Source organism: Parendozoicomonas sp. 2304DJ65-17, assembly GCF_058148445.1.
In genome coordinates, this window is record NZ_JBYVJV010000001.1 from 1 (window position 1) to 461,373 (window position 461,373).

423 protein-coding genes, 1 rRNA gene, 1 pseudogene and 2 riboswitches (1 of these 427 only partly in view) are annotated in these 461,373 nt (G+C 47.8%); of the genes and pseudogenes, 199 read left to right on the forward strand and 226 right to left on the reverse strand.

Going from position 1 to position 461,373, the window contains the following annotated elements:
- Positions 1-588, reverse strand: a 16S ribosomal RNA gene (locus ACY2RR_RS00005); the annotation flags it as partial.
- Between the two features lie 554 nt (positions 589-1,142).
- Positions 1,143-2,444 (reverse strand): tyrosine--tRNA ligase, encoded by a 1,302-nt coding sequence (gene tyrS / locus ACY2RR_RS00010; protein WP_490106071.1) that lies wholly within the window; start codon positions 2,442-2,444, stop codon positions 1,143-1,145.
- Between the two features lie 249 nt (positions 2,445-2,693).
- Between tyrS and ACY2RR_RS00015 the strand changes: the two genes are divergently transcribed.
- Positions 2,694-4,148 (forward strand): OapA family protein, encoded by a 1,455-nt coding sequence (locus ACY2RR_RS00015; protein WP_490106072.1) that lies wholly within the window; start codon positions 2,694-2,696, stop codon positions 4,146-4,148.
- Entirely contained in the window at positions 4,132-5,286 is a 1,155-nt protein-coding gene (locus ACY2RR_RS00020) for an anhydro-N-acetylmuramic acid kinase (protein ID WP_490106073.1), read from the forward strand. The genes ACY2RR_RS00015 and ACY2RR_RS00020 overlap by 17 nt, the downstream gene beginning before the upstream one ends.
- Before the next feature lie 62 nt (positions 5,287-5,348).
- Here the strand turns inward: ACY2RR_RS00020 and erpA are convergent, their stop codons facing one another.
- The 4 genes from erpA to argC all read right to left on the reverse strand — a co-directional run bounded on the left by erpA (position 5,349) and on the right by argC (position 8,103).
- Complete coding sequence (erpA, locus tag ACY2RR_RS00025; protein WP_490106074.1) at positions 5,349-5,702, reverse strand: iron-sulfur cluster insertion protein ErpA; 354 nt, start codon at positions 5,700-5,702, stop codon at positions 5,349-5,351.
- 109 nt (positions 5,703-5,811) lie between these two features.
- Complete coding sequence (locus ACY2RR_RS00030; protein WP_490106075.1) at positions 5,812-6,246, reverse strand: bactofilin family protein; 435 nt, start codon at positions 6,244-6,246, stop codon at positions 5,812-5,814.
- 2 nt (positions 6,247-6,248) lie between these two features.
- Positions 6,249-7,040 carry a DUF6776 family protein gene (locus tag ACY2RR_RS00035; RefSeq protein WP_490106076.1) on the reverse strand — a complete coding sequence of 264 codons (792 nt, stop codon included), beginning with the start codon at positions 7,038-7,040 and terminating at the stop codon, positions 6,249-6,251.
- A gap of 16 nt (positions 7,041-7,056) precedes the next feature.
- Entirely contained in the window at positions 7,057-8,103 is a 1,047-nt protein-coding gene (gene argC, locus ACY2RR_RS00040; protein WP_490106077.1) for an N-acetyl-gamma-glutamyl-phosphate reductase, read from the reverse strand.
- A 404-nt stretch (positions 8,104-8,507) separates the two neighbouring features.
- On the opposite strand from argC, the gene ACY2RR_RS00045 reads away from it, so the two are divergent.
- From ACY2RR_RS00045 to ACY2RR_RS00055, 3 genes are read left to right on the forward strand one after another with little or no spacing between them, the layout of a single operon-like run.
- Positions 8,508-10,253, forward strand: a complete 1,746-nt coding sequence (locus ACY2RR_RS00045) for a chloride channel protein (RefSeq protein WP_490106078.1) — start codon at positions 8,508-8,510, stop codon at positions 10,251-10,253.
- Positions 10,254-10,300: 47 nt separating this feature from the next.
- A complete protein-coding gene (hemJ, locus tag ACY2RR_RS00050; protein WP_490106079.1) occupies positions 10,301-10,723 on the forward strand; it encodes a protoporphyrinogen oxidase HemJ in 423 nt (140 codons plus the stop codon).
- A 14-nt stretch (positions 10,724-10,737) separates the two neighbouring features.
- Positions 10,738-11,097, forward strand: coding sequence for a histidine triad nucleotide-binding protein (locus tag ACY2RR_RS00055; RefSeq protein WP_490106080.1), 360 nt, complete (start codon positions 10,738-10,740; stop codon positions 11,095-11,097).
- A 55-nt stretch (positions 11,098-11,152) separates the two neighbouring features.
- On the opposite strand, the gene ACY2RR_RS00060 is transcribed toward ACY2RR_RS00055, so the two are convergent.
- Positions 11,153-11,572: an OsmC family protein gene (locus ACY2RR_RS00060; protein ID WP_490106081.1), complete on the reverse strand. Its 420-nt coding sequence runs from the start codon at positions 11,570-11,572 to the stop codon at positions 11,153-11,155.
- Positions 11,573-11,897: 325 nt separating this feature from the next.
- On the opposite strand from ACY2RR_RS00060, the gene crp reads away from it, so the two are divergent.
- The 4 genes from crp (at position 11,898) to ACY2RR_RS00080 (ending at position 15,705) form a co-directional block, all read left to right on the forward strand.
- On the forward strand, positions 11,898-12,548 hold the full coding sequence (gene crp, locus ACY2RR_RS00065; protein WP_490106082.1) for a cAMP-activated global transcriptional regulator CRP: 651 nt from the start codon (positions 11,898-11,900) through the stop codon (positions 12,546-12,548).
- A 49-nt stretch (positions 12,549-12,597) separates the two neighbouring features.
- The gene (trmA, locus tag ACY2RR_RS00070) at positions 12,598-13,683 is read left to right on the forward strand and encodes a tRNA (uridine(54)-C5)-methyltransferase TrmA (RefSeq protein WP_490106083.1); all 1,086 of its coding nucleotides are present in this window, start codon (positions 12,598-12,600) and stop codon (positions 13,681-13,683) included.
- 47 nt (positions 13,684-13,730) lie between these two features.
- Positions 13,731-14,939, forward strand: a complete 1,209-nt coding sequence (locus tag ACY2RR_RS00075) for a hypothetical protein (RefSeq protein ID WP_490106084.1) — start codon at positions 13,731-13,733, stop codon at positions 14,937-14,939.
- 97 nt (positions 14,940-15,036) lie between these two features.
- On the forward strand, positions 15,037-15,705 hold the full coding sequence (locus tag ACY2RR_RS00080; protein WP_490106085.1) for a SanA/YdcF family protein: 669 nt from the start codon (positions 15,037-15,039) through the stop codon (positions 15,703-15,705).
- A gap of 17 nt (positions 15,706-15,722) precedes the next feature.
- Here ACY2RR_RS00080 and ACY2RR_RS00085 read toward each other — a convergent pair whose 3' ends face one another.
- Entirely contained in the window at positions 15,723-16,952 is a 1,230-nt protein-coding gene (locus ACY2RR_RS00085; protein WP_490106086.1) for an SGNH/GDSL hydrolase family protein, read from the reverse strand.
- Positions 16,953-17,063: 111 nt separating this feature from the next.
- On the opposite strand from ACY2RR_RS00085, the gene ACY2RR_RS00090 reads away from it, so the two are divergent.
- From ACY2RR_RS00090 to ACY2RR_RS00105, 4 genes are all read left to right on the forward strand, one after another.
- Positions 17,064-18,233 carry an aromatic amino acid transport family protein gene (locus ACY2RR_RS00090; protein WP_490106087.1) on the forward strand — a complete coding sequence of 390 codons (1,170 nt, stop codon included), beginning with the start codon at positions 17,064-17,066 and terminating at the stop codon, positions 18,231-18,233.
- A gap of 76 nt (positions 18,234-18,309) precedes the next feature.
- A complete protein-coding gene (locus ACY2RR_RS00095) occupies positions 18,310-18,633 on the forward strand; it encodes a DsrE family protein (RefSeq protein WP_490106088.1) in 324 nt (107 codons plus the stop codon).
- Between the two features lie 9 nt (positions 18,634-18,642).
- Positions 18,643-19,050 (forward strand): DsrE family protein, encoded by a 408-nt coding sequence (locus ACY2RR_RS00100; protein WP_490106089.1) that lies wholly within the window; start codon positions 18,643-18,645, stop codon positions 19,048-19,050.
- Positions 19,051-19,060: 10 nt separating this feature from the next.
- Complete coding sequence (locus ACY2RR_RS00105; RefSeq protein ID WP_490106090.1) at positions 19,061-19,441, forward strand: DsrE family protein; 381 nt, start codon at positions 19,061-19,063, stop codon at positions 19,439-19,441.
- A 9-nt stretch (positions 19,442-19,450) separates the two neighbouring features.
- On the opposite strand, the gene ACY2RR_RS00110 is transcribed toward ACY2RR_RS00105, so the two are convergent.
- Both ACY2RR_RS00110 and ACY2RR_RS00115 read right to left on the reverse strand, forming a co-directional pair.
- The gene (locus ACY2RR_RS00110; protein ID WP_490106091.1) at positions 19,451-20,140 is read right to left on the reverse strand and encodes an MBL fold metallo-hydrolase; all 690 of its coding nucleotides are present in this window, start codon (positions 20,138-20,140) and stop codon (positions 19,451-19,453) included.
- 122 nt (positions 20,141-20,262) lie between these two features.
- Positions 20,263-20,988 (reverse strand): SET domain-containing protein-lysine N-methyltransferase, encoded by a 726-nt coding sequence (locus tag ACY2RR_RS00115; RefSeq protein WP_490106092.1) that lies wholly within the window; start codon positions 20,986-20,988, stop codon positions 20,263-20,265.
- Between the two features lie 145 nt (positions 20,989-21,133).
- On the opposite strand from ACY2RR_RS00115, the gene ybiA reads away from it, so the two are divergent.
- Positions 21,134-22,873: a riboflavin biosynthesis intermediates N-glycosidase gene (gene ybiA, locus ACY2RR_RS00120; protein WP_490106093.1), complete on the forward strand. Its 1,740-nt coding sequence runs from the start codon at positions 21,134-21,136 to the stop codon at positions 22,871-22,873.
- Positions 22,874-22,980: 107 nt separating this feature from the next.
- Positions 22,981-23,940, forward strand: a complete 960-nt coding sequence (corA, locus tag ACY2RR_RS00125; protein ID WP_490106094.1) for a magnesium/cobalt transporter CorA — start codon at positions 22,981-22,983, stop codon at positions 23,938-23,940.
- A 79-nt stretch (positions 23,941-24,019) separates the two neighbouring features.
- Here the strand turns inward: corA and ACY2RR_RS00130 are convergent, their stop codons facing one another.
- From ACY2RR_RS00130 to ACY2RR_RS00140, 3 genes are read right to left on the reverse strand one after another with little or no spacing between them, the layout of a single operon-like run.
- Entirely contained in the window at positions 24,020-25,981 is a 1,962-nt protein-coding gene (locus ACY2RR_RS00130) for a GldG family protein (protein WP_490106095.1), read from the reverse strand.
- Between the two features lie 12 nt (positions 25,982-25,993).
- On the reverse strand, positions 25,994-26,728 hold the full coding sequence (locus tag ACY2RR_RS00135) for an ABC transporter permease subunit (RefSeq protein ID WP_490106096.1): 735 nt from the start codon (positions 26,726-26,728) through the stop codon (positions 25,994-25,996).
- Positions 26,728-27,684, reverse strand: a complete 957-nt coding sequence (locus ACY2RR_RS00140; RefSeq protein WP_490106097.1) for an ABC transporter ATP-binding protein — start codon at positions 27,682-27,684, stop codon at positions 26,728-26,730. Before ACY2RR_RS00140 ends, ACY2RR_RS00135 begins: the two co-directional genes overlap by 1 nt.
- A 320-nt stretch (positions 27,685-28,004) precedes the next feature.
- Here ACY2RR_RS00140 and ACY2RR_RS00145 point away from each other — a divergent pair, with 320 nt between their 5' ends.
- Together ACY2RR_RS00145 and ACY2RR_RS00150 are read left to right on the forward strand one after the other, a co-directional pair.
- Complete coding sequence (locus ACY2RR_RS00145; RefSeq protein ID WP_490106098.1) at positions 28,005-30,395, forward strand: Lon protease family protein; 2,391 nt, start codon at positions 28,005-28,007, stop codon at positions 30,393-30,395.
- Positions 30,396-30,462: 67 nt separating this feature from the next.
- Positions 30,463-30,783, forward strand: a complete 321-nt coding sequence (locus ACY2RR_RS00150) for a heavy metal-binding domain-containing protein (RefSeq protein ID WP_490106099.1) — start codon at positions 30,463-30,465, stop codon at positions 30,781-30,783.
- Between the two features lie 300 nt (positions 30,784-31,083).
- On the opposite strand, the gene amrS is transcribed toward ACY2RR_RS00150, so the two are convergent.
- The gene (gene amrS / locus ACY2RR_RS00155; protein WP_490106100.1) at positions 31,084-32,190 is read right to left on the reverse strand and encodes an AmmeMemoRadiSam system radical SAM enzyme; all 1,107 of its coding nucleotides are present in this window, start codon (positions 32,188-32,190) and stop codon (positions 31,084-31,086) included.
- 82 nt (positions 32,191-32,272) lie between these two features.
- Between amrS and amrB the strand changes: the two genes are divergently transcribed.
- The gene (amrB, locus tag ACY2RR_RS00160; RefSeq protein WP_490106101.1) at positions 32,273-33,052 is read left to right on the forward strand and encodes an AmmeMemoRadiSam system protein B; all 780 of its coding nucleotides are present in this window, start codon (positions 32,273-32,275) and stop codon (positions 33,050-33,052) included.
- Between the two features lie 33 nt (positions 33,053-33,085).
- A complete protein-coding gene (amrA, locus tag ACY2RR_RS00165) occupies positions 33,086-33,658 on the forward strand; it encodes an AmmeMemoRadiSam system protein A (protein WP_490106102.1) in 573 nt (190 codons plus the stop codon).
- 8 nt (positions 33,659-33,666) lie between these two features.
- Here the strand turns inward: amrA and ACY2RR_RS00170 are convergent, their stop codons facing one another.
- The 5 genes from ACY2RR_RS00170 to ACY2RR_RS00190 form a co-directional block, all read right to left on the reverse strand.
- A complete protein-coding gene (locus ACY2RR_RS00170) occupies positions 33,667-34,371 on the reverse strand; it encodes an anti-sigma factor (RefSeq protein ID WP_490106103.1) in 705 nt (234 codons plus the stop codon).
- Positions 34,353-34,913: a sigma-70 family RNA polymerase sigma factor gene (locus ACY2RR_RS00175; RefSeq protein ID WP_490106104.1), complete on the reverse strand. Its 561-nt coding sequence runs from the start codon at positions 34,911-34,913 to the stop codon at positions 34,353-34,355. Before ACY2RR_RS00175 ends, ACY2RR_RS00170 begins: the two co-directional genes overlap by 19 nt.
- 82 nt (positions 34,914-34,995) lie before the next feature.
- Complete coding sequence (locus ACY2RR_RS00180; protein WP_490106105.1) at positions 34,996-35,319, reverse strand: Hpt domain-containing protein; 324 nt, start codon at positions 35,317-35,319, stop codon at positions 34,996-34,998.
- A 72-nt stretch (positions 35,320-35,391) separates the two neighbouring features.
- Complete coding sequence (ampD, locus tag ACY2RR_RS00185; protein WP_490106106.1) at positions 35,392-35,949, reverse strand: 1,6-anhydro-N-acetylmuramyl-L-alanine amidase AmpD; 558 nt, start codon at positions 35,947-35,949, stop codon at positions 35,392-35,394.
- A gap of 71 nt (positions 35,950-36,020) precedes the next feature.
- Positions 36,021-38,456, reverse strand: coding sequence for a DUF1631 family protein (locus ACY2RR_RS00190; RefSeq protein ID WP_490106107.1), 2,436 nt, complete (start codon positions 38,454-38,456; stop codon positions 36,021-36,023).
- 274 nt (positions 38,457-38,730) lie between these two features.
- Here ACY2RR_RS00190 and ACY2RR_RS00195 point away from each other — a divergent pair, with 274 nt between their 5' ends.
- A complete protein-coding gene (locus tag ACY2RR_RS00195) occupies positions 38,731-39,108 on the forward strand; it encodes an acyl-CoA thioesterase (RefSeq protein ID WP_490106108.1) in 378 nt (125 codons plus the stop codon).
- Positions 39,109-39,110: 2 nt separating this feature from the next.
- Here ACY2RR_RS00195 and ACY2RR_RS00200 read toward each other — a convergent pair whose 3' ends face one another.
- The gene (locus ACY2RR_RS00200) at positions 39,111-39,398 is read right to left on the reverse strand and encodes a hypothetical protein (protein WP_490106109.1); all 288 of its coding nucleotides are present in this window, start codon (positions 39,396-39,398) and stop codon (positions 39,111-39,113) included.
- Between the two features lie 96 nt (positions 39,399-39,494).
- Here ACY2RR_RS00200 and ACY2RR_RS00205 point away from each other — a divergent pair, with 96 nt between their 5' ends.
- The 4 genes from ACY2RR_RS00205 to ACY2RR_RS00220 all read left to right on the forward strand — a co-directional run bounded on the left by ACY2RR_RS00205 (position 39,495) and on the right by ACY2RR_RS00220 (position 43,078).
- Positions 39,495-41,075, forward strand: coding sequence for a peptide ABC transporter substrate-binding protein (locus tag ACY2RR_RS00205; RefSeq protein ID WP_490106110.1), 1,581 nt, complete (start codon positions 39,495-39,497; stop codon positions 41,073-41,075).
- A gap of 67 nt (positions 41,076-41,142) precedes the next feature.
- The gene (locus tag ACY2RR_RS00210; RefSeq protein WP_490106111.1) at positions 41,143-41,451 is read left to right on the forward strand and encodes a hypothetical protein; all 309 of its coding nucleotides are present in this window, start codon (positions 41,143-41,145) and stop codon (positions 41,449-41,451) included.
- Positions 41,452-41,554: 103 nt separating this feature from the next.
- A complete protein-coding gene (gene mnmL / locus ACY2RR_RS00215) occupies positions 41,555-42,481 on the forward strand; it encodes a tRNA modification radical SAM protein MnmL/YtqA (protein ID WP_490106112.1) in 927 nt (308 codons plus the stop codon).
- Between the two features lie 57 nt (positions 42,482-42,538).
- On the forward strand, positions 42,539-43,078 hold the full coding sequence (locus ACY2RR_RS00220) for a GNAT family N-acetyltransferase (RefSeq protein ID WP_490106113.1): 540 nt from the start codon (positions 42,539-42,541) through the stop codon (positions 43,076-43,078).
- Positions 43,079-43,099: 21 nt separating this feature from the next.
- Here the strand turns inward: ACY2RR_RS00220 and sctV are convergent, their stop codons facing one another.
- Genes sctV through ACY2RR_RS00235 form a run of 3 tightly spaced genes read right to left on the reverse strand, consistent with a single transcriptional unit; the run spans position 43,100 to position 46,017 of the window.
- Positions 43,100-45,199, reverse strand: coding sequence for a type III secretion system export apparatus subunit SctV (gene sctV, locus ACY2RR_RS00225; protein WP_490106114.1), 2,100 nt, complete (start codon positions 45,197-45,199; stop codon positions 43,100-43,102).
- A gap of 40 nt (positions 45,200-45,239) precedes the next feature.
- Positions 45,240-45,611, reverse strand: a complete 372-nt coding sequence (locus tag ACY2RR_RS00230; protein ID WP_490106115.1) for a hypothetical protein — start codon at positions 45,609-45,611, stop codon at positions 45,240-45,242.
- Positions 45,612-45,618: 7 nt separating this feature from the next.
- Positions 45,619-46,017, reverse strand: a complete 399-nt coding sequence (locus ACY2RR_RS00235; RefSeq protein WP_490106116.1) for a hypothetical protein — start codon at positions 46,015-46,017, stop codon at positions 45,619-45,621.
- Positions 46,018-46,154: 137 nt separating this feature from the next.
- On the opposite strand from ACY2RR_RS00235, the gene sctC reads away from it, so the two are divergent.
- Positions 46,155-48,143 (forward strand): type III secretion system outer membrane ring subunit SctC, encoded by a 1,989-nt coding sequence (gene sctC / locus ACY2RR_RS00240; RefSeq protein ID WP_490106117.1) that lies wholly within the window; start codon positions 46,155-46,157, stop codon positions 48,141-48,143.
- A 23-nt stretch (positions 48,144-48,166) separates the two neighbouring features.
- Here sctC and ACY2RR_RS00245 read toward each other — a convergent pair whose 3' ends face one another.
- From ACY2RR_RS00245 to ACY2RR_RS00305, 13 genes are all read right to left on the reverse strand, one after another.
- The gene (locus ACY2RR_RS00245) at positions 48,167-48,964 is read right to left on the reverse strand and encodes an HrpE/YscL family type III secretion apparatus protein (protein WP_490106118.1); all 798 of its coding nucleotides are present in this window, start codon (positions 48,962-48,964) and stop codon (positions 48,167-48,169) included.
- A complete protein-coding gene (locus tag ACY2RR_RS00250) occupies positions 48,961-49,614 on the reverse strand; it encodes a SctK family type III secretion system sorting platform protein (RefSeq protein ID WP_490106119.1) in 654 nt (217 codons plus the stop codon). Before ACY2RR_RS00250 ends, ACY2RR_RS00245 begins: the two co-directional genes overlap by 4 nt.
- 2 nt (positions 49,615-49,616) lie before the next feature.
- Positions 49,617-50,432, reverse strand: a complete 816-nt coding sequence (sctJ, locus tag ACY2RR_RS00255) for a type III secretion system inner membrane ring lipoprotein SctJ (protein WP_490106120.1) — start codon at positions 50,430-50,432, stop codon at positions 49,617-49,619.
- A 44-nt stretch (positions 50,433-50,476) separates the two neighbouring features.
- Positions 50,477-50,905 carry an EscF/YscF/HrpA family type III secretion system needle major subunit gene (locus tag ACY2RR_RS00260; protein WP_490106121.1) on the reverse strand — a complete coding sequence of 143 codons (429 nt, stop codon included), beginning with the start codon at positions 50,903-50,905 and terminating at the stop codon, positions 50,477-50,479.
- Positions 50,906-51,037: 132 nt separating this feature from the next.
- Complete coding sequence (locus tag ACY2RR_RS00265) at positions 51,038-51,415, reverse strand: hypothetical protein (protein ID WP_490106122.1); 378 nt, start codon at positions 51,413-51,415, stop codon at positions 51,038-51,040.
- Between the two features lie 11 nt (positions 51,416-51,426).
- Entirely contained in the window at positions 51,427-51,762 is a 336-nt protein-coding gene (locus tag ACY2RR_RS00270; RefSeq protein ID WP_490106123.1) for a TyeA family type III secretion system gatekeeper subunit, read from the reverse strand.
- Entirely contained in the window at positions 51,749-52,630 is an 882-nt protein-coding gene (locus tag ACY2RR_RS00275; RefSeq protein ID WP_490106124.1) for an HrpJ domain-containing protein, read from the reverse strand. Before ACY2RR_RS00275 ends, ACY2RR_RS00270 begins: the two co-directional genes overlap by 14 nt.
- Positions 52,631-52,652: 22 nt before the next feature.
- On the reverse strand, positions 52,653-54,119 hold the full coding sequence (locus ACY2RR_RS00280; RefSeq protein ID WP_490106125.1) for a hypothetical protein: 1,467 nt from the start codon (positions 54,117-54,119) through the stop codon (positions 52,653-52,655).
- Between the two features lie 35 nt (positions 54,120-54,154).
- Positions 54,155-55,957, reverse strand: coding sequence for a type III secretion system translocon subunit SseC family protein (gene sctE, locus ACY2RR_RS00285; RefSeq protein WP_490106126.1), 1,803 nt, complete (start codon positions 55,955-55,957; stop codon positions 54,155-54,157).
- 5 nt (positions 55,958-55,962) lie between these two features.
- The gene (locus ACY2RR_RS00290) at positions 55,963-56,457 is read right to left on the reverse strand and encodes a SycD/LcrH family type III secretion system chaperone (RefSeq protein WP_490106127.1); all 495 of its coding nucleotides are present in this window, start codon (positions 56,455-56,457) and stop codon (positions 55,963-55,965) included.
- A gap of 33 nt (positions 56,458-56,490) precedes the next feature.
- Positions 56,491-57,111, reverse strand: coding sequence for a hypothetical protein (locus ACY2RR_RS00295; protein ID WP_490106128.1), 621 nt, complete (start codon positions 57,109-57,111; stop codon positions 56,491-56,493).
- 27 nt (positions 57,112-57,138) lie between these two features.
- The gene (locus tag ACY2RR_RS00300; RefSeq protein WP_490106129.1) at positions 57,139-58,638 is read right to left on the reverse strand and encodes a hypothetical protein; all 1,500 of its coding nucleotides are present in this window, start codon (positions 58,636-58,638) and stop codon (positions 57,139-57,141) included.
- Positions 58,639-58,779: 141 nt separating this feature from the next.
- Positions 58,780-59,199 (reverse strand): CBS domain-containing protein, encoded by a 420-nt coding sequence (locus ACY2RR_RS00305; protein WP_490106130.1) that lies wholly within the window; start codon positions 59,197-59,199, stop codon positions 58,780-58,782.
- Between the two features lie 170 nt (positions 59,200-59,369).
- Between ACY2RR_RS00305 and ppa the strand changes: the two genes are divergently transcribed.
- The 12 genes from ppa (at position 59,370) to ACY2RR_RS00365 (ending at position 73,955) form a co-directional block, all read left to right on the forward strand.
- Positions 59,370-59,894 carry an inorganic diphosphatase gene (gene ppa, locus ACY2RR_RS00310; RefSeq protein ID WP_490106131.1) on the forward strand — a complete coding sequence of 175 codons (525 nt, stop codon included), beginning with the start codon at positions 59,370-59,372 and terminating at the stop codon, positions 59,892-59,894.
- Positions 59,895-60,277: 383 nt separating this feature from the next.
- Complete coding sequence (dsbD, locus tag ACY2RR_RS00315) at positions 60,278-62,143, forward strand: protein-disulfide reductase DsbD (RefSeq protein WP_490106132.1); 1,866 nt, start codon at positions 60,278-60,280, stop codon at positions 62,141-62,143.
- Positions 62,144-62,279: 136 nt separating this feature from the next.
- A complete protein-coding gene (gene aroQ, locus ACY2RR_RS00320) occupies positions 62,280-62,723 on the forward strand; it encodes a type II 3-dehydroquinate dehydratase (RefSeq protein ID WP_490106133.1) in 444 nt (147 codons plus the stop codon).
- A gap of 44 nt (positions 62,724-62,767) precedes the next feature.
- Positions 62,768-63,223 (forward strand): acetyl-CoA carboxylase biotin carboxyl carrier protein, encoded by a 456-nt coding sequence (accB, locus tag ACY2RR_RS00325; protein WP_490106134.1) that lies wholly within the window; start codon positions 62,768-62,770, stop codon positions 63,221-63,223.
- A 17-nt stretch (positions 63,224-63,240) separates the two neighbouring features.
- On the forward strand, positions 63,241-64,581 hold the full coding sequence (accC, locus tag ACY2RR_RS00330; protein WP_490106135.1) for an acetyl-CoA carboxylase biotin carboxylase subunit: 1,341 nt from the start codon (positions 63,241-63,243) through the stop codon (positions 64,579-64,581).
- Positions 64,582-64,722: 141 nt separating this feature from the next.
- On the forward strand, positions 64,723-65,607 hold the full coding sequence (gene prmA, locus ACY2RR_RS00335; RefSeq protein WP_490106136.1) for a 50S ribosomal protein L11 methyltransferase: 885 nt from the start codon (positions 64,723-64,725) through the stop codon (positions 65,605-65,607).
- 81 nt (positions 65,608-65,688) lie between these two features.
- The gene (locus ACY2RR_RS00340) at positions 65,689-66,753 is read left to right on the forward strand and encodes a zinc-ribbon and DUF3426 domain-containing protein (protein WP_490106137.1); all 1,065 of its coding nucleotides are present in this window, start codon (positions 65,689-65,691) and stop codon (positions 66,751-66,753) included.
- A 311-nt stretch (positions 66,754-67,064) separates the two neighbouring features.
- Positions 67,065-68,054, forward strand: coding sequence for a tRNA dihydrouridine synthase DusB (gene dusB / locus ACY2RR_RS00345; protein WP_490106138.1), 990 nt, complete (start codon positions 67,065-67,067; stop codon positions 68,052-68,054).
- The gene (gene fis, locus ACY2RR_RS00350; protein WP_490106139.1) at positions 68,051-68,362 is read left to right on the forward strand and encodes a DNA-binding transcriptional regulator Fis; all 312 of its coding nucleotides are present in this window, start codon (positions 68,051-68,053) and stop codon (positions 68,360-68,362) included. The genes dusB and fis overlap by 4 nt, the downstream gene beginning before the upstream one ends.
- A gap of 177 nt (positions 68,363-68,539) precedes the next feature.
- The gene (purH, locus tag ACY2RR_RS00355; protein WP_490106140.1) at positions 68,540-70,126 is read left to right on the forward strand and encodes a bifunctional phosphoribosylaminoimidazolecarboxamide formyltransferase/IMP cyclohydrolase; all 1,587 of its coding nucleotides are present in this window, start codon (positions 68,540-68,542) and stop codon (positions 70,124-70,126) included.
- 77 nt (positions 70,127-70,203) lie between these two features.
- A complete protein-coding gene (gene purD, locus ACY2RR_RS00360; protein ID WP_490106141.1) occupies positions 70,204-71,487 on the forward strand; it encodes a phosphoribosylamine--glycine ligase in 1,284 nt (427 codons plus the stop codon).
- An 89-nt stretch (positions 71,488-71,576) separates the two neighbouring features.
- A complete protein-coding gene (locus ACY2RR_RS00365; RefSeq protein WP_490106142.1) occupies positions 71,577-73,955 on the forward strand; it encodes a hybrid sensor histidine kinase/response regulator in 2,379 nt (792 codons plus the stop codon).
- Between the two features lie 37 nt (positions 73,956-73,992).
- Here the strand turns inward: ACY2RR_RS00365 and hemE are convergent, their stop codons facing one another.
- On the reverse strand, positions 73,993-75,048 hold the full coding sequence (gene hemE / locus ACY2RR_RS00370; RefSeq protein WP_490106143.1) for a uroporphyrinogen decarboxylase: 1,056 nt from the start codon (positions 75,046-75,048) through the stop codon (positions 73,993-73,995).
- Between the two features lie 428 nt (positions 75,049-75,476).
- Between hemE and ACY2RR_RS00375 the strand changes: the two genes are divergently transcribed.
- The gene (locus tag ACY2RR_RS00375) at positions 75,477-75,851 is read left to right on the forward strand and encodes a RidA family protein (protein ID WP_490106144.1); all 375 of its coding nucleotides are present in this window, start codon (positions 75,477-75,479) and stop codon (positions 75,849-75,851) included.
- Positions 75,852-75,926: 75 nt separating this feature from the next.
- Here ACY2RR_RS00375 and ACY2RR_RS00380 read toward each other — a convergent pair whose 3' ends face one another.
- The 9 genes from ACY2RR_RS00380 to ACY2RR_RS00420 form a co-directional block, all read right to left on the reverse strand.
- Complete coding sequence (locus ACY2RR_RS00380; RefSeq protein WP_490107040.1) at positions 75,927-77,345, reverse strand: FAD-dependent oxidoreductase; 1,419 nt, start codon at positions 77,343-77,345, stop codon at positions 75,927-75,929.
- Between the two features lie 120 nt (positions 77,346-77,465).
- A complete protein-coding gene (gene gltB, locus ACY2RR_RS00385; protein ID WP_490106145.1) occupies positions 77,466-81,923 on the reverse strand; it encodes a glutamate synthase large subunit in 4,458 nt (1,485 codons plus the stop codon).
- Positions 81,924-82,272: 349 nt separating this feature from the next.
- A complete protein-coding gene (gene aroB, locus ACY2RR_RS00390) occupies positions 82,273-83,352 on the reverse strand; it encodes a 3-dehydroquinate synthase (RefSeq protein ID WP_490106146.1) in 1,080 nt (359 codons plus the stop codon).
- Positions 83,353-83,393: 41 nt separating this feature from the next.
- A complete protein-coding gene (gene aroK, locus ACY2RR_RS00395; protein WP_490106147.1) occupies positions 83,394-83,909 on the reverse strand; it encodes a shikimate kinase AroK in 516 nt (171 codons plus the stop codon).
- A 10-nt stretch (positions 83,910-83,919) separates the two neighbouring features.
- On the reverse strand, positions 83,920-86,031 hold the full coding sequence (locus tag ACY2RR_RS00400) for a type IV pilus secretin PilQ (protein ID WP_490106148.1): 2,112 nt from the start codon (positions 86,029-86,031) through the stop codon (positions 83,920-83,922).
- A 113-nt stretch (positions 86,032-86,144) separates the two neighbouring features.
- Entirely contained in the window at positions 86,145-86,669 is a 525-nt protein-coding gene (locus tag ACY2RR_RS00405) for a pilus assembly protein PilP (protein ID WP_490106149.1), read from the reverse strand.
- The gene (locus ACY2RR_RS00410) at positions 86,669-87,286 is read right to left on the reverse strand and encodes a type IV pilus inner membrane component PilO (RefSeq protein WP_490106150.1); all 618 of its coding nucleotides are present in this window, start codon (positions 87,284-87,286) and stop codon (positions 86,669-86,671) included. Before ACY2RR_RS00410 ends, ACY2RR_RS00405 begins: the two co-directional genes overlap by 1 nt.
- Entirely contained in the window at positions 87,283-87,849 is a 567-nt protein-coding gene (locus tag ACY2RR_RS00415; protein WP_490106151.1) for a PilN domain-containing protein, read from the reverse strand. Before ACY2RR_RS00415 ends, ACY2RR_RS00410 begins: the two co-directional genes overlap by 4 nt.
- Positions 87,849-88,913 (reverse strand): pilus assembly protein PilM, encoded by a 1,065-nt coding sequence (locus ACY2RR_RS00420; protein ID WP_490106152.1) that lies wholly within the window; start codon positions 88,911-88,913, stop codon positions 87,849-87,851. Before ACY2RR_RS00420 ends, ACY2RR_RS00415 begins: the two co-directional genes overlap by 1 nt.
- Positions 88,914-89,098: 185 nt before the next feature.
- Between ACY2RR_RS00420 and ACY2RR_RS00425 the strand changes: the two genes are divergently transcribed.
- Complete coding sequence (locus ACY2RR_RS00425; protein ID WP_490106153.1) at positions 89,099-91,555, forward strand: penicillin-binding protein 1A; 2,457 nt, start codon at positions 89,099-89,101, stop codon at positions 91,553-91,555.
- Positions 91,556-91,647: 92 nt separating this feature from the next.
- Here the strand turns inward: ACY2RR_RS00425 and ACY2RR_RS00430 are convergent, their stop codons facing one another.
- Both ACY2RR_RS00430 and rpmE read right to left on the reverse strand, forming a co-directional pair.
- Entirely contained in the window at positions 91,648-92,916 is a 1,269-nt protein-coding gene (locus ACY2RR_RS00430) for a malic enzyme-like NAD(P)-binding protein (protein WP_490106154.1), read from the reverse strand.
- A 327-nt stretch (positions 92,917-93,243) separates the two neighbouring features.
- A complete protein-coding gene (rpmE, locus tag ACY2RR_RS00435) occupies positions 93,244-93,459 on the reverse strand; it encodes a 50S ribosomal protein L31 (protein WP_281646085.1) in 216 nt (71 codons plus the stop codon).
- A 286-nt stretch (positions 93,460-93,745) separates the two neighbouring features.
- On the opposite strand from rpmE, the gene ACY2RR_RS00440 reads away from it, so the two are divergent.
- On the forward strand, positions 93,746-96,007 hold the full coding sequence (locus ACY2RR_RS00440) for a primosomal protein N' (protein ID WP_490106155.1): 2,262 nt from the start codon (positions 93,746-93,748) through the stop codon (positions 96,005-96,007).
- Here the strand turns inward: ACY2RR_RS00440 and ACY2RR_RS00445 are convergent.
- The 11 genes from ACY2RR_RS00445 to ACY2RR_RS00495 form a co-directional block, all read right to left on the reverse strand.
- Positions 96,004-96,711 (reverse strand): 16S rRNA (uracil(1498)-N(3))-methyltransferase, encoded by a 708-nt coding sequence (locus tag ACY2RR_RS00445; RefSeq protein WP_490106156.1) that lies wholly within the window; start codon positions 96,709-96,711, stop codon positions 96,004-96,006. The two genes, ACY2RR_RS00440 and ACY2RR_RS00445, sit on opposite strands and share 4 nt — an antisense overlap.
- 48 nt (positions 96,712-96,759) lie before the next feature.
- Complete coding sequence (gene tatC, locus ACY2RR_RS00450) at positions 96,760-97,551, reverse strand: twin-arginine translocase subunit TatC (RefSeq protein ID WP_490106157.1); 792 nt, start codon at positions 97,549-97,551, stop codon at positions 96,760-96,762.
- Between the two features lie 34 nt (positions 97,552-97,585).
- Positions 97,586-97,981 (reverse strand): Sec-independent protein translocase protein TatB, encoded by a 396-nt coding sequence (gene tatB / locus ACY2RR_RS00455; RefSeq protein ID WP_490106158.1) that lies wholly within the window; start codon positions 97,979-97,981, stop codon positions 97,586-97,588.
- A 15-nt stretch (positions 97,982-97,996) separates the two neighbouring features.
- Positions 97,997-98,236: a twin-arginine translocase TatA/TatE family subunit gene (tatA, locus tag ACY2RR_RS00460; protein ID WP_490106159.1), complete on the reverse strand. Its 240-nt coding sequence runs from the start codon at positions 98,234-98,236 to the stop codon at positions 97,997-97,999.
- Between the two features lie 42 nt (positions 98,237-98,278).
- The gene (locus ACY2RR_RS00465) at positions 98,279-98,614 is read right to left on the reverse strand and encodes a histidine triad nucleotide-binding protein (protein WP_490106160.1); all 336 of its coding nucleotides are present in this window, start codon (positions 98,612-98,614) and stop codon (positions 98,279-98,281) included.
- 13 nt (positions 98,615-98,627) lie between these two features.
- Positions 98,628-98,981 (reverse strand): phosphoribosyl-ATP diphosphatase, encoded by a 354-nt coding sequence (locus ACY2RR_RS00470; protein WP_490106161.1) that lies wholly within the window; start codon positions 98,979-98,981, stop codon positions 98,628-98,630.
- 32 nt (positions 98,982-99,013) lie between these two features.
- Positions 99,014-99,409: a phosphoribosyl-AMP cyclohydrolase gene (gene hisI, locus ACY2RR_RS00475; protein ID WP_490106162.1), complete on the reverse strand. Its 396-nt coding sequence runs from the start codon at positions 99,407-99,409 to the stop codon at positions 99,014-99,016.
- A 10-nt stretch (positions 99,410-99,419) separates the two neighbouring features.
- On the reverse strand, positions 99,420-101,024 hold the full coding sequence (gene ubiB, locus ACY2RR_RS00480; protein ID WP_490106163.1) for a ubiquinone biosynthesis regulatory protein kinase UbiB: 1,605 nt from the start codon (positions 101,022-101,024) through the stop codon (positions 99,420-99,422).
- Between the two features lie 3 nt (positions 101,025-101,027).
- Positions 101,028-101,690, reverse strand: coding sequence for a ubiquinone biosynthesis accessory factor UbiJ (locus ACY2RR_RS00485; RefSeq protein WP_490106164.1), 663 nt, complete (start codon positions 101,688-101,690; stop codon positions 101,028-101,030).
- Positions 101,687-102,445 (reverse strand): bifunctional demethylmenaquinone methyltransferase/2-methoxy-6-polyprenyl-1,4-benzoquinol methylase UbiE, encoded by a 759-nt coding sequence (ubiE, locus tag ACY2RR_RS00490; RefSeq protein ID WP_490106165.1) that lies wholly within the window; start codon positions 102,443-102,445, stop codon positions 101,687-101,689. Before ubiE ends, ACY2RR_RS00485 begins: the two co-directional genes overlap by 4 nt.
- Positions 102,446-102,549: 104 nt before the next feature.
- Positions 102,550-102,936, reverse strand: a complete 387-nt coding sequence (locus tag ACY2RR_RS00495; RefSeq protein WP_490106166.1) for a gamma-butyrobetaine hydroxylase family protein — start codon at positions 102,934-102,936, stop codon at positions 102,550-102,552.
- 108 nt (positions 102,937-103,044) lie between these two features.
- Between ACY2RR_RS00495 and ACY2RR_RS00500 the strand changes: the two genes are divergently transcribed.
- The 3 genes from ACY2RR_RS00500 to ACY2RR_RS00510 all read left to right on the forward strand — a co-directional run bounded on the left by ACY2RR_RS00500 (position 103,045) and on the right by ACY2RR_RS00510 (position 106,830).
- On the forward strand, positions 103,045-104,175 hold the full coding sequence (locus ACY2RR_RS00500) for a Wzz/FepE/Etk N-terminal domain-containing protein (protein WP_490106167.1): 1,131 nt from the start codon (positions 103,045-103,047) through the stop codon (positions 104,173-104,175).
- Between the two features lie 530 nt (positions 104,176-104,705).
- Positions 104,706-105,473, forward strand: coding sequence for a Wzz/FepE/Etk N-terminal domain-containing protein (locus tag ACY2RR_RS00505; RefSeq protein WP_490106168.1), 768 nt, complete (start codon positions 104,706-104,708; stop codon positions 105,471-105,473).
- Positions 105,474-105,627: 154 nt separating this feature from the next.
- Positions 105,628-106,830: a Wzz/FepE/Etk N-terminal domain-containing protein gene (locus tag ACY2RR_RS00510; protein WP_490106169.1), complete on the forward strand. Its 1,203-nt coding sequence runs from the start codon at positions 105,628-105,630 to the stop codon at positions 106,828-106,830.
- 79 nt (positions 106,831-106,909) lie between these two features.
- Here the strand turns inward: ACY2RR_RS00510 and hslU are convergent, their stop codons facing one another.
- From hslU to trpE, 7 genes are all read right to left on the reverse strand, one after another.
- On the reverse strand, positions 106,910-108,247 hold the full coding sequence (hslU, locus tag ACY2RR_RS00515; protein WP_490106170.1) for an ATP-dependent protease ATPase subunit HslU: 1,338 nt from the start codon (positions 108,245-108,247) through the stop codon (positions 106,910-106,912).
- Positions 108,248-108,288: 41 nt separating this feature from the next.
- Positions 108,289-108,831 carry an ATP-dependent protease subunit HslV gene (gene hslV, locus ACY2RR_RS00520; RefSeq protein ID WP_281646070.1) on the reverse strand — a complete coding sequence of 181 codons (543 nt, stop codon included), beginning with the start codon at positions 108,829-108,831 and terminating at the stop codon, positions 108,289-108,291.
- Positions 108,832-108,984: 153 nt separating this feature from the next.
- Positions 108,985-109,794 (reverse strand): indole-3-glycerol phosphate synthase TrpC, encoded by an 810-nt coding sequence (gene trpC / locus ACY2RR_RS00525; RefSeq protein WP_490106171.1) that lies wholly within the window; start codon positions 109,792-109,794, stop codon positions 108,985-108,987.
- 23 nt (positions 109,795-109,817) lie between these two features.
- Positions 109,818-110,855 carry an anthranilate phosphoribosyltransferase gene (trpD, locus tag ACY2RR_RS00530; protein WP_490106172.1) on the reverse strand — a complete coding sequence of 346 codons (1,038 nt, stop codon included), beginning with the start codon at positions 110,853-110,855 and terminating at the stop codon, positions 109,818-109,820.
- A gap of 41 nt (positions 110,856-110,896) precedes the next feature.
- Positions 110,897-111,493 (reverse strand): anthranilate synthase component II, encoded by a 597-nt coding sequence (locus ACY2RR_RS00535; RefSeq protein WP_490106173.1) that lies wholly within the window; start codon positions 111,491-111,493, stop codon positions 110,897-110,899.
- Positions 111,493-112,371: an ion transporter gene (locus ACY2RR_RS00540; protein WP_490106174.1), complete on the reverse strand. Its 879-nt coding sequence runs from the start codon at positions 112,369-112,371 to the stop codon at positions 111,493-111,495. The genes ACY2RR_RS00535 and ACY2RR_RS00540 overlap by 1 nt, the downstream gene beginning before the upstream one ends.
- Positions 112,372-112,423: 52 nt before the next feature.
- Complete coding sequence (gene trpE, locus ACY2RR_RS00545; protein WP_490106175.1) at positions 112,424-113,896, reverse strand: anthranilate synthase component I; 1,473 nt, start codon at positions 113,894-113,896, stop codon at positions 112,424-112,426.
- 767 nt (positions 113,897-114,663) lie between these two features.
- Between trpE and ACY2RR_RS00550 the strand changes: the two genes are divergently transcribed.
- Positions 114,664-115,695, forward strand: coding sequence for a PTS sugar transporter subunit IIC (locus ACY2RR_RS00550; protein ID WP_490106176.1), 1,032 nt, complete (start codon positions 114,664-114,666; stop codon positions 115,693-115,695).
- 45 nt (positions 115,696-115,740) lie between these two features.
- On the opposite strand, the gene ACY2RR_RS00555 is transcribed toward ACY2RR_RS00550, so the two are convergent.
- From ACY2RR_RS00555 to ACY2RR_RS00630, 16 genes are all read right to left on the reverse strand, one after another.
- Positions 115,741-116,307 carry a GNAT family N-acetyltransferase gene (locus tag ACY2RR_RS00555; RefSeq protein WP_490106177.1) on the reverse strand — a complete coding sequence of 189 codons (567 nt, stop codon included), beginning with the start codon at positions 116,305-116,307 and terminating at the stop codon, positions 115,741-115,743.
- Between the two features lie 8 nt (positions 116,308-116,315).
- Positions 116,316-116,840 (reverse strand): hypothetical protein, encoded by a 525-nt coding sequence (locus ACY2RR_RS00560; protein ID WP_490106178.1) that lies wholly within the window; start codon positions 116,838-116,840, stop codon positions 116,316-116,318.
- Positions 116,812-118,320, reverse strand: coding sequence for a TolC family protein (locus ACY2RR_RS00565; protein WP_490106179.1), 1,509 nt, complete (start codon positions 118,318-118,320; stop codon positions 116,812-116,814). The genes ACY2RR_RS00560 and ACY2RR_RS00565 overlap by 29 nt, the downstream gene beginning before the upstream one ends.
- Positions 118,321-118,322: 2 nt before the next feature.
- Positions 118,323-119,690 (reverse strand): HlyD family type I secretion periplasmic adaptor subunit, encoded by a 1,368-nt coding sequence (locus tag ACY2RR_RS00570; RefSeq protein WP_490106180.1) that lies wholly within the window; start codon positions 119,688-119,690, stop codon positions 118,323-118,325.
- Complete coding sequence (locus ACY2RR_RS00575; protein WP_490106181.1) at positions 119,683-121,863, reverse strand: peptidase domain-containing ABC transporter; 2,181 nt, start codon at positions 121,861-121,863, stop codon at positions 119,683-119,685. Before ACY2RR_RS00575 ends, ACY2RR_RS00570 begins: the two co-directional genes overlap by 8 nt.
- 5 nt (positions 121,864-121,868) lie before the next feature.
- Entirely contained in the window at positions 121,869-122,144 is a 276-nt protein-coding gene (locus ACY2RR_RS00580) for a hypothetical protein (protein ID WP_490106182.1), read from the reverse strand.
- A 126-nt stretch (positions 122,145-122,270) separates the two neighbouring features.
- A complete protein-coding gene (locus ACY2RR_RS00585; protein WP_490106183.1) occupies positions 122,271-127,004 on the reverse strand; it encodes a beta strand repeat-containing protein in 4,734 nt (1,577 codons plus the stop codon).
- 353 nt (positions 127,005-127,357) lie between these two features.
- Entirely contained in the window at positions 127,358-128,068 is a 711-nt protein-coding gene (locus tag ACY2RR_RS00590; protein ID WP_490106184.1) for a phosphoglycolate phosphatase, read from the reverse strand.
- Between the two features lie 43 nt (positions 128,069-128,111).
- Entirely contained in the window at positions 128,112-128,777 is a 666-nt protein-coding gene (gene rpe, locus ACY2RR_RS00595; protein WP_490106185.1) for a ribulose-phosphate 3-epimerase, read from the reverse strand.
- Positions 128,778-128,848: 71 nt separating this feature from the next.
- Positions 128,849-129,646: a hypothetical protein gene (locus ACY2RR_RS00600; RefSeq protein WP_490106186.1), complete on the reverse strand. Its 798-nt coding sequence runs from the start codon at positions 129,644-129,646 to the stop codon at positions 128,849-128,851.
- A gap of 39 nt (positions 129,647-129,685) precedes the next feature.
- The gene (locus ACY2RR_RS00605) at positions 129,686-130,144 is read right to left on the reverse strand and encodes a hypothetical protein (protein ID WP_490106187.1); all 459 of its coding nucleotides are present in this window, start codon (positions 130,142-130,144) and stop codon (positions 129,686-129,688) included.
- A gap of 32 nt (positions 130,145-130,176) precedes the next feature.
- Positions 130,177-130,506: an AzlD domain-containing protein gene (locus ACY2RR_RS00610; protein WP_490106188.1), complete on the reverse strand. Its 330-nt coding sequence runs from the start codon at positions 130,504-130,506 to the stop codon at positions 130,177-130,179.
- Positions 130,503-131,222 (reverse strand): AzlC family ABC transporter permease, encoded by a 720-nt coding sequence (locus ACY2RR_RS00615; RefSeq protein WP_490106189.1) that lies wholly within the window; start codon positions 131,220-131,222, stop codon positions 130,503-130,505. The genes ACY2RR_RS00610 and ACY2RR_RS00615 overlap by 4 nt, the downstream gene beginning before the upstream one ends.
- Positions 131,223-131,324: 102 nt before the next feature.
- On the reverse strand, positions 131,325-132,137 hold the full coding sequence (locus ACY2RR_RS00620; protein ID WP_490106190.1) for a helix-turn-helix transcriptional regulator: 813 nt from the start codon (positions 132,135-132,137) through the stop codon (positions 131,325-131,327).
- 155 nt (positions 132,138-132,292) lie between these two features.
- Positions 132,293-134,818 (reverse strand): ABC transporter permease, encoded by a 2,526-nt coding sequence (locus ACY2RR_RS00625; protein WP_490106191.1) that lies wholly within the window; start codon positions 134,816-134,818, stop codon positions 132,293-132,295.
- Complete coding sequence (locus tag ACY2RR_RS00630) at positions 134,815-135,537, reverse strand: ABC transporter ATP-binding protein (RefSeq protein WP_490106192.1); 723 nt, start codon at positions 135,535-135,537, stop codon at positions 134,815-134,817. Before ACY2RR_RS00630 ends, ACY2RR_RS00625 begins: the two co-directional genes overlap by 4 nt.
- On the opposite strand from ACY2RR_RS00630, the gene ACY2RR_RS00635 reads away from it, so the two are divergent.
- Positions 135,512-136,189, forward strand: coding sequence for an arylesterase (locus ACY2RR_RS00635; protein ID WP_490106193.1), 678 nt, complete (start codon positions 135,512-135,514; stop codon positions 136,187-136,189). The two genes, ACY2RR_RS00630 and ACY2RR_RS00635, sit on opposite strands and share 26 nt — an antisense overlap.
- A 45-nt stretch (positions 136,190-136,234) precedes the next feature.
- Here the strand turns inward: ACY2RR_RS00635 and ACY2RR_RS00640 are convergent, their stop codons facing one another.
- The 4 genes from ACY2RR_RS00640 to ACY2RR_RS00655 all read right to left on the reverse strand — a co-directional run bounded on the left by ACY2RR_RS00640 (position 136,235) and on the right by ACY2RR_RS00655 (position 140,422).
- Complete coding sequence (locus ACY2RR_RS00640) at positions 136,235-137,623, reverse strand: AMP-binding protein (RefSeq protein WP_490106194.1); 1,389 nt, start codon at positions 137,621-137,623, stop codon at positions 136,235-136,237.
- A 155-nt stretch (positions 137,624-137,778) separates the two neighbouring features.
- Positions 137,779-138,591: a co-chaperone DjlA gene (djlA, locus tag ACY2RR_RS00645; RefSeq protein ID WP_490106195.1), complete on the reverse strand. Its 813-nt coding sequence runs from the start codon at positions 138,589-138,591 to the stop codon at positions 137,779-137,781.
- Positions 138,592-138,599: 8 nt separating this feature from the next.
- Complete coding sequence (gene murU, locus ACY2RR_RS00650) at positions 138,600-139,313, reverse strand: N-acetylmuramate alpha-1-phosphate uridylyltransferase MurU (RefSeq protein ID WP_490106196.1); 714 nt, start codon at positions 139,311-139,313, stop codon at positions 138,600-138,602.
- Between the two features lie 26 nt (positions 139,314-139,339).
- Positions 139,340-140,422, reverse strand: coding sequence for an aminoglycoside phosphotransferase family protein (locus tag ACY2RR_RS00655; protein ID WP_490106197.1), 1,083 nt, complete (start codon positions 140,420-140,422; stop codon positions 139,340-139,342).
- Between the two features lie 231 nt (positions 140,423-140,653).
- Between ACY2RR_RS00655 and ACY2RR_RS00660 the strand changes: the two genes are divergently transcribed.
- From ACY2RR_RS00660 to ACY2RR_RS00690, 7 genes are all read left to right on the forward strand, one after another.
- Positions 140,654-143,575 carry an LPS-assembly protein LptD gene (locus tag ACY2RR_RS00660; protein ID WP_490106198.1) on the forward strand — a complete coding sequence of 974 codons (2,922 nt, stop codon included), beginning with the start codon at positions 140,654-140,656 and terminating at the stop codon, positions 143,573-143,575.
- Positions 143,576-143,588: 13 nt separating this feature from the next.
- The gene (locus ACY2RR_RS00665) at positions 143,589-144,893 is read left to right on the forward strand and encodes a peptidylprolyl isomerase (RefSeq protein WP_490106199.1); all 1,305 of its coding nucleotides are present in this window, start codon (positions 143,589-143,591) and stop codon (positions 144,891-144,893) included.
- A gap of 14 nt (positions 144,894-144,907) precedes the next feature.
- Positions 144,908-145,900 carry a 4-hydroxythreonine-4-phosphate dehydrogenase PdxA gene (pdxA, locus tag ACY2RR_RS00670; RefSeq protein ID WP_490106200.1) on the forward strand — a complete coding sequence of 331 codons (993 nt, stop codon included), beginning with the start codon at positions 144,908-144,910 and terminating at the stop codon, positions 145,898-145,900.
- A gap of 28 nt (positions 145,901-145,928) precedes the next feature.
- A complete protein-coding gene (rsmA, locus tag ACY2RR_RS00675) occupies positions 145,929-146,747 on the forward strand; it encodes a 16S rRNA (adenine(1518)-N(6)/adenine(1519)-N(6))-dimethyltransferase RsmA (RefSeq protein WP_490106201.1) in 819 nt (272 codons plus the stop codon).
- A gap of 20 nt (positions 146,748-146,767) precedes the next feature.
- A complete protein-coding gene (gene apaG / locus ACY2RR_RS00680) occupies positions 146,768-147,145 on the forward strand; it encodes a Co2+/Mg2+ efflux protein ApaG (RefSeq protein WP_490106202.1) in 378 nt (125 codons plus the stop codon).
- Positions 147,146-147,165: 20 nt separating this feature from the next.
- Positions 147,166-147,972: a symmetrical bis(5'-nucleosyl)-tetraphosphatase gene (locus tag ACY2RR_RS00685; protein ID WP_490106203.1), complete on the forward strand. Its 807-nt coding sequence runs from the start codon at positions 147,166-147,168 to the stop codon at positions 147,970-147,972.
- 110 nt (positions 147,973-148,082) lie between these two features.
- Positions 148,083-149,300 (forward strand): type II secretion system F family protein, encoded by a 1,218-nt coding sequence (locus ACY2RR_RS00690; protein WP_490106204.1) that lies wholly within the window; start codon positions 148,083-148,085, stop codon positions 149,298-149,300.
- Positions 149,301-149,407: 107 nt separating this feature from the next.
- On the opposite strand, the gene ACY2RR_RS00695 is transcribed toward ACY2RR_RS00690, so the two are convergent.
- A complete protein-coding gene (locus ACY2RR_RS00695) occupies positions 149,408-150,490 on the reverse strand; it encodes a hypothetical protein (RefSeq protein ID WP_490106205.1) in 1,083 nt (360 codons plus the stop codon).
- A 434-nt stretch (positions 150,491-150,924) separates the two neighbouring features.
- Here ACY2RR_RS00695 and ACY2RR_RS00700 point away from each other — a divergent pair, with 434 nt between their 5' ends.
- Entirely contained in the window at positions 150,925-151,188 is a 264-nt protein-coding gene (locus ACY2RR_RS00700) for a hypothetical protein (RefSeq protein WP_490106206.1), read from the forward strand.
- Between the two features lie 20 nt (positions 151,189-151,208).
- Positions 151,209-151,700 carry a class I SAM-dependent methyltransferase gene (locus ACY2RR_RS00705; protein ID WP_490107041.1) on the forward strand — a complete coding sequence of 164 codons (492 nt, stop codon included), beginning with the start codon at positions 151,209-151,211 and terminating at the stop codon, positions 151,698-151,700.
- A gap of 35 nt (positions 151,701-151,735) precedes the next feature.
- Here ACY2RR_RS00705 and ACY2RR_RS00710 read toward each other — a convergent pair whose 3' ends face one another.
- On the reverse strand, positions 151,736-152,998 hold the full coding sequence (locus ACY2RR_RS00710; protein WP_490106207.1) for a glycerate kinase type-2 family protein: 1,263 nt from the start codon (positions 152,996-152,998) through the stop codon (positions 151,736-151,738).
- Between the two features lie 79 nt (positions 152,999-153,077).
- Positions 153,078-154,415, reverse strand: coding sequence for a DUF1800 family protein (locus ACY2RR_RS00715; protein ID WP_490106208.1), 1,338 nt, complete (start codon positions 154,413-154,415; stop codon positions 153,078-153,080).
- 196 nt (positions 154,416-154,611) lie between these two features.
- On the opposite strand from ACY2RR_RS00715, the gene ACY2RR_RS00720 reads away from it, so the two are divergent.
- Together ACY2RR_RS00720 and ACY2RR_RS00725 are read left to right on the forward strand one after the other, a co-directional pair.
- A complete protein-coding gene (locus tag ACY2RR_RS00720) occupies positions 154,612-155,313 on the forward strand; it encodes a response regulator (RefSeq protein ID WP_490106209.1) in 702 nt (233 codons plus the stop codon).
- Positions 155,313-156,659 carry an ATP-binding protein gene (locus ACY2RR_RS00725; RefSeq protein WP_490106210.1) on the forward strand — a complete coding sequence of 449 codons (1,347 nt, stop codon included), beginning with the start codon at positions 155,313-155,315 and terminating at the stop codon, positions 156,657-156,659. The genes ACY2RR_RS00720 and ACY2RR_RS00725 overlap by 1 nt, the downstream gene beginning before the upstream one ends.
- A 44-nt stretch (positions 156,660-156,703) precedes the next feature.
- Here the strand turns inward: ACY2RR_RS00725 and ald are convergent, their stop codons facing one another.
- The gene (ald, locus tag ACY2RR_RS00730) at positions 156,704-157,825 is read right to left on the reverse strand and encodes an alanine dehydrogenase (protein WP_490106211.1); all 1,122 of its coding nucleotides are present in this window, start codon (positions 157,823-157,825) and stop codon (positions 156,704-156,706) included.
- Positions 157,826-158,220: 395 nt separating this feature from the next.
- On the opposite strand from ald, the gene ACY2RR_RS00735 reads away from it, so the two are divergent.
- From ACY2RR_RS00735 to coaE, 4 genes are all read left to right on the forward strand, one after another.
- Positions 158,221-159,375 carry a protein kinase domain-containing protein gene (locus ACY2RR_RS00735; protein WP_490106212.1) on the forward strand — a complete coding sequence of 385 codons (1,155 nt, stop codon included), beginning with the start codon at positions 158,221-158,223 and terminating at the stop codon, positions 159,373-159,375.
- A gap of 94 nt (positions 159,376-159,469) precedes the next feature.
- Positions 159,470-160,075, forward strand: a complete 606-nt coding sequence (locus tag ACY2RR_RS00740; protein ID WP_490106213.1) for a class I SAM-dependent methyltransferase — start codon at positions 159,470-159,472, stop codon at positions 160,073-160,075.
- A gap of 166 nt (positions 160,076-160,241) precedes the next feature.
- A complete protein-coding gene (locus ACY2RR_RS00745; RefSeq protein WP_490107042.1) occupies positions 160,242-161,111 on the forward strand; it encodes a prepilin peptidase in 870 nt (289 codons plus the stop codon).
- An 11-nt stretch (positions 161,112-161,122) separates the two neighbouring features.
- The gene (gene coaE, locus ACY2RR_RS00750; RefSeq protein ID WP_490106214.1) at positions 161,123-161,719 is read left to right on the forward strand and encodes a dephospho-CoA kinase; all 597 of its coding nucleotides are present in this window, start codon (positions 161,123-161,125) and stop codon (positions 161,717-161,719) included.
- Here coaE and ACY2RR_RS00755 read toward each other — a convergent pair.
- Both ACY2RR_RS00755 and ACY2RR_RS00760 read right to left on the reverse strand, forming a co-directional pair.
- Positions 161,706-162,392: a histidine phosphatase family protein gene (locus ACY2RR_RS00755; RefSeq protein WP_490106215.1), complete on the reverse strand. Its 687-nt coding sequence runs from the start codon at positions 162,390-162,392 to the stop codon at positions 161,706-161,708. The two genes, coaE and ACY2RR_RS00755, sit on opposite strands and share 14 nt — an antisense overlap.
- A gap of 113 nt (positions 162,393-162,505) precedes the next feature.
- Complete coding sequence (locus tag ACY2RR_RS00760; RefSeq protein ID WP_490106216.1) at positions 162,506-163,165, reverse strand: TetR/AcrR family transcriptional regulator; 660 nt, start codon at positions 163,163-163,165, stop codon at positions 162,506-162,508.
- A 113-nt stretch (positions 163,166-163,278) separates the two neighbouring features.
- On the opposite strand from ACY2RR_RS00760, the gene ACY2RR_RS00765 reads away from it, so the two are divergent.
- Positions 163,279-164,118 carry a hypothetical protein gene (locus ACY2RR_RS00765; RefSeq protein WP_490106217.1) on the forward strand — a complete coding sequence of 280 codons (840 nt, stop codon included), beginning with the start codon at positions 163,279-163,281 and terminating at the stop codon, positions 164,116-164,118.
- Between the two features lie 124 nt (positions 164,119-164,242).
- Positions 164,243-165,481 carry a dicarboxylate/amino acid:cation symporter gene (locus ACY2RR_RS00770; protein WP_490106218.1) on the forward strand — a complete coding sequence of 413 codons (1,239 nt, stop codon included), beginning with the start codon at positions 164,243-164,245 and terminating at the stop codon, positions 165,479-165,481.
- 52 nt (positions 165,482-165,533) lie between these two features.
- Here the strand turns inward: ACY2RR_RS00770 and bioA are convergent, their stop codons facing one another.
- A complete protein-coding gene (gene bioA, locus ACY2RR_RS00775; protein ID WP_490106219.1) occupies positions 165,534-166,871 on the reverse strand; it encodes an adenosylmethionine--8-amino-7-oxononanoate transaminase in 1,338 nt (445 codons plus the stop codon).
- A 186-nt stretch (positions 166,872-167,057) separates the two neighbouring features.
- On the opposite strand from bioA, the gene ACY2RR_RS00780 reads away from it, so the two are divergent.
- Both ACY2RR_RS00780 and ACY2RR_RS00785 read left to right on the forward strand, forming a co-directional pair.
- Entirely contained in the window at positions 167,058-168,197 is a 1,140-nt protein-coding gene (locus ACY2RR_RS00780; RefSeq protein WP_490106220.1) for an endonuclease/exonuclease/phosphatase family protein, read from the forward strand.
- 49 nt (positions 168,198-168,246) lie between these two features.
- Positions 168,247-169,107, forward strand: coding sequence for a 6-pyruvoyl trahydropterin synthase family protein (locus ACY2RR_RS00785; RefSeq protein WP_490106221.1), 861 nt, complete (start codon positions 168,247-168,249; stop codon positions 169,105-169,107).
- 38 nt (positions 169,108-169,145) lie between these two features.
- On the opposite strand, the gene ACY2RR_RS00790 is transcribed toward ACY2RR_RS00785, so the two are convergent.
- The 10 genes from ACY2RR_RS00790 to ACY2RR_RS00835 form a co-directional block, all read right to left on the reverse strand.
- Positions 169,146-170,720 (reverse strand): hypothetical protein, encoded by a 1,575-nt coding sequence (locus ACY2RR_RS00790; RefSeq protein WP_490106222.1) that lies wholly within the window; start codon positions 170,718-170,720, stop codon positions 169,146-169,148.
- A 586-nt stretch (positions 170,721-171,306) separates the two neighbouring features.
- The gene (gene ltrA, locus ACY2RR_RS00795; RefSeq protein ID WP_490106223.1) at positions 171,307-172,968 is read right to left on the reverse strand and encodes a group II intron reverse transcriptase/maturase; all 1,662 of its coding nucleotides are present in this window, start codon (positions 172,966-172,968) and stop codon (positions 171,307-171,309) included.
- A 1,103-nt stretch (positions 172,969-174,071) separates the two neighbouring features.
- A complete protein-coding gene (gene groL / locus ACY2RR_RS00800) occupies positions 174,072-175,727 on the reverse strand; it encodes a chaperonin GroEL (protein ID WP_490106224.1) in 1,656 nt (551 codons plus the stop codon).
- A gap of 46 nt (positions 175,728-175,773) precedes the next feature.
- The gene (locus ACY2RR_RS00805) at positions 175,774-176,070 is read right to left on the reverse strand and encodes a co-chaperone GroES (protein WP_490106225.1); all 297 of its coding nucleotides are present in this window, start codon (positions 176,068-176,070) and stop codon (positions 175,774-175,776) included.
- A 287-nt stretch (positions 176,071-176,357) separates the two neighbouring features.
- Entirely contained in the window at positions 176,358-176,831 is a 474-nt protein-coding gene (locus ACY2RR_RS00810) for an FxsA family protein (protein ID WP_490106226.1), read from the reverse strand.
- Positions 176,832-176,963: 132 nt separating this feature from the next.
- Positions 176,964-178,715 carry a hypothetical protein gene (locus ACY2RR_RS00815; protein ID WP_490106227.1) on the reverse strand — a complete coding sequence of 584 codons (1,752 nt, stop codon included), beginning with the start codon at positions 178,713-178,715 and terminating at the stop codon, positions 176,964-176,966.
- Positions 178,712-180,331, reverse strand: coding sequence for a hypothetical protein (locus tag ACY2RR_RS00820; protein ID WP_490106228.1), 1,620 nt, complete (start codon positions 180,329-180,331; stop codon positions 178,712-178,714). The genes ACY2RR_RS00815 and ACY2RR_RS00820 overlap by 4 nt, the downstream gene beginning before the upstream one ends.
- 259 nt (positions 180,332-180,590) lie before the next feature.
- Entirely contained in the window at positions 180,591-180,941 is a 351-nt protein-coding gene (locus ACY2RR_RS00825) for a hypothetical protein (protein ID WP_490106229.1), read from the reverse strand.
- A gap of 81 nt (positions 180,942-181,022) precedes the next feature.
- Entirely contained in the window at positions 181,023-181,730 is a 708-nt protein-coding gene (locus ACY2RR_RS00830) for a HugZ family pyridoxamine 5'-phosphate oxidase (RefSeq protein ID WP_490106230.1), read from the reverse strand.
- Between the two features lie 77 nt (positions 181,731-181,807).
- The gene (locus ACY2RR_RS00835; RefSeq protein ID WP_490106231.1) at positions 181,808-183,019 is read right to left on the reverse strand and encodes an MFS transporter; all 1,212 of its coding nucleotides are present in this window, start codon (positions 183,017-183,019) and stop codon (positions 181,808-181,810) included.
- Between the two features lie 196 nt (positions 183,020-183,215).
- Between ACY2RR_RS00835 and ACY2RR_RS00840 the strand changes: the two genes are divergently transcribed.
- The 9 genes from ACY2RR_RS00840 to ACY2RR_RS00880 all read left to right on the forward strand — a co-directional run bounded on the left by ACY2RR_RS00840 (position 183,216) and on the right by ACY2RR_RS00880 (position 195,092).
- Complete coding sequence (locus ACY2RR_RS00840) at positions 183,216-185,066, forward strand: oxygen-binding di-iron domain-containing protein (protein ID WP_490107043.1); 1,851 nt, start codon at positions 183,216-183,218, stop codon at positions 185,064-185,066.
- 74 nt (positions 185,067-185,140) lie between these two features.
- Positions 185,141-186,976, forward strand: a complete 1,836-nt coding sequence (locus ACY2RR_RS00845; RefSeq protein WP_490106232.1) for an acyclic terpene utilization AtuA family protein — start codon at positions 185,141-185,143, stop codon at positions 186,974-186,976.
- An 87-nt stretch (positions 186,977-187,063) separates the two neighbouring features.
- Positions 187,064-187,939 (forward strand): SDR family oxidoreductase, encoded by an 876-nt coding sequence (locus ACY2RR_RS00850; protein ID WP_490106233.1) that lies wholly within the window; start codon positions 187,064-187,066, stop codon positions 187,937-187,939.
- Between the two features lie 3 nt (positions 187,940-187,942).
- Positions 187,943-189,559: an acyl-CoA carboxylase subunit beta gene (locus ACY2RR_RS00855; protein WP_490106234.1), complete on the forward strand. Its 1,617-nt coding sequence runs from the start codon at positions 187,943-187,945 to the stop codon at positions 189,557-189,559.
- 105 nt (positions 189,560-189,664) lie between these two features.
- Entirely contained in the window at positions 189,665-190,822 is a 1,158-nt protein-coding gene (locus tag ACY2RR_RS00860; protein ID WP_490106235.1) for an acyl-CoA dehydrogenase family protein, read from the forward strand.
- A gap of 11 nt (positions 190,823-190,833) precedes the next feature.
- Positions 190,834-191,652 (forward strand): enoyl-CoA hydratase/isomerase family protein, encoded by an 819-nt coding sequence (locus ACY2RR_RS00865; protein ID WP_490106236.1) that lies wholly within the window; start codon positions 190,834-190,836, stop codon positions 191,650-191,652.
- Positions 191,652-193,619, forward strand: a complete 1,968-nt coding sequence (locus ACY2RR_RS00870; protein ID WP_490106237.1) for an acetyl/propionyl/methylcrotonyl-CoA carboxylase subunit alpha — start codon at positions 191,652-191,654, stop codon at positions 193,617-193,619. The genes ACY2RR_RS00865 and ACY2RR_RS00870 overlap by 1 nt, the downstream gene beginning before the upstream one ends.
- The gene (locus tag ACY2RR_RS00875) at positions 193,616-194,233 is read left to right on the forward strand and encodes a TetR/AcrR family transcriptional regulator (protein WP_490106238.1); all 618 of its coding nucleotides are present in this window, start codon (positions 193,616-193,618) and stop codon (positions 194,231-194,233) included. The genes ACY2RR_RS00870 and ACY2RR_RS00875 overlap by 4 nt, the downstream gene beginning before the upstream one ends.
- 19 nt (positions 194,234-194,252) lie before the next feature.
- On the forward strand, positions 194,253-195,092 hold the full coding sequence (locus ACY2RR_RS00880) for an SDR family oxidoreductase (protein ID WP_490106239.1): 840 nt from the start codon (positions 194,253-194,255) through the stop codon (positions 195,090-195,092).
- Here the strand turns inward: ACY2RR_RS00880 and ACY2RR_RS00885 are convergent.
- Positions 195,019-195,774, reverse strand: coding sequence for a hypothetical protein (locus ACY2RR_RS00885; RefSeq protein ID WP_490106240.1), 756 nt, complete (start codon positions 195,772-195,774; stop codon positions 195,019-195,021). The genes ACY2RR_RS00880 and ACY2RR_RS00885 overlap by 74 nt on opposite strands.
- 293 nt (positions 195,775-196,067) lie before the next feature.
- Between ACY2RR_RS00885 and ACY2RR_RS00890 the strand changes: the two genes are divergently transcribed.
- A complete protein-coding gene (locus ACY2RR_RS00890) occupies positions 196,068-197,192 on the forward strand; it encodes a glutathione S-transferase family protein (RefSeq protein ID WP_490106241.1) in 1,125 nt (374 codons plus the stop codon).
- 13 nt (positions 197,193-197,205) lie between these two features.
- Here the strand turns inward: ACY2RR_RS00890 and ACY2RR_RS00895 are convergent, their stop codons facing one another.
- The 3 genes from ACY2RR_RS00895 to rssA all read right to left on the reverse strand — a co-directional run bounded on the left by ACY2RR_RS00895 (position 197,206) and on the right by rssA (position 201,290).
- Complete coding sequence (locus ACY2RR_RS00895) at positions 197,206-199,146, reverse strand: hypothetical protein (protein ID WP_490106242.1); 1,941 nt, start codon at positions 199,144-199,146, stop codon at positions 197,206-197,208.
- A gap of 78 nt (positions 199,147-199,224) precedes the next feature.
- On the reverse strand, positions 199,225-199,995 hold the full coding sequence (locus ACY2RR_RS00900; protein ID WP_490106243.1) for an SDR family NAD(P)-dependent oxidoreductase: 771 nt from the start codon (positions 199,993-199,995) through the stop codon (positions 199,225-199,227).
- A 356-nt stretch (positions 199,996-200,351) separates the two neighbouring features.
- Positions 200,352-201,290, reverse strand: coding sequence for a patatin-like phospholipase RssA (gene rssA / locus ACY2RR_RS00905; protein WP_490106244.1), 939 nt, complete (start codon positions 201,288-201,290; stop codon positions 200,352-200,354).
- A 118-nt stretch (positions 201,291-201,408) separates the two neighbouring features.
- Between rssA and ACY2RR_RS00910 the strand changes: the two genes are divergently transcribed.
- On the forward strand, positions 201,409-203,700 hold the full coding sequence (locus ACY2RR_RS00910; RefSeq protein WP_490106245.1) for an alpha/beta hydrolase: 2,292 nt from the start codon (positions 201,409-201,411) through the stop codon (positions 203,698-203,700).
- Between the two features lie 4 nt (positions 203,701-203,704).
- On the opposite strand, the gene ACY2RR_RS00915 is transcribed toward ACY2RR_RS00910, so the two are convergent.
- The 7 genes from ACY2RR_RS00915 to moaE all read right to left on the reverse strand — a co-directional run bounded on the left by ACY2RR_RS00915 (position 203,705) and on the right by moaE (position 210,879).
- Entirely contained in the window at positions 203,705-205,102 is a 1,398-nt protein-coding gene (locus ACY2RR_RS00915) for a hypothetical protein (protein WP_490106246.1), read from the reverse strand.
- A gap of 77 nt (positions 205,103-205,179) precedes the next feature.
- Positions 205,180-206,619, reverse strand: coding sequence for a dGTPase (dgt, locus tag ACY2RR_RS00920; protein ID WP_490106247.1), 1,440 nt, complete (start codon positions 206,617-206,619; stop codon positions 205,180-205,182).
- A 107-nt stretch (positions 206,620-206,726) separates the two neighbouring features.
- Complete coding sequence (locus ACY2RR_RS00925) at positions 206,727-207,722, reverse strand: hypothetical protein (protein WP_490106248.1); 996 nt, start codon at positions 207,720-207,722, stop codon at positions 206,727-206,729.
- 187 nt (positions 207,723-207,909) lie between these two features.
- Positions 207,910-208,971: a molybdenum ABC transporter ATP-binding protein gene (modC, locus tag ACY2RR_RS00930; RefSeq protein ID WP_490106249.1), complete on the reverse strand. Its 1,062-nt coding sequence runs from the start codon at positions 208,969-208,971 to the stop codon at positions 207,910-207,912.
- Positions 208,971-209,639, reverse strand: a complete 669-nt coding sequence (gene modB, locus ACY2RR_RS00935; RefSeq protein ID WP_490106250.1) for a molybdate ABC transporter permease subunit — start codon at positions 209,637-209,639, stop codon at positions 208,971-208,973. The genes modC and modB overlap by 1 nt, the downstream gene beginning before the upstream one ends.
- Positions 209,636-210,418: a molybdate ABC transporter substrate-binding protein gene (modA, locus tag ACY2RR_RS00940; protein ID WP_490106251.1), complete on the reverse strand. Its 783-nt coding sequence runs from the start codon at positions 210,416-210,418 to the stop codon at positions 209,636-209,638. The genes modB and modA overlap by 4 nt, the downstream gene beginning before the upstream one ends.
- Positions 210,415-210,879, reverse strand: a complete 465-nt coding sequence (gene moaE, locus ACY2RR_RS00945) for a molybdopterin synthase catalytic subunit MoaE (protein ID WP_490106252.1) — start codon at positions 210,877-210,879, stop codon at positions 210,415-210,417. Before moaE ends, modA begins: the two co-directional genes overlap by 4 nt.
- 224 nt (positions 210,880-211,103) lie before the next feature.
- Between moaE and ACY2RR_RS00950 the strand changes: the two genes are divergently transcribed.
- From ACY2RR_RS00950 to ACY2RR_RS00970, 5 genes are all read left to right on the forward strand, one after another.
- A complete protein-coding gene (locus ACY2RR_RS00950) occupies positions 211,104-212,012 on the forward strand; it encodes a hypothetical protein (protein WP_490106253.1) in 909 nt (302 codons plus the stop codon).
- Between the two features lie 129 nt (positions 212,013-212,141).
- The gene (locus ACY2RR_RS00955; RefSeq protein WP_490106254.1) at positions 212,142-213,866 is read left to right on the forward strand and encodes a SufS family cysteine desulfurase; all 1,725 of its coding nucleotides are present in this window, start codon (positions 212,142-212,144) and stop codon (positions 213,864-213,866) included.
- 70 nt (positions 213,867-213,936) lie between these two features.
- Positions 213,937-214,082, forward strand: a riboswitch (molybdenum cofactor riboswitch).
- Positions 214,071-215,051, forward strand: coding sequence for a GTP 3',8-cyclase MoaA (moaA, locus tag ACY2RR_RS00960; RefSeq protein ID WP_490106255.1), 981 nt, complete (start codon positions 214,071-214,073; stop codon positions 215,049-215,051). It overlaps the preceding riboswitch by 12 nt.
- Before the next feature lie 3 nt (positions 215,052-215,054).
- Entirely contained in the window at positions 215,055-215,576 is a 522-nt protein-coding gene (gene mobB, locus ACY2RR_RS00965) for a molybdopterin-guanine dinucleotide biosynthesis protein B (protein WP_490106256.1), read from the forward strand.
- Positions 215,577-215,675: 99 nt separating this feature from the next.
- Entirely contained in the window at positions 215,676-216,866 is a 1,191-nt protein-coding gene (locus ACY2RR_RS00970; protein ID WP_490106257.1) for a co-chaperone DjlA, read from the forward strand.
- Positions 216,867-216,871: 5 nt separating this feature from the next.
- Here ACY2RR_RS00970 and ACY2RR_RS00975 read toward each other — a convergent pair whose 3' ends face one another.
- The 3 genes from ACY2RR_RS00975 to ACY2RR_RS00985 all read right to left on the reverse strand — a co-directional run bounded on the left by ACY2RR_RS00975 (position 216,872) and on the right by ACY2RR_RS00985 (position 218,941).
- Complete coding sequence (locus ACY2RR_RS00975) at positions 216,872-217,198, reverse strand: TLC domain-containing protein (RefSeq protein ID WP_490106258.1); 327 nt, start codon at positions 217,196-217,198, stop codon at positions 216,872-216,874.
- Between the two features lie 80 nt (positions 217,199-217,278).
- A complete protein-coding gene (locus ACY2RR_RS00980; protein WP_490106259.1) occupies positions 217,279-218,016 on the reverse strand; it encodes a hypothetical protein in 738 nt (245 codons plus the stop codon).
- 193 nt (positions 218,017-218,209) lie between these two features.
- The gene (locus ACY2RR_RS00985) at positions 218,210-218,941 is read right to left on the reverse strand and encodes a glycosyltransferase family 2 protein (protein ID WP_490106260.1); all 732 of its coding nucleotides are present in this window, start codon (positions 218,939-218,941) and stop codon (positions 218,210-218,212) included.
- Between the two features lie 205 nt (positions 218,942-219,146).
- On the opposite strand from ACY2RR_RS00985, the gene ACY2RR_RS00990 reads away from it, so the two are divergent.
- Complete coding sequence (locus tag ACY2RR_RS00990; protein WP_490106261.1) at positions 219,147-219,548, forward strand: YgiW/YdeI family stress tolerance OB fold protein; 402 nt, start codon at positions 219,147-219,149, stop codon at positions 219,546-219,548.
- 48 nt (positions 219,549-219,596) lie between these two features.
- Here ACY2RR_RS00990 and ACY2RR_RS00995 read toward each other — a convergent pair whose 3' ends face one another.
- Positions 219,597-219,854 carry a PepSY domain-containing protein gene (locus ACY2RR_RS00995; RefSeq protein ID WP_490106262.1) on the reverse strand — a complete coding sequence of 86 codons (258 nt, stop codon included), beginning with the start codon at positions 219,852-219,854 and terminating at the stop codon, positions 219,597-219,599.
- 104 nt (positions 219,855-219,958) lie between these two features.
- Here ACY2RR_RS00995 and ACY2RR_RS01000 point away from each other — a divergent pair, with 104 nt between their 5' ends.
- The 5 genes from ACY2RR_RS01000 to ACY2RR_RS01020 all read left to right on the forward strand — a co-directional run bounded on the left by ACY2RR_RS01000 (position 219,959) and on the right by ACY2RR_RS01020 (position 226,467).
- Complete coding sequence (locus ACY2RR_RS01000; RefSeq protein ID WP_490106263.1) at positions 219,959-220,294, forward strand: PepSY domain-containing protein; 336 nt, start codon at positions 219,959-219,961, stop codon at positions 220,292-220,294.
- Positions 220,291-220,944 (forward strand): response regulator transcription factor, encoded by a 654-nt coding sequence (locus tag ACY2RR_RS01005; protein WP_490106264.1) that lies wholly within the window; start codon positions 220,291-220,293, stop codon positions 220,942-220,944. Before ACY2RR_RS01000 ends, ACY2RR_RS01005 begins: the two co-directional genes overlap by 4 nt.
- Positions 220,937-222,292 (forward strand): ATP-binding protein, encoded by a 1,356-nt coding sequence (locus ACY2RR_RS01010; RefSeq protein ID WP_490106265.1) that lies wholly within the window; start codon positions 220,937-220,939, stop codon positions 222,290-222,292. The genes ACY2RR_RS01005 and ACY2RR_RS01010 overlap by 8 nt, the downstream gene beginning before the upstream one ends.
- Positions 222,293-222,318: 26 nt before the next feature.
- Positions 222,319-223,554 (forward strand): molybdopterin molybdotransferase MoeA, encoded by a 1,236-nt coding sequence (gene moeA, locus ACY2RR_RS01015; RefSeq protein ID WP_490106266.1) that lies wholly within the window; start codon positions 222,319-222,321, stop codon positions 223,552-223,554.
- 144 nt (positions 223,555-223,698) lie between these two features.
- Positions 223,699-226,467 carry a hypothetical protein gene (locus ACY2RR_RS01020; protein ID WP_490106267.1) on the forward strand — a complete coding sequence of 923 codons (2,769 nt, stop codon included), beginning with the start codon at positions 223,699-223,701 and terminating at the stop codon, positions 226,465-226,467.
- Between the two features lie 13 nt (positions 226,468-226,480).
- On the opposite strand, the gene ACY2RR_RS01025 is transcribed toward ACY2RR_RS01020, so the two are convergent.
- Entirely contained in the window at positions 226,481-227,872 is a 1,392-nt protein-coding gene (locus tag ACY2RR_RS01025; protein ID WP_490106268.1) for an MATE family efflux transporter, read from the reverse strand.
- 163 nt (positions 227,873-228,035) lie between these two features.
- Here ACY2RR_RS01025 and ACY2RR_RS01030 point away from each other — a divergent pair, with 163 nt between their 5' ends.
- Positions 228,036-229,166 (forward strand): methyltransferase, encoded by a 1,131-nt coding sequence (locus tag ACY2RR_RS01030; protein ID WP_490106269.1) that lies wholly within the window; start codon positions 228,036-228,038, stop codon positions 229,164-229,166.
- A 9-nt stretch (positions 229,167-229,175) separates the two neighbouring features.
- Here ACY2RR_RS01030 and ACY2RR_RS01035 read toward each other — a convergent pair whose 3' ends face one another.
- On the reverse strand, positions 229,176-229,523 hold the full coding sequence (locus tag ACY2RR_RS01035; protein WP_490106270.1) for a DUF6968 family protein: 348 nt from the start codon (positions 229,521-229,523) through the stop codon (positions 229,176-229,178).
- Positions 229,524-229,745: 222 nt separating this feature from the next.
- Between ACY2RR_RS01035 and ACY2RR_RS01040 the strand changes: the two genes are divergently transcribed.
- Positions 229,746-230,312 carry a sugar O-acetyltransferase gene (locus ACY2RR_RS01040; protein WP_490106271.1) on the forward strand — a complete coding sequence of 189 codons (567 nt, stop codon included), beginning with the start codon at positions 229,746-229,748 and terminating at the stop codon, positions 230,310-230,312.
- On the opposite strand, the gene ACY2RR_RS01045 is transcribed toward ACY2RR_RS01040, so the two are convergent.
- The 4 genes from ACY2RR_RS01045 to ACY2RR_RS01060 all read right to left on the reverse strand — a co-directional run bounded on the left by ACY2RR_RS01045 (position 230,309) and on the right by ACY2RR_RS01060 (position 236,003).
- On the reverse strand, positions 230,309-232,519 hold the full coding sequence (locus ACY2RR_RS01045) for an SET domain-containing protein-lysine N-methyltransferase (protein WP_490106272.1): 2,211 nt from the start codon (positions 232,517-232,519) through the stop codon (positions 230,309-230,311). The two genes, ACY2RR_RS01040 and ACY2RR_RS01045, sit on opposite strands and share 4 nt — an antisense overlap.
- A gap of 93 nt (positions 232,520-232,612) precedes the next feature.
- Entirely contained in the window at positions 232,613-233,851 is a 1,239-nt protein-coding gene (locus ACY2RR_RS01050; protein WP_490106273.1) for an NADH:flavin oxidoreductase/NADH oxidase family protein, read from the reverse strand.
- A gap of 82 nt (positions 233,852-233,933) precedes the next feature.
- Positions 233,934-234,530 carry a TetR/AcrR family transcriptional regulator gene (locus tag ACY2RR_RS01055; RefSeq protein WP_490106274.1) on the reverse strand — a complete coding sequence of 199 codons (597 nt, stop codon included), beginning with the start codon at positions 234,528-234,530 and terminating at the stop codon, positions 233,934-233,936.
- A gap of 84 nt (positions 234,531-234,614) precedes the next feature.
- Positions 234,615-236,003, reverse strand: a complete 1,389-nt coding sequence (locus tag ACY2RR_RS01060) for a hypothetical protein (protein WP_490106275.1) — start codon at positions 236,001-236,003, stop codon at positions 234,615-234,617.
- Between the two features lie 183 nt (positions 236,004-236,186).
- Here ACY2RR_RS01060 and ACY2RR_RS01065 point away from each other — a divergent pair, with 183 nt between their 5' ends.
- The gene (locus ACY2RR_RS01065) at positions 236,187-236,732 is read left to right on the forward strand and encodes a TIGR00645 family protein (protein ID WP_490106276.1); all 546 of its coding nucleotides are present in this window, start codon (positions 236,187-236,189) and stop codon (positions 236,730-236,732) included.
- Between the two features lie 62 nt (positions 236,733-236,794).
- On the opposite strand, the gene ACY2RR_RS01070 is transcribed toward ACY2RR_RS01065, so the two are convergent.
- Entirely contained in the window at positions 236,795-237,517 is a 723-nt protein-coding gene (locus ACY2RR_RS01070) for an SDR family oxidoreductase (RefSeq protein ID WP_490106277.1), read from the reverse strand.
- 154 nt (positions 237,518-237,671) lie between these two features.
- On the opposite strand from ACY2RR_RS01070, the gene ACY2RR_RS01075 reads away from it, so the two are divergent.
- From ACY2RR_RS01075 to ACY2RR_RS01085, 3 genes are all read left to right on the forward strand, one after another.
- Positions 237,672-238,505 carry a LysR family transcriptional regulator gene (locus tag ACY2RR_RS01075; RefSeq protein ID WP_490106278.1) on the forward strand — a complete coding sequence of 278 codons (834 nt, stop codon included), beginning with the start codon at positions 237,672-237,674 and terminating at the stop codon, positions 238,503-238,505.
- 110 nt (positions 238,506-238,615) lie between these two features.
- Entirely contained in the window at positions 238,616-239,509 is an 894-nt protein-coding gene (locus tag ACY2RR_RS01080; RefSeq protein WP_490106279.1) for a glycerophosphodiester phosphodiesterase family protein, read from the forward strand.
- 109 nt (positions 239,510-239,618) lie between these two features.
- Positions 239,619-240,155: an FxLYD domain-containing protein gene (locus tag ACY2RR_RS01085; protein WP_490106280.1), complete on the forward strand. Its 537-nt coding sequence runs from the start codon at positions 239,619-239,621 to the stop codon at positions 240,153-240,155.
- Between the two features lie 94 nt (positions 240,156-240,249).
- Here the strand turns inward: ACY2RR_RS01085 and folD are convergent, their stop codons facing one another.
- The 4 genes from folD to ACY2RR_RS01105 all read right to left on the reverse strand — a co-directional run bounded on the left by folD (position 240,250) and on the right by ACY2RR_RS01105 (position 242,594).
- Positions 240,250-241,149 (reverse strand): bifunctional methylenetetrahydrofolate dehydrogenase/methenyltetrahydrofolate cyclohydrolase FolD, encoded by a 900-nt coding sequence (folD, locus tag ACY2RR_RS01090; protein ID WP_490106281.1) that lies wholly within the window; start codon positions 241,147-241,149, stop codon positions 240,250-240,252.
- Positions 241,150-241,326: 177 nt separating this feature from the next.
- The gene (locus ACY2RR_RS01095) at positions 241,327-241,740 is read right to left on the reverse strand and encodes a hypothetical protein (protein ID WP_490106282.1); all 414 of its coding nucleotides are present in this window, start codon (positions 241,738-241,740) and stop codon (positions 241,327-241,329) included.
- Positions 241,741-241,817: 77 nt separating this feature from the next.
- The gene (locus tag ACY2RR_RS01100; RefSeq protein ID WP_490106283.1) at positions 241,818-242,126 is read right to left on the reverse strand and encodes an ArsR/SmtB family transcription factor; all 309 of its coding nucleotides are present in this window, start codon (positions 242,124-242,126) and stop codon (positions 241,818-241,820) included.
- A gap of 12 nt (positions 242,127-242,138) precedes the next feature.
- Entirely contained in the window at positions 242,139-242,594 is a 456-nt protein-coding gene (locus tag ACY2RR_RS01105) for an OsmC family protein (protein ID WP_490106284.1), read from the reverse strand.
- 140 nt (positions 242,595-242,734) lie between these two features.
- On the opposite strand from ACY2RR_RS01105, the gene ACY2RR_RS01110 reads away from it, so the two are divergent.
- Positions 242,735-243,295 (forward strand): Cif family virulence factor, encoded by a 561-nt coding sequence (locus tag ACY2RR_RS01110; RefSeq protein ID WP_490106285.1) that lies wholly within the window; start codon positions 242,735-242,737, stop codon positions 243,293-243,295.
- 3 nt (positions 243,296-243,298) lie between these two features.
- On the opposite strand, the gene fliB is transcribed toward ACY2RR_RS01110, so the two are convergent.
- Positions 243,299-244,534, reverse strand: coding sequence for a flagellin lysine-N-methylase (gene fliB, locus ACY2RR_RS01115; RefSeq protein ID WP_490106286.1), 1,236 nt, complete (start codon positions 244,532-244,534; stop codon positions 243,299-243,301).
- A 117-nt stretch (positions 244,535-244,651) separates the two neighbouring features.
- Between fliB and ACY2RR_RS01120 the strand changes: the two genes are divergently transcribed.
- From ACY2RR_RS01120 to ACY2RR_RS01135, 4 genes are read left to right on the forward strand one after another with little or no spacing between them, the layout of a single operon-like run.
- Positions 244,652-247,204, forward strand: a complete 2,553-nt coding sequence (locus ACY2RR_RS01120) for an efflux RND transporter permease subunit (RefSeq protein ID WP_490106287.1) — start codon at positions 244,652-244,654, stop codon at positions 247,202-247,204.
- Positions 247,201-247,989: an outer membrane lipoprotein-sorting protein gene (locus ACY2RR_RS01125; RefSeq protein ID WP_490106288.1), complete on the forward strand. Its 789-nt coding sequence runs from the start codon at positions 247,201-247,203 to the stop codon at positions 247,987-247,989. Before ACY2RR_RS01120 ends, ACY2RR_RS01125 begins: the two co-directional genes overlap by 4 nt.
- 24 nt (positions 247,990-248,013) lie before the next feature.
- Positions 248,014-249,300: a hypothetical protein gene (locus tag ACY2RR_RS01130; RefSeq protein WP_490106289.1), complete on the forward strand. Its 1,287-nt coding sequence runs from the start codon at positions 248,014-248,016 to the stop codon at positions 249,298-249,300.
- 54 nt (positions 249,301-249,354) lie between these two features.
- On the forward strand, positions 249,355-249,564 hold the full coding sequence (locus ACY2RR_RS01135; RefSeq protein ID WP_490106290.1) for a YgaP family membrane protein: 210 nt from the start codon (positions 249,355-249,357) through the stop codon (positions 249,562-249,564).
- 88 nt (positions 249,565-249,652) lie between these two features.
- Here ACY2RR_RS01135 and ACY2RR_RS01140 read toward each other — a convergent pair whose 3' ends face one another.
- Positions 249,653-252,367, reverse strand: coding sequence for a protein-arginine deiminase family protein (locus ACY2RR_RS01140; RefSeq protein WP_490106291.1), 2,715 nt, complete (start codon positions 252,365-252,367; stop codon positions 249,653-249,655).
- 699 nt (positions 252,368-253,066) lie between these two features.
- Here ACY2RR_RS01140 and ACY2RR_RS01145 point away from each other — a divergent pair.
- A complete protein-coding gene (locus ACY2RR_RS01145) occupies positions 253,067-253,912 on the forward strand; it encodes a hypothetical protein (protein WP_490106292.1) in 846 nt (281 codons plus the stop codon).
- Between the two features lie 76 nt (positions 253,913-253,988).
- On the opposite strand, the gene ACY2RR_RS01150 is transcribed toward ACY2RR_RS01145, so the two are convergent.
- Positions 253,989-255,179 carry an alpha/beta hydrolase gene (locus tag ACY2RR_RS01150; protein WP_490106293.1) on the reverse strand — a complete coding sequence of 397 codons (1,191 nt, stop codon included), beginning with the start codon at positions 255,177-255,179 and terminating at the stop codon, positions 253,989-253,991.
- A gap of 184 nt (positions 255,180-255,363) precedes the next feature.
- On the opposite strand from ACY2RR_RS01150, the gene ACY2RR_RS01155 reads away from it, so the two are divergent.
- Entirely contained in the window at positions 255,364-257,661 is a 2,298-nt protein-coding gene (locus ACY2RR_RS01155) for a hypothetical protein (protein ID WP_490106294.1), read from the forward strand.
- Between the two features lie 38 nt (positions 257,662-257,699).
- On the opposite strand, the gene tatA (ACY2RR_RS01160) is transcribed toward ACY2RR_RS01155, so the two are convergent.
- The 6 genes from tatA (ACY2RR_RS01160) to ACY2RR_RS01185 are packed head-to-tail and all read right to left on the reverse strand — an operon-like array spanning position 257,700 to position 263,020.
- A complete protein-coding gene (gene tatA, locus ACY2RR_RS01160) occupies positions 257,700-257,867 on the reverse strand; it encodes a twin-arginine translocase TatA/TatE family subunit (protein WP_490106295.1) in 168 nt (55 codons plus the stop codon).
- An 11-nt stretch (positions 257,868-257,878) separates the two neighbouring features.
- The gene (locus ACY2RR_RS01165) at positions 257,879-258,439 is read right to left on the reverse strand and encodes a ferredoxin-type protein NapF (RefSeq protein ID WP_490106296.1); all 561 of its coding nucleotides are present in this window, start codon (positions 258,437-258,439) and stop codon (positions 257,879-257,881) included.
- The gene (locus tag ACY2RR_RS01170; protein ID WP_490106297.1) at positions 258,439-259,095 is read right to left on the reverse strand and encodes a TorD/DmsD family molecular chaperone; all 657 of its coding nucleotides are present in this window, start codon (positions 259,093-259,095) and stop codon (positions 258,439-258,441) included. Before ACY2RR_RS01170 ends, ACY2RR_RS01165 begins: the two co-directional genes overlap by 1 nt.
- Positions 259,096-259,097: 2 nt before the next feature.
- A complete protein-coding gene (locus tag ACY2RR_RS01175) occupies positions 259,098-259,943 on the reverse strand; it encodes a dimethyl sulfoxide reductase anchor subunit family protein (protein WP_490106298.1) in 846 nt (281 codons plus the stop codon).
- Entirely contained in the window at positions 259,943-260,563 is a 621-nt protein-coding gene (locus ACY2RR_RS01180; protein ID WP_490106299.1) for a DMSO/selenate family reductase complex B subunit, read from the reverse strand. Before ACY2RR_RS01180 ends, ACY2RR_RS01175 begins: the two co-directional genes overlap by 1 nt.
- Before the next feature lie 15 nt (positions 260,564-260,578).
- Positions 260,579-263,020, reverse strand: coding sequence for a DMSO/selenate family reductase complex A subunit (locus tag ACY2RR_RS01185; protein ID WP_490106300.1), 2,442 nt, complete (start codon positions 263,018-263,020; stop codon positions 260,579-260,581).
- Between the two features lie 277 nt (positions 263,021-263,297).
- Between ACY2RR_RS01185 and ACY2RR_RS01190 the strand changes: the two genes are divergently transcribed.
- Entirely contained in the window at positions 263,298-263,939 is a 642-nt protein-coding gene (locus ACY2RR_RS01190) for a putative periplasmic lipoprotein (protein WP_490106301.1), read from the forward strand.
- Between the two features lie 49 nt (positions 263,940-263,988).
- Here the strand turns inward: ACY2RR_RS01190 and ACY2RR_RS01195 are convergent, their stop codons facing one another.
- The gene (locus ACY2RR_RS01195) at positions 263,989-265,686 is read right to left on the reverse strand and encodes an endonuclease/exonuclease/phosphatase family protein (RefSeq protein ID WP_490106302.1); all 1,698 of its coding nucleotides are present in this window, start codon (positions 265,684-265,686) and stop codon (positions 263,989-263,991) included.
- Positions 265,687-266,044: 358 nt separating this feature from the next.
- Between ACY2RR_RS01195 and ACY2RR_RS01200 the strand changes: the two genes are divergently transcribed.
- The 6 genes from ACY2RR_RS01200 (at position 266,045) to ACY2RR_RS01225 (ending at position 270,724) form a co-directional block, all read left to right on the forward strand.
- Positions 266,045-266,797: a response regulator transcription factor gene (locus ACY2RR_RS01200; RefSeq protein WP_490106303.1), complete on the forward strand. Its 753-nt coding sequence runs from the start codon at positions 266,045-266,047 to the stop codon at positions 266,795-266,797.
- 115 nt (positions 266,798-266,912) lie between these two features.
- Positions 266,913-268,268, forward strand: a complete 1,356-nt coding sequence (locus ACY2RR_RS01205; protein ID WP_490106304.1) for a reductive dehalogenase — start codon at positions 266,913-266,915, stop codon at positions 268,266-268,268.
- Positions 268,269-268,280: 12 nt separating this feature from the next.
- Positions 268,281-268,574, forward strand: coding sequence for a hypothetical protein (locus tag ACY2RR_RS01210; protein ID WP_490106305.1), 294 nt, complete (start codon positions 268,281-268,283; stop codon positions 268,572-268,574).
- 55 nt (positions 268,575-268,629) lie between these two features.
- Positions 268,630-269,886, forward strand: a complete 1,257-nt coding sequence (locus ACY2RR_RS01215) for an FMN-binding protein (protein WP_490106306.1) — start codon at positions 268,630-268,632, stop codon at positions 269,884-269,886.
- Positions 269,886-270,011 (forward strand): hypothetical protein, encoded by a 126-nt coding sequence (locus ACY2RR_RS01220; RefSeq protein ID WP_490106307.1) that lies wholly within the window; start codon positions 269,886-269,888, stop codon positions 270,009-270,011. Before ACY2RR_RS01215 ends, ACY2RR_RS01220 begins: the two co-directional genes overlap by 1 nt.
- An 11-nt stretch (positions 270,012-270,022) precedes the next feature.
- Entirely contained in the window at positions 270,023-270,724 is a 702-nt protein-coding gene (locus ACY2RR_RS01225; protein ID WP_490106308.1) for a tetratricopeptide repeat protein, read from the forward strand.
- Between the two features lie 65 nt (positions 270,725-270,789).
- On the opposite strand, the gene ACY2RR_RS01230 is transcribed toward ACY2RR_RS01225, so the two are convergent.
- From ACY2RR_RS01230 to ACY2RR_RS01255, 6 genes are all read right to left on the reverse strand, one after another.
- Entirely contained in the window at positions 270,790-271,350 is a 561-nt protein-coding gene (locus ACY2RR_RS01230) for a YbhB/YbcL family Raf kinase inhibitor-like protein (protein WP_490106309.1), read from the reverse strand.
- Between the two features lie 84 nt (positions 271,351-271,434).
- A complete protein-coding gene (locus tag ACY2RR_RS01235; protein ID WP_490106310.1) occupies positions 271,435-272,241 on the reverse strand; it encodes a helix-turn-helix transcriptional regulator in 807 nt (268 codons plus the stop codon).
- Positions 272,242-272,354: 113 nt separating this feature from the next.
- A complete protein-coding gene (moaD, locus tag ACY2RR_RS01240) occupies positions 272,355-272,600 on the reverse strand; it encodes a molybdopterin synthase sulfur carrier subunit (RefSeq protein WP_490106311.1) in 246 nt (81 codons plus the stop codon).
- A gap of 12 nt (positions 272,601-272,612) precedes the next feature.
- Positions 272,613-273,095 carry a cyclic pyranopterin monophosphate synthase MoaC gene (moaC, locus tag ACY2RR_RS01245; RefSeq protein ID WP_490106312.1) on the reverse strand — a complete coding sequence of 161 codons (483 nt, stop codon included), beginning with the start codon at positions 273,093-273,095 and terminating at the stop codon, positions 272,613-272,615.
- A gap of 1 nt (position 273,096) precedes the next feature.
- On the reverse strand, positions 273,097-273,624 hold the full coding sequence (gene moaB / locus ACY2RR_RS01250) for a molybdenum cofactor biosynthesis protein B (protein WP_490106313.1): 528 nt from the start codon (positions 273,622-273,624) through the stop codon (positions 273,097-273,099).
- Positions 273,625-273,707: 83 nt separating this feature from the next.
- A complete protein-coding gene (locus ACY2RR_RS01255) occupies positions 273,708-275,048 on the reverse strand; it encodes a serine/threonine-protein kinase (protein WP_490106314.1) in 1,341 nt (446 codons plus the stop codon).
- A gap of 257 nt (positions 275,049-275,305) precedes the next feature.
- Here ACY2RR_RS01255 and ACY2RR_RS01260 point away from each other — a divergent pair, with 257 nt between their 5' ends.
- The 9 genes from ACY2RR_RS01260 to ACY2RR_RS01300 all read left to right on the forward strand — a co-directional run bounded on the left by ACY2RR_RS01260 (position 275,306) and on the right by ACY2RR_RS01300 (position 282,319).
- Entirely contained in the window at positions 275,306-277,546 is a 2,241-nt protein-coding gene (locus ACY2RR_RS01260) for a DUF1631 domain-containing protein (RefSeq protein WP_490106315.1), read from the forward strand.
- A 41-nt stretch (positions 277,547-277,587) separates the two neighbouring features.
- Positions 277,588-277,953, forward strand: a complete 366-nt coding sequence (locus tag ACY2RR_RS01265; RefSeq protein ID WP_490106316.1) for a hypothetical protein — start codon at positions 277,588-277,590, stop codon at positions 277,951-277,953.
- 87 nt (positions 277,954-278,040) lie between these two features.
- On the forward strand, positions 278,041-278,559 hold the full coding sequence (locus ACY2RR_RS01270) for a GNAT family N-acetyltransferase (protein ID WP_490106317.1): 519 nt from the start codon (positions 278,041-278,043) through the stop codon (positions 278,557-278,559).
- 55 nt (positions 278,560-278,614) lie between these two features.
- Positions 278,615-279,469, forward strand: coding sequence for an alpha/beta hydrolase family protein (locus tag ACY2RR_RS01275; RefSeq protein WP_490106318.1), 855 nt, complete (start codon positions 278,615-278,617; stop codon positions 279,467-279,469).
- 32 nt (positions 279,470-279,501) lie between these two features.
- A complete protein-coding gene (locus ACY2RR_RS01280; protein WP_490106319.1) occupies positions 279,502-279,861 on the forward strand; it encodes a DOPA 4,5-dioxygenase family protein in 360 nt (119 codons plus the stop codon).
- Positions 279,862-279,866: 5 nt separating this feature from the next.
- Positions 279,867-280,523, forward strand: coding sequence for a 5,6-dimethylbenzimidazole synthase (gene bluB, locus ACY2RR_RS01285; protein ID WP_490106320.1), 657 nt, complete (start codon positions 279,867-279,869; stop codon positions 280,521-280,523).
- 66 nt (positions 280,524-280,589) lie between these two features.
- Positions 280,590-280,985, forward strand: coding sequence for an OsmC family protein (locus ACY2RR_RS01290; protein WP_490106321.1), 396 nt, complete (start codon positions 280,590-280,592; stop codon positions 280,983-280,985).
- An 85-nt stretch (positions 280,986-281,070) separates the two neighbouring features.
- Positions 281,071-281,349 (forward strand): hypothetical protein, encoded by a 279-nt coding sequence (locus ACY2RR_RS01295; protein WP_490106322.1) that lies wholly within the window; start codon positions 281,071-281,073, stop codon positions 281,347-281,349.
- A gap of 109 nt (positions 281,350-281,458) precedes the next feature.
- Complete coding sequence (locus ACY2RR_RS01300) at positions 281,459-282,319, forward strand: DMT family transporter (protein ID WP_490106323.1); 861 nt, start codon at positions 281,459-281,461, stop codon at positions 282,317-282,319.
- On the opposite strand, the gene ACY2RR_RS01305 is transcribed toward ACY2RR_RS01300, so the two are convergent.
- Positions 282,316-282,804, reverse strand: coding sequence for a pilin (locus ACY2RR_RS01305; protein WP_490106324.1), 489 nt, complete (start codon positions 282,802-282,804; stop codon positions 282,316-282,318). The genes ACY2RR_RS01300 and ACY2RR_RS01305 overlap by 4 nt on opposite strands.
- Positions 282,805-282,992: 188 nt before the next feature.
- Here ACY2RR_RS01305 and ACY2RR_RS01310 point away from each other — a divergent pair, with 188 nt between their 5' ends.
- A complete protein-coding gene (locus ACY2RR_RS01310) occupies positions 282,993-283,382 on the forward strand; it encodes a hypothetical protein (RefSeq protein ID WP_490106325.1) in 390 nt (129 codons plus the stop codon).
- Positions 283,383-283,403: 21 nt separating this feature from the next.
- On the opposite strand, the gene mobA is transcribed toward ACY2RR_RS01310, so the two are convergent.
- Positions 283,404-283,994 carry a molybdenum cofactor guanylyltransferase gene (gene mobA / locus ACY2RR_RS01315; protein ID WP_490106326.1) on the reverse strand — a complete coding sequence of 197 codons (591 nt, stop codon included), beginning with the start codon at positions 283,992-283,994 and terminating at the stop codon, positions 283,404-283,406.
- A 465-nt stretch (positions 283,995-284,459) separates the two neighbouring features.
- Between mobA and ACY2RR_RS01320 the strand changes: the two genes are divergently transcribed.
- Positions 284,460-285,131 carry a hypothetical protein gene (locus ACY2RR_RS01320; RefSeq protein ID WP_490106327.1) on the forward strand — a complete coding sequence of 224 codons (672 nt, stop codon included), beginning with the start codon at positions 284,460-284,462 and terminating at the stop codon, positions 285,129-285,131.
- On the opposite strand, the gene ACY2RR_RS01325 is transcribed toward ACY2RR_RS01320, so the two are convergent.
- Positions 285,061-286,476 carry an aminotransferase-like domain-containing protein gene (locus tag ACY2RR_RS01325; protein WP_490106328.1) on the reverse strand — a complete coding sequence of 472 codons (1,416 nt, stop codon included), beginning with the start codon at positions 286,474-286,476 and terminating at the stop codon, positions 285,061-285,063. The genes ACY2RR_RS01320 and ACY2RR_RS01325 overlap by 71 nt on opposite strands.
- Positions 286,477-286,621: 145 nt before the next feature.
- Here ACY2RR_RS01325 and ACY2RR_RS01330 point away from each other — a divergent pair, with 145 nt between their 5' ends.
- Positions 286,622-287,218 (forward strand): LysE family translocator, encoded by a 597-nt coding sequence (locus ACY2RR_RS01330; protein WP_490106329.1) that lies wholly within the window; start codon positions 286,622-286,624, stop codon positions 287,216-287,218.
- 68 nt (positions 287,219-287,286) lie between these two features.
- Positions 287,287-288,852 (forward strand): hypothetical protein, encoded by a 1,566-nt coding sequence (locus ACY2RR_RS01335; protein ID WP_490106330.1) that lies wholly within the window; start codon positions 287,287-287,289, stop codon positions 288,850-288,852.
- A 50-nt stretch (positions 288,853-288,902) separates the two neighbouring features.
- Here the strand turns inward: ACY2RR_RS01335 and ACY2RR_RS01340 are convergent, their stop codons facing one another.
- Positions 288,903-290,276: a multicopper oxidase family protein gene (locus tag ACY2RR_RS01340; protein WP_490106331.1), complete on the reverse strand. Its 1,374-nt coding sequence runs from the start codon at positions 290,274-290,276 to the stop codon at positions 288,903-288,905.
- A gap of 75 nt (positions 290,277-290,351) precedes the next feature.
- Positions 290,352-291,809 (reverse strand): aminotransferase-like domain-containing protein, encoded by a 1,458-nt coding sequence (locus tag ACY2RR_RS01345; protein WP_490106332.1) that lies wholly within the window; start codon positions 291,807-291,809, stop codon positions 290,352-290,354.
- A gap of 143 nt (positions 291,810-291,952) precedes the next feature.
- On the opposite strand from ACY2RR_RS01345, the gene ACY2RR_RS01350 reads away from it, so the two are divergent.
- Positions 291,953-292,144 carry a DUF1127 domain-containing protein gene (locus ACY2RR_RS01350; RefSeq protein WP_490106333.1) on the forward strand — a complete coding sequence of 64 codons (192 nt, stop codon included), beginning with the start codon at positions 291,953-291,955 and terminating at the stop codon, positions 292,142-292,144.
- A 6-nt stretch (positions 292,145-292,150) separates the two neighbouring features.
- Here ACY2RR_RS01350 and ACY2RR_RS01355 read toward each other — a convergent pair whose 3' ends face one another.
- The 5 genes from ACY2RR_RS01355 to ACY2RR_RS01375 all read right to left on the reverse strand — a co-directional run bounded on the left by ACY2RR_RS01355 (position 292,151) and on the right by ACY2RR_RS01375 (position 296,438).
- Positions 292,151-292,768 carry a trimeric intracellular cation channel family protein gene (locus ACY2RR_RS01355; protein ID WP_490106334.1) on the reverse strand — a complete coding sequence of 206 codons (618 nt, stop codon included), beginning with the start codon at positions 292,766-292,768 and terminating at the stop codon, positions 292,151-292,153.
- Positions 292,769-292,803: 35 nt separating this feature from the next.
- Positions 292,804-293,613 (reverse strand): hypothetical protein, encoded by an 810-nt coding sequence (locus ACY2RR_RS01360; protein WP_490106335.1) that lies wholly within the window; start codon positions 293,611-293,613, stop codon positions 292,804-292,806.
- Positions 293,614-293,628: 15 nt separating this feature from the next.
- The gene (locus tag ACY2RR_RS01365) at positions 293,629-294,417 is read right to left on the reverse strand and encodes an aldo/keto reductase (protein WP_490106336.1); all 789 of its coding nucleotides are present in this window, start codon (positions 294,415-294,417) and stop codon (positions 293,629-293,631) included.
- A gap of 11 nt (positions 294,418-294,428) precedes the next feature.
- A complete protein-coding gene (locus ACY2RR_RS01370; RefSeq protein WP_490106337.1) occupies positions 294,429-295,637 on the reverse strand; it encodes an NAD(P)/FAD-dependent oxidoreductase in 1,209 nt (402 codons plus the stop codon).
- Positions 295,638-295,754: 117 nt separating this feature from the next.
- Positions 295,755-296,438, reverse strand: coding sequence for a hypothetical protein (locus ACY2RR_RS01375; RefSeq protein ID WP_490106338.1), 684 nt, complete (start codon positions 296,436-296,438; stop codon positions 295,755-295,757).
- A 192-nt stretch (positions 296,439-296,630) separates the two neighbouring features.
- On the opposite strand from ACY2RR_RS01375, the gene waaA reads away from it, so the two are divergent.
- A complete protein-coding gene (waaA, locus tag ACY2RR_RS01380) occupies positions 296,631-297,914 on the forward strand; it encodes a lipid IV(A) 3-deoxy-D-manno-octulosonic acid transferase (protein WP_490106339.1) in 1,284 nt (427 codons plus the stop codon).
- Between the two features lie 74 nt (positions 297,915-297,988).
- Here the strand turns inward: waaA and ACY2RR_RS01385 are convergent, their stop codons facing one another.
- The gene (locus tag ACY2RR_RS01385; RefSeq protein WP_490106340.1) at positions 297,989-299,392 is read right to left on the reverse strand and encodes a TolC family outer membrane protein; all 1,404 of its coding nucleotides are present in this window, start codon (positions 299,390-299,392) and stop codon (positions 297,989-297,991) included.
- A 229-nt stretch (positions 299,393-299,621) separates the two neighbouring features.
- On the opposite strand from ACY2RR_RS01385, the gene ACY2RR_RS01390 reads away from it, so the two are divergent.
- The 3 genes from ACY2RR_RS01390 (at position 299,622) to ACY2RR_RS01400 (ending at position 301,397) form a co-directional block, all read left to right on the forward strand.
- Positions 299,622-300,098 carry a DUF1249 domain-containing protein gene (locus ACY2RR_RS01390; RefSeq protein WP_490106341.1) on the forward strand — a complete coding sequence of 159 codons (477 nt, stop codon included), beginning with the start codon at positions 299,622-299,624 and terminating at the stop codon, positions 300,096-300,098.
- 132 nt (positions 300,099-300,230) lie between these two features.
- On the forward strand, positions 300,231-301,025 hold the full coding sequence (gene cpdA / locus ACY2RR_RS01395) for a 3',5'-cyclic-AMP phosphodiesterase (RefSeq protein ID WP_490106342.1): 795 nt from the start codon (positions 300,231-300,233) through the stop codon (positions 301,023-301,025).
- Between the two features lie 135 nt (positions 301,026-301,160).
- Positions 301,161-301,397 carry a PA3496 family putative envelope integrity protein gene (locus tag ACY2RR_RS01400; protein ID WP_490106343.1) on the forward strand — a complete coding sequence of 79 codons (237 nt, stop codon included), beginning with the start codon at positions 301,161-301,163 and terminating at the stop codon, positions 301,395-301,397.
- 33 nt (positions 301,398-301,430) lie between these two features.
- On the opposite strand, the gene ACY2RR_RS01405 is transcribed toward ACY2RR_RS01400, so the two are convergent.
- Entirely contained in the window at positions 301,431-302,225 is a 795-nt protein-coding gene (locus tag ACY2RR_RS01405) for an alpha/beta fold hydrolase (protein WP_490106344.1), read from the reverse strand.
- Positions 302,226-302,634: 409 nt separating this feature from the next.
- Between ACY2RR_RS01405 and ACY2RR_RS01410 the strand changes: the two genes are divergently transcribed.
- The 5 genes from ACY2RR_RS01410 to ACY2RR_RS01430 all read left to right on the forward strand — a co-directional run bounded on the left by ACY2RR_RS01410 (position 302,635) and on the right by ACY2RR_RS01430 (position 309,491).
- Positions 302,635-303,933: a dicarboxylate/amino acid:cation symporter gene (locus ACY2RR_RS01410; RefSeq protein ID WP_490106345.1), complete on the forward strand. Its 1,299-nt coding sequence runs from the start codon at positions 302,635-302,637 to the stop codon at positions 303,931-303,933.
- Positions 303,934-304,095: 162 nt separating this feature from the next.
- The gene (locus tag ACY2RR_RS01415; protein ID WP_490106346.1) at positions 304,096-305,088 is read left to right on the forward strand and encodes a biliverdin-producing heme oxygenase; all 993 of its coding nucleotides are present in this window, start codon (positions 304,096-304,098) and stop codon (positions 305,086-305,088) included.
- Between the two features lie 73 nt (positions 305,089-305,161).
- Positions 305,162-306,970, forward strand: coding sequence for a Na/Pi cotransporter family protein (locus ACY2RR_RS01420; RefSeq protein ID WP_490106347.1), 1,809 nt, complete (start codon positions 305,162-305,164; stop codon positions 306,968-306,970).
- A gap of 59 nt (positions 306,971-307,029) precedes the next feature.
- Positions 307,030-307,596 carry a DUF4202 domain-containing protein gene (locus tag ACY2RR_RS01425; RefSeq protein WP_490106348.1) on the forward strand — a complete coding sequence of 189 codons (567 nt, stop codon included), beginning with the start codon at positions 307,030-307,032 and terminating at the stop codon, positions 307,594-307,596.
- A gap of 275 nt (positions 307,597-307,871) precedes the next feature.
- Positions 307,872-309,491 carry a peptide ABC transporter substrate-binding protein gene (locus tag ACY2RR_RS01430; protein ID WP_490106349.1) on the forward strand — a complete coding sequence of 540 codons (1,620 nt, stop codon included), beginning with the start codon at positions 307,872-307,874 and terminating at the stop codon, positions 309,489-309,491.
- A gap of 72 nt (positions 309,492-309,563) precedes the next feature.
- On the opposite strand, the gene ACY2RR_RS01435 is transcribed toward ACY2RR_RS01430, so the two are convergent.
- Both ACY2RR_RS01435 and ACY2RR_RS01440 read right to left on the reverse strand, forming a co-directional pair.
- A complete protein-coding gene (locus ACY2RR_RS01435) occupies positions 309,564-310,763 on the reverse strand; it encodes a protein kinase family protein (RefSeq protein WP_490106350.1) in 1,200 nt (399 codons plus the stop codon).
- 112 nt (positions 310,764-310,875) lie between these two features.
- Positions 310,876-312,828: an RING finger domain-containing protein gene (locus ACY2RR_RS01440; protein ID WP_490106351.1), complete on the reverse strand. Its 1,953-nt coding sequence runs from the start codon at positions 312,826-312,828 to the stop codon at positions 310,876-310,878.
- Between the two features lie 292 nt (positions 312,829-313,120).
- Between ACY2RR_RS01440 and ACY2RR_RS01445 the strand changes: the two genes are divergently transcribed.
- Positions 313,121-314,023, forward strand: a complete 903-nt coding sequence (locus tag ACY2RR_RS01445) for a DMT family transporter (RefSeq protein WP_490106352.1) — start codon at positions 313,121-313,123, stop codon at positions 314,021-314,023.
- Positions 314,024-314,035: 12 nt separating this feature from the next.
- Here the strand turns inward: ACY2RR_RS01445 and ACY2RR_RS01450 are convergent, their stop codons facing one another.
- A complete protein-coding gene (locus tag ACY2RR_RS01450) occupies positions 314,036-315,307 on the reverse strand; it encodes a hypothetical protein (RefSeq protein WP_490106353.1) in 1,272 nt (423 codons plus the stop codon).
- Positions 315,308-315,498: 191 nt separating this feature from the next.
- Between ACY2RR_RS01450 and ACY2RR_RS01455 the strand changes: the two genes are divergently transcribed.
- Genes ACY2RR_RS01455 through ACY2RR_RS01465 form a run of 3 tightly spaced genes read left to right on the forward strand, consistent with a single transcriptional unit; the run spans position 315,499 to position 318,191 of the window.
- Positions 315,499-316,293 (forward strand): SDR family oxidoreductase, encoded by a 795-nt coding sequence (locus tag ACY2RR_RS01455; RefSeq protein ID WP_490106354.1) that lies wholly within the window; start codon positions 315,499-315,501, stop codon positions 316,291-316,293.
- Positions 316,294-316,320: 27 nt separating this feature from the next.
- A complete protein-coding gene (locus ACY2RR_RS01460) occupies positions 316,321-317,337 on the forward strand; it encodes a zinc-binding dehydrogenase (protein WP_490106355.1) in 1,017 nt (338 codons plus the stop codon).
- Positions 317,338-317,378: 41 nt separating this feature from the next.
- Positions 317,379-318,191, forward strand: coding sequence for an SDR family NAD(P)-dependent oxidoreductase (locus ACY2RR_RS01465; RefSeq protein WP_490106356.1), 813 nt, complete (start codon positions 317,379-317,381; stop codon positions 318,189-318,191).
- 53 nt (positions 318,192-318,244) lie between these two features.
- Here ACY2RR_RS01465 and ACY2RR_RS01470 read toward each other — a convergent pair whose 3' ends face one another.
- On the reverse strand, positions 318,245-319,312 hold the full coding sequence (locus tag ACY2RR_RS01470) for an FAD-binding oxidoreductase (RefSeq protein ID WP_490106357.1): 1,068 nt from the start codon (positions 319,310-319,312) through the stop codon (positions 318,245-318,247).
- A 101-nt stretch (positions 319,313-319,413) separates the two neighbouring features.
- Complete coding sequence (gene hcp / locus ACY2RR_RS01475; RefSeq protein ID WP_490106358.1) at positions 319,414-321,066, reverse strand: hydroxylamine reductase; 1,653 nt, start codon at positions 321,064-321,066, stop codon at positions 319,414-319,416.
- A gap of 174 nt (positions 321,067-321,240) precedes the next feature.
- Here hcp and ACY2RR_RS01480 point away from each other — a divergent pair, with 174 nt between their 5' ends.
- Positions 321,241-321,678: an Rrf2 family transcriptional regulator gene (locus ACY2RR_RS01480; protein WP_490106359.1), complete on the forward strand. Its 438-nt coding sequence runs from the start codon at positions 321,241-321,243 to the stop codon at positions 321,676-321,678.
- Between the two features lie 72 nt (positions 321,679-321,750).
- Here ACY2RR_RS01480 and ACY2RR_RS01485 read toward each other — a convergent pair whose 3' ends face one another.
- The 4 genes from ACY2RR_RS01485 to ACY2RR_RS01500 form a co-directional block, all read right to left on the reverse strand.
- Entirely contained in the window at positions 321,751-322,974 is a 1,224-nt protein-coding gene (locus ACY2RR_RS01485; protein WP_490106360.1) for an NEL-type E3 ubiquitin ligase domain-containing protein, read from the reverse strand.
- Positions 322,975-323,124: 150 nt separating this feature from the next.
- On the reverse strand, positions 323,125-324,303 hold the full coding sequence (locus ACY2RR_RS01490; protein WP_490106361.1) for a PilT/PilU family type 4a pilus ATPase: 1,179 nt from the start codon (positions 324,301-324,303) through the stop codon (positions 323,125-323,127).
- Positions 324,304-324,447: 144 nt separating this feature from the next.
- Positions 324,448-325,464 carry an adenosine deaminase gene (locus ACY2RR_RS01495; RefSeq protein WP_490106362.1) on the reverse strand — a complete coding sequence of 339 codons (1,017 nt, stop codon included), beginning with the start codon at positions 325,462-325,464 and terminating at the stop codon, positions 324,448-324,450.
- Between the two features lie 79 nt (positions 325,465-325,543).
- Positions 325,544-325,643, reverse strand: a riboswitch (purine riboswitch).
- Positions 325,644-325,666: 23 nt separating this feature from the next.
- Positions 325,667-326,725 (reverse strand): hypothetical protein, encoded by a 1,059-nt coding sequence (locus tag ACY2RR_RS01500; protein WP_490106363.1) that lies wholly within the window; start codon positions 326,723-326,725, stop codon positions 325,667-325,669.
- 203 nt (positions 326,726-326,928) lie between these two features.
- On the opposite strand from ACY2RR_RS01500, the gene ACY2RR_RS01505 reads away from it, so the two are divergent.
- Positions 326,929-327,270 carry a hypothetical protein gene (locus ACY2RR_RS01505; protein ID WP_490106364.1) on the forward strand — a complete coding sequence of 114 codons (342 nt, stop codon included), beginning with the start codon at positions 326,929-326,931 and terminating at the stop codon, positions 327,268-327,270.
- Positions 327,271-327,275: 5 nt separating this feature from the next.
- On the opposite strand, the gene ACY2RR_RS01510 is transcribed toward ACY2RR_RS01505, so the two are convergent.
- From ACY2RR_RS01510 to ACY2RR_RS01520, 3 genes are read right to left on the reverse strand one after another with little or no spacing between them, the layout of a single operon-like run.
- The gene (locus ACY2RR_RS01510; RefSeq protein ID WP_490106365.1) at positions 327,276-328,109 is read right to left on the reverse strand and encodes a thymidylate synthase; all 834 of its coding nucleotides are present in this window, start codon (positions 328,107-328,109) and stop codon (positions 327,276-327,278) included.
- A 4-nt stretch (positions 328,110-328,113) separates the two neighbouring features.
- Positions 328,114-329,001 (reverse strand): prolipoprotein diacylglyceryl transferase, encoded by an 888-nt coding sequence (gene lgt / locus ACY2RR_RS01515; protein ID WP_490106366.1) that lies wholly within the window; start codon positions 328,999-329,001, stop codon positions 328,114-328,116.
- A gap of 9 nt (positions 329,002-329,010) precedes the next feature.
- The gene (locus tag ACY2RR_RS01520; protein ID WP_490106367.1) at positions 329,011-329,805 is read right to left on the reverse strand and encodes a sulfite exporter TauE/SafE family protein; all 795 of its coding nucleotides are present in this window, start codon (positions 329,803-329,805) and stop codon (positions 329,011-329,013) included.
- Between the two features lie 113 nt (positions 329,806-329,918).
- On the opposite strand from ACY2RR_RS01520, the gene ACY2RR_RS01525 reads away from it, so the two are divergent.
- On the forward strand, positions 329,919-330,713 hold the full coding sequence (locus ACY2RR_RS01525; protein WP_490106368.1) for an NRDE family protein: 795 nt from the start codon (positions 329,919-329,921) through the stop codon (positions 330,711-330,713).
- A gap of 47 nt (positions 330,714-330,760) precedes the next feature.
- On the opposite strand, the gene ACY2RR_RS01530 is transcribed toward ACY2RR_RS01525, so the two are convergent.
- The gene (locus ACY2RR_RS01530) at positions 330,761-332,443 is read right to left on the reverse strand and encodes a GMC family oxidoreductase (RefSeq protein WP_490106369.1); all 1,683 of its coding nucleotides are present in this window, start codon (positions 332,441-332,443) and stop codon (positions 330,761-330,763) included.
- Positions 332,444-332,570: 127 nt separating this feature from the next.
- Here ACY2RR_RS01530 and ACY2RR_RS01535 point away from each other — a divergent pair.
- Together ACY2RR_RS01535 and ACY2RR_RS01540 are read left to right on the forward strand one after the other, a co-directional pair.
- Positions 332,571-332,682: pseudogene (locus ACY2RR_RS01535) on the forward strand (prepilin-type N-terminal cleavage/methylation domain-containing protein); the annotation flags it as partial.
- Positions 332,658-333,029: a pilin gene (locus tag ACY2RR_RS01540; protein WP_490107044.1), complete on the forward strand. Its 372-nt coding sequence runs from the start codon at positions 332,658-332,660 to the stop codon at positions 333,027-333,029. The pseudogene ACY2RR_RS01535 and the gene ACY2RR_RS01540, both read left to right, overlap by 25 nt.
- Before the next feature lie 29 nt (positions 333,030-333,058).
- Here ACY2RR_RS01540 and ACY2RR_RS01545 read toward each other — a convergent pair whose 3' ends face one another.
- The 5 genes from ACY2RR_RS01545 to rppH all read right to left on the reverse strand — a co-directional run bounded on the left by ACY2RR_RS01545 (position 333,059) and on the right by rppH (position 339,911).
- Positions 333,059-334,135, reverse strand: coding sequence for a fatty acid desaturase family protein (locus tag ACY2RR_RS01545; RefSeq protein ID WP_490106370.1), 1,077 nt, complete (start codon positions 334,133-334,135; stop codon positions 333,059-333,061).
- Between the two features lie 120 nt (positions 334,136-334,255).
- Positions 334,256-336,016: a hypothetical protein gene (locus ACY2RR_RS01550; RefSeq protein WP_490106371.1), complete on the reverse strand. Its 1,761-nt coding sequence runs from the start codon at positions 336,014-336,016 to the stop codon at positions 334,256-334,258.
- Between the two features lie 135 nt (positions 336,017-336,151).
- A complete protein-coding gene (locus ACY2RR_RS01555; RefSeq protein ID WP_490106372.1) occupies positions 336,152-337,015 on the reverse strand; it encodes an aspartoacylase in 864 nt (287 codons plus the stop codon).
- Positions 337,016-337,078: 63 nt separating this feature from the next.
- Positions 337,079-339,355 (reverse strand): phosphoenolpyruvate--protein phosphotransferase, encoded by a 2,277-nt coding sequence (ptsP, locus tag ACY2RR_RS01560; protein ID WP_490106373.1) that lies wholly within the window; start codon positions 339,353-339,355, stop codon positions 337,079-337,081.
- Positions 339,356-339,422: 67 nt separating this feature from the next.
- On the reverse strand, positions 339,423-339,911 hold the full coding sequence (gene rppH, locus ACY2RR_RS01565; RefSeq protein WP_490106374.1) for an RNA pyrophosphohydrolase: 489 nt from the start codon (positions 339,909-339,911) through the stop codon (positions 339,423-339,425).
- Positions 339,912-340,146: 235 nt separating this feature from the next.
- Between rppH and ACY2RR_RS01570 the strand changes: the two genes are divergently transcribed.
- Both ACY2RR_RS01570 and ACY2RR_RS01575 read left to right on the forward strand, forming a co-directional pair.
- The gene (locus ACY2RR_RS01570) at positions 340,147-340,803 is read left to right on the forward strand and encodes a histidinol-phosphatase (RefSeq protein WP_490106375.1); all 657 of its coding nucleotides are present in this window, start codon (positions 340,147-340,149) and stop codon (positions 340,801-340,803) included.
- A gap of 88 nt (positions 340,804-340,891) precedes the next feature.
- Positions 340,892-341,878 carry a hypothetical protein gene (locus tag ACY2RR_RS01575; RefSeq protein WP_490106376.1) on the forward strand — a complete coding sequence of 329 codons (987 nt, stop codon included), beginning with the start codon at positions 340,892-340,894 and terminating at the stop codon, positions 341,876-341,878.
- Positions 341,879-341,891: 13 nt separating this feature from the next.
- Here ACY2RR_RS01575 and ACY2RR_RS01580 read toward each other — a convergent pair whose 3' ends face one another.
- Both ACY2RR_RS01580 and tcdA read right to left on the reverse strand, forming a co-directional pair.
- On the reverse strand, positions 341,892-342,461 hold the full coding sequence (locus ACY2RR_RS01580) for an HD domain-containing protein (RefSeq protein WP_490106377.1): 570 nt from the start codon (positions 342,459-342,461) through the stop codon (positions 341,892-341,894).
- Between the two features lie 80 nt (positions 342,462-342,541).
- Complete coding sequence (gene tcdA / locus ACY2RR_RS01585) at positions 342,542-343,345, reverse strand: tRNA cyclic N6-threonylcarbamoyladenosine(37) synthase TcdA (protein ID WP_490106378.1); 804 nt, start codon at positions 343,343-343,345, stop codon at positions 342,542-342,544.
- Between the two features lie 101 nt (positions 343,346-343,446).
- On the opposite strand from tcdA, the gene ACY2RR_RS01590 reads away from it, so the two are divergent.
- Positions 343,447-343,896, forward strand: coding sequence for a rhodanese-like domain-containing protein (locus ACY2RR_RS01590; RefSeq protein WP_490106379.1), 450 nt, complete (start codon positions 343,447-343,449; stop codon positions 343,894-343,896).
- Between the two features lie 4 nt (positions 343,897-343,900).
- Here the strand turns inward: ACY2RR_RS01590 and ACY2RR_RS01595 are convergent, their stop codons facing one another.
- The 3 genes from ACY2RR_RS01595 to nrdD all read right to left on the reverse strand — a co-directional run bounded on the left by ACY2RR_RS01595 (position 343,901) and on the right by nrdD (position 347,128).
- On the reverse strand, positions 343,901-344,434 hold the full coding sequence (locus tag ACY2RR_RS01595; RefSeq protein ID WP_490106380.1) for a DUF805 domain-containing protein: 534 nt from the start codon (positions 344,432-344,434) through the stop codon (positions 343,901-343,903).
- A 94-nt stretch (positions 344,435-344,528) separates the two neighbouring features.
- Positions 344,529-345,005: an anaerobic ribonucleoside-triphosphate reductase-activating protein gene (nrdG, locus tag ACY2RR_RS01600; RefSeq protein ID WP_490106381.1), complete on the reverse strand. Its 477-nt coding sequence runs from the start codon at positions 345,003-345,005 to the stop codon at positions 344,529-344,531.
- 2 nt (positions 345,006-345,007) lie between these two features.
- Entirely contained in the window at positions 345,008-347,128 is a 2,121-nt protein-coding gene (gene nrdD, locus ACY2RR_RS01605; RefSeq protein ID WP_490106382.1) for an anaerobic ribonucleoside-triphosphate reductase, read from the reverse strand.
- 419 nt (positions 347,129-347,547) lie between these two features.
- Between nrdD and ACY2RR_RS01610 the strand changes: the two genes are divergently transcribed.
- The gene (locus ACY2RR_RS01610) at positions 347,548-348,231 is read left to right on the forward strand and encodes a hypothetical protein (RefSeq protein WP_490106383.1); all 684 of its coding nucleotides are present in this window, start codon (positions 347,548-347,550) and stop codon (positions 348,229-348,231) included.
- Between the two features lie 73 nt (positions 348,232-348,304).
- Here ACY2RR_RS01610 and ACY2RR_RS01615 read toward each other — a convergent pair whose 3' ends face one another.
- Both ACY2RR_RS01615 and ACY2RR_RS01620 read right to left on the reverse strand, forming a co-directional pair.
- Entirely contained in the window at positions 348,305-349,714 is a 1,410-nt protein-coding gene (locus tag ACY2RR_RS01615) for an L-serine ammonia-lyase (protein ID WP_490106384.1), read from the reverse strand.
- Positions 349,715-349,921: 207 nt separating this feature from the next.
- Entirely contained in the window at positions 349,922-351,196 is a 1,275-nt protein-coding gene (locus ACY2RR_RS01620) for an SLC5/6 family protein (RefSeq protein ID WP_490106385.1), read from the reverse strand.
- Positions 351,197-351,754: 558 nt separating this feature from the next.
- Between ACY2RR_RS01620 and thiS the strand changes: the two genes are divergently transcribed.
- The 3 genes from thiS to thiH are packed head-to-tail and all read left to right on the forward strand — an operon-like array spanning position 351,755 to position 353,903.
- Positions 351,755-351,958 carry a sulfur carrier protein ThiS gene (thiS, locus tag ACY2RR_RS01625; RefSeq protein WP_490106386.1) on the forward strand — a complete coding sequence of 68 codons (204 nt, stop codon included), beginning with the start codon at positions 351,755-351,757 and terminating at the stop codon, positions 351,956-351,958.
- Between the two features lie 41 nt (positions 351,959-351,999).
- Positions 352,000-352,761: a thiazole synthase gene (locus tag ACY2RR_RS01630; RefSeq protein ID WP_490106387.1), complete on the forward strand. Its 762-nt coding sequence runs from the start codon at positions 352,000-352,002 to the stop codon at positions 352,759-352,761.
- Positions 352,762-352,763: 2 nt separating this feature from the next.
- The gene (thiH, locus tag ACY2RR_RS01635; protein ID WP_490106388.1) at positions 352,764-353,903 is read left to right on the forward strand and encodes a 2-iminoacetate synthase ThiH; all 1,140 of its coding nucleotides are present in this window, start codon (positions 352,764-352,766) and stop codon (positions 353,901-353,903) included.
- Between the two features lie 533 nt (positions 353,904-354,436).
- On the opposite strand, the gene ACY2RR_RS01640 is transcribed toward thiH, so the two are convergent.
- Positions 354,437-354,808: a DUF4890 domain-containing protein gene (locus ACY2RR_RS01640; RefSeq protein ID WP_490106389.1), complete on the reverse strand. Its 372-nt coding sequence runs from the start codon at positions 354,806-354,808 to the stop codon at positions 354,437-354,439.
- A 109-nt stretch (positions 354,809-354,917) separates the two neighbouring features.
- Entirely contained in the window at positions 354,918-355,355 is a 438-nt protein-coding gene (locus ACY2RR_RS01645) for a hypothetical protein (protein ID WP_490106390.1), read from the reverse strand.
- Between the two features lie 203 nt (positions 355,356-355,558).
- On the opposite strand from ACY2RR_RS01645, the gene ACY2RR_RS01650 reads away from it, so the two are divergent.
- The gene (locus ACY2RR_RS01650) at positions 355,559-356,284 is read left to right on the forward strand and encodes a response regulator (RefSeq protein WP_490106391.1); all 726 of its coding nucleotides are present in this window, start codon (positions 355,559-355,561) and stop codon (positions 356,282-356,284) included.
- A complete protein-coding gene (locus ACY2RR_RS01655; protein WP_490106392.1) occupies positions 356,281-357,681 on the forward strand; it encodes an ATP-binding protein in 1,401 nt (466 codons plus the stop codon). Before ACY2RR_RS01650 ends, ACY2RR_RS01655 begins: the two co-directional genes overlap by 4 nt.
- Positions 357,682-357,719: 38 nt before the next feature.
- Here ACY2RR_RS01655 and ACY2RR_RS01660 read toward each other — a convergent pair whose 3' ends face one another.
- A complete protein-coding gene (locus tag ACY2RR_RS01660; RefSeq protein ID WP_490106393.1) occupies positions 357,720-361,877 on the reverse strand; it encodes a hypothetical protein in 4,158 nt (1,385 codons plus the stop codon).
- Positions 361,878-362,411: 534 nt separating this feature from the next.
- On the opposite strand from ACY2RR_RS01660, the gene ACY2RR_RS01665 reads away from it, so the two are divergent.
- A complete protein-coding gene (locus ACY2RR_RS01665; RefSeq protein ID WP_490106394.1) occupies positions 362,412-363,179 on the forward strand; it encodes an alpha/beta hydrolase in 768 nt (255 codons plus the stop codon).
- A 164-nt stretch (positions 363,180-363,343) separates the two neighbouring features.
- On the forward strand, positions 363,344-364,786 hold the full coding sequence (locus ACY2RR_RS01670) for a wax ester/triacylglycerol synthase family O-acyltransferase (RefSeq protein ID WP_490106395.1): 1,443 nt from the start codon (positions 363,344-363,346) through the stop codon (positions 364,784-364,786).
- 95 nt (positions 364,787-364,881) lie between these two features.
- On the opposite strand, the gene ACY2RR_RS01675 is transcribed toward ACY2RR_RS01670, so the two are convergent.
- Positions 364,882-365,226: a phasin family protein gene (locus ACY2RR_RS01675; protein WP_490106396.1), complete on the reverse strand. Its 345-nt coding sequence runs from the start codon at positions 365,224-365,226 to the stop codon at positions 364,882-364,884.
- Between the two features lie 242 nt (positions 365,227-365,468).
- On the opposite strand from ACY2RR_RS01675, the gene ACY2RR_RS01680 reads away from it, so the two are divergent.
- Positions 365,469-365,957, forward strand: a complete 489-nt coding sequence (locus ACY2RR_RS01680; protein ID WP_490106397.1) for a DUF2505 domain-containing protein — start codon at positions 365,469-365,471, stop codon at positions 365,955-365,957.
- 65 nt (positions 365,958-366,022) lie between these two features.
- On the opposite strand, the gene ACY2RR_RS01685 is transcribed toward ACY2RR_RS01680, so the two are convergent.
- Positions 366,023-367,747: a wax ester/triacylglycerol synthase family O-acyltransferase gene (locus ACY2RR_RS01685; protein WP_490106398.1), complete on the reverse strand. Its 1,725-nt coding sequence runs from the start codon at positions 367,745-367,747 to the stop codon at positions 366,023-366,025.
- Between the two features lie 314 nt (positions 367,748-368,061).
- Here ACY2RR_RS01685 and ACY2RR_RS01690 point away from each other — a divergent pair, with 314 nt between their 5' ends.
- Entirely contained in the window at positions 368,062-369,084 is a 1,023-nt protein-coding gene (locus ACY2RR_RS01690; RefSeq protein WP_490106399.1) for a DUF2804 domain-containing protein, read from the forward strand.
- A 24-nt stretch (positions 369,085-369,108) separates the two neighbouring features.
- On the opposite strand, the gene ACY2RR_RS01695 is transcribed toward ACY2RR_RS01690, so the two are convergent.
- From ACY2RR_RS01695 to ACY2RR_RS01705, 3 genes are all read right to left on the reverse strand, one after another.
- On the reverse strand, positions 369,109-369,432 hold the full coding sequence (locus ACY2RR_RS01695; RefSeq protein WP_490106400.1) for a VOC family protein: 324 nt from the start codon (positions 369,430-369,432) through the stop codon (positions 369,109-369,111).
- Positions 369,433-369,582: 150 nt separating this feature from the next.
- A complete protein-coding gene (locus ACY2RR_RS01700) occupies positions 369,583-369,981 on the reverse strand; it encodes a phasin family protein (protein WP_490106401.1) in 399 nt (132 codons plus the stop codon).
- A gap of 22 nt (positions 369,982-370,003) precedes the next feature.
- Positions 370,004-371,506, reverse strand: a complete 1,503-nt coding sequence (locus ACY2RR_RS01705; RefSeq protein WP_490106402.1) for a WS/DGAT/MGAT family O-acyltransferase — start codon at positions 371,504-371,506, stop codon at positions 370,004-370,006.
- Positions 371,507-371,951: 445 nt separating this feature from the next.
- Here ACY2RR_RS01705 and ACY2RR_RS01710 point away from each other — a divergent pair, with 445 nt between their 5' ends.
- Genes ACY2RR_RS01710 through ACY2RR_RS01725 form a run of 4 tightly spaced genes read left to right on the forward strand, consistent with a single transcriptional unit; the run spans position 371,952 to position 378,103 of the window.
- Positions 371,952-374,147 (forward strand): ABC transporter substrate-binding protein, encoded by a 2,196-nt coding sequence (locus ACY2RR_RS01710; RefSeq protein ID WP_490106403.1) that lies wholly within the window; start codon positions 371,952-371,954, stop codon positions 374,145-374,147.
- 1 nt (position 374,148) lies between these two features.
- Positions 374,149-375,126 carry an ABC transporter permease gene (locus ACY2RR_RS01715; RefSeq protein ID WP_490106404.1) on the forward strand — a complete coding sequence of 326 codons (978 nt, stop codon included), beginning with the start codon at positions 374,149-374,151 and terminating at the stop codon, positions 375,124-375,126.
- Positions 375,126-376,496: an ABC transporter permease gene (locus ACY2RR_RS01720; protein ID WP_490106405.1), complete on the forward strand. Its 1,371-nt coding sequence runs from the start codon at positions 375,126-375,128 to the stop codon at positions 376,494-376,496. Before ACY2RR_RS01715 ends, ACY2RR_RS01720 begins: the two co-directional genes overlap by 1 nt.
- Before the next feature lie 2 nt (positions 376,497-376,498).
- The gene (locus ACY2RR_RS01725) at positions 376,499-378,103 is read left to right on the forward strand and encodes an ABC transporter ATP-binding protein (protein WP_490106406.1); all 1,605 of its coding nucleotides are present in this window, start codon (positions 376,499-376,501) and stop codon (positions 378,101-378,103) included.
- Between the two features lie 5 nt (positions 378,104-378,108).
- Here the strand turns inward: ACY2RR_RS01725 and ACY2RR_RS01730 are convergent, their stop codons facing one another.
- Positions 378,109-378,429: a hypothetical protein gene (locus ACY2RR_RS01730; RefSeq protein WP_490106407.1), complete on the reverse strand. Its 321-nt coding sequence runs from the start codon at positions 378,427-378,429 to the stop codon at positions 378,109-378,111.
- A gap of 13 nt (positions 378,430-378,442) precedes the next feature.
- Complete coding sequence (locus ACY2RR_RS01735; protein WP_490106408.1) at positions 378,443-378,778, reverse strand: hypothetical protein; 336 nt, start codon at positions 378,776-378,778, stop codon at positions 378,443-378,445.
- Between the two features lie 154 nt (positions 378,779-378,932).
- On the opposite strand from ACY2RR_RS01735, the gene ACY2RR_RS01740 reads away from it, so the two are divergent.
- Both ACY2RR_RS01740 and ACY2RR_RS01745 read left to right on the forward strand, forming a co-directional pair.
- The gene (locus tag ACY2RR_RS01740) at positions 378,933-379,427 is read left to right on the forward strand and encodes a hypothetical protein (protein ID WP_490106409.1); all 495 of its coding nucleotides are present in this window, start codon (positions 378,933-378,935) and stop codon (positions 379,425-379,427) included.
- Positions 379,428-379,494: 67 nt separating this feature from the next.
- Positions 379,495-379,890, forward strand: a complete 396-nt coding sequence (locus tag ACY2RR_RS01745; RefSeq protein ID WP_490106410.1) for a YbaN family protein — start codon at positions 379,495-379,497, stop codon at positions 379,888-379,890.
- Positions 379,891-379,892: 2 nt separating this feature from the next.
- Here the strand turns inward: ACY2RR_RS01745 and ACY2RR_RS01750 are convergent, their stop codons facing one another.
- Positions 379,893-381,101, reverse strand: a complete 1,209-nt coding sequence (locus tag ACY2RR_RS01750; protein ID WP_490106411.1) for a Tle-like phospholipase domain-containing protein — start codon at positions 381,099-381,101, stop codon at positions 379,893-379,895.
- A gap of 220 nt (positions 381,102-381,321) precedes the next feature.
- On the opposite strand from ACY2RR_RS01750, the gene ACY2RR_RS01755 reads away from it, so the two are divergent.
- From ACY2RR_RS01755 to ACY2RR_RS01780, 6 genes are all read left to right on the forward strand, one after another.
- Positions 381,322-382,290: an amidohydrolase family protein gene (locus ACY2RR_RS01755; RefSeq protein WP_490106412.1), complete on the forward strand. Its 969-nt coding sequence runs from the start codon at positions 381,322-381,324 to the stop codon at positions 382,288-382,290.
- A gap of 11 nt (positions 382,291-382,301) precedes the next feature.
- Positions 382,302-383,105 (forward strand): LuxR C-terminal-related transcriptional regulator, encoded by an 804-nt coding sequence (locus ACY2RR_RS01760; protein ID WP_490106413.1) that lies wholly within the window; start codon positions 382,302-382,304, stop codon positions 383,103-383,105.
- A gap of 27 nt (positions 383,106-383,132) precedes the next feature.
- On the forward strand, positions 383,133-384,917 hold the full coding sequence (locus ACY2RR_RS01765) for an alpha/beta hydrolase (RefSeq protein WP_490106414.1): 1,785 nt from the start codon (positions 383,133-383,135) through the stop codon (positions 384,915-384,917).
- A 65-nt stretch (positions 384,918-384,982) separates the two neighbouring features.
- Entirely contained in the window at positions 384,983-385,675 is a 693-nt protein-coding gene (locus ACY2RR_RS01770) for an HAD family hydrolase (protein WP_490106415.1), read from the forward strand.
- A gap of 117 nt (positions 385,676-385,792) precedes the next feature.
- A complete protein-coding gene (locus ACY2RR_RS01775; RefSeq protein ID WP_490106416.1) occupies positions 385,793-386,323 on the forward strand; it encodes a hypothetical protein in 531 nt (176 codons plus the stop codon).
- Positions 386,324-386,443: 120 nt separating this feature from the next.
- Positions 386,444-389,245, forward strand: coding sequence for a M16 family metallopeptidase (locus ACY2RR_RS01780; protein WP_490106417.1), 2,802 nt, complete (start codon positions 386,444-386,446; stop codon positions 389,243-389,245).
- A gap of 46 nt (positions 389,246-389,291) precedes the next feature.
- On the opposite strand, the gene ACY2RR_RS01785 is transcribed toward ACY2RR_RS01780, so the two are convergent.
- On the reverse strand, positions 389,292-390,137 hold the full coding sequence (locus ACY2RR_RS01785) for a hypothetical protein (RefSeq protein ID WP_490106418.1): 846 nt from the start codon (positions 390,135-390,137) through the stop codon (positions 389,292-389,294).
- Positions 390,138-390,428: 291 nt separating this feature from the next.
- On the opposite strand from ACY2RR_RS01785, the gene ACY2RR_RS01790 reads away from it, so the two are divergent.
- From ACY2RR_RS01790 to ACY2RR_RS01805, 4 genes are all read left to right on the forward strand, one after another.
- The gene (locus ACY2RR_RS01790; RefSeq protein WP_490106419.1) at positions 390,429-390,782 is read left to right on the forward strand and encodes a helix-turn-helix domain-containing protein; all 354 of its coding nucleotides are present in this window, start codon (positions 390,429-390,431) and stop codon (positions 390,780-390,782) included.
- 407 nt (positions 390,783-391,189) lie between these two features.
- The gene (locus tag ACY2RR_RS01795; protein WP_490106420.1) at positions 391,190-392,587 is read left to right on the forward strand and encodes an L-cystine transporter; all 1,398 of its coding nucleotides are present in this window, start codon (positions 391,190-391,192) and stop codon (positions 392,585-392,587) included.
- Between the two features lie 20 nt (positions 392,588-392,607).
- Complete coding sequence (locus ACY2RR_RS01800; protein ID WP_490106421.1) at positions 392,608-393,990, forward strand: CoA-disulfide reductase; 1,383 nt, start codon at positions 392,608-392,610, stop codon at positions 393,988-393,990.
- A gap of 237 nt (positions 393,991-394,227) precedes the next feature.
- Positions 394,228-395,607 carry a hypothetical protein gene (locus tag ACY2RR_RS01805; RefSeq protein ID WP_490106422.1) on the forward strand — a complete coding sequence of 460 codons (1,380 nt, stop codon included), beginning with the start codon at positions 394,228-394,230 and terminating at the stop codon, positions 395,605-395,607.
- A gap of 7 nt (positions 395,608-395,614) precedes the next feature.
- On the opposite strand, the gene ACY2RR_RS01810 is transcribed toward ACY2RR_RS01805, so the two are convergent.
- The gene (locus tag ACY2RR_RS01810) at positions 395,615-396,655 is read right to left on the reverse strand and encodes an acyltransferase (RefSeq protein ID WP_490106423.1); all 1,041 of its coding nucleotides are present in this window, start codon (positions 396,653-396,655) and stop codon (positions 395,615-395,617) included.
- A gap of 401 nt (positions 396,656-397,056) precedes the next feature.
- Here ACY2RR_RS01810 and asnS point away from each other — a divergent pair, with 401 nt between their 5' ends.
- Both asnS and ACY2RR_RS01820 read left to right on the forward strand, forming a co-directional pair.
- Positions 397,057-398,457, forward strand: coding sequence for an asparagine--tRNA ligase (gene asnS / locus ACY2RR_RS01815; protein ID WP_490106424.1), 1,401 nt, complete (start codon positions 397,057-397,059; stop codon positions 398,455-398,457).
- 390 nt (positions 398,458-398,847) lie between these two features.
- On the forward strand, positions 398,848-400,737 hold the full coding sequence (locus tag ACY2RR_RS01820; RefSeq protein ID WP_490106425.1) for a hypothetical protein: 1,890 nt from the start codon (positions 398,848-398,850) through the stop codon (positions 400,735-400,737).
- Here the strand turns inward: ACY2RR_RS01820 and ACY2RR_RS01825 are convergent.
- Complete coding sequence (locus ACY2RR_RS01825; RefSeq protein ID WP_490106426.1) at positions 400,732-401,634, reverse strand: LysR family transcriptional regulator; 903 nt, start codon at positions 401,632-401,634, stop codon at positions 400,732-400,734. The genes ACY2RR_RS01820 and ACY2RR_RS01825 overlap by 6 nt on opposite strands.
- Positions 401,635-401,812: 178 nt before the next feature.
- On the opposite strand from ACY2RR_RS01825, the gene speB reads away from it, so the two are divergent.
- Together speB and ACY2RR_RS01835 are read left to right on the forward strand one after the other, a co-directional pair.
- Complete coding sequence (speB, locus tag ACY2RR_RS01830) at positions 401,813-402,778, forward strand: agmatinase (RefSeq protein ID WP_490106427.1); 966 nt, start codon at positions 401,813-401,815, stop codon at positions 402,776-402,778.
- A gap of 99 nt (positions 402,779-402,877) precedes the next feature.
- Positions 402,878-404,449: a BCCT family transporter gene (locus tag ACY2RR_RS01835; RefSeq protein ID WP_490106428.1), complete on the forward strand. Its 1,572-nt coding sequence runs from the start codon at positions 402,878-402,880 to the stop codon at positions 404,447-404,449.
- 71 nt (positions 404,450-404,520) lie between these two features.
- Here the strand turns inward: ACY2RR_RS01835 and ACY2RR_RS01840 are convergent, their stop codons facing one another.
- On the reverse strand, positions 404,521-405,171 hold the full coding sequence (locus ACY2RR_RS01840) for a helix-turn-helix transcriptional regulator (protein WP_490106429.1): 651 nt from the start codon (positions 405,169-405,171) through the stop codon (positions 404,521-404,523).
- 186 nt (positions 405,172-405,357) lie between these two features.
- On the opposite strand from ACY2RR_RS01840, the gene ACY2RR_RS01845 reads away from it, so the two are divergent.
- Positions 405,358-406,074 carry a type 1 glutamine amidotransferase gene (locus ACY2RR_RS01845; RefSeq protein WP_490106430.1) on the forward strand — a complete coding sequence of 239 codons (717 nt, stop codon included), beginning with the start codon at positions 405,358-405,360 and terminating at the stop codon, positions 406,072-406,074.
- A 12-nt stretch (positions 406,075-406,086) separates the two neighbouring features.
- On the opposite strand, the gene ACY2RR_RS01850 is transcribed toward ACY2RR_RS01845, so the two are convergent.
- The gene (locus ACY2RR_RS01850; protein WP_490106431.1) at positions 406,087-406,728 is read right to left on the reverse strand and encodes an energy transducer TonB; all 642 of its coding nucleotides are present in this window, start codon (positions 406,726-406,728) and stop codon (positions 406,087-406,089) included.
- A gap of 395 nt (positions 406,729-407,123) precedes the next feature.
- Here ACY2RR_RS01850 and ACY2RR_RS01855 point away from each other — a divergent pair, with 395 nt between their 5' ends.
- Positions 407,124-407,618: a YehS family protein gene (locus tag ACY2RR_RS01855; protein ID WP_490106432.1), complete on the forward strand. Its 495-nt coding sequence runs from the start codon at positions 407,124-407,126 to the stop codon at positions 407,616-407,618.
- A 9-nt stretch (positions 407,619-407,627) separates the two neighbouring features.
- Here ACY2RR_RS01855 and ACY2RR_RS01860 read toward each other — a convergent pair whose 3' ends face one another.
- Positions 407,628-408,656, reverse strand: coding sequence for an AraC family transcriptional regulator (locus tag ACY2RR_RS01860; RefSeq protein ID WP_490106433.1), 1,029 nt, complete (start codon positions 408,654-408,656; stop codon positions 407,628-407,630).
- 112 nt (positions 408,657-408,768) lie between these two features.
- Between ACY2RR_RS01860 and ACY2RR_RS01865 the strand changes: the two genes are divergently transcribed.
- The 8 genes from ACY2RR_RS01865 to ACY2RR_RS01900 all read left to right on the forward strand — a co-directional run bounded on the left by ACY2RR_RS01865 (position 408,769) and on the right by ACY2RR_RS01900 (position 420,369).
- The gene (locus tag ACY2RR_RS01865) at positions 408,769-409,896 is read left to right on the forward strand and encodes an alpha/beta hydrolase (protein ID WP_490106434.1); all 1,128 of its coding nucleotides are present in this window, start codon (positions 408,769-408,771) and stop codon (positions 409,894-409,896) included.
- 246 nt (positions 409,897-410,142) lie between these two features.
- Positions 410,143-411,225 (forward strand): efflux RND transporter periplasmic adaptor subunit, encoded by a 1,083-nt coding sequence (locus ACY2RR_RS01870; RefSeq protein ID WP_490106435.1) that lies wholly within the window; start codon positions 410,143-410,145, stop codon positions 411,223-411,225.
- Positions 411,222-414,317 (forward strand): efflux RND transporter permease subunit, encoded by a 3,096-nt coding sequence (locus tag ACY2RR_RS01875; RefSeq protein WP_490106436.1) that lies wholly within the window; start codon positions 411,222-411,224, stop codon positions 414,315-414,317. The genes ACY2RR_RS01870 and ACY2RR_RS01875 overlap by 4 nt, the downstream gene beginning before the upstream one ends.
- Positions 414,318-414,438: 121 nt before the next feature.
- Entirely contained in the window at positions 414,439-415,269 is an 831-nt protein-coding gene (locus ACY2RR_RS01880; protein ID WP_490106437.1) for a helix-turn-helix transcriptional regulator, read from the forward strand.
- Positions 415,270-415,368: 99 nt separating this feature from the next.
- The gene (locus ACY2RR_RS01885; RefSeq protein WP_490106438.1) at positions 415,369-416,709 is read left to right on the forward strand and encodes a reductive dehalogenase; all 1,341 of its coding nucleotides are present in this window, start codon (positions 415,369-415,371) and stop codon (positions 416,707-416,709) included.
- 12 nt (positions 416,710-416,721) lie between these two features.
- The gene (locus tag ACY2RR_RS01890; RefSeq protein WP_490106439.1) at positions 416,722-417,009 is read left to right on the forward strand and encodes a hypothetical protein; all 288 of its coding nucleotides are present in this window, start codon (positions 416,722-416,724) and stop codon (positions 417,007-417,009) included.
- A gap of 318 nt (positions 417,010-417,327) precedes the next feature.
- On the forward strand, positions 417,328-418,614 hold the full coding sequence (locus ACY2RR_RS01895; protein WP_490106440.1) for a DUF1329 domain-containing protein: 1,287 nt from the start codon (positions 417,328-417,330) through the stop codon (positions 418,612-418,614).
- A 330-nt stretch (positions 418,615-418,944) separates the two neighbouring features.
- The gene (locus tag ACY2RR_RS01900; RefSeq protein WP_490106441.1) at positions 418,945-420,369 is read left to right on the forward strand and encodes a sodium:solute symporter family protein; all 1,425 of its coding nucleotides are present in this window, start codon (positions 418,945-418,947) and stop codon (positions 420,367-420,369) included.
- Here the strand turns inward: ACY2RR_RS01900 and ACY2RR_RS01905 are convergent.
- Entirely contained in the window at positions 420,361-421,374 is a 1,014-nt protein-coding gene (locus ACY2RR_RS01905; RefSeq protein ID WP_490106442.1) for a family 20 glycosylhydrolase, read from the reverse strand. The genes ACY2RR_RS01900 and ACY2RR_RS01905 overlap by 9 nt on opposite strands.
- A gap of 290 nt (positions 421,375-421,664) precedes the next feature.
- Here ACY2RR_RS01905 and ACY2RR_RS01910 point away from each other — a divergent pair, with 290 nt between their 5' ends.
- The 9 genes from ACY2RR_RS01910 (at position 421,665) to ACY2RR_RS01950 (ending at position 430,760) form a co-directional block, all read left to right on the forward strand.
- A complete protein-coding gene (locus tag ACY2RR_RS01910; protein WP_490106443.1) occupies positions 421,665-422,456 on the forward strand; it encodes an OmpA family protein in 792 nt (263 codons plus the stop codon).
- 294 nt (positions 422,457-422,750) lie between these two features.
- Positions 422,751-424,067 (forward strand): sigma-54-dependent transcriptional regulator, encoded by a 1,317-nt coding sequence (locus ACY2RR_RS01915; protein ID WP_490106444.1) that lies wholly within the window; start codon positions 422,751-422,753, stop codon positions 424,065-424,067.
- 29 nt (positions 424,068-424,096) lie between these two features.
- Positions 424,097-424,405, forward strand: a complete 309-nt coding sequence (fliE, locus tag ACY2RR_RS01920; protein ID WP_490106445.1) for a flagellar hook-basal body complex protein FliE — start codon at positions 424,097-424,099, stop codon at positions 424,403-424,405.
- A gap of 21 nt (positions 424,406-424,426) precedes the next feature.
- The gene (gene fliF, locus ACY2RR_RS01925) at positions 424,427-426,091 is read left to right on the forward strand and encodes a flagellar basal-body MS-ring/collar protein FliF (RefSeq protein ID WP_490106446.1); all 1,665 of its coding nucleotides are present in this window, start codon (positions 424,427-424,429) and stop codon (positions 426,089-426,091) included.
- Positions 426,084-427,103: a flagellar motor switch protein FliG gene (fliG, locus tag ACY2RR_RS01930; RefSeq protein ID WP_490106447.1), complete on the forward strand. Its 1,020-nt coding sequence runs from the start codon at positions 426,084-426,086 to the stop codon at positions 427,101-427,103. The genes fliF (ACY2RR_RS01925) and fliG overlap by 8 nt, the downstream gene beginning before the upstream one ends.
- A gap of 32 nt (positions 427,104-427,135) precedes the next feature.
- Positions 427,136-427,966 carry a FliH/SctL family protein gene (locus ACY2RR_RS01935; RefSeq protein ID WP_490106448.1) on the forward strand — a complete coding sequence of 277 codons (831 nt, stop codon included), beginning with the start codon at positions 427,136-427,138 and terminating at the stop codon, positions 427,964-427,966.
- Positions 427,963-429,303: a flagellar protein export ATPase FliI gene (gene fliI / locus ACY2RR_RS01940; protein ID WP_490106449.1), complete on the forward strand. Its 1,341-nt coding sequence runs from the start codon at positions 427,963-427,965 to the stop codon at positions 429,301-429,303. Before ACY2RR_RS01935 ends, fliI begins: the two co-directional genes overlap by 4 nt.
- A 38-nt stretch (positions 429,304-429,341) precedes the next feature.
- The gene (locus ACY2RR_RS01945; RefSeq protein WP_490106450.1) at positions 429,342-429,821 is read left to right on the forward strand and encodes a flagellar FliJ family protein; all 480 of its coding nucleotides are present in this window, start codon (positions 429,342-429,344) and stop codon (positions 429,819-429,821) included.
- 93 nt (positions 429,822-429,914) lie between these two features.
- On the forward strand, positions 429,915-430,760 hold the full coding sequence (locus ACY2RR_RS01950) for a hypothetical protein (protein ID WP_490106451.1): 846 nt from the start codon (positions 429,915-429,917) through the stop codon (positions 430,758-430,760).
- A gap of 6 nt (positions 430,761-430,766) precedes the next feature.
- On the opposite strand, the gene ACY2RR_RS01955 is transcribed toward ACY2RR_RS01950, so the two are convergent.
- The 19 genes from ACY2RR_RS01955 to ACY2RR_RS02045 all read right to left on the reverse strand — a co-directional run bounded on the left by ACY2RR_RS01955 (position 430,767) and on the right by ACY2RR_RS02045 (position 447,494).
- The gene (locus ACY2RR_RS01955) at positions 430,767-431,678 is read right to left on the reverse strand and encodes a flagellar motor protein MotB (protein ID WP_490106452.1); all 912 of its coding nucleotides are present in this window, start codon (positions 431,676-431,678) and stop codon (positions 430,767-430,769) included.
- 1 nt (position 431,679) lies between these two features.
- Positions 431,680-432,537 carry a flagellar motor stator protein MotA gene (gene motA, locus ACY2RR_RS01960; RefSeq protein ID WP_490106453.1) on the reverse strand — a complete coding sequence of 286 codons (858 nt, stop codon included), beginning with the start codon at positions 432,535-432,537 and terminating at the stop codon, positions 431,680-431,682.
- Complete coding sequence (locus ACY2RR_RS01965) at positions 432,531-433,304, reverse strand: sigma-70 family RNA polymerase sigma factor (protein WP_490106454.1); 774 nt, start codon at positions 433,302-433,304, stop codon at positions 432,531-432,533. Before ACY2RR_RS01965 ends, motA begins: the two co-directional genes overlap by 7 nt.
- 4 nt (positions 433,305-433,308) lie before the next feature.
- A complete protein-coding gene (locus tag ACY2RR_RS01970; RefSeq protein WP_490106455.1) occupies positions 433,309-433,758 on the reverse strand; it encodes a flagellar basal body-associated FliL family protein in 450 nt (149 codons plus the stop codon).
- Positions 433,759-433,769: 11 nt separating this feature from the next.
- Positions 433,770-435,014: a hypothetical protein gene (locus ACY2RR_RS01975; RefSeq protein ID WP_490106456.1), complete on the reverse strand. Its 1,245-nt coding sequence runs from the start codon at positions 435,012-435,014 to the stop codon at positions 433,770-433,772.
- A 4-nt stretch (positions 435,015-435,018) separates the two neighbouring features.
- The gene (locus tag ACY2RR_RS01980; protein WP_490106457.1) at positions 435,019-435,435 is read right to left on the reverse strand and encodes a flagellar export chaperone FliS; all 417 of its coding nucleotides are present in this window, start codon (positions 435,433-435,435) and stop codon (positions 435,019-435,021) included.
- Complete coding sequence (gene fliD / locus ACY2RR_RS01985; protein ID WP_490106458.1) at positions 435,432-436,805, reverse strand: flagellar filament capping protein FliD; 1,374 nt, start codon at positions 436,803-436,805, stop codon at positions 435,432-435,434. Before fliD ends, ACY2RR_RS01980 begins: the two co-directional genes overlap by 4 nt.
- A gap of 65 nt (positions 436,806-436,870) precedes the next feature.
- Positions 436,871-438,379, reverse strand: coding sequence for a flagellin (locus ACY2RR_RS01990; RefSeq protein ID WP_490106459.1), 1,509 nt, complete (start codon positions 438,377-438,379; stop codon positions 436,871-436,873).
- Between the two features lie 79 nt (positions 438,380-438,458).
- Complete coding sequence (gene flgL, locus ACY2RR_RS01995) at positions 438,459-439,385, reverse strand: flagellar hook-associated protein FlgL (protein WP_490106460.1); 927 nt, start codon at positions 439,383-439,385, stop codon at positions 438,459-438,461.
- Positions 439,386-439,390: 5 nt separating this feature from the next.
- Complete coding sequence (locus ACY2RR_RS02000) at positions 439,391-441,052, reverse strand: flagellar hook-associated protein FlgK (protein WP_490106461.1); 1,662 nt, start codon at positions 441,050-441,052, stop codon at positions 439,391-439,393.
- Positions 441,045-441,338 carry a hypothetical protein gene (locus ACY2RR_RS02005; protein ID WP_490106462.1) on the reverse strand — a complete coding sequence of 98 codons (294 nt, stop codon included), beginning with the start codon at positions 441,336-441,338 and terminating at the stop codon, positions 441,045-441,047. The genes ACY2RR_RS02000 and ACY2RR_RS02005 overlap by 8 nt, the downstream gene beginning before the upstream one ends.
- A gap of 2 nt (positions 441,339-441,340) precedes the next feature.
- Entirely contained in the window at positions 441,341-442,453 is a 1,113-nt protein-coding gene (locus ACY2RR_RS02010; protein WP_490106463.1) for a flagellar basal body P-ring protein FlgI, read from the reverse strand.
- 15 nt (positions 442,454-442,468) lie between these two features.
- The gene (locus tag ACY2RR_RS02015; protein ID WP_490106464.1) at positions 442,469-443,173 is read right to left on the reverse strand and encodes a flagellar basal body L-ring protein FlgH; all 705 of its coding nucleotides are present in this window, start codon (positions 443,171-443,173) and stop codon (positions 442,469-442,471) included.
- Complete coding sequence (gene flgG / locus ACY2RR_RS02020) at positions 443,166-443,951, reverse strand: flagellar basal-body rod protein FlgG (protein WP_490106465.1); 786 nt, start codon at positions 443,949-443,951, stop codon at positions 443,166-443,168. Before flgG ends, ACY2RR_RS02015 begins: the two co-directional genes overlap by 8 nt.
- Positions 443,952-444,012: 61 nt before the next feature.
- The gene (flgF, locus tag ACY2RR_RS02025) at positions 444,013-444,783 is read right to left on the reverse strand and encodes a flagellar basal body rod protein FlgF (RefSeq protein WP_490106466.1); all 771 of its coding nucleotides are present in this window, start codon (positions 444,781-444,783) and stop codon (positions 444,013-444,015) included.
- 34 nt (positions 444,784-444,817) lie between these two features.
- Positions 444,818-446,014, reverse strand: a complete 1,197-nt coding sequence (locus ACY2RR_RS02030) for a flagellar hook protein FlgE (protein ID WP_490106467.1) — start codon at positions 446,012-446,014, stop codon at positions 444,818-444,820.
- A 23-nt stretch (positions 446,015-446,037) separates the two neighbouring features.
- Complete coding sequence (locus ACY2RR_RS02035; protein ID WP_490106468.1) at positions 446,038-446,691, reverse strand: flagellar hook assembly protein FlgD; 654 nt, start codon at positions 446,689-446,691, stop codon at positions 446,038-446,040.
- A 10-nt stretch (positions 446,692-446,701) separates the two neighbouring features.
- A complete protein-coding gene (locus ACY2RR_RS02040) occupies positions 446,702-447,103 on the reverse strand; it encodes a flagellar basal body rod protein FlgC (protein ID WP_490106469.1) in 402 nt (133 codons plus the stop codon).
- Between the two features lie 16 nt (positions 447,104-447,119).
- Positions 447,120-447,494, reverse strand: coding sequence for a flagellar basal body rod protein FlgB (locus tag ACY2RR_RS02045; protein ID WP_490106470.1), 375 nt, complete (start codon positions 447,492-447,494; stop codon positions 447,120-447,122).
- A gap of 307 nt (positions 447,495-447,801) precedes the next feature.
- On the opposite strand from ACY2RR_RS02045, the gene ACY2RR_RS02050 reads away from it, so the two are divergent.
- Positions 447,802-448,098 carry a hypothetical protein gene (locus ACY2RR_RS02050; protein WP_490106471.1) on the forward strand — a complete coding sequence of 99 codons (297 nt, stop codon included), beginning with the start codon at positions 447,802-447,804 and terminating at the stop codon, positions 448,096-448,098.
- Positions 448,088-448,510 carry a hypothetical protein gene (locus ACY2RR_RS02055; RefSeq protein ID WP_490106472.1) on the forward strand — a complete coding sequence of 141 codons (423 nt, stop codon included), beginning with the start codon at positions 448,088-448,090 and terminating at the stop codon, positions 448,508-448,510. Before ACY2RR_RS02050 ends, ACY2RR_RS02055 begins: the two co-directional genes overlap by 11 nt.
- On the opposite strand, the gene ACY2RR_RS02060 is transcribed toward ACY2RR_RS02055, so the two are convergent.
- The 7 genes from ACY2RR_RS02060 to ACY2RR_RS02090 are packed head-to-tail and all read right to left on the reverse strand — an operon-like array spanning position 448,479 to position 455,004.
- Positions 448,479-448,901 (reverse strand): hypothetical protein, encoded by a 423-nt coding sequence (locus ACY2RR_RS02060; RefSeq protein ID WP_490106473.1) that lies wholly within the window; start codon positions 448,899-448,901, stop codon positions 448,479-448,481. The two genes, ACY2RR_RS02055 and ACY2RR_RS02060, sit on opposite strands and share 32 nt — an antisense overlap.
- Positions 448,852-450,300: a FliI/YscN family ATPase gene (locus ACY2RR_RS02065; RefSeq protein WP_490106474.1), complete on the reverse strand. Its 1,449-nt coding sequence runs from the start codon at positions 450,298-450,300 to the stop codon at positions 448,852-448,854. The genes ACY2RR_RS02060 and ACY2RR_RS02065 overlap by 50 nt, the downstream gene beginning before the upstream one ends.
- Positions 450,281-451,018, reverse strand: a complete 738-nt coding sequence (locus ACY2RR_RS02070; protein ID WP_490106475.1) for a FliH/SctL family protein — start codon at positions 451,016-451,018, stop codon at positions 450,281-450,283. The genes ACY2RR_RS02065 and ACY2RR_RS02070 overlap by 20 nt, the downstream gene beginning before the upstream one ends.
- On the reverse strand, positions 451,015-452,055 hold the full coding sequence (locus ACY2RR_RS02075; RefSeq protein WP_490106476.1) for a flagellar motor switch protein FliG: 1,041 nt from the start codon (positions 452,053-452,055) through the stop codon (positions 451,015-451,017). The genes ACY2RR_RS02070 and ACY2RR_RS02075 overlap by 4 nt, the downstream gene beginning before the upstream one ends.
- A 5-nt stretch (positions 452,056-452,060) precedes the next feature.
- On the reverse strand, positions 452,061-453,710 hold the full coding sequence (gene fliF, locus ACY2RR_RS02080) for a flagellar basal-body MS-ring/collar protein FliF (protein ID WP_490106477.1): 1,650 nt from the start codon (positions 453,708-453,710) through the stop codon (positions 452,061-452,063).
- A 2-nt stretch (positions 453,711-453,712) separates the two neighbouring features.
- Positions 453,713-454,063 (reverse strand): flagellar hook-basal body complex protein FliE, encoded by a 351-nt coding sequence (gene fliE / locus ACY2RR_RS02085; RefSeq protein ID WP_490106478.1) that lies wholly within the window; start codon positions 454,061-454,063, stop codon positions 453,713-453,715.
- A 17-nt stretch (positions 454,064-454,080) separates the two neighbouring features.
- Positions 454,081-455,004, reverse strand: coding sequence for an OmpA family protein (locus tag ACY2RR_RS02090; RefSeq protein WP_490106479.1), 924 nt, complete (start codon positions 455,002-455,004; stop codon positions 454,081-454,083).
- 95 nt (positions 455,005-455,099) lie between these two features.
- Here ACY2RR_RS02090 and ACY2RR_RS02095 point away from each other — a divergent pair, with 95 nt between their 5' ends.
- The 7 genes in view from ACY2RR_RS02095 to ACY2RR_RS02125 are tightly spaced (at most 9 nt apart) and all read left to right on the forward strand, a layout consistent with a single transcriptional unit that may run on beyond the window.
- Positions 455,100-455,987, forward strand: a complete 888-nt coding sequence (locus ACY2RR_RS02095) for a FliM/FliN family flagellar motor switch protein (RefSeq protein WP_490106480.1) — start codon at positions 455,100-455,102, stop codon at positions 455,985-455,987.
- Positions 455,988-456,446: a FliM/FliN family flagellar motor switch protein gene (locus tag ACY2RR_RS02100; protein ID WP_490106481.1), complete on the forward strand. Its 459-nt coding sequence runs from the start codon at positions 455,988-455,990 to the stop codon at positions 456,444-456,446.
- A gap of 1 nt (position 456,447) precedes the next feature.
- Complete coding sequence (fliP, locus tag ACY2RR_RS02105; RefSeq protein ID WP_490106482.1) at positions 456,448-457,212, forward strand: flagellar type III secretion system pore protein FliP; 765 nt, start codon at positions 456,448-456,450, stop codon at positions 457,210-457,212.
- Positions 457,213-457,214: 2 nt separating this feature from the next.
- Positions 457,215-457,481 carry a flagellar biosynthetic protein FliQ gene (locus tag ACY2RR_RS02110; protein ID WP_490106483.1) on the forward strand — a complete coding sequence of 89 codons (267 nt, stop codon included), beginning with the start codon at positions 457,215-457,217 and terminating at the stop codon, positions 457,479-457,481.
- Between the two features lie 9 nt (positions 457,482-457,490).
- Positions 457,491-458,270, forward strand: coding sequence for a flagellar biosynthetic protein FliR (fliR, locus tag ACY2RR_RS02115; RefSeq protein ID WP_490106484.1), 780 nt, complete (start codon positions 457,491-457,493; stop codon positions 458,268-458,270).
- A 3-nt stretch (positions 458,271-458,273) separates the two neighbouring features.
- Positions 458,274-459,419: an EscU/YscU/HrcU family type III secretion system export apparatus switch protein gene (locus ACY2RR_RS02120; protein ID WP_490106485.1), complete on the forward strand. Its 1,146-nt coding sequence runs from the start codon at positions 458,274-458,276 to the stop codon at positions 459,417-459,419.
- Positions 459,420-459,425: 6 nt separating this feature from the next.
- Positions 459,426-461,373, forward strand: partial view of a flagellar biosynthesis protein FlhA gene (locus ACY2RR_RS02125; protein ID WP_490106486.1) — the 5' portion only. 152 nt of this gene lie beyond the right edge of the window; 1,948 of the gene's 2,100 nt are visible here — the first part of the coding sequence; its start codon is at positions 459,426-459,428; its stop codon lies beyond the right edge, outside the window.

Genomic DNA, 461,373 nt, shown 5'->3' on the forward strand with positions numbered 1-461,373 from the left:
GGCCGCCTACGCACGCTTTACGCCCAGTAATTCCGATTAACGCTTGCACCCTCCGTATTACCGCGGCTGCTGGCACGGAGTTAGCCGGTGCTTCTTCTGCAAGTAACGTCACAGGACAAAGGTATTAACCTTATCCCTTTCCTCCTTGCTGAAAGTGCTTTACAACCCGAAAGCCTTCTTCACACACGCGGTATGGCTGGATCAGGCTTGCGCCCATTGTCCAATATTCCCCACTGCTGCCTCCCGTAGGAGTCTGGGCCGTGTCTCAGTCCCAGTGTGGCTGATCATCCTCTCAGACCAGCTACGGATCGTCGCCTTGGTGGGCCATTACCCCACCAACTAGCTAATCCGACGCAGGCTCATCTGATAGCGCAAGGTCCGAAGATCCCCTGCTTTCCCCCGTAGGGCGTATGCGGTATTAATCCAAATTTCTCTGGGCTATCCCCCACTACCAGGCAGATTCCTACGTGTTACTCACCCGTCCGCCGCTCGACGCCTGAGAGCAAGCTCTCATCGTTTCCGCCCGACTTGCATGTGTTAAGCCTACCGCCAGCGTTCAATCTGAGCCATGATCAAACTCTTCAGTTTAAATCGTTTTGCTAACACCTCGCTCTCTATAAAAGAAAGGGAAGATGAAAGCGGCCCATCGTCGCAAATTACTCAAAAAACTTAATTGATGAGTGTTTACTTGATGAGACAAAGTATCTTTTGCAATCTTCATAACGACGAAGCGTTAATCAGAAAGCTTTATCTCACCAGGCAAGCACCCACACGAATTGCCTGAATTCTTTGTTAAAGATCGCTCACCAACTCATTTCGTGATGAGGATTGCTGAAGCCCTTTATCAAAACCGCTAAAGGCTTACTTGATAAGAGAAGGAAGCTAAGAAGCTGTCCGATCAGCGAGGCCGCCATTTTACCGTGGAGCCGGTCGGTGTCAACCAGTGTTTTTCCGAAATCAAAACAAACATTCGAAATTTGCATCTCTCTGCTTGCCTGTGCGTTTCAGCGCCAGCCAACGAGGAGCGCATTCTACGAATTTGCTTTAACTTGTCAATAACATCATTAAAAAAAAAGAATGCCGACGACGTATAAACAAAAACACCGGCAATGCCGGTGTTTTTGTTTATTAAAGAAGGTGAATTAGATCAGTTCAAATAACTGATGCTTCTTCTTACCCATCTTCACCAGGAAGAAACGACCAAACATAGCCTTTTCAGCAGCAAAAGCTTCAGCCACCTTCATATTGTCTTCCATAGATTTGGCATCACCATTAATAAGCAAACCACTGCGACCCAGTGCATCTTTAATTTGCTTACCTTGTGCCAAACCACTTTCCGCCAGGAACTGATTCAAGGATTTACCTTCAAGATCTGCAACAGCAAACTTGGTGCAAGGCAAACCATCCATGCTCAGCTGCTCCAGCTCACCCTCACTCAGAGAGTTCAGATCACCGGAGAACAGTGCTTCTGTAATACGCATGGCAGAAGCCAGACCTTCTTCACCGTGAACTAATTTGGTTGCTTCACGAGCCAGCACCGCCTGCGCTTCCGGCTTACCATTGCGTTCAGCATCTGCTTTTTCAATAGCTTCTATCTCTTCTACAGACAGAAAAGTGAAGAACTTCAGGAAGCGGTACACATCCGCATCAGCAGTGTTCAGCCAGAACTGGTAGAAGGCATATTGAGAAGTCTTCTTAGGATCCAGCCAAACTGCACCACCTTCTGTTTTACCAAATTTGGTGCCGTCAGCTTTGGTGATCAGAGGAACGGTCAGACCAAAAGTCTGCGCCTTGTTCTGGCGACGGGACAGATCAATACCACCAACAATGTTACCCCACTGATCGGAACCACCAATCTGCAATGTGCAGTCATGACGACGATTCAGTTCAGCAAAGTCCATCCCCTGCAGCAGCGCGTAGGAAAACTCAGTAAAAGAGATACCGGAACCTTCACGATTAATACGCTGCTTTACAGATTCTTTGCTAACCATGGCATTCACAGAGAAGTGCTTACCGATATCCCGCAGGAAATCGAGCACATTCATATTGCCAGTCCAGTCGAGGTTGTTAGCCACGATGGCAGAGTTTTCACCGCAGTCAAAGTCAATAAATTGACTCACCTGACCTTTGATCTTATCCACCCAGCCAGCAACAACGTCAGCAGTGTTCAATTGACGCTCAGCAGCTTTAAAACTTGGGTCACCAATCAAACCAGTTGCCCCACCCACCAAAGCAATAGGTTTGTGACCTGCCTGCTGGAATCGCTTCAATACCAGAAGAGGAACCAGATGACCAAGGTGAAGACTGTCTGCAGTTGGGTCAAAGCCACAATAAAGGGTGCGTGAGCCTTCGGAAATATGATCAACCAGCTCTTCTTCCGCAGTAACCTGATTGATCAGCCCACGCTGTTGCAGATCTTCCAATAACGGCTTTTGGCCCAACATAGCTCAACTACCTGTCAGTAACCCCGCAGACTATTTTTCCCGTGTCTGCGAGTTGATGAATACTAAAAGGGGCAAACATACCGGATGGCAGAAAAAAGACAACCTCCTGACATCACCTGCTTTCATCGCCCCCATCTGGACTTATCCACACAGATATCTGGCAAGCCACGGGTATTTACGCGCTAAAGAAAGCTTTATACTGTATCTTTATTTTGAGAAACCCGCTTATATAGCCACGCTATTTCGAGTATGAACGTACTGAAACAAGTGCTGCAGTTTGCAGCTAAAAATTTTCCGAGACGCCACGTGCTGGTTATTGCCGCCGCGTCGTCCTGCGTTGGCCTGATGCTGGCTCTGGTACCGGGTGAAAACGCACAGGCAAAGAGAACTGAGATTCCTTTGTCTCTTACTGACATCGATAATCCAACACCTGTCAGCGTTCTGCTTTCTGAAGAAAAAGCATCGAACTTCCAGCCAGCTGATCCAGCAACTCCAGAAAAAGCACTTTCTGAGATTACTGTAGAAAAACAGAAGAACCTTCCGTCCGTCACATCTGCGCAGCCAGAAACCTTTAAGCCAGTTATTGCCTGGCAACAGACTAAGGTGCGTTCCGGCGATACTCTGTCCGGCATTTTTTCGCGACAGTCTCTGAGTGCGGGCACACTGCAACGTATCCTGCGCACCAGTGAACACGGTAAAGCTCTTGCAGATATTCGCCCTGGGCAGACTATTGTGTTTGGTCGCATTAACGGCGAACTGCAAGCCCTGAAATATGTTCGCAATCGCCTTGAGAGCATTGAATACCGGAAAACTGAAAACGGTTTCGAATCTCAGGAAATCATTCGCACACCTGACATCCGTCGCGCCTACGCTTCTGGCACCATTATTAATTCTCTGTTTGTTGCTGCTACGAATGCCGGCCTGACAGACAATATGACCATGAAGCTAGCCAATATCTTTGGCTGGGATATCGACTTCGTTTTGGACATCAGGGACGGCGACAGTTTTAGCCTTGTTTACGAAGAGAAGTACCTGGACGGCGAAAGAATTGGTTACGGCAACATTCTGGCTGCAACATTTACCAATCGAGGCAAAACACTGGAAGCGGTTTATTACACCGACAGCACCGGTGAAAGCGATTACTACAGCGCTGACGGAAAAAGCATGCGCAAGTCGTTTATCCGCACGCCGGTTGATTTCACCAGAATCAGTTCCCGTTTTAATCCAAACCGTCTGCACCCGGTATTTAAAACCAAGCGTCCTCACCGCGGTGTTGACTATGCAGCACCAACCGGTACGCCAATCAAAGCTTCAGGTGATGGCGTTGTAAAATTCGCCGGTCGACAGAACGGTTTTGGCAATGTTGTCTTTATCAAACATCCAAATAATGTTGTCACTGTTTACGCGCATCAGAGCCGCATCGCTCGTGGATTGCGTAAAGGGCAGAGAGTCAAACAGGGACAGACCATCGGTTATGTTGGACAGACTGGTTGGGCAACAGGCCCTCATCTGCACTACGAATTCCGTGTAAATGGCGTACACCGTAATCCATTAACCATCAAACTTCCTGACGCCCAGCCTCTGGCAGCCAGTGAAATGAAAGATTTTCGTAGTCTGACCCGGGTTATGCTTGCAGAACTTGAGCAGAAATCCGCTACGCTCCTAGCTTCTGCAGAAGACAATAGCGATGTCTCAACCCAATAAAATAAAGAACATTCTTTCAAAAGAACCTGACCAGACCGAGCTTTATATCGGTCTGATGTCGGGAACCAGCATGGACGCCATGGATGCCGTGCTAGTTGACCTGGCACCGGGATTTCCGGTGCTTCAGGAACATATATCCATTCCATTGCCAGCAAGACTGCGCAGCCAGCTTCTTGCTTTATGCCAACCGGGCGAAAATGAAATTGAAGCAATGTGTCAAGCAGACCTGGCCGTTGCCATTCTTGCAGCAGAAGCTATTAACAACCTTTTGCAGCTAGCTAATGTCCCAGCCAGCGCCGTACGCGCCATAGGCAGCCATGGGCAAACCATTCGCCATCTGCCAAAAGTTGGTAACACTTTACAGATTGGCAACCCCAGCCTGATTGCCGAACAAACAGGCATTACCACTGTTGCAGATTTTCGCCGTCGAGATATGGCTGCAGGTGGAGAAGGTGCACCTTTAGTTCCAGCCTTTCATGAAGCCATTTTTCGCCATCCAACGAGAACCCGGGTTATCGCCAATATAGGCGGCATTGCCAATATAACTGTTTTGCCAGCCTCCGCAGATCAAAGCGTGATTGGTTTTGATACCGGCCCCGGCAACACATTGATGGATGACTGGTGCTACCGCCACAGCGGCAGACGCTACGACAAAAATGGTCGCTGGGCTGCCACAGGAACTGCATCAGAAGAATTACTGGAAACACTTCTTGCCGACGACTTCTTTTCTCGCACGCCGCCGAAAAGTACCGGTCGTGAATACTTCCATCATTCCTGGCTCTGGCATGGTTTGTCTCACTTAGACGAGCAGCTAACTGGACAAGATGTTCAGGCCACACTGGTTGAACTCACATCCCGCTCCCTGGCTGATGCGATTCGTGAACATGCACCCGACTGCCGGGAAGTTTATATCTGTGGTGGCGGAGCCCGGAACACAACACTCATTCGAAAGCTTTCCAGCAATTTGGAGAACTTCCATGTCGCCACAACAGATTCTCTAGGGCTACCCCACCAATGGGTAGAAGCAACAGCTTTTGCATGGCTGGCCCGGCAAACTCTACATGGGTTACCCGGCAACCTGCCAGCCGTAACTAACGCTTCTGGGAAAAGAATCCTTGGCGGTATTTATCCCGCCTAAGCCCGCAAGCTGTAGACAAAAAAATACCCGGCAATTGCCGGGTATTTTTATCTGGGGTGTGGTTACACGGTAAAGCTCATACCACAACCACAAGTTGTAGCGGCATTGGGGTTGGTCACAGTGAATCGTGAGCCTTCCAAGCCTTCTACATAATCAACAGTGGCACCAAAGAGATACTGGAAACTCATGGAATCAACAACCATTTTTACGCCAGCTTTCTCTACAACAGTATCGTCTTCAGCCAATTCTTCATCAAAGGTGAAACCATATTGAAAGCCAGAGCAGCCTCCACCGGTTACATAGACACGAAGCATCAGCTTTCCATTGCCTTCTTCCTCAACCAAAGCTTTCACTTTGGCTGCAGCGTTATCGCTGAAAATAATCGGCTCCGGGACAAAAGTTTCGGCGGCGGACATTCGACCTCCTGACTTACAGCATATTCGGATATTATCCTCATATCCGAGTAATACAGTCAACTATAGTAAACACCGGTCATATCAATGAAATGACCGAAAAATTGCTTTATCAATCGGCCATAGCTGGCTCGATTTCACCTTCATATACAGGAGCTTCTATGGCTTTAGGTTCAACCTGCGCCGGAGTCATATGCTCCAGGTTACCGTTCACCTGTGCCCCCATTACCATCTCAATCAACTGGTAGTACACGTTACCACTGATCTCAGCTTTAGACGCCAGCTCAAGCTTTTCAGTTGCATAAACATCGCCTTTGACTGAACCGTTGATAATCACGTGAGGAGCGTTAATATCACCTTCAATTACGCCCCCTTCAACCAGGCGCAGAGTACCTTCCGCAGCACGCACATCGCCAACAATTTTACCTTCCACATGCATAACACCGCGGAAGCGAATATCACCAGTTATTTCGGTGTGATCAGAGATTAGGGTTGTACTGCCGCTGGCAGGAGCTACCACATCACTTTGGCCTTTTTTGCCCCACATAACTACTCAGATTCCTCAATAAGCCATTCAAACGTCTTTTTAATAATCTTCCGTGATGGGCTGGTCAGCTGAACTGATACCTCCACTGCCTCAGGCTCAAAACCTTCCGGCAACTCCAAAACGCCCCATACTCCGTCACCGGGAACACTCTGAAAATAACGAAACCCGAGCCCCTGCCCACCATTCTCTAACTGTTTGGACAGGGAGCTCAGGTCATAAGATTTCTTGGCATCGCCTAAATAGCCATCAACCCTGGCCTTGAAGCTACCCTTTTGCAGGCGATGCTGTTTAGCATTCTGGACGACCATAAATTTCCACTGGAACTTACCGGGATCGGAGGTTGGCAACAGTTCGAAACTTTGGATATTGACCCCTTCTTCCAGACTGGCCGGATCCATAATGCTTCTGAAAAAGCTGAGATCCCGGGTCAATACACTTTTTTCTTCCCGTAGCTTCACCAGTTCCAGCCGAACCTCTTCAGCCGCTTCACGGCTGATCCAGGCACCGCGCTCAAGAATGGCGACCTTTCTGCGCAAAATATCCAGTTCTTCAACTTGTTCACTGTTTTCCGCTTTGGTCAGAATCAGTTCATCCTGAAGAATTCCTAGCTCTCTGGCGGCCATAGTAATACCCAGATAAAAACTGGCTATTGCCGTTCCAGCCACCAGCAGCAGTACCAGCAAGCGGTACCGAACATGGCGGCCAGGATCGTGATCAACAACGAGCAGCCGTTTACTTCCCTGTGAGGGGCGGGAACCACCAAAGCGTAAAAGCTCTTTCCAGCCTTTATTCAAACAGTACTCCTAACTATCAGGGCAGCAGGCCAACAATCTCGAGACCTTCCGATTCAGGAAGGCCAAACATCACATTCATATTCTGTACCGCCTGTCCCGACGCACCTTTTACCAGATTGTCGATCACAGACAGAATAACAACCGTGTCACCATCGCCGGGGCGATACAGAGCAATACGGCATTGATTCGCTCCCCGCACACTGCGGGTTTCCGGCAGACTTCCCTGAGACATAACATCAACAAAAGCTTCATTCTGATAAGTCTGCTCATACAGAGATTGCAGCTGTTCCGTAGAAACATCTTTGCCTGGAGCCAACCGGGCATAAAGGGTGGCATGAATGCCACGAATCATCGGCAAAAGATGAGGAACAAATGTCAGGTGATTAATTTCACCATCACTCATTACTGCCAAACCCTGCTCAATTTCCGGTTGATGACGATGACCGGAAACACCGTAAGCATGAAAAGAATCTCCCGCTTCACAGAGCAGAGTTCCAACACTGGCTCCACGACCGGCTCCACTGGCGCCGGATTTACAATCAGCGACCAGACTTTCAGGCTGGATTAACCCTGCATCCAAAAGGGGTTTATAACCCAGCTGGACAGCTGTTGGATAACAGCCAGGATTTGCTACCAGTCGTGCTTTGGCTATTGATTCCCGATTAAGTTCAGGCAATCCATAAACTGCTTCATCCACAAGTTCCGGACAGGCGTGGGTCATGCCATACCACTTTCCCCAGACATCAATATCTTTAATCCGAAAATCTGCTGCCAGATCAATAACCCGAACACCTTTAGCAAGAAGTTCTGGCACCTGCTTCATGGCTACGCCATTAGGCGTTGCAAAAAATACCACATCACAGGCCGCCAGCACGTCGGTATCTGGCGCAGTAAAGCAGTGGTCAATATGACCGCGCAAGTTAGGGTAAAGATCATCAACACGACGGCCAGCTTCCGCGCGGGATGTAACCGCAGTTAGCTCAACTCCTGGATGCTTGACCAGAAGCCTCAGCAGTTCTACTCCGGTATAACCTGTACCGCCAACAACACCCGCTTTAATCACTTTCCCTCACCCGCTCTTGCTGCTTATTTCTGCCCATTATAAACAGCCCTCGACTTGCAGTGCAGTAGAGCATTGCACTGCACAGATAATATCTTCGGCATGCCCTCACGGGTTAATGCCCGTTTTTCCTGCGTTTCATGGTAAAATCGCCCGAATAGACTGTTCAATTTAGCCATCGCAACTATGTCGACAGCGTCACAAAACGCGAGGTTACGATCTCTTAGAAAACTTATGCAGTTTACGCACCTGTCCAGAGATGGGGCAGGCGTAATTTCCGCCAGAAACAGCTGCCAACTCAAGTGCACAGCCAAAACACGGCTCCAGCCGCTTTAGGGGTCGCTTCAGGAACTACGGTTGAATAGTAGACGTGACAACTCAACAAGGATTTTACTCATCTGGTGAGAATGAAACCAACACGACCGGACTTTGACCGGTTCCGCCACAAACTGGCCAGTATTGACGCCCTCCCCCAGCTCTCTCTTCTTGGGTTGATTTCAGGCGTTGTGACAGCTCTGATTATTATGCTGTTCAGAGAGCTAATTACCCTTCTTTCAAGCATTTTTCTTCAGGGACTGCCCGAAGGCGCCTATCAACAGCTGACCTGGGAACACCGCATCATTTTGCCTTTTATTGGTTCAGTTCTCCTGATTGCTATTGCGCTGGTGATTCGCAGCAAGTCCCGCCCAGTTGGTGTTGTCCACCTGATTGAAAGACTGGACTGGCACCAGGGTCGACTCAGGATAGGCAACTTTCTACATCAGTTTTTTGCTGGCGCTATTGCTATTGCCAGTGGCCACTCTATCGGCCGAGAAGGCCCCGCAGTTCATCTGGGGGCAGCAGCAAGCAGCCTGCTTGGTCAGTGTATGCGCCTGCCTAATAACAGTTTGCGAATACTTGTGGCTTGCGGCACGGCATCAGCCATATCTGCAGCATTCAACACCCCTGTGGCTGGTGTTATTTTCGCGCTGGAAGTTCTGATGGTGGAATATACAGTCGCTGGTTTCCTGCCGGTGATGCTGGCCTCTGTCAGTGCCGCCGCTATTACCCAGTTAATCTACGGTACAGAGCCTGCGTTTGCCGTTCCTTCTATTGCCGTAAACCTTTTGGATGAACTGCCCCTGGTTATTCTTATTGGTTTTGCCATGGGAATAGTCAGTACCCTCTACTGCCGTTTGATTATTTTCTTCAATAAACGAACAAAGACTTTTACCGTTGCAACACGACTGCTGCTAGCTACAGCAATCACCAGTCTCTTGGCTATTCCAGCCCCTGAGATTATGGGTGTAGGTTATGGAACCATTACCGAACTTCTGAATGGCAACCATATCCCTGCCCTGCTCATCACAGTTTTGGCCTGCAAACTACTCGCAACATCAGCCAGTGTTGGCATGGGTTTACCCGGTGGACTGATTGGCCCGACACTTTTCCTTGGTGCTGTTGGTGGTGCCCTGATCGCCACCCTGGCATCCAGCATCCTAGGACTCACCACAGGCAGTACCGGCTTTCACGTTATGGTTGGTATGAGCGCCATGCTAGGCGCTGTACTGCAGGCACCGTTAACTGCACTGGTAACGGTTGTTGAACTCACGAGGAATCCAAGCCTGCTTTTTCCCGCTCTTCTGGCTATCGTTGTTTCCGCTCTCACTTCCACACTGCTTTTACGTCAACACGGGATCTTTGAATTAATTCTCGACTGTTGGGGTTACGACCGAGCAAACAACCCTGTACATCGTGCTTTAAATCGCATGGGTATCAGCAGTCTCGTTAATAAAAGTTATGTGAAACTGGAGCGCTGGCAGAGCGAACAGGATATTCAGGAAAAACTACGGGAGCAGCCAGAATGGCTATTGGTTTCAGATGAAGGACGCCCCAAAACACTGATGCCAACCATGGCTCTTGGGCAGTTCTTCGATCAGGATAAAGAATTATCTCAGGATCATATTGGAGAATATATCGATTTGTTGGGTGTACCAGCGGTTCGCTACGACATCTGCCATCTCACCAATCGAGCCTCGGTTTATGAAGCCTGGGAGCTGATGAAGAACAAACAGATTGATGCTCTCCTTATAACTGATCAGGGGCGCAAACAGGAAATTCGCACTGTAGGCATCGTAACCAGAGAAAGTCTTCAACGTTATTACCGGGTATAATGGTTGGATAATTTCTAAACCATCAAAATAAAAAGTGGGGTGAGGGTATGTATCTGTGGATCAAGGCTTTCCATATTATTTCCATGGTGTGCTGGTTTGCCGGCATTTTTTACCTTCCTCGACTCTTTGTTTATCACGCCGAAACCACTGATCAAGAAGGCAATGAACGTTTCAAGGTCATGGAGAGAAAGCTGTATCGGGGCATCATGATACCGTCCATGATCTTCACCCTTATTTTTGGATTCTGGCTGCTCCATCTTATTCCCGGCTATATGCAGCAAGGCTGGATGCACGCCAAGCTTACTCTTGTCGTTCTGCTGATTGGCTACCACCATATGTGTGGAGCCTATGTGAAGAAATTCGCCAATGACAACAACACCCGCAGCCACAAGTTTTATCGCGTATTCAATGAAATACCCGTTTTCATGCTTCTGGGCATTATTATTCTGGTTGTCGTTAAACCATTTTAAGAGAAGGTATAGCCATGGCGTCCTGCACGGACTCTAACTGTCTGTTCTGCCGAATAATCAGTGGCGATGAACCGTCAACCAAGGTTTACGAAGACGACAAGGTTCTGGCTTTTCGGGATAAGTTCCCTGCTGCCCCTGTGCATATTCTGATTATACCGAAAGAGCACATTGCCACCTTAAATGATGCCGAACCAGAACATGCAGAGTTGTTGGGGCACATAATGCTGACGGCCAGCAAACTGGCCAAAGAATTAAAGTTGGCAGACAATGGTTACCGTGTGGTTATGAACTGCAATCGCCAGGGTGGGCAAACGGTTTATCACATTCACCTGCACCTTCTTGGAGAACGCCCAATGCGCTGGCCTCCAGGTTGATGGAAGCTCAAAACAAAAAAGGAGCCTAAGAGGCTCCTTTTTTGTTTGGCGAAAATTACAGCTCAACAATTTCAAAATCGTGAGTAATTTCCACGCCAGCTTTACCCAGCATAATAGAAGCAGAACAGTACTTATCGGCAGACAGCTCTACAGCCCGACGTACCTGAGCTTCCTTCAGGCCACGGCCAGTAACAATAAAGTGCAGATGAATTTTGCTGAAAATGGCAGGCACCGCATCCACACGCTCGCTGTCGAGCTGTACTTCACAATCAATCACATCCTGGCGGGACTTTTTCAGAGTGCTGATAACATCCACGGATGAACAACCACCAACAGCCATCAGAATCATTTCCATTGGGCTTGGAGCAGATTCAGAACCTCCGTGCTTGCTGGACGTATCCATCATAATGCTGTGGCCACTACCAGACGTGCCGGCGAATCGCATGCCATCAATCCATTTCACCTGAGCTTTCATGCTTTCTCTCTTTCAATACCACCCAACTATTCCCTTCTGTCAGACAAGGAGCACCGGATGACTAAAAATTAGATGTGGTATGTCATTTAATTGAATGACAAGATCACCGATTATACATTCACAGAGACAACCTGTTCAGGGGGACTGTATTTCATTTACACTACCACTGAGGAAGTCGTCTACTTGAGAAATGTATCTCATTTAGAGCGTCTATCAGAGCACAAAACTCGACACTTGAGCTAAAAACAGATTAAGTGTTAAAAGCATAAAAAAAGAAACGCCGGGATATGGCTTTAAAAATTCCAACAGTAACGGAATGTCACCTATGGTAGTACGAACCCGACATATACCTGTCGAGCAAAAAGAACGTACAGAGCGTTTTCTTAAGCATTGTCATATTCATCATTATCGCGCACGCACCAACATCATCAGCGCAGGCGATGCTGCAGACACCCTTTATTACATCGTAGACGGCTCTGTGACCGTCTTCGTTGAAGACGACGATGGCCGTGAAATCATCATCACTTACCTCAACCGTGGAGACTTTTTCGGAGAACTGGGCCTGTTCCTGAACAACGTTGATACCAAACGTTCAGCATGGATCAGGGCGCGGGTTCACTGTGAAATTGCAGAAATCAGTTACTCCCGGGCACGGGAACTGGCACGGGAAATTCCAGACATCCTCTTTGAGATCAGTAAGCAAATTGCTAAACGCCTGCAGATAACAACCCGCAAAGTCAGTGACCTCGCTTTTCTCGATGTGACTGGTCGTGTGGCCAGAACCCTTCTCGACTTATGTGAACAACCTGATGCCATGACCCACCCCGATGGCATGCAGATCCGTGTGACCCGCCAGGAAATCGGTCGAATCGTTGGCTGCTCCCGGGAAATGGTCGGCAGGGTATTAAAAAATCTGGAAGATGAAGGTATCGTCTCTGTAAAAGGGAAAACCATGGTAGTCTTCGGCACCCGTTAGTCGTATTATCCGCTGCCTTTCAAAAAGGCTTAACAGGTAATCTGACCGGATGTCCACTGGCACGACTTTTCCCGAACGCTACGAATCACTGCTGGCCGAAAAGGCTGAGCGTCTCCAGCAGCTGATGAGCGAATTCAACGCTCCGGAGCCGGAAGTCTTCCCATCCGCTCCTGAGCACTTCCGCATGCGGGCCGAGTTCCGCATCTGGCATGAAGATGACCAGTCTCACTACATCATGTTCGATCAGCAGACCCGGGAACGGGTCTCTGTCACAGAATTCCCCGTTGGCTCAACGCGCATCAACGAGCTGATGATGCCTTTGATGCAGGTTCTCTGTGAACAGGAAGTCCTGCGCCGCAAATTGTTCCAGATTGAATTCCTGACCACACAAACTGGCGAAGCTCTGGTTTCACTGATTTATCATAAACAACTGGATGCCCAATGGCAGGAAGCTGTTCGCCCTCTTCGTGAAAAGTTTGGCGTCGATATTATTGGCCGTGCCCGCAAACAAAAACTGTTGCTGGATAAAGACTGGGTCACAGAAGAGCTCAACGTTGGTGGTCGCCTGTGGCGTTACAACCAAGTTGAAAACAGCTTTACCCAACCAAATGCGGGTATTAATGAGAAAATGCTTGGCTGGGCAGAAGAAGCAACCCTTGACAGTGAAGGTGACTTGGTTGAGCTGTACTGTGGCAATGGTAACTTTACCTGTGTGCTGGCCAGCAACTTTGACCGAGTTCTGGCAACGGAAATTTCCAAATCCTCCGTAAACTCTGCTCAAAAGAACTTTGAAATGAATGCTGTGGATAATGTCACCATTGCCCGTATGTCCAGCGAAGAGTTTACTCAGGCACTGAATCGCGAGCGCCCATTTCGTCGACTCAGTCATGTTGACTTGGACAGTTACAATTTCAGCACCATCTTTGTAGATCCTCCCCGCGCCGGTCTTGATCCAGATACTGAAGTGCTGGTTCAGCGTTTTGATCGGATTGTTTATGTATCATGCAATCCCAATACGCTGAAAGAAAACCTGAAAACCCTGACCCAAACTCACAAAATTGAGAAACTGGCTCTCTTTGACCAGTTCCCTTACACCGACCATATGGAAAGCGGCGTACTGCTTACCAAACTGTAATTTGTGAGCTGCTAGACTGAGGCGATAGCACGAACAAGAATGTCCAAATGCCTCAGTCTTCTATCAGCGTTGACCCGTTATTGTTAATCACCCTGTGTGCCGTTCTTTTGCTCACAGGGTGTGCCCTTCGTAAAAACACCACGACCTCTGCTCCGCCACCTCAGGCAGTTGATGTTCTGCTTATTGCCTACGACAACGGAGACGGTCGGGCTTTTCGTTCTTTGTCACCCGAGCTGGATGAAAAAGGTATCAACTGGCACCTAATCGCTTTTGGCCCGGCAACAGCGCTGTTTGATAACACACCAAATACCACCCTACTCAATACCAACGCTCCACCAGAGCAAATCAGGGAATGGCAGAATGACCGTTACGCAACACTGTCAGAAAAAAGCGCTACCTCTCTGGTCGAAAAGTATTCACCAAAAATTGTGATTTCCGGAATGGCTCACAGCATACAGGCTCAGCTAGTTCAGCAGTGGTGGCAGCAGGGCGCGTGGACCATTGCCTTTTACGACAATATGGAGCCACCAGCAGGGCAGAGCTGGGTAAAACCATGGCTCGACTTTAATCCACCCGTTGAACAGCTACTGGTCACGACAAATCAGGTAAAAAGAAGCTTTCCCGACAAAATGACCCGTTCCGGAAAAGTTTCCCTTGTTCACAACCCTGCATTTAAAGAGTGGCAAGAAACCTTTGAGCGGGAAGATCGCCAGCTGCTTGGGCAAAGCCTTAATTTAGATAATGCCAAACCTATAGTTCTGGTCGCAGGCGGTTATGGTGATGACTTCCAACGCAGCCTTGAGGTGATTAAATCAGCGGCAAGCCTAAGGGAAGATTTACAGTGGGTGTTCACACCTCACCCCAGAACTCTGGTTACACCAGTAACCTCCAACAATGATCACGGCCCACTGAAAACAGTCACCGATACTCCAACCGTCCGGGTCGCAACCTTAGCCCAAATAGTTGTTACCCACCGATCCACCGTAGGCTGGATGGCTGCCCAGATGGGAATACCGGTTATTTTTGTTCGCCCGAAGGAGCAGGCGGACATCATAGAAAGGGGCAGGATTCGCACAGTGGATGATGAAACCACTTTTCTTAATGCCCTTTACCGGTTGCTCGACAGTCCCCCTGAGCATATTCCACAACCGGAGAACAAAGCAGGCTCTTCAATGGCCGATCTTCTGGAAAGGCATCTGAAAGAACAAAAGCCACCTCCCGTAAAAGTCGAATCAGTTAATGATGTGCCGTTGTAAACCTTTGCGACGTTAAGAGCTGTGACATATCACAACTTTACTAATCACAGTTCTCAACGTTAGGCTAGGTAATGCTTTCACAGGATCAGGGATCGGTATGCCCGGCTGGCTTAACCGTAAACAAACACTTATCACAGCAGGTCTGCTAGTAGCAGCATCCTGCCTGGGTATTGTGCTTTGTTACCAGCTGGTTGCCCAACAAGCTGCTCCTTATATTTATGATTCCCCCGATGAACTGCCTTTCAACAATGTCGGTGTCGTTCTGGGAACCAGTCGCTATACCTCTCAGGGGAAACCCAATGGTCACTACCGGCGCAGAATGGAAGCCGTTGCCCAGCTGGTGAAAGAAAAACGTATCAATTATGTTTTAGTGAGCGGTGATAACGGAACCCGCTGGTACGATGAACCTACCCGCATGCGCCGTGACCTGATCAGGTTGGGTATTTCCCCATCGGTGATTTATCGGGATTACGCAGGCTTTCGCACTCTTGATTCCATCCTCAGAGCCAGAGATGTATTCGGGCAAACTTCCTTCACCATTATTTCCCAGAAGTTTCAGAACGAAAGAGCTCTCTTTATCGCTCAGCAAAACGATATAGATGCCGTAGCGTTTAATGCCAAAGGGGAGCTGCTGTTAACTGATTTCAGTAATCAGATTCGGGAGGTTCTGGCGCGGGTACTAGCGGTGATTGAAACCCAGTTTCTGGGAACCGGCCCCAAGGTGCTGGGGCCAGCCATCATTATTGGTGAAACTCCACCAACCTAACTTCTGTTAACAATAGATCATCGGCCACAGCTATAACCGTTAGCCTGCATCAGTTCACAGGCCTTACGGGCAATAATTTTATGGGCGGTAGTTGTCGGATGCACCATATCAAAGAAAACATAGTCTTCCGGGTTATTGCAGATACGCCCGGTAGTATCCGTGTAGTCAACTTCCTTTGGCTTTGAACCGTCTTCTTCCCTGATGATCAGAGTGTCCAGCCCCGGTGTTGGCATGGTACTGCAGGGGCGATCAGCAATCTGCGGCCCATTTCCATCATCACCAGCAATAAGCTCTTCAAAAATACCGCTGGTATCAACATACATAAGCTTTACACCCTCAGCAGCAAACTGCTCTTTCACAACCTGCCATTCGTAGTACATCAGCTCATTATGCTTGCGTATCAGTTTTGATGTTTTCTGGGCCAGTTCGCTTGCCCCAGATGCCGAATAACGAGGAGTTCTGGCCAGATCTGGCATATTCAGCCAAACGATATGTTCTGCGCCATTTTCAGCAATGGTCTCCAACATCTCTCTCTGTGATTCAACAACCTTCTCGGGAGAGTTAAACAGATTCAGATAGTCATTGCCCCCATAAAAGAGCACGACCATATCGTCTTTATCAAACTTCCCGTATTTGACCAGATAACCATCCAGAATCAATTTCATACACGGCGGAACCAGACTGCCATTAATCATATTTCTGGCAACAACAGCCGGGCTGCCCTTGATGCTGGAAATCTTTCGCAGTTTATCCTGAACACAAAGCGACCAGCTGCCAGCGTAAGCTTCATTCCGGTAATATCTGCTGTCTTTGGATGATAACCCCATAGACTCCGCCAGATACTCAGGCCATACCGGGCCGTTACTCCAACGCCCTTCATAATAAAAATCTCTAGGGGCAACAGGAATCAGCTTTGTTTCTTTCATCAAAGTAATCAGTGCATTCAGAATGTTCGCTTCATGCTTCGGACAATCAACGTACCCGTTATCACACCACCAATCGTATTTATAAACATTACGAGCCAGCCAATGGTGAACAAAAGGCTGCATATTCTGGATGCCATCTTCGCCGGTGAGGCCATTAAGGGTTTTCAGTAAAAACCAGGTGGAATTGTTACCGCCATCATCAGAAACACTGTCACCAAAAACCACTAATCGTTTGATCTCTTCAGCGGGTGCAATACTGCTTAGAAGGGAACCAGAAACCAGAAATATAACTGCAATGAAGTATCGAATCCGTTCGATCATTTGATAGGCCTGAATTTTCAATCCGTGATATTCATCAGAATAGGAAAGGAATTCCCTCCTATCTATGATTTATCTGCACCAGTACAGGCTTTCTTTCCTATGCTGTGGGGTATGTTGAAACCATCCCCTCCCATCGGTGCCACACTGATTGTTGCCGGAACCACCATTGGTGCTGGCATGCTGGCTTTGCCTATTATTTCCCACGGTCTTGGTTTTGGCTTAATGGCTCTTCTCATGCTGATGACATGGGGGCTAATGGCTATCGCAGCTCTATTTACTTTGGAAGCTAATCTGGCCATAAAACCAGGCTGCAGCCTGTTTGTAATGGCAACTGAAACCCTGGGAGGCACCGGACGGCTGATAGCAGTTTCAGCCATGTTGTTTCTATTTTACGCCTTGTTAGCTGCTTATATTGCCGGTGGCGGAGCTCAGTTAAGCCAATATATCTCGGTTATTGTTCCCAGCAGCATTCCTGAGAATCAATTTGGCATTGTGCTGTTTACTTTGATTTTCGGAACTATGGCAGCAGCAGGTGTGCGCTATGTTGATATCTGTAACCGCCTGCTGTTCTTGTTTATGCTTTTGGCTTTTCTGGTTGCACTGGTCTTCCTGTCTCCGGGAACCTCTTTTGAAAAGTTGCAATCGCTGCCCAGCACGCCTTGGCAAGGGTTTGTAATTCTGCCGGTCATTTTCACATCCTTTGGTTACCACGGCAGTATTCCCAGTCTGATTGCCTATGTTGGCCCTAGAAAAAAGCTACTGAGAAAGACCTTCCTGTTGGGCAGTTTTTTACCACTGCTGGTGTACTTGATCTGGCTGGCTATAGCTCTGGGACAATTGGGTGATTTCACTCTGGCAAGTATTTCTGAAAATGGCTCTGTATCTGAACTGGTCCAGGCTCTCACATATGATAAGAGTTCACGCTTGGCAACAGCTCTTCATGTTTTTACTGACCTGGCGCTGATTACTTCTTTCCTTGGAGTAGCTCTTGGGCTTTTTGATTTTGTGCACTCGGCAATCGCTTCCAGCTCGCGACTGAAAACAGCGTTCCTTGTTTATCTGCCACCACTGGCTATCGCCCTGTTGATACCCGATGCTTTTGTTATAGCTCTCAGTTACGCCGCTCTGGCTCTGGCCATTCTGGCCATTCTTCTGCCTGCGATGATTCTCAACAAACTGCGCCAGAACAAAACTCTTACTCATTTCCCCGGTGGCGGGCTGTTCTGGCCTACTGTGGTGTTTGGTGTGGTGGTGTGCTGCCTCAGCCTCCTATTCTCCTGACAACAACAGTCTCCTGAAACCAGCAACAGTTTTTACGCCTACACTTTCTTCTTCCTGAGGAGGAGAGGATTGTATTTTGTCGAACTACACACTGGTTTTATCCCGGGGACCACTTCATAGCCGTTTCAGCTTCAGCAATGAAATAGCCAAGCAACTTAAGGAGCAGGGACACAGTGTTACTGTTTTCCTGGTGCAGAACGGAGCATTGGGGGCACGCAGCTGCCCGGCGGCAGCCCCCCTGAAAAATCTGGCAGGCAAAGGCGTTGAAATTCTGGTTGATGACTTTTCCCTCCATGAGCGGGGAATTCTGCAGGGAGAGATTGCAGGCCATATCTCAGTGTCCTCCCTAGAGCACGTTGTTGACAGTTTGGCTTCCGGCCACAAAGTTCTCTGGCAATAGGTATTGGTGATGAGTAAAACATTAACCTTCACCCTGATGGATGCTCCCTACGAGAATTCCAGAACAGTGACTGCACTGCGATTGCTGGATATCGCTGCTCGCCGTGGCTACCACCTGAAAGTCTTTGCCTATGAAGGAGCTGTGGCGCTGGCTTTCAAAGAACAAAAAGCGCATCCCAATGCTGTCCATGGCCACGACATAGAAGAAGAAAACCATCCCTTACCACATCTGTGGATAGAAGCACTGCACAAAACAGCTGTTGAGAACGGCGGCAGTCTGGATTGGGTGAACTGTGGACTGTGTGTTGACGAACGGGGTGTCAGTAACGCTGTTGACTGCACCCGCCGTGGAACACCCGCGGATTTCTGGGGTTTTGCCACAGAGTCTGACAACACCCTTGTAATTCCAACATCCTGAAAGGCTCCCCATGAAAGTACTGAATATTGTATCCACTCCCTGGCGAGCCACGCTGGAGGAGCAGGATGATACGGTTGTCTGGCTTACCCATGCGATGATTGGTGCCGGAGCCGAAATTGATGTTGTGCTGATTGGTGAAGCGGCCGCTTATGCAGCTCCAAACCAGGATGCAGGCGGTCTATCAATCGGAGGGATGCCACAGACCCAGCCACCCGACATTAACCGGGACCTTAATGCTCTATTGACCAAAGGCCGCAGAGTATTTGTCTGCAACCATGCAATGACCGCCCTTGGTCTCCACGAAGAAAAGACTTCGCCAGGCATTACAGTTCTCCATGACCACGAGTTAGCGCCATTAATGGATAACTATGATCAGGTCTGGCAATGGTAACTGCCTGAATCAACTGTCCCGTCCGCAGCACAAGTTGGCCGGGACAGCCTGATCAATATATTTGGGAGGAGCAAGACCGAGATGATCCATAAAAGAGATAAACTCATCTTCTCCCAACTGTAAGCGAGGGTTGTCGTGTTGCTCCCGGCCAATAGTGCTGCTTTTCTGGTCATGGTAATCATGACCTGGGTACACGGTTAAAGACTCAGGGAAAACTAACAACTTTTCGTGAAGACTGTGCCATAAATCCCGGGAACTGCCACTTTGGAAATCAGTCCTGCCACACCCTCCAATCAGCAATGTATCCCCTGTTAAAACGCCTCCGGAATCACCTTTTACATAAAAACACCCCGAATCATCGGTATGGCCAGGCGTGGCAATAAAACACAACTCAATCTGCCCGATGGAAAAACATTCACCATCTTTAAGAGCCCGGGTGATTCCCTTCGCCTTACTTTGGCAGGAACCCGCTATTTCACAGCCGGTGAGACTCCGCAAATCACCAGTTGCGGTTATATGATCCGCATGGGTATGAGTATCCGCCACCATATCCAGTGACAGATTATGTTCTTTTATAAGATCGAGATATGTCTTCTCTTCCCCTTTTACCGGATCAACCAGAAAAGCCCGATGTTGTTTCGGGTCTGCCACAAGATAGGTAAACGCGGAAGTTTCCGGATAGAAAAGCTGCTTGATCATAAATACGTCCACTCCACCTCTAACGGCTTGCAAGTATGGACAGCAAATACGACCGGAATGGACAGAATTGTCATATAACACGACCCGGTAAAAACCGGGCCGCAGATAAACTCAGAGAGTGATTACTTTTTACGACGCTTTTTACGCTTCTTACCACCTCGTTTCTGTGGAATCTGCAAAGCCTGCTCTGTTAGGCGAACCCAGCCGTTGGAATCAACCGTTACAAACTTTTCCAAATCCGTTTCAATATGGTCAGGATTTACTGCGAAGTCTTTATCCCTGCCGGGGTGGTAATCCCAGAACAACTCTTCATTCGGCTCAATATCCCTGAGTGAAACGGCCACAACATGGTGGTCTTCAGTCACAAACATTTCCAGGTTGGGATCATCATTACTGTTGGCAAAACGCATGCGGCTTTCGTTATTAGCGCCATCTATACCCATTTCGAGATCAGGGTACTCTCCACGCCATATCTCGTCGTCTTCATCTTCATCCACCAGCCACAAGATATAGGTATCCTGATTCAGGAAATGAGGCATTCCCTGATCATCCTTTTGCCACATAACATATCGCCCAGTTGCCGGGACCAGCAGGCGAAAGGATTTTATCCCAGTATATTCACCAACGACTCGACCCGTTGGAATAAAGCTGCGGGTAAACAGGCCTGTACCGGCACCTTCAATACCGCTTTGTCCTTCTTCCAGATGAAATTCGTAATTGGCCAGACGAGCCCGCAATTCCGAAATTTCACTCTGCAGGCTGGCGATTTTGTCTTGATCAGAAGCCCCCTGAACGGCTTCACCAGATAGTTGCCCGGCCGACTGATGGCCGATCTCGGTATCACTCATGGCTAAACGTCTCAATCCCTTAATATTGTTATTAGCAGCCACTGCTTCCCTGCGACTGTTAGTTCAGCTTACCACCTTGTTAGAGGATTAACAGGCTATCGTATTTATATTGAAAGGAATAAATACGAGTGGCGGGTAAAGGATTATGAATGCTGCACGGCGAATTCATGGGCACTCAGTAAGACGCCTAATCAGGGACATCAAACAAAATCCTGAGGACTACCAGCTCGGCAGGGGAGAGAAAGGAACCCGTCTGGAAACACGCTCTGGCCTTGTTGTATGGAATAGAGGAAACAAGGTTTATACCTGTAAGAGCCATATGGCGAAAAAGAATCACGCCGAAAATGATCAAGCCCAGTTACTGGGCATGCTCCAGTGTGAAAGAACCCAAGACAGTAAGAAAAGTCTTTTTGACCTGATTGCAACCCCTGTAACTCATCCAGTCATTCCGGAACACCGTCCACACCGCAGCTTTCGACGTACAGCATCATTACGCTCATTCCGGCACCGCTCCAAGCGACACCGAGCAACGAAAACACACCGTCAACAAAAGCACATGGTAAAAAGAAGCCTGCAATGGCTGGGCTTTATCTCCGGACAGGAATCCAAAAATACCGGCTGCCCACTCAGTTTGCGAAGAATGCTACAGGCCTCAGAAGCAGAACTGGAAAGCAACCACCGTTTTATTCAGTGGTACTTTCCAAATAACCATATCAGCCGTAACAACTTGAAAGCGCCTTTATTGTCTCCAGAAATAGTGAACGCAGTAAAACATCCGGGAATACGAAAAAACACCAACCTGCTGGTAAAGCAGATGTTGAATCACTGGGGGATTATCCAAAAAGATGGCAGGTTCTTGCTGGACAAAAGCCAAAGCAGAAAATATCACCGCTGGCTGCCATTCCCGGGATGCCCTGACAATGATCATAACCAGCTACGCATAAGCCGGATGCTGAGATTTATGCAGGCATGCAACATGCCTGAAGCAAAGGCACTCCACGATTTTATCCAGAAAAGACGGATGGCAAATTATCTGCCACCGAATCCAGAATGGAGTAAAGCTGTTGGTGTTAAGTGCCCGGCCTATCAGTCAACGCCAGCTGTAACCACATCCTCGACACCTAGGCCAAAACCGCTCCCGAAACCTCAGCGGGCAGGAAGAGTAGCACCGGTCAGAGGCCAGCCTTACAACGGACCGAACGCAAGTTATGCCATTCCGGTAACACATGCAGATGGCACAGTGAAGCCAACTCTTGTAGAGCCAACCAATTATGAAGTGGTTGCAGGTATGCTTGCTCGGCAGGGTACTACTCCCCAGCTACAGGGCAAACTCAATAACCATCAAATACAATCTGTGAATGGGTGTATTCGTTTCTACGACTCAGCACTCAATCAGGACACTTACTATCTTACGAATACCTATGTTCATAAGCCTAACAGGCGCCCAAAACCAATAACGATTAATGGGCGTCAATATACGAGTGTGGAACATTACTTCCAGTACCAGAAATATACTCAAGCTCTGAGAGATGACGCAGATCAGGTTCAAGCTCAACTGGCTCGTCAAACAATTTATCAAGCTAAGTCGGGGAAGGACGCATCTGACACAGGAAAACCTACAAGCCCTTATTATCATCTGATTGATCCTGCCAAATGGAGACGGATAAGCCATCAAGTGATGTATGATGCAATTTATGCGAAGTTCACAACCAACCCAGATTTGAAAGCCAAGCTTATCGCTACGTATCCTTGCGTCATCATTGAACATACTGTGAATGATAAATTCTGGGGCAATAATGGTGATGACACTGGATTCAATGTCACAGGTCAGGTGCTTGGGCAAGTTCGCGATCAAATCATGAGAGAAGAAGGGCTTATCACCTGATAAAACACGGGTCTTTGTAACTAATAGAAACTGTTTTTTTGTGCTCCTGTGATAGAATGCCGGATTATCCTCCTTTCACCTCTTTCTCTCCGGGGGCCGCCTTTCGCATGATCACCGCCTACCAACTCCAGGACAACCGTATCGAAATTAACCAACTGGGCCTGAATGACTCATTGCCCGGTGATACGGTATGGCTGGATGTGGTGGAACCGTCGGACGAGGAACGAAAATGGCTGGACAGTTATTATGTGGAGGAAGTCCCGGACAGTGAAGACCTGAACGAGATCGAAGCAACATCTCGCTTTTATCAGGACAAAGACGGTCTTCATATCACCAGTTTTTTCCCTCACCGTTCAGGTAAGGAAGTTCGCAATACCAGCGTATCCTTTAACCTGCGCCCTCATCTGCTGGTGACGCTTCGAGACGAAGAAGTTGGTCTGTTCCGTTTGGTGCGAAACTATCTGAAGCGCCAGCATTTCGAACTGGATTCCCCTATGGTGATCTTGACCGCTCTCTTTACGTCCAAGGTTGACTACCTTGCTGACCTTCTGGAAGAAGTTTACGAAAGTCTGGAAGGCGTCAGTGAGATGACTCTGCGGGAAGACACCAATGACGAAACCCGGGATCAGGCACTGAAAGATATTGCTCTTCAGGAAGACTTAAATGGAAAGATTCGTTTGAGCCTTCTGGATAGCCAACGCTCTCTGCGATACCTCGTGCGCAACCGTCGTATTCGTATGGCTGATCACCACCAGCAGGAAATTATGGAGATGCTCCGGGATATTGATTCCCTATTGCCTCATACTGCGTTCCTGTTCGATAAAATCAACTTCCTGCAGGAAGCTGTGATGGGTTTTATCAACCTGGAACAGAACAAGATCATCAAAATCTTCTCGGTAATGGCAACTGTATTTATGCCGCCAACCTTGATCGCCAGTAGTTACGGAATGAACTTCAGCCTGATGCCGGAATTAAGCTGGGAATATGGTTATCCGCTGGCAATAGGGTTAATGGTAATGAGCGGCCTGGGAACATACTTCACCTTTAAAGTAAAAGGCTGGCTGTAAACAAGATTACCAATTCAAATTTAGAAAGCCGCTTCTGGTAATATCAGAGCGGCTTTTTTCTTGGTCAGTAAAACCAGGTCTAATGACTATATGTTCTGCGCCTTCTAACTCTCCAGAACAATGCAAACAGCGTTAAAACAGCTGGAACCAGCAATATATTGATCAACTTAAGTTCTGCACCTAAGCGGTCAATTTCCTGATTCAGCTGCAACTGAACATCCCGTAACTGTTTACGAATACGAAGTTTTTCCTGCTTAAATTTCTCAAGTTCCTGAGCCTGTTCCTCATTCATAACCAGAGCATCTTTACCCTGCTTCTTCATTTGCAACTCTAACAACCTGCTTTCAGTTGCCTGCAGTTGCTGGTTCAGCTCTTCCTCAGTTTTCAGGAAACTGGCCTGAGCCCGACGTTCCAGTTCATCAACCCGGGTAAACGGCCTTGAGAACTGTCCCTGACTACGAATGCTGATCAAGTCAGCGTTGCCAGCAAGGTTGTCTGCCATATTGGTAAACATATCGCCGTTGTTGGCAAAGGGGTTGGCTATCTGTTGACCAAAGAACTGTGAAACCTGAACCCACAACCTGTTGGAAAGAACATCGGTATCAGATACCAGAATAATGTTCGTCGGTTTCTCTGAAACCATGATTTGGGTGGGCAAAGGTTTTTCCACTTCTTCCTGTTGCTCTTCCTGCCCTACATCACCAGTCGTCATATCACCGACTTCAGGATTACCTGGTTCAGGTGCTGGTATCCCGTCTGGAAAAGCTGTTCTTACACTCCCCAAAATACGGGCAGCCAAAGTGTACTTTTCCCCTGTTGGTTTGAACTCTTTGAACAGCACTTTGGGATCAAACATCATGGGTAGCTGAGACGCATCAAGAAGTGCTGACGCGGTACTGGATTCCAGCAAAGGCTCGAATGTAACGCCGGCCCCATCTTTCAACCTCAACGCTCCGGCACTGGCAAAGTTCACTGTTTTCAGGCTTCCAGTAACGACATCACGGGGATTAAAGCTATCTTTCCCATAACCAAGAATCCCAAGGTGCCGCACCGGACGCCCCATGTTACTGCCAACGGAAAGCGCATGTTTTTCATCTGCGACAAAGCGATCCTTAACCATTTCAACACCCCAGGCACTCAGCAAATCTTCCAGGTAGGCAGACTGCATATTTGCCCCCATACCCTGCATACCACCGCCTGCAGCTTCAGCGTAAGGGTCGAGAAATATAAGGGCGTGACCGCCACGCAAAACATATTGATCAACAGCGTATCGAGCTTCTGGTGAGAGCTCCGGCAGGATAAGAATCAGAAGATTAATATCTTCGGGGATCTCTTTGACATCAGAAGCCAGGGTCTGAACTTCATAAAGCTTCTCCAGCTGAGAGACACTCATCCAAGACTGGTTAGGCTGGCGAGTTGCCATATCATAGCCGCCACCACTTACCGGTAACGCGCTGATCATAGCCAGCTTGGGTTTACTGGTTCGACTTACACCATAAACAAGGTTGCTAATGTCGTGTTCAAGAAAACGTTCTTTATCTGGTGACAAAAAACTTATCACTTCTGTTTTACGCTTGGGCTTTTCTTCTGCACCATTTTGCTCAGGTTTTTTATCCTCTGAACCCAATGCAACCAGCCCCATATAAACGGTCTGCCCCGCATTGGAAATAGGAATCGCCTGCAAGCCATAACCGGCCGCTTCGTCTTCCTGTTCTGAGAAAGGCTCAGGGTCAATAATCTCCAGCTCAACCCGACCGTTTGAAAGCTGAACATATTCCTGTAACAGCTCCTGCACCCGGCGTGCATAGTTGCGGATGGGAGGCATACCTTCCGTTTGGTTTTTCGAAAAATAGAATTTTAATGTGACCGGCTCAGGCAAACTCTGCAGGATATTTTCTGTGCCCTGAGACAGGGTATAGAGATCATCCTGAGTCAGATCGACACGAGCACCTCGAAACAGGGAGTTAACCAATACGGTTAATCCCAATGCCACAGCAGCCAGAACAATCAGGCCCGTTTTAGAAAACAGTTTTGAATTCATAGATTGGCCTCCTCAGTCAGCTTTCTTCATATCAATGACAACTGCAGTCGCTACCAGCCAACCACCAATCATGATCAGAAAATAGAGAAGGTCCCGAAGGTCCAGAACACCTCGGCTAACAGCATCAAAATGGGTGAGAAAACTAAGCCCTGCTATGGCATCTACAAGCATGGCCGGAGCCCATTTCTGGAATGCCTCAAGCACCAGAGGAAATCCGGCAACCACAAACAGGAAGCAGACAACGACCGTGAGAATAAATGCGATAACCTGATTATTTGTTGCCGCTGAAAGACAGGAGCCTATGGCAAGAAAGCCACCAGCCATTAACCAGCTTCCAATATAACCGGCAAAAATCACTCCGTTATCCGGGCTGCCCAGATAATTCACAGTCAGCCAGATTGGAAAAGTCAGTGCCAGTGCGATCCCGGTAAATACCCAGGCCGCCAGAAACTTTCCTAATACGGTTGTTTTTAAGGAAACCGGCAGTGTGAGTAATAACTCCAGAGTTCCTGTTTTTCGCTCCTCTGCCCACATGCGCATACTTACGGCAGGAATTAAAAACAGATAGAGCCAGGGGTGAAAGGTGAAAAACGGCACCAGATCAGCCTGCCGCCGTTCATAAAACCCACCGAGGTAAAATGTAAAGACTCCAGTCAGAATCAAAAACATCACGATAAAAACATAAGCCAGAGGTGTGGAGAAATAACTCCCCAGTTCCCGACGAAAAATAACTGCTGTCTGGTTCATCAGGCCACCTCCCTTCTGCTTTCTTCTTTGTTGTTTGATGTGAGCTGGCGGAACACATCATCAAGACGCCCACGTTCCTTAAAGATTTCATCCACAACCCAGCCCTTTTTCTGTGTTAACTCATGAACAAGGGGAAGCAGGTCAACATCAGCTTTTGGTAGTAAGGTGTAACGCCCAGTGTGATCTGGACTGGTTTCAACGGCAGAAACACCTGTCAGGGAGCTGAATGCTTCCAGGACCTCGTTTTCATTGATTTGCTGAAGAGTAAGAGTGACCGCTCGGTGATAACGGGACTGAGTTTCAAGCTCAGAAGGTGTCGCATCAGCAAGAACCCGGCCTTTCGCAATAACCACAGCACGAGTACACACTGCCGTTACTTCTTCAAGAATATGGGTAGAAACAATAACGATTTTATCTTTCGCCAATCCCCGAATCAGTTCACGCACCTGATGCTTCTGGTTTGGATCAAGACCATCTGTAGGTTCATCAAGGATCAGGACCTTAGGATCATGAAGAATAGCCTGAGCAATTCCCACACGCCGCTTGTAACCTTTGGATAACGTATCAATCGCTCTGTTGGATACGGCACCTAAATCCAGCAATCGAACAACGTCCTGAATACGCTGTTCTTTAGCTGGACTTTTAATCCCGCGAATATCTGCAATAAAAGAAAGGAACTGAATAGCAGTCATATCACCGTAAGCGGGCGCGCCTTCAGGTAAATAACCGACAAGCTCTTTGGCTTTAACAGGATCCGACCGAACATTGTGGTCAAACAATGTCACCCGCCCACCGGAAGGCTTAATAAAACCGGTGATCATTTTCATAGTGGTTGATTTACCTGCCCCGTTTGGGCCAAGAAAACCGAGGATTTCCCCCGGGTGCACGTTAAGACTGATACCATCGACGGCCATAAACCCATCGAAGGCCTTTTGCAGATTTTCAATTGTTATCATCTATCGTAGATCCGTTTTTTATTAGCAGAACCCTACAAATCCCATAAAACTTAGCGTTTATTCCTAGGCTCGCAAGTTCATCACGCAGCGGACTCTGTGACAGTGATATGTAAGAATTTGTTCCCCTATTACATAATGAAAATATTTCCGAAGAGATGGTGATAAGCGAAGGCAGGAATTTTCACCAACCTCCCTTATGCTTAAGAAAGGCCAGATTCTGAAATCTTTACAGACATATCCGGCAGAGTTTTCTGTTATCTTTGAGTTACCTTATTTTGGGTATTATTCAGGACGTCACGGACAAGGGATAAAAGACATTAATGTCAACCGCAGTCAATAAAACCAGAGTTCCAGTCACCCAGTTGACTGCCCGCCAGCCAGTGAAAGAACTGGGCTTCAAGAGCACTGATGAGCTGGAACCATTCGCTGGCATTCTTGGGCAGGAGCGAGCGGTCACAGCCCTGCGTTTTGGTGTGTCCATGCAGCGGGCTGGATACAATATTTATGTAATGGGAGATTCCGGAACCGGGCGAACCTCCTACGTACGTCATTATCTGCAAGGTGAAGCCGAGGGAATGGCAGCCCCGGAAGACTGGGCTTATGTAAACAACTTTGATAATGCCCGTGAGCCATTAGTTCTTCGCCTCCCTGTAGGCACAGGAACCGAACTGCAAAAAGACTTCACTCATCTGGTTGATGAGCTGATGGATACTTTCCCTGCCGCTTTTGAAAGCCCGTCTTATCAGCAGAAGAAGAGCCTGATTGAGCGCAAGTTTAATAAAAGCTACGACAAGGCCATCGAAGTCGTAGAGCAGGAAGGTATTCGTCGTAATATCTGCCTGTTCCGGGAACAGGGTTCCCTGACCTTCGCCCCTATGCACGAAGGCAAGCCTATGGATGAAACAGAGTTCGCCCAGCTGCCTGATCGTAAGCGTAACAAATTCAATAAAGATATTGCTGCACTGGAAACTCTTCTCAACGAAGAGCTTTCAGAACTTCCTCAATGGAAGCGTGAATCCAGTGAAGAGCTTCGCCTGCTCAATTATCAGGCTATAGATAAAGCTCTGGAGCCTCTGCTAAAACCTGTGCAGAAAAACTACGGCCGCTTTGCCGGGGTTTCTGAATATCTTGAGGCTATGAAGACCGATCTCCACAAGACGGTTGTTGAACACCTTGCCGATGAGCGCGGCATTGAGTTCAAAGAAGACGCAGGCAAACGCAATCTATTGCGGGATATGTATGTTCCCAACGTTGTTGTTGCTCACAAAGATGGCGACCATGCTCCTGTCATTTTTGAAACCCATCCCAGTTACCGCAACCTGTTTGGCCGTATTGAATACACCACAGAAATGGGCGCGTTGCTAACCAGCTACCGCCAAATCTGCCCAGGCAGTCTGCATCAGGCCAACGGTGGTTATCTGGTTCTGGAGGCTGCCAAGCTTCTGGAGGAGCCTTTTGTCTGGGAAGCTTTGAAACGGGCGATGAAGGAGAAGCAGCTCAAGATTGAATCTCCTGCCAGCGAAATGGGCCTGGTAAACACCATCACTCTAAACCCAGAGATTATCCCTCTGGATGTGAAGATTGTTCTGCTGGGTTCCCGCCAGATTTACTACCTCCTGCAGGAACTGGATGCAGACTTTCACGAAATGTTCCGGGTTCTGGTAGATTTCGATGGTCATCTGGAACGCACTCCGGAAACCACGTCTGCCTTTGCCCGCCTGCTTCACACCAGAGCAAGTGATGAAGGGTACCCAGCTCTCACAGCACAGGCTGTGGCTCGTATGGTCGAGCAAAGCTCAAGAATGGCTGAGCATAAATCTCATCTTTCTGCTCACATTGGTGATCTGTTTGATCTGCTGGCAGAGGCTGACTTTATTCGCCGGGACACTCGCGGCCGTAAGATCACCCACAACCATGTGGATAAGGCCCTGGAAGCCAAAGCTGAACGTACCAACCGGGTCAGCAAAGAAATTCTGAAAGAGATGCTGGAAGGCAGTGTACTGATTGATACCGAAGGCGAAGCTGTCGGAAAGATCAATGGTCTGACAGTTCTCTCTATCGGCGATACCAGCTTTGGTTCTCCAGCCCGTATTACTGCTGCTGTTTATCCAGGCTCACAAGGCATTGTGGATATTGAACGGGAAGTACAACTCGGACAGGCTATTCACTCCAAAGGGGTGATGATTCTTACCGGTTATCTGGGAGCCAAGTACGCCCAGAAGTTCCCTCTGGCCATTTCGGCCAGTCTGGCGATGGAGCAGTCTTACGGTTATATCGACGGTGACAGTGCCTCACTGGCAGAACTGTGCTGTCTGCTTTCTTCCCTGACTAATGTTCCTATCAACCAGTCATGGGCTGTCACTGGTTCCATGAACCAACACGGTGAAGTGCAGGCCATCGGTGGCGTGAATGAAAAGATTGAAGGTTTCTTTGATCTTTGTGAAGCACGGGGTTTAACCGGTAGTCAGGGTGCCATTATCCCGCAGGCCAACGTCCGCAATCTGATGTTAAGCGAGCGGGTGTTGGCAGCCGTTAAAAATGGCGAGTTTGCCGTACATGCGGTTTCCCATGTTGAAGAAGCTTTGGAAATCCTCACCGGCATGAAGCCTGGTGCTCTGAACAGCCGAGGAAAATATCCAAAGAACAGTCTGAACGAGCGAGTTCTGAAGCGTCTTATGGAAATTGCCGAACTCTCCAAAGAAAACAGCTAACCTCAAACCTGCCGACCCGACTCTGCGCCCTGAATATTCAGGGCGCTCATATCTAAAGGACATTCCAATGCTGAAAACGACGACCCCTTCTGTAGAAGGCCGGAGCATTTCCGAGTACAAAGGTGTTGTAGTTGGTGAAGCCATTGTTGGTGCCAATATTTTTCGTGATCTGTTTGCATCCATTCGCGATATCGTTGGTGGTCGCTCCGGCGCTTACGAAAAAGAACTGGCCAAAGCCCGTGAAGCCGCTTTCCAGGAATTGGAAGCCAGCGCACAGGAACTGGGAGCAAATGCCGTTGTAGGCATTGATCTGGATTACGAGGTTGTTGGCGAGAAAGGCAGTATGCTGATGGTAAGTATCAGCGGCACAGCTGTAGTTTTGAGCTAGTTGTTTGAGCTCCGATTTCTGAGAAAACATATCAGACTAAAGTCGTACTTCCTCCCAGAAAAAGAAAACCCCGGTTCGGGGGATCGAACCGGGGTTAAAATTTTTGGCTTCGCCACACACTAACAAAGCCAAAATACCAAACACACACAAGGAGATTGTGAGGGGAAAAGGATCACTTTATCGCCCTCTCATATACTCAGACACTGTGTTCTCTAAAAAGTTCCCAGAAAAATGAAAAAATATTATTTTTTTTCATTTTTCTCTTCGCCTAATACAAAAGTCGTATTTTTTGGCGAAACCTTAAATCATTCTGACTGGTAAACGACGCGGCCCCCATACTCCGGGTTGTACTTCAAACACGCCAGCAAGCTTTTCACCACACCCCGAACAACATCCCTGATTATCCAGCTGCCACTCTCCCAACCTGTACCAGTCTCTTTCAATCAGTCGTTGCCCGCACTTTCTACACCAGGTACTGCCGCCATCACTGTCGTGGACATTTCCTGTGTATACGTAATGCAAACCATTTTTCTTCGCTATGTTTCTGGCTTTTGTCAGCGTACTTGCAGGTGTTAATGGATGGTTCATCATCTTCCAGTCAGGATGGAACGCCGTAAAGTGCAGAGGAACATCAGAACCAAGGTGCTCCTGAATCCATAATGTCATCTCATCGAGTTCACGATCGCTGTCGTTTTCACCGGGAATGAGCAATGTCGTGATTTCAAACCAGACATCGGTTTCATGCTTGAGATACTTCAGGGTTTCAAGAACTGGTACCAGAGAGCCGCCGCAAATCTTTTTGTAGAAGATTTCTGTAAAAGCTTTCAGATCAACATTGGCGGCATCCATATGGCTGAAAAACTCAACCATTGGCTTTTCACAAATATAACCGGCTGTAACGGCAACAGATTTTATATCTCGCTCTTTCGCAGCGATTGCCACATCCCGGGCATACTCCAGAAAAATCACCGGGTCGTTGTAAGTAAAGGCTAAGCTGCGACACCCCATTTCAACCGCACGTTCCGCGAGTTGTTCTGGCATTGCCTGATCCGCCAGAATATCCATTTCCCGGGATTTGCTCATATCCCAGTTCTGGCAGAATTTACAGGCGAGGTTACAACCGGCAGTACCGAAGGAAAGAACTGGCGTGCCGGGCAGGAAGTGATTCAAAGGTTTCTTTTCGATGGGGTCAATACAAAAGCCACTGGAGCGGCCATAGCTGGTCAACACTATGGCATCTTTGTGTCTAGCTCGAACAAAACAGAGCCCCTGCTGCCCTTCTCTAAGTTTACAGGCCCGTGGGCAGGCATCGCATTGAATACGGCCATCATCAAGCTCGTGCCAGTATTCCGTTGGCCAATAATCAGGAGGGCTCTCAATCATTTGAGAAGTACACACGCTGCTCATAATTAACCTCCCGCCAGATCTGCTCTGGTGAGGTGAATCCGTGGTACCTATAATTATACAGCCTGGGAATAGGATTTAGACTATGTCTGTACGCCAGCCCGCTGTAGCCGGTTCTTTTTATCCGGCCAATAAAACATCTTTGAAAGAAACTATTGCCAGCCTGCTGGCTAATGCTTCTGCAAGAGACTTATCCTCCCGCATTCTTATTGTTCCCCATGCCGGATATATCTATTCCGGCGAAATTGCAGCATCAGCGTATAAATTACTTGAACAATATCCTCACCCAATTGAACAGGTGATTTTGCTTGGCCCGTCTCATCGAACACCTTTGCGAGGTTTAGCCTTACCTGATAGCTCTGTATTTCATACGCCATTAGGGGCTATTGAAATTAATACCGAGTTAGCAGAACAGCTTCTGTCATTGAGTCAGGTGCAAGTGCTGGAAGCTGCCCATGAACTTGAACACTCTCTTGAAGTACAGCTGCCATTTCTTCAGATGTGCCTTCAAAACTTTAAACTCTTACCTCTAGTTGTTGGCGAAGCTGATCCAATTGCAGTTTCTGAAGTTCTGGGAACTCTCTGGGGCGGGTCGGAAACACTTATTGTTATCAGTACAGATCTTAGTCATTTCCATAACTATGACGATGCCAAAGTGATTGACCAGAATACGGTGAATGGCATTGAAGCTCTTGATAACACTTTAACTGGAGAACAAGCCTGCGGTTGCCGCCCCCTCAACGGTCTTCTGACTTTGGCTCGAGAGAAAGGTCTGAAAGTAGAGACTCTTGATATAAGGAACTCTGGAGATACTGCTGGCAATCATGGTCGTGTTGTTGGTTACGGTGCTTTTGCTCTTCATTAGATAACCCTCCCAACAATAAAGAGACAAATCGTCGTGTACACAGACAACCAGAAGAAGATTCTTCTCGATCTTGCCAGCCAAAGCATCAGGCTCGGATGTGAAGGAGTAAAAGCTGAAGATGTAAACCCTGATGTTCCAGAAGAAGATTTTCTTCAGGAGGTGCGAGCTTGCTTTGTTAGCCTGCATAAAGGCCATGATCTGCGAGGTTGTATTGGTTCGCTGGAAGCTCATCGCACATTAAAAGACGATGTTATTTCAAATGCGCTATCTGCAGCGTTTAGAGACTGGCGCTTTGCTCCTGTCACCGAACAGGAGATCAACTCCTTAACAGTAGAAGTCTCTGTTTTAAGTCCTGTACAAGCTATGAATGTCCATAGTGAAGCTGACTTGCTACAACAATTGCAGCCTCATATTGATGGATTAATTATTGATGATGGGCTGGGGCACAGAGCAACATTCTTGCCCCAGGTATGGGAACAACTCCTAAAGACTGAGGACTTTCTCAGCCACCTGAAACGCAAGGCAGGGTTAGCAGAAGATGAATGGCCGGAAGGCATGCAGTGTTCTCGTTACCACTGCGAAGCCTTCCAGAAATTGCCGGATTAGATTGGCCGTTAGAAATAGTCTGAAGCCTTGTTTACTGGCGTCCACTTACCTTTGTTCATCACAGGCCCCATTTCGTAACCATTGGGAGCTCCAGAGGGTTTCTCAAGAGTGATGACCAATGGTGAATTCTTTAGAGCCTCTCGCCATTCAGGGTTAATGACTACCTCGTTCACACCCATTTTGGGCAGAATTCCTAGGGAAACCGGCTCGCGTCCAGCAACCATCAGCCAGAGTTCACACACTTTTCCGTCGGGAAGAGAAACCGGTTGTACAGCTTCCACATAAACCTTATCCCGGTTCATGGAAGCATTAACAATCCACTCGGTTTGCTCACCAGGCCCCTGAACCACATACACATAGTCCATTCCATTACCCGGTACGCCACTCTGGAACCAGAGCATCACCGTGAAAACAACTGCCAGAGCCATACTGACACTGGCTCCCTGCCAGAATCGCAGATTGCTCCAGAAGGATTCCGGTTTCGTCGCCTTACTGACTTCTTTCCACACCTTGGCAGGCGGTTGTTGAGGAACAAGATTCTCATTAAGAATATTCAGATGTTCCTGCCAGTTCCGCACATCTTGCTGTGCATCATGGCTGACTGCTAATAATGCTTCAAAACGTGCTTTTTCTGTCTGCGGTAAAAGTCCAAGAACATACTCCGCAGCAGCTTCGTTGCGATCATCAGGATCGCTTAAATTCCACTCAGACATGTCCTTAACCTCGCTAAACCTCTTCTTATCCAGGTTTTCACACTACCCAGCGGAAATTCCAACTGTTCAGACATTTCCTGATGGGTTAATCCTTCAAAATAGGCCAGCTCAATACAAACCCGTTGCTGGTCAGATAAATCAGCCAGACATTTGTGCATATTGGAACTGTCCCGGGACAGTGCCAGCTGCTCCTCGTGCCCGGGAGCTGTGTCAGCAATCTGGTGAATATGATCATCATCGCTGACTTCCTGCACTTTTTTCCGCCTCAGCATATCCAATGCCTGGTTGCGCACAATCGTGTTCATCCAAGTCATAGGCCGCGCCTTGGTAATGTCGTAACTACCTGCGTTTTTCCAAATTTTGATATACGCATTCTGCAAACAATCCTCAGCCTGCTCTCTGTCTTTCAGGATACGCAGGGAAACTGCAAACAGATTCGCAGAAGTTATGGAATACAGTTTTTGCAGAGAACCATGTCGCTCATGGGCACACCCTTCAAGATGCTGCACAAGCTTTTGATCTTGCCCAGTGTCGGAACTCATTCTTGTTATCTAATCGTTGAAAAAGCTGGGGGCAATCATAACACGGGGAAAGAAGTTAAGAAGGTGAAGTAACAATCAGAAACTACAGTTTTTCAATAGCCTGACGCACATCGCGAAACGCACTGGAAATTTTCTCGGCAAGAACAGGAAAGTCTGAGGTTTTATCCTGACGACCATCCTGTTCCAGAGCATCAGCAATCTCAGCCAACTCCGAGGCACCAACGACAAAGCAGGAACCTTTTATACGGTGTGCAAAGCTGGCGACATCTCTGCTGTTGGAAGCAGCCAGGGCATCCTGAAGGTTCTGCATGTCTTCCTGGGTTGTTTCTATGAATTTCTGCAGCATATCCATCATAAGAGTCGGGTCATCGCCAACAACGTCTTTCAATACATCCAGATTCAGCACAACCGTCTCCATGGCTCACAGTCAAGATCAGCAAAACACAGCTTGTCTATGCACTATAGCCAGCAAACGGGATCAGGATATGCCGGAAAGGTAGCCTTTCCAGTCAAATGCAGGGCCGGGGTCAGTTTTACGACCGGGAGCAATATTTGAGTGGCCGGTAATCGTATTGGGCGTCAACTTCGGATACATACCCATCAACAGTTTAGTGACCTGTTGAAGGGTCTTATATTGCACAGCTTCATAAGAAACATTGTCTGCCCCTTCCAGCTCTATACCCACGGAAAAGTCATTACAACCTTCCCTGTCCTGCCATGATGAAACACCGGCATGCCAGGCTCTTTTATCAAAGCTCACAAACTGGGTAATGGAGCCATCACGGGAAATTAGTAGATGAGCTGAAACTTCCAAGTGACAGATCTCAGGGAAGGACTCATGGGCTTGCGGATCCAGGCAGTTGGTAAATAAATCACGGATATAAGGGCCACCAAAATGACCAGCAGGCAGACTGATATTGTGAATCACCAGTAATTCTATTTCTTTACTTTCAGGGCGCTCATTAAAATTGGGGCTGGGACAGTGTTCAACATTCTGACTTTCGCTTTCAACCAGCCAGCCATCAACAATTTTCATAGGCAGAAATAAGTTCGAGTTAACTGAAAATAAGAATATCCCAGAGGTGAGGGTTGATGCACGGGGGAGAGTTAAAAATTTATCTGCCGGTCTTTGAGTTGTTTGAAATTTTCGAATACCGATTGCAAAGCTCTGTCAAAAACAAGGTCATCACCAGAGTCTGCAACCACATGCTTCAAAGCACCGGTTCTTGCGTAGCGTGCCAGCTCTTCTGTGGTTTTTTCGGCAATCCTCAGGCCGTGAGAGTTTTCAAAAATAAGGCTTCCACTGTTAGAAATCTCTGCAACCCGGCAGCGAACCTCTCCACTTTTCCCAACAAACTCGACTTCAGAGCCAACTTTTAAAGCTGATGGGTCAACAATATCAACTTCATCGAAATCATCGAACTCACTGTCATCAGTCGATTCAAGAATCACTTCTTCATCACAATCCAATTCTCCACTAGCTATCTGTTCCAGAATCTTGGTATTTGTATCTTCGATACAGTTTTCCCAACTCTGCAGTCTGCTATTGAAATCAACCTGAACCTTAACTCCTAAAGCTTTCTCCTCCTCACTGAAGCCCAATAAGTTTTCAGGATTACCAGCCTCACCGGAAAGATCAATATCAAAATCTTCAGTTTCTTCCTGTTGAAGTGTCTCTTCGCCGTCTAACGAAATATTATCCAGCTCTGCCATAGCTCGAATGATTTCATGATCACCTGTATCTCTGCTGCTTGGCTTCTGCAGGAGCTGTTTCTGATGGACATCTTTCAGTTTTTTCAGATGCATATCTGCAAGAAACGGATCGTAGGACAAACTCTGGAAGCCGAGTTCAATAGCTTCATAGAGCTTTGGCAGGAGTTTTTCCCTGTGCCTTAGTTCTTCTTCGGTTAAACAAGGTTCAAGGCTGGAAACTATATAATCAACAACCTTTAGAGCCTGCTGCCATACATCACTTTCACGGCCATGTTTTTGATAAAGAATGAACAGATAGTTGCTCCAAACATCGTAGATCAGTGAATCAACACTTTCTGGAAGGACTCTGTCTCCAATAACACTATTGATTGATGCCTGAATTTCCGCGCGCGCCTGATCTGAACAATGTTGGGTATCCTCAGCTTCGAACTGACGCTTATTAAAGCGATCAACCCGATTCTGCTCTTCTTCAAGGAAACACTGGAAGTTATTTAATACCTTCTCAAATAGGGAGGTATCTGAGGTGAACTCCTCTAAAATTGTCATCACAACAGTTTCAACTTCACGACATAAACGTTTGTTCTGCGCTGCTCCCTGCCTTGTTACCCTTACACCAGCACTGGAAAGATCATTCAGTAACTGTCGTGCAGGATGGGAACGCTTGCTTAGAAACTCCGGGTCAAGAAGGGCCAGTTTCAGTACCGGAACCTGCAGTTTCCCAATTAATATTTTGATGTTGTCTGCAATATCGTGATCATCAAGGATGAATTCGAACAACATCGTGACCATATCAATCAGCTCACTGTCATGTTGCTGAAGCGCTTTGCCACCCTGCATTCCGGCCAAAGCTATATTCATTGTTGTTCGTAGTCCGGAATCGGCAGTCACTGGTTCTCCCGACTCGATAGCAGGCTGACTGGATTGAATCACGGAAAGAATATCCACCAGCTCCGGCTGATTGATTACAGAGACAGGCTCAGTAACTTTCGAACTCTCTTTAAGTTCCAATCCCTTAGCCAAAACTGCCTTCTCTGGCATGGCTATAACCTGAGTAGCTTTCTCTTCTTCCACTGGCTCGGGAGGTTCAAAACAACCATTGGCTTTGCGAGCCTCATAAGCCCGGCCTGTTTTCAGATCCTTCTCAAAATCCGGGCACACACCGCCATCTCTTAGCCCGTTGTTCATATGTCGATAAAAATTTTCTGCGGTGGAAAGGTAGGTTTGTTCAAAGAGTTTCAAAACAACCAGACGTATCTTTAGAGGCAGTGCCAAAGGTTCTGCCGCAGCCAAAAAACACCGGGCCGCAGGAACAGGGCCAACAGGGCAGCAGGAGGGAGGAATTTCAGCCAACGAGTAAAGAGAAGACAACCGTTTATTTAGTGCCTGAAACTGCTTTCCCACATCTCCCTGCTGAACCCGGGAAAGAATACCAGCGATCGCCAGTTTCTCTTCAAGGTCTTCTTCTGCAATTAATGAGAGATCTTCTGTCTCTACTGAAGCCAGCCGTTGAGTGTCTTCCGACTCACCTAAATGGCTCCCAGGTTCAAACCATTCCCCGAGACGAGAAAAGAAACGTTCATAGATTCCCTGCTTTTGCATACGAAGGGAACGCATGCCATCGAACAGCAACGTTTGCTCACCATGAAGAGTCGCATGCCCGGCCATGGAAAACAGAGTGTCATCAGTCTGATCGAAAAGAAGAGGAAGAAGCTTTCGAAAATGATCTTCAGTTTGGCATCGTAAAGGAACGACGCCCTCCGGGATTGAATCGGGAGGGGGATGCTCTCTTAAAGAGTCTAATCGGTAGATATTGGCATCCTGACCAGCCATGTACACCTCTTCCATGGTTTGGCCAAGCTGAACCTGAAAAATGACAGTTCAGCTCAGACTACCTTTTAAGTATACGAGCCAAAGTCAGGTTTCAAGCTTCCATCTTTATAACAGAAAGAAGCATGAGAATTGTGTTTAGATAATTTGGAATTAAAACCAGAAAAACGGCATGAACAAGAGGTGTATTGGTAAAAGAACGCATTGAGTGCAAAAGCAGGGATCAACTAGGCTTCACCTCAATCAATGTTTTTCTATTCCTTTCGGAGCATTTCCCATGAGCACACCTCGCGGAGAGCTGTCCTTGCGGACTCTGGCTATGCCAGCAGATACAAACCCAAACGGTGATATTTTTGGCGGGTGGCTGCTGGGGCAGATGGATATCGCCGGTGGGTTAGCGGCCAAAGACTGCTGTCACGCAAGGGTTGCCACAGTGGCCATTGAGTCTATGTGCTTCCACCATCCGGTAGCTGTTGGTGAAGTTGTCTGCTGCCATACAGATATTATCAAGATAGGCCGCACATCTATGCGCATTCGTATAGAGGTCTGGAGTAAAGGGCTGCCTTACAACGAGGAGCGAATCAAGGTGACTGAAGGCATTTTCACCTACGTAGCCATTGATAACGAAGGCAAGCCAATTCCGGTTAAACGCTGATTTTAGCCTTCGAAATTCTTTTTAATTTCCTGGTTGAACTCTTTGGATCTCTCAGTAATTTGCTGAACCACCTGCTGAGACATCATTTTCCGCAACTCTTGCTCAGGAGTCAGCAGCTCTTCTTTCTCCGCATCCTTTTTGACCTTGCCATCAGCGCTTTTTTCCATGGCATCGTCAAAAGCCTCGGTATCCGCTCCAGCAACTTTCCCCTGAGGGGAGGCTGGAGTACTGCCCGGAGTTCCTCCAACCTGACCACTACCGGGTTGTACCCCTGGATTAATTGAGCTCATAGCTGCCTCCCTGAATCGCTATTTCACATGCCATTTGGCTATATGCCAGATGGCAGGTATTTTCTATAAGACTAGCTATCAATGCAGAGATACCCAATGAGACTGTTCCTGAGTCTAATTTTGAGCCTGTTTGCCCTGTGTTCCACCGGAGCCTTATGGGCTTCCAACGCATCACATCTGAACAGGGCAAACTCCTCCGAGCCTGAATCTCTCGACCCTCAGTTAATCCACACGTTGCCAGGTATGCGTGTTGCCGGGGATTTATTTGATGGTCTGGTACACAGGAACCCGGAAGGAAATATTGTTCCCGCACAGGCAGAGAGCTGGTCTACATCTCAGGATGGCCTGACCTGGACTTTCAAATTGCGTAACAGCCAATGGAGCAATGGCCGCCCGGTTGTTGCCGGAGATTTTGTTCGAGCCTGGCAGAGAGCTGTGGCTCCTGAAACAGGCGCTTCCTACGCCTGGTACCTGGAAATGATGGAAATCATCAATGCCAGAGCCATCGTTAACGGCCAAAAAGCTGCTACCGAACTCGGAGTCTCTGCACCAGACAATCACACATTGCAGGTTCAGCTGGAAAAACCTGTTCCCTGGCTACTGCAAATGCTGGTCATGCCCATCCTCTACCCGATTCCTGAAAGTGTTCTTGAAGAATATGGAGCTAATTGGACCGCCCCCAAAAACCTGGTCAGCAATGGTCCCTACCAACTGAAAGCTTGGGTAGTAAATGAAAAAATGGAACTGGTCGCTAACCCAAAACATCCCGACTACGAACGCCTTGAAATACGCACTGTTTCTTATTATCCCCTGACATCAGCGACAGCCGCACTGAATCGCTACCGATCCGGCGATCTGGATATGACCCTGAATATTCCAGAGAACTTCTACGAAAAACTAAAAATAACTCACTCGGATGAGCTGCATATTACCCATATGCTGGGGACGGAATATTACGCATTTAATACCCGCCGACAGCCGTTTAATGATGCACGGGTACGAAAAGCTCTTTCCCTCGCTCTTGAACGTGACTTGATTACCGACAAAGTCCTGGGAGAGGGACAGGTGCCTGCTTATAACTTTACTCCCGGTTATATGAGCGATATGCCCGCCTACAAACCAGCGGCTGAAACAATGACTCGGGAACAGCGCCTGGCAGAAGCCAAGAAGCTCTACAAAGAAGCAGGGTTCGGCCCAGATAACCCGCTGAAATTAAGCCTTCTCTACAACACCAGCGACTCCCGAAAAAAAATCGCCGTTGCTGCTGCCAGTATGTGGAAAAACAACCTTGGTGCCGAGGTCACTCTGGAAAATATGGAATGGAAATCTGTTCTTGCCCGTATTCGCCAGCAAGACTTTGATGTCGCCAGAGCATCCTGGGTGGCCGACTTCAATGATCCAGCCAGCATGCTTTCTATTTTCGCCAGCAACAGCAGCAGTAATAAGCCGAAATACCAGAACCCGGTTTATGACGTACTGCTGAGCAAAATGAATATTCCCAGCACAAACCGCCAGAAATTATTTATCGAAATGGAGAAGGTCCTGGCCGAGGATGCCCCTGTAGCGCCGCTTTACTACTACGTGTCTCCATCTCTTGTGAGCCCGAAAGTACAAGGCTGGTACGACAACCCCAGAGATTTGGTGATGACTCGCTACCTGTCTGTGAAAGATAAGTGATTCCTTCGTAAAGTGCCCTGCTCCTGTGCCGACAAATCTGGTTATGAGATCACAGAGGCGAATGGCCATGAGCAGTGAGCACTTTACTCTGACAATCAGCCAGAGCACTTCAGACAGTGGCGATTTCGCTATTCATTTTAATGAGCAGGGCAAGCGCCGCGAGAAGATGCTCGTACAGCTCCAGTTTGTTGATCGCAACATTTTTGATGACACCTTTATGGATGAAGTTGTTGCCATTGTTGCCCGCAAACTTGCCCGTAAAATCATCGATCAGAAAGGTGTTCCGGCCCTGACTCCCAAAACCCGTCAGGCCTGCGAAAGAGACGCCAAGAAGATTGTTAAAAACATGCTCGAAAAAATGCGTAAGCAGCCTTAAAGGCTGCTTAACCACTCATCCCCTTCCGCACATATCCTCATAGTCGATCAGCAAAATAACGGGTAACGTCCGCGCTCCGGTTTACCTGTGTGAATGCTGCTCTATGGATCTTACTCGCTACGTCAATACTTTTGGTCGTTACCTCCAGAACAAATATGGAGAGAAGATCCATAAACTCTCGGTAAATGCTGCATTCACCTGCCCGAATCGGGATGGAGCCAAAGGCATAGGCGGCTGCACCTTCTGCAACAACCGATCTTTCAGCCCCGGCAGCACTAACAGTGAGCTTTCGGTAAGCGAGCAGCTGGCTGCAGCCCGCGAAAAAGTGACCAAAGTTCGCAAGGCCAAAAAGTTTCTGGCGTACTTTCAGTCGTACTCCAACACTTATGGCGATCTTCAGCAGCTGAAAAAACTCTACGACGCAGCTCTGGCCGAGCCTGATGTCATCGGCTTATGTGTAGGCACCCGTCCGGACTGCGTACCTGATCCGGTACTGGAGCTTTTGGCAGGTTATCAGGAGCAGGGTTACGAAATCTGGCTGGAGCTGGGTCTGCAATCAAGCTTTGATGAATCTCTTGAACACATCAACCGCGGACATACCTTTGCAGATTATGAAGATGCCGTTATTCGCAGTCGTAAGTTCAACCTGAATATCTGCACTCATCTGATTATGGGGCTTCCCGGTGAAAAGCCGGAAGACACTCTGATCAGCTATAGAAAGGTTCTTGACCTTGGCGTGAAGGCCATCAAGGTTCATCCACTACATATTGTTAAAGGCACACAGATGGCCAAGCAGTGGAGCAAGGGAGAGATTCAGGAACTGGCGATGGATGATTATGTTCGGGTTCTGACTGAGATTATCCTCACCGCCCCCGATGACCTTTTATTCCATCGTCTCACGGGCTCTGGTGTGCACCAATATTTGCTGGCTCCAGAGTGGGTGAAGCATAAGTGGGATATCCTCGGAGCCGTTTACAACAACCTTGAAAACCAGTCTCAAAGTAGCACCACCAGCATAGGAAATAACTAACTACTCCCCTATCCCAGCCGATACATATCCTGTAGATAACTGCAGGATTTTCAGGCTATGGAACAGCCGCTGGGTGATGGTTTTTTAATTCGTAACTTTCTTTATGGGGATGCCTCTGGCCTCTCCCGTAATGGCGACAACCCTAATATCGCTATTAACCAGAGAGAGTGCTTTCCCAGCCCCTACACCATAGAAATGGCTCGCAACTGGATTCAGTATGTTCGCGATAACGAAGCTGAGAATCGTTTTGTGATCGCTAATAACAAAGAAGCTATTGGTGAAATTGGCATAGTGATTCAGCCTGATGTTCACCGCTACAGCGCCGAGATCGGTTTCTGGATCGGAGAGGCTTACTGGGGTAATGGTTTAATGACCAAGGCAGTAACCTGGATGGTGGATCACTGCTTCCAAGAAAAAGGCCTCAAGCGTATTTTCGCTGATGTTATGGAATACAATGTTCCTTCACAGAAAGTTCTGCAGAAGTGTGGTTTCCAGCTGGAAGGTGTGTTCCGAAAGAATATTTATAAGAATGATGAGTTCTACGATCAACTTGTTTTTGCCCGCCTGAATGACGACGAGCCACCTAAGGCAAACTAATTCAAATCTTTACTTTCCATATTAATTCAAAGATATACGACCAAGCGGCTGTACAGTAATTTCTTCTGTCAGTTCCTGGTGGGAGAGTACCGCCAGTTCATAAACCTCAGCTTCCAGCAGCTTACGCACATAACGGCGGATATCCATTGCGGTGATCATAACAGGCTTATGATCAAGGTGGCCGATCTTGCCCACTGTTGTTTTCACCTTCTCAACAAAACGAGCAGTGACCGTAGGATCAAGTGCTAGGTAGGCACCTGCAGACGTTTGGCGAATACCACTTCGAATCGTGTCTTCCAGATCCTGGTCCAGCAAATAAACCGGAAGAATATTCTGCCCGTTACTGTATTTGTAGCTGATAAAGCGTTTCAGACTGCCCCGTACATATTCGGTGAGCTGAACCACTTCTTTCTCTTTATGACCCCAGATAACCAGAGACTGAAGTATTGTTCGCAGGTTTCGAATGGAAATATCTTCCGACACCAGTCGTTGGAATATCTCTGCAATCTTGTTAACCGGAATTAATCGCTGAACTTCCTTAATCAATTCACCGAAAGAATCTTCCATCTTTTCCAGCAGGAAGCGGGTTTCCTGAATACCGATAAAGTCTTCCGCATATTTTTTCAGAACAAAGGCCAGGTGGTTGGTAAGTATCTGAGAGTCACTCATATAACTCACACCAGCTTTTTCCAGGGCGTCTTTGTCTTTCTCAAGAACCCAGAGAGTATCCAGATTGGGTATAAACTGATCACCGGATTCATAGGGAATCTTAAGCATATCTAAATGTTCAGACTGCTCACGGGCAAAGACATACCCATCACGGAAGTGGCCGTGTGCCACAGGCACCTCATTCAGCATGACGCTGTAATGATCATCTTCCAAGGAATCATTAAACCTGAGATGGATACCCGGAAATGGAACACCTAAATCCATATAGAGCGCTTTGCGCACTTTTAACAGCTCTTCGTTCAACTCTGTGGTATCAAGCCGCTGTTGCAAAGATGTTGGAACATCAATAATCAGTGGCAGGGTTTGGGTAAATTCTTCCTGTTCATCAAGGCGTTGGTTTTTATCAGGCTTGCCTGATGCCGCAGCCTGCATGGCAGGAATTCCGCCATCATTCCCGCCGGTGGCACCTTCTGCGCCGGCCTTCTTCAGAATATAAACACCTCCCCCTCCAATAAACCCGGCCAGAGCTAGAAACGTTAATGTCGGGAATCCAGGAACGAGTGCAAAACCAAGCAGCAAACCACCGCCAACCATCAAAGCCTTGGGTTTGGCTAGTAACTGTCCACCAATTTCACTACCAAGATCTGTGGCTTCCTCTGTAGAAACCCGGGTTACGATAATACCCGAGGTAATGGATATCAGAAGTGCCGGTATCTGGGAAATCAATCCATCGCCGATGGTCAGAATCGAGTAAAGCTGAAGAGCCTCCCCAGCCGGAAGCCCTTTGTTAAACACACCAATACTCACACCGGCCGCAATGTTAACAAAAATAATAATCAGGCCAGCTATCGCATCACCCTTTACAAACTTCATGGCACCGTCCATGGAACCATAAAGCTGGGATTCTTTCTCTACCAGCCCCCGGCGTTTCTGGGCTTCTTCCATATCGATGGCACCACCACGCATATCTGCGTCGATACTCATCTGCTTACCGGGCATACCATCCAGAGAGAAACGTGCTGCCACTTCTGCCACCCGTTCAGAGCCCTTGGTAATTACCAGGAACTGAACAATGGTAATGATCAAGAAGATTACAACACCCACCGTGAGGTTACCGCCAACCACAAAGTTTCCGAAGGTATAAACGATCTCACCGGCATCTCCTTCCAGCAGAATTAGTCGAGTAGTCGTTATCGACAACGCCAGCCGGAACAATGTTGTAATCAGAAGAACAGATGGAAAGGATGAAAACTCCAACGGCCCTTTCAGATAGATGGCCGTCATCAACAGGATGGTGGAGATACCCATATTAAAGGCGATCAATAGATCCACCAGCACCGTGGGCATCGGCAGAATAATCAGCACGATGATAAATACCAGCATCACCGCAAGCATAAGGTCATTACGCTTACCGATGCCGGTGAGAACTGATTTAATGCTGATTGCGCTCATTGGTCAGTATCGGAGCCTTCTGAGAAGATACTGACCTGTTTTACTGAGGCGTATCTCCGGGTTGCTCATTCGCCTTTTCAAGGCGCGCTTTTTCCAGACGAACTGTGGCCCGCCCCTGAATCCAGGAAATTTCCTGAGTATCCGTACCAGGTGGCATGCACTGCAGGTATCTATCGGCCATGGAAAGGCACTCTTCAGGCTGATCCGCCATCAAAAGTGCGTAACTGAGCATTCGGTAAACTTCAGGGTCTTCAGGGATTAATACCCGCAGTCCCTGAAGTAGTTTAAGGGCATCGGCAAACTGTCTCTGCTGGAGTCGGGTAAAAGCCTGAGTGAGCACCCAGTCTTTACCATTCAGAGTGACACCGGTGGTTTCCGGAGGGGGCTGAGTTGATGAGAGCTCTTCACTCATAGGGTTATCAAGCCGGAATCAGGATATTGCGGGCCATGGTTGCCAGAGCTTCAAGTTCACTATCCTGCTTAAGAAGGTCCAGCATATCGTTCAAGGCATTGCGATCATCTTCCGACAATTTCATATCGCTCAACCTATCTCTCACAAGATTAGTGATACCGCTACGAAGCTCGCGGTTATCCTGAGGTGTATAGGACTGTAACCGGTCACCGCGCACAAACTCCATCAGTTTATTTTTGGAATCATCAACCGAGAGAGCTTTACTGATATGAACCGCATCAGCAGCACTGGTATTAACGGCGGGCCGAATCGCTGACTTGGATGATGGTAAAGCTTGATATTCGTTTCCGGTGGTGTGGCTGACACCGACTAATCCACTGTTTATATCACCAATTGATCCGGCCATTAGAAAACTCGCAGCATGAAGTCCTTTCCTTTATTGAAGCCTGAAAAGCAGTTTCATGCAGAATTCCAAATGGTTGTATAAACTTTGTGTATTGACAACAAATTCTCATAAAGGGCGGTTCTCGCCCGGATGCTGGCATGGACGCACGCTTCTTGTTTTATACAAAGTTTCAGTTGGAAAACCCGCTGTTTTCAGGGTTTACAGGTAAGTCCCTGAGAAAAACAGCCGGTCAGATTTTCGGGTTGGGCATAGCTCTGGCTGTCTGCTCACAGCTACTCCATGCCAATGATACCTCTGTCACTTTCAGTCCCTGGTCCGAAAATAGTTCTTATAAGCAGGGTGACACCCGACAGAAACATATCGTTCAGCCCGGAGAAACCCTTGCCGGGATAGCCGATATGTATGGAATACCGGCTCCACTTCTGGCCCACCATAACGGCATTCCTGATCCAGACAGTTTGTTGGATGGCCAGGTTCTGTACTTACCGGAAGATGGTTATCCCCAGGAACTGATGATCCCTGAGGAAGCGACATCAGCTGGCGAGATGACATCACAAAACCCTGAACCAATAGGTATGATGTCCGCTATGCCAAATGGTCAGAATAATATGGCCATGCCTGATCAGGATTTCGGTGCCCGCCCTTATGCCTATTTTGGCAACAGTGAACCAGCAGCCGATGTTTTGCGTAATTTTGCTGCAAACTACAGCATCCCAGTGATTATCAGTGCTGCGGTTGATGGCGTAGTTAATGGCCGTATTGGCCCACTTTCTCCGGTTGAGTTTCTGAACAAAATTGCCCAGCTCAACGGCCTGATTTGGTATTTCGATGGCAATACACTTTACGTTTACAACAGTAATGAAATCCAAAAGCAGATTCTGAATCTCCAGTTTCTGGGTGCGGAGGAGTTCAGAAAAACCCTGATGGATATTGGCATCTGGGATAGCCGGTTTTACTGGAAGGCCAGACCACAGGAAGGAATCATCTATATTTCCGGTCCTCCCCGTTATATGGAGCTAATAACGGAAACAGCTTTACTGTTGGATGCAAAGTCAGGTCAACGGCAACGCAGCAAGCAAACAGTAAAAGTTTTCCCTCTGCGATATGCCTGGGCTGATGACCGGTCCTTCACTTTCCGGAATCAAACCGTCACTGTTCCTGGTGTGGCAACGATTCTTCGCCAAATCGTCAATGGCGGTGGGTTAAGCAGCGCTCCAGCGGCCACACCTCAACGTTCAGTACCAGGGCTCGCTCCCGCGACACCTGCCGGCCAAGAACCTGTAGCTCCTCAGGCACCAGCACAAACCACAACGCCTGACAGCGTATTTATTAATGCAGACCGCCGTCTGAACTCAGTCATCATCCATGATCTTGAGTCCAAAATGCCGATGTATGAAAGCTTGATCAATACCCTTGATAAGCCTCTCGCCCAGGTGGAAATCAATGTTTCCATCATTGATGTGAATACCAAAAACCTGGAACAGCTGGGAATAAACTGGCGACTCGGTAGAGAGAACGGCGACTATATTCGCTTTAACCCGTTTAAAAACGATGACAACTCGGTTCCAAGCGATACATTCAGCACAATCATCAATCTCACCAGCGGGAAACTGTTTGCCCGTGTGAATATCCTTTCTGATCAAGGCAATGCCAAGATTCTGGCCCGCCCCTCAGTACTCACGCTTGATAACATGGAAGCCGTTCTGGATAACAGCCAGACCTTTTATGTTCGCGTAGCAGGCCAGGAATCTGCAGAACTCTTCCCTGTTACTTATGGCTCTGTGTTAAAGGTGACGCCTCGTATCGTAGATGAAGTGACAGGCCGAAAGCTGCACCTGAGCGTTAATATTCAGGATGGCGGTCAGGCAAGCTCTCAGGAAGCCACAGGCGCTGACAATATTCCTGTTGTGAAGAACAGCTCTATCAGCACTCAAGCAGTCATTGACGAAAATGAGAGCTTACTGGTTGGTGGATATTACTACGAAGAAACTAGGGATGATCAAAATAAAATTCCTATTCTGGGAGATATGCCTGTGGTTGGTGCCGCATTCCGCAATAAAACAGAGTCAAAAACAAAGAACGTTCGCCTGTTCCTGATCACACCTCGTATCGTCAACCTGATGTGATCCAGAAGTTTTTCAACTAGCGATTATGAAAACCAGGTAGCATCTTCATCGGAAGGTTTTTGTTGTGGTGAATTGCTACCCGAATCCTCAACTGAAGGTGCTGCCTGCACTTCCTCTGTTTTAGCAACCTCTTCTTCGGTTGCATTCATGTCAACAGACTTGGTCCATTCACGCTCTTCACTCATCTTGGCTTCATCCATGGAATGAGCGGTAAGCTCAGCAAACCGCCTTCTGAGAGCTTCCAGCTGAATATCAATACTGGCGTCAATCACACCAATCTTGCTCTCCAGAATACAACTGCCGGCTTTTAAGCGAGGGTCGGAAACGGGGTTTAATATGCCAACCCCTTTATAACCTGAGAGAATTTCAGCAATTTTTTCTTTCACATAACTGAAGTGGGCTGGCGGAACTCGGACAGATACCTGCCGCTCATTACGAACATGCTGCAGGCCACTTTTGATTAAACCCACTGTCAGCGCTCGATTATCATAATCATCAATAATCTTCTTCACTGCCGTCATCAGAATATCTGCCAGAGAAGCTTCTACATCGGAGAGGTAGTTAATTGAACGGTCTACCATCTTCAGCATTTGCTCAGACTGTTCAAGGCGACTCTGCATCAGCCCTTCCTGATAGCCTCGTTCCTTTTCCTGCTCAAAAGCGTGCTTGGCTTCTTCAACAATCTGATCAGCTCGCTGACGGGCTTTATCGATCAGCTTTGTTGATTTCTCAATCACGGAATAATCCGCAGCCTTAATCACCTTCTGGCCGGGTTGAAGATTAAAATCCTGCTTGGTGATAGCGATGATATTCAGGCTCATTTGATAAACTCTTTCATCAGTTTCCGTAACATCACACCACCTAAACGCACTACATCCTGCGAATAACTGGCTGCGCCTCCAGCGTAGAAATAGTCCTTGCTGGGCATGGGGAATTTAAACAGCAGACGTTTTTGGAAAGCATCATTCTCCTGGGCGAAAACAGCTCCGAGGAGACGAACACCAGAGCGGAAAATATGCTTTTTCAGTTCCTCTGGTGCATTCCAGTCCATGGTGAAATCAGAACCGAAACTTTCAGGAAGAGCTCCCACAATAAAAGGCCCTTTCTTGATCGCGTACTGATAACTCTCTTTCCCCAGACAGGCTTCAACCGCTGCCCGTTCCTGCCTTTTCACAAAGTTTTTTAAAAGAGGGCCATTCAACGCTAAGCCAGCATGAAAAACGATTGGGGTGAGATGTTTGCGACTGGCTAATGCCAACTGCTTTTCCACACGATTGAAATCAAGATCAGTCTTACTGTGAAGAGCATAAGCTTCCAGAATATGGCGGGAAGCCCAATGAGCACCGACCTCTTCGACTTTTAAAGCATTGATAACCTGAGCATTGGGAAGATTTACCAGCCAGGAATCATCAATATACCCGGCTGGGGAAAAGTTAAACTCAATAACCGGGGCAAGCTGATTGACATCCATAATCAGGCCTCAACGTTATCCACCTCAACCATATCTGCTTCGGCCTGATCGTCTCCCATATATTCAGAGTTTCTGCGTGCTCGCCACCAAAGCCAGAACAGCACGGCACAACCGGCGAGTGAAATAAGGAAGAGACTGAGAAGTGCTCCCATGATCAACAACAAACGGGAGGACGATTCAGGAGTTACATCTATAGAGAGAACACTTTCCAGCTCCTGAGGCAACAACGTTCTGTTTGTTGCAACCTGAGCGGATGGGAAAAGAGAAACTGTAATCTTATCGAGAGATAAACCCTCAATACTGTTAGCAACCAGGGTCTTCACCTTGGGAACAAAGCCGGCTAACTCCAGCTCAGGCGTGTATTTGATAAAAACTGAAGCTGAAGATGGGAAGCTGACTTCGTTAGCAGACTGATCCTGAGGTAATACCACATGAACTCTGGCAGTGAGTATTCCATCAATCATTGAAAGCGTCGCGGAGAGTTCCTGAGACATGGAATAGGTATAACGGGCTTTCTCCTCCGTTGGAGAAGAGATCAGGCTGTCTTTTGGAAAAATATCACTGACCGAAGAAAACCGGTCTTTGGGGTGCCCATTGGTACGAAGAAGACGAATGGCTCTGGAAACATCATCAGTGGCAACGGTTAAAGTTACATTGCCATCTTTGTCCATCGCCTTTTCTGCCGGAATCGAATTATCCAGCAGAATGGCCAACATATCGTTGCCTTCTTTCTCTGTCAGCCCTGTATAAAGCTGAACTTTACAGCCTGACAGCAGTAACACAAACAGGCTTAACACGAAAATCCTGATTTTCTGCACAACGCTTTCCCTTGCGTATGAGGAAACCGGCCCAAGGCCTTTTGTTACTGCTGTTTCATCATTGTTTCTAGTGTCTGGGTCGCCTTACCAACCACCTTACCGATCAAATCTTCGGTCATCATAAGGTTGGTCATCGCTTTCTGAGTTTTGAACATGTCCTGCATAGACAGTGCTTCATCAGAGCTCAGCATGTTATCGATTTTCTGGTGACGGCTATCAATATTCTCTTTCAGCCCCTGAAATCCATTCAGGATTCTGTCTCCCAGATTTTCTGGTGCCTGTTTGAGCTCTACAGGGCTCCCCTGAAGACTGGTCTGGCTTTCGTTCTTGATGCCAGATTCCATCTGGGCATTAAAATTCTCGGCGTCCCGGTCATCCGGTTTATCGAGAAGCTTCTCTAGCTGCTGTTGATCCTGCTTTTTGAGCGCTTTTTCTGTAACAGAACCAACATTGTTTATTCCAGGGCTTGGCATAGCTGCCACTCCTTTATGCCGTCCACGACAGCTGAATAGGCTTACCCAAAAGTCTAGTCAATGCCTGTACGCAAAAAGGAAGCAAAAGCATGGAACATATTGAAATGAAAAGCAGATTCTCAGTGCAGATTGTTATGAAGGGGTTAAAGAGTCATGTAATTTCATTAAATATTGCAATGCATTCTCAATTTCAGGGCCACTCAACTTATCGGCAGTCATAAAGGTAATAAATACCAGCTGATTACCATCTTTAAGAGCACATTGAGTGTCAAACTTGCGACTCTGATTAAAGTGACATAATTCCAGCGCTTTGGGGCCAGACTGATCAAGAGAGTGGTCAGGAATTTCACGCAAAAGGTGCATCAACACCCCTTTATCATTCAACTCAATGAAAAACGTACCTCCCTGACCAAAGGCATACTGCATAATGCCATTATCAGGAAAAGGAAGATCTCCAATACCGAGAGTTCGATTGAAATCCTGAACAGCTGACTCAACAAGTTCACGCATCCTCAGGCACCTTAGATATCGAAGTCCATATCAAAATCATCATCGTCCTCATCATCGTCATCGAAAGCCTCTTCTTCCTCTTCCTCCTCGATTACATCATCAAGGGCCTCCTGGCAGGCTTCGAGGATATTTTCACGGTGTTCCGCTTCTTTAAAATACTGATCAGGGATTTTCCGATAGGTTTCCAGTACCTGATTGAGAACAAAAATCTTCACCGCAAGATTGTCTGTAGGCACTCCCATCTTAGTCGGAATACCTTCAACATCATTGGCAGAGATCCAGCGCTGGTTTAACAGCCGAAGTACCTCTTCGATAAGAACGCCTTCCTGAATCTTAGAGTTTTGCACGCACTAACATCCTGTTGGTTGCCTGTTCGTTCTGCTGGCTGAATTCAATAATTGTTCTTAAGCCAAAAATCACCTCCATACGTTTTCTTATATGCAGAAGCTGAGTTGCTCCTGCCGCACTGGTCATCTTAGGATTTTTCAGTGCAAGCAATTCACCAGCCAGCCCTTCTCTCCAAATCTGAATGCGGCTATTGATTTCAGAGTAATCATTACTCCCCTCCTTCGCATATTGATAAGCTTCTGTTGCTGTTTCAAAGTCAGGAACACCAAATACATTTTCGCGCTTATCATCCCGGGCTTCCTGAGGAGAGAGCCCTGCCTTTTCAGCAAGTTCATAATGTTCTTTGGTGACATTCATTCCCGCTTGAATGTCAGTTTTATTTTCTTCGTAGAACTCTGCGTTATATTCGCGAATGTCTTTTGCCAGCTCGGAATCTTTGCCTTCAAGGGCTTCAAGAGTCGCTGCAAGAGTTTCCAGAGCCAGATACTGATGGGTAGAATCACCAGAATATTCATCAGCAAATTGTTTGATAAGTTCCTTGGTAAGCGGGCCTTTGTCTTTGGCGGCCTGCATTTGCTGGAGGAACTTATCCATTTTTCCTGTACCGGGCATATCCGGCACAATTTTCTTAAGACGCTCAAGTTCTTTGTTGAGGTCTTTTTCTTCTTTGCTGTCTTTGGTTTTGAACTTTCTCAGGGAAGAGAGAGTGATAGAGGCTTCTTCAAAAAAACTGGCGCTGGCAGGGCCAACACTGACCGTGCTGAACTGACTATGAATACCATCGGCAGATTTGGCGGAGGCGGTTTCACCTCCTACCTGAAGCGCTGCTCCCGATGCTTGAGAACCGGCAACACCACCAGTCTGCATAGCTTTATCCCTGCCTGATCAATCAGATATTACGAGCAATATTCTGCTGAGTTTGCAGATACTGGTTCCAGGTTTGAGCAAAAGTGTCTCTCGCCTTGGAAGACAGCTCCTGAGCAACCTGCATCTGATCCTGTTCTGTCTGCTTCACAAAACGGGCCTGCTCTTCTTCAGCACGTAACTCCGTAGAGGCTGCCTCATGCAAACCAGCTTTGTACTGCAAAGTAGAAGCGCCGGCTTCACCAAGACCCTCAACCATTTTACCCATGGCGCTCCACTGCTGGGCGATCATATTACCCACCTGAGAGTTACCACCTGCAGCCTGATCCGCTTTCATACCTTTCATGGAACCGGCCATATTCAGCGCACCTGAAGCAACTTTCACCGCACCGCTCACCATACCGGCAACCATTTTTGCTGCGGCTGCACTTCGTTGCTCCTGAGCCTGAGCTTTAATTTTTTGAACCACAGCCTTGTTAGCCATGTTTCGCCCCTGACGACTCATTTGTCTTTGCTCAACACCCATCTCATGGAACAGAGCCATAAGAGCAAAGAAATCAGTAAAGGCTTTTACCTCACTTTTAGTGAGATCAAGAGGTGCCCCATCTGCAGTGGCAGAAATACTGCCACCAGGACCTGTTTTAATCTCAACATTTTTGCCGTCAAGCTGCATCTGAAGGGATTTATCCTTAGCATTGGCGCTGAAGTTTTTACCATCAACCTGACCGGCAAACCCATTCTCATTAGCTTTAACGCTGACCTCATTAGGCCCCTGCTCACCAAACTGAGCATGGTTGGGTTTTCCTGCACTTTGCAGCTGGTTCATTAAATTGTTTTGTCCAGAGCCCTGTGCTTTAGCACTCTGATCCTGCATCTTGCTAAGCATCTTCTTCAGGTCAGCACCATCCATCTCACCGGATTTCAGGGAATTCTTAATGCTGTCGAAAGATCCACCCAACTTCTCAGCCAATTCTGGGTTTCTGGCAACCTGCCGGCTAAGTTCTTTCAATTGGCTGGAAAAATCTTTGGCTTGTTCCTGAGAAGAGTTTTTCAGTTTCACATCCTGGGCAAGAACGTTGGTTCTCTTTAATCGGGACTTGGCACCCTTCTTACCAATAACAACACCGCCTTCAGCATCACCACCGCCTTCTTCAGAGGCTTCTTCAAGTGCTTCAGCAAGTTCATCCAGGTCACCAGCAAGAACATCACCCTGAGCATCTGCCACCAGCTGATCCATATGTCCCATGGCAGCCTGATAGCTGGCAACGTTAGGGTCAGAATTTGGAGCACTTAAAACTGGTTTGGGAAGCCCCTGCTGATTCTGGCCATGAACAGGTTTACCACCACGTTGCTGCCCAACATTCAGGTTTTCTCCTGCCAGATGCCCGGCTCTTGCACCCTTGGCACCTTTAGCATCTTTTGCCTGATGGGCACTGTCAGAAAGTCTGGGCTGCTCCAGAGGTACCGGATTCTGTCCCTGATTAATCTTCATGTGCTTCTACTCCCTGAAAAGAAATCCTTTACCCGTTAGATGTTCCGGGTCACAGTAAACTTGCTCTGCTGAGCCTGAGATAACATATCTGAGGCCATCTGCTGACCTTCCGAAATTTCTTGAATGGTACGTTGAATCGCTTCCATCCAGTCTTCCATCATTAGCTGCATTTGGGTCATGTAAGCCAGATCTTCTGTGGCGTCCGCCTGATACTGACCGGCCTCACCACTCACTTTGGCAGCATGCATAGTTGCAGCACCATCCACAGCCATAGCGCCACCCTCGGTAAATCTGGCGATATGAGCGGCACGCTGGTAATACATGGTTTTCTTGGCGACATCAGCACTCTGCTTTGCCGTTTCTTTAGTCACCGTATCTGCTGTGGCTTTGGTTGTTTCTTTTGCCGTTTCTTTCGCGGCTTCCTGGGCACTTTTCACTGCAACTTTTGCAGATTGTTCAACGGCCTCTTCAGTAGCTTCCTTAGCTGCTTTGGTTGCAGTTTTTGCAGCTGACTGTACTGCGGCTGATGTCTGCTGAGCACTCTGTTGAGCTGTTTGAGCTGCTGCATTGGCACCTTGTTGTGCACCCTGAGCTGCAGCATTAGCACTCTGCTGAGCGGCTTGGGTACCGGCATTAGCGCCCTGTTGAACAGCCGTTGTAGTCACATCAGTTGACGCCTTGGTCGCACCACCAGCTAGACCGGCACCGAGAGAAAGGGCAGCGGCAAGAACGGCCCACATTATTCCCATGATAAGTTGCATTGTGTCATCTTTAATAAGCCCCCCCATATTGGTCATCCAGTCACCAGTATTCTGGGAGATAGTCATAGCAACCATGATCGTAGCGGCCATAATCAACATCACGCCTGCCTTCGCGCCAACACCTGTTGCGATTGTTACGGCGGCTACAATCACCGCAAGAGCTGTTGCGATAGCACCAAAAATTTTGCCAAGAACACCTGCTTTCTTGGCCTCTTTCATCTTCTTGAGAGCTTCGGACAGTTTGTTTATTCGGCTTTCATGGAGTTGGCTGCGCTTCAAGCGACTGGTTCTAATCGCCTGTTCATCAAACTTTATCCGGGTATCCTGCAACTTGGTCTGGATTTCCATCAGCATGCGGGCCATATCTTCCACATTACCGGTGAGCATGGCCTTGGTAAGCTTCTCTGTTGCCCCTTTCAGTTCAGCCATCACTTCCGGTGGAGCACTTTCAATAGCCAATACTTTGTCGAATACATGAAGAGTTTCATCCTGCAAAGCAGCCAGAGCTTTTGGATCTTTCCCGTCTACCAGGGTTGTTGCAGCATTCAGAAAATCAGCCGCACCTTGTTGGCCACCTGGGTTACGGCCACCACTGTCACTTCCTCCCTGCTGCCCCCCACTGGTTCTCTTTTTACGAGAAGAACCATAAACAGCAGAGCTATCAGATGTTTCTCCACTCTCTAGCTCTTCACTCTCGGCATTAAGCTGGTTTAGCAGTTCATCGAAAGTGAACAGCATTTCTGTGGTGTCCATTGACTGGGCTATCTGCGCCTGCATCTCTGGTGTTGCAACACGAGCCGGATCTACTCTAGGAGCAGGCAGTCTGACAGTTCTTTCCGACCTCGCTCCCCGATCTGCTTTGGTACGACCTTCTTTATGGGACACAGTATTGCTGTTGGAAAATCCTCTGCCGACATGTTCTGACGCTTGCGTCTTACCAGCTTGCCCTGCCTTGTCAGCCTGACTAGCTTGACCTGCCTGACCAACTTTTCCGGGCTCCCCCGGTTTACCGGCTATCCCAGGTGGAAGTTGTACGCCTCCCCCATGATTTGCACTGACACCACCACTAGTACTCATAGGCTTTAGTCATCCTCTTCCATAACTGCGCTGGCGCTGGCAGCCATATTGCTGGCTCTAACCAGCTCTTCCTTATACTCTTCCTGTTCACCAGCCCACTCTGCAGCCGTTTCATAAGCCACCTTCGCAGCTTTGGGTTTGCCCATGGCCATATGACAATCTCCGATATAAAGCATCCCTCTGGGATCATCGGTATCAAGCGCACTGGCAAAACTGAACAGTTCAACAGCCGTTTCAAAGTCCTGCTGCATCATCTGGCAGGCACCCAGGCCGAGGAAATATTTCTTGTTGTAGTGGTCGTAAAAGCAGAGGAATTGAAAGACCTTTTTGGCTTCGTCGTAGCGTCCGCCCTGATACAGGTTGAAAGCAACGCTATAAATAGCCTCCATGGACTCATCACTGAGGTTTTTCAGCTCTTTGAATGTTCCGCCCCGGCTAAAATAATCAGCCAGCAGGTCATCCACTTTTTCCTGTGACCAATCCATATCTTTTGTATCCACTGTCAGCCCTCCCTAGCTCTTACAGCGTTCTCATTAAATATTCTTGATGATGTTGTCGCCGCTTCTGTAGTACTTGGAAATAAACTGCGACATCATTTCAAACGTCTGGTTGAATTTGCCGGATGTTGATTGAAGTTTAGTCATATCCAGCTGAGATGAGCTGGTCAGACTCTCTGTCCAGCCCTTCATGTTTTCTATGGCCAAATCCCACTCACCAGAATTGAGGTTGTAGGATTTATTGGGATCAATCTGTTTACCACCATCTCCCCAGGCAATATCATTTTTGGCAAAAAATTCTTTTACTTCCTGAGGCATTGGAGTTTTCTTACTTTCTTTTGACCCTTTTTTGGCTGCACGGGCCTTAGCCATAATTTTGTTAGCGTCTTTCAACTTATTATTCTTGGTCCTGACTTCCTGAACCTGTTCTCGCAAAGTTTCTTCAAGAATTTCAGCTCTTTCACTCATAACAGCGAGCATCAGGGCATCCAGGTTAGCCTTATCCAGGAAGTTCTGGTTCATTGGAGCACCTGCCGCCGAGTTGATCATCTTGACGGCTTTTTTCATCATCTGCTGACCAGTCATCTGACCGCCATTCTTGCGAATGGTGTCTTGCTGTATCTGCTGCGCAGATTTAGGTCCATGAACGGCTGACACGTTATGTGCTCCTTATCCCCGAATTTTTTAATCCCGCTGAGGCACAGGTATCTTGATGTTCTTACACCAGTCATCAAGTGCACCCATATAATCGCGAGGATCTCCCCCCATAACCCGTTGAACCACAGAGCAGTTAGCCAGATCATCAGGCAGTTTTGCATCTACAGGTAAACCAATTCTCCGAGCGGCTTCTCTTACCAATTGTTGCTTGGTCAGGCCAAATTGGGACTTTTCATCCGAGCCTGCAGGGATAGTTCCATGCTCCCGGACATGCTCAAACAGCTGGTTAATAACTTCTTTTGTCAGAGCATTTTTGAGCATTTTCAGATCTTTATCATCAGGCCCCAGACGGCCAACCTGCTCATCAACTTCTACAAGGCTGTACTGAACAGCTGCACGAACTGCATGATTACCGATCTCTCCACGCAAGGTTTTCAAAGCCTCCGATGAATGCTTAGAAAAATCCTTCTTGCCACCTTCAAACGTCTGGTCATCGATATAACCAGATGCATCAAACTTTTCATAAGCCAGCCGCTCCGGTGTGTCTTTCAACGGAGACTTACTTAACTTATCAAGTACTTCTTCGACCTCAGGACCATCAATTGCCCCTTTCACTTTTAATGAATGAACGGGATAACTGGTCTCTCGTAATTTTCTGTCTACTTCATGTCTTGCTTCTTCGGCCTTACGCTCCTCTTCTACTTCACGACGCTTCTTCTCAGCATCTTTTGCAGAAGTGTCAACATCATCAGGTCCCTTGGGCTTTGGTTTGTTCGAATCATCGTCATCTGATGGTTTATTTTTGGGATTGGAAGGGTCATTACCATCAGAAGTTTTCTTGGAATTATCAGGCGTTGGCTGGGGTGGCTGATTTTCAGGGCCTGTCAGCATCGGATTATCAATAAACCCGTTAGCGAAAATCAGAATAAATGGACCAACACCAATCAATAGAACCGGGCAGAATGCCCCGCCGATAATGCATGCACCTATTCCAACCAGACCGATACCCGTCTGGAATTTTTTGTTATGCATTAGGAAATCAAGAGCAGTGTTGGCTCCGGATAAAAACTTTTCCATTTTGCTTTTTTTGGCACCATCAATCTTTCCGTCTTTTTCCAGCTGATGGAACTGATTCCGTAATTTGTCTTTTACTGTGGGCAGATCACCATCATTTACCCGTTCAAAGATAATCTCACCACCATCCCCGGTGTCTATCTTTCCTTTTGCCGGAAGGTTTGCTGATAACGCAGTTGGGATACGTGCCGAAAGCTCAGGATCAGTTGAAGAAACGGACCTGTCGGTAATAGACAATGAGCCTTCATCAGAGTCACTGTCACTACTGCCTGTAGAAGAGGTGCTGCTCGTTGATAAATGCCTTTCAGGTGGGTGAGTTTTAACACCTGAACGAGCCATACGCCCAGGAAGGCTGCTGGTATCAAGCGTGGCTCCACGGCGAGGGTGATCAACGCTATGTCTTAAGTGCTCTCTTCCAGTAGGGCGAACACCATCTGTGCTACCAGTCGCCATAAACGCTCCCTGCATAAACTCCGGGCATAGAAACCCATCAACAATTAAGTATTAGCTTAGATGATGAGAGCAGTCCCTTGACTCGTTGAATCTGGTGAAAATGTGCCGGAAATATGGCTTTTTGGATAAATAAGCCAGCTTCTATCCATTGGTTTTTATAGGTTTTTCGTAATATTCCAGAACTGTCGCCATAAGATCCTTAGGGCTCAGCATTCCGGCAATAGAGCCGTCGTCATTAAGAACCGGAACCCGCAGGGCTTTTTCGGTCATACAACGCTCATACACATCGATAATGCTGTCGGAGCAGTGGGCAGTCACAACATTTCGCTCCATAAACTCAGATACAAGCCCGCTACCCTGAGAGTAATAGCTCCCAGTTAAAGTCCCCTGCAGGCAGTCAGTCTCCGATAAAATACCGGTCAGGGAGCCATCCTCTCCAACTACAGGCGCTGCTGTAATATTGTGTTTCAGTAAGACCCGGATAGCTTCAACAATGTCCATGTCCGGCTGGAGGGTAACGACTGAACGGGTCATACATTCTTCGACAGTTATTGAGCGCATAACCATTTCCTCCTGCAAAGATACCCTGCAAACGACCACAAAGCGGCAAATACCCCTTCTACTGCTATAGCCCTACAGAGCTGGACTGGCAAGAAAAATAGGGCTGGAGCTACTCGGTTCGCAGCCTTATAATCCGCGAGCTTACTTACAAAAACAGGGGTTTACACCTAATGAGCTTTGATAGCATTTCTCCTGGCAAGGACATCCCCAACGATATCTACGTTGTCATTGAGATACCTGCCAACAGTGATCCTATTAAGTATGAAATAGACAAGGACACCAACTCCCTGTTTGTTGACCGATTTATGTCAACGCCTATGTTCTACCCAGCCAACTACGGTTATGTACCTCAGACTCTGGCTGACGACGGCGACCCTCTGGATGTGCTGGTTGTTACTCCCTATCCAGTAGCTCCGGGCTCTGTGATTCGCTGCCGCCCTGTGGGCATGCTGAATATGTCTGACGAAAGCGGTCAGGATGAAAAGGTTGTCGCAGTTCCTCACGACAAACTGACCAAGATCTATAGCGACGTTAAAGAATACACCGACCTTCCTCCTCTGCTGATCAAGCAGATTGAGCACTTCTTCGAAAATTACAAAGATCTGGAAGAAGGTAAATGGGTGAAAATTGATGAGTGGAAGAATGCTGATGCTGCCCGTGAAGCCATCATCAAATCTGTAGAAGCTGCCAAGTAAGCTATTCGCTTTCCCGGGGTGGGTTCTCTGCTCCGGGCACTAGGGTGTGTTCACAATTAAACATCGCACTCAGCATTCCCAAAAGTTTCTAGGGGAAGGCGCAGTTCCGCTGGAATGCTGACTGCCTTTCAAGGGACTGCAACGCAGCCATAGCAACTTTTGGAAATGCCCTCCGGGTGGCTCTGAATGCCATCATTCGTGGCGTCAGGCTTGCTCAATGTAGAATAGCTACGATTTTCACAAGCCTTTCTAACGCCTGACGGCATTCAGAGCCACTGAGTCGCATATTTAATTGTGAACACACCCTAATCTCATCAAAAAGCTTCCGGCAGAGAATCCATTGCTCTATGGTTGGCGTAAGGCAACAATAAGCCGCTGATTTCATGAGCACTGAGCCGATGCAAAACTTGCTGAAATATTCTTTCTTTACTGTTCTTCTCCTTATGCTGGGAGTTTCTTCTCCAGCCTCAGCTGTCAGTTTCAAATCATTACTTGGCGATACAGCAAATACTTCTGGGTCTGAATTTCTTCCTGTTGAGGAAGCCTTTCAGGTCTCTGGGGTATTGGAGCAAGATGTCCTTGTTATCCGGTTTGCAGTCACACCTGAACACTATCTTTACCGTCATATGTTCAGTTTTCAGCCTGTAAACAGCGGGCTCACACAGTTAGGTGAGCCGGTATTTCCAGCAGGGATCACCAAATTCGATAAATTTATGAAGCGGGATCTGGAGATTTTTCCAGAGGATATTGATGTTCGGATCCCCATCACTACCAGCGAAGAGTTCCCAGAAATAAGAGTTAATTTTCAGGGATGTGCTGACGCAGGGCTCTGCTACCCACCAACAACTCAGAACATTATCCCCTTGCAAGGTTCCACCAGCTCAACTGCAGTACAACCCTTGCCGTTATCGCAACCCGCTAAATCAAATTTTATCAAGCAGGAAACTGTCGAAGATGATTTCCTCTCAGCTCTCCTGAATGATCAAAGCCTGCTTAATATCCTTGGGCTGTTTTTCCTTGGCGGGCTGGCTTTAACATTTACTCCCTGTGTACTGCCAATGATTCCAATTGTGTCGACAATGGTGGCAAACAGTAATGGATCACGCTCCCATAATATTTTCCTGACCGCGTGTTACGTACTGGCAATGTCAGCCACCTATGCCATTGCAGGTATGCTAATGGGGTATTTCGGTGCCAGCCTCAACCTTCAGGCCCGCTTGCAGTCTCCCTGGCTATTAATTCCTTTTGCCATTCTGTTTGTTGCTCTGGCTCTCTCTATGTTTGGCCTCTACGAGCTTCAACTTCCGGAAAAACTTCGCTCACTACTGACCCGCGCAGACCAAAAGAGTCAGGAAGGCCGTCAGGGAACCTGGATCGGCGCATCACTAGCCGGAGTGTTCTCTACGTTGCTGGTTTCACCCTGTGTATCTGCGCCACTGGCCGGAGCTCTGGTGTATATCAGTGGAACAGGAGATATGGTTGTAGGCGGCCTTTCCCTGTTTGCTCTTGGGTTAGGAATGGGTACGCCACTGTTTATTGTTGGAGCGGGTGGAGCCAGTCTACTACCCAAAGCCGGTACATGGATGAACGGCATCAAAGCCGTGTTTGGCGTTCTGATGCTGGGCGTGGCTATCTGGATGATTGAACGTCTGATTCCAGAACCTATGACTCTTCTTCTCTGGGGAGCTTTATTCGTAGGCAGCGCTATCTACCTCGGAGCCCTCGACTTCAATCAACGCAAAGGCTGGCAGGCTTTCCGTCAGGTTATAGGAATCCTGCTGCTGATTTACGGAGCCACTCTTTTTGTTGGCGGTATCCAGGGCAATACCAATCCACTCCAGCCTCTTGGCTCAGCTCCTACAACCCAAGAGGCTGCTCAAAACAGCCCGATGATTACCGTGACTTCAAGCCAGGAGTTAAATGAAGCCTTATTGGCGGCATCTGCTGCTAAAAAGCCAGCTGTTGTGGACTTCTACGCTGACTGGTGTATTTCCTGCAAAGTCTTTGAGAGAGAAGTGTTAACGCAGCCTTCTGTACAGATGGCTTTGCAGAATCACACATTTTTAAGATTCGATCTTACCGACAACTCCGCCGATCAAAGGGACATCTTGCGTAAATATGGTCTCTTTGGCCCACCAGCCTTCCTTTTCTTCAGTAAAACCGGTCTGGAACTGGATTTTTTAACAAAACAGGGCGAAATCGGTACTGAAACGTTTATATCTCTTCTGGAAAGGGCTGCCGCACAGTAATTTGTAAAGAAAATCTCGCTGGGAAAATAAGGAAACATGCTGATAACGTGCTGTAACATGCATAATATAGACTAGCTATTATGCATGGGGCACAATACGCTCCTATTATTGGCGAGAATTCAGCGAGAGCTACCATATGGCCTCAATCCTCGTATTGCACGGTCCTAACCTGAATCTGCTGGGAACCCGCGAACCGGGTGTCTACGGATCAACGACTCTGGACGATATCAATCAGACTCTTACCGAGCAGGTCCAGCTTGCTGGCCATCACCTACAGTGCCTGCAAAGTAATGCCGAGTATGAACTGATTGAACGAGTTCACGATGCAGCCAATCAGGGTATAGACTTTCTGATCATTAACCCGGCGGCATTCACCCATACAAGTGTTGCCCTGAGAGATGCAATTCTGGGTGTTTCACTGCCCTTTATTGAAGTTCACATCTCCAATGTGCACAGCCGGGAACCATTTCGCCATCACTCTTATTTTTCAGATGTTGCCGTTGGGGTTATCTGTGGGTTGGGAGCGGCAGGCTATGAATACGCCTTACAGGCTGCCATCAGACATCTCGACGCCTCCTGAGCGCAACATTTTCCTTACAAGCCAAAAGCTAACCGGAATTGAGCATGGATATCCGTAAAGTAAAAAAACTAATCGAACTCCTTGAGGAGTCCGGCATTGATGAGCTGGAAATTCACGAAGGCGAAGAGTCTGTGCGCATCAGCCGCAACTCCAGCACGCCTGCTCCAGCCCAACAAACCGTTGTTGCTGCGCCCGCTCCTGTAGCAGCGGCTCCAGCTCCAACCGCTGAAGCAACTCCTGAAGCTCCTGCTGAACCTGCCATGACTGGCCATCAGGTTCACTCCCCAATGGTTGGTACTTTCTACCGTTCCCCATCACCCAACTCTGCGGCATTTGTTGAAGTTGGCAGTCAGGTGAAAGAAGGCGATGTACTCTGTATTGTTGAAGCCATGAAGATGATGAACCAGATCAAGGCTGACAAAACCGGAGTTATCGAAGCGGTTCTGGTCGAAAACGGCTCTCCAGTTGAGTTTGACCAGCCTCTGTTCACCATCGTCTGATTGGCAGGTACTCATCCATGCTGGAAAAAGTTCTAATTGCCAACCGGGGTGAAATCGCCCTGCGTATCCTTCGCGCTTGCAAGGAAATGGGCATTAAAACAGTTGCTGTTCACTCAAAGGCTGATGAAAACCTGATGCACGTTCGGCTGGCAGATGAAACCGTCTGCATCGGCCCGAACAATGCGACAGACAGCTATCTGAATATCCCGGCCATTATCAGTGCCGCGGAAGTAACTGACGCTGTAGCTATTCATCCGGGTTATGGTTTCCTTGCTGAAAACGCTGATTTTGCCGAACAGGTAGAGCGCAGCGGCTTCACCTTTATTGGTCCATCACCTGAAGTGATTCGCCTGATGGGGGACAAAGTTTCCGCCATCAAGGCCATGAAAAAGTCTGGTGTTCCTACTGTTCCTGGTTCTGACGGCCCGCTTACAGACGACCATGAGCGTACACTGGAAATTGCCAGAAAGATTGGTTATCCCGTAATCATCAAAGCTGCCGGTGGTGGCGGTGGTCGCGGCATGCGTGCTGTGCACCGTGAACAGGGATTGTTGAACGCTATCAGCGTGACCCGTACAGAAGCCGGCGCAGCATTTAATAACGATGTCGTGTATCTGGAGAAATTCCTGGAAACACCTCGCCACGTAGAAGTGCAGGTTCTTTCCGATGGTCAGGGTAATGCTATCCATCTTGGTGACCGTGACTGCTCCCTGCAGCGTCGCCACCAGAAGGTGATCGAAGAAGCTCCTGCACCAGGCATTCCTGAAGAAGCCCGCCAGCGTATCTATAAAGCCTGTACCGATGCCTGTATTGAAATTGGTTACCGCGGCGCTGGTACATTTGAGTTCCTGTATCAGGAAGGTGAGTTCTACTTCATCGAAATGAATACCCGGGTTCAGGTAGAGCATCCTGTTTCTGAAGAGATTTCCGGCTTCGATATCATCAAAGAGCAGCTGCGTATTGCCAATGGCGAAACACTGTCTGTTACTCAGGATGATATAAAGTTCAACGGCCACGCTATTGAGTGCCGAATCAACGCGGAAGACCCAAAAACCTTTATGCCATCCCCCGGCAAGCTGACTCAGCTTCATATGCCTGGCGGCAACGGTGTTCGCGTAGATTCTCATCTATACCAAGGCTATTCCGTACCTCCATTCTACGACTCCATGATCGCCAAACTGATCACCTGGGGTCCGGACAGAGAAACAGCTCTAACCCGTATGCGCAACGCTCTGGATGAGTTGGTGATTGAAGGCATTCGCACCAATACACCTCTGCATCAGGAGTTGGTTCGTGACACAGGGTTTATGGAAGGTGGCGTTAATATTCACTACCTTACCAAAAAACTGGAAGGTTAATTCCCAATCCGGCCTTCAATACAGAACGGCTGTCGTTTGACAGCCGTTCTGTCTCTCTCTACCCTCCCCGCTCAAACGTACAGTTACAAAAGTACAATCACTCCAATTTTCCCCAACCGCTTTCACGCATATTAAGAGCCTATGTCCTGGATTCAGCTGAAACTCGATACCACCCCTGACCAGTCTTCTGAGCTGGAGGATTTACTGCTGGAATGCGGAGCCTGTGCTGTAACTTATCAGGACGGCTGTGATCAGCCTCTGTATGAGCCGGATCTGGGCACAACACCACTTTGGAATAACCTGCGCCTGTTTGGCTTGTTCGCGGCCGATACAGATGTGGAAGAAGTCATGGGACAACTGAACAATGTTGCCCCCGGCAGTTACAGTGCCCATCGTATTGAAATCGTGGAAGACAAGGACTGGGAACGAGAGTGGATGACCCACTTTCACCCTATGCAGTTTGGTGAACGCTTGTGGGTATGCCCCAGTTGGAAAGAAATCCCACATCCTGAAGCCGTGAACCTTATGCTCGATCCAGGCTTGGCTTTTGGTACCGGCACTCACCCAACCACGGCCTTGTGCCTGAAATGGCTTGATGCACAAGACCTCGATGGCAAACAGGTTATCGATTACGGCTGTGGTTCTGGAATCCTTGCCATTGCAGCCCTGCTACTTGGTGCCAAGCACGCTTTGGGCGTCGATACCGATCCACAGGCCCTGGAAGCTTCACGGGATAATGCAGGCCGTAACAATATTGAAGCAGGCAAACTGCACGTTTATTACCCGAAAGACACCCCTGACGTGAAAGCAGACGTGATGGTGGCAAATATCCTGGCCGGCCCACTTGTCAACCTTGCCGAGACCTTAGCCAACCATACCCTTCCCGGCGGAAAACTCGCTCTTTCCGGCATTCTGGCGGAGCAGGCTGACGACGTTCTCGCAGCCTACAGTGAATGGTTTACTATGGACCCTGTCACAGAATTGGATGGCTGGGTGCGTTTAAGCGGAGTTCGCAAACAAAGCTAACGCCCCAACGTTAGTTTTTACCCGCTAAAACTGGCAGAATGACAACAGTCATCTGCCAGCTGCGCCTTTAACAACCGAAACATGCAAGCAACGACACACGATCACGACTCTGTGGAATCCTGGATTACACGCTGCCCGGAATGCAGCACCGCGTTTCGTATTACCCGTCGCCACCTGATGGCCGCCAAAGGTTCCGTCCGTTGCGGCTCGTGCCTGCATGTTTTTAAAGCCGCTCATTACATTGTTGGTAGCGAGCTTCCGGAAGATCTTCAATTTCAAACAGCGCCAGCTCCACAAGCTGAACCTCAGCCTCAGACAACCAGAACTTCACTGGAATTTTCTAATGACGCTCTTTCTATAGAGCCATCTGATTCATTTGGTGACCACCCTTCCGGTGATTCTCAGGCTTCGTCCTCAGAGGATGAAGCCTGGGCTAAAGCCATGCTGGAAGAAATGGATTTGGAAGAAGACGAATCAGAAGCCAGTGAACAACCAGTAAAAGCACCAGAGAAACAAGCCTTAGCAAAAGAAAGTACGCAAGAAAAAGCTTCAGAGAATCCAGCCAAGAACAACGTTAGCACTACTGAGAAATCACCGGAAACAAAAAAAGCTGCCCACAAACTCAGTAGCCTGAAAGACGAGCCCCTGGACCTCAGCTACGACAAGAAATCTTTTGGTGCTCGCCTGCTCTGGCCTGCAGCCTGCCTTGTTGCTGCGCTTGGATTACTACTGCAATTCGGTTCTGCCAACTTTCCTGAAATCAGCCGGGATCCGGCTCTGCGTCCACTGGCTTCCAGTATCTGCAAGATGATTTCCTGTCAGCTGCCAGAACAAAGAAATTTATCAAGCATTGAAGCCAGCCATGTCGTCATTAGGGCAGACCAGAACTATCAAAACACTCTTGCTATTGACGCGATCATCACCAATGAGGCAGATTTTGAGCAGCCTTACCCCAAACTTGTTATGACTCTTCTTGGTACGAATCAAAAAGTGTTGGGGAAACGTACATTTACCCCCGAACAATATCTCTCTGGTGAAGCAGCCGGCGCTCTCAATATGCCGGTTCAACAACCGGTGCACCTTGCCCTGAAAATCACCACCCCGAGCGAATCTCCACAATCTGTAGACCTTGCATTTACACAATAAAAACAAAGCCCAGAGTTAATAATTGGTACGGCTGACCCAGATCAATACCAGACGAGATTCGCTCACTCTGTTCTTGTGATTTTTGGTGATTCCGTCACCATGAGCCCGCCTGATATTTGTACAGCAACGCATTGGGTTTCCACCTACTGGGGTATACTCATACGCTGGTCGTACATATCCATCACCCTTGGTTTTCAATACCAACCGGGTGGTATCCGGCTTTATCCGGGACAGTGTACGGGTTATGATACCCGGCCAAATACGGTTACTTTTTAACCAGTCAGCATTCCCAATTTTGAGTGTAAAGCACCTTGCTGAAGATCGGTCCATACCAGATTAAATCACCGGTCGTTCTGGCCCCAATGGCTGGAGTCACCGACCGCCCGTTCCGCAGGCTCTGCCTGCAACAGGGTGCAGGTTTGGTTGTATCTGAAATGGTGACCAGCGACGTGCGCCTGTGGAACACCCGCAAATCCCGTTTGCGGCTGGACCACTCCGGAGAACCCGAACCCAGATCTGTGCAAATCGCCGGAGGTGATCCTGCTATGATGGCAGAAGCCGCCCGCCGCAATGCAGAGATGGGAGCCCAGATCATTGATATCAATATGGGCTGCCCGGCCAAAAAAGTCTGCAACAAGGCTGCTGGTTCTGCCTTGATGAAAGATGAAGCTCTGGTTCAGGAAATACTGCAGGCCGTTGTATCTGCAGTTGATATTCCGGTGACTCTCAAAATTCGTACAGGCTGGAGCCCCGATCAACGCAACGGTGTCTCCATTGCCCGCATCGCCGAAGACTGTGGCATTCAGGCTCTGGCCGTTCATGGCCGAACCAGAAGCTGCATGTATAAAGGCGAAGCGGAATACGACACCATTGCCAAGATTCGCTCCGTCATATCCATTCCCGTCATAGCGAATGGTGATATCACATCACCAGACAAGGCCCGCCAGGTTCTGGAACACACCGGTGCCGATGCTGTGATGATTGGTCGTGCGGCCCAGGGGCGACCCTGGATTTTCAGGGAAATTGCTCACTATCTGGAACACAATGAGTACCTGTCTTCACCCTCAGCTGAAACTGTCTGTAACACCCTGTTAACCCATCTGCAGGATCTGCACGACTTTTATGGCGACGTGATGGGCACTCGTATCGCTCGCAAACATGTTGGCTGGTATCTCCAGGCAACAGAAGGGGCGGCACCGTTCCGAAAAGTATTCAACCAGTTGGAAACACCCTCGGCCCAGATTGCCGGAATCAGGGAACACTTTGCGCATATCATCGAAGGAAAGGAGTTTGCGGCATGACGGTGACTGATATTGAAGCCCAGGAAACAGCTGTGGTGGGCTCTACCGGTCAGCATCTGACCAGCCCGGTTTCCCAGGAAACTCAAACACTGCGAGACAGTGTTGAAAAGGCTATGAATAATTACTTTGCCCACCTTGAGGGGCACGACGCCACAAATGTCTATAATATGGTGCTTTCTGAAGTTGAAGCCCCATTGCTGGAATGCGTGATGACTCACGTAAAGGGCAACCAGACACGAGCTGCCGTAATGCTGGGTTTGAATAGAGGCACACTCAGGAAAAAGCTCAAGCAGTTCGGTTTACTGTAAGCAGATTTTCAAAAACAGGCGGCTTTCCCGCCTGTTTTTTTTATGCTTACCAGTTGCAGCAAACCGACTGATGCTGTTTCATACGCCAGGCAAAATAGCCAGGATGGCAAAAATAATTCGGAACAGAACACAATTTCCTGTTCCCGCTACGCTCAACGACCCAAAAGCGAGACTGTAATGGCTGACAACCCTAGCATCCGTCCTGTACGCAGAGCTCTTATCAGCGTTTCTGACAAACAGGGTGTGGTGGAGTTTGCCCGTCGTCTGACGGCTCTCGACATTGAAATACTGTCTACAGGCGGCACCTTTCGCCTGCTGTGTGAAAATGACATTCCGGTTACAGAAGTTTCTGACTACACCGGCTTTCCGGAAATGATGGATGGCAGGGTGAAAACTCTGCACCCCAAAATTCATGGCGGTATTCTTGCCCGACGGGGTCAGGATGATGCAGTTATTGCAGCCCACGGCATTAACCCTATCGATATGGTGGTTGTAAACCTTTACCCCTTCGAAAAGACCGTGGCCAACCCAGAGTGCACTTTGGATGATGCCATTGAGAATATCGATATCGGTGGCCCCACCATGGTCAGAGCAACGGCTAAAAACCATAAATATGCAGCCATTGTTGTTAACACCAATAACTACGAGCGTATTGCAGAAACACTGGAGAGCGAAGGCGGCCTGAGCGACTCCTTACGTTTCCAGTTGGCCGTAGAAGCTTTTGAGCATACAGCCGCTTACGATGCAGCCATTGCCAACCACTTGGGCCTTCGTGATTTTAAACAGCCCGAGCAGAAAACCACTTTCCCTCGAACATTTAATACCCAGTTCATCAAATCTTCAGAGATGCGCTACGGAGAGAACTCTCACCAGAAAGCTGCTCTCTTTGTTGAACGCGAACCCGCTGATGCCTGCGTAGCTGGCGCAGATGTATTGCAGGGGAAAGCCCTCTCCTACAACAATATTGCCGATACAGATGCAGCCCTTGAATGCGTAAAAAGCTTTGAGCAGCCTGCCTGTGTGATTGTTAAACATGCCAACCCCTGCGGCGTTGCCATTGGCACGGATATTCTCGAAGCCTACACCCGTGCCTACGCCACGGACCCGACATCAGCTTTCGGCGGCATTATTGCTTTTAACCGCCCTCTGGATGCAGCAACAGCTCGTACAATTCTGGATCGTCAGTTTGTAGAAGTGATTATTGCACCATCTATCTCTGACGACTCTCTGGAAATTCTAAGCAGCAAACCAAATGTACGTGTGCTTGCTTGCGGTACGCTGCCAGAGTCTCCAACACCGTTCCTTGATTACAAACGCATCAACGGTGGCCTGCTGGTTCAGGATGCCGATCTTGGTCGGGTTTCTCCTGAGGAGTTGCAGGTTGTCACTGAACGGCTGCCTACCGATGCAGAAATGCGTGATCTTCAGTTTGCCTGGAAAGTAGCAAAATATGTGAAATCCAACGCCATTGTTTACTGCAAAGACCATCAAACTATTGGTGTTGGTGCCGGCCAAATGAGCCGTGTTTACAGTGCGCGAATCGCTGGCATCAAGGCCGCCGACGAAGGTTTGGAGGTTCGTGGTTCCGTTATGGCCTCAGATGCCTTCTTCCCATTCCGTGATGGTATTGACGCTGCCGCCGCTGCTGGCATTACCGCAGTCATCCAGCCTGGCGGCTCCATGCGCGACCAGGAAGTGATTGACGCTGCAAATGAGGCAGGCATGGCGATGGTATTTACCGGTATGCGCCATTTCCGTCACTAAATTCCTATAAATTAAAAGCTCGCGCAGAAGTGACACCCATCACTTCTGCAAAACTAAAGATCAAAGGATCTGAAGTTATGAAAATCCTGATTATTGGTAGTGGTGGCCGTGAGCACGCTCTGGCCTGGAAAGCTCTGCAATCTCCCTTAACGTCTGAAGTTTTTGTAGCTCCCGGCAATGCCGGAACCGCTCTGGAAAATGGTGTTTCCAACGTTGCCATTGAGGCTACCGATGTTGAGAAATTAGTCGATTTTGCCAAAGACACTGGTATTGAGCTAACTATCGTCGGCCCCGAGGCGCCATTGGTTGTTGGCGTAGTTGACCGCTTCCGGAACGAAGGTCTGACCATCTTTGGCCCTGATCAGGGTTCAGCCCAGCTTGAAGGCTCCAAGGCCTTTACCAAAGACTTCCTTGCGCGCCACAAAATTCCTACCGCGGCCTACGCCAACTTCACTGAGATTGAGCCTGCTGTCGCCTATATCCGCGAACAGGGTGCCCCCATCGTTGTTAAGGCCGACGGGTTGGCTGCGGGCAAAGGCGTTATCCTTGCCCAAACAGAAGAAGAAGCTATTGATGCGGTAAAAGACATGCTGGCTGGCAATGCTTTCGGTGAAGCTGGCCACAGAGTTGTTGTCGAAGAGTTCCTGCAAGGTGAAGAAGCCAGCTTTATCGTTATGGTTGATGGCAAGAATGTTCTGCCTTTGGCCACGAGCCAGGATCACAAAGCCAGAGATAATGGCGACACTGGCCCTAACACTGGCGGTATGGGGGCTTATTCCCCTGCACCAGTGGTCACCCCGGCCATGCACACACGCATAATGGAAGAAGTGATTTATCCAACCGTTCAGGGAATGGCTGAAGAAGGCTATCAATACATGGGCTTCCTTTATGCTGGCATTATGATCGCTCCTGACGGCACGCCAAAAGTTCTGGAATACAACTGTCGTTTTGGTGATCCTGAAACCCAGCCTATTCTTATGCGTATGAAATCCGATCTGGTAGAACTCTGTCTGGCAGGAGCCAATGGAGAACTGGCAGATAAAACCTGTGAATGGGATTCTCGCGCTGCTTTAGGCGTGGTTATGGCTGCTGGAGGATATCCGGAAAGCTATAACAAAGGGGATGTTATTTCTGGATTAGATCAAACATCGTCAGCTCAGGTATTCCAGGCGGGCACATCTCTCAAAGATGGCGACGTGGTAACAAACGGTGGTCGTGTATTGTGTGTAACCGCTCTAGGCGAGACTGTTGCAGACGCACAAAAGCAGACTTACACCGCCATTGAAAACATTTCCTGGGCCAACTGCTACTTCCGCACAGATATCGGACATCGGGCTATTGCCAGAGAATCCGACCAGTAACACTTTATCCAGTGGCTCCTGAACAGCCACTCACGTTATACTGGCCTTAATGACATCCCGTAGACAGTTTTATCTGTTTACGGGATTGTATGGACACAAACGTCGGCCATAACGTGCATTATAAAAATAAAAGAGCTTACCTTTTTCTTATCTTCTGCCTGGTCAGCTGGAGCCATGCGGCTTTTGGCATGGTCACAATTAGTCGCACGAATTTTAGCCAGGAAATCACAGACCCAGATTACTTTCTAGACAAAAAAAGCAATCTCACAGTTCACGACCTTGAGCGCCCAGAGTATTACTCGTCTTTTTCCCGCTGGAATGATCCACAGCTAGTGCTTCCTGCCCAAACTGCGGTTTGGCTCCGATTAGTTATACGCAATATCACTGATACAAAATCCACACTGATATTAAGAACCAGTTTTAATGACACCCGCACACCGGAAATTTATCTTTCCCCGTCTTCGGATGAAGAGGTTCCAACCAACACACGACAACTTCAGGGAAAGATTTTCTCAAAATTAAAACAGACACCCGTTGTTATTGGCGCAGGACAAACGAGAACGGTTTATATAAAGACCTATTCTGAACATAAACCCAGGCTCAGCCTCTCTCTTGAAAGCCCTGATAATGCTGTAACCAGCAACCAATTGTTCTTTTTAAAAACAGGAGGTTTGTTAGGGATAAACCTGTTTCTGTTATTCTTTTGTGCCATCAAGACAATTCAAGGGCACAATTCAGACCAGAAATTTTTTTTCAGGTCATTATCTTTTCTCGCCGGCACATTATTTATTATCCAACTCACCTGGACAGGCATTCCTATTCAGCTCTGGTCATCGCTCCCCTTTGAGCGCTATGCCTTTCTTCATGCATCGTTACTTATTGGATACGTGTGCGCACTGCAACTTGCCCGGCAGGTATTACAAACTAAAGCAAAGGCAAAAATTGAGGACCGTGTTTTAACCATACTGATGGCAACCAATATCACTACTGCCTGTATGACCGTTTTATTTCCTAGTATTGTTGCCGACCCTTATCTCCAGACCCTTGCCTCTGTCTGTGCCATTACACTGACCACAGTTGGCGTTACAAGGTTGTATGAAGGGCATCAGCAAGCCAGCCAATGGTTAACCATTTTTATTCCTTTCACTGTAATTCAGGTAACCCTGAGCCTGGCATCCACATTGGTTCTTCCTTTTAACGCATTAAATGTTGAAAGTTTTTTATTACTTGCATCGCTGATGGTTATATTCGGTTTGATAATTATCCAACCGAAGGAAACACAAAAAAAAATCCCCAAAGCCCCGCCGGTTGAAAAAAGTAATCACGTCATAACTGATTGGAGCCATCTTGGTCATGAACTTCGCACACCAATGAATGGCATTCTTGGCATGACCGAACTTATGGCCAGCACCTCACTTTCTAACAGACAGCAAGACTACCTGCACACTATCCAGCTTTCCGGTCAGGAGTTATTAACCCTTATTAACCAGGTTGTTGATGTCAGTAAAATAGATTGCGGCGACCTTGCCATAGCTAGTGAGGTCTTTGATCTTGATGACCTGCTTCATAATTGCATAGAGCGCTACAGCTACAAAGCAGAACAGCTGGGGCTGGATTTAGCCTGCTGGATAGACTCTGATGTTCCAAGTCTACTTAAAGGGGACACAGCGCGAATCAGCCGAATCCTCAACACTTTTATGACCCATGCCATAAACCATACAGAACAGGGAGAACTGCTACTGACCGCAGCCTTATCCCCCAGCCATAAGTCTTCTCAGGCATTACAGGACAGCCCTGTAACTGTCCGTTTTATGGTGCAATCAAGTGATAATGGGGCAGGATACAGTACTGCTGCTCAATCACTGAAAAGTAAGTTTAAAGAACAAAGCAATACCAGTGAATCTCCCAATGGAATAACCCTTGCCAACCAGGTAATTAACTACCTTAAAGGTAACAGCGGAGCGTCCAGGAACGAGCAGGGAACTCATTACTGGGTAAACATTCCCCTTAATGAAGCAGAAGGCCATATTGAACAAGCGGCTCCAGCCAAAGATCTAACAAGTTATCGCGCACTCGTTGTTGATGATAACGACACCTGTCGTAACATCCTGGTTCAACAGGTGCAAAAACTAGGATTACAGGTTGAGCAGGCAAGAGATGCGACTGAGGCCATGGCTCTGTTGAGAACGGAGTCTACCCTCAATCGCCCATTCGATATAGCACTACTGGATCATCAGATGCCGGGCATCAGTGGTATCCAATTAGCCCGCAGAATTGCAGACTCTCCAGACTTTAAATCCCTGAGCATCGTAATGTTAACAGGTCTGAGTCAACTACCGGACTCCACTCTGGCTGCCCATACCAGTATTAATAAAGTTCTTACAAAACCGGTAAGCGGCAAACGCCTGAAAAAGGTTTTGGATGAGCAACTCGCCACAAAAAAGGCGGAAGAAGCAACTTCCGCCTGATATAACACCCAACACTTAAAGTTGAGATATAAGCTGGTTAACGAGCAGACAGCTCATGAACTGCGTCAACAAATGCCCCTGCATGGGCAGGATCTGCAAATTGGTGAATTCCATGGCCAAGATTGAAGACATGACCAGTACCTTCACCATACGCACCCAGAATGCGACCAACCTCTTCACGAATCCGTTCTGGAGATGCATACAGCACACAAGGATCCATATTCCCTTGTAATGCCACACGATCACCGACACGACGGCGCGCATCGCCAATATCAGTTGTCCAGTCCAGACCTAAAGCATCAGCACCGGTATCAGCCATTGCCTCCAGCCACTGTCCACCATTCTTGGTAAACAGAATCACCGGCACTTTACGACCCTCATTTTCACGTAAAAGCCCAGCGGTAATTCTTTCCATATATTTCAGTGAAAATTCCCTGTATTCGCGACCACCAAGAACGCCACCCCAAGTATCAAAAATCTGTACAGCCTGGGCACCGGCAAGAATCTGTGCGTTCAAATAATCAGTCACGGAATCAGCTAACCGTCCCAATAGCTGATGCAGTAATTCTGGCTGATCAAACATCATGGCTTTAATATGACGAAAATCTTTGGTGCTACCACCTTCCACCATATAAGTAGCAAGCGTCCAGGGACTGCCAGAAAAGCCAATCAGTGGCACACGACCATTAAGCTCATGGCGAATGACCCGAACAGCATTCATCACATAGTCGAGTTCATCATCCATATTCGGCTGAATCAAAGCCTCAACATCTTCGGCCGTTCTGATAATTTTGCGAAACTTTGGCCCTTCGCCAGCTTCAAAATAGAGCCCCTGCCCCATAGCATCGGGAATGGTCAGAATATCGGAAAACAAAATAGCCGCATCCAGCGGGTAACGCTCTAGAGGCTGTAGAGTTACCTCACAGGCCAGCTCTGCATTTTTACAAAGACTGAGAAAGTCGCCAGCTCGGCTACGGGTCTCACGGTACTCTGGCAGGTAACGCCCTGCCTGACGCATCATCCATACGGGAGTGTAATCGACAGGCTCCTTCGACAGGGCACGAAGAAATGTGTCATTTTTGAGTTTTGTCACTGTACATCCCCTAAAATCCAACGTGCCGACTTTAACTGATTACGGATTGCACTTACACCGAAACCTGCCAAACTCTCTTCGAACTTGAGCTACTTTCAGACTACGGTCGTAAAGGTGCTAAACCCTAGCCCTCATCGGGCTGATCATAGCAACACACAAAATTAAACTTTTTTTTAAAATACTTAGGCACAGTTGATCTAACCGGTGTTTTTTTGACCAATATCAAAACACCACCTTGGCGAATGGCTAGTATCTACGCCCTTATTCTCGCCAGAATTTTTCTGCCTTCAGAGACATCTCAATAAGATACTCTGGAGGCTGCAGAGGCTCTTTGCGGCCAGCCTTCCAGCTATAAAAGACCAAAGCCTTATGGTCAGAGTCCGATGGAGGGTATTCCAAATAACATTAAGCGCTAGATATTATCGACAATGGAAAGAGTAATCGAAACTTCTGATGCACCTGCAGCTATTGGCCCATACTCACAGGCCATGCAGTTCAATGGCATGATCATCACTTCTGGTCAGCTGCCCATCGACCCAGAAACTGGGGAAATGCCAGAAGATACCAAAGCTCAGGCTCGTCAATCACTTGAAAACGTGAAAGCCATTCTGGAAGCAGCCGGCTCCAGCATGAGCAAAGTGCGCAAAACCATGGTTTTTGTGAAAGACATGGCAGACTTCACTGACATCAATGAAGTTTACAAGCAGTACTTCACCCTTCCTTTCCCAGCCCGCAGCTGTGTTGAAGTTGCGCGTCTGCCAAAGGACGCCAAGGTTGAAATTGAAGTGATTGCCAGCTGCTAATCACTTCAATACCTCATAAAAAAGGAGAGCTGCGGCTCTCCTTTTTTGTTTCAAACATTTTTATTTCAAAAAAGATCAAACATCCAGATAGTCGAGAATACCTTCCGCAGCCTGACGCCCTTCCCATACTGCAGTCACTACCAGATCAGAACCCCGAACCATATCGCCACCGGCAAAGATCTTGGGATTAGAAGTCTGGAACGGGAATTCTGCCTGTTCCGGTGCAACTACACGCCCCCACTGATCGGTTTTAATATCATTGCTTGAGAACCAGTCAGCCGGACTCGGTTGGAAGCCGAATGCTACCAGCACCGCATCAGCTGGCAGAACCTCTTCACTACCTTCAACAGGTTGAGGACGGCGACGACCATTTTCATCGGGCTCACCCAGCTCAGTGGTAACTACCTTTACGCCTTCAACCTTGCCATCACCAACAATTTCAACAGGCTGACGATTAAAGAGGAACTGAACACCTTCCTCTTTGGCGTTTGTCACCTCACGGCGAGAGCCTGGCATATTGGCTTCATCACGACGATAGGCACAAGAGACTTTACTTGCCCCCTGACGAATGGAAGTCCGGTTACAATCCATAGCGGTATCGCCACCACCGAGAATCACAACCTTCTTACCCTTCATGTCTATGAAATCTTCAGGGGATTTCTCAAAACCAAGATTCCTGTTCACGTTAGAAATCAGGAACGGCAGAGCATCATAAACTCCGGGTAAATCTTCTCCCGGGAAACCACCCTTCATATAGGTGTAGGTGCCCATGCCCATGAACACGGCGTCATAATCAGTCAGCAGTTCATTGATAGTGATATCGGAACCGACTTCAGTCTCAAGGCGGAATTCGACCCCCATTTCCGTGAAAATTTCACGACGACGGGACATCACATCCTTCTCAAGCTTGAACTCAGGAATACCGAAAGTCAGTAGGCCACCAATTTCCGGATTCTTATCAAACACAACAGGCTTAACGCCATTTCGCACCAGCACGTCTGCACAAGCAAGACCCGCAGGGCCAGCACCGATAACTGCAACTTTCTTTTCAGTCCAGGTAACACTGGACATATCCGGGCGCCAACCCATAGAGAATGCCGTATCGGTAATATATTTTTCTGTTGCGCCAATAGTTACGGCACCAAAACCATCGTTAAGAGTACAGGCACCTTCACATAAGCGATCCTGTGGACATACACGACCACAGACTTCTGGTAAAGAGTTGGTTTGATGAGAAAGCTCAGCAGCTTCAAACAGCTGCCCTTCACTCACCAGCTTCAACCAGTTAGGAATGTAGTTATGAACCGGACATTTCCATTCACAATACGGGTTACCGCACTCCAGACAACGGTGTGCCTGATGCTTCACTTCCGGTTCATTATAAGGCTCATAAATTTCGATAAATTCTTTCTTACGAGCACGAATATTCTTTTTGGCAGGATCTTTTCTATCCACCTGCACGAACTGGAAATTATTACTCAGTCGTTCAGCCATACACACCTCATCAATTCTGCGACCTGATTCCATCCTTATCCGGAGCTGTTTTTAGTTCTTGCTCTCTGGATGGCGGCAGCCTGCTCACGAGCAGACTGCCGGGACTTGTTTATTAACCCTTTATTCGGGCCGCCCTCTGGTATCAGCCAGAAGGGTGTCGAGACTTGCAGCCTTTGGCTTCACCAGCCAGAACAGGCCAACATAATCCTCAAAGTCCTCCAGGATTTTTTCTCCCCACTCACTACCGGTTTCCTGAACAAACTCGTCAATAATCCCCTGCAAATGAGTTCTATGATCCTCCATGCTCTCGGAATCAACTCTGTGAATTTCAACCAGCTCATGGTTGTAGCGATCCACGAAGTTACGCTTCAGATCGAGCACATACGCGAAACCACCAGTCATACCAGCACCGAAGTTACCTCCGGTTGGGCCGAGCACTGTAACCAGACCACCAGTCATATATTCACAGCAGTGATCACCAGCGCCTTCAACAACTACGTGAGCACCAGAGTTACGTACACCGAGACGCTCACCAGCTCGACCAGCAGCAAACAACTTGCCGCCTGTAGCGCCGTAGAGACAGGTATTACCAATAATGGATGTGTCTTCACTGGCAAAAGCACTGCCCTGAGGTGGTCGAATCACCAGCTTACCGCCAGTTATACCTTTACCAACGTAGTCGTTAGCATCACCTTCGAGATACATGTTCAAACCGCCAGCATTCCAGACACCGAAGCTTTGACCAGCACTACCGGTCAGCTTCACAGTTACTGGTTGATCCGCCATTCCCTGGTTACCGTGGCGCTTAGCGATTTCACCTGAAAGACGTGCACCAATAGAGCGATCACAGTTACCAATGGTGTAAGTGAATTCACCACCAGACTTAGCTTCTATAGCAGGCAACATATCCGTCACCATACGCTCAGCCATTTCACCCTTATCGAATGGTGGATTACGGTCAACCTGACAGGCATTTGGCTTATCAGCGGGAATCGCACTGTTTTTCAAAACAGGTTCAAGGTTCAGGTTTGCCTGACGCGGAGTCAGGCCTTCTTTCGCCTTCAGCAACTCAGTACGACCGACCAGTTCATCCAGACTGCGATAGCCCAGCTTAGCCAGCCATTCGCGAACTTCTTCAGCAAGGAAAGTGAAGAAGTTGGTAACCATCTCAACAGTGCCGATAAAGTGCTCGTCACGAAGGTGGTCATCCTGGGTGGCAACACCTGTCGCACAGTTATTCAGGTGACAAATGCGCAGGTACTTACAACCCATGGCAATCATTGGGGTGGTACCAAAGCCAAAGCTTTCCGCACCGAGAAGAGCTGCTTTGACAACATCCAGACCAGTTTTCAAACCACCGTCCGTCTGCAGTCTTACGCTGCCACGCAGATCATTGGAACGCAGAGCCTGCTGAGTTTCTGCCAGACCAAGTTCCCATGGAGAACCGGCATAACGAATAGATGTCAATGGACTTGCAGCAGTACCACCGTCATAACCAGATACGGTAATCAAGTCTGCATAAGCCTTGGCAACACCAGCGGCAATTGTTCCCACACCAGGTTCAGACACCAGTTTCACAGAAACCAGTGCCTCCGGATTCACCTGCTTCAGGTCATAGATCAGCTGAGCCAGATCTTCGATAGAGTAAATATCATGGTGTGGCGGTGGTGAAATCAGCGTCACACCCGGTACGGAAAAACGTAAACGAGCAATAAGATCGTTTACCTTGCCGCCCGGAAGCTGACCACCTTCACCAGGCTTCGCACCCTGGGCAACTTTGATCTGAAGAACATCAGCGTTCACCAGATAGTGAGGCGTTACACCGAAACGACCAGAAGCAATCTGCTTAATCTTGGAAACCTTGTCGGTTCCAAAACGTGCTGGGTCTTCACCACCTTCACCGGAGTTAGAGCGTCCACCCAAACGGTTCATTGCCTGAGCCAGAGATTCGTGCGCTTCTGGAGAAAGAGCACCAAGACTCATAGCCGCAGAGTCGAAACGACGAACAATAGCGGAAACAGGTTCCACTTGATCCAGAGGGATCGGCTGGCGATCACTTTCCAGATCAAACAGATCTCGGATAACCGCTACCGGCCGCTCATTAACCAGCGCCGCATAGTCACGCCATGCTGCATAGTCACCGTTCTTCACAGCTTTCTGCAGAGTTTGCACAACATCAGGATTAAAGGCGTGATATTCGCTGCCATGTACGAACTTCAGGTAACCGCCCTGCTGAATCGGCTTACGCTTACGGGAGGCTTCTTTAGCGAGCAACACCTGATCTTCATGGAAGTCTGTGAAGCGCGCCCCTTCAATTCGACTCAGCACGCCACAGAAACAGAGATCTACAACGTCCTGACTGATACCCACAGCTTCAAACAGCTGGGCACCACGGTAGGAAGCAATTGTTGAAATGCCCATCTTGGACATAATTTTCAACAATCCTTTACTGATACCTTTGCGGTAGGACTTAAAGGCCATCAGAGTGTCGGCAATCATGGTGCCGCTCTGGATCATGTCTCGAATCACTTCATAGGACAGCCATGGATAGACCGCCGTCGCTCCAAAGCCGAGCAATACTGCGAAGTGGTGAGAATCACGGGCTGTTCCAGTTTCTACCAGAATATTAGCATCGGAACGCAGGCCTTTACTGATCAAGCGATGGTGAACCGCACCAGTAGCCAGGGCCGCATGAATAAGAAGCAGATCCGACGTTTGGTCTCTATCTGTAAGATGCAGAAGAACCTTGCCATCACGAACAGCCTGCTCAGCCTTGTCACAGAGAGCAACAATGGCAGCTTCCAACCCTGCTTTCTCTTCATAGCCAAGATCAAGGCGTTCAACTTCCAGGTCATCGTGCTTGTGTTCACCGTTCACCAGGTTCAGGAACTTGGTGGTAGACAGTACAGGTGACTTCAGAATAACCCGCTTAGCATGTTCCGGAGTTTCCAGGAACATATTACGCTCACGCCCCATACAGGTTTCCAGAGACATCACCACTGCTTCACGCAGAGGATCAATCGGTGGATTGGTTACCTGTGCAAACTGCTGACGGAAGTATTCGTAAACTGGGCGAACACGTTGGGAGAGCACCGCCATCGGCGTGTCATCACCCATGGAGCCAACAGCTTCCTGACCGTTCTCAGAGAGTGGACGGATAACCTGATCCATCTCTTCAAAGGAAACCTGGAATCGCTTTTGTTCGCTAAGAAGCGTTTCCGCTGATAGCGGATCAACCTTGTGGTCAATTTCTACAAAGCGGGACTGGATACGGCAGGCATGCTTCTTCAACCATTGCTTGTATGGCTGGCGGTTCTTAAGTTGCTGATCAATATCATTAGCCTGGAAGAATTCACCGGTTTCGGTATCAATAGCCAGAACCTGACCAGGACCAACCCGGCCTTTGGCAACAACATCTTCCGGCTTATAGTCGTAAACGCCAACTTCAGAAGCAACAGTCAGATAACCATCTTTGGTTTTTACCCAGCGAGATGGGCGTAAACCGTTTCTATCGAGAGCACAAACAGCATAACGACCATCAGAGATAACCAGGCCTGCCGGGCCATCCCACGGTTCCATATGCATGGAGTTGTACTCATAGAAAGCCCGCAGATTTGGATCCATGGTATCGACATTCTGCCAGGCCGGTGGAACCAGCATCCGTACAGCACGATAAAGATCAACTCCACCAGTAACCAGAATCTCCAACATATTGTCCAGAGATGAAGAATCTGAGCCAGTTCTGTTCACCAGCGGACGAATCTCACCCAAGTTCGGCAGAAGTTCAGACTGGAACTTTTCGGAACGTGCTACAGACCAGTTCCGGTTACCCATAATAGTGTTAATTTCACCGTTATGAGCCAGCATGCGGAATGGCTGAGCCAGAGGCCAGCGCGGCATTGTGTTGGTAGAGAAACGCTGATGGAAAACACAGATCGCTGTTTCAAAGCGAGTATCTCCCAGATCAGGGTAAAAGCTCGCCAGATCAGCAGGCATCATCAATCCTTTATAGGTGATGACTTTGCTGGACAGGGAGCAGATATAGAAGTCTTCGTCCTCAGCAAGCTTTTGGCTTGTCTTACGGTGGGACATAAACAGAGCAGCTTCCAACTGATGGGCGTCTTTATCGCCAGCCGGAGCAACAAACACCTGCTCAATACGAGGAAGCTGATCCAGAGCGATTGGCCCCAGACACTCTTCATTAGTGGGAACTACCCGCCAGCCAATAACATCCAGCCCCTGATCTTTCAGCTCCTGCTCAAAAGTGAGGCGACTTTCGCTGGCTTTGCGTTCGTCCTGACTCAGGAACACCATACCAATGGCGTAGAGGGGCGGCAGTTGAATATTAAAAGTTTCGTTAGCTATGGAACGAAAAAAAGAATCGGGAAGTTGAATCAACAACCCACAGCCATCGCCGGTACGCCCGTCTGCGGCAATACCCCCACGATGGGTCATACAGGTCAGGGCTTCAATTGCTTTCTCCAGCAGGTCATGACTTTTCCTGCCTTCTGTGTGGGCAATGAGTCCAAAACCACAATTGTCCCTGAACTCACCGGGATGATACAAACCTGAACTCATAGGCGATCTCTCAACAGCCATTCTGGTAATCGTTATTTTGGCGTCTTCAGGCCTCCTGGCCGAACGGCAGCATCCATGTTGTTTTGCCCTAACACCTTATACTTATCCCCCTAATCGGGAAACATCTGAAAACTGCCTGGCAGCAGTCATTAACAGATGAAACCGGCACCGACAAAGACTCTAACCCGGTCGGGCGGCGGCTCATTGTACATGGGCAGCAGGGTGTTAACAAATCGCAACAATCAAGACAATCGGGGAATCGCACAAAAGACAGCCATTCTTTATAAAAAACGACTGTCTTTGTGAGTTTTTTCAGAGAGAGTTTTTGCCAAAAGCGTTAGTAGGCACTTTATCGACAAACCCGCTGCAGCTGCTCTCGTAACAGTTGAGCAGGCACTTCTGCTGTTACAACAGCGTCGCCTATCGATTTAAGGAGAACCAGACGTAACTTGCCATCAATAACTTTCTTATCAACACTCATTAACTCAAGAAAATCATCAGGAGTCATACCTTCTGGCGGATGAACAGGAAGATTAGCCTTTTCCAGAATAGAAACAGTTCGCTCCACAGCCAAAGCATCAATCCACCCCAAACTCTCAGACACTTGAGCAGCCATCACCATGCCAGCAGCAACAGCCTCTCCGTGGAGCCAAACCCCGTAACCCTGATGTGTTTCTATAGCATGTCCAAAAGTGTGGCCAAGATTCAGCAATGCACGACGGCCTGCTTCTTTTTCATCTTCGGCAACGACTTGAGCTTTGTTATTACAGGATCGGTAAACCGCTTCTGTTAATGCAGCTTCATCCCGCTCAACCAGCCGAGATATGTTTTTTTCCAACCATGTGAAAAATGGTTCATCACAAATCAAGCCGTACTTGATCACTTCTGCCAAACCGGCAGACAGCTCCCTATCTGGCAGAGTTTTGAAAACACTGATATCTGCAAGAACACACTGGGGTTGATGAAAGGCGCCAATCATATTTTTGCCCAGCGCGTGATTCACACCGGTTTTACCACCAACGGAAGAGTCCACCTGGGAAAGAAGAGTGGTTGGGATCTGTATAAAGTTCACGCCACGCTGATAGCTGGCAGCAGCAAAGCCACACATATCCCCAACAACACCACCACCGAGAGCGATCAAGGTTGTTGTGCGATTGTGGCGATCCTGCAACAAGCCATCAAAAACCTGATTCAATACTTCAAGATTCTTATATTCTTCACCATCGGGGAGAATGATATCTGTGACCTGATACCCTTCGAGAAGAGCATGCAGCCGTTCAAGATATAAAGGTGCAACAGTGGTGTTGGAAACTATCGCAACTTGCTTACCTCGAATATGAGGCGTCAGCAGCTCCGGGCGATCCAGCAACCCGGAACCAATGCGAATGGGATAAGATCGCTCCCCAAGATCAACATTAAGAGTTTGCACAACGTACTTCCTAATAGATCGCCTGATGGTCGATCAAGATACTAACTACCCTGCACAGCCTCAACAATCTCACGAATAACCTGTCGAGGACTTCCCCGATCCGTACATACCACCAGATCAGCCGTCTGACGGTAGAGAGGCTCCCTGATTTTATAGAGGTCAGTGAGAACCTGTTTACGGTCTGGGCGCTGTAACAAGGGACGACGTTTATCTTTCGCGGTGCGCAGCATCTGAGTAGCTACCGAAGCCTGAAGAAAAACCACAAAACCGCCAGACACCATAAGTCGGCGATTTTCTTCCTTCATCACGATTCCTCCACCTGTTGCGATAACCTGAGGAGGCTCCCCCTGAAGAATCTCCAGTACAGAAGTTTCGCGCTGCCGGAAACCGGCTTCGCCTTCCATATCGAAAATCCAGGGAATATCGGCACCACAGCGCTCCTCTACCTCCTGATCAGTATCAAGGAAAGGTAGATTCAGCTCCCGGGAAAGCATTCGGCCAATGGTGCTTTTACCAGCTCCCATTGGCCCGATTAGATAAATAGTGCGTGACTGCATACATCCACTGTCAGCGCAAGGCCATTGTCTCCGAAAGAATACGAGGTGTAATGAAAATAAGTGTCTCGGTCTTAGTATCGCGTTTAGTATCCTTGCGGAACAAACGACCAACACCTGGAAGGTCCCCTAAAAGAGGCACTTTTTCTACACCCTGACTAGTTGTATTTTTGAAGATACCACCAAGAACTATGGTCTGACCATCATCAATCAACACTTTGGTTTCAACTTCCGTAGTGTCGATGATAGGAATCCCTGTTGATGTTGACGTAGTACTATCATCATTATTGACCTTAATTTCCATAATTATCCGGCCATCTGGAGTAATTTGAGGCGTTACCTCAAGTGAGAGCACGGCTTCCTTAAAGGAAACGGTAGTTGCACCACTTGAACTAGCCTCTTGATAAGGAATTTCCTTACCACTCTTGATCACAGCTTTTTGCTTATCCGAAGTAATAACCTTAGGTTGAGATACAATTTCACCCCCACCGTCACTTTCAAGAGCCGAGAGTTCAAGATTCACTACCGCCGAGTCAGACATAAAGCCGATAGCTATCGCCGACGAGCCTGCACCAGACACTGACAAATCTGTGAACAGCTGATCATAGGTGTACTTACGTTCGATACCACTATCACCATCTTCCGTCGTCACCTGCCCACCCTGGCCACCAAGGAATGTACCTTTATCACCTTGTGTTGTAGGACCACCTGGGTTGATATAACCACCCCACTTCACACCAAGCTCTTTTCGAAAACTAGTATCTGCAGCAACGATACGAGCTTCGATTTGCACTTGGCGAACAGGAATATCAACCTTGGTAATCAACTCCCTAATCTCATCAAGCTTACCCTGAGTCTCCTGCACCAGTAGGCTATTGGTTCGTTCAATGATTTGAACACTACCGCGCTCAGAGAGTATACGATTCCCTTCACCGCCGAGCAGAACTGCAGCAATTTCTCCTGCATCGGCATAATTAATCTGTACCAGCTCGGTATAAAGTGGCGCCAACTCACGAATCTGCTGCTGCGATTCAAGTAACTCTCGCTCCTGAGCAGCCAATTCTGCGGCTGGAGCTACAACCAAAACGTTATTCTCACGACGCTGACCAAGACCTTTGGATTTCAAAACAATATCCAGAGCCTGATCCCAAGGCACACTCTTCAGACGCAGAGTAACTCGGCCGGAAACTGTGTCACTAGCAACAAGGTTCAAGTCTTTAAAGTCAGCAAGAATCTGGAGAACATCCCGGACTTCAATATCCTGGAAGTTCAGGGAGAGCTTATCGCCACTGTAAACAAGCTTTTTACGAGCTTTCTGTTCAGCCTGTTGAGGAGTGAGAGCTTTAACACTGATGTTCAGATTTTCATCAGTCTGCCAAGCGAGGTAGTCATACTCACCCTTTGGATCAATAACAATCACAGCATTGCCATCTTCGACCTTGGCATCGATAAACTGCACAGGTGTGGCAAAATCATTAACATCAAGACGATTACGCAGTTTTACTGGCAATTCTGAACCCGGGAAAGTCAAACGAAGACGTCCACCCTGCTCCTCCAAATCCATTTTCACGGCTTTTGAAGACAGACCAACAATTATATTACCTTCACCATCAGCCCCCCTCTCAAAGTTGATAGCGGTTACACCATCCACATTGGCTGGAACACCTCTGGAAACAGAGGAGGAAGATGCAGAGGAAACTGGAGCTGATGCGACAGGTGAAGAAGAAACCTCATCAGCCGAATCCCCCACAAGCACATAGAGGCTATTACCCTCTACCCTTGTGGTATAGCCAGCAGGTTCTGCCAGATTAACAATCATCCGGGTGCGGCCTTTGGCTTCGATCACCGTCACACTACGAGTATTCGCAAAACCTACATCGTTATATTTATCAATAGCACTGGTAGTTCCGGGCAAATCCAAAGCTATCCGAGCAGGCTGCTCAATCGCATAACCACGTACCTCTGGAGGAGGAGAATCAAACGTCAGCTTCATCTCGACACGCTCACCAGGCAGTGAGGTCACATCAAGATCCTGCAACGTTCCGGCCAGCACAGGCATAGCCAGTATGCCGGCTACCCCCCCAAGGCTACTCGCCCATTTTGCAAAACTGCCCGTTTTCATCATTTGATCACACCCATATTGTCTTTATTCTTTCCCTGCAGCGATCAGACCCAAACCCCAATCACGTACATATATCTGTTTGCGAGAGATTCACAGACAGTGAGGCCGCTCAACTATCAACTCTCATTCAGTGCCAAGGTCCTTGGTCGCTCAACCCAGCTTTCAGGTCCGTTACGGACAATCTCTATGACCTGTATCTCTGAGTCCGTGATGCCAATCACACGCCCGTGATTTTTCCCAAGATAATCACCGACCTCTACCTTATACACATTGCCATCGGCAGAGATCAGGGCATAAAAACCCCGGTCGTCACTTAATGTGCCAACCATTGAGAAACTGTCAAAAGAAAAGCTTTCCAAGAATTGTTTCACTCGATCCAAGTCAGGACTGATGTCACTCTGTACTTTTTGCTTGCGGACAATCTCAACCTTAATCGGTTTATCAAAAGGACTGCGCTCACCGGAAGCCCCATAAGTAAAAGCCTCATAAGGGTTAAACTTAGGGAGAGGCTCAATACTACCCTTGGGCTTTGCCCTTACTTCATCCATATACCGGGACAAATCCCGATAATCACCACCACCATCACAACCAGCTAAAAGCGTTGTTGCCAGCACACCACAAGCGAGGGATATACGATTCATTACGCTCCCCCCTTGTCGTTATAGCGATAAGTTCTGGCAATAATCTCCATATTGAGGCGAGCGCCACTCTTACCATCGGTGATTTTAAAATCATGGAGGGTCACAATCCGTGGCAAGCCCGCGACACCACTGACAAAATTCCCAAGGTCGTGATAGTTGCCCTGCACATTAATACTGATAGGCAGCTCGATATAAAACTCGTGAGTCACCTCCGGCTGGAGAGTTATGGTATTGATCGTCAACCCAGCACCAAGCCCTTTCTCGGTAATATCTTCCAGCAATCCCGGCACTTCAGTATCACTGGGCAACTGTCGAACCAACGCTCCGAATGAAGCCTCCATTTCAGTCATCTGGGCACGATAAGAGTCAAGATTGGCCGCCTGAAACGCCTTCACCTGAAACTCCTGCTTTAACTCAGTTTCTTTACGAGCCTCCCGATCCAAACTCTTACCCAAAGAGCTCAAGTGGAAGTTAAATCCAAGGAACAAAACCAGTGCAAAAACCAGCACACAAATAATGGCTTTGACCGGCGTGGGCCAGGAGCCAATATTTTCAAAATCAAGGTCGTTGAAATCGATATTATTGATTTTATCGAGCGTTTCCTGCAAAGAACTCATGCGCCGCCCTCCTTGGAGTCATCCAGAGACGGGGTAACCTGCTGGAATGTCAGATCAAAACTACTACCTTCACCTTCCTTAAGCGCCTTTACAGCCGTCAGGTTTGGGTTATCAAACCAGTCCGACTCATCAAGCTGTCGCATAAGCTTGGAAATTCTGTTGTTTGATTCAGAAATACCCTGAACATTAATGGTTCTGTCAGTCATGCTAAGACTGGTGAAATACACACCATCTGGAAGCACACGAACCATTTCATCAAACATCCGGACAATAACGGGTCGGTTACCCTGAAGGTTTTGGATAACTTCCATACGAGCCAGAAGCTCTTCTTTCTTTTCCTTCAGTTCATTGATTTCCTTGATTTTCCCATCAAGTGTAGAAATCTCCGTCTGAATAAACTTGTTTCTACCACGTTGATCATCAATGGCCGAGTTGAGCATCATATCCCGTAGAAAGATCAAAACCACGGCGATAGCAACGGTTATGCCTAAAGCGATCAGGAAGTTTTTCTGACGCTGCTGGCGGAGCTCTTCACGCCAGGGGAGAAGGTTAATTCTTGCCATCAGTCAAAACTCCTCATAGCCAGACCACAGGCAATCATCATTGCCGGCGCGTCATTAGCCAGAGCACTGGCATTCACCTTACTGGCAACAGACATCCGGGCAAAAGGGTTGGCAAGAGTGCATCGAGTACCAATCTTTTCTGCAATCATTCCTTCCAAACCGGGTGTTGATGCCGTACCACCAGCAAGAACGATGCAATCAACATCATTAAAATGGCTGGAGGAGTAGAAAAACTGCAGACTTCTTGAAACCTGCTGAACAGCGGCGGTTCTGAATGGTTCCAGAACTTCCGGCTCATAATCATCCGGTAGCTCACCTGTTTTTTTGGCCAATCCGGCCTCTTCAGGGGACATTCCATATCGGCGCTGAATTTCATCAGTCAGCTGGCGACCACCAAATAGCTGTTCTCGGGTATAAACAGTTTTACCATTCTCGAGAACGCTGAGAGTGGTCATGGTGGCGCCAATATCAACAATGGCCACCAGAGGATCTTCATCTGGCAGTTCGAGCTGTGGCTCAATCAACTCATAAGCTCGTTCCATAGCGTAGGCTTCTACATCAACAACCTTCGCCGTCAAACCCGCCAGGTTAAGGGCCGCCTCTCGGCTTTCAACATTTTCCTTACGGCAGGCTGCAACCAGGACCTCGGCACGCTCAGGGTTACTTTCGCTCAACCCCTGCACCTCAAAATCCAGTGCAACTTCATCAAGGGGATAAGGAATATACTGGTCAGCCTCTACAGATATCTGGCTTTCCATTTCCTCATCACTGAGAGAAGCATCCATCTCCATTGTCTTTGTAATAACGGCAGAGCCCGCTACAGCGACAACGGCATTTTTCAAAGAGGTACGCGATTTGGTTACAAGTGATCGGACGCTTTCTCCGACGATCTCAAGTTCATTGATATTTTTTTCAACAACGGCGTTTGGCTGCAGGGGTTCTACCGCATAAGATTCCACTCGGTATTGGTTACCACTGACACTGAGTTCAAGTAACTTGGCCGAAGTAGAACTGATATCAATCCCCAGCAGTGCACTGTTTTTTTTCTTTAACAGCCCTAGCACTTATATTTGCCCCGCAAAGATTCAACTTCTTATATAGTTTTTCGTTGTATTCTCGCACCATTAAATAACAGTCTGCGATATATGGCAATTGTGTCAGAGCTATAACTCTTGCTTATAATGGCCTATTCAGGGACATGGCATGGCCGTGCAGACAACCCTAACCGGTTCATTTATTAACAATACTTATGAATAAAACTGTCAGAGTGGTTCGTTTTGGCCTGTGGTCAGGTTTTTCTGCAATTTGTGGAGCAGCGCTCATTTTCAGCAGCGCCTATCTTTATCTGAGCCCGGGCCTCCCTTCTGTTGAGTCTCTCAGGGACGTTCGCCTGCAGACACCTCTGCGTATTTATACGGCAGACAACAGCCTTATTGCCGAGTTTGGTGAAAAGCGTCGCACACCAGTCAACATCGAAGACGTACCACAGAATCTGGTTAACGCTTTTCTTGCAGCAGAAGATGACCGCTTCTATTCGCACAACGGTGTAGACATCGCCGGTCTGGCTCGTGCCACAGTACAATTGGTGTCCACCGGACGCATCCAGTCCGGCGGCAGCACCATAACCATGCAAGTGGCAAAGAACTTTTTCCTGAGTCACGAAAGAGTGTTTTCCCGCAAGTTCAATGAAATCCTCCTGGCTCTCGAGATTGAGCGAGAGTTAAGCAAAGACGAAATTATCGAGCTTTACCTCAACAAGATTTACCTCGGAAACCGAGCTTACGGCATTGAAGCCGCCGCTCAGGTTTACTATGGAAAATCCACTAAGGATTTAAGCCTGGCTCAGATGGCCATGATCGCGGGATTACCTAAAGCACCATCTCGCTACAACCCTCTGGCGAACTCTGAGCGCTCACTGATTCGCAGGAACTGGATTCTGAATCGCATGCGCACTCTTGGTTATATCACCCAAGCCGAATACGATTTAGCTCTTCAGGAAGAAGTTACAGCCAAGTACCACGGTCTGCCAATCGATCTTGAAGCCCCTTATGTCGCAGAAATGGTGCGCATGCAGGTTGTCGAGAAGTTTGGAGCCAACGCTTACACCGACGGCTACGAAGTTTACACATCCATAAATTCTGACCAGCAACGTGCAGCCAATGCTGCGATTGATAAAGGCCTGCAGGCTTACGATGAGCGTCATGGCTACCGCGGACCTGAACTGGCACTGGAAGACCCGGAAAGCTGGCAGCAAACCCTGAAAGACAGCAGCCCTATCGGGCAGCTTCAGCCTGCGATCATTACAGATGTCACAGATGAATTCGCCACACTGTTATTCCGCGATGGCACTACCGGCACCCTGACCTGGGAAGAAATGAAATGGGCTAAACCTTACATAGACGTCAACCGTCAAGGAAAAGCACCTACCACTCCGGCGGACGTAGTTGCTATGGGTAACCTTGTGCGGGTAAGACATAACAATGGCAGCTGGAGGCTCAGCCAGATTCCAGAAGCACAGGCAGCACTTGTTTCTCTCAGACCAGAAGACGGTGCCATTACAGCGATTGTTGGCGGATTTAATTTCTACGACAGTAAATACAATCGCGTCATTCAGGCCAGCAGACAGGTTGGCTCAGCATTTAAACCCTTCGTTTACTCTGCCGCCATCAATAAAGGCGCAACGGCAGCAACGCTTATAAACGACGCACCAGTTGTATTTAACGATGACCAACTGGAAAGTCACTGGCGCCCACAGAACGACAACCAAAAATTCTACGGCCCCACCCGCATCCGTAAAGGCCTGTATCGTTCACGCAATCTGGTTTCCATCCGGCTTCTGCAGCGCACTGGTGTGAATTACACACTGGACTTCATTGAACAACTAGGCCTACCAAGAGAGAAACTGCCAGAGAACCTTTCCCTGTCTCTTGGTAGTGCGGCATTAACCCCCATGGAGTTGGCGACAGGCTATACCGTTCTTGCCAATGGTGGCTTCCAGATTGAACCTTACATAATTGACCGCATTGATCGCCTTGATACAACAGTTATGGAATCAGATCCTTTAATTGCCTGCCGTGACTGCGAGAAACAACAGGAAGAACTGGATAAAACCAAAGCATTCCCCATCCCGGATGCTGCGGGACTTGGCATTAACGACCCGCTATTTGCTGATACAGCACTGCCAGAACAACAATTCCAGAAACTCCCAAGAATAGCTCCACGAGTCATGGACAAACGCGTTAACTACATCATGTACGACATGATGAAGGATGTTATCCAGTCTGGAACCGGTCGCCGTGCAAAAGTATTAAAGCGCTCCGATCTTGCAGGAAAAACCGGTACAACCAATGATCAGCGGGATGTATGGTTCTCTGGCTTCAACCCTGAACTGCAGACAACTGTGTGGATGGGCTTTGACCAACCAAAGACTCTTGGCCGCTGGGAGTACGGTGCTAACGCAGCCCTGCCAATCTGGATCGATTTTATGAAAGTCGCGCTACAGAATATTCCGGAAACAAACCTCCCTCAGCCCGAAGGAATGGTGACAATGAAAATCAACCCATCAACCGGAAAACCAGCCAGCCCTGGAGAACAGGATGCGATCTTTGAAGTGTTCCGTGCCGAGAATGCACCGAAAGCAGATTTGATTGAGCAGGAAACCAAAACTGGCGAAGAAGAAAGCTTTAACCCCAGCGATATTTTCTAAAGCAAAAGCTTTTCAAATAACTCTGCTCCAACAAAAAACCCTGCTCATCAAAAGCAGGGTTTTTTATATTTCACTGAATACGCTCGGCAATATCAGTAAGCAATATCATCCATAGACTTCAGTGGGTAATGCGCAGGGTACTCAGCACGGGCAACGCCAGTATCAACAGCTGCTTTAGCAACTGCAGCAGACACGGCGCCCAGCAGGCGAGCATCCATAGGCTTAGGGATAATGTAATCGCGACCAAACTCCAGAGAGTCCAGACCATAAGCGTCCAAAACTTCTTGAGGCACAGGCTCTTTAGCCAGCTCTTTCAGAGCGTAAGCGGCAGCCACTTTCATCTCTTCATTGATTTTAGCTGCACGAACATCTAGAGCACCACGGAAGATGAAGGGGAAACCAAGAACATTGTTTACCTGGTTCGGGTAGTCAGAACGTCCGGTAGCCATAATCACGTCAGGGCGTGCTTCAACAGCTTTCTCAGGCTTAATTTCCGGGTCAGGGTTAGAGCAGGCAAACACAACTGGATTCTTGGCCATACGGCTCAGTTGCTCTGGAGACAGCAGGTTAGGACCAGACAACCCAAGGAACACATCTGCGTTCTCAATAGCATCGTCCAGCGTACGACAATCTGTTTCTACAGCAAATGCTGCTTTGTATTGGTTCAGGTCAGTACGTTCAGAGTGAATAACGCCCTTACTGTCCAGCATCAGAATGTTTTCTGGCTTCATGCCACAGCTGATCAGCAGCTTGGTACAGGAAATTGCAGCAGCGCCAGCACCCAGACAAACCATACGAGCCTGGTCAACTTCTTTTCCAGCCAGCTCAAGAGCGTTCAGCATGCCTGCAACAGTTACGATAGCAGTACCGTGCTGGTCATCGTGGAATACAGGAATGTCACACAGATCAATCAGAGCGCGCTCAATTTCAAAACACTCAGGAGCTTTGATGTCTTCCAGATTGATGCCACCAAAAGTTACAGCAATACGCTTAACAGTATCGATAAATGCCTGTGGGCTTTCGGATTCAACTTCCAGATCAATGGAGTCAACACCAGCAAAACGCTTAAACAGAAGAGACTTACCTTCCATTACCGGCTTACTGGCCAGAGGGCCGAGATTACCAAGCCCCAGAATGGCGGAACCGTTACTGATGACAGCAACAAGGTTGCCTTTCGCCGTATATTTATACGCCAGTTCAGCGTCACGGGCGATTTCGCGCACCGGCTCAGCAACACCAGGACTGTAAGCCAGAGAAAGATCGCGGGAAGTCACAGCTGGTTTGGTCAGTTCAACACTGATCTTGCCAGGTCTCGGATTTGCGTGATAATCGAGAGCAGCTTGCTTCATGTCCTCAGCCATTTTATTTCTTCCAGTTTTTTATTGCCTGCCGGGAGGCATGAGAATATCGGAAAGGGTGAACACGCTCAACAGACGACAGCCAACCAAATTACAATAAGTACTTATAACGACTATTTTCTTGCTGAATTACGGTTTTGATAATGCAGTCAGACAAAAAACTTGGAGGAAGTGAAAAGCGTAACCGACTAAAAACGAAAGTGACCCGAAGAAAACGACAGAGACACCTGACTATTTATTCACCCAACTCTGATCGTGAAATTGCAATAAAAAACAGATCAAAGCCTAAAATCAAAAGAGGCACCTGAAAAGGTGCCTCTTTTATTCTTCTCAGCGCTTGGTGCTGAGCGCCCCGAAACGCTTGTTGAAGCGTTCGATACGACCGCCGGCATCCATAACCTTCTGAGTGCCAGTGTAGAATGGGTGGCACTTGGCGCATACGTCCAGGCCGATATCCTTGCACAGAGTAGATTTAACCTTGATCACGTTACCGCAGCTGCAGGTAGCAGTGATTTCTTCGTACTTAGGATGGATATCCTGTTTCATTGGGCTCAGCCTCTAGCTTATCTGCACGCCGCCACCAGTGCCCGGGAATCTAAATTTTAGCCCCGCCAGCTTCTGGCACCGCATGCTTGTTAATCAGGAGCATAGACTCCTGACAGAAGATCGCGAATATTAGCAGACCCGATTCCCGGAGCAAAGCAGGGAAACAACAACTCAACCGTTGTTAACCCCTATTCTCGCTGAAACAGGCTTTTGTAACAGCGCCACCAATCAGACACAGGCCAGAAGTATCTGATAAGCTATCCTTTTTATTCAGCGTTCAATGCTTATGCCTGCGAACCCCAGCGGAATTTTACGCCTCGCACTCCCGGTTAACCTGCGCCGCCTGTTTGATTATCTTCCGCCACACTCCATACACACAGGTTCGCTGACACCTGGAGTGCGGGTAAGAGTTCCATTCCGAAACCGGGAAATCGTCGGCATACTGATCAGCCTGGAAACAGAATCCGAGGTGCCAGAGAGCAAGCTGCGCCCCGCCAGCGAAGTTCTTGATTCCATACCCATTCTCTCGGAAGCATTGATCAATCTGGTGAACTGGTCTGCCGATTATTATCACCACCCTATTGGCGACACTTTCAGCCAGGCGCTGCCCGCCCTGTTACGACAGGGTTATGACTTGGGCAGAGAAGTTCACGAATTCTGGCAACCAGCTCAAAATCTTGATACACAAGCAGAAACAGCCTTATTACGGGCTAGAGCCCCCCGCCAGCAGGAAGCCTGGAACCTTATCAAGCAACATCAGGATGGCGTTTCTTCAGAAGCCCTGCGCAGCATGGGCTTTGATCGCACACTACTTAAAAATCTGGAAAACCGGGGGCTTATTGAAGTCATTGAAAAGGCGCCTGAGTTTCAACTTTTCTATCAACATGAGCCCTTGCTGAAATCTTCACCTCTGGTTTTGAATCATGAGCAGGAACGCGCTCTCGAATCCATAACCTGTGAGATGCATCAGTTCAGCGCCACGTTACTCCATGGTGTAACCGGCAGCGGTAAAACCGAGGTTTACCTTCAAGCCATCGCTCACACCCTAGCCAATAAACAGCAGGCGCTGGTACTAGTTCCAGAAATAGGCCTGACACCGCAAACAATGGCCAGATTCCGTGAACGCTTTAATGTACCAATTGCCGTGTTGCACTCAGGCCTGACTGACAGAGAACGCCTGAATGGCTGGCTTGCCTCCCGTCGTGGTGAAGCGGGTATTGTTATAGCCACCCGCTCAGGCATTTTCACGCCCGTGCTCCACCCTGGCATCATTATTGTTGATGAAGAGCATGACCTTTCCTACAAACAGCAGGACAGTATCCGTTACTCGTCCCGTGATTTAGCTCTTTACCGGGGAAGGCTTGAAAATATTCCCGTAGTTCTTGGCTCAGCCACTCCCAGTCTTGAAACTCTGCACAACAGCCAAACCCACAAATTTCGTTACCTGCAACTGCAGCAACGGGCGGGTAATGCCCGACCGCCAGCTTTGGAGCTGGTAGATACCCGCAATCAGCAGATGCAGGGAGGGATTGCCCCAGAAAGCCTGACCGCCATCCAAAACACTCTGAAGCAAGGACAACAGGTTCTGGTTTTCCTGAATCGCCGTGGTTACGCCCCAACCCTCACCTGTGATAATTGTGGCTGGCTGATTGACTGCCCGAATTGTGATGCCCACCTGACCTTGCACCGTTCACCTTTACATCTGCACTGCCACCATTGCGATTACCATCAAGGCATTCCAAATCAGTGTCCTAATTGCCACAGTCACGAGTTAAGTCCTGTTGGCCAAGGCACGGAGCGCACCGAAGAAATTCTGGAACAAATCTTTGCTAAGAAAGGTAAGGTTGATGTGATGCGCATAGACCGTGACAGCATGCGCAAGAAACACTCATTTCATGAGATGATCGAGAAAATCCACAGAGGCAACCCAGCCATCCTTGTTGGCACCCAAATGCTGGCCAAAGGTCACCACTTCCCTGCCGTAACTCTTGTAGTAATTGTGAATGCTGACACAGGTTTTTTCAGCGCAGATTTTCGGGGAGCAGAAAAAACCGGCCAGTTAATTCTTCAGGTTGCCGGCAGAGCAGGAAGAGCTGACCAACCGGGCAAGGTTTTAATTCAAACAGGAAACCCTGAAAACCCACAACTGCAAACACTGATCCATCAGGGATATGACGCCTTCTCACAGGAAATTGTTCAACAGCGCAGCACTATCGGGCTTCCGCCATTTAGCCACATAGCTCTTATTTCTTCGGAAGCCCCGAATCCTCAACCTGTAGAAGAGTTTCTGAACAATTCAGCACATATCGCCAGAGAGATCATCGAAGCAAATAATTTAGGTGGGCCGGAAGGCGTTATGATTATTGGCCCCATGCCAGCCCCCATGGAAAAACGTCAGGGACGCATGCGCTGGCAACTACACCTGCAAGCTCGCAACCGCAAACCACTGCATAACCTGCTTTACAGGCTGCTTCCTTCAATGGAACAGGATCCACTGACCCGCAAAATTCGCTGGTCTATTGATGTGGATCCTCAGGATATGAGTTAAAAGAGTCGACTGAGCAAAACAGGGACAGCAGTTTCTACCCGCAGAATTCTTGGACCAAGGTGGACACATTCAAAGCCGTATTCCACCAACCGCTCCACTTCGTAAGGAATAAATCCGCCCTCGGGACCAATGGCCAGTACGGTTGGCTCATGAATCGCCCGGGGGCATTCCACACCACCCACCGGGTGAGCCACCAGCTTGCGCATATTCTGGGACATAGCCGGTAAACGATCTTCCACAAACGGTTTGAAACGTTTTTCCAGAATAACTTCTGGCAAAACAGTGTCCCGCCCCTGCTCCAATCCCAGAACCAGTTGTTCACGAATAGCTTCAGGTTTGAGCCAAGGGCTTTGCCAGAAGCTCTTTTCTACCCGAAAAGTGTTCATCAGAACAATACGCTTTACGCCCATAGCTGCCAGCGTCTGGAAAGTTCGCTTCAGCATTTTAGGGCGGGGAAGCGCGAGTAAAACGGTTACCGGTAAAGCCGGTGGCGGTTCTTGAGTTACCGTATATTCCAGCTCAAGTTCATCCTTATCCAAACGGACAATACGAGCTTCACCCATCAAACCATTCAGCTCACCCACACGCAGGGTGTCGCCGGATTCAGATTTATGAACATCCTGAACATGGGATAAACGACGGCTACGGACTATAGCCCGGCCGGGTTCGATAATATCTTCAGGTTCAAGCAGAAGAAGATTCATACAAACAAAAAAGCCGTCCTAAAGACGGCTCCTCCAATCAATTCAGTATTACTCAGCAGCCTGCTGCTCTTTCTCTTTTTCCGCTTCTCTTTGAGAAGCCGAGTTCTTGGCAAATCGTGAAAAAATAATGCCACACTCAAAAAGCAGCCACATTGGCAGCGCCAGCAGAGACTGGGAAATTACATCGGGCGGTGTTAGCAACATGCCAATAACAAAACACCCTACAACCACATAAGGGCGTTTCTTCTTAAGATCTTCAACGGTTGTCAGACCCGACGCGACCAGCAAAACGGTTGCCACGGGAATCTCAAAAGCCACACCAAAGGCGAAGAACATCTTCAATACGAAATCCAGATAACGATTAATATCAGTCATAATCGTTACCCCTTCCGGACCAACACTGGTGAAGAAACCAAAAACCAGCGGGAAGACAACATAGTAGGCAAAAGCCGCACCGCCATAGAACAGCAACACACTGGAAATCAGCAGCGGTACCGCCAGGCGCTTTTCATGCTGATACAATCCTGGAGAGATAAAGGCCCAGATCTGATGCAACACAAAAGGAATTCCAAGAAACACTGAAACCACAAGGGTCAGTTTGAATGGCGTCAGAAATGGCGAAGCCACTTCTGTTGCAATCATGCTGGCACCTTCCGGCAGATAAGCTCTCAGAGGCTGAGAAACAAAGGCATAAATATCGTTGGCGAAATAAAACAGGCCAAGGAAAATAACAATAACAACAGCAACCGATTTCAGAATGCGATTGCGCAATTCCAAAAGGTGTTGAACCAATGGTTGCTCTGTATCAGCCCCTTGACTGCTTTGCTGGTTATTACTCATTAAAAAATCTGTTCAGGTGCACTTAACGCACGATTCAGGAAGATTGGCTGTCTGACTTAGAGCCACTGCTTTTCTCTGCAACGGAAGAACCCGCCTCTGAAGAAGCCCCGGCATCTTTCGCCGGAGTTTTATCTCCAGAAAATCCATCCAGAGGAGTGTTCAGGGATTCCCGAACATTGTTAACACCCTGCTCCAGCTCTTCCCGAGTTTTCTTTAATTCATCCATGACACTGGCGTTATGAACTTCACGGCGGATTTCATCCACTTTCAGCTCACGCTCAATTTCAGCACGGATTCCCTGAAAGCTACGCTTGATTCGACCAACCCATATTGCGGTGGTTTTTATAGCAATAGGAAGCCGTTCAGGACCCAAAACTACCAGCGCAATCACAGCAATAATGACAAGCTCTAGAAATCCGATATCGAACACTACTACAGGCTTCCGTTACGACTGCTTATCTTTCTGAGACTCTTGTTCAGTACTCTTGGAGAACTGAGCATCCTCACCTTCAATCTTGCGTGGCTCTTCGTTTTTAGCAGCATTCTGCTCTTCACTGCTCATGGCCTTGCGAAAGCCTTTTACAGCACTGCCCAGGTCACCACCAATGTTGCGCAAACGCTTGGTGCCAAACAGAAGAATCAGGATAGCCAAAACTATCAGAAGCTGCGGAATACTAATGCCCATAATAAATCCCCTTTAAAATCGTAATCTTAAAATCGTTATCCGTTACAGAGCGTGGAGCGCACCACCGCCCAGAATATGAAAATGCAGGTGGAACACCTCCTGCCCACCGCCAGCACCAGTATTGGCAACCGTACGGTATCCCTCTTTCAGCCCTTGCTGCCGGGCAATCTTGGGAATTGTCAGCATCATATGGCTGACCAGATCTTTATCAGATTCACCCAGGTCATCCAGGTTTTCCACATGTTTGCGGGGAATCACCAGCAGGTGAATCGGAGCCTTTGGCTGGATATCCCGGAACGCCAGACAGTGTTCATCTTCATAAACAATGTCTGCTGGAATATCTCCCTGCTGAATTTTGCAGAAAATACAGTCAGTCATCTTTCTGTCCTGTTCAGGAATCCCTGTTTTCGTCAGCGCCTGCAGAGCGGGCTGCCTTTTCCTCAAGACCGGACAGTCCAAAACGTCTGCCCAGTTCATTTAAAATCGCATCAGGCCCGGCACCCAGATGAGCCAGCATAACCAGCGAGTGAAACCAGAGATCGGCAGTTTCGTACACCAGATCATCCACATTACCGCTGCGTTCAGCATCTTTTGCTGCCAGCAGGGTTTCCGTGGCTTCTTCACCTACCTTTTCCAGGATTTTGTTCAGTCCTTTCTGGTATAGCCCCGCCACATAGGAGCTGTCGGGATCATCATTTTTACGCTGTTCCAGAACCTGCGCAAGTTGCTCAAGTATATCGCTCATTATCCATCCAGTGCAGCGTGCATCTTTACAATTTATTGATATATGTCATCGGGGTTCTTTTTCACCGGCTCCACATCGTGCCAGCAGGTGACGTCCCCGGCCTGCAGCTGCCGGAAGAAGCAATGCTCCCTCCCGGTATGGCAGGCAATACCACCATGTTGACGCACTCGCAGCAATACGGTGTCTCCGTCACAATCAAGGCGCAAATCCACCAGTTCCTGCGTATGCCCCGAGGACTCCCCTTTGCGCCATAGCTTTCCACGAGAACGAGACCAGTAAATAGCGTGCCCTTCCCGCACTGTTGCTTCCAGCGCTTCACGGTTCATCCACGCCATCATCAGAACTTTACCGGTTTCCGCATCCTGAGCAATGGCCGGAACTAGACCATCATCATTCCAGGCAACTTCATTCAACCATGCTTTGGACATACTACCCCCTCTATCTACCAGAACGCCCGGAACCAGACTGACTTAATAAATAACCGCCAACACCACCCAATAACAAAACATTCCAGCTAGTAACTTCCGCAGTCTGAAAGGCCGCAAAGGAAGCCCCAGCCAGAACAATTATGCCCAGCCAGCGCAAATCACGCCCAGCTGCAGTTTGAGGAACCACTTGTGGTGACTGCGCTTTATGCAAACTCTGGATATCTTCCATAAGCTGATGGGCCAGCATTGGCGCCTGTTCAATAAACTCAGGCATCGTATTATGTAAGCGCTTTATGACACCTTGAGGTGCAACTCGCTCATGCATCCATTTTTCTAAAAATGGCTGTGCTGTCGCCCAAAGATCCAGCTGAGGATAGAGCTGTCGCCCCAACCCCTCAATATTCAACAAGGTTTTCTGCAACAGCACCAATTGAGGCTGAACCTCCATATTAAAGCGCCGGGCTACCTGAAACAGATTCAGCAGAACCATTCCAAAAGAGATTTCCGCCAGCGGTTTCTCAAAAATCGGCTCGCAGACGGTGCGAATCCCAGCCTCAAGCTCGTTCACTTTGGTGTCTGCAGGCACCCAGCCGGAATCTATATGCAGTTTTGCCACCAACCGGTAATCCCGCCGGAAGAAGGCCAGAAGGTTTCGGGCAAGATAACTCTGATCTTCAGGAGTTAAAGACCCAACAATGCCACAGTCGATACCAATATATTGGGGATCATTAGGATTCACTCTGGAGATAAAAATATTTCCCGGATGCATATCCGCATGAAAGAAACTGTCCCGAAACACTTGAGTGAAAAAAGTTTCGACTCCACGTTCAGCCAACAGTTTCATATTGGTTCCCTGAGCTTTTAACGCTTCAAGGTCGGTTACCGGAACGCCATCAATACGTTCCATAACCATCACTCTCGGGCGGGAATAATCCCAATAAACTCTGGGAATGTAGAGCAGAGGCGACTCAAGAAAGTTCCTCCGCAACTGGGAAGCATTGGCCGCTTCTCTCTGAAGGTTCAGCTCATCAAAGATAGTGCTTTCGTAATCTTCCACCACTTCGACAGGGCGCAGGCGCCGACCATCAGAAGTCAGGCGAATGAGACGAGCCAGCATATAAAGCAGAGAGATATCTTTACGAATAACTTTGTCGATATTAGGGCGGATAACCTTCACGACAACAGCATCGCCGTTATGGAGAACCGCTCCATGAACCTGAGCTACAGAGGCTGACGCCATCGGCTCACGCTCAAATGACTGAAACAGATTATCTACGGTTTCACCAAGACTACTCTCAATAATTTCAACGGCCTGAGCACTACCAAAAGGCGGCACCCGATCCTGAAGCTGGGCAAGCTCATCGCCAATATCATCGGGAAGAAGATCACGACGGGTTGAAAGAATCTGGCCAAACTTTACAAAAATAGGGCCAAGATCTGTCAGCGCCATTCGCAAACGGGCACCGCGGGTTGCTGGATTGGAATGCCAACGCCAGGGAAGCAAAGATAAAAAGAGACGTCCAAACCAGGGCAGAGAGTCACGATCAATCAGGTTATCAAGGCGATAGCGGGCAACAACCCCGACAATAGTAAACATTCGAAACAGACGTTGCACCCGCTACGATCCCCCACCCTGAACACTTTCTTTATGCATATTTTCAAGACGCTCAATACGAGCCTGCAACCGATCAGTTGCTAATCGCAGATCGCTCAAATCTTCAAAAAAAGCTTCCGCCTGCCCGGATGGAGGCAAAAGCCTGAGCTCTTCCTGCAAATACTCTGGCAGATTAGAGACAATTGTCCGGTGAACACCTTTGGCGGTCATATCCCCCTGCCGAAAAGCAGCGCCCATAAAGTGAGCCAGAATTCCACCCGTATATTGGGAAATCATTTGTTCCCAATCGATATCTGCTTCCCGAATAATGGCCGAAGCAGTTACCAGTAAACTGCTATCACCTGAGAGAGTAATATCTCCCTGCTGCAAAAATGCCATGGGATCATCAGAAAGAGCCAGCCGCATAAGACTGACAGCTGCACCAGACAGAATGCAATCAGCGCCCTGCTCACAGGTTGCCAGAAATTCAGGTTTTTCACCAAAGCGAACAAACAGATCAACAGCCGGAACCTGAGAACTTACCTGCAGAATCTTGCCATCCAGTTCCTGCAGGCTTCTGGCTGTTACAACATCATGAGCAACCAAGCCGGCTACAGCTTTTTCCAAAGCCATTCTTACCGCAACACCGGGCATAGTTTCCAAAACCGAACCCTGTGGGTTCATCATGGTTTTATGCCTTTATGGAGAGCCACGATTCCACCGGTCATATTGTGATAACTGGTGTTCACAAAGCCTGCTTCCTTCATCATACCTTCAAGGGTTTCCTGATCAGGGTGCATGCGAATAGATTCCGCCAGATAGCGATAGCTTTCCGAATCATTCGTAACCAGTTTGCCCATCAGAGGCAGAGCAGTGAAGGAATAAGCATCGTAAGCTTTACCCAGTAAAGCGCTGCGAGGCTTAGAAAACTCAAGAATCAACAGCCGCCCCCCGGGGCGAAGTACCCGCAACATGGAACGAATAGCTGAATCTTTATCTGTTACATTCCGAAGGCCGAAAGCAATGGTAATCAGATCAAAGGTGTTATCCGCAAAAGGAAGACATTCCGCATTAGCCTGTACATATTCAATATTGCCAATCGCTCCGTTATCCGTGAGCTTGTCTCGCCCAACATGAAGCATGGAATCATTGATGTCTGCCAGAACTACCTGACCTTCAGCACCAACGATTTCTGAGAATTTCATGGCAAGATCACCGGTACCACCAGCAATATCCAGAACTTTCTGCCCTTTGCGAACAGCGCTCATTTCCAGGGCAAAGCGCTTCCACAGGCGGTGTACGCCCATAGACATCAAATCATTCATCAGGTCGTAACGACCCGCTACGGAGTGGAATACATCCGCAACTAGCTTTTCCTTGTCTTTGGTATCAACGGTCTTATAGCCGAAGTGGGTTTTGTCCCCGGTTTGATTTTCGCTCATCGTAATAAATGGCCACAACCTGACTTCAAGGGCAACCATTCTATCTTCGGATGAGCGCTACGACTAGGAGGCTTTTTCTGACTTTGGCATATAAATCGCGATATTTATCCAAGCAGGCGTACAGGGCTAACATCCGGATCACGGGACGCTCCGGCTTTATCCAGCCGATCAAGGTATTTCTGCCACCAATTTTCCTGGTTATTGCAAAGCGCTCGCAGGTACTCCCATGTGTAGATGCCGGAGTCATGGCCGTCATCAAAAACCAGCTTCAGACCGTAGTTGCCTACAGGCTCAACAGCTGTAATAGAAACATTGATTTTGCCGATTTGGAGGATTTCCTGGCCTTCGCCGTGGCCTTGCACTTCTGCGGAAGGGCTGTATACGCGTAGATATTCACAGCTTAGAGAAATGCCTGAGTCACCGCTATAACCAAGATCCAATGTTCGACTGTGCTTATGAAGTTTTACTGAGGTAGGGAGAAGGTCGGTCATATGTCCTCTGGATAAGCAGTTATATGTCATACAAACTTTTCCTTATCTGATCATGAGAAAAAATTTGAGACAATTGCCGTTTTTCGCACTAGATATAGTTGGAATATAATGAATCAAGCGATTCAAGTCATGCCAGCCGATTTACAAGTCAAAGATGATGAAATAGATCTGTTCGAACTAGCAAGCAGCTTGTGGCGACGAAAAATACTTATTGCAGCGATCACAGCAATATCCACTTTATGTTCAGTATTTTTCGCATACCTCACACCCGCGACATGGGAAAGTCAAATTACCGTTTTTCAAGCCAACCCTGCAGACTTGGCTGACCTGAATTCAGCCTGGGGCTTGATCAATGCTGACGAAACAGCCAATCCGATCAGCCCTTCAACAACATACAGTTATTTTTACCGGGCTTTGACATCCCCGGCAGTACAGTGGCAAACACTCAGGGATAGCCATTATTCTGAGAGGGCTTTAAAAGCTGGTATAACTCCTGAAGAAAAAGAAGAAATAACTCGTAGAAAGTGGGCAAGTTTTCAGGAATCAATTCAGATAAACCGATCAAGTGAAGATCCAAACAGCACAAGCCCTGTACCCGCTATCACTGTCACATTCCAATCTGACGATCCTCAATTTGCTACCGAGCTACTGAACAACCTCCTGATTCCTAATGCACAAAGAAGTGCGAAGCAAAGCCTGATCAATAATTTAGAAAGCGATAAAAGCCGCAAACTTGAGAAAATTGATCGGGAGATAACCCAGATTGAAACGGCATTTATTGAAACTAGCGAAGTTCAGGAAATAGCTCTTAAAGATGCCCTTGCTATAGCCAGAGCCGGCAATATCCAGCAAGCAAAAGATCTAAACCTGTCGAGAACACTTGGCGAAAAGTCCTTCATGCTGGGCACCAACATTCTTAATGAGCAGCTTCGGATACAACAAGAGTCCCTCAACCGTTATAGGTTCATTAGCCAGCCAAGTGCAGCAGATGAGAATAAACCCCTTCTTCCTGCTGTGGCCAGCATCATTCGACAACAACGCCAAAAAGTTGCACATATAAATTTCCACCATATTGAATGGGAACCTGTTGTAATTGATCTCCCAGCACTTACCCCAACCAACCCGGTAAGACCCCAAAAATCTCTAATCGTCGCTCTTGGAGTAATCCTAGGGGGGATGCTGGGTATTTTTATTGCGTTTATTCAGATAGCAATAAGTGTTCGACAACAAAAAAACTAACCATCAAAGATTGCTGCGGAGATTCTTTACAGAATCTCCGCCCATTACCAAGCCCACAATCAGCATTAGTTTCTTTAGCACGATAGCAAAACCCTCTAACATTTATTCCCAAAATACCAAACAGAAGAAAAAACCTGTTCATTTTCTGAGTAAATATAAACACACTGGTTTACCAGCCACAGTGCTTTAAGAGCGACGAGGTCGACCGGTTCGAACTTGCAAAAAAGCTGTAATAGAAACATTAATTTTCCCAGTTTGTAGGATTTCCTGACCTTCGCTGTGGCTTCGTACTTCTGCATAGAGGCTGTAGATGCGGAGGTACTCATGAGCCAATCCGAACTAAGCACCCAAGCTGTAGCTTAACTCCAGAATTTTTCGTTTCTTGGACAACTTTCCTTGATGGGGGGAGTTAGGCATTTCAACACCAAACAACACATTCAAGATTAGGTAAATTATTACTTTCCCGGATCCAAAAGAGGTTTCAAATTATAAGACAATGTCCCAAATTATCCCTATACACTGGAATCCAAGTGAATAATGTTCTATCGCAGGAAGCTGCGCTTAGTATTCGAAAAACACCGACATATGACGAAATTGATCTGTTTGAACTTGCTGAAAACCTATGGTCTAGGAAAGCTGCAATTGCCGCTATAACCGCTATTTCTTTTCTTATATCCTTTGGCATTGCAGTCATGCAGCCCGAAATTTGGGAAGTAGAAATTAAGATCTTTACAGCGGCAGAGGGTGACATTCAGCCTTTAAACAATCTCAGAGAACAAAGCGGACTTTCTAAAATAACAAATCAGAGTAGCTACGACATACTTTCCAGCGTAGAAAGTATTGTTATTAGCCAACTATACCCTGAGAGTGCATATGACCTTTTCTATCGTTTTCTCTCTATGACATCGACTTATAACAAGGCGGTAACAAGCAGCGACTTCAATGGGATAAATTTAGAGCTATCACGGAGCAATCCTCAAAAAGATTCACTAAGCTCAATAGCAATCAAAGCGACATCAACCTCCCCGAAAAATCTCGCGGCATTTGTGAACAACTTCCTGATACCTATAGCTCATCAAAAGACTCTTTCTGCTTTGACGGCTGGCCTAAACCCTGAACTTAAACTGGATTTAGCTGAAACAAACCTCATTAGTATTGATCAGCCTGCCATGACGCCAACATTGCCAAAGCCAGATAAAACAAAACTCATTTTGGCGCTGGGTGCTATTCTTGGGCTAATGCTAGGTACTATTTTCGCCCTCATTAAAATGGCTATAGAAAACCGCAAACATAGATAAAAATACTGAAGGTTACTGTAGATATCCCTACAGCAACTTCACCTATTTTCATAGATGCTTTCATAAAAGCACAAAACCATCTAGCATCACCCTTCTAAGAAAAACAACCATATGAAAAAAATAAACCAGAGGCATCCGTCTTTGGGTGGAGTGGATGATGAGCGGTTTCAGTTATCACCAAGCATTAGAAAACACTGAAGAAATCGATTTGTTTGATCTTGTAGAAAAACTATGGAATAGAAAGCTCCTAATAACCCTTATCACAGGAGTTTTTACTCTGGGAGCTTTAGCCCTAGCCCTACACTTGCCTCCAACCTGGCAAAGTGAAACTCGTGTTTATATGAGCTCCAATGCTGACCTGGCACAAATAAACAGCGTCAAACAGCAAATAAATACCTCCGAAGAGTTCATACCAGTCTCTACGGAAGAGGCGTTTAATCTTTACTATCGTTACCTAACCTCTCGCTCTACTTTGCGCTCTGTTTTTCATAGCAGTGGGCTTGCCCAAAAATCATTATCAACAGACGAAAATCCAAACACTATCAAAAATTTGGAAAGCGCGTTCAACGGGTTTACCAATAATTTGCATATCAGAAAATCAAGCTCCAGCGACTCAGCTACTTTTCTTACTATCAAATTTAACTCAAAAGACCCACAGTTTGCAGCTGAACTGATCAATGACTACTTGATCCCTATCGCCAAACAGAAAACTATTGCCAGTCTCTCTCAAGACTTAAAATTATACGTTGAACATTACATAACCAGTATCGACAACCAAATTTCTCTTGAAGAAAAATCGTTTATTGAAAAAAGCCGCTTGAAGCAACTTCAACTGAGGGATGCCCTTGCCCTTGCGAAGTCCGGCGAGATTGTTAAGCCACAAACGCTTACTTCTCTTCATAGCAGCAGCCTGAATTCTTCCAGCAGCGACACCTTATTCTTGCTTGGTTCTGATATCCTTTCTACTCAATTGGAGATTCAGAAAGACGAGTTGAGAAATTACAGGATTATCAGTCAACCAACCATTAACAACCAAGATAATCCCTTGCTACCATCTGTTGCCCCTTTGCTATTAAAAAAACAAGTCATCAGCCAACTTTCCACCGATTTATCTACAATTAACCCTGTTACAGTTGATGAACCAGCTTCAGTGCCAACAACCCCAATCAAGCCTAAAAAGAAGCTTATCATAGCCTTAGGAGTTGTTCTGGGTGGAATGCTGGGGGTGTTTATAGCCCTGATTCAGATTGCTATTGCCAACCGCAAGGAAAAACTTTCTCGTCACGCAGTTGTTGGCACTATGCAACCAACAGCTGATACCACATTCAATCAGTTACAACCAGAAAACCTGAAATAATCTTTCTTATTCAGATATAAAAAATCCCCAGCATGAAAACATGCTGGGGATTTTTGTGGATCCAGAATATGAGGATTCGTTAAAGAATATAACGACTCAAATCTTCATCCTGAACCAAATCACCCAGGTACTTAATGACATAGTCACCATCAATACAAACCTTCTCACCAGCAGAAGCCATATCAGCAGCGGCAAAGGAAATTTCCTCCAGCAAACGCTCCAGAACAGTATGCAAACGGCGAGCGCCAATGTTTTCAGTGCTTTCGTTTACCTGCCAGGCAACTTCAGCGATCTTGGTCAAGCCACTCTTGTCAAAAGCAATATCCAAACCTTCAGTCTGCATCAGTGCTTTGTACTGCAAAGTCAGAGAAGCATCTGGCTCAGTCAGAATACGTTCGAAGTCCTGAACACTCAGTGCCTTCAACTCAACACGAATTGGCAAACGGCCCTGCAATTCAGGAATGAGGTCAGAAGGTTTGGACAGGTGGAAAGCACCAGAAGCGATAAACAGGATATGATCAGTTTTGATCATGCCGTATTTGGTGTTTACTGTGCAGCCTTCAATCAATGGCAACAAATCGCGCTGCACACCTTCACGGGACACTTCACCGCTACCACCACCGCCAGCGCGCTTGGCAACCTTGTCTATCTCGTCGAGGAAAACAATACCGTTCTGCTCAACAGCCTGAACGGCTTTAACTTTCAGCTCTTCTTCATTCACCAGCTTGCTGGCTTCTTCATCCTGCACCAGCTTAAAGGCATCTTTTACCTTCAGCTTGCGAGACTGTTTTTTGCCAGTGTTCATGTTGGAGAACATGCTTTGCAGTTGGTTAGTCATTTCCTCCATACCTGGAGGCGCCATAATCTCTACGCCCATCTTGGCTTCCTGAACGTCAATCTCGATTTCTTTATCATCGAGCTGACCTTCACGGAGTTTCTTGCGGAAGATCTGGCGGGTACCACTTTCTTCCTTAGGCTGGCTATCTTCAGAGAAGCTGCGAGCAGGAGGCAACAGAGCATCCAGAATACGATCTTCTGCCGCATCCAGAGCACGGTGCTTAACCTTTTCCATTTCCTGTTCGCGCATCATCTTGATGGCTGCATCCATCAGATCGCGAACAATGGATTCCACATCACGGCCAACATAACCAACTTCAGTAAATTTGGTTGCTTCAACCTTGATGAAAGGTGCGTTGGCCAAACGAGCCAAACGACGAGCGACCTCTGTTTTACCCACACCGGTAGGGCCGATCATCAGAATATTTTTAGGGCTGATTTCATTGCGCAGATCAGCATCGACCTGCATTCTCCGCCAGCGATTACGCAGGGCAATAGCAACTGCGCGCTTGGCTTCATCCTGGCCGATAATATGTTTGTCCAGCTCATGGACAATTTCGCGGGGAGTCATGTTTGACATAGTTTTAACTTCTGCTCAGGCATTCAAGAGAGGCGCAGCGATTACTCGCAGTCCAGCTCTTCAATAGTTCGGGAGTGGTTGGTGTAAACACAGATGTCGCCAGCAATATTGAGACTTTTCTCTACAATCTCCAGAGCAGGCATATCGGTGTTCTGATTCAGAGCAATCGCCGCAGAACGGGCAAAATTACTACCAGAGCCAATAGCAAGAATGCCATCAACAGGCTCCATCACATCGCCATTACCAGTAATAATCAGTGAGGCTTTGCTATCTGCCACAATCAACATGGCTTCCAGACGCTGCAGAGTACGATCGGTACGCCACTCTTTCGCCAGCTCTACAGCAGAGCGAACCAGTTGGCCCTGATGCTTTTCCAGTTGAGCTTCAAAACGCTCAAACAAAGTGAAAGCGTCAGCCGTACCGCCTGCAAAACCAGCAATCACCTTGCCGTTGTACAAACGGCGAACTTTGCGGGCATTCCCTTTAATTACGGTATCACCCAGGGAAACCTGGCCATCACCACCAATTACAACTTTTCCACCCCGGCGAACCGACAGGATGGTTGTGCCTCTGAACTGTTCCAAGAGAAACTCCTGCAAATGCATCTATGCACTGAGATATGGGGAAAGTATGGCGGGAATTCAAGGGAAGAGAGGAAAAATCCTTCTATTGTGGAAAGAATAGGTTGGGTTACGAAGCTTCGCTTCTAACCCAACCTACGGTACACCAACAATTAGTTACAACCACTCACCAAACAAACGGGAAAGCTCATCACCCGGCTCATCGGCCCGCATAAAGGCTTCGCCCACCAGAAAAGCACCAACATTGTGTTTAAACATGGCGGCAATATCTTCTCGGGTGTGAATGCCGCTCTCTGTCACCACCAAACGATCATCTGGAATACTTTCCAACAAGGAATAAGTGGTATCCAGAGTCACATCAAACGTATGCAGATTACGGTTATTAATCCCCAGCAGTTTATTGTCCAGCTTCAGGGTTCGCTCCAGCTCTTCGGCATTGTGCACTTCAATCAGCACATCCATACCCAGTTCACCCGCAAGAGCATTGAGCTCAGCTATAGTCTGATCATCAAGAGACGCAGCTATCAACAAAATGCAGTCCGCCCCCAAAGCCCGCGCTTCATAGACCTGATAAGGGGAAACAATAAAGTCCTTGCGAATCACAGGCAGGTTACAGGCGCTTCGTGCTTCCACCAGATAATCTTCATGCCCTTGGAAAAAGTCTCGATCAGTTAATACTGACAAACAGGCAGCACCTGCTTTTTCATAGCTGCGAGCGATCTCAGCAGGATGAAAATCTTCCCGAATCACGCCTTTACTGGGAGAAGCCTTTTTGATCTCAGCAATAATACCCGCCTGACCAGCTTCGACTCTTGAGGCAATTGCCCTTACAAAACCACGGGGCTTGTCTGCTGCCAGAGCCTTTTCTTTCAGCTTGGCCAATGGCACCCGTTCAGAGCGTTCAGAAATCTCTTCCCATTTGCGGGCAATAATTTTTTTCAGAACGGTTGGTGTATCCGGTGTCATATCAGTTACTCCCTGCCGTTTGTTTAGTCTTGTTTATATACGCTGGTGAAATCAGCCAGTTCTTTCATCTTTTCGAGAGCTAGGCCGCTGGAAATAGCATCCTGAGCCATTGCCACACCTTCTTTTAAGGAGCTGGCAACATTTGCCGTATAAATTGCTGCACCAGCATTCAGCGCAATCACATCAGCAGCTTTACGAGCGTACTTGCCTTCCCGCTTTCCTAATGCGTCTTTGATCAATGCAAGAGACTCTGCGGGACTATTTACTTCCAACCCAACCAAGCTCTGACTGTCTATTCCCAGATCTTCTGGCTTGATGTGATATTCAGTGACCTCACCATCTTTAAGCTCAGCAACAAGTGTTTCGCTGGCGAGGCTTATTTCATCCAACCCATCAATTGCATGAACAACCAGTACATGGTTATTGCCAAGTTGCTTGAGAACCTCTGCCATTGGACGACACAGTTCACCAGTAAATACGCCAATCAAGAGATTAGGAACACCAGCCGGATTGGTCATAGGCCCAAGAATATTCATAAAGGTACGAATACCCAGCTCTTTACGAGGGCCAACAGCATGCTTCATCGCCGCATGATGATTCGGCGCAAACATAAAACCAATACCAACTTCTTCTACAGCACGGGCAACCTGCTCAGATGTCAGGTTCAAATTTACTCCCGCCTGCATCAACACGTTCGCACTGCCAGAGCTGCTGGAAACAGCCTGGTTACCATGCTTCGCTACAGAGACCCCTGCAGCAGCAGCGACAAAAGACGACGCTGTTGAAACGTTAAACAGGTTAGCGCCATCACCACCAGTTCCAACAATATCAACAAGATTGTCAGCATTCACTTTAACCTTGGTCGCCAGCTCACGCATTACCGTAGCCGCACCGGCAATTTCATCAATGCTTTCACTCTTCATGCGCAAGGCGGTAAGGAAGGCACCAATCTGTGCCTGAGTTGCACCACCGGTCATGATCTGGCGCATGACTGCTTCCATCTCATCAAAACTGAGATCAAGGTGCTGAACTGCACGGCCAATCGCTTCTTTAATATCCATAGTCGTTCTCTCTATTCTGGTATCTGGTGGCTTTGGCCGTATTAATTAGTTCGCTTCAGGCTGCTTTTCAAAAAATTGGCCAGCAAGTCATGACCAAAATCAGTCATGATGGATTCTGGATGAAACTGAACGCCTTCAACTGCCAGCTCTTTATGGCGTAACCCCATAATCTCATCCATGGAACCATCTTCATTCTGGGTCCAGGCAGTAATTTCCAGACAATCTGGCAACGTCTCTTTATCAACAACCAAAGAGTGGTATCGGGTACAGGTAAAAGGGTTATCAACCCCTTCAAACACGCCCACACCTTTATGGTAAACAGGTGAAAGTTTGCCATGCATAACTTGACGGGCACGAATAACATCACCACCAAATACCTGCCCCAGACTCTGGTGCCCCAGGCAAATCCCAAGCAGAGGAATCTTTCCGGCGAAATGGCGAATAGTTTCCATGGAAACACCCGCCTCATTTGGGGTACATGGCCCCGGAGAAACCACAATATGATCCGGCTTCTTGGCTTCTATCTCAGCAACAGTGATTTCATCATTTCTGTATACCTGAACATCAGCGCCAAGCTCACCCAGATATTGCACGACGTTGTAAGTAAAGCTGTCGTAGTTATCGATCATCAAAAGCATTAATCGTCTCTCCGCTCAGAAGCTGTGCCTTGATTGAGAAGAGAGCTGTGTTCCAGCTGTCGCTGCAGGCGGATTAAAGTGTCCTGCGTAGACTTCAGCTCCTGCAGGATTTCGCTGCGGGAAGGTTCCCGACACAACTCCTGCAAACGCTCAGCTTTGGCTTCTTCAAGATTATTCAGCACAACGGCAATAAATAAATTAATAACGACAAACGTGCCGCAAACCACAAAACTCACATAGTAGATCCACGCCATGGGATAGAATTCCATCGACGCGTACATAACATCCGTCCAGTCTTCCAGAGTCACGATCCGGAACAGGGTTAACAGAGAAATTCCTAAGTTGCGCCAATGTTCAGGATCAACGTCACTGAACAGGTGGTATCCGGCCACTGCATAGATGTAAAAAATCACCATCATCAGCAACACGACATGCCCCATACTGGGAATGGAGCGAATCAGGGTTGAAATAATCAGCCTCAGTTCAGGAAACGCTGAAACCAACCTTAAAACCCGTAACAACCGAGCCAGCCGGGCCAGAGTGGCCATAGGCCCAATAGCGGGCACCAGACTCATAACTGTTATTGTGAAATCGAAGCAGTTCCAGCCATCGCCAAAATAGCGGCCAAATCTGGGAGCAACCGCAAAGATTTTCAAACTGGCTTCCAGAACAAATACACCAACTACCAGTTTGTTAACCAACTCAAACCAGCTGCCATAGTTCGCAACCAGCTCTTGGCTGGTTTCCAAACCAATGACAATGCCGTTCACAACAATCAGGCCAATAATCAGATTGCTGAACCAGGCTCCCTCCACAAAAGCCTGTATTCGCTGCCGCAATGTCTGCTTTGAACCCGTCCCCGACACGCTTTCGCTCACCCCTCTGTACTCCCTGCTAATAACTTCTGTTTATTCTTATGAACTTTATTGGTTAGAGGCCATCTCTTGCCATATCAACAGCACTGAAGATTGCCCGACCTTTATTTAATGTTTCTTTCCACTCCATTTCTGGAATGGAGTCTGCCACCACACCAGCACCGGCCTGAATATTCAGCTGGCCGTCTTTAATCACAGCTGTACGAATAGCGATCGCTGTATCCATATTGCCATTCCAGGAGAGATAGCCCACGGCTCCACCGTAAATGCCACGTTTTACCGGTTCCAGCTCATCGATAATTTCCATAGCCCGAACCTTCGGGGCACCGCTTAGAGTTCCGGCAGGTAAGGTAGCCCGCAGAACATCCATTGCGCTCAACCCTTCTTTTAACTGCCCGGTCACGTTAGAAACGATATGCATAACGTGGGAATAGCGTTCTACAACCATTTTATCGGTCAGATTTACTGAACCAGTTTTAGCAACACGGCCAACATCATTACGCCCCAGATCAATCAACATCAGATGCTCGGCAATTTCTTTTGGATCAGCCAGTAATTCTTTTTCCAGCTCAAGATCACGTTCAACCGTTGCCCCACGTTTGCGGGTTCCGGCAATAGGACGAACGGCTACTTCACCATGTTCAAGACGTGCCAGAATTTCTGGCGATGAACCCACCACATGAAAATCACGCAGGTTCAGGTAATACATATAAGGAGAAGGGTTCAGGCAACGCAGGGCTCGGTAAAGGTTAAGCGGATGTTCATCGTAAGGCAGGGTCATACGCTGGGATGGCACCACCTGCATCACATCCCCAGCCAGAATGTAATCTTTAACCTTATCGACTGCAGCCTTATAAGCATCTGCGCCCCATAAAGAGGTGAAGTTTTCCTCAGCCCGATCGCTCTTGCCATCGCCAGAAGGCAGATAGGCTCGCTTGTTCTTCAGTGCCTGCAAACGTGCATCAATAGCCGCTTCCGCACGTACCAGCGCATCGTCTTCTGAAGGGTCAACATGAGTGATAAACACAACCTTGCCGGTCAGGTTGTCAAACACTACCAAGTCATCCATCACCATCAGCAGAATATCGGGGGTTCCCAAAACATCTTTGGGCTGACTGTTGGCAAGGCGTGGTTCTATATAGCGAACAGTGTCGTAAGCAAAGTAACCAACCAGGCCACCATTGAAGCGAGGCAGATCCGGTAAGTCAGGAACCTTGAACTGTTCCATAAAGGTTTCGATTTCTGCCAGCGGGTCTTTTACCTGTCGCTGCTCAACAATCTGGCCATCGGTTTCCAGAGCCCACTCGTGGCCGGTAACTTTCAAAACAGTCCGGCTACCAAGGCCGATAAACGAGTAGCGCCCCCACTTTTCTCCGCCTTCAACAGACTCGAGCAGGCAGGAGTAGTCGTTATCCGCCAGTTTCAGGTAAGTTGAAAGTGGGGTATCAAAGTCAGCCAGCACCTCACGGGTGACAGGTATACGGTTATAACCCTGGCTGGCCAGTGTCTGAAAATGTTCAGGCGTCATGGCAGGCAATCCCTGTAACGTAAATTTTTATCGAAAGAAGAGTGTGGACTATGAAAAACAGTACCGCTTTACATCGATAAGGAAGCATAAGCGGAAAAAAGCGTTCAGGCGCAGGTACGCCATCGCCAGGAGGTAGGGGCAACGATCAAGATCGGATTGTAAGTAGTCAGATTGCTCACTGGCCACTCCGTTCTCGTAAGTAATGCATCTGGGAAGATGCGATAGCATAAACACGTATAAGTCTTCGCATACTATAAAAGGCTGCGAACAATAGCAATAACAGAATTTTTCTTGTGTCTGCCCAAAGACCGGCTTTGCCTCAAACCCACAAGAGATAATTTTGGCTACAAAAACACCCATTCCAAACATTCAAGCAAAATCAACATTTGTAACTCTCGATAACTTTATCAATATTTTAGTCATCAAAATGAATACTCTGGTTAAATTAATAAAACTTTAGAGGATATATTTTTTCTTTTTTAGTTAATTTAATTGCTCTAACTCAATTTTAATATTCCTCAGTTACCAATAATTAACCACTCAAATATTGAGCAATCTAAGAATAACGGCTCATTCCTTAACCTGGCGGTTGGTTGAACAGCAACAAAAGAAAATGCTGATAACCGGAGTGGATCTTCAGATCAGGTTTGGGCTTTAACAGCCATACATGTGACACGTACCGAGAGCACATATTGTTCTCACGTCTATAGCTGAGCATCGTTCAGTCATACGTTGTCGCCTGTAACAACGAGAATAGTGAAGATCCTATGGAACTGTTGAAAGGTGTTACTCTCCTCCTCGCTGCTTTAACGGCTTTTTCCCTGTTTAGCCGCTATGCGCCCAAAGGTAGCAAAGCAATGGGTGGCCTTGCCTCCGCCGCTGTTGCAAGCTTTCTGGTGGAAGCTGTTCATGCTTACATTTCTGGTGACTTTCTTGGCATAGCACTACTCAAAGAAACTGGCTTGGCGGCTGGTTCTATGGGCGGCCCAGCTGCGGCTGCGCTTGTTGCCCTGGCACTTGGTGCAAATCCTGTTTTTGCTTTAGTTGCAGCAATAGCCACAAAAGGCACAGGCATTCTGGCCGGATTTATTGCCGGTTACATTTGCTACTTTATTGCCGAAATTATTGAACGACACCTGCCTGAAGGAATAGATGTTATTGCCGGTGCCCTGATTCTGGCTCCCTGCGCCTACATTCTTTCCAACACCTCCGGCCCATTAGTTGACAATGTCATGAACATTATTGGGGCTGCCATTACCGAAGCTACCAGCGCCTCCCCTTATGTGATGGGCTTTTTGCTGGGCGGGCTGATTAAGATGATCTGCACCTCACCGCTCAGTTCTATGGCGCTTACAGCTATTCTCGGGCTGACCGGGCTGCCAATGGGGATCGCAGCAATTGCTTGCGTAGGTGGCTCCTTCACCAATGGCATGATTATGAAGAGACTGAAGCTTGGTGATAACAACAAAGTCGTTGCGATTATGCTCGAACCTTTAACTCAGGCAGATATTGTTACCCGCAATGCTTTTAAAGTGTATTCCTGTAACTTCTTTGGCGGGGCACTATCCGGCGTTGTTGCTGTGTATTTCAACATTATAAATAATGCTCCAGGCACAGCAGCCCCAATCCCAGGCCTGCTGGCCCCATTTGCTTTCAATGAAGCTAGCTCTGTATTGATGGCTGTAGCGGGTGCCGCCATTTGTGGGGTTATTGCCGGTTATATTGGAACCAGCATCCACCTGAAAGTTGACAAACTGCGTTCCGAAAAAGCCTCTCAAGCTAAAGCAGTGCCTGCTTAACATTCTGGATTAGCAAGCACCACTGACACATTCCGGTGGTGCTTGCTATATCGCCAAAGAGAACGACTCTAGGTTTTTTGCTTTATCCCAAGCTTGGTCATTTTCAAGCAAGGAGTACATAAAGAAATCCACCCACTGACCATCAAATGGCGTCAATGCTGGCAAGACACCCTCTTTGCGAAAACCTATGGCTTCCACATAACGACACATAAATGGGTGCTCGGTTTGAATAAGAGCCTCAATACGGTGCAGCCCCAGCTCTTCATATCCAAACTTCATAGCCATAACCCCAACTTCATAGAGCAGACCTTCCCCCCAAAAACCCGGCAAAACATCAACAAGGAGCTGTGCACTGTTGTTCTGCCAATTAATATTCTGCAAAGCAAAACGACCAACTGCCTCGCGCAAGGCTTTGTCATAAATCATCCAGAAAATTGCTGAACGAGCTTGAAAACGAGCCTCCATTTCATGCAGAACTTCCTGGGCTTCAACAATATCTGACAAAGGAGTCATAGGATGAAGGTCTACGACGAGAGGGTCACCGAGTAGTGTCAAAAGAAACTCATCATCTTTGTCAACGGGTAGACGTAATACATACCTGTCCGATTCCATATGCCACATCAGGCTGCTACCTCTCTGCTGCAGTAGTAATCAACATCTCTGAACTCAGAATCTGACAAGCGCCAGTAATCCCTTAATCGTGCAGTTTTAGAAAAGCCAGACTCAAGGCAGACTTTGTGATGCAAATCTGACTGACCATCCACCACATGCATTACAAAAGTTTCTACGTTCCAGTTTTTCTTCAACCATTGCGTAGCAATATTCAGTGATTCAACACGTGCTGATATCGAACATCGCTCACCAGCATCAAGGCGAAGAGTTCCACGATAAATCTCGGGCTGCCACTCATAGAAGTGGAGCACTCCAACAAGCTCGTCGCACACTTCAACTCCCCAAATGCAGCCTGCATGTTGCCGGAAAACAGCGTCACTCAATCTTAAAAGTTGATCAGCCTGACGTGGCTCTGTTATACCCGGCCGCCCTGGCAAATCCTGCTGTTTGCTGATAGCGATAATCGAATCTATGTCATGATTGGAAAGCGCTCTTAAACAACCATTACTCAATGGAACTCGCGGCAGATTCATCACTGGCTGCATACTCCTTGAAATTCTTATTTTTATTGTGCTCAAGCTGCGGTAGGCGCAGTTGGTGGGTCTCATTGGTTAGAAGAGAGGAAAGAGGTGACTCAAGGCTTGATTCTGTTAAATGCCCCCAAGATACGTTCAACTGGTCCCGGCCAAGAGCTGCTAGAAGATTCTGATAACCAGCTACTAGTTCAATGTAGGCATCAGACTCATTTACTCCTGCCAAAATAGCTGCCACACCAGACGACAATCGCCCAACATCATCACCCAACTCAAGTGCACTGCGCTGTTGCCATAATTGAAAAACGTGTTGCTCAGCATCAGCTACCAGTTGAGACTGTAGATACTGGCTTTGACTATCAGGCAACTCCAATGCTGCCAGTTGTACCTGCTTCATCACTGCAAGTGCCATGGCATCGCGCTGACGCTCATGCCAATGCTGTCTTATCTTTGCTGAGTTGATGCGGCTGGGAACCTGCACGGCCTGCAGCAAATCAAAAGTGACACTGCCACCTATTTCTCGCCAGCGATTATTAGCCAGATTCTCAGAGTCATCCCGCTGATAGCTCCAGAACAAACCAGGATTGGGAAGCCATCGCCAGCGAGCCAAGTCAACGTCCAGATCATAATTACGCCACTGATAGTCAGCCTGATTGAGTTCAGCCCGGGCACGCAATGCCTGCTGCTGCAAAGCTTCGAGGTTAAGTTCCTCAGGAATAGCCAACTCAACGGCAATCTGTTCTATTTGAAGCAGGGATTCATCCAGAAGCAGAAGACTGGCCAGTTCCATTCTTGCCTGCTTCGCAGACAAAATAATGTTATGCAACTGCTGCTGATCCAATATGATGTCGCGCTGATATCTGGCTATTGTCAGAGGGTCATGCAAACCATTGCTTTGTTCTGTTTCAAGACGCTTGAGCATTTGTTCCAGCTCAGCCAGCATATCTTCAGACTTAACCTGATACTGCCCCAGAAGCTGAGCCCTTAAGTAAGCCAGGCGCAATTCATTGACCATATTATTCACAGTCAACCGCAAAGCTTCACGCTCACTGTAGAGATCATTAAGACTTTGCTGGGCACGCAGATAACCTTCGGCAAAATCCAGTACCGACCATGTCAGGGACAAACTGGACGTCGTTCGCTCTTTACCTTCGCGGTTAATCGTGTTGGTACGATTGGGAGGACTGTTTCTATGGGTGTAGCGGCCACTGAGAGGTAGCGACGGTAATAACTCCCAGTAACTTTCATTTAAACGTGTATGTGCCACCAGCGCCTGATACCGGGCAACTTCAACATCAAGATTCAATGCCAGCATACGCTCTAAAGCCGCTCTCGGCGTGAGAACATCAGGTGAAGGCATAGCCAATAGTTTTTCTAAACGCTGCTGCCGCGCTTCAATAACAGCTTGCTCAAGAGGTTGCTGAGTCAGTGTCGTACAACCACTCAAAGCAACCAGCATCAGAATACATAAACATCTCATATTTACGGCTCCCGAAAGCCTTCTTCCAGAGCCCGATGCACGGGATAAATCAAATAACTCAAGATGGAACGACTGCCAGTGGCGATATCAGCCTCAAGGGTCATACCCGGTAATAAGCGGAAGCTTTCAGGCTCGCCACGCAAGCGACCACTGACATCGATTTTGGCACTGTAGCCGTAAGCTTTGGGATCATCTGGCAAAGCAACCGCATCCGGGCTAATCCACTCCAGCGATCCATCAAGAGAGCCATAACGGGTAAAAGGCAGAGTATCCAGCTTGATCTGTACAGGCCGGTCAATTTCCACACGGGCAATGTCATTAGGCGAGATATATACCTGCGCCTGAAGTGGTTGGTCAGATGCAGCCAGAGTTAATAAAGTCTGGCCTTTCTGTACCACAGCTCCCGGCGCCCGGTTCAAGCTTTCCAATACCACGCCAGCAAAAGGCGCCTTGAGCTCAACCACCTGCTGCGCCTGTTGATACTTACGAATCTGGGCAACAGCCTGCGCATAGGCTCTGGATGCCTGATTAAATTCACTGGTCAGTTGGACCTGACGTTCGGAACGATACTGCGCTTCACGCACAGAGTTATCCGCCAGCTGAGCCTGGGTCTGGCCAATGGCGGCCTCCATTTGCGCCAAAGCTCTTTGCTGTTTTAAAAACTCTGCCCGGGTTTGCAGATAGTCGACGCGTCGCGGCCCCTGTTTCTGATAGCGCTCCTGCTCTTTTTCGTAACGCTCTGACTTTATGGCATCCAGGTCTTTGAGTGCAGCGACTTCCTGCTCAAGAATCAGTTTCTGCTGCCGCTGATCACTCAACTGGCTGTTGAGCTGATTGCGCTCAGAGACCAAAGCCGCTACCCGAGTCTTGTGGGCTTCCTGCCTTGATAAAAACAATTGCGTTGCCAATCGATGAAAGACTTCATCATCAGCAAAGCGCTCTGTCTGCTCGTTTTTAATCTCCGCTTCCAGTCGCTTGGCCGTCGCCTGACTATCCCACAACGAAAGCTGAGCCGATTGCAGATCTGCAGCACTGACGGTGCTATCCAGTATTAGCAGTGTGTCGCCTTTCTCAACGGTTTGCCCGGCATCAGCCAGCCACTCACGCACCAGGCCATCACTAATCGGCTGAATAACCGCCGGAGGCTGCTTGGAAACCAGCTTCCCTCTCACAGCCACCTGGGTCTGCACCTGTGACAGTGCTGCCCAAAGTAAAAGCACCACCAGAAACAGCACCAGCCCCCAACCCGCAAGCTGAAGCATTTTTCCAGGAACACGTTGCTGCTCCTGTCTGTACACAGCCTGATAGTTTTGCCAGTTAATATCGTCGTTTGCATCTGCAGCGATAAATCGAGCAAGCCACTTATTCACAAGCCACCTCCTCTTTCGCCACAGGCAAAGCGCCTACACTTTCCTGCCAGAGTTGTTGGTAAATTGGGTTACTGCTGAGCAGCTGCTGGTGAGTACCCACTGCTACCAACTGCCCCTGGTGCATAACCAGCACCTGATCCATATAAGCCATGGATGGCAGGCGGTGAGAGACATGAACAAAGGTACGCTGACCAGCAATAGCATTCAGGTTGCGCCAGAGATGCATCTCGCTTTGTGCATCCAAAGCACTCATAGCCTCATCCAGAGCCAGTATCTTTGGATTGGACAACAGCGCACGCGCCAGAACCAAACGCTGCTTCTGGCCGGTTGAAAGATTGGCACCACCCTCATCAACAGATGAGTCATAGCCCAGCGGCATAGCTTCGACAAAGGAATGAGCACCCACTAGCCGGCATGCTTCAATAACCTGCTCATGAGATGCGGCTGGGGCCGCCATGGTCAGGTTCTCCAGCACAGTGCCGGAAAACAGCTGATCATCATGAAAGACACCACTCACCTGGGAGCGCAGATAGGTCAGGTCAAACTCACTCAGGTTATAACCATCGATCCGCACCAAACCTGAATGTGGTTTTAACAGCCCCAACATCAGCCGTAGCAATGTGCTTTTGCCCGCACCGCTGGTTCCTACAATGCCGACCTTCATACCAGGTTCGATACGCAGGTTAATGTTGTTCAGCAGAGCAGGCTGTTCGGGGTCGTGTTGGAAACTGACTTTCTGCAGTTCAATACGTCCAGTCAGTTCGGGAGTGATACCGCCCTTTCGCAGACTTTCCGGCTCATGATTAAGTACCTTACCCAGCATCTGCGCACCAACGGCCGTCTCCTGATATTTACTCATCAGGGTTGCCAGTTGTACCAGCGGCCCACTGATGCGCCCGGCCAGAATATTAAAGGCGATCAACACTCCTAGAGTGAGTGCGCCATCCAGCACCAGCTGTGCGCCCCACCAGATAATGCACAACTGCATCAGGCGCTGCAGGAATCCTGTGGCTTCGCCCATCAGAGAAGTCAGAGTGCCAATCTTTTTGTTCAACAACATCTGTCGCACACTGGCGCTCAACCAGCGTTCGGATTGACGCCTTTCCAGAGACAATGTTTTCAGGGTTTCTATTCCATGCACGCTTTCAATCAAATGCGACTGACGCTCAACTTCGACCTGATACAACTGACTGACATGCTTTCGATAAGCGCGCACGCTAAGCCAGGCACAACCACCAATCGCCACACCAAACATCAACACCATAATGGTCAGCGGCACGCTGAATAACAGCAGCACGGGCACCAGCACTACAATGGCCAGGGTTTCCAACAGTGTGAACAGCAGGCTGCCGGTCATAAACTGGCGAATATTATCGGCGTCCTGCAATTGCTTGATCAGCTGCCCGGAACGGGCTTTATGGAAAAAAGGCAGCGGAAGGTTTAACAGACTGGTGATGGCTCGTTCGGCCAGCGTTATATCCAGCCGTCCGGCTGCATGAAGTATAAGTTGCTGGCGAATCAGCCCCAGCAACCCATGAAAAACCAAAGCAATAATCGCGGCGATAAATAGTAGGTGCAGTGTGGCATAACCTTGAGAGCCCACCACCTTGTCAAACACCACCATGGTGAACACCGGAATAACAAAACCCAGTAAATGCAGAATCAGTGAATAACTAAAGACCTGGGTGATAACAGCTTTTTGTCCGGTCAGCTGATTCCATAACCAGCGCAGACTGAACGGTTGTGGTGGCTCCAGTGTTTGCAGTAAAGGTTTAACCAGAATGATCTGCTGCTGCCAGGCATCACAGAAGTTGGATTCACTGACTTCCATTAAACCCGCTTTACCCGCCAGCGGATCACTGATTAAAGCTTGCAACTCTCCAGCTTTATTCTGCCGAAAACCGCTGAGTACCACATAGTTACCGTTCTTCAGCGGCACCATAACCGGTAAAGCCGTACCAAGTTGTGGAAGCTCCTTCCAGCTTGTTTCCACTTGTTGAGCTTGCAGGCCTTGTTGCTTAGCTACGTGAATAACATCAGTCGCCGCCCAGGTACTGGAGAGACTGTTAAGCTGCCCTGGTGATAACTGAATATGGTGATAACGAGCCAGTATCACCAGGCTCTGAATAGCCGAGTGATACTGTCCATTCTGCTGACTGCCTGTTACTGCCATAAAACTCAGGCTTCAGCAGAGGCGAAATTTGGAGAGGAATTTTCTGTTGAGGGCTGTTTCTGGGTGACAACCTTGCGTTCTTTCAGCTCAGTCATCAGCTTGTCGACACTCTGATGTGTACGCAGGAAGCCTTCCAGGGACATCACCAGCGAACCTGCAGGTACACGCTTTTCCGTACTTCCACTCTCTGGATCAGGAACATACCGGAACAGTTCAAGGCGAACATTACCGCCGATGACACCAACAGATTCCACACCATCAAAGTAGATATTCTCAGACATACAGCTAACCCTTTTTGTATTTATTGTTGGGCTTTTATTATCAAGCTTTATTGTTTTGAAAATATGACCGATACCCATTTTTCCAACGCATATCGGCCATATATTCGGTTTATGCCTTACACCATATTAAGCGACAGCTGCAGTCAGCTGTTCACTACTCTGGGTAAAGGCATCGTAGAGTGCATCAGACACACCGGTCAGGCCATTGTCGTTAAGTGCAGCCAGCAGCTGGTCATCCAGCGTGACACTGCCCTCATCAATAGTTGCCAGGGTTTCACGAACACCATTCTCAAGGGCTTCTGACCAATCGAACTCGTAAGCGTTGAAGTCGTTAACCGACTGATCACTCCAGTAGGATTGCAGTTCACTGAAGCCAATACTCAGATCACCCGCCACAATCAGATCCTCAGCACCAAAGCCACTGAGATTCACCTGACCGTAGGACTGACCACCCACTACAATATCCAGCTCACTGCTGTCACCTGAAGTATTCAACACCAGATTGTCGACATTAAGAGCGAAATCAAAGTTGCTGCCGATATTCAGGTTCAGAGTATCCGTACCAGAGGTATCGTTAATGGAGAACACACCGCTGTCCAAGTAGTAGGAGTAGGTATCGTTACCTTCACCACCATCAGCAGAGGAGGTGCCAAAGCCCGCCACAAAAGTATCGTTACCCAAACCACCGGTGTAGCTGAGCGTGCCATCGAAGTTGATCAGGTTAGCGATATTTTCGATATGGCTTTCACCATTCTCTGCCAGCACGGTGTTCAAACCGGATGTCAGCAGGAACAGGTCATCATTCAGACCCGAGCTGGATACCAGATCCAGTGCGCCCCAGCCAAAACCGATAAAGATATCGTCACCAGCACCACCATCGTTGCTGCCAGTCAGGCCAAAGTTGAACAGCAGGTCATTACCTTCGCCACCTTCAACCTCTGCTCCCAGACCAACGTTGATGATAAAGTCGTTACCGGCTTCACCTTTGAAGCTGTTACCTACGCCTAGAGCGATACCGATATCATTACCAGCACCCAGGGTGAAGATATTGGCCACACCAGCACCGGCCACAAGGTCATTACCTTCGCCACCCGATACCGTGTTACCCAGACCGGCAGCATAGAGGCCGTCATGACCACTGCCACCGGTGATGTTATTCACAGCACCAACGGCAATAGCAACATCGTTATCAGCACCAGCGTCCAGTGTGTTGGAAGCACCAACAGCTACCAGCCAGTCGTCACCGGAACCGGCGTTGAAGTTATTGGTCGCACCAATGCCCAGCATCATGTCGTGGCCAGCACCACCGATAAGGTTGTTGCTGACACCCAAAGCAATCAGGGTGTCATTACCCGCAGAGTCCAGACCAGCATCCAGGTTGTTCTTATTACCAGCGGCAACCAGAACATCATTACCTTCAGCACCGGTCAGGTTATTTTCGTTACCGATAGCCAGAGCCACATCATCGCCGGCGCCACCACGTACATGGTTCGTTGCACCTACGGCAACCAGAACATCGTTACCTTCGTTACCCAACAGGTAGTTGGTCTCACCAGCAGCAAACCCAACGTCGTTGCCTTCGCCAGTGCGCAGCACGTTGCTCTGACCAATGGTGATACCGATATCATCACCGCCATCCATACCCAGATGGTTTTCCTGACCGATTACAATCGCACCATCATCACCGCCACCGGTGAACACGCCATTGAAGCGACCAGCCGCCAGCACCAGATCACCATTGTTCTGCAACAGGTCAAAGCTGTGACCAAGATCTGGCAGACGGGTTGACCAGTCGATACCGGCAACATTAGGAATTTCCACATCGGGAATATCAATGCTCTGGGGAGGCAGAGTCAGCTCTTCAGAGCTTGCATAGTTCGCAGGATCAAACTCTGGCGTAGACAAATCAGGAATGGTGAAATCTGGTACCTGATGACCAAAGAACTCCCGACCACTGATCTTCTCACCCAGCTTGGAAGAGAAACCAGACAGATCAAAGCTGTTGATATGAAAAGCAGGAACTGTCAGCTCTGGCAAAGTAAACGACGGCAGATCAAGAGTCGTAGTCGTACCAGCCTGGGCCTGAACTGGGCCATTCTCCGTACCTGGGTCAGTTGGTTCCTGCGGAGCTTCAAACACACTGTAATCAATGGATGGCTTAGCCACTGTCAGATTCACACCGGTGGTGTGCTCATCAGTAACGCCATCTGCACTGATATTGAAGCTTCCGTTCTGGAATACATTCAGGTCCAGCGCATCCAGAATTGAAGCCAGTCCGCCAGCACCAAAGTTAGACAGGGCTTCTGTAGTAGACGTCTCACTGTCAAAGAAGCTCTTGAAAGTATCACCCAGGTCAGGCGCACCACTGGTAGAACCCAGCCCCAAGCTGAAGCTGTAATCAATATCAGCAGAGACATTGTTGAACTGCAGGTGTGCATCAGAGAACTTCGGCACAGTCAGCGACGGTACAGTAATGCCCGGCAGTTGTAGCTCAGGAGAGCTCAGGGTCGGCAGTGCAATGCTTGGCAGCCCATAGCTTGCAAGTGTGCCGTACTGATAGTTCACATCCGTTCCCTTCATCGCGGGAATGGATGGCAGGTTATGGTTGAACTGCGGCAGAGTCAGGGTATTGAAGCTCCAGTCAGGAACATCCGGATTGGAGAACTCCAACTCAGGCAGAACTGCAGCCATCTCACCGTGCAAATCAACACCCAGAGAGCCACTGAGAGTCAGACCAATACTTTCTGCCAGAGTCTGGGCAAAGCCCTCGCCGGAACTACCCTGCACCAGAGTACTGTTGCCACCACCAACACCATCAATACTGCCGGAAGCTGTAACCGCACCTGCTGCCGTTACAGTGACAGAACCGCTGGCACCATACTGGCCGAACAGAGGCAGATCCAAAGCATCAATGGTGAAATCATTGTCGGCCAGAACAATATTGTTCTCACCCACAGAGAAGATGATGTCGGAACCGGAACCAGCTGCTGTTACATTGTGCTGGCCAATAACGGCAATCTTGTCATCACCGGAACCGGTAAGTGCCAGATTGTACTGACCGCCAACCAGCGCCGTATCATCACCAGCTTCGGTCATCAGGATATTGGCCTGACCACCAATCACGAAAGAGTCATCACCATAACCGGTGTTAACTACGTTAACCTGACCTGCAACAAGGCCAGTGTCATTGCCACCACCAGTATGAACAATATTGGCCTGACCACCAGCGATCACATTATCGCGACCATCTGCGGTAGAAACGATATTGGCCTGCCCCATGGCAATAGCAAAGTCGTTGCCACTACCTGCCAGCTGCAGGTTACCCTGACCCAAAGCGAGCAGTGAGTTATCACCGTCACCAGCCAGCTGCAGGTTGACCTGTCCAGCCGCTACCATGGTGTCATTACCCGCGCCAGCGTACTGCAGGTTGCCTTGGCCAAACGCAGCCGTGGTGTTATCACCATCGCCAGCAATAATGGCGTTTACAGCACCAGCCGCAGCAATAAAGTCATCACCACTGCCAGTCTGGACAAGGTTACCCGCCCCTGCGGCTGCAACCAGGTTATCACCGCCACCGGCCGCAATAATGTTGGCTCCACCGGCTACAGCCACAAAGTCATCGCCTCCGGCAGACACCATCAAGTTTCCGGCACCGGCAGCAAAGAAGGTGTTATCACCATCTCCCGCCAGGAAGATATTGCCACCACCGGCTGCCATCACTTCATCATTACCATTGCCACCCCAAACGGCATTACCACCGCCCAGAGCAAATACCTGGTTATCACCGTCACCGGCGATCACAGCGTTCACGCCACCTGCTACAGCAATAGAATCATTTCCTGACCCTGCCTGTACGAAGTTTCCACCCGCCAGGGCATTAATGGTGTTATCACCATTGCCGGCAATGATGATATTTCCAAGGCCAGCTGCATTGATGGCATCAGAGCCGCTGCCAGTCGCAACAAAGTTTCCGCCACCAGCAACATTCACATCGTTGTTGCCATTACCGGCCAGTACAATATTCACACCGCCGGCCGCATTCACATTGTTATGGCCATTGCCCAAGGTGACGGCATTACCACCACCAGCAACGTTGACGTTGTTATCACCATGACCGGCCATAACAACGTTGGCACCACCCAGCGCATTGATGGTGTTGTCACCATGGCCAACCAGAGCCACATTGGCGAGACCTAACAGATCAACACTGTTATTACCGTCTGCAGCCTGAACAACGTTGGCTCCACCGGCTGCATCAATATTGTTGTTGCCCCAGCCAGCACCAATAACATTACCGCCACCAACAACATCAACCCGGTCGTTACCACCACCCAGTTGAATATTGTTGCCACCTGCCACACTGGTGACCGTGTTGTGACCACTGTAATCCTTGATATTGGCGTAGCCGGCAATGGCTTTGATGGTATCGTTACCAGAACCACCATCAACCTTGGCATATAGTCCCGCAGCATTAATGGTGTCGTTACCGCTACCACCGGTTACGTTGGCGTAGGCGCCACCACCAGTGAGGGTATCGTTACCACTGCCACCATCAACACGGGCACGCAAACCATAGCCGGCAAGGTTATCGTTACCGTTGCCGCCCCACAGTTCCGCATTGGCACCATAGGCTCGACCGTAGTCATTACCATCTTCGCCATAAATACGAGCGTCGGCCGCATAGGCTTTCATGGTGTCGTTGCCGGTACCGCCCCAGATTTTAGCTCCAATACCACGCCCAATCAGGGTGTCATGGCCGCCATATCCGTAAAGCTGGGCGTGCAGATGGGTGAGATCTTTGTAGTCGTTACCATCTCCACCATGCCATTTGCCGGTGAAGAATGTTTTTACAGCACTCATAAACCTGTCCTCCCTTGGGGATGAACTTCAGTTTTGTGGATGTACGAGTACTGCCAGGGAACAGAAAAGCCCTTAACTCTTAAAGTCATGAAAAGACGTACCTGGAGTAATGTTTTTTATTGTTGTCTGGTTCTACCTTGAACCTTTACGACTCCGTATACGATCACGATAGTCTATTGAGATGACAAAAATATCAACAGAAGGTTAAAAAACGATCAACCTTTTGTGACACAGCTCATCTCTAATATCGCCACACCAGTTTCAAGAGAACCCAGTGATACCAAGAGTTATACACACAAAGAACAAGTGGCACAATGGTACCACTTGGAAAAATTAAATTTCTGTAATTTTAATTAGAGAGGCCAAATTTCGACTGAAATAAGTTCTTTAAGATTTTCTACAACCACATCAGGAGCAAACTCCTCAACCGGCTCCCCATGGTTATAACCATAAGGCACAGCCACACATTTCACCCCGGCAGCTTTAGCCGCAGCAATATCATGGCGAGAGTCACCTATCATCAGAGCTTGTTCGGCAGGAACATCAAAGCGGGACAGAACGTGTAGAAGCGGGGCAGGATCAGGCTTTCTCTCTGGCAGGGAATCTCCGGAAATTACCACTGAGAAATAATCTGCCAGGCCGCGCTGTTCAAGCAGAGCCCCGGTAAAACGTTCACTCTTATTGGTAATCACCGCCATAGCAACGCCAGCGCGATTCATGGCATTCAGGAACGCATACACACCATCATAAACCGTGCTGAACTGACCACAGCTCTCGTCGTAGGCTTCGTCAAAAAGAGCCTTGGCCTTTTGGAACCCATCGGAGGAAGTATCATCAGCCCAGTCTTCAAGACCAGCATCTCGCAGAGCTCGCTGAACTAAAACTGCAACGCCATTACCAATCCAGAGGCGGGTTTTACCAACACCGGCAGGCGGTTTACCAAGGGCCTCAAGCATCTGGTCTGTAGCTATGGCGATATCCGGCACGCTATCCACCAACGTACCATCGAGATCAAACATCACCAATTGCGGCTTTTGGCCGGCAAACATCTGGCGAATCAGCATCCCTGCCTCCGAGAGTCAGAAAAGAGAGAATTGAATGTAATGCTTACTTGGCAAGTTCTGCCCGCATCTGCTTAATAACAGTTGCATAATCATCAGCTTTGTAAATAGCAGAGCCGGCAACAAAAGTATCCACACCGGCATCAGCGATCTCGCGGATATTGCCAACACCAACACCGCCATCGATTTCCAGACGAATATCCAGGCCACTGTCATCAATCATCTTGCGCACTTTACGAGCTTTAGCGAGGGTGGAAGGAATAAACTTCTGGCCGCCAAAACCGGGGTTCACAGACATCAGAAGAACCATATCCAGACGATCCATCACATACTCCAGACAATCCGGAGTCGTTGCCGGGTTCAACACCAGACCGGCTTTCGCACCACCATCACGGATCATCTGCAGGCTGCGATCAATATGATCAGACGCTTCAGCATGGAAAGTAATATAACTGGCGCCCGCCTTCAGGAACTCTTCGATCATCCTGTCAACCGGAGTCACCATCAGATGTACATCGATAGGCGCAGTAATGCCGTAATCCCGCAGTGCCTTGCAGACCATAGGGCCAAAAGTCAGGTTGGGAACATAATGATTGTCCATCACATCGAAATGGATAATATCGGCTCCGGCATCCAGCACAGCCTGTGCATCTTCCCCAAGCCGTGCAAAATCGGCAGACAGGATACTGGGAGCAATCTGAAAGTCTTTCATGGATTCTCTGTAGGCAGTCGCGAGCGTGGAAAAACGGGATTATAACCACTTGCCCAGACTACAGCCACGCTTTACAACCTTCCCTGCTCCTGAGCCCGCGCCACACTCTCCGTCCAGGCTTTTAAATCATGGGGAGTCCAATAGCCCTTAGGAATAGAAAGACCTGCGATACTGCGCCCTTCCAGTGCCAACCCATGACGCACCAATCTATGAACAACATTGGCACAATTAAACCCGATCAGTTTGTAAAACCGATGATTCTTTTGAATCCAGTGCCATTTTCTCTGCATGGTTTTGCAGGAAAGCCCTGACAGTTCTACGACCTCAGGCTTGCCATGAAGGGCAAAATCTTCTTCAAATGAAGTTTTGCGTTGTCCAGCCAAAAAGCCTGACAGCTTTTGCTGGTCCTCCTCAAAAGCCCAGGAGGCATACGCTGTTTTGTCAGTAATATCCTGACCGCCACCTCCCATAACAACTGCAGCATGCTGACACCCCGTTAAAGCACCGGCGGGGTTTGGAAAAATAAGAACATACGCTTTATTTTGATCTGACATCATGGACCAGAATTTCTGAGCCTCTGCCTTTGTCGTTTCGCTGGCATGGATAACACGGTTAGCAGTTATGGCCTGAACTGTTCCCTGAAGTAGATTTAATGGCTTAAGAAAGTATCGATCCAGAAATGCCACAAACCTATCTAACTTAGAAAGTTTTCGCTCCCCAAGGCTTTTCCCTTCCATAAGCAAGAAGCCATCAGGCTCCGGAAGCTGCTTAAGCGTTTTACGTGCCTCCATTGGAGAGCTGGGCGGGGTGGGGGATGGCTTATGAGAAAACTGACTGCGAATCTTTCCAATCATGGCAACTGTTATCATTCGTCCTGAATAATTAACAGTTAAGCAAAGATTTCTTTGTTATTCGTTCAGTAGCGCCGTGAAAAATAATTTCCAGTAAGCGAAATCTCCCATCGGCTGGCAATTGCCTTTACTTGATCTTACCGGGTGAGACCAGCCCTCAGGGCCTGATTGAATACTATCCAGTTTGATTTCAGTAGCGAGGGTTTTGTCGGCTCTATGAAAACGATATTGATAAAGATCTTTGAAGGCTACCCGCTCTCCCTCAGGAGTTCTGGTTGCCAACCCCTGAGCATAATCGAGAGACACGATCTCATCGGTAATATTTACGCGCCGTGTCCAGGATTCATTACCATGAAAACTTATTCCACCCAAAGTGATACTGCTCTCAAGTTCACTGAAGGAAAAAATCGTGGTTGAACCATCAGGAAACTCACAGCTATACCGCTCTGTCCAAAAGCCTCCACAACCAGAGAGAAATGCTATGAGGGAAACAACTATCAGCCTGAGATGGTTCATGTAGTTAATTTGTATTTATCGTATGAACGAACTTATCCCAGAAGATAGCGATAACCACCATAACAGAGCAACCCGGCCATAACCGTGATCATCAGGCTTTTACTGACACGCGCCACAACAAATGCCACAACAGCTGAAATCAGGAAACCATAATTTACAGCCCAGTCCAATTCCGAATCATCGACACTGTTCTTCACCATAATGGTTTGCACAACAATTACACTGAGCACGGCAACAGGAACATATTTCAAAGATGTTTCCATCATTGGAGGCAAACGCCAGCGGCCAGAAGTCGCTATCAACACATAACGAATAGAAAAGGTAATCAGCGCCATGAAAACAATGACAATCCACTCATTCATTTCACGCTTCCTCTTTTCTTAGATAACTTTTCCACAGCAACACCTGTTGCTACAGCTATTAGTGCAGAAATCATAAGCCCACTTTGATTTGGCCAGCCCCAGGTCAAAACGCCACCAAGAGATGCCACACCTGCTGTTATCCACATAGCCGAGTTGGTCAGTGCCGGAGCAACAATACCCACAAAGGCGACAATCATGGCCACCTCCAGCCCCCAGCCTTCCATACCCGGCAAAGATGTTCCAAGGGCATAACCAATCACAGTGCACAATGCCCAGTTGCCATACATCAACGCCCCGGAGCCGAGGTAATACCATTGCAGCCCCGACTCGTTGCGATGTTCTCTCAACCAGTTAATCACCACAGCAAATGTTTCATCCGTCAGCCAGAAAGCCATTCGAGCTTGTAAAAAAGACGACATCGAACGTACATGAGGTACTAATGTTGCGGCGTAGAGCATGTGTCTGAGGTTAACGAAAAAGGTGGTCAACAGAATGGCAGGCCATCCGACACCAGTCGCCATCATGGAAACCGCAATAAATTGTGCAGAGCCTGCATACACCAGCAAAGACATGGCCAGTGTCGCGCCAAACGACAGTCCACCAGCTTTCGCCAGTACACCGTAAAGAATGCCAAAAGGTATGGCTGCGAGAATAAGAGGAAGGGTATCCCGCGCTCCCTGAAATACTAATCTGGAAGGGTTTTCTGTTTCCGACATCTTTTAGAAATTTCTATTTATTCGAGAGTTGCTGCAGCTTAACGAATTGCAGCCTACCTGTTTTGTACAAAACTGACTTTTTGTCGAATTTGCTTGTAGGAACTAATCGCGTCCGTAAACACCGGGCGTAATTCCCAGTGACTTTCGAAAATGGCGGGTAAGGTGGCTTTGGTCATTAAAGCCTGTAGCTGCGGCGACTTGAACCAGAGGCAACCCTTGCCTGATTAAATCCTTCGCTCTGTGTATTCGCACCTGAATTTGCCAACTATGAGGAGGCATTCCCATATGCTTTCTAAACAGCCGGGTCAGGTAGGAAGTATTCAGCCCAACAAGTTTTGCCAACTCTGTAAGAGAGATATTCTGCTGATAATGATCGGCAATATAGTCCCGGCAAAAACTCACAGCTCTGGGACAGTCGAGTTCAAGTAAGTGATTAGCACGCCCACGGCTATACCGGAGCGTTAATTGACGAAGAGTTTCCAGCCAGACGGTTTCCCGCTCAAGACTATTACTGGAATGTTCAACAACATCAAACAAGTGAGAAAGCTTTCTTGCGGTATCAGGGTCATGAACAACCGCTTCACGAAACCAGGGAGCAGCTAAAGCGCTCTCTTCTCGCTCAAAAACATCCACATGGGGATAAATAGCCCGATAAGACCAGCCGCCCTCACTGGCAGCATGCCCGGTATGCACTTCATCAGCGTTCACCAGAATAATACTGCCAACAGGAGCAACATGATTACCCCCGGTTCGGTAGAACTGTTGAGCGCCTGCGGCTATAACGCCGATGCAATAACCTTCGTGGACGTGTCGGGAAAACGTCTGGGTACGGTAGCTGGCTTTTAACAGATCGACTCCGCCAAGATCATCCGCACGAATAATACGTGCCTGCTCTTTGGAGACATTAGCCAACATAAATCTGCCCCCTTACAGAGTAAAATTGTCCCGTTAATATTGTTGTCCACAGATATCCTGATCAAGTCACTGGAATACCTGTGGATAACCATCCTACCCCTGAATACATCAGGCATTATTTTACGTGTTTATTTTTTGATCAAGATCAATTTTGCTCACAACCCCTTCAAAACATTTGAAGGCGACTGTCGTACAACGCGCCGAACACCCAGCCAACCAGAGAAACCAATCACCACGGCTCCTAGCAGAGGTAAAGCACCCCATAACCACCATACAGGCTCCCAGCTTAACTCAAACACTCGAGTGTTCAGCCAGTAGCTACACAACTCAGTTCCCGCTGCAGCAACCAGCCCAGATACAGCCCCAAGAATAATAAACTCACCAGCCTGCATAAATACAAGCTGACGACGGCTGCCGCCCAATGAGCGGATCAAGGCGCCTTCCTGCAAGCGATGGTCAATACTGGATTCAATAACAGATGCCATAACCAGCAAACCTGCCAGCAGCAGAGCCGCCAACATGGCCTCAACTGCAACAATGGACTGCTCAAGCATGTTACGCACCTGCCCAATCACAGAATCCAGATCCAGAAGCGTCAATGTTGGAAACTGAGTAATCAACTGATTTAGCTGAACTTTATCTTCATCTTCCAGATAGAAACTGTTTAACCAGGATGCCGGCAGATCTTTAAGGGCGCCCTTCGGGAAAATCATATAGAAATTTGGCTGAAAAGATTCCCACTGCACTTTACGGATACTGGTAACCGTTTCGGTAACCTTTCTACCGGACACCATAAACGTCAGCTGGTCACCCATATCAATGCCAAGGTGTTCCGCGATTTCTTCTTCTACAGATAAACCATCGGAGCTGCCCGGCTGCCACCATTCACCTTCAAGCAGAGTATTGCTTTCTGGCAGTTCAGGCGACCAGGTCATGTTGAGCTCACGATTCAGGGAGTTATGCCCGCGCTGCTCTTTAGATACAGCCCGTCGTACATCAACACCATTGATCTGAACCAGTCGACCACGAACTATGGGATATAACCCACTGGCATCAATATCGCTGCTTTCCAGAAACAGCTCATAATTATCCACATCTTCCGGCTGGATATTCAGCGCAAAGTAGTTGGGGGTATCTTCCGGAAGATCCTTCTGCCAGCGGTCAAGAAGATCCGTTCTCAACACCAGCACAATCGCCATTGCCATAAAGGTCAGCGAGAACGCTAATAACTGTGCAGATGAATGGCTCCGCTGCTGAACCATTCTTTTTAACCCAAGCCGCCAGTAAAGAGGCATCGGCTTACCCGATGTTCTTTTATCCACAAGCAGCAACAACAACTGCACGCCTAGGGAAATCGATACAAGAATGGCTGCGCCGGTTATCACCAGACCGGCAGTCATCATCAACTGTCCGGTGTGATACCAAAGCAGCAACACCATCGCTGAAAGCGATAATGCATAAACCAACCATGACGAAGCTGGAGCTGGAGCCAGTTCTCGCCGCAAAACCCTCAGAGGAGAAACATTTTGCAAACGCAGCAAAGGAGCCAAGCCAAACCCCAGCAAGGTGATAATGCCTGTGGCACCGCCCACCAATAATGGAGTGATACCCGGCTGTGGCAACCAGGCCGGCAGAACACCTTGCAGAAGGCTCACAATTCCTGCCTGCAACAACCACCCAAGAGCCACCCCGGGAATCGCAACGAGAAAGGCTACAAGTATCAGTTCACCCACCAGCAGATTTAAAACCTGACGACGACTGCCACCAAAACAACGCATGATTGCGGTGTTATCAAAACGTCTTTCGGCAAAACGTCGGCTAGCCATGGCAACAGCGATACCGGCCAGCAAAATAGCAGCCATGCTAGCTAAGCCAAGAAACTGTTTTAACCGTACAACGGAATTTCTCAGGTCACGGCGGCTATCGTCGGCCATAACCAGCTTTTCACTGGCATCCAGCTTTCCATTTGCCCATTCCTGAAAACCTTTCAACTGCCCCGTATTACCCGCCAGCAAGGTTTTCCAGTTAACTCTACTCCCTGGCTGGATAACACCTGTCGCTTCAAGGTCCTGCATATTGAACATCAGCCGGGGAGAAAGGCTGTAAAAGTCGCCACCTCGATCGGTTTCCAGAGTTATTGCACGAGTGATTTGCAACTCGGTTTCCCCGAGGGTGACAACATCGCCAATCTTCACGCCCAATAGTGGAAACAGGCGAGGCTCGAGCCAGGCTTCACCGGGTGCAGGTGTATCGTCGAGGGGTGCATCTTCTGCAAAGGGTTGTGGCGCCCCACGCATATACCCACGCAAGGGATAGTTATTCTCTACTGCCTTGGCAGAAACAAGTTGCATCTCATCACCAGCCAGAACAACAGAAGGAAACTCCAACACTGTTGAAAGCTCAAGTCCCTGCTCAGTGGCACCAGCAGATACACTTTCCTGCAAAGGCCTTGGGCTGCGAATCACCATATCCGCTCCCAGCACTTCCGCTACCTGACGCCCAAGAGCCAGCTGCAATCTGTCGCTAAATAACGATATGGCCGTACTGACAGACACAGCCATAATCAGAGAAAGCACCAGCAACCAGAGTTCACCGGCCCGCCAGTCCCTCATCATAAAACGCCAGGAAAGTGATGCATTGCTTTTGAAAGAAGTAGCTTTGAAAGAGGCCGCTCTGCTCATTCGGCCTCCTTAAGAACACCACCGTGAAGATGCAGAACACGATCGCATCGATTTGCCAGACCCAAATCGTGAGTAACCAGCACCAGCGTTGTTCCATTTTCCCGATTTACCTGAAACAACAGATCAATAATCTTTTCACCGGTATTTTCATCAAGGTTACCGGTAGGCTCATCGGCAAATAAAATATCCGGCTCACCGGCAAACGCTCTGGCAATGGCTACACGCTGCTGCTCACCGCCCGACAACTGTCGTGGGTAATGATCTGTTCTTTGCTCCAGCCCAACTCTCTTCAGCAAATCATCCGCACGCTTTAAGGCATCTTTCCTGCCCACAAGCTCCAGAGGCAGCATCACATTTTCAAGAGCCGTTAAATTTGGAAGCAGCTGGAAAGACTGGAAAACAAAGCCAACATGTTCGCCCCGTACCCGCGCCCTTTCATCTTCATCCAGATGATCAATACGAGTATCAGCAAGAGTCACAGAGCCTGAGCTTGGTTGGTCCAAACCAGCGAGAATGCCCAACAAAGTCGATTTTCCGGAACCAGAGACACCAACGATCGCTGCAGACTCACCCGACTTGATCTGAAGATTCAGGCCAGACAAGATAGTCAGCTCACCATTACGGGCAACAACTGTTTTGGTGAGATCGGATGCCGCAACGGCGGTTTGTTGTTGATTATCGGGAGACGTATTGGTGCTAGCTTCTAAAGGATGGGCCATAAATTACCGTTTTATCATTCTGTTGCTGTTCACGGTACTCCTGCTGAGGGTACCAAGCGTTCTTGGTTCTAACATTCAACCTGAAGCCGACTCCCAGCGCACGAAAAAAATTGTATTAATGTTTGGCGACAGCCTGAGTGCTGCCTATGGCATTGAGTTGGATAAAGGCTGGGTTGCCCTACTGAAAAACCAACTTCAGAAAACCAACCCAAACTGGCAGGTTGTTAATGTCAGTATCAGCGGAGAAACAACATCAGGCGGTTTAAGCCGCTTACCTGCTGAACTGGAAAAACATTCGCCGGATTTAGTACTGCTGGAACTGGGGGCAAATGATGGTTTACGGGGCACACCGCTGAAATCTATTCGCAAGAATTTTTCTGCCATGCTGCAGTTGCTGGCCGACAAGAATACTCCTGCCCTGCTCTTTGAAATGCAAATGCCACCCAACTATGGGCCAGCCTACACCAAACGCTTTAACGCTATTTATAAAGATTTAAGTAGTGAATTTAACGTTGTTCTAGTGCCATTTTTTCTTGATGGCGTTGCCGGGCAGGAACAGTTAAATCAACCAGACGGCATTCATCCAACAGCAGAAGCTCAGCCGACTCTGTTTAAAAATGTATGGCCGGCTCTTGAAACTCACCTGAAGTAGCAAACAATAAAAGGGCGTAAAACTCACATTCACGCCCTTTTATTTTCAGGAGTCCAGCTGTTCTTCGACTCGCCCAACGAATCTATAAAAACGTGGATTCTGTTCATCAATCACAAACAAATCCCCAGTTCTTTGGAAACCATCTTTGTAATTGGGCTCTTCACACTCCCCTTCCGATTCACAAGGGTAGTAGCGATCAAACAATGATGGTCCTTTGACAAACAACTCTCCTGGTTTTCCAGGTTCGGTAATCTCCTGTTCAGCCCCTGGAGCAAGAAGTCTGGTACGAACCATTCGAGACATGCGACTGTTCCAGCCATCAATTTTTTCGTCAAACCGGGGAAACAGGTGCTCATCCCACTGTTCGCAGCGATCAGCCGGTGTTGCCAGCAGGCTTGCGCCTTCGCTGGTGCTGTAACAATTCAGAACCGCAACCTTTCCAGTGCTGGCAATTTTCTGGGCAACATCTGCATCCATAGGAGAAAAGCCGGAAATAACAGTGCGAAGAGAACAAGATTCCTGCATCCCTTCTACCAGCTCCAGAACCGATATCAATTGCTCAGGAGGAATACCTGCACAGGTCACCCGATTTTTCGCCAATTGGGATTTAATAATTTCAGGATCGCCGGTCTGGTTCAGCACCATCCGTGCGCCCGCCATCAGCCAGTTATAGAGAAATGCACCAATTCCCGAAACTTCTGCAAGAGAGAAAGAGCACAGTAAAGAATCACCATTACGCAGCCCTGCCCCTTCATATACAAACGAGGCGAGAGCAAACCACTGGTTATGAGTTCTGGGAATCGCAGGGTGCTTATCAGTATGGCGCTTCCAGGTCAGAGTAAACACTTCATTGGGCGACACAGGAACAGTATCCATAATCTTCCCAAGATGCCTGATTTCATCTTCAGTAGCAGGAAGATCCAGCGACAGATTAAGAATATCCCCTTCTGAAGGGGAAAAACTGGCAAATTGGCAAGACTCCGGCAACCAGGTTCTGGCCTGCTTCAACAAGTCCCGATGGCGATAGTGACAGCTTACATACATCACTGGCTCAAGCTGCAGTGAGACCTCTGCCAGACTCGCTGTACTTTGATCAACAGACATTGGGCACAATAATGCGCCAATGCGAGCAACAGCCAGATAAAGAACAACTGTTTCGACTGTATTAGGAAGCTGGGTAACAACCACCTGATCTTTGCGTAAACCTGCAGCCAGTAATCGCGCACTCACATCCCGCACAGCCGAAAAAAGATCGCTGTAGGTTAATTGTCGGGGAGGGAGATCAGTAAAGGTTTCGCGGTCAGGCGGATCAACCAAAGCAAGGCGCCCTGGGTGGATTGCAACTGTTCGTCGGAACAGGCTTTCGAGAGATTCTTCTCCCCAGAATCCACGGCGAACATAAAATTCAATGGACTCTCTGCTGCTGGTCTGCATGGTCTGGACGCTTTATTGAGGCTGATTATTATGTACGTACAAAACGCATTCAGACTAGCTAGTCGCGGGATTAACATCAACCGTTATTAACGGCCAGGTTTTTGGGCTGATATGCTTTCAGTTCATATCAACCCCATTTATGCGACAAAGAACTCTTATGAAGACCGCTTACGGTGCTGCTGAATCAGGTCGTATGCGGCTTGAATTTCCTGAGTCTTACGCTTAGCCACCTCCATCATTTCTTCTGGCAGGCCTTTCGATACCAGTTTATCCGGATGATGTTCACTCATCAGTTTCCGCCAAGCACGTTTCACATCACGATCACTGGCATCACTACTTACCCCCAGAGTCGCATAAGCTTCTTTCAACTCATCTTTACGGGGTGCAGACTGCCAGCTTCCTTGATGACCACCGTGACCGGCATGGTGCGAATAAAATGCCCGCTGAGCCTGAAAACGCTGGCACAGCAAGTCGAAGGCAAGCTTGTTAACACCCAGCAAATGGCAGGCATCATGAAGAATGGCCATTTCGGCCTGACTGATATCACCATCAGCAAACGCAGCCTGAAGCTGAATTTCCAAGAACATTTGAATCAGGCTGCCACCAGCAGTCTGGCGGAAACGGGTTAACACACCGTCAACCGGGGCACCGTTTTTTCCCTGATTAAACAAATGAATAGCCTGCTGACGCTGCTCAGGGCTGAGGCGCATCTCGTTCATTAACGCGGTAGCAAGCTGAATTTCTTCTTCTTTTACCCGACCATCAGCCTTGGCCAGCTTTCCCATCACTAGGAAAGTGGCTTCAAAGAATGCTGTCTGGGTTTCGCTCTGGCGCTGGCGACCATAAACCATGCGTGGACGCTGGTTTTGATTATCCAACCACGCACCCAGCAAGGCCCCCATAATCGCGCCGAATGGGCCGCCAAACATCATGCCCAAAAGGCCAAATAAAACTGTTCTGAACCACATATAAATATTTATCTCTCAGAGCTGCCCGCACTATCACCGTTTGTTTTGCCGTAGACAGAACCGGCAGCAAGATCCTTTTCCAGAGTTTGCAAACGCTCAGGTGTTCCCACATCAAGCCAATAACCTGAGTAAAATTCACCAGTTACCTGGTTTTCAGCCATCTTTTCCTTCAGCAACGGAGCTAAAGGAAATACACCTGGCTGACAGTTATCAAACAAATCCGGGGTAAGAACACTGACACCAGCAAAGGTTCCTTTGCTCTCACCCTGCTCGCTGACCATATTATTTGCCAGAGCAAAATCTCCGCCGGGATTATGGTCAGGATTAGACACAAGTACCAAATGCGCGAGGCTATTATCCGGCAATCTCAGGCGGTTGAAATCAATATCTGTAAAAACATCGCCATTTACCAGCAAGAAAGGTCTTTCACCAAGGAGAGGCAATGCCTTATGAATACCGCCACCGGTTTCCAACAACTCGTCTTCTTGCGACCAGAGAATTCTTATACCCCAGCGCTCACCATTGCCAATAACATTTTCCAACTGTTCTCCCAGCCAGGAATGATTGATCACAATGGTTTTAAAACCGGCTGCCACCAACTTTTCTATGTGCCATTCAATCAGGGGTTTACCGGCAGCAGGTAAAAGTGGTTTGGGAGTATGCAAAGTTAAAGGCCGCATCCGTGTACCTTTACCTGCTGCCAGAATCATGGCTACATCCATGGGGAGGTTCCTGGTTAAATCCTTCATCAGTTCTTCAGCTTGTAATCTTGCCACCAGCTTTGTTTTTGCAGCCTTGGTTCAATCTCCTCTTTTAACCAGAGAGAAGTATCACCAAGCTCGGAATAACGTTCACATACCCAGCGGAAGTAGGCATAGACCCGAGGAAGATCTTTCAGATAACCGTTCTTACCATCACGCAACCACAGCCGTACAAAAATCCCCAGTACTTTGATGTGCCTCTGTGCCCCCATCAAGTCAAACCACTGATGCAATTGTTCGTTATCAACATTCTCAAGATGCGGCGAACGTTCAGCAAAACGATCCAGCCATTTATAAACCTGAGATTGAGGCCAGTCGATGTAACAATCCCTCAGCAGTGAAACTGGATCATAGGTAACCGGCCCCAGCACGGCGTCCTGGAAATCAATCAGTCCCAAACCATCAGGGAGCATCATTATATTGCGGGAATGATAATCCCTGTGCACCGGCACCGAAGGTTGTTCAAGAGCAGAGTTGGTGATTTGGGTAAATAGGTTGTTCAGAAGGTCCTTCTCATCTTCTGAAATCTCAATTTCCAGCAACTGTTTTAAAAACCATTCCGGAAACAACTGCATCTCATTACGTAATCGCTTCTCATCATAAAGAGGCAAAGGGTAATCGTCGGGCACTGCCGTTTTCTGCAATGCCAGTAGTGCTTCCATAGCGGAAACATAAAGTCGTTCTACGCTACGCTTTTCAACCAGATATTCTTCAAGGCAGGAATAAAACAATTTGTCGCCAAAATCCTCGAGCAACATGTAACCACGACCAACATCCACAGAATGAACGGCCGGAGTACGAATACCCTGCTCACGCCAGCTTTTGGCAATAGACACAAAAGGCACACAATCTTCATGCTCCGGTGGAGCATCCACAGCAATAAAACTGGTGTCATTAGCAGTGTGGGCGCGGAAGTACCGGCGAAAACTGGCATCCCCCGACACGGTTTTCAGCCCGCTCTGCTTGTGTCGCCCCAGTTCTGCCGACAAACGCTCACTGCACCAGTTATCAAGCTCGGAATACCGGGAATCAACACGCCCCAATGCCTGCTTTGTGGATTTCAGTTCCATGGACTGATGCTTTCCTTCCAACTTTTCCGAGAAATGAACTAGCTTATACCACCACGACAGCTCGTAGAGTACCTAGCACTTTTCTAAATATTACAACGATTGATAAAGCTTTATTAGCCAAGCTCTGTGATGAGCTCACATATTACAGTATTATGCTCCTTTTTTTGACGGATCCCGACTCATACTCAGGCATTTAGCCTGACATTGGATGGCACGAGATCAGGAGTACCCTTGACGTTTATACGTAAAAGGGGAATCTCGCCAGAGATGATGGAGTCACCAACAGAAGCCGACGGGAAGGCCGGATTCAAACCGATGGCAAAGAACATCTTCATCTTGAGAAACAAACTCCCTCTGGTTGTCACCACGGGTTTGCTTGCCGGTATGCCGGTACTTCCAGCTGCCAGTGCAGAACTGACAGAAGACACCCAGTGGCTGTGCCAACAAAACGCTGCGGGGGACGGCTGGCAATGTAACATTGCCCCAAGGAATGCCGGACCAATACCTTTTGCTAAGCGGGCACCAGTTACCCCGGCGCTGAAAACAGCACCGGCTATACCCGTAGTCGTTCAGGGGGTTACAACTCCGGCAAACAGCGCAACAGCTGTCACAGCCCAAACGGCTCCCGGAGGTACGGCTGTTTCGATTCTCCCTGTAGCTGCCACTGCGGCAGGAACAGAAAAATCTCAAACAGTTTCCAAAGCTTACGCAACCCTGGACTGGGCTCAACTGGATCAGTTGCCGCTGTTCAAACAATCCCAGCGCAGCTCCAAAGTCTGTGAAGGTGGTTACGTAGAACCTTATCGTCCGGGCATTGATTACGTTGGCGACCCTTCGGATGCTCCAATTTATGCGGAAGCAGATGAATCCACTTATCTGGAAACCGGCCAGGGCACACTGACCGGTAATGTTGTTGTTCGTCAGGGCTATCGTCAGATTGAAAGTGACGTTGCCAACATGGATCGCAACACCAGCGAAGCCGACTTTATTGGCAACGTGGTCATCCGTGAACCAAATATGCTGATGCTGGGTGATCGTGCTGATGTCAACATGGATAGCGGCCGTGCAGAAATCGCCAATGCACAGTATGTATTTCATGCCGAAGGTAGCCGGGGCGAAGCAGATAAAATTGTTCGTCGGGAAAGTGGCATTATCGACATGGATAAAGCCACTTACACCACCTGCAAACCTGGTAACTGCACCTGGCAGCTCAACGGTAATGAAGTTGAACTGAACCCCACCAGCGGTTTTGGTACGGCGACTAATGCCACGGTTGAGCTGTGGGACGTCCCAGTTTTTTATACCCCGTGGATTACTTTCCCACTGGATGATCGCCGTAAGTCAGGCCTGCTGTATCCAACTATTGCTTTTGATTCCGCAGAAGATGGTAACGGGTTTGACTATACCCAGCCTATCTACTGGAACATCGCGCCCAATATGGATGCGACCTTTACTCCGCGCATCATGACTAACCGTGGCGCTTTGATCGAATCAGAGTTCCGCTATCTGACTAAATCCGCCAAGGGTGAGCTGGGTGGTGCCTACAGCACACCAGACAAAGTTAAAGAAGAGAACCTGAACTACGACGAAAACCGCTGGATGGTAAACCTGTGGCACGAACAGGACCTAACCAGCAATTGGAGCTACAAAGCAAATTACACTGACGCCAGTGATCGTGAATACTTTGATGACTTCGGAACAGCTCTGAATGTCAAATATCTCGACCCTTTGCACAAAGAATTGTACACCACTTATCAAGGTGGCGGTCTAAGCAGCCATCAGTGGACAATGACTCTCGGTACCCAGCATCTGGAAAATATGAGTCAGGATGAAGACGATCCTTATAACAAGGATATCGACTTCAACCTGACTGGCGACGTGAACCTCCAGAACGGCTTTGGTGTTGGCTATGTCCTGGACTATGTTGACTTCCAGCGTGATAAAGATTGGGACTATAAGCGTCAGGTACTTGTTGATCCTGAGAACAAAGTTTACAAAGGTGTTTTTGGTGAAGGCTCCGGCATTAACAATGCTGTCGGTCAGCGTCTGTATGCAGAAACAAACGCCAAGTATCGCTTTGAAAATAGCTTCGCCTTCCTTGAGCCCGGTGTGAAGCTTCGCTCTGTTAATTATCGACTGGATCGACTGGATCCAGGAAGTGAGGACAGACCCGACACCACTGCACCAACATACTATTTAGACAGTGGCTTGTTCTTCGATCGCCCAACCACCCTGAGAGGCATGAAATTCACTCAAACGCTTGAGCCTCGGGCAAAATATATATACACACCATATAAAAGTGGCCAAGAGCTGAATCCGGATTTCGATTCCAGTGAATCTTCGTTTACTTACAGTAGTCTGTGGCGTGATGACCGATTCTCCGGTTATGACCGTATCGGAGATACAAACCAGCTGTCTTTAGGAATCACCAGCAGATTCCTCGAGGAAAATGGATACGAAAGATTCCGCTTTGGTATTGGTCAGATTTTCTATTTCCAGGACCGAAAAGCCCTGATCGATCCAACCTTGAATCCGGACGAAAACGAAGACACCAACCTGAGCGAAGATAAGCGACGCCTACTTGAGGCTAACAAGGCTTCCACCTCTCCAATTGCTACTCAGCTAGTATGGAATATTCGCCGGGATCTGCGATTAACTCAGGACTGGATGTACAACACTAACGGCGGTTACAACGAAGAGTACGCCTTGGGTATGCAATACCTGCCCAAACCCGGCAGCGTGCTTAACGCCCGCTATCGTTACCGTGATCAGGTTGATCGTGCCGAGAAGTACAGTGACGGCCCCAACAAAGGCAATAACACTGGTAAGTATGTAAACGGTAACCTGGAAGAAGTTGATTTCAGTGCCGTATGGCCGCTCACTCCACAGTGGAGTGTTCTAGGTCGTTACACCTACGACGTAACCAACAGTCGTAAGATGGAGCAATCGTTTGGTTTTGAACGTGAATCCTGCTGTTATATGATGCGGGTAATGTATCGGAACTGGATTGACCCTGACGACGATATTGATGTTGCCGAAGAAGACAAAGGCATTTTCTTTGAGTTTGTACTCAAAGGTCTGGGCAATATCACCAGCAGCAAGGTCGGAGCCTTCCTGAACGAAATCAGCGGTTACAGCAGCCGCAAGGACTGATTAAGCTTACGTTATGACGATGAAAAGCATTCGAAATGTCCTGCTGACCGCCACCTTGGCGGTCGCAGGAGTGTCCGCTGTTGCTCCGGTAGCAGTGGCCAAAGTTATTCCCCTGGACAGGGTTGTCGCGATTGTCGATAACGATGTCATTATGGAAAGCGAACTGGATAGTCGCCTGAAAACTGTTCGCAGACAGATTCAGGATCGTAACACCGCCCTCCCTCCAGAACATGTGCTGAAACAGCAGGTTTTGGAACGTCTGATTATTGAAAACCTGCAGCTGCAGATTGCCGATCGTGCCGGTGCTCGTATTGATGATAACTCCCTGAACGATGCCATTCGAAACATTGCCGGCCGTAACGGCATGACTCTGGAACAGTTCCGGGATGCTTTGGCTCAGGATGGCTTGTCTTATACAGAAGCACGTGAGCAGATTCGCCGGGAAATGCTGATTAACCGTGTTCGTCAGCGCCGGGTGATGGAACGAGTCCAGGTTACTGACCGGGAAGTAGAAAACTTCCGTAAGTCTGAGGAAGGTCGCCAGCAGCTGGCTATTGAATATCGCCTTGGGCATATTCTTGTGTCCCTTCCTGAAGGTGCAACTCCAGACCAAATTGCCGTAGCCAGCAAGAAGGCTGAGGGGATCTTCGAGCAGCTGAACAAAGGCGCAGACTTTGCCCAGACAGCGGTATCTCAATCTCAAGGCCAGAACGCACTGGAAGGTGGCGATATTGGCTGGAGAAAAGCAGATCAGCTCCCCACTCTATTTGCTGAAGTTGCTGTTGGTCTGAAGAAAGGTCAGGTATCTCGCCCTATCCGCAGCCCCAGTGGTTTCCACATTATCAAGCTGAGCGACAGCCGTGGTAATGAACAGATGCTGCAGGAGCAGGTGAAAGCCCGCCATATTCTGATCAAACCCAACGAAGTTCGCAGCGATCTGGAAGCTCAGGAACTGGCTCGCAACCTGTATAGTCGCATTGAAAGTGGTGCCGACTTTGGTGAGCTGGCCAAAGCTTATTCAGACGACACAGGCTCCGCTCTGAATGGTGGCGACTTAGGCTGGGCAAACCCTGACGACATGGTTCCAGCCTTCCGTGAGCAAATGCGTACAGCGCCTGCCAATGTTGCCACCAAGCCATTCAAGAGTCGTTTCGGTTGGCACATTCTGGAAGTTCAGGGCAAGCGAAACGAAGATATTAGCGATCAGATACGCACCGCCCAGATTCGGGAAGTTCTCGGCCAGCGTAAGTTCCAGGAAGAACTTCAGGTATGGCTGCGTGAACTGCGGGATCAGGCTTACGTAGAAATCAAACTCTAGGTTTTTCACACTCCATGCAAACAAACCGGACCCCCCGGCTCGCCATCACTTCTGGCGAGCCAGCCGGTATCGGCCCCGATCTCTGCCTGATGCAAGCTGTTCACAGCCATGAGGCAGAGATTGTGGTAATCGCCGATCCAGACCTTCTGCAAGACCGGGCTAACCAGCTCAACCTTGATGTCACCATCAAACAGTTTTCACCAGACAAACCACCCACACCCAGTCGACCTAACGAAATTCTGGTTCATCCCTGCAAACTCCGGGAAAAAGTTGTCGCAGGACAGCTTGATGCCAACAATTCAACCTATGTTCTGGATATGCTGACCACGGCGGTTGATGGCTGCCAGAAAGGCCTGTTTGACGCGATGGTAACCGCCCCTGTGCACAAGGGCATTATCAACGAATCGGGCATTCCATTTTCAGGGCATACCGAGCTGCTGGCAGAGCAGACTGAAACTCCTAGAGTAGTGATGATGCTGGCTACCGAGGGTCTGCGGGTTGCATTGGTAACCACTCATCTGCCGCTAGCCAAAATCCCCGAAGCAATTACCGGCGAATTGCTGGAAGAAATCACCACGATTCTTCATAGCGACCTTCAGAACAAGTTCGGCATTACAAACCCGCATATTCTGGTTTGCGGCCTGAACCCCCATGCAGGGGAAGATGGTCACCTTGGACGGGAAGAAATAGAAGTTATTGAACCCGCATTGGAGCGTTTACGCGCCAAAGGTATGAATCTTTCCGGCCCTTTGCCAGCGGATACCATTTTCAACCCCGGCAAACTGGAAAGTGCCGATGCCGTTCTGGCCATGTACCACGACCAAGGCTTACCGGTTCTGAAATTCAAAGGTTTTGGTGAAGCCGTGAATATCACGCTCGGTTTGCCTATAATCCGCACATCAGTAGACCATGGCACAGCCCTTGATCTTGCTGGAACAGGCCTTGCCCATGCTGGCAGCCTGAACACTGCCATTGTCTATGCCCTTGATATGATCCGCGCCCAATAGCGTGGCTCATATCAAAAACAGTTATTTCATGAGTACAACGACTATTAACACCCAGGCTATTCCCCACAGAGCCCGTAAGCGCTTTGGTCAAAACTTTCTCCATGATCCGGGTGTGATTAATCGCATCATTCGCGCTATCGGACCAAGAACTGACGACCATGTCGTTGAGATTGGCCCCGGTCAGGGAGCACTTACAAATCAGCTTCAGGCCACAGCCCAGAAGATGGATGTTGTGGAACTGGACCGAGACCTGATTCCCTTCCTGAAACTCCAGTTCGGGCTGAACGATAACTTCACTATCCATGAAGCTGATGCTCTGAACTTCGACTTTTCCAGCCTGCAGCAAAGTGATGAACAGCTGCGTATTGTTGGCAACTTGCCTTACAACATCTCTACCCCACTAATTTTCCACCTGGTTTCTTTTGCCAACATTGTGCAGGACATGCATTTTATGCTGCAAAAAGAAGTCGTAGACCGCATGGCTGCAGGCGCTGGTGAAAACAACTATGGCCGTCTCAGCGTTATGGTTCAGTACCACTGCAAGGTGGATTATGTTTTCCATGTTGGCCCCGGTGCTTTTAACCCTCCACCAAAAGTCGACTCTGCAATTGTGCGCCTGACTCCTTATAAAGAGTTGCCACACCCCTGCAAGGATGTTCGCCTACTCGACAGAGTGGTGAAATCAGCTTTTGCCATGCGTAGAAAAACAGTACGCAATGGCCTGAAAGGCCTGGTCACCGGTGATGAATTGAGTAGCCTGGGTATTGACCCCGGTCTGCGTCCAGAGCGAATAGCGCTTGAGTCCTTTGTAAAAATTGCGGATTATTTGGCAGATAAACAGCAATAACAGATTTTCAGGGGCAGATATTGGAAAACCATCGCCTTATCGACGTACATGTCGAAACAGAGTTCCTTCCTGAGCGCTCCTCTCCTGCCAAAAAACAGTATGCTTTTGCCTACCACATAACGATTTCCAACAAAGGTGATCAGGGGGCAAAACTACTGACACGACACTGGTTTATCATCGACGGTGATAAACATCAGCAGGAAGTTCAGGGCGATGGTGTTATCGGGCAGCAACCTCACATTCTGCCCGGTGACAGCTACTCTTACAGCAGTGGCTGTATTCTTTCTACACCCGTTGGCTGCATGCACGGCTCCTACCAGATGCTGGATGACACAGGAGAATTCTTTGACGCAAGAATTCCTTTGTTCAGCCTGCAGGTGCCTGGCTCAGTTAACTAGCTTCACAGATTTATAAATTCATGACCACATACGCCGTTGGCGATATACAGGGGTGCTATAGCGTTCTGCGCAGGGCGCTCGACACCGTTAAATTTGATGAGAGCAAAGACAAACTCTGGGTAGCCGGTGATTTGGTGAACAGAGGCCCGGAAAACCTTGCCACCCTCCGCTACCTGAAAAATCTTGGCAAACAGTGCATTGCAGTTCTGGGCAACCACGATATGCACTTACTGGCCATTGCTGCTGGCGCCCGCTCACCCAAGCGCAGTGACACCATCCAGGATGTGCTTGATGCACCAGATAGAGAAGAGCTACTTCACTGGGTAAAGCACCGCCCCATGGTTCATTACAGTGAAAAAAAATCCTGCCTGATGGTACATGCCGGTATTCCTCCAATCTGGAGTGAGAAGAAGGCATTAAAAAGGGCTGCTGAACTTGAAGCTGCTATTCAAGGGCCTGACAGTGATGAGTTTTTCCATCATATGTATGGCAATGAACCGAATATCTGGTCAAAGGATCTTGAAGGTACAGATCGCCTCCGGGTTATTGCCAACTACTTTACCCGCATGCGCTTTTGCAATGCCAAAGGCGAGTTGGAACTGAACCACAAGGGAAATATTCCTCCTGCCGGCTTTGCCCCATGGTTTCTCCATGATCACAAACACTCAAAAAAGACTACAGTAATATTTGGGCACTGGGCCGCTCTGGAAGGCCGGGTTTTTAAATCCGGTTATGAAGCACTTGATACCGGTTGTGTTTGGGGAGGTAGCCTGACTGTGATGCGCATCAAAGACCGGGTCAGGTTTTCAGTAGACGCTGACGGGTAATTACCAGTAATATTTCAGGGCAATACCTACCCGGTTTATCACTGGCAAAGATCGGTAAGAATAATTACGGCCAAGCCCGGGCCAGGAGCATTTAAGGGACCGTTTTTCAAATGGCAGATAAAAACAACAAATCTTCAGTTTTTGCCTGGGAGGGCAAAGACAAAAACGGTCGCCCCACTAAAGGGGAAATATCCAGTAAAACTCTGGCTCTGGCAAAAGCAGAGCTTCGCAAACAGGGTGTTAATCCAACCAAGGTTCGCAAGAAGTCAGTATCTATCGGTGGTAAAGGCAAGAAGATCAAGCCTCTTGATATTGCCTTGTTCACCCGTCAGCTGGCAACAATGACCAAGGCCGGTGTTCCTTTATTACAAGCATTCGAGATTACCGCTGACGGCTCTGAAAAGCCGGCAATGAAAGATCTTATTAGTCAGATTAAGAATGATGTTGCCGGTGGTACGAACCTGGCTGACTCCCTGCGGAAACATCCCCAGTATTTTGATGACCTGTACTGCAACCTTGTTCATTCCGGTGAACAATCCGGTGCCTTGGAAGCTCTTCTCGATCGAATAGCGACCTATAAGGAAAAAACAGAAGCCTTGAAATCAAAAATCAAAAAAGCCATGAACTACCCTATTGCGGTTGTTGCCGTGGCTTTTATTGTGACCGGTATTCTTCTGGTAAAAGTTGTTCCCCAGTTCGAAGAAGTATTCGCGGGCTTTGGTGCCGAACTCCCAGCATTTACCCAGATGGTTATTAACATCTCGGAACTCATGCAAGAGTGGTGGTACATCGTTATTTTCGGTCTAGTGATAATAGGCTTTGCATTCAAGAAACTCCTTGAAAGTTCTGAAAGTGCACGCAACAAGATGGATCTTTTTATGTTAAAAGTTCCAGTTATTGGGCAAATAATAGATAAATCAGCCATTGCCCGTTTTGCCCGTACTCTTTCTACAACCTTTGCAGCGGGTGTACCACTGGTAGAAGCTCTTGATTCCGTAGCCGGCGCCGCTGGTAATGTGCTTTATCGTGACGCGACGGTACGCATTAAGGAAGACATATCAACCGGTCAACAGCTTCAGTTTTCCATGCGAAACACAAATGTATTCCCTGCTCTGGCCGTGCAAATGGTAGGTATAGGTGAAGAGTCTGGTGCCCTTGACGAAATGCTGGATAAGGTAGCCAACTACTACGAAGACGAAGTGGATAATATGGTTGATGGCCTGACCAGTCTTATGGAACCAATCATCATGGTTGTTCTTGGTACGTTGGTGGGTGGTTTGATCATTGCCATGTACCTGCCAATATTCCAGCTGGGTTCTGTTGTATAAAACGCCTCCTCGAAACGCCTGCACAATGCCGACAAGCGGAAAACTTGTCGGCATTTTTTATTCTTAGACCACACAACAAATAGCCCCCCTCCCTGTACTCCTGAGAACTATTTAGCTTTCCTCAATCGTTTCAGTGTTTGTGAATAGGGGTAATAAGAGTCAGCTATACGACCTGCCGCTTTTGATGCAAGACCTGCAGATAACTGAAACGCAAGACTAAGGCTCAAGTGGTTGGCCCATAGGGGTATATATTTCTGCTGGAAGTTCACAGGTGTGCCTTCAGCAGAAGGAATCCTGACCTCCAATTCTGATCCCAACGTAGCCAGTGTAGCCCTGCCACCCAAAGTAATCTCTTCAGCCTTTGATTGATCACTCTCAGAAAAATCACGTCTGGAGATATGAATAACTTTTGTTTTCTTATCTTTTTGAAAACCGTTATCTACCATGTTTTCAATAAAGTCTGCAGCTCGATTCAGCACATCAGCAGATAGCACCGTTTGAATATCACTATATGCTCCCTCTTCCTGCAACAATGGCGATCTATCATTTTCTGGGTCACTGAATATAACTTCAGCTCCAATAGGTCCATCTTCTCGATTAACCACAATTTTAAGCTTCTCGGCTAATTTGCCTGGTTTACTGGCTATCACAAACTGCAAATGCGATGCCTCAGCGGCATCAAGGATGGCTGCAATGCGGGAAAAGGCAGAGTGCTCTTTGTCAGTTAAAGCTGAGCCAAGTATTCGACTCAGCTTTACGACTGTTTCCCTTTTGCTTTTTAATAAATTGGAGGATGCGCTGATAAGAAGAGTTTTCCCCTCTTCGCCAGCAATAGGGATTCTTTTATCAAATGATCGGTGATACATGTTCATGTAAAGTTTATAGGCAAGTGCCAGTCCTACCCCTGTCCCAATAGCAGCAGTCGCGGCGGATGATTTCTGCACTCCCGGAAGGCCAACCCACAGTTCAGCGAGCACAGCCCATAGTCCAACGTCTTGAGCATGTTTCAAAAAAACTCTGCCAAGTGCTGTTAATAGAAGAACAGAAGCAACAGCATTAGCACGCTTACTCAGCAACTTAGCGGATGTATTCAAAATATGGGATTTATTAGCATGGTAGTTATAAACAGCAAAATGCCGGGTCCCATACGCAGCACCAACCAGAGCGGACTGGGAAGCAAGCCAAGACATTTCTGAACTGCCAACGCCCTCAAAGAGAAGCGACCTGTCCGACAGAAGCAGAACAAGACCATCATCCGAGCTGTAAAATGGGAACCATGAGCTTTGGGGGAGGTCATCATCACCCCATACCGTACAAAAACCCCAAAAACAGTTAACTGCAATAAACAGTGCCCAAATCAGCTTTTTCGAAAAAACACTTCTTCCAGACTGGATGCAGTGGGAAATCATAAAAAGGCACTATTCCCTGAATATGTAAACAAAGAAGGATTTATAGACTGTCTCGGAAAATTGCCAACAGAAGTTACAAAAATGGTGACGCTTGGATGACTTTGAAAATAGCTTGTTAAACACACTTTCCCCTGCAGGAGGTCAGTGAGGAGAACTTTCCGCAAGATAAAATTCAACATTTCAAATTGTCTTCACCCAGAACTGGAGTTTAAGCAGTGAAAAGTGATGAGATCACAAATCAGAATCAGTTGGCATGGGATCAAAAAGCTGCAGACAGTATTGACTGGACTATTCCAGTAAACAGTGAAGTTATTGCCAAAGCGAGAAATGGCGATATCAAAATCAATCTTTGCTGGAGTCAGGTCGTTCCAAGGCAGTGGTTCCCAGAGCAGCTTAATGGGGTGAAGGTTCTCTGCCTCGCTTGTGGTGGCGGCCAACAGGGTCCGTTCTTGCGGCAGCTGGAGCTGATGTCACTGTAATAGATATTTCATCCAGATAACTGGAGCAGGATAGAAAAGTAGCGCGAGAACAAGGGCTTTCCCTGGAGACCATTCAGGGTGATATGTGTAACTTGCCGGCGTTTGAACATAAACAGTTTGATATTGTTTTTTGTCCAGTCTCAATAACCTATATTCCTGATTTGAATCCCTTGTTCACAGAAGTGTACCGAGTTCTGAAAAAGAACGGTATATTTATGCTGGGAGCCCCAAACCCAGCCATTTACCTGTTTGATAACGAAAAGTGGGATCAGGGTATTTTTGAAGTTGCTAACAAACTACCGTTTAACTCTTTTGATGAACTGGATGAAAAGCAACGCCAGCAATTTCTCACAGACAAAAGGGCAATAGAGTTCAGTCACACGTTGGAAACAATTATTGGCGGACAGTTAAAAGCTGGATTCGTTATTGACCAGTTCTATGAAGACAGTTCCGGCAAAGATCTTGGAAAATATTTTAAAGATTACTTTGCGACCCGAGCCATCAAGCAGTGAGTACTACCATAGAAACTGCTCGACAGCGTTTCTAACTAAGGAATATAAATCGCCCGAAAGTCATTTACATTGGTCATGGTAGGGCCGGTGATAACACTATCCCCCAGGCTCTCAAAGAAACCATGCCCGTTATTATTTTCAAGGCTGGCGGTTGGGTTTATATCCTGCTGCCAGGCTCTGGCTAATGTTGTGTCATCACAAATCGCACCAGCAATCTCTTCCACTCCATCAACACCATCCGTGTCACAGGCCAGGGCAGTAATGCCAGGCCTCCCGCCAAGAGCAATTGCTAAGGAGAGCAGGAATTCCACATTACGCCCACCGCGCCCGTTACCTTTCAGGGTGACTGTTGACTCTCCTCCAGACAGCAACACGCAGGGTGAAGGAAATGGCTGAGATTTATCTGCTACCTGTCGGGTAATTCCCGCCATAACTAATCCCATATCCCGAGCCTCACCTTCAAGGCTATCTCCCAGAATGTAAGGCGTAATTCCTGCTTCCCTGCAAACATTGGCTGCAGCCTCAAGAGCCAGCTGCGGTGTGGCGATTAAATGAGTATCAATTGCTGACAGTCGCTTATCTTCCGCCTTTAACGTTTCTCCAGCTCCAGTTTCCAGCGCTGTACAAGCAGTTTGGGGAATATTAATTTTATAGCGATCAATAATTGCCAGCGCATCAGCACAACTGGTGTTATCGGGAACTGTTGGGCCAGAAGCGATATTTTCCGGGTCATCACCTGGCACATCAGAAATCAAAAGGTTAACGACTTTGGCCGGGTAACAGGCTGCAGCAAGTCGGCCACCTTTGATCATGGAAAGATGCCGCCGCACACAGTTCATCTCCGAAATCGTAGCGCCACAACGCAGCAGCTCTTTATTTATGTTTTGCTTATTTTCAAGGGTTAGCCCATCAAAAGGCATAGACAAAAGTGCAGAACCACCTCCTGAAATCAGGCACAAAACCTGATCATCCTCAGTAAGATCAGTAACAAGGTTAAGAATGCGCTGTGCGGCTTTTTCCCCTGCGGCATCAGGCACAGGATGTGCAGCTTCAACAATCTCAATATGGTTGCAAGGCACACTATAGCCATAGCGAGTCACTACCAACCCTTCGAGCTCGCCTTCCCAATGATCTTCTACAGCTTTCGCCATAGCGGCAGAGGCCTTACCTGCACCAATAACGATCATTCGCCCTTTCGGTTTTGGTGGCAGAAAAGCAGGTACAGATTGATCAGGCTGAGCAGAAGCTACTGCCGCTTCAAACATTTTGTGAAGTAAGTCGCGAGGTTTGACACCCATAATGCACACACCTGAATTCGTGTTCTGAACCTATAAGGAAACAGGCACATTCTGCGCCAACAGCTCCCATTCTGGTCAATTATTCAGCAGCTGCATAGGGAAAAGCGTTTAGCAAAGGAGCCGTTGTTAGTAACTCAACCAACTGCACGGAAGGAGCCGCCTGCTTTATTTTCTCTCGCTTGGACGCTTCCTGATCACAGAGGAAAAAGTCCACCAGCCCTGCAAAATGATTCGCCTCAACCTTTGGTACCATTTTCGCAGCCAGCTTCATCACCAACGTTTGGGTGCAATTCTTACTCAAAGCACAATTTGGAAAGCCAGATAGCAACGCTCGCCACTCATTGCCTTCCATTTCTAAAGCACGAAATGTAGTAACCAAGTGATCATAAAGTGACGGTGACTTTGGGGTGTCGGCCTCAATAGTCATAACACCTTTAATCAAGGCTCTGTGTAAACTCGGCAAATCACCCTTTGTAGAAAAATAGGCTTGTTCAAGAGCAGGAACTAAGTCTTGATAAAGTTCATCTCCCACAAAAAAACGTGCCAGCTCCGACGATAAATGCTTTGCAGTTGCTGAAGTGACCGACAGAGCCTGGAGTGCTTCAATTCCTCTTTTCATGCCTTTCTGTGTGTGAGGCTTTCCCGCAGATACCAAACTATCCTGGCATTGAAGCTCAGACCGAAACTCGAAGTCCCAACCAGAGTCGCCTTTATCCACAGCAAACCAGCCGGATAAACTTTCCGCTAAAGCTGGGGCCGAATAAGAACTTCCATCGTACTCACCTATCGTATAGTGACGCAGAATGCTATACGCCAGATCATCGTGAACACCTGAACTTTCTGATTTGTGGTGAAGAGAACCTTTGTCGGTACAGTGATGATTGTCATGATTTAGGATCATGACCGGGTGCGATACAACTCTTGCCAGCATCTGCCCAAAGGAACCGTTAAGTGCAGAACGAATCGCTTCATTTTCAAAGCCAACAACAGAGCCGGCCAAAGCTGGTTTCTCACTGGTGGATATTCTGAAATACTGGCTGTAGAACTCTATTAGTCTTTCTGCAAATGGTTGCTTTGTTTTCACAGCATAAGAAGCCTTACAGACAAATTGACGTCGAATCTGATCATTAACCCAGAACCTGAATCGTGCCTGCTGCTGTTCACGCAGATATATGACTGACTCACAGTCTGATGAAGATCGCACTCGTCTGTCAGACTCGGCGGCCATCCTGAAACTTTCTTTTAATGTTTCGGATGTTGGCAAAACTTCCGGACCAGATGCTCCGTAATTTTCCAACTGTCTAGTCAGCCATGCTTCTGGTGCGCCATCCATAGCTGCAATGTCTTTGCGACAAATGCCTAAACCCAACCTGGTTGCTGCTCTGTATTCTTGTTGTGTTACTGACGCCTGATTCACAGGTTCTTATCCTTCTACATCTGCGCACACAACAATGCTACCAATTGACCTGCAAAGAAAAGTCTCGAAATGGAAAGAAGTGTAAAGAATGAATAGACGTCAACGTTCTACTGTTGATATCCATACTTCTAAGAATTAGGGTCAGTGAAAACGATGTTAAGCCAGCAATGAGATCAACAATAATAATGAGACTTTTATGAAGCCAACGACTCATGTTTTGATGATCGACGATGACCGCGAATTGACGTCTATGGTTGGCGAATATCTTTCCAGCGAGGGAGAGTTTTCATTCCAGGCTCATCATACAGGCGAGCAAGGTATTTTACAGGTTAAGTCTGCCCAGCCCGACATTATCGTTCTTGATGTGATGATGCCTGATACAGACGGCTTTGAAGTTCTTAAAGACATCCGTCAGCACACCAATACACCGGTTATTATGCTGACTGCCCGAGGAGATGATATGGATCGGATTCTCGGGCTTGAAATCGGTGCTGATGACTATCTTCCTAAACCCTGCAATCTCAGAGAACTGACTGCTCGCATCAAAGCCATCCTTCGCCGTGCAAGCAATACATCTTCAAATGATCACACCACGATCAGCAATAAAGTTGGCGATTTACGATTAGATTCAGGCTCTCACTCTGCCTATAAGAACAACCAGTTTATAAATCTTACCGGAGCAGAGTTTGCCATTCTTGAGGTTCTAACACTCTCTGCCGGCCAGATTATTGATAAAGACACTATCGCTCGCCATGCTCTTGGGCGTCGTGTAATGCCTTATGATCGTAGCATCGATGTTCATGTTGGCCACCTCAGAAAGAAGCTTGGACCATTGGATAATGGCCTTCAGCGAATCAAGACCGTCAGAGGTCGTGGTTACTTGTATGTGAAGCCGTAATGGGACGTTTCTTTCGCCGAATTTTTCTTTCCGTCTGGGTTATCAGTATTTCCAGCGCCCTGCTGACCTTTCTATTAATCAAACTGCTGCCATTTCCAGAAGCGCCTCCTAGATATGATTTAGAACTGGTAAAACTTATTGCTCAGGATTTCCGTGAGAATATTCATCTGGGAGAGGAGACAGCACTTAACTCTGTTTTGAAACATCACATGCTGGATTATGGAACGCTTCTTCAGGTTTATATTATTTCCCCGCACGGGCGCGACCTCCTGAACAGGGACTTACCCCTCCGTGTCCAACATCGTCTCAAAGAAGTAACTCAAACAGGTTATGCCGAACCCATTATGCCCTTGTCCATGCGCACAACAGTTGCTCAGGAAGGCTTGCAGGGTTACACAATTATTACCACAAGGCGCATATTCCCCTTCGGAGAAATTCTGCTTCTACCTGGTGGACGACTTCTTTATTTCCTTTGCGTTCTTATAACCAGTGCGATTATTTCTTACTTTTTAGCCCGTTATATTGTTCTTCCTGTCCGGCGGTTAAGCCTCGCCGGACATAAGGTTCGATCCGGAGATTTGAGTGTACGGGTTGCTCATACTGTGGGTGGCAGAAAAGATGAGATAGCTCAGTTCGCCCGGGACTTCGATGCCATGACAGAACGTATTGGCCAACTGTTAGAAAGCAAGCAAAGGTTAATGCGAGATGTTTCCCATGAGTTACGATCACCGCTAGCACGTTTGCAGGCTTTGCTGTCTCTGGCCCAGCAAAAGCAAGAAATTAAAGACAATCAACAGATTGAACGCATGGAGCAGGAAATCCATCGTTTAAACAGATTGATCGAGCAAATTCTTACCTATGCACGCCTGGACTCTCAGGAGCAGATAAACCTGCACAAAACAGATATCACCGATCTGCTTCATGCTATTGCAGATGACGCTGCCGTTGAGGGAGCAGAAGCAGGGAAAGATGTACTGGTGACAGCACCAGCTTCGTGTGTGCTTATGCTTGATAGTGCGCTGATACACAGCTCACTGGAAAACATTATTCGCAACGCTTTAAAACATACACCATCCAATACGAACGTAACGGTTCTGGTAAGCATTGATTGCGATGAAGTTTCTATAGAGATTAATGACAAAGGAACGGGCGTTCCTCAAGAGGCTCTGCCCTATTTATTTGAACCATTCTACCGAGTTGGCACTTCAGGCAGCGGTGTTGGCCTTGCCATTGCGGCAAGAGGAATCGCATTACATAACGGAAAAATAAAGGCCTGTAACACCGCCACCGGTCTCAGGGTTATTGTTAATCTGCCTCTTCAAGCAGAAGAAAAAAGCCCCGGCTGAAATTTCTCAGCCGGGGCTTTTTAATATCCTGCAAAAATCTTTGATTAGATTTCCTGCAGCATCTCACGAGCAGAACGGAACTGAAGGTTCTGAGCTTCAGCAACAGACTCGCAGGTAATCACCCCCTTACAAACGTTCAGGCCATTCAGCAGGTGCTCATTCTCTTCCATTGCCTTACGCGGGCCTTTATCAGCCAGCTCCAGAACGAATGGCAGAGTGGCGTTGTTCAGAGCCATGGTAGAAGTACGGGCAACAGCACCAGGCATGTTAGCTACGCAGTAATGAACAACATCATCAACGATGTAAATTGGGTCAGCGTGAGTGGTAGCCTTGGAGGTTTCTGCACAGCCGCCCTGGTCAATAGCTACGTCAACAATGGCAGAGCCAGACTTCATCTTGCTGATCAGGTCACGGGTAATCAGCTTAGGCGCTGCGGCACCAGGAATCAGAACGCCACCAACAACCAGGTCAGCTTCTTTACAGTGCTCTTCAATAGCGTACTTGGTAGAGAATACAGTTTTGATACTGTTACCAAACTGGGCATCCAGCTTACGCAGAACATCAACGCTGCGATCCAGTACCACAACATCAGCACCCAGGCCAACAGCCATAGCTGCAGCGTTAGCGCCAACAACACCACCACCAATAATCACAACCTTGGCAGGCTCAACACCAGGAACACCACCCAGCAGAACACCACGACCGCCCAGATATTTCTCCAGTGCATGAGCACCAGCCTGAATAGACATACGACCAGCGACTTCAGACATAGGAGCCAGCAGAGGCAGGCGACCAGCATTATCAGTCACAGTTTCATAGGCAATGCAGGTTGCGCCGGATTCAATCAGATCATTGGTTTGTGGCGCATCAGGAGCCAGATGCAGATAGGTGAACAGAGTCTGGTCAGGACGCAGGCGCTTACGCTCAACTTCCTGGGGCTCCTTCACCTTTACAATCATTTCTGCTTTTTCAAAAACTTCTTCCGCTGTTGGCAGGATCTGCGCACCAGCAGCGACATAATCTTCATCAGTAAAACCGATAGATGTGCCGGCATTGGTTTCAACGACTACACTGTGTCCGTGCGCGACCACTTCGTGTACTGCCATAGGAGTCAGGCCAACACGGTACTCGTGGTTCTTGATTTCCTTTGGAACACCGATGAGCATAATTATCCCTCTATCTTTTGTCTTCTAGGTATATACCCCTAGCTTAAGATAAAAAAACCAGTGAATGATTCTGTTATTTCCAACAAAACAGAACATAATTCCATTAAGGGTTTGCCGTAAGAGCATTTTCAGGAAAAAAAACTGATCGCTCTAATACCTTGTTTCTTTTACGGTTTTCTCAAATTTGTTTTATTACAAAGGCATCAGGCTATTTATTTTCCCTGTTATAAAATCCAACATTCCTGTCATTGCCTGGCTTTATAAGATTATCTCTAAGACTTTCGTCTAACCAGAGGTGCTAAATACCCGCTGCATCCACCAAAGTTGTATATCCAAATTTCCTTTGCCTGACTTGAATGAGAAATAAGAATAAAGATTTCAGGGAGGGAATCGTTATGCAAAGTCCATCTAGAGTTCGGAATTTACTCAACAGGCTTCCATCGCCTTTCGAGCGGATGAAAAAAGCACCAGAGCTTCAGCAGAAGATTGGTAACTCGAGTTTTTGCACATCAGTAACAACATCCGAGAAAACATTACCAACTCATAAAGGAGAGGCGGGCTTTAAGGTAGACATCAATCAACGAGATGTAGCGGCCATCAGCCCAACAGCCCACACCATTCCTCTCAGGCTTCCAACCCTGGAGGAGATGGGTAATACCGTTCTGGGGAAAGGCAGCACAGCTTACGCTCATTTTGGTTTTGTCCACCAAACTCCTGCCGTATTTAAACGCTGCTATCAGTTCGATGGACAGGTAATTGGCGCTTATTCTCTCGAGCATGAAGCCAAGGTTCTGACCGCGCTTTCTTATGTCGACCCATTTGAACCCGGCCGTGAAAACCTGCCAGATATTTTATGTTCAGGAGTCGATCAATATAACGCGCCCTACATTGCTCTGGCATTTCGCCCTTCAGAAACCCTGCAAAGCAGAATCTCGAAAGGTGACCTAAGCCCGCAACAACTTTGCCACATTATGATGGGGATCGGAGAAGGTCTGCATTTGCTGGGGCAGTACGGCGTAATACATCAGGATATCAAGCCGGACAATATTCTTGTTGATAATGAAACTGGCAACGCCGTGATTATTGATCTTGGAGAAGCGACATCCTTCTCCGGTGTAGCCTCTACCAATGAATCAACCACTCTTTCGGGATGCCCGATGGTGCACTCCCCCGAGTATCACCATGGACTGGCTTTACCGAAATCTGATGTCTGGTCAGCGGCTTTGCTCTTCTCCTCCTGTGTTCTACCTAAAGAAGCACAAGAGGAGTTCACAGACAGGCTTTACTCCATCATTAATACGCCGAATAGCGCCAAAAAGGTTGCGCATCTAGTTGATTCCTATTTTGGCAACCCTGCGGGTGATGATCAGCAACTTTATAAGGGCATGCACTGGACTCCAGCCCGCATAATGAAAACTCTGCTGGTACCAGGGATTGATGCCCGGCCAACCGCCAAGCAGATGGCTGAAATCTTCAGCCAGGCTATGTGTGAGCTTGAAAGTTTCTCTGGACCAAGAGCTTACGAAGGCACACCGATAGAGTCCTACTAACAACGTCTCATATGACTTTTCTCAACGCTTCTGAATGATTTCTGCTGCATGCTGCGGCAGAAATCATTCAGAGTTTGGGGAAGCCGTGGAATCTATGGCATCACATTGGGATTCAATCTATCAAACCAAAAATCCCTGCAAAGTCGGCTGGTATCAACCACTGCCATCCATCTCCTTGAAAATGTTGCATAGAATTGACGCCAGATCATCGGACAGCATTGTCGACATTGGTTGCGGCGCATCTACCTTTACAGATGAACTTGTTCGACTGGGTTACAAAGACATCACTCTTGTAGATTTATCAAATACGGCTCTTAACCTGATCAAAACACGACTGGGAAAGATGGGGGATATTCCTGTATACCTACCCGGTGATATTACTGAAATTAACATTCCCAGGCAGTTTGATATCTGGCATGACAGGGCGGCTTTCCACTTTCTTACTGATATCGCTCAACGCCAAAACTATATCCACAACCTTTCGAAATGTCTGGCCGATAATGGCCGGGCCATAATCGGCACCTTTTCCTGCGATGGGCCAAACTGCTGCGGTGGTCTGGATGTTGTGCAATACGACATCACAAAAATGAATCAAGAGTTAAACGGCCTGTTCGTTGTGGAACAAGCTGAGAGATCCATTCATACCATGCCCAGCGGAGCAGAGCAGGAGTACATGTTCTTTATTATCAGAAAAAACTAGTCAGCGGCCGACAGTCTTTTCCTATAGTTATCTTTAGTGTGTCACAGAGTCTCTAGCTGAGAGGGTGGGACTCTGTGAATGCCACAACCAAACATTTATACTCAACGCACGAAATCGCCTCGAAAGGCGGAAGTAAAATAAAATAAGGACATCCCTTGTGGCCGAAATTATGACATTACTGAGTGATCCGACTATCTGGATCTGGGTTATTACTATGCTCGGTTTGCTGGTTGGCAGCTTTCTCAATGTTGTAATTCACCGCTTGCCGGTCATGATGGAAAAACAATGGAAAAGCGAATGTCAGGCTATCCTCAATCCTGATGCAGAATCAGAACCTGATAAGTCTCCTCGCTATAACCTTGTTGTACCACCTTCTGCCTGCCCAAAGTGTGAGCACAAAATTCGTGCCTGGGAAAATATTCCGGTTATCAGCTACATCTTTCTCCGTGGCCGGTGCAGTGGCTGCCAAACCTCTATTTCCATTCGTTACCCGATTATTGAATTAGCAGCAGGCATACTGGCTCTGCTCAGTGCACTGGTTTATGGCCCAGGCATGGAATCCTTTATGGTCTGCCTGTTGAGTTGGTCGCTCTTAGCAATGTCAATGATTGATGTGGACCACCAGCTGCTGCCAGATTCCATGACCCTGCCTCTTCTCTGGTTGGGTTTGTTGCTCAACACCAATGAGATGTTTACCACTCTTGAAGATGCTGTTTACGGTGCGGCAGCTGGATATCTTTCCCTCTGGTCTGTGTACTGGTTGTTCAAACTGACTACCGGCAAAGAGGGTATGGGCTTTGGTGATTTTAAACTTCTGGCAGCACTTGGTGCCTGGATGGGTTGGCAGTTCCTTCCGCTGATTATTCTATTGTCTTCCCTTGTTGGTGCTGTGATTGGTATCGCCATGATTATCTTCCGCGGCCGGGATCGTAATATTCCCATTCCTTTTGGCCCTTATCTGGCTGCCGCCGGTCTTATTGCAATGTTTAAAGGCGATGAAATCATTTCCAACTATATGCAGATGGCAATGCCTTAGGAGTTCTGACTGTGTTTGTTGTTGGAGTAACAGGCGGAATTGGATGTGGCAAAACAGCCGTTACCGATTATCTGGCTGGTAAAGGAATAGTCATTGCCGATGCCGACCAGGCTTCCCGGGTAGTTGTAGAACCGAAACGTCCGGCACTGAAAAGTATTGCCGAGCATTTTGGTCAAAACCTGATATTGGATGATGGCAACCTGAATCGCCGTGCTCTGCGGGATATTATTTTTAATGATCCGGGTGAAAAAATCTGGCTGGAGCAGTTACTGCACCCACTGATTAATGATCAATTAAAACAGGAACTTCAGCAGTCAGACTCTGCCTATTCTGTTTTGGTCTCACCTTTACTGTTCGAAGCCAAACAGCACACTATGACCGACCGGGTTCTGGTTATTGATGTGACTGAAGATGTACAGATCGAACGGGCGATGACCAGAGATAACATCTCCCGGGAGCAGGCCGAAGCCATTATTCATTCTCAGGCCAGTCGTGAAAAACGCCGAAGCCTTGCTGATGACCTGATCGATAACAGCGGCACTATTGAACAGCTTCATCAGCAGCTCGACGAACTTCACAGCAAGTATGTAAAACTCAGTCAGCGTTAACCTTGCTGCCATCTCTGAACAACTCTACATACTGTGCATTACTTATCCGATGCGCAGTGCCAGTTAGAGCCTCTGTCAGGCTGTGAATTGGCTGGCCGTGAGAAACCAACAGAACATGCCCATTTTCTGATAGTGACACGGCTTTTTCCCAAATGGCCAGCATCCGAGTTCGAACTTGTTCAGAGGTTTCACCACCAAAAGATTCAGGGTCTTCGGGATACCAGTGATTTCCGGTAAAGTCACTATAGGGCCTTCCATCTCTTAGCCCCAGATTTCGCTCAATCAATCGATCATCCAAAAGAATACGATCAGAAGGAAGGTTAATTCCTCGTGCAACAATCTGGGCTGTTTGAATCGCTCTTGGCAGTGGCGATGAAATAATAAAGGCAACATTCCTTTCATCAATCCCAGCTCCAGATAACTCAGCACCCAAAGCCCGAGCTTGTTCTCTGCCCTTATCTGTAAGTGGGGCTGGGTAATAAGTGGGGTTGGCAGGATGAGTACTGTAACTTTGAGTCTGATTTCCCAGAGATTGCGCATGACGAATCAGAAAAACTCTGTTTGCTTCCACTCTGGCCCCCCCCCCATCATTAAGACCAGCACTGGCGCTGAAAGCTGTAGGAATAACAAAGGCCAAAACGACTACCTGTAACCATGCAGGCCTGACACCCATATTCTCACCCGTCCTTATGCCGCAAATTAGGAAGGTGAGAATGTAGCAGACCTCGTCAAAGCTGCCTGAACTCTAGGGCTGAAGAGGGAATATTAATAGTTTTTAGCGAGAAATCAGGAGGAGAGAGAGCTTTTCACAATATGAATAACAACCTGACGCACCCTGCTGACATCATCAATACTGTAGCGCTGATCCCGCATCAAGTTTAAGGAAGCCGCTTCCATGGACCAGATCAGGGTGTAAAACACCATTTTATCAGGCGCATCTCCCGCTATTGTTTTAACCCCATCCTGTAACGCAGCAGCCATGCGGTCATAAACACTTTGACGCAGGGGGGCGAGAGGAGAATCGGAGCGCATGGCTTCTTCTTCCAGCAATAAAATAAGCGGCCCGATACTGGTGTGGTAGTGAAAGAACAGGCCGACAGCCTCTTCCACCAGACTCGACACACTATCAGCATCTTTTACGATGTCATTAACTCGGGAAAGAAACAGTTCTCCCCCTGCCCGGTAGATTGTTTCCAGGACATCAACCTTGCCCGAGTAATATTTGTAAAACGTTCTTCGGGACACACCAACCGCTTCAATCAGATTATTCACGTTGGTACCGGAAACACCACGAGAAACAAAAACCGGTATGGCTTTCAACATGATATCAATAGCCGGATCACTTTCAGAAAGCACAACACGGCCATCGAGAGCATCAAAAACCTGCTGCACAATGTCTAAATCTGTGGGCGGAAAGCTGCTGACTTGACTGATATCCGTTGTCATACCGTTTATCGTTGTTGTATGTTGGCGTTGGCTACGGACTGACACCGAGTGTCAGGCTGATAAATATGGCTGCGACATCTTTCTGCAACAATATAATAACAAGCAGGCGGCTCATGACAATTCTTCAGGAAAACAAATTCATCTTCCCACTGCCTGGGCTGAAAAAGCTATTACTGCTTGCTTCGTTGGTTTGTCTTTGTGCTCTCTCTGTCTCATCTAAAGCGGCCGAGCTTTGGTATCTGGGTCAAAAAATCCCTGATGTGAATAAAATCTGGGATTCCGCAGATTACCGCCTTGCGCTGAAATCACTGAAAACCATCGATGAAACCCAGCCAGATTCCCTGCCAAAACGTGGCGGCAGCTATACCGGTGCCGTTTTCGAACGGATGGTGAGTGATGAGAACTTCCGCCCGCAGCTGGATATTTATCAGTCCCTGGATTTTCGCCGGGAAGAAGCCTCTCGTATCTTATTCAGTTTGCGGGAAATGATGCGCCTTTATTTTGATTTTTCAGCCAAGCAACAACCTTATGGCCGGGAAGCTCTCAGCCTGATGAAACATTCTCTGCGTCAGCAGGCAGTCTTGTTTGAACTGACGGTTGAATTCTGGCTGACTCTTCCAGAAGACCAACAGCAGAGCCCCGATCGTTTGGCAGGTCTCGCCGACACTAAAGGAGCGGCTGCTTTGCTTGCAAAGAGTGCGATTGATTACCTTAGTCTGCATAAACAGTTTGATAGCAGTGCATTGGAACTTTATGCCTATGAACTGGGCAAAAATTTACCCGAGCTGTTTGTTCATCTTCAGGCTGAAGACAGAAAAGTGCTGTTGGATAAAATTGAAAAACAAACGGAAAGCCACCCGCTGTTAACCATCCGAAAAGCCTTGAAATCCGTACAGCCGGTTTTGATTTCTATTGACCAGAAGGTTTCAAACTCCCAAAGCAAAAACGTATAAGCAAATAGCAAAACAACCTTAGAATGGCATAACAAAACGTCTACCTTTGCTGAACCAGCATCGCCTCCCTGAAGTCTCAATAAAGACAACACTCAAGGATGGCAAGGTTCAGGGGGATAGAGACGTGACAAAAACAACAACTGGTTTTCGCTTACCTGTTAATTCAGGCACGCTTATATTGCTGGCCGCGGCGCTGGGTATATTGACTGGATTTCTGGATATTCCGGCCGTCAACAGCACGGCAGAAGTGATCGGTGAACTGTTTATCCGACTTCTGAAACTGGTCAGCACTCCTATCATTTTCTTCTCGGTTCTTTCCACCCTTACCGGTATGGGCAGCCTTCACGATGCCGGTATTCTCGGAGGCCGCGTAATCCGCTATACATTGCTGACCACTGTGATCGCCGCAACTATTGCATTGGCATTGTTTCTGGTCATAAACCCAGCTGGACAAGTCAGCACACCACAGATTTCAACTTTGGCAGAAACCGCACAAACTCAAACCGGTTACTGGCAATATGTTATAGAGATTGTGCCCACCAGCTTTATTACACCGTTTACGGAAGGTCAGGTAATCAGTGTTCTGTTTCTAGCTCTGGTATTGAGCCTGGCTATTCTCAGCCTTCCCATACAACGCCGTGAACGTTTACAAGTGCTGTTTGAAGATCTTTTCGGTGCCATCATGAAACTCACCAGTGGCATATTGAAACTTCTTCCACTGGCAGTGTGGGCCTTTGTGACCGGGTTCATTGAAAGTCTTTCCAAAGACAGTATTGGCAACCATCTTCTGCTTTATTTTACCTGCATCCTTTTGGCAAACATTGTTCAGGCAACAGTTGTACTTCCATTGCTATTAGCGTCAAAAGGCATTTCACCCACAAAAACTTTCCGTGGCATGTTGCCAGCATTGGCAGTGGCATTCTTCGCCAAGTCATCCAGTGCTGCGTTGCCTGCCGCTATGGATGCTGCGCAAAAACGTTTGGGCATAAGTTCCCGTGTGGCACGGTTCAGCTTTCCTCTGTGCACAACCATTAATATGAATGCCTGTGCCGGTTTTATTCTGATTACCGTGCTTTTCGTGTCCACACTCAATGGAATGACTTTCTCAACAGCAGAACTGGCGGCCTGGGTTGTGATTGCAACTATTGCCGCAGTAGGAAATGCCGGTGTACCCATGGGCTGTTTCCTGCTGGCCAGTACATTGCTGGCCACCATGAATGTGCCTCTTGAACTGATGGGGGTAATCCTTCCGGTTTATGCCTTGATCGACATGCTGGAAAGCGCCATCAATGTCTGGTCCGATGCCTGCGTCACCAGCATTGTTGACCGGGATATTGCTACCACAAACACAGTGGAGACCTGATAAACCTCCCGTTCCATTGAACGGGAGACTTCTAACTTGGAAAAGGCGCTAATCAAACAGTTTCAGAAAGATCAGAATTATTATCTGAGAGTTCCCGAACAATTGTACGAATACCGTTACAGAGGAATGCCAGGTCTTCATCACTCATAACGTAGGGAGGAAGTACGTAAACCAGCTTCCCGAATGGGCGAACCCAGATGCCTTCTTTCACAATCCTTGGCTGCAGGGTATGCATATCCACAGGCTCTTTCAGCTCAACCACACCGATAGCACCCAACACACGAACATCTGCAACGGCAGACATTTCGGCACACTCCCGCAATCCTTCCAGCAACCCTTTTTCAATACGGTCTACCTGTTGTTCCCACTCGCCGGTCGCAAGAATATCAAGGCTGGCGCAAGCCACACTGCAGGCAAGAGGGTTGCCCATAAAAGTTGGCCCATGCATGAAAACGCCCTTGTCACAGATTGTATGACTGACATTTTCCGTACAGATAACCGCAGCCATAGTCATATAGCCACCAGCAATCCCTTTTCCTACAGCCATAATGTCCGGAACAATATCGGCGTGTTCACAGGCGAACATTTTTCCGGTGCGACCAAACCCTGTGGCGATTTCATCAAGAATCAGCAGAACACCATACTCATCGCACAGCTCTCTTACTCTGCGCAAATACGCTGGAGAATAAAAACGCATGCCACCAGCGCCCTGTACGATGGGCTCAAGAATAACCCCAACCAGATCCTGATGGTTTTCTTTCAGAGCCTGATGGAATTCGGCTATATATTTTTCATCCCAGTCATCATGGAAACCACAGGCAGGCGCTTCTACAAAAATATGCTCCAGCAAAACACCACGAAACATGGAGTGCATACCATTTACGGGATCACACACCGCCATAGCTCCGGTTGTATCACCATGATAACCATTACGAACTGTTAACAGCTGGCGACGCTGTTCATTACCTTGACTACGCCAATACTGCACAGCCATTTTGATAGAAACTTCTACCGCAACTGAACCTGTGTCTGCCAGGAATACGGTCTGCAGAGGTTCTGGAGTCAGGTCAACGAGGCGGCGAGATGCTTCAATAGCAGGCTTGTGGGTCAGACCGCCAAACATAACATGAGACATATTCTGCAGCTGGCTCTGAGCAGCCTCGTTCAACTGAGGGTGATTATAGCCATGAATCGCAGACCACCAGGATGCCATGCCATCTACCAGAACAGTGCCGTCTGTCAGCGTGAGACGAACCCCATCTGCCGACTCTACAGGGAATACTGGAATTGGATGTGTGACAGATGTGTAAGGATGCCAGATATGTTCTTTATCAAACTGGAGGTCATCCTCAGTCACAGTGGCATCAGGGGTCATTGGCACTGGTTTCACTCTTATTCCTCGCAAACCCGATCTCTCAACGATAGAAAGTTGTTCTGAAAGATGTGCAGAATAGAATGAAAAACACCGGACACTCAATAAGCAATTGTCAACTTTTATAGTTTTTACAGAGTTTACCTCTATTGTTCCGCAACTGTTCTATTCTTCGCTGCCGGGAACAAAAACAACTGTGAAAAAATGCAGCAGAAAAATCAGACAAGCAGAACTGGAAAACACGATGGCGGTTTTATCACAACATTCGCCTTAGCGCTGACACTATCAACTGCTGGCATGCTGACTTTATCAGTACCGCTGTTTCCACTACTGCTTGGCTACAGTCCACCTAGCTGGCAAAAATTGCCAGTTCACTGTTCAACAGACGCTCCCAAACTTGACCCGGATAAGCCGATAAAAATCATGAGTTGGAACATCCAGTTCCTGGCTGGCAGTTTTTATCCCTACTGGCTTAGCGATTTCGATCAGCCTCCGCTTAAGCAGAGTGATATAAAGAAAAATCTTGACCGAATAGTGGAAGTTATTCGGGAAGAAAACCCCGACATTTTGCAGCTGCAGGAAGTCCACAGAACACACCCGGTCACATACCATCAAGACCAGCTAAAGATGCTGTATGAGAAACTCTCAGACCTGATGCCCTGCTACAGCTCTGCGTCTTACTGGAAAGCACTATTCATTCCCAGTAAACACCTGACTGGGAATGTTGATATGGTGATGATGACCATGAGTCGTTTTCGCATGGACAGCGCCAGTCAACACCTGCTCCCGGCAACCCGAAGAACACGGGTACTTGTTCCGTTTTATCCTCGCCACTCTCTTTTTGAAACATATTTCCCCCTCGCAGGTGGAGGCAACCTTACAGCCATCAACACCCACCTCGATGCTTCAACAATTGGCCGGGGAAATATGGAAGGCCAGGTTCATGCCCTGCTGAGCAGGCTCACCCGCTTGACAGAGAAGAAGCGACTTTGGATGGTTTCTGGGGATTTCAATCTGATACCACCCGGGTTTTATTCAGGGCTCCCTGAAAACCAAAAGGTGCATTACACGCCCTATTCTCCTCTCACTCCTTTCTATAAATATTTCAGGGGAATACCAAGCCTTGAGGAAGTGTTCAGCCCTGAAGGTGACAAATGGCTTACGGCTTATGATCTGAACAGAGACAATCTCGACCTTGTTCTTGACTATATTTTTCACCCTCCCTACATACACTCAACCAATCATAAAGTCAGGCAACTGCCACTGGATATTTCCGATCACATGCCGGTTGTAACCACCCTGCACCTGAAATCCAAGGAGTGGTCGCCAGATGTGATTGAGTGACATACAATCCCTTTCCAATTACAAAGACAGAACTGACCAATTTATTACAATGAGTGCTTTATTCGTCGAACAACTAACCACCATCGATTTCTCCTACCTGTGCCCTGAACGAGGGCTTGTTGGTGAAACCTGGCTGGTTGATGTTGTACTAACTGGGGAATTGAATGACGAAGGAATGGTTTTCGATTTCGGCCATGTCAAAAAAGAAATCAAAGCCATGATCGACGCTTATGCAGATCACGCCCTGCTTGTACCAGAAAAGCACGAGCTAGTGTCTGTTATGGAACATGGAGATCTAAGAGAAACATTCCTCAAACTGAACAATGGCGGGCAGATTCGCTGCAAAGCACCACTGCAGGCAATTTTGCCTCTGCCTGTTACAGAAATCACACCAGAGCTGATTCGTCCACTGCTTGAGCAGCACGTTCTTGCAGGTTTACCAGATAATGTCTGTGGCATAGAGATGAAACTCTATCCCGAAGATATTAACGGCCCATACTTTCATTACAGTCATGGTTTAAAGAAGCATAAAGGTGACTGCCAGCGCATAGCCCATGGCCACCGCTCACAGATAAAAGTTTTTGTGGACGACCAGGAACGCCCCGATCTCGAACAACAGATTGCCAACACCTGGGCGGATATTTATCTGGCGACCAAAGAAGATTTGAAAGATTCGCAAGATATTCAGGGAATTACTCACCTGACTTTTTCCTACACAGCGATTCAGGGCGGCTTTGAGCTGCAGATTCCGGAAAAGAGCTGCTACCTGGTAGACACTGATACAACTATAGAGCTGATAGCTGCCCACCTTTCAGAAACCATCGGTCTGAAAAGCCCGGGAAAACAAACAAAGGTTGTTGTAAATGAAGGCTATTGCAAAGGATCAATTGCAGTCTTTTCAGCAACGTAAGGGATAGCTATCTGGGTACTTTCCTTTAACACCTCCCCCTACTGCTTGCCCGTTTCCTCCGGTACAAATGGAGGAAACGGCAGGCCTGATGGTTCCCCCGAAGAGGGTGGCAAAAATGAGAGCGGCTGCACACTCTCTTGCCCTGGTACAGCTCTTCCTGACAGCATACCCGACCCAGGCCAACTATGACTCTGACTAAAACCATGAGTAGTCTGTTGTATACGGGCTCTTCTCATAGATGTTGGCTGCAAGGTAAATTCCATATCTTCTGGTATAGGAGCATCCCGCTCAAATGATTCCGGATTCGAAAATGCCCCCCTCTCAACCCGATAGGAACTTAGGGAAGAGCTTGACCTTAGTGGCCATTGTGTTGGGTGTTGTCGAGGAATAGTCACAGGAAGAGTGAATTGAGCTGGAACCGTGGCAAGTGTCTGAACCATATCCATACGTCCGACAACCTCCTCTTCTTCTGTCTCACTACTCATTTCCCTGTCCCACACGTCAGGGTCTACAGGTGGCCAGACAGAACCTGATGATAAGGCAAAGGACGTTGGCAGTTTGCCAGCTCCAGCATCCCCATCAGCCCAACCAGACTTGTTAAAATAGTTCTCATCGGCTCGGTAATGTATGCAGGCTTCTCCACTTCGTTTTTCTACACGTGCAAAATATGAAGGAGGGTTTAACGAGTCCGGCCCAGCCTGCATTACACCATCGTTCCAGGTATTAGTATCAAGGTTGCATATGAAAATCCCTACATTTGTTGAAACTGTAAGAAAACCTTTATGTGCTTTTTTGAGACCTGGGCTATAGGTTATGGAGCGAATATCTTTGAAATTTCTAACATAATCCTCGCTTCCCATGAAATCTTTAGGGGAACCACTCGCCACAAGCTGCAGAAGGTCAAGTCCATATTTTGTTTGTCTGAAAAAATGAAGACTTGTTGATGTTGCGATATAAAGGCCACGGGGGGTCATCTCTACTCCCACGAGATCATCCAGTGTCCCCAAAGTCTCTCTATAAAGAATTTCTGCTACCTGAGTTGTTGGGCTGCCATCAGAAAAATCGTAAAAAACAATCCGGTCTTCTACCCCCCCACACCCTTTATAGCTAACTATCAGGTTAAACTCCCACTCCGTTGCCGATCTAGCGTCACTTAATTTATACTTTCGGCTATAAGCTTTTATATGATCAATATGAGCCTTTGGCTTGCTTGGCAATACATTTACAAGCTGATATTCATACTGAGGTATCCAACAACTATTTGTATCGTCAAACACTGCACTGAAATTCAACTGGAATAAGTGCTCTTTACAGCCAAGATATATCCAGCTCTTGCTCTTATAGTGGTGTACACTTAAGGCTCCTGTCAGTTCATAACCACTCACTGATAAAAAAAAATCTCCGCTCAATGGAATGCCATCTTCTCCCCTGAAAGATGAAATTGGCTCACAGTGTGGATCAATCTCCCAATTCTTCTGAAGGCAAAGCCTCTTTCCATCTCTTGTAATCCAGACCGCTATCTTTTCATCAAACGACACCAGACTTCTCTGTTCTGGCAGATCAAACTTACCAAACATAGCGAAAACAGGCGTTGCTACCCCCACAACGGCCATGCTTGCAAAACACGCGAAAAGATAGGCAATTCTTGCGTAAATAACTGCTCCCCCATAACAGCTGCAGCAATTCAGCACTCACTGAAAAGTTCTCAATAGTTAAGCTGAAATCAGGAGCTTCGCCAGAAGTTTTGAACATAAAAAAACCGCGCACTGTCTTACAAGACTGTGCGCGGTTTTATTCAGCAGAGCTGAGGGTTGGGGGATGATGTCGGGTAGCAGCAGCGCATTACTGCGCCGCCGCCCCCTAAGAACCGTACGTGCGAGTTTCCCCGCATACGGCTCAAGCCTTTATAAGCCCAAACTTGCGTTCGGGCCAGCTTAGAAAGCTGACACATAGCTCGATCTATTGATCCTCAACCTAGAAAAGCACTATAGTACTACTGCTTCTCCTTCCTTAGTGATACCACCAAGGAAGCTGATGTTTAGTCAGGTACCTTGTGAGTATTTTCAACTACATCAAGGAGAAAGCTATGACTATCACATTGAAAGTCGAGATAGATCGTAATGACCTCATGTTTGCCTTAGGAATAGTGCACATGATTGTTCAGTGATCGGGTTGGGGGGCTGATGCCCCCTTAAACCTTCATTGACTAACGCTGTGCAACTGCCGATGGCAATTCAAGTGCAACAACTGCAAATTCCATGTTGCATCTGAACCACCATCAACTTTCCTCCGGATATGATGGACATCCCACACATCACCCTGTTTGAAGGTCTGTTCACAGACTGGGCATTTACCACCCTGCCTGTTCACCAGCGATATCAATTTCTTTTGACCAGCATTGGATTTCTTCCACCGCTGAGCCATCAGACGCTCGAAATACTGCTCGTCTTCTGGCAGATAGCAGTTAGCCATCGCCTTGATCTTGATATGTTTATCTACCTTAAAGCTGGCCGCAGCCAGCAACCGGCAGTAACCTTCACCATTCATTGCTGGTGCGCTGAATACCCAGTTCCGATTCTCCACTGTTTTGAAATACTTCTTTCTAATCCAGCGTTTCCTGCGGTTTGAGTGAATCCGGCAGCACCACCGCCATATCATTTTCCAGATCCTGTAATCCACGTACTTGAACGTTTCACTGGCACAGATCCAGCGATGGAAGTTACACCATCCCCGAATTTTCGGGTTCAGCCGACTGATAATTGCAGCGGCTAGAGCTGTTTTGTGCCTTTGGAGCAGTTCGCGTATATCACGCAGAAACATCTTCACGCTTTTACCGGATGGCTTGATAATCATCTTGCCTTGGTATTTGCGGATATTCTGCCCGAGGAAATCGAACCCCTGATCAATATGGGTTATCAGCGTTTTCTCTGCTGATAACTGCAGGCCGCGTTCCGCCATAAAGGCTTCAACAAGCGGCAAGACCTTATCCCTGAGCAGCTCTTGCGAGATACCCGTGATGATAAAATCATCTGCGTACCTAACCAGGTTGACCTTGGTTTTGTAACTGGCTTTGGTGTTTTTCTTCCCGAAGTGGGTTTCCAACACTTCTTCCAGCCCATCCAAGGCCATGTTAGCGAGCACAGGAGAGATAATTCCTCCCTGCGGTGTCCCCGCCTCCGTTGGGTTAAACTTCCCGGATTCCATAAACCCGGCTTGCAGCCATTTCTTGAGCACCACCTTATCCATAGGAACATTGGCGATAAGCCAGTCATGGCTGATAAAGTCAAAACACCCTTTAATGTCACCTTCCAACACCCACTGGGCACTGCTTTTACGGCTGAGATTCACGAAGCATTGTTCGATAGCATCAGCACAGCAGCGATGTGGGCGAAAACCGTAGCTGTTCCTGTCAGCCGTAGTTTCCGAAACTGGTTCCAGCGCCAGCAAGAACAAAGCCTGCATAGCACGATCCAGCATCGTTGGAATTCCCAGCGGGCGGCGCTTGCCGTTCGACTTGGGAATATAGACACGGCGTAGTGGTCTGGGCTTGTAGCCTTTGCGCGTCAGCCGGTCTATTGCGTTCCATTTCAGTTCCGGGGTATTCCAGATTTCCTTATCTACACCCGGAGTGTTTTTTCCTCGATTTTCGGTAACACGCCGAATAGCGACCACCTTGGCGGCGAACGAACGGGTCAACATGCGTTGCAGTCGTTTGACCTGACGCCAGTCAGACTTTTCCGTTGCCTTTGCGATCCGTACCTGTAGTCCTCTCACCCGTTGATACATCACCGGCCAGTCAAGACTATGCCAGTGCTCCTTACAGGGGGAGGATGCAGATACTTCTTTTAAGGAAGTATGCACCTTGCTTTCCTCCGTTAACGTTGCTGTTAATCAGACTTCACAAGGTACACCCGTGCCCATAGGGCATGATGTTTACCCTATGAGGCTTGATAGTTATTGCCAGGGTGCGCTTGATTCCGCTTACCGGATCGGCACCTTCCACATACTGGATACTGGCGTTATTACAGCTAAGAAAACTTAGCGACTTTACATGTTTTCACGCAATTAAAGACCAAGCAGACGTAGGCTCCGTTTCCGGCAAGAGCACGTTGGCTCTCTATCCCATTCATTACAAACAGGCATTTGCTTCTTCTGCTCTCCTGTTCCCACACCTCCAACAGTTTCCCTTACGGTAAACCTGCCTGATGATTCAGGCGAAGATATGGGGTTTCCGAGTTCCATTTCCATTACACGGGTTACTTAGGTTCTGCCTATCCACCGGTGACATATAAGCCAGCGTATTCCCAGATGTAAAAGGAATAACCGGTCACGTACCTTTTGGTCAGAGCGTCACCTGAATTTCCAAAAAGGATTTTCAGGAACAATAGCCTTACGCTCGTCGCGGCTGACGGTGTTTATTAGCAGTTCACTTACGTTAACCATATAACCCAGCCTAGCCCCTCTGCTGCCTGCTATTGGCGGCATACTTGCCTGCACTTCACAGTACAGAACAACCGCATACGCGGGGGTACATTGTCAAGAAGCTTCATACACCGCGTTACCGCAGATGCACTATCCCTAGGCTACAGTTGGCTGAACAACTGGTCTTACTACCACAGACTCATCACACCCGATGAACCATAGGCCAAGACAATAATGGAAACAGCTTCGCACCGGGTAGGTGGCTCAAGCTTAGATAAGACACGATGATCCCTGTTACCTCACAGCCTCTTAACGAGTCTGCTTCAACATGTATCACTTCGCTAATGCGGGGATACAGGCCTTAGCCCATACCTGAACAATCGGCTCCATACGGAGACCGATATTCGGGCTTGGGTTAAGCCCGAATATCGGGTTTTATCAGTGCTATTTCGGCGGGTTTGGGTAGTGACTACAACTCAAAGAGTTAGCAGTCACTAGGGGTGTAGCCCGCTCGGCTAGCTACCTACGCGACTCTCGTCGCACTACATCATGCCGCCCATACCACCCATACCGCCCATACCGCCCATGCCACCCATGTCAGGTGCACCAGCAGCTGCCTTGTCTTCAGGCAGTTCAGCAACCATGGCTTCGGTGGTGATCATCAGACCAGCTACGGAAGCAGCAGCCTGCAGAGCGGAGCGGGTTACCTTGGCAGGATCCAGTATACCCATTTCCAGCATGTCGCCGTATTCGCCGGTAGCAGCGTTGTAACCGAAGTTACCTTCACCGTTGCGAACCTTCTCAACAACTACGGAAGCTTCGTCACCGGAGTTGGCGGCGATCTGACGGATAGGACCTTCCAGAGCACGCAGAGCCAGAGCAATACCAGCTTCCTGCTCTTTGTTGATACCTTCAACAGAGATGTTGCTCAGGGCACGGATCAGGGCAACACCACCACCGGCCACAACACCTTCTTCAACAGCGGCGCGGGTTGCATGCAGAGCATCTTCAACACGAGCCTTCTTCTCTTTCATTTCTACTTCAGAAGCAGCACCAACCTTGATCACGGCAACACCGCCGGCCAGCTTGGCTACACGCTCCTGCAGCTTCTCTTTGTCGTAATCGGAAGTGGAGTTCTCGATTTCGGCGCGAACCTGCTCAACACGGGCAGTGATGTCTGCCTGGTTGCCGGCACCGTCAACAACAGTGGTGTCTTCCTTGGTGATAACAACGCGCTTGGCAGTACCCAGGTCGTCCAGGGTAACCTTCTCCAGGCTCATGCCGATTTCTTCGGAGATCACAGTACCACCGGTCAGAACAGCGATGTCCTGCAGCATGGCCTTGCGACGGTCACCGAAACCAGGTGCCTTAACAGCGGAAACCTTAACGATACCGCGCATGTTGTTAACAACCAGAGTAGCCAGAGCTTCGCCTTCAACATCTTCAGCAATGATCAGCAGAGGCTTGCCAGCCTTGGCTACAGCTTCCAGAGTCGGCAGCAGATCACGGATGTTAGAGATCTTCTTGTCGAACAGCAGGATGAACGGGCTTTCCAGTTCAGCAGACATGCTTTCCTGGTTGTTGATGAAGTAAGGAGACAGGTAGCCGCGGTCGAACTGCATGCCTTCTACAACGTCCAGTTCGTTTTCCAGGGAGTTACCTTCCTCAACGGTGATAACGCCTTCCTTACCAACTTTTTCCATCGCTTCAGCAATGATGGCACCAACGGTTTCGTCGGAGTTAGCGGAGATGGTACCTACCTGAGCGATAGCCTTGCTGTCGGCACAAGGGGCAGACATTTCCTGCAGCTGAGCAACAACAGCGGCAACAGCCTTGTCGATACCGCGCTTCAGATCCATTGGGTTCATGCCAGCGGCAACGTACTTCAGACCTTCGTTTACGATGGACTGAGCCAGTACGGTCGCGGTAGTCGTACCGTCACCAGCCTGATCATTAGCCTGGGAAGCAACTTCCTTAACCAGCTGGGCACCCATGTTTTCGAACTTGTCTTTCAGTTCGATTTCCTTGGCTACGGAAACACCATCCTTAGTGATGGTAGGAGCGCCAAAGGACTTCTCCAGCAGTACGTTACGACCCTTAGGGCCGAGAGTTGCTTTAACAGCGTCAGCCAGAATGTTAACGCCTTCGAGCATTTTTTTGCGAGCGTCGTCGCCGAACTTGACTTGCTTGGCAGCCATCGTGATGTTCCTTTAATTGAGTGAAAAAGTGTAAAGCAGCTTCAGCTTACTCAGCTTCGATGACGGCCAGGATGTCAGACTCAGACATCAGCACGTGCTCGATACCATCAATCTTGATGGTGTTGGAATCGCTGTGGTAACCGCCGAATACGACTTTGTCACCCACCTTCACAACCAGCTCAACCAGGTTGCCGTTGTTGTCGATACGGCCAGCGCCTGCAGCAACAACTTCACCACGGTTAGTTTTCTCGGCCTTACCAGGCAGAACGATACCGCCGGAAGAAGTAGTTTCGCTTTCGAAACGGCGCACGAGCACCTGGTCACGCAAAGGACGGAGCTTCATTGATAGTCTCTCCAACTGTTATCCAAATCTGCCGGTGAACCGGCTTTTCCAAAGTATGTATCCCTGAAGGCAAGCTGAAATTTTCATAAAACCTTCGGAGACAGGTATCAACGAATCGTAAAAACCACTCATTGATGAAAACTGTTAGTCGCTGTATCAGGTCTGCAAACTGTTACAAAAGTACGTTTGTGCTGGAACTCTGATACCAAAGAATTACGACCGCCCGACATGAGTGGGGGCTGACATTTCGCATTTCAACCCCCGAAATCCAAATAAACCGAAAAAAATCATTCTTCTCTTCGGAATTCGCCATCGATTACATCATTTGGGGCAGATTGACCGAAAGGCCTCTGAAAACCAGGCCCCCGATTTTGCCCTGCCATACCGGCACCACCGGAAGTGTATACCTGAAAACGTGAGCTGCTAGTCATTCTCCGAATCAGACGTCGGCGAATAGGTGGGATAAGTCCACAGAGGGCTACAGTGTCACTTATAAAGCCGGGAGCCAGAAGCAGGGCACCGCAGAAAGCGATAACCAGACCTTCCATCATTTCCATAGCCGGTACTTCCCCGGTGGACATTTTCTGCCGGGCCCGCATAAGGGTGCTGAAACCTTCCTGACGCAGCAGGAACAAACCAGCGGATGCCGTGAAAAAGATCAGGGCGATAGTAGGCAGAACACCGATCAGGCCACCTACCTTTATAAGAATCATCAGTTCTGTTATTGGGAACAGAACCAGAAGAAAGAAACCAAGGCGCACTATTTTCTCCGTAAGAGACAACGCTCTACATTCGTTACAGAGAGTTATATGGCGATTGAACTTTCGTTTTCAAGGCATGGATGCAGAAAAGTGATATTCGATACATTCCCGTACATTCAGAAAGAATTATCACTACGGGTACAGGGCACATGGTTCTCCCACAGGGCAAACATTGGCAGGTAAGGAAATAAACGGATTTCCCTCCTCAAGAGGTTGCAACTTATCAAGAATTACAACCCGCCCCTTGATCAACATGTAAATCCTCTGCTCAGACTTTTCAACCACAATCTGGTTTGGCGTAGCCCATTGAAACCAGGGACCATCAAGCGGGTAAAAACTTGTATCCTGCATCTCTGAAACCAGCTCACCGTCAGCCTTCAGCAATACAACTTCTGTATATTCAGGCAGCCCTATTACTAAGCGAATACCTTCTTCATTACTATTGATAACATCCAGTACCGGGGTGAAACCAAGATCATAGTTTTCATTTGGAAATACTTTGCTGATGGTTTTCTCATAGGTATTAGTCTGGGTCAGATTTTCCGAAGACCGCACCTGGAACATACAAGTTAAAGGTAAAGATCGATCATCATCGGCATTGATCTGACTTCCACAATGAACAGTGACCAGTTGTTTCTTATCTGGAGTTACGACCATGCCTAAAGGTTGGTAATCCTGATATTGCTCTAGCGTCTGGCAATTATCAGCCTGACAACTTAAGCCATCCCAATCACACGCATACAGTGTTCCGGCACGGGATTTCTTACCCTCTGTATCTTCACTCCACTGCACTCTAAGAACAACTTGTTTAGCACTGGTAAAAACTGGCTTTATGGAGAGATCTGAATGGGATGCCAATTCCGGAAGTAGCTCGGGCGCTTCAACAGGCTCTGTCTCAAGCAAACGTGATTTCTGATGAGATAAAATGTAACCCGTTAGTGAGGAGCTCTGATCAGTGGCCAGCAAGCAACGCCCCTTTGTATCAAAAGCCACATTACCATTTTTAGGTTTACCCTCATCAACATGATTTTTTATGGATTGGAGCAACTGGCTTGTTATCCCGGTTCGCTCTTTTCGCAGCAGAAGAATCTCATTCCCCCCCGAATTTACAACCATAAGAGGTTTATGGGGATGTATTGCTATGTGAGCGTCAAGATTATCACTACCAGTACTGAAGCGGCCATCGGAAAAGGCCTGCCCTCCAGGCTGTAACTGATAAAAAGATAACGCTGCCGAATCCCATTTATTGGTGAGATAGAGAAGGTTCCCCCGAATACCCATATCAAGAGTCACCGCCCCAATACTGTTATTCCCAGACCAATGAAAGGCATCTCCGGCAAACCGCCAACCCTTCTTCACGATATTGCTACGCCACTCATTCAGGGATACCCCCGCTCCCATAACCGGCATGATCCTTTTTGTTCCTAGGGAAAGGTACACCACATCTTTGTGAGGACAGTTTCCCAGATTCAGTTCACTTGGCCAGCAACCCAAAACCCCTTCAAGACTCTTTGGCCGCCCATAAGTTTTATAAGGATCCTCTTGATCCGGACTGGGCGTAAAGATCACTTCAATGTTTACACAGCTATGAGAAAAACCCGCAATGTTAAGGTTTTCGGTATCTTTCACTTCCATAGAAAAAGCTGAGTTTGTGCCACTGAGGTTAGGAGGATGATTGTCATACAAATAGGTAAAATCTCCCCCTCTCCGACACAGCTGTACAATACGTGTCTCACTGGCTCCAACAGGAACATAACCAAAAGAGAGAGAACCTCGCTGAACAATAGGAACTCGTAACGGTTGCTTTCCTTCTGGAGAAAGCAAAGGTCGAGCTAGCACCAACTCAGCGAATAACAGCAGGAACATTCCAAATAGAACTTTCATAGCTGCCCCTCCACCGAACATTCTTCTCCTGTTCGACAAACACTCGCGGGTAAAGCTTTCAAAGCATTATCTGCAGAAATCAGCCGATCAAAATAAATCAACCTTGAAGGCATCAGTACATACAGGCGTTCCCGGCGATCATCGGTCACCATTTGCACAGGGGTTTCCATAGGCTGCATAGCCCGCTGCCGCCAATACTTGTTATCAAAAACAAGCTTGCGTATGACTGTTTCATCCGCGGAAAGGGAAACAATATCAATCCCCTGGTGTAAGGAGCGAGCAAACAGCATTTCGTCATCGTTTGTTCCTAAAGAAACAAGATGGCTACGCTTGCCATGCCGAAAATCAAACCAGGAATTGTTGTGACTTACAGCACCGGATGAACTTTTAAACTCATCGACAGGCCAGCTCCGATAACTGCAACTGCGATCTTTGATGGTGTGGCTCTGGGTGGCACCAATACAGGATTTCACTACTACCCGATTACTGACCTCATCTTCAGCGATTGCGATATCCAGTGCTTCCGGGAGCCTTTCAACCAGTTCACACTGCTTCGGCTGGCATTCATTACTATCCCACTGACAGCTATAAAGGCTTATATCCGGGTCGACTGCGCTCGCGTGGTAATAGTCGGATACAGGATTCCTTAGTAGAAACAACACCTTGTCTTTCCCTACAAACAAAACATCGTCGATAGGTTTCCCGTAATACCCCATATCTTCAGGAATTACGTCGTCAACCGCCAGATCTAATAACCGCTCGAGAGTTTGACCCGTTTTCCTGAAACGGATCAGACCATCTATAGAAATTCCCCTCAGCCACAATCGATTCAAAGACATCAGACACTGCCCCTGAGGGTCAAAGTGAATATTCCTCCCAGAATGTTCACTGCGGTATCCTTTTAACAGGACCTTTTGCTCCAGCTTCATCGCTTCATCTTCCCCACCTGTATTTATCAACTGGTAGGATGATTTATCAGCGCTGATGGCTATATAAGAATCATTGGGCTCTATAGCCAAAGATGCTCTGTGGTTGGCAACACTTCCAATATCTAATTCCCCTGCCCATAACGGGGCACGTTGATCTTTACCAGATAGCCTCATCAATGAAGCTGGATATGCCTTGTCAGGAATTTCCCCTTTAGTACGCTGCTCTCTCAGGACATACAGATCACCTTTATTAAATCCCATAGCGATATTGAAAAATCGTTTGCCATCAACCTGAGAGGAACCGAAGACTTCGCCTGCAAAACGCCATCCTTGTCGCGCATGACGTAAACGCCAGACTTTTTCGCTGACACCAATACCCCGCACAGGCCCCAACGTCTGTTCACCAACCTGCAACGTCAGTAGGCGGGCATCAGCTCGGTAAGGCTCTGTTTTGGTCTGCTTATTACTGCAGGCTTCAGGGTTTTCCCCTGATTCATGGTCATACCGGTAATAGTCACAGTTTTGTTGCGAGCCTGGTGTAAAGGAAACAGTTAACCCAATACAGGTGTACTGGCCAGCATGGATGGTTGTATTAAGAGTTTTTCCGATGGAGAGAGTGAAATAAGGGCTGGGCTGGCTCAGTTTAGGAAGATTTCTATCAAACAGATCACTGTCATGACCTGACACACAAACCTGAACGGATCGTTTCTCCGATGCTCCCGAAGGGACTTGCCCAAATGATAAGGAACCCCTGTAAACCAGGGAGTCATTGCTTCCCCTGAAAAAGTCCAGCCAGCTTGCTTGTACGCATACAGGCCAAAGCAGGAGAACTGTCATCCATGACGTTTTCACAATGGTTAACCAAGTCTGTGCTATTCAGTAACCGTAGAACAACCACGGGAAATTTCATGGAGTGGTGTTGATTGCCAAGAGCCCCCTGAACAGATTAAAACACCATGACATGGTCAACCAAGTAGCGACCATCCCGATAAACCAACGCCATCTCGGCTACATATTCTCCTTCAACCTTGGTAAACGATTGCTTCCAGACGATAGCGGCAGAATCTGGACGTCGAAAAACAGCAACGGGAGTTCGCTCTGAAAAGAACCCTTTTTGCTTTTGATAGTCGCCACAAACTTTCACGAGATATGCTTCTGTCACTATTGCCTTTAGCCTGTCGGTAAAGTCACGAACATGTGCCTGATAATTCACTTCTGTCGAAGCCTGCATCAGGTTATCCATAATAGGAGTCGCAATATCCAGAATGTCCTGTTCCGATAAATCCCTGAAGTCCATACACAACCACCAGCTATTTCGCTTTGAACAAAAAAGCCGGTTCAAAAAACCGGCTTACGATAAATCAACAATAGAACTGGCTTAAGCAGCCTTTGCCATCGCCACCAGAAACTGACGAATATCTCCGGCACTTTCAGCTTTCTGTTCAAAAGGAATACGCACCAGACGTTTTTCAATACGAATCATAAATCCATAAGGGTCTACGCCAGCCATCTCTGGCGCCGCGCCTTCCGGCAGGTTTACACCGGCCTGATGGCAGTACTTCTGAATGGCATCGCCATGGTCTTCATTCATATGAGTGACCACGCCCTCTTCCACACCACCGGCAAAAGGATTGGCTTCCGCGATCAAATCATTTTCCAGCCAGTGGATATCACCGAAACCACCGATATAACGATTTCTTACTGGCACAATCCGATAGAAACTGAAGTCGTGTGTTTTGTGATAGCCACGGGATTCAGGGAAGAAGTTGTAATAGCGGTTAATAGAGGCTTCATCGGTAATCTGCTCAGCATCACCCACCCAGGTCAGTCGTGCACCGGTTTGCACATCATCCATTCCAGACTGAGCAATAGTAAGAGACACTTTGGTGTTCTTGGCAATATTGCGGGTATGTTGTGCCAGAGTACTGATCAGGATAACAGGATAACCATCCGCATCCAGGCAGTAAGGCACAACCGAACCAAAAGGGTAGCCTTCAAGTACACGGGACTGGGTTGATAGAACACCACTGTATTCTGTTCTCAAAAACTCTCTGGCATGCTGGGCTGAAACTTTTTTATCACTCATAGGTCTTGTCTTATAAGTTGTGCTGAATGGCGATGCCATTTCGAGTTGGTTTTATTTCCAATAAATGATAATGATTCTCAATTGCATGTCAATTGTTTCCGCTCTTCGCTTAACCGGTCGTCGTATAAATACATGTACAACCCGGCTACTCCCATAACTAAAGCAATAATGGCAAACCCCTGCTCTGTCATTTGATAATTGGCCAACACACCGATCAGTACATAGCTTAAACTCTGAGTAAAACTCGAAAACAGTTTTAAACCGCCCTCTACCCGGCCACGCTCATTCACATCCACAACCAGATTCATTTTGTTAGTGCGAGCGATACGGTTCAGTGAGTTAAAGAATCCCAGCACAACAGTCACGAGCACAATTACCAGCGGATCAGTAAACAGTGCCATTACACTGAGCAGCCCGGCTATTATCAGAATAGAATGGATCATCAGCTTTTCATGGGCGTACTTCCGTAAAATACTGACAACGATAACCCCACAGGCCAGAGCCCCCACACCGTAGCCAAATTTCCAGATGGCAAACCAGCTGCCTTCAAAGTTTTCACTGGCCAGATAGATAGGAACCAGCTTCACCAGATAGGTAAGAACCGGATATGAGAGGCAGGATAAAGCCAGGAAAATAAATAACCCTGAATCCCGGGCAAAAATATCCTTAACCTCAGTTAACTGTCGTACAAAAGAAACAGCCGAAGAGTTCCGCAACTTGCGCTGATAGGGCATCCAGCCATAGAACAACAACCCCAGCCCGGATGCTATAAAGGCAAACAGTGAGAAATGCTGAATACTCCAAAGTTCAAGAAGTACTACACCGGCGGCTCCAGCTCCAAGAGTGACTCCCTGCATAATGACTTCCTGGTAACTGCTGATCTGAGGGTATTCATCTGCTGAGAAATTTTCCTGGGTCAGTGCATTACCTGTACTCCAGGCCAAATCATTGGTTACCCAGAAAATCAGCTGGGCGACTCCAAGTGTAAAAACATCTGGAACACCACCAAGGCTTATTAACAATAGTCCAAGAGCAGTAACACTTTGAGTCAGCTGAACAGCAAGCAAGATACTTTTTCTTGAATGACGATCAATATAAGTCGAAAACAGTGGCGTTAAGAAAAAAGAGACCAGCGTGCATATCAATGCAACGGCAGCAACAACAGAACCATCGTCACCATTTGTCAGCATTATCCATGGCAACGCCATCATAAACATTCCGGAAGAAATCCCGTCGAAAAAACGGGCAGCCAGCAAACGATATACCTTTGCTTTACGAATAAATTCCATTTACCACTCCAAAGTTATTTTTATGCTTTACAGTGGAGCCTAATAGTTAAAGTTAACTTTAAGTCAATAAATTTATGAATACCCTGATTCCAGAAAAATAACGAGAAATACGATCTGGACGAAGTGCAGCTAAGGACGATAATAGAGCGGACTGCAGTGATCCCTGTTTTAACAATAAACCTGCTGACCTATGGATATGGGCGTAAGTAAGGAAAGGGATGTTTCGAGGTTAAAGGTATTGAACAAAGCAGACACCACCCCTCAGGTCCACATTGATACAGACCGGCCGTTTCAAATTGCACATCGAGTCTGGTGGGTGGGGCATCAGATCCCCAATGACAAGTTCCAATGTCATACCTATTTGATAGAACAGGGAGATCAATCCGTTTTAATTGATCCGGGTTCTATGCTGACAATTGAAAAGACACTGGAAAAAATCGCTCAGGTTATTCCTTTGTCTTCATTGAAATACATTGTCTGCCAGCATCAAGATCCGGATATTACCGCCTCTCTTCCACTTCTGGATAAGCGGTTAGACAACCAGAATATTCAGCTTATTACCCACTGGCGGACAAAAACGCTGATTAAACATTACGATATCAAAATGCCATTCTGGCTGATTGATACAAACAACTGGTGTTTGGAATTAGAAGACAGAACACTTAAGTTTGTCTTCACTCCGTACGCACATTTCCCGGGAGCTTTCTGCACATTCGATCCTGAGACTCAGGTGATGTTTACCAGTGACCTTTTTGGCAGCTTTAGTCACTCACCATACCTTTATGCTCAGGGTCAGGAGCATTTTGAAGGCATGTACCCGTTTCACGAACATTACATGCCCTCAAAAGATATTCTCCAATTCGCTTTGTTACGGCTGAAAAAACATCCCATACGACTCATTGCTCCCCAGCATGGTGCGATAATCCCCGAACATCTGGTTGAGTACATGTTTGATAACCTGATGGAAGTTAATTGCGGTCTCTACATGCTGATGACAGAAACAAGCGACACTGTCACAAGAATGTCAGAGCTCAACAGAATGATTCAGGATGTCACCCGGTCCCTGCTACAAAATACAGATTTCAAGGATATCGCCTTAACACTGAAAGATATTGCCCACCAGTACATTCCCATCGACTCTCTGGAATTCTTTGCATTGGATGACAGTGATACCTGCATCAGTTTCTTACCCACACAAAAATACCGCGGACATATCTGCAATAAAGACCAGTACCCCGGAAGGTATCTGGGTATTAGTAAGGAAGATTGGGCAGCACTGACAGAGGAACCATCGGACCTGATTTCTCCCGTCTGCATTCAGGAGTACTTCGAAGGTCAAGCGGCACTGATTTTTCCATTATTCAGAAAAGATCACGAAACAGCCCGTAAGCTTGTTCGTATCTGGCTGACCAGACCAATGGCTTTAACCGGAAGGTTGAATGCATTAGTGGATAATGTTTCGGTTCCACTGCAGGTCGCTCTCGATAGAGAGATAACTTATCGGCAGATGAACAAAAGCCGCAAGGAAGCCTATCTTCGCTCTATCCGGGATCCACTGACTGGTTGCTTTACCCGTTACTACATGGATGAAGCGGTTAACCGCCTGATTGACCTGAACAGCAGACGTAGTGATAAAAGCAAACTCTGCATGGCTATGTTTGATGTCGATTATTTCAAAGAGATTAATGACACTTGGGGGCATGCCACAGGGGACAAAGCCCTGAAACAAATCACCAAGATTTTGAAGGACAATATTCGCTCATCCGATGTACTGGTGCGCTACGGTGGTGATGAGTTTTTGCTGTGTATGCCGCTTTGTGATCTTGAAAATGCTTACAAAAAGCTGACAGCCGCCTGCCGACAGATCAGCAACACACCTTTAGCAGTGAAAGACCGACAATACGTTATGACTGTGAGTGTCGGGCTGATTGAGCATCCCAAAGGAGGCAGCCTCAGGGAAAGCCTGAAGCAGGCAGACGCGGCTCTTTACCTTGCTAAAAGCAATGGTAAAAACCAGATTTCCATCGGACAAACACCAAAAGCATAGGTATATATACTTGCCGACCAAGCGCTTGCTTGGTAACCTCGTTTTCACTTGATTTATCATAGTGAGAACGGACCGTGGCCAATAACAATCATTCCACCACATCCAGCTCTTCCCAGAACACAGTGCGTATAGGCTGCGCCAGTGCCTTCTGGGGAGATACCGAAACAGCAGCCCACCAGCTGGTGCGAAAAGGTAATCTGGATTACCTGGTTTTCGATTATCTGGCCGAGGTTACCCTCTCTATTATGGCTGGTGCCCGGATGAAAGATCCCAGCGCCGGCTATGCTCCCGACTTTATTAAATACGCCCTTAAGCCCGTTCTTTCTGAGATTGCCGAACAGGGTATAAAAGTTATCAGCAATGCTGGTGGCGTTAACCCTGGTTCTTGCCGTGATGCTTTAGAAGCTCTAATAAAAGAAGCAGGGCTCGATCTCAAAGTTGCTCTTGTTCAGGGCGACAACCTGATGCCAAAAGCCAAAGAGATGAAAAAGGCTGGTGTGACCGAGATGTTCTCCGGTGAAGAAATGCCTGGCGGTATTGTCACCATGAATGCGTACCTCGGCGCAGCACCTATTGTTCAGGCTCTGAAAGATGGTGCAGATATAGTCATCACTGGTCGTATAGCAGACAGCGCTGTTGTTACAGCTCCACTGATTCACGAATTTAACTGGCAGATGACCGAATACACTCATCTCGCCCAGGCCAGTCTGGCCGGACATATCGTTGAGTGTGGCGCACAGTGCACCGGTGGTAATTTCTCGGATTGGGAAACCATCAAAGATGGTTACGACAATATGGGCTTCCCCATCATTGAATGTGAAGCCGATGGCAGTTTTGTTGTGACCAAGCCAGAAGGCACCGGTGGCCGGGTGAATCGTGAAACGGTTGCAGAACAACTGGTTTACGAAATTGGCGACCCTCGCGCGTACTACCTGCCAGATGTTGTGTGTGATTTTTCCCATGTCGACTTGGAAGAGGTTGGCGACGACAGGGTTCGAGTAACCGGCGCTGTTGGTTTTGCTCCTACAAATTCCTACAAAGTGTCTGCCACCTGGATGGATGGATTCAAATGTTCCGCAGCCTTCCTGCTGGCCGGCGTTGATGCCCGAAAAAAAGGTGAAGCAGTAGCTGCAGCAATTGTTGCCAAGACCAGTCGTTTATTTGAAGAACGTGGCATGGGCGCTTACCGGGATCACAATATTGAAATCCTCGGCAGCGAAGCCACTTATGGTGAACACTCTCAGGCATTAAATGCTCGGGAAGTTGTGGTTCGCATCACTGTCTCCCATGCCAACAAACAGGCATTGACTCTGTTCTCACGTGAAATTGCACAGGCAGCAACGGGAATGGCTCCAGGCATTACTGGAGTCTTAGGCGGCCGCCCAAGTGTTTGGCCGGTTATCCGTTTGTGGTCCTGCCTTGTGGATAAAGATCAGCTTAATGTCCAGGTTGAGTCTGAAGGTAATACAACAGATGTCGCCGTCTCTCCAACCAGCGGCTTTACTCCTCCTGGTGACCAATCCTTGCAGGAGTTTGTTCCGGAAGCAGCAGGTGAATTCACGTCAACTCTGCCACTGATCAAGCTAGCAATCGCCCGCTCTGGCGACAAAGGCAACCATTCCAATATCGGTGTTATCTCCCGTAAAGATGAATACCTGCCCTTTATCACCAGTGCGCTGACGGAGGAAGCTGTCGCAGACTGGATGTCACATGTGCTTGATCCTGAAACCGGCAAGGTAACCCGCTGGGTCATGCCAGGAATTCATGCCTTTAACTTCCTGCTGGAAAACAGTCTTGGCGGTGGCGGCGTTGCCAGCCTGAGGATTGACCCACAGGGCAAGGCCTTTGCACAACAGTTGCTGGAGTTCCCTGTTCCAGTGCCAGAAGAACTCGCACGAGATTTGGCATAAAGAATTATTTGTTGGGTTACGAAGCTTCGCTTCTAACCCAACCTGCGTATTCCAATATTCAGAACAATAAAAACTTCGGAGTAAATAATGTCGTACAAATCCATCTTTCGAGATGATGCCTTCAAAGACAAAACCATTATCGTCACTGGTGGCGGCAGCGGTATCGGTCGCTGCACCGCTCACGAACTGGCGGCACTTGGCGCTAATGTAGTCATCATTGGTCGTAAGCAGGAAAAGCTGGATCAGGTGATTGCAGAAATCTCCGAAGATGGAGGCACTGTTTCTGGATGGTCTATGGATATCCGCGATGAAGATGCGGTTAAGGCCACGGTTGCTGAAATAGCAGCCCAGTTTGGTGAGATTCACGGTCTGGTCAATAATGCTGGCGGTCAGTTCCCTTCTCCGATGGAAGCTATTAATAAGAAAGGCTTTGATGCCGTTGTAGCCACCAACCTGACTGGCGGCTTCCTTGTTGCCCGTGAAGTGTATAAAGCTTCTATGCGTAAGCACGGTGGTAATATCGTAAACATTACTGCTGATAACTGGGGCGGTATGCCTGGCATGGCTCACTCCGGTGCCGCTCGTGCGGGCATGGATAACCTTACCAAAACTGCTGCGTATGAGTGGGGTCCTGATGGTGTACGAGTAAATGCCGTCGCTCCCGGCTGGGTAGCATCCAGCGGTATGGACACCTACGAAGGTGCCATGAAACAAATCATTCCAAAGCTTAAGAACAGTGTTCCCCTGGGCCGTATGGCGACAGAGGCAGAAGTCAGTGCCGCTATCTGCTTCCTGCTGAGCGATGCTGCGTCATTTATTAATGGTGACACCATCAAGGTTGATGGCGGTGCTCCTCTTGGCAGCAATATCTTCCCTCTTCGTAAGGCCAAAGTAGAAAACAGCCCGGCTTGGGATGGTTTCCACCGTGCAGTCATGCCGGAAGTTCTTAAGGAAGAGGAATAAGCCATGCCGGTGATTGAATCTCTTATCGATACCAGTAGCCAGACCTTTCAGGAAAACCGGGAAGTGATGGAGCAACATGTGCGCGGCTTCCGCGCACTTGAGCAAACTATCGAAGATATAGCACAGTCCAAAAAGGCCAAGTACGCCAAGCGCGGCCAGCTTCTTCCCCGCGAGCGTCTTGAACTGCTGATTGATCCCGACAAACCTTTTCTGGAACTGTCTTCCCTTGCCGGCTACAAAATGTATGGCGACAAGGATGGCAGCTCTGCAGGCGGTGGTGCTTTATGCGGCATTGGTTATGTCTGCGGTATTCGCTGCATTGTGATGGTGGATAACTACGCGATTAAAGGCGGTACGATTACCCCTATCGGTTTGCAGAAGCGCCTGCGCCTCCAGCAGATTGCTTTGGAAAACAAACTGCCCATGGTCGCCTTGTCCCAGAGTGGCGGTGCCGACCTGAACCATGCCACGGAAACCTTCTCACCCGGTGGCCGTGCTTTCTACAATCAGGCTCGAATGTCTGCTGCCGGTATTCCACAGATTACTGTTGTTCACGGCAGTGCCACTGCAGGCGGTGCTTACCAGCCCGGGCTATCCGATTACACCGTGATGGTTCGTAAACAGGCCACTATGTATCTGGCGGGTCCGCCACTTCTGAAAGCCGCAACTGGTGAAATCGCAACCGATGAAGAGCTTGGTGGCGCAGAGATGCATTGCCAGACAGCCGGTACCGGTGAATATTTGGCGGAAGATGACCGGGATGCGATTCGTATTGTTCGGGAAATCATGTCCATGCTTCCTTGGGAGAAAAAGCTTCCTGCTCTGCCTCAAGAGCCATTTGATGAACCACTTTACGATATTGAAGAGCTGCTTGGCCTTATCCCTGCCGATCCTAAGACCCCTTACGATGTACGGGAAGTGATCGCCCGGATCGCTGATGGTTCAAAATTCCTTGAATTCAAAGGTGAATACGACAACCAAACGATCTGCGGCCACCTTTCCATAGAAGGCATGACCTGCGGCGTTATTGGTAACAATGGTCCGATTACTCCAGAAGGCGCAACAAAAGCCGCGCAGTTTATTCACACCCTGGATCAAAGCGGTATTCCTTTGCTGTTCCTCCACAACACTACCGGTTTTATGGTGGGTACCGAGGTTGAACGCAACGGCATTATTAAACACGGTTCCAAGCTGATTCAGGCTGTTGCCAATGCCCGTGTTCCACGTGTCAGCATTGTGATTGGTGGTTCTTATGGTGCCGGTAACTACGCCATGAGTGGCCGTGGTTTTGACCCTCGTTTCCTGTTTGCATGGCCAAACAGCACAACGGCAGTTATGGGCGCGGCACAGGCAGGTAAGGTTCTGCGTATTGTTGCTGAAGCCAAAATGGCTCGTATGGGTCAGCAGATGCCCGCAGAAATGATTGATGCCCTTGAACAGAAAACTGTTAAGCAGATGACTGATGGGTCTTCTGCTCTGGCCTGCACCGCACGCCTGTTGGATGACGGACTGATCGACCCCAGAGATACACGAAAGATTCTGGCTTACCTGCTGGATATCTGTCGTACGGCCGAAGTTCGAGAGTTGAATGAATCGAGTTTTGGTGTAAGCCGGTTCTAATTTCAGCTCCAAAAGTCAGAATTTACGTAAAGATGGGTTGGGTTCGAAACAAAGCGATTTAACCCAACAAGTCAAAGAAATAACAATAAGAGTTGGAGAAAAGAGATGAAATTCACCCAGGAACACAAAGAGCTGCAGCGTACCGTTCGTAATTTTATCGACACGGAAATGAACCCTTACACCGAGCAGTGGGAGCGTGAAGGTCATTTCCCTGCTCATGAACTGTACAAAAAGATGGGCGACCTTGGCCTGCTGGGCATTCACAAGCCTGAGAAGTTTGGCGGCCTTGGCCTCGATTACAGCTACCAGATGGCTTTCGCCGAAGAGCTGGGTACTGCCCGTGCCGGTGGTGTGGCCTTGGCGATTGGCGTACAGACAGATATGGCTACTCCAGCTCTTGCCAAGTTCGGCAGCGATGAGCTGAAAGAAGAGTTCCTGGCTCCCGCTATTCGCGGTGAAAAGGTTGCCTGTATCGGTGTGAGTGAGCCTGGTGCAGGTTCCGATGTTGCCGGTTTGAAAACCACTGCAAAAAAAGATGGCGATGACTACATCATCAACGGCACCAAGATGTGGATCACCACTTCAACCCAGGCTGACTTTATGTGCCTGCTGGCTAACACCTCTGACGACAAGGTTCACAAGAATAAGTCACTGATTGTTGTTCCTATGGATTCTCCGGGAATCACCTTCTCTGAAAAACTGAACAAGATGGGTATGCGTTCTTCTGACACGGCCCAGGTGTTCTTTGATGATGTTCGAGTTCCTCAACGCAATCGTATCGGTGCTGAAGGCACCGGCTTTATGATGCAGATGATCCAGTTCCAGGAAGAACGCCTGTTTGGTTCGGCCATGTCCATCAAAGGGCTTGAGCAGTGCATTTCCGACACAATCACTTACTGTAAAGAGCGTTATACCTTTGGCCAGCCTCTGATCAACAACCAGTATATTCACTTCCGTCTGGCCGAACTGCAGACAGAGGTTGAAGCTCTGCGTGCCCTGATTTATCAGGCAACAGAAACCTACATCAGTGGTGGTGATGTACTGCAGCAAGCCTCTATGGCCAAGCTGAAAGCTGGCCGCCTGGGCCGTGAAGTGACCGATGCCTGCCTACAGTTCTGGGGCGGCATGGGCTACATGATGGAAAACGACGTTAACCGTGTATACCGGGATATGCGCCTGACCTCCATCGGCGGTGGTGCCGACGAAATCATGCTGGGCATTATTTGCAAAACCATGGGCATTCTGCCCGGCAAGCGCAAGTAAGGGAGCAATTCATGTCATTACCTGATTGCTCAACACTGGAGCTGTCCCGTCAGGGGCCAGCTCTGGTTATTACTTTTAACCGGCCTGAAGTGCGTAACGCACTCAGTCTGGCAACGGTGCAGGAGCTGCTATCAGTTTTTGATGCAGCATCTGTAAATCCGAAAATTCGGGCGATTGTTTTACGTGGTGCAGGCGGACACTTTTGTGCTGGCGGCGATATCAAGGATATGGCTACAGCTCGTGCCAACCTTGGTAAAAATGACTCCGACCCCTTTTATGACCTCAACCGGACATTCGGCCAACTCCTGGAAGCAGCAGAGCAGCTGCCACAGGTCGTTATCTGCGTATTGGAAGGCGCGGTCATGGGTGGAGGTTTTGGCCTGGCTTGTATTTCCGATATCGCCCTGGCTCACAAAGACGCCCGCTTTGCTCTACCGGAAACCGGGCTTGGTATTCCTCCCGCACAAATTGCCCCGTTTGTTGTTAAGCGTATTGGTTTAACCAAAGCGCGTCGTCTCGCACTGCTGGGAGAAAAGTTCAGCGGAGAAGAATCTGTTGAGCTGGGTGTCAGCCATGATGTTTATGACTCCACCGAAACACTAGAGCAGGCTCTTGCGGAAGTGATTGCCAAGGTACAACGCTGCGCTCCCGGTGCAAATGCTGTCACCAAAAAGCTGATGCTTTCTGTTGATAAAAAGCCGATGAAAGAACTTCTGGATGGCGCCGCTCGTGACTTCTCTGCCGCTATTCAAGGCCCTGAAGGTCAGGAAGGAACAATGGCCTTTGTGCAAAAGCGTTTGCCTGCCTGGGCTGAAACGGAGGCTGAATAATGTATTCCAAAGTTCTCATCGCTAACCGTGGCGAAATTGCCTGCCGGGTGATTCGTACCGCAAAAGCCATGGGCTATCGAACAGTTGCCGTTTACAGTGAAGCGGATGCTGATGCTCCCCATGTGAATATGGCAGATCAAGCCGTTTGCATAGGGCCAGCACCGGTTGGTGAGTCCTATCTGTGCATTGACAAGATTATCGATGCAGCCAACAAATCCGGCGCAGACGCTGTTCACCCAGGCTATGGCTTTCTCTCTGAGAACGCTGACTTTGCTACCGCCTGTAAAGAAGCTGGCATAACACTGGTTGGCCCACCGCCAGAAGCTGTCGCTCTTATGGGTAGTAAGCGTCAGTCCAAGATTGCCATGGAAGCCGCCGGTGTTCCCTGTATTCCTGGTTATCAGGGTGATCAGCAGGATGATGAAACCTTGCTGAAAGAAGCCCAGCGCGTCGGCTTCCCACTGATGGTAAAAGCCTCCGCCGGTGGTGGTGGCCGCGGTATGCGTCTGGTGACTGGTGATTCTGATCTTGCAGAACAGATCAAAAGTGCCCGCAGCGAAGCCACCAGTGCTTTTGGCAGTGGTGAACTGATCCTTGAGCGAGCCATTCTTGAGCCTCGCCATGTTGAGATTCAGGTGTTTGCTGACCTACATGGAAACGTCGTTTATCTGGGTGAGCGTGACTGTTCTATCCAGCGCCGTCACCAGAAGGTTGTGGAAGAAGCTCCCTCCCCGGCTGTTGATGAAGAACTGCGTCAAAGTATGGGGGCAGCAGCTGTTCTAGCAGCGAAAAGCTGCAACTATGTTGGTGCCGGTACCGTTGAGTTTCTGCTGGATACAGATGGCAGCTTCTACTTCCTGGAAATGAATACTCGCCTGCAGGTTGAGCACCCGGTTACAGAACTGATTACTGGTACTGATCTGGTAGCGTGGCAGCTGGATGTTGCAGCTGGCAAACCTCTGCCGTTGAAACAGGAAGAGATTACTTTAACCGGTCACGCTATGGAGGTTCGCCTCTATGCCGAAGACCCAAGCCAGAACTTTATGCCTCAAACCGGGCTGATCCAGAACTGGTTGCCTGCATCTGGTGATGGTGTTCGTATAGATGACGGCATTCGCTCCGGGCAAGAAGTTACACCTTATTATGACCCAATGCTTGCCAAGGTTATTACCTATGGCAAAGATCGTGATGAGGCCCGTCGTCGCCTGATTCGTGCCGTTGAAGATTCTGTTCTGACTGGTGTTCACACCAACAAAAACTGGCTGGCGGCCATTCTCAAACATGAAAACTTTGCCGCTGGTTTATCCACAACTGCCTTCCTGAATCAGTTTGGCGATGAAGAGAGTCTGCAGCCGGTGAAACCGTCTCTGGCAGAACAAGGTTTGGCCGCCCTGCTTCTTCGTAAAGACAATCTGGGCAGTAGCAAAGGCTGGCGCAGCACTGGACAGAACAGGTTTGAATGTCAGCTTGGATCGGGTGATACCAAAACTGCTTTGACGCTGACAAATTCCCAGAAAAATCAATGGACAGTTAGCGCAGACGAAGACGCATCGATTCTGACTCTTCATAACGCCGACGATAGTACCGTTCTCTATACTATTGATGGCGTACGACAGAGTTCTACTTTCAGTCTCAGCTCTGATGGACTCTGGTTGAATACTGAGTCCGGCTGTTATCACTTCCACGATCAAACCCACACTCCGGCAAATGCTGAAGATGGAGAAGGTTCAGGTGATATCCGCGCCAGCATGGACGGCTTGATTGTTGATGTACTGGTTGCGGAAGGTGAGCAGGTCAGCCGCGGTCAAACAGTTCTTGTGCTGGAAGCCATGAAGATGGAGCACCCTCTCAAGGCAGCCTGTGATGGCACCCTTTCAGGGCTTGCAGTGAATTCCGGCGACCAGGTGAAGGTTCGTCAGGTGCTGGCAACCATCGCTAAAGCTGCTGAAGATGAAGTCGCAGCATGAATGAAAATCAGGCCTCACCAATAACCGACCCGGAAAGCCCTCGCGGCCGTCTGCTTGAGGCAGCCGCAAAGCTCTTTCGGGCAAAGGGTTATGACAGAACAACTGTCAGGGATATTGCTAATGAAGTTGGCATTCTCTCTGGCAGTATCTTTCACCATTTCCGCAATAAGGATGAAATCCTGCGGGCTGTGATGAGTGATTGCGTAGAAAACCTTTTGGCTTCCATGGAGCAGGCTTTAAAAAATGCCACCACTCCAAAAGAACGCATTCGAGCCATGATTCACTGTGAGCTTGAAGCCATTCTAGGCAAGAAGGGTAACGCTCTCACTGTACTGGTCTTTGAGTGGCGTTCTCTATCTGATGAGAGCCAATCATCTCTGCTTAACCGACGCCATGAATATGAGCGTTTGTGGCAGAAAGAGTTACAAACTGCAGCTGACGCTGGTATTACCAGGCAAGCTATTGATCCCCTGATCCTGCGCCGTTTTCTGGGAGGTGCACTGTACTGGACCACCAATTGGTACCAGGACGGTGGTGACTACAATATCGAACAGCTGACCGATCAGGCCCTGCTTTTTATACAAAGTGATAGCTCTCAAGGCTGGTCACAATAATTTTTTGGGAGTGAATGATATGAATAAAGAAGTTTCCCTCAATAAAAGAACAGTATTTATCACTGGAGCCAGCCGGGGGATTGGTCGAGAGATTGCTCTGAAGTGTGCCCGTGAAGGTGCCAATATTGTCATCGCTGCCAAATCAGATGAGCCACACCCAAAGCTTCCAGGCACCATTCATACGGTTGCCGAAGAAGTTGTAGCTGCAGGCGGACAGGCACTGGCGATTAAACTGGACGTGCGCGATGAAGAGCAGGTTCAGGCGGCCATGAAACAGGCTGCAGACCATTTCGGCGGCATCGATATTCTGGTGAACAATGCTGGCGCGATCAGCCTGACACCGGTAGAAATCACACCAGTGAAAAAATACGACCTGATGAACCAGATCAACTCCCGTGCGGTGTTTGTCTGCTCCCAGGCAGCTCTGCCTTACCTGAAAAAGTCAGAAGCGGGCGGCCATATTCTAAACTTGTCTCCGCCATTAAACATGGCTGAAAAGTGGCTAAAACCTTATGCTGCTTACACCCTGAGTAAATATGGTATGACCATTCTTACCCTGGGTATGGCTGGAGAATTCAAGCGTTATGGTATTGCTGTAAATGCTCTGTGGCCTCGCACTACAATTGCAACATCTGCACTCAAGAACGTAGGGGATAGTTCTCTTAATGCCCGCAGTCGTGGCCCGGAAATCATGGCTGACGCCGCCCGGGAAATCTTTGTCACTCCAGATCAGGAACTGACTGGCCAGACTCTTCTGGATGAAGATCTTCTGCGGGAACGTGGTGTCACTGACTTTGTCCCTTATGCCTGTGACCCAGAGAACGCTGATAAGCTTTTCCCCGACCTTTTCCTCGATTAAGAGCCCGCTCCTGCTGCTCAAGTCTGGCCAGTGCATCGTTTGCCCTGGCCAGATTACTATTCAGCAGCACCAGTTCGGTCTGAGTCCGAGAGTTATAAAACCCAGCCCTTAGAAAATAAATCGTGGCACTTACAATCAGCCTGCCAGCCATGTAGTGAATCGTGCTATTAAAATCATTCAGATTCCCAGCCCCATAATTTTTACCGCTGGGAACGCGACATGTCAGAAATTTCACCGCTTTTGTCTGACCAGAATCGTGCTGCAGACTTGCCCAACGCTTATGCGATAAATAAAACCCAGCCAAACCTATAATCTGGCCACCCGCAACAGACTCTAAAGAAAATCGCAGGTGTGAATAAAAATCAACATGCTGGTTATGCCCCAGCAGTCGAAGTATTTGATAGGAAAATGTCAGTGCCATGGCACTGTAAAAAGTCGCTGTACCAATAGATGTCAGGACTGCACTTTCACTTCTTACCACAAGACTAAGTAAACGTGAAAAAAGTGTGGTGAGAGCACCATCAATCATACTCACAGCCACTGTTGAGGCTAGAGCAGACAATGTTTGAACATGCCCTTCATCTTCATATTGCCTTAACGCCTGACTCAAATAACCGATCTGCCCCAGAACTTCAGCTTTTAATCCAACCAGATCATCGCCTTCCCACTCGGATTCCAACATAGGCTCATCACCAAAGCTGTATTCTGGCGGCTTTGCTGTAGCAAAACCTGCAACTGCTGAGCATAAAAAAGTTAAAAAGCAGAGCGAGGCCCATCTCAACGTTATTCTTCTCTTCTGCGACTGCCCGTGCATCGCTCCCCCATAACATTCGGCACATTCGTACGAGGGAGTGAGTATAGAGAGGCATTCTCACTCTGTCGGAAGGATTGGTTACATTCTGTCACTCCGGCAATAGTCTGTAGAAACCGGGTATGGAACAGTTTGCCATCAGCTTTTCTTTTCCGGAGCGAATCATGCCTAACAATAAAACCAGCAACCTTTCGAACACCTATAAACATTACGGCTGGACAGTCTCACCCTACTCACAGAAAACGCTGGCTTACCTGAAGTACAAAAACATTCCCTTTGAAGATCAGGCACCCAGCGTATTAAAACTGATTGGCGAAATTCGCTTTCGAGTGGGCAAAGCAATCATGCCGACTATGCAAACGCCCGATGGTGACTGGATGCAGGATTCCAGTGAAATCATTGATATTCTGGAAAAGCGCTTCCCTGAGAATCCAGTTTTCCCAACCACTCCCAAGCAACGTATTGCCGCTAATCTGTTGGAACTCCACGGTGATGAATGGCTGGTGATGTCTGCCCTGCACTACCGCTGGCGCACACCGGAAAACTATCGTTTTGCTGTTAATGAGTTTGCCCGTAATGCCTGGCCCTGGGGGCCATCCTGGCTGGCTAAATTGATTGGTATTCGGATCGGCCAGATGATGCGGGCTTATATGAAACCAACCCGGTTTGGCATGAATGGCAAGGCCGCTTCAGGTCTGGAAAAACACACAACTCAGTTGATAGACCTGTTCGAAATCCACCTTTCAGAACACAACTTCCTGCTGGGTAGTAAACCCTGTATCGGCGACTTTTCCTTGTTTGGTCCTTTATGGGCTCACCTTTACAGAGATCCCGGCACAACCCAAATGTATGACAACAAACCCAATGTTCGGGCCTGGTTTGAACGGTTATTAAACCCAGAGCAACGCGAGGGTGAATATCTTGCTGATGATGTTGTGCCAACGACTTTAGACCCCATTCTCAAGCTTATCTTTGAAGAGCAGTTCGAATTCTGCCGCTCTGTTGTAGAAACAGTTGAAGCTTATGCAGAATCCCATCCCGGCCGGTCACGCATTCCAAGAATACTGGGCAGAGGTTCCTATCGAATTGGTGGCGAACAAGGCAAACGCGGCCGGTTTTCTTATGTGCAATGGATGACCCAGCGCTCTTTAGATGCCTGGCAACAGGTGCCACCTGCACAGAAACAAAGTGTTGCAGAGTGGCTCACCAACCTTGGTGGTGAGAACTTTATGAACACCACCATTAAACACAGAATGGTGCGCCAGAATTTTAAGGAGCTTCTTTCCTGATAAACCCAATTATCTAATGCGCCTTCTCAAAGGAAGCTGTTGCCGATCCATAAAACGGAGTGAAAGGAATTTTGCCCCCTCCAGTATCGACAGAAAGGCTGTGAGAAACCGGTTTAATGACATCATCCTGCTTTGGTGGCAGCAACCTGCGTTGAGATGAAGCAAGAGCAGAGGGGACACTCTTCTTATCACTTCCAGTGTTTAACAACGTTCTGGCCTTTCCGGATGTCACTGTTGTTTTTGTAGCGGTCACCATTAAGGTCGAAGGAGGTGCCTTTGTTCGGCTGTAACCTGCCGTACGGATTTTCGACTTTGGGTCTTTTACGGCCCCACCAGTTTTCGTAGTTTTCTTTATCGGCCCATAGGTAACATCCATAGATGACAAAATATCTTCAAACGACTGAGACAGTACCGCTTTTTCCGGTACAGTCTTTGATGGCGGCTGGCGCAGCAGCGATCGGTCTCTGGAGGGAGTTGGTTTTGATGGGGTCACGTGCGGAGTAAAGGAAGCCCTGCTTGTTGAAGGAGTACTATCCAACAGTTTTGCCAGCTCCGCTTTACTCCCCCCTTTTCCCGGAGCCCTTTCTGATGAGCCTGTAACAACTTTCTTTGGCGCACGTCTGACACCCATGAGGATCTCCCGAGTACTTAACTGACCGGTAGGTTTTGCCTTTACTTTAATAACCGGTGGCCTCTCTTCTGCTTCCCTTATTTCTTCAATATCTTCCGCATCATCAAAATCCGGCATTATTATTAAACGTTTTTTCTTTCGTTTTGTTTTGTCTGGTTGCCCTTCTTTCGTTCTTTCCTTTAGGAAGGAAGCTATTTTCTGCTTATGAAATTGTTTACACCCGATCGGTGTATACTCTTTTACTTCTTTTCTCCAGCTGATTGGGCTTAAACCTGAAGATAACGCACTTCTCATTTCAGAAAGCTTTACCCAAAACCTCGTTAAACTTCTTTCACTGTCACGTAAATAAGGGCTCATGAGCGCCAGTTTCAAAACAAACAGCGCATAATCTTGTAAAAAGAGTTCATCGTCGCCTGCAAGTTCAAGATGCATATCATTTTCATCAATGGCTTTCGCTGCATCCCAAACTGTCCGTAATTCAAGTTCGTCTTCATTCCAGTGGGGGTATTCATCAAGAAGAAGGTACCCATCAACCAGTTCAGCGGAGTCAGGGTCAAGAGACATGGTTTTGCCTGCTAACTCTTCTTCAGAGCCTGCCTCAGGAAGTTTAAACCTGACATCATGCCAGCCTTTTGCGGTGTCATAATCTTTAATAAATTGTTGATATTCTGCTTCCCAGTCTATCGGCGTGAGACCATTCGGAAACAACACTGTATCCGTCCATTCCAGACAGAGCTCGAAATATGCTAATTCCTCGTCCTTCAGTTTGGATTTATTTGCCCGTATTAAATGAATCATGTGAGCCATGGATCTGATCAATAGCGGGTCTCTGTCGTGAAGGTACTCCCTCAAGCTTTTATCTGGGTTTTCAGGTAGTTTTGCCTTGGTATAACCGCCTTTTTTACGCTTTTCCTTAAACTTGCAGCCCCGAAGCCAGTCCAGAAGGTGAGTTCTAAAACTCACCATCAGTCCATGCATACTTCCCAATCGATAAAAGGCAGGGGCAGTTTCCATGGGATAGCCAACATCAAGCATATTTATCTCATGTTCAGCAGCCTTAGTTTTCATATCTTCGTAGTCTGGTGTTTTTTCCATCCACTTGGTAAACCATGACCAGCTATCAGCATCATCAACTCTCTTATCGGATCTGTTACCCGAGTCTTCTGTTACAGGTGGCTGAGCATTAGTTTGCTGCGTCCTCTTTGAAGCTCCCCGGGTTGTCGCTGCAAATACGGCATCTGCCGTAAATAAAAAAAGAGCAGAAAAAATACACAAACGTAGGAGTGCCAAAAGGGGCTCTGAGCGGTTGAGAGAAGTCAGCATACTGTCTACACATCCCTAGCAGAGCGGGCAAGTGTAGACATAAACACCAAATGCGCAGGATTAAGTTTGCAAAGCCCGTTAATACTCTTCAGCCATCATTTTACTGGTAATAAAAGCAACAACAGGCTTGGGGAGAATACGTGCCAGCCGGATCAACCAGCGCATAGGAAATGGGAAAAGGTAATCCCGCTTTTCTTTTTCCATGGCATAAATAATATGTTTGGCCGCTGCCTCTTCAGAAATTTCCATAGGCGCGGGAATGCCATCAGCAGCCACCCGTTCAGTAGCCACAAAACCTGGATACACACTGACAAAACGAATATTCCACGGCGCCAGCTCTATACGACAAGTATCCATTAATATCCGGCCAGCAGCTTTGGCAGCAGAATAAGGCCCCTGCTGCGGTAATCCAATAAACCCTGCCAGAGAGTTTGTATGGGCAATCAATCCATGCTTCTGAGCCTTCATACATGCAATCAGGGGCATCAGGCCATTCACCAGCGTATCGTAATTAATACGCATATTCTGCTTCACGGCATCAGTGCCAATAGTCGCCATATTAAAAGAGGGACCATCACCAATATTCAGTAATGCGGCCTCGATAACGCCAAAACGCTCAACAGCTTTGTTAACAACCTCGGCCATACTTTCAGCATTCAGGGCATCTGCCGCAATTGGCAAACACTCTCCACCAGCCTTGGTTATTTCTTCTGCAAGGGAGTCCAGCAGTTCCTGTCTGCGGGCCGTCACAACAATGCGATTGCCCTTCTGGCCTAACTGCAAGGCAACAGAACGTCCAATACCTGTAGAAGCACCAGCAACCAGAACGGTTTTGTTACTGAAATTCATGGGATGTTCTCTTTATATTTATTTGTGCACGATAGTACACATTAAAAGCATTTATGTATGCACAGATAGCAAAAATTAACCCTGCATCACGAAACATCAGAGCTAATATGAATGTCTGAGTGCACACTGTTATGCGGAAGGTTCTAACATGCTCTCAAATAACCAATACACGAGAAGTGAAGATTCAAGAATAGATGCTCACAAACAGGGCGCACGCTCTGAAATTTCTCAAGGCAGTAACAATAAATTTCATATTTTACGGCGACTAGAAGGCCAGATTATCCAGCTGGAAAGCATGCTAAAGACAGATATAAAAAAGGCTTCTATTGCGAAGCCTTAGGAAACCATACAGATTTTCAATGATGCTCTAACTCAGGCTGTTCAACCGGCAGCCTGCAAATATCGAGAATGCGGTGGCGTGCACTTCTGACAACCGCAACCCCTTCTCGAATAGCGTCAGGTGCCCGTTCAAAATCTGTCATACCAATATCACTGACCCTTGGTGAAAGCAGCACATCGGGCGGATCACCAGCCATACGGCTTCGGGTGATGCGGTCCTGCATAATGTTGATGGACGCTGCCATCACTTCCATGATTCCCGGATTCTCTTCCCGGGAATCATTTTTGCTGGTTGCTGAAGAAAGCCAGGATTTCATGCGCTGCAGGGTTCCGGAATCATCGTCTTCTAATTCTTCTTCAACTTTGCTGTGACCATTCTGGGACATCACCCCGTGACGCCCTACCAGCTGGGTATTCAAATCGACTGCGATAACAATATCTGCTCCCAGCGCCCGACACAGAGATACCGGAACAGGGTTCACTAAACCGCCATCCAGTAACCAGCTGCCATCTTTGCACACTGGACGGAACAGGCCGGGAAATGTACAGGAAGCCCTGACCGCATCAAGAACCGGGCCGTGCCTCAACCACTGTTCCTGACCGGTTTCAAGGTCTGTAGCTACGGCGCCATAAACACATTTCATATCTTCAATGTTGGTATCAATGCCGGCATCCTTGAAGAAGCTGAGCAGTTTGTCCCCACGCACCAACCCACCGGCAAGGCTGACATCCACCAGCCCCCAGACATCCCGCCAGTTCAGAGAACGTACCCACTCTTCAAACTCATCCAGATAGCCCATGGAACTCACTGCACCAACCAGAGAGCCGACAGAACATCCTGCATAAACATCTGGTTCAATGCCCATCTCACGAAGCTCTTTCAGAACGCCAATGTGAGACCAGCCCCGGGCCGACCCGGAGCCAAGGGCAACACCAATCTTTTTCCCGTTGATCACCTTGTTACCACTCCCCCTGATCCGGACACGAATATCAATAAATACGAAAACTGGCGCAATTTCCAACTGAACACTAGGGTGTAAAGGCCGTAACTGCTTATAAGAAGTAACTATATCTGTGGTTAGCCTTCGAATATATGCCCTTATCATCCACCCACGTATCAGCTATGTGGTGTTTACCTGTTTTCTCGCACTCACTGCTCCGGTTCAGGCCTATAAGGTCAGGCCACAAAGTGAAGATATTTTTACACCGCAGGAGCAGCAGCTTTTTGAAAAACAACAAAAGTTACTGAACAGCACCCCCAGCATTCTGCAAAACAGGGGGTATATAAAAAGGTTTCCTGTTTCCAGAACCGATAATCTGATTACTGGTTTAGCTACCCAGCTGGTCATACCGGGAATGATTTTGGCTGCCAGCAATTTTTCTCTTGGTTTTTTTTCCCGCCAGCTTAATCAGGTGATTCCCAGTGAATCTTTAAGGGGATTGGCTTACCCAATCCTCTCCTATTTGTGGGACCAGGTTTTATCCCCATCCAAATCACTAAGCAGTGCCACATCCAGAGCAATTCTCCCAATAATTGACGGCAGCCTGATTCTTGCTTCTGGGAAAAACCAATGGGCTGGAAGCCTGACAACATTTCTGCGTTTCATCACCCAACTCTATAGTGTCCAAAAGGCTCTGGCCCCTGAGCTACAACACGAATTCAGGAAGTGGGCGACCTATGACCAAAAATGTTTTCACCTTGAAGGTAATAATCTTCCTCAGGGTATAACTGTTCTACTGGAACGAAGTCACCCGGTAACATCCTTTGGAGAAACTCGTCTGGTTATCTCGTGGCCGGAGCACTATGAAGACACACCAACAGATGAGGCCCTCAACCAAAACAACAACATTCCTGCACAGTCTCTTACACACCTTGTTAATGCCGCACGAGGCCGAGGATACACCTCACTGCAACTGTACCCGACAAATCAACAGGGAAAACTGAAGCTCTTCTCTATTGCTACAAAAGACGAAAAGTGGAGTGATATTGATGAAATCCCCTTGCCTTCAATGAATGCAACCTGGTGGACAACCCTAACCACAGATTTCCAATCGCCAAATCATAATCCGCCTTTTCAAATAGCAGACCCTCTTTCTCCGGTTCTTCTCAATGCCATTACCAGCCACTATGCGGACGACACTCAAAAGCAACTCAAACCATTTTCTCTGAAAACCAACGAACTTCTGGTTCGACTGCAACAAACCAAAGGTCTTTCAATCTTTGGCTCACACAATCATTTCAACATCTGGGTAACACCGGGTGAGTCTGCCATTTTTCCCGGCAAGCAAGGAGCGATCCCTGATATTTCTCTCCAGGCCACGGAAACATTTGGCGGAGATATCCGCCACCTAAAACCTTTTATTGAAAGGCCAATTGTTCCCGGTTGGGGGCGTTTGCCTTTGTTAACAGCAAAACTGATCGTTCTTGCCAAACTACAATCCTGGAGTTGGCAGAAAGGCATTCACCTTGGCGAAACTCTGGAACGCCGGCTGACCTTCCACGGTGTGAACAAAAAATGGCAGCGCTCATTTGTTCCAGTACACACCAGAAAAGTTGAAGTAAAACTTCATGATGGCAAAACCTTGACCGGTAACCTTTTGCGCTCAAGCCAGTCTGCCCAAAAACTGATAATCATGTTTCACCCAACCCGTGCATCATCCGATGACATGGCCAACAGTGGTTACTTTGGCCTGACACGAGGTTCTGCTGGTGATGAGACAGAATTGAAACTGCCGCCGGGAGTGTCAATTAAAGATCCAAGCCGTTTGGGGCAGTTCCTGAATGACAGTGGTTATGATGTGTTTTTCCCCGAGTACCGGGGCTACAGAAACAGCCTGACTCTAAAAAACCGCAGCGAGTTCTATAGTGATGCTGTCAGCGCCTTCGATACCATTATTAAAGAAGGAAAAAAACTCTACAGTGAAAAAGATTATGGTTATGCTGGCTATAAAAGCGTAACAGTTCTTGGTTACTCCATTGGCACAGGGGCAGCAAGTCACCTTGCCAAAGTACGAGAGCACAGCATTAAAAACGTAATTTTGCTTGCGCCTTTCAGGGTTCTGAGTGAAATCACAACAAAGGTCATTCCATTTCCCATCCCTTTTGCCAGCTTTTTCCTGAAATACCGGATGGATAACCAGTCCGAGCTGGAGCACACGAGAGTTCCCATACATATACTTCACGGAGAAAAAGATAACTTTATTCCGGCGAAAGGCAGCAAGGAAATGGCTGAATACCTTAAGGATAAGTTTGGCTCTGAAAACACTGTGACTCACCGACTATTTGACGATATGGGACATGAAAAAATCCTCAGAGACGAATCACTAATGGATTATATGATCAGCTTGTTTTCAAATGAGGAATAACCTTTCACTTGTTGCCAGACAAAACCCTTAGCAATAAAGCATCACCGTTATAAAAATCCTTTCCACCTCGGTCTTTCAACAGGAACTTCTTTAACCCGGTTCTGTTTGCGTAAAGGGTATCAGCATCCTTTACCAGAATACCCAACACTGGATGGGAATCGGCTTCTATTCCAGGAATACTTCTTGCCACTCGCAGGAATGCATACTGCGGATATTGTAACACCCACCAGCGATACCAATGTTTACGGTTGTCATTCCACCACTCAGATTCAGCTCGAACAGTTTGGTAAATAAGTAGATGGCCAGATTTGCTGTCTTTTGAGAAAAAGACACGCCTGCCTTTGTCTTTGTTTGCTGCACGCAGTTCAAGTATCAAACTTTCCCCAGGAGGCAGGTTTGCAAGTTTTTTCAGCAAGCTCTCAATAAAAACATCATCGACAGTGCTTGAGAGTTCCAGTGCGTTCACTGCCAACTCAGCATTTTTTAAACCATGATGGGGAAACGGGTAGGAAATCAGTTGTAATGAAAGTTTTTTCCGTTGATGGATTTCATCCCCACCTAAAAGAGACTGAACAAATGCCTGCTTTTTCTCCCGATAGGAAGACTTGGTCTGGCTCCGAGTGTCATCTTCCTCCAAATGAGCAAATTTCCATGCACTGCCAGCACCACCACTCACTTCATGTATAAGACCATTGCTGATCCAGTACAAAATACTTTCAAAGCGATCCCGGTAAATATGATCAGTCTGGTTACCCGGGTTATAGTTGCTGCGTTCGGCCAGCCAACGTTCTTTGAGAGAAAGGAACTTATTGCACAGGGCGAAGATCTTCTCATTGCTGTCCATCTCATCCATGCATCGATCAATAACAGCCTCGCCGAGAGCATCTCCCGGATATTTTTTTACTCTGGGGCGATGCAAAATACCTTCTGCAGGAAGCAAACGAATAAACCCTGAAATTTCATGCTCAAACCAGGCCATTTGTTGCAACCAAGGTTCCTGTGGCCTTTGATCATGAAGCATCTGCCAGATAACTGGATTGAGTAAGGGGCGTTCAGAGCGGTCAACATCCTGAGCCATAGCTACCAAAGCGGGGTAATGTCCATATTGAGTTCGGTCAGAATAATCAGGCAATCCCGTACCTTGCCACCATTGATAATAAAGATAATTGGTTGGCCCGGAGTAACTGGCTAAAGGAAGAATCCTGTCATACCCCTCAAAGTAATAAGCCTGGGACATTCTCACAGCGGCCAGCTGAGCGCCGTAAGATCTGAACTTTGAAGGTTGAGTGGCAATGTAATTATCCAACGTACCTGCCACCACGAAAAAAGCTTGTAGCCCTGTAAAGATAAACAGGATGAGAATCAGTCGCCTGAAAAGCTGATGTTCAAAAAAGTAGCCCATGACAACCCCAAAAATAGAGAAGCTCTATTCAGGATAGATTGCCATGGAGGATAGATGACTCTTAAGAAGTGCACTTATTAAATCGCAGAAAGACACTGATACTCATCGAGTACAAAGTTATCAGTCATGCCTGACATGTAATCAATCACCAGCCGGCACCGGTAATACCATTCAAGGGCTCGCAGTTCATCTTCCGATCCCTCAAGCTCACTCAATGCACTGTTATAAGCTTCACGATGTTTGCCCGATAACCGGTGATACAACCGCTGAACAATAAAATATTTCGTTGGCTCTCCGTTAACGATATCGGTGAAGCTCTCCCGTGAAATTTCCAGTAATGGACGATATATATCCAGCAACCCCATAAGAGCGGCGTAACCACGAAGTTCAGGTGTTTCAACCTCTGGTTGACTGAATACATGCTTGCGTGCCACCCATTTCAAGGTCAGCAAAGCCAAATGTTGCTCAGAACCACCATCAATCAAGGGTTCATCCTGACTGCCATCAAATATGGCCTGATGGTTCTCGCAATAACGGGTGGTTGCATAATCCACCAGATCTTTCACTAAACGTGTGCGGAAGCGGGTTACAAACAGATGGGATGACGCATTATCGTCCAAGGCCTGCTCCACAATTCCCGGGAGATAACGGCTGTAACCAAAACCAGCTCTCTTACACTGGTTATCCCATTCTTCCTGCAATAACTGCTGCAACTGTTTCAGGTTCAGAATGCCTTTATCAACGGCATCTTCGAGATCAGCAATGCAGTAGGCAATATCGTCGGCCGCTTCCATGATATAAACCAGCGGGTAACGATTGCCGGAATCTATGCCAAGGTGTTCCCAGATCATTTCCAGTAAAGGTTCTTCGCTGTAATAACAGCCCGGCTTCTTCTGACGATAGGTGTAACCTTTGTCAGCCTGCTGCTGCCAGGCTGGCCGGGTATATTTCACCAGTGCAGCCACTTGTGAACAGGTCAGGTTCAACCTTTGGAGACTGTGAATAATTCTCAGACCCTGAGCATTACCTTCAAAGTGGAGAAGGTCAGGTAATAGCTTTTCTTTGAACAGTGAGGTTTCTTTTGCTTTTCCCAGAGCACTGGAAAAACAGTCATCAGAGTTCTTTTCCATCCAGTCATTAATGGCTGCTTCACCAAAATGGCCAAATGGCGGGTTGCCAACGTCGTGCATAAGGCACGCCATTTCTACAAGATTGGTAAAAGCTGTTTCAATGCCATCCAGACCCAGTTCTTCGAGTTTTCTAACTTCTTTTAAACGATTAAGGATACAGCGGGAGATAAACCGGCCGGTTTGCTGAACTTCCAGAGAGTGAGTCAGGCGGCTGCGTACTGCCGCATTGGTTTCCAGAGGATAAACCTGGGTTTTCTGCTGAAGCCTGCGAATAGCCGCGGACTGAATTATACGGCCACGATTACTTTCCGTTTCTTCAACAATATCCCGCCCCTCAACAGTGGTCGGACGCTGACGACGACAGGTTATTTTGTCACGGTAGTTCATAATCGTAGAAGCTATTATTTAAGGACTCTCACACAATAGTTTTTCTACCAATACAAGTAAACACATTCCCAATATATAGAAGTTACAGCAACCCCATAGACCCACTATCATTGCATTGGCAAACGAATCAAAAGGTTGTGCCCTACATAAGATTTTCTCTTTCCAATCAAAGAACTCAGTATGACAACAACTCTGGCAATATAAGAAGCTTGCCCTCCAAACTCTCTGTGCAATGGTGAATATATAAAATAAGAAACCATCATTGCATTAACCATCGATAATAGTTTACCGGTAGCATTGCCTGGAAAGCTCTTGAGGTAGATCACTCCATTGAAAAGCATAATAATAAGATCCACTTGTTTCTGGCTATGGCGAAATGCTTCAGGAAATTTACTCCCATTGTACATGCCAAAAGATACTAAATACGGCATCAATCTATGATTCAATACCCTCTCAAAAAGCCCTCCATCTATGAAGAATGGGTGAACCATTCCATCCCAAAAAAATCCCTTCCAAAAATCGCCGTCAAAAATATACTCCGTTGGTGCATCGATATAATAGGCTTTCCAAATATTTATATTCGGGTCTGGATTGACCATCCTGTTTATAATTGAAAAAAAGAAAATATTACTCGCAAGCAGAGCAAATACTCCTGAAGCTCCTCCTTCGACACCCGCCACTATAGACGAATGCAAATTTTCGGGCTCTTTGTTCAGCCATTCTTTAGCAGCATCAATTTGAGGGTAACCGCCCAGTGTATCTAAGAGCCTTAGAAGTTCAGGCATATTGAGATTATTTTTAGGGAAGATGGGGTGCGGTATAGTGTCCCGACCACTTAATAGTCCCAGTCTCCCCCCACTTGGAGCGATCCAGAGTGGCTGTTGATCCTGATACATCAGGATTATTTCCTCCTGCCCACTATTACCTTTTAAATCACCTTCAAGGAGAAAGTCTCCAAGGAATACTTTGTCAGAACCATTTTCACGACAGGTTTTCCACAGGCTTACAACACCATTATTTCCTGCTGTTCCAAATCTGGTGCATCCAGCAGTATCAAAATCCGCAAATTTAAGCGCAGACTGAATGCTATAAGGTCCAGACATATTTTCGGCAGGACTCCCATACATTCGATGACTGAATGCACTGATTGATACACCTACCGAAACAACAAAGAATAATTTACAAAATGACACAAACGCTTACCCAGCTTCTTCACAGCTTTAAAAAGTAGCAGAAGCTGATTTATGGCATGTAAATAAGAGTCACATTCCGTAGTAATTAAGAAAAGGGTCAAACCACTTCCAAACAGGCTGCCTTAAAGTGTGCGTATACAGGCATGCCAGCTTTCAATGCCAGGCGATGGCGAGAACGGCAAGTAATTAGAGCCAGCAGTTTTTGTTCTTCCAGAGTGAGCACCACCAAGGCATGGTGTTCATCAATATCCCGGATATCAGTGAGAGTTGTTTTCAGACGATTCTGAACACTGATACGTTCAACATTCTCCAGACACAAACTCACTTCTGCAGCCGGAACAACCACCCGAACCGATTGCCCTTCCGCCAGATTTGACTGATCTACCATCAAAGGTCGACCATCAACCTCCAGCTCCGTAATGCCATACGGCCTGTCTGTTTTTACCACCTGCGCTTCCAGTACAGAAAGAGCATGATCGTCAGCTAAAGAACCCTGGGCACGGTTTAACAGTTGGCGACTGCGTCCACGTTCTTCGACACAACCGCTTTCCATCAACACCAGCTCATCAGACAGGCGAGCCATTTCTTCACGGTCATGACTGACAAACAATACCGGCACGCCAAACTGGCGATTAATATCCCGCAGTCTGGGCATAATGGATACACGGGAAGCCCAGTCGAGAGCAGCCAGAGGCTCATCCATTAATAAAAGGCGTGGAGCTCCAAGCAAAGCTCGCCCGATAGCGATTCTTTGCCGCTGCCCTCCAGATAGTTCTGTCACCGAACGATCCAGAAAAGGAACAATCTCCAGCCATTCAGCAACACTTTCAAAAGAAGGGCCATGGCGTTTACGGCTGCGGCGCAAACCATAATTCAGGTTGTCCCGCACATTCAGGTGGGGAAATAAGCGCCCATCCTGAAATACGTAGCCAATACCACGCTTATGAGGGGGAACGAATGTTTTTGAATCTTGCCAGCAGACATTCGAGAAAGAGACCGTTCCCTGCACACTCTTTTCCAGCCCGGCAATACAGCGCAGCAATGTTGTTTTGCCACAACCCGATGGCCCCATAACTCCGGTTACGCCATCAAGGACAAAGCTCTCCCGTACCTGCAACTGAAAGTCATCCCGCTCATAGTGGAAATCCAGAGATAACATCAACGGCGTCCTTTCCGGTCAAGGCTATAGAGTGCAATAAGAAGAACCAGGGCAAACATCATTAACCCGGCTGCCATAGTGTGGGCGCTGGCAAAGTCTTGGGTCTCCACCGCATCGTAAAGTGCGATAGAAAGAACCTGGGTTTCTCCGGGAATATTTCCACCGATCATCAGAACCACACCAAACTCGCCCACTGTATGGGCAAAGCCAAGACACGCAGCAAGCAATAATGGCCGGAAGGTTTGTGGCAACACCACAGAAAAGAAACGATCGATAGGGCCAGCCCCTAAAGAGGAAGCAGCTTCCAGTAATCCACGATCCAGCTGTTCAAAAGCACGCTGCAACGGTTGAACAACAAAAGGCAGGGAATAAATCACAGAGGCCAGAACCAGCCCTGAAAAACTGAACGCCAGAGTTGTACCGGTTAATTCCTGCCACACTTGCCCAGGCACATTATTAGGAGAGAATGCCACCAATAGATAGAAGCCCAGCACAGTCGGCGGCAAAACCAGAGGCAGGCCAACCAGAGCTTCCAGAACAGGGCGCAAACCACTGGTCATGCCGGCAAGTTTCCACGCCAGAGGCAGGCCAATTGCAATAAGAAGCAATGTCGTTAACCCTGCCAGCTGCAAGGTTACGCTGACTGCCTGCCAGACTTCCCCGGTCATGGAGTGTCACTTCCTTTTGTACCTTCAACTTTGGCTATAGCCAGATCAACTGCTGGGAAATATCCTGCCTTCTGTACAACAACCTGCTGCTGTTTTGCCAGAATATAATCAAGAAAGTCCTGACCAAGCTGCTGATTTTTACTGCCAGCAAGAACAACCGCCTGCTGACGAATTGGGCTGTAAAGTTCATCACGAATGAGCAGGTAACCGTCCTGCACATCATCTGCACGTAGCTGCGACAGTGCAACAAACCCAGCACCTGCATTACCAGTGGCAACGTACTGCCATGCCTGCTGAATACTGGCTCCCTGTACAACCTGAGATTTCTTTTGTTCCCAGAGGTTCAGGTTTTCCAAAACCTGTTGGGCTGCCAAGCCATAAGGAGCGGTATCCGGATTTGCAATCGCAAATTTATCATTCCAACCGCTCAGGGTTTTATAGGTAACTTCTACTGCGCCGGGCTGCCAGAATACCAAACGGCCAAAAGCATAAGTCACAGGCTTGCCACTGGTCTTGCCAGCCTCTGCCAGCATTTCTGGTCTACGACTGTCTGCAGACAGGAATACATCAAACGGCGCACCGTAAGAAATCTGGTTGTACAGTGCTCCGGTTGAACCGGAAGACAATGTCACAGTATGACCAGTCTGCTCTTCGAACTCAGTGGCCAGTGTTTCAGCGACCTGCCGGAAATTGGCGGAAACAGCAACCCGCAAAGTATCTGCCTGAACGACAGTTGCAGCTATGGCAATAAAAAAGCCTGCAAGTAAACGTCGTATCATTCAGAAGCCTCCGATTCCTCATTCCAGCGTTCTGCCGCCTGAGCATCGGAATCCCTAGCTTCTACCCAGCGGTCACCATCTGTAGTCTGCTCTCGCTTCCAGAAAGGAGCCCGTGTTTTCAGGTAATCCATTAAAAACTGGCAGGCATCAAAAGCGGCCTGACGGTGGGCACTGGCGGCTCCAACAAAAACAATCTGATCACCTGGCTCCATCTGCCCTACCCGGTGAATCACCCTTAAATCATCCAAATCCCAACGGTTTCTGGCTTCTTCAACAATGGCTTCCAGAGACTTTTCGGTCATACCCGGATAGTGCTCCAGATACAAACCACCCACGGTATCACCGAGATTCATATCCCGAACCAGGCCACTGAACATAACAGCGGCACCCGTCCCGGAGGACTGACACAGAGCCTGATATTCTGCAGCTACATCAAAATCGCTGGTCTGGACACTTATCACGCAAAAACTCCGGAAAAACTAACGTCAGGTGAGCCAAAGGATACTGATTTCCATGCCACCGGCAAGCAGCGTGGTCAGTATTACCAACACTTATGTTTGCGAACGGATAACAAATCTGCCAGTACGCTGTCTTATCTCTCTGAAACGGATGTTCAGGGAAAGGTCTCATCATGCCAGCGGCCAGCGCTCTTCTAAAATACAGCCTAAAAGCCATCATTATAACGATGCTTATACCATGCTGTTTGTATGCATCGGATTCTAGCCATGCTCCGGAAACCATTCCGGTTCCGGATATTCAAATATGGAATATCGATTCCCATATCTACCCACATATTCCACAAGGTGTTAGCTACTCTTCAAAATCCCAAAAGATCCCCCGTGACCTGCTGAATCTAATGGAATTTATACGGGAATGGTATCCGCGGCTGAGAGAGCAGCTCTGGACAGATGAAGCCCTGAAAACCGATACCAAAATTGACATTATTTTACGTCATAAAGATGAAGAGGACCCGGAAGCCCTGGCCCACACAACAAGTACAGACACGCTAATAATTTATGACGATTATCTGAAGGGGCTAAGAAGCAAAAGTGGTGGCCTGATTATCCATGAATTGACTCACCTGCTACAGAGCCGCTACCGGCAGGAAGGTACCCAGCGCCCTCGCTGGATCACGGAAGCACTGGCCGATTACCAACGCTATTCCTATTTTGAAGCTTTCACATTTGAAATGTTTCATGAAAGAACAAGTACCGCAATAGAACACAAGAACATAGAGGAACACTTTCTAGACAAGACATGTAAAATTTATGATGAGGACGACCCGTGTCCAACGTTCCGGGAAGCAGGATATATATACCATTACCAGCCCATTCACACCGCCGGCATGCTGGTCATGATTGAGCATCGTTTTCCGGGAACAGTAAAAAAAATACATCGGCGAATGTATGACTCCATGAAAGAAAGTTTCAATTTTTTCGATCAGGAATTCAGTGACTATCTCTACAGTGAAACAGGCAAGGGGTTACAGCAGAGCTGGTGCGAATATATGGCTTATGTGGATAACAAAACCGAGGAAGAGATTCTGCAAGGCTGCCTGCCAGAACCTGGCTGGCCATGGCGCTGGTTCCAGTAATGAAACGTAAGTTAAAAGCAAATAGACGAAGTAACCACTTACAACCTGGTGTAATATTGCCGCATTTACACATTTCCTTAAGCAGATAACCTGACAACGCGCTGCTATCCGTTAACAAGACAGACTTTCATGACGTCAGACATTCACTTCCAGTTTCCAATTCTCTCTGAAACAGCTCACGGTCTTCCTCTAGCCTGGCTGGACAATGCGGCAACAACGCAAAAACCCAGCTCGGTAATTGATGCTGTCAGTCGCTACTACACCTATGCCAATGCCAACGTTCACCGTGCCTCTCATGTTTTAAGCGCCCGCGCCACCCATGCTTTTGAAGAAGCCAGGGATAAGGTTCGCCAGTTTCTTAATGCTGGTCATACCGAAGAAATCATCTGGACCCGCGGTGCTACAGAAGCCCTGAACCTGCTGGCCTGGAGCTGGGGCAGGGAGAATCTCAAAGCTGGCGATGAAATTATTCTTTCCGCCATGGAACACCACGCCAACATCGTGCCCTGGCAACAAATTGCCGAACAGACCGGCGCATATATTCGCGTAATACCGGTAACTGAGAGTGGAGAGCTCGATCAGCAGGCTTACCAGCAGTTGCTGAATGAAAGAACAAAGCTTCTGACTGTCACCCACGTATCTAATGCACTGGGAACAATCAACCCAATAGAAACAATGATTGCGCAGGCAAAGGAAGTTGGCGCAACCACGATTATTGATGGTGCACAGGCCGTTGCCCACTTTCCAGTAGATGTCAGAAAGCTGGGTTGTGACTTTTATGTGTTCTCCGGGCACAAAGTTTATGGTCCTACCGGTATCGGTGTTCTTTACGGCCGCAAAGAGTTGTTAAATGACATGCCTCCCTGGCAGACCGGTGGCGAGATGATTGAACGCGTCAGTTACTCCGGTACAACATTTAACAAGCCTCCTTTCCGTTTTGAAGCTGGCACTCCCAACATTGCTGGTGTTGTTGGCTTGGCAGCTGCCATTGATTTCCTTAACAGTCTCGACAGAAAGGTTATGGCCCAACAGGAACAGCAGCTTCGCTTTCGGCTGGAACAGGGTCTGGATCGTATTCACGGTATTCGCCGTATAGGTACAGCCAAAAGTAAAACGGCAGTGGTGTCTTTTGTTGTTGAAGGTCAACACAATCACGATATCGGTGTGCTGCTGGACCAGCAAGGTATTGCTGTGCGTACTGGCCATCACTGTGCCATGCCGCTGATGGAGGCTTTGGAGTTACCCGGCACAATACGAGCATCTTTAGCCTGCTATAACACCCGGGAGGATGTAGACCGACTCACAGCAGCCCTTCGCAAAATCTGTGCAAACCAAAGTTCCAGCGAAGATGATGATGCGGCAACACCAAAGCTAAACCAGCAACCCCGCCAGACAGACGACAACCAACTTCCGGCCCCTTTTGCTGCAACACCTTTCTATAACCAGAAAGATCTGATGCGTTTACGCACAGCCCTGCTTAGCAAAAAAAGCTGGCAGGAGCGCTATCGTAATATTATGCAGCTGGCCTGGGATCTTCCGGCACTTCCTGATGATATGCGTCAGGATGACGCACGACTGGCTGGCTGCGAGAGTACCGTCTGGCTGCACCATCATTACCGTGAAAATGACCAGACCCTGCACTTTGCCGTAGACAGCGATGCCAGAATCATCCGAGGGCTGGCAGTTATTGTTATGGCCTGCCTGAACAGCCGAACTCCGGAAGGCTTGCTATCATGCGACATTGATAGCCTATTTGGTGAACTGGAGCTTTCAAACCACCTGAGTCCTTCCCGGGGAAATGGCCTGCGCGCCATTGTTCGGGAAATTCAGGGCATAGCACAGAGATACCGTTAATTTTAGGGTTAACTACGCCGTCATAAACACAAGAAATTTGTTATGATGGTTCCCCTATCAATTGACTGAAACAGATAAAGAGCGCCGAGCTTCGTTCTCTAAATCTTTTTACAGACACGAGAACGTAGCCGTGATGGATAGTTGCCGTCACCGGGTTGAGGAGAGAAATCCCTCAGCCTCCCGGACCTTTTGGAAAGGTGTTCAATGAATAAACTGCAAGACCGCCAAGGGAGACGATTCCCTTATCTCAGGCTATCTATAACGGATTTATGTAATTTTCGTTGTCAGTATTGCCTTCCTGATGGATGTCAGGAGCCAAAACACAAAACCGCTATAAGCTTGGACGAGATCCGTCGTATAGCAACTGCCTTTGCCGCTCTGGGAACTAACAAGATTCGCATCAGTGGTGGTGAACCCTCTCTGCGCAGTGATTTCTGCGATATTTTGCGGACTGTGAGAGATGTTCCCGGTATTGATACCGTGGCTGTGACCACCAACGGCTACAAGATGGATCGTCGGATTGAGCGCTGGATTGATGCTGGTATGACTCACCTGAATGTCAGCATTGACAGCCTTGAACCAGCCATATTCCAACGAATCACTGGCCATGACCGCCTAGATGAGATTCTTCGCGGCATAGATATCGGCTTTGCGGCGGGGTTGTCATCAGTCAAAGTGAATACTGTGCTGATGAAAGACCTGAACGACCGGGAGCTGGATCGTTTTCTTGACTGGATCAAGGATCAGCCCATCACTGTTCGCATGATTGAACTGATGGAAACCGGTGATATGCCGGACTTTTTCAACAAGCACCACTTGTCTGGAAAGGTTATCCGCCAGCAGCTTTTGGATAAAGGCTGGGTGCAGATGATTCGTCCTGAGAATGCCGGGCCTGCCCAGGAGTTCAGCCATCCTGATTATCAGGGGCGGATTGGTTTGATCATGCCCTACTCGAAAGACTTCTGTGACAGCTGCAACCGCCTGCGGGTGAACAGTCAGGGCGACCTGCAACTCTGCCTGTTTGCTGAACAGGGTTATAGCCTGCGTCACCTGCTACAGAGTGATGATCAACAGGAACTGCTGACCGCCCGCATACAGGAAGTTCTTCAGTTAAAAGAAGACAAACATTTCCTGGATCAGGGGTTCACCGGCTCTACCACGAATTTGTCGATCATAGGCGGTTGATTGTTGAACACACAGCTACCGATTCTCGGTTTCGCGGCTTTCAGCGGAACCGGGAAGACAACCCTGCTTGAAAAAGTTATCCCCATTCTGGTTGCTGAAGGGATACGTATAGGGCTGGTGAAAGCTTCTCACCACACTATTGAGCCAGATAAACCTGGCAAAGACAGTTACAGGCTGCGTCACGCAGGCTTAACACAAACAGTACTCAGCACACCGGGACGAGCGATTTGTGTGACTGAACGTCCACTTGAAGACCCAAAACTGGAAGACCAGCTTCGCCTGCTGGATCACAGCCAGCTGGATATGATTCTTGTAGAAGGTTTTCGGGATTCAGCTATTCCTAAGGTTGAACTGCACCGCAGCGACTTCGACCGCCCCTACCTGTTTGAAAAAGACAGCCATATTATCGCTCTGTGCCAGGATACACCTCACCCTTCAACATCCCTGCCCCAGCTGGATATTAACAGTCCGGAGCAGGTGGCCGAGTTTGTACTTGCCTATTACCAGCAGCACAAAAGCCTCTAACCTGGGCAATTGAATTTTGTTACTATGACTGATGTCCACGTTAGTCATTTCCAAATAGTCACCTAATACGCTCTCTAGTAATTTCACCGGAGAGCGCTTATGCCTGTAGCCAGTTACCATTCAGGGTTACCATTCCCATCGGCCACACACGCCCCTTTTCAGGAGCCTGCCAGCCGACTATCGGACAACAGTCGCTATACTCCGGAACCAACGACACCTCTATCAAAACTGTGCCGAAGAAGTCTACATGAAAGGCGTAGTTCGCCTACTGCTTCTACCGAAGTTCCTACAACAAATTCATCAAGGACTTTTGAAGAATGCCGAGCCAGAGAGGCGCCTCTCGACCATCGCCTGCCTTTTACAGAAGACGAGTGCCACCAGCAGGTAGCGCATATCAGTGCCCGCTTTCGAATCCGTATGGACAGTTACAGGCAGGAGATATCATCAACCAAAGCACAGTTTGAACGATATCTGGAATCTGTAGAAGCTGAAGAGAATGCGAAAATAGCGAGATTTAGCGAACGCTTTAATGTTGAGCTGGAAAAGGGTACCCCGGAAGCTTTAACAGCTGCCCACAAAGCTCTTTCTGAAACAATGAAGATGAAAGTTTCTCTAATCCACCAACGAAGTGATATTCGTTGTGACATCATTCACCGGTCTAACTCCTTTATGGGTGAATTTCTAAACGAAGGTTTTAAAGAAGTTAAAGCCATGAACTCAGCTATCTTTGATCTTAAGGAACGACTCCCACTCCCATCTTTTGTTGGTTCTTCGCAGAGACAAAGCTACCAGAACATAACGGCTTATCTTGATGAACAAATCAAGATCCAACAACAACTTGCGCAACAGCAAAGAACAGCAGTTGAAAACTACCTCTTCGAAACCACACATCTTTGCAGACCTCATGCAGAAGGCACGTTTCAACGACTTCTCAATACATGCCAGGCTCAAATACATACCATGAGATGCAGGTTGGAAAATGCCCGCCGCCATAATCAACAACATGGCCAGCAGCGTAATCATCGCCATCATAACCGTCGAAGGAACAGCTCAACCAACGGTATGACACAGCAACAGGCCTGCACAATATTAGGAATTGAACCGTCAGCTCTCAATGCTCCAGGTTTGTCACCTGGCCAGAGAAGAACCATTGTTCGCAGGGCTTTTCGCACACAGGCACTCGCTCACCATACGGATAAACATGCCGGAGTATCTTCCGAAGAAAGGGCCACCCAGAATGCACTGTTCATTCAAGCTCGTGCAGCCCATGATCTTCTGTTAAAAGAGTAAAACGATTAGCCTTTAATAGCCTTCATTAAAATCTTGACGCCCCAGAACAGGTTCAGGCTGTTAAATAACGTGCCACCGGCCATCAGAGCCGGAGTTGTTATTTCATGGCCAGGATATTCCTTTCTTTTCAGGTAAACATTCTTCACAAACTTCCCCCATTCGTAGGGAAAAACGCCTAAACGAAACAGATAGAAGGTGAATGCAAAACTGCCCCTGAAGATTGGATCAATATCTTTCAGATAGAGAAATATCGTCGAATTCTCGAGAAGAAGGGTATCGGTCATCAAGTGAATACGATCACGGGCAGCAAAGACACTGAACTCGGCCAGCATACTTGCTCCATGAAGTGAATGAGCCCAGTTGTATTCTATAACCGATGAATAGAGATCATAACCAGCATAGCCATAACTGATCAGTGGAAGAATGATATCCCCATAACCATAAGGGCCATCATCATCAACAACTCGCTCCCAGTAAGGTTTTTTCTTTTTGAATGCAGATAAGTAGAGCCTATCCCGCTGATCAAAGCATGAATAAGAGGCGCATTTACCAGGTTCTTTTTATAGTGAGGCATTGCAATAAACGCTGCAGCAGACAAAAGAGGAATCAAATAAAATCCGTTTTCCCTCAGGCTGTAACCACGCCTTGGAATCCCCGTTTCAGGATTTATGGAATCTTTGAAGTTCAGAAGAGGTAATCTGTTAAGTTCAGTGGAAAGCCATGGAGTCGTTATCGGAGATACCAGTACTTTATCTTCTGGCGTTAAGAATTGTTTCACGCAAATGGAAGTTGAAGGAAGATCAGCATTATCAGCTAACAACGCGTATTCCACGGGTATATAAATATCCTTCAATCCTTTTTTGCTTTGGCCCTCCCCTTGAGGTGCTGAGTTCACAAACCGTGCTGGAGACCTTACTTTTATCCAACGGGTAGTACCGCTTGCTATTCTGGAAAGAGAAGAACAGGGGATAGAAAATTTTAAATATCCATCTGGCTGCTTTTCGATCAGCGCCCCCTCAGGTTCCAGTATTTCATTACTCTGCGGCTCATACGACGAAACCTGTGCACCAGCCAGTTTTGCTGCTGAACAGATAAGCAGCAGAAAAGCTAACCTGTACAATGAAAAACAAACAGATTCGTCGCGCTGCACTCCCTTCTCTCCCTTAAAAGCAAGCGGGGAGTTTAGACGTTTATCTTAGTTGTCAAAGGGTAATCACTGACACCATTCCATCGATCCAGAAATCTTCAATGCCTTCATGCGCCCCCATGGCACCGGCACACACAATCTATGGTAACCATGGGGAAACTGAATCAGGCTGTCATCCATTCCGCATCTTTTTCTTTTATCCCTTACGACAGCCGAATTCATAAGCGATCTGGTTATTGGTGATTTCTCCAAACATGAACCGATAAAGGTTGGCTTTCAGATAAGTTAATCCGGTTTTCCACACACCCTGCTCTTTTACACGACGAGTATCGAATTCAAAAAACACCGGAACCATACGAAAACGGAAGGAACGACTGGCTCTGCGTATATAGTCACAGCCTTCGCAAAGATTGATACGGGTATCAAAACCGCCAATAGCTTTGTGAACAGTTTTGGTACTGAACAGGCATGCCCCTGCAGCAGTGGGAGAAATAAACTGCATCACCAACATGCCAAGATCGAAAGTTTTTACTCCCCAGCGAACCAATGATTTCTCTTCACTGGCCATCATTCGGCCACCGGCTACCATCAGCCCTTTGCCTTGCAGTTCACCTTGAGCCTTTTCTATAAAGTCTTTGGCTATTCGAGAATCGGCATCCAGAAACACCAGGTTTTCATATAACGCCGCATCGGCCCCGGTATTTCGCCCCAGACTCACACCCCGCTCAGACATTTCTATAACCTGATAGGCGCTGAACTGCTGGCTGAAGCCCTTGGCGACAGAAACAGTATTATCGTCACTGTTGCTATCAACCACGATCACTTCGAAATCATTGACCGTTTGCTGGCTTAAATCTTCAAGAAGCCGTGGCAGGATTTGCTCTTCATTCAGGGTAATAATGACAACACTCATAGGTGCGGTAGACATCGCTTGTTTCCTCATGCATTTCATTGACGGCTACAGGCTAACAACGCAGAAGTGAATGCTTCCTGAACCATTTGTTCATGTGCCATTCAGCTCCAAAACCTCCCCAGGCGAACATGAACGCAGCATGAACAAACGCTTCAGAAAAGGTTAAGGCCGGATTTGTTTCAATGGGCTCCGTCGAAACAAATCAGCTTGAGGAAGTACCATGCGTAAACAAATTCTTGCCCTGACCGCCGCTATTATTCTTGTTCCAACAGCAGCTATGGCCGACGGCGGAAAACATGACAATGACCGTGACTGCCGTAAGGATGCAGCACAATTCACCTATCAGGGGCCTGCCGATATTACCCCTCTAGCAGACTTGGGAGGTTTCAGCTTTTCAGATACTGACGTCATTGTAGAAGGCAGAATCACTCGCCAGCTGAACAAAGAAGAGTACATGTTCACAGATGGCAAAACTGAAATTGTGGTTGAATTGGATGACCATATCACCATGCCAGAAGGTATTAACGAGAACACCACTCTGCGACTCTATGGTGAAGCTGAAGGCGGCTGGCACAATGAGTTGGAAGTTGAACACATTGAGATTATCAAGCCAGCCAGCTGATGAAAGACAGGGGAGCATTGCTCCCCTGAATTGTTTTATTTAGGTAGGTCAGTCTCTATCAACGTCAGTAATTTTTCCGGTGATGGCATCAATTTCCAGTTCAATCTTGTCACCATTCCGGTTTTTAGCCCTGACCTCATATTCGTGCTCACCAGATTCAAGCTCTATATTGCGAATATCGTGAAAGCCTTGATCAGTCACAATTTTGACAATCTGTTGAACAGATAAAATCTCACTTGATGCTTTTTCATCTGCCAGAACGGCGCCATTATGCAAAGGCATCATGACCAGCATCAGAGTAACCACACTTTTCCGGATTCGGTCTAAGGAATACACTAGCTTCAACTTTTTCCTACAGTCACAATCCCCGATTTCTGCGAAGTGTAAAGTCCAACGGGCACCGAATACAAATGAAAAACGTACCTCTTTGCCTGTTGCTAACCCTCCTTACTTTTTCGGCATTGCCCTCTTTCGGACATGATGACGACCATGATCAGGAGTGGATTCAGGAAGCCGTGGAGCGTGGAGATGCTTTGCCTTACACAGAACTTGAAAACACCATCAGTCGTATGTTGAAAGGTCGTATTATCCGGGTTGAGCTCGATAAAAGGTGGCGAACCTGGTACTACAAACTGCGCCTTCTGGAAGACGATGGTCGTGTTATCAAAGTGAAACTGAATGCCAAAAACCTTCAGCTGATTGAACTGGAGGGGAAAGCACTGGAAAACGTTGTGAAGCAGCCATGAAAATTCTTGTTGTTGAAGACGAAGCCGTTCTCGCAAAACAAATTGTCGAAGCCATTGAGCAGGCTGGCTGGATTGCCGAACAGGCGAGCGATGGTCTCGAAGGGTTGTACCAGGCCACAGAAGAAAGCTTTGATGCAATGGTTCTTGATCTTGGGTTGCCAAAGCTGGATGGGTTAAGCGTTCTTCGCAGCTTGCGGGAACAGAACAACACCTTGCCAATTATTATTCTCAGCGCTCGTGATTCTTTGCACGACCGTGTAGAAGGTTTGAATGCCGGAGCTGATGATTATCTGTGCAAACCTTTCCAGATGGCCGAGCTTATAGCCCGTATACGCACCCAGATTCGTCGGGGTTCCGGCCAGGCATCTCCGGTACTCACAGTTGGTGACCTGACTCTGGATACCCGTACATCGACTGTGCTCTGGCAGGGAGAGCCAGTCAAACTGACAGCCCTTGAACATAAGGTTCTCTCTTACCTGATGCATAATCAGGGCAAAGTCATTTCCCGCACGGAGTTAACCGAACATATCTACAAACAGGATTTTGATCGGGACTCCAACACTATCGAAGTCTTTATCCGACGCATCAGAAGTAAGATCAGCAGCGATATTGTAAAAACAGTCCGTGGTATGGGGTATAGCCTTGGCTGATGGCAGACTCTGGCAGGCACTTACACGCCAGTCCCTCAAACAAAGATTGTTAAGCAGTGCCCTGCTGTGGATATTTCTGGTTCTGGCGGGCGCTGCTATCGTTATTCCCATCCAACTTGAAAAGTATCTCTATTCGCAGCTCAGCGAGCAGATTAATCTCTATCTTGATGATCTCAGCGCCTATGTTGATATCGACGCCAATGGCAAACTTTCACTGCTTGAACAACTTCCAGACCCTCGCTTCCGCAAACCTTACAGCGGCCGCTACTGGCAGATAGGATCGCCACAAACAGAGATTCGTTCCCGCTCTCTGTGGGATTCAAAAGTTCGCCTGCAGGATGAGCAGGGGCCAGAAGGAGAGCATCTGTTTACCCTGTCCAGAAACATCCAATTAGGTAATAACGACACACCAATTACTTTAAGTGTGGCTGTTGATCCTGACCCGATAGAAGACACCCTTGAACAGCTTACAACGGTCATTCTTTCTGCTTTAGGTGCAATAGCGGTTGGATTGCTGATTCTGGTCTGGCTGCAAATTCAATGGTCACTGAAACCCTTGAAAAAACTAAGGAGTGACCTTTTCTCTGTACGCAGTGGAACGGTAGAAACTCTTGAAGGAGATTACCCTCTGGAAGTTCAGGGCGTTGTAGATGACCTGAACATATTGCTGTTTCACTACTCAGAGCTTCTTGAGCGCGCCCGTACCCATACCGGCAACCTTGCCCATGCTTTAAAAACTCCGCTGAGTATTATTCGTAATCAGGCAGACACCCTGCCTGTAGATCAACAACACATTCTTCTTCCTGCTATCCAGCAACTGCAGGATCGAATGGATTATCACCTGAGTCGGGCTAGAGTCGCCGGCTCCGCCCGCATTCTTGCGGTTCAATCCTGCCCAGCGGAAGTTGTGGATAATCTAACCATGGCTCTGGAGAAGGTTTATTTCGAAAGCGATACCGTTCTTGTTAATGAACTGGACAGTGATCTGATGGTTGGCGTTGAAACCCGCGATCTGGAGGAAATGCTGGGCAACCTGATAGAAAATGCCTTCAAATGGTCTGGCAGCCTTATTCGTGTATTTACTGAACAGAAAGCTGACTCTGTTGTTTTATGCATTGATGACAATGGCCCAGGGCTTACCGAGAGCGAATGCGAACAGGTTTTGAAGCGTGGTACACGGCTGGATGAACAAACACCCGGCAGTGGACTTGGACTGAGCATAATTGTTGATGTTGCCCATAGTTACCAGGGTTCACTTGCTCTGCAGAAAAGTTCTATGGGTGGATTAAGCTGTCGCCTTACACTGCCAAAACCAAGGGGAGATCTGGCCAGGAATCTGCGACAATAAGCCGATAAGAATCTAGGAGTTTTCCCATGTCTGACTGCTGCTCTGCACCGGGACTGATGTCTCTGGACGATGCCCTGAAAAAACTTTCTGCAGGCGTATCACCTGTTAAGGAAACCGAAACTTTACCTCTCGGTTCCTGCGATGGCCGTATTCTGGCCACCAATATTATTTCGCCCATGAATGTGCCGCCTCACAACAACTCAGCCATGGACGGATATGCCCTTACAGCAGCTGATCTGGAGAATACCGATACTCTGCCCGTTGCCGGTCAATCTTTTGCTGGCCATCCTTACGAAGGCACCTGCCCACAGGGGCAATGCATTCGCATTATGACTGGCGCCGCTATTCCCGATGGCACCGATACTGTGATCATGCAGGAGCAAACCGAGAAAACTGAGAATGGCATCCGTTTTCTGAAAAAAGCATCTGCCGGAAATAATGTTCGCAAAGCCGGGGAAGATATCAGCGAAGGCTGCATTGTTCTCAGTGCCGGGCACAAGCTGCGCCCCCAAGACCTGGGATTGATGGCCTCTCTGGGTGTTGCAGAAGCGAAAGTTTTCCGCAGAGTGAAAGTTGCTGTTTTCTCTACCGGTGATGAACTCAAACTGCCCGGCGAAACTCTTGGCCATGGCGATATTTACGACAGCAACCGAATTGTTGTGACTTCCATGCTCAACCGCTTGGGTATGGATGTTATTGATCTTGGCAAATTGCCTGATGATCGTGATGTCATTCGTGATGCCTTAATTCGCGCAGATAATGAAGCCGATGCAGTCATTACTTCCGGCGGTGTTTCCGTAGGCGAAGCCGACTTTATTAAAGAGATTCTGGAAGAACTGGGTGAAACAGGTTTCTGGAAACTGGCGATCAAACCCGGCAAACCTTTTGCCTTCGGTAAGCTGGCCAACAGCGTGTTCTTTGGTTTACCCGGAAATCCAGTATCCGCAACGATCACCCTGCACATTCTGGCGATTCATGCTCTGAAAATCATGTCTGGGCAGGTATCCGGTGAACCCGTTTCACTGAAGGCGATAATCGGAACAAAACTGAAAAAAGCACCCGGCCGAAAAGAGTTTCAGCGAGGCATTCTTTCAACAGACCAGAATGGTAATGCCACAGTTGTCACAACCGGAAGCCAGGGTTCAGGCATCCTCCGCTCAATGAGCATGGCGAATTGTTATATTGTGCTGCCAGAAGAGAGCACAGGTGCAGAGGTAGGCGAGCAAGTAAGCATTATACCTTTTGATAATCTGTTAGCGTAATCTACCCACAGGCCTGTAGACAGGCCTGTTTTTCAGAACACCTGACAATATTGTTTGTTGTTATCACATTTCTCTTGCCGCACAAAACTGTATTGATCCTTGGTAGTCCAAAGCCAATTCGGGGTAATGGATTCGAGGATCGTTATGCAGCCAGCACAAAAATCAGCCAGCAAAGATTCACCTGTACGACACACAACCTCTCCCGTTAAAAAAGCAGGAGAGGAAAAGTCTGGTGGCGCATCTGGAACCTCAAGGAAAAAACCTTCAGGAGCTAAGGGAAAAGCGCTAGTTACTGAAGGAGCTCGAGAAGCGCGCAGAACACTTCTGCTCAGTAAAGGATATCCCGACCAGATCGCTCTGCCTATTAACCAGGGCAAACTGGGAGTAGAAATTTTACGTGCTGCCACAGCGCAACTCATGGAACCGATGAGCGATCAGTCCAGAGTTTCAGAGCTTGTCCAACTCTCTGCCTTCATTAATACGCACCTGAGCAAGTGCCTTTACTATACCGCTCTCAAACAAAAAGATATCGCTAAGGAATTAAAACAAGTCGCAGTAATTCTTGAGCGAATTCTGAATGGTGATATGAAAGGAGATATGGGATTCAAGCTTTCTCTGGAAGAAGTGGATACCCTGACATTACTTGCAAACCAGATTCTTCTTCAGGATGTAGACTGTGAAAATCTGCAACAAAATTTTCGACTTGCCCGCTCTTCTCTTTCCCTGTTTAACTTGAGATACCCACCCGCAAAACATGGCGTTGCAACACGAAGTATATACTTTCGATTCTTTATATTAGCAGCGTTATCTAAGGATACCTCGGAAAGCTTCTGTACAGACTCCCTTCGAAAGCAGCTATTAAGTAAAGCCAGTACATGGATGAAAGACTATACAGAAAGAGAAACCCTGATTATCAATTTTGGAATTATCAATCTGGCAGAACAACTCTCTGAGAAGAACGATATTCTCAGCCAGGATGCACGCTTTGAATTGCAAGTGGTTGTGCTGGCCAGTTACTCACACATTGCCCTGTGTAGCGATGATGAGCTGGTGCAGTTAGGGATAGTGCAATCTGCTCACGCCAGCAAATTGCAAACGGGCGAGTTGCACACAAAAAGATACAGAAGCACCATATTGCAGAAGGCTTTTGGCATTATCGATGATCTTGATATCTCCGAAATGGACAGCAGACAGGAAGCAACCCTGCGAATCCTGCAAGCACAGCTACTGGTAGCACAGGACAAATACTACGAGGCCGAAGAGAAATACAAAGCTGCAGCAATGGCTGGTAGCCCTTACGCCCTGCACTTCCTGCTGCAATTCTATCAACAACTTCCTTTTCATGATGGCTGGTTGAGTCCGGTAGAAGGCTTATCCTGCTGGTCCACTCTCAGCCGCAAATGTGCACAAAACCAATGTGAAACACGGTTTGAGCGGATACATAACGTAACCCCACTTGAATCAAAGGATTTCCATCGCCCCCTAAAAAAAGGAGAAGAATTTCATTATCACTATGCCCGTATTCTTGAAACAGCCCGTCTCGGGCGTATTTCAACTGAGGCGCACATAAATGCTTTAGTAAAATCTGTGTCCAAGGTGTGTGCCCCCCAACAGCTTGCAACCATTAAAGCGACTCTCTGGCTGACCCTGGACAAACCGGAAGAAGCTCTAAAAGCTCTGGATGGCATTATCTTTTTTGGAAACCCTTGCAAAGCAAGTTGTTATCTCAGGGCCTGGTTACTGAATTCACCGACAAGCACTCCTGAGCAACAGGAAGAGGCTTTAGAGCTTTATGAATGTCTTGCAGAGTCAGGTTGTGTACATGCGGCTCGTGAAGCAGCTTTATTATGTGTCTCACACCATGACTATCAATCTGCTAAAAAGCATCTGAGTTCAGCTATGGCAGGCTTCCGAAACCATGACTGCTGGGACCAACTGGCAGAATGTCAGAAACTCTGGTCCTGGCTCCAGCAAATTCAAGAGCCCAAAACAAAAGAAGAAGTCGAGGATGCTGCAACAGCAAGCTCTTCTGCTTCTACCAAAGCTTCAAGGCGTAGGAAAAAGAAGCCGCAACTAAAAATGTCACCGGCCTCAACAAAGTCATCGCCGAAGCAGCTACAAGCGGCAGCGCCCTCAAGTTCAGAAAGCACAGATAGCGACTTAGAAGAACCACAAAGCAAAACGGAATATACCCCTGCACCAGAAATAACACCCACACCTGAAACGGTACCTGTTCAAACAAAAGTTACCGCCGAGGCAAGCGCAGTTGCCTCGGCACAACCATTCGAGCCGATGCCAAGTACAGATGAAACATCCGTTCTTGTATTCACGAAAAGCGTTCGCCAGGAGGTCAGTGCACTGATCAAAAAGTGTGAATTTGAAGCAGCCGAAGCCATACTGGCTCGCATAGCTCCTTCCCGTGAATCAGTTTTTAACCGTGCTCGAATATGCCAACTTCAAGCTTGGTGTCTACGCAGACGCTGGGATCAGAATGAATATGGTACAAAGTACACGTCACAATCTACTGATATTCGAGAACAACAGCGCCTGATCAATGAAGCAGCCATTAAGTACTCTGAACGAGGGCTGGCACTATTGGGAATTGATAATATTAAAGCGCTTGAGAATGGTACCGCTGTCAGATCCACTTTGTTGGCCAGTCTGGATAAGGCCCACAAACCTATAGCCCTTACCTTAATGCGCGAAATGTCCCGCACCCATGCCAATATGGATTACCTGTCTTTTGAAGGCAATCATCATAAAATCAGCCAGAACCTTGGCAAGCTGGCTGATTCCATGGATTGTCATGTTGTCACCCAGAAGCCACACTCACAGTCGAAGCTGGACCGCCATGTTCAGCTTATTTCTCGAGAAAGATTTGAGCTGGAAATGGCGGCAATGAGAAGCTCTTAGCAGCGGTTGAGGTTCAGGCAGCTTCTGCCAAATACTCTTCCTGTTCTGTAATTCGCTCTGGCTTGTTATAAATAATCCAGAAGAACCAACCGAACAACAGCACACCTTTAAATACGGAAGATAAGGAAACACTCCACCAGACGCCTTCCAGCCCCATGCCCGAAAAACCCGCAAATCCGTAGGCCAGCAACAATGCCAGCGGAATGCGGGAACCGGTAAATACAATGCTCACCAACGACGGCGGAATAGTTCTTCCTAAACCATAAAAAGCACCTGACGTTGATATTTCCAGGCACATAAATACCTGACTGACTGCTAGTATTCCAAGGTAAATAGCGCCTAACTTTATTGCGTCCGCTTCAGGAATAAACAGCGCAAAAATTTCTTCGTCAAACACCACAAATGCCAGCGTCACCAGCAAACCAATCAAAACGCTGATAGAAACAGTCACCTGAAAACCCCGGTAAATCCGATGCCATTTATTGGCTCCAAAATTCTGCCCGGTAAACGTACCAAGGGCTGTGGCAAAACCACTGGCAGACATCCAGGAAATCGCTTCAATCTGCGCACCAACGCTTTGTACAGCAATAGGCAGCGCACCCCAGCGGGAAACGATCTTAGCAATAGCAATTGAGAAACAGGCAAACAAAGCACTGTGGACTGCAACAGGTGCACCTAATTGAATAATTCTCTGAACAACCTTTCTAGTCAGGCGAAATGACTCTACTGACAGCTGGAGAATTGACTCACCTTTTATGATCTTTCTGGTAAATAACGCAAACACTAAAAACTGAGACAAGGCAGTCGCCAGTGCAGCACCGGTTACACCCAGCCCATTGAATGAACCCCAGCCAAAAATAAACAGTGGATCAATAATAATATTGAGCAACAGCCCTGCCGAAGTCATACGAAATGGCAGCTGACTGTTTCCTGCTCCGGTAAAAATCCCACCGAGCGTGGGGTTGGTGTAGTAGAAAGGCGCAGCCAGTGCGATGATTCTCAGGTAAGAAATGGCCATCTCATTTACGCTGGCATCTTCCAGATTGAAAAACGCAATTAGCGGTTCAGCAAGTACATAGGTTCCTATGCCGTAAACCATTGACAGAATAATCGCCAGAACCAGCGCATTACCACCATAAACAGAGGCTTTATCTCTATCACCACGACCGACTTCCTGGGAAATAGTAATCTCGGCACCGGTTTTCATGGTGATTAATAATGAAATGCCAAACCAGGTAAAAAACGTTGCCGTGCCCACAGCAGCAACAGCATTGGCGCCAACCCGACCAAGCCAGATCATATCAACCATGTTGTAGGCCATCTGCACAAACGACATGCCGATAATAGGAAGTGCCAAACGCACCAGTGAAGGAACAATCGGTCCCTGAGTTAAATTTTGATTCATTAAAGGAACAGCTAAATCCGTAGTGTTTTTCTGTACTCAAAGCACGCGCATTGGGCTCCTTATGCGCTTCACTGTCAATTGCAACAAGTCCCAAACCTTGCGGTGTTGAGATATTGTACGAGATCAGCAACAATCGCCGCTTTTTCCTCTCCGGCCATTTGTTATGGAAACCCTGACCAGCCCCTTTGGTGCCTTTCAGCTTCAGCGCCTTCCCGTTCGTAATAAAGAAACCCTGCGCGCCTGGGATGCGGCCGATGAGTACCTTCTCAGTCATCTGGCAGAACTGAATCTCGATACAGAGCATGTTGGTACAGTGTTGGTGATTAACGACAGCTTTGGCGCCCTGACTCTGGCACTGGCTCAGTTTAAACCTGCTTGTTGGAGTAACTCCTGGCTTGCTCACGAATCCATCAAACACAATGCCCAGCTGAATGGAATGGACATTGTTGGAGTAAGAAACCTTCCTTCCACTGAACAGCTGGATTTCTCCCCTGCAGTTGTGTGTATGAAACTTCCTCACAATACCTGTCTACTGGAAGACCAGCTACGAGAACTGCGCAAGGTAGTGCCCGATGGTACGATGCTGATTGCCAGCGATATGGCCAAACATATTCACACTTCAACGCTGGAATTGTTTGAGAAACATTTCGGTGCAACCACAACATCTCTGGCCAAGAAAAAAGCCCGGTTGATTTTTTCCACGGTTAATAAACAGGGCAAGGAAGCGACTTCCCCCTTCCCCAGAACCATTGAGCATGACGGCATGAAACTGGTGAACCATGCTGGTGTTTTTTCTCGTCAGAAACTGGATATCGGTACACGATTCTTTCTGCAACATCTGCCAGAAGCTCAGCAAGACGCTACTATTATCGATCTAGGCTGTGGCAATGGAGCACTGGGCATTCATATTGCCCGCTGCAATTCACAGGGGAATATTCACTTTGTTGATGAATCCTATATGTCTGTTCAGTCTGCAAAGGATTCCTGGCTGGCAAACGGACTGGATGACCGAGCACAGTTTACAGCTAATGATTGCCTGACAGGTTTCCCTAAAAGTTCTGCAAATATTATCGTCTGCAACCCACCATTTCATCAGGGCAATACTGTTGGCGATCACATTGCCTGGCGCATGTTTCAGCAGTCCTATGATGTGTTAAAAAAAGGCGGAGAACTGCGGATCATTGGAAACCGTCATCTTGGTTATCACACTAAACTGAAGCGTCTTTTTGGCAACTGCCAGAGTGTCGCAAGCAACAATAAGTTTGTGGTTTTGTCGGCCCGTAAAAAAGCCTGAATGGTGTTTTCAGGCGTTTTCTTTAAGCCATGGTGCGGCGCTTTGATCGCCGCAATAAGCGAAGGGAAAAGGCAGGGGTTCTGAATCATCCTGGGGGTGATAAAACTCCCAACCCTCTTCAGTTAAACGCTCCATTTCCTGGCGGAGATGAGCAAAAGCCAATCCTAATGCCTGCAGGGAGTCTATGCCATAAGCATAAACTGGCTCCATAAACCCTGCTATCTCATGCTGACAACGGTAGTCGCCGTTGTCCGAGTCTGGATCAGGTTCTGGGGCATAAACACGAACATCCATATCCCACTCGTCATCCTCAGGGCTAACAGCAATAAAGGATGCGCTGGCAATAGTATTAGCCATCAACAATCATCTTGATAAGTGAAACACCATCATAGACGGTTGAGATAACGCTTGCACCCAGCATTACCGAGGGTAGCCGCCTAACTTCACTTATCAGAACCGCAACATTTTCAAAATATATGCTGCAACCGAATTCTTCAGGGAAAGTTACGTATGGTTTAAATAAACCCAGCGTTTTACAAAAACAGATTAATTATGAATGCGATATTTCATTGAGAAGAGATGTTAGAACTTAGCAATAGAGAAAAAAGCCTGATTAGTGGAATGCTGTACAACCCTGAAGCAGATGGGTTACCTGAAGACAGAACATCGGCAAAGAAACTCTGTCATCAAATCAATACAAATTTTGATAACACTGAAAAGAACCTTCTTATTCAGAAGCTCTTCTCAAAAGCAGATGAAACCACACAGTTACATGGCAATTTTTGCTGTGATTATGGATACAACATTGAAGTCGGCAAAAACTTTTACATGAACTTTAATGGGGTCATTCTGGATGGTGGAAAAGTTACCATCGGCGATGACGTGATGATTGGCCCCAATGTCACTATCTGCACAGCAGGTCATCCAATAGACGCAAAAACTCGCGGTACCAATGAAGAATTCGCCAAGCCCATAACTATCGGCAACCAGGTCTGGATCGGAGCAAACGCACTAATCCTTCCTGGCGTAAACATTGGAGATAGAGCCGTTGTTGGTGGAGGGAGTGTTGTCACTAAAGATATTCCTGCCGACACTGTTGTTGCAGGCTCACCCGCTAAAGTCATAAAAGAAAATATCAATGGCTAGGCTTTGTTGGTACTAGGCTCTGGTGGTGAAGGGTGGTTATAAGGATTGTCTTTCAACCACTGCTCATTCTGATGCCAGTAAAGTTCAAAATCATGCCTTACCCAGCTCTCACAATCGGGAGCTAACTTATTTTTCTTCACCACTCTTAAACGATTCTGCAACTTGGTGTTATCAAACACTCCATCACTGTCTGGTCTAATACAATTGAAAATATATTCCCGTTTCATTCTCTCTGAGTAGCCCGGAGAAATTCCATCAATTCTTTGTTGAAGCTCAGGAGTTTGTATACGCCCTAAAAAACCACCAGCGGCTCCCGGACTTTTCCCCTTGGCAATAATTGACAGAGTCCACTCATCTCGTCTGCGCGCCCAGGCCTCCATTTTTTGTTTCTGCTCAAGCGAACCGTATTTATGAATGTAATAACGGTAGTCATCAACATTACGCCCCAGCTCTTCACCCTCTACACATAATGGAATAGAAAACTTTCTGAAAGTCCGGGGAAGTTCATCGGCAATAAATTTCAGTTTTTCTTCTGAAGTATCGGTAGTACAGCAGTCAATCATGGATTCAATAAAACAACAGATTACCCGCTGATCTCCAGCTTTAAGAAAAGCCATCAGCACCTGCCACCCCTGACTTTTGCACTTGGTTTTTGTTTCCTGATAATAAGCTTCCAGGCATTTTTTCAGTGAGGCGTTATCCAAACTGTCAAAGCAACCATGGGCGCGGTAAAGAGCTATCAAATCCTCATTTTCCCACACCTTACTACCAGTGATAGGGTTGAGTATTTCATAACGGCTCAGCTCATTAACAAGATGAGAATTCCAGTCTCCCTGATCAAACAAATAACACAGAAATTCAGTAATCACTTCTGGCTCGCTCTGCTTAGCGATCCAGGTGAGAGGCATAAGGGATAACCTCAAATCACCCACCAGGTAACCTTTATCAAAAAGGTACTGATAGATTTTATCCAGACTGTTCCATTTACGGCCTGCCATATCCCCTTCACAAATCATCATAATTTTCGATAAGGAATCCCGCGCAAAGCCATAGCGAAATAGCAGCGAAAGAAAATATCCATCCAGAGCAATATTATTCTCTCGTCCCCCAGCTGTCTGGCTGCATAAGTTAGCCTGCCTGCGCAGTTCTGATGCAGCATCCCGTTCCCCCTGCATACTGCGCAGGGTCAACGCCCTGATATCCTCTGGTAGTGTTTCAATCAAATCATGTTTGGTCTTAGCCTCTGGGGCACTAGCGGCAGCAGCCGGTAAAGCGGGTCGTCTTTTGTGTCTAACTACTCGGTTTCCTACTATTCGTACTTTGTTGTATAAGGCCGCCAGAATATTTTTGCCAACAAGCTCGAACCTGATAGGCTCTGTTCGTGGTTGGCCTTTGTAATTGAAGCTGAGTTCCTTACCCACTCCAATATCGTCATCCGCAACAACAACTATCAGAAAAGAATCATTACCCACTTTCGCCGAGTCCAGGGAGAGATCCCTGAGGGCATAACAGGAGCTACTCAAATGATCATTGTCTGCAACTGTTAGCATGCGGGTATTAGGCGTTTCTGAATGGTTGATGCTGCGTAGATTATTACCGCCCTGTTTACCATCCAAACCTAATTCAATGCCTGTACGAAAGATTGTCGCGCCAGACCATGCCGTATGAGCGTCGGAGGATATAAACCTGGGAATGCCATCGTACTCCTGCCAAAGGAGACAGGGTTTTTCCAGATTATTTGTTACCGCTCTGGGAAGAGATTTCTGCCAGCTGGCAGGAAGGTTTCGCCTTCGAATCAGTTGCCCTTTGTAAAAGCCGATGATCTCTCCTTTATCAAAAGGGCGGGTTGTAAAAGCCCCTAGCTCAATTGTTCCATCCTTCGGTTTGGGAACAATGCCAGACTCCCTTTCGTCCACTCTTGTATCTGTTTGAATTCTTCCTGAAAGAAATTTGAGGTGTTCATAACTATCATCTTCAGAAAAATAGATTCGATCCAAAATATGGAGAGCCTTAGGACGGTCAGTATAAATGGATGAGGTGGCTCCCGGAGCGGCGGCTTCTCCGATATATATAAGAGGATTGCCACTCGCAGTGCAGACTTTCTTGGAAAAAGCTTCTACAGCTTCAGATTCTTCCTCAGGAGAAGCTTCCCGAATTCTTTTGCCGGGCAACGGAGCAGGTGGGTTTGCGGGAAGCCTCGATGCCATAACCGCCTCAGTATTCCTGTGGAGACAAGTAAACTGAGACTATCTGGATTCGAGGCTGTTCCCAAAAAGCTTTATAGCTGTCTAACTGTGTGGTTAGGCACGGCGCTTCTTCATCGCATGCTTGCCCATACCCATAAGGCTGAACCAGACCGTGCTCCAGGCAGAAAGGTTAGCTTTTGGTTTTCTGCCTTCAGACATAAAATGTATCTGCTGTTCATACCACACCAAGCCCAGTACAAACATCTGATCAATGCCCTTAAAGCCGGTGCTAGGGTCCTTCAGTTCAATCTTATAGCTGGGGTTATTAATGGCTTTATTTGGAAGATCCGGTTCAAAAGCCAATGGTCGGGCGATACCGATCATATCGGTTGCACCGGAATCCAAAGCTTCCTGCATACCTGCTGAACTGCGGAAACCGCCTGTTACTACCAGCGGTGTATCCACCAGCTTACGAACCTGTTCAGCATAAGAGAGGAAATAAGCTTCGCGGCGAACAGTGCTTTCCTTTACGCCTTTAGTAGAACCCATCATGGATGGATTTTCGTAAGAACCGCCGGAGATTTCTATCAAATCAATTCCCGCATCAGACAGTGCTTTCACAACCTGCATGGATTCTTCTTCGGTAAAGCCACCTTTCATAAAGTCTGCAGAGTTCAGCTTGATGGCTACCGGGAAGTCATCACCCACCTGCTCACGAATAGCCTTGTAAACTTCCAGAACAAAGCGCATGCGGTTTTCCATAGAACCGCCCCATTTATCAGTGCGCTGGTTATGGCGGGCAGAGTTGAACTGGCTCACCAGATAGCCGTGAGCACCATGAATTTGCACTCCGGTAAATCCGGATTCTTTGGCAAGCCTTGCGGCTGTGGCAAAACGTTTAATAATAGCGAGGATTTCTTCTTCAGTAAGAGCTCTTGGCGTTTTGAAAGCTTTCTCCAGCCCACCACCAAGAGGAATAGCTGAAGGCGCGACAGGTTCTTTACTCAACAATGCAGGGCTTTGCTTGCCTGGATGATTCAATTGTGCCCAGAAATGAGTACCTTCAGCTGTTGCCGCGCTTGCCCAACGACGGAAAGATTCCAGATCACTACGTTCATCCAGCACAACATTCTTGGGCTCTCCAAGAGCACTGCGATCAATCATGATATTGCCGGAAATATTTAAACCAACACCACCTTCAGCCCAGCGGCGATAAACTGTTGCCAGCCCGGGAAGAGGATTGTGGTCTTTATCGCCCAGCTGTTCACTCATAGCCGATTTGAAAAAGCGATTCCTGATCGTGGCACCATTCTTCAGTGTCAGGGGCGTGTTCAGGGTTGTCTTAGTCATCATTCACACCTTCTTACTAGACCGGTCGTCTTGTTATTTGTTGCAAAATAACCGGGCATAGCCCGGCGTTATAAATCTTTAAATGTCAGGGTTTAAACAGTCTGTCCAGAGTCAGCTCCAGACTGTCTTCAAGAATTGTTGTTGAACCATGCAGCTGCATTCTTAACAGGGCACCTTCCCATTGATTCCAGAACAGATCAGTGAGTGTTTCAGGTGTCATATCATTTCTAATCTCACCCAGCTCCTGCCCCTGTTTAAGGAGTGCAGAAAAGCGGCCATGCCACTGTTGATACATGTTACACATAACATTGCGACAGAGTTCGCTGCTCGATGCTATCTCAGCTGCCATATTGCCCATCAGACACCCTCTGCGGCAGTTGGCGTCTTTCAAATGGGTAATCATATTGCGATAGGCAAAACGGATAACCTGCACTGGAGAACCGGTATGGTTATCAATCACCATATCGAACATCTTCAACAGGTTACCCATATAGAATTCAATAATTTCTGCTGCGTAGGCTTCTTTACTCGGGAAGTAATTATAAAAGGAGCCTTTGGGTACACCGGCAGCATCCAGGATCTGTTTCAGTCCTGTGCCGTTGTATCCATTCACCGACAACAGCTCAACACCTAACTCAAGGAGTTCCTGTCGTGTACTTTCGCTTCGTCTCGGTCTTGCCATAAATTCGTATCTGACCAGTCGTCTTGAAATAACTCTACAGCGATTCCTCACAGCTGGGAAGCCTTAATTTCAAGACAAAGAATTTTATACCATACGATTAAACGGCTTTTCCGTATTAGGCTTGGTGAGCATAGGTTCAACTCCATCTAAAACGACACAACCCGCATGCAGATGGTAGGGAGTCATATCTTTTGGCCAATCATCAAAATAATGAATTTTGCGAACCAAAGATCGTGTAAACCACCGGTGATCGGGAACCGGCTTTAGAGGGTTGACGGGAATATCCTCATGATATTGCTCAAACGATATTCTGTTTCCAGCTTTTAACACCGCAGGCTGGATAACAATCTGCTTTAACAAGCACCGCTCAGCAGAGATCACTTCCTGTTTCTGTTCAAATTTTGTGTCGACTTTTTTAAGAGTATTTGCATGCAATATATCATGACAAAAAAAACTAAAGCGATGCCATAAACTGCTGTCGTGAAATGCCCATCTGGCTGCAATAAGCCCCCCCGGAACAATATTATATCGGGCACGGCCAATAAAAAATTCATCTGTCAGAGACTCAAAACTCGGCCATATCAATCGTTTTTCAAAGCATTCCCTTTTATACGATTCTCTCATAATCGTCATGTATTCAGTGTCTTCAAATGCCTCCGCATGTGCACCTTCCGTCCGAAATTCAGCAGCTATAGCCTCTGCATCATCAAACCAACGATTATGATTGGCTGAGTTGATCCTTCTTAATACTGCTTTTGTTTTCTCCTGCCGGGATGAGTCGTCCAAACCCATATCATATTCATCCATCAGCACCATATAGTGAATACAAAAAGCATGGACCTGCCAGTAGGGCAGCGCCTGATTTGTATCTAAAAAATCCTGAAGCTGCGTATGGAAAGCCATTAATTCTTCAGCTGCGTAACAATCCTTTTGACTGGCTTCGAAACAAATCACCTCCTGAATATTTTCAATGGCTATACGAAATTCTTCACAACAAAACCTGTCTGCCCCTCCCTCTAAAAAAGAACGATCCAGCTCCATTGCTCTTTCCGATAGCTCCGGAGCATTGAGTGACTGTAAAAGCTCATCTTTTTTCAAACGCAGTGTTTTGTAACGGCTCTGACTGGTGTCAAAATCTAACTGTGTGATGCCACTTGCGGCTAACTTAGCGTCAAGGGCACGCCCGTAAGCTTCTGATAATGGCCTTCCTTCAACGTAGTAGTCTTCATCCCAAGCCTGGTGTGGACTATTACCAGTGTCATGGTCATTAAACCATTTAAGGTAGGAAGGCAGAGGTTGTTGTTTACTAAGCACTTTCTGTATTTCTGCCCGCAAAGCTTTGACTGTTCTGGGCGGGCAAAAGTGAACAGGGCAACGTTTCTTCCCTGTGCATCGTTTCTTTCCGGTATGCAGTGTTGCAGGTCGCCCCAAACCAACAGCCGCACCTTCACCAAGGTCTACTTTTCGCGGCATATTATTCCTGCCCAATTGAATGTATAGAATCGCGAGTTAGACAAAGGCGGGAGCAGGTTGATCTCTCGCAGTAACCACTAAGGCAGCAATACAAACAAGGCCGGCTGATGAAAGTCTTGATTTACCTTACGGCAATGGTTAATTTTCAGGCAATCTTCCCATGAGGTAAAAACTGGTCAGGATATGGAAAGAATCGTTGAGCGTTTGATGTACTCGGCAAGATGGCTCTTGGCACCAATGTATCTTGGGCTGGCTTTGGTTTTAGTTTCTCTGGTTATTGAGTTTTTCCAGAGCGTGGCTTACCTGCTCATCAATATAATTGCCTTGGAAGAAAGTGAAGTTATCCTCAAGGTTCTGTCACTGATTGATGTTTCGCTCGTGGCAGGCCTGATTGTTATGGTGATGTATTCCGGCTATGAGAACTTTGTGTCCAAGCTGGATATCGATGAGGGCACAGAAAAACTCAGCTGGCTGGGCAAGATGGACACCAGCTCCCTGAAAGCAAAAGTTGCTGCTTCTATCGTCGCAATTTCATCCATTCAGCTACTGAAAGTGTTTATGGACGCCCAGAATGTTCCCAACGACAAGCTGATGTGGAATGTCATTATGCATCTGACCTTTGTCGCCTCAGCATTTTTTATGGGATTGCTGGATTGCAAAACAAAGTCCAGAAGGATGCCACAAGAAGAAAATCTCTACCCCGATAAATCTCCCAAAGACTCTCAATAAAAAGAAGGGAGACCATATCCTTATGGTCTCCCTTCTTCACACACAATTTTTACTGCAACAGATCAAGGCTGCTGGCGAGTCGCGCTGATTACCAGCTCACGGATGCAGACATTCTGGGGCATCTGGTAAACAAAGCTGATGCTGTCAGCGATATCCTTCGGAGCAATTGCACCGCCAATAGAAGTTTTCCAGTCTTCGTAGCCGGAAATCACTTCATCAGAGGTGGTGTGACCCAGCAGTTCAGTTTCAACAGCACCTGGAGCGATGGTTACAACACGAACGCTGTCGTCAGCAACTTCTTCACGCAGGGTTTCGCTCAGGCCGTGAACACCAAACTTGGTGCCACAGTAAGCCATGTGAGCAGGGAAGCCCTTGATGCCAGCAACGGAGCTGATATTGACAATGGTGCCGTGCTTACGCTCACGCATACCACCGATAACAGCGTGAATACCGTACAACATACCTTTCAGGTTTACGTCGATCATGTTGTCCCACTCAGCAGTGTCCTGCTCGTGGGCAGCACCCAGCTGCATCAGGCCAGCGTTGTTTACCAGGCAGTCTACCGGGCCGTAAACTTCTTCAGCTTCACGAATAGCAGCAACCAGCTCATCACGCTTGGTTACGTCAACCTTGCGGCACATGGTGTTTGGCAGGTTCAGTGCTTCCAGACGATCCAGACGACGGGCAACCAGCAGCAGAGGGTGGCCAGCTGCACTGAATTGACGGGCAACTTCTTCACCAATACCAGAACTTGCGCCAGTAATAACAACCAAAGGCTTGGACATTTTCATTGCTCCTGTAAACTTCAGCAAAGATGTTTCACATTTGATGGCGCGGAGTCTACGCAGAGTAGACCACAGCCAGAAATACCATTTTGCTATCCCCCCTATAAGCCCACGTTATAGCCTGCCAACAGGCGCGTTTAACAAGGAGTCACTCTTGGATCTGAAGCTGTTAAGACAGTTTGTTGCCGTCTATGAAGAGAAAAGCATGACCCGGGCAGCCAATCGCTGCCATATATCCCAACCCGCTCTCTCTAACTCCATTCGCCATTTGGAAGAAGACCTTGGCCGGGTATTGTTTAACCGTACCAGCCAGGGCACACAGCCAACCCGAGAGGCAGAACAGCTTTACCCTGTCGCCCTGCGTAGTCTGAAAGATTTCGATCAAATCAGTGATCTGTTCAGCGCTCCTGAATCAGCATCACCATTAACTCTTGGTGTTATGCCGGAGCTTCCTCAAAGAGAAGTCGCCAAGGTTTACAAAACCATTCGGGAACTGCTACCACAAAATCCGCTGAACCTGGTGCATTACACGGAACCTTGTGACGCCAGAATCATCCTGGATGTTATGAAGGATGAAGATGAAATGTTTCATACCTTATGGGATGAACAATACAAATTTGTTACCCACAAAGATCACCCACTGGCACAGAAACAAACAGTTGAAACCAAAGACCTTGATGGCCAGACTTTTATTGTCTGTCCTCCCTGCGAGTCCCATCAGCGAACTCTTGGGTTATTAGGACAAATGGGGTTAAGCCCGGCTTTAACACTCAGTGCCGTGAGTAAAGACATGGTGCGCCAGCTGTTACTGGCTAACGCCGGAGTATCCTTTCTGCCTGAGTTTATGAGTAGTGAATGGCAAGAACTGGTTACCCGACCTTTTGATGGCCCAACTTTGGGCAGAACGGCAGGGCTGGCATGGACCAGTGGGCGCATGCCTTCCCCAGAATTGAAAACTCTTCTGGATGCGATCATTAGTCAGTCGTAACAGAAAGCCCACACATGTGGGCTTTCCATTTATTTTGAAATAACTTTGTCGTGTACTTCTGTTAACATCCCAACCTTCAAGAAAAACAACAAACTATCCAAGAATTACTTATGTGGAAAAAACTCGCAGTACTGTTTGTTCTCAGCTTGGCTGTTCTTTACTTTATTCCCCCAGTAAATTCTGTTGCTGATCACTCTTATTATCAACCCAGTGATGCCATCAGTGTCATTTCTCACCGAGGTGGCCGAGGTTTGAAACCTGAAAATACGGTCCCTGCAGCAATAAACACTTTTCAGATGAACGCCGTTATTGAGCTGGATGTGCATGCCAGTAAAGATGGCCACCTGGTGGTTATACATGACGATACACTGGATAGAACCACCAACGGCAAGGGACCGGTTAAAGGAAAGCCTTTGGCAGGGCTAAAACAACTGGATGCAGGTTTTCGTTTCGACCCAACTGAAGATGAATCCTTCCCTTATCGCAATACCGGCATCACCATTCCCACTCTGCAGGAAATGATTGATGCTACTCCGGGGGCTCGCTATGTCATGGAAATCAAACAGTTTACCCCCAGCATCACCAGCGAATTCTGTGCAACGTTGCAGAACAATAACCTTGAAGACAGGGTAATTGTGGGCTCTTTTAAGGATGAAGCATTAGCAGAGTTCAGAACCTTATGCCCAAATGTTGCAACGTCTATGTCCCCTAATGAGGTCACTCTTTTTGTATTGGCACAAAAGCTTGGACTGTCTCATCTAGTACCCGTACATGCTGAAGCCATGCAGGTTCCAGTTGAAAGCTCTGGCTTAACAATCCTGACACCATCTTTTATTGAAGATGCCCAGAGCCGTGGTCTGAAAATTGAAGTGTGGACTATTAACGATCAACAGGAGATGGCTGAGCTCGTTGAAGCGGGCGTGGATGGAATCATCACGGATTATCCAGACCGTTTATTGCAGTTGTTAAGCCCTGTGAACGACGGGCTTGCACACTCAGAGTAAAGCTATCAAAAAACAAATATAAATCAGGTCGATTTGCACTGCCGCAAGTAGTCTAAGCGCTTGCCTTCAAAACGCAGGCGCTACTAACAAAACCATCAATGGAGTCAGTATGGAAAATTTAACAATATGGAAAACAATTAAAATTGGTTTTTTCTTAGGGGTAGGCTTATTGATACCTCTCTTTCTTGCACAGTTCGCAGTGACAGGCGTTTCAATCTTTGCCCTCACAGAAAGCTTCAGTAGTTATACCGATACTGAAGATTATGAGCATGAAGAAAGTAGCTATGAAGAAGATAGCTATGAAGAAGATAGCTATGAAGAGCCTGACACGTCATACAGCAGCTATAACCAAAGCTATACAGACAAGATTGTAATCAATCATTACGACTCGACTATGCAGGGAAACCAGCTTTTAATTCAAGGAAACCTTACGAATAAGGCCGATATTGAAATAGATACCCTCGAAATCGAAGCTGAGTTATTTGATGAGACTGGTAAGTTTGTTTACGAATGTTCCGAGTATATGTCCAACAAACTGGCACCTGAAGCAAGCGAGAACTTCCAGATTAAGTGCGGGTGCAGTAAAAACGGCCTTCCAGAACACAGCTCCTTCCAGCTGCGTGTAGTAAAAGCTTCAAGCTACTGAACATTTTTCCACTCGATAGAATTTTAACCAACGTCTGAATAAAAAAAGCCCGAAGCAAAAACTTCGGGCTTTTTTTATTGGATGACCAGAAAGTTTACTTAGAACCTTCCAGATGCCACCAGGCTGACTTCACAGTGTTTTTCATCAGCATGGTAATAGTCATTGGGCCAACACCGCCGGGTACCGGAGTAATTTTTCCAGCGACCTTGCAGGCTTCTTCGTAGTCTACGTCACCACTCAGAATAGCTTTGCCAGTCTCTTCGTTAACACCTACACGGTTAACACCCACATCAATAACGGTTGCGCCTTTTTTGATCCACTCGGGCTTAACCAGGCCTGGAACACCAGCTGCCACAATCAGGATATCTGCGCGCTTGCAATGAGAAGCCAGATCCTGAGTACGGGTATGCACCATAGTGACAGTGCTGTTCGCGCCTGGACCTTTCTGACCCATCATTACGGAAATTGGCTTACCAACAATATTGGAACGACCAACAACCACGACTTCGGCTCCAGATGTTTCAGTGCCGGAGCGAACAATCATTTCCTGAATACCGGCTGGAGTACAAGGCAGATAACGTACCTGATCACCACCAATGACCATCTTGCCCAGGTTTACCGGGTGGAAACCGTCAACATCTTTATCTGGGTTAATAGCATTGATCACTGCATCTTCATTAATGTGCTTAGGCAGTGGCAGCTGAACCAGAATGCCGTGAATTTCTGGGTCGTTGTTGTACTTTTCAATCAGAGCCAGCAAGTCTTCTTCAGAAATATCTTCTGGCTGGTTGTCCTGAACTTCATGGAAGCCCAGATTAAGAGCAGTTTTTACTTTCAGGGTTACATAGCTAACAGAGGCAGGGTTCTCACCAACAAGAATGGTTACCAGGCCCGGGCCTTTACCAAACTTTTCCTTCATTTCTACAACTTCGCGCTCCAGTTCAGCAAGGATTTCCTTGCGCATCTGGGTACCGCTGATGATTTCTGCACTCATTGGCTCACTCTCCCATGAAGGTCAAAAAGACAAAGCAGCCCCAGTCCTGTCCCCTCAGGCGCTGCTCATTTATGGTTTGGGCACAAGTTTGCCACGCTATGCAGGCAAGTACAGGTTTTGTGAGTTTATAGTGAACTTTTTTTGGGTTCTGTGCCTTGAAAAATCAGTTCAAACTGATCACTGCTTCAGCTCGATTCGATACGCTTTGTAGGGTTTGGTATCTATATTCTCAACGCTATGCAAACCTTCCGGCTCCAGCCATTGCGGCTTTTGATGCTGCTTTCCATCTGTAGGCTTGGTGATAAACAGAACATCACCGTTTTCATCGTAATATTTAATCTGGGCGGGCTTATCAACAATCATTACGCTAGTGGCTCTATGGGTATGAACAGGCTCTTTTGCCCCTGGTTCAATAATTACCCTTAAAACCCTGACTTCATCATTTTCCAGTAAAACCTTATGGGAATCTGGGGCAGCGACAATAGCGTCTAATGATTCTGGATGCCCCCACTCCTCAATATTCGCCGCCAAACCCCATACTGGCAATATTGCCAGAACCCAAAAGATCACCTGCCTGTTTATGATGCCCATAAATATCCCCCGCTAAATCAATCGAATTGAGGATAGCAGGGATAACCCTAATGAAAGTGTGGTATTGAAACCGAGTGTTAACAGAACTCCCCATGCAGGAATTCAATTAACCGGGCAGCCTCCGGGCTGGCAAGGGAGTAATAAATCATCTGGGAATCGCGGCGGGTTTTCACCAGACCGTCCTGACGCAGCTTGGCAAGATGTTGGGACAATGCAGACTGACTGAGGTCGAACCGTTCATTCAATTCGGTTACAGACATTTCCCCTCTACCGAGATGACAAAGAATCAGCAAACGGTTCTCGTTACTGATCATTTTTAACAGGGGAACCACATTACGGGCTTTAGCCCGCATGGTATGAATATCGATATCGACCTTTTCAGCCATATGCACTCTGCTTTACGCGATAACTGTTTGCTCCACAGCAGTGTGCTCAACTACAGAGGTTTTGGCAATATTGTCGTGTACCGGGCAACGAGCACAGACCGCGTCCAGAAAAGCCTGCTTCTCCTGAACAGTCATATCCGCGTCAATCTCGGCACTTACGTTAAAGCTCTGGAAACCCACACGATCATCTGTGGGCTTGCCTGCCAACCCAGCAGTGTTCAGCCCAGCCTCAACGGTGACTGACATTCCGCGTAAATCAATCTTCTGCTGCTTTGCCATAATGCGCCCGATGCTGGCAACACACCCGCCCAGAGAGAACAGGAAGTATTCCAGTGGTGTTGGTCCCTCATCATGACCACCCGCCACTTTTGGCTGATCGATCACAGCTTGGTGATTACCCAACTGAGCATCGATCCGAAAACCTTCACCCATCTCAGAAGTCACAGAAATCGTTTTATTAACAGACATAAATCACCTCTTCTGATATCACGCTCAAACAAACATTAGAAAAACCTAATACAAACATTAGATCATACTAATAAATAAAAAGTAACAACTTTGACTAGGCTAACGACAGTGATGAAAACAGGTATACAAGCATGCAGGTCATGACAAAATTCATAGTCACCGCCTCCCTATTGTGGGCAACACATGGCGTTTATGCAGAAGAGTTTCAGTTGTCCGCGGAAAGGAAAGATAGTCTCTCAGCAGCTTTAAGCGATACAGACAGGCTGGCAATAGAAGCTGTGATTTCGCGCCAAAACGAAGGCTTTCAACAGCATGATGCAACCTTGGTCACAGAGAATGTCGCCAACAACAGCAACTTTGTAAACCAGTCTGGGCGGCTGTACTGGGGAAAAGAGAAAAACCTGGAACGCCATAGGAAGGTGTTTTCTCCCCAGGCTGGTGAACATTTACTGGCCAGCGTTTCGTTGTCATCAAAGCTGGTGAAATGGTCAGTCTACGGCAACCCGGCTCATACCGTTATTGTGGTCACACGTTACCAGTTTTCAAACCATAACCCAAAGCTCACCCTTGCTGAATATGATCCACAGAAACCTACAACGGGGTTGTTTACAACGGTATTAAGTCAGTCTGATACAGACAAAGGGTGGCAAATTATCAGCATGCAGAACACGCCAACGTTGCCTTCACAGCTGAACGAATAGTATTCAGGAAACCTCTGGTATTTCCTCTCGGGATTGCTCCAGCTTAAGCAATCCCATCATCTGCATCGGGTGACCAATTCCCGACACTCCCAGATAAGTCAACAGTTTTTCAAGGAATGGAGGGTGGTGGTCAAACCCACGGGAAAGTGCATGAACAACGCTCACCAACAGTTTTTCACAATCGTTTTCTGAACTGAGTACTGAAAGGTAAGAACGAATAATGCTGTATTGCAGCAGGAAGCCTGAATATTTCTGCATCAGTTCACTATCCGATAGATGGCAAATATCGGAAGAGTAGATCCAGTGTTTAAAGAAGTTAGTGAAGGCATAACCGTAAGTTTCACACATGGGCTTATAGCTTTTCTGGTAGCCCGTAGTGATGACCTGAAACAAATCCACATTACCATCAACCGCATAATCCCGGTTCAGAATATCCACAAACTGCTGATGAATATCAGCCAGTACGCTGTTGATTTTCCAGAACGAAGGCGCCATCAACAAATGTTTCAAAACTTCAGCCTGAACAATCAAACCTTCGGGCAGGTTATTGTACATTTTTGAGAAGGTGCCACTCTGGTTCATAGCACCAAAAGCACTGAATACCTGCTCAGGGTTTTCTCCGGCTTGCTGGCTGGTCGCAACAAAGTTGAACAATAAACCTAAGCGGAATAACTGCTCATCAGGGGAAAGCCCCTCTTCTGAAACTACCGTAAGGGCTGTTTCACGAAACTTCTGAAAATAAGGCGGTGGCCCTTCCATAACCGATGTGGGAGTAAAATCTGTCGCAATCAACTGATCTTCCTGCATATCCATTGCGGCAGGATCAAGAAGAATCAGGCGGGCAGCTTCAGGGCAGGAAATAGAGAGGCTTGGCTCATAACTGTCAGGCATTTGGGTCAACCTGCGTGGGTAAGTCTTGCAGGTTTCCGACAATAACTCCTCTCCCAGCCGGTCATGAATATCGCACAGGCCATCACTCTCACGATACGCTGGGCACCAGCCCTTATCCGACAAAGTCATCCGGCGATAATCCATTTCTGTTGGTTCATCGGGAATGGTTATCTCATTTTTCACCAGCTCGGCGAGCTTTCGGTCATCATGTTTCTCATACGCCTGCCAGGTTTTTTTATCTAAAGAAATGCACCAATCATGGCAGCAGTTGTTCTCACACTCTGCACCAATGCAGGAGAACTTTCGGTAAAAACGGGGAAATAAAACAGCTTTAGCTGAAGCATCCATGTTTCAGACTCTGGTTATGATTTTTTGAGTCTAGCGGCACTTTTTCATTCACGCCCATTGAATATTAGATAATGCTAATTTAATATTTATTAAAACATTAGAAAATACTAATAAAAGATGTCATCACTTATTATCAATTGTCTGCTTCATTTAAGCCTGAATCGTCCTCGCACGGTATATGCAATCACATTACTTCTGGTATTAGCCTGTACCGCGATGATTCCTTTCCTGACCATTGATACTGACCCGGAAAATATGCTGCGGGAAGATGATCCGGCCCGGGCATTCCACAACCGGGTAAAACAGCAATTCTCCATGTATGACATGATTGTGGTTGGTGTGGTGAATCAATCAGCACAGGGGATCTTCAATCCGCAATCCCTGAAAAACCTGCAGCAGCTCTCGGAAAACATTCTCACTCTAGAAGAAGTAAAGCCCCGAGAGCTGATGGCCCTGAATACGGTAGACAACATCACCCAGAACAGTGATGGCTCGATTCGTTTTCAATGGCTGATGCAGGATGCGCCTGTCACCCAGCAACTTTCTGATGAGTTAAAGACTTCTGTTAACCGCCTACCTTTACTTGCCAATACACTGGTTTCCGGCGATGGCAAAGCGGCGGCTATTTACGTGCCCGTGGACTCCAAAGATCAGAGTTACCGCATTGCTGAACAGATTCGCGACCAGACAGCTCAGCTTGATGGATCAGACCAGTTCCACATTACCGGCCTGCCCGTTGCGGAAGATCAGTTTGGCGTAGAGATGTTTATCCAGATGGGCATCGCTGCCCCTTTGGCTGGCTTGGCGATATTCCTGTTGATGTGGTTTTTCTTCCGCAGTGTGCCGCTGGTGACCGGGCCGATGATTGTGGCTATGTCTACGGTGATGATCACTATGGGGTTGTTGATTGGTATGGGTTTTACCGTTCATATCATGTCATCCATGATCGCCATCTTTTTAATGCCCATAGCGGTGGTAGACTCCACCCATATTCTCTCGGAGTTTGCTGATCGATTCCGCCCAGGCAAAGACCCAAAGGTTGTGCTTCAACAGGTTATGGGGCACCTGTTTACCCCCATGCTTTATACATCTATCACCTCCGCAGTTGGCTTCCTTTCATTGATGCTGACGCCGGTTCCTCCAGTAAGAATCTTCGGTGCCTTTATTGGCTTTGGTATTTTCCTGGCATTTCTGCTGACGATTATTTTTATTCCGGCTTATATCTCCCGTATGAAACCAGCTGCTCTTGCTTCTATGCAGGACGCTCTTCACAAGTCAGAAAAGCATGGTCGTTTAAATCGCTGGCTACCCACGCTCGGGCGGATAACAATCAATAACAGGCTGGTTGTCTTAGTTATGTTTACAGTGCTCTTTGCCGTGAGCGCTGTTGGCATCAGCAAAATCCAGATTAATGATAATCCGGTGAACTGGTTTAAGGCTGATCATGAGATTCGAGTTGCCGATAAGGTTTTGAATAATCACTTTGCCGGTACTTATGATGCCTGGCTGGTGCTGGAAAGCTCTGCTGACAATCAGGCCCAGTCTTTTATTGCTCAGGCTGAAACCCTTGCCGACTTGGCCGCCGAAGAAAATGTTAATCTCAAGACTTATTTCGCAACGGATTCTATTGAGAATTTCTCAAACTATCTCGATCAACTGGCTATCAACCTTGATGACCAACTGTTTGATGCCAGCAAAGAAGAAGCCAAATGGCTGGAACAACTTCTGCAACTGACTGAAGCCACTCAGGAAAAATCCCGCACTTCCCAAAAGCCTGAAACTCTTCTGTGGATTTCTGATCTGCAGGATCACCTTCTCGAAAGCGGTTTGATAGGCAAGGTTAACGCCCTTCCCGACGTTGTACGTACGGTTTACCGGGAATTAAACAGTGGAGAGGAGAAAGACTTCCGCCTGCCAGAAACTGCCAATGGCGTAGCACAGGCACTTTTACAGTATCAGTCTTCCCACAGGCCTCAGGACCTCTGGCACTTTGTAACGCCCGACTATCAAAACAGCCTTGTATGGTTGCAGATGACCAGTGGCGATAATCAACATATGAGCAGCGTCGTTCAACTGGTGGACGACTATGTAAAGGCAAATCCTTTGCCAGAAGGGCTGACTTATAACTGGGCAGGAAAAGCTTACCTGAATGTTGTTTGGCAGGATGCCATGGTCAGCGGCATGCTCGACAGTCTTTTATCATCCTTCCTTGTCGTGTTTCTGATGATGGTGGCGTTGTTCCGCTCCCTGAAGTACGGTCTGCTGGCTATGTTGCCGCTGACCTTTACCATCACCTTTATTTACGGGCTGATTGGCTGGATTGGCAAAGATTACGATATGCCAATAGCAGTGCTTTCTGCCCTGACTCTTGGCCTGTCTGTCGACTTTGCCATTCACTTCCTGCAAAGATTCCGGGAGCTGCGTAAACACAACTCTGTTACCCACTCTCTGGCAGAAATGTTTGAAGAGCCGGGCCGGGCCATTTCCCGCAACGCCATTGTTATCGCCATTGGTTTTACACCGCTGCTGCTGGCGCCGCTGGTGCCCTATATCACCGTTGGTATTTTCCTGGCCAGCATTATGGCGGCCTCCGCCCTCGTCACTTTGATGCTGCTGCCTGCCCTGCTTGGCAAGCATGTCACCGGACAGAACTTAAGGAGCCCACAATGATAAAAAGCATTTCCTTACTCGCTGCATTTTTACTGTTTTCGGCAACGACTTTTGCTGCGGATCTCACCGATGCCAATGCCATTGTTCGCAAAGCTAATCTTGCTTCCTACTACGCTGGCAATGATGGACGCGCGGAAGCGCGGATGAAAATCACTGATGCACAAGGTCGTCAGCAACTTCGCCAGTTCACCATTCTAAGAAAGAGTGTTGAGGCAGGTGGCGTTCAAAACCTGATGGTGTTTTTCAGTCGCCCCAGTGATGTGCGCGGCACAGTGTTCCGGGTTATCCGCAACCCGGGTGCCGATGATGATCGCTGGCTTTATCTGCCGGGGCTTGATTTGGTTAAACGCATTTCAGCCGGTGATAAACGGACATCATTCGTGGGATCAGACTTTCTTTATGAGGATGTGTCCGGCCGTGATCCAGCCGCAGACAACCACAAGCTTTTAGAAACCACAGCAGAATATTATGTACTGGAAAGCACTCCAGTCGATGCAAAAACCGTTGAGTTCTCAAGTTATAAAAGCTGGATAAGCAAACAAACCCTGCTGCCCATGAAAGTGGAATACACCAATAAACAGGGCAAAGTTTACCGGCATATGGAAGTACAAAAGATCGGCTCAATTCAAGGACATCCCACTGTACTTCAAGCGCAAATCAGCGATCTGGAACGGGGCAGTTCAACGCTGATGCAGATGCGCGGTGTTCGTTATGACATTGGCATTCCGGATACTGTTTTCAGCGAACGCAGTTTACGGACACCGCCTAGGCAGTGGCTAAAATAAATAGCTGCCCTGAGAAATAGCGCTATGAATATCCTAATAAAAATAATGCCCGCTATGGCTTTCCTCCTATTCACCCAACCAACGCTGGCGCAGGATGAATGGAATGAAAACTGGGGAGAGGAAGAATGGGGCGAACCGGCTACTCAGCAACCGTGGCAGTTAAGCGGCTTTGCTGAAGCGGCCTATGGCACAAGACTCCACAACAATTCCGCAATCAGTCGAAACACAACGCTTGGTGATTTTCGTGGGCAACTTGATTTTGATTACACCACCGACATGTTTACCTTTAATCTCACCGGTGATGCTTTGTACGACGAAATACTGAAAAACAGTGAGTGGCAAACCCGTGAATTGTCACTGTCTTTCAGTCCTGCTGGAAATATGGATATCAAGCTTGGCCGACAGGTACTGACCTGGGGAACAGGTGATTACCTGTTTTTGAATGACCTGTTTCCCAAAGACTGGCAATCATTCTTTTCCGGCCGTGATGACGAATATCTGAAAGCGCCTTCTGACAGTTTCAAAACCAGCATATTTTTTGGTACCAACTCCAGCCTTGATATTGTCTGGACGCCACGATTCACGCCCGATGAAAGCATTAACGGTGATCGTTTTTCCTACTTTTCACCTTTAACGGGAAAAGCCTCTTCAAACCCTATTCATCCAGATAAAGCTTCTGGTGATACCTGGGCCACACGACTGTCCACAACCCATAACAGTGTTGAGTACGCACTCTATGCAAACAGTGGTTACTGGCCGGTGCCAATGGGCACCAACCATCAGGGACAACCTTATTATCCAAAGCTCAACACACTAGGTGGTAGCCTGCGCTCCCCATTGGGAAAAGGCCTGCTGAATATGGAAGTTGCGTGGTATGACAGCAAAGACGACAGTTCCGGCAATAATCCCAACATTCCCAACTCACAGCTACGCTGGCTGACTGGGTACGAGCAGGAAGTAGCAGCCAACACCACTGTATCGGTTCAGTATTATCTGGAATGGACTCAGGACTATAACCGCCTGAAAGAGAACTCCCCTTTCCCAAAGTATGAACAGAAAGAGAAATGCCAGCTACTGACTGTTCGACTGACCCATTTAGCCATGCAGCAAAAGCTGACCTGGTCTCTATTCGGTTTCTGGTCGCCTACCGATAAGGATGCCTACCTGAAACCCTCGATCACCTACCGGGCAACTGACAACTGGAGTTTTACCACAGGGCTTAATCTGCTTCTGGGAAAAAACAATTATTCCTTTTTCGGGCAACATGAAGATAACAGCAATGCATGGGCCAGAGTGCGGTACAGCTTTTAGGCTCAAACATTCATTAATACGTAAGTTCAATAAAAACGAGAGTGGAGAATAACAATGACTGTAGAACGCGCCGTTTTCGCCTTTGCCGGAGTGATGGTTATGGTTTCACTAGCCCTGACTCATTACGTACATCCAGGATTTGTATGGCTGACTCTGTTTGTAGGAGCCAACCTATTTCAGTTTTCGTTTAGTGGTTTTTGTCCTGCGGCGATTCTGTTTAAAAAGCTGGGAATGAGATATGAACGCGAAACAAGCCAAGCTTGAGCAACATATTTAATAAAGCGGCTTGAGCTGTTTATTTCAACAACAAACAGCTCAGGCGTTTTACACGTTAAGTTTTCAGCAATCCCTGTTACTTATCAGATAACCACCAGGGCGTGTCTTTATTCGCTTCGAACTCAACATTGGTACCGCAGTGGATACCACCACCGCCGTTACCAGCGAAGTAGCTCTTCCTGATACCTTCAAAGTGGATGTTATAACCAAGGCCAGACAAGGCTTCTCTTGCTGCTTCCTTGAATGAATCCACACCATTAACCTTGGGAGACTCAGGGTCTGGCACATACAGGTCGGTTCCCACTAACTGCATATTAATGACATTCGGGTAATAGGAGCTACCACCGCTGGTATACAGCACAGGAACATCGATAAAGTCCTCATCAGCCAGACCAATTTCCTGCTTAAACACATCTTTAATCTTATTGATGATGTGTTCCTGAATCGCCAGGTTGTTTTCTGTGCCACGATCGCTGATCTTCAGCGCTTTTTCAGGAGAGGCAATAGCAACCACCCATGGTCTCTCACCGGGTGCTGGGTTGGGTTTTGGCAGGAACTTGAACATTTCATCGATATGTCCAACTGTCAGCCATGCAGAAGGCAGAACAATGGGAGGTCCCTGAACGCCCTGAGCTTCAATAAAGCCAGCCAGACTCTTACTAACTTCACGGTGTTTTCTGCCATCCCCACTAACGGGGACATCGTAGCCAATGCTGCCTCCCATAACGACACGTCCCAGTGGATAAGACACACCGTTGTGAGTATAGGGAGGTATCACTTCTATATTACCTCCAGCAGAGAACTTGCCACCCTGAGAGGGTGAAAAATCAATCATGCCGCTGTCAGCATCCAGGAAGTTGAACCAGGGGCTAAAACCACTGGGCACTTTGGTATGTACCTGAGTTGTTGCCAGACCACCTTTGGAAGGTCTCTGAATATACCCAAACTGCCCCGAGTCCTGTGCCCATAGGGAGTCACGTGCACGCTCCATTTGAATAGGTACATCCAGGTTTTCAGCAATCATATTATTCAGGGAAGTTGTGCTATCAAACTTTGCATCATCAGAAACAAAGATACGACGAGGCTCATTCAAAACATGAGAATAAAGAATAGGTGCTCCACGAAGAGCGACCTCATCCTGAGAGATGACTTTGGAACCTCTGATCACGTTCAGGGCAATCTGTACATTACCATCAAACCCAGCATGACGACCTAACAAACTGTCCACATAAAAAGTGAAATCATCCTTCAGCATATCCGGAGAAAGCCTCAGCTTGAGCGTATTACCGTTTCTCTCCGCATATTCACCCAGTGACCACCACTGAGAGCGGTCAGCAATGTAGTACAGAAACTTGGGTTCCTGATCTTCTGCATCATAAAAATCACCCATGCTCGCTGCAGGCTGCTTTTGGAAATCATAAGTGATTTTCAGCTCGATAGAATCCTGTGAACGCAGGTTATCCATTCTCTTAAGAACAACCTTGGCCATATCCAAAAGATCTTGTTCGCCATTGGGTATATCATCCAGGCCATCTGCTGCACCGTCGTTATCATCATCGTCCAGATTCGGGCCAAAAACCGCACCTGACTCACGATTCCATACATCTTCGCCAAAGTTATCAACAGCGGTCAGATAGCCATCTCTATCAGCATCAGTAACGATATTGGCTATTGGTGTACTAACAGCAGAATATGGTTCCAGGGTCACGACACTGGAGAATGGTGATTCAAGATTGATATTGCTTACTGTATCCAGAGCAACTGCAGAAACCTTGTAGTTATAAGTTACCCCTGCCTGAGCTGTGGTATCGACAAAAAAGCTATCCGTTGGGTTTTCGTTGTTAACCAGCGTTGAAAATTCATCTTCGTTGCTCAGCTTACGCAGCACTTTATAACCCGTAACTGAAACCGTCTCTGCATGTTCAGCATTCTGAGCAGGGGTCTGCCAGTCCAGAACAACCTGGCCATCCAGATAGGCAACCCTTACAGAACCAGGCTCAGCAACTGATCGCTCGGCAACTGGAGGTTCTGGATTTATACCCTCATCTGGGTTTTCACCATTCCCCGGCCCTACAGGTTTTTCACCAGACGGATCTGCAGGAGGTGTTTCTGGATTCTCTGTTTCAGGCTCACCTGATGCTGGAGACGTACTGTTTTCATTACCGTCACCTGGCTGATTTACCGGAGGCTCCGGGTTTGAAGGCTTCTCTGGGGCTGACGTTTCTTTAATCGCAACCACAAGTTGTGGCACATGGTTACTTTCCATACTGGCCAGCGTCGCACCATTGCCTTTGCCATTATTTGGGTCTTCAAGAATTAATGTCAGTTGCTGGCCATCACTGCTTTTCACCAGCTTGGCAATATCAATTTCCAGCCAACTATTAGTGTTACCCGGGTTTATTGATGTAGAAACAACTCCGGCAGAAAGGTTGGCAGCTGGAGCCGAATTCCAGCTCAAAGGGCCAGACCAACCACCCTGACCCTGTATGACATTCAGGGTCAGGTTTTTATGAACCTTCTTGGCATACACTTTCAGCGTCGCCTGCTCCAGGTTCTCAATATCCATACCATCTAGATTGAAGCTCAGATACGATTTCCGGTCATAATCAATATTGTGCGAGTTCTTAACTAACAGATCAGACTGCGTTGAAAACACCTGATGACCATACTTGCCGCCACGGGTATAGCCATCATCATCAGGTTGTAATGTGACAGCACCAGCGCTTTGCACTGCAAGCGCTAGCGGTAAGAGTGCCGCTGGCTTAAACCATGAGCATTTAGATTGAGGCATATAAACATCTCCTGTTTGATTGACAGAATTCGCCAGCGAGAACAACAAAGTCCTGATTGAAGTATCTTTTCCAGCAACCAATTTTCAGTTTTCTTGATTTGAGGACACGACCCGTTTAAATGTCTGGAATAGCACTGATTTAGAACGTGGACTTGCTTATCAAATGCAGTATCAATCAAATCATTAATATAGAGACGTGAGATAGTTCACAATAAAAAGTAGTAGCAGAAAGAGTTAGCAAACCACACCAAACTGGAGTTTGGTCATTACTAGAAATAATGTGACAAAAATCACTTTTAATAAAAAAATCACTGTTATTTTTGTGAAGTTATTCGCCCTTTATAAAAAACATAATACTGTTCTTTTATTTAGATGAATCGTTTCATTTTTAATTAAGAAATATAAACCTACATAATTCCTTGATTAATTATTACCACTTCCGATAAGCCTTTAAAATCTTCACCTTTATAAAAGGCAGTTTCTAAACTTTTTAATAGCTAGTGTGATTCGTTACAAACTCTACTCAGCTCTGAAGATTCCAACAAACAGATACAAAAATATCACAAAATCACCGGCAACCTATCCAGGCTACAGCCATCTTATATGGCTCAACGTAGTATGCGGAGTCTTTATGCCTAACATAAAAAGTTACAATAACGTTTTTCACTCCCCCCCCTTACCCACGCGTTAACCCACACATTGCTTGCCATTTGTATTACATCAGGCAGTGCTGCTTTTGCTGCAGAAAGCGGAACCCCAAACCTTGATAAGGTAAAAACAATTCACAAGCATTCCGCACGCAAAAGCACGGGAAACGGTGACTTTAAGCATATACGCAAAGGGGATGCCGCAGATTATGCTGCACGATTAGGTTACGACCCTGAAAACTATGGCACCCACAGTGCTTATGCATACGACCCTGATGACCAGTCTAATTCCCGGGTACATATACCGGTTTACTACCAATATACCGCTGACGAAACCGATGACAGTGGTCGTAGCGTAGCGGGTTATATTATGTGTTTTCGTCATGCATCAGATGATTTGAGTGCCTTTAATGGCGATGGCGGCGCTGTACCCAAATCTTATTACAAGCTACCTCGCCATCCCTATTACGTGACAGCCATAATACGTGTAGCCGCTCGGGAAATTCAGCAGGATGGGCGCACGATTTATCACCCTTTGATGGATGATAATGCTCACATTGACAGAACCGACACCTGGTCAGGCCAGCAATGTAATCAATTTATAAAATCCTGCGAAGGTGCATGCTGGGCAGGTGGTGATGTAACAAGTTTATTTGGCAGTCTTGAGTGGGAATTCAAGGGAGAGTGGCCAAGAAAAGTCCCCCATGAAAGTCTTAAATCCAATGATAGTGTGAATACAGAAGAGCTAAAAAGTGAACTGCGTGAAGAGGTTGAGAAATACAGTAAAAAGAACGATCTTCCTTTGCCGGATAATGAGCATCAATACAACGATATGCTTGACGATCTAGTCGATAGAGTTATCGATAAGGCGACTAATACCGAATACGAGCCAGATTAAAACTCTAAACATCTGGTTGAACGCGTTGCCTATATCACTGAGAAATAGACAACGCATTCAACCCCAAATTCTGATTTTATGGTGTTGTAAGATCAAACACCTCGGTGATCTCATTCATCATCTGATCAAAAACCGGATTAAAAGTCAGCCGTGCGTGAATCTTACCCTCTTCCCTGTAGTCATAAGCACCATACCAGACAGGCTTCCCACTTAAACAATATTGTTCAGCACCTTCCACTTCCTGACCATTATGACAAATCCGTTCGCTGCCATTGATGCCGTAGTAGGGGTTATCTGGAGAGAACAGCATTCCCATATGAGACATACTGCTAACCCGCATTTCAGGTATGCGGCTGTTCACCGTGATAATTCTTCCGCTTTCTCCAGAAGGAGTTGAGCCAAACCACATCAGTCGACTGTCTGGATTGGTAAAGCGGGTTGCGAATAGTTCTTTAATTGCCTGGGTATCCAAAACACTGTCGTGTTCTGTCAACACCATAAACACTGGCCGTTTAAACGTGCTCTGATCCAAAGTTTCCAGTGTTTCTTTACTGCTCCAGTAATACTGTGCAAAACCGTTGGTTGATGTGGTTCTGTAACGGGCATAGTTAGTGGCAGACTCTGGATCACTAACCATTATCCAGTCCTGAAACTGAGCCAATGCCGGGGTTAAGAACAGAAATGGTTCATTGGATTGAAATCCAGGTGAAAACAGCATTAAGCCTTTGATGTCTTTGTCTTCAGCGGCATACAGATAAGCAAGGTTTCCTCCTGTGGAGAACCCTCCGAGATAAACTTCATCAACATCTTGTTTTAACAGCGCAACCTGTTTATCTACCAGCGACTGCCAATCATCAAAATCAGCATTGATCATATCCCCTGGGCGGGTTCCATGACCGGAGAGCAAAACCGTTCTTACCAGAAAACCTTGTTCTGCCAGCTCAGGGGCAATATCCACAAATGACCAGGGGGAATCTCCTAACCCATGAATCAGCAAAATGCCTTTACTCTCAGCGGGAGAAGCATCGGGCTTCAGCTCAAAAGGCAGATTAGCCTTAAGTTCCTCATCTTTATTATCCGTTAGAAAATACCGGTTCTCGGCAACTTCACTCTCAACAAGTGATGCGTACTCCTTGAACGAAGTGTACTGACTTACCGGCTGAACATCTGATGCCAGAAACAGTGGATGATCAGGTGCCGACTGGCAACCTGCCAGAAATACAGCTATCAGTAACAACGGCCTGTTGCGGAGAAACTTGTTATGCATAACGGTTCATAAAGGGCTCACTATGGGATAGTGATAACGATATCAGTTCAAAGGTGAACAGAAGCTGAATAGTTTTTGTTTAATACTCATTCCCTGATATTCCTAACCTTCTGGTTACTGACTTCCTGAGAGCAACCTTTTTAAATCTATCCCATTTATCATCCTGATACTGTGGGATACCTACATGGAAGGAGCAAAACGAAGGCCAAACTCTGCAACGGTCCCTACCAGAAAGGGGTCAAGGGACAGAGTATCCCAAACACCGGAAAGGCAGCATCCATTCCTGAAATCCAGTTCTGCCTCTGCGCTGGAAATGCCCGTTACTGTTGGATCACCGCCTCATCGTAACAGAACCACAGATTCAGCCAGTTCCCTGCCTCACCTTACCCGACAGGCTTTTCACGCTTCGATTGAAGAATGTCGATTAAACACCGTAGCCTGTGACGAGCCAAAAGATATAGAGCTGCGCAATCAACTGTGCCAACAACTGTGGGATGCAGAGCACGAATACAAAACCACCTGTGAAGATGCCTGCGAGCAAGTGCAACTGCACGCAACCTCAAAATTTTGTTGTTTAATAAATTCAGTATTTCTTCAGGCAAAAAACAAAAGCTATACCGATTTGGAAGAGCTTTGCCGGCGTAAGCGAAGAAAGCTGGAAACCACTCTCCGTAAAACTTTACACATCAACGTAAAAAACCCCATCACCAATCTGGTTACAACAGAGCATGGGGGTGAGCACACGCTGGTGCCCAACTTTGCCAGTGGCGCAATGTCCACGCTTATGAGGGTAACGGGAGAAGGGCTCGACATAGTCGCAAAACCTCTCTGCGTTAAAGCTGATTCCACAGAACCGATGACATTTTCTGGTATCCCGGAAGAGCATCCCCGTTTTGGCATACGCTCCCGTTCGTTTTATGAAACCGCAAAACGTCTGGAACAAACGGCATTAGTTCCGGGAACACAGCTGGTATTGGTGAACGGCATTCCCTGTCTGGCTCAGGATTTTATTGAAGGCGAAGAAGCCCTGCACACGGAACGAAGACGGGTGGATGATTCCGACCTTATGGCTTTGATCAGAGAGATTGAAAGCAAACAAGCCGATCTTGGCCAGCATTTCGAGATGAAAGATCAGGCCAGACAAAAAGATTTAGATGTTTTCACTCGCGCCCAGATAGCGTCCTACCAAGAACTGGCTACGATGCTGATAGATGAAGAGCTGGAAAACAGGATTCATATTCAGGTTCCTTCTGATCATATTGAGGAACTCTCTGCATGCCTGGAATCCCATAACATTCAGGGCCTTGCCAGTATGTTTCGCAGCAAAAAAATACACCTGAACAGCCACGATGAATTTCTTGCCGGGCTGGCGCGAAGCAACAAGCTCTACCGCATTCATAAAATCGCTCAGGCAAACCTGAACATTGATTTTTCAACGCCCGGCATGCAAAGGAAAATGGCTATCATCCATATTCTTGATTTATTAACCGGTCAGGTTGATCGGCACCTTGGCAACATCCGTTACCGCCTGCTGCCGAACGGAGATTACGAGCCGGTTTGTATCGACAATGACCTTTGTTTTGGCTGCCAGTTTACCGGTGTTTCTGAAGGGGTTCTTTTTCAAACTGGATTCCAGGGCCCAAAACATCGCCCCCTATTATTTGACGCGACATTTGCAGAGGTGTTCTGCCAACACAGCTGGGATGACTGGCGAGAGATGCTGGAGCAGTGCGGGTTACAGGATGAGGAAATTCATTCTGCCCAGCGACGTTTTGTTCAGCTATCAAGCGCAATAAACAATGCCCGCCGCCGAACTCTCGGGCAAATTGATGAACACACGACAAAGTGTGAGCTGGTATCAGACTGGAATGACCAGACCTACCGACGCATACTCAGCTGCAAACCCGTTAATAGTTACACTGCTCATCACGCCCTTGCCCGTGTGGCCGCTGCACAATCTTCAGATAAATTTGTTCAGCTTCTATATGCCAGTCTTGAAGGTAATGGGGCTTTGGTGCGGGATTGTCTTTACGCAAAAGGCGGTATTTATTTCCTCGGGCCAAAGCGCACAGAACTTCTTCGCGCTGATGCAAAAAAAGCACAACCGGTATTAATGAGAGAAGCTTTGGAATATCCCGAATATTCAAAGGTGCTGGAGCTATACAGTGAAGGTGCGGATGACAAAATATTCTGCCAGCTTTTGAGAGCGGATCTTGAGGGGAAAAAGAAAATTATCAGTCTGGCGACTGATAAAGAAGCAGCAACCATAGCAAGAGCCGCGGCTCAGGATTTTATTTCCAGAGCGGCCAGAGAACACTCTGAACTTCTTACGGAATCGCTTGAAGGCAGTCCCTGTTTAACCAGTGATCTGGCGGTACTGATCAGTGAATCTCTGAGGGGAACAGACCCCCTGACACAACAACAAAACAGATTATCAGACATGGTTCAGGTGACCATCGACAATCTATTCGCCGATATTTAAAAGGATTCACCCTGTCGGAAAACAGGGTGTGAAAGACATTATTCGCCTTTCTTCTCTTCATCTTCATCCTTAATGGCCTTACGGAATCCTTTCAGGGCTTCCCCAAGATCTTCACCCATGCTGCCAAGACGCTTGGTGCCAAACAGGACAACAACAATAGCCAGAACAATCAGCAGCTGAGGCATGCTGATACCACCAAATCCCATATCAAAAACCTCTACTGGCTTATCTTTTGAATCTCAAACACACGGCTGTAACAACTTAGTGAGCAAGCGCCACAACCGGTACAACTCTGGGCATCAATCACAGGGGCAGATTTATCTGCCAAAGTAATAGACTGCTCCGGGCAACTATCCGCGCATATATCGCAGGGCATTCCAAGGGTTCTGCTGCACTGACCAGTTACCACTGCCACAGCCTGAACCTTACTGCCCAATTCGCGATCCAGAGCCCCTGTTGGACATACCTCTACACATTTGCCACAAAAGGTGCACTCGCCATAATCAAGGTTCAGAAGCGGGACACCATTCAGGGCCTCTTCATCGCTGACCAAAGGTTTAAGAACACGCTCCGGGCAAATATCCTGACACAGGGTACAACGATCACACAGGGCCAGAAAACTGCGGTTATCCCTAGCCCAGGGTGGTCTGGGCAAAGGGGTTTCCGGCACGATTTTCTCTTTCACATTTTCTGCTTCAGAGCGACCGCCCAGCATACGGAATAATCCCCGACGACTTATGCCTGAGGATTGTTCTTCTGCTACTTCCAGATCAGCCATTAACGGTATAACCGCACTTTATCAGCTTCGGCATCAACGGTTTTGGCTATTGCCTGCAGTACACCCGCTGTCAGCATTCCCAGACCTTTGTAGAAGTCTGTAACAGCATGCTCCTGAACCAGCTCACAGAGCCGTGGAGCCCAAGTCAGCAAGTGCTCACTTAAAAATGCACGTAAGGTACAGAAGACCGGCTGAACAGATTGTTCATCATCCAAAGCCAGCCCCTGCTCTCCTAACCAGGCAATAAACGCAAACATCAAACCAATATGGTCGTCTGGTTCGCGCTCATCAGTTTCCAGTTCCATACCGTTCTGGCGGTAGAAGTCACGCACGGCCAGTGTCGTATCACCGAAAGTCGTCTGTTCTTCGGTCAGATAAACCGATCCCCAGGGAGCCGCCTTTAAACGGTCAGGCCCAACAAACAGATCGGCATAATCAAACTTCAGCGCCTGAGAGTCAGCTTTTAAACCTGCACGCATCAACGCCAGACCTTGTTGAACGTCTGGCTGATCTGCAGCCAGAGGCCACTCGGCCAGAAGTTCATCCAGTTCTTCAGCGGATTCCATTTGCAGAGGCCGGTGCCAGAGCTGCCAGAAGACCCGCCCGGCAATAACAAAACGGGCCAGTTGCTCCTGTAAGGATCGGTTATCTGCCATATTTACATCACTTGAGTTTGCAGTAAGTCGTAGAAGAAAATGCGTTCCAGAATTTCACCGCCCAGCACCAGAACAAAACCGATAAAGGCGCTGAAACGGGCATCGTGACCACGAATAGCTGGAGCAACCCACCACAACAGGCCAGCCAGAACCAAACCAGCATGGAGATATACAGCCAGTGCGGCGCTATCGCCCATTCCGTAAATAATACCGAGGTCAACCAGACGCTGGAGGAACAGTACAGTGACCAAGGTGAGCAGAACAATAGCGATTAACCCCGCCCAACCAATCACTTTACGCGCCATATCTTTCAGATCACCTAAGCGATCATTGCGACGCAAGAACAACATGGCTGCCAGGCTGCTGCCAGTTGCCAGCGCACTCTGGTAGAACTGCATGGAAGTCAGGGGAGTATCCCAGGCACCAACCGCTGGCAGGGTGTAAACATTGGCAATGGCTTGCACCAGCCCAATAGCCAGAACAATGCCCAGTAACAACAACCAACTGCCGACTGTGCTTTCTTTCTGGCTACGCATCTGCAAAGCAGTGAACAGGAACAGAACACCACCAAAAGCACTGACAGAAACAATCTCCAGGCTCAGTGGAGACGCATGCTCCAGTCCGTACATCACATTCATGGCTCGCAGAGGCTGACCAAGGTGAGTCGTGGATGCCACCATGGCAAAAGCCAGAGCAACAAGAGCAATGATGTAACCCTTATTCAGAGCCATCACCTGACCTGTACGCAGATCAAGGTTGGAACGCATCTGAGTAAGACCGGTTACAGCAAACAGGCCTGCGGCACACTGTGCGAATACAGTGAAAATTACCAGAGACATGTTTTCCATCACTTCACCTCCCGCTTGTTCTGTACGCTACCGATATGGTCACCGCTTGGCTTAGCGGAAGCGCTGGCGGTTACAATCAGGTTCGGGTTAGTCTGCTTGGCACTTGGCAGAGGCGCGATACTGGCTTCATTGCCGTACTTTTTGCGCAGTTCTTCCACAGGACCAAAACCCAGAACCCGCAGTGGGCAGGATTCCACACAGATTGGCTTCTTGCCTTCTTCCAGGCGCTCATAGCAGCCGTGACACTTGCTCATCACTTTCTTTTCAGCGTCATACTGTGGCGCACCGTAAGGGCAGGCCATGGAACAGTACTGACAACCCACACAACGATCCTGATCCACTACAACCAGACCATCTTTTTCACGCTTGTGCATAGCGCCAGTTGGGCAGGCTTTAGTACAGGCTGGCGTATCACAATGGTTGCAGCTGATAGACATGTAGTAGGTAAACACATCGTTTTCCCAGCTACCGTCTTCACCCTGTTTCCAGTCACCACCGCCGTATTCATACACACGACGCCAGTCACGATCGGTACCGATGTCGTAGCGATCCTTACAAGACATTGCACAGGTTTTACAGCCAGTGCAGCGGCTGCTGTCGATATAAAATCCGTATTGCATTCGTCAGACTCCCACTCAGGCCTTCTCGATTTCCACCAGGTTACTGTGCTGCGGATTTCCCTTTGCCAGGGAAGAAGGCCGCTGCGTGGTCAGGGTGTTCATACAGGCACCGATATCCACACCTTTTTTATTTGGTGTGTACCAGGCGCCCTGCCCCATGGCGACAACACCAGGCATGATGCGTGGGGATACTTTCGCTACCACACGAATCTCGCCACGGTCGTTCCACACTTTCAGCGTGTCACCGTCGTTAATGCCGCGAGTTTTGGCATCAACTGGGTTTACCAGAATCTCCTGACGGTTAGCGTCGTGCAGAACATCAACGTTGCCGTAGGTGGAGTGGGTGCGGGACTTGTAGTGGAAACCAAACATCTGCAGCGGGTATTTGTCTGCATGAGGGGCTTCGTGGCCTTCCCACATGGATACATACTCAGGCAGAGGCTTGATGTATTCGTCGTCTTTCAGAGTCCAGCTCTTGGACAACTCTGCCAAACGCTCGGAGTAGATCTCGATCTTGCCAGATGGTGTTGCCAGTGGATTGGCTTCTGGATCATCACGGAATGCCTTGTACTGAACATGAGGCTGACCAGGGTTCTTTTTCTTCACAATACCTTTTTCAACAAAGGTCGCGAAGTCTGGCAATTCCGGGTTGTTCTTGCGGGCGTTGGAGTAAATAAACTCCAGCCATTGCTGCTGGGTACGACCTTCGGTGAATTTCTCTTTCACACCCAGACGTTCGGCAATATCGGCACACATATCGTAAACCGGGCGACATTCGTGCAGAGGCTTGATCGCCTGACTGCAGCAGATGGCGTATCCCATGTTGCCGGCACTGCCCTGAGTGGCGAAATCCATCTGCTCAGCGATGGTCAGGTCTGGCAACAGAATGTCGGCAACGCGGGCAGAAGCAGTCATGTGGTTATCAATCACCACAATCATTTCGCACTTGCTGTCGTCTGCCAGAATCTCGTGGGTACGGTTGATCTGGCCGTGCTGATTCACCAGGCAGTTACCGGCGTAGTTCCAGATAAACTTGATAGGTGAGGTAAGCTTTTCAACACCACGGATACCGTCGGTTTTATCAGTCATTTCATCATGACGGATAATGGCATCTGTCCACATAAACATGGGGATAGACGCCTGCACCGGGTTGCTCAGCTTGGGGAAGGAAGCAAACGGCATGTAGTAACCGCCTTCACGGGCACCGGTGTTACCACCGTGAATACCTACGTTGCCGGTCATTACAGAGAGCATGGAAACTGCACGGCAGCTGTGCTCACCATTGACGTGACGCTGCATACCCCAGCCCTGAGCGATATAGCAAGGCTTGGCACCGGCAATTTCGCGGGCCAGACGGGTAATAGTCTTGGCAGGAACACCACAGATTTTTGCTGCCCACTCTGGCGTCTTCGGCGTTTTGTCTTCGCCCTTACCCTTGATGTAAGACACCCAGGAGGCCCCCTTGGGAGCAGACTCAGGTAGAGAGTTTTCGTCGTAGCCGATGGTGTAACGATTCAGGAATTCGTGATCCACCAGGTCTTCAATGATCATCACGTAAGCCATACCGGCTACAAATGCAGCATCGGTACCAGGGCGAACAGGCACCCACTCATCTTTCTCACCCAGCAGGTTAGTGTCAGTCAAACGCGGATCAACACAGATCATGCGAGCGCCACTACGACGGCGGGCTTCCTGCAGATGATAGGTAACACCGCCGCCACTCATGCGAGTCTCGGCCGGGTTATTACCGAAATAAACCACCAGCTCGGTGTTTTCAATATCGGTCACACAGTTACCACCCACCCAGCTACCACCAAACATATAAGGCAGGCCAACAGCGATCTGGGCTGTGGAGTAGTCACCATAGTGGTTCAGGTAACCACCATAGGCATTCATCAAGCGGGCAACCATGGTGCTGGAAGGCGGCCAGGATTTGGTCACAGTTCCGCCCAGAGTACCGGTACCGTAGTTCAGATATACGGCTTCGTTACCGTATTCACCAACAATTCGCTTCAGGCTGCCGGCAACGGTATCCAAAGCTTCATCCCAGCTGATGCGCTCAAAGCGGCCTTCGCCACGTTTGCCCACACGCTTCATTGGGTATTTGATGCGGTCAGGGTTGTATACGCGCTTACGAATAGAGCGGCCACGCAAACAGGCACGAACCTGGTGTTCACCCCACTCTTTGTCGTCACCGGTATTATCGGTTTCAACCCATTTGATCACGTCATCGGAGACATGCATTTTAACCGGGCAGCGGCTGCCACAGTTCACAGTACAGGAAGACCAGACAACCTTATCTGTACTCTTTTCACTTGTTTTCTTATTGGAAGCAACGGCTTTGAAAGGTAAGCCGGAACCCATAACTGCGGCGGCACCGCCTGCAGCTGAACTCCATTTCATAAAGGTACGACGGCCCAGAACGGAGCTAAACACACGTTTAATAGTGTCAGACATGGCAATTCTTCACGGGTGATAATATGCGCCAGCGATGACTATTTGCTGGCACAATAATCACACATGAAATGTAAGGGCTTTGTACTGATATACGACAATAGGTATAGAAAGCACACAAAGGAATTACCACCATAGTGGTACGGCATTCACCAACCTATCAACAGCTCACAACAAATTCCGACACAATAAAAACACCTTCGAAAATTTTCTTTCAAATTATGCATTCAACATTAAAATCGGTAATTCAATTAACAAAAAAAAGACAGAAGAATTTATAATGAGAAAATTTGTAGTCGTTTTGTTTGCGTCATTGCTGATGGCAGGGTGTGGTGCAAAAAAACAGATTGTAGTGACCGAAAATTCATACAGTTCTAATGTCTACCCATCCATAAATATTTACCTTCCTGAAAAATTTAAAATAGTTCCTGTCTATAAAGGCAGCGAACGAAGCCAATACGTTGATGCTTTTGGAAGCAGTATTTTGTTTACCCGCAGTAATAGTTGGCTTACACGAAACAGTAACGACAATGTAGAAGTTTATTTATCTTTTGAGGACATGCGGGTACCACGCAGAAATGCCATCTGGCTTCCTCTGAAAAAAACAGATCCCAAGTCCTGCTTTGGCGACGAGACAATCATTAAAGATGTAACATTTGAATCCTGTGTGTTCGAAGAGCCAATCAGTGAAAAAAGAAGAGGGAGCTGGGAATCCGCTGGAATGACCATTGATCTCGGCGCACTGTGCTTCCGCACAGTTCTTTTGCAGTACTTACCAGGCAACCATGAAACAAGAAAGCTTTTGATCAACTACACCAAGCCAGGAGCCTGCAGCCACCCAATGACTAACGAAGAGAAAGAAGATCTTTTAAACGAAGTTATTGAGGTTCTGGAGGGCAAACCAACATCAATCATGGCCTGATAAAAAAATACCTCCCTTCCCTGAATTAGAGAGAAGGGAGGTATTTAGATTAAGGACGAATCATTTCAAAAGTCTGCTTTGAACCAATCGACCATGAGCCGGCACTCAAACCAGCACCACCACCGAAGTCTGCTCGCAGATAACGACCATTAGCCGCTCGTAATGCAACTCGCCCGTTACCAAGATCAGTAATTTCAAAAGTTTCACGGCTTCCAATCTTGGTACCGTTAACTTTCAAAGTTCCAAACAGCTTGGAATCAAGACGAACAAAATGACCGTCACGGGCTTTCAGCGCAATCTTGTTATATCCAACCTGTACAACCTGAAAACTTTCCCAGGTTCCAATCTGGCTGGAACCTGCAGAAATAAAACTGCCACCACCACTCATAGCCCTCATGTAATGACCATTACGGGTTTTGAAATGCACAATGTCTCCATCGTAAGGGAAAAGAGAACGCGAAGGTTCGGCCGCTGTTGGAAACTTGAAAGCACCGTTCACTGCATAATGATCAGAGAGATCCCACTCTCCCCACAGGCTAGGGGCACTGCTGCGAGGCGCAAAGGCATAGTTTACAGACTCAACCGGATTCAGGTTATCCCTGCCATAGAGTACATAATCGAGATACTCAACAAAGGGAGCATCGGCCCAGACATTCACCCGGCTGTCATAAGTAGCAGTCAACCCAGTGTTAGCTGGCTCAACAGCTTTCAGGCTGATCAGCATCTGCTCACGATCCTGAGGCAGGGTCAGCTTGTTAACATTAAAGTCTCCCCCCATTAACACAGGCTCATCAGCGGGAATGTTTTTGGAGCGCACAAACTCACCCATCTGCGCAATCTGTGCCATTCGAGCCGCACGATTTGGCGCATCATCAGACGACTGGGTATGAGTACCAAAAATATGGTAAGGCTGACCTTTCTTGTTGATTTTTACATAAATAACCGCACGGGAGGCTGCACATTGAATACCATCACAGGTGTCGTAGAACTCCACATCTTCTTCAAGAATCGGCCACCGGGAAACGATTCGGTTGCCGGATTCCATCAGCTTGCCAACTTTAAAGGCTTTACCTGTTTGATAAGGGTATTCAGCACGAATTGCCGCTCTCAGCTTATCGCTGGGAATATCATCAAACAGTTCTGAGAATACAATGGCATCGTAGCCTTTCAGATGAGCAGGGATTTCTTCAAACCGCTCAGGAATCTTTTTGGCTCCAAAAACTGTGATTCCCCAGGCATTGTATGCCAGAAGGTTCAGTGTATTGGCGGGAGTTTCCGGAACAACAACAGGCTTGGGAGTAATGACATAATTGATCTTGTCACCCTCAATATTCTGAGCCACTTCAACAGCCTGCCCTCCGAAGTCTCCATCTATACGACGAATGTTGCTACCGCTGTATAATGGCAACTGAAAGCCATCACCATAGGCTCCGGCAGATACTGAGTTCCCGCTTAGCTCCTGCACCAATTGCAGTGAAGTATCAGTAGCAGCAAGAGTTGTTACGAACCGAGCATTGTGATCGGTATCTGAAATAGAAAGAACTTCTTCAGTGGCTAATGGTGGCAGTGTCGTTACCTGTTGTTGGTAACCATCATTTTCACCATATACAGCCGTAGATAACGTGACTGGTTCGCCAGTGCTGTTGGTTAGAAATATACGAGTGTCCGCCTGAGCACCAAATGTCGCAACGGCAAGAGCTGAGCCCAACAAACGCCCATAAAGAGAAGGGAAAAAATGGGGTAGCATGAATTGTCCTGTCTGTTGTTATTTTTCGCAGGTGCTGGCTTTTTATTATTCTTTGATACCAGCACGACGATACTACGACACTATGCAAGTGCGCGAATTGGCGATTATTCAGACAGTTTGTGACAAATTAGTGAAGAGCTTTATTTTTGGAGAGAAGATATTAAAAAAAACGCTGTGAGTGACATAAAAAAATTGATTGTAAGTTCAAAAAACATTCACCTTAGAGAAGCATATTTTTTTGAACTCCAAAATATAAATATAGAAAACCATCAGGCTATTGTTTAAGTAAAAACACATAGAGGCAATAGAACACTCTTTGCGGATAATTTCGTTATCAGCATGATCCGGAATGCCATCAATGGACGACATTAATCTGACGATTCAACCATCAAAAAAGTCGTCCCCGCTTGCTCAATTCATATCTGAGGTAGAACACACCGGGCTGATGTCTATCAGTGTGAATGGCCTTCCCACTGATATCACTCCAGAAGAGCAGGTTAAGCTGTTTGATTCCACAGAGCCTACTGGCCTTCGCTACTACGCACCATTTCTGAAAGGTGTTGAACCTGAGTTCGGCACTGGATATATCGGCCAGTTTGCTGCTAAAGACAAAAACTACCTCCGATCCATTGAAGGGCAGAGAGGTTTTTTTTACGACTTTAATATCTCCCCCCGGGGATGCCGGGCATACCATAAACGCTTCAATATCAATTCAACTCTGGTTATTCCAGTCAGCAACCCTCGCTATCAAGACTGGAAAGTGCGCTTTGTTTTTATCAGCCCTCTCGGCACTGAGGAGTTAAAGAGCAATATCAACAAAATGGGTGACGGTTTCTGTCGCAAAGTACGAAACCTCTACCTTGAACTACTGGATCAAAACCACGATCGATTAAATCCTTACTTCATTCATGGTCGCCAAATACATCCTAATGCCGTAAAGATTTTAAAATTGATGGCAGCAGGACATTCCAATAAAGTAATTGCGGATCATTTGCATTTAACAGAGAAAGGTGTGGATTATCATGTTTCCGCTTTAAGAGATCTTCTTAAAGCTCGCAATCGCCCTAATCTTATAAGTCAGGCCTACAAACATGGTCTTTTATTAACCTGAATCTTCTTCTCTATCGACTTACTATCGAAAGTCCCAGTGTTCCCTCTCGATAATCAAAACGACAATGCACGATGAAAAATTCATTGTGGCAGTCATCCTGAGAAAGAGGTCGGGGATGGAAGAAAAAAGTAAACAGACTGAGACAGGGTGTCCTGACAATCCCGGTCGCAGAGGTATTCTTAAGCTGAGCATGCTTGGCGGCGCAGCCTTGATGGCAGGCCCGGCTCTGGCGAATGACCAGAAAACAACGGATACCACCTCCCCGCAAATTCCAATCATGGAACATGATGACTTTCCGCTGGAAGTCAGCTCCGATTACAAACAGTTCAAACCTGAAAACAACGAATTCGTTGTTGATATGAAAAGCAACTTCCAAAAATTCGGGCAGAGCAAACCCAAAGGGCTGGAAAGTGATCACGCCCTTGATGAGAACAAACCTGGTTTTCGCCGTTATGACTATGCCCTAACCGGTGCCCCCTGGAGCTGGAAAGTTCGCAATACCGGGCTGTCCATGTATACCCAACCCCGACAGGGTGAGTTCGGCTGGGATTTCAAACCAACCGGTGAACTCTACAAATTCAAAACACCCAAGCTGGCCGCAGATGTCATCAAGCGTACTGCCAAAATGTATGGCGCAGATCTGGTTGGCATAGCCAAACATGACTGGCGCTGGGACTATGCCCACCATCACGACTTTATTACTAAAAAAACCTACACATGGGACGACTTTCCCTTCAAACCCAAGACCGTCATCGTACTTGCGTTCGAAATGGATTATGAAGCACTGACCGCTGCACCGACTGGTGTTTCTGGAGCGGCTACTGCAATGGGTTATGCCCGTATGTCTCACACGGCTCCAATGCTGGCCGAATTTATACGACAACTGGGTCACAATGCCGTAGCCACCGGCAATGATGTTGGCCTGAGCGTTCCTTATGCTATCGCCGCAGGCCTTGGTGAAGGTTCCCGTATGGGATTGCTGGTCACTTATAAATATGGCCCACGGGTTCGTCTAGCCAAGGTTTATACCGATCTGGAACTGGTGGAATACGACAAGCCCAAAACATTTGGAGTTATGTCTTTCTGCGAACGATGCCAGCGCTGCTCCGATGCCTGCCCGGCTGATGCTTTGAATAAAGATGAGAAAACATCTTTTGGCCCACCAAAAGGTGGCTTCAAGCCATACCATAATCCCGGAGTGAAAAAGTGGTACAACGACGCAGAAAAATGCAGGGATTACTGGTATGAAAGCGATACCGATTGCGCCACCTGCATAACGTCCTGCCCATACAATAAACCTGATTTCTGGCAGCACCGGATGATTGAAAAGCTCAACACCATCGCTCCCGGCCCTATGCATACATTCATGCGGGAGATGGATATCTGGTTCGGCTTTGGCAATACCTTTAGCGAAGAGTCGGTGAACAAGTTCTGGGATCCAGTCGGCCGAGAATACGACGGTCGCAGTTAACAGGAGAAGATTATGTTTCTGGGAATATTCAGCGGCATCGAAGTATTGTTTTTCTACCTTGGCGCTTTAACAACTCTCGCGGCTGTTAGCCTTATCAGCTTGCGCCATTTTCACAAAACCAGTGTGAAATCTACCGTTGTTTTGGCTTTGGGGTTAGCGGTTACAATCTTTGGCATCGCCTGGTCTGTCAGCTCTGTTCTCGAAGGGGAACCACAGGCGGGCAGCATGGGATTAATGGTTATTCTTCTGCCGGGTCTCGCCATCAGCACACTGGGCGCACGACTGGCCTGGCAATCTCGAAGCTGATAATTGAAACAATCAGGGCTCCTTTTCGGGGGTCCATTAAGCAGCCTATTTGTTTATGCACCAACAATCCTGCTCTGAGCACTGCTCTGGTAAAGAATGCTCTGGTAAAGGGCGCTCTGATAAAGAGTGTTCACGCGCTAAAAAAAAGCCGGGAGCAAAAAAACCTCTCTGGTCGAAATATCTGACCATCGCAGCATGGCTGTCTCTGGCCATAGCGTTTGTATTCGGAAAATTCTTCAATCAACCCGACTTCTCCCAATGGCTCGCAAGCCAATACAGTCTGTATCAGATTGAGGAAATCAGCTCTTCCCCACCCATCTGGAAGCTTGTGAAAGATGGGCAAAGCAGCTGGGTCAGCCTGGCAGAAGCTCAAGGCTATGGCGGCCCGCTAACAGTTGCAACTCATGTTGATGAGCAAGGTAAACTGATCGACATTCAGCTGGTTAACCATGTAGAAACCCGTGCCTATATCAAGAAACTGGAGAACGCCTTTTACTTTCGCCAGTATCCTGAAAAGTCCGTCTCCGATACTTTTATCACTGATAACGATATCGATGTATTGTCTGGCGCAACTATCTCAAGTAATGGTATTGCCCGGGCTGTTCGTTCGGCCAGTCACCATCTTGCCGAGTCCCAACTGGGCATGCAGGCAGACTGGCAACAAGAACCCTGGAGTTTCTCCATCAAAGAGTTTGGCATTATCGGCCTGCTGATATTGTCTTGGCTGGTACTGTTTCTGAAAAACAAGAAGTTGCGCTATGTGTCACTGGGGCTTGGTTTGGCATTTATTGGCTTTCAGTGGAATCTTTCCATTTCTATCTCGCACTTTGCCGGACTCTTGCAGGGCTTTATTCCACCATTCACCCAAAATCCGGCCTGGTGGTTGATGATGGGTGGATCACTGGGAGCCGTCATTCTGCTGGGCAAGAATATTTACTGCACCAATCTCTGCCCTTTCCATGCAGTGCAGGCGATACTGGCAAAAATCAGTGGCCTGAAACTGAAGCCTTCACCAAAGGTTGTTAAAGCTATGAAATACACAGCCAAGATTGGTCTCTGGCTGGCTTTGATGCTGGCATTCCTTTCCGGCAATCCGGTACTGGGTGTGTATGAACCATTCTCCATGATGTTTGCCCTAGAAGGCGCGGGTATGCAGTGGTACATCCTGCCTGCCGTTGTTATCGGCTCTTTCTTTATCCCCGAGTTTTTCTGCAAATACTGGTGCCCGGTTGGCGAAGGTTTTAAGCAGATTCTGAAGTTGCGGGGCAAAGCGAAAAAGCATGTGAATTCACTGTCTGCGAGGCGTACCTGATGAAACCCAACAAGTCTTTGCAGAAGCTGTCTCACAATGCGGCCAATGTCATGGTGTTGATTACAGCGGTTTGTATTTTGTCCTGGCTGTGGCAATCCGCTTCTTCTTATCTGGCAGGGATGTAATAAGCTTCAATATGGAAAACACTGAACACCACAACCCTGAAAAGCTTTTCAATCAGGGTATAGAGCTGCTTATGCAAGAGCAGTTTGAACAGGCGCTGCCATTGTTTGAGCAGGTCACAAAGCTGGTACCTGAGTTTCCCGGCGCCCATTACAATCTTGGTGTTGCTCACAGCAAACTGCATCAGCAGCAGGATGCGTTGGAAGCTTTCCAAAAGGTTATGCAACTTGTCCCTCAAAACAGTGCTGGTTTTATTAATACAGGGAAGTGCCTTCTCAGTCTGGAAAAACCAGAAGAAGCCGTAAGCTTTTTTGAGCAGGCGATAGAACTGGATAAACAACCGGTGCAAGCATGGGCAGGGCTGGCTATTGCTCTTTTCCAGCTGAATCGTTGTTCAGAAGCTTGCCGGTATTTTGAAAAGATACCTTCAGACAGCCATGAATACGGAATGGCACAGTATTATTCCGGTTGCTGTTATCTGGAACTGAACGATATTGAAAAAGCACTAACTTCGCTGGAGAAAGCTCACCAATTACAGCCTGAACAGGCCGAAGTTATGGAGCGGTTGTTTGAAGCTTTATGTGCAGGGGATCTTTACGCTCAGGCACTGGATTTGATGAATCGTTTAAAGGTGAAGGATCCCTCTGCACCTGCACGTCATAAAAGCCATATTGAGCAAGCCCGGCAGGCTATTTTGATTCCCTTAACCCAGTAGCCCTTATAAAAAAGCCTCTCTGTAAATAAACCAGAGAGGCCCTCAACTCTTATTTATTCCTGAAATCAGTCGCGCTTGTACAATGCTTCAATAGTGCTTGTTGCCAGTGTGTGAGCATTAACCATATAGCCGGTTAGTGCACCCGAAGCACCTTCAGGCAGCTCCAATTTTTTTGATAACGCATGAATTGTAAACTGGTAACGATGAACTCCATGCCCTTGGGGAGGGCAGGCACCACCAAAACCCTTCACACCATAGTCATTGGCGATATGACTGCTTCCCTCTGGGAGTGATGCCTTATCCGCACTGCCCGCACCTGCAGCTAAAGAAGTTACGTTCTTGGGAATATTCACAACCTGCCAATGCCACCAGCCGCTTCCCGTTGGAGCATCAGGGTCGTAAGCCATAATGGCAAAAGCTTCTGTGCCCTCAGGAGCACCAGACCATGAGAGCTGAGGAGATGTATTACCACCGGAACAACCAAACCCCTGAAACTCCTGAGCCTTGCTCATAAATTTCCCGGAAGCTATATCGTTACTCTCCAGAGAAAACGTGCTGGCAAACGCTGCATTTGAAACCAGAAGAGAAAAGAACAGTGCCTGTGTTTGAGTGAATGTTTTCATCATCGTCCCCTGCCTGCTGTTAAGTGTGGGCTTATGATAAAAGCCTCACTCTGAGGCGTTTAGCTCAAAACCAGTCAATCATTCGCCTCAAACGATCACATGGGATTTCCTGAGTTCGGTTGGGGTAATACCAAAGAGTTGTTTGAATTTATCAGTAAAACGGGATTGCGATTGATACCCACATTGTTCGGCAATTCGCCCGATAGAATCTTTACTGCTCTGCACGAGATGGAGACCATAACCAAGTTTGGCACTGTCTTTTATCGACTGAAAACTGCTTCCTTCCGCAGATAGTTTTCTCCGCAACGTAGATTCACTCATCGCCAGCTCTGCAGACAACCAGTCAGCATTAAGATCATCAGCAACATGAGTACTTATTATGTCGTACACCTTGTGAGTCAAGCTGGGAGGCTCTACGACTGTAGTTACTTGTTCATAACCAGAAAGATAAAGCAGCTTAAGAATTTCCTGACGGCGAACTGGCCACATTTCTTTTGGGACTGATGATGACCAGTGAACAAACTGCTGCAACGTCATTTCCAGTGCCGAATCGATTTGCCCGCAAAAAAACGTCTCAGCTTCTTCGGCTTTCGATTCAAAGCATTGAAAGTCCTGGTAATCAAACTCAACCACCAGCGCACAGTATTCCGGGCCAACAGGAATATTCCTCATTTCCAGAGCCGAGCTGTTGGAGAGAAAAACAAAACCGCCTTCCCGGCATTCAATCTCACAGTCTCTCCCAAGAACCTTGCACCCTTTCAGAATACACACCATTGTTGGTTTAATGATGGGTACATTGAGTAAGCGTTGCTCACCAATGGCTGAATAAATCGAGAAGGGTAGCTGCTCACCGTTTGCCAGCTGTTGTTTTGCCGTATCAATAAGGTGCTGCATAAATTGCTCGTGAACCAGAGAAAGGTTCTGTGATCAATGGTTGTCTGCAACCATATAAAAAAGCCGCTCTGGTTCAAAGCGGCTTTTACAAATGCGAGTTTCGATTTTGGCTATCAGCCGCCAGTTACCGGTGGGAAAAATGCAACCTCATCACCATCATTAATGGCAGCAGAATCCTTGGTCATTACCTGATTAACAGCAACCAGAGTTTTGCGATCCTGCAATGTTGTTTTCCACAGCTCACCGCGCTCTGCCAACTCGGCTTTCAGAGCAGTGATATCTGCAGCCTGTGAATCCAGCTCCAGCTGGTCACATCCTAAACGGTCGCGATAGCTGGCAAAGAAAAGAACTTTAATCATAAATAACGCCTTCTATTCAGCATCCGCGATGTAGTGGCCGCTCTTGCCGCCGCTTTTTTCCAACACGCGCACGCCGTCAATACACATAGCTTTGTCCACAGCCTTACACATATCAAAGATGGTCAGCGCAGAAACAGACGCAGCTGTTAAAGCTTCCATCTCAACACCGGTTTTACCACTTAAGCGACAACAGGTTTCAATACGAATACGGTTGTGTTCTGGCTGTAACTCAAACTCAACGCCAATAAAGTTCAGCATCAGAGGATGGCAGAGCGGAATCAGATTGCCACACTGTTTGGCTGCCTGAATGCCGGCAATGCGGGCAACAGACAAAACATCGCCTTTTTTCAGGCCATTTTCCTGTACCAGCTGCAATGTTGCAGGAGCCATAGAGATATAAGCCTCAGCTCTGGCTTCACGGCTGGTGTTGTCTTTTTCACCAACATCCACCATCCGTGCTTCGCCGCCTTCAGCGGTATGGGTCAGATGACTCATATTATTCACTCTTGCCCGGCTTTAGCTGTTCAACAAAGTTACAAGGGCGGTGACGACTGTCGAGCTGCTCACGAATCACCTGTTCCCAGGCAGTTTTGCAGCCGTTATTGGAACCGGGCATAACAAAAACAATGGTGCCATTGGCAAGACCGGCAACAGCGCGGGACTGGATGGTAGAAGTACCAATCTGCTCGAAGGACACCTGACGGAACAATTCACCATAACCGTCTACAACTTTATCAAACAAAGGCAGAACAGCTTCAGGAGTGCTGTCGCGACCAGTAAAGCCAGTACCGCCAGTGATCAGTACTGCCTGAATGTCTTCAGAGGCAATCCAGCGAGAAAGCACAGCTCGAATCTGGTAAATATCATCAATGACAATGGCCTTGTCGCCCAGCTTGTGTCCGGCGGCTTTAACGCCTTCTACCAGCAGGTGACCAGAAGTGTCAGTTTCTTCTGTGCGAGTATCGGAAACCGTTAATACCGCGATAGACAGGGGTATAAATTCTGCAATCTTTTTATGGGCCATAACTGCAATCCACTGGATCAAAAATTCACAGGCAAGCCTGCCAGAAATAGCAAAAAATAGCAGCTTAAAAGAGAGGGTTGTTTCTAGAGGCCACCGACAAGTTTTCTAAACCATTTTGATAATACTTTTTGAACCCCGTTTTGCTGAACCTCAGGTTCTTCAACAGCCTTTCCCTGAAGAGCTTGTTTAGCCTGAGCAGGGGTAAATCTTTTTGAAGGATCAAATTGCAACATTCCCGTAAGCATAGCTACCATACGATCAGCTTCCTCTTGGGTTAGCGAAGGGATTCTTGTTGGGTTAATACGCTTAGTTAACCATGGACCCAGATCGCGACTTCTTAAAACGGGTAATGCGTTAGTGAAAAACTCATCCGCATTTTTTCCGGGAAAACGTAAATAATCCTGGCCTGTTATCATTTCGTAGAAAAGACAACCTGTTGAAAACACATCCGCAGCTTCATCATAACCTTCTCTCGTCTCACCTATCGTCAGAGCCATAACTTCAGGAGCCACGTAACCTGGTGAACCAGAAGGTTCCGACATCTTTGAAAAAGGCTTCTTCTCAACGGCTATGCCGAAATCAACAATGCGAACCTGACCATCCCCTTGGTCAATCAGTATATTATCCGGTTTGATATCCCGGTGAATGATGCCCTTACCTTTCAGGTATTCGAGCCCATCCAGAACCTGTGAGCATACATTATGGCGATGCTGCGCTTGTTCCCTTTGATCAGACTTTAGCGCAGCACGTATGTCACGCTCTGTTCCTCCAACTTTATACTGCGGCAAAGGTTTATTGAGAGCCTTGAAAAACTCTGTAAGAGTTGTGCCTCCATACTCCATATACATGGTCTGTTTGAATAATGAAGCTTTGTGTTTTCTGGTAGCTTTTACAATATTTGGATGGTTTAAACGCTGGAGTAATTTCTCTTCCTTTCTGAATGCTCGATACTCAGACCAATCACCTTTTACGAGGTTTTCTTTCCGGACACTGACAGGCCCAGAACCCTCAGGAGAGACAGTGTCTACAGTGCCATAATTCCCCGCACCAACATTTTCAATCACCTGCATTTCAGAATCTTTTTTGGTGATCTGTACCGCTTCAATGCCATCGGGGAGTTTTTCCGACTTATGAACCTTTTCTTTTTCTTCATCTCGAAAGCGTTGATAAGCCAGCATCTTTTTAACCCGTTCCGGGTTAGCAATATGACGTATCTCTCTTATCTCAAGGGGAGTATCAACTTTGGCTGAATTCCCCTCACTTCCACTTTGAGGTGGAGTTTCACGCCCCAGTACGCTTTTTACCAGAGCCACCAGCCTTGGCCCCCAACTCCGGGGATCATAGGATTTCCTTTGGCTTTTCGGTGGTTGAGCCCCAGCCACCTGTGGCTGAACGCCCATCCTTTGATCAACTTGACCTGGCATATCCGCTATCCCTGCCTGCACACTTCTAATATAGCCAGCCAGCTTCAAGTCGGCTCCAGAGTCACAATGTGACGTTTTCTGTCCACCAGTGTGTGAATCAGATCCCGTTATCGATATTCACCATTAGTCACGGCCAACGAATGCAGACATAATGTTGAAAAAAACATGCCACTTTAATTACTCCGCTTTAGCAGGATCCTCACTCTGAGGCGTAAGCAGGATTCGGTTGAGATAAGTGGTCAGAGCGGAGACTTCCAATGTCTGCAGCAGAAAACGTCATATCTTTAGCCAAAAGAGAGCGATCTCAGCAGTCTGCCCCTCAGAGCAGACCTGAGGTGAAATTGCCTGAAACTGTTAAAAAGCTTCGGGATACCAGCTGGCAGGGGCTGAAAACTTCTCTTAATACGTTTTTCCAGAAGGCAGACGATCACTTTTTTGAACTGTCCAATAAGAGTTCAGATGGTGATAACCACAACCTCTATTTTGAACTGATGCGGGAAATCAGGGTTCAGAAAAGCGCCGTTCTTGAAGATATGGAGCAAACCCTCAGCGCGGCCTTTGATCATCTGGGCATTCCCCCTCAAGAAAAGAATGAAACAGCATCTGGCCAATGGTCCGTTGATGATCTCGCGATTGTGGAAAATGATGAACTGGAAGAACAAGTTGCCCTCAACGCCATGATCGCTCTGGGTAACGAACGTTGCGGTGAAGCTTTACAGCATCTGACCCTGCGCCTAGATAGCCTCCTGCCCATTAAGGTTTATCAAAAGAACAACCCTCTGGCTCCAGAAAGCATCTGCGGTGCTTTTATCAAGTCCACCAAAGCACTGGACTGCGATATCAAGGGCCGGATTACACTGTTCAAATTGTTTGAAAGAACTGTTGTCGCCAAACTGGATACTCTTTGTGAAGCCAGTAACTCATTACTGACCGAACAAAATGTGCTTCCTTCCCTGAAGCAGGATTTGCAGGAATCACAAACCCGGCAACAATCCCAGGCAAGCAACCAGCAGCCTATTTATGACCAGGAAGCAGGTCGCATAGCCAATATTCCTGAGCAAGAATTGCCACAGGCTATTCGCCAGCTGGTGACTGCCAGCCAGCCGCAACCAAATGAAAATTCTGTCAGCTCAACGGAGCTGATGAAAATTCTTTCTCAGCTCCAACAGAATCAGCCACAGCTGCAGGCATCACCCAGTCCTCGTGTACAAATGCAGGAATTGATTCAGTCTCAGAATCAATCTCTGGATATGAAGCAGGATGAAAATGATGTTATCAATCTGGTAGGTATGCTGTTTGAGTTTATTCTGGATGACCGCACTTTACCCGCCCCCATGAAGGCTGTGTTGGGGCGTATGCAGATTCCATTGATAAAAGTCGCTCTTAATGATCACACTTTCTTCAGTAAAAAAGGTCATTCAGCCCGCCGTCTGCTAAACGAAATGGCTACAGCCGCTCTCGGGTGGCAGGAAAGCGGTGGTAGTAAAGACAAGCTGCTGGGAAAGATGGAAGATATTGTTCAGTATCTTCTGAACGACTTTGATATGGATGCCAGTATTTTTGACGACCTGCTGGCAGACTTCACTCTGTTCAACTCTCAGGAACAGCGTCGTTCAGACCGCCTTGAACAACGCATGCTTGATGCTGAGCAAAAGCAGGCCAAGGCTGATGCTGTTCGAAATATTGTAAAAAGTACCATTACCCACCTGATTGGTGACAAGAATGTTCCACAAGCTGCCCTCGCCATTCTCGAGCAGGGCTGGCAGAACGTAATGTTCCTGACTGCACTGAACAAAGGCACCAAGAGCGCGGAATGGAAAGTGCAGCTGAAAACAGTTCATGAACTTATCTGGAGTGTTACTGCTCCGATGAACCAGGCCAATCGTGCCAGATTACAGAAGATCAGCCCACAGATTGGTGCTCGATTAAAAGCTGGACTGGAGAGCATTTCCTTTGACCCTTTCCAGAGAGCCGACCAGTTCAAAGCTCTGAAGGCAGTGTATATTGAGCGGGTAAAAGCAGCGCAGGCCAACGAGAAAGCTGCGAAGGCTAGAGCCCATGGAGAACCTGCTTCCGCTACTGTTATTGATATTTCAGAAATTGATAATTCCTCGGAGTTCGGTACAACACCTGACAGCTTCCATTCTGTTCCAGAGATTCCAGAAAATCTGAAGCCCGTTCAAGACGAAACTCCAGAAGTAGACGAGAATGACCCGTTCCTGAAACAGGTTGATAAGCTCGTAGCTGGGAGCTGGTTCGAGATGCAGGGCCCTGACCGCAGATTCCGCTGCCGCCTTGCCGCTGTACTAAAAGCTACTGGAAAATATATCTTTGTGAATCGCACAGGTATGAAGGTTGCTGAAAACAACCGTTATGAGTTGGCTAAGACTCTACGTAATGGCGAACTAAAGCAGCTGGATGATGGCATGTTGTTTGACCGTGCGCTGAAAGCAGTAATCACAGACCTCCACCGTTCAGGAAAAGGGGTTAGTGCATAAATCTCCTACACTGAATAAAACCCAGTGTCAGAGACAACCTCATGCAGGAACTCAAGTTCCACCATGTTGGTATTCCAACTAAAGAGCCGTTACCCGACGATTGCTATAACAAGCAATTAAACTTCTACGCAACCGGCTATTTTGAATCCCCCTACGGCATTGAGTGGATGAATTACCCTTCATCCAACGATTTGCCAGACATTATCAAAACCCAGCCGCACGTCGCCTTTACCGTTAATAATCTTCAGGACGCAATTCAGGGAAAAGAGGTTATTCTCGGGCCGGAAAGCCCTGCTGAAGGTGTCACTGTTGCGTTCATTCTGGATGGAAGAGATCTGGTTGAACTGATTCAATTTGATAAACCAGAAGAAGAAATCTGGCCCCACCCCAACAAATTTAAAATATGATGATGCATTATTGATTTGCACCACAACACAATAACCTTCAGATAGGCAACATAACCGCCCCGCAACCAAACGGCGTAATTTGATTTCATGGACATTCCCCAGATAGAGACGGATCGCTTAATTCTCAGAGGTTTTCGTGAAGCTGATTTTCCAGCTTACGCACAGTGGTGCGCCAACCCGGAATTCATGAGATATATTGGCTCACAAAAGCCCATAAGCAGGGAAGATGCCTGGCGCAGTATGGCGATGGTTGTTGGCCACTGGCAGTTAAGAGGTTTTGGTTTCTGGGCTCTTGAAGAAAAAGCTACCGGAGAACTGGTTGGCCGTGCAGGCCTTTTTGAACCTGAAGGCTGGCCAAGCACTGAAGTAGGCTGGGGACTCGCCCCAAACCACTGGGGCAAAGGCTATGCGACAGAAGCCGCCAAAGCAGCAGTAAAGTGGGGTTTCGAGAATACGGATAACGATGAACTTATCAGCCTTATCTTCCCGGACAATCTCCCTTCAATAAAAGTATCTGAAAGAATTGGCCAGACCTTTTCCAGAAACTTCGATTTTCACGGTAATGAAATAAGTATCTACAGCCTTTCCCGTTCTGTCTTAGAATAACCGTCCATCGTCTAATAAGCCGATATAGACCAATAAGAAAGAGGCTTGCTTGATCATGTCAGAACAACAGACAGTTGCGTGTGAAGACAATTATCCACTGTTGATAAACTTTCATCCGTCAGCAAATCCCAAAGGCACTGTGATCATCGCCAGTGCCATTGGAGTTTCCCAAACCTACTACCAGCGTTTTGCAGACTTTCTGGTGGAAAGTGGTTTTCACGCAATCACATTTGATTACCGCAACACTGGCCAGAACAGAAGTTCATCAAACGCCTCAGCGTTGAACCTTTCTGACTGGGGCACCCAGGATATTGAAACTGTTATCCAGTTCGCCCTCACCAAAAACCTTCCCACTTATCTTGTTGGACACAGTATTGGCGGGCAGTTGCTCGGCCTCGCACCTTCAGCAAAAGAGTTGAAGAAGATGGTGTTTGTTGCTTCATCGGCTCCCTACTGGAAGCGCTGGCCAGCCCCGGAGAATTTAAAAATCCTGTTTGCTGCCAAAGTTCTGTTCCCACTTATTGCTGGCTTTACCAAACAGTTTCCAACCAAGTCATTGGGGCTGGGCAACCAGCCTATTCCCTCACCTTACATCAGTCAGTGGTCCCGATGGATGACCAAGCAGGATTACCTGTTTCAGGATGTGTTTAATCTGGACACAAGCCATTACCAAAATATTAAGGGCGATATTCTTTCTCTTGGTTTTAGCGATGATAATCTTGCGCCTGAAACCAATATTGAATATTTGTTGCGCTTCTTCTCCGGTGCTAACCCTTCCTTAAAAATTCTGAGCCCTGCAAACCTTGGAGTAAAGGCCGTTGCCCATACCGGATTCTTCCGAGACAGCCTGAAAGAAAACTTATGGAAAAGTGTACTGACCTGGATTGAAAGTGGGGAGTTTGAGGAATAAGGTTCGCCGGGATACTGAGCAATGAGGTCTCGATGAACACTGTTAAACGCCCTGTTAATTGCCATAAGGCTTATCACGCCCATGTTTATTTTGATAAGCAGACTTTGGAATTCGCAGAAACGCTTTGCCTTGAAGCTGGCAGACTCTTCGGTTTAAAAGTTGGGCGTGTTCACCAAAAGCTCGTTGGCCCGCACCCTCAGTGGAGTTGCCAGATCACATTTTCACACAAGAGCTTTGATGATCTTGTTCCCTGGCTGGATAAAAACCGGGAAGATCTCAGCATTCTGGTTCATGCCCTGACCGGCGATGACTTTAAAGATCACACTGAGTTCGCCTACTGGCTGGGAGACAGTCTCACTCTTGATCTCAGCGAGTTCTCCCCACAGACATAACGCTTATGACTATTACTGAATCCGAAAGAGATGCTCTCTATAAAACTATTTTTTCCCGGCGCGACGTTCGGGGAGAGTTTCTCAATAAACCTGTTCCGGAAGATGTTTTAAAACGCATTCTGAAAGCTGCACACCATGCGCCCAGTGTCGGCTTTATGCAGCCGTGGGATTTTATTGTTGTTCAGGGCCCGTCCACTAAACAGGCAATTAAGGAAGGGTTCCAGCAGGCACATGAAGAATCTGCTGAAATGTTTGATGACGAGCGGAAACAACAATATAACGCCCTTAAACTGGAAGGTATTCTCGAAGCGCCTTTGGGAATCTGTGTAACCTGCGATCGCTCCAGAAATGGCCCTGTTGTATTAGGACGCACTATCAAGCCAGAAATGGATTTGTACAGTTCGGTCTGTGCCATACAAAACCTGTGGCTGGCTGCCCGGGCTGAAAATCTTGGGGTTGGCTGGGTCAGTATTATTCATGATCATGTACTGCGCACCGCACTGAACATTCCCGACAGTATCGATATCATCGCTTACCTGTGTGTGGGGTATGTCAGCCAGTTTCATGAAAAGCCAGAACTGGAGAAACGGGGTTGGCTGCCACGCCGAAGCCTAGAGGCGGCTATTCATTACGAATCCTGGCCCGAAGACTTGGTTGAATAATTCCGGTACACAGTAAACCTATTTGGTAATATCCAGCTCCTTTTCACCAAATATTACGTTGTTTTTATGAGTATTGAGGTTTGCTGGACCAAGGACTGTGAGTTCACAATTACCACAGAAAAAGGATTCCAGCTTTCTGCCGATGCAGAAAATGTTAACGCCCCCTGCCCGACCGAAATTCTACTTTCCGCTCTGGGCAGCTGCAGTGCTACCGATGTAGTCACGGGCTTGCAGGAGCAGGGAGTTAAGATTGAAAGCTTTACCAATCAGGTGTCCTACGAATTAACCGACGCCAGCCCCCGGCTTTATAAGAGTGCCAACCTTCACTTTATTGTTAAGGCCGATTCGGTATCCGGTTCCCAGATCACCACCGCTGCGAACAATGCGATTCAAAAGTATTGCCATGTATGCCTGATGTTGCAGCCTAACATCACAATTACCCACAGTTACGAAATTCTTTAAATAATTAAGTCTCTGCATCAAAAAGACCCGGCTTTTTACCGGGTCTACTCTATAACTGTCCTGGTTAATTCAAATGGAGAGTTCTATGTCCCTGAAAGCCTACACCCTGAACGAGAATGGCGAAAAACAATTCATTGATTGCAACGGCGAACTCTTTATTGATTTGGGTGACGGCACAAGTCTGGAACTTTATCTGAAGCCTCATCCTAAAAAGCCAAACCCTAATGCCTTAGCCATTTTTTCACGATTAACTGAGAGTGTTGGTAAAGAGGAAAAGCCCTACACGCCAGCTCCGGTTCTTCAGATAACGCCCGGAGCTGCCAATGTTATTGATATTTCCACCATTGTTATTGGCAAAAAATGAGCACCTCATTCTGAGGGTTTGTTCTTCATTGCTGCTGTTAACAGGTTTATTCGGAGCGTAAGCTAGTCATCTGAAACTGCATACTGATATCGCTCCAGGATAATATTTTGTGAATGCTGCAAACTGGATGGTCGGCACAATCGCCTCTTTCTGCCTCATGGCGGTGGGAGCCAGAGAATTAAGTGACCACCTTTCAACCATTGAAATTCTGTTCTTCCGTAGTGTGGTTGGCTTGGTAATTATGGGGCTGGTATTTCGGTTTCAGCTTTTCAATATTCTGCGCACACAGCGTTTAAAGCTTCACCTTGTAAGAAATCTGACCCACTTTGTCGGCCAGTATTGCTGGTTTCTGGGTATCGCTCTGCTACCACTAGCAGAGGTTGTAGCAATCGAATTTACTGTACCAATTTGGACGGCGATTATTGCGGCCCTGTTTCTTAAAGAGCAGCTCACGCCCCGCAAAATTGCGTCCATTACCTTAGGGTTTATCGGTGTGCTGATTATTGTGAAACCCGGTATTGAAGTGATTCAAACATCAACACTGATCATGCTGGCTTCAGCGCTCTTTTACGCAATGGCTCACTCATCCACCAAGGCTCTTACCTCATCAGAAAGCGTTGCCACTGTAGTGTTATTTATGTGCGTTGTTCAACTACCTGTAGGATTAGTCTTCTCCCTGCCGGACTGGACATGGCCCACCTTGATCCAACTGCCATGGATCGTTGTTGTAGGTGTTTCCGCACTGTCAGCTCATTACTGTATGACCAGAGCTATGCAGTGTGCAGAAGTAACAACTGTTTTAACTCTGGATTTTTTACGCCTGCCAACCATGTCTGTGTTAGGTGCATGGCTGTATAGCGAAGATATTAATATTTCATTATTGATTGGCGGGATTGTGATGTTATTGGGCAACCTGCTGAACAGCTATCGCCCAACAACATCAAAAGAGAAGCGCGAACTTAAAGGCTAGTCGGGGCAAACGTCCTGACAATCTCTGGGGAGATATTTATCAGGTATCACCCGGTATCCGGAATGCTGGCAGCAATTCCAGGCAATATTGCTATCTCTATCGAATCGTCCACTGAAAATAATTGCCTGATCAGAATTCCACCCCTCATAAAAATCCTGGGGATAGACATGCATGTACTGGCCACCGTTAGGGTGCTTCCAAAACTCTATATCTCTTACATATTCTGAGTTGATTGAATCTTTGCGGTTATCGATAACAGTTCCATGTACAGAGAAATGTTCGTAAGCCTCTTTCTTATAACCTTCAGCCAAATTAATAACTTCAGTAAATTTCGCCCGGCTGCTGTAAACGGTATATTGCGTGATAGCCATAGCCGCAAGTATTCCCACTACAGCCACTGCCACCATCAGTTCAATGAGGGTAAATCCTTTCCCCCCTGTCACGGTGTTACTTCGCTTTCTTCCTTGAGAAAAATCCTTATCCATATTGCTCCCTGCCCTGAGAGTTACCTATCCAATTTATGGTAGTACAACCTCAACCCTCTTATTTACTCTTTAAATATCATAGAGTTATAGCTCTCCACATTTCTCTACATAAGCCCTCTCTTAATTACCATCGGGCTTCGCTATAATTCCTTCCTGTTTTATTGCCTGTACACATCAACGAGTTCCTTATGTCTCAACCCACCGAAACCGGTATCAGCCAATCCACCCGCGAAGCTGTCGTGAACAAAATCACTGATAGCCTGAAGGGGCTCTACCCTCTGGCTCAGGGCGCAGACGAGCAGCTGGAGATGCTGAAAAAGCAGAATAAGGGAAAGTTCTCAGCCATCTTCCAGAAAGATTCCCCTTTCACCGCAAATTCGGACCGCTTTCTGCCCTATATGGTGGAAGTGGCCAATGAGATGACCGAGCTTTTAAAGGTGGATGACGCTGCTTACGTAGAGTCCCTGAAACAACTGATGCATAAAGTTCAGCTGCTTCATGAAGTATTAACTCAGTTCCATGCCATCAAAGACGAAAAGAAAGAACAGCCTGAACAGAAAGAGCAGCCCGTTCATTAAGAAGCTGCAGATGTGGAGAGCTTAATTCTCTCCACTTAAACAAGCCTGCCACTCTTCCGGAGTGTTGGTATTGGAAAAACAATCCTGATGATTATCAGGCTTAGGTAAAGAAACACCTCCCAGCTTTTCAAACAACCGCCACAACGCATAATTACGACGATTTTCGCTGGTAATAGCCGCCTCAACAGCTTGCATTACGTCCTGATTAACCGGCAATAACAGTGGCAGAGAATAGTCCAGGTATTGCACAGGGTGGGAGCCATCAAACTTATCAGCCAGTTGTATTAAATGCTCTGGTCGAAGCAATGGCATATCCACCGGGATAATAAGAAGCGCCGGTGTTTTACAAACTTTCAACGCAGCATGAATACCTGAAAGTGGTCCGCGTCCAGGATAGATATCAACAACAGAGTTAAGCGACTCCCCCGGACGGTTCACCAACACGTTATCAGCCCCGGCAACCTTCAGGGTTTCTTCCATATGTTTATAAAGGGGCTTTTCTCCCCACAACAGCATGGCTTTATCTTCCCCCATTCGAGAAGACTGACCGCTGGCAAGAACAACACCAGTCCAGGCAAGCGAAGAGGTAATTTGTGATTTCAACACAGTCATAGAGTCACAAGTTAATGAGAAACCTGTGAGATGTTAAGGCTCCAGCTTCTGGATGCAAATCTATTGCGCAATTGAAACAGCTACAGTTCGGCACCGGTAAATATTTTTAAGACTTTCTGAACAAGCAGCACTGGTCAAAGGGGAGGATTCAGATGGGTCATCTTCAACATCCCCAGTCGCGCTCGACTCTGGTGATGGTATTGACTCGACAACCTCAACAAAGGTGGTTTTTCTCCGGCCACTTTTGCCCTCCGGAGCAGGGGCCAGAAAATCCTGAAAAGCTTCAGCGGGTAAACAGAACCATTTGGTGCGCCTCTGGGGGCTTCCGGCCTCGACATAGCATCCCTGCCTGCATCCTTCTCTTGTTTCATATTAGAAGACAAAAGGGCTAACCCAATGGTTATGAGCATTTTTTACCGCTGGGACTCTATAAGAAATCACCAAAACAATTAAGGAGCTAACAGTATGTGTTCGCCCCCAAAAAACTATGACACTACTTCTGCCTGCTCTGGAAATCCTACTAGACAGGAAAAAACTTCTAGCCAGCACATCCCCGGTTCTTCATGGAATGCATTGCAGTTCGATCCAGGTACTTATATCAATGGAAATGGCGGGCACTTCCCAGACAGGGACTGGGGCAATATAGCTGCAAAGCCTATAGCAATGAGAACCACAAAACCTTCGTATCTGTCAGCCTCTGCGGGGTTTGGGGCGGCCATGGATCATCAAAGTACACGTTGCTATTTCAAATCTCGCTCAGTACCTGGTGACCTGATTGAAGAAAGTGGATGTATTGAGACCATTCGCTCAATGCTGGTGATTGGCACTTCCGCTAATGCCATTTTATCGACGGCAGCGTCTGTTTTAAAGAACACCACAGAAAGAGATGCTCCACTGCTGGATAGAGAAAAGAAAAATCTCTTTCACGAGATAGATCGGTCCATCAAAATGGATAGTTCGCAAAAGGAAAAGCTTAAAGCTATGTACAAACAAGCTATAAAGTTTTCTCCCAAGCCGGAACCTCAACCAATATCCGGCACCGTCTCAGATCAAGCCAACGTAAGCTCTACAAAAGACCCGTCGGCTCTGGAACCTGATGAAGAAGATCTCTTAGATTCTGCAGACCTTTTTTCATAGTCTCTCTATGAGTTGGTGCACTGAATGCAATTCGAACTGCCGGGGGAACGGAATATCCCGGCGGAACAAACAGTTCTCCCGATTTAACACTTAACCCGGCAACTGAACAGGCCTGCATAAAACCGCCCAACCCCCAATATTCCGGTAGTGGTAACCAGCCATGAAAGCTCCCCGTCTGAGCCTGTATCCCAAAATCACCAAGGTATTGATGAACAAGCTGGTAACGTTCCTGCATTTCTTTTCGGATGAATTCCAGAGCCTGATCTGCTGCACCATTTTCCATCAGCTCGCACGCCACTCCGATAAGCAACGGACTCACCATCCAGCACTGGTTCTGGATGGTCATAGTCAGGCGTTTAGTCATTTCCTCAGGCATCTGCACAAACCCGACTCTTAAACCAGGAGCAAGACATTTCGACAAGGAGCCAATATGCACAACCTGCTCGGGATCAATATTCACTAGAGGTTCCGTATGCTCCAGAGGTTGCAGACCATTAACCTCATCTTCGATTAAATACACGCCATGACGTTTACAGACTTCCAGGATATCTTTTCGTCTTTGATCTCCCATGGTGACCGTTGTCGGATTCTGAAGGGTTGGAGTGGCATAGACAAAACGTGGGTTATATTGCTTACAGGCATTGTCCAGAGATTCAGGAATTAATCCCTGCTCATCCATATCTACGGGTTTAAGAGTGAGATGGTGCTGACGGGCAAGATTAATCAGCCCCGGATAGGTGAGTTTCTCCACCAGCAGAGTATCACCATTGCGGCAGAACGCTGACAATACCAGCTGCATGGCATTCTGGGCTCCGGAAGCAAACCGTACTCTTTCAGTATCCAGCAGAACATTATGCTTTTTCAGCCACCGGACCAGACATTGCCGGTGTTCCGCAAAGCCTTCGGGCGGCTGATATAACATCAGCTGATTAAGAGCTCCCGGATCAGCTGACAACCTGCTCATAGCCTGTTGCAAAATAGCACTGCGATCAAAACAAGGCGGCAGGTTGTAACCAAAATCAATCTGGTCACTATTTTCCTCAGTTTGAGCAAAATACCACCCTGGTACAGAACTGTTGCGCACATAGGTTCCAGCGCCAACTCTTGCCTCTACCAGTCCACGGCGCTCACTCTCAGCATAAGCTCGGGTCACTGTACCCACAGTAATACTCAGAGTATCAGCCAGAGAGCGATGAGTAGGTAGCTTGTCGCCTGCTTTCAGTTGCCCGGATGAAATATGAGCCGCAATGGCGTCAGCAATTCTCTTATAAATTGGTCCGGATTCATTTTGATCATCAAGGAATCGCTTCAGGCTGTTATTAAAACTGTCCTTATTGATTGTCATGGTGACAATAAAACCTTTGACGCTATTTTTATTCACTATTATTGTGCATTGTGTCGATTAAATAGAAACAAAACAACTCAATCAAAATAAAACAACAGATTGTATCGATACACTCATCGGTAATCATTCTGCGGAGGTGTTTGCCTTGGAATTACAGTTTTATCTTTCTGTGGCTGTTTTTGCCGCCACGATGACCGGCACCCCGGGCCCTAACAACATGATGCTGACGGCGTCCGGGGCAAATTTTGGATACCTGCGCACCCTCCCTCACATGCTGGGTATTTGCATGGGCATGTGTGTACTGATTCTTGCCATCGCTGCCGGGCTTGGTGTGATCTTTCAACGTTTTCCACTTGTTCAGGAAACCCTGAAATGGGTCGCAAGCATTTATCTGCTTTACCTGGCCTGGCGCATCGCATCATCTGCGCCACCCGAGCAAGTGGAAGCTTCTTCAAATCGACCAATGAACTGTTTTGAAGCCGCAGGCTTTCAGTTTGTGAACCCCAAAGCTTGGGTAATGTCCATTGCTGCTATTGGAACATTCTCCCTTTCCGGGGGTGACTACTGGAACTCGGCCTTTGTTATTGCTCTAATTTTTATGTTTGTCAGTTTTCCCTGTATCTCATTCTGGGCCGGGTTTGGATCACTTGTGGGGCGAATAATGAAAACACCCAGGCAATGGCGCCTGTTCAATGTCTTTATGGGGCTGGCGACAGCATCCTGCCTGTTATTTATCTGGTAAAGAAACTCTTAGAGGGGAGTCACAGCAGCCGATAGCCCTATCAGGCTTTCTACACTCTGGCTCCCGACATGCAATTCAGACGTTTTCTCCTTTTACTGACTCTGGGCTCAGCATTCCTTTCCGCTGATGATAAGCTTTCTCCAGCCTCCATTTATTTTGGCCATGTTCCCGCTGGATCAAGTGAGACTCGGAGTCTGAAAATCTGCAGTGAGCGTATACCGCCAACCACAAAGAAATTCTCCATCACAGGAGATTCCAGTGCTGTATTTCAAATCACCGAGATAATCCCTCAAGGAAGATGTCTGAGGCTATCTGTAACCTTTACCCCACCCGCACACCAACCAGAGCCTTACAAGGTTTACGGTCGTCCACCTGCTAGTGTGAAGGCGATTTATAAAGACGACGTGTTTTATAAAGGAAGTCGATTAACCGCTGTTGTCGGTGTAAAGAAAATCAATCTGGTTCCTGTTATGGGAACAGGTGTCAGCATTCAAGAATGGAATAACACAATTATTCCAGCAGGCTGGCGATACGCTGGGTACATTACCCACAGAACCCAAAATGCTCCCAACTGGGCAGAGAATCCTCGTCGTTCCTGGAACCACCTTGATACAACCCGGCTTATTGTCTCTGGCCGGCGCATGCTGGCAATTAACTTCCACAAACAAGAGCTGCAGGAGCTCTATATCAATCAACAAGGTATTCCTCTTCTGCCATTACTCAGAAGCGGAGCTTACGGTTCTCTAAACAGACCCCACTGGATGGCTTTTGATAAAAAGACCCAGACTCTTGCAACTCTGGGATTAACCGGTGAAACAATTATCTGGTCTAAACCCAAAAATAAATGGCGCTCAGCCTTCAAAAAATATGCTGATAATCAGGGCGTTCATACCAATATTCACCAATTCGACCCGGTGTTTGATAGTTCTGGCAACTGCCTGATTGCTCCCCATACCGATGGCCAGAGCCTGAGCCGCTTTTCCACAACCCCACTTCAGCCTCCCGAGGAACTGAGAGCTGAACCAATGCCTTCGGGTGTTTGGGGGCTTAGCAGCAGCCCTGAGCAGGCTTTCGCTTTTGCAGGAGCAAAAAACGATGAAATTTATGAGTGTTTTATCAGTAAAGACAGTTGCGAAATTCAGCGCTGTAATGAGCTGAAGCAAAGTAATCTCGAACGCCCCATGACTACTGCGTACAGCCCTGACGGCCACTGGCTGGCGGCGGCTTCCGGCTGTTATCAAAATAAGGAATGCACATTACTGAATGTGTGGGAAAGAGAAGATGGTGCTGTGACGACAGAAGAACCATTATCAACCCTTAATGAGCAATCATTTATTGGCCCACATCAGCTGAAGTTCCACAAGGATAACAAACAGTTGTTCTTACTAACCGGCAGTACCCTGAAAATCTTCACAATCTCTGATGAAGGAAGGATTAAACGGATTGGTAAATTCTCTCTGAATACCAACAGCCTGTACTTTAAATCTTATGTCGCAGGCTTACGCTCCATGGCTCTTAATGATGCCAATGATCGTCTCTATATTGGTGTAGGTGGCAGCGAAGGCGGATTTATTATGTTTGACCAGCTGTCTGATGGAAAAACCCGCTTTATTAATTCCTCACCCGAACCCTAAGAAAAATGTGCTTCACCGGACTTACCGGTGAGGCACACTCTTAACAGGCTTCAGGAAACTTCGATATATCCCATCAAGCCGGTTTTCATGTGTTCAATCACATGGCAGTGGTACATCCATCGACCGGGGTTATCTGCCACAAATGCACACCGTACCCGCTCATTCTTTTCCAGTAGAACGGTATCGGTATGAAACGGCGTGATTTTCTTTTTGCTGGAAGACAGCACCGTCCAGGTATGGCCATGCAGGTGTATGGGGTGCTTCACAGGTGTCACATTAGCCAGCTCAAAAATATACGTTTTTCCCAACTCCAGCTTTGCTAAAGGCTCAGGAATATTGTCTGCCGACATCCCCTCCCATGCTCGTTTATTCATAACCCAGAAGTCATGCTTTGACTTGCCGAGTTTATCCACAGGAGTAATGGCACCAGCCCACTCAAAAACAAAAGGAATGACTTCTGCGTCCTCAATATCGGGTTCCGGTAATGGGTTCAACGGAAGACGGGGCATGGATTTGCACAAAGGCATCCCCATATCAGCGGTTTTCAGTGTCATCAAATCAAAGAACAATTTGCCTTTGCCATTTTTGACTTTCACCTCTTTGCCTATTTCATCGGGAGCCCTGAAAGCAATATCGACTCGCATCCCCGGAGCAATATCGTAATGCTCTAGTTTAGTGGGCTGGGCAATAGGATTACCGTCTCGCGCAATCACCCAAGCTTCCAGTTCTTCAAGCTTCAATCGGTAAAGAACGGTGTTATCCACATTCAGAAAACGCAGCCGTACCCAGCCACCTGCTGGAATTGTTTCAACAGGTTTATGCTTTCCATTAACCGTTTGAAAACGACCAGGGGTTCCCATACGGGCCGCATAGCGGGGAATGGAAAACTCCGTAAACTGCCCCTGCTCATCGATATGCCAGTTCTTCAGGCACAGAGGAAGATCTGCATCAAATCGAGGTTCTTTCTTTTCCTCAACAATAATCGCTCCCACCAAACCTTTGCCAAGCTGAACGGTGCTGTTGACATGGGGGTGATACCAAAAAGTGCCAGCATCAGGCGGAGTAAACTCATAAACAAACTCTTCACCCGGCATGATTGGCGGCTGGGACAGAAACGGCACACCATCCATTTCAATAGGAATACGCAAGCCATGCCAGTGAATGGTTGTTGGCTCAGAAAGGTTATTCACAAATCGTATACGAATCGGCTCGCCCTGCTTAGCGCGGATAACTGTTGCGGGAAAACCACCATCAAAACACAAGGCTGGTGTGATATGGCCTGGAACAAGTTCGATATCTGCTGGTGCTGCAGTAAGGGTATATTCCCGATAAACCTTCTCTTCACTGACCAGCCAGCGCAGAGCTGGAATTCCCACTCCAAGAGCAACCGCGCCCTTTAAAAGATTTCGGCGTGAAACTGCCATTATTGTTCTACTACTCAAAATTGTTGTAGGGCGAGTCTACCGAATTAGCTAACCTGCTTAAACTTTCAGCGAGACTCAAACAACAGCTTCTTCTTGATCCTTTCTGGAAGTATTCAACGCCTGATAAACAAGCTTTCCCAAACGTTTCACCGCGTTATGATCAGACTCTTTGGCAATTGATCCAAAACAGAGGCGAATATAATTCTCATACTTACAATCAACAGTGAACATCGGCCCCGGGGCAATACTGATGCCATTAATCAACGCCTGGCGGGATAACTCCTTGGCATCCACCCCTTCAGGCAGCTCTATCCACAACAGAATTCCACCTTTCGGACAGGTCGCCCTAGTTCCTTCCGGAAAGTGTTTTTTTATTAATCCACGAACAACATCCCGCCTTTGCTGATAAAGCAGTTTTATACGGCGTAGATGCCGGTCGTAATCGCCACTCTGAAGAAACCTAGCAAGCGCCAGTTGAGGCAAAACAGGTGTAGTCAGGCTGGTAATATATTTCTGCTGTTCAACCTGTTCAAAGTAGCGACCCGGAACTATCCAGCCAACAGACAACCCCGGCGCGATTACTTTGGAAAAAGAGGACACCAGAATCACTCGACCATCGGTATCATAAGCTTTGATCGCCCGTGGACGACCTGGCCGGTAATCCAGCTCCGAATAAATATCATCTTCGATAAGGGCTATATCGTGTCGGCGCGCCAGCTCGACCATACGCTCTTTATTTTTCTTGGGCATAAAGCAACCCAGAGGATTACCAAAGTTCGGTGTAACCACACAGGCTTTCACATCCCACTGCTCCAATGCCATCTCCAAAGCGCCCATACTCATGCCATGTACAGGGTCGCAGGGAATCTCCAATGCCTTAAGATGCAGGGCTTCAAGGGCCTGAATAATGGCGTAATACGTTGGAGAATCTATCGCAACAATATCTCCCGGTTTGGTCACTGCCTGCAAAGCGCAGATAATAGCTTCCTGACAACCAGTGGTAATCAAAACATCCTGAGGCTTTGTATGACATCCGGCTCCCACCATCCGCCGGGCAATCTGTACCCGAAGTTCATCAACACCTTGCAACGCACCGTATCCCAAACCTGCAGGATTGGCAGCACGGGTCATATCTGCCAGATAGCGTTTCACGGGGGTAATCGAGCTTAAAGTCAGGTCTGGAGTCGCACGACCAAATTGATGGGGAATATCACCAGGATTATGGCTGGTAGAATTCAGAGCCAGACGCCACTGGGAAACATTACAGGGCACCAGCCTTGAACGGGTTAGCCGCGGAGGTTCATCCTGATCAGGCAAAGGGTCACATACAAAATATCCCGAGCGAGGGCGGGCCTCTACCCAACCTCTGCGCTCCAGTAAAAAGTACATCTGCTGAATCGTGGCAATACTGCGCTGCATCTGCCGGGATAGGTCACGAACGGAAGGTAAACGCTGGCCGGGCTGGAAAAGGCCACCACGTATCTGCTCCAGCAGTTTGTCTGCCGCAGCCTCATAGAGCTTGGGTCGTCCCATAAACATGACAGATTTGACCGTCAAAGACCATGACAGATCAAACCCACTCCCTTCTGTACTGTTTATTTTTCTAGTTATCTGAATCTGTCTCGAATAGTGTGCCAGCTTTAACCTTTACTCTCCACTGACAGGAGAGAAAAACAATGAACAGGAGTGAAGAGAGTCAGGTTAAGAACAGTGTTGCCCGCCGGATTGTTCGGCGCTACCACATCTGGAGAAGTCGCTCAAAGCAGCGTAAACAGCTAGCCACCCTGTCAGATCACATGCTCAAGGATATGGGCGTAACCCGTTATGAAGTGAGCAAGGAAGTTGAGAAGCCGTTCTGGCGGCCATAAATGAAGTCAGTGCCAGCTGTTATGGCGATAGTAAAACCGTGGCAACTCCCACTCTTTTACTATCGCTGCATAGCGGAAGGCAAAACCTAAAACAATTGTGAGTACAATACTGATCCAGCTGGGCAATTCCGTTTGTAACAAACCGATGTATAGCCAGGCTGCGGCAAAAGCAATACTTGCATAAAGTTCAGCGCGAAAGACCAGCGGCACCCGGTTACACATAACATCCCGAATAATTCCACCAAACACACCGGTGAAAACGCCCATTAACGCAGCAATAAACCAATTGTGGCCAAGAGCCAGTGTTTTCTGCACTCCAATAACTGTGAAGGTCATCAGACCTATCCCATCCAGAATAAGGAACGCTCTTCTGAGATAGCGCATCCAGCGGCTGATATAAATGGTGAGCATCGCGGCTGTGATAATTATGATCAGGAACAACGGATTGGCGACCCAAACCAGAGGGTAGTTTCCTATCAGTACATCACGGACTGAACCACCACCAATAGCTGTGCAGCAGGCAATAAAAATGACACCAACAGGATCCATATTCCTTCGGCCAGCAGCCAGTGCACCAGACATACCTTCAACAGTTATTGCCAGAATATAAAGAGCACCAAGCATGCCTGTTCCCGACCAGAATGTTGTAATGATTCTATTCAGTCTAGGAAAGGACGGACTAAACGTTGGGCAGGACCATAAAAAAATTCTGAGAGTTGTAATTTCTCTTTAGCGAAAGGATTCCAATAACCACCGTTCAACGTAAATAACTCTCCAGTTGGCAGACTGTTCTCATCCAACTCCATCAGAACAACATAAGAGTTTTCATCAAGAACACTGAGCAGCTCACCAGAGACAGAATCAAGACTGTCTTCCACATGAAGCAAAGTTACTTCTTCCGGCAAAACCACATCAACAGGGAATACCAGCTGTAAACTGGCAGTGGGAGAATGAACATAACCAGAGACTGGCCAGGTTAAAGGCTTACCTTCAAATCTGTAGCTTTCATCCGAATGTTCAAATAAAAAAATCGATGTCGTCACCGGAAGAAAAGACTGACGATCTAACTCATAAGGGTCAACCAAAGGCTGCCCTTCTGAGGAGTACCCAGAACACTGGTCACCGGAAAACGGCAGAACTTCTTCCATAAGTTCTGCCCAGGCGGTTGTTAATGGATTCGCCAGATGTTCCGTTGGCACATAGCCGGACACCAGCTTCAGAATTCCATTCTGCTCCACCAGCACCAATGCCCGACGCGAGCCATGGCGAATCGTCAACTGCAGTGAAACACCGAGATTAGCGAATACCTGCTTGCTTTCTTTTTCCTGAATGACTCCAGCCTTACGCAAGGCTTGAACTTCAGCAAAAGTGAGCAAATCACCGTAAGCGCAGATATCACCATCTGCGCTCAGGCTGACCCGGCAAGTACGGAAATGATCTGCAGGCTCCCTGCGCAGACATTGAGACATAGTTTTCCTGAAGCTTTAAAACGTCGCTTTCACAGCATCCACATTCTGGCGCATATGTTTCAGGTTAATAGTTCCCAAAACCGCGCTGGTCACGCCAGGATGTGAAAACACAAAATCCATACTGGCTTTCACCGGATCTTCGCCTTCACTGCAAAGATGTCCACTGGCCAAAGCCTTCTTTACCAGAATGGACTTATTGTGCTGATGTGCAAAGTCGAGCACAGCCTTTTCGCTCTGCTCATTCAGATTCCAGGTGACCATGGCACAGTCAGACTGTTCCAGAGCCAGAATGCCGCCTTCCACCGTTTTGGTAGACATGCCGCTGGCACGAATCAGCCCTTCTTTTTTCAGGTCTTCCAGCACTTCCAGACAACCATAACGACGAATCACATCAACATCATTGCCATCAGAATGCACCAGAACCATATCCACACAATCGGTGTTCAAACGCTTAAGGCTGCGCTCAACACTGAAACGGATATGTTCAGGAGTGAAATCAAAATGGGATTGCCCGTTTTCGAACTCTTCACCCACTTTACTGCAGATCACCCACTGGTCACGCTGCCCCTTAAGAAGCTTACCCAGACGCTCTTCACTGGTGCCGTAAGCCGGCGCAGTGTCCAGCAAGTTAATCCCCAGTTCTTGCGCCTGCGCCAGAAGGTTTAGAGCCTCAGCATCATCAGGAATTTTAAAAGAGCTTGGGTACTTCACCTGTTCATTACGACCAAGCTTTACCGTGCCAAAGCCAACGGCGGATACCTTAAGCCCGGTATCTGCAACAGAGCGCAGCCAGTGGTTTTCCATAGGTGAATCCCTTAACAGTCCTGCAAACGACCTTCCCAGAAAGGCTTAGTCACTTCCGGGCGAGGTTGGTTTGGCGCAATAAAGCCTTCGTTACCCTGAGGCTTAATGCCTTTCGCTTCAAGGTTACGAATCACTTCGTCAGCAAGATTTGGAGCCAGTGCCAGTTTGGTTGGCCAGGTAACCATGCCATTCTGAACCTGCTTGCAATATGCCGCATCAGGACGCAGCAGTTTGTTCTGCTTAGGCTCTGCACGGTTAACCCGCAGAGTTCCCCAGCGCGCTTTGCCCAGATCAACCCAGGGCATCAGCTTCTTCAGCTCTTTCTTGCCCAGTGCGATTTGTTCATCAGCATCACGCTTCACGCCAGATTCAGCCAGTTCACCGCCCATATACCAAACCCAACGACCATTTTCGGAAGGATGGCTGGTCATGGTTAAACGGGGAACAATATCTGTGCTTACACAGTGAGCGTAAACAGGATGCGGGAAGTCATGCTCCACCATCACCATGTGCAACGGACGCAGCTGCATGGTTGGAGATTCCAGCTGCAAGCGTTCCAGCAAATCACCGGTACCTTCACCAGCTGTGAACACATACTGCTTGGCATCAATGGTGTAGTGATCATCGCCACGCACCATTTCAATGCCGGCAATAGACTTGTCTTCATTCAGCTTGAGTGTGGTGTTGTTTTCCCAATCCACATGAATAATGCGATCTTCCAGACCAGCAATAAGGGCACGAACAACAGACTCAATATCCAGAACGCTTTCATTCAGCTTGTAGAGCTTGCCTTTAAAGGCTGGAGTGTTGAATGCTTCTGGCAGCTCATCTCGGGTTACGGGATCAACCCGGCCACGCAAAGCCTTACTACCAAAGAACGCCGCCATACGGGAGCCAAAACCACCAGGCGTCCACATAAACTGGTGATCGGAAAGAATACGAACAGAGGTCAGGTCCAGTTCACCTTCCCCTTTGATGGCCGACAACCAGCGTGCTGGCATACCGGCAATGCATTCTGATGCTTTGGTCAGGTTTCCAGACAGCGCATACTTAATACCGCCATGGATAATGCCCTGGGATTTGATAGTTTGCCCACCGCCCAGAGTTTCATTTTCAAGAAGGAGGGCTTTGTAGCCCATATTATTCAGGCGCCGGAATAACCACAGGCCTGCAATACCACCGCCGACAATTGTTACGTCAGCATCAATGACATGGTTCATTAGCTGTTAGCTACCTGTCAGATAAAGAAGATTTCGGTGGCTATATATAAGGGCGGAAGGAAGCAGATACAAGGAAAACAAGTGCCAGCCCTGAAATCAGGGCTGGCTGGGTATTTATCAAACAGTTTGGTTTCTGTTCATGCGAACTCTGCGACCAATCTCAAGACCCGCTCTTAACAGAGTTTTAGGACTGGTCAGCACCACTTTCATAGTTTTTTCAAAACTAGTCAGCTCAATACCTTTGTGGGTATATACGGCCTCACGACCATTTCGACCGAAAAACATACCTTCAAAAGCAAGAACGCCGCCCTGGATGATACCGGAAACTGTTCCGTTCAAAGCACCAAATGTTGCGCTGACACCTGCGTCAATAAGCCCCTGAAGCAATGCCATCTTGTTGCCAGAACCATTGAACTTTGCAACGCTGGCCCCTATTCCCAAACCTGTGATAGTGCTGGCACCAACGTGGGTAGCAACATTAATAACGATGCTTCCACAGAAATCAGATATTGGCTTACGAACAATATAACTGGCACGCAGACCGAAATTCAGCATTGAACGGAGCACACCTTTTTTCTTGTGGGAAATAGCAACAACCTCAAGACCAGCGACAGGCTCCTGTGCCTTCTCTACTACAACATCATTTGGAGTTGAATCCGTGACATTCGCTACAGATTCATAATGCACCGTAAAGTCACTTTGAATTTTCGTGCTAGGGGTTTCCTCTTCACTGCTAACACTGCCCAAAGATGTTGTGCGCTGAAGATCTCGCTGAGTAGTGGAACCTGGTAGTGACTGCATCGTGGAAACCCTCCCAAATATATTTGGTTAAAAAGTGAGTTGATGCATCACAATGTATTTCGACCCGGCTATTGAAGATATTGGACAATAGTCTGAACCATGAAACTTCTTGCGGTATTTATGATCTAAACCTCTGGTACTCCAGCTTTTCCTTGCAGATAATAACCGCCCCTTACACCAAAGCGGTTTCCAATGTCGCGTTTTGTCTACACCCTGATCTTCTACCTTGGTCTACCTCTTGTAGCCCTGCGCCTTCTCTATCGAGCCAAAAGTGCTCCGGCTTATGCACGTCGCCGGCATGAACGTTTCGGCTTTATAAAACCACCAGCAGACGGTAAGAAGAGTATCTGGATACACACGGTTTCCGTAGGCGAATCCATTGCTGCGGCTCCGCTGGTGAAGAAACTGCAGAGCATGTACCCAGATCACCGGATTGTGGTAACAACCATGACCCCAACCGGTTCAGAGCAGGTCAGAAAGCTTTATGGCGATACCGTTTTCCATGTTTACGCTCCTTACGATCTCCCCTGTTCTGTCAGTCGCTTCCTGAAGCGTATTCAACCGGAACTGGCTGTTGTTATGGAAACCGAACTCTGGCCAAACACCATTGCCGCCTGCCATAAACGCAACATTCCTGTTTTACTCACAAATGCCCGACTATCTGAACGCTCTGCCAAAGGTTACGGCAAACTGGGCTCGCTAACGCGCAATATGCTTCAGCAGCTTTCCTTTATTGCTGCACAGACTGAAGACGATGCCCGTCGCTTTATAGAGCTTGGATTCCCCAAGGCCCGTATGCAGGTTACCGGAACCCTGAAGTACGATCTGGATATTCCCGAAGCCTTGAGGAATGAAGGTAAAACCTTGCGGGAAAACTGGCTGGCCGGTCGCCCAGAACACGCCCGCATTCTGATTGCTGCCAGCACCCATAAAAGTGAAGACGAGCAGATTATTGAAGCGTTCCGGAATCTGAGCCGCACATTATCCGATGTGCTTCTGATCGTGGTGCCAAGACATCCAGAACGTTTTGATTCGGTGTATGAACTGCTGAAAAGCGAAGAATGGAATGTCAGCCGTCGCAGCACCAATGATCCGGTTACTCCCGAGACTGATGTTCTTTTGGGAGACACTATGGGCGAACTGCTGCGTATGTACGCAACTGCTGATCTGGCATTTGTAGGTGGAAGTTTGGTGGAACATGGCGGCCATAATCCTCTGGAACCCGCGGCCTTGGGTTTGCCAATTGTTTCTGGCCCTCATGTTTTCAATTTCCAGGAAGTTACCGCCACCCTGGAAGAAGCTGGAGCTTTAACAACTGTACATACCAGCGCCGGATTAACCCGACATGCCGAATATATTCTGACTGATCAGGACGCAGCCCAGAATGCGGGCAGTGCCGCTCTTGAAGTTATGAATAAAAACAAAGGTGCCCTGAGTCGTCAGCTTATGCTGGCTCAGGCATTGATAGAAAAATAAAAGCTTTTGTTTCAGACAAAAAGAAGCCGGGTTTAGCCCGGCTTCTTTTTGGAACGAACTTTATGCAAGAAAGCTTAAGCGCTCTTACATACAGGCGTTAACTCATCATCCTTACCAGCACGAATCCAGGCATTCAGGTCTTTCAAATCCTGAGGGCTCAGAGTACCGGCAGTCTGCTTCAGTTTCAGCGTATTAATAATGAAGTCATAACGAGCGTTCAGGTAATCACGCTGGGCGCTGTAGAGACTCTTCTGAGCATCCAGAACGTCAACGATGTTACGAGTACCCACTTCGTATCCACTCTCAGTGGCTTTCAATGCACTGCTGGCAGACACAATACCCTGACAGCGAGCATCAACACGTTCTACATCAGCATTCACTGTATTGAACAGGTTACGGGTAGAAGCGCTGGTCTGACGCAGGGAGTTATCAAAGTCCATCTGGCTCTGCTCCAGTCTGTAACCGGATTCACGAACCTTGGAGCTGGTCAGGCCACCACTGAAAATAGGCACACTCAGCTGCAGGCTGTAAGTGGTGCTATTGGTTTTACCGTTGGAGGTATAACCATTGCTATAAGTACGGCCAGTAGTTGGATCAACATTATGACCATAAGTAGCAACTGCGTTCAGGGTTGGAGCGTGCCCAGAACGGCTAACCTTTACCTGAGTTTCAGCAGCTTTCACACCTTTACGGGCAGCTTGCAGAGTCAGGTTCTGAGTGACTGCAGTGTTCACCCACTGCTCAACAACCAAGGGAGCCGGAGTGGCAACTGGCATGGTTTTGTCCAGTTTAACCAGATCGCCAATGTATATGTTGGTCAGGGTGCGCAGATTTTCCAGGGCTACAGAAACTTCGTTATTCGCCTGGATACGGGCAACACGGGAAGAGTCGTAGGCAGCACGGGCTTCCAGAACATCTGTCTCCGCGATCAAACCAACCTCAAAACGCTGCTGGGTCTGTTCCAGCTGACGCTGAACCGCACGTTCTTCAGCCTGTGCAGTAGACAGAGCATCTTCTGCACGCAGCACATTAAAGTAAGCCTCAGAGGTGCGCATAATCAGGTTCTGAGTTTCAACAGCCAGAGTCAGACGAGCCTGCTCAGTCAGAGTCCCTGCACGATCAAAGTTGAACCAGGACTCAAGATTAAACAAAGGCTGAGTCAGGGTTGCGCTCCAGCTATGACTATTCCAGTCATTAGTCCGGTCGCCATCAGGCAGCGAGTTGGAGTCCTGCATGGCGTTACGGTTGGAGTTTGTCTGCGCATTTAAGCCAATGTTAGGCAGCAGTGCCGCTCGACTCTGGGGAACAGCTTCTTCAGAAGCTTTAAGGGAAGCCTGCGCCGCAGCCAGCTGGGCATCATTTTTCAGAGCCAGCTCATAAATCTTCAGGAGGTCTGCAGACTCCTGAGCTTGAAGAGTCCCACTCAGTGCCATAACCGCGGCACTGATTCCGACCAGCAATCGCTTGGATGCCATCATTCACAGTCCTGTATCTGATAAAGTCGCTTGTCGGGAAACTGCTTATATTCCCCACGCTTCAGCGAGAAGAGTGCAGGGGGTTTCCTGCAAATGGGCAAAAATAACACTAAGCCCCGAAAAACCAAACTGATATTTCTTACCAAATTGTACAAGTGGCTATTTTTTAAACATGAGAGCAATATAAGCTTCCAGTTATAATACAAACAGGGCTTGAGGAATTAACGACACCATGTATTTGCACACAACCCGTAATAAACACCTGTCACGCCCACGCTATCATGTGGACTTGGTTGGGCTGCAGACGGTTTGTGAGAAAAACTACCTGCAACTGAGCCAGATCACACCAAGTGGTGATGCGGGCACAACCCAGACTGTCATGATCGAAGTCGGCGGCCATACCGCTGAAGCCTGCCTGAAGATTGTTGAACAAACTCGCTATACCACTCTTCTGGCTTTATCTGTGGTACAGCCTCTACATTCCTGGCTGTCTCTGCCCAATCTCACTGTTCGCATGTATCACGATGTACGTATGGCAGAGGTTATGGTCGCAGACCGCCATCGGGGGTTGGATGCACGCTACAGCTACCCAAACCCTGACATGCATCAGCCGGATGAAAAACACCAGCTGAACAAACTCCTTTCTGAGTGGCTGCAGCACTGTTTGTCTGCGGGTTACTCCAAAGATCCTCTGCCAATTATCCCCTGAGCAGCAATTAGCACTGCCAACCTCTTAACAGAACAGACAAGAGCTCTGGAGTCTGCCCTTGCTGACCGTTATTATCTGTGTTGAGGATTTGCTCCTACTGATCAATACCAATAACACAGGCCGAATACCTTGTTGCAGCGTCCGGTAAATCTGATCCAGCTGAGTGATTGCCACTTGTTTGCAGACGAGTCCAGGGACCTTATGGGCATTCGAACCTGTTACTCGTTTGCCAATGTGGTTTCCATGATCAAAGACAGGGAACCATCAATAGATCAGATCCTGGTCACCGGCGATATATCGCAGGATGACAGCCTCGAGTCTTACCTGTTCTGCCAGAAGGTAACCTCCACTCTGAAGGCTCCCTGCGCCTGGTTGCGCGGGAATCACGATGAAATGTCTGTCGTCAAAGAATCCGGTAATGATTTTTCTGGCTTGTTTCCAGACCATATCCGCATTGGAAACTGGGTTGTTCTTATGCTGAATACCCAAACTGATGGTGCCACGTATGGAACCCTGTCTTCGGCCGAGCTCGACAAATTTGAAAGCCAACTAGTTGCGTTTCAGGAACATCCTATCCTTGTCGCCATGCACCACCACCCGGTTCCAGTTGGCAGTCGCTGGATTGATGATATTGCCCTTCGGAACAGCGAAGCGGTGCTGACCTTATTAAAAGGCTACCCTCAGGTTCAGACCATTATTCATGGTCATACCCACCAGGAACGGGATATTTATCATCAGGGCGTGCGCATTCTGGGAATACCTTCGACCTGCGTGCAGTTCAAGCCTGATGCTGAAGACTTTGCCACTGATGATCTGCAGCCCGGGTACCGGAAGCTAAAGCTCTATCCGGATGGCCTTATTGAGACAGAAGTTCACAGATTACCGGCAGGCACCTGGACTCCGGATAAATCCCAGACGGGATATTGACGTTTTCCTGCCCTTAAAAGCCCAGTGAAAACAGCATCTTAGCTCTTATTCTGATTAGATATACCAAACCCATCCTCGTCCGTATCACTGTTTTCTAAAGTTGAAATTGAGACAGTAGTACAAAGGACCTGGACCATGCCTCGCGCAACCACAGACTCTGAGAGTCTCTCACCCGATGACGGCCTGCCTGAAGGATTGGAGTTACGCCGTAAAAAATCCACCCAGCAGCGCTGCAAGCGTAAAAGAGCTCGCAGTATTCGTAAGGGAATCGAAACCTACTTTGAGCGTAAGAACTTGAAGGACGCTCTGGGTGATGATTACGATGAAGACGACCTTGATGACTTCGAAGAAGATGAAGACTGGTATCACTGACACCAGTCGTCTGCTGATTTATGTCAACAGGATCTAATCAACAGAGCCCAGAAAACGTTCAACGATACCGTTAAACAGGTCTGGTTTTTCTGCATGCAGCCAGTGACCAGTGCCGGTCATCACCTTGAGGCTTGCTTTAGGAAAGTGTTGATCAATAACAGGCTTATGCTCCGCCAACAGGTATTCTGATTCGCTTCCTTTCACAAACAACACCGGATTATCAAACGGGTTGTTGCCGAACGCTGGTGCTGCCCGAATTTCCTCGTAGTTTTCCAACAACGCATCGGCATTGATACGCCAGACAAACCTCCCCTCCTTATCTCGCATAAGGTTTTTGATTAGCAATTGCCGGACGCTCGCTTCTTGGATATGTGCAGAAAACTGCTTGTCTGCATCAGTTCTGGAAAGAGCTTCTTCAGGCTTGTAGTGTCTCAGGGCACTCAGCACATTGTCATGCCCGGGTAGATAATCCACCGGAGCAATATCACCAACCACCAGTGCCGCTATTTTCTCCGGAGCAATGGCAGCCATTTGCATTGCCACTTTTCCTCCCATGGAGTGACCCAGCACAACAGCCTTTTCGATACTCAGATGTTTCATCAATCTGAGTACATCCTCTGCCATTAAGGAATAGGTCATGGACATATCATGGAAGGAGCGGCCGTGATTTCTCAAATCTGCGGTAATCACCCAGCGGGTTTCAGCCACCCTGCGAGCCGCTGGCGCAAGATTGTCCATACTGCCAAACAGTCCGTGAAGAATAATAACGGGGAGTTTCTCCCCTTTGCTGCCGTACTCGCGGAAGTTCAGCAAACTTTGACCTGACATTTTCAAACCACTGTTATTTCTATTCTGGCAACAATATCTGCTCTGTAACTATCCTGAAACCGGTTTTTCTGGCTGCGCCCTCTATTCTTACAACTAGGGGGCGTTCTCAATTAAACATACGACTCAGTGGCTCTGAATGCCGTCAGGCGTTAGAAAGACTTGTGACAATCGTAGTTATTCTACATTGAACAAGCCTGACGCAGCGAGTGACGGCATTCAGAGCCACCCAAAGGGCATTCCCGAGAGTCCCTATGGCTGCGTTGCAACGTTTTGAAAGGCAAGCAGCATTCCAGCAACGCTGCGCCTACCCATAGAAACTCTCGGGAATGCTGAGTTCGATGTTTAATTGAGAACGCCCCCTAGCGCTTCTATACCTAAAAACACCAATTAATAATTCGGGAGACTTTTAATGACCATCGGACCTGCTAACAGCACGCCCCCTGGCCCGGACAATACATCTCCTTCTCTCTGGCAACGCTGGAACAATCTTCCTATCTGGTCACAAATAATCGTGGGTATGGTTCTTGGATTGGCTGTTGGTGCGTTTCTTGGTCCACAAGCCCAGCAACTCAAACCTATAGGCACGTTGTTTGTTAACGGCATTAAGATGCTGATTGTACCGCTGGTGTTCTGCTCCCTGGTTGTGGGAGTAACGTCTATGGAGAACACCACCAAGATGGGGCGCATAGGCCTGAAAACCATGGCCTTTTACATTCTGACCACAGCCATAGCCATAACTCTTGGTTTGCTGTTTGGTTATGTTATGGAGCCCGGAGCCAACCTTAGCCTGGTTGCCCAGCAGCCAGCTGCTGCTCAGGAATCCCCTTCTCTCGTCAGCACCATTGTTGGACTGATTCCCCAGAATCCCGTTCAGTCCATGGCCAAAGGCGATATTCTGCAGATTATTATTTTTGCTCTTGCTCTGGGGATAGCGCTAACGGCAACAGGTGAAAAAGGAAAACCGGCAATCGCAGTATTCGCAGGTCTTGCAGAGGCCATGTATAAACTTACTGGCATGGTGATGAAGTTCGCCCCTTATGGCGTATTCGGACTGATGGCCTGGCTAGCTGGAGCCTATGGTTTGGATGTGCTGTTGCCACTCTTCAAGGTTATTGTGGCTGTTTATATTGCCTGCCTGCTGCACTTGTATGGTTTCTACGCTCTTTGCCTGAAATCTTTGGGAAAACTCAGCCCGGTACGTTTTTTCAAAGTTGTCTTCGATGCCCAGATTATTGCCTTCACCACATCCAGCAGCGCGGGAACACTGCCTGTGAGTTTGCGGTGCTCCCAAAGGCTGGGGGCACCTATGTCCACATCCAGTTTTATTCTTCCTTTGGGAGCCACCATTAATATGGATGGCACAGCCTTGTACCAAGGGGTTACCACTCTGTTTATCGCCCAAGCCTATGGAATAGACCTGGCGACAGCGGACTACCTCACCATTATCGCAACGGCCACTCTTGCATCTATCGGTACAGCTGGTATCCCTGGCGGTGGACTGATTATGCTGACTCTGGTGCTTACAACAGTTGGACTGCCCGTTGAAGGTGTTGCCCTGATTGCTGGCATAGACCGAATACTCGACATGGCTCGTACAACAGTGAATATCACCGGCGATATTATGGTGAATATTCTTGTATCGAAGAGTGAAGGGGAGCTGGATCTCGAAGTGTTTGAGGGCTCAAAAAAAACAGAAATACTCACTTAAAAGACAAGTGGCAGGTAAATTGTGAGAGCTCTGTCTCTCACTCTATAATAAATTCCATCGACTCTCGTGCAAATGGGCTACTTTATTTCCTACATAAACTCCTTTCATAAAAATACGCCTGAATTACTGATGCCAGCACACAACAAATAAGGTATTTCAGTGATGAAACTTAATACTGTAGATTTCCTGTTTTTACGTTATACGCCTCTATTACTGCTCCTGTTTGTCTGTTGCCCATCAGAAACAAAAGCAACAACAAAGGGAGAAGAGGTTGTTATCCATGCTCTTGAACATCAGCGCTTTCAGGAAATGGAAGAAGAGGGAAAATCAAAAACATTTCCGCACAGGGAAAGGCGAGTACAAAATGAGGACTCTATCTTTGTATCAGCAGGCCATGACTCTGACAGGAAAGCTCCTTTTACTGCAAGTACAACCAGCACTGCTTCTCCCCGTCTAACAAATACAAACGGTCTTATTCCTGTAACACCGCAAGCCAGCCCCAATACTTCTGACAGTGGGCCAGTTAGTTTTATGAAAGAAGTTCTAGCTTTTGCCAGACCATTACATAATGACATTGGCCAAACGCCTGTCATGCGATCAATAACAGAAGAAACCATGACCAGACAGCAACTTGTTCGCTATCACTATGGCCTGTATCAACTGTATAAAATACTTGATCCACTTTTTTCAGCCGAATCAATGTCGTATTTCGTCTCTTTCTTTGAAAAAGTCAAACGACTGCATGTTCTGGAAGAAGATTGTAAAACTCTTGAAGCAGAAGCCAGTGGCTTAGTGGAGGATCTTGAAGCACTACCGGAGTATCAGGAATACCGAGTGTATCTAGAAGAAATTGCGCAAAACCAAGCTCTGATGTTCGCACATTTTTTTGTTAGATATGGCAGCAACCTTTACGGGGGGCAAAAAATAAAAACACGTCTCTCGAGCCTGCCGCATTATACAACACCATTGGGCTATAACGAGTTTGGTAGCAGTAATGATGTTGCTCTGCTGCGGGAAGAGCTACAAAGACTAACCGATGAGCTACCAGCAAAGTTCTCTGTATCCAAAGAACAGTTTAAGGAAGAAATTAGGGTCGCTTATAAAAAATCAGAGGCCATTTACCAGAAGTTAGGTTGGCCAGTCCCTTACAACTAAGGACCTACAGAAACCTGACCAATGGCCGATACCCACTTTTTGCAGGGTATTGGCTCCATCAGGTTTTCTCTTCATGTTTCGCCGGATTTTATTTTCAGCAATCACACTGCTGCTTATTTTCAGTTTTCTGTTCCACCCGGATGTCCTGACCATTATCGCGGGCATATCCATGTTTCTGTTTGGCATGCTCTGTCTGGAGCAGGGTTTTCGTCAGGCCAGTGGTGGCCTGCTGTCATCCATTTTATCCAGAACAACCAAAAACCGCTGGAGCAGCTATCTCACTGGGACACTCTCTACCAGCATTCTCCAATCCAGCTCCCTGAGTTCAGTGATTACCGTTTCTTTTGTCAGCACCGGTCTGGTGAGTCTCAGCGCCGGTATTGCCCTTGTCGCTGGTGCCGGTTTGGGCTCAACGGTAGGTACTTGGTTAATGGCTGCCTTTGGTATGAAGGTGGCAATCAGTCACTACGCTATGCCACTTCTGGTGATGGGCACTCTGTTACAACTGCAAAACAGCCATCGCTCCAAAGGTACTGGCTACGTTCTGCTTGGGATCGGCTTCCTCTTTCTTGGTATCCATTACATTCGTGAAGGTATGGCAGATACCGGGGATCTCTCCCTACTGACCACAAATTATGGTCTTTTAGGTGGGGTTATGGTGGGCATGCTGCTGACTGTGCTTATGCAGTCCAGCCATGCTTTGCTGGTTCTGGTTATTGCCGCCATGGCCAACGGACTGATTAACTTCGAACAATCTCTAGCTCTGTGTATTGGCACAAACATTGGCACTACCGCAACAGCTGCCTTGGCAGCCATCAGTGCCAGCAGTAATGGCCGTCGGCTTGCTCTGGGAAATGTTATTTTCAAACTGGTAGCCATGCTGGTCATTCTGCCAACTCTGCCGATGTGGCAAAGCCTATTGCTCCAGTTTTCTGACATTATGGGAATCAGCGATTCCCCCATGCTGCAGTTAGCGCTATTTCACAGCCTGTTCAACATTGTTGGGGCAATACTGGTTCTTCCTTTTCTCAGCCCGTTGGCAAAGGTTCTTGGCAAGCTTTTCAATGATAACGCGGAGAATACTGATCTAGATATTCCTCTACCCTGCAAAGAGCCCGCTAAAGCCAAATTACTTGTACCTGCCGCACTGGAACACCCGGATGCCGCCTTGATTGCTTTGCAAAATGAAACCAGCCGACTTTATCGCCGCACCGTGGCACTCATTGGTTTTGGGCTGTACATAGGTGATGATCTTCTGCATCCGGATGATGAAGCCCCATTGCCAGAGTCTGTGCCTCCCTGGCCCAACTGGCGAGTGGGAAAGCTTTACAAACTTCAGGTGCGTGGCATTCATGACGATATCTGTCGTTTTTGCGATCAGCTGGAACCTAAAATTGGCCCAGACCAAAAAGCCAGCATTCTTGCCATAAGAACCGCCTGCGACAACTTTACTTCGGCAATCAAGCATCTTCGGCTATTACAGAAAAGCTTGCGTAAACATATACGCACCGACACTCCTCCGGTTCGAAAGCATTATTGGTTGCTGCGAAGCCGGATAGTGACCACCCTCCGCCGTATACGATCCTTATCTCTGGAAAATAAAGAAGATATTGCTGAAGCTATCAGTGCCTTAAAGAAAGATATCTACCGGCAGGATCTGTTAACTGGAGACTCACTGGGTACACTCCTAAAAGAAGGACAAACCAGTGCTTTGCACACAACATCCATGATTAACGACAATGGAACAGCGCACGATATTTGTAATAGCCTGATAGACGGCGCTGTTATTCTGATGCTACAGGGGCAAGGAACTATTCTGCAGCAAAATAATGACTCAAAATCCAAAAGCCCCATCACACCTATCTGGAATGCACGACTCTAGATATTTATAGACAAACGATGTAAAACCGCCTCACACCAAAAACAAATAGAGTATCAGCCATGTCTCGACTTCAAAAAACTATCCAGTCCATAGATGCTCTCCACGCCCAGGATCCAAAGCAGGTCGATGGTAAGGCTGAAGAACTGATTTACGCAGAAAACTGCAGTCGCTGGCAGGAAGCTTTATATCCTGAAGCCTCTGAAGAACTGATCATTGCTGTTCGCAGCCAACACCTTTGCCGTTGGGAGATTCCCCGCTCCGACTTTCCTATGGACAGAACCGGATACCTGAAGTGGCGCACAGCCTTAGGCAAACTGCATGCGGATAAAGCCGTAGAGGTGATGAGTGAGCAGGGGTACGACTCCGAAAGCTGTGATCGCACCGCAGCAATAATTCGCAAACAAGGCATCAAAAGAAACGAAGAAGCGCAGGCATTAGAAGACTGCGCCTGCCTAGTATTTATTGAAACCGGTTTCTTACCTTTTGCAACCAAACATTCCGAAGAGAAGATCATCAGCATCGTTCAGAAAACCTGGGCAAAAATGTCTGAAAAAGCGCAACAAACCGCTTTGACTTTGAACCTGCCGGAAGAAGCTTTAAAACTGATTCAAAAAGCTCTGGCTTGATAAATTTTGTTCAAGATTTGTGCCGCCACTAACTGATGCACAAGTCTCGACAAACCCACACTTCGCCAGAATACACAGTCATTTTTGTTGATTTTCTGACCATTTCTTTGCAATTGACTGACCGCCTTGCCACAACCTTACTTTTAACTCACAAAAATCGTTGATCTCCGGCAGTTTTCAGCAGAACAAGATCATGCAGACTTTCCCCAACCCTTAACGAGAACCAGTGTCATTCCAACGGTCTGACTAACGAATACTATTGGGGAAAACAGAGAATGATCAACGGGCGCAAGCTTCTGTTACCTGCTGCTATCGCTGCAGCTCTGAGCATGTCTTTCACCGCATCAGCGGCTACTGTTCCAACGGGCGTTGAATTGGCAGCAAGCCAGGCAATCACTATTGGCAATGGTTCTGAGCCTGCATCTCTGGACCCCCAGTTGAGTGAAACCGTTGAAGATTTCCGTATCCAGCGTGATATGTTCGAAGGTCTGGTGGTGCAGGATGAAAATGGCGGTGTTGTTCCTGGTCAGGCGGAATCCTGGGAGATTTCCGATGACTACAAAACCTTCACTTTTAAGATTCGTGACGATGCCTTCTGGTCCAACGGCGACAAGGTAACTGCTCAGGATTTCGTAAACAGCTGGAAACGTCTGGTTGATCCGGCAACAGGCTCTCCATACGCCTGGTATGTTGAGATGACCATGATCAGCAATGCCAACGACATCATCAACGGCAAAGCAGCTCCCGAAGCTTTAGGTGTAAAGGCACTGGATGAGAAAACTCTGGAAGTTTCTCTTGAGCAGTCCCTGCCCTACTTCCTGAATATGCTCACCTTATCAACCATGTCTCCCGTTCATACTCCCAGCATTGAGAAGTACGGTAAGAACTGGACTCAGCCACAGAATATTGTGACTAACGGCGCTTACAAACTGAAAGACTGGGTTGTGAATGAGCGTGTAACTCTGGAGCGCAACACCAGTTACTGGAATGACAAAGAAACCGTTATTAATACCGTTAACTTCCTGCCTATTAGTGGTAACCCTGAACTAAGCCGCTACAAAGCTGGTGATATCCAGGTGACCAAAGGTATTCCTGTAGAACACTTTAAGGCACTGTCTAAGCAGCGCCCTGATGAGATCATTCGCACGCCTTCCATTGCCACGTTCTACTACGTGTTCAATACCACTGTTAAACCTTACGACGACGCGCGTGTACGTAAGGCTTTATCCTACGCAACAGATCGTTCTGCCATCACCGAAAAGGTATTGGGTCAGGGTCAGACAAACGCCTACACCTTTACCCCAGAAGTTGTTTATGGCTTTACTCCACCAACCGTTGATTACTCCCAATGGAGCCAGAAAGAACGTGACCAGAAAGCTCGTGAGCTGCTGGCCGAAGCGGGCTACGACAAGAGCAACCCATTAAAGGTTGAGCTGCTGTATAACACCAACGATGGCAATAAGCGCCAGGCTGTTGTTATGGCGCAGATGTGGAAAAAGATCGGTGTAGAAACCACTCTGAAGAACCAAGAATGGAAAACTCTTCTGGACACCAAGCGCCAGGGCGATTTCGAAGTTATGCGTTACACATGGCTGGCAGATTACAACGAAGCCTCCACTATGCTGGACGTACTGACTACTGATCACGGTTCTAACGACAGCCGTTACTCCAACACGGAATACGATCGTCTGGTAAGCGAAGCCAAGCTGGCTCCAACAGATGAAGCTCGCAACAACATGTACTCTCAGGCTGAGAAGATTCTGGCTGAAGATATGCCTGTACTACCAGTGTTCCACCCTGCCAACGTTATCCTGAAAGATGCAACTGTTGGTGGTTATCCAATGCATAACCCGCAGAACACGGTGTATACACGTAACCTGTACCGTACTCCGTAATCCTTTTCGTATAGAGAAAGGGGCTGCACAATGCAGCCCCTTTTTTATTTCTCTTAACTTTTTAAACAAATCTCAAACGAGCTTAAGACAGTTAACAACCTCTCCCGCAGAAGGCCGATGGGTAAAGTCGGGTCTCAAACATGCCGCAATAATCAGCCCCATCTTCTGCCGTTTATCTGCCACTGCCTGGATCATATCTGGCGTACTGCCTGATTCGCTTGTCAGCCACTGTTGTTCTGTTTTCTTTACTGCCTTCAATGCTTCAGGCCATACCTTCGCGAGTTCTGTTGCTCCTTTATTCAAAAATTCAGAAGCAGAGAGCCAGCAAATCTTTTCACCCTCGCCTACAAAAGCAAATGGGGTAGAGCTCAAGTCCGTTACTCTAAGCATGACAACAGCTCCAGAAAAAACATCACCCTTTGAGCCGTACACTCTTTTATTTTCAGCGTTACACACTCTAGTTTCATCGGGCCAATAGCCTTTAGATCCAGCCTCACTTCCACTCAGGTAGCAGCCGTCATCATTCACCTTTCGCACTGCTGCAATATCACAGAGCCGCAAGATATCATCAAAGCCAACCAAACAGTTCTCTAACTTGATATCTCGATGGCAACACTTCTGCCCATGCAAATAATCGAGTCCTTTCATTAAGTCCAGACACAAAGCCGTTTGTGCTTTAGAACCTCTTATAGGTAGTTTTTGTTCAAGGTTACCTTCATAACAGGGCATGATGAGAAGTGGGCAGGTTGCCATCTCACCGGGATGGAGATAACCAAGCATTTCTATCAGATTAGGATGCCTCAGAGTTTTTAATAAACTGACTTCTGCCTGAACACCTTCACAGGCCAGCTGATAACCACCCGACTGCTTGCCGTCATAATGCGGAATTTTCACGGCAATACCGTTTGCAAGATTATTAAAATTTTCCTCGGCAACACAGAACGTAATCAGAGAGAAACGTCCCAGTTTTTTAAACCAAAGAGCGGTATTGCCCTTTCGCCCTGAAGGGAGATCGAATGGAACAATCTTCATCTCATCAATTTTATTCAGATCATTGGCATCTTCAGCTGTTGATGTTCGGAAACTCGACAAAAGGCAAAAAGCTGGGGGATAAACACGGCCAGTCTGATCCTTACGCAGCATTAAGCCAGCTTCGAACCCTTCTTTTAAGGTCACGTTATATCGTACAAACTGCCCTTCAGGGGAATCCTGCTGGCTCAGTAAAGAAGCAGTCAAAACTTCTTTTTGAGCAGGTGTAACTGACATTGCCATAAAGTGCACCGTGTACCATAAACTGTTTTAGAGGTTATCAGGCGGGATCCGTTGCAAAGATCAATAGGAATGTCAGGGCTGCTAACACGCTGGCGCAACGGCCAGCTGCCCATTATTTATAGCTCCCCATATCCAGTGGTACAGGAAGAAATATCTCGGTGCAATCTTCTTTGGAGGCTAATGGGTCACGGCATTTCGGGCATACAGGGTTAGTATCAATCACACCGCCCAGACAGGTTTCACAAAAGAGGTGGCCACAAGGTGTTGTAAATTTTTTTATCATTGGATCAAGGCATACAGGACAAGTGAAAGCATCTCTAAACCCTTGAACCTGGCTCTGGAGACTAACGAGTTCCCCTTGCAGTTGTCCAACCTGATGCTTTCTGCGAGTCTCCTCAGTCCGCTTTTCTCGCTGAAGAAACTCTATCTTTCGTTGCAAATCTTCACGCTCAGCTTGAACTTGCGTGTGACTCATCTGAGCCCCTTGGCCAACAGTCAGTGCTGCCATCTCTCTTCTTAAGTCAGTTATCTCACGAGCCATTCGCTCGTGAGACTCTCGACTCTTCTCTTGGTGTTGCAGAAGCTCGTGAATCAACGTTTGATTATGAACTCCAGTTGCTGCGACAGCCATGGCGCCATGCCTGCCAGATCCACCTTCTGGCCAACTTGAAGTCTCTCGACCAGCTGGAGGCTGCACCACATATGCGGGAAAACTTTCTGCAGCATTACTACTGCCAGAGGTCAGGGAAATCACCTTTCGAAGATCAGGATTGGCCCGACAAGCAGCTTTAAGAGTGCTCCACGCGCCATCATCCCTTGTTCTTAAAATTTCTAACAGCTTGCTGCTTTTATTAATTCCTGAAACCTGTGCCTGTACTTGTTCTACATCACCTCTTGTCAGCCATCCATTACTAAGAAGATGCATCATTGTCATATGCAAAGGTTCCCGGATAATTTGATCTTCATGCGCCATGCAAGACGCGCGAAAGCGATGCCCTTCGCCGACAATGGCGCCTGTAGCCATTACAGGCTGAGGATGATAAGTATCCTGTGAGTGCGCCATGTGCCGCGCATCTGTAGGAGTCGGCAGACTTGCCTGAGAGGCAATCATCCCCTGCATGCGGGGAGGCAATTTTATATGATGGCTCAACTCAGCCAGCAGCCAAGGCGCGAATGTCGAAAGGTGTTCAAGTATCTTATGGGCTCTATTCCTGTCTGCCCTCTTAGAAATAGCCTGAATCAGAATCAGAAAACCTCCCGGACCTGCTTTTTTAAGTTTCCCAATAATGAAACGCCCTCTGTCTTTTTTTGTCACAAGCCTGTTAAATTCAGCTCTTTCGTCCCCTGTGAGTAGGTTAGCCGACCGTAGGCTTGGTATATAGTCGCTCAGATCTATCTCAAGCAACTCCATTTGCTTTTCTTCACAAGCTTTCATCAGTAAGTGATGCTTTTCTATAGACCATTGAATAGACCTTAAAAAACTTGCTGTTATCGAATTCTTAAACGGCTGAACATCAAAAAAGTTGCTAGCCGGCATTCCCTCCGCAGCCATGCCTTCACGAATCCCTGGGTGCATTGCTTTCAAGCGGCTTTGCACTTCATATACAAGGTATTGATGCCCCTGTGGTGTCTCGCTGCCCACCTCATTAACACCTGCCAGGATTGCGATATACAGCCAGGAGTAAGGCAGGCCGCCATCATTAAAAGAAGCCTCCAAACTATCTAAGTGCCTTTTTATTTTTCTATCAGTATCGTACGCACTCAAATCCACAGGAAGATCCAGAGTTTCAACAATATATTTTCCTTCATCGGACCCTGGTTGCCATCTCGGATTTTTGACTTCAACAACCAGAGACCAGTCAATCCAGTGATATGCCCCCTTACTCTGCAGAAGTTGACGGGTAATCTGATTGATACCTGCGTGATATTTATCTGGCCAGCCAGCCTTTATCTGAGATGAAAAAAACATTAAGGAAATTGCAATGGATAGCAGATATGAAGGTAATCTGGTTTTTACCAGGTCATACTGATAAGCGCACTTCATAATCCCTTCCTGACGTTGCAATCCGGGCAGCTAGTATAGAAATTGCCTTAGCTCAGAAAGGGCGAAACATCATTATTGTCAGAATGAACTTGTTTATATTTAGAACAAAAAAATCAACCCCATTGGAAAAATGGATAGTTTTTTAGCGATAACATTAACTATTCAAATAACCTGCTCTCAGGCTGTATTTTTTCAATACCAACACTCGTAGCTATATGGTTATTTTGATGTTTTCCGACATTATCCAGAGAAACAGAACAGGGTATAAATACACGACAACAGCTGTTCGCTTTACCATTCAGCATTTTTATTTATGAAGAATCAAAAATTAGCTCTTTTCTACGGCCTTGCCACAGTTCTCCTATGGTCAACCGTTGCTACAGCGTTCAAGCTGGCACTGAAGGAAGTTACACCACTGCAACTGGTCACGGGTGCCAGCCTTGTTTCCGCAATAACTCTGTTTGTCAGTGTTTATCTGGGCAATAACCTTAGGGCGACTATTTCGGCACTTAAGCAGAAACCATTGTTTTACCTGGCTCTTGGTGCCCTTAACCCCACAGCTTATTACCTGTCACTCTTTGCCGGTTATGACCTTTTGCCAGCCCAGATTGCTGCCCCGGTAAATTACAGCTGGGCAGTACTGTTGCCCTTACTGGCAGCGCCTCTATTGAAGCAAGAGCTTACCCGCTGGCAACTTGCAGGATGTTTACTGGGGTATGCAGGCGTAACCATTATTGCAACGCAGGGAAACCTGAACGGCCTTGGCTCAGTCAATTTAGCTGGGCTTGGGCTAGTGTTGTTGTCTGCAGTTTTCTGGTGCCTTTACTGGATTCTGAATACTGGAAACAAAGAAGATCCAGTCGTCAGCTTACTGTGTGGCACCTTATGTGGCTTGCCACTGTTGTTGATATTGAACCTGATTTACGGAAGCTGGCCAACTATAACCTGGTCAGGATTTGGCGGCGTTGTTTACGTTGGTTTGTTTGAAATGGGCATAACTTCCATGCTTTGGCTGAAAGCACTGAGAACCGCCACCCATACCTCACGGGTTTCCAGCCTTATGTTTATGTCGCCTGTGTTGTCTATCTTTCTGATCAGCACAGTACTGGGAGAAGTTATACATCCCTCAGTATGGCCAGGTATGGCTCTTATTCTTACCGGAATGGCTTTACAACAGTGGGCAGATAATCGTCGTGTGTCTGCATCACATGCGTAAGATATCTTTGATTTAGCGGGAATACATAAGCTGGTTCAGATGCCATTTAATGGCATCCGGAGCTTTCCTGCTCAGAGGACTAAGAGACTCTAACCCTTCTCTGACAATCCGTGTCATGGCGCCGTTATCCACAAGAGTTTTTAACATAACCTCCTGCTCTTCTTCCTCTTTTTTATCTGATAAGAGCAGGTAGCCAGACACATCAATATAACCGCAATACTCAGGTTTAATCTCTACAAACTCCTTGGTGGTCTGGCGACCTACATCCCTTAGAAACACCCAGGCACAGTAGCCATTACCTTCTTTACGCATTACGTAATTGGCTGTGCGTTGTCTTTTCTCTCTTGGTTTTTCACTGCTTTTCCAATTACTGATCAAGGTTTCAACAGTCTCCGCCATATTATTTTTATTCGTTGAAGAAACCCTGATAGTTGTGAACGGGTAGTCCAGCACATCAAGCTCTACACCGTTACAGCGTCGATAGAATTCTGGCAGGGCTTCGGCCTGCATAACCGGAGGTTTGAAATTGCGCATGACCGGCACATGATGATGCCCCGGTATTGTGGCACCGGCACCAAGAATGTCTGAGTTCTGGCAAACAGTGAAAGAAGGCGCCTGATCCAGAAACTGCATATTGGCCAGAACACTCTCTTTATCGTGATGCATATCCCTGTGTTCATGTTCAATCAACATGACATGACAATCACCATAAGGGTACGGAGGTGGCTGAATAAAATAGCGTTCACCATTGAGCGTGATATCGAAAGTGCGCAGATTTCTGTTAGCACTGTTATTTTTATCCGCAACATTCTGAGGACAAAGCTTACATTTAGCCCCATCAGGAAGGTAACTCGGAGGCTGGTTAAAGGTTCTGGAGTAATGACTGCGACCATGATTAATCATGGAATGAAAAACGGCTTTGCCAGCTTCACTCTCATGGTGATAGTGAGTTATATGATCCGCCCAGTGGCGATCAATATGTCCGGTAAGGTAAACCGTATCGTGAAGAGCCTGAATTGCTGCTTCCAATCCACGAGTTTCAGCGACCTCCTGTAAAACAGCATTAACTTCCGGCTGAAGAGGCTCGCTTGAGGTATAAAGTTTCGCTAACTCGTCACAGGAAAGATAACGTACACCACGCTTGGCAAGATCAGTACTCTCCCAGGCAGAACGATCTCGGGAAAGAAAGCCCATTTTGACCTGATGCTCAAGAGCAGCCTGTTCCATCCCTCTTTTAGGTAATGAATCAAACAAACCTCTATAGCCGGAAGGTGATACCTGCATAGTGCACTTTACCTTTCAATAATCGTCCCATTTGGGTTAATGAAAGAGATAAAGGTTCATCTATACGCACTACAAGATAGTTATCAGAGATAACCGTACGGATCATATTCCAGAGAAATATACATCACTGCTTGTTTAATGAGTCGTTCCTAATAGATAATCCCCACAAAATAGGCACCATGGTACAAATAATGGAATATAATCTGGTATTTGGTGGCTCTGAAGGTATCGGCCTGGCAATAGCCGAAGCTTTAGCAGCAGATAACAAAAATGTGGTTATCCTTTCCCGGTGCACCAACAAACTCAAAGCTGCCAGAGAACGCATTCAAACAAAGACTGGTGCCTGTGTAGAAACCCGCAGCCTTGATATTTGTGATTACAGTGCGACTCAATCCCTGATTGCTGAGCTGGTGGAGCAATACGGCACCCCGGCGATGGTGTTTAACTGTGCAGGATTCTGCCGACCGGACTACCTGCCAGACAGCGACCCGGCACATATTCAGCAAATGCTGCAGTTGAACCTGATGGGTACTATCCATGTGTGCAAAGCCGTTGAGCCATATATGCGCAAAGCGGGTCGTGGACACATCATCAATACATCATCCATTGCCGGTTTTATTCCACTGTTTGGTTATACCGGCTACAGCGCCAGTAAATATGCGGTAAAAGGCTTTAGTCGTGCACTGAGAACAGAGCTGAAGCCGTATAACATCAAAGTTTCCCTGCTATGCCCACCCAATACCAAGACTCCGGGTCTGCAGACTGAGAATCAGTTTAAACCAGCCGCAGTTCTTCAAACCGAAGAAAAACTGGTACCTATGGAGCCAGAGGACGTTGCTAAAGCGACGTTGAAAAAACTAAAGAATAACCCTTGGCTGATAATTCCCGGTCGGGATGGCCAGTTCGCTTACTATCTGAATCGCCTATCAACCCGATTAATGGACTGGATTGTCCGGCGCCCCTTAAACAGCCTCCCTGAATCCTGAACACACTGAATAACGATAGAAATAATAATGAAAAAAGTTGTCATTCCCAAAGCCGGTACACCGGATGTACTGCAGGTTGAAACCGCCCCTGACCTCACCGCACAAACGGGCGAAGTACGCATTAATGTAAAAGCAGCCGGTATTAACTTTGCCGATATTCTGGCTCGTCAGGGGCTTTATCAGGATGCGCCTCCCTTTCCCTGTGTTGTGGGTTATGAAGTCTGTGGAGTTATCGATCAGGTTGGTTCAGGTATTGATGAAAGCATGATTGGCAAAGAGGTGATTGCCATGAGCCGGTTTAACGGCCAGGCGAGTCAGGTTGTGGTGCCAATCAATCAGATTTTTGAAAAGCCAGCATCTATCAGTTTCGAAGAAGGTGCAGCTGTTCCGGTTAACTTTATGACTGCCTGGCAGGCTCTGGTGATTTGCGGTGCCCTGCAACCTGAAGACTCAGTGCTCATTCACAATGTCGGCGGAGGTGTTGGCCTGGCGGCATTGGATATCGCCAAACATATTGGAGCCACCACTTATGGTACGGCCAGTTCTGGTAAGCATGAGTTTCTAAAAGAACGTGGTTTGGATCATGCCATTGACTACATCAACGATGACTGGAGCAAAGAGCTGGATCGATTAACCGATGGCAAAGGTGTTGAGCTGATTATCGATCCTATAGGCGGTAACTCCTGGCGTAAGAGTTACAAAGCTCTCAGAGCAACCGGAAGGCTGGGAATGTTTGGTATATCCATGGTTGCGGGAAGCGGTCTGGTAAATAAATGGCGTTTGTTAAAACTGATTGCAGAGATCCCCTTCTTCCATCCAATAAACCTGATGCATCAAAACAAATCCGTGTTTGGTATCAATATGGGTCGCCTGTGGCACGAGCCTGAAAAAGTACAGTCCTGGATGCAGCACGTATTAAAAGGGATAGAAGAAGGCTGGGCGCGTCCTCGTGTTGATAAGGTCTTCACTTTTGAGCAAGCAGCAGAAGCTCACCGGTATATAGAGCAGCGTAAAAACAAAGGAAAGGTTGTGCTTGTTCCTTAAACACTACGACCCTAAAAGAACTCAAATAAAGACTAATAACAATGAAAAACACCGCCATTATTACCGGAGCGTCCAGCGGCATAGGCCGCGACATTGCCTGCGAGCTGGCCGAACGCGGCTATGATTTAATTCTTGTAGCACGGCGTACGGAACGCTTGGAAGAACTCGCCGAAGAGTTGGAAAAGAAACATCAGGCTAAGTCTCTGGTGCTGACTTGTGATCTGACTGATAGAACACAACTGGAACAACTGATGCCCTCCACTGATACTTTCCTATCTGAAGGGCGAGTTCTATCCATGCTTGTTAACAATGCCGGAACCGGTTATTGGGACTATTTCGGCAAACAGTCTGCCGAAGATGTACAGCGAGATATTGATCTGAATATCACAGCTCTAACGACTCTGAGTCATGCCTTTGTCGCCAAAGCCAAAGAACATGGCAAACCCGCCCATATTATGAATATTTCATCCCTGGCAGCGCTGCTGGCAACACCGCGTTATGCGGTTTACTCCGCCACCAAGGCTTATGTACTGCGGTTCAGTGAAATTTTGTCCTATGAGTTCAGAAAGAAAAGTCTCAACATTTCTATCTGTTGTGTCTGCCCCGGTGGAGTGATCACTGAGTTTATTGATCACTCAGGTCTGGAGCTGAAAGGTAATATCGGCATGATGAAATCTACCGATGTGGCTCGCTCCAGTGTGGATGCGGCACTGAAAGGAAAGAAACAACATATTCCTGGAGTTATGAACAAACTCTCTTCTCTGGCCCGCTTCCTGCCATCGCAGTTCGGTATGGCAGCAATCGAAAGAAGTATGTTGATTACGGTGAAAGAGAAAGAAGAAGCTGTTTCTTAATTTGGAAGGCAAAACAGAGAAAAGCTGGGGAAGATACGCTTCCCCAGTCATTATCAGATAGCTACTCGCACATCAGATTTAGGACGGGAACAGCAGGACAGAACATAACCCTGCTCAATTTCCTGAGGTGTCAAAGTCATCTGGCTACCACTCTCTACTTCACCATCAATGATTTGAACCTTACAGGCACCACACACACCTGCACGACAAGCGGCAACTACAGGTGCTTTCTGAGCCATAAGGGTATCTACAAGCAGCTCGCTCGGATCAACTGTTACCGCAACGCCTGACTTCTCTAGCACCACTTCAAAGCCTTCACCGGAAACCTCAGACTCTTCATTACGATCAGCGATCTCTTTGATCATGGCATCGTTAAAGATTTCGTGATGAAAGTTATCCATATTGAAACCAGAGTTCTTCGCCATTTCGCGCACAGCTTCAATATAGGCAGGAGAACCGCAGATATAGAGCGTGCGGGAATGCAGATCTGGAACCAGCTGCTGCAGCATTTCCTGAGTCAGCCAGCCATCACGATCATCCAGAACAGTGCTGTGATTAAAACAGGCATGCTGTTCATCCAGCATTTCGAGTTCACGACGGTAAACAATATCTGCTTCACTGCGTGCGCTGTGGATAAAACGAATATCTGCATCCGTACAGGTATCCAGCAACCAGCGAGACATAGACATTACCGGAGTAATGCCACAGCTTGCGCTCATAAACAGCACTTTGGTTGCTGGCTTGTCGATAATGTTAAACACACCATCAGGGCCGGTAGCCTTGATAGTTGCCCCCGACTTTAGGTGCTCAAACAGCCAGCCAGACATACGGCCACCTTCAACACGTTGGATAGTCAGGTTCAGAGTGTAAGGGCGGGAAGGAGAAGAGCTGATGGTGTAAGAACGGTAAACCATCTCACCATCCAGCTCCTGCATCAGGGTAATAAACTGGCCGGGCTTAAAGTTAAAACGGGTTTTGTCTTTCATTTGAAAAACAAAAGTAGAGATATCCGCTGTTTCCCGAATTACCTGCTGGCAAATCAGTTCAACGGTCCCTTTTTCCCAGAGCGGAGCCTGCGCCCAGTTCAGGGGTTCGTTTTTGGTAGGTTCGGAAATCAGCATGGAAATATCTCAAAATTTGAATTCTGAGTGGAATTAACACGCCGGGATTGGGAAAAGTTCTTCCAATCCCGGCGTGTTCCAATTCAGGAATTCATAAACAATCAGGCGGCGTTCAGGATTGCGTTCAGGTCCTGCTCAACATTGGAAGTCAACTTCAGGTCAAACTTATCCACCAGCACACCCAGCAGGTTATCTGTCAGGAACGCAGGAGCCGTTGGGCCAACGTGGATATTCTTGATGCCGAGGGACAACAGAGTCAGCAGGATGACAATCGCTTTCTGCTCAAACCAGGACAGGATCAGAGACAGTGGCAGATCATTTACGCCACATTCAAAAGTCTCAGCCAGAGCGAGGGCCAATTGAATAGCGGAGTAGGCATCGTTGCACTGACCAACGTCAAGCAGACGTGGGATACCGTTGATATCACCAAACTCAAGCTTGTTGAACTTAAACTTACCGCAAGCCAGAGTTAGGATCAGGCTGTCCTGGGGAACAGACTCAGCAAATTCTTTGTAGTAAGAACGCTCAGCCTTATCACCATCACAACCACCGATCAGGAAGAAGTGCTTAATATCACCAGCCTTCACACCTTCAACAACCGCAGGAGCAGCATTCATCAAAGCATTACGGGCAAAGCCAGTCAGAATGTTGTGAGGAATTTCATCGTATTCGAAACCAGGCATTTCCAGCGCTTTCTCAATAACAGCTGAGAAATCATCACCTTCAATGTGGTTAACGCCAGGCCAGCCAACAATGTTGCGGGTGTAAATACGGTCAGCGTAGTTACCAACATTAGGATCGATGATGCAGTTGGAAGTCATCACAACTGGGCCAGGGAACTTGGCAAATTCAGCTTGCTGGTTCTGCCATGCGCTACCGTAGTTACCAACCAGGTGCTTGTACTTCTTCAGCTCTGGGTAACCGTGAGCTGGCAACATTTCACCGTTGGTGTAAACGTTGATGCCCTTGCCTTCGGTCTGCTTCAGGATTTCTTCCAGATCGATCAGGTCGTGACCGGACACAACAATGCACTTACCTTTTACAGGTTTAACGTTAACCTGAGTAGGCTCTGGATGGCCAAAGGCGTCAGTTTCGCCCTTGTCCAGCATTTCCATAACGCCGTAGTTCATCTGACCGATAGCCATGGCGCATTCCAGCAGAGCACCGATATCAGCGGAATCAGTTGCCAGCCAGGACATGTGCTTGTGGAATTCAGCGTAGATTTTTTCGCTCTGCTGACCCAGAACACGAGCGTGCTCCATATAAGCCGCAGCACCTTTCAGGCCGTACAGGCACAGCAGGCGCAGGCCAACAATGTCTTCGCCGACTTCAGCCAGGCCACGGTTAGGCAGCATTTCAGGAGCCTGCAGCAGCATACCGGCCATATCTTCAGCCAGCTCAAATTTTGCGGCATTGGTAGCGTCGGAAAGGTCAGCACCTTTCTCTGCGCAAGCCTTTTTCAGAAGATCACGGGCAGCGTTCGCTTCACGGATGAAAGTGATGATGCGATCGTTATCGAAGTTAACGTTGGTGAGGGTCGCAAAGAAAGCGCGAGGTACAAATGCATCGACGTCGGCATTAACAACGCCAAACTCACGGGCACGACCAGCATACCAGGATACGCCCTGCAGCATGTAGATCAGCACGTCCTGCAGATCAGACGTTTCAGATGTCTTGCCACACATGCCCTGGGCATAGGAGCAACCGTTACCGGCAGGAGTTCGAATTGTCTGTTCACACTGTACGCAGAACATGTTGAGACCTCATCAGGATGGCAGGTAGCTTTTAAAAAGCTAAAGATTCATTTTTTTTGCATCTTTAGGATTACACCAAAACGACAGATGACGAATACGTAAAAACCACCACTGGTCGAAAAAACCTCAACTCTTTAAGATTCACTTGATTTGAATCAATAGGTGCACGACACCATGCAACTGACCCGCTATACCGATTACGCATTGCGTACCCTGATTCAGGCAGCCCTTCTGCCAGAAGGTGAGCGTTTGTCTGTTGCAGAGGTAACCGCCACCTACGATATCTCTCGCAGCCACGTAATGAAGATTGTTCAGCGCCTTGGCCAACTGGGTTACCTGAAAAATATTCGGGGAAAAGGCGGCGGCATTGAGCTGGGTATGGACCCTGCTGAGATTAATATTGGTAAGGTTGTACTGGATATGGAATCCAACCTGCAGGTTATTGACTGCAACAGCCCTTACTGCCGATTACAGCCCGGCTGTCGATTGAAGGGTGTTCTGATAGAAGCAATGAATGCTTTTGTGGCTGTGCTTGAAAGCTACACGCTGGCAGATCTTCTGGAAAACAGAGATGAACTGGTACAACTGCTGACGTTTAAGGAAGCCTCATGATCTATGTTCAGGTTTCAACTTTTATATAGTAAACATCTAGTTACTCGTGCTTGAAGAGCCTACATCTAGATCTCACCCTCTGACTTTGCGCAAAACTTTTTTGGTCGTATTAGTGAATAGAGCATTCATATGAATTTCATGCTCCTCATTAGCATCTCTCAAACGCTTCCGATAATCGGCGGATTCTGGAGATTCATGCAAGGTATCATTGAGCTTTTTATCCAACCTCTCTCGCTCTACAGCAATAAAATCACTCGACCTTAGATACTTATTCCAGGGAAACCAATTGAGCAAGAAATCAACCTTTCTGTCTTCACCATTAGATGCCCTCTTCCGATTAACCGCTTCCTCTATTTTTCCAAAACCTTGACTCACAAGATCAAATCGCTTTTTATTGAGCAGCAATTCCTGACAACTGATAGGCAAGTTAAACCTCGATGCAAGGTGAGTCCGGCTATGAAAGAGAGCATGGAGATCACTAACCTGATCCTGTGTAGACTCTAACGATGCTTGTTTCCAGCGTTTAACCTCAGCATCAAGAAGATGCATTTGATAGACCTGCTCCCCGAACAAAAGAAGCTCTTCTCCCCCTTTTCTTTTAGCCTCAACAAGTCCGGCAGCTGCCTCCAGTTCAAGCAAATAGAACATAGCCCCTTCAGCGTCGCTACCCGGTTCATAGAGCATGGTACCTGTTGATGCATCGAGACATGCCTCCCGAATATCTACATCAACATTCATTCTTTCTAAAAGGTTGTATAGATATGATGCAACTTTCATACGACTGTCATCATCTGTGAATTTATCTGAAGATGTTAAATTCTCTAATATTCTATGGAATTCACCTCTGTAACTAACCTTTTCAGCAAGCCCTTGCGGCACAGGCTTTCCTAACAAACCAAACCAATAGTTAATACATTCTTCACACTGCACCTCCCTGCCGTGTTGTTTTTCCATACGATCCAAATAAATTTTTCTTATATCAGGAACGCTTTCACCTAAATGATTACCTTCATAGGATATAGAGGTTTCAGTGAGTGAACTCTCCCGTGTTCCGCTTGAGACTTCATTGAAGTGGTAATCTGTTTGACCTGATGAAGAAACGCTCCGATACACCAACGGAGTTTCTTTTTGATCAGTCTTTTTTGAAGGTCGTAAACCTTCTGTTCCACGGGCACCAGGAACAAAAGCAATCAACCAGTTCTTTAATCGCCCTATTTGCCTGGCAATAGGTCGTAATACATGATTATTTATACCTTGGGCTATCCGATTGATAACCGTTCCAATGTTACTACTCATAAAACCACTCCATGGCCCGAGAGAACATTAAGACTCTAGAATCTAATTTAACAAAAGAATAGCCGAAGGCAGGAATGCTTGTAGTCACCCAACAAGCATCCCTCTTGGCCAGAACTTAGGAATTACCCACTATGAAGTGGCTTTTGGCTTTCAGGCTACATCTGAGTCATCAATATCAAAGACAGCCTTTCCAGAAGACTTCTTCTCTGGCCCTTCTTCAAGACTGAAACTGAATCCACCAGATTCTGAAGATCCGATATCATCCTGAGCCAGTTTCATCCGCAGACGCAGGTTATTAGGCGCGTCGGCATTTTTGATCGCCTCATCAAAGTCGATCCGTCCTTCCCGGTAAAGGTGATACAAAGCACTGTCGAAAGTGCGCATTCCCACACCTTCCGACTTTTCCATAATGCCTTTGATCTCCTCAAACTCTTCCTTAAGGATTTTCTCCTTAATAGTTTCTGTACCCAGAAGAATCTCAACTGCTGCGGCGCGCTTGCCGTCAGTAGTTTTTACCAGGCGTTGAGAAACAAAAGCCCGCAGGTTCATGGCCAGATCCATAATTAACTGCGGACGACGCTCTTCCGGGAAGAAGTTCAGAATACGGTCAATAGCCTGGTTAGCATTGTTGGCATGCAATGTAGAGATCGCCAGATGACCAGTTTCTGCAAAGGCCAGAGCATGCTCCATAGTTTCCCGATCACGGATTTCACCAATCAAAATCACATCAGGTGCCTGACGAAGGGTTTGCTTCAATGCTGCACTATAACTGCGAGTGTCCACGCCAACTTCACGCTGGTTCACAATGGATTTCTTGTGTTTGTGAACATACTCGATTGGGTCTTCGATGGTGATGATATGACCACCAGATGTGGAGTTTCGATGATCGATCAAAGCAGCCAGAGAAGTGGACTTACCTGAACCCGTTCCACCCACAAACAGGATCAAGCCCCGTTTGGTATTAATTATATCTTTCAGCTGGGGTGGCAGTTTCAGATCATCGAAGTTTGGAATTTCCGCTTTGATATTTCGGGCAACGATAGAAAGCTCGTTACGCTGGGAGAAAATATTAATTCGAAAACGACCCACCTTGGGAATAGACATGGCCAGATTCATTTCCAGCTCTTCTTCAAATTCTGCCTTTTGCTCTTTGTCCATAACCGCATAAGCCATCTCCCGTACGGCACCGGGTGCCAGAGACTCTTTGGATAAGGGTTTTAATACTCCCTGAAACTTGGCACAGGGAGGAGCACCAGTGCTCAAGTAAAGGTCAGAACCATCATATTTCGCGAGGGCAACCAGGTAGGACTTTATTTTCTCAAGACTCATTATTATTGGTTTTCTTTAATAGCAGAAAAAGAAAGGGATGTTATCGTTGAAACCTAAGGGAAAACACAGCCAGAAGCGTGACAGCATTCACATTTCAGTGAGAGCCATAACATAAAATTACAGCTCCCCTTTCACAATTGTCTTTTATGCTTTTTCTAGCATTGTCTCTAAATAATTCTGCGTTATCCCCCTAAGCCTTTCCTTCTCAGCACTTGAAATAAAACTGGCTTCGATAGCATTGAAAGTAAATTGAGCAACTTCCTGCTCACTCATGGGGTGCGCTTCAGCAACTGCATTGAAATTGTCATTCATATAGCCGCCGAAATACGCTGGATCATCAGAGTTGATGGTGACACACAGCCCTTTACGCAACAGATCAACAATATTGTGCTGATCCATTGTCTCGAACACTTTCAGGCTGGTATTGGATAGCGGACACACCGTTAAAGGTGTTCTGTCTTTGGCAAGCTGCTGAACCAGTTCATCACTTTCGGCACAGCGAACGCCGTGGTCAATCCGATCTGTTTTCAGCAAATCCAGCGTATCAACAATATTCTGGGCAGGACCTTCTTCTCCTGCATGAGAAACCGCTAAAAAGCCTTGCTCCCGGGCCTGGGCAAAAACTCGCTCAAACTCCTGTGGAGGGTGGCCGATCTCGGAAGAATCCAGCCCTACGCCAATAATCTTATCTTTATGTGGCAGTGCCTGAACCAGCGTTTCCATGGCAGACTCTTCATCAAGATGACGCAGGAAACACATAATGATTTTACTGGTAATCCCAAGTTGTTTTTCGCCCTGCTTAAAAGCTTTGTGGATACCATTAATCACAGTATCAAAGCTGATGCCACGGCTGGTATGAGTCTGAGGATCAAAGAAAATCTCGGTGTGAATCACATTATCTGTTTTGCAATGCTCGAGATAAGCCCAGGTCAGATCATAAAAATCCTGCTCTGTAATCAGAACATTGGCGCCCTGGTAGTAGATATCCAAAAAGGACTGCAGGTTATGGAAGCGATAAGCGTCACGAACTTCCTGAGGAGTTTGAAAGGGAATTTCAATGTTATTACGCTTTGCCAGCGCAAACATCATCTCTGGCTCAAGGGTGCCTTCGATATGGAGATGCAGTTCAACCTTGGGTAATCCATCAATAAACTGTTTCATGCTCAGCTCGTTATCCAGTGAATAAAAGCTTTTCGGTTTGTATTACGAAATACGGCACGACATACAAAGAGAAAAGCATAGAGATTGCTTAACTCTTCGTAATCAGAATTTTACGGATTCTGGTAGAGACCCTCAGACCTTATCACTGAGGTTATACGACGAGAATTTCATTATATTCCCGCCTGCTCATAGCCATCAAGTCTCAGTCTTTCTTTGTCTGGCGAATCTTGTGATGGTAGTCCCAACCCAGATCCCCCAGATGTTCGCCTTTGCCATTGGCTTTCAACAAAAGGGCAAAGTTCTGCAAGCCGTGATGAGCAAAGCTGTCGAGATCATTATATCCCGGCCTTGTTTGAGCAAACCTGCACGCTTCTTCTCTGGCTTCTTTATAGGTTGCACCTTCACTCATTTTAATAGCACCAGAAAGCATCCCGGTTCTGTCTATACCATGGGCACAGTGCAACAGGCTGACTCTTATTTTTCCGTCTGACCTTGGCTTTGACTGCTGCTGAAGAAGCTTATCAACCAGTCCAGTGAAATGAGTCCAGGTCAGGTAGTAGGGAACATACTTTTGATACCAGCCCTGTAAAGTTTCAGGAAGACATTTGATTGGCCCCATAGCGGTGCCAGTTATAGGTGAAGGCTTGAAGCTTATGGAAACGTTTTGCTTTTGAAGAGTTCCCACTTCCTTTTCCAGCCTTTCCCACTCTTCATGCTCACAAACACGATTCTGCAGGGTATACAGGTCCAGATGAATATCATTGATCGTCAGCTTATTTGTTCCCGTGCGCCCAAGCTTTGTATTCAGCTCTTCGAGTATTTGGTCAATAGCTAAAGAACCGTTCTTATCAAGCGGCAGACTGCTTCTGACAATAACATTTCCTGTTTCTTTATTTTCACTGACTATATCGAAGCGCTTAGGAATAAACCCATGAGTCTCCAGTTTCCAAAGAAGAGTCGTGGCCTGTCGCCATAAACTGACAGGCTTGCCAAACAATAATGGGCGTTTATTGCAGCAGTCGATAAATGGAGTGGCTAAACGACAAGGGAGCCAGAGAGAGTATGTCAGACACGAAGAAATAGCGCGCTTGGCCAGACTTACAGATATACCGGACAGCACTTTAATTAATAAACACATTTTACCGGCAACAGGAGTCACTGAAGTGCGCCCCCAGGGTGCCGACGCTTTTGAATCTTCAGAAACAACTTTTTCTGAAAGCTCAGATTGGTAAGGTGCTTTTGTTAAAGGTTTTACTTCCATAATTTCAGCCCAGTAGATCTTTAAAAAGTATCTATCTGAGACAAGGACCAGAAACAAAGTTCACAAACAGGAGGGTTAGAAAGTTTATCCTTTGCGAGTCAAGCATTGAGCAGTACGACACTGGGATAACAAGATAGTTATCAATCGGGAACACTTCTTTCCCTATTTTGCCTAAATCTACCTACTCCTGCGGACTGATAAAAATGAACGCCATTAGCACACACATGCCTTCCAACTCGACTGCTCCCGCAGTTAACTCGAATGGATCAGGATTTTTAAGAAATCTGTCTTTCGCAGGACGTTCTTTATACGTTATAGCTGTGTTCAGCCTGCTTAAACTGGCAGAAGCAGAAGAAACCAATCAGCCGCAACAGGCTGGGGAAGGTAGTGTAGAAGGATATAACTATGGACAGTGGGGCATTAAGTTTTTGCTGGGCTGTGCGTTTGTTATTCCCTGTATTTATCCAATGCTCAAGGAGTGCTGCAGGCGCGCTCCCGAGTTAGAAGATAACCCGGGAAACCGCCCACACCCACACAACAACTAACTCAGTTAAACCGCCACCGGCGCTTTGATATGAGCGTGAGCCTGATAACCCACCAGCTCAAAATCATCAAAGGCGAAGTCAAATAGGTCTTTAATGGCTGGGTTCAGTTTCATCTCAGGTAAAGGCAAAGGTTCGCGGGACAGCTGTTCTTCCACCTGCTCCATATGATTGGAGTAAAGATGCGCATCGCCAAAGGTGTGCACGAAGTCTCCCAGTTCCAGATCACACACCTGAGCAATCATCATGGTCAGCAGCGCATAGCTGGCAATATTAAACGGAACACCCAAAAAGATATCCGCGCTGCGCTGATACAGCTGGCAAGAGAGCTTTCCATCCAAAACATAAAACTGGAACAGGCAGTGACAAGGAGGCAGAGCCTGTCGGTTCTGTGCCGCGTTTTCTTTCGGGCTTACAGAAACATCAGGCAGTACAGTTGGGTTCCAGGCGGAAACAACCAGGCGGCGAGAGTTTGGGTTGGTTTTAATCTCGTTAATCAGGTCAGCAATCTGATCGACAACTTCACCATTTGGCCCTTCCCAGCTGCGCCACTGCTTGCCGTAAACTGGCCCAAGTTCACCCTCTTCCGTTGCCCATTCATCCCAGATAGAAACGCCATTTTCTTTCAGGTAACCAATATTGGTTTCACCTTTCAGAAACCACAGCAACTCATGGATGATAGAGCGCAGGTGACACTTTTTAGTGGTAACCAGTGGGAAGCCTTTCGCCAGATCAAAACGCATCTGGTAACCAAACACGCTGTAGGTGCCGGTGCCGGTACGATCCCCTTTGTATACGCCAGTCTCTTTCACATGGCGCATCAGATCCAGGTACTGTTTCATGCTCTTATCCTTTCTTGCGAGCTTGCTTAGCTGCCTTTTCAGCCTGCTTCTTTTGGGTTGAAGCCACTTGCAGCCAGGCACGATCATCACTGTTCATACCGTCCACCAGAGGTTTTTTCTGATAGGCGTAAACCATAAATCCGATACCAATAAGCACCATTGGCAGGCTCAGAATCTGCCCCATGGTGAGCCAGTCCCAGGCCAGATAACCTAACTGCGGGTCAGGCTGACGGAAGAACTCGGCAAATATACGTCCGCAGCCGTAAAGGATCAGGAACAGCCCAGACACGGCCATTCTTGGGCGAGCCTTTGAAGAGAACCACCAGAGAATGGAGAAGATCACCACACCTTCAATAAAGAACTGGTACAGCTGGGATGGATGACGGGCAATCTGTGCCGGGTCGGTTGGGAAAATCATTGCCCAGGGCACATCACTGGCGCGACCCCACAGTTCGCCACCAATAAAGTTACCTATACGGCCAGCCCCCAAACCAAAGGGAACGAGCGGGGCAATAAAATCGGTGGTCTGGAAAAAGGATTTGCCAATCTTGCGACAATAAAGATACATCGCCACAAACACGCCAAGCATACCGCCGTGGAAAGACATACCGCCCTGATCAATGCGGAATAGCCAGAGTGGATTCTGCAGGAAATAATCAAAGTTGTAGAACAGCACATAGCCAAAGCGGCCACCAAGAACCACACCTATGGAGCCATAAAAAATCAGATCTGAGAGCTGGTCCTGATTCCATAGACCTCCAGACTTTTTGCAGCGCCGGCTTCCCAGAAACCACGCACCAGCAAATGCCAGAAGATACATCAGTCCATACCAGTGAACCTTCAGCGGCCCCAGTTCCAGAGCAATTGGATTGATATCGGGATACGAAATCACACCCTGTCCTCAACTTCCTAAAATAAATTTCAGCCCGACAACAAACAGCAAACAGGCAAACAAACGACGCAAAACATCCGCTGGTAAACGATTAGCCAGCTTGGCGCCCAAACGGGCAAAGGGAACACTCATCAGTACTATACCGGCAAACGCTGGCCAGTACACAAGGCCGGTACTCAGCTCAGGCAGGCCTTCGATATTCTCTCCCAAAACAATATTGGCCACAGCTCCCATCACGGCAATAGGAACACCGCAGGCTGCCGACGTACCTACAGCCCACTTCATTCCCATACCAAAGCGAGTGAGGAAAGGAACTGTTAAAGAACCGCCTCCAATACCAAAGATGGCGGAGATTAATCCGATCATAGTTCCGCCAGTAAACATCAGTGGTGGTGCAGGTAAAGCTCCCTGCCCGCCTTTGTCTTCTTTCTTGCTGAACAACAAACGAAAGCCAATAAGAATGGCACCAATACCGATAATCAACTGTAAAGACGCGCTGCTTAGCTGAACGGCAATAGCAACACCCAGCCAGGCACCCAGCATAATTCCCGGAGCCAGAAGTTTTACGCCGGGCCAGAACACATTGCCATTTTTGTTATGGCTGAAAGTGGAACTGAGGGAGGTAGGAATAATGGTTGCCAGAGAGGTTCCCACCGCAAGGTGAGTAATATATTCCGGAGAAAGGCCAAGCAGAGTAAACGCAAACACCAGCGCCGGCACTATAATCAGTCCACCGCCTACACCAAAAAGCCCAGCTAGTGTTCCTGCCGCGGCTCCGGTAACCAGATACCCTAAAAATTCCACGTTATATAATCCATCGCTCTTTTATGAAGCCGTTATATGAATAAATCGCACCTGAATCCCTTGTCGTGTAGTGTACGTAGATGAAAGTACATCTATAAGAAGCAGATTAAGCCATGTGCCTGATAGCCCTTAACTGGGACCCGGACAGTGATCATCCTCTGATCATGTTGTCCAACCGCGATGAATTCTACCAGCGACCGACCCGGAAGGCTCACTTCTGGGAGAAACATCCCGACATATTTGGAGGCGTTGATCTCAGAGCCGGAGGAACCTGGCTGGCTGCCAGTACCAAAGGTCGCTTGGCTGCCATTACTAATTTCAGAGAGCTGGACTCAAGCGGTGAGCGTTCCCGTGGAGAACTGACCAGTGGCTTCCTGAATACTGATATTTCTGCAGAAGATTTTTTAAAGCAGGTACACACCCGGCACCAGCATTATGCAGGGTTCAATCTTTTACTGGGGGATAACACGGGCCTGTGGTACTACTCCAATCGGGAAAATATTGTCCGCCAGCTTGAGCCAGGGCTGTATGGATTAAGCAATGGCTTGCTGAATACCCCCTGGCCAAAAGTACGTCGCCTGAAAAAACACTTAAAGCAAGCGATAGCCAACAACGAAATTCACCCCAAGCATTTGATTAAATTACTACACGATGAACATCGTCCGCCCGATGACCAGATTCCAGATACCGGGGTCGACCCAGTCTGGGAGCGCATGTTGTCGCCATGTTTTATTCATTCTCCCGCCTATGGAACCCGCAACAGTGTTGCCCTGATTCTTAAGCGGGATGGCAGCATGAACTGGCACGAACAACAGTACGATGTTGATGGGGAGCTGGAACAGGCTTTTCATGAAAAGCTGTCTATGCCTGGGCTTTGGTTAGCTAATACCAAAGCTGTTTTATCTTAATAGGTTTTCATAGTTGTTGGGTTACGCCGCTTTGCGGCTAACCCAACCTACAGCTCGAGCTCGCCCTGCCTGACCCTCTTCGCAACAATCGGCTTCTGTTCAACTCTTTCCCGTTGTGCTTTTTCTGGTTCCTGAGTATCAGCAAGAATCATATCTGAAGCCTTTTCGCCAATAGCGACTGCCGGAGCATTGGTATTACCGCTGATAAGATCTGGCAGAATAGAGATATCCACAACCCGCAAATTCTCCATACCGTGCACTCTTAACCGGTAATCAACCACGGCCTCTTCGTCTTCACCCATTTTGCAGGTGCATGCAGGGTGATAAACATGGCCGCCCCTTTCACGAATAAACTCCGCCAGCTCTTCATCGCTTTGAGCCTGACTGCCGGGAAAAACCTCTTCGCCCTTGAACTCTTCAAACGCGGGAGCGGCAAATACTTCCCGCATCATGCGAATTCCCTTAGTCATTAATGCCACATCATCAGGATGCGACATCATGTTGAACTGAAGCTTTGGTTTATCTTTCGGGTCAGCACTGTTCAGAGTTAATGCGCCCCGGCTTTTCGGGCGCAGCAAATTGATATGTACCGAGTAACCCCAGCCCATCATCAACCGGAAGTTACGGCCATGGTCATCAAATAAGGCAGGAATGCATTGAACCTGCAGGTCAGGACGATCCAACGAAGGATCTGATTTCATAAATCCACCAGCCTCTACCGGCGGCATACTCAGCAAACCTTTGCGATGACGCCAGTACTTCCAGAACTCGCCGCCTTGAGTCATCAGTTGCAGAGGATGCAGAGACACACTGTCATGCTTCTTCCTGCGCTGAACCAAAACAGCGTCAGCGTGTTCCTGCAGATTTTTGCCCACACCTTTTAATGGGTGAACGACGGAAATACCGTGTTTGCCAAGTTCATCAGGGTCACCAACACCGGAAAGCATTAACAGCTGTGGACTTTGTACCGCACCGGCACACAGTAAAACTTCTCTCTTTACTTCAACAGTCTGGTTTTTACCCTGATGCTCATACTCAACACCTACGGCACGCTTGCCATCAAATAAAATTCGGGTGGCATAAGCCTGAGAAATAATGGTGAGATTTTCACGATCTTCGATGGGAAAAAGATAAGCCCGAGCGGCACTGCAACGTTCACCATTTTTCATAGTGAGCTGATACCAGCCCATGCCATTCTGGTCAGGACCATTAAAGTCCGGGTTATAGGCATGACCTGCTTCCACTGCCGCCATAACAAAACGTTCTGCCACAGGGTGGCGATACGGCGCATCGCTAACATTTAAAGGTCCATCAACCCCATGGAGTTCACTCTCTCCACGTTCCTGATGCATGCTGCGTTTGAAATAAGGCAACAGATCATCGAATGTCCATTCCGGGTTACCGGAAGGTGTCCAACCTTCATAATCTTCTTTCTGACCGCGAATATACAGCATGGCATTGATGGCACTGCTGCCCCCCAGAGCCTTACCTCTGGGACAGTAATGAGAGCGGTTATTCTGGGAAGGCTCCGCCTCTCCCTGGAACTGCCAGTTATAGCGGCCAGTATTCATCAATCCGAGAATACCCATGGGAGTATCGATAAGTGCAGACTTGCCATCGCGACCGGCTTCCAGGAGGCAAACGCTGTATTGGCCATTGGCTGAAAGCCTGTTAGCCAGAACACAACCGGCAGAGCCGCCACCGATAATCACGAAATCATATGAGGACATAATTTTATTCTTGCTGTTATTTCATCCCGTGAGCTTGATCTTATCCCAGAGAAAACAGCAACGTAAGAACCAATTGGGGAAATATAAGCTTAAATAAAAGCAACGGTCACAAGGATGAAGGCTCCTCATGGACAGAAAAAACCTTATAAAAGGCTTCACGCTTATTGAGTTAATGATTGTTGTCGCCATTATCGGAATCTTGGCAGCAATCGCTATTCCCGCCTATCAGGATTACACCCGCAGAAGTCTTGTCGCAGAAGGGCTACAATTAGCCACGGGAGCGAAAGCAGAAATTGTTGAGCTCTATTCCGTAAACAATGAATTCCCCACATCCTCCATTACCTTTATGGACAATTCTGGCAATGTCACTCCATTCGAAGTCAGCAAAGTGAAATGGTGGGAAGGCAATGGCAGTGGTGGCCACCTGGAAGTCTGGTATGGCGGCACTGACCAGTGGGCCGCCAGTACAGACGGTATTCTCTGGCTGACACCATCTGTCACCAATGGGAATATGGAGTGGATCTGCGAGAACCATTCAGCCTACGGTTTTGACTCTACCACCTACCTGCCAGCAAACTGTCGTTGAAGCTTGAAACGAATACAGCTCCTCAAATTTCAGGAGCTGTATTCAACCTGCCGATAAGAGCTTTCTGCTTTACCCATATTTCTTAAGTGCCGATAGTGCCCAAGCAGTGCACTCCATAGCGTTGGATAGACTCTATGCTGATAGTTGTTCTGACGGCATGCCTGACGCACGATGCGGTACAGCTCGGGGTAATGGGCATGACTAATGCGAGGAAACAAGTGATGTTCGGTCTGAAAGTTCAACCCTCCCAGACTCCAGGTTAAAAACCGGCTGCCAGGGGCAAAATCAACTGTGGTTTTTAATTGGTGCAGCGCCCATTCTTCTTTCAGCTGACCATCGTTACCAAGTTCAGGAAACTCTGCTTTATCCACAACATGAGCCAGCTGAAATACGACGGTGAACACTGTACTCATCACAGCGTGCATTATCAGAAAACCAATTAATGCCGATTCCCAACCAAGCAACCAAACGGGGATGGCAATATACATAGCGATATAACCAACCTTACTGCACCAGAACAGTAATGATTCATTTGCTCCGTAAGGCTTAGAGTAATTTCGCTCAGCGATTTTCTCACTGAAGTACGCCTTGTAATCCAGAAAGAAAAACCATATCAGGCTAACCGTCGGATACATCAGCCATACATAAATATGCTGAAAACGATGGAACCAACGACGCTGCTGGTGAGGACTCATACGCAGCATGCCAAAGGATTCAATATCCTCATCAACCCCTTTGATATTGGTAAAAGAATGATGACTCAGGTTGTGTTTCTGCCGCCAGTAATAAGCATGAGAACCGATAAGGTTAAATGTTCTGGCAGCGAGAAGATTAAGCTTCTTATTGGGGGTCAGACTGTCGTGCCCACCGTCGTGCATGATATTAAAACCCACCAGGCATGTAGTTAACCCGTGAAATAACCAGACAAACCATCCCCAGGGAGAAGGCAGGCTTAACAGTAGTAAGTAGCTGCTTACATGCAGGGCGAGAATAACGAAGACTTTTTGATAAAGCTCTGAGGTGCCGGTTTTATCCAGATGATTGTCTGTGAAATAGCGATTCACAGCTTGGGAAAGCGTGTTGTACACAGGGCGCGTAGAAGACATAAGACAGCTTTTCTTTTTTACGCCAGATACTAATGTGCTTAACCCCAAAAAGCATTGCTCTTTTGACCGTGAATTACGGGAACATGGTCAGCATTAGAGATGCGGGTTAGTTATGAATCTTCATCGCTTACCATAATTCACGGTTAAAGCTTGGCTTATCTGCTCATGGGCGGCAAAAAGTTGAGGATCACAAACCTCAGGTCTTAAACGTGAAGGGTCATGCAAGGTATATCCCAGACCAAAAAGCGCCAGATCTGTCAGGTGCTTCACACCAGTTTTACATCCACCTCTACTGTGAGTTTCAACAAAATTCAATATGTGGTGATTCAGAGATCTACGGCCAAATGCTGAATAAAAGAACGGAGCCTCGTAATATCCGATACCGTTCTGCACAGGCTTCTCTCCTGCAATCACTTGCTGACTACACCAGTTACCGCAAACAAGTTGAATGACTTCTTTAAGCACAGGGTAAACTTCTTCATTGGTTCCCACGATTCCCAACTCGAAACCATCTTCAGCCCCTCCGTTGACACCTCGAAGCTGCCAAGAGGAACCTATTAAAAGCTTCTGCGCCAGTGGGCTGGCGAAAGTCTGTAAAAATGCCATTCGAAACTCTGCCTGAATTCCAAATGATAAAACCTGCACAGGTTTTTGTGCTTTATCTGGTAAGTGGGCAGGAGCTCCCATTTCTTCAACCGGCCAGTTCTGGCGAAAAAGAATCCCGGAAGCTTCCACATCACCTTCTCTGTTTATGGAATATGATGACTCAACCATAACACCCGACAATTGGGACAAAACCTGTATTTCTAAAAGCCCGTTATTCTCTGAATACTCCTTTCTACCAAGAATGCCTGGTTCCCTTAGACTCCAGTGAACCCAGTGCTGCAGAGCAAGTTTCTGGCATGTGGGTGCTTTCAGGTACTCTGGATTGTGGACATCATATCCTGCGACATCAGCTCCTGCGGAGATAATACCTTCAGGGTCGCCCCCTATCCGAGCACCCACTACCATAACTCTTGCCCGCGCCAATGGCTGACACCCAGCATCATCTGGCCTGACATGGGTATGACTTATCCAGCCATGAATAACTTTGCACCCTGTTAATGAAGTATCACCAACAGGGCTCATGTCTTCTTTATTTTGTTCAAGGGTTTCAATCAAAACTGGAGAAGGAAAGCGTCTGGATAGATACAGAACCAATGGCGCCGGATGCCATATAAATTGTGTTGGATGGGCAATTTTACCTTTGTAGATTTCTCCAGCCAGGTCTGCACGTTTCAATAAATTGCCAAGCATGTGAGCACAGAAGCCCCAGCTATTTCCAGTGGGTTTTAGTGTGATAACAGAGGCTGTCACTCTGCCCCTTTCATTTCCTCCCGGATTGAAGTGGTAAAAACCTTCATGGCGCACTTTGCAGTTAATCGTGCAAGCTGCAAGGTTATGAAAGCTTGAGTTGCTCTGGTGGACAATAGTTAAATCAGGGATAGTATTTTCAATACTTTTTAATACAGCCCCTGCCCTAACAGGACTTAATGGTGAAAAATCTGTTCCTTGAATCTGATCACAGGTTAACTCATATGCGAGCTTACCCGGATCATCAAACACCAGTGGATCACACTTAAGATTTCGATCCTTAATAAAGGTTTCCAGAGAAACCCGCCCTTCACTTTTTCTGATTTCCCGAGCAGTCATAACCGGTAATTTCTCCCACTGCTTTGGTATGTCAGCTGAAACACCGGAAGGTAAATGGACAATCCCACTGGTACCTTTTATTTTTCTGTCGAACCCCGCCACTTCTGACTCATCAAGATCTTTTCGTTGGATTAGGAAAGACTGGGGGATACCCTCTTTTCTGGAGCTTTTCGGAATCGCGGATGCCACTCCTTTCACCTGCTATAGATAGAAACGAAGTGCATCTAGACAAGAAGATTCTGGGTTTTATTACCGCTGATTAAAGTTTGTTAGCAGGCATAACATCATTAACAGAGAAACCTGCCACAGCCCCTTTGGCGGGGATCATGTATCCAAAAGCAGCTTTTCTTTCTGGGTCATGATAAAGGCTACATTTTCTTTGTAATATGCAGCTTCATTTATAAACACCGGATAACCCGCCTCACCCTGATAAGGAACCTCCTCCCCTGCTAGAGAAAGGAAGGCCAAATCTCGGTTTTTTAACTCCAGATAATCCCGATCCTGAAGTTTGGGATGAATATAAGCTGAAATGTTCCCTTCAGTGTCTTTTGGGTAGGCAATTCTCTCGCGGGTTCTGAAAATCTCCACACATTTAGGAACTGCTAGTTCCTGACCGGAAACAGAGAGTTCAAGAAACTCTATCAATTTATGCACAACGGCTTCTGTTTTTTGAAGAAAGTCAGTTCTTACCACTCCATTTGCTACAGAACCCACTTCAACAGTTAACCCGGTAGGACTCAGGCTGTTAATTGTTGCCGGAGAGACTTTACCACCACCCACCAGAATATAAATTTCCGGGAATAATTGTTTTAACGAGGCTACAGCTCGCAGGGTTAAATCACAGCCAGATCGAACAATCAGTGTTACGCCCATATTGGCAGTAGTGCTGTGCAGATCAATGATGAAATTACCGTCAGTACTGAGTTCAGGCATTAACTCTCTGGCACGAATATATTCGTAACAGGAATTGTCCTGCTCCTGAAGAATACCCTCGGTAAAACACCGGTTCAGGTCATGATCAATAAACCGTGTCCCCGCCTCTACAGCTCTAGGATTGGCAATAACTGTGTGAACAGGAATAGAGGTTGAGGTAAAGGTATTTTGGCTGGCAAACTTATTAACAAGAACCACTCCCGTTAATTCATTGCCATGGGTTCCACCCACCAGAGTGATTCTTTGTATCGGCATAACTGTTCCTGCAATCTTAATCAGAGAGCTACAGAATCAATTTAGATAACTGAGGGAGAAACGTCAGTTCAAATCAGCACGATTACCAAGAACTTTATCCAGCCCACGATGGCGTAAGGCCAGCTCTACAGCACTGCGAATAACCCGAGGGTTATCCATATTCAGAACTTCTGCGAGTAGCTCTTTGGATTGCTCGAGAGGCATATTGCGTAACGCCCACTTAACCCGAGGCAGGTTAGTGGCATTCATGGAAAGAACATCAAAACCCATGGCCATCAACAAAACAGCTGCTGCCGGGTCACCAGCCATTTCCCCACATATTGAAACCGGCTTCCCTTCTTCGTGGGCATCACTAACAACCTTTTGCAAAGCATGCAAAACCGCCGGATGGAAGCTGTGATAGAGATCGGCAACCCGTGGGTTATTGCGATCCACGGCAAGAATATACTGGGTCAGGTCATTACTACCGATGGATAAAAAATCTACCCTGCGGGCAAAATCTGCCACCTGATAAACCGCAGCCGGAACTTCAATCATTACCCCTACAGGCGGCAGCTGAATCTCTAAACCTTCACCAAGAACTTCATGGTAAGCCCGGTGAATAAGGTACAGCGCCTCTTCGACTTCCGGCACACCAGAAATCATAGGCAACATAATGCGCAGATTATCCAGCCCAACGCTGGCTTTCAACATTGCACGCACCTGCACCAGAAAGATTTCCGGATGATCCAGAGTTACCCGAATCCCCCGCCAGCCAAGGAATGGGTTTTCTTCCTTAATGGGGAAATAACTCAGGGATTTATCGCCACCAATATCCAGCGTACGAATCGTCACAGGCCGGGGGTGGAAGGTTCTCAACTGTTCCCGATAAATCTCTTCCTGCTCTTTTTCACTGGGGAACTGTTCCCGGATCATAAAGGGAACTTCTGTCCGGTATAAACCAACACCTTCGGCTCCCTGATCCAGGGAACGCACCGTATCGGTCATCAACCCGGTATTCACCCACAGCGGCAAACGATAATGATCCGGGGTTATACAAGGCTCATCTTTCAGGGATTCCAGACCTTCAACAAAGGCCTTTTCTTCATGAATCAAGTTGCGGTACTGAGCCAGCAACTCAGGTGAAGGCGATGCGTAAACGCGTCCAAGGTTGCCATCAACAATCAGCTCACGATTGTTCATGCGTTCCCAAGGCAAATCGACCGCGCCCATAATGGTCGGAACCCCCATAGCCCGAGCCAATATTGCAACATGGGAATTCCCAGAACCCTGCACAGAAACCAGACCAACCAGTTTATCCCGGGGAATCTCCCCCAGCATTCCTGGCGTTAATTCTTCGCTGATAACAATGGCCTGCTCCGGCCAGACAACTTCATCCTGCTGATGCTGTTGAAGAACAGAAAGAACCCGGCGGCCAAGATCACGGATATCCACAGCCCGCTCACGCAGGTAAGGGTCTTCCATCAGCTCGAAATGGCGAACATGCTCTTCTATAACCTGCTTGAGTGCTCCCTGTGCCCATTGCCCTTTATCTATGACAGCAGCTATTTCTGCACCCAAGGCATTGTCATCAAGCATGCGAAGGTAAACATCAAACAATGCCTGCTCTTCGGCTGGCACCTGATCGGCCAACTTATCGGCCGTTGATTTCATCTGCTCCCGAACGCTGACCAGAGCTTCAAAGAAGGCCTGTTTTTCACCTTCAATATCATCAGTGTCTTTATCCGGAACAGCACTAAGATCCGCTGGCGGAGCTAAAACCACCGCTGAACCAATAGCAATTCCCGGAGAACCAGCGACACCGACAAAACGGGATTGCCGGGGACGTTCATGTACAGATTCAGGAAAATGCAGAGAGCCAGTGGCTTCTGCGTGGGCGATCACCCCGGCCAGCTGGGCCGACATGGTGACCAGAAAAGATTCTTCGCTTTCATCAAAGCGACGTTGCGCATTCTGCTGAACAACCAGAACCCCGAGCAGACTGCGCTGATGAATAATAGGAACACCGAGGAAGGAGCGAAAACGCTCCTCCCCGGTTTCTTTGAGGTAACGGAACTTGGGATGCGAAGCAGCATCTTCCAGGTTGATGGGTTCCTCCCGAAGGCCAACCTGCCCCACAAGACCTTCGGAACGGGATAAAGTCACCCGACCAACAGCCTTGCGATTCAAACCTTCAGAAGCCATCAGGGTATAGCGACTGGTCTCTTCATCGTAGAGATAAACGGAGCACACCTCTGTGCACATGGCCATGCGAACACTGCGAACAATCACGTCCAGCGCTGCCTGAAGATCTCTGGCAGCACCTACTTCCTGGACGATTCTTCGCAGTGTGCTCAACATGCTCCGCCCTATCCCCCTCGTATTTTTCCCGCATGCAAAGCAGTACTTGCGCACTGTTTACTGCTTGTTATGAAGAACCCAAAACCTGCAACAGTCTTGGAGCCAGCTCTTTCATGGCCCTGCGGTAAACATCCCGTTTGAACGTTACCACTTGACCAACCGGATACCAGTAGCTGACCCATCGCCAACCATCAAACTCCGGCGAATCCGAAAGATTCACCCGTACCCGCTCATCGGCACTGGTCAGTTGCAGCAAAAACCACTTCTGCTTCTGCCCAATACACAATGGCCGACTGTCTCTTCTCACCAATCGGCGCGGAAGCCTGTAGCGCAACCAGCCCCGGGTGCAGGCAAGTATCCTGACATCCTCCGGTTCCAGTCCCACTTCTTCATAAAGCTCCCGGTACATGGCTTCTTCCGGTGTTTCATCACCGTTTATACCACCCTGGGGAAACTGCCACGCATCCTGTCCGATTCGCTTGGCCCAAAGCACCTGTCCACACGTATTCGTGAGGATGATGCCGACATTAGGCCGGAATCCATCAGAATCAATCACGAGGCTATCCTGGCAAAGTCTATTACCTGCATTGTTCCACAAGGGTGATGGTTCGGCAAACCACTAATGCTTATTCGGCATTAAATTTGCAAAAGCACAAAATCTGCAAAAACACGTATGACATTCCTGCCTTTAAAACCTGAGAAAGACAAATATAGTCACAAACGGGATATGGCTCATGGCCTTTGAGGTAGTTATGATTGCCACTGATTAAGACTATTGCAGAGGAACTCCGGTGACCGTAGCTATCTTTGATCTTGACCACACCCTTATTGATACCGACAGTGATCATGCCTGGGGCGAGTTTCTGGTAGAAAAGAAGGTGGTAAATCCGGAAGAGTTCCGCAAAGCCAACGATTATTTTTATTCCCAGTACAAACAGGGCACTTTGAACCTTGAAGAGTATCTGGAGTTTTCCCTGAAGCCTCTGGCTGATAATGATCCTGAATTTATGTATGAACTGCGCAAAGAGTTTATCGCTCATCATATTCAGCCACTGATTAAACCTGGCGTTGCCGCACTATTGGAAAAACATCGTCAGCAAGGCCATGAATTGCTAGTGATTACTGCCACCAATCAATTTGTTGTCGATCCAATTATTGATGCCATAGGCATTGAACATCGCCTGGCAATAGAAGTAGAAGTGGTTAATGGTCGCTATACCGGCAACACCGTTGGTATCCCCACTTTTCGGGAAGGAAAAATCACCCGCTTCGAAGAATGGTTGAAGGACAGGCCTGAATTTAAGATGGAAGAATGCTGGTTCTATAGCGACTCAATGAATGACCTGCCCCTTCTGGAAAAGGTGAAACACCCCGTTGCTGTTGACCCTGATGACAAACTCAAAGCGATAGCCCAAGAACGGGAGTGGCCAGTAATTTCCCTGAAATAAGAGTTTTTTGAAATACTTTCCAACCAAGCCACCTCTGAAATTCTCTGTCTGTCTAAAATAAAAGCAGAAAAGGATTTCAGAGGCCGGTATGCCAAAGCCGATCCCGCCAAAACAGACACCGATAGAGCTGACTACGTTTCGTCGTCCGGACACACCTTCTACTTCCGGTGAAGCTGAGACATCTTTTATTGAAGAAGGTACTACACCTCAGGGAGCCTCAGTCACTCGCCATGAGCCAAATGTCGCCTCATTAAAACAGGGTGCTCACCTCACCACTCCAATAACCAAACGTAAAATATCTCTGGCCAAACAGGTAACAAGCCAATGGAACGATATGGTTCAGTGGCTGAAGAAAAAGATACATTATGAACCCGGCACGGCCATGAGAAAGCTGAAAAGAATCAGCCAATCTTTTCTTCCCGGACACCGGGAAACTCACAGAACCAGACGGTCTTCAAGGGTTGATGACTTCCAATCCCGAAGCCAATACCCAAAACATCTGAAAAAACTCCTGAGCCAAGTACAGAAGATGGATAAGAAGTACAGTTTGCTGGACGGCGAGGGAAATAAAGTTATTGAGAAACTCCTGAAACCAGAATCCACAGTCTCAGGAACAAATCTGAATGTAGTAAAAACAGCTGTAGAAGAACATGGCATAACCCTCAATGCCCGCAAAGTTTCTGATGATCCAAATACCGGGCTGGCAGAAATCAAACTCACCTTAAGCGACGAAGAACTCGAGGAGTTTGAAGGCTCTCAGGTGATGAGATCTTATCAGCTATTCCTGATTATCGGAGGGCTGCAAACAGCAGTTGGTTTTCGCAAAAGCGAACTTCTTGAAGATGACACCCGTCGTGGCAAAGCTGAGAAAAAAGCACTTGAATCCCTCTCCAGTTCCCTTAACGAAATGAGCGAACTGACGACCGGGTTGTGCCATGCCGCTATGAAAGAAGAAATGCCAGAGTTATTCAAAGATGATTATTACACCGCCTTGAGCTTGCAGGATAAGAATGGTTTTTCTCATTTTCGCTCAGGGACAGCCCAGCCTCGGGGAGGCTGGAAAGATATGGTCTGAATTCTATGGGGAATCAGGCAACAGCTTCCTGCTGGCTGAGAACCCGATAAAGAATGTCCTCAACATCATGCAGATTATCTGACTTTTTACCCTGCTCTTTGGCCTGCTCATCATAACGACGCAAGGCCAGAACCTCTTCAAGATCACCACGACTGCTGAAATCTGAGACTTCATCCATAGTCATCACGCCGCCCTGCCAGCGTAATGTTTCTTTGCTGGCCTCTGAGAGCTGGTCTTCATAACCAGGTTCAATAGCACACAGATATCGCTTGGCCTGCACATGGCTGGCTACAAGAGTCGAAACCCTTTCAGGAAAACCGATATTTAGAAGATAGTCAGCACCCAGGCGGTCATGAGCAACAGCTCCATAGTTTCCCATCGGCTCAACACCGTCTATTTCGAGCAAGTGGCCAATATCGTGAAGAAACGCAGCCGCAATGATTTCTTCATCACGTCCATCCGCTATAGCAAGATCAGCCGCCTGAAGTGCATGCTCCAGCTGGGTGATATCCTCACCATAGTTTTCTCCGCCATACTGGCGATACAGATTCACTATTCTGGCAACCGCTTTCTTTATTCTCATGCCTGTATTCCAGCCAGGACAACTCTGGCTGCCTTCCTCTGTGACAAGCGTTATCGGTTTACTACTCTATGACAACTGTATTAAGAGCGTTCCAGCTTTCGGGTCAGCTTTTCTATGATCCTTGAAACCGCTACAAACCCGAACGTCGCTGTAACCATTGTTGCTGCGCCAAACCCATTGGCACAATCCATTTTCATGGACTCCATATCCCCTGTTGCTCCCGGCTTTTTCTCGCACACAGAGCCATCAGGTTGCGGGTAGCGAGCGGCCTCTTCAGAGAACACACACTCAACGGCAAAACGACGCTTGCTATTCTTCGAAAAATTATATCGGTAACGGAGGAAATCCTTTACCTTTTTCGCCAGCGGGTCCTGAAAAGTTTTTGTCAGGTCTGTAACCCTGATTTTCAAGGGGTCCACCAACCCGCCTGCAGCCCCCACGGTAATCACCGGGACTTTATTACGTTTGCAGTGGGCAATAATGGCCGCCTTCACCCGGAAGCTGTCGATCGCATCCAGCACATAGTCAAAACGCTGATCAAGGTACTCGCCCACGTTATCATCGGTGACAAAGTCATCAATCTCGTAAACATTGATATCCGGATTGATAGCTCGCATGCGATCAGCCATAACCGCAATTTTAGATTGTCCGATGGTTTCTTTCAGCGCATGAATCTGCCGATTGGTGTTGGTAACACAGATATCATCAAGATCAATCAGGGTGACTGAGCCCACTCCGGTTCTGGCCAGAGCTTCCGCCGCCCAGGAGCCAACCCCCCCAATACCGATCACACAGATATGAGCATTACGCAGCTTATCGGAAACATCACTGCCATACAGGCGCCGAGCACCACCAAAACGAGAAGAATAACTGTCTAGGGACATGGATTCTGAGAACGTACAACTGGAAATTGCCCGATTATATCACCCCTTACATTGCAAAGGCGTGTCTATACTGCTCATCGGATTTCTTTGGAGATATCTCCGTGTTCCCTATTCCCAGAGCAGTTTTTCTGCTGGTTCTGTTTATTTTCACAACGACTATTGAACTCGCAGCAGCGGCACCACAGCCTCTTTCAGAAACCTGGAAGCTCTATAACGATCGATACCCGGCCATAAAGCTTCCAGAACTTAAGCAGGCGATGGATGAAAAAACTGTGACTTTGATCGATGCCAACAGTCCGGAAACTTACAGCAAAGGCCATATCCCCGGAGCACTGTCACTACCAGCACTGATAAAGAAAGATGAGAATCGAGCCCTTCCATCCAATAAAACCGAAATGATTGTGGTTTATTGTGGTGGCCCACAGTGTTCTGCCTGGTTTAAAGCTGCCGATTATGCGGTTAAACAAGGGTATAGAACGGTTCGCCACTTCAAGGGAGGGTTAAAGGAATGGAAAGAGAAGGGAGAATCTCTGGAAACATCTCCCTTATAGGAAATTATTGCTGATAAGTGCTCTGCGCCCGCTGCACATATTCCTGATACTGAGGTATAGCTACGGCAGCAAGAATACCGACAATAGCGATGGCGGGCAGTATCAAACCAGCAATCACAGTGAGCGCACTATTGGCTGCAGGTGGCGGGCCATACTTGTTATCTCCTTTTGTTCCGGGCGCAAACACCAGCACCAGAAACAGAATCATATTCACAAAGGGAATAAGATTCAGAAGGCTAAGCCAGCCTGAGAGTTCCAAGTCATTTAAGCGACGGATAATAAAAACAAAACTTCCAATGGCAGCGCTTAAATAAACACCCGCAACAAGCATTCCACTGATAATCCCATTGACCGACTCAGTCATAAGAGCGCTCCCTGCACCAAACAGAACCATCAGCAACATCACAGCACCGTAATAGGCAAGGTAACGTAATCTCCCGATACGTCCATTAACAGCAAAGAAGGTAGGTGTGCAGAACTCTTGTTTTTGTGAATCCAACTGACTTTGCGGGGCATCATAAACAGCCTGAGCATCCATGTTATCTATTCCTTTTATTAATATTAGCGATCTATAGATGTCACTGGTCGCATAGTGCCATAAATAAATAGCACCATAAAAGGATGATCAGATCCTACAACTGCCCTTCACTTCTTCGAAGAACTCTCTGGTTACTGCTTCCCCGCCAGGGAAGATTGAGGTTTCTCTTTTCCTGCACATAAGGGCCATCGATCAGAACATCAACGTACTCAACTACGGCCTTCTGCTCTTCATTGAGATCCTGAATCTCATAACCGGTCCACATCCAGATATCTTTCTCCGGATACATCTCTTTAGCCCGGCGAACCAGCCGGCCAATATCTACAAGATTTCCAGGGTAAAGAGGGTCTCCACCAGAAAGAGATAAACCATCTCGGTGAATGCGACTGTCTCCCAGATCGTTCAGAATCTGCTGTTCCAGCTCTTCTGTATAGGGGTGGCCAGAATCCGGTTTGATTGTGGATGCGTTATGACAGCCAACACATTTGTGTTCGCAACCGCTGACGAAGAGGACACAGCGTGTCCCCTCGCCATTCACAACATCCAGTGGGTAGTAGTTGTGATAATTCATGGTTACAGATGTTTTACCCGACGAGTGACTTCTTCCTGCTTGCCCTTAATAAACGGACGACTGTTGGGCTGACCAAGATATCCACACACACGACGGGTTACAGACATTTTGGTGGAATCCCGGTTTTTACAGGACGGACACTCAAAGCCACGTGCAGTGGCCAGAAACTCACCTTCATAACCGCACTTGTAGCAGTTATCAATTGGAGTGTTGGTTCCGTAGTAAGGGACTTTGTCGTAGGTGTAGTCCCAGACATTTTCCAGCGCCTTGGTGTTGTTCTGCATATTCGGGAACTCGCCGTAGCAGATGAAACCACCGGAGGCGAAGGCTGGGTAATCCATTTCGAAATCCACCTTGTCGTAAGGTGAAACTTTCATTTCCACATCAAGGTGGAAGGAGTTGGTGTAGTAACCCTTCTCAGTCACACCTTCAACAATACCAAACTCTTTTTCATCCAGACGGCAGAAACGGTCACACAGGCTTTCGCTGGGAGTTGAGTACAGGCTGAAACCATAACCAGTTTCTTCTTTCCAGCGATCCACAGCCTTACGCAGATATTCAACAACTTCTACGCCCTTTTGCTGCAGCTGGTTGCAGTCGTAAATATGCTTGTCGCCAAACAGAGCGTTAATAGTTTCGTGAACACCGATATAACCCAGAGAGATACTGGCCCGGCCATTCTTGAAGACTTCGCTGATTTTATCTGTTGGCTTAAGACGAACACCGCAGGCACCTTCTACATAAAGGATAGGAGCAACACTGGCTGGAACATTATCCAGGCGGTGAATACGGCTCATCAGAGCATCTTTGGCTACCGCCAGACGCTGATCCAGAATTTCATAGAAACGCTTTTCGTCGCCCTTACTTTCCAAGGCCACACGAGGCAGGTTCATAGAAACAACACCAAGGTTGTTACGGCCATCGTGAACAAGTTGACCATTCTCTTCGTACACACCCAGGAATGAACGACAACCCATCGGAGTTTTAAAGCTGCCTGTCACTTCTACCAGTTTGTCGTAGTTCAGGATATCCGGGTACATGCGCTTGCTGGCGCATTCCAGAGCCAGTTGCTTGATATCGTAGTTCGGATCTTCTTTATCAAAGTTCACGCCCTTACGAATCGCGAATACCAGTTTGGGGAAAATTGGAGTTTTCTTATTGCGGCCCAGACCACGGATACGATTTCTGAGAATAGATTGCTGCACCAGTCGCTCTTCCCAGCTGGTCCCCAGACCAAAACCAAAGGTTACGAAAGGAGTCTGGCCATTGGCGGTGTGTAGAGTATTGATTTCATACTCCAGCGCCTGATAAGCATCAAAACAATCTTTCTCTGTTCTTTCCAGTGCGTAAGCTTTGGCTTTCTCTTCGTCACCAATCCAGTGCATGCCCTGCTCAAGGTGCTTGTCATAAGTTTTGCGCACAAAAGGAGCATGGATACGGTCAATCTCGTTAATGCTGGTACCGCCATAAATGTGGCTGGAAACCTGGGCAATAATCTGGGCGGTAATGGCAGTAGCCGTAAGAATGGAGCGCGGCTCTTCAATCTCCGCATTGCCCATTTTAAAGCCGTTCTTCAGCATGCCTTCTACATCAATCAGCATGCAGTTAAACATGGGAAAGAATGGGGAATAATCCAGATCGTGATAATGAATCTCGCCGCGGTCATGAGCCTCAGATACATGTCGAGGCAGGATATGCTGGCGGGCGTAATGACGGGCAACAACCCCTGCCAGAAGATCTCGCTGGGTAGGAATGATCTTGCTGTCTTTGTTGGCATTCTCGTTCAGAAGCTGCTCATTATCCTGATTGATAATGCCGAGAATTTCTCTGTTCAGGGAGTTGCGGGATTCGCGCTCAATATCCCGGGTACGACGGAACTCGATATAACAGCGGGCCGCATCTTTATAACGGCTGCGCATCATCACATTCTCAACTTTTGCCTGCAGATCATAGATATCCACAGTCTCCTGCTCTTCAAAAGCATGGTGCACCTGATGAGCAACCGAGCGAGCAAAATCATCATCTTTCAGACCGGCATCATTCATGGCACAGGCCACAGCTTTGACGATTCGGCTTTCGTCGAAACGCTGGCGCGAGCCATCGCGCTTGATGATATCAGTCATATGATACAGCTCCGGATATAAGGCAAAGGAAGAGGCAAGCAAACTACATATTGTGCAGAGAGAACAGAAAAGCACTACATATAGGTCACGGCGGCGCATATTCTCTCAAAGACGACGGCAGCGCAATATCGGATTTTCGCAGTTTTAAAGCATAAATATTCTGTAAAGACGCATGGTTAGTGGTTGCAATCATTTCATCCCTTGAATGCTTTTCCACGACGTAAGACCAAAGTTATAGCCACAGAAATCTGGCACATTTTTCGGGTGTTTTTTCCTTGTTATTTGCTTCCTAAGCTCTGCTTTTTAGCACCTTGGTCTAACAGCTCAACCGCACGACCTTGGTCGACCTAACTGCAACTTATAACTCTAAGAGGTTTCAAAACATACAGATACGGAAAATACACATTGAGGGATAAACCATGGACAGAATCGGCGGATCAATCCAGAGAACACTTCAGAAGGCTCCGACTTTCGTCAAAGAAGCTCTGACAACTATCAAAGAGTGCACACCTGTGCAGATGATGAAGAGTGCTGCAGGTAAAATAGATGGGAAAGCGATTTTTGAGCGTTGCTGTTCTGCAATCCAAACTGCTGCAAGGTTTATTGTAAAGCACCCTGGCCTTCTCATTGCCTTCGCCTGTGCCGCTGCTGGTCTGGCCCTAGGTGCAACTCCTTTTGGTGCAGGAATACCACTGATCACCGCTCTATGCTTCACAAAAGCATCTATGGGAGCAATTATGGCCGCAGGTGTTGGTGCCCACCTTTTGAACTCCGCTGCAGGCGCCACCACTGGCGCAATGCTTGGAAAAGGAATAAGCCGCATGCTATTCGGCAACAGGTTTGATGATGAGAAAGGTGTTTCCGGCTTCTTCAAACGTAATATTTGCGCGATGCTGATGGGTGGCGTTGGCGCTATTGCCGCTCCTTTAGTGACATGTTCCAGTGGCCTTGCAGCCCTCGGAGCTCTAAGTGCACAAGCCATTGGCCCCGTTGCCGCAACTCTTCTGATAGCCGCAAGTAATGCTATTCCTTGCGGTCTTATGGCGGGCCTTGGTGGTTATCTGATTACCCGCAGCAAGAAAGCGGAAACTTCTCCTGCCTAAGTTTTCATCTTTTCCTGAATGCAAAAAGCCCCGCTATATGCGGGGCTTTTTGTACCTCAATCAGCTGGTGCTATTAAGCAACACACTGAGGCTTGGCGAATACAGCCAAACCACCCTGAGAAGTTTCGCGGTACTTGCTCTGCAGATCCAGACCAGTGCGGTACATAGTCTCAATGCAGGAATCCAAAGAAACTTCGTGGTTGCCGTCACCACGCAGAGCCATACGGGTAGCAGTAATAGCTTTAATAGCAGCCATACCGTTACGCTCGATGCAGGGAACCTGTACCAGACCACCGATTGGGTCACAGGTCATGCCCAGGTTGTGCTCCATGCCAATTTCCGCAGCATTCTCAACCTGGTGAACGTTACCGCCCATAACTGCAGCCAGAGCACCGGCAGCCATAGAGCAGGCAGAACCAACCTCAGCCTGACAACCAGCTTCAGCACCGGAAATGGTAGCGTTCATCTTGTACAGCATACCGATAGCAGCAGATGTGGCGATAAAGTCACGCACACCTTTATGGTCTGCACCATCGATAAAGCGAGTGTAGTAAGCCAGAACAGCTGGAATGATACCGGCCGCACCATTGGTAGGTGCAGTTACAACACGACCACCGCAGGCGTTTTCTTCGTTCACAGCCATAGCGAACAGAGTTACCCAATCCATGATGGAGAAGTGATCTTTCAGCATCGCTTCTGGGTTAGCCATCAGCTGCTTGTGCATGGAAGAGGCACGACGCTTCATATTGGAAACAGGCAGCTCACCTTCCATACGCAGGCCACGGTCGATGCAGTTGCGCATAACATCCCAGATAGCGTCAATGTCAGCGTTTACTTTCTCTTCGTCACCACCAGCCAGAATTTTCTCGTTAGCCATGACCAGCTCTGCAATTGTCAGATTGTGCTGTTCGCACAGTTGCAGCAGTTCAGCAGCGCTTTTGAATGGGTAAGGAATAGAAGGCGCATCATCAACAGGAGCGTCAGTACCGTTCTGCTTATCCTTGTTGTTGAACTCGTCAGCACAAACAACAAAGCCACCACCAACAGACAGGTAAGTCTTGTAGTAAACAACAATGCCATTCTGGTCGGAAGCGTAGATACGCATGCCGTTTGGATGTTCCAGCTCTTCACCGAAATGGAAGATCATCTGGGTGTCGTAATCGAAAGGAATCTCGCGCTCGCCAGCCAGTTTCATGACACCCTTGTTTACGATGTCTTCAAAAGCCTGATCAGCCATATCCGGATCAACATCGTCTGGACGGTAGCCAGCCAGACCAAGGATAGCAGCCTTGTCAGTGCTGTGACCTTTACCAGTCAGAGCCAGAGAACCATACAGACCGACACGAACAGAAGAGATGCTGTCGAGAATACCCTTCTCACGCAGATCATTCAGGAAACGATGACCAGCCCACATAGGACCAACTGTGTGAGAGCTGGAAGGGCCAATGCCAATCTTGAAGATATCGAAAATGCTCAGTGCCATGATCGAGGTTCTCTATTCTGAATATGTGGCGTCTGTCGTGAGACCCGATAGGGGGATGGATCTTTGACAGATCGGAAAAGAAGAAGGAAAAGGTTCCCAAATTGGCGGCGATTGTGCCGTTTACAGTATTCGGAAACTAGTGTGGGGAAGCGTAAGCTTCCCCACAAATTCGCTATTCAATTGCTATGAATACAGCCCGTGGGGTGATTACAGCAGTTGGGATGCGATGAAACCGGTGATAGCGATGGTACCCATCACAACGGTGAAGATGTTTACAGCAGACTCATACTTGCGCATGGATTCTACACGCTTGGTAGCGTACACAGGCATGATGAACAGGATGCCGGCGATGATTGGTGCTACGCAGGATTCGATCATACCCATTACAGATACGTTAGCGTAAGCAACAGCCCATACAGACAGGGTGATGAAAACGATGATGCCCTTGTCTACAGCCTTCATGTTCACTTCACGGCCTTCGCGCTTGGCCTTGTTTACGATCATGCCCTGCAGACCTTCACGGGTACCCATGTAGTGACCGAAGAAGGAGGAGCAGATAGCTACGATAGCTACGATCTGTGCCAGCCAGCCGAAGATGGCGTTGTCAGTGCGCTCTGCGAATACAGACAGGATAGGCAGGTTAGAAGCCTTGGCTGCCAGCAGTTCAGCAGGAGACAGAGTCAGTACGCAGGAGTATACGAACAGCATGGTGAAGCCTACCAGCATCATAGTAGTGCGCTTCAGAGTCTTGCTAGCCTGAGCTTCAGCGTTGTTACCCAGGTCCTTGCGGTATGCAGAGGCGAAGGAAGAGATCGCTGGAGAGTGGTTAAAGGCGAAAACCAGAACAGGGATAGTCAGGAATACAGTCTTGAAGAAGTCAGCCATGGATACGGACACTTCAAACTGTGCAGTGTTCCACTGAGGAATCAGGTACAGGGAAGTACCGAACAGTACAACGATCAGTGGGTATACCAGAGCGTTGGTTACTTTCAGAACCAGCTTCTGACCACCAACCATAATAGATACCAGACCAGCAACCAGTACGAAAGACAGGATAGCGCGGTTTGGTTCCGCCATACCCAGCTGGTTCACCATCATGGAAGAAACTGTGTTGGTGATACCAATGCCGTAGATCAGCAGGATTGGGTAGATAGCGGCGAAGTAACCAAAAGTGATCAGGGAGCCGGCTTTAGGGCCGAAGTGCTCAGCTACAGTTTCGGTGATATCAGAATCAGCCTTCTTGGAAGACAGGCAGAAACGAGTCAGGCCACGGTGAGCCAGGAAAGTCATAGGACCGATCAGAACGGTCATCAGGATCAGCGGCCAGATACCACCCAGACCGGCGTTGATAGGCAGAAACAGTACACCTGCGCCAATTGCGGTGCCGAACAGTGTCAGCATCCATTCAGTATCACGCTTGCTCCAGCTTGTGGCTTTCGCATCTGCGGCAGTTGCAGCGCCCTGCATTACGCCCTGGGTCATACATCTCTCCAGTGTGTGTCGGTATAGGCTTGAGTAATTCGAAAGGAGTAAAAGGGGGCTTCCTTTCGAGGGCGCAAACTTTAAGGGATCAGACAGGCGTAAAACATTGATCTGTGTCGTATTTTTATTGTGTAAATTTTGCGTCTTTTGCGTAATTTATTTGTCAGTTTTTTGCAAAGATGATGCAACCACTACAGCGCATAAGAGGAACCAACAACAACAAAAAGAAATACCGCTACACCAGAAGAGATGAACCGCAATATCTTTGGAAACATAAAAAGAAGGAGGAAAGAAGATGCAGTGGCACGCCCCCGCGCCACCGATCACACACACTGGAATCAGTGCGGGCGATTCTATACAGAATGCAGACAAAGTCAACATTATTTGAATTTTGTCACTGACAGTTGAGCAAAAGAGCCTGTTTTCAACAATTCATTCAACAATTATTGAGTTTCCACTCTTTATTGAATTTGAAAATATAAACAGATAACCACTATCTTCACTTCCCAATACCCCACGTGCTCCCTACAATCAGCACACTTAATAGCGGAAATCATCATGCAGATCACGGTTAACAGCCAGCCTCGAGAGCTGGAAGACGTAGCCATTACTCTGACTCAACTTCTGGCTCAGATGAATGTACCTGAAGCCGGAACAGCTATTGCCCTCAACCAGAATGTTGTTTCCCGATCCAGCTGGAACGACCAAACACTGGAACACGGCGACCAGGTAATGATTATCCGCGCTACGGCCGGTGGTTAATTTACAGTTTCAAAACAGACCCTTCAGGATTCTCGCCCTCAATGCTCACCCTTGCGAACCAGTCTTTCACTTCCCGCCTACTTCTAGGTACTGGTAAATTCAGCAGCCGCCAGGCGTTATCCAATGCTGTTACCAGCTCACAAACAGAAATGGTGACTATGGCTCTGAAAAGAGTCGACACCAATAACCAGGATGACGACATCCTCGCTCCTCTTCAGGAATGTGGTGTAAACCTTCTGCCCAACACATCCGGCGCCCGCACAGCGGAAGAAGCTGTATTTGCTGCACAACTTGCTCGTGAAGCTCTTGGAACATCCTTCCTTAAACTGGAAATTCATCCAGACCCCCGCTATCTGATGCCTGATCCGGTGGAAACACTGAAAGCTGCAGAGATACTTGTAAAACAAGGCTTCCACGTTCTTCCTTATATACATGCTGACCCGGTTATATGCCGTCGTCTGGAGGATGCAGGATGTGCTGCAGTTATGCCTCTCGCCGCACCGATCGGCAGTAACCTTGGCTTGCGCACCAAAGATTTCATCCAGATTATTATTGAGAGCAGCCAGGTTCCGGTCATTGTTGATGCTGGTATTGGCAGCCCGTCAGATGCGGCAGAAGCGATGGAAATGGGTGCCGATGCGGTTCTGGTGAACACAGCTATTGCAGTTGCTGGTAATCCGGAAGCTATGGCAGATGCGTTCCGCATGGCTGTTATTGCTGGCCGGCAAGCTTATGAAGCAGGGCTTGGCGGACGACAGCTTGTTGCTGAAGCCAGCAGCCCATTAACTGCATTCCTGGATTAGCCATGACTGGAATACAGAAAAACTTCACCGATACGTTCCAATCTATAAGCTGGGACGATGTGCGTATGTCTATGCACAGCTATACGGCGGCAGATGTACAACGGGTTCTCTCCCGCCCCCATAAAACTGTTGCTGACTTTCAGGTTCTGATTTCTCCTGCCGCAGAACCTTTTCTCGAGCAGATGGCGGCCACCAGTTTGCAGATGACCCGTAAGCGGTTTGGTAATACTGTTCAGCTTTATGTCCCGCTGTATCTTTCCAATAAGTGTCACAACATCTGCACTTACTGTGGTTTCAGCCTTGATAACCCTATTCGCAGGGAAACCTTGACCACAGAACAGCTGGATAAAGAAATTGCCGCTATCAAACGCATGGACTTTGAACATATTCTTCTGGTGACCGGTGAAGCCCCCGGCACAGTTGGAATGAAGTACTTCAGAGAAGTTGTACCTTATATAAAGAAGCACTTCACTCATTTGAGCATGGAAGTACAACCTCTGAATCAGGATGAGTATGCAGAACTGATTGACCTCGGTCTGGATGCCGTGATGATTTATCAGGAAACATACAATCGCCCGGCCTATGCGGAATATCATAAACGCGGTAACAAGCAGGATTTCGACTACCGTCTTGAAACTGCAGACAGACTGGGGCGAGCCGGTGTACGCAAGATTGGATTGGGGGCATTGCTAGGTTTGGAAGACTGGCGGGCAGACAGTTTCTTTGTTGCCAGCCATCTGGATTATTTACAGAAAACCTACTGGCAAACTCGCTACTCAATCTCCTTCCCCCGCATCCGCCCCTGTGAAGGGGATTTTCAGCCAACCAGTCCTATCAGTGACCGACAATTGGTTCAGTTGATATGCGCCTGGCGCCTGGTATTTCCTGAAGTTGAACTTTCACTCTCAACACGGGAGTCTGAGGTTTTCCGTGACAATGTTTCCCGTTTGGGAATTACCAGTATGAGTGCAGCATCCAGTACTCGCCCTGGAGGTTATGCTGACAGGGAAGAATCAGAAAGTGATCCAGCACTTGAACAGTTCAGTGTTGACGACGGGCGGTCACCGCAAAAAGTAGCAGAAATGCTGAAAAAGCAGGGTTTGGAAGCTGTGTGGCGGGATCGTGAATTTACTGCAATATAGTGAGAAAGCTTAGAAAAACACATAAAAAAATAACCATGATCTGGCCTCTCTACAGGGTCTCTCACCTCCTGCACCAGATCATGGCTTAAGTTACCCGAGGGGAATGTATCGGGTTTTGCCTCTATCTACAAACTAAACACACGTCAAGATCAATTCGATAACCACCACCTTGCCTATGTAAGGCGAAACCTGTTGCGGTGCTGATGTTTCAATGTTTGCATCAGCTTTGCTATGGCTCTATTAAACATCCAACTTGTCGTACAAATATCACACCAACCGTTGAATTTGTCGCAATATGTCACAAGCATTGTCCAAACTTTGTCATCAGCTGTTTTCATAACGAACAGGCATAATTTTCCTTGCCTGCAGCCAGTGGCAGAGTCGTAGTTGATTTGGGGAAGCATAAAAAGACACCCAACAATTAACACTGTTGGTTGTGAATAAATCAGAGGAAATATTGAAGGCTTGGCCTACATAGGACTGCAGGCCAGAAAGGTCGGTAAACTAGATGGGCATACTTAAAAGAAGAATCGTTAACTACCCCGAAGAGCCTTAAACTCCTCGCGTCTTTCCTTCTTCAATGTATTATATTTTTCCATCTGCTCATCCGTGAGAATCTTCTCCATCTCCTTGTCTCGCTCCTGAGATGCATCACGAAGTGCCATCATTTTCTTCGCACGACCAGTGTTTTCTTTTTTGATCTTTTGCAGGTCATTCATAAACTGCTCATTCAGCTCAAAAACCTTTGGTTGCTGTTCTGCAGTTAAGCCAAGGTCATCAACCATCTGTTGGTTGAACTGGGCAACAGGATCAGCATCTGCAGAAGAGGTATTTTCCGCCCACAGATTTTGAGTCACTGTCAGAAGTAAGGCGAGAGCTGTTGTTTGAAGTATCTTATTAGCCATGTCGAGAGTTCTTTAGAGTGTTAAAGCAAAGTAGCAAGAGTTTGTGAAAGCATTAAAGGGCGTAACCGGCATGGCCGCGCCCAACTAAACATGCCGATCACATTATTATTTAGTTATTGGCATCACGCATGGCCATGCGCTGCTCATAACGTTCCATCATCTTCTGGGGAATGCCGTTTTTACCAAGATCCAGAGTCTGAACCAGATCACCGGACTTAACAGTCACAATGGACACAGAGTAGCCATTCTCAGTTGGCTTCACTTCTCCAATCTTAATATTTTCATTTCCCCAGCGAATAAGACGGGCTTCTGCCAGCGTTTGAACCTGATCAGCAGTCAGCTCACGATCCATCCGCTCAGACATCCAGCCACCAATCATGCCACCATGATGTCTGCCCTTCATGCCAGGGCCATCACAGGACATGCCTTGCTTGCCGTGGTGAGGGCCACGGCCGTCATCATCACCGCCACCCCATGCCATGGCTGTACCGGCTACGGTCATACCTACAACCAGAGCGCCAATCTTACGAGCTTGTGATGCTTTCATCCTGTTTCTCCTTTTCCCTGTCGGGCTGTTTTTGGATGTCTACATTACAACCTGTCCATGTCGCAGCAGTTTCACAGTACACAGTTTTATTGTCGCAAAGTGTCGCTATACACTCGCACCTTGCACAACTTTGCTACAAGCCATTACTACACCTCGCCAGCCACATATCCATATAATGTACTCAGCAGAACTGGACATGACTTATGGAAAACGCCGAGCACATTTTAGTTGTTGATGACCACGACGAAATCAGAGATCTTCTCGGGCAATATCTCTCCCGCCATGGTTTAAAAGTTTCCCTTGCGATGGATGGTGTAACCATGCGCCAGGAGCTTGAGAAGCATGACGATATTGATCTGATCGTTCTGGATCTGATGATGCCGGGTGAAGATGGCCTCAGTTTGTGCCGTCATGTTCGCAGTATTGATGGCCCCCCCATTATCATGCTCACCGCCATGGGGGAAGAGAGTGACAAGGTTGTTGGCCTTGAAATGGGAGCAGACGACTATGTCTGTAAACCTTTCAGCCCCAGAGAATTGCTGGCCCGCATTAAGGCCGTGTTAAGACGCTCCAGCAAACCTTCCGGCAGTCAGGAAGAGGAGGGATCCAGTGATCGCCTGAAGTTTGACCGATGGATACTGGACAACAACCTGCGCCAGCTGGAAGACGACAAAGATCTTGTTATTCCTCTCAGCACCGCAGAATACCGCCTGCTCAGTGCATTTATCAGCAACCCTCGCCGGGTATTAAGCCGTGATCAGCTACTTGATATTACACAGGGGCGGGAAGCTATGCCTTTTGACCGCAGCATTGATAACCAGGTAAGCCGCCTGCGTCGTAAAGTCGAAACTGATCCAAAGAATCCAACCCTGATCAAAACGGTATGGGGTGGCGGCTATATGCTAACGGCGGAAGTGCTGTCTTCATGAAGCGTTTTTTACCCACCAGCCTGGCAGCCCAGATGGTTCTGGGAGTTTTGCTGTCTCTGGTTATTGCCCAGATACTTACAGCATTTATCCTGTTTGATGCTCATCGCGCTAATATGTACAACAGTGCACAATGGCAACAGGTAAAACGTACAGTTACCCTAGCCAAAGAGCTCGCCAGAACTCCTACATTCTATCACCCATCGATGGTACGGGCGGCGAGCATGCCCCGTGCAAAATACACGATAAACCTGCACCCGATACTCACCAAAGAGCAGTCTAAATCGTCTCTTAAAGGGCTGCTGATCAGACGTGTAGAGAAAAGTATGGGACCAGAGTTCCGCGGTCGTGTTCGCGTCCGTATGGGCACCAGTAATTGGCGCACGAGAAGCTGGGGTCAGTCCTGTAAAAACCATTACTATGATGATGACTGTGAGGTTGACCGGGTTATTCCTAAACGCGGTGATACCAAATTCATCGTGATGTCGGTTCAGCTTCCCAATAACACCTGGCTGAACCTGACTGCAGAAGCACCAAGTCCCGAACCTTTGGCAGCACAACAGACAGTTATCTTCCTGCTGATTGCTTCGACACTGGTAATGCTGGCTATTGTTTTCCTAGTACGCAGGATGACCCGCCCCCTGAAATTGCTTTCATCAGCCTCAAACCGGTTGGGACGTGGCGAAGAAGTTCAACCTCTGCAAGAAACAGGACCTGACGATATTCGCCGGGCAACCCGTGCGTTTAACCAGATGAATGAGCGCATTAATCGCTTTGTTGCTGACAGAACCAATATGCTGGCAGCACTGACCCATGACCTGCGCACTCCCATAACCACATTAAGGTTGCGTATAGAGCTGCTTCCGGATTCCAGTGAGAAGGAACACCTTCTGGATACCCTGGACGAAATGCAGCAAATGGCCGAAGCAACTCTTTCCTTCGCAAGGGAAAGCGCCATTAAGGAACCTTCCCGCCGGGTAGACATTAACGCTCTTACCGACAGTATCTGTGAGGATCTGAAAGATATCGGTATGGATGTCACCTTTACCGAAGGCCCTGCAGCCATCAGCAATTGTCGACCTGTCAGCCTGCGACGTGCTCTGCGTAACCTAATTGAAAATGCTGTGAAGTATGGCCATCGTGCAGAAGTTTCCATGGATGTCTCCAAAACCAGTTCAACCATCGTTATTAACGACGATGGCCCAGGAATGGATGAACAAGATATGGAAAGGGTTTTTGAGCCATTTGTTCGCCTTGAGCAATCCCGTAACAGGGAAACTGGTGGCATTGGCTTAGGTATGGCGATAGCGCGAAATATTATTCATGCCCACGGTGGCAGGATCAGTCTGTCAAACAGGCCAGAGGGTGGCCTGCAGATAAAGATCATTCTGCCACTGTAACCTGCAAGTGGGCCGGGTTCACTCACCCGGCCCACTATTTATTTCTTACTACTTGTTGTGCTGGCCGAGCCTGATTTCCTGTGTATGGCTGGATCACTCCAGGGAACAAACTGGCGGGCAAGGAACGAGCGTATCAGGTCAGCCCAGGAGGTGAGCTGACTACCTTCAATCTTAACAATATCCTTGTAGAAGAGATCCTGTGTTTTGTAATGGGCATTACCCATCATGGTGACAGAGAGCGGAGGCAGCTTATCCGAGTAGCTATACCTAAGCTTTGCACCATTGCTGCGTCTTAGATAGAAGTCTCTGGCACGTAGAAAATCGCTACGCATTGAAACAGTCAGACTACTTTCCTTATCCCTTTGTGTAGCAGGTACAGGCGCCTCACCACTCTCTACCGTCTCAGCACCAGTTGATGCTTTGTGCCCCATGGTTTGATCAGCACTGGCAAGACTGACCTCCTTAAACCTCGGTATACGAGGCACAGGCTTAAGATTATCTCCTACCATCTCTGCATCAACCAACACCTTGTCACTTATAACCTGATCAGCTTTGGTAAGAACCACATGTATTGGTTTATTCGTTTTGTTGAGTGCAATAACCTTGTCGTAAAGTTCGCCTTCTTTTTGAAGCGTCGATGTCATACCGTGACGCCCTTCGTAGTGATCCTCAAGACTGCTAACCCATACTATTTTGTCTGTCTGTTCTAACAGAGTTTCGAAGAGAGGATCGTCAACAGGCAGGCTTCCGCTGGGTATATCGTCCCCAGAAGCCAATGAAGCCATTGTGTATTTAACAGTACTGCCCTGGGTACCAAGTTTTACTGACTTGTACTGTCTTACTGCATACACCTTTCCATCTTTGGCTGTTTTTTCCAGCTTTGTTTTATGCACACGCCCCATAACAGTCTGCTTACCAACCTCAGGGCGACCCAATACCAGTACTTTTGAGTGAGTATTCGGATATCTGAAGACCGGCTGGTCTGGCTCTGATTTATCAGGTGAAGTGGAGCCTGAAGCGACAGTTCCAGCTATACCAGCGACCTTATCTTTAACAGCAGTCTTGTCTTTAACAGCAATAACAGGAGCAACTGCTACTGACCCAGGAGCTGGTGAAGAAACAGCTTTTTTCACCAACTTCTTGCCTGCTCTGCCTTTCCCCCTTGGATCTCCAGATGCAGATGCCATCTTCTCTGTGAGATGATCCAGATCCCGTTGAACCTCAGTCAGTTTGGCCTGATCTTTCCTTCCATTGAATACACTCCTTGTAGATACGGTCCTTTCTATTCGTGTAACTTCTTGCAAAGCGAACCCATGCACTTTATCTGACACCTGCTTCGTATTCCGCCACTTCCATAGAGTACTTGGCGTTTCTGACGACTCAGGGAGATTATCCAATTTCCTTTTCAAGGATTCTATGCGCTGCGCCGTTTCGCCCAGTTCCTGTATTTGCTGGAATGCTGCGTCTATTCCTGAATCATCAGCCTCAGAATCTCCATTAAATTCGAGTAAACGACCTCTCCCCTCTTCGAGACGCTGTTCCAGTTCTGCCAGCTTGTCCTCTATATCCCCTCTATATTGCTGGGCCTTTATCGCAGCTTTTGGATAAAGCTGTAGCTTAACGTGTTCTAGGTCCGCTACTACGCCAGGCATTTCTGCATGGTCTTTTCTTTCCTCAAATGCCCCTTTCGATGAAGCGACAGCCTCAATACACCCAACGTCCTGCGAAGCAATACCACAAAGTTTTCTTGACACTTCTTCCGTATTTCGCCAATCGTTCAGACCGCTCGGTGTCTCCAGTAACTCCGGGAATTCCACCAAGTCTTTTTTCAGATGATCCAGACTTTGTGTAGTTTCCTCCAGCTCCTCAAGTTGCCTTAACGCTACTTCAACCTTTAAACCATCGGCTTCAGGATTATCTACAAAATCGGCTAAAATGCCTTTCCCTTCTCCAAGCCTCTTGCTAAGTCTCTTCAGATTTCCCTCTATATACCTTTGATACTTCTTAGCGTTTTCTGCAACCTGATAAGCAAGCTGCTCTTTGAGGTGCTCCAAATTCCCTATAACTTCAGGCATTGTTGTCTGGTCTTTTCTTGCCAGGAGCAGTTTCTTAGAAGCCACAGCGATTCCAAAACGATTCACATCCTGTGCCGCAACCGCACACAGTTTTGCCGATGCCTCTTCAGCATCTCTCCACTTAAATACCCCCGCCGACTCGTTCAACAACTCAGGCAGTTTTGTGAGTTGATCCTTCAAAGATTTTATTTCTTCGGCTATATCTCCTAAAGCCTCTAAGTGCTTATAGTCATCCTCAGCTCCATCAGCTGGCTGCGCTTCATTGTAAGTTCGCAACAACTCCCTGCCGTCAGTAAGGCTTTTTTCAAGCTTTTCCAGATTGCTGACAATATTCCTTTCATGCCTGTCAGCCATAACTTTATTTCGCTCCAGCATGTCTTGATACTTTTTCTGAGCTCTCGCTGCTTGTGCCTCACTAATTTTTTTCTTCTTGGCTTCAACTTCGGCGATTTTAAGCCTTGCCTCTTCCTCACTTTTCCGGATTTTCTCCTTATACTGTTTTTCATCCAGCGCATAGATATCTTCCCGCTCCCACTCATCCGGCTCCTGCGGTTTTTTGGGTTTGGTTGATTTCTTTTCAGACTCTATAACAGCAGCACTCTGATCTTTCTTCTGAGCTTGTGTTTTGGTTTCCGGATCATCCTCCGGCATTATCTGAACTTCATGGGTTTTCCTTTTCACTGGTTTTGCTTCTGATACTTTCTTTCCGCCCTTATCTTTATTCGTAAAGAATCCATCTTCTTTGCTGAGCCCGTCTTTTGGCTGAATGCTGTGGTCCTCTTCAGGACGTATGGAGATAGGCTTTTTACCGGCCGGGTTTTTCTTATCCACAGGAGGATCTTCTACCTGAATCTTTGAGAGCGCCCAATCAAAAATTTTCTTGTAGATAACAGAGCGAATAACACCCGTGAATAACTTATGTACACCACGGCTGGGAGCAGGCTGACGATAGACATCCATCTGCCTTATAGCCTCAAGAGTGACCTTATCCAGCGATCGGGTAGTCTCGAGAAAAATCTCCGGCAACTCATATCCCTGAGCTTCATGGTTATCAAATAACAGGAAGCCAGAATCACCCACAGATACGGCGGAAAGTGTTTGGGTTGAACGCAGCTCTGGCCCACGCCCTTCCACGACAATTGGTTTGGCTTTTCCTCCGGCTAAGAACAAAGGCAGGCGGGACAGGATTTTTTCGTGAAGTGGACTGATTTGGCGGTGTTTCAGTAAATCTGGGTGGCGTTCGGCCATAAGACGTGTCCACCAGGTCGATCGCTCCCCCATACCAAAATGACCAGGAATCTGGATAACCCGCCCCGCCACACCACTTTTTACGACAGTGGCCCACAGCCTGAGACGAGAACCCTCTACATCCGGATACAGGTGTATACCTTCCCCTCCCTGCTCAAAAGTCCATTTGCGTAACTCTAAAAGCTGGCTTTCAAACTCATTCAGGGGATCAATTTCAATATCATCATAGATAAAGACCAGTTCAATCCATGGCTGGCCTGTATCTGGGGAAAACTCTGCATCCGGTAGACGGTAATACATGCGTACCAAACGGGACAGTTCTGGGTCGAGAGGCTGGATTTCCCTGCTACCAGTTAACCTTGGTAAAAAGTATCCCTGCCAGATATCTGGAACGGTCTCATTTAAAAGAGCACCATGAGAGATTCCATAACGCAAGACTGCGGGAAGCGTGGTTCCCAGCCTGTTGCCGATCCACCAGCTAACACTGCTGATGCCAAAACGATAGGCAAACTCACTCCAGTTGTGAGTTGTGGCAAAGTCCACACCAAGGTCAGCCACCAAAGGTGTATATTTCCCTAAAATACGCTTCAGAGTAGCTTCAGTTCCAGCCTGGTAGAAAGACACCAACCCCATAAATGTCAGGGCGCTCAAAGCCATCGGCCCCTCACGGAGGGTCAGGTCTGTGCCGTAATTGACCCACCCGTAGGGATCTTCTCGAAATGTAACCCTTTTCTTCTCTGGTAAACGGAAAACAAGCTGGTCACGCACCTGCTCTACTGGTTCGACCCTTGATATAGCGGTTGGTGGAACTCCAGCGAGGAAACCTTGCTGATACAGAGATGCAGGCGTCCCACTATCACCCCATAACGGCATGACGGTCAGAAGTCCCCCTAGAAATAAAGTTGCCCTGTTCACCTGCACCCGGTGCCATGTCCTATCTGATAAGCTCTTAATTATTCGCGCCTTATAAAATAGACAATCCGTTCCATGTTGCCAGAAGGTGTGAACAGTGATGCCTGACACGGAAATATCACGCCATTTGCCCAACCTGCAGCGTTTACCACTACGGTCAGCAAATTGACCGAAATCACTTTATCCACCACTTCTGTGGATAAACCTGTTGGTTACTTAAAATCTGCGGCTGCTTCCCATGGGGGACATGGGAACAAGACAAATTGGTTGTTTTTTGACCAGAATTACACGACAAGTGTCTCTACCTGAACAAACTCTTTTTGGCAATTGGCCGGAACTGACCATAGAAAATGAGCAGAAGGCAAAACAAACCACGTTGGCTGTTATATAATCAAACGAGATAACGCTATACAGCGCTGATCTATTGATCACTGATCATTCTGTAACAAGAAGTCAGAAGTGCCATAACAACACATAAGAATTACAGAGAGTGTTATGCATAAGCAGGATGTTATAAAACCACCGACTAAGCTGGACACAGCGTTTGATGCCATCAGGGCAGTCAAGGATATAGCCAGTTTTGTCAGTGAACGTTCCCTGCTGAAGCGGGCTCCGAAAGGTGATGGCCATACAGTTATGGTACTACCCGGATTCCTGACAAGTGACCCTGCAACATCTTTTATTCGTAACCGATTGAGAAAACTGGGTTATAACGCACAACCGTGGCGCCTGGGTGTAAACCTTGGCCCAACGACCAGTCGCGATATTGAAACCCTGCTGCTGGAACGTATTAAAGAACTCTACGTAACCTCCGGCCACAGAATCAGCTTATTGGGCTGGAGCCTGGGTGGTGTATTTGCACGGGAAGCAGCCCGACGCCATCCGGAAATGATTCGACAGGTTATAACGATGGCCAGCCCTATTGGCGGGTCTCTGGAACATACCAGCCTTTGGGATTTGTATCTCAACACCTTTGGCCGGGACGTAAGTAAAGAAGAACTGGAAGAGAAGGTGGAGCAGATTCGTCAGCCAGTACCCGACGTACCTTTCACCTCTATTTACACCAAGGAAGACGGCATTGTTGCCTGGCAGATTGCCCAGGTAGAAGAAACCGAGCTGTCACAAAACGTGAAGATTAAGGCAAGCCACGTGGGAATCATCTTTAACCCCCGTGTTTTGTATGTCATTGCTGACCGTCTGGCACAACTGGATGGTGACTGGCACAGGCTGGACGAAAGCAGTCAGAGGCTTTTGCTTTCTTAGAGAGCAGTTCTCCCAAATAATTGCTCTCCCAGGCTTTTCAGGTTGTACGCATCACAACCTTTTATGACCGGTTTTTCTGCCCAAGTGCTCTGCAGGTTCTCTGCCTGACTCTATAGAATAAAGCCAAGCAGCTACTGGCTGACCTATGGCAGTAGGATTTATTGATGCATCAGGTTTCACCCCAAGACAACCTCTTTCTCCATATGGAGTCCGGCACAACCCCTATGCATGTGGGTTTGCTGTGTATCTACAATCAGTCCACAGCAGACGGTGGGCAGGTTCGCTTCAAGAATATTATTAAGACCTTTGAAGCCCGCCTTCACAAAGTACCGGTACTGCGCAAACGTGTTGTGAAAACTCCCATGAAACTCGATTATCCCTACTGGATTGATGATCCAGAGTTCGATATTGAGTTTCATGTACGCCATATCGCCCTGCCGAAACCTGGTGACTGGCGACAACTCTGCATACTAATTTCACGGCTCAATGCCCGCCCTCTGGATTTGAACCGCCCACTATGGGAAATGACGGTTGTTGAAGGCCTGGACAATATTAAAGGTCTGCCTTCCGGGTGTTTTGCTGTTTTCGGCAAATTGCACCGCTCTATTTTTGATCGCGACACTGGCGGGCAACTGCTGGCGGCATTGCATGACCTTTCTCCAGAAAGCATTGCCTCAATACCGGATCACCCTCTCACTGTTGATCGCGTTCCCAGTGATCTGGAGCTGTTGAGTCGTGCCGCTATAAACAGAGTCAAAATTGTCAGCTCCTATGCGAATCTGGCAAGGAAATACACTTTACCGGCGGTGAAGAAGCTTTATAAAAGTGCGCGTGATGCCCGATCCTGCACTTTCGGGCACGCTCCCCATACACGTTTTAATGCCAGGCTTTCCCCTCACCGGGTGTTTGCTGGCACACGATTCTCCTTTAGTGATATTAATAAAATACGAGAGAATTTTCCCGGTGCACGGTTTAACGATGTTCTTATTGCAGCGATTGCTGGTGCACTTCACCGTTACCTGTCTCAAAAGGGTGAGCTGCCATCAGAATCCATGACTGCCATGTTTCCTGTTCCTGGCCAGCCTCAAGCGGGAACAGATAAGAGAGTTCATCAGTTCTCTTACATCTTTCCAAAGTTATTCACAGAAATTGCTGATGACGCAGAAAGAACACGGTTATTGATTCATCACCTGAAGTTATGCCGGGAAAAAACAGCCTGGCTGGACTGGCAGTTTGCTGATGATGCCTCACGGTTATTCCCAAATACCGTGGCTGATCTGTTCCTCAAGGCGGCTGTGACTTATCAGAACGCTCGCCATACCGGACCATTTTTTAACACCTTTATCAGCAGTGTGTCCGGCCCCCATATCCCCCTCTATCACTCAGGTGCAAAACTGCATGCCTGTTATGGCATTGACTCCGTTTACGACAATCTCGGTTTAGCCCATAACGCCTTCAGTTATAACGAGACCCTGAATGTCACCATTAACTGCTGCCGAAATATGATGCCTGATCCCGAGTTTTATATTCAGTGCATGAACAGGTCGTTTAGAGCATTACTGCCTGAGACAGCAACATTACGGGAAGTGAGTGAAGAAGCTTCCTGAAGGTTTGCTTTTTCGTTAACGGTAAAGCATTCCCATGAATTTCGAGCAGACATAAAAAAACAGCCCGCCAAAGCGGGCTGTTTCCTAAATAGGGATTAAGAAGCTTTTTTGGCAACCGCACGGGTTGCTGGCTTCTTCTCAGCAGCAGTCAGTGCTTTTACAGCCTTGCTGAGTTCTTCGATCTGCTTGGAGAGCTCTTTAACATCATCCTTGCTCTCTTCTTCGCCTTCTTTGATACGCAGAACTTCTTTCAAACGGTCGATAGTTTCGTTGATCTTGTCCTGAGCTTTTTGCTTCAGGTCTTCAACTTTGTCACTGGCACGATCGCGAACATCTTCACCATCTTCTACCAGCTCATCAAACAGCTTACGACCTTCAGTACCAAACTTTTCGTACCGTGCATAAGCACCAAGACCAGCCAGCCAGATTTTCTCGTACATGACCTAACTCCCTTCCTGCGGTTCACTTAAGTTGCACAGAAATTATAAAAAACGTCAAGCAGAGTAAACATATTCAAAGTGTCCTAAACACCTGTCATTTAAGCAGAAAATTTCAATTCACTTGGCATAATTTCACCTATTACAGAGCTGTTTGAATCAATGCACTCCTCCCCTTTATCAAATAGGATGAAAAAGACCAATATTTATGACAATAATGACAAGGCTAGGTACGGAGATAAATAATGAGAAAAGTAACCGCAAATCACCCATACACCATTGATGTAGACGACGTATACAGTTTTTTCTCCGTTGAAGAACGTGTTGTTGCAAAGCATGACAGCCTTGGTGCTCGTAAATACCGTTTGAAGAGCAAGGATGAATCCGGCTCAACAGTGAGTATTGATTCCCGCCGTGAAGTTCCTGTTGGCCAGGAAGTTCCTTCTGCACTGCGCAAGTTTGCCGGGGAATGGAATAAAGTTCGCCAGAGAGAAACCTGGACCCTTCAGGATGACGGTAGCCGCCACTGCCAGCTGCGTGTTGACCTTGATGGCCTGCCAGTAAAGATTCAGGGTGAAATGGTTATTACCCCAACTGATGAAGGTTGTGTAAACAACGTTAATATAGAAGTCACCAGCAGCCTGCCTTTGATTGGCAAAATGGCCGCAGAATTTGTTGGTAAAAGCATTGAACTGCAAATGGAAGGTGAATACGAGTTTATTAAAAGCGCGTAAGAATTCCTGTTTTCTTTAATGAATAAAAAAGGCTCCATTACGGAGCCTTTTTTATTTTAAGCCTATCAGGCTGTTTCAGCAGTTGCTTTCTCTTCAGCTTTTTTAGTTACTGGCTTTTTAGCTGTTGTTTTCCGGGCAACCTTTTTAGCAGCTGGTTTTGCTGCTGCTTTAGCGGCCGGCTTTTTCTCAACAGGTTTCTTCTCAGCAACCTTTTGCTCAGTGACTTTTTTCTCTGCAACATCAGCCGTAATTTTGCGAGTCGTACGTCGTGTTGTTTTCTTGGCAGCAGGTTCCGCAGCAACAGTCTTTTTAACAGCAGGCTTGGCTACTGCTTTTGCGACCGGAGCTTTCTTCTCATCTTTTGGCAGCAAAGCCTTCTGCAGTTCCCGGAGCGAGTAACGCAGGCAGTCAGCATAAAATGCCGGATCTGGCATCATGCTGCGACAGCATGTCACGCTCACAGAGATCTTGCCGTTGTAACTGAACAGAATATGGAACAGTCCCATCGTGTCGTAACTGATACCCGTACCATAGAAGTTCACCATCTTGGCACCAGCAAAATACAGAGGCAGCTGAGGTCCAGGCACATTAGTAATTACAGTATTAAACAGCGGCTTCAGATAACTGGTCAGGTTGTATTTCAGCGCTGCACGAAGTGCCATGTTGGTTACAGTAGTCGGCAGAAGCTGCGCTGCATCCAGCATCAGGTTGCCACCCTTCTTGTCATTAGCACTCTTACCTTTCTGGGTTGCAGCCTTAATTGCATCCAGACGTTCAATAGGATCAGCAATATCACTGTAAATCTTGGGGAACATGAACGATATCTGGTTACCCTGAACATTGTTTTTCTCTTCAGGACGTACAGAAATTGGCAGCATAGCTGTGAGTGATTCTTCCGGCAGCTCACCTTTGGTTTTCAGGTAACGGCGCAGAGCACCGGAAACAAGAGCCACCATCACATCATTCAGGCTGATACCTTCTTTGGCATCTTTCAGTGCCTTGATATCTTTCAAATCAAAATCAACGGCTTCAAAAACCCGGTGGGCACTGATCTGATCGTTAAAACGGGTTTTGGGAGCCTTAAACAGCATATTGCCGCTATCAGAATCAGCTGTTCCCTTGATCATGTTCTTGGCCATATCAATACTACCGGGAAGAACATGCTGGGTAAGAGCCTTTCCTTTTTTGGCAATATTCCGAACACCGTTAAATGCCGCACGGCTTAACAGCTCTACACCTGTAGGGATACGGTCCACGATCCAAGGTTTATCAGCTTTGATTGGTGATGCCTTAGGGCCGAGGTCATGAAGCGCGGTAAGGAGCTGCGCCCCAAAAACGCCATCAACCAGAGAATGATGCACCTTGGTGACTACACCGAAGCAACCTTTGGGTAAGCCTTCAATATTATCCAGGCCTTCAATAACATAAATTTCCCAGGGTGGACGGCCCATATCCAGAGGTCGTGAATGAATACGAGCAACCTGGATACAAAGCTGACGCCAGTCGCCGGGCTGAGGAAGGGCAATATGGCGAAGGTGAAACTCAATATCGAACTCAGGGTCTGCAATCCAGTAGGGATAATCCAGCCCCATCGGTACTTCAACCATTCGATAACGGAGCGAAGGAACCTTGTGCAGCCGTCCTTCAAAAAACTTAATAATTTCTTTAAAACCGAGTACTTCCCCATCGACAGTTGACTGGTCATATATACCCAGAGAGCCAACATGCATTGGTGTGTTGCCGGTTTCTAAATTAAGAAACGCAGTATCCAGCGGCGATAGCTGTTCCATATTCCCAACCCTGTGATTTTTATTCTGCGGGAGCGCAACACCTTAATAACACTTCCGCCGGTCTTAAGAAGGCAAAAGTTGCGCCATAAATAAAAGGCGCCTTTACCATTAACGACCAGTTGCAGTTATTTTCATGTATCAGTCGGATTAAGGTCAATGTGCCTAACTGCACAGTTTCCGGTCATAACTGCAAGATTTTGTGGCATTTTTCAGTCAGCAGGGGATTTAAATAAAAAAATAAACTTGAGACTGGAAAAAAAACTCAAGCCGACATATTTTTCATAATCTTTTTTGCATAACTAAGAACAACAACGATGGCAGAGACAGAGTTTCAACTGGTTGAGAAAAACGGCCGGATTCGCCAGGGGCTTTTTGAACACCCCGTGGACGATATTAATTATCGTGATTTTCGCCTGCGTACCGCGATGGGCAAAGAGGCCGGGCCTTTCAAACGCTGGTTTGGCTTTAACCAGTTTCAGTTTATTTCCGCTATCAGCCCCGACCTTATTGTCTGCGCAGCCATTATTGATGTGCGTATAGCCGTTACCTCTTTTGTTTATATCTATCACCCGGCAACCGGCTCTCTCGACAGTTACCAGTTCAAAGCCCCTGCTTTTGGCGGTTTCTCTGAAGTTACGCAAACACCGGACAAAGGCCACTGGTTCTTCCGTCAGGGCAAAAATTCCGTAGAGATGGAATGTAATGGAGATCAGCGAAAACTGACCGTTCGCCTGAAAGATGGAACAACCATCGACATGAACTATGGACAGGAAACCTTCGAACCTATCCGCCTGGGAACCCGCGTAGACCTCAACGGTTTTGCTTACACCCAGAAAATGGCAGGTGTACCCTGTACCGGTAAAGTGTCCTGCAAAGCCGGAGAGTTTGATCTTAAAGAGATTGGCGCAACAGCAACTATGGACTGGTCAGCAGGCTACCTAAAGCGTCGCTGTTTCTGGAACTGGATTTGTCTTTCCGGGATTCTTCCCGATGGCAGGCGTCTGGGTTTAAACGGTGCCTGCAGCACCAATGAGACCAGCTTTAATGAAAATGGTTTCTGGCTGGATGGCAAACTCCACCGAGTCTCTGGTGTAGCGTTTGAATACGACCCATTTGACCTGAACCGTCAATGGAAAATCACATCATCGGACGGAATGATCGATCTTGTTTTTGATCCTGCAGGTGCTCATAAAGAAAGAAATAACTTCCTGATTATGGCCAGTAACTTCAGCCAGATGTTCGGAAGCTTTACCGGTACACTGAAAACAACTGATGGCGAAGAGATCGATATTCACAATATTTTTGGATTTACCGAAGAGCAATATGCCAAGTGGTAACCTCTGAACAGAAGAATATGAGACTTATTCTTCTGTATTGGTGTATTCCAGAAACTCTACCGGCGCTCCGTTATCTTCAATGAACGCAACCCGCAGCCCTTCTGAAGGGCTGTTGGGTTCAATGATGACATTCTTCCCTTCAATCGCCGCGTCCAGATCATCAACCTCAAAAGCAACATGGGGAACAGTTTTTACCAGCTCAGGAAGTTCATTACCTTCTTCAAAACGCATCCATTCGATATTAAACGGGCTCTCTTCATATCCGCTCACATACATTTTTAAATGAGGGATATGGCGCTCTCCCGGCTTTTTCTCAGTTGTTGGAATTCCCAGATGGTGATATTTCATTCAAATCATTCCTGCCTTAATTTCAATAAGGTCAGGAGTATAGGTATGAGGCAGGAAACGACCAATAGGAGGGGACTGGCTTGTCAGTGAAACTAACAAGCCCCCAGAAAGTTCATAACTCACTGAGGGCTTGGAACGAACCAGCAGGTTTTATGCTGCTGGCTTTTCTACAGGCTTTGCAACTTCTTTCTTTGGCTCTTCCTTTTTGGCCGCAGGTTTAGCCGCTGGCTTCTTACGAGGAGCGCGGGCAGGCTTTTCTGCTGCAGACAGGTCTTTCACTGCCTTGGTCAGTTCTTCGATCTGGTTGCACAGATCACTTACATCTTTGGACTCTTCTTTCTGAGAACCAACGAAGTCTTTCAGCTTGCCAACAACTTCATCAATTTTGGCTTGTGCTTTTTCTTTAATATCCTCGACCTGGTCCGTAGCGCGATCTTTCACTTCTTCGCCATCAGAAACCAGTTCTTCAAAGAGTTTATGACCTTCTTTACCCAGCTTTTCGTAACGAGCGTAGGCACCTAAGCCGGCCAGCCAGATTTTATCGTACATACATTGTTCCTCTTGTCTTTATTCAGGCTGTTTCGAGTTCTTGCTTGCTCAGGGCAATAACATCTGCTCTGGGCTCCGGCGCAGCACGCACCGGCACATCCATTTGGGGGACTGCTGCCTGCAGCTCCTGCCAGGATTTCCGTAAGCAATCCGCATAAAACTCAGGATCAGGCATCATTTTTCTACAGCAGGTAATACTGACAGTGATCATTCGGTTGTAGCTGAAAATCACATGAAACAATCCTGCTGTGTCATAACTCAACCCGGCTCCAAAAAACTGCTGCAACTTCGCCCCTACGTGATAAACCGGAAACTGGGGCCCAGGCACATTGGTAATCATTGTGTTGAACAGCGGCTTCATTCGCCCTGCCAGGTTATATTTCACTGCTCCACGCATAAGCAGATTGGTTACCGTGGCTGGCATCAGGCTGGCGGTATCTATCATTTCCTGCCCGCCCAGATTTTCCCGACTGCGTTTGGCTGCTACGTTATCTCTGTTAATGGCCTGCAACCTTTTCAGCGAGTCTGCCTCACTGGTATATATTTTGGGGAACATAAACGACAGATAATTCCCCTGGCTGGCTCCCTTCTTCCCATTCCGGGTTGGGTCAATATTAACCGGAACCATCGCGGTTAAGGACTCATCCGGCAGCTCACCTTTACGGGTAAGATAATGCCTGAGAGCACCAGCAACCACTGCCATCATCACATCATTTACGGTCACTTCCGGCAGACTGTTCTTCACTGCTTTAACAGCCATCAAGTCAAAGCTCACAGCTTCAAAAACACGGTGAGGTGACACCTTTTCGTTGAAACGTGTGCGCGGCGCGTTCATCAGGGTGCAGGTACTGACAGATGTTGCTCTCTTTAACAGACTGCCAAGCAATGGTTTCGCGTATCGGGTTATAACTCGCCCTCGTTTAGCAACACGCCGTAAGCCGTTTACCCCGGCTCGACTCACTAGTTCAACCTGGTTAGGTACACGATCAACGATCCATGATGCAGGAAGCTGTTGTTTGCAATTGACCGGAGTTAAATCGTGAAGAGCAGCCATGAGTTGAACGGCACTGGCTCCGTCAACAAGTGCATGGTGCGCCTTTATAACCAATGCCACACTGCCTTCGGGAACACCTTCAACATTGTCAACTCCCTCAATCACATACATTTCCCAGGGGGAACGGGTCATATCCAGTGGGCGGGCATGAAGTCGGGCAAATTGAATGCAGAGCTGACGCCAGTCCCCAGGTTTGGGCAAAGCAATGTGGCGCACATGAAATTCTATATCGAAGTCAGGATCAGCAATCCAGTAAGGGTAATCGATACCTAGAGCTACAGGGACATGACGATACCGGAGCATGGGCGCTTTATGAAGCCGTGCTTCCAGATTACGAAGCACTGTTTTAAACGTCAGACAACCAGCTTCCACTGTCGATGTATCATAAATGCCAAGGCTCCCGATATGCATGGGAGTTGTTCCTGTTTCCATATTCAGGAACAGGTTATCAAGAGCCGAGAGTTGTTCCATAAAGACGTCCGCATTGTTATTTAATCTTTTATACGGCGTTGATAACGTCAGAATAGCTTCCGCGTGTTGACATAAATCAATTCAGAGAATTCGTACTACAAGAAGCCTGAGTGATTTGCACAAATGGCCAGTTTTTTTTCTGTGGTGTGCTAAAAGAGAAAAACTGTCACACCGGGTACTGTCAGTTATTACCGCCAGCCCCGGTGACAGCGGGTAAACATTAGAGGTTCCTTTATGAAGGATTTCCTCCAGGGATTCCTTCCCTTATTTACCCGCTCCTATTATTGGGTGGTCAGAGTTCAGGATGCATAACAGCACTGTCAGGAGCACCAACATCTTCCAGAGCTATACCCATAGCCAAAAACATGAGAAATTAACTATTGAGGCCGGTCATTACTTACAATGACCGTTTTCAGTATTTGTTGGGTAACAAACGGACAACGCCATGCCCCGCTTCGGGACAAGACGATTTCTAAGCAAAACACTGCTGCTGACATCCCTGCTGATTCTGGGAGCTTGTTCCGAACCGTGGAACGATCCCAATCCACCGGAAACACCCGGTGAAACGGTGTATTACGGCAGTTATTCCTCCCGCCTTCAGCACCTTGATCCTGCTCGCTCCTACAGTGCAGAAGAAACTGTTTTTATTGACCAGATTTACGAAGCTCCGTTTCGTTACCACTTCCTGAAACGCCCTTATGTATTGGAACCGTCTCTCGCGGAAGCTATGCCGGAAGTGACGTATCTGGATAAAGACCAGCAACCCGTAACAATGGACAGCGACGAGCTGGCTTACAGTCTGTACACCATTCGCCTTAAGCAAGGGGTGAAATATCAGCCTCACCCGGCACTGGCCAACGATGAATGGGGCAATGCGCTTTATCTGTTCAACTCTCCAGAACAATCCCTGCAATATCCAACACTGTACGACTTTCCAGAAAACGGAACCCGGGAAATGGTTGCTGATGATTTTGTTTATCAGATCAAACGCCTTTCCGACCCGAAGAACAAATCACCACTGCTGGGCTTCCTCTCTAATTACATTGTTGGCATGAGTGAGTTTGGCGAGAAGGTTATGGAGTTGCCCCGTGATCAGTGGCTGGATTTACGGGAAACATCACTGGACGGTGTTAGTGCTGTTGATGATTACACTCTGACAATTCGCATTAAAGGTTTATATCCCCAGTTTCCCTACTGGATGGCGATGCACTTTTTCTCCCCGGTTCCCTGGGAAGCGGATCGTTTTTATCACAACCCCGGCTTTGCTGATCGTAACCTGACACTGGACTGGTTCCCCATCGGTACCGGTGCCTTCATGATGACCCGCAATGATCCAAACAGCGGCATCACTCTTGAGAAAAACCCCAACTATCGCTTTGATCCATTCCCTTCAGAAGGTGAACCGGAAGACCTGACCAACGGCAACTTAAAAGATGCTGGAAAACCTATGCCCTTTATCGACCGGGCAACTTTCCGACTGGAAAAAGAAAGTCTGCCGCAATGGTCCAAGTTTATGCAGGGCTGGTATGACCGCTCTGGAGACGATACCCACAACATCAGTTCCAGTAACTTTGACCGCGCTTTTGTCGTTTCCGGTGACGGGCTGGAACTCAGTCAGGAGATGCAGGACAAGGGCATTACTGTCAGCACAGAGGTGAAACCATCCATTTACTACTACGGCTTCAATATGAAAGATCCTGTAGTCGGTGGTTACACAGAAGATAAGCGTAAGCTGCGTCGTGCCATCAGCCTGATTATGAACACCGAAGAGTTTCTGGAAATCTTTGCCAATGGCCGTGGTGAAGCCGCCATGGGGCCAATTCCTCCTGGTATTCCCGGTTATGTTGCAGGAGAGGCTGGCATAAACTCTTACCTTTACGACTGGGTAAATGGCAAACCAGAACGTAAGTCTGTTGAGGTTGCCAAGCGCCTTCTTGCCGAAGCGGGTTATCCCAACGGTCGTGATAAGAAAACCGGCAAACCTTTAATTATTTATCTGGATACCACGGGTGGTTCCGCTGGTCCAATAACTGACTGGCGTCGTCGACAGTTTGAAAAGATTGGTGTTCAGCTGGAATACCGCACCAGCGATTACATTCGCTTCAAACAAAAGATGCGTGCAGGCAATACTCAGCTATTCGGCTGGGGTTGGCTGGCCGATTATCCCGACCCGGAAAACTTCCTGTTCCTGCTGACCAGCTCCCAGACCAGCGAAAGCTGTCAGTGTGATGGTTCTAATACTGCGAATTATCAAAACCCTGAATATGATCGTTTATTCGATCAGATGAAAACCATGGAGAACTCTCCCGAGCGTGAAGCCATTCTTGCCAAAATGGTTGAGATCGTTCGCCGGGATAATCCATGGATGGGCGGCTATCACGTAAAAGAGTATTACCTGAATAACAGTTGGGTCACTAACACCAAGCGTCATGGTATTGCCCGGGATACTCTCAAGTACCTGAAGCTGGATAAAGAGAAGCGTCTGGAAAAACAGCGGGAGTGGAACACTCCTGTGATCTGGCCTCTGTTGGCAACGTTTGCAGTGTTGCTGTTACTTATCTGGCCAGCAGTCAGAGCCTACCGCCGCCGTCAGACGTTAAGAGTCAGCCCGGCTATTGAACAGTCAGGGAGGAGCAACTGATATGTTTGCCTATATTATCCGCCGGCTGTTCTACGCCATTCCTATTTTGATTGGGGTTAACCTGATCACCTTTTTCCTGTTCTTTGTGGTGAACAGCCCGGCTGATGTTGCCCGGGCTCATCTCGGAGAAAAGTATGTGACTCAGGAAGCGATAGATAACTGGGTTACAGAGAAAGGTTATAACCGACCACTGATGTTTAATGAGGATGCTTCGGGTACAGAGATGGTGACCGATACCATTTTCTTCCAGAAATCTCTTCGTCTGTTCACCTTTAATTTTGGCCCTGCCGATGATGGCCGTGATATCACCAGCGATGTTCTGACCCGTATGGGCCCAAGTCTCGCCTTGGCGGTTCCCAGTTTTATTATTGGTATCTGGGTGAATATCTGTGTCGCACTTCTTGTGGTGATGTTCCGGGGAACACGATTGGATAAAGCGGCCGTGGCTTTGTTTGTTTCCCTGATGTCAATCTCCGGGCTGTTCTACATCATCGGTGGCCAGTATCTGGTTTCCACAGTATGGCGACTTGTTCCTATTTCCGGATTTGAACCGGGATGGATGGCCTGGAAGTTCCTGATACTGCCGGTAGTTATTGGTGTTGTTGCTGGTGTTGGTTTGGGGGCGCGCTGGTATCGCACGCTGTTTCTGGAAGCTGCCGATCAGGACTTTGCCCGCACTGCACGGGCAAAAGGTGTGAGTGAACTGGGTGTTTTGTTCAAGCACGTTTTGCCCAACGCTATGTTGCCAATTCTTACCGGTGTTGTGGTTGTTATCCCCGCCCTGTTTATGGGAAGTCTGTTGATGGAGGCCTTCTTTGGTATTCCCGGGCTTGGTAGTTACATGCTTGATGCGATTCGCGCCCAGGATTTCGCTATTGTCCGCACCATGGTTTTTGTGGGTTCCGTTCTTTATATCATCGGCCTGATTCTTACGGATATTTCCTACACCCTGGCTGATCCAAGGGTGAGGTTGAACTAATGGATATGATAAAACCCGTTATTCTCTGGACCGATGTTCTGATATGGCTGCTGGTTATCAGCCTGTCAGCATTTCTGTTTACCCTGCGTAAGAACCCGGAATCCCGAGCCCAGTGGCGTCAGGTGTTCAGCTCAAAACTGGGTATGATCACCTTTATTATCATTTTGTCGTACATTGCGCTGGCGCTGATTGATTCCCTGCACTTCCGCAAGGCACTGCCTCATACCGAAGGTCAGGATATTGAGACTGTTTACTATTCCAATACCGTGAACAGTGCCCTTGATTCGTTATTGGGGGAAATGGGCGAACTGAAAGAACGCTCTTACTCCTCACCTTTCTCCCTGAAGTCTTTTACCAAAGAAAATATGACCGATGACAGCGGTCAGCCTTACCGTGGTTATCCTGACCTGGAGCATGCTGGCAGTCATCTGGATGACAAAGCCGATCATGTGAATGACATCCTGCTACAAAGCCTGATTGGTATTGGTAAGGGTTTAATTGTTGGGCTGTTTCTATGTGCGCTATTGAAGGCATTTACCCGAGATAGTGATCTTCCGTGGAGTACAGCGATGATCACAATACTTATCGTATGTGCGCTGCTTGGATGGATGCTGCATGTTGGTAATCTTTATCACGTCTTGGGAACAGATAGAGCTGGTAACGATACGCTCTATGATTCTATAAAAGGGATTCGAACGGGTGTGTTAATCGGCACACTGGCAACCCTGATTATGATGCCAATCGCCATCACTCTGGGTATCTGCTCCGGTTACTTTAAAGGTTGGGTGGATGATGTAGTTCAGTATATTTACACCACCCTCAGCTCCATTCCCGGCATTCTTCTTATTGCAGCAGCCATTCTGCAGTTTCAGGTGTTTATCGATCTTAACCCGGACTTCTTTGAAGTCGGTTTGGAAAAGGCTGATGCCCGATTCCTTGGCCTCTGCTTTATTCTCGGTATCACCAGCTGGGCAGGGCTTTGTCGCTTATTGCGCGCAGAAACCCTGAAAATCAGTCAGCTGCCTTATGTTCAGGCTGCCCATGCTTTTGGAGTCAGTCACCTGCGCATTATCCGCCGCCATATTTTGCCCAACGTTATGCACATTATTCTGATTACCTTTGTGCTGGATTTCAGCGGTCTGGTACTGGCAGAAGCGGTGCTTTCATACATCGGTGTTGGTGTGGATTCTGCCATGCCCAGCTGGGGCAACATGATTAACCTGGCCCGTTCGGAGCTTTCCCAAGAGCCAGTAGTTTGGTGGAATCTGATTGGCGCATTCTTCTTTATGTTTACTCTGGTGCTGTCGGCCAACCTGTTCTCAGACTTGGTGAACGATGCCTTTAACCCTAAAAACAGACAGGAGCGCTGATAATGAGTCAGGATAAAACATCAGTTCTGTCTGTCCGCAACCTGAGTGTTTGCGTTAACAACCACTCTCAGGCTCCGGTACTGAAGAATGTTTCGTTCGACCTCCACCCCGGTGAAGTGTTTGCGCTGGTTGGGGAATCCGGCAGCGGCAAATCTGTTACCTCTTTGGCAATGATGCGCCTGTTACCTGATGCACTGAAAATCACCAGTGGAGAAGTTAATTTCGATGGCAATGATTTGTTTCATGCCACCGAGCAGGAGATGACCGCCGTTCGAGGCAACCATGTTGCCATGATTTTTCAGGAAGCTTTAACTTCCCTGAACCCGGTACAAAAGGTTGGCGCACAGATTGAAGAAACATTGAAGCTTCATTCTCAGCTGGATGCCAAAGGTCGCAGAAAGCGTATTATCGAATTGCTGGAAGAAGTTGGCCTTCCACATCCAGAAACACGAATAGACTGGTATCCTCACCAGCTTTCCGGCGGCCAGCAGCAACGCATAATGATCGCCATGGCTCTGGCCTGTGAACCGGATGTCTTAATTGCCGATGAGCCGACAACAGCTCTGGATGTCACTATTCAGAAGCAGGTGCTGGATCTTATTCGCAGTCTGGCTCGTTCCCGTAAACTGGCAGTTTTGCTGATAACCCACGATATGGGTGTTGTTCGGGAAACCGCCCAACGGGTTGGAGTGATGTACAAGGGTGAGATTATTGAAGAAGATGCCTGCGAAGATTTCTTCCGTAATCCACAGGAAGAGTACAGCCGCCGTTTAATCAACAGTCTGCCGGACCAGGATCATTTCCGTGATGCCGCTGAACCCAACCCTCTGTTAAAGGTTGATGGTCTTAAAGTTCACTTTCCCCAGCGTAAAGGCATTCTCCAGCGCATTCATTCCTGGACCAAAGCTGTTGACGATATCAGCCTGACTATTGGCAAAGGGGAAACCCTGGCTCTGGTGGGAGAATCCGGCTGTGGAAAAACTACCACCGGCCGCGCCATTCTTAACCTGGAAAAAGTCACCGACGGTTCCATAACCTTTGATGGCAATACCATCAGCCAAATGTCTCGTACGGCCATGCTGCCTTTGCGCCGTAAAATACAGGTTATTTTTCAGGACCCTTATTCTTCAATGAATCCCCGTATGACTGTTCAGCGGATTATTGAAGAAGGCATGATCAGCCTGAATCTGGGTTTGTCTTCAGAGCAGAGAACCGAGCGGGTTATCGAGTTACTTGAGCGAGTAAAGCTGGAACCGGATCATCGTTTCCGTTACCCCCACGAGTTTTCTGGCGGTCAGCGCCAGCGGATTGCCATTGCCCGCGCTTTGGCTGTTAATCCAGAAATGATTATCTGTGATGAACCCACCAGCGCACTGGATGTTTCTACACGGGCGGAGGTTCTGAATCTGCTGCAGGAACTACAGCGGGATCTGGGAGTTTCTTACCTGTTTATTACTCACGATCTTTCCATCATTCCTCAGCTGGCCCATAGGGTTGCAGTAATGAAAGACGGAAAGATTGTGGAAACCGGAGCTACGGAAGATGTGCTTACAGAGCCTCGCCATAACTACACCAGAGAACTGCTGAGCGCAGTTCCCCATGTGTAAAAACGTTATTCAACAGGAGCCATGTCGCCCCGGTTCAGCTCCATAACCTTGAACCCGGACGTCATTGGCTCATAGCGACTGACTTCATGCCACTGGCCATGAACTAAAACCTTGTCACCTACCTGCACATCTTTGGCCTGCTTGCCAAACTCGGCGTGCTGAACACCTTTCTCATCATCAAATAAAACATCACAATGATCTTTCTCTTCACAGGATGCAGGTACCACCAATCGACAGGCAAACTCTCCACCTCCATTGGCAAGCAGCGGAAGCGAATGCAACAACCCATAAACAGTCATACACAGAACGGCTGATTTTCGAAACATAACCCCATGCCCACTATAGTTCGCTATCTATTGATACATCACTAAAACGAGTTAACCCTAAAGGCCGCATTTCCATCATTCTGAACCCTGTGGCAACGGAGCTAACGCGTACAATTTCATGCCACTCTTTATGAACCCAGGCCCTGTCTCCAGGACGAACCCAGCCTGCAATTTTGTTAAAGACAACTGACTGCACTCCTTTCTTATCATCAAAAAGAACTGTACAGACTCTGTCGTCCTGACAGCTTCCCGGAACCATAGCCACGCATAAAAACGTTTTGCCAATATGAGAGAAGCTTTGGCTGGGGATAAAAACCACCATCAGAAAAATAGCCAGTTTCCTGAACAAGACATGCACCAGCAACAACAGAATGGCTGTGAAGTGTAGACAATGTTATCCAGTTAAACAGACCAGCAGGTACCACAAAATAAGCTATCTATACTTCCTACACTTCTCTGCCCGAAAACTGCCTTCATCACTTTTCGTTTCTGGACAAGAAGTTATGTTTTTGAAATGCGTTTCCAGAGTTTGTGCTTTATTCACACCTGTAGCTCTGGCTGGGTTCACGGTAGGGTCAGCTAATGCTAGTGAAGCTTACGATCATGCTGAGCAGGCATTTATTGCAGGCAAACAGGTGAAAGGATTTATAGATATGGGGGCTTGCGAGCTGGTGAAATCCAAGCCCAAAAGTAATGCTAAAGATGAGTGGACATTTGCCTTCAATCTCGGGCACTCACAAATTGTAAAGGTTTACCATCGTGACGGTGATCCAAACAAAGTCACTTACAAACTTCGTCAACATGACTTCATCATGACGGAGCCCGGCAAAGAACCCGGCAGATATTTACGGGAGGTTGATATCTCAGCGGATGGCAGCATCGGTGTCACCATTAAGGAGAACAAATGGCAAGGCAGCTGGAACTGTCCTGAAGATGCGATGAACTATCCACCTCAAACAAACCTGCCCACCTTGAGTTCTTCAAAACAAGAAGAATAGGGTTCGTACATAAGCACCGGATACTGTTATGATCTGGTGCTTATAGCTTCTATTTTTCTCAGTACCTATGCCTGATGTACCACCCAACCCACGACTGATAAAGCGCACACTCTATATGCTGGGTGGAGCGATTTCTTTGGTTGCTGGTCTAGTTGGTATCGTGTTGCCTGTTTTACCAACAACACCTTTTATCCTCTTATCCGCATGGTGTTTTGCCCGTTCCAGCAAAAGCTTTCACACTTGGCTGGTTACGCATCCGTACTTTGGTGAGGTTATCTCGAACTGGGAAAAATACAGGGGAATGACCCAGAAAAATAAAAACCGCGCCTACTGCGTTATTCTGCTGGGCGCGGCATTCAGTCTTTATACTGTTCCACTGCTGTGGGTGAAACTACTACTGGTTCCAGTATTTATGGGCGTGTTGTGGAATATCTACAGAATGAATACTGTGGCTGAATCCTGAAATCAGTCTTCAGCCAGCTTCTTATCTACAGCTCTTCGTACATGTTCATGGGAATGCACATGACGGCCAAAAACCGGATCAGCGTATTTCCAGGTCTGCCCATTTAACACCACTCGACTGCCAAGGTTTGTTGCTGTAAATGCTTTGTTATACATACCCAACCCAACAGGGTTGCTGACAGGGTCACCTTTCACCATAACGTGAACGATATTTCCTTTCAGCCACATAGGATCATCAAGTTTCCCCTGCTGCGAAAGCTGTTGAAGAGCAGCTTTACCCAATGCTGCTGAGCTGAAACAGTTAGCAGGAATACCATTCATTGCCCCAGCATACTGAGCCAGACCACCACCGAGAGAGTGACCAACCAGAGTAACCTTCTCACCACCAAATTGTTCACTGGCTATACGCGCCATTTCACTAGCCTGGTGGTAGCTTTTGGGGATGCTGGCTCCGGTAAAGTTAGCAGCGTCTGCCCCACCCTGACGAAGCAGCAGTTTCTTGGCCGTTAAAAACGATAAGTTCTTTCCTGCCGTGGTTCCCCCAAATACCAGTTTCATCTGACCACTTTCTTTATCTTTAAACAGCGTTGCTACAAACCCACTTTTCGTATCGTGAATCAGGCTGCCTTTAATTTGTAACCGCCCTTTAAATTGCTCATTCTGTTCCAGTGTGTCCTTAAACTTCGCCAATTCTTCTGACTTCCAATCTGTCATATGGGAAAACTGCCCACCAATCCCCTGACGCTCAGGAAGATCACCGGCATCAACACCCATAGCTGCTTTTACTTCTTCGTAATTCTGCTCGTAAGGAAATTGGGCGAGTGCCGAATCAATCCCCAGCTGCCGACAATCTGCTTTTCCTGCAGGAAGATCATGTTGCTTTGCCCAGAGAGTGCTTCTATCTATGCTTTGGAGCTCTGCTTTTGCCGGAGAGTAGCTATCAGCCCTACCAAACAGCTTTTTAATTATTGAAGTCAGTTTACTGAGAACTCTGGATGCCAAAGGGCGATCAACTTTTTCGGTTAAGCCAAGGTCTTTGCCAGCCTTGATATTCGCCTCTGCCTTTTCTTCGGAAAGAACCTTAACTTTGCGGGTGCCAGACACTCCAGTGGCTGATTCCGTACTTGTGCTCTCCTTTGCTTTCCCGGTATCGGGGTCAAGCGGGGTATACCCGGTCAGCTGCGGGGTTCCTTTTGGAATCTGGTTCGACATAACAGCTCCATCCTTGGCTATTCTGGCTACTTAACCAGAATAGAACATATGCCGGGAGCGCCTCTTTTCGCAGGGAGCATTCTAATGCCAGAGATATCATTGCCTTCCACTGTTAGTTTTCACAGTTCAATGCCCGCTTCTTAAGCGCATAATCTCCAGCTCACTCTGGTTGTTTTTTAGACAACTCCAGATATATCTGACGTCAGCTGGAGGCAAGGTAATGAAAATCGACAGTCACTGTCATGCATTTCCCCTGACAGGTCTGCAGGAGATGAATGCCTGCTATCCAGATCTTATTCAATTGGGTACCAGTGAGGATGGGAGCTCTTATGCCATCTGGGCAAAAACACCATTGCCATCCTGGAGAAGTGAAGATCGCCTCTCTCAAATGAATAAATCTGGTATTGATATGGAGATTCTGCAGAACCCCATTCTGTATCACCGTATTGATGATAAGGCTCCCACACTCTGCCAGATCAACAACAATGCGCTGGCACAAATCTGTACAGAATACCCAAACCGCTTTGCTTTTCTGGCTTCTTTGCCTCTGAATAGTATGGAAAACGCTATCCAGGAACTAAAACGGGCACATAGCCTGGGCGCAGCAGGGATTGTCCTTCCGTCAAATGTCGGCGGACGCTATTACGACTCGCCTGAGTTTTTCCCACTCTGGACACAGCTGACAGAACTAAATCTACCAGCATATATTCATCCTCTTTATTCTGATTTTTATAAAGATGATGAAGGGCCAACCCTGCTGGCCTTTCCCTTTGATACAACACTCAGTGCAACAAAAATGGTACTGGGAGGTCTTTTCAAACACTTTCCGGACCTGAAAATGGTACTCAGCCACATGGGGGGCGCTCTCCCTTACATGGCTCGCCGAATTGACGTTCCGTTTGAAGTCCCATCTTTTCTGCCAGGTTATGCAGACAAGCTTGATCAGCTTCCCTCCAGCTATATGAAAAATTTCTATCTTGATACGGCCCTGAACTGGAACAAATCAGCCTTTGAGTGTGCCAGGGAGCTGGTTGGTCTCGAGCACATAGTGTTTGCCAGTGATTTCTTCATCGAAGGCACTGACTACGATACCCGCACAATTCAATTCATTGAGTCTCTCGACCTGTCTGCGGATGAAAAATCCCAAGTCTTTTCTAAAAACGCCGGTCGGATATTCAACCTGAACTAAAGGTTCTGATAATGGCGCACGAAGAGTTGATAACCGTACCTGAATTAACAACCGGGTGGTCTGCAGGGTCCCTGCAAACAAGAGAGTTACCAGAGATTATCAATGAGCTGAAAAGCAGGCTGGTACCTTTGGGTTTTAAGACTATCTGTTATCAGGGTGCGCCTTACCGAATTCAAGATGACCTTCATGCACCTGATGATGTCAGTCTGTTCACTCCTCAGCTACTGGCTGAATCAAACTCAACAGTGATTTCCGACCAGATAGATGAAGAGCTGCTTCATAGTTACCTCAATGAATATGCGATGAAAGACCCTAACTTTCATCAGACCATCCGCTTCCTGGGACCTTTTGTTCATCGAACCAAAACGAAAGGGCATGACTCTTTAGCCCGGTTAACAGCTTTTATGAAAGAGCTTGGCATTGGGTCTCGTATAACCTGGCCTCAAAAGAGCTTCACCGGAAAGCACTGGTGCGGATTATTTTCCCTGACCAGTGAACTTCCGGCAGAGGAGCTGGAGCAGCATGTGAGAAAGCATATGCACACCCTGCATCATCTGCTTCATCTCTATCACCTTGAACTGCAATCCTGTCACGCAAAACATTTCAATCCTTTCCTGCAATCCAGCGTGTTCTGTGCAAAAGCCCTGCTCAGTTTGAAGGGGGCTGCCTCCGGGCAAAGCAGCAAAGTTATTGCCGGGGAAATTGGTTTAACCGTGCGCGGTGTTGAATACCACATCGAACGTTTGAAAGTGCTGTTGAATGCCCGCAATCGCCAACAACTGATTCACCTGTCTCACGAGATTGGACTTCTCTGAGATACCTCTGATATTTGGGAGATAAAGATGAGAGCATCTCTTCTCAACGCTTTTACTATGTGCCTGTTGTTTTTTAATCTTCAGGCTCTGGCAAGTGACCTTCACACAATCACTCCAGACATGGAGGCTGAAACCAGCTACGGCCCTTATGCTGTTGGCGCAAAGGTCATTTTTGCCCGGAACAGTGCTGAACGTTTTGACCCTTGGAATACCGCTTACGCCAGCCCCACTTACCAAAAGCTTCTGGAAGATATTGAGGCCAGTGGTCAGCCTCGCACGGTGGTTACCCACATCTGGTATCCAGCCAAACCAAAACCCGATATAAAACCAGATGGACGTATACCTGTGCCAGCTATTTCTGGCCAACAGGCCGAGATACAGGATTATGTTCTCAGAGACCCAGAGATGTTCCGGCCGCTGGCAAAGTTCTTTGGTATTGATGCCCGGAGTATCTACAACTCAAACGGTAAAACTCTCGCAGAACTGGCCAGAGATCATAACAGCTCAGAGCTGAAAAAATTTCAGCAAAGCCTTATCCATCAAAAGCGTAATGCCTGGCTGAATGCCCCTATTGCCGAGGGACGATTTCCAGTCATTGTTCTTTCTCATGGTCTTGGCGGAAATTACTCCATGTGGGATACCGCGGGTGAATATCTTGCCAGTCAGGGTTATATCGTAGCTGCCCCTACATATATCTCTGATGGAACGATGCCCCTTGTTTTTCACGACCCGGCTTCAGAATACGCCAAAGGGCATTCTGGCAAAGAAATAAAAAGAGCTTATAGCACTCTGGCTGAACTGAAAGTTGTTCCCAATTTTATGCGTTTCCTTTTTGGCAAAGAGCACTTCACCGAAGCTGATATTGCAACCTTTGACCCATCTGAGGAAACCATTCAGGAAGGTGGCGCAAAGAAAATGGTGGATATGCAGCGTAACCTGTTCCGCCAGAGAGTTGCTGATGTCAGTACCGTCATTCAAACATTGTCATCACTGAATGAACAAAAAGGCGTTTGCCGAAACCAGCTACAGGGTTCACCAATTAATGAGTGTGGCTTCTTCAGTGGTCATATCGATTCCAGCCTTGTTGGCCTGTCCGGTCACTCCCTGGGCTCTATGACTTCACAGCTGGCGGTTGAGCACCTGCCAGGAGTCACTACCGCAATTGGCCTGAATAATGGAACACCGTACTCATGGACGCCATCAGAAATGTATGGCGCTGGAAAAACGCCTGAAGGCCTGCCTGTTGGCAACAGAAAACCTGTATTACAACTGATTGGCAATGAAGATTCTTTTGTTCAGTGGGTGTTTTATACACTGTCACAGGACTGGGTTGAGCAGGCAGGAGGTAATCCCAAATCCCTTATGAAACTGCTTGCGGAACAGAAAGATCCATCAAAAAACAACCCTCAGCCAGTTGCCCGCAGTGCTTATCAGAGATCCGTTGGCGACAAAATGTTGGTAACAATTAAAGATGTAGATCACGGTAACCTGACTCAACATAACTCTGCTTATAACACGCCGTTTTACAAGCTCTCCAGTAACGAAGCCGCTTTTGGCACCAGCCCGGTTCGCTACCGCAAAGCTGTTGGCAAGCAACTCGATCAGCCAGATTTTCAGGGCAAATCCTTCGAACTGCTTGACTGGGAAATATCACCATCTGCTGGTTATGTTTATCTCCCTCACATGATTCGTGATTACTATTACAAAAACTGGTTTGATTTCTATCTGAAAGGCAGAGCGTCAGCCTTGGACAAACTCAAGACAACACCTTTTGACAGTTTGCTGAAGTCTGAATACAAGCTGCCCCAGTAACAGGCTTCCTGTTTGCAGAAATATCCAGTAAAACGCTATTGTTTGACCTGCCATCAAAACTGAAGATGGCAGATCACTATAACTCTGGAGTTTTCCCGTTGCAGACACTACCTTCCGCCGTACTTCTGGATATGGACGGCACCCTGTTTGATAGTGAAGCTATGTATCGAACCCTCTGGCAAAAAACTGCCCGGGAATACGGCATTGATTTAAACGATGAGGTTTATAAGAAGTTTATTGGTGCCCGCTACGACCAGTGCCTGGAATTTATACAGAATCTGGGAGGGGAAGGCTTTGATATTCAGGGTTTCTTGAATTTAATTAATCTCTACGAAAAAGATGTTTTGCCACCTCCACCCAAAAGCGGCGTGACTGAGTTTCTGGCCTGGCTTGAGAGCCACAACATTCCCAAAGCCGTAGTGACATCATCAGGGGCTGAAAGGTCTGAACTGACCCTGAACACAATTGGTGGAAAGAAACGCTTCGACGCAGTGATTACCGGGCATGATGTACAGAATCCCAAACCTTCACCAGAACCTTACCTGAAAGCCTGCGACGCTCTGGGAGTATCTCCCCAGCACACACTGGCTATTGAAGACTCAAACACCGGGGCTCTTTCGGCTATTAATGCTGGCTGCCCTACGGTTATCGTCCCCGACATGCTGCCCATTCATGATGAAGTCAGGGATCAGTGCCTGCTTATTATTAAATCTCTGGATATTTTACCCGGCTGGATTAACCAGCAGCTTTCACGCTGAAACTGAAAATTACAGAGACGAGTAATACGCCTCTGTAATATTTCACACTGTCACAATGTCCAGTGTTCACTCGACTATTCTTTCTGCCTGCATCTCGGATTTGAGGAGGTTTATGTGATGCTAAAATCACGCTTGAGCAGGCAATCACACAAGCAGTTCGGCCTGCTGAAAATGGCAGCTCTCAGCTGTTTAATCATTCTCCCGGCTTATGGCTCTGGTAAATCAACTCATCTGCTAACGCCATTCAGCTCGGTAAAGGAAGTCACTAAAAATAAACACCTGCAATGGTATGAACTGGATAAAAATGCTGTGCAGCTGCCCACAATTAATAATTATTATGGGCTTGATGGCGGTTACATCGGCTGCTTTTCCAACGCTCCGGAATACTCCTTTAAGTCGATTAAAAATCCGGCAGGTGGAAACTTCTACCTGAAGGGGCGCATCCGTTTAGAAGGGTCTTTCCCCAAAGGTTATTTTGTCCCGAAAGGTTATGATGATCAGGACATATCCACACTCCCGGAATTCAGCAAACTTTGCGCAGACACGTTTTCATTCTGTCAGGACTGCTGGGCTGGAGGATTCCGGAAAGATCCACCCACTGTTGCTGAAATAATGATGTTCAGTGAGATGTATCACCCTATTCCATAATCGCACAGTGCGCTTGATTACAAATAAACGACAATGAACGGGAACCTTTTCTGGCTACGGTTGTCTCTGTCTGTGATAAGCTCAAAGTCAAAACCCTCCAAGGATTTTTGAAACATCACTATGATCAAGACATCCCGCACCTCCAAGCGCCTGAAGGGAACTGTTCTGGCTCTGGCCATTGGTACTGCTCTTGTTTCCGGCTGTTCAGGAATCAACCCGGTTGCCAGTCTGAGCAGTCAGCAGACACAAGCGTTGCCGGAAGTGAAAATTCCCTACGAAAAATTCACGCTAGATAATGGCCTCACTGTTGTGGTGAACGAAGACCGCAAAGCACCAATTGTTGCCGTGAACGTCTGGTACAAGGTTGGTTCTAAAGACGAGACTGTGGGCCAGCGGGGTTTTGCGCACCTGTTTGAGCATCTGATGTTTCAGGGGTCAGAAAACTACAAGGGCGAATACTTTGTGCCTTTTAAAGAAGCTGGCGTAACAGATCAGAACGGTACTACCAGCACCGACCGTACCAATTACTTTGAAACGGTTCCTACCCCAGCTCTGGATATGGCTCTGTGGATGGAGTCCGATCGTATGGGGCACTTTGAAGGTGCCATCAGCCAGGACACTCTGGATGAACAACGAGATGTTGTTAAGAATGAAAAGCGTCAGGGGGAAAACCGCCCTTACGGAAAGGTCTGGAGCCGGGTTACAGAACAAACATTCCCCAAAGGTCATCCTTATTCCTGGCCAACCATTGGCTATATGGAAGACCTCAATGCTGCCAGCCTGGATCAGGTAAAAAGCTGGTTTGATACCTATTACGGCCCATCTAATGCCGTGCTGGTGCTCTCCGGTGATATAGATGTTGAAACCGCCCGCAAGAAAGTACAAAAATACTTTGGCGATATTCCAGCCGGCAAACCACTGAACAAGCTGGAAGCCTGGATTGCCAAGCGTAGTGAAGAAAAACGCGACAGTATTCAGGACCGCGTTCCACAGGCCCGATTAATGAAGGTCTGGAACGTGGCTGAGAGCGGCACCCGTGATGCTGAAAACCTTTCTCTTGCCACCGATGTTCTGGGTGGTGGAAAAAACAGCCGTCTTTATAAGAGACTGGTGATTGAAGAACAGTTAGCCACCAGTGCCGGAGCATTCCTCTATGATCGCCTTTTGGCCGGGCAGGTTATGATCTCTGTGGATGCCCGCCCCAATGTTCCACTCAGCAAAATTGAAAAGATTGTTGATGAGGAGCTGAACAAGTTCCTGAAGGAAGGCCCAACACAAGAAGAGCTTAACCGCATTCGCTTCAGTCAGTCTGCATCTTTTGTCAGGGGTACAGAGCGAGTCGGTGGATTTGGCGGCAAATCTGACATTCTAGCCCGCGGTGAAGTTCTTTACGGAAACCCTGGTTTCTACCAGAACAGCTTCAAAATGATGAAAGAGGCGACCCCAGAAAGCATCCGCAAGAGTTCTGATCGCTGGTTAAGCAGCGGCGCCTATGTTTTGGAAGTCACACCTTTCCCAAAATACAGCCACGCAAACAAAGGCGCGGATCGTAGCAAGGTTCCTGCAGCTGGGGATATTGTAAAAGTCCAGCTGCCTGAACTGCAGCGGGAAACTTTATCTAACGGCCTTAAAGTGGTTCTGGCCAGTCGTCCACAAACTCCAGTTGTGCAGATGGAATTGCAGTTTAATGCCGGCCTTTCTGCCCGTATGGGCAAACCCGGCCTACCCGGTTTTGCCATGGCCATGCTCGATGAAGGCACGGCAACCCGCGACAACCTGCAGATTGCCGCTGACCTTGAAAACCTTGGTTCAGGTATAAGCGCCGGCAACGATCTGGATACTTCCAGCCTTTATCTTGATGCACTGACAGTCAGCCTCGATCCTACCCTGGATATCCTTGCTGATGTGCTGATAAATCCAGCCTTTGAAGAAGATGATATCCAGCGCCTGCGCAGCAACATTAAAGATGGCATCAAGCAGGAGAAGGCGGCCCCAACAGGTATTATTCGCCGTGTGCTGCCAGAACTTCTCTACGGTAAAGGTCATGCTTACGACACTCCCTGGAGTGGCAGCGGTACAGCAGAATCTATTGATGCGTTGAACCGTGATAATCTGGTGAACTTCTGGAAAACCTGGCTGCGCCCGGATAACGGCACTCTGATCGTTACCGGTGATATCACCATGGATGAACTCAAGCCCAAACTTGAGAGAGTGCTTGGCAGCTGGAAAGCTCCCGCTGAGTCCATGCCTGCAAAAGATATTGCCAAGGTCAGCAATCCAAAGAAAACCCGTGTTTTCCTGATTGATTATCCGGCAGCAGGCCAATCCGTGATTGTCGGCAGCCAATTAGTTATGCCCAGCAAAGATAAGCGCACTCTGGCTTTCAATATCATGAATGATGTGATCGGTGGAGAATTTACCGCTCGCGTAAATATGAACCTGCGGGAAGATAAAGGCTGGGCTTATGGTGCCAGCAGTTATGCCAAGAGTGCTGTAGGCCAGCGCCCTTATCTGGTCAGCACGTCTGTGCAATCCGACCAGACCGGCCCTGCCGTTAGTGAAATTCTGAAAGAGTACCAACAGTTCCTGGGCGATAAACCCGCTACAGAAGAAGAGCTGAAGTTTGTAGAACGTAATCGCACCCGCAAACTCCCCGGCAGCTATGAAACCAACAGTGCACTGTTAGGCTCTATCAGTAGTTTGGTTGAGTACGATCTGCCGCAAAGCTATCTCTACAATTACGCAGAGCGCGTTCAAGCGGTCAAACTTCCTGAAGTGCGCAAACTGGCTAAGGAGTTCCTGAAACCGGATGCCTTTACCTGGGTGATTGCTGGAGATGTGAAGAAGATTCGACCACAGCTTGAAAAGCTGAATCTTGGAAAGATTACGGTGCTGGATCGTAATGGTCAGCCTGTGAAGTAAACTTTCACTTTCGTTCTATTAAAGGCTGCTTTGGCAGCCTTTTTCTTTATTCAACGCTGGTATATCTCGCCAGCACCATACTTCCTTGTGACTTCTTCTTTCTCCTCCTAAGGGATCCTACAGGACTAGCTGTTGGTGAAGAGCTATCAGAAAGATCAGAAGAAGAGGAGTCCGTACTAATAGACCTTTTCGTTAATAGAGCTGTTTCACTGGCAAACAGGCGAGGCGGACTGGTTTCACGGTATTTTCTAAGTTTCTTCTGTTGTTGTGGTGTAGCACAACACACTTCCAACATTTCATCACCTGCACGAAGAGTGAAACGATTCTTTTTAAAACTCCAGGCATCAGGGTTCATACGGTAAGGTTCCCTTACCTGAACGATGCTCGTCAGCGCACTGGAAATTGCATCAGCAAGGGGGATTGAAGGCCTACGGATATAAGCTGTCATCATCACATTCAAATCAAAAAGGGATTTATATGCACCAAAACCTGTTGCGACCCAGGCGTTCTCTTCAAACTGACTTCCGGGGTCATCCGTTCGACAATAAATATCGTTATCACCTGCAGGCCCAATAAATAAATTCCCAGGGGGGTAGCCATATAGTTTCATAAATGAATCGATGTAAGGATGAGGCTCAGCGTCATCATTATGCTCCACAGAGCCTTCACTGAGCTCTCTGCAAAAAGCCATTGTTTCTTCTGCATCAACTTGTCTTTTAACATTGTATTTATCAATGCTTCGCCAAAACTGACTGAGAAATTTCTTTGAGCACTCTAAGTGTCCACTCTCAATGTGCTTATTCCAGTAAGCCATCAGGGTTGTGTAAGGAACTATATGATGACAGCTAAGAGGAACGCACAATGCCCCCCCAGAGTAATCAGCCGCTTTCATTCGCCCTCTATCTACAAACTCAGAGGTGCACGTAAGGGCTTTATTCGCTCGAATAGCAAATGACAACGGGTTGCCTCGACTGGAAGTCTGAGAAGAAATTTTCAGGTTATAAGCATCCATGCCACAACTCCTGTCTTAAAAGAAAACTCTACAGGAATTGCTGGCAATAGTGGGTTAGGCACACTAACAACATTGTTAGCTGCTATTTGCCCCAGATTAATTTTTCCAACCTGTGAACAGCGTAATATCGCTACATGTTTCAAGCTGTGGTTCATATCAGGAGGGGGATGAGTGAGCTACAAACAGCTGACCGAACAGGATCGCATGGCCATCTGGGCGATGCGTAAAGAAAGAAAAAGTCAGGCCGAAATTGCCCGTGCTTTAGGCTGTCATCGCAGCACAGTCAGTCGAGAACTCAGGCGCAACGCTAGTATCAACGGTTATGACGCTCACCATGCCCAACAACAAACTGTTAAACGCCGCCAGTTTCACTCCAAATATGATAAGGATGAATACAAGAGTCTTGTTGAAATGTTAAAAGGCATGAAATGGACAGTTCCGAAAATCAAAGAGTTTCTTATTCGCCATCATCCGGAATTATCTGGTTCTATTGATAACCTGTTAAACGAAAAGAAACTTACCTAATTCACAATAAGCTTTCCTTATTGTTTTCATTTGTTTCATTGTGATATTTGATACTAAATGTTGACGCAAGTCACCATGGCTCATATTGAATAAGCAAAGTGAACACCGTATCGTCACTCTGGGAACTGGGAGATGATTCCATGTTCCTGTTTCTCTTAAGGTACCCATATCAGCACAACTGATTCAGGTCTGCTTATGTTGACTTCAACACAACGCTTTACCCTCTCTTACACAGCCAGCCTCTCTCTTTCTGGTTGTCGGTGTTGTTGTTGATTGTCATAACGACAGACTGATTCTGCCGTACTAAACCCAAGTACTTAATTTCAAACAACGCGTATTAAAAATATGCGGGGTTGTTTGTACTGCCGTAATTCTCATTTTCGAGATCTCTCACACGGAACTTTATTATGTCGTTCGCTGTTATTGCTAATATCGCCGTCATGATCGGCCTTATCGGCTTGCTTTACCGCTACCAAAAACAATACATGGCTTTTACCCGTCGTGTATTTATCGCCCTTGGTCTGGGCGTCGCTTTTGGTACTGCACTGCAAATCATCTACGGTTCTACTTCCGAAGTTGTTTCTGAGTCTCTTTCCTGGATTAACATTGTTGGCAACGGCTACGTTAGTCTGCTGAAGATGATCATCGTTCCTCTGGTGATGGTCTCCGTTATTTCTTCCATCCTGAAGCTGAAAGGTGCCGGTTCTCTCGGAAAGATCAGCGGCTGGATTCTAAGCCTGCTGATGATCACCGTATCTGTCGCGGGTCTGATTGGCGTGATGTCTGCTCTGGGCTTCGGTCTGACTGCAGAATCCATCACCGCCGGTGCTCGTGAAGCTGCCCGTGGAGAACAGCTGCTGGCCCGCGCTGCGACTGTGGATGCTATCTCAATCCCAAGCATGCTGCTGAGCCTGATTCCTTCCAACCCATTCCTGGATATGACTGGCGCCCGCAGCACCTCTATCATCGGTGTTGTAATCTTCTCCGCCTTCATCGGTGTTTCTGCTCTGGGCCTGAACCGCAAGAAGCCTGAAATCTATGCCAGCATCGAAAACGGTGTGAACGTACTGCACGCGCTGGTTATGCGTATGGTAACTCTGGTCCTGCGTCTGACTCCTTACGGCATTCTGGCGCTGATGACCAAGGTTGTTGCCGGTTCCAACGTGAAAGACATCATGCAGCTGATCCAGTTTGTTATGGCTTCCTACGTTGCTCTGGCTGCTGTATTCGTTGTGCACCTGATCATGGTAACCATGGTTGGCGCCAGCCCTGTGCAGTTCCTGAAGAAGGTTATCCCTGTACTGAGCTTCGCGTTCTCTTCCCGTAGCTCTGCAGGCACCATGCCCCTGACCATCCAGACCATGACTCAGCGTCTGGGCATCTCCGAAGGTGTTGCCAACTTTGCTGCTTCCTTCGGTACCACCATTGGCCAGAATGGTTGTGCTGGTATCTACCCAGCCATGCTGGCGGTGATGATTGCTCCGACTGTTGGTATTGATCCAACCAGCATCAGCTTCATTGGCACCCTGATCGTAACCATCGCTATCGGCTCCTTCGGTGTTGCCGGTGTGGGTGGCGGCGCGACTTTCGCCGCGCTGATCGTACTGTCTGCCCTGGGCCTGCCTGTTGAACTGGCTGGTCTGCTTATCTCCATCGAGCCTCTGATCGACATGGGCCGTACCGCAATCAACGTAAGCGGCGCTATCGCGACTGGCTTTGTTGGCGGCCGTGCCATGGGCGAGGTGGACATGAAAAAGTTCAACACCAACGATACTTTTGAGCTGGATATGGAAGCCGCTTCCTAAGGGAACGAGTAATTATTGATATGTCTGAGAGCACACCGCTTCAGATCGTTATCATCGGAGCCGAGGCGGCTGGCATGAGTGCCGCCGCCAAGGCTCGCCGGGTTGCCCGGGATGCAACGATCACCGTTTTTGAGCAGTCCAAGGTTATCTCTTTCGGTGCCTGTGGCCTGCCTTACTACATTGGCGACTTCTTCACCAACCCCGGTGAAATGTCCGAGTTCACACCTGAGCAGTTCGCTGCCAAAGGTATTGATGTTCGCATCCGCCATCAGGTGATGTCTGTTGATAGCGAACGTCAGGTTGTGAAGGTTGAGAATCTCGCTTCCGGCGAGATCTTCGAGCAGCCTTACGATCGCCTGCTGATCGCCACTGGCGCTACCCCTATTGTTCCTCCTGTTCCCGGCCTGAAAGAAGGTCTGGAAGCGGGTCGTGTTTCCTGCGTGAAAACCATGCAAGACGGCATCACCCTGAAAGAAACCATTTCCAGCGAACTGATTCAGGACGTTGCCGTAATCGGCGCGGGCTACATCGGCCTGGAAATGGCAGAGGCTCTGGAGCGTCAGGGTAAACGTGTTCGCGTATTCGACAGCGCCGAACAGCCTCTGGCTGCCAGCTTCGATAAAGAAATTACCGAACTGGTAACCGCAGAGCTGGAAAAAGGTAGTGTTGCCTGTCACTGGCATGAGTCCCTGCAACAGCTGACCATCGCTGAAGATGAACGTCTGCACCTGCAAACCGATCAGGGCCAGTACCAAGCTGATCTGGTGGTTCTGTGCACCGGTGTTCGTCCTACTACTGCATTCGTAGACAGCCTCGGTCTGGACAAGCTGGGCAATGGCGCGATCATCGTAAATGATCAAGGCAAGACCAGTGTTGACAACATCTTTGCCGCTGGTGATTGCGCGACTATCAACCACGGCCAGCTGGACAAGCCTGTATGGATTCCTCTGGCAACTGTCGCTAACAAGCTTGGTCGTCTGACCGGTGAAACTATGGTTGCCAAAAGCGGGGGCGGTCTGGATAAGCGTTTCCCCGGAGCCTACGGGGCTGCCTGCCTGAAGGTTATGGATCTGGAAGCCGGTCGCGTGGGCCTGAGCGAGAAAGAAGCTCTGGAACACGGTGTTGAGTACAAGACCGTTGTTATCCGCGGTAAGGATCACACCAGCTACTACCCCGGTCAGTCCGACATTCTGGTGAAACTGGTGTACGCACCAGACACCAAGAAACTGTTGGGCGGCCAGATTGCTGGCGGCCGTGGCGCGGTTCTGCGTGTTGATGCGCTGGCTGCGGCTATCAAAGGTGGTCTGACCACCGAAGATCTGGGCATGATGGACTTCTGCTACGCACCTCCTTTTGCACGGACATGGGATGCCATGAACGTTGCTGGAAACGTAGCAAAATAAGATTTCCCAACACTGGTGAAATCTCTGAAACGGGCTCGCTTATGTGAGCCCGTTTTTTTATGTTTAGAACAAAAATGACAACAACATTATTAACTCTACCCATAAGCTCAGAGGCCTGAACAAAAACGTCAAAATCACGACCTGCCCCAATAGTTGCCTTCCTTGTTCCAGGTTCTGCTAACGCTAAGGAGCTAATGTTAATTGAATGATTAGGAAGTTGTTCTCAGGAAGAGTGTTATGGGACAAAAAATCGGTTCATCCGGTGGCAACCGGCCGCCATCTGGTCCACTAGAATCCCTCAAGCAGAAGCTCCATCTTAAAAAAGGCAAAAAAAGTGGATTGAACGTTACCTTTGTTGCCGACGCTAAGCCTAAAGTTGGTCAATCAAAAGCTGGGGACCCCTATTCCTCACCTTTACTGAACGGCGCAAAACTCAAACCTGTTCCTACAGTTGTGCCTATGGTGAGCCAATCTCCACAGGCTCAGAAGGCTGAGCTTCTTTCTCTGGCCAAAAATCATTTGATGGAACAGTTTGCCTCTCAACTGGCAAGCGTTACACCTGAAGCCAGAGCGTCTGAGTTGGAGTACTTGAAAGAAACATACAGTCTTGATGAGGACGGTACCATTGACGATGACCTGTTTTCTGCCATTGAACATTCTCTACACGAGGCAAAGCTTCCCCTTAAAACCAAGGGAGTGGTTATAGATAGAGACCTGGCTACGGAACTGTGTAAAGAACTCAACCATGAGCTGGAACAACTCAGTGAAACTGATGACCCAGCTAAATACGGTGAAGAGATGGTTGAGGCTATGGACCAGAAAGGGCTTGCTCCATCTGGCCAGACCCGCCTTATGCGACAGATGTCCAAAACAGAGTCTATGGACGAATTTACCAAAGCCCTTGAGGTTCACTGTCACTTCCAAGGCGACCTTAAAAGCCATGAACGTAATCATGCGATTAAAGAGTACACCCGTCTGGCGGGAGACAGATTTATTGCAACGATGCACGACAAAGTTAAAGGGGCTTCATCAACCGAGATCGGACAAAGAACAGAGTTAGCCAAACAATATGTTCAAATGACCGACTGGGGGGCAGGCGACTTTAATTATACCCTTCATATCATCAAACAGGATCTGGGGTTAGATACCGGGGCAATGGCCTGCATGAAAATCAATGCCGGCTTTGATACTCAAGTCATGAATAAAATTGCACAACCTATTTACGACAGAGCAACCCAGCAAATCCATCAAGAGCTTTGTGACGAAGTTGAAACACTGCAACCCAACATGTCTAAAACCCACCCAAGCGAACTTATGTCTACCCTCGACCTCGAAGGCGCAAAAATGCGACATAGAGCTGAACTGGTGAAAGAGAAAAAGAGCAAGCTGGACAAAGCCAAAACCAAAGAAGACCGGCATGAGATCATGGCCAAAGTACATCAACGGGTAGAGGCTCGCCACGAAAGAATGGTGTCACTTCTTGGTGAAGTTGGAAATAAGCTGCTCCAAAAACAATTCTCACCTGAAGATCCTCTTCCCATGCCTTTTATTGTTCGTGGTAGCCAATTAGCTCAAATGAAGTCTCGCGCTAACCCCTTCAGATCAACACGAGGCTAATCGAGCTTCAGGGTACCAGCCATGCGGTTGCTTTACTTTTACTAAGCCACCAGACAAAAAACAAAGAAATGGCCGTTACAACGACGGCTATAGCCGGAACAGTCAGAAGAGTTAATCCCGGAAAAAGCTCCCAGTTTTGTATTGGCCAAAGAACAATGGGATGAAAAAGGTAAAGTCCCAAACTATAACGGCCAACAAAACTCACCACTTCCCTCAGCTTTCCCTGAATTTTCTCACCATAATTAAACGCCATAACAAAAACCGCAGCCGCCACAATGACTGTGTTCAGGGTTTTGTAGGAAGTGTACATACCCGGCGAATAATCCCCAGCGGCCGACGATAAATCCCACACACCGTATAAACCGGCAACAACTGCAAAACCTGCGGTAATAAACAAAGCTCTGCGCTGCTCTCGATTTAAAGGCATGCGAATCAAGGCATAACCCAATGGCATGTAACCACCGTACATAATTACACCGGTCATCCAATCAGACTCTATACGCATCAAATAAAGCAGCGTTAAAACCATCCACCCCATAACCAACATACGGAGTTGGTCATCCGACAACTTTTGTACCCAAGGGGTAAGAAAGGGAATCACCAGATAAAGCGGAATGAAATAGTAATAAAAACCCAGATGGTACCAGGTGGCTTCTTCTGGCAGCCCTGCCAGAACTGTCAGGGCTGGTTCCAGGTCATAAAAGATTCCCTGATTATCCCAACCCAACCCGGCCAGAAAGGCATAAAAAACAGACCAGACTATAAAGGGAACGACCACCCGGCTCACTCTGCGAGACAGGTAATATTGAAGATTGAACGGGCGTGTATCCGGAAGCATTAATGCGCCGGTAATCATAATAAATACCGGAACTGCCCAACGGGAGCTGACATTAAAACCCACAGCCGCAAGCCAGTCATAATCCGGAATCTGACCAATCATGCTCCGGTAAGGACCAATCACATGAATTATGACAACCGCAAATGCAGCAACGGCTCTCAGTAGTTCAACAAAAAAATAGCTCTTTCGAGGCTCTTCCAGAGACTTCATTCATCCTATCCAAACAACTTATTAACCAGAAGAAATACGTGCACCAGCCCTGTATTTCTCAGAGAAAAAATCCCTTTGAGCAAGGGTTTATAGTACGGGCATTTCATTTTCGCACGAATGTACGGGAGGTAACCCATACCAGTACTTAGAGCCTGTTCCTGATCTTATACAGATGAAGAAGGCCTTAAGGGAGATAAAAAATCCAGAAGGTACAAGAGCAACTTGAATACTGTAAAGGACAATAGAAATAAGAATCTCAGAATGCGGAGTTTGCGGATTGATATTCCCGCCAACCCTGAAACACTGGCACAGTTTTCTACCTTTTTGCTGGCTGGCGCTGTCATCTTGCTCCGGCCAACTTATAATCAATCTTTAATGATTCAAGTAACGACTAATAGCCAATGAGCCATACCTCCATTGTCGATCTGCTGGCCGGCCAAAAGCCAAAGGACAGCGAAGTTGAACTGTGCGGCTGGATTCGCACCCGTCGTGACTCCAAGGCAGGCATGTCCTTCCTGGCCGTCCACGATGGCAGCTGCTTTGACCCTATCCAGGTTATTGCTGAAAGCGATCTGCCTAATTACGAAGAAGAGATCCAGAAGCTGACCGCTAGCTGCAGTGTGCGGGTAAAAGGTATTCTGGTGGAATCTCCAGCCAAAGGTCAGGACTGGGAAGTAAAAGCCACTTCCGTAGAAGTTGTCGGATGGGTTGAAGACCCTGAAACCTATGCCATGCAACCCAAGCGTCATTCCATGGAACACCTGCGTGAGCACGCACACCTGCGCCCTCGCACCAACATCATCGGTGCAGTAAACCGTGTACGCCACGCCGCTGCCAACAGCATACACAACTTCTTCGATCGTGAAGGTTATGTTTGGGCCAGCACGCCACTGATCACAGCTTCCGACTGTGAAGGTGCCGGTGAACTATTCCGCGTTTCCACTCTGGACTTCAACAACCTGCCTCGTAACGACAAAGGCGAAGTGGACTTCAGCGAAGACTTCTTCGGCAAGCAAGCCTTCCTGACCGTATCCGGCCAGCTGAACGCTGAAGCCCTGGCCTGTGCCCTGAGCAAGGTTTACACCTTTGGCCCGACTTTCCGTGCCGAAAACTCCAACACCAGCCGCCACCTGGCTGAGTTCTGGATGGTTGAACCTGAAGTTGCTTTCGCAGACCTGAATGATGCCGCTAACCTGGCAGAAAAGATGCTGAAAACAGTTTGCGGCGAAATTCTCGAGAAGCGTGCAGATGATATGGCATTCTTCAACCAGCGTGTTGATAAGGGCTGCATTGAGCGTGTTAAGACTCTGTCTGAGTCCAACTTCACCCGCATGACTTACACCGAATGTATTGATGTACTGCTGAAGTCTGGCAAGAAGTTTGAGTTCCCGGTTGAGTGGGGCATCGACATGCAGTCCGAACACGAACGCTTCCTGGCGGAAGAGCATGTGAAAGGCCCAATCGTTGTGACTGACTACCCAGCCAGCATCAAGCCTTTCTACATGCGCATGAACGACGATGGCAAAACTGTTGCTGCGATGGACGTTCTGGCTCCAGGCATTGGTGAAATCATCGGTGGCAGCCAGCGTGAAGAGCGCCTGGATGTACTGGATGCCCGTATTGAAGCTCAAGGCATGAATAAAGAAGACTATGGCTGGTACCGTGACCTGCGTCGTTACGGCACAGTTCCTCACGCCGGTTTTGGTCTTGGCTTTGAACGTCTGCTGGGTTACCTGACCGGTGTTCAGAACATTCGTGAACTGATTCCGTTCCCACGCACACCTCGTAACGCTTCTTTCTAGTCACGTTACTTTTAACCCATGCTGCTCTGGGCAGTATGGGTTTTTCATCCCCCCTCATTCCCCGCACGAAAACGACAATCCTCTACTATCATTCATCAGGAAATTGCACCCTCAGTTTAAAGAATGTTGGCTTAAAGAATGTTTGCCAGAGTTGTTGTTTTATTGTGTCTGTTGATAACGTTTAGCTCAGCTGTTTTTTCAAATCCTTTTACAAGCAAAGCCCTTTATCGTCATCTGAAAATTACTTACACACCAACACTTGAACCCGTTTACACCTACGTTTTTTCTTTTACTGGTGGAAAAGATAACAGCTACTTTCTCCCGACTCCTCCTGTCCAGAACCCTGTTCACAACGTTGAGGTTGTTTCTCTCCCCCATATAGTTCCCTTAATGAGAATGTCTGCAGGCAAAGGGTTAGAAGAACTTACAGTACTTCTTTCCGATGAAGAGTATGCGCTTATCAATTCAGGTCATAGCAACCTTTACGAGCTTGCAGCCAGAAAAATGGAGGTTTCGTTACCGTTAATGAGCAAAGGCATGCCAGCTTATCTGAGGCCAGACTGGTCTGGCACAGGCATGACCAAGAGTGATTACTTAAATGCAGCTACTGCTAACCGCCCGATGTTTATTCCAGTGTATGGAGCAAACATGAGCTCAACCGGAAAAGGGAAAAAGCCTCCTCCAGCAGGAACATCCCCCCCCCCAGTAAAAATTTCTGGTCCGGATATGCAGGTAGATCCAGAGATGGAACGGCGCCTCAATCTAGTCAGGACAAAAAGTAAAAAGGAAAAAGCAGCAGGAAGAAAAAGGAGTCGTGTTGAGCCACCGATAGCAACAGCCAGCTCAGAATCTCCCACTACTCAGGAAGATATCAGCAAATACAAAGAGCTTGGCCTTGGCATCAGCTACACCGATCTCAGAACTTCAACCTCTGATGCTGAAGCAAGACCAAGAGCACGAAGACTCTCTTTACCTGAAGCGATGGAAGACCCTCTTCCTGATATGCATAAATATTCCGTTAAAGCTGTCCTCGATACTTCCCAAACGGTTTTCACAGCGAACGTTAGTGTTAATGGTCGAAAAATGAGCTTACCCCAACACTTCCAGAACGTGTTAAAAACAACCATGCTGGCATCTGAAGGTTCTCCCAAAGATCCAAGTAAGGAGTTTTTTCGGTCTTTAATTCAGCTAAGTGATCAAAGGCTGGTATCGGATGAAGATGAAGAAGAGATGGATGAAGAGGAGAGTGGAGATCAGGCATCACTTCTAAACACCTGGGATCTCAAGGATAAAAATGAAGAAGAGCTGAGAGAACTTATGGCGCGCGCGCCTGAAGTTGGTGCATCAACAGGCGAGAAGGAAAAACATGAGGAAGAGGTCAAAGCGATGAAGCAGGCTCATTTGAAGAGCCAGAACGAAGCCTTTTGGGCTGCTATGAGAGCCATTACAGATGACAATCCAGCCTTACAAAGCAGGCTTGAAGACTTCATATCCCAGAATTCGTCCTTCCCTGTTTACATAAATTTTCACGTCCCTCATGAATCTGGCGATCTTACTCATCCAGCCATGTTCGAGTGCATGATCGACTCAAAGAAACAGATAGAACCTCAATCGGGCAGCGGCATTTACATTGGTGACATTCTACGATCCGGGGATACGATCTACCTTACCACTACCACAAGTTTCAATAGAGTCAGTGTCAACAGAACAAAGCAGGTCGGAAAGTCACCAACTGGTGTTCCTGTCAGAGATTATGTTGCATCAACCCAACACAGGGATGCTTATGTCAGGAAACACTCCAAAGGCAAAAAAGGCGCCGATGTCACCTGGAGAATGACGGATAATATTGCAGAGTTGCGACTTCAGTATGTTCTTAAGGCCGCTCCACGTGGCCGCTGGACTGTAGTGGTTGCCAGCGTGCATTACGATCTGAACATGCCGGATTTAACATTAAAGCCCAGAGAGCAGTTCAAGGATTATGTTCCACCACCAGCCAGGGAAGAACGCCCTTCTGAAGCAGAAGTAGTAGCAGTAGAAACCGAAGCCGTAGATTCCGCCACAGCTCTTGATAAACCACTGGGAGAGTTGCACCTCTCACAGCAAGACACTCCAGAAGAATCAGAAGCAGTCGTTACCCGCAGATTTAAGGAAAGGCATGGTAACTGGTCTCGATTTGCACGCAGCACCATAAGAAGATCCTCTGGCTCCAACCCTGCATCTCCAAAGACAAAAGCTGTACCAGATGAAGAGGATCCCTTTGAAACCGATATGGATTTATGAACCGGGGGCAGAGAAAAAACTTCGAAGATGCTGAGTAAATGCCGTTAGCACAACTGGCAGATGTTCATCCTTTCTGTGAGCCAGGTAAAAACTGGAGGCATAACACAACTCATCCGGCAGCAATGCTTTTATCTTTCCAGCGTCTTCAAATTGCCGTGCATAATGTCTGGGAAGCAAGCCAACATAGTTGCCCGTCATTATCAGCAAAGCTTCTGATTCCATATTATCAATAATCGCGCCCGTCACTTTTGCCTGGATAGAAGCAAGATCGGCTTCATGTTCATACCCATGAACAACAACTGGACTCTGTTGTATATCTGGCAAAGTTACATTGTTTTTAGTAAACAGTGGATGATCTTTTCCACAGTACAGCTGGTGCGGCTCATCAAACAGCTTTTCATACTGAACCCCCTGAATATGAACAGGGAACGGGCTGATTGCCAGATGTAATGCTCCACTTAGAATGCGTTGTTCCAAATCATGGGGAGAGCGGGTTTCAAGATGAATCTGAACATTGGGATGTATGTCCTGAAACTTTTTTAATATGGGGAGAATAGGAAAGTCTTCATTGGTTATTGTGTTATCAATCAGCCCTAATCTCAGTTCACCTTGAATTTCACCTGAAAAAACACTCACTTCCTGCCGAAAGCTTTCAACAGAGGCAAGCAGCCTCTGGGCAGATGCAAAAACTTTTTCCCCAGCTTCTGTTAATCGAAAACCGCCTCGACCACGATAACAAAGTCGTGCACCAATTCGAATTTCTAATCGACCAACATATTCACTGATTGTTGACTGACCAATATTTAATACTGATTGCGCTGCTGAAAAACCACTACAGTTGACTATAGTTACAAAAATGCGCAGCATACGCAGATCTGCATCATGTACTTGTTTCATAAATCACCGAAGTTTTTAATTCGGCCAACTACAAACAACAATCATTACCGAACTAAATAAAACATTACTTCGGTTTTATACGATCTGTATTCAGATAGAAATGTATTTTACCCATACATTGCAATCCTTACATTGATTGTGCGTTTAGAACACAACCAATGAATTAAGGATGTCTCTGATGAGTAATAATGGGTACGAAGCCGGTCGATTAAATCTTCCTTTCGTTGGCCACTGCACATTTGCCAAAGCTCCTGTTTGTAATGATTGGGATAATATTGATGCCGACGTTGCCGTACTTGGTGTTCCCAATGATATGGGCACCCAGTGGCGCTCTGGCGCTCGTTTTGGGCCTCGTGCCGTTCGTGAAGCATCCACCCTGTTCTCTTTCGGCCACTCCGGAGCCTATGATCACGAAGACGATGTGCTTTATCTGACTAACGAAGAAGTAAAAATCGTTGATGTGGGTGATGCTGATATCGTTCACACCGACATGGCACAGAGTCATAACAACACAGAATTTGCCGTTCACAAATTGCTGGAAGCTGGCACTATGCCGATTATTATCGGTGGTGACCACTCGGTAACCACTCCAGTGCTTCGGGCATTCCGTGATCAGGGGCCTATTCATGTTATCCACTTTGATGCACACCTTGATTTTGTAGATGAGCGCCACGGTGTTCGCGAAGGCCACGGCAACCCAATCCGTCGTGCATCTGAAATGGATCACATTACCGGCATGACCCAGATGGGCATCCGTAACGTGTCGTCTTCTAACCGTTCCGACTTTAATGCCGCCAGAGAAGCTGGTTCCGATGTGATGTCTGTTCGTGATGTACGTCGTCTTGGTGTAAAAGGTGTTCTGGATCGCATTCCCCACGGTAAGGCTTACTACATCACTATTGATATTGATGGTTTCGACCCATCTATTGCTCCAGGTACTGGCACCCCGAGCCACGGTGGCTTCCAATACTACGAAGTAGTTGAAATCATTCAGGCACTGGCCAAACGCAGTAAAGGGAATATCGTTGGTATGGACTTGGTTGAAGTTGCACCAGCTTATGACCCAACCGATTCAACAGCCATTCTTGCTGCTCAGGTTCTGATGAACAGCATTGGCTTTATTTTCCACGCGAGAAACTCTTAATCAATGATCTGACCAGCACTTATTGTGCTGGTCTTTTTTGTAGAATCTGGAAACTCCAGACAGATTCGTCCCTAATGATGCTCAGAAGGTTTCAGGCGAATGACACATACAATTAAAGCCGAGAAAGACGACAAGCAGATACTGATAATCTGTCTGACTCTTCTAGGTTGTATAATCGGACTCGGATTAATTTCCCCAGACGCACTTGCAGAGTTAAGTCTGGGAACAATGAACTACATTATTGACAAGTTTGGCTGGGTATATGCCGGTGGAACTTTTGCCTTTGTTCTTATTCTCTTTTTCCTGGCATTCAGTAAATACGGCGATATCCGCCTGGGGCCGGATGATTCCCGGCCAGAATTCAGCACCTTCTCCTGGCTGGGTATGTTGTTCTCTGCCGGTATGGGAACAGTGATGATTCTGTGGGGAATTGCTGAGCCGGTTTCTCATTATGTAAATCCTATGGCGGGAATTACTCCGGAAACACCTGAAGCTGCGGCTTTTGCCTTCCGTAAATTCTTCCTGCACCAGGGTGTTCAGGCATGGTCTATGTTTGCGGTGCTTGGTCTGGCTGTTGCCTACCTGATGTTCCGTAAAAACCAAAGCGGTATGGTCAGTAATATTCTTCTGCCCTGGGGTGAAGACAAGACCAAAGGCAAGCTGGCTAAGCTGATCAATATTATCTGCGTACTGGCTGCTGCTTCTGGTGTTGCTACCTCTATCGGTTTTGCTGCTCTGACTATCAACAGTGGCTTGAGTCATATGCTGGGCGTTCCCGATACCATGACTATTAAAACTGTTCTGGTTATTGGTATTACCGCCATTGTTATCAGCTGCGCTATTACTGGCGTAAAGAAAGGTATTAAAAGCGTTTCCGATATTTTTGCGGTACTGGTTATTGCCATGCTGGTAACGGTTTATGCCCTTGGCGAAACCACCACCATGTTTAACGTATTGCTGACCTCCCTCGGTGATTACCTGAGCAATGCGTTCCGTGATGGCCTCGCGCTGCCAACCTTCTCTGATAACGCTCCCTGGTATGGCAAGTGGACTCTGTTCTACTATGCATGGGCAATTGCCTGGTCACCATTTGTGGGCCCATTTGTTGCGCGTGTATCCCGTGGCCGTACTGTTCGTGAGTTTATTCTTGGCGCGATTCTGACTCCACCTGTTGCCATCTACATCTGGGGTTCAGGTTTCGGTACAACTGCCCTGCTGTCTGATATCAACGTTATCCGTCAGGCTGCTGAATACGCTCCTCTGGCTAACTTCCTGGTATTCGAGCACTTCCCTCTGGGAACATTTATTTCTTACGGAATTATCCTGGCAATGTTCCTTGGTCTGATTACCTCACTCAACTCATCCACTTATATCCTGAGTGTGATCTCCTGTAATGGTGATCTGAACCCATCCAGAAACATGCTGTTCCTGTGGGGCGTGCTGCCTTCAGCTCTGGCACTGGTACTGATGATGTCCAGCTCTGGTCTGGCTATTCTTCAGAGTGTGAGCCTGATCTTTGCACTTCCTTTGATGCTAGTTCTGTTCCTTGCCATGACATCGGTTATTAAGATGCTCCGGGCAGAGTTTGATGAGGACTCACTAAAGGTTTCTACAAAAACGGAAGAAAAAGAAACCAAAGAAGACACTGAAGGTTTGGCAGCAACAGCCTGATCAAACTTTTAACGCACAAAAAAAGCCGGACTTAAAAAGTCCGGCTTTTTTTGTGCCCTGAAAGTGAAAGTTTATTTCACTTCACGGTAATACTTATAAACAGAATGCTTGGTTACATTCAGCTGATCAGCAATATACTGAGGCGCACCTTTGATCTGGAAAATACCGCGATCGAATAATTCATGAACAATACAGCGATTCTTTTGTTTCAATGGAATAGAGCGATCCGTTGAAACTTCATTGATAACCTGTTCAGTCACAGTTACCAACAGTTCATCCATATCATGGTTAAACTGTTCATCAAGAACTTCAGTATGATTATCTAACCCAGGCATCATGGTTTTGATGATTTGAGGGAACGGACAATCAAGGTTCATGTTGATACACAGGAAGCCAATAATATTGTTATCGGCATCAGTACAACCACAGGAAATAGATTTAAATAATGAACCGTCACGGCCGTGGGTGAAATAACTCCCTGTAATCCGGCTACCAGTTTTGCGCATTTCTGCAACCTGTTTAATACCCAGGTCTGTCATCGGAGAACCCAGCTTTCTGTTGGTATTGTGACCATTCACAATATAAACAACAGAACTCTGTACATTTTCCAGAGAGTGAAGAACAACCTCACAATGAGGTCCAATAAACTCGGCGATAAAATCCGCAATAACAAAATAAGGTTTTAGATTGTCAGAGCGGTATTCATTAGTATCGGGGCCCATAAAAAACCACCTTCTAAACTTTGTTATTACTTATAGTTGATTGAATACTTCATTATTTTGCTTTGAATCAACTTAAGTGAACTTTATTAAAGTATATTGAGACTTTTACAAAAGTCATACTCTCGTATTTATTACCGTCGTAAATCTATTATTTTCTGAACAATTCTCATTAACCAAGGTTGTATAATGCCGAAATTAGGTATTCTTCTTTGCGACAGCCAGAATCCTGAAGGCTTAAAGAAACTAGGCCCTTATCGGGACAGCTTCGTCAACATGATCGAAAGCGCCAATCCGGATCACTGGGAACACCTCAGCTGGCAGTGCTCCAAAGGTGAGTTTCCCGAAAATCCTGATATTTGTGATGCCTGGATTATCAGTGGTAGCATCTGGAGCTGCTACGACTCGGATGAATGGATCCAAACCCTGAAACAGTTTATCCGGGACGCGGATAGCAAACAGTCAAATCTTCTCGGTATCTGCTTTGGACACCAGATTATTCATCTGGCTCTGGGGGGAGAAGTGAGAAAATCCCCAAAAGGCTGGGGAGCAGGTCCTTATCCCGTATTCGCCCATCAGGATCTGGGGGAATTCTCCGCCGGAGAAGAGATCAAGGTTGTCGCGATTCATCAGGATCAGGTAGACGTTATGGCGGAGGGTTTTGAACTTCTCGCCGGTTGCGATTTCTGCCCTGTTGGCATCAGTCGCAAGGGTAATCATATTCTCACATTTCAAGCCCACCCTGAGTTTGACCGCCGTACCTTCTCTTATCTTTGCGAGCAGGACAGAGACAAGCTTGGCTCTGAGAAAGCCGACCGGGCTCTCGAGGAAGCTCAAAAGCCAGACAGTCGTGAAAAGGCTGGAAAACTGCTCGAAAAGTTTCTGAGAGCCGGCTCTGTGGTTTAATTCAGGCGCAGATCAGCTCAAACGGAACTTAACAGGGATTTTTACCCGGGATGGAATTCCTCTGCCACCTTCAACCAATGGCAGGAAGCGCCAGCGGGCTACGGCTTTGAGGGCTGCTTTATCCAGAGATTTGTAGCCTGAGGTTGTTTCAACTTCCATGCCCACAATATTCCCCCTGTCATCCAGCTTCACCTCCAGTACCACCGTGCCCTGCTGCCCCATACGGCGAGCACGGTAAGGGTACACAGGCTGCTCCTGGCGACCAGAAAAACGGGGAGTTTCCACCAGACGATACTGGCTGGATGCTCCCTGCACCATAGAATCTTTCACTTCGCTGACTACAGGTACATGCCGGATTTCTTTGGCAACCATCTCCTGCGGAGAGGCTTCATCCCCTGCCTCTGGAGTTGGCTTTACCTCTGGTTCAGTTTTTTTCGGTTTTTTTTTCTTAATTTCCGGCAGTTTCTCTGCAACCTGTGCCTTTTTAACCGGAGGTGGCTTTTTCACAGGTTTGGGTTTTTCAGGTTGTTTTGGGGGAACAACATGCTTGTTCTCAGAAGCCCCAGTGGTTGTTACAATTTTTTTCTTAGCTGTCTGCTCTCGCTTTTCAACCATTGGTTCAGGCTGCTTGGCAACTCGCAGGTTAACGGTCACCCTTTGAGCCGGGAGAATGGGGAAATCTAACTGTCGCTGATTTGGAAAAAAATACAGGGAAAGCCCCACACCGATGTGGAGAAAAATGGAGCATATAAGAGTTATAGAAATCGGATTCAGCATATTTTTATCGGGGTACTAGCAGAAAGACTCCCGAGGTCTGGTAGCGTTAAATAATAGGCCGAATCTATCATGGTGCTCGGCTTATAATTGTCAACGAATCATTCAGGAAAGGTTGTCACGAAACATTTGAACCGCCTCTTTTATTGACCCAAGTCCATTGCATATTTCAGTACAGTTCCTACCTGCAGCCATTGCCCACATCCGATATAATGCTCGTCATCCAATAAAATACTGCCCACCAGCTTCAGATTACCTCTTTCCTCCGGTGCTTTATGATTGCCAATGATGTGTTGCGTCGCCTGCGTTTTGCTTTAAACCTGAGTGATGATGAAATGGTCGCCATTTTCAAGCTGGCCGAGCATGAGATTCCGGTCTATCACCTCTTTAACCTAATGCGAAAGGAAGATGAAGAAGGTTACGTACTGTGCCACGACGATGTTCTGGCCCGTTTTCTTGATGGCCTGATTATCCACCGCAGAGGCGCGCAGGAAGGCAGAAAACCAGATTACCTGCCTAAAGGTGCCCCGCTTTCCAAGAATGAAGTTCTTCGCAAACTCAGAATTGCCCTTGAACTCAAGGACACCGATATTATCGATATGATGAAGCTGGCTGATTTTGAAGTGTCCAAATCAGAGCTGTCTGCCATTTTCAGAAAGCGCGGTCACCGTAATTACAAAGAATGCGGCAACCAGTTCCTGCGAAATTTCATTACCGGCATGACACTGAAATACCGTACTGACCTTCCCAAAAGAAAGCCTCAAAACTGATTAATACCGTTATTTGTTAGTTTGGCGATATTGGGCAGGCGTTTTCCCGAACCAGCGCCTAAAGGCATGAATAAAGGCGCTGGCTTCGCTGTAACCCAGCTGTTCTGAAATCTGTTCAACACTGAGTGTACTGACAATGAGCAGCTCTGATGATTGCTGCATTCGGCTTTCATCAATGATTTCACGAAAACTGGTTCCTTCTGCTGCCAGTTTTCGTCGCAAAGTTCTTTCATTCACGCTGAAATGTTCAGATACCTGAGCCTGATTCGGATAGCTGGCAGAGGTTTCCAGATAACGCCTTATCTGTTCGCTTAATGTCTTAACACTCTCTCCTCGTATCAGTATTTCAGCCTGGCACTGTCTGTAGAGAAGCTGGCTATTTTCTGCATCATTTTCAGCCACCTTGCGGGTCACCGCTTTACGGGAAAGGTCGGCATAGTTCTCCAACGCCCCGAACTGAATATCCGGCACCAGATAATACCCATAATCCGTTGCAGTGCTTGCAGGTGTATGGCTCATACCAAGCTTTACCACCATCTCGCTCTGGTGGATAGAAAACACATCCTGAATCCATAAGGCTCCGGCACTCATATCCCGCTCCAGTAGAAATCCCTGCAAATCACCCAAGTCAGCCCGGGGAATCATAAGTACCCGATAACCTTCCTCTCGCTTCTGTACTCGCATGGTAAAAAAGCTATTACCAAGGGAAGAAAAACGATCAAGAGCTTCCAGACTCTCTTCAAGAGTTTTGGTGCTGCGCATAAGCTGGCCAATAAGCCCATGAGCATCCAGCCCGTAATAACGGCCAAGTTTAAGAGAGAGGGCAGGATCATCACTTGAAGCGATAAGGTTTCGGCAAATCTGTAGTTCCTGATCAACAGATACCTGCTTTTGTAAATCAAGAAAACTGCGGGAGTTCAAATCTGTATTTCTGAGAAGTCGCCTTATAGAAATCTTGTTATCTGCGGCGAAGCGCAGCATCGGAAACAAACCGGTAATTGGCCGCTGGAGTTCCTGATTGTTGATAATTCTGGCCATTCAGGCTGCAACACTCACGTCCGAAATTATCAATTACTTTGCCAGTTCCCTCATAAACATACAGGGCAGGAACATTAATAATGAATGACGAATAATAACAAGTAGGCCTGCTATGCTTCAGCAAACTATGACTTCAGCAAAGATAACCCAATGTATTTCTGACACCTGTGGCAACACTGTTCTCAAGGATTATCCAGACGACTACTTCCCTGCAGGTTCTGAAGCCTGGTTTGTAATTCCTGAAGGCGTGGATAAAGGCAAAAAACTCTTTTTTTACGACAAGACCTATGGCAGTGGTAAAGCTGAAACCACTGTTTTGTTTGTTCACGGCAACCCGGAATCTTCGTACACCTACCACAATGCTCTCAAAGAGTTGATCAAAAAAAGTAAGAAAGCCGTTCGGGTGGTTGCCATGGATCATATTGGCTTTGGCCTTTCTGACCAGGCCAGTTTTGAAATGGTAGATATGCACCATGCCAATAACCTGATTCAACTTGTTAACTATCTGGACCTTCAAAATATCACTCTGGTAGTACACGACTGGGGCGGCCCCATTGGTATCGGCGCGATGATCCAGCAACCAGAAAGAGTCAACGCGCTGATTGTTCTTAACACAACTGTTTTCCCGGTATCACGAGATGATGGAGGCCTCACCTACGACCGTTTTCCTGGTCGTCTCCTGCCGTGGTCTCGATCACCAAAAGTTATTCCCAAAGCCCTTTGGGGAAATCTGGCAGCTTTTGTTTATGGATTGGAACCGATTAAAAACCAGAACTCGGCGAAGTTTGCGGCTCTCTTTGTGACCCATCTCATCAAGGTACTGACCGGACGACTCAGTAAACAACAGAAAATCTTTGAACAGGTCTATGGTGGCCAGTTCCGCTCATCCACAGCCAATGTTCGCAGTTCTCAGAGAATGGTCAGACAAACACCTGTGTGGGGCCACGGCTGGACTTATGATGATCCAACCCACGGTAAACAGAATAACCGACCGTTTTATCGCTACATCCAAGACACCATTACCTCAGCCTGGGGGCCAGATGGTAAGAACATTCCTGTAAGAGCACTATTTGGTGAATGGGATGTGGTTTCTAAACAGAGTGTTCTTGATCAGTGGGCATCAGCACTGCCTCAAGCAGCAGGCCATATTGAAGTGTTTAAAGATACTTCGCATTTCATTGAAGAAACCAAAGGTGCAGAGATTGCCAACTGCATTGTTGAAATTTCAGGCCTTTCATAACTACTTTCCCACTTGGCGGGTAGTTAATACCCGCCAGCGTTTATCTATCTGTGACACTTTGCGACAAACCTTGCTCCATGCAAGATACTTCCGCGACATTTTTCCCGTCTAATAAGCCTGCAATTTCTTCGGCCACCCCGGTAGCAAGAATGATTCTCATTAAGTGTTTTTCCGTAACTCATTACCGAGCCTGTTGAAGATAAAATTACACCATACAAAGTCATAATCACTTTCTGGCAGTCACACATGCTCACTCGCTGTAAACAGACTCTTCCTGCACTTCTGGCCGTTATAGCCCTGGCCCTGTCGTCGCAATCGGCTTTCGCTGCTAAAAAGCCGACCCCTTCCGCACCAGCTGTGACTGCTACAACGGTTGAAAACACTCTGGTACCACAGAATCTCTCTGCGCTGGGCACTCTGAAATCTAACCAGTCTGTTGATATTGCATCACGTATTAATGGTCGAATTGCCAGGTTGAATATCGAAGATGGCTTGTCTGTAAATGAAAACGACGCTCTTGTTGTTTTGGACAGCCGTGAGCAAAAAGCCAAGGTTGAGGAAGCAAAAGTTACGCTGTCTGACGAGATACGACAGCTGGAGTATATGGAGGCTCTTTATCAGCGTCAGGCGGTATCCAAAGACCAGTTGGAAGCCCAACAAGCCATGGTTGATAAAGCCAAAGCAACTCTGGCCGCTGAAAAGGCTGTGCTCAGTTACCACACTTTGAGTGCCCCTTTCAGTGGTGTACTCGGTTTCAGTGATATCAGTAAAGGCGCTTTGATTACTGCCAGTCAGGTGATTACAACGCTTGATGATCTTTCGGTTATGAAGCTTTATTTTGAATTGCCTGAGAATGTTCTCAGCCGAATTACTCCCGGAACAACAATCACTGCAGAAACAGATGCCTGGCCTGATGACATGTTCAGTGGTTCCATCGACACTATCAATCCCCGTATTAATCCCAACAACCTGACATTTACTGCACGGGCAGTCGTTTCCAACCACGACCTGAAACTCCGCCCTGGAATGATGGTACGCATCAACGTGCAGGTAAACGCCAAACCAACACTGGCAGTACCTGCTCGCAGCGTAATGTTTGATGGCAACAACAAATATGTCTTTGTGATTGATGACAACAATATTGCCCGCAAACAGTTCATTACCACCGGCACCATTCTTGAGGAAAGCATCGCTGTGAAGAAAGGTCTTCAGGAAGGCGACAAAGTTGTTGATCAGGGCGTGGTAAAAGTTCGTGATGGCAGCCCGGTTCAGATTATTGATGCTGATGTGGCCGCAAGCGCTGAAAAGGATGGAGACGCTCATTCATGATCCTTTCTGATCTTGCGGTAAAACGCCCTGTTTTTGCCACAGTAGTCAGCCTGCTGCTGATCACTTTTGGTATTGTTGCGTTCCTGTTGTTACCCGTTCGGGAGCTTCCCGATGTCACTTCTCCGGAAGTGAGCATATACACCGCTTATGACGGTGCGTCTTCTGAAGTTGTTGAATCCAAAATCACTGATGTACTGGAAGATCAGCTCGGCGGTATTAATGGTATTCAGTCTATTGAAAGCCGCAGTACCCACGGCACCTCCCGGATCACGGTGACTTTTACTCCTGACACTGATATGGAAGTTGCTGCCAACGATGTACGAGAGGCTATGTCCCGGGTGACCTGGCGTTTGCCGGATGAAGCAGAGTCTCCTGTGGTCTGGAAAAATAGCGGCAATGGTGAAGCTATCCTTCGTTTAACACTCCAGAGTGACACCATGTCACCGGTTGAACTGACGGACTATGCCGAGCGAACTCTGCAGGATCGTCTCTCCCTCGTAAGCGGCGTAAGTTCCGTAGATATCTGGGGTACCCGTGAATACGTTATGCGGGTTGAGCTGGACGCTCACAGTATGGCTGCCCGAGGAATTACCACCGAAGACGTTGAAGGCGCGCTTCGCCGTGAAAACGCAGAAATGCCTGGCGGTAAAATTCGGGGGACACAGCGTTCGATTCAGGTACGAGTCATGCGTGACTACGATACTGAAGAGACTTTCCGCCAGCTGGTCGTGCGCCAAGATGGTTTATCTACTGTTTACCTGAAAGATATTGCCAATATTCAAACCGGAGCCAAAGAAGAGGAAAGCCTTTCCAAAGCCAATGGCCGCAACGTTATTACTCTGGCGATTGTTCCTATTTCCAACGCTAACCCTGTTGAAGTAATCGCCAATGTGAAAGACGAGATTGCAGCCTTTTCTCCTTTCCTTCCGGAAGGTACTGACCTGTCAATAAACTACGATGCCTCTGTATTTATCCAAGGCTCCATTGATGAAGTGCAATCCACCCTGTTTATAACCATCGGGCTGGTTGTACTGGTTCTCTATATTTTCCTTGGCAATATTCGGGCAACGTTAATTCCAGCCGTAACAGTGCCCGTGTCCCTGATCGCTGCGTTTATTGTGATTTACATGATGGGTTACTCCATCAACCTGCTGACACTATTGGCGCTGGTTCTCGCCATTGGCCTGGTAGTAGACGATGCCATTGTGGTGCTGGAAAACATTCACCGTCACCTTGAAATGGGGAAAACCCCATTGGCAGCTGCCTGGCATGGCGCACGGGAAGTTGGCTTCGCCGTTGTTGCCACCACAGTAGTGTTGGTGATGACCTTCGTACCCATTGTATTTATGGAGGGTACGGTAGGCAGACTGTTTTCGGAGTATGCACTCACCTTGGCTGGAGCTGTTGTATTCTCGAGCCTGATTGCCTTGACGCTCTCCCCAATGTTGGGTTCCAAGGTTCTGAAATTGAATGTAAAACCATCATTCATAAATCGCCTGACCGAAGCTGGTCTGACCCGGCTGGAGAATGGTTATGAAAAGTTGGTCACCGTTTTTGTAAGACGACGCTGGCTTGGACTGGCTCTACTGGCAGCTTCACTGTGCACGACAGCATTGCTGTATCCCAAGATTCCCCAAACATTTACGCCATCAGAAGACAGAGGGAACCTGTTTATCGTCGTAAAAGGTCCGGAAGGAGCCAGTTACGACACAATGGCGGAAAGCATGGAAGATATTGAGGCCATTTTGCTGCCACGTTTGGGACAAGGTGTGCTGGATACATTGTTCCTGCAAACTCCAAGCTGGGGGTCCCGGGGTGATAACTCCGGTATGTTGATACTGACCCTCACAGACTGGAGTGAGCGGGATACCGATGTTTTCACTCTGGCCAAGCAACTGCGTAAAGAACTTTCTGCTATTCCCAATGTTCAGGCCTTCCCGGTTATGCGCTCCAGTATTGGTGGCCGTTCAGAAGCACCAGTGCAATATGTCATCGGTGGTGGTTCTTTTGACCAGCTGGTGCAATGGGCTGATCAGTTGCAACAAAAGGCAGCGGAAAACCCAGGGCTGACAGATATCGAGCTCGACTTCAACCAGAACCAGCCCCAGATGGAAATCTCCATCAATAAAAAGCGGGCTCAACAGCTAGGCGTTTCAACAGATACCATCGGCTCAACGCTGGAAACCATGCTGGGCGGTAAAACCACTACAACTTTTATGGAGCGTGGTGAAGAGTATGATGTTTACCTGAAAGCACCAGATGATGATTTCCTCTCTGTCAGTGACCTTTCGAAACTGTATGTGCGCTCTCACACCAGCGGAGAACTAATTCGCCTGGATAACCTTGTTACGGTTAATGAAATTGGTAAGGCTGCCCAACTGCGCCATTACAACCGCAACCGTGCCGTTACCCTTTCCGCCAGCCTTGTAGGTGATTACTCCCTTGGGGATGCCCTGACTTACCTGGATCAGGCAGTAGTGGATAACCTGCCTCCACAGGTGATCGTGGATTACAAAGGAGAATCTTACGATTACCGTTCCAACCAGAGCTCCATTATGGCGGTGTTTGGTCTGGCTATGGTGATTGTGTTCCTGGTACTGGCTGCTCAGTTTGAAAGTTTTGTGCATCCATTTGTGGTTATGCTGACCGTGCCTTTAGGACTGGCTGGCGCAATGAGCGGGCTGCTGATAACGGGAGAAACCCTGAATATTTACAGCCAGCTGGCCATGATTATGCTGATTGGCCTGGCAACAAAGAACGGTATTCTGATTGTGGAGTTTATTAACCAGCTCCGTGACCGGGATATCCCTTTTGAACAGGCAATTATCGAAGCATCCAAACTGCGTTTGCGCCCGATTCTGATGACTGCCTTTACCACGGTTGCCAGTGCGATTCCGCTGATACTTTCCAATGGTGCTGGTGCAGAATCACGTATCACGATCGGTATTGTTATTTTCTTTGGTGTGCTGGTTTCCAGTCTGCTAACCATTGTTGTTGTGCCGTCTATGTACAGCCTGCTGGCACAACGCACGACATCACCTGAATACATTGCCCACCAGTTGGAACAGGATTTGAAGTCTGCTTCAGCCTGACCTCAATCATACAGGGAAGAATAAAACCAATTCTTCCCTGTATAAGAGTGCTACATCAGATCAATACACGCTCAAGCAAAGGCTTCTAAAATCTTTCGGGATTAATGACCAGTAATGATTCATGTATTCCGATTTCAGCCCTATTACTTCCTGGAGTGAAGACCACAACATCCGCCGTTCATTAACAGCGATTGTTGATGATTTGTCTGTCCGCCTGCTGCCCCTTGGTTTTGAATCGTATACTTATCAGGGAGCACCAAAGCGTTTACTCCATGATCTTCATGCTCCCGTTGCCAAACGTCTGTTCTCTATTAATCACTTAGCGGAATGCGAAACTCTGGTGACTTCACGGAAACGTGATCGCCTGATGCTGGAAACCTACTTCCGACAGTTCGCAGGGAAAGATCCGAATTTTCTGCAGAGCGCAAAACTAAAAAACCCGTTTATCCACCAGTTTTGCCAGCAGGGTCCAAAAGGCCTGAGTCGCGTTTCCGGCTTTCTGGAAAACCACAATATTTATTCCATTCTGAACTGGCCAATTGATGTACTCACCGGCCCACACTGGTCAGGACTCTACAAGCTGCACAGCTATATGAAGCCGGCAGAACTGGAGAAGCATCTCACTGTAGTAAAAGCCGAGTTAAACCATGCCCTACTGATTTTTCATCTGGAGATGATCAATCATTACCGCGATTATTTTAATCCTTACCGGAATATGGCCATCTTCAGCGAAAATGCCCTGCAGGTTATTTATGGATTGGCTCAGGGGGAAAGCCGTGCCGGTATTGCAGAGCTGGCCGGAATTACTCAGAGGGGCGTGGATTATCACGTTGAACAGCTATGTTCCAAGCTGGGAGCTAAAAATCGCCAACACCTGATTGCTCTCTGTCAGGCTTTGGACGTTATCTCTTTGGGAAGCGATATTTTTGATTCTGATCAACGTGAGAATTAAAGACCCAAAACCAGTGTAATAAATCACACTGCCCCGGAAATCACAGCTCTGAATAATGCGAAGAAGATCTCTCAGACAGCACTATTCAGAGCCATTCAGATGAACAAACAACAACCCGATAAAGGGCAAACTGATTCGACATTCAATCGTCGCAGTTTTCTTAAACTTGGTGTCTTGGGCGGTGCAGCAGGAGCTGCCAATCTGATTGCCACCAGTTCTACCGGTTTGGTAATACCAGCGGCAAAAGCTGAAGAACAACCTTCCATTCTTTTGCAGGAACACAACGGATTCCCGATTCCGGTAGCGAAAGACTACCAACGCTTTCATCAGCGCAACACTGAGTTCAACCGCTTTATTCGCCGGAAAGCAAAAATATCTCTACGCAAAACAGTTGATGAATCAACGCCCGGTCAGGGGCGGCTGGAAATGGCTCTGGCTAACGGAGCCTGGGATATGCAAAGGGAAATTGCTGGCAGTACAACCCGTACAGGTTTCGATGCCGGGCTGACAACCTGGCAGAAAAAGCCTAAAGGTGAACGCTACAAGTTTGAATCCAAACAACAGGCTGCCGATGCTATTAAGCGCGCCGCACGCCTTTACGGTGCTCAGGTTGTCGGTATCACCCATCAGGATGATCGCTGGGACTACGCTTCTTTCTACGACGCATTTAAAGATGAAACCCGTACATGGGATGACTTCCCGTTCAAACCGAAAACCGTCATCGTTCTTGGTTTTGAAATGGACTATGAAGCCCATGCCGCAGCCCCAACTTATATTTCCGACGCTACTTGTGGTGAGGGGTATAACAAGATGGTGTACACCGGTTATCAGGTATCCACCTTTCTCCAGAACCTTGGCTATGGAGCCGTTGCCTCTGGTAACGATCTGGGAATGTCTATCCCTTACGCAGTAGCAGCAGGCCTGGGAGAAGGCTCCCGTATGGGTATTCTGGTGAACTACAGTATGGGGCCTCGTATTCGCCTTGCTAAAGTCTATACAGATCTCGAGTTTGTAAACTACGACAAACCTGCAACCTTCGGTGTACGCAACTTCTGCAAACACTGCCAGCGCTGCGCAGATGCCTGCCCTTCTGATGCCATCTCAAAAGATTATGAGCCATCCATGTATCCGCCAGAAGGCCATGACCATGAACCCCATGCCGTAGGTGTAGAAAAGTGGTACTGCGACACTGTCGCCTGTCTGAACTACTGGAATGAAAGCAACACCAGCTGCGGTACCTGTATCACGACATGCCCGTATAACAAACCTGACTTCTGGCATCACCGATTAATCGAAAAGATGAATGATGCCATGCCAAATCAGCTGCACAGTTTTATGCGAGAGATGGATATCTGGTTTGGTTACGGAGACACCTTCGATCCGAAGGCTGCAGAAACATTCTGGTCTGCTAAAGGCAGAAGTTACAACGGTCACAAGTAAGGAGAAAATATTATGTTTCTGGGAATTTTCAGCGGCATTGAAGTACTGTTCTTCCTGCTGGGTGCAGTGACAGCATTGACCGTTGTCGGCCTGTACTGGCTCCATAAAAACTGGCAGGCTGATTTTAAATCGCTGGGCGTTTTGGCACTGGGTACTGCCACAATACTTTTTGCGATTGCCTGGTCGGTAAGTTCTGTTCTTGAGGGAGAGCCTCAAGCCGGCAGTATGGGAATGCTGGTTATTTTCCTTCCGGGAATGATGATTACCACTGCAGGGGCAAAGTTGGTCTGGCCCAAGTAATCTTCTGCTCCGGTGAGAGATAAGTTCTCTTGCCGGAACACTGACAAGAACCATTACCTGAATTGATAAAAGTAACCAATTGTTAATAAATAGCGCTCAGAAAACATCTCTCCCTCTTGCCCTGCGGAAACTACATAGGCAAACTCCACCATGTATGTTTCGGCTATACAAACGACACGATAATGTCATTTGCTGCAGTGCCGGATAGCACGCTGCAAATTGGCAATTCAGTCTGAACTAATAAGAACTACTGAGACTGTCTCTATGAAACCCCTGTTTTATGCGATGTTTGGAGTGCTTACGACAGGTGCAGCGCTTATGTCCCCAGTGGCATCTGCAGCACTCAACGACTCACTCTCTCCAGTTGGAGCAATCCTGTCCGCAAACAAGGACGGCACAATTCCTGAGTGGACTGGTGGCATTACCCAGTCTCCAGCTGATTACAAGCCCGGTGACCAACACCCAGATCCTTTTGCTGAAGATAAAATTACAACAGTCATAAGCCAGAGAAATCTGGACGAGTACAAGGGTATGTTGAGTGAAGGTGCACTGGCTCTCCTGAAGTCAAACCCTGACTACAAGATCAATGTTTACCCAAGCCGCCGCTCGGCATCTTTACCTGAGCGCATTTATGAAAGCAGTAAGAAAAATTCAGAAACAGCAGAACTGACCTTCCGTGGCAACGGTGTTTCCGGAGCTACAGCGGGTATTCCATTCCCGGTTCCTAAAAATGGTCAGGAAGCGATCTGGAACCATACCATGCGCTACCGTGGTGAAGGTTTGAATTACACCGGGCACCGAACCACTGTTCAGCCCGACGGTACTTATACTCTTGCCAAATTGGAAAGAACGGTGTTCTTCAATTATGGACGTGAAGATATTTCTCAAAAGAAGCTGGCCAATACACTGTTCTACTACAAGCACAATGTTTTGAGTCCGGTTCGTAACGCTGGCACTGCTCTTCTGGTTAAGGAAACAATTGACCAGATCAACGCTCCCCGAAAAGCCTGGCAATATACTCCAGGCCAGCGAAAAGTACGCCGTCTGCCAAAGCTGGCTTACGAAGACATCATGCCAGATACCGGTGGTATGCTGACTGCCGATACTGCAGATATGTTCAATGGTTCTCTGGACAGGTACGACTGGGAGCTGAAGGGTCGTCAGGAATTCTATGTTCCTTATAACAGCTACAAGCTCCACTCAGGTGACGTTCAGTATGAAGAGATCCTCAAGCCTAAATCTCTGAACCCCAATCTGCTTCGCTTTGAACCCCATCGGGTTTGGGTTGTGGATGCCACTCTCAGAACAGGATTCAAGCACCCCTATGCCAAGCGGCGCTTTTATCTTGATGAAGACAGCTGGCAGGTTCTGATGGTTGATGTTTATAACAAGAAAGGCGAGCTGGTTCGTTACCAGGAAGCCCACCCAATCAACTATTACGAAATCCCTCTGGTTTCCAGTACTGCTGAGGTTATTTATGACCTAGAACGTGGACGCTATTTTGTTGATGGTCTGAATAACCAGGAAGACGAATACGACTTCAATCCTAAAGTGAAAAAGCGTGATTTCACTTCAAGCGCACTGCGCCGTGAAGGTAGACGTTAAGTTCTCCTAAACCCTGCGTTGTCTGAGCCGTCAGACAACGCAGGTATCACCTCAAAATGCATTCCCAGACAACTGTTCTAGACTTCCTGCAAAAGATTGCAGGACGGAAGAATAACAATGTCTGATAACGCTCTGCGCTTATCACTGCGTTTCTGTTACGCACTGATGGCGGTTGCCGCTTGATATACCATTCCCTGGTTTGATAACCCCGAAATACCGGAACCGGGTTCCCCCTTTGGGTCGTTCGGGCCATTGTTTGTGCTCTATTTGTTGGAATCCTGAATATTATGGCCTGGCGTCTTCAAGCCATAATCGTTCACAGGGTCGAGCATGAGCATTGAGAACTACTCTCAGGCTGTTTGCTTATACCTTCTGCTTCTGATTCCCATCTGTGCACTAGCCTGGAAGAAAAATAAAACCCGGGAGGCTCAAGAGTATTACCTGGCCGGGCGATCTCTCGGGCCTTTTGTTCTTGTGCTCACGCTGTTTGCCACAACCTACTCCAGCAGCACAATGATGGGATACCCGGCGGAAGCTTGGAAACGGGGCTTTGGTTGGATGATATCCCTTGGTATCCCTATGGGAGCCCTGCTCAGTTATCACCTGATTGTTCCCCGGCTTCGTCCACTGGCACAAAGCTATCAATTTATTACCCCTGGTGATTGGGTCACTCATCGCTTTGCTGGAAACAGAGGGTATTTACTTCTCAAAATTCTTATCGCCGTTATTATGGTTTTGGTGTCTGCCAACGTTTTATTCGCTCAGTTCAAAGCTATGGGAGAAATCACCGAGGCGCTTAGTGGTGGGGATTTAAATTACCAACAGGGTGTCATCGGCATGGCGCTCATCGTGCTTCTTTATGATCTCGCTGGAGGAATGCGAGCCGTGGCATGGACAGATGCCTTGCAGGGCATTCTGATGATTTCAGGCTTAGGGTTGCTGGTTGTTTGGGTGGGGCTTCACTTTGGCTCCCCAGAACAAATAACCACTATTGTCATGTCTACCCGCCCTGATTCACTTCCACCACCTGACCTCGCTCTATGTATGAAATGGCTAAGTCTTATGCTGCTGGCCGGGCTTTCCATTATTGTTTATCCCCATGCTATACAACGTTACTTTGCCGCTCAAAATCATCAAACTGCTTATCACTCCATGGCTGTTTATGGGTTGTTAATGGTGATGATGCATATAGCGGTTATTTTTATAGGACTAGGCGCAATGTCATTGATTGAGACCCATGACATTGCAGCGGACCAGGTACTTCCTCTTCTATTAAATAAGCTTGGGCAGGAGGGCAGTTTATTAAGCTTGGGAGCAGGCATGGTCTTCTTAGCCCTGTGCGCAGCTCTTATGTCTACCGCCGACTCCGTTCTTCTCTCTGCGGTATCTATTTTAAGGCGCGACCTGCTACCCAGTTCACCGTCAACCCGTTCAATGAAAATAGATACCTTCTTGGCAGTAACTGTGGTTACGTTTCTGGCCGGAGCGGCCATGCACAGGGATATAACTTTATGGAGGCTGGTTGAAATAAAGCTCGAAGTTTTACTGCAATGTTTCCCGGCATTTGTACTGTGCCTGCATAATCGTCAAATCAACGCAGTAGCGGTCCTAGCAGGATTAATCTGTGGATTGGCCGTTTATTTTTATGGCCTGATGGATCACATGAAGTATTTTCTCAATATTCACACCGGGCTGTGGGCATTAGGCGTGAATTTAACGATCTGTATGCTTTCTAATAGAGCTTATTTAAAATAAACGCTTTCTATCTGTGTACATTTTAATCAACTTTACGCCCTCTATTAGTGGGCCATAATGATCAGGTCTACCCCCCTCTTCTCTCCAGGTAGTAAAAATACGCCCTATAACATTTGGGCTGTTTATCAGAGTGCAATAACGCAAAGAGTCTTCAATCGCTCCTGTGTCTTTCCAGCTCACAGGAAGAACACGAAAGCCCTCTTCCACAAATTCAGCCATTGTTTCAAAATCCCTGCGGCGCTCCATCTGCCAATCACAAATAATGATATCTTTTGGTATCTGATGAATCGCATTACTCAGGCCATCTTTGCATGAGAAAGAGATTCCCAATGGGTGCGCTCTTCCGCAAACCAGCCTGTCCCCCCACATTAACACCTGCTGCTGCCTTTCTCCGGCGAGGTGTTCATAGATTCGGGTAATACCTTCTGCAAAAGCCTCATCAACATCTTTATCACTGAAGAACGTGGCATTACGTGATCCAAGCAGAAAAATTTCATCCATTCCTATATGAAAAGCTTTAGAGTCAAAGGCTTCGATCAACTCATCAAATAACGCAAACAAGATGGGATAGAGCTTCGGATTAGTTGGATCCCACTCTCTGGTCTCTATTCCATCATTATTTGGATACAGCCCTGGGGTGACATCGAACTCAGGATATTTAGATAACAGCGGAAAAGTTGTTTCATTCCAGGATTGATGGCTTATACAGTGAAATTGGGGGATGACTTCTATGCCAAACTTTTTTGCCTGTACCGTAAAATCGTGAGCTTCTGATGCACCTATGTACTCCTCCCCATAGCGCAAATCAGGGTCAGTTTGGTATCTGAACTTATAATCGATTGCCAAAATAATATTGTTGACACCAAGACGAGCAATAGCCCTCAGGTTCTTACCCAGACTTCTCAACTCGTCAGGTCTGGTATAGCCAACAAGGTGCAATACTCGCCAGGGAATGCCTCCCCAATCACCACCATCTGGCGTTAATATGTTATCAAGTAATCCCATGCGTCAACCATCCGTGCATGCTTCGGGAACATCAACAAACCACTAACAAAACCGTCACAACACCGTCAGAACTCTTTGATTTTTATCAGCTTTCATCAGATTGAACGGCTTATTCACCCCAAAGATTAGCCGATCTGCTATTCACTTAATTAACGGATTTCAATGGGTAGAGGCAGAAGGAAAGGATGATGTTCGGACGTATCCTCAACAAAACTGACAGAATTCAGCTCCTATCAATACTCATTCTCATCTGCAGCCCTGCTGGCCAGAGTTCAGCACAAGTTGTGGATATGGATCAGACCAGCTGGCACAGTGAAGGAGACAACTTTACATGTCGTCTCAGGCAACCAGTCAGCAATGGTTATATGGAGTTTGTAGCCCGTGCTGGCCACCCACTAAGCCTGACTCTTTTTGATGGCGATAAAAGCAGCACCGGTACACTGTCATTAGTGCAAACTCCTCCTCCCTGGAAGCAGAATCAAAAGCCAGTAGAACTGGGCAAAGGCCCAATTTCACCGAAAACTCCTTATCAGCCCAATGGCGCAGAAGGTCTTCTGCGGGGCTTAACAACCGGCTACTGGGGAAAGATTGTTCTTGATGAAAAGAAAGGACAAAGAGCCATAACTCTTAGCAATACCGGAATCTATAAGCCTGCTCTGGCTTTCCAGGACTGTCGCAACCAGCTTCTGCCAGCAAGTTATGACCAGCTCAGCCTGTTGCGCATTCAATTCTCCAGCGGCAAGAGTCGCCCGCAACCGAGATTTGCAGATGATCTGAATAATCTCGCAGCTTATGTTCGTGAAGATAAGGAGATTGAAGCGGTGCATGTGGATGGTCATACCGACGGTGCTGGTCATCATCTGGATAATCTGCAAATTGCCAAAGATCGGGCAGAAAACGTTGCCAGTTACCTGACCTATCTGGGTATTCCAGAAGAAATCATCAAGACCCGCTTTCATGCCGAGCGTTATCCTGTTGCCAGTAACAACACCGCTGCAGGCAGAGCCAAAAACCGCAGGGTGGAAGTTCGCCTGATAAGAAAAAATACGCCACCAGATCCGGAAACGTTCTTCTCCAAGTAAATCTGCTGTACTTATTAATCTGACCTTCAGGCTTGATAGCCCAGTGGTTTTCAAGCCCACCTGTCAGAACTCCGTTCGCTGTGAGTAGACTTTAGAAATAATCAAACCTTTTTAAATAGCAAATTGATCTATTTCATCAGCTTATGGCCATTTCTTATTCCTCTATATTTCAATTGTTAATACAAAAACTAATTTATATTTCCTCGCTTTATTTCATCAATATGACACGCCATCACGTATTCAGGCTGTAGCAGCCAGCGTGCAGGGAAGCGGGGCGCTGAGTGGTACAGGGATATGTACGAATACAGCATTTTACTGGTGGGGAAGGATTGCATTGCCCCACTGACATCGCTTCCCTGCAGAACCTTTACTGCAGACAACGGTCAGCAGGCTCTCACCCTGCTCAAGACCCAGTGCATGGATGTTATTGTTATCGATGCCGATCTGTCTGATACCCCAACTCACCAGCTGCTTGAGAAGCTCAAGAAGAGTCGCCACTCTCCTCCAGTCATTATTACCACTGATACTCCAGCAATTGATGAAGCAGTTGCTCTTATAAAAGCCGGTGCAACCGAGTATCTATCTCGGCCTCTGGATATTTCATTACTGCAGAACCTTACCAATCAGCTAATTCGGCGAACAACAAATAACAGCCATATCATTGCCCTGTCCCCTGCCAGCAGGCAGCTTTATCAGGTAGCGGAACAAGTCGCTAAATCAGATGCCACCGCATTGATCACCGGAGAAAGCGGAACCGGCAAAGAAATCCTGGCTGGTTTTATTCACCGACATTCATCCCGCAGAGCCCAGACTATGGTTGCCATCAACTGTGCGGCTATTCCGGAAAATCTGCTGGAGTCTGAACTCTTCGGTTATGTAAAAGGCGCCTTCACCGGCGCTTATACAGCTCGCCCCGGTAAATTTGAGCAGGCCAATCAGAGCACACTGTTTCTGGATGAAATTGGCGAGATGCCCCTACACCTGCAAGCCAAACTTTTACGGGTTTTGCAGCAACGGGAGGTAGAACGGATTGGTAGCACACAAAGCGTAAAACTCGACATCCGCATCATCGCAGCAACCAATCAGAATCTTGAACAGCGAGTGAAAGAGGGGTCCTTCCGGGAAGATCTTTACTACCGCCTGAATGTTTTCCCACTCCATTGCCCGCCATTAAAAGAACGCACGGAAGATATCGTTCCTCTTGTTGAACACTTTCTGGCAGAAGCAGGCAGTGAGAAAAGCCTTTCCGAAGACGCTGCAGAACAACTGAAAAAACATTCCTGGCCGGGAAATGTCCGGGAACTGGAAAACATTATTCAGCGCGCTCTTATTATCAGCCGTCACTCAACTATTGACGTTGAAGATCTGATGCTGCCGCACGTTCAGGCAAAAGCAGAACTGACCTTTAACGCAGAAAGTCTGGAAGAACACTGCCGCAAAGCGGAATACCAGCATATCGTCGCTGCACTTCAGCAATATTCCGGGCGCAGGGAAAAAACAGCGCAAGCGCTGGGAATTACGACCCGAACACTTCGCAACAAACTGGCAGAAATGCGTGGCTACGGCATAGATCCCGCCATGCCTGCAAGCTTGTCTCAACACAATTCGTGAAATAAGAACAACGCAGGGAGAGGACAACGATGGTCGAATCAAGCACTCAAATCCAGTCGCTGTTTCAACAAAACCCTATAGCCCGAGAGCTTTCTATCGGGCAACCAGTAGAAGAAGGCCCTGACTTTGGCGACATCATGAAGCAGGTTCTCAACCATGTGAACAGTCTGCAACAGGACTCCAGCACTCGCATGGAAGCGGTAGAAACCGGAGCCAGCGACGACCTTCTGGGTGCCATGATTGCTTCCCAGAAAGCCAGCCTCTCTTTCCAGTCTTTGCTTCAGGTACGCAATAAAGTTGTTGCAGCTTACGAAGAAGTGATGCGGATGCAGGTTTGATAAGGAAGCCAACAAAACACTATGAATAGCGCTTTGTCACCAGACACACCAATCCAGAGCCAACCTGCTGCTGGTCAGGCTGAAACAGCTAACGAAGAAACTGCCCAAAGTCGTGGCAAACAGCTGTTACTGACTTTAGTAACCATGTTGCATAACAGTCCTCGCTCACAGCTGATGTTAATTGTGGTTCTGGCGGGCTCACTGGCAATGGGAATCGTTAGTTTTCTGTGGTCCCAGAATGCTGACTACCAGCCACTCTATGGCAGTCATGAACTTTATGATGTATCTGGTGTAACCGGTGTACTGAAACAGGAAAACATTAAGTTCCGGATTCACCCACAAAGCGGGCAGGTATTGGTTGATTCCTCACGCATTTCCGAAGCTCGTATCAAACTGGCCGCAGCAGGCATTACCCAGGAACAACCGGAAGGTTTGGATGATCTGGGAGAAGACCCTTCCCTCGGTACCAGTCAGTTTATGGAAAATGTACGTTATCGTCAGGGACAGGCTGGTGAGCTGGCTCGCACAATCATCAGTCTGAAGTCTGTTCGCAACGCCCGTGTTCATCTGGCCATTCCCAAGAAAAGTTCTTTCGTTCGGAAAACTGAAAAGCCAACAGCTTCTGTTTTTGTTGAACTGTTACCCGGGCATAAGCTGGAACGCTCTCAGGTAGAGGCCATCGTAAACCTGATTGCCAGCAGCGTAACCGGCCTGCCCCGTGACAATATTTCTGTTATTGACCAAAAAGGAAACCTTCTCAGCCGGGATCTGGATGCAGACGACGGCGGCTTTGGTATGGCCAATAAGCAACTGGACTTCACCCGTAAAGTTGAAGCCAATTATACCAACAGAATCAGTAACCTCCTTGAGCCCATTGTTGGGTTAGACAACTACCGGGTTCAGGTGACAGCTGACGTTGATTTCAACCGTATAGAACAGACATCAGAAGAATATGACCCTGACAATCGTCGTGTGATTCGCAGCGAATATGCCCGAGAAACCCCTAACAGTGGCGAACGAGTTGGAGGAGCTCCCGGCGCACTCAGCAATGCGCCACCAGCGACGTCGGACAATGAAGAAGAACAAAAAGATGGCGCTGCACCACCCCGTAAACAGACGGAATACACCCGCAACTACGAGCTAGATCGGGTAATTAAGAAAGTTACTCAGCAACAAGGCCGAGTTAAACGACTGAGTATTGCCGTAATCCTCAATCAGTCAGCATTTGAAGAAGGCGCGACTCCTGATACTGCACAGTTAAAACAATTGGTTCAGGATGCTGTGGGCTTCGACAGCGAACGACAGGATCAAATCAGCATCCACAGTGCCGGGTTTATCAAACCTGAACCTATAGAAATGATCGAAATTCCCTGGTGGCAGCAGCCGCAGATGATTACTTACCTGCGCTACATCATCGGCGGTTTGCTGTGTTTCTCAGTGATCATTTTCCTTCTGCGCCCGCTGGTGAAACGCGTTGCCAACCCTCCGCCCATGATTCAGGCCCCACAGGCACTGGCCGCTCCCCAGGCGCAGCATGAAAACGTTTATCTCGATGATTCCATGGCTTTGCTTCCGCCGGAAGTCGCTGACTTTGATACCCAGCTAAGCAGTGCCAGAAAGCTTGTGAATAAAGAGCCCGCCCGTGTTGCACAGGTTGCCAAGATGTGGATGAAAAATAATGAATGATGAAAGATCAGGCCTCATTGGTTCCGGAACCAAAAATGTTGCTGTGCTGATGCTCAGCCTTGGGGAAGAAGGGGCAGCAGAAATTTTCAAGCACATGTCCCAGCAGGAGATTCGCCAGGTCACCATGGCAATGGCGAGTATGCCGCCTCTGAAAAGGGAAGAAGTGCAAACTGTTTTAGGGCAATTTTTCCATGAATACCGTTACGAATCTGGCCTGCTTGGCGGAACTAAACAGTTTCTGGAGAAAACCCTGAACAGGGCTCTGCCGAACAAAGATGCCAACAATATGCTGGAGAGTGTGTTTGGCGAAGAGAGCACTACCAACTCTCTGGAAATGATTAAGTGGATGGATACATCCATGATTGCTGAGCTGATCTCCAACGAGCATCCTCAGCTTCAGGCCGTGGTGCTCGCGTATCTGGATGCAGACCAGGCTTCAGCTGTTCTGCAAAGGCTACCAGCGGAAAGCCATAGAGAATTACTCTCCCGTGTCGCCAAACTGGATGAACTACACCCATCTATTCTTCAGGAACTGAATGACATGTTTGATCAGAATATGGTCAAGATGACATCCAGCCACAACACCTCCGTAGCTGGCTTGCGGCAGGTTGCTGATTTGATGAACAGAATGAATGAAAACTCCGCCCGGCAGCTGTTGGAACATTTTAAAGGCAGCGATACCTCTCTTGCCGAGCAGATAGAAGACCAGATGTTTGTATTCGAGCATCTGACCAAGTTGACTGATGAAAACCTGGCCAGAGTTGTTGCCGAAGTTCCCCAGGAAATTCTGGCTCTTTCCCTGAAAGGTGCGTCTGACAAGCTAATGAGCAAAATCCTGGCAAATATGGCCAAGCGAACAGCTCGTTATCTACAGAATGATATAGAAAACCTTGGCAGTGTACGTGCCAGCCAGGTTCAGAAAGCCCGCCAGGAAATTCTCGATGCGGCAAGAAAGCTGGCGGACTCCGGAGAGATTGAGCTGAGTGCTCAAGACGAAGAAATGATCGAATAAACAGCCATAAGCTGAAAAAGCAGGATGCGTTTATGAAAACCATGGGAAAGGTTATTAAACCTGAGAACAGCAAAACGGAGAAAGTGCAGTTTCCGGCCTTTGCCCGCCCACCTGTTACCCAGCAGAAACTGCCTCTGCAGGATGAAGAAACACAATCATCGGTAGTCACTGAGTCTGTGCCCCAGAAAACTTCACAGTCGCCACAAAAGCAGGAACCCATAACCTCCCATAACGATGGTTTTCGTGCCGGTTATAAAGAGGGTATGCAGAAAGCACAGGAAGATGGTTTTCAACAGGGTTTTACCAAAGGGCAAGAAGAAGGTTTCCAGCAGGGCCACGGTGAAGGCTTGCAAAAAGGCCTGGAAGAAGGCCACCAGCAAGGTGTTGAAACAGGCTATGAACAGGGCTTTGCCCATGGCAAGCAGGATCTGGATTATTTGAAGCAACAAATGGACAGCCAGCTGGATCAGGTTGGAAAACTTAACCATGAGCACCGGGAGCAGCTTTCCCACTGGTTGTCGGAAGTTATTCACACCGTTGTTGAACATGTGACCCGCATTGAGCTTCGTAACCGCCCCGAACATATTTACCGGGTTATAGAAGACACCCTTCAACAGTTACCGAACCATAGTGGCTACTTTAAGGTTCACCTGAATCCTGTGGATGCGGAGAAACTTGTTCAGCTGCACCCAGATATCCGGGAGCGCTGGTCAATCGTTGCCGCACCGGAAGTTGCTCCAGGGGATTGCTACGTTGAAGCAGAACACTCTGAAGCGGAAGCCAGCCTTGAACAACGTATGAGCGACTGCCTGAATCTTATTCGTCAGGAACTGCCGAAAGAACTGGAGAAGCACCTTTCATGAGCTCTTCTCTTTTAGAGGCAATTCGCCAGCTACCTGTAGCTCGTACCCATGGTCGTTTAAAGCGTATGAGCGGGTTATTGCTGGAAGCAACAGGTTGCCATCTGGCGACTGGTGATCGCTGCTTAATACAGGGAAACAGCGAGCTGAATGTTGAAGCAGAAGTGATTGGTTTCAGTGGTGAAAGACATTTCCTGATGCCTCTCACCAGCCCGACAGGTTTGCGCCCCGGCGATCGCGTAAAACCTCTTTCTGATGACTGCGATATTCCTGTAGGCGAAGAGCTGCTGGGAAGGGTTCTTGATGGTCTGGGTCAGCCACTGGACGGCAAACCAGCGGTTACCACACAAGAAAATATTCATCTGCACGCCGAACCTATTAATCCTCTGCAACGCAGGCCTATCAGTGAACCTCTGGATGTAGGCGTCAGGGCAATTAATGGCTTACTCACTATTGGCAAAGGTCAGCGGCTGGGGCTGTTTGCTGGCAGCGGTGTTGGCAAAAGCGTATTAATGGGAATGATGACCCGCAACACCACAGCAGATATAACCATTGTCGGCATGATTGGTGAGCGAGGCAGGGAAGTAAAAGAGTTTATCGAGCAGACTCTTGGACAAGGCGGCCTGGAACGTTCATTGGTTATTGCTGCTCCTGCAGACTCATCTCCGGTTATGCGTTTACGCGCTGCTCAGTTGTGCCATCGTATTGCAGAATACTTTCGGGACCAGGGTAAAGATGTTCTTCTACTGATGGACTCCCTCACCCGCTATGCTCAGGCGCAGCGTGAAATTGCTCTTTCCGTTGGCGAGCCACCTACTTCCAAAGGTTATCCACCGTCGGTTTTTTCTTTGATTCCAAAACTGGTTGAACGTGCAGGTAATGGCTCACAGGAAAATGGTTCCATAACCGCATTTTATACCGTGCTGACAGAAGGGGATGATCAGCAGGATCCGGTTGCCGATGCCGCGCGTTCTGTTCTGGATGGTCATATTGTTCTGAGCAGAGAACTTGCTGATTCCGGACACTATCCAGCCATTGATATTGGCTCATCCATCAGCCGCTCCATGCCCGCGGTGACCAGCGAACAACACCAGCAATGTATGCAGCAATTCAAGCATGTTTACACCCGTTATCTACACTTGAAAGATCTGATTGCTATTGGTGCTTATCAGAAAGGCTCTGATCCGGAACTGGACCAGGCAATGGAACTTCATCCTCTGCTGCAGGGTTACCTGCGTCAGGGGATGTATGAACAGGTAGATAGTCAGAGCAGTGTGGCTCAACTGTTATCTATCTGGTCGCCGGAACAGGCTCCTGTTCCCAGTACAACGTCTAACTGACGTTTAAGAAAAATAAACAACAAGGATAAGGATATCCCATGACCACCGGTACTTCTGCCGCTCACTCATCAACCTCCGTGACAGACAAAAGTATTCATCTATTGAACAAATGTTTGGATCATCAGAGAAGTCGTTTTGATCAGGCTCGCCTGCTCACCCACCAAGCAGCTATGGTTTTGCGCAACCAGACCCTTCAACTGGAAAAGCTTAACGATGCCCTGGAAGATTATCGTAACAAGCCTGCTGGTCAGAAACCTATGTCGATCGTTAATCAGGCCAGCTTTCGTAAATTGTTGGTTGATGTAAAAGACCTGCAGAGTAATCAAGTCAAAAGAGAAGAGGCGACCTATCAGCAGTGTCAGGAAGAAGCACTGAAAGAACAGCGCAAAATCAAAACCATGGAAAAGGTTCTGGAAAAATTAAAAGCCAGAAAGCGCCAGCAGGTGATCAGAAAAGATCAAAAGACTCTGGATGATCAAGTAGCAGCCGCTCATATCCGGAAAACGCGTCCACATTAAACATTCAAACCCAATGTCGATAGAGAGCCTTAGTTCTAACTGCCACGGAATTAAGGCTCTTTTTCTATAAGCAGGAAAAGTGAGGTGATCAATATGCTTCGTTTCATCACTGCCATGATGTTTGTCGTTAGTGCATTCTGCAGAGCCGAAGTCGTTATCAATGACCAGCCTGTCTCCATAGAAAAAGGCGGTGCAGATAACTTAATTCGCAGTGTGAAATCGACTGTTGCACGCCGCTTGCTCAGCAATCTTGATAAAGATACATCAGAGATGGATCGTTATATGGCCTGTAGCGAGACTTTTGAGATTCCCCGATTCTATCTGTGTATTGCTTTTTATCAGCAGGATTTAAACGATGCTTTCACCCGTGCTGGAATCTTTATGGGTGCAGGTAAAGGAATGGCCAGGGGAACTTTGCTGGCAGACAATAACTGGACACTGGCTAACTATAAGAAGCTTGTCGCTGGTCACAACCTGCCCGGAACAGTTGTTGTGCAGTTTTATGATGCTGCCAATAAGAATAAACAGATAAAACTTAACGAGATGGAGAGCCAGTTCTATAGTGCAATGTCATCATCTCCTATCAAGAGCAACGACAGCCCGTTCTACATTGTCGGCCTATCTGTACAAAGCACAAAGTCCCAGCAATCCGTTTTAAGTCATGAAATATTCCACGCCCAATACCTGCTCACCCCAAACTATAAAACAGTGGTAGATCGCTACTGGCAAGATACAGTAACACCCTCCGACAAAGACAAAATAAGAGCGGTATTAGGTCAAGCGTATAACACCGAAGACGGGATTATCATTGATGAGTTTCAGGCCTACCTTTTACAGGACAATGCGAATAAAGATATGCTCAAAGCCTTTACCTCTTACCGTGAAGGGCTTGAACAGGCGTTTTCTGAGGCCGGTGTGGCAATTATTCGTTCAATGTAGAGAGTTTTAGATTTCCCGCTGGTTAGCCTCTGCAGAATATATAGCTGAGTCCACTTCCGTTTGTGGCATCAGGTCATCCAGATCGTGGATCATATTCCACTGCTTGAGTAATTGTTTCTCGCTTTTCTGGGTCAGGATTAACAGATCAACTCTGCGATTAATGGGGTCAACAGCAGGCTTTCCCTGAATCGGCGCCCTGTCACCCATCGACGTTGTGCCGATTATCAGATTTGGCGACACCCCTCCAAAAATAAGAGTCTGCCGAACATTTTCAGCTCTTTGGGCGCCAAGAGACCAGTTGCGGTTCTGATATCTTTGGTCATGAAAACTTGTGCTGTCACTGTGACCAACAATCACCACTCCACGGGCTAACTTCTCAATCATTGGGCTTAATGCCAGAACAAAGTCTTCATAGAATGGAGTCAGATCGCTGTGGCCAGTACGAAAAACAGCGCCGTGATCCCCCTGAACAATAGTTATCATCAGTCCTTTGGGTAACGTACGTACCTGCATACAACGCCGCATTCCTCCCAGCCCCCGAGCTTCACTCACGCCAGAGAACAACGCATTCATACCCATCATTTCATCAAGGCCAGGGGATTCTTCACCGGCAGGTTCAAAACCACTTTTTCCGGAAGGTGAAGCATTTATCGGTTTGGGCGTGCCCTGATGAACAGATGTGGCTCCCTGCATGGGAATGGGGTTACGGCTGGAAGGTTTTCGGAATATCCCGGGGTTAGAAAAATAATGGGATATCGACTTTTTCTGAACCTCATTGGTTGCAGCTACCAGCCAGAGAACCATAAACAGTGCCATCATAGCTATAGCAAAGTCGGCAAACGCCACCTTCCAGGAACCGCTGCCATGATCATCATGATCCCCTCCACTTTTGGAGCGAATAACAACTACATCAGCCATATTAGCGTTCTCCTTTGAGCCAGCTCTCCATCTCAAAAAATGACGGTCTGATCTCGTCCAGAAGCACCCTTCGCCCGGCATCCACCGCCATAAGAGGCGGGCGCCCACTCAAACTGGCAACCAGTGTCGCCTTTACGCACTCAAAAGCCTGAACTTCATTCTTGGCGGTGTGATCAATAGCCGAGGCCAGCGGCCCCAATATGCCGTAACAAAGAAGTATCCCGAAAAATGTACCGGTTAACGCGGCCGCGACTTTTACCCCAATAAGTTCAACCGGTCCATCAATAGACTGCATGGTAATAATAATGCCCAGAACCGCAGCAATAATGCCGAACCCCGGGCAGGCATCAGCTGTCTGCTGCAAAGCTTTGGAAGAGCGTTTGATATCATTACCAAAGGTATGAACCTCCTGCTCCATCAGGTTCTCGAGGTCATGAGAAGTAATATTTCCCAGACTGGTCAGTCGAAAGTTATCGGTCACGTAATGGAGCAAACGTCGATGACTGGATATCCTCGGGTAAGCAACAAATACTGCGCTGTCTTCCGGCGCTTCAATATGTTCCTCCAGAGCATTGCCACCTTCCCTGCGGGAGATCTCCAACAGCTGGAAAACCATCCTGAGCAGATCCATATAAAAATCGCGGTCAAAGTCATATTTTTTGATAAATGCAAACTTCAGGTGCTCCAGTACCTGCTGCTGAACAGAACTGGGGTTTGCTACCATGAAAGCCCCAACCGCTGACCCAGCAATAACCACAAGTTCTGCTGGCTGCCACAGCGCTAGCATCTTGCCGCTGGCAGCAACAAAGCCACCAATCACACTGGCAAACAGAACCAGAAACCCAACAATTCTCAGCATGAACAAGTACCACTTTTCCCTGAAGAGCGTGACTGCATAAAAGCTCTCAGCCTCAGCAAAGCCTGTTTGTGGAGCTGGCTGATACGTGCCTCTGTTACCTGAAACACCACAGCAATTTCACACTGGTTCATTCCCTGACGGTAAAAAAAATCCAGAAGCTGCTTCTCATTAACCGGTAACCGATCAATACCCTGACTGAGCAAAACAGCCTGTTCCTGCCTGATAATTTTCTGTTCATTGTTCGTCTTGCTATCCAAAGGTTCGTCAATCAGGGATTCCAGCTGGCCACACGCAATGTTTTCCAGCTCTTTTTGATAGTCAGAAACAGAACAACCAAGACTTTCGGCCATCTCTCTTTCTGTAACCACTCTTCCCAATCGCTGCTCAAGCACAGCCATGCGATTGGAGATATATGATGCAGAGCGACTGATTCTGCGAGGGCGCCAGTCCATGCGGCGGATTTCATCAACTATCGCGCCCCGGATACGCAACTGGGCAAACCGTTCAAACTCTCCGGCACCAGTACCATAATTTCCATCATAGCGACGAGCAGCTTCTACCAGGCCAAAAAATCCTGCCTGCAACAGATCATCCATGGTTTCCAGTCGCTGAATCTGTTCAGCAATACGCCGAGCCTGTCGCCTGACCAGCCTAAGGTTTTCTTCAACCAGAGTCTGCCAGTTTGGCTGACTGTCCGACCTCGCCCGTAATGTGTAACGATCCCGCGTAATAACGTGAGTATCTGCCGGAGAGCTTCGTGCCAACATGGTGTTACTGGATCACTAGGCTGGTGAATAACACATCTTCAACCTGAGCCTGTTTTGTTTTTCTTGATGCAACCTTCAGCACAAGCTCCCGGGCATCGGTTCTTAACTGCGTCCTGTTTTTGGGAATCAACATGGCCTTGTAAGTCTGGTTAGAGAACAGTTCCAGTAAGGCATTCCTGAAAACAGGCACATAAGACTCAAGGGTTTTGGCGTATTTGGCACTGCGCGTCATTAGGGAAACATCAACCTGCATGTAGTGAGTTTCCTCATTTTCATCAATCAGATTCACCACCAGCGTGCCAAGGTTTTGATAGAGGGGAACAACGGCAACCTGTGGAGGTGCTTCCGGATCAATACTACCTTCATCCATCAACAACCATGCGGCAACAGCCGCTGCAACAACGACTACAGCGGCAACAATAATGATGATATTTCGACGACTGGCTAGAGCCATGGCCGGTTACCTCAGGCGTAGGTATCAACCAGTGAATATGGGTCACTTAATTTAGAAAGGCTTCTCTCCTGCCCACTTCCCTGAAGGGCGCTGCCTTCATGCCCCGCGGGGTAACCCTGCTCCCGAAAGTGTTCTGTATTTGCTGGATGTTCTGAAGAATATTTATGGTCATAGTCTGATACAGACACATCAACGCGTTGATAATCCTGATAACTGCTTTCAACCACCATGCGGAATGCATCCCTGTGGCTCCTCAAAATATCCAGATGACTTTCCGTCCCCTGAATATTCAGACTGATGCTTTGCTCTCCCTGCTCCAGCTGGGCCTCAACAATTCCCAGATATTCAGTGCTTACCGTAAACCGGGCTCTCCTGTCCTGTCCCAGCCAGACGGTATGGAGACTTTCGGAAACCTGACTGGCACTTTGGTCATTCTGAGAACCTGTTATAAAAGAATCAGGGGCAAGCTCTGGAGCCTTTGAACTTGCAGTCAAAGACATGGGCTTAACTCCTGTGTTTTCTCTAGCATCGGAGGTGACAGGGACAGGCTCTGTCACAACTTCCGATAACTGCCGTGGTTGTGCAGAAGGGGTATCAAGCTCTGCAAGGGTTGAGGTTGAGGTTGAAGTAGTTGCAGCCTCTTTATGCACTTCACCGGCTGCAGGTAATACAGAAGCCTTTCCTGATTCTGTCTGCACTGCAACCGCGGCTTTATTGAAACGATCATTCGCCAGAAGCTTATTAACCTCTGCAGTTTGCTCTACCTGATTTCCAGATAAAGGTTCTTCTGCTTCAGGGTTACCGCTTGAACTGGGTTGAACCAGATCTAAGACGGGCTCCAGTGTCACCAATTCTTCCCCGGCATGACCATTAAACTTCTCTGCAGTAGCAGGCTCCAAAACCTGTTCACCTGAAACAGTACTCATCTCTACGGTTTCAGGCACAGGCAGAAGACCTGTTTCTTCTGATGTAAGAGTTAATGGGTTAATGCTGTCACTGTATTCAACTGGAGCACTTCTCGAGAGAGAGTTACTTTTTAACGACTGGGGCTCTGGAGAGTGATTATCAAGAGTGTTGCGCAGCTGCTCACCAAATGTCTGTTCTGGCAGGCAATTCAGAAGCAGGGAGGTTATATCCGCGTCGAGAAACTCTTCCTCCTCACCAATAGCACCAGTTTCCCCAACACTTCCATCACGGCTTAAAGCAGCCGGAGCAGAAGAGAGCTGGGCATGGTTACCGCTAACGGATATTGCCATTGCTTCAGTGTCCCGTATTGAGAGGTGCTGCCTCCCAAGCATCGATCAATGTTTGCACTACACCCTGAACAGCCTTCAAGGCTTCGAGATCGTCTTCAAGAGTAGTACGAGACAAAAGAAACAGACAATGATCGTATAACTGATTCAGCTGGCCGGTCATAGCTCCCACCTGCGCCTTTATATCAGCGTAAACATCTGCAGAGGCAAGGTTCTGTTTTAAGGTAATAAAAATATCCATACACCGGCCAACCAGCTCACCTTTGCGGGCAATCTGTCTGGACTCAATACAGCCTTCACACTGATAGAGCATATCCAGCAGCCCCTTAAGCAGCAGCTGTAACCTTTCAACCTGACCAGTTTCATCAGCGCGAACATATTGGCTGTGCCGGTAATGGTTTCTCGCCTGTTTGACAGTGTTCAACGTGAGCGCCCTCTACCGGGAGCGTTGATGACAAGCCTGTCCTTCATCAGTTCAATACTGCTACCCACCTGTTTCAGCTGGCCAATACGCTGATCCATATCCACATACTTGCGCAGAAGCCTGTCGGTAATTTTTTGTCGCTCTATATCCAGGCTGATATGTTCGGAGGAAAACTTCCTGATATTTCGTTCCAGCGTTGCCCCCCGTATCTGCAAACCATTAGAAGGTTTATCCATAGAGCGAATAAACTCGCTGACCTTAGCGACCGGGCTTTGCCTGTCGAACAACAGTGGTGGAATATCTTCAGGGTGATTCTGAAAACTCCGGTTCAGTTTGATTTTATCCAGAGAGAAAAGCCCATCACGCATGCGGGTCAAACCAATATCCGCTAACGACCGATAGTGATGAGATCCGGAGCGGTTAACCTGCCCCAGTATGCGATCCAATTGCTGAGAAAGGTTTCTGACCATCGGGTTGCCCGGTTGCCCTTGCTTGGCATCACCCTGCGCCGCAGTCTGAGCGGCCTTCATAAACACATTGCAGCTTTCGGCAAAAGCACTGAGTTTGGCGGCCAGTGCTTCAACATTGTAATTAACAGAAACCAAAACTTTTCGGCCGACTTCTGCTTTGAGAAGGTTCAGCTCAAGCCCTTCTATCACGTTCTGAATCAGGTGATTGCGGCTGGTATGGCTTGAGCCATTCACTCGATAAATACAATCCTGCCCGGCCTCACTGACAGAGAAGGTATTGGCGAGTGCCGCAAATCCATCAGTTCCTGCAACCGTTACTGCAATATTGGCTCCTGACTGTCTGGGAGCAATCACCAGCCGTTCGCCAGAAGCATCTGTCTCCACTCTTGCCTGAAGCTTTTCGGAAGTTGCCAGCTCAATAGTTTCAGCAACCTGAAGCAGTGACTTTTCGTCAGCTGGCGTGGCTGGCACCTGAACTGTCCATTGCTGAGTCTGAGCGGTTCCAGCTCCGGTATCTGTGTAGGTAAGCGCCAGATCACCAGAATACATCTGCCCGGCAGTCATATAATCTGATGCCACCTCAATAGGCGCTGCAAGCTGCACAACTTCAACAATATGCGACCGCTCTGCGGGCAAACCGGTGACAATGACATCAACACGATCAGGTTGTGATGAATCTACGGCAGGAACAATTTTGTGGTTCTGCAGATTCTGACTACTGTTTAGAAACTCTCCCCCGGCACCAAAAAGCTTTCCCAGTGCAGACAGCTCTTTTTCGGCTCTGCTCTCCTGCCGTTTTATAGCCTCTTCTTTCGGAGCCATTTCACTGTCGGCAATAGCTTTGACCATAACCTTGATATCAAGGCCAGAGCCAATTCCGGGAATATCCAAACCGCTCATAGGGGCATCAGCTATGTCAGAAAAGTAAGAGCTATAGTTCGGTTAAAACTACAGCTCATATCGCACTATTGAAGAAGATGGAGAACGTCTCTGGCCAATTCATTGGCCTGAGCCAGGTTGGCGATACTCGCCTGCTTCAGGATCTGCTGTTTGGTCATCTCGGCCATTTCTGCAGCATAGTCTGTGTCTTTAACCCGACCACGGGATGCGGTCATATTTTCCCGAATACTCTGGAGATTAAAGATGGTGTGCTGGAAACGGTTCTGAATCGCACCGAGGTTACCGCGCTGGTCATCTATATCAGCTATAGCAGAATCAATAATTCCGATTGCTTTCTGGGCACCGTCATACGTTGAGACATTCACTGTATCAACTGTGTTCTTGGTTTCCTTTGAAGAGTCTACAGCACCAACACCAGTACCAGCTGCGCCGAGAACGGATGTCGCCCCTGCAGTAGCAGAGGTTGCAACATTATAAGAACCTCCCGCTTTTTCAGCTAAAAAGTCGACTGAGCCTTTAACATCAATGGTTGTCCCAACAATATCCACAACAGCTGCACCAGCATCACTGCCATCAGCGTTTTTACCTCTTACTGTGGCATCATTGGCACTCAGGGCTGCTGGGGTTGATCCACTATCGGTGGTTCCCGATGCAGATATCGCAAAGGTATCGCCCGAAGTGTTACCCACAGTAATCACGTTTGTTGTGTAAGAAGCCGTCAGCCCCGCAACATTATTTATCTGTGAGGCCAGAGCACCAAGCGTTGCATCCTGACTGGTTGCATAGTTCTCAGTGTAGGTTTTGCCATTTATCACCAGTGTTGCCACATCACCTGCAGCTGCAAAAGTGCTTGCGGCAAAAGTCACATCCATTTCGTTTTTGGCTGTTGCACTCATGTTGGGGATTGTAGAAGTCGCTTTGGATGCCAGATCTTTAGCTGACTCCCCGGCTTTCAGGTCAATGGCATGGGTTTCACCATCCACGCTGAATGTGAGGGTCTGGTCTACAACGGCATCGGCACCATTCAGGGTGAAACCATTAAACGTCAGTTCAAAACCATTAATCCCCAGATTGTCACTGGTGACGCTGGTGATAGTGATGGCGATGGTTTCGTTCGCGTTTGCACCAATCTGGAAGTTCTTCTCCGTATAGGTACCATCAAGTAGCTTCTGGCCACCAAACGTGGTGGTATCCGCAATCCGGTCAAGCTCCTGAGTCAGCTGGGTGACCTCTTTCTGCAAGGCCGCCCGGTCCACGCTGTCGTTACTGTCATTGGCAGACTGTACTGACAGGTCACGCATACGCTGAAGTATTGCAGTGGACTCATTCATCGCACCTTCAGCCGTCTGGGATACCGAAATACCATCATTGGCGTTTCGAACCGCAACCGTCAGACCATTGATCTGGGAAGTCATCCGGTTAGTAATCTGCAAGCCGGCGGCGTCATCTTTCGCACTGTTGATCCGGTAACCAGTGGACAACCGTCGCATGGATGTTTCCAGCGCGCCGGTTGCTCTTTCCAAACCCTGCTGGGCAGTCAGGGATGGGACGTTGGTGTTTACACTGAGGGCCATAAGAAGCTCCCCTCGTATTGCTAAGAAGTGTCGAGCGAACTGACTCGATGCTGCTCTACTCGACCAGAGCCGGAAACAGTTAAGGGTTTATGTATTGAAAAAGTGAAAGGCCGGAAACAGTGGTCAGACTTTTGCGGGCGGCATCCATTGCTGCTGAAGACTGGTTTAACCGAGAAACCGCTGACGCATAATCAAGATCTTCAAGGTCAGCACCCAGCTTCTGGCAAAACAGTTTGTACTGCCGATGCCCTTCAGCAGTGTTATCCAGCATTTTCATTCTTGACCCAAGATCTGTTTGAAATCCGTTAAAGGAGTCAGCAGCCAGATCGACTTTCTTCAGCGTATCAATTAGAGGCGCAGATAGATCAGCAGGAGGGGATTGCAGAAGATTTTTCAGGTCAACCAGCACATCAAGAAAATTGAATGTGCCTCCGGCACCATCCGGGATAGCAAAACAAAGGCTGTGGGCTGTATCTGTAGCTTCAACACTGGCCGTTTCCGTGACCATCACCTGTCTGCGATTAGGGTCATCATTGTTGATCTGAGGTAATCCATTCGCATCAAACTCCACCGGAGCATGGAAAGTTTTATAGCCCCCAAAAAGATAGTTACCGTCAGCATCTCTGGTATTCAGCACCGATACTATAGAATCAATGATATGAGCCACTTCCAGCCCTAAGGCCTGCAAACTCTGGTTATCCAGTGAAGCATTATTAGCCTGTAAGATAATGTCTCTTGTTTCCCCAACCCTTGAGACACAATCCTTGAGAAGAATATCTTCATGTTCCAGTAGGCTGTTTAAGGCGTAGATATTTTCCAGAAATATATCTGTTGTTGTTATGCGACGATTAACTTCCATTATCTGAACGGCAGCCAGCGGATCATCAGAAGGCTGGTTCAGCTTCTTACCACTGGCAACACGGTTCCACTCCTCCAGAGACTGCGATGTAGCCTGCTGAAGGCTGGTGACCATTGAACTCTGTTCCTGCAGAGTACTGATACGCATAACGATTAAAACAGAGTCAGCAGCTCATCGATCACCACACTTCCCGTAGCAATCACACGAACATTGGCCTGATAGTACTGCTGGAAGCGGATCAGGTTGGCAGCCTCTTCATCAAGATTCACACCGGAGAGATTATCTCGCTCGGCCCGGGCACTGTCTCTAAGGGAGAGTTCAGCTTGCTCCCGACTGGTCGCCTGACGGGCATCCGTTGCCACACGGGACACCTGCCGATCATAAGTCACCGACAAGCTACTGCTCAGCCCTTCACCATCAAAATAATCAAGCAGTTTGCCAAGGTTGCTGTTATCGCCAGAACCCTGACTTTTGCTGGGGTCATCTGGATCCGGGCTGGCAAACCCCAGCTTTTTAGGATCACTGAGTACCACCTTTGCATTACCAGCCTCGTAGCGCCACGGGGTTAATAAATATTTGTCCCCGATAGCCGGAGTTCCGGTAGCAAGCGATAGCGAAAGACCATCAAACTCAAACGGTGTTGCCAGACTGGAGAAGGCGTAAACGTGTTTATCAGTCTGCCGCGTCACCGTTCCTCCAGTGGGAGAAGTGAACTCCAACCTGTAATCACTTGCTTTCAGGTCACCCAGCTTGCTGTCATCAATTGTCAGTTCCAGCTGACCATTGCCTATCGCTGTTTCCCGAACAATGCGCCGCCCGATAAAAGAAGGATCATTTAACTCACGGAAAAGTTTATTGCCAGTTGTGTCATCCAGGCCAAAACCTTCAGAAAGAATCCGGTTACTGCCACCGGTTAGCAGGGCAGACTGAATCCCTAATGCATTTTGTTCCCTGATAAGTACCTGGTAAAAGTCTGCAACGCCCCCTAATACGCCGCCCCATTGGCTGACATCCAACTCTGTGCCGGAACCAGACGAAGAGGCTGTCACACTCATTTTGTTACCGTTATTGCTCTTTTGGCCAACCAACTCGAAGCTTTTGTTCCCTGTCACCAGGGCAGTACCTCCGGCCAGAACAATGTCAATCATGCTCAGGCTACCGCTTTCTATGGCCTTTGCTCCGGTAAGTTCACTGAGATGATCAACCAGACGGTTACGGGTATCCTGCAGATCCCCGGTATCACTTCCAGCAATTGTGGCTGTACGAATACGATCATTCACAGCAGCAATGTTTTCCGCCAGCTGGTTAACTTCTGCCAGCAAGCTTTCAACCTGAACTTCCATCTGCTCATGAAAGGCCTGAAATCGTTCCTGCAGCGTTACCAGTTGCATAGCGGCTAGATTGGCATCCCCTAAAACTTGCTGCCGCACAGCGAGTGCTTCCGGTGTTACAGCGGCCCGTTGAAAAGAGCGGTGCAATTGATTGAGAGGTTGGGAATATCCAGTGTTTTCACCACCCAGAATGCCATCCAGCTGATGCATATAACTGTCTATGGTTTTAGCCTGCTGGTATTGGCCACTGGTATACCAGACTCGTGTAGTTACAAAGGCATCGGTGACCCGGCGAACTTCGGCAACAGTCACCCCGGAAGCCAAAACACCGTGTCCACCGCCATGAGTTTGCACCGGTTCAAGAACATTTTCCCTTCGGCTGTACCATTCGGTGAGAGTGTTGGAAACATTCTGTGCCGTATTATCCAGGCTGCCACGACCAACCGTGAGACCACTCTGGCCGATATTCAGAAGGTTACTCATTCAAACCCTCCCCAGCGCTATGTAATCCCCAGTCAGCCTGGGCGCTGATTGTTGAGATTACCTGATTCCAAAAAGTTTCTGTCAGAGCTGTCTGCCTGGACAGAGAGAGGGGTGTATCAGCAGCAATCGTTTTATTGACCTTCAGACTTTCCTTGCAGACTTCGGACAACAGAAAACTGTGAAACTGCTGTAGGATCATTCCCTTGTCACCAGACAAGTCTTTAACTCGGGATAGCTCAGACGACAGTGCAGTCGTATCTGATACAGGTGAAATCTGAGGAACCATGATCAAAGAATTTCCAGTTCAGCCTCAAGCGCACCGGCTTTTTTCATAGCCTGCAGAATAGCCATCATTTCACTGGATGTGGCACCAATACTGTTAAGAGCAGCGGTTACTTCTTCGAGGGAAACAGACTTGGGTAAAACTTTAAGGGCTCTGGAAGGCTCGCTGACACTGATATCACTGCGCTGGGTAACCTGGGTTGTACCGGCTCTGGCGAAAGGTCCTGGCTGGCTGACCTGAGGTTCTTCGTTAACCGTCACCACAAGGCTTCCATGAGTAATCGACACTGGTCGAATACGAACATTTTCCCCGATAACAATAGTTCCGGTACGGGCATTAAAAATAACCTTTGCCAGAACAGGACCACTATCCACATTCAACCCTTCCAGAGCAGACATAAAGGCCACCCGCTGATCCGGCTCAAGCGGGGTTTCAACCAGCACCTGCCGCCCATCCACAGCAGAGGCTGTTCCCTGGCCAAACAGTTCATCAATCTTTTTGACGATATTTCTAGCCTGGCGGTAGCTGGTTTCTTTCAGGTTAAGAGTGATTGCTGTTCTGTCCTGCAGATAAGGAATCACACTACGTTCAATGGTGGCTCCAGAAGGAATCTGACCGGCGGTCGCAACATTCACGCTGACTTTTGAACCGCTGGCACCTTCTGCTGAAACACCACCAATAAACAAAGACCCCTGAGCGACTGCGTACACACGTCCATCAACGCCTTTTAAAGGTGTAGCTAAAAGGCTTCCCCCGCGTAAGCTTTTAGCATCGCCTAAAGAGAGAACTGTGACATCCAGTTTTTGTCCAACCCGGGCATAGGTCGGCATGGATGCAGAAACGCTCACTGCAGCAACATTTTTCAGACGGGGTTCAATATTATCCGGTACCTGTACTCCAAACTGGCGTAGCATGTTGATAATGGATTGTGCGGTAAAGCGCGTCTGGCGGGTTTGGTCTCCGGTTCCCTGTAAACCAACGACCAAACCATACCCGATCAGCTGATTGTCACGGATACCTTCGATATCAACCAGATCAAACAGTTGGATGGAGTAGCCTGCGAAACTCCAGAGTAAACCGATAGCACTAACTAAACCTCGTACAACCAGCCACCGCATAATTTTGCTGCACTCTCAAAAGGGAAAAAACCGGCTATTCAGCAGCCGACTCAACCATCCCTGTGTATTTGCCTCAGCAAGATCGCCTTTTCCTGTGTAGCTGATTTTGGCTTCAGCCAGCCTTCGGGATGAAACCCGGTTGTTTGACGAAATATCCTCAGGCCTGACTACACCGCTGATAAACAAGACTTCGTCTCCCTGAGTGAGACGAATTGTTTTGGTACCTTTCACGAACAGGCTGCCATTGTCCAAAACGGCCTGAACCATCACAGTGACGGAACCCACCAGCATATTGCTCTGACCGGTTCTACCATTCCCGGTAAACTGCCTGTCGACAGCAGCATTACTCGCCAGTGAATGCCCTCCCCCTAAGATATGAGCGCCTGTCTTTCCAAAAATCGTAGGATCGGGGATATCGATTTCATCTTTCTTATTAATTGTTGTATCAGCTCTCTTGCTGGAGCGGGTCAGCTCATCCAGAGTGACCGTCAGAATGTCACCAACACGGTAAGCTTTCAGATCATTGAACAGGCGAATCGCAGAGGCTTCGCTGTATAAACTTCCCGGCGAAAGATCCTCTGTCACTCTCACGGTATAAGGAAGTTCATCAAGGTCGGTTTCCTGCTGCGTCAAAGGTTCTGTGGTTTGGCAACCAGCCAGTAAACACATAACTATCAACAGACAACACCATCGATACTGCCTGATAATTCGATCAGACATTACGAATCAGGTACTCCATCATGTGATCAGATGTTTCGATTGCTCTGGCGTTCATCTCATAGGAACGCTGAATCATAATCAGGTTTACCAGTTCTTCTACGGCCTCAACATTAGATGTTTCCAATGCAAACTGACGAATGATGCCCATACCATTTTCACCGGCCACACCTTCCACCGGATCACCACTGGCTTCTGTCTCCAGATAGATATGCCCACCTTTCGGCTTTAAACCACCGGGGTTCACAAAATTTACTAACGTCAGCTGTCCAACATTCTGTGGCTGGGATTCCCCCTGCATCGTTACACTCACAGTACCGTCTTCAGCAATGGTGATAGTTGTGCCTTCCGCAGGAATGGTGATTGCGGGCTCAATAGGCAAACCATCCGACATCACAATCACGCCTTCGGAGTTCAGTTGAAGCTGGCCGTTACGGGTATAACCAATAGTGCCATCCGGCATCTGCACCTGAAAAAAGCCCTGACCGACCAGAGCAAGATCTAGGGCTTGAGTGGTGGTTTGAATATTGCCGTTGGTAAACACCTTTTGCATGCCATCCACTCTGGCACCTGTACCTACCTGCAACCCGGATGGCAGATTATTCTGTTGATCGACTTGTGCGCCAGCCTGACGGAACTCCCGATAGAACTGATCAACAACCATGGCCCTGTCTTTTTTAAAGGCATAGGTGCTGACATTGGCCAGATTGTTGGATGTCGCCATCAGTTGACGATCCTGAACAGAGAGCCCGGTCTGGTTTATCCACAATGCAGGATGCATGAAGAAAACACTCCTGAAAGATCGAAAGAAAATAGGGTGTGTTCACAAGTAAACATCGAGCTCAGCCATTACCTTCATGGAGCAGCTTGTCGCCACTCACAGTCATATCGCTGAAGGCACTCATCATCCTTACATTCATTTCAAACTCTCTTCCAAGAGCCAGAAAGTCCATCAGTTCAGCAACACTGTCGGTGTTAGCACCTTCCAGTACCCCCGAGTTAATTTCCACTTCAGGATCAGGAGCCAGTGCTACATTACCTACATAGCGAAACATACCTCCGGTCTGGCGCTGAAGCTGATCTTCCGGGGGATTCACCAGCATAAAGCGGGCAGCCTCAACAATCTCAGACTCCTGTCCACCACGAGGCACAATATTGATTACACCATCCGTGCCAATAGTCAGCTTTGAATACTCGGGAAGGACAACCGGACCTCTCAGCCCCATAACCTGAAGGCCACCAGCCGTAAGAACCTCACCGGTTCCGGTCACTTCCAGTTGGCCATTACGGGTCAGCATTTCCACACCATTAACATCAACCACCAACCAGCCTTTTCCGGGTATAGCCACATCCAGTTCCCGGCCGGTATGCTTCATTGGCCCCGGAGTAAAGTTGGTCTGGCTGCGAGCAGGCAATGGCATTTGGCGACTGTCATAACGGGGTTGATTTTCTACTTCTGGCTGAACATCCAGCGCCTGCTGCATACGCTCAGCAAAGGGAATTTCCGCTTTAAAACCGGGAACGGAAACACCTGCAAGATTTGAAGCCCTCACCGCCTGAAACTGCATAATCTGATCTGCAGAGCCAGAGGGCATATAAACACCAAAATCCATACTGCACCCTTTAACCGGTTAGACGAATTGACTCTTACAGCTGATTGATCAGTGTCTGGCTCATGGTGTCTTCTGTTTTTATAGAGCGGGCATTGACCTGATAATTACGCTGCTCCATCACAAGGTTCAGCAGTTCTTCAGTAATATCTACGTTGGACTGTTCCAGTGCACCGCCTTTCACCTGCCCTGCACCGCCTTCACCAGAAAGATTGAAAATCGGTTCGCCAGAACTGAGAGACTCTGTCCAGCAGTTATTGCCATAAACCGTCAGGCCAACAGTGCTTGGAAATGTTGCTACCATCACCTGTCCCAGGCGTACTCTTTCACCATTGCTGTACAGGGCTTCAAGAATACCTTCGTCCCCAACAGTTACCTGATTAAGCGTGCCGGACTCCTGCCCATTCTTATTGATATTGCTCACCGAGAAGTCATCGGCATACTGGGTGATGGAGGAAAAATCGAGATTAACATTCATCGCTGCAGCGCCATTTCCTGGTGTAAGGGCAATGGTTGCCTGAGCATCTCCGGTTCCAGGAGTCAGTGCACCAGTGGAGTCAAACACTAGATTCATATAATCCGGGTCTGCCGCGTTTGTTGAAAAGTTTGTATAGGTGGCAGCATCATCCAGCTTGTAAGCACCGGACCATGAATTGATCGCATCTTTAGTGAATTTCACACCAAGGTGATGCTGTGCACCCAGGCTGTCGTAAACCGTAAACGACGTTGCCCAGTTACCAGATACCTCATCATTCGCATCCAGATTGATATTGGCACTGACAGAATCCGTCGCAGAACCTTTTACATTCGACGCCCCGGTTTTCAGATCTCCCCGACTGGCAACAGAAATAGCCCCATCAGCCCCAGGAAGAAAGCCCTGCAGTTTGTAACCGTCCTGATTTACAACATAACCGTCTTTATCCAGCCTGAAATAACCCGAGCGGGAAAACAGCTGGCTACCATCATTATTCAGGGTAAAGAACCCCTTCCCTTCAATCGCCAGATCAAAACTATTACCTGTTAACTTTAATGCGCCCTGGGAAAACATCTGCTCCATAGCGGAGACACGTACGCCAGACATTTCCACATTACTGCCGCTGGTCTGGGCATAGCTGTCACTGAGAATATTGCGGAACAACTTGTATCCAGAAGTCTCCACGTTGGCAATATTGTGGCTGGAAGTTTCCAGCGCACTTTTCGCCATCTGCAGGCCACTCAGCCCGATATAAGACATTGCTCAAACCTCTCAACAAACCCTTAACGAACCGAACGTACCTGCGACAGAGCTACTGGCACACTGCCTTTTAAAACCAACTGTGGCTCCACCCCACCTTCAGGAAAAACAACACTGTGCACACCGGCCTGAATATAGGGCACGGAAACTTCCCCATTTTCTCCACGAGCAACAAGGCTGTAACTGCCTTTAGGAAGTGAGCTGCCGAACAGAGAAGACAGTGTAGATGTACGAATCTCGCCAGCTTTACCTTTCTGAATACTTTCTCCGGCTTTCATGCCCAGATCATTCATCAGCGTCAGTACCAGTGGCCCGCCTGATTCTGGCAAACGGTAATCCACAGATAAATCAGACGCCTTACCTGTCAAAGAGAAAACACTGGCATCCAGGCCAACAGTTTTTCCCAGCAGGTTACTGGCAAAAGAAGCGTTAACCGTTTGCTGCCCCTGATTCATGGAACCCAGCAACAGGCGAATGCTTTCAAGGTGTTCAACATTGCTGATGGTTGCCAGTTGGTTAACCATCTCGGTGCTTTCCATAGGGCTAAGGGGATCCTGGTTCTTTAACTGGGCAACAAGCAGCTTCATAAACGTTTGCTTGGAACCCATTTCATGACCAGCCCCTGCGCCGGAGAGACTCTGGGGAGAACCTGCAGATAAAACAGAAGAGACATTCACAGGTAAAAGCTCACAGGTTGATTAAATCAACAACCCGATCCTGCATATGACGTCCTGTCGAAAACAGTGATACGGCGGTTTCAAAACTACGGGCTGAAGACATCATGGCAGCCATTTGCTCAACAGTGTCTATTGCGGGATAAAACACCTGCCCCTCATCGTTGGCGAGAGGGTGATCCGGCTGGTAGCGAACATTGGCTGGTTTGTTGTTTTTTACTATCTCTGAAACCATCACCCCGAATGAGTTTTCCACCCGGGTTGATGCCATCACTACATCCTGCGACTGAAAAACAGCGTTTTCACTGTTAGCTGCCACTTCAGCATTGGCCAGATTGCCTGCCACAAGATTGATGCGCACATCCTGGGTAAACATGGACTGGCTGGATATTGCGTACAGCGCCTGAAAACTCATGCTGTATTCTCGTTCCTTAGCGACCGGTAATGGCTGAGGACAATGTCATCAGCTGATGGCGAATAAATGATGTATTAACTGCATAATCAGCCAGCGTTCGAGCGATCGTTGACTGTTCCAGCGGCACATCCACACTGTTGCCTTTAATCAGAGTCTGAAGCTGTGGACGCTCGGTTAAAACGCCATAAGTGCCAAGATCAGGAGCCAAGTGCCGGGCATTGGTTTTCTTCAGGGCAAGAACTTCATTATTGAAGGCAATATCGAAATCACTGGCGCGATAATCCGGTGTTTCTGAATTCACCAGATTGCTTCCATATACAGCGACGCGCTCTACCTGCAGGTTCAGAAGTTCCGGGTGGTTACCAAGTGCATCTGAAAAAGAAATGGCCATAACAGCTGATACCAGTCCTCTGCCGTTTGAATGGGCGAATGAACGACAGCGTTAAAATAGACAATAAAATGACTTTCTTCCCAAGAATATGGTTTTTGACTGGAAACCGTAGGTTGGGTTAGCCGCAAAGTGGCGTAACCCAACAACGCCAGGCATCTGATCCAGCAAGGAAGTGTTACAAAATTGTTGGGTTACGCTTCGCTAACCCAACCTACAATTAGCCAGCCTTAGACTTAAGTCATGCTAAAGCTAAACTTAACCGTGCTTTGGTCGAGTAAACCAGCTCCCGGATCACGGTTCTCTTTTTATGTCGATCTCTTCACTGCCACCGGCTGCCATACAGAAAGTTTCCTCGAGTTCTGCAACGCCAGAAATCAACAAACATACGGAAGCTGCTCCCCGTCAGGTTGCTGGCGCTTCAGAAACCAGTACTACGGAACCAACTGCTTTAACAAAGCAGTTTCAGCGGCTGAAAGCTATGGGCGATGTTGATAAAAGCCTTGTGCTACAGGCAAAGCAGAATTACTCAGAAAACAGCACCGTATCATCTGAAAGTATTGCCAGAGCTATTCTGGATACGGGCAGGTTATCTGATGAGCATTGAGGCGATAGAAGTTTCCCTGAACGCTCTGCGGGATCAGGTAAAACAACTGATACATGTTCTGGAAAGACAAGAGCAGTCTCTGGTTGCCAGAGATTCGGAAGCTTTACAGGCAACATCAGAGCAGAGCCTTGCCCTCAGTCAGAAGGTTGCAAAGTTAACAGCTGCATTGGAACAGGAAGAGTTATTTCAATCTGTAAAAGCAGCAGGGCATCAGGGCTGGGAACAGGTCTTCAAACTGGCTGAACAGTGCCAAGTCCAATACTCCCGAAATATGGAGCATTTGGAAGATATGTCCCAGTATTGCTCTGACTTCTCTAAAATACTGTTCTCTACAAAAAACGCACGCTATCTGAGTAAAAGCGTTGCAGAGAAAAAGGCTGTTAAAGAGAGCAGCCTTCTTGTCCGCGCGTAACCCACTCATCGTTTACAAGTGCCAACTGCCTTCTTATTTTGGCTCGTCTGGCCGCTGAAACAATAGCCTCCAGATGCTGAACCACCCGCTTCCTTGTTAACAGTGACTCTGCCATTTCCTGGCATTCGCCCTGAAGAATACTGGCCTGCTGCAACCTTAAACTGAGGCCGGTATAAAGCAGCGACTTGAACTGCCCATTATTATTCAGGGAGATTCCAGACAGCTCTTCACCTGCGGACAGTTTCAAATCCGCATCACTCATCAATCCGGAAAGCAGGTCAGATACCGAGAGTTCACGCTCAAGTGCAGATCGCTTATCTCGCAGAGCGGCCTGCTGCTGATCAAGCAATCGTGTTTGAAGATTCAGATGCAGCGCCAACCTCTGCTGCATGCTGCGCTTTAATCTCAGGGATCGGCTCATTAAAAAGCTCTCTCAGGCTGTTTACGCTGTCTTCCATAGAAAAACTTTCTGATATTCCCTGTTGCAGATAACCGCGCATTTTTTCCTCAAAGGCCAGAGCCTGATCTATCTCAGGGTCATTGCCCCTCTGATAGGCACCCAACATAGTGAGTTCACGCCCGGTTCGGGCTTTTTCATAGAGATAACGAAAGCGGCTGGAAAAGGAAAGTTGTTCACTGTTGATGCATGCAGTCATGGTACGACTGACGGAAGCCGATACATCAATTGCCGGATAAAGTCCGCTGATAGCCTGATCATGGCTTAAGACAATATGTCCATCAAGAATAGCCCGTGCGGACTCTGCAACCGGATCTTCGCTATCTTCCCCTTCAACCAGCACAGTATAAAACGCCGAAATAGAACCGGAATCTTCCCGCCCATTCCCGGCACGCTCAACCAGCCGGGACATCATGCTGAAAGCCGATGGCGGATACCCTCGGGCGGATGGCGGTTCTCCCACTGCCAACGCAATTTCCCGCTGAGCTTGTGCATAACGGGTGAGCGAGTCCATAAGCAGCAGAACATTCAACCCTTGATCCCGAAAGTATTCAGCAAACCTGTGAGCCAGCACCGCTGCACGTAATCGCATAATGGGAGCATGATCGGCAGGAGCTGCCACCACTATGGCCTTTTTCAGGTTATCCCTACCAAGAATGGTTTCCACAAATTCCCTGACTTCACGTCCTCGCTCTCCAATCATGGCCACGATAATAACGTCAGCAGTCGTATTCTTGGTCATCATCCCCAACAAGGTACTTTTGCCAACACCAGACGGAGAAAATAAACCCAGACGCTGACCACACCCTACGGTGAATAAACCGTTGATTGAGCGAACGCCAACATCCAGAGGTTTTCTTACCGGGCAACGATCCAGAGGGTTAATTACTGGGCCGTGAAGGCGAAGATAGTTTTCGCAGTTAAGAGGACCTTTTCCATCAAGCGGGCTGGCAACACCATTCACAATCCGCCCCAAAAGCTCTTTTCCCACAGGCACAGATGCCTCACGCCCCAAAGGAATAACGCTATCTCCAGGTCCCAGACCTTCCGTGTACTCAATGGGCATCAGGAACAGGTACTGATGGTCAAAGCCAACAACTTCAGCCTCAACCCTGACACCACTATGACCTTTCACCAGACAACGCTGACCAGTATCAAGCTGGCAACCTTTGGCCTTCATGGTCATCCCTGCCAGCCGCACAAGTTCACCGGTTACCTGAACGGGCGAAAAACCGTTGTGCACAGCCTGCCGGGCACTTCGAACTCTTTCGAAAAGGTTGTTCCACTGTCTGTCTGTACGTTCAGACAAGCTCTCAAGGTCTGGACTCTGCATGATTCTCCAGACTCTCTTTCATGTCTTCGAAACAACCGTTTAATCGTGTCTCCACCTGAGCATCAGCTGAACCAGAACCCACCTGAATCGTGCAGCCTCCAGGCGTTATTCCGTCATCAGTTATCACCTGCCACTGTTCCGGGTACTTATCAGACAGCCGCTCTACTGTCAGTTTGTCTTTGGGGTTAACAACTATCCGCAAATCTTCTTCTCTGGGGAGTAGCTCCAGTGTTTCCTGCACCAGCGTTTCCAATGCGGTTGTTGATGTCTGCAGTTCTTCCCGTACAACCTTTCGACAAATACCTTCCACTACCCCCGCCAGTTCAGACTCAAGCTGCTCCCAATATTGCCGTTCCAGACCAGACAAGTGCAGCCAGAGCTGGTTAAAAATAGCGAGAAGGTTTTGTGCTTCCGCCTCTCCAGTCTGCAACCCATCCCCATAACCGAGTCTGAACCCTTTCTCCTGCCCATCCTTAAAGCCAACGGTGTAGCCGCTCTTTTCTCCTTTTAAGCTTCCGTGCATTTCCCCACGCTTGGTACCACAACGATAACCTCGTCTGTAAGCTTTCCAGAATGCTCTGCGGTAATGGATATTAACCACACCAGACGGTAATTCTGGCTCCTGAACATCTTCCTCAACCGTTTCCTCCGGTTCGGAGGGTTCTGTTAAACAATCCGGGAACTGGTAACGTTTCAGAAGAAAGTAACGACGACTCATTCCACAAGCTCATCGTCTTTGGACTTCATCTCAATCTCATTGGCATGAAGCATAATCAGCATGTGGTCGCGAATTTCTTTACGCGCTTTATTAACAATGCTCATGGGAACCCTTCCGATGCCCTCAAAATCATCCCGTAGATACTCAGAGGCCCTTCGAGCCATAACAGAATAAATCTGTTCCTGAAATTCAGCAGAGGTTCCTTTCATAGCAAGAGCCAGCTGTTTTTGATCGGTTTTGGAAACCACTTTACGAACTGAGTCTGGAGTCAGGCGGGATATATGTTCAAAGGAAAACATTTTCGACTCTACGCCTGCTGCCAGACTTTCATCTTTGTCCCGCAGCTGATTCATAAGATCATCGACCCGACGTTTATCCATCTGGGTAAGAACCTCTGCCGCCAGATTCTGCCCCTGGAGGGTAATAACCGTTTCCTGATGGGACTCCTTCAGAAAATCTTCCAGAAAATCTGCTATCCGTTGCAGTGCCAGCTTGGGAAGGTAATCCATACAAGACATACGGCGGATGATTTCTGACTGGCTGCTCTCCGGCATAATCTCAAGCACATCTGCAGCCTGTTGGGGGCTTAAACAGGAAAGTACAGCCACCTGCATCTGTATCTGCTCTTTTTTGATGACTGCGGCCAAAGATTCGGGACGTACGTTTTGCAGCCCTGTCAGGCGGTCACTTCCCTGACGGTCTTCCATAGAGTTCAGCAGAGAATCCGCATGTACCTTGCCTAATGCATTTTGCATAATCCCTTGAATATGGCTTCGGGCATCAGTGCTGATAAACGACGTTTTATGGTAATCCTGCTCAAATCGCTCAACAGCGTGAATAAAATCTTCAACCGACAACTGCGGGAAATTATTAATGGCCTCGCTGATAGCCCTGATCTCTACCGGCGAAAGGCGGCGAATAATACTGGCTGCATACTTTTCACCCAGCATAAAAATAATGGCTGCTGCTTCTCTCTGTCCACCGCGCCCTTTAATACCTGCACCGGCGCCAGTGGCTGTATTTTTTGAGTCGGGCATATCACTCACTGATCTTCACTCTGCATCCAGTTTTTCAGCACCATTGCAACACGGTCGGGCTCATTGCTGGCATAAGCCATCAACACCCTTTTCCGTGCTTCCAACTGTTCGTCACTGAGAGAAGCCGGAGCACGCTCCCCCATCTCGAAATCACTCTCATCACGGGAATCAACACGAGCCTGAGCAGCTGCCAGTGCTTTTGCACGAGCCGTTTTTCTTCTGGAACGAATCCTTACACCAAGACCAACTAACAGCAGAATTAAAGCAATCACTGCACCTGTAATCAGGGAAGTTTTATCTGCATCAGCAGGCATAGATGGAAGGGACCCCGGTAGCGAAGCACTGCCTTTGGCCGGATGAAAGAATGGCATACTCTGTACAGTTACCCGATCTGAGCGGTCATCCCGAGCACCTACAGCCTGCTCAATAAGAGATTGAAGACTCATTAATTCAACCTCACTCCAGGGTGCCAGTGCCCCGTCCTCACCGGCTCTGTAGTCAAGTAAAACAGCCACAGATAAATACAACAGGCGACCGGGAACACGAACAACCTTGTTCACCTGCCGGTTAACTTCATAGTTCCGTACCAGGGGATTATTACCGCCGCTAATCACGGGGCTACCTGTTGCCTCAGTAATGTCCGATGTAGCAGGTTTCCCCACTGAACTGATGGACTCACTTCTCAGCACACCATTATCGGGGCCAAAGTCTTCCCAGGCGCTTTCCTGATTGCTGAAATCCATTTCAACTGATACATCAACCCGGTACCGGCCCGGCCCACTGACCGCCTCCACCAGCTTTGCGACCTGATTCTCCAGATGCATTTCTATTTGTGACCGAACTGCAAGCTGCTGACTGGTAGCTGACACACCTTCATCAACATCATTCACTTCCGCACTGAGAAGCTTTCCGGACTGGTCAACAACGGCAACGGAGCTGCTATCCAGGCCGGCCACACTTCCCGCCACAAGTTCAATAATGCCTTTGATCATGGCCCGGGAAATGATTTGTCCCTGATAAATATCCAGGGAGACCGAAGCTCTTGAACTTGGAGTGTCACGCAAAAAACTACTCTGTTCCGGAACAGCCAGATGCACCCGGGCCAGCCGCACAGCATCAATACCTTGAATAGTCCTGCTTAATTCATCTTCCAGCCCCCGGATATAACGCGCTCGCTCGGTAAAATGGCTGACACCAAGGGAAGAACCCTTATCGGCGCGTGATATCTGGCTTCTAACGGGGATAACGATACCGGCCTGGGCAAGAGCCATTCTGGCTGACGATACTTCATTGGCATGCACCAGAACCTGCCCGCTGTCTGGGTGAAGACGATAAGAAATGCTTTCCCGTTCCAGGCATTCGATAACAGCCGAAGTGTCGTAAGATTCATTTCGCCCATAGAGTGCGCGATAGTCACGATCCTGCCACCACAGCCATGAGCTGAACACTATCGCAAACAACAGCAGGCCTCCGGCCCACCATAAATAGCTTCCCCGCGTAGAGATGGTTTGCTCGCTGAGATGCTCTTTATTATCTGTGGTGAGTTCCGCTTCCGTGGCGGCCGCCTCTGAACCAAGGACCCCTCGACTGTAGGCGATCACCCGTTGCCATAACTCCGACACTTTCCCCAAGCCTGCTGAAAACGCTGAAGCCATAATCAGATCTGCTGGTTAAAGAGTTCGTGATAGCCTTCTACAAACCGATTTCTGGCCTGCAGCAAAAATTGAAAGGACAGGCTGGCCTTCTGTATCGCCATAACTGTTCCTATCAGATCGTCTGACTGTCTCTGGGAAACAGCCGCCATAGCACTGGAAGCCTGATTCTGGTTGGAGTTCACAACATTCAATGAGTGGCTGAAAATTTTGGAATAGCTTTTGAAGTTATTGACTGACAAAGATTCCACTGAGGAAAATTCAGAGCCCGTACTATCAAACAACTGAACACGCTCAAAAGACGGGGATATCACTGATGGAAAAGCGACATTCAAAGACTGGCTAATTTCACTCATAGTCGATTATGGTGTCTCTATGAACCTTGCATTGAAAAACTCATACCACTGCCTAACTGGCCAGCCCGCTTCAGGGTTATCACCACCCGACGGTTAAGCTCCCGCCCCTTTCTGGTTGCGTTATTTTCTGCCGGATAACGCTGGCCATGATGGCGCAGATTAAGAACCTGGGTTGGCTTCACTCCCTTCGACATCAAATAGCGATAAACAGAGTTTCCCCTTTTCTCTGATAACAAAAGGTTATCCAGCCGGTAACCAGAACTATCTGTATAGGCATCTATCGACATACCGACAACAGAGCCATCCCATTCAAGATAATCAGCAATATCGGCCAGTTTCAGGCGCTGACTGTCTGTCAGTTGTGCCCTCCCCGGTTCAAAATATAGAACTGTTTTTTTAAGCTGGTCGAAATTATAAGGAAGAAGATCAACCAGGCAGTCCGTCATATTTGCCAGCTGAAATGAAAAGCCCGTTGTCGGCATCTCCAGTGCTGCTACCCTCTGCTTGTCTTTGTCGTATATTTCCAGTAGCAGCTGATAAGGCCGGGACATCATGGTTATCCATTTGAGCGGATGAACATCCAAAGTAAACTGCATACCTTTATCGCTCTCTCTATGCTTCACTCCGACTTCCACCTCATAGTCCTTGTGATTCCAGACTTCAGGTTTCATGAAAAACCGCACCGAACCATCGTAGTTACGAACGGAAATAGTGTTTAGCATTAGCTTGGAAACCAGCCCTGCACCGACAACCATAGATACCTCACCAAAACCTTCTACATGTCGGGTAAGACGACAGGCAAGCACTCCTACCCGCTCAAAGTCCCAGCTATGGTCATCAATAGGCAAACGAAAGATTGCACTGTAAGCAACAGCTGCCTGTACACCGAAAATCAGTAACAAGGCTTGAGTAAACAAAGCGCGCAAAGCCGGCGATTTCATGATCTGCCAGAGAACCCTGTGAAAAAGTTCGTTGAAGATTTTAGTTCAACTATATTTCTCTGAAACTTGATGAACCGAGAAGTCTGTCTAACCAGATGAACGACAACTTTCGTGAGAATAAATTTGCTGGTAGTGCACCTTCGGAAGATAACAGCGGCTCCCCTGAACCGTTTTCACTGATCAAATCCGCACTCAGCATGCAGTGGGCTCTACAGGCTCAGCGAGAAGTCTCTGAAAGTTTCAGGGAAAGAGCTATCACCCCTTTTTTGGAAATGCTGGATTGCTCAATAAAAACCTTTGACCTTGACTCTGTCGACTTCTACCAGAAAACCGTAGCCCCTTTATGCCGGAACAAGCTTATCTTTCAGTTTAGCGTCGGTAGTAACACCTATGGCTACCTCCTAATGGACGGCAGCGCTCCTGGCAACATGTCAGACCTTTATTATGGAGGAGAAGGAGGAGTCGAAACCCAGAATAAAACTATCAGCAAAGCTGAGCATCAGCTGATTCATGACATAGCAACAGTCATTAGCAAAACCTGGCTGAAAGTCTGGCAGAACTGGATTCCGCCGGAGAAAAGTGAATTGAAAACAATTCTCCGTTTACCAAAAGATCTGGATCCTCTTTTAATCAGTCGTTTTGTATTCCAGATGGGAAACTACAAAGGTGAAATGCTTATTGCCATGCCCGCTTTTTTTGTCAGCGCCGCAGTCAGTCGTGAACACCGGGATGTCGTTTCAGATCCCGCTGAGCTTTTCAAAAACATTGATAAAATCACGGTTCGAGTACGCGCAGAACTGTCCCGTAAGTGGATATCTGTCAAACGGCTCAAACATCTTAAAGAGGGCGATATTCTTCCTGTCGAATGGCCTGATACCACCTACCTGAGATCAGGTCGAAGCTTTCTTCATACTGCTGAGCCTGCCATGCAAACGGACAGACTGGTCCTTAAGATCGTTCGCCAAAAGAATCAGGAGCTGTAAGTGTCTGACGATAAAACTGAAGTTGATGAGTTCACAGATGATGAGGCAGAAGAATACGAAGAAAATGAAGTAGCCAGTGAAGAAGAAAACCTTGATACACCTCCTGAAGACATTGATGAGGAGAACCTTTCAGCCACAACTGACATAACTGAGGAGGCTGACCAGTGCGAACCGGTGGATAACGGGCTGTCAGAACGTCCAGACCTGTCCATCATTGGCGACATCCCTATTTTGCTGACTTTGGAAGTGGGTGATAAAGAGATGACCATTTCCGAAGTCTCATCTCTCCGGGCTGGTTCTGTTGTTACCCTGCAACATAAGGAAAGCGAGCCTTTAGATGTAAAAGCCAATGGCATACTGATTGCCAAGGGAGAGGTTGTACTGGTGGGGGATTATTACGGCGTAAGAATCCTCAGCCTGACCAAGGCTCAAACCAGTAACTTCAAGCTGAGCCCTTGATATGTCATCGACGGTTCCATGGCACTCACCAGCAAAAACCTTCATAGCCATTCTTGGGGGAGGGTTATTACTTCTTTCCCCCTTCAGCTTGGGTGCGGGAAACTTACCACTACTATCGATCACCAGTGGCGATACGACTCAGGATTTCAGTGTCAGCCTTCAGATACTTCTGATTCTTACGGCGCTAACATTTCTGCCCACAGCCTTAATGGCCATGACCAGCTTTACCCGAATACTGATTGTTCTGGCAATATTGCGGCAGGCTCTTGGGCTTCAGCAAACACCTCCAACCCGGTTATTAATCGGGCTGGCTTTAATCCTGACCCTTTTCATTATGCGTCCGGTTTTTGAAGAGATTCGCAATCGTGCCGTTGAACCATACCTGAATGACCAACTGTCTTTTCAGGATTCAGTGAAAGAAGGCGTTATACCGCTGCACAGGTTTATGCTGAACCAGACCCGCAAAGCTGACCTCGAACAATTCTTTGTGCTCAGTGGAGAAAAACCGCCGGAGTCGTTATCTGATACACCGCTAACAACACTGGTTCCTGCCTTTCTAACCAGCGAACTGAAAACCGCTTTTCAGATTGGCTTTATGATTTTTTTGCCATTTCTGGTTATCGATCTGATTATCGCCAGCATCCTGATGGCGCTAGGTATGATGATGTTGTCTCCCCTGATTATTTCCCTACCTTTCAAACTGATGCTGTTTGTTCTGGTTGATGGCTGGGGAATGACGATTGGCAGTCTTGCCAGGAGTTTTTAGCGATGGAGCCCGATCTAGCTGCCGACCTGCTTACCGACGCGCTTTATTTGGTAACTAAAATTGTTGCCGTATTGATATTACCCGGCCTTGTGACGGGTTTAATTATCAGTGTTTTTCAGGCTGCTACCCAGATCACTGAACAAACTCTCAGCTTTCTGCCTCGATTGTTAGTTACTCTGATCAGTATGGCGCTGGCCAGCCACTGGTTGATTCAGGAACTTAGTGATCTGTTTATACGACTGTATACAGCAATCCCCGGTTTTCTCTGAGGGTTACTGATGTCCACGTCCGTTTACTACCTGGAACACTGGCTTACATTGTTCGTCTGGGCTTTTGTCAGAATCTCCGGTTTTCTACTGACCTTTCCTGTAACCGGATCATTTCTGCCAACCTCTATACGCCTGATTCTTGCTATTGCACTTTCGGTTTCCGTCTTAACGTCCCTGCCAGCAGATGCTGTTCAAAACAGCATTCACGGTCTCTCACTGAAAAGTATTTTCTGTACTCTGGGGGAATTTATTACCGGAATTATCTTTGGCATGGTGCTGAGCCTCTGGTTCAGCCTGTTCTCTATGGCGGGGCATATTATTGGTCTGCAAATGGGTTTGGGTATGGCCCAGATGAATGATCCGGCAGGAGGTATCAGCGTAACAGTTGTCAGCCAGATTTATCAGTTTGCTGCCCTGATTATGTTTTTCCTTATGGATGGTCATGCCACGGCAATCTCAATTCTTCTGGAAAGTTTTCGCACCATAGAGCCGGCAACCTTTCCGGATATTCTGCAATCGGCAGAACGCCTTATTCATTATGCTGGCTGGATTTTCTCTGCAGCGCTGATATTGGCTTTACCAGCATTAACAGCGCTATTAGTGATTAACCTGTCTTTTGGGTTTATGTCCCGAGCAGCGCCGCAGCTCAACCTTCTCAGCCTTGGCTTTCCTCTCTCTTTGCTATCTGGCCTGTTGATTATTTGCTTTAGCTTTGAACAATTTTCAGCACCCTTTCGGCGTTTCACTCAGGAAGCCATTCTTCTCTTACGACAACTGGCACTTACCTGAATCATGTCCAGAGAACATGACTCAGCTCAGGAACCTACAGAACCGCCCGGTGAGCGAAAACTTCGCCAATCCCGCGCTGAAGGTCAGGTTCCCCGCTCCAAAGAGCTGGTTATGGCTTTTCAGCTGTTGGCATTCAGTTTCTTTCTTCTTATTGTCAGCCCAGGTATTCCTGATTCACTGATTCAACTTTGTCGGTTAACTCTGGGGATACATCCGGCAGAGATAGTTGATGCCAGTTATATGCTGAGTCGACTGCAGGTTAGTGGTTCCGTTATTGCGAAGTTTGCTCTTCCACTGTTAGCAATTATTACAGTGGCAGCCATCGCCGGTTCCCTGATGACTGGGGGGCTTATTCTCAGCCTGAAAGCCGCACGCCCTAAATGGGAACGATTGAATCCTATTGCCGGGATCAAACGCCTGATGTCTCTGCAAACACTGGCAGAGCTGGTCAAAGCCATTCTAAAAACCGTGGTTTTCTCACTGATCCTGTTCTTATTTATTCGCAGTGAATTACCAACCATGATGGCTGCCGGGCAACAAGACCTGAGGCCTGCTGTTGAGGTTCTGCAGACTCTGGTTGTTAACGCTATGGTTTACTTTTCCTTAGGGTTTCTTGTTATTGGGTTGCTGGATGCTCCCTGGCAGATTTACCGCCATAACCGTCAGCTAATGATGACCAAGCAGGAAGCAAAAGAAGGGCAAAAGGAAGAAGAGGGTTCACCGGAAACCAAGGAGAGAATAAAGCGGGTTCGCAAAGAACAAAGCAACCGTCGTATGTTGCAGGCCGTTCCGGATGCCGACGTGATTATCACCAACCCTGACCATATCGCTATTGCCCTGCGCTACGATCCCTTTTCCAAAAAACGACAAAACGCGCCTATTCTTATCGCCAAAGGCAGTGACCTGCTGGCAGAGAAAATTGTCGAAATCGCCAAGAAAGCCGGTCGGCCGGTGATCTGTCAGCCACCTCTGGCAAGGGCTGTGTTTTACAACGTTGAAATAGACCACCCAATTCCCGCTGGGCTCTATACTGCTGTGGCACGAGTGATGGCTTATGTGTATCTGCTCAATAATTATCTGGCCAACAGGCAGGGGGAAGCGCCAACTATGATGGATATTCCAATCCCCAAACAATACCAGCACGATTAGCAGTACATGACCGAACAGACTCACACAGTTCGCACTGCACTTTCCAACTACCTAGCGCCGCCACTCTTACTGCTGGTCGCGCTGGCTATGATCATTCTCAGAGTTCCACCGTTCTGTCTGGATGTTCTGTTTACCTTCAATATTGCTCTGTCTCTGATTCTGCTGTTGCAGTCCATTTATATAAAAAAGCCTTTGGAATTTACGGTTTTTCCAACCCTGCTGCTGATCACCACACTTCTGCGCCTGGCATTAAATATTGCGTCTACACGGATTGTTCTGCTTCAAGGACATACCGGAGGGGCTGCTGCCGGAAAGGTTATTGAGTCCTTTGGGGAAGTGGTTATCGCCGGTGATTACATCGTTGGTTTGGTGGTTTTTATTATCCTGATTATCGTGAATTTTGTGGTGATCACCAAAGGCTGTACACGTATTTCTGAAGTGACTGCCCGCTTCACTCTGGATGCTATGCCCGGCAAACAGATGGCCATTGATGCCGATCTTAACGCTGGCCTGATTCATCCAGATGAAGCCAGAGAAAGACGAAAAGAGGTTGGACAGGAAGCAGACTTTTACGGAGCGATGGATGGTGCCAGCAAGTTTGTGCGAGGCGATGCTGTTGCCGGACTGCTGATTCTGGCAATCAATCTTCTGGGGGGATTAGGCGTTGGCATACTCCAGCACGACATGCCTGCCGCAGAAGCTTTTCATACCTATTCCCTGCTAACAATTGGCGATGGTCTGGTTGCCCAGCTGCCAGCACTTCTTCTTTCCACTACAGCGGCAATTATCGTAACCCGGGTCTCGGGCATGCATGATATGCAGCATCAGATTCGGAAAGAACTGTTTGCTTATCCAAAAACCATTCTGGTCACTGCCGGGTTGCTGATAACTATCGGGCTGGTTCCGGGAATGCCTCATGTGGCTTTTGCCGGCATTGGTATCCTTATTCTTTCAGTGGCTCTTTTTTCCATGTCGGCAAGAAAAAAGGAAAGTCAGGAACCAACGTCCGCTGACCAATTGCAAAAACCTTCTTCATTGAGCTGGCAGGATTTGGGAACTGTTGATGCCATAGGATTGGAAATTGGATACCGGTTAATTCCTCTTGTAGACGAAAGCTCCGGCGGCGAGCTGGCGCAGCGAATCAGGGAAACCAGAAAAGAATTGTCCCAGGAACTGGGTTTTCTGCTGCCAGCGGTTCATATTCGAGACAATATGGACCTCGACCCAGAGGCCTACATGATCACCATGCAGGGGGCAGACCGTGAGGGCTTTCAAATAAAAATGGGACAATCACTGGCTATCAAAACTGATGATGGGCTGGCCGTTTTGGATGGCATACAAACATTGGAACCCGCATACAAACTGCCTGCAACCTGGATAGACGCTAATGAGCAACAGGATGCCCTGAAAAAGGGTTATACGGTGGTCGACCCAGTCACCATTATTACCACTCACCTCGGCAGGTTAATGAAAACTCAGGCCAGTGAGTTGTTTGGCTATGACGAAGCCCAGCAATGGCTTGAACAGTTACGGCCAACCTCTGCCCGCCTTTGCGATGAGCTGATTCCAGACAAAATGTCTCTCGGGCAACTGATGAAAATATGTCAGCAACTTTTGCGGGACAGTGTTCCCCTGTCTGACCGAAAAACGATTGTTACCCGCTTGCTGGATAACCAGTTGCAACAACAGGCCTCAGCCATCCAGATGGCAGAACATGTTCGCAGTGCATTACGTTATCAAATACTTGCTCCTCTCACTGAACGACAGAAACCAGATGATCCTTTGTTGCTGAAGGTCTTCACTCTGTCGGCTGAGCTGGAAAAAACTCTTCTGCAATCATCGGAGCAGGCTAAACAGACAGGCCATTACAGTGAAGAAGCCTTTCCCGTTGAACCGGGGCTGACTGTGAAACTTCAGCAAAGCCTGCCAGAAGTGATTAACCGTTCTAACAGTG

Excerpts from the sequence above, each read along its gene's own strand:
- tyrS (WP_490106071.1), bottom strand. The coding sequence starts at position 2,444 with ATGTTGGGCCAAAAGCCGTTATTGGAAGATCTGCAACAGCGTGGGCTG.
- ACY2RR_RS00015 (WP_490106072.1), top strand. The coding sequence starts at position 2,694 with ATGAACGTACTGAAACAAGTGCTGCAGTTTGCAGCTAAAAATTTTCCG.
- ACY2RR_RS00020 (WP_490106073.1), top strand. The coding sequence starts at position 4,132 with ATGTCTCAACCCAATAAAATAAAGAACATTCTTTCAAAAGAACCTGAC.
- erpA (WP_490106074.1), bottom strand. The coding sequence starts at position 5,702 with ATGTCCGCCGCCGAAACTTTTGTCCCGGAGCCGATTATTTTCAGCGAT.
- ACY2RR_RS00030 (WP_490106075.1), bottom strand. The coding sequence starts at position 6,246 with ATGTGGGGCAAAAAAGGCCAAAGTGATGTGGTAGCTCCTGCCAGCGGC.
- ACY2RR_RS00045 (WP_490106078.1), top strand. The coding sequence starts at position 8,508 with ATGAAACCAACACGACCGGACTTTGACCGGTTCCGCCACAAACTGGCC.
- hemJ (WP_490106079.1), top strand. The coding sequence starts at position 10,301 with ATGTATCTGTGGATCAAGGCTTTCCATATTATTTCCATGGTGTGCTGG.
- ACY2RR_RS00055 (WP_490106080.1), top strand. The coding sequence starts at position 10,738 with ATGGCGTCCTGCACGGACTCTAACTGTCTGTTCTGCCGAATAATCAGT.
- ACY2RR_RS00060 (WP_490106081.1), bottom strand. The coding sequence starts at position 11,572 with ATGAAAGCTCAGGTGAAATGGATTGATGGCATGCGATTCGCCGGCACG.
- crp (WP_490106082.1), top strand. The coding sequence starts at position 11,898 with ATGGTAGTACGAACCCGACATATACCTGTCGAGCAAAAAGAACGTACA.
- trmA (WP_490106083.1), top strand. The coding sequence starts at position 12,598 with ATGTCCACTGGCACGACTTTTCCCGAACGCTACGAATCACTGCTGGCC.
- ACY2RR_RS00075 (WP_490106084.1), top strand. The coding sequence starts at position 13,731 with ATGCCTCAGTCTTCTATCAGCGTTGACCCGTTATTGTTAATCACCCTG.
- ACY2RR_RS00080 (WP_490106085.1), top strand. The coding sequence starts at position 15,037 with ATGCCCGGCTGGCTTAACCGTAAACAAACACTTATCACAGCAGGTCTG.
- ACY2RR_RS00085 (WP_490106086.1), bottom strand. The coding sequence starts at position 16,952 with ATGATCGAACGGATTCGATACTTCATTGCAGTTATATTTCTGGTTTCT.
- ACY2RR_RS00090 (WP_490106087.1), top strand. The coding sequence starts at position 17,064 with ATGTTGAAACCATCCCCTCCCATCGGTGCCACACTGATTGTTGCCGGA.
- ACY2RR_RS00100 (WP_490106089.1), top strand. The coding sequence starts at position 18,643 with ATGAGTAAAACATTAACCTTCACCCTGATGGATGCTCCCTACGAGAAT.
- ACY2RR_RS00105 (WP_490106090.1), top strand. The coding sequence starts at position 19,061 with ATGAAAGTACTGAATATTGTATCCACTCCCTGGCGAGCCACGCTGGAG.
- ACY2RR_RS00110 (WP_490106091.1), bottom strand. The coding sequence starts at position 20,140 with ATGATCAAGCAGCTTTTCTATCCGGAAACTTCCGCGTTTACCTATCTT.
- ACY2RR_RS00115 (WP_490106092.1), bottom strand. The coding sequence starts at position 20,988 with ATGAGTGATACCGAGATCGGCCATCAGTCGGCCGGGCAACTATCTGGT.
- ybiA (WP_490106093.1), top strand. The coding sequence starts at position 21,134 with ATGAATGCTGCACGGCGAATTCATGGGCACTCAGTAAGACGCCTAATC.
- corA (WP_490106094.1), top strand. The coding sequence starts at position 22,981 with ATGATCACCGCCTACCAACTCCAGGACAACCGTATCGAAATTAACCAA.
- ACY2RR_RS00130 (WP_490106095.1), bottom strand. The coding sequence starts at position 25,981 with ATGAATTCAAAACTGTTTTCTAAAACGGGCCTGATTGTTCTGGCTGCT.
- ACY2RR_RS00135 (WP_490106096.1), bottom strand. The coding sequence starts at position 26,728 with ATGAACCAGACAGCAGTTATTTTTCGTCGGGAACTGGGGAGTTATTTC.
- ACY2RR_RS00140 (WP_490106097.1), bottom strand. The coding sequence starts at position 27,684 with ATGATAACAATTGAAAATCTGCAAAAGGCCTTCGATGGGTTTATGGCC.
- ACY2RR_RS00145 (WP_490106098.1), top strand. The coding sequence starts at position 28,005 with ATGTCAACCGCAGTCAATAAAACCAGAGTTCCAGTCACCCAGTTGACT.
- ACY2RR_RS00150 (WP_490106099.1), top strand. The coding sequence starts at position 30,463 with ATGCTGAAAACGACGACCCCTTCTGTAGAAGGCCGGAGCATTTCCGAG.
- amrS (WP_490106100.1), bottom strand. The coding sequence starts at position 32,190 with ATGAGCAGCGTGTGTACTTCTCAAATGATTGAGAGCCCTCCTGATTAT.
- amrB (WP_490106101.1), top strand. The coding sequence starts at position 32,273 with ATGTCTGTACGCCAGCCCGCTGTAGCCGGTTCTTTTTATCCGGCCAAT.
- ACY2RR_RS00170 (WP_490106103.1), bottom strand. The coding sequence starts at position 34,371 with ATGTCTGAGTGGAATTTAAGCGATCCTGATGATCGCAACGAAGCTGCT.
- ACY2RR_RS00175 (WP_490106104.1), bottom strand. The coding sequence starts at position 34,913 with ATGAGTTCCGACACTGGGCAAGATCAAAAGCTTGTGCAGCATCTTGAA.
- ampD (WP_490106106.1), bottom strand. The coding sequence starts at position 35,949 with ATGAAAATTGTTGATGGCTGGCTGGTTGAAAGCGAAAGTCAGAATGTT.
- ACY2RR_RS00190 (WP_490106107.1), bottom strand. The coding sequence starts at position 38,456 with ATGGCTGGTCAGGATGCCAATATCTACCGATTAGACTCTTTAAGAGAG.
- ACY2RR_RS00195 (WP_490106108.1), top strand. The coding sequence starts at position 38,731 with ATGAGCACACCTCGCGGAGAGCTGTCCTTGCGGACTCTGGCTATGCCA.
- ACY2RR_RS00200 (WP_490106109.1), bottom strand. The coding sequence starts at position 39,398 with ATGAGCTCAATTAATCCAGGGGTACAACCCGGTAGTGGTCAGGTTGGA.
- ACY2RR_RS00205 (WP_490106110.1), top strand. The coding sequence starts at position 39,495 with ATGAGACTGTTCCTGAGTCTAATTTTGAGCCTGTTTGCCCTGTGTTCC.
- ACY2RR_RS00210 (WP_490106111.1), top strand. The coding sequence starts at position 41,143 with ATGAGCAGTGAGCACTTTACTCTGACAATCAGCCAGAGCACTTCAGAC.
- mnmL (WP_490106112.1), top strand. The coding sequence starts at position 41,555 with ATGGATCTTACTCGCTACGTCAATACTTTTGGTCGTTACCTCCAGAAC.
- ACY2RR_RS00220 (WP_490106113.1), top strand. The coding sequence starts at position 42,539 with ATGGAACAGCCGCTGGGTGATGGTTTTTTAATTCGTAACTTTCTTTAT.
- sctV (WP_490106114.1), bottom strand. The coding sequence starts at position 45,199 with ATGAGCGCAATCAGCATTAAATCAGTTCTCACCGGCATCGGTAAGCGT.
- ACY2RR_RS00230 (WP_490106115.1), bottom strand. The coding sequence starts at position 45,611 with ATGAGTGAAGAGCTCTCATCAACTCAGCCCCCTCCGGAAACCACCGGT.
- ACY2RR_RS00235 (WP_490106116.1), bottom strand. The coding sequence starts at position 46,017 with ATGGCCGGATCAATTGGTGATATAAACAGTGGATTAGTCGGTGTCAGC.
- sctC (WP_490106117.1), top strand. The coding sequence starts at position 46,155 with ATGGACGCACGCTTCTTGTTTTATACAAAGTTTCAGTTGGAAAACCCG.
- ACY2RR_RS00245 (WP_490106118.1), bottom strand. The coding sequence starts at position 48,964 with ATGAGCCTGAATATCATCGCTATCACCAAGCAGGATTTTAATCTTCAA.
- ACY2RR_RS00250 (WP_490106119.1), bottom strand. The coding sequence starts at position 49,614 with ATGGATGTCAATCAGCTTGCCCCGGTTATTGAGTTTAACTTTTCCCCA.
- ACY2RR_RS00260 (WP_490106121.1), bottom strand. The coding sequence starts at position 50,905 with ATGCCAAGCCCTGGAATAAACAATGTTGGTTCTGTTACAGAAAAAGCG.
- ACY2RR_RS00265 (WP_490106122.1), bottom strand. The coding sequence starts at position 51,415 with ATGCGTGAACTTGTTGAGTCAGCTGTTCAGGATTTCAATCGAACTCTC.
- ACY2RR_RS00275 (WP_490106124.1), bottom strand. The coding sequence starts at position 52,630 with ATGCAGACTGGTGGTGTTGCCGGTTCTCAAGCATCGGGAGCAGCGCTT.
- ACY2RR_RS00280 (WP_490106125.1), bottom strand. The coding sequence starts at position 54,119 with ATGAAGATTAATCAGGGACAGAATCCGGTACCTCTGGAGCAGCCCAGA.
- sctE (WP_490106126.1), bottom strand. The coding sequence starts at position 55,957 with ATGAGTACTAGTGGTGGTGTCAGTGCAAATCATGGGGGAGGCGTACAA.
- ACY2RR_RS00300 (WP_490106129.1), bottom strand. The coding sequence starts at position 58,638 with ATGGCGACTGGTAGCACAGATGGTGTTCGCCCTACTGGAAGAGAGCAC.
- ACY2RR_RS00305 (WP_490106130.1), bottom strand. The coding sequence starts at position 59,199 with ATGCGCTCAATAACTGTCGAAGAATGTATGACCCGTTCAGTCGTTACC.
- ppa (WP_490106131.1), top strand. The coding sequence starts at position 59,370 with ATGAGCTTTGATAGCATTTCTCCTGGCAAGGACATCCCCAACGATATC.
- dsbD (WP_490106132.1), top strand. The coding sequence starts at position 60,278 with ATGAGCACTGAGCCGATGCAAAACTTGCTGAAATATTCTTTCTTTACT.
- aroQ (WP_490106133.1), top strand. The coding sequence starts at position 62,280 with ATGGCCTCAATCCTCGTATTGCACGGTCCTAACCTGAATCTGCTGGGA.
- accB (WP_490106134.1), top strand. The coding sequence starts at position 62,768 with ATGGATATCCGTAAAGTAAAAAAACTAATCGAACTCCTTGAGGAGTCC.
- accC (WP_490106135.1), top strand. The coding sequence starts at position 63,241 with ATGCTGGAAAAAGTTCTAATTGCCAACCGGGGTGAAATCGCCCTGCGT.
- prmA (WP_490106136.1), top strand. The coding sequence starts at position 64,723 with ATGTCCTGGATTCAGCTGAAACTCGATACCACCCCTGACCAGTCTTCT.
- ACY2RR_RS00340 (WP_490106137.1), top strand. The coding sequence starts at position 65,689 with ATGCAAGCAACGACACACGATCACGACTCTGTGGAATCCTGGATTACA.
- fis (WP_490106139.1), top strand. The coding sequence starts at position 68,051 with ATGACGGTGACTGATATTGAAGCCCAGGAAACAGCTGTGGTGGGCTCT.
- purH (WP_490106140.1), top strand. The coding sequence starts at position 68,540 with ATGGCTGACAACCCTAGCATCCGTCCTGTACGCAGAGCTCTTATCAGC.
- purD (WP_490106141.1), top strand. The coding sequence starts at position 70,204 with ATGAAAATCCTGATTATTGGTAGTGGTGGCCGTGAGCACGCTCTGGCC.
- ACY2RR_RS00365 (WP_490106142.1), top strand. The coding sequence starts at position 71,577 with ATGGACACAAACGTCGGCCATAACGTGCATTATAAAAATAAAAGAGCT.
- ACY2RR_RS00375 (WP_490106144.1), top strand. The coding sequence starts at position 75,477 with ATGGAAAGAGTAATCGAAACTTCTGATGCACCTGCAGCTATTGGCCCA.
- ACY2RR_RS00380 (WP_490107040.1), bottom strand. The coding sequence starts at position 77,345 with ATGGCTGAACGACTGAGTAATAATTTCCAGTTCGTGCAGGTGGATAGA.
- gltB (WP_490106145.1), bottom strand. The coding sequence starts at position 81,923 with ATGAGTTCAGGTTTGTATCATCCCGGTGAGTTCAGGGACAATTGTGGT.
- aroK (WP_490106147.1), bottom strand. The coding sequence starts at position 83,909 with ATGCAGTCACGCACTATTTATCTAATCGGGCCAATGGGAGCTGGTAAA.
- ACY2RR_RS00400 (WP_490106148.1), bottom strand. The coding sequence starts at position 86,031 with ATGATGAAAACGGGCAGTTTTGCAAAATGGGCGAGTAGCCTTGGGGGG.
- ACY2RR_RS00405 (WP_490106149.1), bottom strand. The coding sequence starts at position 86,669 with ATGAATCGTATATCCCTCGCTTGTGGTGTGCTGGCAACAACGCTTTTA.
- ACY2RR_RS00410 (WP_490106150.1), bottom strand. The coding sequence starts at position 87,286 with ATGAGTTCTTTGCAGGAAACGCTCGATAAAATCAATAATATCGATTTC.
- ACY2RR_RS00415 (WP_490106151.1), bottom strand. The coding sequence starts at position 87,849 with ATGGCAAGAATTAACCTTCTCCCCTGGCGTGAAGAGCTCCGCCAGCAG.
- ACY2RR_RS00425 (WP_490106153.1), top strand. The coding sequence starts at position 89,099 with ATGAATAAAACTGTCAGAGTGGTTCGTTTTGGCCTGTGGTCAGGTTTT.
- ACY2RR_RS00430 (WP_490106154.1), bottom strand. The coding sequence starts at position 92,916 with ATGGCTGAGGACATGAAGCAAGCTGCTCTCGATTATCACGCAAATCCG.
- rpmE (WP_281646085.1), bottom strand. The coding sequence starts at position 93,459 with ATGAAACAGGATATCCATCCTAAGTACGAAGAAATCACTGCTACCTGC.
- ACY2RR_RS00440 (WP_490106155.1), top strand. The coding sequence starts at position 93,746 with ATGCCTGCGAACCCCAGCGGAATTTTACGCCTCGCACTCCCGGTTAAC.
- ACY2RR_RS00445 (WP_490106156.1), bottom strand. The coding sequence starts at position 96,711 with ATGAATCTTCTTCTGCTTGAACCTGAAGATATTATCGAACCCGGCCGG.
- tatC (WP_490106157.1), bottom strand. The coding sequence starts at position 97,551 with ATGAGTAATAACCAGCAAAGCAGTCAAGGGGCTGATACAGAGCAACCA.
- tatA (WP_490106159.1), bottom strand. The coding sequence starts at position 98,236 with ATGGGCATTAGTATTCCGCAGCTTCTGATAGTTTTGGCTATCCTGATT.
- ACY2RR_RS00465 (WP_490106160.1), bottom strand. The coding sequence starts at position 98,614 with ATGACTGACTGTATTTTCTGCAAAATTCAGCAGGGAGATATTCCAGCA.
- ACY2RR_RS00470 (WP_490106161.1), bottom strand. The coding sequence starts at position 98,981 with ATGAGCGATATACTTGAGCAACTTGCGCAGGTTCTGGAACAGCGTAAA.
- hisI (WP_490106162.1), bottom strand. The coding sequence starts at position 99,409 with ATGTCCAAAGCATGGTTGAATGAAGTTGCCTGGAATGATGATGGTCTA.
- ACY2RR_RS00485 (WP_490106164.1), bottom strand. The coding sequence starts at position 101,690 with ATGATGAACCCACAGGGTTCGGTTTTGGAAACTATGCCCGGTGTTGCG.
- ubiE (WP_490106165.1), bottom strand. The coding sequence starts at position 102,445 with ATGAGCGAAAATCAAACCGGGGACAAAACCCACTTCGGCTATAAGACC.
- ACY2RR_RS00495 (WP_490106166.1), bottom strand. The coding sequence starts at position 102,936 with ATGACCGACCTTCTCCCTACCTCAGTAAAACTTCATAAGCACAGTCGA.
- ACY2RR_RS00500 (WP_490106167.1), top strand. The coding sequence starts at position 103,045 with ATGAATCAAGCGATTCAAGTCATGCCAGCCGATTTACAAGTCAAAGAT.
- ACY2RR_RS00510 (WP_490106169.1), top strand. The coding sequence starts at position 105,628 with ATGATGAGCGGTTTCAGTTATCACCAAGCATTAGAAAACACTGAAGAA.
- hslU (WP_490106170.1), bottom strand. The coding sequence starts at position 108,247 with ATGTCAAACATGACTCCCCGCGAAATTGTCCATGAGCTGGACAAACAT.
- trpC (WP_490106171.1), bottom strand. The coding sequence starts at position 109,794 with ATGACACCGGATACACCAACCGTTCTGAAAAAAATTATTGCCCGCAAA.
- trpD (WP_490106172.1), bottom strand. The coding sequence starts at position 110,855 with ATGGATATTAAAGAAGCGATTGGCCGTGCAGTTCAGCACCTTGATCTC.
- ACY2RR_RS00535 (WP_490106173.1), bottom strand. The coding sequence starts at position 111,493 with ATGCTTTTGATGATCGATAACTACGACAGCTTTACTTACAACGTCGTG.
- trpE (WP_490106175.1), bottom strand. The coding sequence starts at position 113,896 with ATGACGCCTGAACATTTTCAGACACTGGCCAGCCAGGGTTATAACCGT.
- ACY2RR_RS00550 (WP_490106176.1), top strand. The coding sequence starts at position 114,664 with ATGGAACTGTTGAAAGGTGTTACTCTCCTCCTCGCTGCTTTAACGGCT.
- ACY2RR_RS00555 (WP_490106177.1), bottom strand. The coding sequence starts at position 116,307 with ATGGAATCGGACAGGTATGTATTACGTCTACCCGTTGACAAAGATGAT.
- ACY2RR_RS00560 (WP_490106178.1), bottom strand. The coding sequence starts at position 116,840 with ATGAATCTGCCGCGAGTTCCATTGAGTAATGGTTGTTTAAGAGCGCTT.
- ACY2RR_RS00565 (WP_490106179.1), bottom strand. The coding sequence starts at position 118,320 with ATGAGATGTTTATGTATTCTGATGCTGGTTGCTTTGAGTGGTTGTACG.
- ACY2RR_RS00575 (WP_490106181.1), bottom strand. The coding sequence starts at position 121,863 with ATGGCAGTAACAGGCAGTCAGCAGAATGGACAGTATCACTCGGCTATT.
- ACY2RR_RS00580 (WP_490106182.1), bottom strand. The coding sequence starts at position 122,144 with ATGTCTGAGAATATCTACTTTGATGGTGTGGAATCTGTTGGTGTCATC.
- ACY2RR_RS00585 (WP_490106183.1), bottom strand. The coding sequence starts at position 127,004 with ATGAGTGCTGTAAAAACATTCTTCACCGGCAAATGGCATGGTGGAGAT.
- ACY2RR_RS00590 (WP_490106184.1), bottom strand. The coding sequence starts at position 128,068 with ATGCTGATTCGCCAGATGTTTGCCGGCCAAAAGCCGCAATTGGTGATG.
- rpe (WP_490106185.1), bottom strand. The coding sequence starts at position 128,777 with ATGAAAGACTTTCAGATTGCTCCCAGTATCCTGTCTGCCGATTTTGCA.
- ACY2RR_RS00600 (WP_490106186.1), bottom strand. The coding sequence starts at position 129,646 with ATGATAACAGTTGCCATGATTGGAAAGATTCGCAGTCAGTTTTCTCAT.
- ACY2RR_RS00605 (WP_490106187.1), bottom strand. The coding sequence starts at position 130,144 with ATGAACCATCTCAGGCTGATAGTTGTTTCCCTCATAGCATTTCTCTCT.
- ACY2RR_RS00610 (WP_490106188.1), bottom strand. The coding sequence starts at position 130,506 with ATGAATGAGTGGATTGTCATTGTTTTCATGGCGCTGATTACCTTTTCT.
- ACY2RR_RS00615 (WP_490106189.1), bottom strand. The coding sequence starts at position 131,222 with ATGTCGGAAACAGAAAACCCTTCCAGATTAGTATTTCAGGGAGCGCGG.
- ACY2RR_RS00620 (WP_490106190.1), bottom strand. The coding sequence starts at position 132,137 with ATGTTGGCTAATGTCTCCAAAGAGCAGGCACGTATTATTCGTGCGGAT.
- ACY2RR_RS00625 (WP_490106191.1), bottom strand. The coding sequence starts at position 134,818 with ATGAGCAGAGCGGCCTCTTTCAAAGCTACTTCTTTCAAAAGCAATGCA.
- ACY2RR_RS00630 (WP_490106192.1), bottom strand. The coding sequence starts at position 135,537 with ATGGCCCATCCTTTAGAAGCTAGCACCAATACGTCTCCCGATAATCAA.
- ACY2RR_RS00640 (WP_490106194.1), bottom strand. The coding sequence starts at position 137,623 with ATGCAGACCAGCAGCAGAGAGTCCATTGAATTTTATGTTCGCCGTGGA.
- djlA (WP_490106195.1), bottom strand. The coding sequence starts at position 138,591 with ATGTGGTTCAGAACAGTTTTATTTGGCCTTTTGGGCATGATGTTTGGC.
- murU (WP_490106196.1), bottom strand. The coding sequence starts at position 139,313 with ATGGATGTAGCCATGATTCTGGCAGCAGGTAAAGGTACACGGATGCGG.
- ACY2RR_RS00655 (WP_490106197.1), bottom strand. The coding sequence starts at position 140,422 with ATGGAACTGAAATCCACAAAGCAGGCATTGGGGCGTGTTGATTCCCGG.
- ACY2RR_RS00665 (WP_490106199.1), top strand. The coding sequence starts at position 143,589 with ATGACGATGAAAAGCATTCGAAATGTCCTGCTGACCGCCACCTTGGCG.
- pdxA (WP_490106200.1), top strand. The coding sequence starts at position 144,908 with ATGCAAACAAACCGGACCCCCCGGCTCGCCATCACTTCTGGCGAGCCA.
- rsmA (WP_490106201.1), top strand. The coding sequence starts at position 145,929 with ATGAGTACAACGACTATTAACACCCAGGCTATTCCCCACAGAGCCCGT.
- ACY2RR_RS00685 (WP_490106203.1), top strand. The coding sequence starts at position 147,166 with ATGACCACATACGCCGTTGGCGATATACAGGGGTGCTATAGCGTTCTG.
- ACY2RR_RS00690 (WP_490106204.1), top strand. The coding sequence starts at position 148,083 with ATGGCAGATAAAAACAACAAATCTTCAGTTTTTGCCTGGGAGGGCAAA.
- ACY2RR_RS00695 (WP_490106205.1), bottom strand. The coding sequence starts at position 150,490 with ATGTCTTGGCTTGCTTCCCAGTCCGCTCTGGTTGGTGCTGCGTATGGG.
- ACY2RR_RS00710 (WP_490106207.1), bottom strand. The coding sequence starts at position 152,998 with ATGGGTGTCAAACCTCGCGACTTACTTCACAAAATGTTTGAAGCGGCA.
- ACY2RR_RS00720 (WP_490106209.1), top strand. The coding sequence starts at position 154,612 with ATGAAGCCAACGACTCATGTTTTGATGATCGACGATGACCGCGAATTG.
- ACY2RR_RS00725 (WP_490106210.1), top strand. The coding sequence starts at position 155,313 with ATGGGACGTTTCTTTCGCCGAATTTTTCTTTCCGTCTGGGTTATCAGT.
- ald (WP_490106211.1), bottom strand. The coding sequence starts at position 157,825 with ATGCTCATCGGTGTTCCAAAGGAAATCAAGAACCACGAGTACCGTGTT.
- ACY2RR_RS00735 (WP_490106212.1), top strand. The coding sequence starts at position 158,221 with ATGCAAAGTCCATCTAGAGTTCGGAATTTACTCAACAGGCTTCCATCG.
- ACY2RR_RS00740 (WP_490106213.1), top strand. The coding sequence starts at position 159,470 with ATGGCATCACATTGGGATTCAATCTATCAAACCAAAAATCCCTGCAAA.
- ACY2RR_RS00755 (WP_490106215.1), bottom strand. The coding sequence starts at position 162,392 with ATGGGTGTCAGGCCTGCATGGTTACAGGTAGTCGTTTTGGCCTTTGTT.
- ACY2RR_RS00760 (WP_490106216.1), bottom strand. The coding sequence starts at position 163,165 with ATGACAACGGATATCAGTCAAGTCAGCAGCTTTCCGCCCACAGATTTA.
- ACY2RR_RS00765 (WP_490106217.1), top strand. The coding sequence starts at position 163,279 with ATGACAATTCTTCAGGAAAACAAATTCATCTTCCCACTGCCTGGGCTG.
- ACY2RR_RS00780 (WP_490106220.1), top strand. The coding sequence starts at position 167,058 with ATGCAGCAGAAAAATCAGACAAGCAGAACTGGAAAACACGATGGCGGT.
- ACY2RR_RS00785 (WP_490106221.1), top strand. The coding sequence starts at position 168,247 with ATGAGTGCTTTATTCGTCGAACAACTAACCACCATCGATTTCTCCTAC.
- ACY2RR_RS00790 (WP_490106222.1), bottom strand. The coding sequence starts at position 170,720 with ATGGCCGTTGTGGGGGTAGCAACGCCTGTTTTCGCTATGTTTGGTAAG.
- groL (WP_490106224.1), bottom strand. The coding sequence starts at position 175,727 with ATGGCTGCCAAGCAAGTCAAGTTCGGCGACGACGCTCGCAAAAAAATG.
- ACY2RR_RS00805 (WP_490106225.1), bottom strand. The coding sequence starts at position 176,070 with ATGAAGCTCCGTCCTTTGCGTGACCAGGTGCTCGTGCGCCGTTTCGAA.
- ACY2RR_RS00815 (WP_490106227.1), bottom strand. The coding sequence starts at position 178,715 with ATGAAAGTTCTATTTGGAATGTTCCTGCTGTTATTCGCTGAGTTGGTG.
- ACY2RR_RS00825 (WP_490106229.1), bottom strand. The coding sequence starts at position 180,941 with ATGGACTTCAGGGATTTATCGGAACAGGACATTCTGGATATTGCGACT.
- ACY2RR_RS00830 (WP_490106230.1), bottom strand. The coding sequence starts at position 181,730 with ATGAGTGATAAAAAAGTTTCAGCCCAGCATGCCAGAGAGTTTTTGAGA.
- ACY2RR_RS00835 (WP_490106231.1), bottom strand. The coding sequence starts at position 183,019 with ATGGAATTTATTCGTAAAGCAAAGGTATATCGTTTGCTGGCTGCCCGT.
- ACY2RR_RS00840 (WP_490107043.1), top strand. The coding sequence starts at position 183,216 with ATGGGCGTAAGTAAGGAAAGGGATGTTTCGAGGTTAAAGGTATTGAAC.
- ACY2RR_RS00850 (WP_490106233.1), top strand. The coding sequence starts at position 187,064 with ATGTCGTACAAATCCATCTTTCGAGATGATGCCTTCAAAGACAAAACC.
- ACY2RR_RS00855 (WP_490106234.1), top strand. The coding sequence starts at position 187,943 with ATGCCGGTGATTGAATCTCTTATCGATACCAGTAGCCAGACCTTTCAG.
- ACY2RR_RS00860 (WP_490106235.1), top strand. The coding sequence starts at position 189,665 with ATGAAATTCACCCAGGAACACAAAGAGCTGCAGCGTACCGTTCGTAAT.
- ACY2RR_RS00865 (WP_490106236.1), top strand. The coding sequence starts at position 190,834 with ATGTCATTACCTGATTGCTCAACACTGGAGCTGTCCCGTCAGGGGCCA.
- ACY2RR_RS00870 (WP_490106237.1), top strand. The coding sequence starts at position 191,652 with ATGTATTCCAAAGTTCTCATCGCTAACCGTGGCGAAATTGCCTGCCGG.
- ACY2RR_RS00875 (WP_490106238.1), top strand. The coding sequence starts at position 193,616 with ATGAATGAAAATCAGGCCTCACCAATAACCGACCCGGAAAGCCCTCGC.
- ACY2RR_RS00880 (WP_490106239.1), top strand. The coding sequence starts at position 194,253 with ATGAATAAAGAAGTTTCCCTCAATAAAAGAACAGTATTTATCACTGGA.
- ACY2RR_RS00885 (WP_490106240.1), bottom strand. The coding sequence starts at position 195,774 with ATGTTGGAATCCGAGTGGGAAGGCGATGATCTGGTTGGATTAAAAGCT.
- ACY2RR_RS00890 (WP_490106241.1), top strand. The coding sequence starts at position 196,068 with ATGCCTAACAATAAAACCAGCAACCTTTCGAACACCTATAAACATTAC.
- ACY2RR_RS00895 (WP_490106242.1), bottom strand. The coding sequence starts at position 199,146 with ATGCTGACTTCTCTCAACCGCTCAGAGCCCCTTTTGGCACTCCTACGT.
- ACY2RR_RS00900 (WP_490106243.1), bottom strand. The coding sequence starts at position 199,995 with ATGAATTTCAGTAACAAAACCGTTCTGGTTGCTGGTGCTTCTACAGGT.
- ACY2RR_RS00915 (WP_490106246.1), bottom strand. The coding sequence starts at position 205,102 with ATGGGCTACTTTTTTGAACATCAGCTTTTCAGGCGACTGATTCTCATC.
- dgt (WP_490106247.1), bottom strand. The coding sequence starts at position 206,619 with ATGAACTACCGTGACAAAATAACCTGTCGTCGTCAGCGTCCGACCACT.
- ACY2RR_RS00925 (WP_490106248.1), bottom strand. The coding sequence starts at position 207,722 with ATGTCTGGACCTTATAGCATTCAGTCTGCGCTTAAATTTGCGGATTTT.
- modC (WP_490106249.1), bottom strand. The coding sequence starts at position 208,971 with ATGTTATCTCTGGATTTCCACTATGAGCGGGATGACTTTCAGTTGCAG.
- modB (WP_490106250.1), bottom strand. The coding sequence starts at position 209,639 with ATGACCGGGGAAGTCTGGCAGGCAGTCAGCGTAACCTTGCAGCTGGCA.
- modA (WP_490106251.1), bottom strand. The coding sequence starts at position 210,418 with ATGATACGACGTTTACTTGCAGGCTTTTTTATTGCCATAGCTGCAACT.
- ACY2RR_RS00950 (WP_490106253.1), top strand. The coding sequence starts at position 211,104 with ATGCTTATACCATGCTGTTTGTATGCATCGGATTCTAGCCATGCTCCG.
- ACY2RR_RS00955 (WP_490106254.1), top strand. The coding sequence starts at position 212,142 with ATGACGTCAGACATTCACTTCCAGTTTCCAATTCTCTCTGAAACAGCT.
- moaA (WP_490106255.1), top strand. The coding sequence starts at position 214,071 with ATGAATAAACTGCAAGACCGCCAAGGGAGACGATTCCCTTATCTCAGG.
- ACY2RR_RS00970 (WP_490106257.1), top strand. The coding sequence starts at position 215,676 with ATGCCTGTAGCCAGTTACCATTCAGGGTTACCATTCCCATCGGCCACA.
- ACY2RR_RS00975 (WP_490106258.1), bottom strand. The coding sequence starts at position 217,198 with ATGCTGGCCGAGTTCAGTGTCTTTGCTGCCCGTGATCGTATTCACTTG.
- ACY2RR_RS00985 (WP_490106260.1), bottom strand. The coding sequence starts at position 218,941 with ATGTCTACCGCACCTATGAGTGTTGTCATTATTACCCTGAATGAAGAG.
- ACY2RR_RS00990 (WP_490106261.1), top strand. The coding sequence starts at position 219,147 with ATGCGTAAACAAATTCTTGCCCTGACCGCCGCTATTATTCTTGTTCCA.
- ACY2RR_RS01000 (WP_490106263.1), top strand. The coding sequence starts at position 219,959 with ATGAAAAACGTACCTCTTTGCCTGTTGCTAACCCTCCTTACTTTTTCG.
- ACY2RR_RS01005 (WP_490106264.1), top strand. The coding sequence starts at position 220,291 with ATGAAAATTCTTGTTGTTGAAGACGAAGCCGTTCTCGCAAAACAAATT.
- moeA (WP_490106266.1), top strand. The coding sequence starts at position 222,319 with ATGTCTGACTGCTGCTCTGCACCGGGACTGATGTCTCTGGACGATGCC.
- ACY2RR_RS01020 (WP_490106267.1), top strand. The coding sequence starts at position 223,699 with ATGCAGCCAGCACAAAAATCAGCCAGCAAAGATTCACCTGTACGACAC.
- ACY2RR_RS01025 (WP_490106268.1), bottom strand. The coding sequence starts at position 227,872 with ATGAATCAAAATTTAACTCAGGGACCGATTGTTCCTTCACTGGTGCGT.
- ACY2RR_RS01030 (WP_490106269.1), top strand. The coding sequence starts at position 228,036 with ATGGAAACCCTGACCAGCCCCTTTGGTGCCTTTCAGCTTCAGCGCCTT.
- ACY2RR_RS01035 (WP_490106270.1), bottom strand. The coding sequence starts at position 229,523 with ATGGCTAATACTATTGCCAGCGCATCCTTTATTGCTGTTAGCCCTGAG.
- ACY2RR_RS01040 (WP_490106271.1), top strand. The coding sequence starts at position 229,746 with ATGTTAGAACTTAGCAATAGAGAAAAAAGCCTGATTAGTGGAATGCTG.
- ACY2RR_RS01045 (WP_490106272.1), bottom strand. The coding sequence starts at position 232,519 with ATGGCATCGAGGCTTCCCGCAAACCCACCTGCTCCGTTGCCCGGCAAA.
- ACY2RR_RS01050 (WP_490106273.1), bottom strand. The coding sequence starts at position 233,851 with ATGATGACTAAGACAACCCTGAACACGCCCCTGACACTGAAGAATGGT.
- ACY2RR_RS01055 (WP_490106274.1), bottom strand. The coding sequence starts at position 234,530 with ATGGCAAGACCGAGACGAAGCGAAAGTACACGACAGGAACTCCTTGAG.
- ACY2RR_RS01060 (WP_490106275.1), bottom strand. The coding sequence starts at position 236,003 with ATGCCGCGAAAAGTAGACCTTGGTGAAGGTGCGGCTGTTGGTTTGGGG.
- ACY2RR_RS01065 (WP_490106276.1), top strand. The coding sequence starts at position 236,187 with ATGGAAAGAATCGTTGAGCGTTTGATGTACTCGGCAAGATGGCTCTTG.
- ACY2RR_RS01070 (WP_490106277.1), bottom strand. The coding sequence starts at position 237,517 with ATGTCCAAGCCTTTGGTTGTTATTACTGGCGCAAGTTCTGGTATTGGT.
- ACY2RR_RS01080 (WP_490106279.1), top strand. The coding sequence starts at position 238,616 with ATGTGGAAAAAACTCGCAGTACTGTTTGTTCTCAGCTTGGCTGTTCTT.
- ACY2RR_RS01085 (WP_490106280.1), top strand. The coding sequence starts at position 239,619 with ATGGAAAATTTAACAATATGGAAAACAATTAAAATTGGTTTTTTCTTA.
- folD (WP_490106281.1), bottom strand. The coding sequence starts at position 241,149 with ATGAGTGCAGAAATCATCAGCGGTACCCAGATGCGCAAGGAAATCCTT.
- ACY2RR_RS01095 (WP_490106282.1), bottom strand. The coding sequence starts at position 241,740 with ATGGGCATCATAAACAGGCAGGTGATCTTTTGGGTTCTGGCAATATTG.
- ACY2RR_RS01100 (WP_490106283.1), bottom strand. The coding sequence starts at position 242,126 with ATGGCTGAAAAGGTCGATATCGATATTCATACCATGCGGGCTAAAGCC.
- ACY2RR_RS01105 (WP_490106284.1), bottom strand. The coding sequence starts at position 242,594 with ATGTCTGTTAATAAAACGATTTCTGTGACTTCTGAGATGGGTGAAGGT.
- ACY2RR_RS01110 (WP_490106285.1), top strand. The coding sequence starts at position 242,735 with ATGACAAAATTCATAGTCACCGCCTCCCTATTGTGGGCAACACATGGC.
- fliB (WP_490106286.1), bottom strand. The coding sequence starts at position 244,534 with ATGGATGCTTCAGCTAAAGCTGTTTTATTTCCCCGTTTTTACCGAAAG.
- ACY2RR_RS01120 (WP_490106287.1), top strand. The coding sequence starts at position 244,652 with ATGTCATCACTTATTATCAATTGTCTGCTTCATTTAAGCCTGAATCGT.
- ACY2RR_RS01125 (WP_490106288.1), top strand. The coding sequence starts at position 247,201 with ATGATAAAAAGCATTTCCTTACTCGCTGCATTTTTACTGTTTTCGGCA.
- ACY2RR_RS01130 (WP_490106289.1), top strand. The coding sequence starts at position 248,014 with ATGAATATCCTAATAAAAATAATGCCCGCTATGGCTTTCCTCCTATTC.
- ACY2RR_RS01135 (WP_490106290.1), top strand. The coding sequence starts at position 249,355 with ATGACTGTAGAACGCGCCGTTTTCGCCTTTGCCGGAGTGATGGTTATG.
- ACY2RR_RS01140 (WP_490106291.1), bottom strand. The coding sequence starts at position 252,367 with ATGCCTCAATCTAAATGCTCATGGTTTAAGCCAGCGGCACTCTTACCG.
- ACY2RR_RS01150 (WP_490106293.1), bottom strand. The coding sequence starts at position 255,179 with ATGCATAACAAGTTTCTCCGCAACAGGCCGTTGTTACTGATAGCTGTA.
- ACY2RR_RS01155 (WP_490106294.1), top strand. The coding sequence starts at position 255,364 with ATGGAAGGAGCAAAACGAAGGCCAAACTCTGCAACGGTCCCTACCAGA.
- tatA (WP_490106295.1), bottom strand. The coding sequence starts at position 257,867 with ATGGGATTTGGTGGTATCAGCATGCCTCAGCTGCTGATTGTTCTGGCT.
- ACY2RR_RS01165 (WP_490106296.1), bottom strand. The coding sequence starts at position 258,439 with ATGGCTGATCTGGAAGTAGCAGAAGAACAATCCTCAGGCATAAGTCGT.
- ACY2RR_RS01170 (WP_490106297.1), bottom strand. The coding sequence starts at position 259,095 with ATGGCAGATAACCGATCCTTACAGGAGCAACTGGCCCGTTTTGTTATT.
- ACY2RR_RS01175 (WP_490106298.1), bottom strand. The coding sequence starts at position 259,943 with ATGGAAAACATGTCTCTGGTAATTTTCACTGTATTCGCACAGTGTGCC.
- ACY2RR_RS01180 (WP_490106299.1), bottom strand. The coding sequence starts at position 260,563 with ATGCAATACGGATTTTATATCGACAGCAGCCGCTGCACTGGCTGTAAA.
- ACY2RR_RS01185 (WP_490106300.1), bottom strand. The coding sequence starts at position 263,020 with ATGTCTGACACTATTAAACGTGTGTTTAGCTCCGTTCTGGGCCGTCGT.
- ACY2RR_RS01190 (WP_490106301.1), top strand. The coding sequence starts at position 263,298 with ATGAGAAAATTTGTAGTCGTTTTGTTTGCGTCATTGCTGATGGCAGGG.
- ACY2RR_RS01195 (WP_490106302.1), bottom strand. The coding sequence starts at position 265,686 with ATGCTACCCCATTTTTTCCCTTCTCTTTATGGGCGTTTGTTGGGCTCA.
- ACY2RR_RS01200 (WP_490106303.1), top strand. The coding sequence starts at position 266,045 with ATGGACGACATTAATCTGACGATTCAACCATCAAAAAAGTCGTCCCCG.
- ACY2RR_RS01205 (WP_490106304.1), top strand. The coding sequence starts at position 266,913 with ATGGAAGAAAAAAGTAAACAGACTGAGACAGGGTGTCCTGACAATCCC.
- ACY2RR_RS01210 (WP_490106305.1), top strand. The coding sequence starts at position 268,281 with ATGTTTCTGGGAATATTCAGCGGCATCGAAGTATTGTTTTTCTACCTT.
- ACY2RR_RS01215 (WP_490106306.1), top strand. The coding sequence starts at position 268,630 with ATGCACCAACAATCCTGCTCTGAGCACTGCTCTGGTAAAGAATGCTCT.
- ACY2RR_RS01220 (WP_490106307.1), top strand. The coding sequence starts at position 269,886 with ATGAAACCCAACAAGTCTTTGCAGAAGCTGTCTCACAATGCGGCCAAT.
- ACY2RR_RS01225 (WP_490106308.1), top strand. The coding sequence starts at position 270,023 with ATGGAAAACACTGAACACCACAACCCTGAAAAGCTTTTCAATCAGGGT.
- ACY2RR_RS01230 (WP_490106309.1), bottom strand. The coding sequence starts at position 271,350 with ATGATGAAAACATTCACTCAAACACAGGCACTGTTCTTTTCTCTTCTG.
- ACY2RR_RS01235 (WP_490106310.1), bottom strand. The coding sequence starts at position 272,241 with ATGCAGCACCTTATTGATACGGCAAAACAACAGCTGGCAAACGGTGAG.
- moaD (WP_490106311.1), bottom strand. The coding sequence starts at position 272,600 with ATGATTAAAGTTCTTTTCTTTGCCAGCTATCGCGACCGTTTAGGATGT.
- moaC (WP_490106312.1), bottom strand. The coding sequence starts at position 273,095 with ATGAGTCATCTGACCCATACCGCTGAAGGCGGCGAAGCACGGATGGTG.
- moaB (WP_490106313.1), bottom strand. The coding sequence starts at position 273,624 with ATGGCCCATAAAAAGATTGCAGAATTTATACCCCTGTCTATCGCGGTA.
- ACY2RR_RS01255 (WP_490106314.1), bottom strand. The coding sequence starts at position 275,048 with ATGCCAGGTCAAGTTGATCAAAGGATGGGCGTTCAGCCACAGGTGGCT.
- ACY2RR_RS01260 (WP_490106315.1), top strand. The coding sequence starts at position 275,306 with ATGTCTGCAGCAGAAAACGTCATATCTTTAGCCAAAAGAGAGCGATCT.
- ACY2RR_RS01265 (WP_490106316.1), top strand. The coding sequence starts at position 277,588 with ATGCAGGAACTCAAGTTCCACCATGTTGGTATTCCAACTAAAGAGCCG.
- ACY2RR_RS01270 (WP_490106317.1), top strand. The coding sequence starts at position 278,041 with ATGGACATTCCCCAGATAGAGACGGATCGCTTAATTCTCAGAGGTTTT.
- ACY2RR_RS01275 (WP_490106318.1), top strand. The coding sequence starts at position 278,615 with ATGTCAGAACAACAGACAGTTGCGTGTGAAGACAATTATCCACTGTTG.
- ACY2RR_RS01280 (WP_490106319.1), top strand. The coding sequence starts at position 279,502 with ATGAACACTGTTAAACGCCCTGTTAATTGCCATAAGGCTTATCACGCC.
- bluB (WP_490106320.1), top strand. The coding sequence starts at position 279,867 with ATGACTATTACTGAATCCGAAAGAGATGCTCTCTATAAAACTATTTTT.
- ACY2RR_RS01290 (WP_490106321.1), top strand. The coding sequence starts at position 280,590 with ATGAGTATTGAGGTTTGCTGGACCAAGGACTGTGAGTTCACAATTACC.
- ACY2RR_RS01295 (WP_490106322.1), top strand. The coding sequence starts at position 281,071 with ATGTCCCTGAAAGCCTACACCCTGAACGAGAATGGCGAAAAACAATTC.
- ACY2RR_RS01305 (WP_490106324.1), bottom strand. The coding sequence starts at position 282,804 with ATGGATAAGGATTTTTCTCAAGGAAGAAAGCGAAGTAACACCGTGACA.
- ACY2RR_RS01310 (WP_490106325.1), top strand. The coding sequence starts at position 282,993 with ATGTCTCAACCCACCGAAACCGGTATCAGCCAATCCACCCGCGAAGCT.
- mobA (WP_490106326.1), bottom strand. The coding sequence starts at position 283,994 with ATGACTGTGTTGAAATCACAAATTACCTCTTCGCTTGCCTGGACTGGT.
- ACY2RR_RS01320 (WP_490106327.1), top strand. The coding sequence starts at position 284,460 with ATGTGTTCGCCCCCAAAAAACTATGACACTACTTCTGCCTGCTCTGGA.
- ACY2RR_RS01325 (WP_490106328.1), bottom strand. The coding sequence starts at position 286,476 with ATGACAATCAATAAGGACAGTTTTAATAACAGCCTGAAGCGATTCCTT.
- ACY2RR_RS01335 (WP_490106330.1), top strand. The coding sequence starts at position 287,287 with ATGCAATTCAGACGTTTTCTCCTTTTACTGACTCTGGGCTCAGCATTC.
- ACY2RR_RS01340 (WP_490106331.1), bottom strand. The coding sequence starts at position 290,276 with ATGGCAGTTTCACGCCGAAATCTTTTAAAGGGCGCGGTTGCTCTTGGA.
- ACY2RR_RS01345 (WP_490106332.1), bottom strand. The coding sequence starts at position 291,809 with ATGGGACGACCCAAGCTCTATGAGGCTGCGGCAGACAAACTGCTGGAG.
- ACY2RR_RS01350 (WP_490106333.1), top strand. The coding sequence starts at position 291,953 with ATGAACAGGAGTGAAGAGAGTCAGGTTAAGAACAGTGTTGCCCGCCGG.
- ACY2RR_RS01355 (WP_490106334.1), bottom strand. The coding sequence starts at position 292,768 with ATGCTTGGTGCTCTTTATATTCTGGCAATAACTGTTGAAGGTATGTCT.
- ACY2RR_RS01360 (WP_490106335.1), bottom strand. The coding sequence starts at position 293,613 with ATGTCTCAATGTCTGCGCAGGGAGCCTGCAGATCATTTCCGTACTTGC.
- ACY2RR_RS01365 (WP_490106336.1), bottom strand. The coding sequence starts at position 294,417 with ATGGAAAACCACTGGCTGCGCTCTGTTGCAGATACCGGGCTTAAGGTA.
- ACY2RR_RS01370 (WP_490106337.1), bottom strand. The coding sequence starts at position 295,637 with ATGAACCATGTCATTGATGCTGACGTAACAATTGTCGGCGGTGGTATT.
- ACY2RR_RS01375 (WP_490106338.1), bottom strand. The coding sequence starts at position 296,438 with ATGCAGTCACTACCAGGTTCCACTACTCAGCGAGATCTTCAGCGCACA.
- waaA (WP_490106339.1), top strand. The coding sequence starts at position 296,631 with ATGTCGCGTTTTGTCTACACCCTGATCTTCTACCTTGGTCTACCTCTT.
- ACY2RR_RS01385 (WP_490106340.1), bottom strand. The coding sequence starts at position 299,392 with ATGATGGCATCCAAGCGATTGCTGGTCGGAATCAGTGCCGCGGTTATG.
- ACY2RR_RS01390 (WP_490106341.1), top strand. The coding sequence starts at position 299,622 with ATGTATTTGCACACAACCCGTAATAAACACCTGTCACGCCCACGCTAT.
- ACY2RR_RS01400 (WP_490106343.1), top strand. The coding sequence starts at position 301,161 with ATGCCTCGCGCAACCACAGACTCTGAGAGTCTCTCACCCGATGACGGC.
- ACY2RR_RS01405 (WP_490106344.1), bottom strand. The coding sequence starts at position 302,225 with ATGTCAGGTCAAAGTTTGCTGAACTTCCGCGAGTACGGCAGCAAAGGG.
- ACY2RR_RS01410 (WP_490106345.1), top strand. The coding sequence starts at position 302,635 with ATGACCATCGGACCTGCTAACAGCACGCCCCCTGGCCCGGACAATACA.
- ACY2RR_RS01415 (WP_490106346.1), top strand. The coding sequence starts at position 304,096 with ATGAAACTTAATACTGTAGATTTCCTGTTTTTACGTTATACGCCTCTA.
- ACY2RR_RS01420 (WP_490106347.1), top strand. The coding sequence starts at position 305,162 with ATGTTTCGCCGGATTTTATTTTCAGCAATCACACTGCTGCTTATTTTC.
- ACY2RR_RS01425 (WP_490106348.1), top strand. The coding sequence starts at position 307,030 with ATGTCTCGACTTCAAAAAACTATCCAGTCCATAGATGCTCTCCACGCC.
- ACY2RR_RS01430 (WP_490106349.1), top strand. The coding sequence starts at position 307,872 with ATGATCAACGGGCGCAAGCTTCTGTTACCTGCTGCTATCGCTGCAGCT.
- ACY2RR_RS01435 (WP_490106350.1), bottom strand. The coding sequence starts at position 310,763 with ATGGCAATGTCAGTTACACCTGCTCAAAAAGAAGTTTTGACTGCTTCT.
- ACY2RR_RS01445 (WP_490106352.1), top strand. The coding sequence starts at position 313,121 with ATGAAGAATCAAAAATTAGCTCTTTTCTACGGCCTTGCCACAGTTCTC.
- ACY2RR_RS01450 (WP_490106353.1), bottom strand. The coding sequence starts at position 315,307 with ATGCAGGTATCACCTTCCGGCTATAGAGGTTTGTTTGATTCATTACCT.
- ACY2RR_RS01455 (WP_490106354.1), top strand. The coding sequence starts at position 315,499 with ATGGAATATAATCTGGTATTTGGTGGCTCTGAAGGTATCGGCCTGGCA.
- ACY2RR_RS01460 (WP_490106355.1), top strand. The coding sequence starts at position 316,321 with ATGAAAAAAGTTGTCATTCCCAAAGCCGGTACACCGGATGTACTGCAG.
- ACY2RR_RS01465 (WP_490106356.1), top strand. The coding sequence starts at position 317,379 with ATGAAAAACACCGCCATTATTACCGGAGCGTCCAGCGGCATAGGCCGC.
- ACY2RR_RS01470 (WP_490106357.1), bottom strand. The coding sequence starts at position 319,312 with ATGCTGATTTCCGAACCTACCAAAAACGAACCCCTGAACTGGGCGCAG.
- hcp (WP_490106358.1), bottom strand. The coding sequence starts at position 321,066 with ATGTTCTGCGTACAGTGTGAACAGACAATTCGAACTCCTGCCGGTAAC.
- ACY2RR_RS01480 (WP_490106359.1), top strand. The coding sequence starts at position 321,241 with ATGCAACTGACCCGCTATACCGATTACGCATTGCGTACCCTGATTCAG.
- ACY2RR_RS01485 (WP_490106360.1), bottom strand. The coding sequence starts at position 322,974 with ATGAGTAGTAACATTGGAACGGTTATCAATCGGATAGCCCAAGGTATA.
- ACY2RR_RS01490 (WP_490106361.1), bottom strand. The coding sequence starts at position 324,303 with ATGAGTCTTGAGAAAATAAAGTCCTACCTGGTTGCCCTCGCGAAATAT.
- ACY2RR_RS01495 (WP_490106362.1), bottom strand. The coding sequence starts at position 325,464 with ATGAAACAGTTTATTGATGGATTACCCAAGGTTGAACTGCATCTCCAT.
- ACY2RR_RS01500 (WP_490106363.1), bottom strand. The coding sequence starts at position 326,725 with ATGGAAGTAAAACCTTTAACAAAAGCACCTTACCAATCTGAGCTTTCA.
- ACY2RR_RS01505 (WP_490106364.1), top strand. The coding sequence starts at position 326,929 with ATGAACGCCATTAGCACACACATGCCTTCCAACTCGACTGCTCCCGCA.
- ACY2RR_RS01510 (WP_490106365.1), bottom strand. The coding sequence starts at position 328,109 with ATGAAACAGTACCTGGATCTGATGCGCCATGTGAAAGAGACTGGCGTA.
- ACY2RR_RS01525 (WP_490106368.1), top strand. The coding sequence starts at position 329,919 with ATGTGCCTGATAGCCCTTAACTGGGACCCGGACAGTGATCATCCTCTG.
- ACY2RR_RS01530 (WP_490106369.1), bottom strand. The coding sequence starts at position 332,443 with ATGTCCTCATATGATTTCGTGATTATCGGTGGCGGCTCTGCCGGTTGT.
- ACY2RR_RS01545 (WP_490106370.1), bottom strand. The coding sequence starts at position 334,135 with ATGTCTTCTACGCGCCCTGTGTACAACACGCTTTCCCAAGCTGTGAAT.
- ACY2RR_RS01555 (WP_490106372.1), bottom strand. The coding sequence starts at position 337,015 with ATGCCGATACAAAGAATCACTCTGGTGGGTGGAACCCATGGCAATGAA.
- ptsP (WP_490106373.1), bottom strand. The coding sequence starts at position 339,355 with ATGTTGAGCACACTGCGAAGAATCGTCCAGGAAGTAGGTGCTGCCAGA.
- ACY2RR_RS01575 (WP_490106376.1), top strand. The coding sequence starts at position 340,892 with ATGCCAAAGCCGATCCCGCCAAAACAGACACCGATAGAGCTGACTACG.
- ACY2RR_RS01580 (WP_490106377.1), bottom strand. The coding sequence starts at position 342,461 with ATGAGAATAAAGAAAGCGGTTGCCAGAATAGTGAATCTGTATCGCCAG.
- tcdA (WP_490106378.1), bottom strand. The coding sequence starts at position 343,345 with ATGTCCCTAGACAGTTATTCTTCTCGTTTTGGTGGTGCTCGGCGCCTG.
- ACY2RR_RS01595 (WP_490106380.1), bottom strand. The coding sequence starts at position 344,434 with ATGGATGCTCAGGCTGTTTATGATGCCCCGCAAAGTCAGTTGGATTCA.
- nrdG (WP_490106381.1), bottom strand. The coding sequence starts at position 345,005 with ATGAATTATCACAACTACTACCCACTGGATGTTGTGAATGGCGAGGGG.
- nrdD (WP_490106382.1), bottom strand. The coding sequence starts at position 347,128 with ATGACTGATATCATCAAGCGCGATGGCTCGCGCCAGCGTTTCGACGAA.
- ACY2RR_RS01610 (WP_490106383.1), top strand. The coding sequence starts at position 347,548 with ATGGACAGAATCGGCGGATCAATCCAGAGAACACTTCAGAAGGCTCCG.
- ACY2RR_RS01615 (WP_490106384.1), bottom strand. The coding sequence starts at position 349,714 with ATGGCACTGAGCATTTTCGATATCTTCAAGATTGGCATTGGCCCTTCC.
- ACY2RR_RS01620 (WP_490106385.1), bottom strand. The coding sequence starts at position 351,196 with ATGACCCAGGGCGTAATGCAGGGCGCTGCAACTGCCGCAGATGCGAAA.
- thiS (WP_490106386.1), top strand. The coding sequence starts at position 351,755 with ATGCAGATCACGGTTAACAGCCAGCCTCGAGAGCTGGAAGACGTAGCC.
- ACY2RR_RS01630 (WP_490106387.1), top strand. The coding sequence starts at position 352,000 with ATGCTCACCCTTGCGAACCAGTCTTTCACTTCCCGCCTACTTCTAGGT.
- thiH (WP_490106388.1), top strand. The coding sequence starts at position 352,764 with ATGACTGGAATACAGAAAAACTTCACCGATACGTTCCAATCTATAAGC.
- ACY2RR_RS01640 (WP_490106389.1), bottom strand. The coding sequence starts at position 354,808 with ATGGCTAATAAGATACTTCAAACAACAGCTCTCGCCTTACTTCTGACA.
- ACY2RR_RS01645 (WP_490106390.1), bottom strand. The coding sequence starts at position 355,355 with ATGAAAGCATCACAAGCTCGTAAGATTGGCGCTCTGGTTGTAGGTATG.
- ACY2RR_RS01650 (WP_490106391.1), top strand. The coding sequence starts at position 355,559 with ATGGAAAACGCCGAGCACATTTTAGTTGTTGATGACCACGACGAAATC.
- ACY2RR_RS01655 (WP_490106392.1), top strand. The coding sequence starts at position 356,281 with ATGAAGCGTTTTTTACCCACCAGCCTGGCAGCCCAGATGGTTCTGGGA.
- ACY2RR_RS01660 (WP_490106393.1), bottom strand. The coding sequence starts at position 361,877 with ATGCCGTTATGGGGTGATAGTGGGACGCCTGCATCTCTGTATCAGCAA.
- ACY2RR_RS01665 (WP_490106394.1), top strand. The coding sequence starts at position 362,412 with ATGCATAAGCAGGATGTTATAAAACCACCGACTAAGCTGGACACAGCG.
- ACY2RR_RS01670 (WP_490106395.1), top strand. The coding sequence starts at position 363,344 with ATGCATCAGGTTTCACCCCAAGACAACCTCTTTCTCCATATGGAGTCC.
- ACY2RR_RS01675 (WP_490106396.1), bottom strand. The coding sequence starts at position 365,226 with ATGTACGAGAAAATCTGGCTGGCTGGTCTTGGTGCTTATGCACGGTAC.
- ACY2RR_RS01680 (WP_490106397.1), top strand. The coding sequence starts at position 365,469 with ATGAGAAAAGTAACCGCAAATCACCCATACACCATTGATGTAGACGAC.
- ACY2RR_RS01685 (WP_490106398.1), bottom strand. The coding sequence starts at position 367,747 with ATGGAACAGCTATCGCCGCTGGATACTGCGTTTCTTAATTTAGAAACC.
- ACY2RR_RS01690 (WP_490106399.1), top strand. The coding sequence starts at position 368,062 with ATGGCAGAGACAGAGTTTCAACTGGTTGAGAAAAACGGCCGGATTCGC.
- ACY2RR_RS01695 (WP_490106400.1), bottom strand. The coding sequence starts at position 369,432 with ATGAAATATCACCATCTGGGAATTCCAACAACTGAGAAAAAGCCGGGA.
- ACY2RR_RS01700 (WP_490106401.1), bottom strand. The coding sequence starts at position 369,981 with ATGTACGATAAAATCTGGCTGGCCGGCTTAGGTGCCTACGCTCGTTAC.
- ACY2RR_RS01705 (WP_490106402.1), bottom strand. The coding sequence starts at position 371,506 with ATGGAACAACTCTCGGCTCTTGATAACCTGTTCCTGAATATGGAAACA.
- ACY2RR_RS01710 (WP_490106403.1), top strand. The coding sequence starts at position 371,952 with ATGCCCCGCTTCGGGACAAGACGATTTCTAAGCAAAACACTGCTGCTG.
- ACY2RR_RS01715 (WP_490106404.1), top strand. The coding sequence starts at position 374,149 with ATGTTTGCCTATATTATCCGCCGGCTGTTCTACGCCATTCCTATTTTG.
- ACY2RR_RS01720 (WP_490106405.1), top strand. The coding sequence starts at position 375,126 with ATGGATATGATAAAACCCGTTATTCTCTGGACCGATGTTCTGATATGG.
- ACY2RR_RS01725 (WP_490106406.1), top strand. The coding sequence starts at position 376,499 with ATGAGTCAGGATAAAACATCAGTTCTGTCTGTCCGCAACCTGAGTGTT.
- ACY2RR_RS01730 (WP_490106407.1), bottom strand. The coding sequence starts at position 378,429 with ATGTTTCGAAAATCAGCCGTTCTGTGTATGACTGTTTATGGGTTGTTG.
- ACY2RR_RS01740 (WP_490106409.1), top strand. The coding sequence starts at position 378,933 with ATGTTTTTGAAATGCGTTTCCAGAGTTTGTGCTTTATTCACACCTGTA.
- ACY2RR_RS01745 (WP_490106410.1), top strand. The coding sequence starts at position 379,495 with ATGCCTGATGTACCACCCAACCCACGACTGATAAAGCGCACACTCTAT.
- ACY2RR_RS01750 (WP_490106411.1), bottom strand. The coding sequence starts at position 381,101 with ATGTCGAACCAGATTCCAAAAGGAACCCCGCAGCTGACCGGGTATACC.
- ACY2RR_RS01755 (WP_490106412.1), top strand. The coding sequence starts at position 381,322 with ATGAAAATCGACAGTCACTGTCATGCATTTCCCCTGACAGGTCTGCAG.
- ACY2RR_RS01760 (WP_490106413.1), top strand. The coding sequence starts at position 382,302 with ATGGCGCACGAAGAGTTGATAACCGTACCTGAATTAACAACCGGGTGG.
- ACY2RR_RS01765 (WP_490106414.1), top strand. The coding sequence starts at position 383,133 with ATGAGAGCATCTCTTCTCAACGCTTTTACTATGTGCCTGTTGTTTTTT.
- ACY2RR_RS01770 (WP_490106415.1), top strand. The coding sequence starts at position 384,983 with ATGGCAGATCACTATAACTCTGGAGTTTTCCCGTTGCAGACACTACCT.
- ACY2RR_RS01775 (WP_490106416.1), top strand. The coding sequence starts at position 385,793 with ATGCTAAAATCACGCTTGAGCAGGCAATCACACAAGCAGTTCGGCCTG.
- ACY2RR_RS01780 (WP_490106417.1), top strand. The coding sequence starts at position 386,444 with ATGATCAAGACATCCCGCACCTCCAAGCGCCTGAAGGGAACTGTTCTG.
- ACY2RR_RS01785 (WP_490106418.1), bottom strand. The coding sequence starts at position 390,137 with ATGAAAGCGGCTGATTACTCTGGGGGGGCATTGTGCGTTCCTCTTAGC.
- ACY2RR_RS01795 (WP_490106420.1), top strand. The coding sequence starts at position 391,190 with ATGTCGTTCGCTGTTATTGCTAATATCGCCGTCATGATCGGCCTTATC.
- ACY2RR_RS01800 (WP_490106421.1), top strand. The coding sequence starts at position 392,608 with ATGTCTGAGAGCACACCGCTTCAGATCGTTATCATCGGAGCCGAGGCG.
- ACY2RR_RS01805 (WP_490106422.1), top strand. The coding sequence starts at position 394,228 with ATGGGACAAAAAATCGGTTCATCCGGTGGCAACCGGCCGCCATCTGGT.
- ACY2RR_RS01810 (WP_490106423.1), bottom strand. The coding sequence starts at position 396,655 with ATGAAGTCTCTGGAAGAGCCTCGAAAGAGCTATTTTTTTGTTGAACTA.
- asnS (WP_490106424.1), top strand. The coding sequence starts at position 397,057 with ATGAGCCATACCTCCATTGTCGATCTGCTGGCCGGCCAAAAGCCAAAG.
- ACY2RR_RS01820 (WP_490106425.1), top strand. The coding sequence starts at position 398,848 with ATGAGAATGTCTGCAGGCAAAGGGTTAGAAGAACTTACAGTACTTCTT.
- ACY2RR_RS01825 (WP_490106426.1), bottom strand. The coding sequence starts at position 401,634 with ATGAAACAAGTACATGATGCAGATCTGCGTATGCTGCGCATTTTTGTA.
- speB (WP_490106427.1), top strand. The coding sequence starts at position 401,813 with ATGAGTAATAATGGGTACGAAGCCGGTCGATTAAATCTTCCTTTCGTT.
- ACY2RR_RS01835 (WP_490106428.1), top strand. The coding sequence starts at position 402,878 with ATGACACATACAATTAAAGCCGAGAAAGACGACAAGCAGATACTGATA.
- ACY2RR_RS01840 (WP_490106429.1), bottom strand. The coding sequence starts at position 405,171 with ATGGGCCCCGATACTAATGAATACCGCTCTGACAATCTAAAACCTTAT.
- ACY2RR_RS01845 (WP_490106430.1), top strand. The coding sequence starts at position 405,358 with ATGCCGAAATTAGGTATTCTTCTTTGCGACAGCCAGAATCCTGAAGGC.
- ACY2RR_RS01855 (WP_490106432.1), top strand. The coding sequence starts at position 407,124 with ATGATTGCCAATGATGTGTTGCGTCGCCTGCGTTTTGCTTTAAACCTG.
- ACY2RR_RS01860 (WP_490106433.1), bottom strand. The coding sequence starts at position 408,656 with ATGGCCAGAATTATCAACAATCAGGAACTCCAGCGGCCAATTACCGGT.
- ACY2RR_RS01865 (WP_490106434.1), top strand. The coding sequence starts at position 408,769 with ATGCTTCAGCAAACTATGACTTCAGCAAAGATAACCCAATGTATTTCT.
- ACY2RR_RS01870 (WP_490106435.1), top strand. The coding sequence starts at position 410,143 with ATGCTCACTCGCTGTAAACAGACTCTTCCTGCACTTCTGGCCGTTATA.
- ACY2RR_RS01875 (WP_490106436.1), top strand. The coding sequence starts at position 411,222 with ATGATCCTTTCTGATCTTGCGGTAAAACGCCCTGTTTTTGCCACAGTA.
- ACY2RR_RS01880 (WP_490106437.1), top strand. The coding sequence starts at position 414,439 with ATGTATTCCGATTTCAGCCCTATTACTTCCTGGAGTGAAGACCACAAC.
- ACY2RR_RS01885 (WP_490106438.1), top strand. The coding sequence starts at position 415,369 with ATGAACAAACAACAACCCGATAAAGGGCAAACTGATTCGACATTCAAT.
- ACY2RR_RS01890 (WP_490106439.1), top strand. The coding sequence starts at position 416,722 with ATGTTTCTGGGAATTTTCAGCGGCATTGAAGTACTGTTCTTCCTGCTG.
- ACY2RR_RS01895 (WP_490106440.1), top strand. The coding sequence starts at position 417,328 with ATGTCCCCAGTGGCATCTGCAGCACTCAACGACTCACTCTCTCCAGTT.
- ACY2RR_RS01900 (WP_490106441.1), top strand. The coding sequence starts at position 418,945 with ATGAGCATTGAGAACTACTCTCAGGCTGTTTGCTTATACCTTCTGCTT.
- ACY2RR_RS01905 (WP_490106442.1), bottom strand. The coding sequence starts at position 421,374 with ATGGGATTACTTGATAACATATTAACGCCAGATGGTGGTGATTGGGGA.
- ACY2RR_RS01910 (WP_490106443.1), top strand. The coding sequence starts at position 421,665 with ATGGATCAGACCAGCTGGCACAGTGAAGGAGACAACTTTACATGTCGT.
- ACY2RR_RS01915 (WP_490106444.1), top strand. The coding sequence starts at position 422,751 with ATGTACGAATACAGCATTTTACTGGTGGGGAAGGATTGCATTGCCCCA.
- fliE (WP_490106445.1), top strand. The coding sequence starts at position 424,097 with ATGGTCGAATCAAGCACTCAAATCCAGTCGCTGTTTCAACAAAACCCT.
- fliF (WP_490106446.1), top strand. The coding sequence starts at position 424,427 with ATGAATAGCGCTTTGTCACCAGACACACCAATCCAGAGCCAACCTGCT.
- fliG (WP_490106447.1), top strand. The coding sequence starts at position 426,084 with ATGAATGATGAAAGATCAGGCCTCATTGGTTCCGGAACCAAAAATGTT.
- ACY2RR_RS01935 (WP_490106448.1), top strand. The coding sequence starts at position 427,136 with ATGAAAACCATGGGAAAGGTTATTAAACCTGAGAACAGCAAAACGGAG.
- fliI (WP_490106449.1), top strand. The coding sequence starts at position 427,963 with ATGAGCTCTTCTCTTTTAGAGGCAATTCGCCAGCTACCTGTAGCTCGT.
- ACY2RR_RS01945 (WP_490106450.1), top strand. The coding sequence starts at position 429,342 with ATGACCACCGGTACTTCTGCCGCTCACTCATCAACCTCCGTGACAGAC.
- ACY2RR_RS01950 (WP_490106451.1), top strand. The coding sequence starts at position 429,915 with ATGCTTCGTTTCATCACTGCCATGATGTTTGTCGTTAGTGCATTCTGC.
- ACY2RR_RS01955 (WP_490106452.1), bottom strand. The coding sequence starts at position 431,678 with ATGGCTGATGTAGTTGTTATTCGCTCCAAAAGTGGAGGGGATCATGAT.
- motA (WP_490106453.1), bottom strand. The coding sequence starts at position 432,537 with ATGCTGAGAATTGTTGGGTTTCTGGTTCTGTTTGCCAGTGTGATTGGT.
- ACY2RR_RS01965 (WP_490106454.1), bottom strand. The coding sequence starts at position 433,304 with ATGTTGGCACGAAGCTCTCCGGCAGATACTCACGTTATTACGCGGGAT.
- ACY2RR_RS01970 (WP_490106455.1), bottom strand. The coding sequence starts at position 433,758 with ATGGCTCTAGCCAGTCGTCGAAATATCATCATTATTGTTGCCGCTGTA.
- ACY2RR_RS01975 (WP_490106456.1), bottom strand. The coding sequence starts at position 435,014 with ATGGCAATATCCGTTAGCGGTAACCATGCCCAGCTCTCTTCTGCTCCG.
- fliD (WP_490106458.1), bottom strand. The coding sequence starts at position 436,805 with ATGAGCGGTTTGGATATTCCCGGAATTGGCTCTGGCCTTGATATCAAG.
- ACY2RR_RS01990 (WP_490106459.1), bottom strand. The coding sequence starts at position 438,379 with ATGGCCCTCAGTGTAAACACCAACGTCCCATCCCTGACTGCCCAGCAG.
- flgL (WP_490106460.1), bottom strand. The coding sequence starts at position 439,385 with ATGCGTATCAGTACTCTGCAGGAACAGAGTTCAATGGTCACCAGCCTT.
- ACY2RR_RS02000 (WP_490106461.1), bottom strand. The coding sequence starts at position 441,052 with ATGAGTAACCTTCTGAATATCGGCCAGAGTGGTCTCACGGTTGGTCGT.
- ACY2RR_RS02005 (WP_490106462.1), bottom strand. The coding sequence starts at position 441,338 with ATGGTTCCTCAGATTTCACCTGTATCAGATACGACTGCACTGTCGTCT.
- ACY2RR_RS02010 (WP_490106463.1), bottom strand. The coding sequence starts at position 442,453 with ATGCGGTGGCTGGTTGTACGAGGTTTAGTTAGTGCTATCGGTTTACTC.
- ACY2RR_RS02015 (WP_490106464.1), bottom strand. The coding sequence starts at position 443,173 with ATGTCTGATCGAATTATCAGGCAGTATCGATGGTGTTGTCTGTTGATA.
- flgG (WP_490106465.1), bottom strand. The coding sequence starts at position 443,951 with ATGCATCCTGCATTGTGGATAAACCAGACCGGGCTCTCTGTTCAGGAT.
- flgF (WP_490106466.1), bottom strand. The coding sequence starts at position 444,783 with ATGGATTTTGGTGTTTATATGCCCTCTGGCTCTGCAGATCAGATTATG.
- ACY2RR_RS02030 (WP_490106467.1), bottom strand. The coding sequence starts at position 446,014 with ATGTCTTATATCGGGCTGAGTGGCCTGCAGATGGCGAAAAGTGCGCTG.
- ACY2RR_RS02040 (WP_490106469.1), bottom strand. The coding sequence starts at position 447,103 with ATGAGTTTTCAGGCGCTGTACGCAATATCCAGCCAGTCCATGTTTACC.
- ACY2RR_RS02045 (WP_490106470.1), bottom strand. The coding sequence starts at position 447,494 with ATGGCCATTTCTTTTTCAGATGCACTTGGTAACCACCCGGAACTTCTG.
- ACY2RR_RS02050 (WP_490106471.1), top strand. The coding sequence starts at position 447,802 with ATGTCGATCTCTTCACTGCCACCGGCTGCCATACAGAAAGTTTCCTCG.
- ACY2RR_RS02055 (WP_490106472.1), top strand. The coding sequence starts at position 448,088 with ATGAGCATTGAGGCGATAGAAGTTTCCCTGAACGCTCTGCGGGATCAG.
- ACY2RR_RS02060 (WP_490106473.1), bottom strand. The coding sequence starts at position 448,901 with ATGCAGCAGAGGTTGGCGCTGCATCTGAATCTTCAAACACGATTGCTT.
- ACY2RR_RS02065 (WP_490106474.1), bottom strand. The coding sequence starts at position 450,300 with ATGCAGAGTCCAGACCTTGAGAGCTTGTCTGAACGTACAGACAGACAG.
- ACY2RR_RS02070 (WP_490106475.1), bottom strand. The coding sequence starts at position 451,018 with ATGAGTCGTCGTTACTTTCTTCTGAAACGTTACCAGTTCCCGGATTGT.
- ACY2RR_RS02075 (WP_490106476.1), bottom strand. The coding sequence starts at position 452,055 with ATGCCCGACTCAAAAAATACAGCCACTGGCGCCGGTGCAGGTATTAAA.
- fliF (WP_490106477.1), bottom strand. The coding sequence starts at position 453,710 with ATGGCTTCAGCGTTTTCAGCAGGCTTGGGGAAAGTGTCGGAGTTATGG.
- fliE (WP_490106478.1), bottom strand. The coding sequence starts at position 454,063 with ATGAGTGAAATTAGCCAGTCTTTGAATGTCGCTTTTCCATCAGTGATA.
- ACY2RR_RS02090 (WP_490106479.1), bottom strand. The coding sequence starts at position 455,004 with ATGAAATCGCCGGCTTTGCGCGCTTTGTTTACTCAAGCCTTGTTACTG.
- ACY2RR_RS02095 (WP_490106480.1), top strand. The coding sequence starts at position 455,100 with ATGAACGACAACTTTCGTGAGAATAAATTTGCTGGTAGTGCACCTTCG.
- fliP (WP_490106482.1), top strand. The coding sequence starts at position 456,448 with ATGTCATCGACGGTTCCATGGCACTCACCAGCAAAAACCTTCATAGCC.
- ACY2RR_RS02110 (WP_490106483.1), top strand. The coding sequence starts at position 457,215 with ATGGAGCCCGATCTAGCTGCCGACCTGCTTACCGACGCGCTTTATTTG.
- fliR (WP_490106484.1), top strand. The coding sequence starts at position 457,491 with ATGTCCACGTCCGTTTACTACCTGGAACACTGGCTTACATTGTTCGTC.
- ACY2RR_RS02120 (WP_490106485.1), top strand. The coding sequence starts at position 458,274 with ATGTCCAGAGAACATGACTCAGCTCAGGAACCTACAGAACCGCCCGGT.